Source organism: Pseudomonas sp. W5-01, from assembly GCF_046540435.1.
GTDB lineage: Bacteria > Pseudomonadota > Gammaproteobacteria > Pseudomonadales > Pseudomonadaceae > Aquipseudomonas > Aquipseudomonas graminis_B.
On record NZ_JAXCIP010000004.1, the window covers coordinates 56,759 to 518,131 of the forward strand.

General features: G+C 60.1%; 404 protein-coding genes, 1 tRNA gene, 1 other RNA gene, 5 pseudogenes and 1 riboswitch. Of the genes and pseudogenes, 212 read left to right on the forward strand and 199 right to left on the reverse strand.

What is annotated here, in order from left to right:
• The first annotated feature begins 277 nt into the window (after nt 1-277).
• Nucleotides 278-658 (forward strand): hypothetical protein, encoded by a 381-nt coding sequence (locus tag SLW75_RS13790; protein ID WP_410934723.1) that lies wholly within the window; start codon nt 278-280, stop codon nt 656-658.
• Between the two features lie 62 nt (nt 659-720).
• Here the strand turns inward: SLW75_RS13790 and SLW75_RS13795 are convergent, their stop codons facing one another.
• Nucleotides 721-1,557, reverse strand: coding sequence for a S1 RNA-binding domain-containing protein (locus SLW75_RS13795; RefSeq protein ID WP_192134002.1), 837 nt, complete (start codon nt 1,555-1,557; stop codon nt 721-723).
• A 370-nt stretch (nt 1,558-1,927) separates the two neighbouring features.
• Here SLW75_RS13795 and SLW75_RS13800 point away from each other — a divergent pair, with 370 nt between their 5' ends.
• The 4 genes from SLW75_RS13800 (at nt 1,928) to SLW75_RS13815 (ending at nt 4,629) form a co-directional block, all read left to right on the forward strand.
• Complete coding sequence (locus tag SLW75_RS13800) at nt 1,928-2,107, forward strand: hypothetical protein (protein WP_037012170.1); 180 nt, start codon at nt 1,928-1,930, stop codon at nt 2,105-2,107.
• A 195-nt stretch (nt 2,108-2,302) separates the two neighbouring features.
• On the forward strand, nt 2,303-2,788 hold the full coding sequence (locus tag SLW75_RS13805) for a hypothetical protein (protein ID WP_065992694.1): 486 nt from the start codon (nt 2,303-2,305) through the stop codon (nt 2,786-2,788).
• A gap of 161 nt (nt 2,789-2,949) precedes the next feature.
• Nucleotides 2,950-3,693: a TorF family putative porin gene (locus tag SLW75_RS13810; RefSeq protein ID WP_410934724.1), complete on the forward strand. Its 744-nt coding sequence runs from the start codon at nt 2,950-2,952 to the stop codon at nt 3,691-3,693.
• 63 nt (nt 3,694-3,756) lie between these two features.
• Nucleotides 3,757-4,629, forward strand: coding sequence for a DUF6279 family lipoprotein (locus SLW75_RS13815; protein ID WP_410934725.1), 873 nt, complete (start codon nt 3,757-3,759; stop codon nt 4,627-4,629).
• A 17-nt stretch (nt 4,630-4,646) separates the two neighbouring features.
• Here SLW75_RS13815 and SLW75_RS13820 read toward each other — a convergent pair whose 3' ends face one another.
• Nucleotides 4,647-4,970: a hypothetical protein gene (locus SLW75_RS13820; protein ID WP_410934726.1), complete on the reverse strand. Its 324-nt coding sequence runs from the start codon at nt 4,968-4,970 to the stop codon at nt 4,647-4,649.
• Between the two features lie 125 nt (nt 4,971-5,095).
• Entirely contained in the window at nt 5,096-6,448 is a 1,353-nt protein-coding gene (locus SLW75_RS13825; protein WP_192134008.1) for a DEAD/DEAH box helicase, read from the reverse strand.
• A gap of 180 nt (nt 6,449-6,628) precedes the next feature.
• On the opposite strand from SLW75_RS13825, the gene SLW75_RS13830 reads away from it, so the two are divergent.
• A complete protein-coding gene (locus SLW75_RS13830; RefSeq protein ID WP_410934727.1) occupies nt 6,629-7,918 on the forward strand; it encodes a mechanosensitive ion channel family protein in 1,290 nt (429 codons plus the stop codon).
• Between the two features lie 13 nt (nt 7,919-7,931).
• Here SLW75_RS13830 and SLW75_RS13835 read toward each other — a convergent pair whose 3' ends face one another.
• Complete coding sequence (locus SLW75_RS13835) at nt 7,932-8,645, reverse strand: ArsR/SmtB family transcription factor (protein ID WP_410934728.1); 714 nt, start codon at nt 8,643-8,645, stop codon at nt 7,932-7,934.
• A gap of 75 nt (nt 8,646-8,720) precedes the next feature.
• Here SLW75_RS13835 and SLW75_RS13840 point away from each other — a divergent pair, with 75 nt between their 5' ends.
• The gene (locus SLW75_RS13840; RefSeq protein ID WP_410934729.1) at nt 8,721-9,878 is read left to right on the forward strand and encodes a cytochrome P450; all 1,158 of its coding nucleotides are present in this window, start codon (nt 8,721-8,723) and stop codon (nt 9,876-9,878) included.
• A complete protein-coding gene (locus SLW75_RS13845; RefSeq protein WP_410934730.1) occupies nt 9,875-10,219 on the forward strand; it encodes an antibiotic biosynthesis monooxygenase family protein in 345 nt (114 codons plus the stop codon). Before SLW75_RS13840 ends, SLW75_RS13845 begins: the two co-directional genes overlap by 4 nt.
• 72 nt (nt 10,220-10,291) lie before the next feature.
• On the opposite strand, the gene SLW75_RS13850 is transcribed toward SLW75_RS13845, so the two are convergent.
• The 3 genes from SLW75_RS13850 to SLW75_RS13860 all read right to left on the reverse strand — a co-directional run bounded on the left by SLW75_RS13850 (nt 10,292) and on the right by SLW75_RS13860 (nt 12,251).
• Nucleotides 10,292-10,528 (reverse strand): hypothetical protein, encoded by a 237-nt coding sequence (locus tag SLW75_RS13850; RefSeq protein WP_410934731.1) that lies wholly within the window; start codon nt 10,526-10,528, stop codon nt 10,292-10,294.
• 152 nt (nt 10,529-10,680) lie between these two features.
• Entirely contained in the window at nt 10,681-11,547 is an 867-nt protein-coding gene (locus SLW75_RS13855; protein WP_410934732.1) for a carboxylate/amino acid/amine transporter, read from the reverse strand.
• 389 nt (nt 11,548-11,936) lie between these two features.
• Nucleotides 11,937-12,251, reverse strand: coding sequence for a 3-phosphoglycerate kinase (locus tag SLW75_RS13860; RefSeq protein WP_410934733.1), 315 nt, complete (start codon nt 12,249-12,251; stop codon nt 11,937-11,939).
• A gap of 50 nt (nt 12,252-12,301) precedes the next feature.
• Here SLW75_RS13860 and SLW75_RS13865 point away from each other — a divergent pair, with 50 nt between their 5' ends.
• The 3 genes from SLW75_RS13865 to SLW75_RS13875 all read left to right on the forward strand — a co-directional run bounded on the left by SLW75_RS13865 (nt 12,302) and on the right by SLW75_RS13875 (nt 16,188).
• Nucleotides 12,302-13,228: a LysR family transcriptional regulator gene (locus SLW75_RS13865; RefSeq protein ID WP_192134020.1), complete on the forward strand. Its 927-nt coding sequence runs from the start codon at nt 12,302-12,304 to the stop codon at nt 13,226-13,228.
• 380 nt (nt 13,229-13,608) lie between these two features.
• Nucleotides 13,609-14,166, forward strand: coding sequence for a peptidylprolyl isomerase (locus SLW75_RS13870; RefSeq protein ID WP_065992670.1), 558 nt, complete (start codon nt 13,609-13,611; stop codon nt 14,164-14,166).
• Nucleotides 14,167-14,355: 189 nt separating this feature from the next.
• Nucleotides 14,356-16,188, forward strand: a complete 1,833-nt coding sequence (locus SLW75_RS13875; protein WP_410934734.1) for an ABC transporter ATP-binding protein — start codon at nt 14,356-14,358, stop codon at nt 16,186-16,188.
• Between the two features lie 73 nt (nt 16,189-16,261).
• On the opposite strand, the gene SLW75_RS13880 is transcribed toward SLW75_RS13875, so the two are convergent.
• On the reverse strand, nt 16,262-17,386 hold the full coding sequence (locus SLW75_RS13880) for a GNAT family N-acetyltransferase (RefSeq protein WP_410934735.1): 1,125 nt from the start codon (nt 17,384-17,386) through the stop codon (nt 16,262-16,264).
• Nucleotides 17,387-17,665: 279 nt separating this feature from the next.
• On the opposite strand from SLW75_RS13880, the gene SLW75_RS13885 reads away from it, so the two are divergent.
• Nucleotides 17,666-18,985: a putative porin gene (locus SLW75_RS13885; protein WP_410934736.1), complete on the forward strand. Its 1,320-nt coding sequence runs from the start codon at nt 17,666-17,668 to the stop codon at nt 18,983-18,985.
• Between the two features lie 345 nt (nt 18,986-19,330).
• On the opposite strand, the gene SLW75_RS13890 is transcribed toward SLW75_RS13885, so the two are convergent.
• The 4 genes from SLW75_RS13890 to fadD2 form a co-directional block, all read right to left on the reverse strand.
• On the reverse strand, nt 19,331-20,461 hold the full coding sequence (locus tag SLW75_RS13890) for a beta-ketoacyl-ACP synthase III (protein WP_410934737.1): 1,131 nt from the start codon (nt 20,459-20,461) through the stop codon (nt 19,331-19,333).
• 228 nt (nt 20,462-20,689) lie between these two features.
• A complete protein-coding gene (hrpA, locus tag SLW75_RS13895) occupies nt 20,690-24,601 on the reverse strand; it encodes an ATP-dependent RNA helicase HrpA (RefSeq protein WP_410934738.1) in 3,912 nt (1,303 codons plus the stop codon).
• A 593-nt stretch (nt 24,602-25,194) separates the two neighbouring features.
• The gene (gene fadD1, locus SLW75_RS13900) at nt 25,195-26,892 is read right to left on the reverse strand and encodes a long-chain-fatty-acid--CoA ligase FadD1 (protein ID WP_410934739.1); all 1,698 of its coding nucleotides are present in this window, start codon (nt 26,890-26,892) and stop codon (nt 25,195-25,197) included.
• A 356-nt stretch (nt 26,893-27,248) separates the two neighbouring features.
• Entirely contained in the window at nt 27,249-28,937 is a 1,689-nt protein-coding gene (gene fadD2 / locus SLW75_RS13905) for a long-chain-fatty-acid--CoA ligase FadD2 (protein WP_192134033.1), read from the reverse strand.
• A 226-nt stretch (nt 28,938-29,163) separates the two neighbouring features.
• Between fadD2 and SLW75_RS13910 the strand changes: the two genes are divergently transcribed.
• On the forward strand, nt 29,164-30,108 hold the full coding sequence (locus SLW75_RS13910) for an alpha/beta hydrolase (protein ID WP_410934740.1): 945 nt from the start codon (nt 29,164-29,166) through the stop codon (nt 30,106-30,108).
• Between the two features lie 40 nt (nt 30,109-30,148).
• Entirely contained in the window at nt 30,149-30,619 is a 471-nt protein-coding gene (locus SLW75_RS13915) for a MaoC family dehydratase (RefSeq protein WP_065992646.1), read from the forward strand.
• A gap of 111 nt (nt 30,620-30,730) precedes the next feature.
• On the opposite strand, the gene ccoM is transcribed toward SLW75_RS13915, so the two are convergent.
• From ccoM to SLW75_RS13930, 3 genes are all read right to left on the reverse strand, one after another.
• Nucleotides 30,731-30,847: a cytochrome c oxidase subunit CcoM gene (gene ccoM / locus SLW75_RS13920; RefSeq protein ID WP_279615270.1), complete on the reverse strand. Its 117-nt coding sequence runs from the start codon at nt 30,845-30,847 to the stop codon at nt 30,731-30,733.
• A gap of 132 nt (nt 30,848-30,979) precedes the next feature.
• Complete coding sequence (locus SLW75_RS13925) at nt 30,980-31,141, reverse strand: hypothetical protein (protein ID WP_167355831.1); 162 nt, start codon at nt 31,139-31,141, stop codon at nt 30,980-30,982.
• 66 nt (nt 31,142-31,207) lie between these two features.
• Nucleotides 31,208-31,555, reverse strand: a complete 348-nt coding sequence (locus tag SLW75_RS13930; protein ID WP_065992645.1) for an aspartate-semialdehyde dehydrogenase — start codon at nt 31,553-31,555, stop codon at nt 31,208-31,210.
• A 205-nt stretch (nt 31,556-31,760) separates the two neighbouring features.
• Between SLW75_RS13930 and rapA the strand changes: the two genes are divergently transcribed.
• The gene (rapA, locus tag SLW75_RS13935; RefSeq protein ID WP_410934741.1) at nt 31,761-34,607 is read left to right on the forward strand and encodes an RNA polymerase-associated protein RapA; all 2,847 of its coding nucleotides are present in this window, start codon (nt 31,761-31,763) and stop codon (nt 34,605-34,607) included.
• 47 nt (nt 34,608-34,654) lie between these two features.
• Here the strand turns inward: rapA and SLW75_RS13940 are convergent, their stop codons facing one another.
• Together SLW75_RS13940 and SLW75_RS13945 are read right to left on the reverse strand one after the other, a co-directional pair.
• A complete protein-coding gene (locus SLW75_RS13940; protein WP_410934742.1) occupies nt 34,655-36,055 on the reverse strand; it encodes a spinster family MFS transporter in 1,401 nt (466 codons plus the stop codon).
• Between the two features lie 370 nt (nt 36,056-36,425).
• Nucleotides 36,426-36,725 carry a DUF2288 domain-containing protein gene (locus tag SLW75_RS13945; protein WP_065992641.1) on the reverse strand — a complete coding sequence of 100 codons (300 nt, stop codon included), beginning with the start codon at nt 36,723-36,725 and terminating at the stop codon, nt 36,426-36,428.
• A gap of 327 nt (nt 36,726-37,052) precedes the next feature.
• On the opposite strand from SLW75_RS13945, the gene SLW75_RS13950 reads away from it, so the two are divergent.
• The 5 genes from SLW75_RS13950 to SLW75_RS13970 all read left to right on the forward strand — a co-directional run bounded on the left by SLW75_RS13950 (nt 37,053) and on the right by SLW75_RS13970 (nt 42,050).
• Nucleotides 37,053-38,180, forward strand: a complete 1,128-nt coding sequence (locus SLW75_RS13950) for a branched-chain amino acid ABC transporter substrate-binding protein (protein WP_065992639.1) — start codon at nt 37,053-37,055, stop codon at nt 38,178-38,180.
• A 215-nt stretch (nt 38,181-38,395) separates the two neighbouring features.
• The gene (gene livH, locus SLW75_RS13955) at nt 38,396-39,322 is read left to right on the forward strand and encodes a high-affinity branched-chain amino acid ABC transporter permease LivH (protein ID WP_410934743.1); all 927 of its coding nucleotides are present in this window, start codon (nt 38,396-38,398) and stop codon (nt 39,320-39,322) included.
• Nucleotides 39,319-40,581, forward strand: coding sequence for a high-affinity branched-chain amino acid ABC transporter permease LivM (locus SLW75_RS13960; RefSeq protein ID WP_410934744.1), 1,263 nt, complete (start codon nt 39,319-39,321; stop codon nt 40,579-40,581). The genes livH and SLW75_RS13960 overlap by 4 nt, the downstream gene beginning before the upstream one ends.
• Complete coding sequence (gene livG / locus SLW75_RS13965; RefSeq protein ID WP_065992627.1) at nt 40,581-41,348, forward strand: high-affinity branched-chain amino acid ABC transporter ATP-binding protein LivG; 768 nt, start codon at nt 40,581-40,583, stop codon at nt 41,346-41,348. Before SLW75_RS13960 ends, livG begins: the two co-directional genes overlap by 1 nt.
• A complete protein-coding gene (locus SLW75_RS13970; RefSeq protein WP_065992624.1) occupies nt 41,349-42,050 on the forward strand; it encodes an ABC transporter ATP-binding protein in 702 nt (233 codons plus the stop codon).
• Between the two features lie 516 nt (nt 42,051-42,566).
• Here the strand turns inward: SLW75_RS13970 and SLW75_RS13975 are convergent.
• A complete protein-coding gene (locus SLW75_RS13975) occupies nt 42,567-43,475 on the reverse strand; it encodes a LysR family transcriptional regulator (protein ID WP_410930534.1) in 909 nt (302 codons plus the stop codon).
• Between the two features lie 104 nt (nt 43,476-43,579).
• On the opposite strand from SLW75_RS13975, the gene SLW75_RS13980 reads away from it, so the two are divergent.
• From SLW75_RS13980 to SLW75_RS13990, 3 genes are all read left to right on the forward strand, one after another.
• On the forward strand, nt 43,580-44,179 hold the full coding sequence (locus SLW75_RS13980) for a short chain dehydrogenase (protein WP_410934745.1): 600 nt from the start codon (nt 43,580-43,582) through the stop codon (nt 44,177-44,179).
• A 62-nt stretch (nt 44,180-44,241) separates the two neighbouring features.
• Nucleotides 44,242-44,922, forward strand: a complete 681-nt coding sequence (locus tag SLW75_RS13985) for a hypothetical protein (protein ID WP_065992615.1) — start codon at nt 44,242-44,244, stop codon at nt 44,920-44,922.
• A gap of 113 nt (nt 44,923-45,035) precedes the next feature.
• Nucleotides 45,036-46,649, forward strand: coding sequence for an NAD(P)/FAD-dependent oxidoreductase (locus SLW75_RS13990; RefSeq protein ID WP_410934746.1), 1,614 nt, complete (start codon nt 45,036-45,038; stop codon nt 46,647-46,649).
• A gap of 127 nt (nt 46,650-46,776) precedes the next feature.
• Here the strand turns inward: SLW75_RS13990 and SLW75_RS13995 are convergent, their stop codons facing one another.
• From SLW75_RS13995 to dinG, 6 genes are all read right to left on the reverse strand, one after another.
• The gene (locus SLW75_RS13995) at nt 46,777-47,241 is read right to left on the reverse strand and encodes a glycine zipper 2TM domain-containing protein (RefSeq protein WP_037012225.1); all 465 of its coding nucleotides are present in this window, start codon (nt 47,239-47,241) and stop codon (nt 46,777-46,779) included.
• 200 nt (nt 47,242-47,441) lie between these two features.
• Nucleotides 47,442-48,089 (reverse strand): pyridoxamine 5'-phosphate oxidase, encoded by a 648-nt coding sequence (pdxH, locus tag SLW75_RS14000; RefSeq protein WP_065992611.1) that lies wholly within the window; start codon nt 48,087-48,089, stop codon nt 47,442-47,444.
• A 48-nt stretch (nt 48,090-48,137) separates the two neighbouring features.
• On the reverse strand, nt 48,138-49,244 hold the full coding sequence (locus tag SLW75_RS14005) for an OmpA family protein (protein ID WP_410934747.1): 1,107 nt from the start codon (nt 49,242-49,244) through the stop codon (nt 48,138-48,140).
• A gap of 150 nt (nt 49,245-49,394) precedes the next feature.
• A complete protein-coding gene (locus SLW75_RS14010; RefSeq protein WP_410930538.1) occupies nt 49,395-50,543 on the reverse strand; it encodes a serine hydrolase domain-containing protein in 1,149 nt (382 codons plus the stop codon).
• 74 nt (nt 50,544-50,617) lie between these two features.
• Nucleotides 50,618-52,996 (reverse strand): beta-agarase, encoded by a 2,379-nt coding sequence (locus tag SLW75_RS14015; protein WP_410934748.1) that lies wholly within the window; start codon nt 52,994-52,996, stop codon nt 50,618-50,620.
• A 109-nt stretch (nt 52,997-53,105) separates the two neighbouring features.
• Entirely contained in the window at nt 53,106-55,250 is a 2,145-nt protein-coding gene (dinG, locus tag SLW75_RS14020) for an ATP-dependent DNA helicase DinG (RefSeq protein WP_065992603.1), read from the reverse strand.
• Between the two features lie 129 nt (nt 55,251-55,379).
• Here dinG and SLW75_RS14025 point away from each other — a divergent pair, with 129 nt between their 5' ends.
• Entirely contained in the window at nt 55,380-55,844 is a 465-nt protein-coding gene (locus tag SLW75_RS14025) for a CopD family protein (protein WP_065992601.1), read from the forward strand.
• Between the two features lie 121 nt (nt 55,845-55,965).
• Here the strand turns inward: SLW75_RS14025 and SLW75_RS14030 are convergent, their stop codons facing one another.
• The 3 genes from SLW75_RS14030 to SLW75_RS14040 all read right to left on the reverse strand — a co-directional run bounded on the left by SLW75_RS14030 (nt 55,966) and on the right by SLW75_RS14040 (nt 58,347).
• Nucleotides 55,966-56,739: a collagen-like protein gene (locus SLW75_RS14030; protein WP_369319784.1), complete on the reverse strand. Its 774-nt coding sequence runs from the start codon at nt 56,737-56,739 to the stop codon at nt 55,966-55,968.
• Nucleotides 56,732-57,007: a DUF1145 domain-containing protein gene (locus SLW75_RS14035; RefSeq protein ID WP_065992598.1), complete on the reverse strand. Its 276-nt coding sequence runs from the start codon at nt 57,005-57,007 to the stop codon at nt 56,732-56,734. Before SLW75_RS14035 ends, SLW75_RS14030 begins: the two co-directional genes overlap by 8 nt.
• 638 nt (nt 57,008-57,645) lie before the next feature.
• Nucleotides 57,646-58,347, reverse strand: a complete 702-nt coding sequence (locus SLW75_RS14040) for an OmpA family protein (protein ID WP_065992595.1) — start codon at nt 58,345-58,347, stop codon at nt 57,646-57,648.
• Between the two features lie 243 nt (nt 58,348-58,590).
• On the opposite strand from SLW75_RS14040, the gene SLW75_RS14045 reads away from it, so the two are divergent.
• On the forward strand, nt 58,591-59,088 hold the full coding sequence (locus SLW75_RS14045; protein ID WP_065992593.1) for a DUF6231 family protein: 498 nt from the start codon (nt 58,591-58,593) through the stop codon (nt 59,086-59,088).
• Between the two features lie 10 nt (nt 59,089-59,098).
• A complete protein-coding gene (locus tag SLW75_RS14050; RefSeq protein ID WP_410934749.1) occupies nt 59,099-59,572 on the forward strand; it encodes a YchJ family protein in 474 nt (157 codons plus the stop codon).
• A gap of 41 nt (nt 59,573-59,613) precedes the next feature.
• Here SLW75_RS14050 and SLW75_RS14055 read toward each other — a convergent pair whose 3' ends face one another.
• Complete coding sequence (locus SLW75_RS14055; RefSeq protein WP_410934750.1) at nt 59,614-60,204, reverse strand: hypothetical protein; 591 nt, start codon at nt 60,202-60,204, stop codon at nt 59,614-59,616.
• A gap of 102 nt (nt 60,205-60,306) precedes the next feature.
• On the opposite strand from SLW75_RS14055, the gene SLW75_RS14060 reads away from it, so the two are divergent.
• The 13 genes from SLW75_RS14060 to pdeM all read left to right on the forward strand — a co-directional run bounded on the left by SLW75_RS14060 (nt 60,307) and on the right by pdeM (nt 75,764).
• Nucleotides 60,307-60,792: an LEA type 2 family protein gene (locus tag SLW75_RS14060; RefSeq protein WP_065992587.1), complete on the forward strand. Its 486-nt coding sequence runs from the start codon at nt 60,307-60,309 to the stop codon at nt 60,790-60,792.
• Nucleotides 60,793-60,796: 4 nt separating this feature from the next.
• Nucleotides 60,797-61,003, forward strand: a complete 207-nt coding sequence (locus SLW75_RS14065; RefSeq protein WP_410934751.1) for an SEC-C metal-binding domain-containing protein — start codon at nt 60,797-60,799, stop codon at nt 61,001-61,003.
• 121 nt (nt 61,004-61,124) lie between these two features.
• Nucleotides 61,125-61,769: a glutathione binding-like protein gene (locus SLW75_RS14070; RefSeq protein WP_410934752.1), complete on the forward strand. Its 645-nt coding sequence runs from the start codon at nt 61,125-61,127 to the stop codon at nt 61,767-61,769.
• 128 nt (nt 61,770-61,897) lie between these two features.
• Entirely contained in the window at nt 61,898-64,381 is a 2,484-nt protein-coding gene (locus SLW75_RS14075) for a penicillin acylase family protein (RefSeq protein WP_410934753.1), read from the forward strand.
• Nucleotides 64,382-64,993: 612 nt separating this feature from the next.
• Nucleotides 64,994-66,046: a ligase-associated DNA damage response exonuclease gene (locus SLW75_RS14080; protein WP_192135116.1), complete on the forward strand. Its 1,053-nt coding sequence runs from the start codon at nt 64,994-64,996 to the stop codon at nt 66,044-66,046.
• Complete coding sequence (locus SLW75_RS14085; RefSeq protein ID WP_410934754.1) at nt 66,043-67,758, forward strand: ATP-dependent DNA ligase; 1,716 nt, start codon at nt 66,043-66,045, stop codon at nt 67,756-67,758. Before SLW75_RS14080 ends, SLW75_RS14085 begins: the two co-directional genes overlap by 4 nt.
• Nucleotides 67,759-68,137: 379 nt before the next feature.
• Complete coding sequence (locus SLW75_RS14090) at nt 68,138-68,920, forward strand: transporter substrate-binding domain-containing protein (RefSeq protein WP_065992580.1); 783 nt, start codon at nt 68,138-68,140, stop codon at nt 68,918-68,920.
• 79 nt (nt 68,921-68,999) lie between these two features.
• Complete coding sequence (locus SLW75_RS14095; RefSeq protein WP_065992578.1) at nt 69,000-69,728, forward strand: ABC transporter permease; 729 nt, start codon at nt 69,000-69,002, stop codon at nt 69,726-69,728.
• On the forward strand, nt 69,725-70,435 hold the full coding sequence (locus tag SLW75_RS14100) for an ABC transporter permease (RefSeq protein ID WP_065992577.1): 711 nt from the start codon (nt 69,725-69,727) through the stop codon (nt 70,433-70,435). The genes SLW75_RS14095 and SLW75_RS14100 overlap by 4 nt, the downstream gene beginning before the upstream one ends.
• 9 nt (nt 70,436-70,444) lie before the next feature.
• The gene (locus SLW75_RS14105) at nt 70,445-71,563 is read left to right on the forward strand and encodes a succinylglutamate desuccinylase/aspartoacylase family protein (RefSeq protein ID WP_410934755.1); all 1,119 of its coding nucleotides are present in this window, start codon (nt 70,445-70,447) and stop codon (nt 71,561-71,563) included.
• Nucleotides 71,564-71,575: 12 nt separating this feature from the next.
• The gene (locus SLW75_RS14110; RefSeq protein WP_065992575.1) at nt 71,576-72,340 is read left to right on the forward strand and encodes an ABC transporter ATP-binding protein; all 765 of its coding nucleotides are present in this window, start codon (nt 71,576-71,578) and stop codon (nt 72,338-72,340) included.
• A gap of 278 nt (nt 72,341-72,618) precedes the next feature.
• Nucleotides 72,619-75,111, forward strand: coding sequence for a ligase-associated DNA damage response DEXH box helicase (locus SLW75_RS14115; protein ID WP_410934756.1), 2,493 nt, complete (start codon nt 72,619-72,621; stop codon nt 75,109-75,111).
• Nucleotides 75,108-75,764 carry a ligase-associated DNA damage response endonuclease PdeM gene (pdeM, locus tag SLW75_RS14120; RefSeq protein WP_410934757.1) on the forward strand — a complete coding sequence of 219 codons (657 nt, stop codon included), beginning with the start codon at nt 75,108-75,110 and terminating at the stop codon, nt 75,762-75,764. The genes SLW75_RS14115 and pdeM overlap by 4 nt, the downstream gene beginning before the upstream one ends.
• Nucleotides 75,765-75,888: 124 nt before the next feature.
• Here pdeM and SLW75_RS14125 read toward each other — a convergent pair whose 3' ends face one another.
• Complete coding sequence (locus SLW75_RS14125; RefSeq protein WP_065992572.1) at nt 75,889-76,107, reverse strand: hypothetical protein; 219 nt, start codon at nt 76,105-76,107, stop codon at nt 75,889-75,891.
• Nucleotides 76,108-76,216: 109 nt separating this feature from the next.
• Nucleotides 76,217-76,783, reverse strand: a complete 567-nt coding sequence (gene dcd, locus SLW75_RS14130; RefSeq protein ID WP_002554836.1) for a dCTP deaminase — start codon at nt 76,781-76,783, stop codon at nt 76,217-76,219.
• Nucleotides 76,784-77,093: 310 nt separating this feature from the next.
• Between dcd and SLW75_RS14135 the strand changes: the two genes are divergently transcribed.
• Entirely contained in the window at nt 77,094-77,303 is a 210-nt protein-coding gene (locus SLW75_RS14135; RefSeq protein WP_002554837.1) for a cold-shock protein, read from the forward strand.
• 164 nt (nt 77,304-77,467) lie between these two features.
• Here the strand turns inward: SLW75_RS14135 and apbC are convergent, their stop codons facing one another.
• Nucleotides 77,468-78,562: an iron-sulfur cluster carrier protein ApbC gene (apbC, locus tag SLW75_RS14140; RefSeq protein WP_296310250.1), complete on the reverse strand. Its 1,095-nt coding sequence runs from the start codon at nt 78,560-78,562 to the stop codon at nt 77,468-77,470.
• A 183-nt stretch (nt 78,563-78,745) separates the two neighbouring features.
• Here apbC and metG point away from each other — a divergent pair, with 183 nt between their 5' ends.
• The 4 genes and pseudogenes from metG to SLW75_RS14160 all read left to right on the forward strand — a co-directional run bounded on the left by metG (nt 78,746) and on the right by SLW75_RS14160 (nt 82,639).
• The gene (gene metG / locus SLW75_RS14145) at nt 78,746-80,794 is read left to right on the forward strand and encodes a methionine--tRNA ligase (RefSeq protein ID WP_065992565.1); all 2,049 of its coding nucleotides are present in this window, start codon (nt 78,746-78,748) and stop codon (nt 80,792-80,794) included.
• A 67-nt stretch (nt 80,795-80,861) separates the two neighbouring features.
• Nucleotides 80,862-81,692 (forward strand): annotated as a pseudogene (gene rsxB, locus SLW75_RS14150) (electron transport complex subunit RsxB); the annotation flags it as partial.
• A 20-nt stretch (nt 81,693-81,712) separates the two neighbouring features.
• The gene (gene nth / locus SLW75_RS14155; protein ID WP_410934758.1) at nt 81,713-82,351 is read left to right on the forward strand and encodes an endonuclease III; all 639 of its coding nucleotides are present in this window, start codon (nt 81,713-81,715) and stop codon (nt 82,349-82,351) included.
• A 105-nt stretch (nt 82,352-82,456) separates the two neighbouring features.
• The gene (locus SLW75_RS14160; RefSeq protein ID WP_065992563.1) at nt 82,457-82,639 is read left to right on the forward strand and encodes a PA3496 family putative envelope integrity protein; all 183 of its coding nucleotides are present in this window, start codon (nt 82,457-82,459) and stop codon (nt 82,637-82,639) included.
• Between the two features lie 102 nt (nt 82,640-82,741).
• On the opposite strand, the gene SLW75_RS14165 is transcribed toward SLW75_RS14160, so the two are convergent.
• On the reverse strand, nt 82,742-83,368 hold the full coding sequence (locus tag SLW75_RS14165; protein ID WP_037012286.1) for a response regulator transcription factor: 627 nt from the start codon (nt 83,366-83,368) through the stop codon (nt 82,742-82,744).
• 1,149 nt (nt 83,369-84,517) lie between these two features.
• Here SLW75_RS14165 and SLW75_RS14170 point away from each other — a divergent pair.
• Nucleotides 84,518-85,072 carry a hypothetical protein gene (locus tag SLW75_RS14170; protein ID WP_065992562.1) on the forward strand — a complete coding sequence of 185 codons (555 nt, stop codon included), beginning with the start codon at nt 84,518-84,520 and terminating at the stop codon, nt 85,070-85,072.
• 169 nt (nt 85,073-85,241) lie between these two features.
• On the opposite strand, the gene SLW75_RS14175 is transcribed toward SLW75_RS14170, so the two are convergent.
• Both SLW75_RS14175 and SLW75_RS14180 read right to left on the reverse strand, forming a co-directional pair.
• Complete coding sequence (locus tag SLW75_RS14175; RefSeq protein ID WP_065992560.1) at nt 85,242-86,459, reverse strand: argininosuccinate synthase; 1,218 nt, start codon at nt 86,457-86,459, stop codon at nt 85,242-85,244.
• A 130-nt stretch (nt 86,460-86,589) separates the two neighbouring features.
• A complete protein-coding gene (locus tag SLW75_RS14180) occupies nt 86,590-87,576 on the reverse strand; it encodes a flagellar protein MotY (protein ID WP_410934759.1) in 987 nt (328 codons plus the stop codon).
• 144 nt (nt 87,577-87,720) lie between these two features.
• Here SLW75_RS14180 and pyrC point away from each other — a divergent pair, with 144 nt between their 5' ends.
• The 4 genes from pyrC (at nt 87,721) to bfr (ending at nt 91,026) form a co-directional block, all read left to right on the forward strand.
• Entirely contained in the window at nt 87,721-88,767 is a 1,047-nt protein-coding gene (gene pyrC / locus SLW75_RS14185) for a dihydroorotase (RefSeq protein WP_065992558.1), read from the forward strand.
• Nucleotides 88,764-89,441 (forward strand): ribonuclease T, encoded by a 678-nt coding sequence (gene rnt, locus SLW75_RS14190; RefSeq protein ID WP_410934760.1) that lies wholly within the window; start codon nt 88,764-88,766, stop codon nt 89,439-89,441. The genes pyrC and rnt overlap by 4 nt, the downstream gene beginning before the upstream one ends.
• A 689-nt stretch (nt 89,442-90,130) precedes the next feature.
• Entirely contained in the window at nt 90,131-90,349 is a 219-nt protein-coding gene (locus SLW75_RS14195; RefSeq protein WP_065992556.1) for a bacterioferritin-associated ferredoxin, read from the forward strand.
• A 200-nt stretch (nt 90,350-90,549) separates the two neighbouring features.
• Nucleotides 90,550-91,026 (forward strand): bacterioferritin, encoded by a 477-nt coding sequence (gene bfr, locus SLW75_RS14200; RefSeq protein WP_065992554.1) that lies wholly within the window; start codon nt 90,550-90,552, stop codon nt 91,024-91,026.
• 86 nt (nt 91,027-91,112) lie between these two features.
• Here bfr and grxD read toward each other — a convergent pair whose 3' ends face one another.
• The 3 genes from grxD to SLW75_RS14215 form a co-directional block, all read right to left on the reverse strand.
• Complete coding sequence (grxD, locus tag SLW75_RS14205; protein WP_065992552.1) at nt 91,113-91,442, reverse strand: Grx4 family monothiol glutaredoxin; 330 nt, start codon at nt 91,440-91,442, stop codon at nt 91,113-91,115.
• Nucleotides 91,443-91,549: 107 nt separating this feature from the next.
• Nucleotides 91,550-93,658, reverse strand: coding sequence for a molybdopterin oxidoreductase family protein (locus tag SLW75_RS14210; protein WP_410934761.1), 2,109 nt, complete (start codon nt 93,656-93,658; stop codon nt 91,550-91,552).
• Between the two features lie 146 nt (nt 93,659-93,804).
• Nucleotides 93,805-94,107: a hypothetical protein gene (locus SLW75_RS14215; protein WP_065992547.1), complete on the reverse strand. Its 303-nt coding sequence runs from the start codon at nt 94,105-94,107 to the stop codon at nt 93,805-93,807.
• 449 nt (nt 94,108-94,556) lie between these two features.
• Between SLW75_RS14215 and argF the strand changes: the two genes are divergently transcribed.
• A complete protein-coding gene (gene argF / locus SLW75_RS14220) occupies nt 94,557-95,477 on the forward strand; it encodes an ornithine carbamoyltransferase (protein ID WP_065992546.1) in 921 nt (306 codons plus the stop codon).
• Nucleotides 95,474-96,571, forward strand: coding sequence for an ABC transporter ATP-binding protein (locus SLW75_RS14225; RefSeq protein ID WP_192135144.1), 1,098 nt, complete (start codon nt 95,474-95,476; stop codon nt 96,569-96,571). Before argF ends, SLW75_RS14225 begins: the two co-directional genes overlap by 4 nt.
• Before the next feature lie 42 nt (nt 96,572-96,613).
• Here the strand turns inward: SLW75_RS14225 and SLW75_RS14230 are convergent, their stop codons facing one another.
• The gene (locus SLW75_RS14230) at nt 96,614-97,402 is read right to left on the reverse strand and encodes a PhzF family phenazine biosynthesis protein (protein WP_410934762.1); all 789 of its coding nucleotides are present in this window, start codon (nt 97,400-97,402) and stop codon (nt 96,614-96,616) included.
• A gap of 108 nt (nt 97,403-97,510) precedes the next feature.
• Nucleotides 97,511-97,981, reverse strand: coding sequence for a Cys-tRNA(Pro) deacylase (gene ybaK, locus SLW75_RS14235; protein WP_192135151.1), 471 nt, complete (start codon nt 97,979-97,981; stop codon nt 97,511-97,513).
• A gap of 298 nt (nt 97,982-98,279) precedes the next feature.
• Here ybaK and glpK point away from each other — a divergent pair, with 298 nt between their 5' ends.
• The 9 genes from glpK (at nt 98,280) to SLW75_RS14280 (ending at nt 109,591) form a co-directional block, all read left to right on the forward strand.
• Complete coding sequence (gene glpK / locus SLW75_RS14240; RefSeq protein WP_410934763.1) at nt 98,280-99,785, forward strand: glycerol kinase GlpK; 1,506 nt, start codon at nt 98,280-98,282, stop codon at nt 99,783-99,785.
• A gap of 95 nt (nt 99,786-99,880) precedes the next feature.
• Complete coding sequence (locus tag SLW75_RS14245; protein ID WP_065992540.1) at nt 99,881-100,636, forward strand: DeoR/GlpR family transcriptional regulator; 756 nt, start codon at nt 99,881-99,883, stop codon at nt 100,634-100,636.
• Between the two features lie 214 nt (nt 100,637-100,850).
• On the forward strand, nt 100,851-102,422 hold the full coding sequence (gene glpD / locus SLW75_RS14250) for a glycerol-3-phosphate dehydrogenase (protein WP_410934764.1): 1,572 nt from the start codon (nt 100,851-100,853) through the stop codon (nt 102,420-102,422).
• A gap of 482 nt (nt 102,423-102,904) precedes the next feature.
• Nucleotides 102,905-103,819, forward strand: coding sequence for a glutamate/aspartate ABC transporter substrate-binding protein (locus tag SLW75_RS14255; RefSeq protein ID WP_296308583.1), 915 nt, complete (start codon nt 102,905-102,907; stop codon nt 103,817-103,819).
• A gap of 118 nt (nt 103,820-103,937) precedes the next feature.
• Nucleotides 103,938-104,684: an amino acid ABC transporter permease gene (locus tag SLW75_RS14260; RefSeq protein ID WP_065992535.1), complete on the forward strand. Its 747-nt coding sequence runs from the start codon at nt 103,938-103,940 to the stop codon at nt 104,682-104,684.
• Nucleotides 104,681-105,349 (forward strand): amino acid ABC transporter permease, encoded by a 669-nt coding sequence (locus SLW75_RS14265; protein ID WP_192135289.1) that lies wholly within the window; start codon nt 104,681-104,683, stop codon nt 105,347-105,349. Before SLW75_RS14260 ends, SLW75_RS14265 begins: the two co-directional genes overlap by 4 nt.
• Nucleotides 105,346-106,080: an amino acid ABC transporter ATP-binding protein gene (locus SLW75_RS14270; protein WP_065992531.1), complete on the forward strand. Its 735-nt coding sequence runs from the start codon at nt 105,346-105,348 to the stop codon at nt 106,078-106,080. Before SLW75_RS14265 ends, SLW75_RS14270 begins: the two co-directional genes overlap by 4 nt.
• 89 nt (nt 106,081-106,169) lie before the next feature.
• Nucleotides 106,170-108,068 (forward strand): ATP-binding protein, encoded by a 1,899-nt coding sequence (locus SLW75_RS14275; protein WP_410934765.1) that lies wholly within the window; start codon nt 106,170-106,172, stop codon nt 108,066-108,068.
• A gap of 197 nt (nt 108,069-108,265) precedes the next feature.
• Nucleotides 108,266-109,591, forward strand: a complete 1,326-nt coding sequence (locus SLW75_RS14280; protein WP_410934766.1) for a sigma-54-dependent transcriptional regulator — start codon at nt 108,266-108,268, stop codon at nt 109,589-109,591.
• Between the two features lie 187 nt (nt 109,592-109,778).
• Here the strand turns inward: SLW75_RS14280 and SLW75_RS14285 are convergent, their stop codons facing one another.
• The 7 genes and pseudogenes from SLW75_RS14285 to SLW75_RS14315 form a co-directional block, all read right to left on the reverse strand.
• Nucleotides 109,779-110,720 carry a PfkB family carbohydrate kinase gene (locus SLW75_RS14285; protein WP_410934767.1) on the reverse strand — a complete coding sequence of 314 codons (942 nt, stop codon included), beginning with the start codon at nt 110,718-110,720 and terminating at the stop codon, nt 109,779-109,781.
• A complete protein-coding gene (locus tag SLW75_RS14290) occupies nt 110,710-112,179 on the reverse strand; it encodes a purine-cytosine permease family protein (protein ID WP_410934768.1) in 1,470 nt (489 codons plus the stop codon). Before SLW75_RS14290 ends, SLW75_RS14285 begins: the two co-directional genes overlap by 11 nt.
• Before the next feature lie 159 nt (nt 112,180-112,338).
• On the reverse strand, nt 112,339-113,355 hold the full coding sequence (locus SLW75_RS14295) for an ADP-ribosylglycohydrolase family protein (protein ID WP_410934769.1): 1,017 nt from the start codon (nt 113,353-113,355) through the stop codon (nt 112,339-112,341).
• Nucleotides 113,352-114,065, reverse strand: coding sequence for a GntR family transcriptional regulator (locus SLW75_RS14300; protein WP_192135167.1), 714 nt, complete (start codon nt 114,063-114,065; stop codon nt 113,352-113,354). The genes SLW75_RS14295 and SLW75_RS14300 overlap by 4 nt, the downstream gene beginning before the upstream one ends.
• Before the next feature lie 171 nt (nt 114,066-114,236).
• On the reverse strand, nt 114,237-114,905 hold the full coding sequence (locus tag SLW75_RS14305) for a DsbA family oxidoreductase (RefSeq protein ID WP_065992518.1): 669 nt from the start codon (nt 114,903-114,905) through the stop codon (nt 114,237-114,239).
• Nucleotides 114,906-115,015: 110 nt separating this feature from the next.
• On the reverse strand, nt 115,016-116,008 hold the full coding sequence (locus tag SLW75_RS14310) for an alpha/beta fold hydrolase (RefSeq protein ID WP_065992516.1): 993 nt from the start codon (nt 116,006-116,008) through the stop codon (nt 115,016-115,018).
• A 156-nt stretch (nt 116,009-116,164) separates the two neighbouring features.
• A pseudogene (locus SLW75_RS14315) lies at nt 116,165-116,773 on the reverse strand (5-methyltetrahydropteroyltriglutamate--homocysteine S-methyltransferase); the annotation flags it as partial.
• A gap of 207 nt (nt 116,774-116,980) precedes the next feature.
• Here SLW75_RS14315 and metR point away from each other — a divergent pair.
• Nucleotides 116,981-117,898: a transcriptional regulator MetR gene (gene metR / locus SLW75_RS14320; protein ID WP_065992512.1), complete on the forward strand. Its 918-nt coding sequence runs from the start codon at nt 116,981-116,983 to the stop codon at nt 117,896-117,898.
• 27 nt (nt 117,899-117,925) lie between these two features.
• Here the strand turns inward: metR and SLW75_RS14325 are convergent, their stop codons facing one another.
• The 3 genes from SLW75_RS14325 to SLW75_RS14335 all read right to left on the reverse strand — a co-directional run bounded on the left by SLW75_RS14325 (nt 117,926) and on the right by SLW75_RS14335 (nt 119,856).
• Nucleotides 117,926-118,330, reverse strand: a complete 405-nt coding sequence (locus SLW75_RS14325) for an NUDIX hydrolase (RefSeq protein ID WP_410934770.1) — start codon at nt 118,328-118,330, stop codon at nt 117,926-117,928.
• A gap of 2 nt (nt 118,331-118,332) precedes the next feature.
• Nucleotides 118,333-119,424 carry a D-alanine--D-alanine ligase gene (ddlA, locus tag SLW75_RS14330; RefSeq protein ID WP_410934771.1) on the reverse strand — a complete coding sequence of 364 codons (1,092 nt, stop codon included), beginning with the start codon at nt 119,422-119,424 and terminating at the stop codon, nt 118,333-118,335.
• 162 nt (nt 119,425-119,586) lie between these two features.
• On the reverse strand, nt 119,587-119,856 hold the full coding sequence (locus SLW75_RS14335) for a type B 50S ribosomal protein L31 (protein ID WP_065992508.1): 270 nt from the start codon (nt 119,854-119,856) through the stop codon (nt 119,587-119,589).
• Between the two features lie 201 nt (nt 119,857-120,057).
• On the opposite strand from SLW75_RS14335, the gene SLW75_RS14340 reads away from it, so the two are divergent.
• The 4 genes and pseudogenes from SLW75_RS14340 (at nt 120,058) to SLW75_RS14355 (ending at nt 122,938) form a co-directional block, all read left to right on the forward strand.
• Complete coding sequence (locus tag SLW75_RS14340; RefSeq protein WP_065992506.1) at nt 120,058-120,429, forward strand: hypothetical protein; 372 nt, start codon at nt 120,058-120,060, stop codon at nt 120,427-120,429.
• A gap of 246 nt (nt 120,430-120,675) precedes the next feature.
• Nucleotides 120,676-120,918 (forward strand): annotated as a pseudogene (locus SLW75_RS14345) (excisionase family DNA-binding protein); the annotation flags it as partial.
• Nucleotides 120,919-121,062: 144 nt separating this feature from the next.
• On the forward strand, nt 121,063-122,205 hold the full coding sequence (locus tag SLW75_RS14350; protein WP_410934772.1) for an OpgC domain-containing protein: 1,143 nt from the start codon (nt 121,063-121,065) through the stop codon (nt 122,203-122,205).
• 112 nt (nt 122,206-122,317) lie between these two features.
• On the forward strand, nt 122,318-122,938 hold the full coding sequence (locus SLW75_RS14355) for a hypothetical protein (protein ID WP_410934773.1): 621 nt from the start codon (nt 122,318-122,320) through the stop codon (nt 122,936-122,938).
• A gap of 46 nt (nt 122,939-122,984) precedes the next feature.
• Here the strand turns inward: SLW75_RS14355 and SLW75_RS14360 are convergent, their stop codons facing one another.
• Nucleotides 122,985-123,920 carry a hypothetical protein gene (locus SLW75_RS14360; RefSeq protein WP_192135182.1) on the reverse strand — a complete coding sequence of 312 codons (936 nt, stop codon included), beginning with the start codon at nt 123,918-123,920 and terminating at the stop codon, nt 122,985-122,987.
• A gap of 337 nt (nt 123,921-124,257) precedes the next feature.
• Here SLW75_RS14360 and SLW75_RS14365 point away from each other — a divergent pair, with 337 nt between their 5' ends.
• From SLW75_RS14365 to SLW75_RS14375, 3 genes are all read left to right on the forward strand, one after another.
• Nucleotides 124,258-127,380, forward strand: a complete 3,123-nt coding sequence (locus tag SLW75_RS14365) for a transglycosylase domain-containing protein (RefSeq protein ID WP_410934774.1) — start codon at nt 124,258-124,260, stop codon at nt 127,378-127,380.
• Nucleotides 127,381-127,500: 120 nt separating this feature from the next.
• Nucleotides 127,501-128,094, forward strand: coding sequence for a PadR family transcriptional regulator (locus tag SLW75_RS14370; protein WP_369318387.1), 594 nt, complete (start codon nt 127,501-127,503; stop codon nt 128,092-128,094).
• Complete coding sequence (locus SLW75_RS14375) at nt 128,091-128,861, forward strand: siderophore-interacting protein (protein WP_410934775.1); 771 nt, start codon at nt 128,091-128,093, stop codon at nt 128,859-128,861. The genes SLW75_RS14370 and SLW75_RS14375 overlap by 4 nt, the downstream gene beginning before the upstream one ends.
• A 73-nt stretch (nt 128,862-128,934) precedes the next feature.
• Here SLW75_RS14375 and SLW75_RS14380 read toward each other — a convergent pair whose 3' ends face one another.
• Together SLW75_RS14380 and SLW75_RS14385 are read right to left on the reverse strand one after the other, a co-directional pair.
• Complete coding sequence (locus tag SLW75_RS14380; protein ID WP_410934776.1) at nt 128,935-129,597, reverse strand: Pr6Pr family membrane protein; 663 nt, start codon at nt 129,595-129,597, stop codon at nt 128,935-128,937.
• A 33-nt stretch (nt 129,598-129,630) separates the two neighbouring features.
• Entirely contained in the window at nt 129,631-129,858 is a 228-nt protein-coding gene (locus SLW75_RS14385) for a VF530 family DNA-binding protein (protein WP_074888901.1), read from the reverse strand.
• Nucleotides 129,859-130,414: 556 nt separating this feature from the next.
• Between SLW75_RS14385 and SLW75_RS14390 the strand changes: the two genes are divergently transcribed.
• The 3 genes and pseudogenes from SLW75_RS14390 to SLW75_RS14400 form a co-directional block, all read left to right on the forward strand.
• Nucleotides 130,415-131,785 carry a carbohydrate porin gene (locus tag SLW75_RS14390; RefSeq protein ID WP_410934777.1) on the forward strand — a complete coding sequence of 457 codons (1,371 nt, stop codon included), beginning with the start codon at nt 130,415-130,417 and terminating at the stop codon, nt 131,783-131,785.
• Between the two features lie 113 nt (nt 131,786-131,898).
• Nucleotides 131,899-134,331, forward strand: a complete 2,433-nt coding sequence (locus SLW75_RS14395) for a glucose/quinate/shikimate family membrane-bound PQQ-dependent dehydrogenase (protein ID WP_065992486.1) — start codon at nt 131,899-131,901, stop codon at nt 134,329-134,331.
• A gap of 157 nt (nt 134,332-134,488) precedes the next feature.
• Nucleotides 134,489-134,602 (forward strand): annotated as a pseudogene (locus tag SLW75_RS14400) (hypothetical protein); the annotation flags it as partial.
• Nucleotides 134,603-134,805: 203 nt separating this feature from the next.
• Here the strand turns inward: SLW75_RS14400 and SLW75_RS14405 are convergent.
• Genes SLW75_RS14405 through SLW75_RS14420 form a run of 4 tightly spaced genes read right to left on the reverse strand, consistent with a single transcriptional unit; the run spans nt 134,806 to nt 139,155 of the window.
• On the reverse strand, nt 134,806-135,237 hold the full coding sequence (locus tag SLW75_RS14405; protein WP_410934778.1) for a group I truncated hemoglobin: 432 nt from the start codon (nt 135,235-135,237) through the stop codon (nt 134,806-134,808).
• Nucleotides 135,237-136,127, reverse strand: coding sequence for a DUF3034 family protein (locus SLW75_RS14410; protein ID WP_410928555.1), 891 nt, complete (start codon nt 136,125-136,127; stop codon nt 135,237-135,239). The genes SLW75_RS14405 and SLW75_RS14410 overlap by 1 nt, the downstream gene beginning before the upstream one ends.
• Nucleotides 136,128-136,141: 14 nt before the next feature.
• Nucleotides 136,142-138,487, reverse strand: a complete 2,346-nt coding sequence (locus SLW75_RS14415; RefSeq protein WP_065992482.1) for a bifunctional diguanylate cyclase/phosphodiesterase — start codon at nt 138,485-138,487, stop codon at nt 136,142-136,144.
• Nucleotides 138,484-139,155 carry a methylamine utilization protein gene (locus SLW75_RS14420; protein WP_410934779.1) on the reverse strand — a complete coding sequence of 224 codons (672 nt, stop codon included), beginning with the start codon at nt 139,153-139,155 and terminating at the stop codon, nt 138,484-138,486. Before SLW75_RS14420 ends, SLW75_RS14415 begins: the two co-directional genes overlap by 4 nt.
• A 264-nt stretch (nt 139,156-139,419) precedes the next feature.
• Between SLW75_RS14420 and lon the strand changes: the two genes are divergently transcribed.
• From lon to SLW75_RS14435, 3 genes are all read left to right on the forward strand, one after another.
• Complete coding sequence (lon, locus tag SLW75_RS14425; RefSeq protein ID WP_410934780.1) at nt 139,420-141,837, forward strand: endopeptidase La; 2,418 nt, start codon at nt 139,420-139,422, stop codon at nt 141,835-141,837.
• Between the two features lie 73 nt (nt 141,838-141,910).
• Nucleotides 141,911-142,279, forward strand: coding sequence for a PH domain-containing protein (locus SLW75_RS14430; RefSeq protein ID WP_065992476.1), 369 nt, complete (start codon nt 141,911-141,913; stop codon nt 142,277-142,279).
• Nucleotides 142,280-142,476: 197 nt separating this feature from the next.
• Entirely contained in the window at nt 142,477-142,869 is a 393-nt protein-coding gene (locus tag SLW75_RS14435; RefSeq protein WP_065992474.1) for a protease inhibitor I42 family protein, read from the forward strand.
• Nucleotides 142,870-143,039: 170 nt separating this feature from the next.
• Here SLW75_RS14435 and SLW75_RS14440 read toward each other — a convergent pair whose 3' ends face one another.
• Nucleotides 143,040-144,836 (reverse strand): methyl-accepting chemotaxis protein, encoded by a 1,797-nt coding sequence (locus tag SLW75_RS14440; protein ID WP_410934781.1) that lies wholly within the window; start codon nt 144,834-144,836, stop codon nt 143,040-143,042.
• A gap of 177 nt (nt 144,837-145,013) precedes the next feature.
• On the opposite strand from SLW75_RS14440, the gene SLW75_RS14445 reads away from it, so the two are divergent.
• From SLW75_RS14445 to cmoB, 3 genes are all read left to right on the forward strand, one after another.
• Nucleotides 145,014-147,134, forward strand: a complete 2,121-nt coding sequence (locus SLW75_RS14445; RefSeq protein ID WP_410934782.1) for a TonB-dependent siderophore receptor — start codon at nt 145,014-145,016, stop codon at nt 147,132-147,134.
• A 154-nt stretch (nt 147,135-147,288) separates the two neighbouring features.
• Nucleotides 147,289-148,032, forward strand: a complete 744-nt coding sequence (cmoA, locus tag SLW75_RS14450) for a carboxy-S-adenosyl-L-methionine synthase CmoA (RefSeq protein ID WP_410928549.1) — start codon at nt 147,289-147,291, stop codon at nt 148,030-148,032.
• Complete coding sequence (cmoB, locus tag SLW75_RS14455) at nt 148,029-148,988, forward strand: tRNA 5-methoxyuridine(34)/uridine 5-oxyacetic acid(34) synthase CmoB (protein ID WP_369318394.1); 960 nt, start codon at nt 148,029-148,031, stop codon at nt 148,986-148,988. The genes cmoA and cmoB overlap by 4 nt, the downstream gene beginning before the upstream one ends.
• A 120-nt stretch (nt 148,989-149,108) precedes the next feature.
• Here the strand turns inward: cmoB and pdxJ are convergent, their stop codons facing one another.
• From pdxJ to rpoE, 11 genes are all read right to left on the reverse strand, one after another.
• Nucleotides 149,109-149,864, reverse strand: a complete 756-nt coding sequence (pdxJ, locus tag SLW75_RS14460; protein WP_192135214.1) for a pyridoxine 5'-phosphate synthase — start codon at nt 149,862-149,864, stop codon at nt 149,109-149,111.
• 89 nt (nt 149,865-149,953) lie between these two features.
• On the reverse strand, nt 149,954-150,643 hold the full coding sequence (gene recO, locus SLW75_RS14465; RefSeq protein ID WP_065992457.1) for a DNA repair protein RecO: 690 nt from the start codon (nt 150,641-150,643) through the stop codon (nt 149,954-149,956).
• 166 nt (nt 150,644-150,809) lie between these two features.
• Nucleotides 150,810-151,712, reverse strand: a complete 903-nt coding sequence (gene era / locus SLW75_RS14470) for a GTPase Era (protein WP_065992456.1) — start codon at nt 151,710-151,712, stop codon at nt 150,810-150,812.
• A complete protein-coding gene (rnc, locus tag SLW75_RS14475) occupies nt 151,705-152,394 on the reverse strand; it encodes a ribonuclease III (protein ID WP_065992454.1) in 690 nt (229 codons plus the stop codon). The genes era and rnc overlap by 8 nt, the downstream gene beginning before the upstream one ends.
• A complete protein-coding gene (locus tag SLW75_RS14480; RefSeq protein WP_410934957.1) occupies nt 152,391-152,768 on the reverse strand; it encodes a DUF4845 domain-containing protein in 378 nt (125 codons plus the stop codon). The genes rnc and SLW75_RS14480 overlap by 4 nt, the downstream gene beginning before the upstream one ends.
• 100 nt (nt 152,769-152,868) lie before the next feature.
• Nucleotides 152,869-153,723: a signal peptidase I gene (gene lepB, locus SLW75_RS14485; RefSeq protein ID WP_065992450.1), complete on the reverse strand. Its 855-nt coding sequence runs from the start codon at nt 153,721-153,723 to the stop codon at nt 152,869-152,871.
• 9 nt (nt 153,724-153,732) lie between these two features.
• Entirely contained in the window at nt 153,733-155,529 is a 1,797-nt protein-coding gene (lepA, locus tag SLW75_RS14490) for a translation elongation factor 4 (protein WP_065992448.1), read from the reverse strand.
• Between the two features lie 171 nt (nt 155,530-155,700).
• A complete protein-coding gene (locus SLW75_RS14495) occupies nt 155,701-157,137 on the reverse strand; it encodes a DegQ family serine endoprotease (RefSeq protein ID WP_065992446.1) in 1,437 nt (478 codons plus the stop codon).
• 292 nt (nt 157,138-157,429) lie between these two features.
• Nucleotides 157,430-158,392: a MucB/RseB C-terminal domain-containing protein gene (locus SLW75_RS14500; RefSeq protein WP_410934783.1), complete on the reverse strand. Its 963-nt coding sequence runs from the start codon at nt 158,390-158,392 to the stop codon at nt 157,430-157,432.
• Between the two features lie 8 nt (nt 158,393-158,400).
• Entirely contained in the window at nt 158,401-158,988 is a 588-nt protein-coding gene (locus tag SLW75_RS14505) for a sigma-E factor negative regulatory protein (RefSeq protein WP_065992442.1), read from the reverse strand.
• Nucleotides 158,989-159,021: 33 nt separating this feature from the next.
• Nucleotides 159,022-159,603 (reverse strand): RNA polymerase sigma factor RpoE, encoded by a 582-nt coding sequence (gene rpoE, locus SLW75_RS14510; RefSeq protein ID WP_037014368.1) that lies wholly within the window; start codon nt 159,601-159,603, stop codon nt 159,022-159,024.
• A 495-nt stretch (nt 159,604-160,098) separates the two neighbouring features.
• On the opposite strand from rpoE, the gene nadB reads away from it, so the two are divergent.
• Nucleotides 160,099-161,715, forward strand: coding sequence for an L-aspartate oxidase (gene nadB / locus SLW75_RS14515; RefSeq protein WP_410934784.1), 1,617 nt, complete (start codon nt 160,099-160,101; stop codon nt 161,713-161,715).
• Here the strand turns inward: nadB and SLW75_RS14520 are convergent.
• Both SLW75_RS14520 and SLW75_RS14525 read right to left on the reverse strand, forming a co-directional pair.
• Nucleotides 161,684-162,151 (reverse strand): protein YgfX, encoded by a 468-nt coding sequence (locus SLW75_RS14520; protein ID WP_410928542.1) that lies wholly within the window; start codon nt 162,149-162,151, stop codon nt 161,684-161,686. The genes nadB and SLW75_RS14520 overlap by 32 nt on opposite strands.
• Complete coding sequence (locus SLW75_RS14525; protein WP_065992433.1) at nt 162,135-162,389, reverse strand: succinate dehydrogenase assembly factor 2; 255 nt, start codon at nt 162,387-162,389, stop codon at nt 162,135-162,137. Before SLW75_RS14525 ends, SLW75_RS14520 begins: the two co-directional genes overlap by 17 nt.
• Nucleotides 162,390-162,531: 142 nt before the next feature.
• Here SLW75_RS14525 and SLW75_RS14530 point away from each other — a divergent pair, with 142 nt between their 5' ends.
• Together SLW75_RS14530 and SLW75_RS14535 are read left to right on the forward strand one after the other, a co-directional pair.
• A complete protein-coding gene (locus SLW75_RS14530) occupies nt 162,532-163,473 on the forward strand; it encodes a YgfZ/GcvT domain-containing protein (protein ID WP_065992432.1) in 942 nt (313 codons plus the stop codon).
• Nucleotides 163,474-163,570: 97 nt separating this feature from the next.
• A complete protein-coding gene (locus SLW75_RS14535; protein ID WP_065992430.1) occupies nt 163,571-164,392 on the forward strand; it encodes an HDOD domain-containing protein in 822 nt (273 codons plus the stop codon).
• An 18-nt stretch (nt 164,393-164,410) separates the two neighbouring features.
• Here the strand turns inward: SLW75_RS14535 and SLW75_RS14540 are convergent, their stop codons facing one another.
• Both SLW75_RS14540 and SLW75_RS14545 read right to left on the reverse strand, forming a co-directional pair.
• Nucleotides 164,411-165,835, reverse strand: coding sequence for a sensor histidine kinase (locus SLW75_RS14540; RefSeq protein WP_410934785.1), 1,425 nt, complete (start codon nt 165,833-165,835; stop codon nt 164,411-164,413).
• Entirely contained in the window at nt 165,828-166,499 is a 672-nt protein-coding gene (locus SLW75_RS14545; RefSeq protein ID WP_065992426.1) for a response regulator, read from the reverse strand. The genes SLW75_RS14540 and SLW75_RS14545 overlap by 8 nt, the downstream gene beginning before the upstream one ends.
• Nucleotides 166,500-166,973: 474 nt before the next feature.
• Here SLW75_RS14545 and SLW75_RS14550 point away from each other — a divergent pair, with 474 nt between their 5' ends.
• From SLW75_RS14550 to SLW75_RS14565, 4 genes are all read left to right on the forward strand, one after another.
• Nucleotides 166,974-167,954, forward strand: a complete 981-nt coding sequence (locus tag SLW75_RS14550) for a Bug family tripartite tricarboxylate transporter substrate binding protein (RefSeq protein ID WP_065992422.1) — start codon at nt 166,974-166,976, stop codon at nt 167,952-167,954.
• 74 nt (nt 167,955-168,028) lie between these two features.
• Nucleotides 168,029-168,487: a tripartite tricarboxylate transporter TctB family protein gene (locus SLW75_RS14555; RefSeq protein ID WP_108122261.1), complete on the forward strand. Its 459-nt coding sequence runs from the start codon at nt 168,029-168,031 to the stop codon at nt 168,485-168,487.
• 1 nt (nt 168,488) lies between these two features.
• The gene (locus SLW75_RS14560; RefSeq protein WP_065992418.1) at nt 168,489-170,003 is read left to right on the forward strand and encodes a tripartite tricarboxylate transporter permease; all 1,515 of its coding nucleotides are present in this window, start codon (nt 168,489-168,491) and stop codon (nt 170,001-170,003) included.
• The gene (locus tag SLW75_RS14565) at nt 169,996-171,042 is read left to right on the forward strand and encodes an AbrB family transcriptional regulator (protein ID WP_410934786.1); all 1,047 of its coding nucleotides are present in this window, start codon (nt 169,996-169,998) and stop codon (nt 171,040-171,042) included. The genes SLW75_RS14560 and SLW75_RS14565 overlap by 8 nt, the downstream gene beginning before the upstream one ends.
• A gap of 199 nt (nt 171,043-171,241) precedes the next feature.
• Here SLW75_RS14565 and ung read toward each other — a convergent pair whose 3' ends face one another.
• Nucleotides 171,242-171,937 carry a uracil-DNA glycosylase gene (gene ung, locus SLW75_RS14570; RefSeq protein ID WP_410934787.1) on the reverse strand — a complete coding sequence of 232 codons (696 nt, stop codon included), beginning with the start codon at nt 171,935-171,937 and terminating at the stop codon, nt 171,242-171,244.
• A 172-nt stretch (nt 171,938-172,109) separates the two neighbouring features.
• Here ung and SLW75_RS14575 point away from each other — a divergent pair, with 172 nt between their 5' ends.
• Complete coding sequence (locus tag SLW75_RS14575) at nt 172,110-173,222, forward strand: enoyl-CoA hydratase/isomerase family protein (protein WP_410934788.1); 1,113 nt, start codon at nt 172,110-172,112, stop codon at nt 173,220-173,222.
• Between the two features lie 317 nt (nt 173,223-173,539).
• Here SLW75_RS14575 and SLW75_RS14580 read toward each other — a convergent pair whose 3' ends face one another.
• Nucleotides 173,540-174,115, reverse strand: a complete 576-nt coding sequence (locus tag SLW75_RS14580; protein WP_410934789.1) for a hypothetical protein — start codon at nt 174,113-174,115, stop codon at nt 173,540-173,542.
• 277 nt (nt 174,116-174,392) lie between these two features.
• Nucleotides 174,393-174,495, forward strand: a riboswitch (guanidine-I (ykkC/yxkD leader).
• Nucleotides 174,496-174,553: 58 nt separating this feature from the next.
• On the opposite strand from SLW75_RS14580, the gene SLW75_RS14585 reads away from it, so the two are divergent.
• The 11 genes from SLW75_RS14585 to SLW75_RS14635 all read left to right on the forward strand — a co-directional run bounded on the left by SLW75_RS14585 (nt 174,554) and on the right by SLW75_RS14635 (nt 188,173).
• Nucleotides 174,554-175,621: a putative urea ABC transporter substrate-binding protein gene (locus SLW75_RS14585; RefSeq protein ID WP_296313874.1), complete on the forward strand. Its 1,068-nt coding sequence runs from the start codon at nt 174,554-174,556 to the stop codon at nt 175,619-175,621.
• An 18-nt stretch (nt 175,622-175,639) separates the two neighbouring features.
• The gene (locus SLW75_RS14590) at nt 175,640-176,455 is read left to right on the forward strand and encodes an ABC transporter permease (RefSeq protein ID WP_065992408.1); all 816 of its coding nucleotides are present in this window, start codon (nt 175,640-175,642) and stop codon (nt 176,453-176,455) included.
• The gene (locus SLW75_RS14595; protein ID WP_410934790.1) at nt 176,452-177,216 is read left to right on the forward strand and encodes an ABC transporter ATP-binding protein; all 765 of its coding nucleotides are present in this window, start codon (nt 176,452-176,454) and stop codon (nt 177,214-177,216) included. The genes SLW75_RS14590 and SLW75_RS14595 overlap by 4 nt, the downstream gene beginning before the upstream one ends.
• A gap of 12 nt (nt 177,217-177,228) precedes the next feature.
• Nucleotides 177,229-177,954 carry an urea amidolyase associated protein UAAP1 gene (locus SLW75_RS14600; protein WP_410934791.1) on the forward strand — a complete coding sequence of 242 codons (726 nt, stop codon included), beginning with the start codon at nt 177,229-177,231 and terminating at the stop codon, nt 177,952-177,954.
• 11 nt (nt 177,955-177,965) lie between these two features.
• Nucleotides 177,966-178,601, forward strand: a complete 636-nt coding sequence (locus tag SLW75_RS14605) for an urea amidolyase associated protein UAAP2 (protein ID WP_192135243.1) — start codon at nt 177,966-177,968, stop codon at nt 178,599-178,601.
• 128 nt (nt 178,602-178,729) lie between these two features.
• Nucleotides 178,730-182,419 carry an urea carboxylase gene (gene uca / locus SLW75_RS14610; protein WP_410934792.1) on the forward strand — a complete coding sequence of 1,230 codons (3,690 nt, stop codon included), beginning with the start codon at nt 178,730-178,732 and terminating at the stop codon, nt 182,417-182,419.
• Between the two features lie 128 nt (nt 182,420-182,547).
• Nucleotides 182,548-185,964 carry a dermonecrotic toxin domain-containing protein gene (locus tag SLW75_RS14615; RefSeq protein ID WP_410934793.1) on the forward strand — a complete coding sequence of 1,139 codons (3,417 nt, stop codon included), beginning with the start codon at nt 182,548-182,550 and terminating at the stop codon, nt 185,962-185,964.
• Nucleotides 185,965-186,046: 82 nt separating this feature from the next.
• Nucleotides 186,047-186,265 (forward strand): cysteine-rich CWC family protein, encoded by a 219-nt coding sequence (locus tag SLW75_RS14620; RefSeq protein WP_108122281.1) that lies wholly within the window; start codon nt 186,047-186,049, stop codon nt 186,263-186,265.
• Nucleotides 186,255-186,947 carry a pseudouridine synthase gene (locus SLW75_RS14625; protein ID WP_410934794.1) on the forward strand — a complete coding sequence of 231 codons (693 nt, stop codon included), beginning with the start codon at nt 186,255-186,257 and terminating at the stop codon, nt 186,945-186,947. The genes SLW75_RS14620 and SLW75_RS14625 overlap by 11 nt, the downstream gene beginning before the upstream one ends.
• 83 nt (nt 186,948-187,030) lie before the next feature.
• Nucleotides 187,031-187,915: an alpha/beta fold hydrolase gene (locus SLW75_RS14630; protein ID WP_410934795.1), complete on the forward strand. Its 885-nt coding sequence runs from the start codon at nt 187,031-187,033 to the stop codon at nt 187,913-187,915.
• A 184-nt stretch (nt 187,916-188,099) separates the two neighbouring features.
• A tRNA-Gly gene (locus SLW75_RS14635) sits at nt 188,100-188,173 on the forward strand.
• Between the two features lie 99 nt (nt 188,174-188,272).
• Here the strand turns inward: SLW75_RS14635 and SLW75_RS14640 are convergent.
• Nucleotides 188,273-188,413 (reverse strand): hypothetical protein, encoded by a 141-nt coding sequence (locus SLW75_RS14640; RefSeq protein ID WP_167355829.1) that lies wholly within the window; start codon nt 188,411-188,413, stop codon nt 188,273-188,275.
• Here SLW75_RS14640 and SLW75_RS14645 point away from each other — a divergent pair.
• Nucleotides 188,408-189,217: an EAL domain-containing protein gene (locus SLW75_RS14645; RefSeq protein WP_192135253.1), complete on the forward strand. Its 810-nt coding sequence runs from the start codon at nt 188,408-188,410 to the stop codon at nt 189,215-189,217. The two genes, SLW75_RS14640 and SLW75_RS14645, sit on opposite strands and share 6 nt — an antisense overlap.
• Before the next feature lie 56 nt (nt 189,218-189,273).
• Here the strand turns inward: SLW75_RS14645 and SLW75_RS14650 are convergent, their stop codons facing one another.
• A complete protein-coding gene (locus SLW75_RS14650; RefSeq protein WP_410934796.1) occupies nt 189,274-190,041 on the reverse strand; it encodes an alpha/beta fold hydrolase in 768 nt (255 codons plus the stop codon).
• Nucleotides 190,042-190,572: 531 nt separating this feature from the next.
• Here SLW75_RS14650 and SLW75_RS14655 point away from each other — a divergent pair.
• Entirely contained in the window at nt 190,573-190,752 is a 180-nt protein-coding gene (locus SLW75_RS14655) for a type II toxin-antitoxin system HicA family toxin (protein WP_083233249.1), read from the forward strand.
• A gap of 37 nt (nt 190,753-190,789) precedes the next feature.
• On the forward strand, nt 190,790-191,197 hold the full coding sequence (locus tag SLW75_RS14660) for a type II toxin-antitoxin system HicB family antitoxin (protein ID WP_065992332.1): 408 nt from the start codon (nt 190,790-190,792) through the stop codon (nt 191,195-191,197).
• A 104-nt stretch (nt 191,198-191,301) separates the two neighbouring features.
• Here SLW75_RS14660 and SLW75_RS14665 read toward each other — a convergent pair whose 3' ends face one another.
• Entirely contained in the window at nt 191,302-191,778 is a 477-nt protein-coding gene (locus SLW75_RS14665) for a hemerythrin domain-containing protein (RefSeq protein ID WP_065992331.1), read from the reverse strand.
• Between the two features lie 39 nt (nt 191,779-191,817).
• Between SLW75_RS14665 and SLW75_RS14670 the strand changes: the two genes are divergently transcribed.
• Nucleotides 191,818-191,943, forward strand: a complete 126-nt coding sequence (locus SLW75_RS14670; protein ID WP_279615269.1) for a hypothetical protein — start codon at nt 191,818-191,820, stop codon at nt 191,941-191,943.
• A 92-nt stretch (nt 191,944-192,035) separates the two neighbouring features.
• On the opposite strand, the gene SLW75_RS14675 is transcribed toward SLW75_RS14670, so the two are convergent.
• Nucleotides 192,036-192,233: an SPOR domain-containing protein gene (locus SLW75_RS14675; RefSeq protein WP_065992330.1), complete on the reverse strand. Its 198-nt coding sequence runs from the start codon at nt 192,231-192,233 to the stop codon at nt 192,036-192,038.
• Nucleotides 192,234-192,443: 210 nt separating this feature from the next.
• Between SLW75_RS14675 and SLW75_RS14680 the strand changes: the two genes are divergently transcribed.
• On the forward strand, nt 192,444-193,478 hold the full coding sequence (locus SLW75_RS14680) for a DUF4917 family protein (RefSeq protein ID WP_065992328.1): 1,035 nt from the start codon (nt 192,444-192,446) through the stop codon (nt 193,476-193,478).
• 3 nt (nt 193,479-193,481) lie between these two features.
• Here the strand turns inward: SLW75_RS14680 and SLW75_RS14685 are convergent, their stop codons facing one another.
• A complete protein-coding gene (locus tag SLW75_RS14685) occupies nt 193,482-193,925 on the reverse strand; it encodes a DUF2442 domain-containing protein (RefSeq protein WP_410928524.1) in 444 nt (147 codons plus the stop codon).
• A gap of 356 nt (nt 193,926-194,281) precedes the next feature.
• A complete protein-coding gene (locus tag SLW75_RS14690) occupies nt 194,282-194,512 on the reverse strand; it encodes a hypothetical protein (protein WP_065992324.1) in 231 nt (76 codons plus the stop codon).
• A gap of 410 nt (nt 194,513-194,922) precedes the next feature.
• On the opposite strand from SLW75_RS14690, the gene SLW75_RS14695 reads away from it, so the two are divergent.
• Nucleotides 194,923-195,822: a DMT family transporter gene (locus tag SLW75_RS14695; RefSeq protein WP_410934797.1), complete on the forward strand. Its 900-nt coding sequence runs from the start codon at nt 194,923-194,925 to the stop codon at nt 195,820-195,822.
• Here the strand turns inward: SLW75_RS14695 and SLW75_RS14700 are convergent.
• From SLW75_RS14700 to SLW75_RS14715, 4 genes are all read right to left on the reverse strand, one after another.
• Entirely contained in the window at nt 195,819-197,036 is a 1,218-nt protein-coding gene (locus SLW75_RS14700) for a class I SAM-dependent methyltransferase (RefSeq protein WP_369318411.1), read from the reverse strand. The two genes, SLW75_RS14695 and SLW75_RS14700, sit on opposite strands and share 4 nt — an antisense overlap.
• Before the next feature lie 141 nt (nt 197,037-197,177).
• Nucleotides 197,178-197,795: a TPM domain-containing protein gene (locus SLW75_RS14705; RefSeq protein ID WP_410934798.1), complete on the reverse strand. Its 618-nt coding sequence runs from the start codon at nt 197,793-197,795 to the stop codon at nt 197,178-197,180.
• 27 nt (nt 197,796-197,822) lie between these two features.
• Nucleotides 197,823-198,599 (reverse strand): TPM domain-containing protein, encoded by a 777-nt coding sequence (locus SLW75_RS14710; protein WP_410934799.1) that lies wholly within the window; start codon nt 198,597-198,599, stop codon nt 197,823-197,825.
• Nucleotides 198,599-199,222, reverse strand: a complete 624-nt coding sequence (locus tag SLW75_RS14715; RefSeq protein ID WP_410934800.1) for a LemA family protein — start codon at nt 199,220-199,222, stop codon at nt 198,599-198,601. The genes SLW75_RS14710 and SLW75_RS14715 overlap by 1 nt, the downstream gene beginning before the upstream one ends.
• A 281-nt stretch (nt 199,223-199,503) precedes the next feature.
• Here SLW75_RS14715 and bglX point away from each other — a divergent pair, with 281 nt between their 5' ends.
• From bglX to SLW75_RS14750, 7 genes are all read left to right on the forward strand, one after another.
• Entirely contained in the window at nt 199,504-201,801 is a 2,298-nt protein-coding gene (gene bglX / locus SLW75_RS14720) for a beta-glucosidase BglX (RefSeq protein WP_410934801.1), read from the forward strand.
• Between the two features lie 43 nt (nt 201,802-201,844).
• A complete protein-coding gene (locus SLW75_RS14725; RefSeq protein WP_410934802.1) occupies nt 201,845-203,608 on the forward strand; it encodes an ATP-binding protein in 1,764 nt (587 codons plus the stop codon).
• On the forward strand, nt 203,602-204,948 hold the full coding sequence (locus SLW75_RS14730) for a sigma-54-dependent transcriptional regulator (protein ID WP_410934803.1): 1,347 nt from the start codon (nt 203,602-203,604) through the stop codon (nt 204,946-204,948). Before SLW75_RS14725 ends, SLW75_RS14730 begins: the two co-directional genes overlap by 7 nt.
• A 345-nt stretch (nt 204,949-205,293) precedes the next feature.
• Nucleotides 205,294-206,616: an MFS transporter gene (locus SLW75_RS14735; protein WP_410934804.1), complete on the forward strand. Its 1,323-nt coding sequence runs from the start codon at nt 205,294-205,296 to the stop codon at nt 206,614-206,616.
• Nucleotides 206,617-206,864: 248 nt separating this feature from the next.
• Nucleotides 206,865-207,290, forward strand: coding sequence for a hypothetical protein (locus tag SLW75_RS14740; protein WP_083233248.1), 426 nt, complete (start codon nt 206,865-206,867; stop codon nt 207,288-207,290).
• A gap of 407 nt (nt 207,291-207,697) precedes the next feature.
• Nucleotides 207,698-208,021: a hypothetical protein gene (locus tag SLW75_RS14745; RefSeq protein ID WP_065992303.1), complete on the forward strand. Its 324-nt coding sequence runs from the start codon at nt 207,698-207,700 to the stop codon at nt 208,019-208,021.
• A 216-nt stretch (nt 208,022-208,237) separates the two neighbouring features.
• Complete coding sequence (locus SLW75_RS14750) at nt 208,238-208,861, forward strand: flavin reductase family protein (protein ID WP_133772374.1); 624 nt, start codon at nt 208,238-208,240, stop codon at nt 208,859-208,861.
• Here SLW75_RS14750 and SLW75_RS14755 read toward each other — a convergent pair whose 3' ends face one another.
• Entirely contained in the window at nt 208,862-209,101 is a 240-nt protein-coding gene (locus tag SLW75_RS14755) for a hypothetical protein (RefSeq protein WP_065992300.1), read from the reverse strand. It lies immediately after the preceding gene.
• A 118-nt stretch (nt 209,102-209,219) separates the two neighbouring features.
• Nucleotides 209,220-209,573: an antibiotic biosynthesis monooxygenase family protein gene (locus tag SLW75_RS14760; protein ID WP_192135276.1), complete on the reverse strand. Its 354-nt coding sequence runs from the start codon at nt 209,571-209,573 to the stop codon at nt 209,220-209,222.
• 368 nt (nt 209,574-209,941) lie between these two features.
• On the opposite strand from SLW75_RS14760, the gene SLW75_RS14765 reads away from it, so the two are divergent.
• Nucleotides 209,942-210,895, forward strand: coding sequence for an AraC family transcriptional regulator N-terminal domain-containing protein (locus SLW75_RS14765; RefSeq protein WP_410928514.1), 954 nt, complete (start codon nt 209,942-209,944; stop codon nt 210,893-210,895).
• A 26-nt stretch (nt 210,896-210,921) separates the two neighbouring features.
• Here the strand turns inward: SLW75_RS14765 and SLW75_RS14770 are convergent, their stop codons facing one another.
• A complete protein-coding gene (locus SLW75_RS14770) occupies nt 210,922-212,553 on the reverse strand; it encodes a 5-guanidino-2-oxopentanoate decarboxylase (protein ID WP_410934805.1) in 1,632 nt (543 codons plus the stop codon).
• Between the two features lie 145 nt (nt 212,554-212,698).
• On the opposite strand from SLW75_RS14770, the gene SLW75_RS14775 reads away from it, so the two are divergent.
• The gene (locus tag SLW75_RS14775) at nt 212,699-213,586 is read left to right on the forward strand and encodes a LysR substrate-binding domain-containing protein (protein WP_410934806.1); all 888 of its coding nucleotides are present in this window, start codon (nt 212,699-212,701) and stop codon (nt 213,584-213,586) included.
• 460 nt (nt 213,587-214,046) lie between these two features.
• Nucleotides 214,047-215,552 carry an MDR family MFS transporter gene (locus tag SLW75_RS14780; RefSeq protein ID WP_410934807.1) on the forward strand — a complete coding sequence of 502 codons (1,506 nt, stop codon included), beginning with the start codon at nt 214,047-214,049 and terminating at the stop codon, nt 215,550-215,552.
• Nucleotides 215,553-215,570: 18 nt separating this feature from the next.
• Here SLW75_RS14780 and SLW75_RS14785 read toward each other — a convergent pair whose 3' ends face one another.
• On the reverse strand, nt 215,571-216,431 hold the full coding sequence (locus SLW75_RS14785; RefSeq protein ID WP_065992294.1) for a cache domain-containing protein: 861 nt from the start codon (nt 216,429-216,431) through the stop codon (nt 215,571-215,573).
• Nucleotides 216,432-216,659: 228 nt separating this feature from the next.
• Nucleotides 216,660-217,319 (reverse strand): TetR family transcriptional regulator, encoded by a 660-nt coding sequence (locus SLW75_RS14790; protein WP_192135285.1) that lies wholly within the window; start codon nt 217,317-217,319, stop codon nt 216,660-216,662.
• A 254-nt stretch (nt 217,320-217,573) separates the two neighbouring features.
• On the opposite strand from SLW75_RS14790, the gene SLW75_RS14795 reads away from it, so the two are divergent.
• The 3 genes from SLW75_RS14795 to SLW75_RS14805 are packed head-to-tail and all read left to right on the forward strand — an operon-like array spanning nt 217,574 to nt 223,335.
• On the forward strand, nt 217,574-218,734 hold the full coding sequence (locus SLW75_RS14795; RefSeq protein ID WP_065992288.1) for an efflux RND transporter periplasmic adaptor subunit: 1,161 nt from the start codon (nt 217,574-217,576) through the stop codon (nt 218,732-218,734).
• A gap of 3 nt (nt 218,735-218,737) precedes the next feature.
• The gene (locus tag SLW75_RS14800; RefSeq protein ID WP_296309884.1) at nt 218,738-221,872 is read left to right on the forward strand and encodes an efflux RND transporter permease subunit; all 3,135 of its coding nucleotides are present in this window, start codon (nt 218,738-218,740) and stop codon (nt 221,870-221,872) included.
• Nucleotides 221,869-223,335, forward strand: a complete 1,467-nt coding sequence (locus SLW75_RS14805) for an AdeC/AdeK/OprM family multidrug efflux complex outer membrane factor (protein WP_410934808.1) — start codon at nt 221,869-221,871, stop codon at nt 223,333-223,335. Before SLW75_RS14800 ends, SLW75_RS14805 begins: the two co-directional genes overlap by 4 nt.
• Before the next feature lie 91 nt (nt 223,336-223,426).
• Here SLW75_RS14805 and pcaD read toward each other — a convergent pair whose 3' ends face one another.
• From pcaD to pcaR, 6 genes are all read right to left on the reverse strand, one after another.
• Entirely contained in the window at nt 223,427-224,215 is a 789-nt protein-coding gene (gene pcaD / locus SLW75_RS14810) for a 3-oxoadipate enol-lactonase (RefSeq protein ID WP_410934809.1), read from the reverse strand.
• An 88-nt stretch (nt 224,216-224,303) separates the two neighbouring features.
• A complete protein-coding gene (locus SLW75_RS14815) occupies nt 224,304-225,593 on the reverse strand; it encodes an MFS family transporter (protein WP_065992283.1) in 1,290 nt (429 codons plus the stop codon).
• Nucleotides 225,594-225,762: 169 nt separating this feature from the next.
• Complete coding sequence (pcaF, locus tag SLW75_RS14820) at nt 225,763-226,965, reverse strand: 3-oxoadipyl-CoA thiolase (RefSeq protein WP_296309879.1); 1,203 nt, start codon at nt 226,963-226,965, stop codon at nt 225,763-225,765.
• Complete coding sequence (locus SLW75_RS14825; protein ID WP_208600776.1) at nt 226,962-227,720, reverse strand: CoA-transferase subunit beta; 759 nt, start codon at nt 227,718-227,720, stop codon at nt 226,962-226,964. The genes pcaF and SLW75_RS14825 overlap by 4 nt, the downstream gene beginning before the upstream one ends.
• A 17-nt stretch (nt 227,721-227,737) precedes the next feature.
• Nucleotides 227,738-228,598: a CoA transferase subunit A gene (locus SLW75_RS14830; protein ID WP_410934810.1), complete on the reverse strand. Its 861-nt coding sequence runs from the start codon at nt 228,596-228,598 to the stop codon at nt 227,738-227,740.
• Between the two features lie 168 nt (nt 228,599-228,766).
• Nucleotides 228,767-229,609, reverse strand: coding sequence for a pca regulon transcriptional regulator PcaR (pcaR, locus tag SLW75_RS14835; protein ID WP_065993181.1), 843 nt, complete (start codon nt 229,607-229,609; stop codon nt 228,767-228,769).
• A gap of 819 nt (nt 229,610-230,428) precedes the next feature.
• Between pcaR and SLW75_RS14840 the strand changes: the two genes are divergently transcribed.
• Both SLW75_RS14840 and SLW75_RS14845 read left to right on the forward strand, forming a co-directional pair.
• Entirely contained in the window at nt 230,429-230,626 is a 198-nt protein-coding gene (locus SLW75_RS14840; protein ID WP_037014498.1) for a hypothetical protein, read from the forward strand.
• Between the two features lie 244 nt (nt 230,627-230,870).
• Nucleotides 230,871-232,343, forward strand: a complete 1,473-nt coding sequence (locus tag SLW75_RS14845; RefSeq protein ID WP_065992277.1) for an inorganic phosphate transporter — start codon at nt 230,871-230,873, stop codon at nt 232,341-232,343.
• Nucleotides 232,344-232,447: 104 nt separating this feature from the next.
• Here SLW75_RS14845 and SLW75_RS14850 read toward each other — a convergent pair whose 3' ends face one another.
• On the reverse strand, nt 232,448-233,938 hold the full coding sequence (locus tag SLW75_RS14850) for a helicase HerA-like domain-containing protein (RefSeq protein WP_410934811.1): 1,491 nt from the start codon (nt 233,936-233,938) through the stop codon (nt 232,448-232,450).
• 225 nt (nt 233,939-234,163) lie between these two features.
• Here SLW75_RS14850 and SLW75_RS14855 point away from each other — a divergent pair, with 225 nt between their 5' ends.
• Genes SLW75_RS14855 through SLW75_RS14865 form a run of 3 tightly spaced genes read left to right on the forward strand, consistent with a single transcriptional unit; the run spans nt 234,164 to nt 237,040 of the window.
• Nucleotides 234,164-235,276: a glycosyltransferase family 4 protein gene (locus SLW75_RS14855; protein WP_410934812.1), complete on the forward strand. Its 1,113-nt coding sequence runs from the start codon at nt 234,164-234,166 to the stop codon at nt 235,274-235,276.
• Nucleotides 235,269-236,048, forward strand: coding sequence for a DUF2334 domain-containing protein (locus SLW75_RS14860; RefSeq protein WP_410934813.1), 780 nt, complete (start codon nt 235,269-235,271; stop codon nt 236,046-236,048). Before SLW75_RS14855 ends, SLW75_RS14860 begins: the two co-directional genes overlap by 8 nt.
• Nucleotides 236,045-237,040: a YbhN family protein gene (locus SLW75_RS14865; protein WP_083233245.1), complete on the forward strand. Its 996-nt coding sequence runs from the start codon at nt 236,045-236,047 to the stop codon at nt 237,038-237,040. The genes SLW75_RS14860 and SLW75_RS14865 overlap by 4 nt, the downstream gene beginning before the upstream one ends.
• On the opposite strand, the gene SLW75_RS14870 is transcribed toward SLW75_RS14865, so the two are convergent.
• Both SLW75_RS14870 and purU read right to left on the reverse strand, forming a co-directional pair.
• Entirely contained in the window at nt 237,017-237,205 is a 189-nt protein-coding gene (locus tag SLW75_RS14870) for a hypothetical protein (RefSeq protein ID WP_410934814.1), read from the reverse strand. The two genes, SLW75_RS14865 and SLW75_RS14870, sit on opposite strands and share 24 nt — an antisense overlap.
• Before the next feature lie 104 nt (nt 237,206-237,309).
• Nucleotides 237,310-238,161: a formyltetrahydrofolate deformylase gene (purU, locus tag SLW75_RS14875; RefSeq protein ID WP_410934815.1), complete on the reverse strand. Its 852-nt coding sequence runs from the start codon at nt 238,159-238,161 to the stop codon at nt 237,310-237,312.
• A 346-nt stretch (nt 238,162-238,507) separates the two neighbouring features.
• On the opposite strand from purU, the gene mvaT reads away from it, so the two are divergent.
• Nucleotides 238,508-238,885, forward strand: coding sequence for a histone-like nucleoid-structuring protein MvaT (mvaT, locus tag SLW75_RS14880; RefSeq protein ID WP_065992265.1), 378 nt, complete (start codon nt 238,508-238,510; stop codon nt 238,883-238,885).
• A gap of 101 nt (nt 238,886-238,986) precedes the next feature.
• Here the strand turns inward: mvaT and sbcB are convergent, their stop codons facing one another.
• Entirely contained in the window at nt 238,987-240,417 is a 1,431-nt protein-coding gene (gene sbcB / locus SLW75_RS14885; RefSeq protein ID WP_410934816.1) for an exodeoxyribonuclease I, read from the reverse strand.
• Between the two features lie 235 nt (nt 240,418-240,652).
• On the opposite strand from sbcB, the gene SLW75_RS14890 reads away from it, so the two are divergent.
• From SLW75_RS14890 to SLW75_RS14915, 6 genes are read left to right on the forward strand one after another with little or no spacing between them, the layout of a single operon-like run.
• The gene (locus SLW75_RS14890) at nt 240,653-241,390 is read left to right on the forward strand and encodes an RDD family protein (RefSeq protein WP_410934817.1); all 738 of its coding nucleotides are present in this window, start codon (nt 240,653-240,655) and stop codon (nt 241,388-241,390) included.
• A complete protein-coding gene (locus SLW75_RS14895; RefSeq protein WP_410934818.1) occupies nt 241,387-242,367 on the forward strand; it encodes a stage II sporulation protein M in 981 nt (326 codons plus the stop codon). Before SLW75_RS14890 ends, SLW75_RS14895 begins: the two co-directional genes overlap by 4 nt.
• On the forward strand, nt 242,354-244,000 hold the full coding sequence (locus SLW75_RS14900; protein ID WP_410934819.1) for a DUF4129 domain-containing protein: 1,647 nt from the start codon (nt 242,354-242,356) through the stop codon (nt 243,998-244,000). Before SLW75_RS14895 ends, SLW75_RS14900 begins: the two co-directional genes overlap by 14 nt.
• Complete coding sequence (locus tag SLW75_RS14905; RefSeq protein WP_065992255.1) at nt 243,997-245,217, forward strand: DUF4350 domain-containing protein; 1,221 nt, start codon at nt 243,997-243,999, stop codon at nt 245,215-245,217. The genes SLW75_RS14900 and SLW75_RS14905 overlap by 4 nt, the downstream gene beginning before the upstream one ends.
• Nucleotides 245,214-246,290, forward strand: coding sequence for an AAA family ATPase (locus SLW75_RS14910; protein ID WP_410934820.1), 1,077 nt, complete (start codon nt 245,214-245,216; stop codon nt 246,288-246,290). The genes SLW75_RS14905 and SLW75_RS14910 overlap by 4 nt, the downstream gene beginning before the upstream one ends.
• A complete protein-coding gene (locus tag SLW75_RS14915; RefSeq protein WP_410934821.1) occupies nt 246,287-247,642 on the forward strand; it encodes a DUF58 domain-containing protein in 1,356 nt (451 codons plus the stop codon). The genes SLW75_RS14910 and SLW75_RS14915 overlap by 4 nt, the downstream gene beginning before the upstream one ends.
• Before the next feature lie 11 nt (nt 247,643-247,653).
• Here SLW75_RS14915 and SLW75_RS14920 read toward each other — a convergent pair whose 3' ends face one another.
• Entirely contained in the window at nt 247,654-248,013 is a 360-nt protein-coding gene (locus SLW75_RS14920; protein ID WP_192132807.1) for a PilZ domain-containing protein, read from the reverse strand.
• A 314-nt stretch (nt 248,014-248,327) separates the two neighbouring features.
• Nucleotides 248,328-248,702: a tetratricopeptide repeat protein gene (locus tag SLW75_RS14925; protein ID WP_065992246.1), complete on the reverse strand. Its 375-nt coding sequence runs from the start codon at nt 248,700-248,702 to the stop codon at nt 248,328-248,330.
• 179 nt (nt 248,703-248,881) lie between these two features.
• Between SLW75_RS14925 and pyk the strand changes: the two genes are divergently transcribed.
• The gene (pyk, locus tag SLW75_RS14930; RefSeq protein ID WP_065992245.1) at nt 248,882-250,333 is read left to right on the forward strand and encodes a pyruvate kinase; all 1,452 of its coding nucleotides are present in this window, start codon (nt 248,882-248,884) and stop codon (nt 250,331-250,333) included.
• Between the two features lie 74 nt (nt 250,334-250,407).
• Here pyk and SLW75_RS14935 read toward each other — a convergent pair whose 3' ends face one another.
• Both SLW75_RS14935 and SLW75_RS14940 read right to left on the reverse strand, forming a co-directional pair.
• A complete protein-coding gene (locus SLW75_RS14935) occupies nt 250,408-251,346 on the reverse strand; it encodes an iron-sulfur-binding ferredoxin reductase (RefSeq protein ID WP_410934822.1) in 939 nt (312 codons plus the stop codon).
• Nucleotides 251,339-252,445: a GGDEF domain-containing protein gene (locus SLW75_RS14940; protein WP_410928500.1), complete on the reverse strand. Its 1,107-nt coding sequence runs from the start codon at nt 252,443-252,445 to the stop codon at nt 251,339-251,341. Before SLW75_RS14940 ends, SLW75_RS14935 begins: the two co-directional genes overlap by 8 nt.
• Nucleotides 252,446-252,858: 413 nt before the next feature.
• On the opposite strand from SLW75_RS14940, the gene SLW75_RS14945 reads away from it, so the two are divergent.
• The 5 genes from SLW75_RS14945 to SLW75_RS14965 all read left to right on the forward strand — a co-directional run bounded on the left by SLW75_RS14945 (nt 252,859) and on the right by SLW75_RS14965 (nt 270,113).
• Nucleotides 252,859-254,382, forward strand: coding sequence for a fumarate hydratase (locus SLW75_RS14945; protein WP_081567934.1), 1,524 nt, complete (start codon nt 252,859-252,861; stop codon nt 254,380-254,382).
• Between the two features lie 248 nt (nt 254,383-254,630).
• The gene (locus SLW75_RS14950) at nt 254,631-257,624 is read left to right on the forward strand and encodes a Tc toxin subunit A (RefSeq protein WP_410934823.1); all 2,994 of its coding nucleotides are present in this window, start codon (nt 254,631-254,633) and stop codon (nt 257,622-257,624) included.
• 53 nt (nt 257,625-257,677) lie between these two features.
• Nucleotides 257,678-262,576 (forward strand): neuraminidase-like domain-containing protein, encoded by a 4,899-nt coding sequence (locus SLW75_RS14955; RefSeq protein WP_410934824.1) that lies wholly within the window; start codon nt 257,678-257,680, stop codon nt 262,574-262,576.
• Between the two features lie 30 nt (nt 262,577-262,606).
• Entirely contained in the window at nt 262,607-267,016 is a 4,410-nt protein-coding gene (locus tag SLW75_RS14960; RefSeq protein WP_410934825.1) for a SpvB/TcaC N-terminal domain-containing protein, read from the forward strand.
• A gap of 157 nt (nt 267,017-267,173) precedes the next feature.
• Entirely contained in the window at nt 267,174-270,113 is a 2,940-nt protein-coding gene (locus SLW75_RS14965) for an RHS repeat domain-containing protein (RefSeq protein WP_410934826.1), read from the forward strand.
• Nucleotides 270,114-270,135: 22 nt separating this feature from the next.
• On the opposite strand, the gene SLW75_RS14970 is transcribed toward SLW75_RS14965, so the two are convergent.
• From SLW75_RS14970 to SLW75_RS14980, 3 genes are all read right to left on the reverse strand, one after another.
• Entirely contained in the window at nt 270,136-271,293 is a 1,158-nt protein-coding gene (locus tag SLW75_RS14970; protein WP_410934827.1) for a phospholipase D-like domain-containing protein, read from the reverse strand.
• A gap of 149 nt (nt 271,294-271,442) precedes the next feature.
• Nucleotides 271,443-271,781, reverse strand: a complete 339-nt coding sequence (locus tag SLW75_RS14975) for an amidase (RefSeq protein ID WP_410934828.1) — start codon at nt 271,779-271,781, stop codon at nt 271,443-271,445.
• Nucleotides 271,778-272,872: a serine hydrolase domain-containing protein gene (locus SLW75_RS14980; protein ID WP_410934829.1), complete on the reverse strand. Its 1,095-nt coding sequence runs from the start codon at nt 272,870-272,872 to the stop codon at nt 271,778-271,780. The genes SLW75_RS14975 and SLW75_RS14980 overlap by 4 nt, the downstream gene beginning before the upstream one ends.
• Nucleotides 272,873-273,066: 194 nt before the next feature.
• On the opposite strand from SLW75_RS14980, the gene olsB reads away from it, so the two are divergent.
• Nucleotides 273,067-273,822 (forward strand): L-ornithine N(alpha)-acyltransferase, encoded by a 756-nt coding sequence (gene olsB, locus SLW75_RS14985; protein ID WP_410928496.1) that lies wholly within the window; start codon nt 273,067-273,069, stop codon nt 273,820-273,822.
• Entirely contained in the window at nt 273,822-274,610 is a 789-nt protein-coding gene (locus SLW75_RS14990; protein WP_296316016.1) for a lysophospholipid acyltransferase family protein, read from the forward strand. The genes olsB and SLW75_RS14990 overlap by 1 nt, the downstream gene beginning before the upstream one ends.
• On the opposite strand, the gene SLW75_RS14995 is transcribed toward SLW75_RS14990, so the two are convergent.
• Nucleotides 274,571-275,167: an ACP phosphodiesterase gene (locus tag SLW75_RS14995; protein ID WP_410934830.1), complete on the reverse strand. Its 597-nt coding sequence runs from the start codon at nt 275,165-275,167 to the stop codon at nt 274,571-274,573. The genes SLW75_RS14990 and SLW75_RS14995 overlap by 40 nt on opposite strands.
• Before the next feature lie 278 nt (nt 275,168-275,445).
• Between SLW75_RS14995 and SLW75_RS15000 the strand changes: the two genes are divergently transcribed.
• The 3 genes from SLW75_RS15000 to SLW75_RS15010 are packed head-to-tail and all read left to right on the forward strand — an operon-like array spanning nt 275,446 to nt 278,059.
• A complete protein-coding gene (locus SLW75_RS15000) occupies nt 275,446-275,754 on the forward strand; it encodes an ArsR/SmtB family transcription factor (protein ID WP_065992224.1) in 309 nt (102 codons plus the stop codon).
• Between the two features lie 30 nt (nt 275,755-275,784).
• Nucleotides 275,785-276,951, forward strand: a complete 1,167-nt coding sequence (locus SLW75_RS15005; RefSeq protein ID WP_065992222.1) for an MFS transporter — start codon at nt 275,785-275,787, stop codon at nt 276,949-276,951.
• Between the two features lie 58 nt (nt 276,952-277,009).
• Nucleotides 277,010-278,059 (forward strand): alkene reductase, encoded by a 1,050-nt coding sequence (locus SLW75_RS15010; RefSeq protein ID WP_410934831.1) that lies wholly within the window; start codon nt 277,010-277,012, stop codon nt 278,057-278,059.
• A 561-nt stretch (nt 278,060-278,620) separates the two neighbouring features.
• Here SLW75_RS15010 and SLW75_RS15015 read toward each other — a convergent pair.
• The 3 genes from SLW75_RS15015 to SLW75_RS15025 form a co-directional block, all read right to left on the reverse strand.
• Nucleotides 278,621-279,475, reverse strand: a complete 855-nt coding sequence (locus SLW75_RS15015; protein WP_410934832.1) for an ATPase — start codon at nt 279,473-279,475, stop codon at nt 278,621-278,623.
• 67 nt (nt 279,476-279,542) lie between these two features.
• Nucleotides 279,543-280,541, reverse strand: a complete 999-nt coding sequence (locus SLW75_RS15020) for an NAD-dependent epimerase/dehydratase family protein (RefSeq protein WP_410934833.1) — start codon at nt 280,539-280,541, stop codon at nt 279,543-279,545.
• 88 nt (nt 280,542-280,629) lie between these two features.
• A complete protein-coding gene (locus SLW75_RS15025; RefSeq protein WP_410934834.1) occupies nt 280,630-281,529 on the reverse strand; it encodes a LysR family transcriptional regulator ArgP in 900 nt (299 codons plus the stop codon).
• Nucleotides 281,530-281,635: 106 nt separating this feature from the next.
• Between SLW75_RS15025 and SLW75_RS15030 the strand changes: the two genes are divergently transcribed.
• The 11 genes from SLW75_RS15030 to SLW75_RS15080 all read left to right on the forward strand — a co-directional run bounded on the left by SLW75_RS15030 (nt 281,636) and on the right by SLW75_RS15080 (nt 296,324).
• Nucleotides 281,636-282,034, forward strand: coding sequence for an ACT domain-containing protein (locus tag SLW75_RS15030; RefSeq protein ID WP_410934835.1), 399 nt, complete (start codon nt 281,636-281,638; stop codon nt 282,032-282,034).
• A gap of 36 nt (nt 282,035-282,070) precedes the next feature.
• On the forward strand, nt 282,071-282,673 hold the full coding sequence (locus SLW75_RS15035; RefSeq protein ID WP_410934836.1) for a LysE/ArgO family amino acid transporter: 603 nt from the start codon (nt 282,071-282,073) through the stop codon (nt 282,671-282,673).
• A 202-nt stretch (nt 282,674-282,875) separates the two neighbouring features.
• On the forward strand, nt 282,876-283,472 hold the full coding sequence (locus SLW75_RS15040; protein WP_065992213.1) for a superoxide dismutase: 597 nt from the start codon (nt 282,876-282,878) through the stop codon (nt 283,470-283,472).
• A gap of 312 nt (nt 283,473-283,784) precedes the next feature.
• On the forward strand, nt 283,785-285,836 hold the full coding sequence (locus tag SLW75_RS15045; protein WP_065992207.1) for a putative bifunctional diguanylate cyclase/phosphodiesterase: 2,052 nt from the start codon (nt 283,785-283,787) through the stop codon (nt 285,834-285,836).
• A gap of 215 nt (nt 285,837-286,051) precedes the next feature.
• Entirely contained in the window at nt 286,052-287,407 is a 1,356-nt protein-coding gene (locus SLW75_RS15050; protein ID WP_065992202.1) for an imelysin family protein, read from the forward strand.
• Nucleotides 287,408-287,675: 268 nt separating this feature from the next.
• Nucleotides 287,676-288,215: an AP2/ERF family transcription factor gene (locus SLW75_RS15055; protein ID WP_065992198.1), complete on the forward strand. Its 540-nt coding sequence runs from the start codon at nt 287,676-287,678 to the stop codon at nt 288,213-288,215.
• 139 nt (nt 288,216-288,354) lie between these two features.
• Nucleotides 288,355-289,782: a di-heme oxidoredictase family protein gene (locus SLW75_RS15060; protein WP_410934837.1), complete on the forward strand. Its 1,428-nt coding sequence runs from the start codon at nt 288,355-288,357 to the stop codon at nt 289,780-289,782.
• Nucleotides 289,783-289,809: 27 nt separating this feature from the next.
• Nucleotides 289,810-290,874: an imelysin family protein gene (locus tag SLW75_RS15065; protein ID WP_192132772.1), complete on the forward strand. Its 1,065-nt coding sequence runs from the start codon at nt 289,810-289,812 to the stop codon at nt 290,872-290,874.
• Nucleotide 290,875: 1 nt separating this feature from the next.
• Entirely contained in the window at nt 290,876-291,973 is a 1,098-nt protein-coding gene (locus tag SLW75_RS15070; RefSeq protein WP_410934838.1) for a DUF1513 domain-containing protein, read from the forward strand.
• A gap of 95 nt (nt 291,974-292,068) precedes the next feature.
• Nucleotides 292,069-293,235 (forward strand): efflux RND transporter periplasmic adaptor subunit, encoded by a 1,167-nt coding sequence (locus tag SLW75_RS15075; protein WP_410934839.1) that lies wholly within the window; start codon nt 292,069-292,071, stop codon nt 293,233-293,235.
• A 14-nt stretch (nt 293,236-293,249) separates the two neighbouring features.
• Nucleotides 293,250-296,324 (forward strand): multidrug efflux RND transporter permease subunit, encoded by a 3,075-nt coding sequence (locus tag SLW75_RS15080; RefSeq protein WP_410934840.1) that lies wholly within the window; start codon nt 293,250-293,252, stop codon nt 296,322-296,324.
• 75 nt (nt 296,325-296,399) lie between these two features.
• Here SLW75_RS15080 and SLW75_RS15085 read toward each other — a convergent pair whose 3' ends face one another.
• The 5 genes from SLW75_RS15085 to colR form a co-directional block, all read right to left on the reverse strand.
• Nucleotides 296,400-296,627: a hypothetical protein gene (locus tag SLW75_RS15085; protein WP_065992187.1), complete on the reverse strand. Its 228-nt coding sequence runs from the start codon at nt 296,625-296,627 to the stop codon at nt 296,400-296,402.
• Nucleotides 296,624-297,343: a lipopolysaccharide kinase InaA family protein gene (locus SLW75_RS15090; protein ID WP_065992185.1), complete on the reverse strand. Its 720-nt coding sequence runs from the start codon at nt 297,341-297,343 to the stop codon at nt 296,624-296,626. The genes SLW75_RS15085 and SLW75_RS15090 overlap by 4 nt, the downstream gene beginning before the upstream one ends.
• Nucleotides 297,344-297,350: 7 nt before the next feature.
• On the reverse strand, nt 297,351-298,019 hold the full coding sequence (locus SLW75_RS15095; protein ID WP_192132767.1) for a class I SAM-dependent methyltransferase: 669 nt from the start codon (nt 298,017-298,019) through the stop codon (nt 297,351-297,353).
• Nucleotides 298,020-298,181: 162 nt separating this feature from the next.
• Nucleotides 298,182-299,504, reverse strand: a complete 1,323-nt coding sequence (locus tag SLW75_RS15100; protein WP_410934841.1) for a sensor histidine kinase — start codon at nt 299,502-299,504, stop codon at nt 298,182-298,184.
• Nucleotides 299,494-300,177, reverse strand: a complete 684-nt coding sequence (gene colR, locus SLW75_RS15105) for a two-component system response regulator ColR (protein WP_037014624.1) — start codon at nt 300,175-300,177, stop codon at nt 299,494-299,496. The genes SLW75_RS15100 and colR overlap by 11 nt, the downstream gene beginning before the upstream one ends.
• A 224-nt stretch (nt 300,178-300,401) precedes the next feature.
• Between colR and SLW75_RS15110 the strand changes: the two genes are divergently transcribed.
• Nucleotides 300,402-301,142 carry a phosphatase PAP2 family protein gene (locus SLW75_RS15110; RefSeq protein WP_296310279.1) on the forward strand — a complete coding sequence of 247 codons (741 nt, stop codon included), beginning with the start codon at nt 300,402-300,404 and terminating at the stop codon, nt 301,140-301,142.
• A 672-nt stretch (nt 301,143-301,814) separates the two neighbouring features.
• Here SLW75_RS15110 and groL read toward each other — a convergent pair.
• The 5 genes from groL to SLW75_RS15135 all read right to left on the reverse strand — a co-directional run bounded on the left by groL (nt 301,815) and on the right by SLW75_RS15135 (nt 306,588).
• A complete protein-coding gene (gene groL / locus SLW75_RS15115) occupies nt 301,815-303,458 on the reverse strand; it encodes a chaperonin GroEL (protein WP_065992179.1) in 1,644 nt (547 codons plus the stop codon).
• Between the two features lie 49 nt (nt 303,459-303,507).
• Nucleotides 303,508-303,801, reverse strand: coding sequence for a co-chaperone GroES (locus SLW75_RS15120; protein WP_065992178.1), 294 nt, complete (start codon nt 303,799-303,801; stop codon nt 303,508-303,510).
• A 253-nt stretch (nt 303,802-304,054) separates the two neighbouring features.
• Nucleotides 304,055-304,561 carry an FxsA family protein gene (locus SLW75_RS15125; RefSeq protein WP_065992177.1) on the reverse strand — a complete coding sequence of 169 codons (507 nt, stop codon included), beginning with the start codon at nt 304,559-304,561 and terminating at the stop codon, nt 304,055-304,057.
• A 66-nt stretch (nt 304,562-304,627) separates the two neighbouring features.
• Nucleotides 304,628-305,359, reverse strand: a complete 732-nt coding sequence (locus SLW75_RS15130; protein WP_296308532.1) for a HugZ family protein — start codon at nt 305,357-305,359, stop codon at nt 304,628-304,630.
• 221 nt (nt 305,360-305,580) lie between these two features.
• Nucleotides 305,581-306,588 (reverse strand): DUF481 domain-containing protein, encoded by a 1,008-nt coding sequence (locus tag SLW75_RS15135; RefSeq protein ID WP_065992174.1) that lies wholly within the window; start codon nt 306,586-306,588, stop codon nt 305,581-305,583.
• A gap of 160 nt (nt 306,589-306,748) precedes the next feature.
• On the opposite strand from SLW75_RS15135, the gene SLW75_RS15140 reads away from it, so the two are divergent.
• Entirely contained in the window at nt 306,749-307,117 is a 369-nt protein-coding gene (locus SLW75_RS15140) for an MGMT family protein (protein WP_410934842.1), read from the forward strand.
• Between the two features lie 42 nt (nt 307,118-307,159).
• Nucleotides 307,160-308,725: an AmpG family muropeptide MFS transporter gene (locus tag SLW75_RS15145; protein ID WP_296308535.1), complete on the forward strand. Its 1,566-nt coding sequence runs from the start codon at nt 307,160-307,162 to the stop codon at nt 308,723-308,725.
• Between the two features lie 257 nt (nt 308,726-308,982).
• On the opposite strand, the gene SLW75_RS15150 is transcribed toward SLW75_RS15145, so the two are convergent.
• A complete protein-coding gene (locus tag SLW75_RS15150; protein WP_065993168.1) occupies nt 308,983-309,831 on the reverse strand; it encodes a mechanosensitive ion channel family protein in 849 nt (282 codons plus the stop codon).
• Between the two features lie 150 nt (nt 309,832-309,981).
• Nucleotides 309,982-310,467 (reverse strand): YajQ family cyclic di-GMP-binding protein, encoded by a 486-nt coding sequence (locus SLW75_RS15155; RefSeq protein ID WP_065992166.1) that lies wholly within the window; start codon nt 310,465-310,467, stop codon nt 309,982-309,984.
• A 172-nt stretch (nt 310,468-310,639) separates the two neighbouring features.
• Between SLW75_RS15155 and SLW75_RS15160 the strand changes: the two genes are divergently transcribed.
• The 3 genes from SLW75_RS15160 (at nt 310,640) to SLW75_RS15170 (ending at nt 314,254) form a co-directional block, all read left to right on the forward strand.
• The gene (locus SLW75_RS15160) at nt 310,640-311,560 is read left to right on the forward strand and encodes a putative 2-dehydropantoate 2-reductase (RefSeq protein WP_410934843.1); all 921 of its coding nucleotides are present in this window, start codon (nt 310,640-310,642) and stop codon (nt 311,558-311,560) included.
• A 62-nt stretch (nt 311,561-311,622) separates the two neighbouring features.
• Complete coding sequence (locus SLW75_RS15165; protein ID WP_410928478.1) at nt 311,623-313,671, forward strand: ATP-binding protein; 2,049 nt, start codon at nt 311,623-311,625, stop codon at nt 313,669-313,671.
• A 4-nt stretch (nt 313,672-313,675) separates the two neighbouring features.
• Complete coding sequence (locus tag SLW75_RS15170) at nt 313,676-314,254, forward strand: cob(I)yrinic acid a,c-diamide adenosyltransferase (RefSeq protein ID WP_065992164.1); 579 nt, start codon at nt 313,676-313,678, stop codon at nt 314,252-314,254.
• A 251-nt stretch (nt 314,255-314,505) separates the two neighbouring features.
• Here SLW75_RS15170 and SLW75_RS15175 read toward each other — a convergent pair whose 3' ends face one another.
• The 4 genes from SLW75_RS15175 to secA all read right to left on the reverse strand — a co-directional run bounded on the left by SLW75_RS15175 (nt 314,506) and on the right by secA (nt 320,221).
• A complete protein-coding gene (locus SLW75_RS15175) occupies nt 314,506-315,450 on the reverse strand; it encodes a Nudix family hydrolase (RefSeq protein WP_410934844.1) in 945 nt (314 codons plus the stop codon).
• A 2-nt stretch (nt 315,451-315,452) separates the two neighbouring features.
• Complete coding sequence (locus SLW75_RS15180; RefSeq protein ID WP_065992163.1) at nt 315,453-316,079, reverse strand: glutathione S-transferase family protein; 627 nt, start codon at nt 316,077-316,079, stop codon at nt 315,453-315,455.
• Between the two features lie 38 nt (nt 316,080-316,117).
• Nucleotides 316,118-317,335 carry a bifunctional glutamate N-acetyltransferase/amino-acid acetyltransferase ArgJ gene (gene argJ, locus SLW75_RS15185; protein ID WP_410934845.1) on the reverse strand — a complete coding sequence of 406 codons (1,218 nt, stop codon included), beginning with the start codon at nt 317,333-317,335 and terminating at the stop codon, nt 316,118-316,120.
• A 135-nt stretch (nt 317,336-317,470) separates the two neighbouring features.
• Entirely contained in the window at nt 317,471-320,221 is a 2,751-nt protein-coding gene (gene secA, locus SLW75_RS15190) for a preprotein translocase subunit SecA (protein WP_192132759.1), read from the reverse strand.
• A gap of 319 nt (nt 320,222-320,540) precedes the next feature.
• Here secA and SLW75_RS15195 point away from each other — a divergent pair, with 319 nt between their 5' ends.
• Nucleotides 320,541-321,008 carry a DUF721 domain-containing protein gene (locus tag SLW75_RS15195; protein WP_410934846.1) on the forward strand — a complete coding sequence of 156 codons (468 nt, stop codon included), beginning with the start codon at nt 320,541-320,543 and terminating at the stop codon, nt 321,006-321,008.
• A 498-nt stretch (nt 321,009-321,506) separates the two neighbouring features.
• Here SLW75_RS15195 and lpxC read toward each other — a convergent pair whose 3' ends face one another.
• The 18 genes from lpxC to rsmI form a co-directional block, all read right to left on the reverse strand.
• Nucleotides 321,507-322,418 (reverse strand): UDP-3-O-acyl-N-acetylglucosamine deacetylase, encoded by a 912-nt coding sequence (lpxC, locus tag SLW75_RS15200; RefSeq protein WP_065992158.1) that lies wholly within the window; start codon nt 322,416-322,418, stop codon nt 321,507-321,509.
• 112 nt (nt 322,419-322,530) lie between these two features.
• Nucleotides 322,531-323,721: a cell division protein FtsZ gene (gene ftsZ / locus SLW75_RS15205; protein ID WP_074884474.1), complete on the reverse strand. Its 1,191-nt coding sequence runs from the start codon at nt 323,719-323,721 to the stop codon at nt 322,531-322,533.
• 63 nt (nt 323,722-323,784) lie between these two features.
• Entirely contained in the window at nt 323,785-325,044 is a 1,260-nt protein-coding gene (gene ftsA / locus SLW75_RS15210) for a cell division protein FtsA (protein ID WP_037014678.1), read from the reverse strand.
• Between the two features lie 15 nt (nt 325,045-325,059).
• Nucleotides 325,060-325,932 carry a cell division protein FtsQ/DivIB gene (locus SLW75_RS15215; RefSeq protein WP_192132757.1) on the reverse strand — a complete coding sequence of 291 codons (873 nt, stop codon included), beginning with the start codon at nt 325,930-325,932 and terminating at the stop codon, nt 325,060-325,062.
• Nucleotides 325,933-325,935: 3 nt separating this feature from the next.
• A complete protein-coding gene (locus SLW75_RS15220; protein ID WP_296310990.1) occupies nt 325,936-326,895 on the reverse strand; it encodes a D-alanine--D-alanine ligase in 960 nt (319 codons plus the stop codon).
• The gene (gene murC / locus SLW75_RS15225; RefSeq protein WP_065992150.1) at nt 326,892-328,352 is read right to left on the reverse strand and encodes a UDP-N-acetylmuramate--L-alanine ligase; all 1,461 of its coding nucleotides are present in this window, start codon (nt 328,350-328,352) and stop codon (nt 326,892-326,894) included. The genes SLW75_RS15220 and murC overlap by 4 nt, the downstream gene beginning before the upstream one ends.
• Entirely contained in the window at nt 328,345-329,418 is a 1,074-nt protein-coding gene (murG, locus tag SLW75_RS15230; protein ID WP_065992149.1) for an undecaprenyldiphospho-muramoylpentapeptide beta-N-acetylglucosaminyltransferase, read from the reverse strand. Before murG ends, murC begins: the two co-directional genes overlap by 8 nt.
• The gene (ftsW, locus tag SLW75_RS15235; RefSeq protein WP_065992148.1) at nt 329,405-330,622 is read right to left on the reverse strand and encodes a putative lipid II flippase FtsW; all 1,218 of its coding nucleotides are present in this window, start codon (nt 330,620-330,622) and stop codon (nt 329,405-329,407) included. The genes murG and ftsW overlap by 14 nt, the downstream gene beginning before the upstream one ends.
• Entirely contained in the window at nt 330,619-331,965 is a 1,347-nt protein-coding gene (murD, locus tag SLW75_RS15240) for a UDP-N-acetylmuramoyl-L-alanine--D-glutamate ligase (protein ID WP_410934847.1), read from the reverse strand. Before murD ends, ftsW begins: the two co-directional genes overlap by 4 nt.
• Nucleotides 331,966-331,970: 5 nt before the next feature.
• On the reverse strand, nt 331,971-333,053 hold the full coding sequence (mraY, locus tag SLW75_RS15245) for a phospho-N-acetylmuramoyl-pentapeptide-transferase (RefSeq protein WP_037014691.1): 1,083 nt from the start codon (nt 333,051-333,053) through the stop codon (nt 331,971-331,973).
• Nucleotides 333,053-334,423, reverse strand: coding sequence for a UDP-N-acetylmuramoyl-tripeptide--D-alanyl-D-alanine ligase (locus SLW75_RS15250; protein ID WP_410928468.1), 1,371 nt, complete (start codon nt 334,421-334,423; stop codon nt 333,053-333,055). The genes mraY and SLW75_RS15250 overlap by 1 nt, the downstream gene beginning before the upstream one ends.
• A complete protein-coding gene (locus SLW75_RS15255) occupies nt 334,416-335,879 on the reverse strand; it encodes a UDP-N-acetylmuramoyl-L-alanyl-D-glutamate--2,6-diaminopimelate ligase (protein ID WP_410934848.1) in 1,464 nt (487 codons plus the stop codon). Before SLW75_RS15255 ends, SLW75_RS15250 begins: the two co-directional genes overlap by 8 nt.
• Nucleotides 335,879-337,624: a peptidoglycan D,D-transpeptidase FtsI family protein gene (locus tag SLW75_RS15260; RefSeq protein ID WP_197985980.1), complete on the reverse strand. Its 1,746-nt coding sequence runs from the start codon at nt 337,622-337,624 to the stop codon at nt 335,879-335,881. The genes SLW75_RS15255 and SLW75_RS15260 overlap by 1 nt, the downstream gene beginning before the upstream one ends.
• A complete protein-coding gene (gene ftsL, locus SLW75_RS15265) occupies nt 337,624-337,917 on the reverse strand; it encodes a cell division protein FtsL (protein ID WP_037014701.1) in 294 nt (97 codons plus the stop codon). The genes SLW75_RS15260 and ftsL overlap by 1 nt, the downstream gene beginning before the upstream one ends.
• Entirely contained in the window at nt 337,914-338,861 is a 948-nt protein-coding gene (rsmH, locus tag SLW75_RS15270; protein ID WP_296311778.1) for a 16S rRNA (cytosine(1402)-N(4))-methyltransferase RsmH, read from the reverse strand. Before rsmH ends, ftsL begins: the two co-directional genes overlap by 4 nt.
• On the reverse strand, nt 338,858-339,313 hold the full coding sequence (gene mraZ / locus SLW75_RS15275) for a division/cell wall cluster transcriptional repressor MraZ (RefSeq protein ID WP_037017349.1): 456 nt from the start codon (nt 339,311-339,313) through the stop codon (nt 338,858-338,860). Before mraZ ends, rsmH begins: the two co-directional genes overlap by 4 nt.
• A gap of 306 nt (nt 339,314-339,619) precedes the next feature.
• An RNA gene (gene rnpB / locus SLW75_RS15280) (RNase P RNA component class A) lies at nt 339,620-339,977 on the reverse strand.
• Nucleotides 339,978-340,063: 86 nt separating this feature from the next.
• Nucleotides 340,064-340,969, reverse strand: a complete 906-nt coding sequence (rsmI, locus tag SLW75_RS15285) for a 16S rRNA (cytidine(1402)-2'-O)-methyltransferase (protein ID WP_410934849.1) — start codon at nt 340,967-340,969, stop codon at nt 340,064-340,066.
• Nucleotides 340,970-341,191: 222 nt separating this feature from the next.
• Here rsmI and SLW75_RS15290 point away from each other — a divergent pair, with 222 nt between their 5' ends.
• The 5 genes from SLW75_RS15290 (at nt 341,192) to SLW75_RS15310 (ending at nt 345,356) form a co-directional block, all read left to right on the forward strand.
• Nucleotides 341,192-343,006, forward strand: coding sequence for a penicillin-binding protein activator (locus SLW75_RS15290; RefSeq protein WP_410934850.1), 1,815 nt, complete (start codon nt 341,192-341,194; stop codon nt 343,004-343,006).
• Nucleotides 343,003-343,377, forward strand: a complete 375-nt coding sequence (locus tag SLW75_RS15295; protein WP_265388465.1) for a YraN family protein — start codon at nt 343,003-343,005, stop codon at nt 343,375-343,377. Before SLW75_RS15290 ends, SLW75_RS15295 begins: the two co-directional genes overlap by 4 nt.
• Before the next feature lie 279 nt (nt 343,378-343,656).
• On the forward strand, nt 343,657-344,250 hold the full coding sequence (locus SLW75_RS15300) for a phosphoheptose isomerase (RefSeq protein ID WP_065992135.1): 594 nt from the start codon (nt 343,657-343,659) through the stop codon (nt 344,248-344,250).
• Complete coding sequence (locus SLW75_RS15305; RefSeq protein ID WP_065992133.1) at nt 344,247-344,825, forward strand: BON domain-containing protein; 579 nt, start codon at nt 344,247-344,249, stop codon at nt 344,823-344,825. Before SLW75_RS15300 ends, SLW75_RS15305 begins: the two co-directional genes overlap by 4 nt.
• Before the next feature lie 330 nt (nt 344,826-345,155).
• Nucleotides 345,156-345,356 carry a hypothetical protein gene (locus SLW75_RS15310; protein WP_410934851.1) on the forward strand — a complete coding sequence of 67 codons (201 nt, stop codon included), beginning with the start codon at nt 345,156-345,158 and terminating at the stop codon, nt 345,354-345,356.
• Between the two features lie 268 nt (nt 345,357-345,624).
• On the opposite strand, the gene SLW75_RS15315 is transcribed toward SLW75_RS15310, so the two are convergent.
• The 7 genes from SLW75_RS15315 to rplM form a co-directional block, all read right to left on the reverse strand.
• Nucleotides 345,625-346,038: a ClpXP protease specificity-enhancing factor gene (locus tag SLW75_RS15315; RefSeq protein WP_065992131.1), complete on the reverse strand. Its 414-nt coding sequence runs from the start codon at nt 346,036-346,038 to the stop codon at nt 345,625-345,627.
• Nucleotides 346,039-346,056: 18 nt separating this feature from the next.
• Nucleotides 346,057-346,674, reverse strand: a complete 618-nt coding sequence (locus tag SLW75_RS15320) for a glutathione S-transferase N-terminal domain-containing protein (RefSeq protein ID WP_065992129.1) — start codon at nt 346,672-346,674, stop codon at nt 346,057-346,059.
• Between the two features lie 226 nt (nt 346,675-346,900).
• The gene (locus SLW75_RS15325) at nt 346,901-347,677 is read right to left on the reverse strand and encodes a cytochrome c1 (RefSeq protein WP_410934852.1); all 777 of its coding nucleotides are present in this window, start codon (nt 347,675-347,677) and stop codon (nt 346,901-346,903) included.
• On the reverse strand, nt 347,677-348,888 hold the full coding sequence (locus SLW75_RS15330) for a cytochrome b (protein ID WP_410934853.1): 1,212 nt from the start codon (nt 348,886-348,888) through the stop codon (nt 347,677-347,679). Before SLW75_RS15330 ends, SLW75_RS15325 begins: the two co-directional genes overlap by 1 nt.
• Nucleotides 348,888-349,481, reverse strand: a complete 594-nt coding sequence (gene petA, locus SLW75_RS15335) for a ubiquinol-cytochrome c reductase iron-sulfur subunit (protein ID WP_410934958.1) — start codon at nt 349,479-349,481, stop codon at nt 348,888-348,890. The genes SLW75_RS15330 and petA overlap by 1 nt, the downstream gene beginning before the upstream one ends.
• A gap of 136 nt (nt 349,482-349,617) precedes the next feature.
• Complete coding sequence (gene rpsI / locus SLW75_RS15340; RefSeq protein ID WP_065992123.1) at nt 349,618-350,010, reverse strand: 30S ribosomal protein S9; 393 nt, start codon at nt 350,008-350,010, stop codon at nt 349,618-349,620.
• A 14-nt stretch (nt 350,011-350,024) separates the two neighbouring features.
• A complete protein-coding gene (rplM, locus tag SLW75_RS15345) occupies nt 350,025-350,453 on the reverse strand; it encodes a 50S ribosomal protein L13 (protein WP_019693576.1) in 429 nt (142 codons plus the stop codon).
• 240 nt (nt 350,454-350,693) lie between these two features.
• Between rplM and SLW75_RS15350 the strand changes: the two genes are divergently transcribed.
• The gene (locus SLW75_RS15350; protein ID WP_410934854.1) at nt 350,694-351,731 is read left to right on the forward strand and encodes an NADP(H)-dependent aldo-keto reductase; all 1,038 of its coding nucleotides are present in this window, start codon (nt 350,694-350,696) and stop codon (nt 351,729-351,731) included.
• A 205-nt stretch (nt 351,732-351,936) separates the two neighbouring features.
• Here SLW75_RS15350 and SLW75_RS15355 read toward each other — a convergent pair whose 3' ends face one another.
• Nucleotides 351,937-353,073 carry an acyl-CoA dehydrogenase family protein gene (locus SLW75_RS15355; protein ID WP_410934855.1) on the reverse strand — a complete coding sequence of 379 codons (1,137 nt, stop codon included), beginning with the start codon at nt 353,071-353,073 and terminating at the stop codon, nt 351,937-351,939.
• 220 nt (nt 353,074-353,293) lie between these two features.
• On the opposite strand from SLW75_RS15355, the gene SLW75_RS15360 reads away from it, so the two are divergent.
• On the forward strand, nt 353,294-354,214 hold the full coding sequence (locus SLW75_RS15360; protein ID WP_172612965.1) for a GlxA family transcriptional regulator: 921 nt from the start codon (nt 353,294-353,296) through the stop codon (nt 354,212-354,214).
• 84 nt (nt 354,215-354,298) lie between these two features.
• Here SLW75_RS15360 and zapE read toward each other — a convergent pair whose 3' ends face one another.
• The 3 genes from zapE to SLW75_RS15375 all read right to left on the reverse strand — a co-directional run bounded on the left by zapE (nt 354,299) and on the right by SLW75_RS15375 (nt 357,462).
• Nucleotides 354,299-355,393, reverse strand: coding sequence for a cell division protein ZapE (gene zapE, locus SLW75_RS15365; RefSeq protein ID WP_065992112.1), 1,095 nt, complete (start codon nt 355,391-355,393; stop codon nt 354,299-354,301).
• Nucleotides 355,394-355,454: 61 nt separating this feature from the next.
• The gene (locus SLW75_RS15370; RefSeq protein ID WP_410928461.1) at nt 355,455-356,804 is read right to left on the reverse strand and encodes a tryptophan--tRNA ligase; all 1,350 of its coding nucleotides are present in this window, start codon (nt 356,802-356,804) and stop codon (nt 355,455-355,457) included.
• Between the two features lie 28 nt (nt 356,805-356,832).
• Nucleotides 356,833-357,462, reverse strand: a complete 630-nt coding sequence (locus tag SLW75_RS15375; RefSeq protein WP_410934856.1) for an alpha/beta hydrolase — start codon at nt 357,460-357,462, stop codon at nt 356,833-356,835.
• 145 nt (nt 357,463-357,607) lie between these two features.
• Here SLW75_RS15375 and SLW75_RS15380 point away from each other — a divergent pair, with 145 nt between their 5' ends.
• The gene (locus SLW75_RS15380; RefSeq protein ID WP_065992106.1) at nt 357,608-358,045 is read left to right on the forward strand and encodes a YhcB family protein; all 438 of its coding nucleotides are present in this window, start codon (nt 357,608-357,610) and stop codon (nt 358,043-358,045) included.
• Nucleotides 358,046-358,183: 138 nt separating this feature from the next.
• Here the strand turns inward: SLW75_RS15380 and cysN are convergent, their stop codons facing one another.
• From cysN to SLW75_RS15395, 3 genes are all read right to left on the reverse strand, one after another.
• Nucleotides 358,184-360,082 carry a sulfate adenylyltransferase subunit CysN gene (gene cysN, locus SLW75_RS15385; RefSeq protein WP_410934857.1) on the reverse strand — a complete coding sequence of 633 codons (1,899 nt, stop codon included), beginning with the start codon at nt 360,080-360,082 and terminating at the stop codon, nt 358,184-358,186.
• Nucleotides 360,083-360,206: 124 nt separating this feature from the next.
• A complete protein-coding gene (gene cysD, locus SLW75_RS15390; RefSeq protein WP_065992104.1) occupies nt 360,207-361,124 on the reverse strand; it encodes a sulfate adenylyltransferase subunit CysD in 918 nt (305 codons plus the stop codon).
• Nucleotides 361,125-361,270: 146 nt separating this feature from the next.
• Complete coding sequence (locus tag SLW75_RS15395) at nt 361,271-362,029, reverse strand: Nif3-like dinuclear metal center hexameric protein (protein WP_410934858.1); 759 nt, start codon at nt 362,027-362,029, stop codon at nt 361,271-361,273.
• A gap of 98 nt (nt 362,030-362,127) precedes the next feature.
• Here SLW75_RS15395 and algW point away from each other — a divergent pair, with 98 nt between their 5' ends.
• Nucleotides 362,128-363,294, forward strand: a complete 1,167-nt coding sequence (algW, locus tag SLW75_RS15400; RefSeq protein ID WP_369318471.1) for a Do family serine endopeptidase AlgW — start codon at nt 362,128-362,130, stop codon at nt 363,292-363,294.
• 26 nt (nt 363,295-363,320) lie between these two features.
• Here the strand turns inward: algW and hisC are convergent, their stop codons facing one another.
• The 10 genes from hisC to SLW75_RS15450 form a co-directional block, all read right to left on the reverse strand.
• Nucleotides 363,321-364,379, reverse strand: coding sequence for a histidinol-phosphate transaminase (gene hisC / locus SLW75_RS15405; RefSeq protein ID WP_410934859.1), 1,059 nt, complete (start codon nt 364,377-364,379; stop codon nt 363,321-363,323).
• Nucleotides 364,380-364,381: 2 nt separating this feature from the next.
• Nucleotides 364,382-365,710: a histidinol dehydrogenase gene (gene hisD / locus SLW75_RS15410; protein WP_065992098.1), complete on the reverse strand. Its 1,329-nt coding sequence runs from the start codon at nt 365,708-365,710 to the stop codon at nt 364,382-364,384.
• A 156-nt stretch (nt 365,711-365,866) separates the two neighbouring features.
• Nucleotides 365,867-366,502 (reverse strand): ATP phosphoribosyltransferase, encoded by a 636-nt coding sequence (gene hisG, locus SLW75_RS15415; protein WP_065992096.1) that lies wholly within the window; start codon nt 366,500-366,502, stop codon nt 365,867-365,869.
• 164 nt (nt 366,503-366,666) lie between these two features.
• Entirely contained in the window at nt 366,667-367,932 is a 1,266-nt protein-coding gene (murA, locus tag SLW75_RS15420; RefSeq protein WP_065993161.1) for a UDP-N-acetylglucosamine 1-carboxyvinyltransferase, read from the reverse strand.
• Nucleotides 367,933-367,955: 23 nt separating this feature from the next.
• Nucleotides 367,956-368,195, reverse strand: a complete 240-nt coding sequence (locus tag SLW75_RS15425; RefSeq protein ID WP_065992095.1) for a BolA family protein — start codon at nt 368,193-368,195, stop codon at nt 367,956-367,958.
• 114 nt (nt 368,196-368,309) lie between these two features.
• Nucleotides 368,310-368,615, reverse strand: coding sequence for a lipid asymmetry maintenance protein MlaB (locus tag SLW75_RS15430; protein ID WP_065992094.1), 306 nt, complete (start codon nt 368,613-368,615; stop codon nt 368,310-368,312).
• Nucleotides 368,612-369,268 (reverse strand): phospholipid-binding protein MlaC, encoded by a 657-nt coding sequence (locus SLW75_RS15435; protein ID WP_065992093.1) that lies wholly within the window; start codon nt 369,266-369,268, stop codon nt 368,612-368,614. Before SLW75_RS15435 ends, SLW75_RS15430 begins: the two co-directional genes overlap by 4 nt.
• Before the next feature lie 11 nt (nt 369,269-369,279).
• Nucleotides 369,280-369,747, reverse strand: a complete 468-nt coding sequence (gene mlaD, locus SLW75_RS15440) for an outer membrane lipid asymmetry maintenance protein MlaD (RefSeq protein ID WP_065992091.1) — start codon at nt 369,745-369,747, stop codon at nt 369,280-369,282.
• Complete coding sequence (mlaE, locus tag SLW75_RS15445; protein WP_192132717.1) at nt 369,747-370,544, reverse strand: lipid asymmetry maintenance ABC transporter permease subunit MlaE; 798 nt, start codon at nt 370,542-370,544, stop codon at nt 369,747-369,749. Before mlaE ends, mlaD begins: the two co-directional genes overlap by 1 nt.
• Nucleotides 370,544-371,353, reverse strand: a complete 810-nt coding sequence (locus tag SLW75_RS15450; RefSeq protein ID WP_065992087.1) for an ATP-binding cassette domain-containing protein — start codon at nt 371,351-371,353, stop codon at nt 370,544-370,546. Before SLW75_RS15450 ends, mlaE begins: the two co-directional genes overlap by 1 nt.
• Before the next feature lie 308 nt (nt 371,354-371,661).
• Here SLW75_RS15450 and SLW75_RS15455 point away from each other — a divergent pair, with 308 nt between their 5' ends.
• The 11 genes from SLW75_RS15455 to SLW75_RS15505 all read left to right on the forward strand — a co-directional run bounded on the left by SLW75_RS15455 (nt 371,662) and on the right by SLW75_RS15505 (nt 380,277).
• Nucleotides 371,662-372,636, forward strand: a complete 975-nt coding sequence (locus SLW75_RS15455; RefSeq protein ID WP_410934860.1) for a KpsF/GutQ family sugar-phosphate isomerase — start codon at nt 371,662-371,664, stop codon at nt 372,634-372,636.
• Entirely contained in the window at nt 372,637-373,170 is a 534-nt protein-coding gene (kdsC, locus tag SLW75_RS15460; RefSeq protein ID WP_065992081.1) for a 3-deoxy-manno-octulosonate-8-phosphatase KdsC, read from the forward strand. It begins immediately after the preceding gene.
• Between the two features lie 10 nt (nt 373,171-373,180).
• Nucleotides 373,181-373,753 (forward strand): LPS export ABC transporter periplasmic protein LptC, encoded by a 573-nt coding sequence (lptC, locus tag SLW75_RS15465; protein WP_037014789.1) that lies wholly within the window; start codon nt 373,181-373,183, stop codon nt 373,751-373,753.
• Complete coding sequence (gene lptA / locus SLW75_RS15470; RefSeq protein ID WP_037014791.1) at nt 373,740-374,282, forward strand: lipopolysaccharide transport periplasmic protein LptA; 543 nt, start codon at nt 373,740-373,742, stop codon at nt 374,280-374,282. The genes lptC and lptA overlap by 14 nt, the downstream gene beginning before the upstream one ends.
• Nucleotides 374,282-375,007 (forward strand): LPS export ABC transporter ATP-binding protein, encoded by a 726-nt coding sequence (gene lptB / locus SLW75_RS15475; RefSeq protein WP_065992079.1) that lies wholly within the window; start codon nt 374,282-374,284, stop codon nt 375,005-375,007. The genes lptA and lptB overlap by 1 nt, the downstream gene beginning before the upstream one ends.
• 189 nt (nt 375,008-375,196) lie before the next feature.
• Entirely contained in the window at nt 375,197-376,690 is a 1,494-nt protein-coding gene (locus SLW75_RS15480; RefSeq protein ID WP_065992077.1) for an RNA polymerase factor sigma-54, read from the forward strand.
• Nucleotides 376,691-376,766: 76 nt separating this feature from the next.
• Nucleotides 376,767-377,075, forward strand: a complete 309-nt coding sequence (hpf, locus tag SLW75_RS15485) for a ribosome hibernation-promoting factor, HPF/YfiA family (protein ID WP_037014798.1) — start codon at nt 376,767-376,769, stop codon at nt 377,073-377,075.
• Nucleotides 377,076-377,087: 12 nt separating this feature from the next.
• Nucleotides 377,088-377,552 carry a PTS IIA-like nitrogen regulatory protein PtsN gene (gene ptsN / locus SLW75_RS15490; RefSeq protein ID WP_065992075.1) on the forward strand — a complete coding sequence of 155 codons (465 nt, stop codon included), beginning with the start codon at nt 377,088-377,090 and terminating at the stop codon, nt 377,550-377,552.
• Nucleotides 377,553-377,554: 2 nt separating this feature from the next.
• Nucleotides 377,555-378,412: an RNase adapter RapZ gene (gene rapZ, locus SLW75_RS15495; RefSeq protein WP_065992073.1), complete on the forward strand. Its 858-nt coding sequence runs from the start codon at nt 377,555-377,557 to the stop codon at nt 378,410-378,412.
• Nucleotides 378,413-378,428: 16 nt separating this feature from the next.
• Nucleotides 378,429-378,701, forward strand: a complete 273-nt coding sequence (locus SLW75_RS15500; protein ID WP_065992070.1) for an HPr family phosphocarrier protein — start codon at nt 378,429-378,431, stop codon at nt 378,699-378,701.
• A gap of 103 nt (nt 378,702-378,804) precedes the next feature.
• Entirely contained in the window at nt 378,805-380,277 is a 1,473-nt protein-coding gene (locus SLW75_RS15505; RefSeq protein ID WP_410934861.1) for a diguanylate cyclase, read from the forward strand.
• Between the two features lie 42 nt (nt 380,278-380,319).
• Here SLW75_RS15505 and SLW75_RS15510 read toward each other — a convergent pair whose 3' ends face one another.
• Nucleotides 380,320-380,793: a PA2169 family four-helix-bundle protein gene (locus tag SLW75_RS15510; protein WP_410934862.1), complete on the reverse strand. Its 474-nt coding sequence runs from the start codon at nt 380,791-380,793 to the stop codon at nt 380,320-380,322.
• A gap of 232 nt (nt 380,794-381,025) precedes the next feature.
• Here SLW75_RS15510 and SLW75_RS15515 point away from each other — a divergent pair, with 232 nt between their 5' ends.
• Nucleotides 381,026-381,289, forward strand: coding sequence for a DUF3820 family protein (locus tag SLW75_RS15515; RefSeq protein WP_065992064.1), 264 nt, complete (start codon nt 381,026-381,028; stop codon nt 381,287-381,289).
• A gap of 28 nt (nt 381,290-381,317) precedes the next feature.
• A complete protein-coding gene (locus SLW75_RS15520) occupies nt 381,318-382,523 on the forward strand; it encodes an aminotransferase class V-fold PLP-dependent enzyme (RefSeq protein WP_410934863.1) in 1,206 nt (401 codons plus the stop codon).
• Between the two features lie 344 nt (nt 382,524-382,867).
• Here SLW75_RS15520 and SLW75_RS15525 read toward each other — a convergent pair whose 3' ends face one another.
• From SLW75_RS15525 to zwf, 3 genes are read right to left on the reverse strand one after another with little or no spacing between them, the layout of a single operon-like run.
• On the reverse strand, nt 382,868-383,542 hold the full coding sequence (locus tag SLW75_RS15525; protein WP_065992060.1) for a bifunctional 4-hydroxy-2-oxoglutarate aldolase/2-dehydro-3-deoxy-phosphogluconate aldolase: 675 nt from the start codon (nt 383,540-383,542) through the stop codon (nt 382,868-382,870).
• Nucleotides 383,543-383,559: 17 nt separating this feature from the next.
• A complete protein-coding gene (pgl, locus tag SLW75_RS15530; protein ID WP_410934864.1) occupies nt 383,560-384,279 on the reverse strand; it encodes a 6-phosphogluconolactonase in 720 nt (239 codons plus the stop codon).
• Nucleotides 384,266-385,735 carry a glucose-6-phosphate dehydrogenase gene (gene zwf, locus SLW75_RS15535; protein ID WP_296306117.1) on the reverse strand — a complete coding sequence of 490 codons (1,470 nt, stop codon included), beginning with the start codon at nt 385,733-385,735 and terminating at the stop codon, nt 384,266-384,268. Before zwf ends, pgl begins: the two co-directional genes overlap by 14 nt.
• Before the next feature lie 230 nt (nt 385,736-385,965).
• Between zwf and SLW75_RS15540 the strand changes: the two genes are divergently transcribed.
• Entirely contained in the window at nt 385,966-386,835 is an 870-nt protein-coding gene (locus SLW75_RS15540; RefSeq protein ID WP_065992054.1) for a MurR/RpiR family transcriptional regulator, read from the forward strand.
• Nucleotides 386,836-386,875: 40 nt separating this feature from the next.
• Here SLW75_RS15540 and SLW75_RS15545 read toward each other — a convergent pair whose 3' ends face one another.
• From SLW75_RS15545 to edd, 10 genes are all read right to left on the reverse strand, one after another.
• Nucleotides 386,876-387,751: a D-hexose-6-phosphate mutarotase gene (locus tag SLW75_RS15545; RefSeq protein ID WP_410934865.1), complete on the reverse strand. Its 876-nt coding sequence runs from the start codon at nt 387,749-387,751 to the stop codon at nt 386,876-386,878.
• A gap of 168 nt (nt 387,752-387,919) precedes the next feature.
• Nucleotides 387,920-389,275 (reverse strand): carbohydrate porin, encoded by a 1,356-nt coding sequence (locus SLW75_RS15550; protein ID WP_065992048.1) that lies wholly within the window; start codon nt 389,273-389,275, stop codon nt 387,920-387,922.
• A gap of 137 nt (nt 389,276-389,412) precedes the next feature.
• On the reverse strand, nt 389,413-390,576 hold the full coding sequence (locus SLW75_RS15555) for an ABC transporter ATP-binding protein (RefSeq protein WP_192132702.1): 1,164 nt from the start codon (nt 390,574-390,576) through the stop codon (nt 389,413-389,415).
• A 2-nt stretch (nt 390,577-390,578) separates the two neighbouring features.
• A complete protein-coding gene (locus SLW75_RS15560; protein ID WP_065992044.1) occupies nt 390,579-391,424 on the reverse strand; it encodes a carbohydrate ABC transporter permease in 846 nt (281 codons plus the stop codon).
• Entirely contained in the window at nt 391,417-392,325 is a 909-nt protein-coding gene (locus SLW75_RS15565) for a carbohydrate ABC transporter permease (RefSeq protein WP_037014845.1), read from the reverse strand. Before SLW75_RS15565 ends, SLW75_RS15560 begins: the two co-directional genes overlap by 8 nt.
• A gap of 114 nt (nt 392,326-392,439) precedes the next feature.
• Nucleotides 392,440-393,726 (reverse strand): ABC transporter substrate-binding protein, encoded by a 1,287-nt coding sequence (locus tag SLW75_RS15570; RefSeq protein WP_410934866.1) that lies wholly within the window; start codon nt 393,724-393,726, stop codon nt 392,440-392,442.
• Nucleotides 393,727-393,863: 137 nt separating this feature from the next.
• A complete protein-coding gene (locus tag SLW75_RS15575) occupies nt 393,864-395,324 on the reverse strand; it encodes an ATP-binding protein (protein ID WP_065993160.1) in 1,461 nt (486 codons plus the stop codon).
• A 6-nt stretch (nt 395,325-395,330) separates the two neighbouring features.
• A complete protein-coding gene (locus SLW75_RS15580; RefSeq protein WP_065992040.1) occupies nt 395,331-396,068 on the reverse strand; it encodes a response regulator in 738 nt (245 codons plus the stop codon).
• Nucleotides 396,069-396,202: 134 nt separating this feature from the next.
• A complete protein-coding gene (locus tag SLW75_RS15585) occupies nt 396,203-397,177 on the reverse strand; it encodes a glucokinase (RefSeq protein ID WP_065992039.1) in 975 nt (324 codons plus the stop codon).
• Entirely contained in the window at nt 397,174-399,000 is a 1,827-nt protein-coding gene (gene edd / locus SLW75_RS15590) for a phosphogluconate dehydratase (protein WP_410934867.1), read from the reverse strand. Before edd ends, SLW75_RS15585 begins: the two co-directional genes overlap by 4 nt.
• Before the next feature lie 234 nt (nt 399,001-399,234).
• On the opposite strand from edd, the gene gap reads away from it, so the two are divergent.
• The 14 genes from gap (at nt 399,235) to SLW75_RS15660 (ending at nt 414,652) form a co-directional block, all read left to right on the forward strand.
• Nucleotides 399,235-400,236 carry a type I glyceraldehyde-3-phosphate dehydrogenase gene (gene gap / locus SLW75_RS15595; RefSeq protein WP_065992035.1) on the forward strand — a complete coding sequence of 334 codons (1,002 nt, stop codon included), beginning with the start codon at nt 399,235-399,237 and terminating at the stop codon, nt 400,234-400,236.
• Between the two features lie 220 nt (nt 400,237-400,456).
• Nucleotides 400,457-400,972, forward strand: a complete 516-nt coding sequence (locus tag SLW75_RS15600) for an RNA polymerase sigma factor (protein ID WP_410934868.1) — start codon at nt 400,457-400,459, stop codon at nt 400,970-400,972.
• Between the two features lie 80 nt (nt 400,973-401,052).
• Nucleotides 401,053-401,295 carry a FecR/PupR family sigma factor regulator gene (locus SLW75_RS15605; RefSeq protein ID WP_410928451.1) on the forward strand — a complete coding sequence of 81 codons (243 nt, stop codon included), beginning with the start codon at nt 401,053-401,055 and terminating at the stop codon, nt 401,293-401,295.
• A 182-nt stretch (nt 401,296-401,477) separates the two neighbouring features.
• Entirely contained in the window at nt 401,478-403,817 is a 2,340-nt protein-coding gene (locus SLW75_RS15610) for a TonB-dependent hemoglobin/transferrin/lactoferrin family receptor (protein WP_410934869.1), read from the forward strand.
• Nucleotides 403,818-403,907: 90 nt separating this feature from the next.
• A complete protein-coding gene (locus SLW75_RS15615; RefSeq protein ID WP_410934870.1) occupies nt 403,908-404,507 on the forward strand; it encodes a biliverdin-producing heme oxygenase in 600 nt (199 codons plus the stop codon).
• Nucleotides 404,508-404,600: 93 nt separating this feature from the next.
• On the forward strand, nt 404,601-405,005 hold the full coding sequence (locus tag SLW75_RS15620; protein ID WP_410934871.1) for a YbaN family protein: 405 nt from the start codon (nt 404,601-404,603) through the stop codon (nt 405,003-405,005).
• Nucleotides 405,006-405,189: 184 nt separating this feature from the next.
• Complete coding sequence (locus SLW75_RS15625) at nt 405,190-405,540, forward strand: DUF5064 family protein (protein WP_065992027.1); 351 nt, start codon at nt 405,190-405,192, stop codon at nt 405,538-405,540.
• A gap of 85 nt (nt 405,541-405,625) precedes the next feature.
• On the forward strand, nt 405,626-407,134 hold the full coding sequence (locus SLW75_RS15630; RefSeq protein ID WP_410928446.1) for a sigma-54-dependent transcriptional regulator: 1,509 nt from the start codon (nt 405,626-405,628) through the stop codon (nt 407,132-407,134).
• Between the two features lie 397 nt (nt 407,135-407,531).
• Complete coding sequence (gene gcvH / locus SLW75_RS15635; RefSeq protein WP_065992021.1) at nt 407,532-407,915, forward strand: glycine cleavage system protein GcvH; 384 nt, start codon at nt 407,532-407,534, stop codon at nt 407,913-407,915.
• Nucleotides 407,916-407,925: 10 nt separating this feature from the next.
• A complete protein-coding gene (gene gcvP / locus SLW75_RS15640) occupies nt 407,926-410,784 on the forward strand; it encodes an aminomethyl-transferring glycine dehydrogenase (RefSeq protein ID WP_410934872.1) in 2,859 nt (952 codons plus the stop codon).
• Nucleotides 410,785-410,890: 106 nt separating this feature from the next.
• Nucleotides 410,891-412,267 carry an L-serine ammonia-lyase gene (locus SLW75_RS15645; protein ID WP_065992017.1) on the forward strand — a complete coding sequence of 459 codons (1,377 nt, stop codon included), beginning with the start codon at nt 410,891-410,893 and terminating at the stop codon, nt 412,265-412,267.
• Nucleotides 412,268-412,337: 70 nt separating this feature from the next.
• Nucleotides 412,338-413,459, forward strand: a complete 1,122-nt coding sequence (gene gcvT, locus SLW75_RS15650) for a glycine cleavage system aminomethyltransferase GcvT (RefSeq protein WP_065992016.1) — start codon at nt 412,338-412,340, stop codon at nt 413,457-413,459.
• 395 nt (nt 413,460-413,854) lie between these two features.
• Nucleotides 413,855-414,067, forward strand: a complete 213-nt coding sequence (locus tag SLW75_RS15655; RefSeq protein WP_003227496.1) for a cold-shock protein — start codon at nt 413,855-413,857, stop codon at nt 414,065-414,067.
• 96 nt (nt 414,068-414,163) lie between these two features.
• Entirely contained in the window at nt 414,164-414,652 is a 489-nt protein-coding gene (locus tag SLW75_RS15660; RefSeq protein ID WP_410934873.1) for an RDD family protein, read from the forward strand.
• A 62-nt stretch (nt 414,653-414,714) separates the two neighbouring features.
• Here SLW75_RS15660 and lptG read toward each other — a convergent pair whose 3' ends face one another.
• Both lptG and lptF read right to left on the reverse strand, forming a co-directional pair.
• Nucleotides 414,715-415,776 carry an LPS export ABC transporter permease LptG gene (lptG, locus tag SLW75_RS15665; protein ID WP_065992013.1) on the reverse strand — a complete coding sequence of 354 codons (1,062 nt, stop codon included), beginning with the start codon at nt 415,774-415,776 and terminating at the stop codon, nt 414,715-414,717.
• Complete coding sequence (gene lptF, locus SLW75_RS15670) at nt 415,769-416,887, reverse strand: LPS export ABC transporter permease LptF (protein WP_410934874.1); 1,119 nt, start codon at nt 416,885-416,887, stop codon at nt 415,769-415,771. Before lptF ends, lptG begins: the two co-directional genes overlap by 8 nt.
• A gap of 305 nt (nt 416,888-417,192) precedes the next feature.
• Between lptF and SLW75_RS15675 the strand changes: the two genes are divergently transcribed.
• From SLW75_RS15675 to rlmF, 5 genes are all read left to right on the forward strand, one after another.
• Nucleotides 417,193-418,683, forward strand: coding sequence for a leucyl aminopeptidase (locus SLW75_RS15675; protein WP_065992008.1), 1,491 nt, complete (start codon nt 417,193-417,195; stop codon nt 418,681-418,683).
• 57 nt (nt 418,684-418,740) lie between these two features.
• The gene (locus tag SLW75_RS15680; RefSeq protein ID WP_133772097.1) at nt 418,741-419,169 is read left to right on the forward strand and encodes a DNA polymerase III subunit chi; all 429 of its coding nucleotides are present in this window, start codon (nt 418,741-418,743) and stop codon (nt 419,167-419,169) included.
• A 7-nt stretch (nt 419,170-419,176) separates the two neighbouring features.
• Nucleotides 419,177-419,617, forward strand: coding sequence for a DNA polymerase III subunit chi (locus SLW75_RS15685; RefSeq protein ID WP_410934875.1), 441 nt, complete (start codon nt 419,177-419,179; stop codon nt 419,615-419,617).
• 174 nt (nt 419,618-419,791) lie between these two features.
• The gene (locus tag SLW75_RS15690; RefSeq protein ID WP_410934876.1) at nt 419,792-422,638 is read left to right on the forward strand and encodes a valine--tRNA ligase; all 2,847 of its coding nucleotides are present in this window, start codon (nt 419,792-419,794) and stop codon (nt 422,636-422,638) included.
• A 172-nt stretch (nt 422,639-422,810) separates the two neighbouring features.
• The gene (gene rlmF, locus SLW75_RS15695) at nt 422,811-423,848 is read left to right on the forward strand and encodes a 23S rRNA (adenine(1618)-N(6))-methyltransferase RlmF (RefSeq protein WP_410934877.1); all 1,038 of its coding nucleotides are present in this window, start codon (nt 422,811-422,813) and stop codon (nt 423,846-423,848) included.
• 98 nt (nt 423,849-423,946) lie between these two features.
• Here rlmF and SLW75_RS15700 read toward each other — a convergent pair whose 3' ends face one another.
• Nucleotides 423,947-424,228, reverse strand: a complete 282-nt coding sequence (locus tag SLW75_RS15700; protein WP_037014905.1) for an HU family DNA-binding protein — start codon at nt 424,226-424,228, stop codon at nt 423,947-423,949.
• 354 nt (nt 424,229-424,582) lie between these two features.
• On the opposite strand from SLW75_RS15700, the pseudogene SLW75_RS15705 reads away from it, so the two are divergent.
• The 5 genes and pseudogenes from SLW75_RS15705 to SLW75_RS15725 all read left to right on the forward strand — a co-directional run.
• Nucleotides 424,583-424,867, forward strand: a pseudogene (locus SLW75_RS15705) (nucleoid-associated protein); the annotation flags it as partial.
• Nucleotides 424,868-425,001: 134 nt separating this feature from the next.
• On the forward strand, nt 425,002-426,150 hold the full coding sequence (locus SLW75_RS15710) for a tyrosine-type recombinase/integrase (protein ID WP_410934878.1): 1,149 nt from the start codon (nt 425,002-425,004) through the stop codon (nt 426,148-426,150).
• Nucleotides 426,150-427,829 carry a hypothetical protein gene (locus SLW75_RS15715; RefSeq protein WP_410934879.1) on the forward strand — a complete coding sequence of 560 codons (1,680 nt, stop codon included), beginning with the start codon at nt 426,150-426,152 and terminating at the stop codon, nt 427,827-427,829. Before SLW75_RS15710 ends, SLW75_RS15715 begins: the two co-directional genes overlap by 1 nt.
• Nucleotides 427,826-429,706, forward strand: a complete 1,881-nt coding sequence (locus tag SLW75_RS15720) for an integrase (RefSeq protein WP_410934880.1) — start codon at nt 427,826-427,828, stop codon at nt 429,704-429,706. The genes SLW75_RS15715 and SLW75_RS15720 overlap by 4 nt, the downstream gene beginning before the upstream one ends.
• A complete protein-coding gene (locus SLW75_RS15725) occupies nt 429,703-430,125 on the forward strand; it encodes a TetR family transcriptional regulator (protein ID WP_410934881.1) in 423 nt (140 codons plus the stop codon). The genes SLW75_RS15720 and SLW75_RS15725 overlap by 4 nt, the downstream gene beginning before the upstream one ends.
• On the opposite strand, the gene yejK (SLW75_RS15730) is transcribed toward SLW75_RS15725, so the two are convergent.
• Nucleotides 430,111-431,112, reverse strand: a complete 1,002-nt coding sequence (yejK, locus tag SLW75_RS15730; protein WP_410934882.1) for a nucleoid-associated protein YejK — start codon at nt 431,110-431,112, stop codon at nt 430,111-430,113. The genes SLW75_RS15725 and yejK (SLW75_RS15730) overlap by 15 nt on opposite strands.
• Before the next feature lie 382 nt (nt 431,113-431,494).
• Between yejK (SLW75_RS15730) and SLW75_RS15735 the strand changes: the two genes are divergently transcribed.
• Together SLW75_RS15735 and SLW75_RS15740 are read left to right on the forward strand one after the other, a co-directional pair.
• On the forward strand, nt 431,495-433,489 hold the full coding sequence (locus SLW75_RS15735) for an ATP-dependent nuclease (RefSeq protein ID WP_410934959.1): 1,995 nt from the start codon (nt 431,495-431,497) through the stop codon (nt 433,487-433,489).
• A 2-nt stretch (nt 433,490-433,491) separates the two neighbouring features.
• Nucleotides 433,492-435,396 carry a UvrD-helicase domain-containing protein gene (locus SLW75_RS15740; protein WP_122686222.1) on the forward strand — a complete coding sequence of 635 codons (1,905 nt, stop codon included), beginning with the start codon at nt 433,492-433,494 and terminating at the stop codon, nt 435,394-435,396.
• A gap of 120 nt (nt 435,397-435,516) precedes the next feature.
• On the opposite strand, the gene SLW75_RS15745 is transcribed toward SLW75_RS15740, so the two are convergent.
• Both SLW75_RS15745 and SLW75_RS15750 read right to left on the reverse strand, forming a co-directional pair.
• A complete protein-coding gene (locus tag SLW75_RS15745) occupies nt 435,517-436,434 on the reverse strand; it encodes a hypothetical protein (RefSeq protein WP_410934883.1) in 918 nt (305 codons plus the stop codon).
• Between the two features lie 464 nt (nt 436,435-436,898).
• The gene (locus SLW75_RS15750) at nt 436,899-437,408 is read right to left on the reverse strand and encodes a helix-turn-helix transcriptional regulator (RefSeq protein WP_342345720.1); all 510 of its coding nucleotides are present in this window, start codon (nt 437,406-437,408) and stop codon (nt 436,899-436,901) included.
• A 193-nt stretch (nt 437,409-437,601) separates the two neighbouring features.
• Between SLW75_RS15750 and SLW75_RS15755 the strand changes: the two genes are divergently transcribed.
• The 3 genes from SLW75_RS15755 (at nt 437,602) to SLW75_RS15765 (ending at nt 439,133) form a co-directional block, all read left to right on the forward strand.
• Complete coding sequence (locus tag SLW75_RS15755; RefSeq protein WP_342345722.1) at nt 437,602-438,057, forward strand: hypothetical protein; 456 nt, start codon at nt 437,602-437,604, stop codon at nt 438,055-438,057.
• Nucleotides 438,058-438,123: 66 nt separating this feature from the next.
• The gene (locus SLW75_RS15760) at nt 438,124-438,894 is read left to right on the forward strand and encodes an SIR2 family NAD-dependent protein deacylase (RefSeq protein WP_410934960.1); all 771 of its coding nucleotides are present in this window, start codon (nt 438,124-438,126) and stop codon (nt 438,892-438,894) included.
• A 122-nt stretch (nt 438,895-439,016) separates the two neighbouring features.
• Complete coding sequence (locus tag SLW75_RS15765) at nt 439,017-439,133, forward strand: BPSL0761 family protein (RefSeq protein WP_410934884.1); 117 nt, start codon at nt 439,017-439,019, stop codon at nt 439,131-439,133.
• A 76-nt stretch (nt 439,134-439,209) separates the two neighbouring features.
• Here SLW75_RS15765 and SLW75_RS15770 read toward each other — a convergent pair whose 3' ends face one another.
• Nucleotides 439,210-439,644 carry a MerR family transcriptional regulator gene (locus SLW75_RS15770; RefSeq protein WP_002556006.1) on the reverse strand — a complete coding sequence of 145 codons (435 nt, stop codon included), beginning with the start codon at nt 439,642-439,644 and terminating at the stop codon, nt 439,210-439,212.
• A gap of 91 nt (nt 439,645-439,735) precedes the next feature.
• On the opposite strand from SLW75_RS15770, the gene SLW75_RS15775 reads away from it, so the two are divergent.
• Complete coding sequence (locus SLW75_RS15775; protein WP_410934885.1) at nt 439,736-440,698, forward strand: arsenic resistance protein; 963 nt, start codon at nt 439,736-439,738, stop codon at nt 440,696-440,698.
• A gap of 38 nt (nt 440,699-440,736) precedes the next feature.
• Here SLW75_RS15775 and tnpC read toward each other — a convergent pair whose 3' ends face one another.
• From tnpC to SLW75_RS15825, 10 genes are all read right to left on the reverse strand, one after another.
• Entirely contained in the window at nt 440,737-442,263 is a 1,527-nt protein-coding gene (gene tnpC, locus SLW75_RS15780) for an IS66 family transposase (RefSeq protein ID WP_002556008.1), read from the reverse strand.
• Between the two features lie 61 nt (nt 442,264-442,324).
• Nucleotides 442,325-442,660 carry an IS66 family insertion sequence element accessory protein TnpB gene (gene tnpB, locus SLW75_RS15785; protein WP_002556009.1) on the reverse strand — a complete coding sequence of 112 codons (336 nt, stop codon included), beginning with the start codon at nt 442,658-442,660 and terminating at the stop codon, nt 442,325-442,327.
• Complete coding sequence (tnpA, locus tag SLW75_RS15790) at nt 442,657-442,989, reverse strand: IS66-like element accessory protein TnpA (RefSeq protein ID WP_080393751.1); 333 nt, start codon at nt 442,987-442,989, stop codon at nt 442,657-442,659. The genes tnpB and tnpA overlap by 4 nt, the downstream gene beginning before the upstream one ends.
• A gap of 305 nt (nt 442,990-443,294) precedes the next feature.
• Nucleotides 443,295-444,785 carry a multidrug DMT transporter permease gene (locus SLW75_RS15795; protein WP_410934886.1) on the reverse strand — a complete coding sequence of 497 codons (1,491 nt, stop codon included), beginning with the start codon at nt 444,783-444,785 and terminating at the stop codon, nt 443,295-443,297.
• Nucleotides 444,785-445,081 carry a hypothetical protein gene (locus SLW75_RS15800; protein ID WP_410934887.1) on the reverse strand — a complete coding sequence of 99 codons (297 nt, stop codon included), beginning with the start codon at nt 445,079-445,081 and terminating at the stop codon, nt 444,785-444,787. Before SLW75_RS15800 ends, SLW75_RS15795 begins: the two co-directional genes overlap by 1 nt.
• A 215-nt stretch (nt 445,082-445,296) precedes the next feature.
• Nucleotides 445,297-446,274 (reverse strand): IS5-like element ISPssy family transposase, encoded by a 978-nt coding sequence (locus tag SLW75_RS15805; protein WP_024421311.1) that lies wholly within the window; start codon nt 446,272-446,274, stop codon nt 445,297-445,299.
• Between the two features lie 54 nt (nt 446,275-446,328).
• Nucleotides 446,329-450,396, reverse strand: a complete 4,068-nt coding sequence (locus SLW75_RS15810; RefSeq protein WP_410934888.1) for an NACHT domain-containing protein — start codon at nt 450,394-450,396, stop codon at nt 446,329-446,331.
• Nucleotides 450,389-451,915, reverse strand: coding sequence for a hypothetical protein (locus SLW75_RS15815; protein ID WP_410934889.1), 1,527 nt, complete (start codon nt 451,913-451,915; stop codon nt 450,389-450,391). Before SLW75_RS15815 ends, SLW75_RS15810 begins: the two co-directional genes overlap by 8 nt.
• Nucleotides 451,916-452,085: 170 nt before the next feature.
• Nucleotides 452,086-453,639, reverse strand: coding sequence for a hypothetical protein (locus tag SLW75_RS15820; RefSeq protein WP_410934890.1), 1,554 nt, complete (start codon nt 453,637-453,639; stop codon nt 452,086-452,088).
• Nucleotides 453,632-458,500, reverse strand: a complete 4,869-nt coding sequence (locus SLW75_RS15825; RefSeq protein ID WP_410934891.1) for an AAA domain-containing protein — start codon at nt 458,498-458,500, stop codon at nt 453,632-453,634. The genes SLW75_RS15820 and SLW75_RS15825 overlap by 8 nt, the downstream gene beginning before the upstream one ends.
• Nucleotides 458,501-458,798: 298 nt before the next feature.
• On the opposite strand from SLW75_RS15825, the gene yejK (SLW75_RS15830) reads away from it, so the two are divergent.
• From yejK (SLW75_RS15830) to SLW75_RS15840, 3 genes are all read left to right on the forward strand, one after another.
• Nucleotides 458,799-459,545, forward strand: coding sequence for a nucleoid-associated protein YejK (gene yejK / locus SLW75_RS15830; RefSeq protein ID WP_410934961.1), 747 nt, complete (start codon nt 458,799-458,801; stop codon nt 459,543-459,545).
• Between the two features lie 25 nt (nt 459,546-459,570).
• Nucleotides 459,571-459,921, forward strand: coding sequence for a glutaredoxin family protein (locus tag SLW75_RS15835; protein ID WP_065991995.1), 351 nt, complete (start codon nt 459,571-459,573; stop codon nt 459,919-459,921).
• A gap of 404 nt (nt 459,922-460,325) precedes the next feature.
• Nucleotides 460,326-461,291, forward strand: coding sequence for a hypothetical protein (locus SLW75_RS15840; RefSeq protein WP_410934892.1), 966 nt, complete (start codon nt 460,326-460,328; stop codon nt 461,289-461,291).
• Nucleotides 461,292-461,373: the final 82 nt, after the last annotated feature.

The window sequence follows — 461,373 nt, forward strand, 5'->3', positions numbered from 1 at the left end:
CCTACAGCGGGCGGCGCCGGTGCCACTGGCTGCGAGCGTTGCTTTTAGTACGACCGGCTTTAGCCGGGAAGAGGCCCGTTCAGACGCTGACATTCGGTCGTTCCCACGCTCCGCGTGGGAATGCAGCCCGGGGCACTCCGCGTCCCTGTCGAAGACCGCGAATCGCGCCGGCCAATTTTGCCTTTATGTTTCCCCGAGAACCCCGGAGAATGCGCGACCGAACCGGCGGCGCTCAGGGCGTCGGGCCAGGTTGACGAGACCGTGATCCAGGAATGTTATGAAACTCGATAAGCAGCAGGCCATTGCGCGCCGTAATGAACAGCTCGGCGGCGCCGTCCTCGGCACCAATAACACGCACTTTGCCGTGATCGACACCAAGCGCAATATCTGGTGGTTTGATTTGCCCATGAGCCGTCTGGCAGTGGGTCAGTACGAGTGGCTGCATCTGCTTCTGCACACGCCTAGCACGGATGAGTTGATTCACCTGAAGGTGACGACCAAGTTCCTGCGCGATCAAAAAGACGCGGTGGTGGTTCGCAATGAAGGCAAGCGCAAGTCCACCGTGAGCCTGGAGCTCTCGGCTGACAAGGATTCGTACTTGAAGGACATGCGCCCGAACGGCGCGAACCTGAGCTTCGCCAGCTTCGTGCAGAAATGATCAACCCGCGTTAATCTGACGAGTGCAGCGCCAATCACCCGGCGCTGCACTCGAGTATCACGTCAGACCAATTCGATACGGTCGGCGTGAATGACGATCTGGCCCTGCTTGTACAGTGCGCCGATCGCTTTCTTGAAGTTGCCCTTGCTGACGCCGAACAGGTTGCTGATGACCTGCGGATCGCTCTTGTCGCTGACAGGCAATACGCCGTTGTTGTCACGCAACTTGCCGAGGATCTGCGCGTTGAGGCTGCTGGCAAGCTGTTCGCCCACTGGCTGCAGGCTCAGGCTGATGTTGCCGTCGCTGCGCACTTCCTTGATGAAGCCTTTTTCCTGTTTGCCCGAACGCAGGAACTTGAACACCTCGTTCTTGTGAATCAAGCCCCAGTGCTTATTGTTGATAATCGCCTTGAAACCCATCGCGGTTTCTTCCGCCACCAGCAAGTCCACTTCCTGCCCGACAGCATAGTTAACGGGCACCTTGTCCAGATACCGATCCAGACGCGTGGTCGCGGTGATGCGGCGCGTGTGCTTGTCGAGGTAGACATGCACCACGCAGTAATCGCCGGCCTTCAGCGGCTGCTTTTCTTCCGAGTACGGCAGCAGCAGATCTTTGGGCAGCCCCCAATCCAGAAAGATGCCGATGCTGTTGACTTCAACCACTTTGAGGCTGGCAAATTCACCCACCTGAACCTTGGGTTTTTCCGTGGTCGCGATTAACTTGTCATCGCTGTCCAGATAAATAAAGACGTTGAGCCAGTCTTCATCTTCGCTGGGAATATCTTTGGGGATATATCGATTGGGCAGCAGAATTTCGCCATCTTGTGCCCCGTCCAGATATAAACCGAAGTTGGTGTGTTTCACCACTTGCAAACTGTTGTAGCGCCCGACTAAAGCCATGTGCAGATACCCTCGTTACGTGGGCGGCATTCTACCCGAATTCCGGCGGGCGTTCCGGATCGGCCTCTGGCGTCGGCTGCCTGCTTTGAAAATCAAGGGGTTGATGAACGTCACCGCGCAGACGGTGCCGGGCTCAAGCCATTCGTCAGGTCGTTGAATCTGGCAGCAGCCATGAAGGCTGGTCGAACACCACGGAACGCCCGATTGAACATCGCAATTAAAACAGTCAGTTAGCGGCTAATGTCGAAGAATATGTCTGCACCACCGCGCGAGCAACAGCCCTCCCCTCATCGGATAATACCCAAGCAATTTCCGGCCAATTCCGATAGGATGGCCGGCCGTATTAAATTTATATAGGTCAATTGCAGCCATGCGTGTAAAAGCATCCAACTCGAAAGCCAAGCCAGCTCCTGCCGTTGAGACCAGCGATTCGATCAACGCGCAAATTGCAGCTTTCTTGAAATCCGGTGGCGAGATCCAGCAGATCGCCAAAGGTGTCAGCGGCCAGACCTTCGGCCCATCCAAGCAGATCTCCCTCGGCAAAAAGTAAATTTTCTCCCGCCTCCGCGGTCGACATCCAGGCGCTTTGATCACAAGGCGCCAGGTCCATCGCTCCTCGCTGCACAAAGCTCTGCTTTACTCTCTTGTCACATGACGCACCGAGCTGCCTGTCAATGGCGCCGCGCATGATATGGCAACAGAACGGACGATGCCCTGAACTGCTGAAGTCTCTGCGGAAACCGATATGAACAAACGGATGATCATCGGCGCCCTGCTAAGCCTCGGGCTGACCGGTTGTGCGACCCACGGATGTGACACCTCGGTGGCGGGCAGCCCATGCCGCGCCGACTATCTGCTGTACCAGAACGACATGCTCCAGGCCAAGCTGCTGATCAACGAGCGCCGCGCTGAAAACGACGAGCTCGCCAGCGCCCTGCTGGAACGGGCGGCGCGCGAAGACACGTCCGGCGAGGCGGAGTTTTATCAAGCGATCCTGCTCTTGCGTCAGAACGCCAGCCCGAAACAGGTTGATGCCAAGCTCGATGACTCCGCCGACCGCAACTACCCGCTGGCCATCGCCCTGCAGGCGCAACGGGCCGGAACGGAGGATCAGGACAAGGCCCGCGCCTATCGCGCCAGGTACGAAAAACTGGATGTCGCCACAAGCGGTTATCCTTCTTTCCCCCAGGCGTTGATCGTCGTCAACCAGCTGATTTCCACCGCGAACTGATCGCAACGTTCAGACCATCCGCATCGAATCGACCAATGGTCGCGAGATATCGCCAATCGGCGGTATCCTTGCGACGCTCTAGATCGCGGTTCTTGTCGGGCCATTCGCCGTCAGCATAGATACCTTCGACCCACTCCTCCGAAACCTGAAAGGAGTGAAGCATGCCTTATGCTCGCTGTTTCAACCGTTGGACCGGTGCGGTGTTTGCCTGCGCCGCCTTCATGCATCACGCCGCCAGCGCTCAGGTCATCGAGCGGGAGCTGGGCGACTTCAGCCTCAAGCTCGGCACCACCCCCAGCCGCACGATGGCCCAGGGCTTGGTGACGCCAAGCGGTGCCGATTCCAAATTCCATGGCGGACTCGACCTGACCCACGAAAGCGGCTTCTACTTCGGGCAATGGTCCCCCAGCACCGGGCTCGCGCCCGATACCTCGCTGGAAGTCGACTCCTACATGGGGTTCAAGAAGCCCTTCGACAAAACCCTCGGTTATGAGCTTGGCGTGATTCGCTACAGCTACCCGAACACCGATCAGCTCGACAGCCACGAGCTGTACGCCGGCTTCCGCATTTTCGACAGCCGTATCGGCACCGCCTTCAGCACTGACGCCGGTCGCCAGGACAGCACCCTGTTCCTCGACCTCGGCGACTTGATTCCGCTGGGCCTGGACCTGCGCATGCAGTACGGCAACCACCAGCTCGACTCACCCACGATCATCGACGGCGGCGGCGTGGTCAATGCCTACAGCGACTGGTCCTTCAACGTATCGCGCCCGGTGCTGGGCATGGACATGAACCTGATGTACAGCGGTTCGAGCCTGACCGGCGCCGATTGCAGCGCCTACAGCGGGCACAACACGCAGTGCGAAAGCACCGTCACGCTGAAGGTCGTCCGCTCGTTTTTCTGATGGGTTGAACCGCTGTGACCTGACTTGCTCTATAACGGGGAGACGAACCGGCAAGGAGCTGTCATGGGCATTGTGTTGAAGACCTTTATTTCGCTGTGGCTGAGCCTGACGCTGCTGGCGGGGTGCAGTCAGATTGGTCTGACGTATCGACATCTGGACTTCATCATCCCCTGGTCGCTCAACGACTACCTGGACATGAATGCGTCGCAGAAAGACTGGCTCGATGAGCGCTTGAAAGAGCACTTGAGCTGGCACTGCACCACCCAGATTCCCGGTTACCTCGACTGGCTGGACCGTCTGCAAGGGATGGTCGAAAACAACCAGGTCAATCAAGAGCAGCTCAAAGCACGCACCGCTGAAGCACGGCAAGCCATCGCTACCCTCTCCAAAGAAATCACGCCCTCGGCGGTCGAGCTGCTGCGTCAGCTGGACGATCAGCAAGTGGGCGAGATGCAGGCGGCGTTCGCCAAGGACCTGCGCAAGCATGAGGATGAGTTCGTCGACCAGCCGCTGGACAAGCAGATCAGTGAACGCGCTCAACGCATGGAGAAACGTCTGACGCCGTGGATGGGCAAACTGAACGCCGCGCAGCAGGCGCGGGTGATGCAATGGTCGACCTCGCTGGGCGAGCAGAACCGGCTGTGGATCGATAACCGCGCGCACTGGCAGTCACTGCTGCTGGCGGCCGTGAAACAGCGCAATGCCGCCGATTTCGATCAGAAGATTGCCAGCCTCCTGCAGGACCGCCAGACCTTCTGGACGCCCGAATACCGAGCAGCCTATGACCATACCGAGCAGGCAGCGATTTCTCTGATTGCGGACCTGATGGCGCAAAGTACGGCTGATCAACGGCAGAAGTTGCTGGCGAAGATCGCGGACGTGCGCAAGGACTTCACGGATTTGAGTTGCTACAAGAGCACGAAAAAAGCGTCCTGATCAGGACGCTTTCGGGGTCAGGCGATTTGCGCCTTGGAGGCCACTTCGTCAAAAGTGGCCGGATCCAGCGCATCAGCCTGTTCATCCAGCACCTGACGCGGATGGTCATTGCCCGGAATGCTGCTGTCGATCATCGCAAGCAGGCTCGCGCCGTTTGCGGTAAGGGTAGCGCCTTCGCCACCCCCACCTGCACCGCTGGTGTGGGCGGCAATGAATCCACGTTCGAGCAACAGCGCTCTCAATTCTGCGGCATGCGTTTCTGATGCATCCTCGATTGCGACGCTGTTTTGTACGTGGTGCAGCAGACGCTCGATCAGGTCCCAGTCGTATCGTTTAGACATGTTTCAACCTCCAGTGGGCCAACAGGGCAATACCCGTGACGTCCGGTCATCGGGCTTGATGCTCAGTGGTTGTGACCCAGCGGAGGGCCAGCCGTTCAGCGGGCTGGCCGGGAGGCAGAAGGGGGTTATTCAGCGACTGGCGGACGCGTGACGCGCTTTTTCAGCGGCGCCATCCCGTCCTGGCTGACCAAAGGCTCGGCCTTCGGACGATTTACCGACTTGCGTTTGGTCGGGCCCTTGGCGACGGCTTTCTTTTTGTCGCCCTTCTTGTCACCTTTGCCATCGGTTTTTTTCTTCTTGACGCCGACAGCCTTGCCCGATGCCTTGACCTTCTTCGGCCCGGTGTAAGTGCCTTTGACTTCCTTGATCGTGCGGCGCTCGAACTTCTGCTTCAGGTAGCGCTCGATGCTGGACATCAGGTTCCAGTCACCGTGGGTGATCAGCGAGATCGCCAGCCCTTCGCCGCCGGCACGGCCAGTGCGGCCAATGCGGTGAACGTAGTCGTCGCCGGTGCGCGGCATGTCGAAGTTGATGACCATGTCCAGGCCGTCGACGTCCAGCCCACGGGCCGCGACGTCGGTCGCCACCAGGATCTTCACGCCGCCCTGCTTCAGACGATCGATCGCCAGCTTGCGATCCTTCTGGTCTTTGTCGCCGTGCAGCACGAACGCCTTGTACTCGAGCGCCACGAGACGACCGTAAATGCGGTCGGCCATGGCGCGCGTGTTGGTGAAGATGATGGCTTTCTGGTAGGTCTCGTTGGCCAGCAGCCAGTTGAGGACCTGCTCTTTGTGTACGTTGTGGTCGGCGGTGATGATCTGCTGACGGGTGCCCGGAGCCAGTTCGCTGACACTGTTGACCTGCAGGTGCTGCGGGTCTTTCAGGACTTTGCCGATCATTTCGCGCAGGCCCGAACCACCGGTGGTGGCCGAGAACAGCATGGTCTGCTCACGATTGGCACACTCGCCGGCCAGACGCTCGACGTCTTCGGCAAAGCCCATGTCGAGCATGCGGTCGGCTTCGTCGAGAACCAGCAACTCAACCTGCTTGAGGTCGAGGTTGCCGGCGTTGAGTTGCTCCAGCAGGCGGCCCGGCGTGCCGATCAGGATGTCCGGGACCTTGCGCAGCATCGCGGCCTGGACCTTGAAGTCCTCGCCCCCGGTGATCAGGCCGGCCTTGATGAAGGTGAACTGGGAGAAACGCTCCACTTCCTTGAGCGTCTGCTGGGCCAGCTCGCGGGTCGGCAGCAGGATCACGGCGCGGATGTCGACGCGAACCTTGGCCGGGCCCATCAGGCGATTGAGCATCGGTAATACGAACGCGGCAGTCTTGCCGCTGCCGGTCTGCGCCGTCACCCGTAGATCGTGTCCTTCCAGCGCCAGCGGAATGGCCGCTGTTTGCACAGGCGTAGGCTCGACGAAATTGAGTTCGGCCACGGCTTTTAGCAGGCGTTCGTGCAGGGCGAATTGGGAGAACACGGGTGTTACCTCGGCGTAATACAAAAAAACAGTCGCATAGGGTACCGGTTTAAGCCGGATTCGCCGAGTCTCTTTAGCTCAAAGGGCCTATTTTGTTACCGGATTTGGCCTACCCTGCCCTCGCCTCCCTATCAATGCTCTAATCGCGCCCCCCATTTCTGATCAGGAGATCCAGCGCCCATGGACACCCACTCGCTTTGGCTACGCGCCCAGGAAATCTGGACGCTGCTGGAAAACCAGCCAATGCTGCGCACGATCACCGGATTGCTGTTACTGCTCGTCGCTGCTTTCGCCCTCGGGCGGCTGGCGCGGTGGGTGATCCTCTACGCCATGAAAGCCCTGAGCCGCCAGCCATCGCTGTTCTGGCTCAATGACTTTCTGCACAACAAAGTCTTCCATCGACTGGCCCAGGTCACGCCATCGGTGGTCATTCAATTCGGGCTCAACCTGGTCCCGAACCTCAGCAATCCCGCCAATCACGTGCTCGGCAATATCGCGCTGGCGTTCACCATCCTCTTCCTCATGCTCACCGTCGGCGCGCTGCTCAACGCGTTGCTGGACATCTACGCGCGCACCGAACACGCCCGCACCCGCTCGATCAAGGGCTACGTGCAGCTGACGAAAATGATCCTGTACGTGTTCGCCGGGATCATCATCGTCGCCACGTTGATCGACCGATCGCCGTTGTTGCTGCTTTCCGGACTTGGCGCGATGTCGGCGGTGATTCTGCTGGTCTATAAAGACACCCTGCTGTCCTTCGTTGCCAGCGTGCAGCTGACCAGCAACGACATGCTGCGCGTCGGCGACTGGATCGAAATGCCACAGGTCGGCGCTGATGGCGACGTGGTGGATATCACCCTGCACACCGTGAAAGTGCAGAATTTCGACAAGACCATTGTCTCGATCCCCACCTGGCGCCTGATGTCCGAGTCGTTCAAGAACTGGCGCGGGATGCAGCAGTCCGGCGGACGCAGGATCAAGCGCAGCCTGTTCATCGACGCCAGCGGCGTGCGGTTCGTCTCCGATGAAGAAGAACAGAAGCTGACACAGGTTCGCTTGCTGACGGATTACATGGGCCGCAAAAAAGCCGAGCTCAGGGCGTGGAACGAGGCGCAAGGCAACGTCGCCGAAATGTCAGCCAATCGCCGCCGCATCACCAACATCGGCACGTTTCGCGCCTATGCGCTGGCGTATTTGAAAAGCCACGCCGACATCCACCCGGACATGACCTGCATGGTCCGCCAGATGGAAACCACGGCGCAGGGTGTGCCGCTGGAAATCTACTGCTTCACCCGCACCACCAGTTGGGGTGACTACGAGCGTATTCAGGGGGATATTTTCGATTATCTGCTGGCGGTGCTGCCGGAGTTTGGGCTGGGGGTTTATCAGCAGCCGAGTGGCGCGGATTTGCGGATGGGGTTGGCGAAGATGTCGTCGAATGAGAGTGTGCAGCAACCGGGCAGCATTTGACGCACAAGTGCAGCTATGGCGCATTGTTTTCAGTGCTGACCCCGAATCGAACGGAAAACTCTTTCGCTCCCTTGGGTGTCAACGCGAGCGTCCTGCTGTCAAGGTCCTGGATAACCCATTTGCGGCTGGTCACAATGTGCAGAAAGGCAGCACCCAGTGCTCCAGCGAGATGCGGGCGGCGCATGCTCCAATCCAGGCATGAGCAGGCGAAGCGACGTCGTTGTGCCCTGATGCTCTCCACGTCAAGCCCTAAGTCGACCATCGCTTTTTCGCCGCTGACAGTAAGTTGATAATTACCGTCGTCAGCAGCTGACATGGTCAGCCAGCCTGACTCGAGGAAACGATCGTGCAGTTTTACGGCCAATGAGCCCGCCATGTGGTCATAACAGGTGCGTGCGATTTGCAGTCGACCCGGGGTATTCGGGACAAACCTGGTGTACGGCTTATGACTGATCACCATGAGGGCCTCTATCGCTCTGGCCACGTCTGCGTCCGCCAGACTGTAATATCGATGCCTGCCCTGCGTGTGCAGCTTCAGCAGCCCGTCCTCTTTGAGCCTTGCCAAATGCGCGCTTGCAGTAGAGGCACTTACGTCGCCGATGACAGCCATTTCTGTGCTGGTACGTGCATGCCCATCCATCAACGAACAGAGCATCTTCGTCCTTGCTGGTTCGGCGATTGCGCCGGCGACCCTTGAAATGGCGGTGTCATTGCCTGGGGAGTCCATATTTCGTTCCTGAACGAATCGTTAACGTGCGCAGTGCCAGATATTAGCCGTTCTTTGTGAACAGGACTTTCAGAAATGACGCCGTTTGAAGCAGCCAGCCATGCCGACCCTTATATTTATTACGCAGGTTTAAGGCAACGAAAGGGGCTGTTGTTCGATGCAGATCTACGCCTGTGGATCGCCAGTGATGCCAGTGCCGTAGAGGCCATTCTGGAACATTCGGACTGTCGAGTCCGTCCTCTTGATGAGCCGGTTCCTCTCGCAATTGCACAGGGCGCCGCGGGTCGTGTTTTCGGTCGTCTCATGCGCATGAACGAGGGAGCTGAACACCAGTGTCCAAGAATGGCCATCGCGCCCACTTTGGCTTCTGTGCATGACGAAAACATCGCAGAAATTGTGTCGCAGGTGTTCGAGTCCCTCAATGCCCCGGTCGACGCCCTCAATGAGTTGATGTGGACGTTGCCCGTATCCGTCATGGCAACCTTGATGGGCATACCTTTCATCCAGTTACGTGAAGTTGTGACCCTGACCCAGAATTTTGTGGGCTGCCTTTCCCCCTTAAGCGACAAGACCAAGCTGGATGAGGCCGATGCCGGAGCGACTCGGTTGAGTCAACTGTTCGCAGAGTTGCTGCTTTGCGAGGATGAAAGAAGTCGCTTCATGAGCCACGTGTTGAGGGAATGTGACGTGACGGGCTGGAGAGACAGAGACGCATTGATCGCTAATCTGATCGGCCTGTTGTCACAGACCTGCGAAGCCACCGCAGGCTTGATCGGCAACACCCTCATAGCGATTCATCGTAACCCCGACCTGTTTGCCCCCCCTCAACAACCGCCGCGTGTTGCAGAGTGGGTAGCCGAGGCGGCGCGCCACGACTCCCCCATACAAAACACCCGGCGGTTCGTCGCCGAGCAGTGTGTAATCGAAGGCAGCGTCCTGAAGGCCGGGGATACGGTTCTTTTGTTGCTGGCTTCGGCGAACAGGGATCCTTGCGCAAACCCGGATCCTGACAACTTTTTGCTCACACGGTCACACCGTCGAATATTCAGCTTTGGCTCAGGCAGACATGAATGCCCAGGTCAGCAACTCGCTTTGCGTATTGCCTCTGAAGCGGTTTCAGAGCTATTGCGTAGACAGCCCACCACCGCTGTCCGCGCTCATCAATGGCGCTACTTGCCCTCGCTTAATGCTCGAATTCCTCATTTCCATCGCAGCCGGGATACTCAACAATGATCGCCGTTATTTTTGAAGCGTGGCCACATGAGGAGCAATACCAGCGGTATCTTGATCTTGCGGCTGAACTGAAGCCATTGCTGGAAGGTTTGGATGGGTTCATTTCAGTGGAGCGTTATCAGAGCCTGAGTGAGCCAGGAAAAGTTCTGTCGCTGTCATTTTGGCGTGATGAGGAAGCCATTGAACGGTGGCGCGGCCTTGAGTTGCATCGTGCCGCGCAACTTACGGGGCGTAGGCAAGTATTCGATGATTACCACCTGCGCATTGCTGACGTGATGCGAGATTACAGTCTGGCGAATCGTGCTCAAGCGCCCACCGATAGCAGACGCGTTCATGAATAAAAGAAAATGAAAGAGCAAAAAGCCCGGCATATGCCGGGCTTTTATGTTTCGGGTATTCAAACACCCAAAGAATTAACGATCACGCTGGTAGCTGGAACCGAACTCTTTGCGGTTTTCAGCAACGGTCACGGTGCCGGAAGTCTGAGTGGCGAAAGGCTTGACCGCCTCTTTGCTGGCGACTTTGCTGTCCAGAACGGTAGCGCTGGAAGCGTTGACGATGGCGCGTTGGTTAATGTGCTGTGGGCTGGCGAATGCAGAACTGGCAGCGAGGATGGACAAGGCGAAACTGAAGGCGATGGACTTTTTCATGATGTATATCTCCGCGTAATTGCTGGTAAGTGGTTTAAGTCGTTTCGTTGGGGCCAATCTATTCGGTTGATCCCAACATGAAAAACCACCCATGAAGATATCTAACATCACCCTCGCTGATGTCGGTAACGCGGGCGTCTAACCCGGCTGTTTCAGAGAACAGCCCGGCGTTGAACAACACCGCGGCGACTGATCCACACCGATGAAACAATCACCAGCCCGCCAAAAAACAGCTTGCCCAAGTCCTCATTCTGCCCCCAGATCAACAGATTAATCAGCAGCCCCACCGGCACATGCAGGTTATTCATCACCGCCAGTGTGGCGCCGTTGACCAGGCACGCACCTTTGTTCCACCAGTACATGCCGAGCGCGGTGGAACACAGGCCGAGGAACAGCAGCACCACCCACTGTTGAGGCGCATCCGGCAGATGCTGCGGATTGCCGAACAGCAGAAACGCCGGCAACGCCACGGCCAGGGCGCCGAGGTAGAAATAACCGAAGCGGCGGTAGTGCGGCAGATCGCTGGGGTGGCGGGCGACCAGGTGTTTGTAGAGCACCTGGCCCGCCGCGTAAGTGAAGTTTGCTACCTGCAGCAACAGGAAGCCGCCGAGGAAATTCGGATCGACCCGGTCGTAACGGATGATCACCGCGCCGAGCACCGCGACCAACGCCGCCAGCAGGCCCCACGGATTGAAGCGCCGATTGAGGGCGTCCTCGATCAGCGTGACGTGGAGCGGCGTCAGGATGGTAAACAGCAGCACTTCGGGAACCGTCAGCACGCGAAAGCTCAGGTACAGGCAGACGTAGGTGACGCCGAACTGAAGCGCGCCGATCAACAGCATGCCGCGCATGAATGACGGCTCGACTCGACGCCAGCGCGTCAGCGGGATGAACACTAATCCGGCCAGGACAACCCGCAGCAGAACAGCGAAGTAGCTGTCGACGTGCCCGGCCAGATAAACGCCGATCAGGCTGAAGGAAAACGCCTGAATCAGCGTCACGAAAAGTAGATAGCCCATGGTTGCCCCTTTTTTGAAGGCGGCGACCTTAGCGGGTTGGCCACGGCGTGTCTATTGAACAGGTCGGCTGGGCCACCGTTTGCGGCGATGCCTAACCCTAAAAGAAAAAACCCGATCAACCCGGCGCAGTCCTGCGGGTCGATCGGGCAATGCACTCAGGAGCGAACGAGTGCCAATGGAGTGTCGATGAACGCGAGCATCATCGGGCGGCGGGATTAACGGGCGATTAAGAGGCGCGTTGGATGTCACTCCAGCACGTGAGCGCCCATCACCCTGCCCTGTCAGCGGCCGGCGTCTCGATCAAAGAAGCCGACTATCGAGCCGAACCCATCTAAGAATTTGTTTTATCGCCAAAGCCGAAGTACGCTCGGTCGACGCTGAGACGTGGGTTACAGAGGCTCGCAGCTCAGGGAGATGCGCAGCTTGACGATGTCGCGGGTGAACTTGGCGGTCACTTCGGTGCTGCTCTTCGGCGCGACCTGGACCCGGCGCGTCCGTGGGGCTTCCGGCCCGTTGCGGAAGACCACGCTGCACTTGGCGGGGACCTCGCCAAAGTTATTCAGGGTGATATTGCCGATGTCGTAAGCGACGTCATGACTGTTGTAGTCGACCTGCACGCCCCTGATGTCTTTCTCGACGTCGATCGGGTAGGCGAACGCGCTCAGCGGCAGCATCGCCAGCAGCACACAACAGATTCTTTTCATGGGGCAGTCTCCATTCAGGGACCGCCAGCTTAGGACAACAGGAGCGAGAGATGAAAGCGCCCCGCGTGACCCTTGATCAATGGCGCACGCTGCAAGCCGTTGTCGACCATGGCGGCTTTGCTCAGGCCGCCGAAGCGCTGCACCGCTCGCAGTCGTCGGTGAGCTACACCGTCGCCAGAATGCAGGACCAGCTCGGCGTTCCGCTGTTGCGCATCGACGGCCGCAAAGCCGTGCTGACCGAGGCCGGTGAGGTATTGCTGCGGCGCTCGCGGCAGTTGGTGAAGAACGCCAGCCAGCTGGAAGACCTCGCCCACCACATGGAACAGGGCTGGGAGGCCGAGGTGCGTGTGGTGGTAGACGCCGCCTACCCGAACGCGCGACTGGTGCGGGCGCTGACAGCCTTCATGCCGCAGAGCCGCGGATGTCGGGTACGGCTGCGTGAGGAAGTGCTGTCGGGAGTGGAGGAAGTGTTGCTGGAAGGCGTCGCCGATCTCGCCATCAGCGGATTCAGTATTCCGGGGTATCTGGGCAATGAGATGAGCAAGGTGGAGTTCGTCGCCGTCGCCCATCCCGGGCACCCGTTGCATCAGTTGCAACGTGAGCTGAATTTCCAGGACCTCGAAAGCCAGCTGCAGGTGGTGATTCGTGACTCCGGGCGCAATCAACCGCGGGACGTCGGCTGGCTCGGCGCCGAACAGCGCTGGACGGTCGGAAGCCTGGCCACTGCGGCTGCGTTCGTCAGCAGCGGTTTGGGCTTTGCCTGGCTGCCACGGCATATCATTGAGCGGGAGATTCAGGAGGGGGTGCTGAAGATTCTGCCGCTGGATAAAGGCGGCAGTCGGCATCCGACGTTTTATCTGTATTCCAGCAAGGACAAACCGCTCGGGCCTGCGACGCAAATTCTGATTGAGCTGATTCAGAGTTTTGATACCGCACCGCTGGATGTGCCCTTCCCGGCGCCGCAGCAGATGCTTTGAATAGGCTCTATCCGGGGACAGATTAATTTACGGTGAAGCGCTGTAAATAAATCAGTCCCCTCAGTCCCTGGTCAGTGGGACTGGCTTTAGCCGGGAAAGCGTCAGGCGTCACACTGCAAGACTGAGGGTGTTCACACTGGCCTCTTCCCGGCTGAAGCCGGTCCTACGAATGCACCGCATTACCCTGTGGGACCGGCTTTAGCCGGGAAAGCGTCAGAGATTACACCGCAGGATTGGGGGTGATTAAACCGGCCCCTTCCCGGCTAAAGCCGGTCCCACTAAAACAGGGCGCGCCACACGCCCACTGTCCAAATCCCGGCAAACGTGCTTCCCTTACGTCCTGTTTTTTCGCAGTCGACATCAATTTCAGGACTCTGCCCATGCTGAAGAAAATCGCCCTCTCCGCCGCTGCCGTGTTGTTCGCCGGCAATTTGATGGCCGCTCCGGCGCCTCACGTTGTGCTGACCACCAGCTTCGGCGATGTGGAAATCGAGCTGAACCAGGACAAGGCGCCCGTCAGCACCCAGAACTTCCTCAAGTACGTCGACAGCAGCTTCTACAACAACACCATTTTCCACCGTGTGATCCCGGGCTTCATGGCTCAGGGCGGCGGTTTTACGGCGCAGATGCAACAGAAGCCGACCAACGACCCGATCAAGAACGAAGCCGATAACGGCCTGCACAACGTGCGCGGCACCGTCGCCATGGCGCGGACCTCGGACGTGAATTCGGCCACCAGCCAGTTCTTCATCAACGTGAAGGACAACGCGATGCTCGACCACGGCGCCCGTGACTATGGCTACGCGGTATTCGGCAAAGTCGTCAAGGGCATGGACGTCGTTGACCAGATCGTCAATGCGCAAGCCGGCAACAAGGGCGGCATGCAGAACGTGCCCCTTGACCCGATCCTGATCAAGACGGCCAAGCGCGTGAACTAAACCTGTCGCAAGCGTAAAAGCCGGGCGCCTGCCCGGCTTTGGCATTTTAAGGACAAGGCCCCTTGATTCAGCGTGAGCAATCGCGTTTCCATGTGGTCTGATCGCAAGACTGTCTCCGGGCTGCTCTCAAGCCGCTGTATCCAATCGCCATCCAAAGGAGAGCCCGCTCAAGCGTGGGCGTCATTGCCAATGCTCTATCGCCGTTTTGAACAGCTGATCGATATCTTCCGCGAAGCCCCTTCCGCCGCCCCGCCCAACACCGTCGCCTCGTTCTACCTGTATTACCTGCGTCAGGTGTGGCCCAGCTTTGCCGCGCTGCTGGTGGTCGGACTGATCGGCGCGCTGATCGAAGTGTCGCTGTTCAGCTACCTGAGCCGCATCATTGATCTGGCCCAAGGCACGCCCAACCCGAATTTCTTCCGCGAACATGCGTTCGAGCTGACGTGGATGGTCATCGTCGCGCTGGTGCTGCGCCCGATCTTCGTTGCCCTGCATGACCTGCTGGTGCACCAGACCATCAGCCCCGGCATGACCAGCATGATCAACTGGCAGAACCACAGTTACGTGCTCAAGCAGAGCCTGAATTTCTTCCAGAACGACTTCGCCGGGCGCATCGCCCAACGCATCGTCCAGACCGGCAACGCGCTGCGTGATTCGGCGGTGCAGTCGGTGGACGCGTTGTGGCACGTGCTGATCTATTCGATCAGCGCGCTGGTGCTGTTCGCCGAAGCCGACTGGCGCCTGATGATTCCGCTGCTGAGCTGGATCTTCGCGTTCATTCTGGCGCTGTGGTACTTCGTGCCTCGGGTGAAGGCTCGCTCGGTCATTTCCTCCGATGCGCGCTCCAAGCTGATGGGCCGCATCGTCGATGGCTACACCAACATCGCCACACTCAAGCTGTTCGCGCACACCAACTCGGAGCAGCAGTACGCCCGCGAGGCCATCAGCGAACAAACAGAAAAGACCCAGCTGGCAGGTCGCGTGATCACTGAAATGGACACCGTGATCACCAGCCTCAACGGCATTCTGATTGTGACGACCACAGGCCTGGCATTGTGGCTGTGGACCCAGTCGTTGATATCCGTGGGTGCGATTGCGCTGGCGACCGGTCTGGCGATTCGGATCGTCAATATGTCCGGCTGGATCATGTGGGTGGTCAACGGCATTTTCGAAAACATCGGCATGGTGCAGGACGGTCTGCAGAGCATCGCGCAGCCGGTGGGCATCACCGACCGGGACGCTGCACCGAAGCTGGCGGTCAGCCGTGGCGAGGTGAAATTCGAATACCTCAACTTCCAGTACGGCAAGGGCAAGGGCGTGATTCACGGCCTGAACCTGGACATCAAGCCGGGCGAGAAAATTGGTTTGATCGGGCCGTCGGGCGCGGGTAAATCGACTTTGGTTAACCTCCTCCTACGCCTGTATGACGTACAAGGCGGGCGGATCCTGATCGACGATCAGGACATTTCCCACGTCGCTCAGGAAAGCCTGCGCTCACACATTGGCATGATCACCCAGGACACGTCGCTGTTGCACCGCTCCATCCGCGACAACCTGCTTTATGGCAAACCCGATGCGACCGACGCTGAATTGTGGGAAGCCATGCGCAAGGCCCGCGCCGACGAGTTCATTCCGCTGCTAACGGATTCCGAAGGCCGCACCGGGCTGGACGCCCATGTGGGCGAGCGCGGCGTGAAACTGTCCGGTGGTCAGCGTCAGCGCATCGCCATCACCCGCGTGCTGCTCAAGGACGCGCCGATCCTGATCATGGACGAAGCGACGTCAGCGCTGGATTCGGAAGTGGAAGCGGCGATTCAGGAGAGTCTGGAGACGCTGATGCAGGGCAAGACGGTGATTGCGATTGCCCACCGGCTGTCGACCATCGCGCGGATGGATCGCCTGATCGTCCTGGAAAACGGCGTGATTGCGGAAAGCGGGACCCATAGCGAGCTGCTGGCCCACAAAGGCTTGTATGCGCGGCTGTGGGCGCATCAGACGGGCGGGTTCGTCGGGGTGGATTGAACCTGTGGGAGCGAGGTTGCTCGTGAAAAATGGACCCGCCGCAGACGCCTTCGGCGGATCCAAACAGATCGAGCTACACCTGCCGATACGGCAACGCCCCGCGCGCTTCTTCGGCGTACGCCAGAATCCCCGCCCGTTCCTGGGTCAGAAAATCCGCCACCGCCTCGCGCAATCCCGGGTGCGCCAGGTAATGCCATGAGTGGGTGATGACCGGCTCGAAGCCGCGGATCAATTTGTGCTCCCCTTGGGCGCCCGCGTCGAAGCGCTTGAAGCCGTGGGCGATCGCGTAATCCATGCCCTGATAGAAACACGTCTCGAAGTGCAATCGATCGAACTCGGCCAAACAGCCCCAGTAGCGACCGTAAAAACTGTCGGCGCCGACCAGGCTGAATGCCATCGCCACCGGGCGCGAACCCTGCCGCGCCAGCACCACACGAATCGCGTCGGGCATGCGCTCGGCAACCAGACTGAAGAACTCCCGCGTTAGGTAAGGCGTTTGCCCACGCACTTCGTAGGTATTGGAATAGCAGGCGTAGACGAAATCCCAATGCGCCTCGCTCAGTTCATGCCCTTCGAGCCAGTCGAAGTCAAAACCCTGCCCCGCCACTTGCTCGCGCTCCTTGCGCATTTGCTTACGCTTGCGTGAGCTCAAGGCGTCGAGAAAATCCTGAAAATCCCGATAGCCGCGGTTCTGCCAGTGGTACTGACAGCCAATGCGCTGCAGCCAGCCGGGTTGTTCGGCGAGCAACGCATCGGCGACCGGGTCGGTGAAGTTGACGTGAACGCTGGACAGCTCCTCGCCCTGGGCATACCCCGGCAGGCAAGCGAGCAGTTCACGGCCATCTTCGGGGGTCTTCGCCAACAGCCGGGGCCCGCTTACCGGACTGAACGGCACCGCCACCAGCAGCTTGGGGTAATAGGCCAGCCCGGCGCGACGACAGGCGTCCGCCCAGGCGTGATCGAACACGTACTCGCCATAAGAGTGCCACTTGCGGTACGCCGGCAACGCAGCGATGAGTTGCTCGCCCTCGTAGTGCAGCAAGTGCTCGGCGCGCCAGCCGGAACGCGGCCCGAGGCTGCCGCTGTCTTCCAGCGAACTGAGAAAGGCATGGCGCAAAAACGGTGAATCGCCAGGTATCAGGGCGTCCCACTGTTCAGGCGCAAGGTCAGAAAGCTTATCCAATCGGTGTAACGACATCCCACCACTCCAGGTCGCGCCAACGTGGGCGCAGTATCACCTATTCATCTGTTCTGCACATGAAATTACTCGCGGCACCGCTCTAGCCCGCAGCTCCAACGAAATTTTCACATGTCACCCACACGACATCACTTCGCCACCGTATCGTCATAAACGCTGGCAATACTGGCGCCAGTTTTTAGAGCCAGAGGTTCTAAGAACGCCAATTTTCTTCCGCCCGCCTTTGGTCGGCTGATCCCTGGATGATCCGGTCATCCCTTCTCAGTTACGGAGATTGATATGCGTCTTGCTTCCACGAAAACTGCGGCAGCCCTGTGTGGTGGTGTGCTGCTGGCCATGAGCGTTCCGGCCAGCGCCGCAGTCGACGCGAAACTGCTCGACATGCTCAAGGCCAATGGCTCGATTTCACCTGCCCAGTATGCCGAACTGCAAACCGAGCTGACCAAAGACCAGTTGGCCCAGCAACAGGCTCAGAAAGCCACGTCCGACCAGATCGCCGCCGCCACCACGGCCAAGTCCTCCGAACTGTCTGCCTTCGAGCAGAAAGTGGCCTGGGCAGCGAAGACTCAATTCAAAGGTGACGTTCGCGTTCGGCAAGAGACGGTCAAGATCGACGACCAGAACAACAGCCAGGACAAAAATCGTCAGCGTATCCGTGTGCGTCTCGGCGCCTACAGCGAGATTAACCCGCAAGTCAGCACCGGAATCCGTATCGCCACCGGTGGTGACAACAAGGCCAACTCCACCAACGTTGACCAGAACGACTACTTCACCAAGAAAGACCTGTGGCTGGATCAGGGCTTCATCGACTACCACCCGACCGCAATCCAGAACCTGCACGTCATCGGCGGCAAGATGGCTCAGCCATGGGTCAGCGAAGGTGACGTGATCTGGGACAACGACATCAACCCTGAAGGTCTGGCCGCCACTTACAGCCTGCCGATCAACAAGGGCTTCGAGCTGTTCGGCAGCGCCGGTACCTACACCCTCAAGGACAACATCAGCGGCGAAGGTACGCAGTTCAAGAACGACCTGCGCCTGAACGCGGCTCAGTTGGGTACGCGGGTCGCCATCACCGACAACGTGAAGATGACGGTCGGCGGTTCGGTCTACAGCTACGAAAACTCCAACGACTGTAATCCGGCCGCTGCCAGCACCAGCACAACGTTCTGTGGCTTGAGCATCAACGGCAACAACACCACTGACTTCCGCCTGTACGAAGGCTTCGGTCAACTGGACCTGACCGGCTTTGTCGTACCGGTCGGCCTGTACGGTCAGTACGTGGTCAACAGCGCCACCAACAGCGACGAAGACACCGCCTGGCTGGCGGGTGTGAAAACCAAGGTGTTCGGTTTCGGTCTGGACTACAACTACCGCGACACGCAGCGTAACGCTGTGGTGGGTGCTTTCACCGACTCCGATTTCGCCAACGGCACTACCGGTTCACGCGGTCACAAGCTGGCCATTTCCTACGACATCGACAAGAACTTCGCCGTCGGCGCGACGTACTTCCTGACCAAAGCGGACTTCGCGACCTCTGCGCTGCCGCGTGATCAGGATGCCAACACGCTGCAGCTGGACGTACTGGCGAAGTTTTAAGAAAGCGAGCTGCAAGCTGCAAGCTGCAAGCGACACGTTAAAAGCAAAAAGCCTCAAGCGGCGTGCTGCTGCCGTTTGAAGCTGCTAAAAAACTCAAGCCCGCCGTTGCCCTGTCGGATCCCCATCATCCGTTCCGACAGAGCAACGCCGGGCTTTTTTGTTGCGATGCCATACGCCGAACTCTGTAGGAGCGTGGCTTGTCCCGCGATCGGCTGCGCAGCAGTCGTTAAACCTCGCCGAGCCATTCTTGCTGACACACCGCATTCATTGTGTTGCTGCCGCTGCGCGCCAGATCGCGGGACAAGCCACGCTCCTACGTCATCAACCCCTGTCATGCCGTGCGCATCACTTCTTGCGCAAGATCACGCTACCAATCGAATACCCCGCGCCGAACGAACTGAGTACGCCCAGCGCGCCGCTTGGCAGGTCGTCCTGGTGTTCGTGAAACGCGATCACCGAACCTGCGGAGCTGGTGTTGGCGTAGCGGTCGAGGATCACCGGCGCTTCTTCGACAGTGGCGTCGCGGCCCAGCAGTTTCTTCACGATCAGGTGGTTCATGCTCAGGTTGGCCTGATGCAGCCAGAACCGTTGCACGTCGCTGACGTTCAACTGGTTCTCGTCCAGGTGCGCCGCCACCAGTTCGGCGACCATCGGGCAGACATCGCGGAACACCTTGCGGCCTTCCTGCACGAACAGCTTGTCCTGCTTGTCCTGCTTGCCTTGGCCCTCTTCCGCCGTGCGATTGAGGAAACCGAAGTTGTTGCGGATGTTATTGGAGAACGTCGTCAGCAGCTTGGTGCCGACGATGTCGAACTGGTGCGGTGAGGTTGCCAGGTCTGCACGCTCGACCACCACCGCCGTGGCCGCGTCACCGAAGATGAAGTGGCTGTCACGGTCGCGGAAATTAAGGTGAGCGGTGCAGATCTCAGGGCTGATGACCAACAGCGCGCGGGCCTGGCCCAGCTTGACGCTGTTGCATGCGGTCTGGATGCCGAACGTGGCCGAGGAGCACGCCACGTTCATGTCAAAGCCGAAGCCCTCAACGCCCAGCGCCGCCTGGATTTCGATGGAGATCGCCGGGTACGCGCGCTGCAGGTTGGAGCAGGCGACGATCACGCCGTCGATGTCAGCGGGAGTCTTGCCGGCACGCTGCAGGGCCTGATTGGCCGCGGCAACGCCCATCTCGCAGAGGATCGACCACTCGTCATTGGAGCGCTCGGGCAGGCGCGGCTTCATGCGCTGGGGGTCGAGAATGCCGTCCTTGTCCATCACGTAACGGCTTTTGATGCCGCTGGCTTTTTCGATGAACGCCGCGTTGGATTCCGTCAGTGCCTGGACCTCTCCCGCTTCGATCGCGGCGGCATTTTCGGCGTTGAACTGGGCAACGTAGGTGTTGAAAGACTGCACCAGCTCATCGTTGGAAATACTGTTGGCGGGGGTGAAAAGCCCGGTGCCACTGATCACGACTTCGTACACGGTCGTTCCTCTCGAGATAAAAGCAGCTCATTGACGGCGGCAGCTGAACAGCCAGCACAAGCGGGGGCGTTGGCGATCTGGGACGAAGGTCCCAATGCAACGGGGCAGCAACCCGCTTGGCGGACGACGGATGTTTTATGACGCTATGAAGTTTAGCCGCGAAGTTTGCCATAACGGCCGCCATTTCGCGCTATCGGGTAATGTAATCGGCACTGCGGGCCGAGGGGATCACCCCTCGACCTGAGTCCACTGCTTGTTCAGGCGCTTGTCCGAGATCGGCACTTTGGTGCCCAGTTGCTGCGCGAACAGCGAAACGCGGTATTCCTCCAGCCACCAGCGATACACCACCAGCTCCGGATCGCGCTTGCCTTCCTGGGCGTGTTTGTCGGCGCGGGCCTGGTACTGCGCCCAGAGATTGCCCAGTTCGATGCTCCAGACCCTGTCCTTCTGCGCCTGGCTACCAAGTTTTTCGAGGCGCATTTCGATGGCCTTGAGGTAACGCGGCAGTTCCTTGAGCCACACCGCCGGGGTTTCGCGGATGAAACCGGGATAGACCAGCTTGCTTAGCTGACCTTTGATGTCGTTCAGCGCCACGGCCTGGGCCAGATCGATCTTGCCCTTGAAGCGCTTCTGCAGGCCATGCCACAGCTTGAGAATCTCCAGCGTCAGCCTCGCCAGCCGCTCGGCATGCTCGGTCAGACCACCACGCTTGCGCTCGGCCAGGGACAGGAGGCCGGCGCCGTCTCGGGGCAACGTCGTTTCGCCCTCGAGAATGCAGCTGTCGAGACTCGCCAGCAGGATGTCTTCGATCAATGCATCGACCCGACCCAAGTCGCGGTACAGCAAGGCCAGCTCGGTCTGTCCCGGCAACTTGCTGCGCAAAAACTTGGTCGGCTCGGCCAGTTGCTGCAACAACAACCGTTGCAGGGCTCGGCGGTGCTGGTATTCGGCCTCGGCCTGGGTGGAGAAACGCCCTTCTTTGACCGCGCCGCCCTCTTCCACCAGCGCCGGATACACCGTCATCGACAGCCCGGCGATCTTCTGCTGAGTCTTCTCGGCCACCTTTGCGAAGCCCTTGGCCTCGACCGGCTGCTGGCCTTTCGCCGAGTGCGGCACTGCCAATGCAGCCTGACCGGCCTCGGCGAACCGCGCGGTCAGCTCATCCAGCTCACGGCCTTCGCCGAGGAACTTGCCGTTGGCGTCGACCACTTCAAGGTTCATTTTCAGGTGGCTTTCCACCTGCTGCGCCGCTTCGGCCCAGGCTTCGTCGGTCACCCGCACGCCGGTCATGCGCAACAGCTCGCGGCCCAACGACTGGGGCAGCGAGCCTTCGGCGAAGACCATCCGCTGCAACGCGGCTTTGACGAAGTCCGGCACCGGCACGAAATTCTTGCGCAGCGCCTTGGGCAGGTTGCGCACCAGCGCCACGCATTTGGTTTCCAGCAGCCCTGGCACCAGCCACTCCAGGCGCTCGGCCGGTAACGACAGCAACAGCGGCGCCGGCACCCGCAGGGTCACGCCGTCACGGGGGTGGTTGGGCTCGAAGTGATAGGTCAGCGACAGGGTCAGTTCGCCCAGGCGCAAAGTGTCCGGGTACTGATTGGCCGTGACCTCGCTGGCTTCACGGGCGAGCACATCTTCCTCGCGCATGATCAGCAACTGCGGGTTCTTCTGGCTCTCCATCCGGTACCAGGCGTCGAACGTCGCGGTCTGGTGAATCTCCGCCGGCAAGCGTTCGTCGTAATACCGATACAGGGTTTCTTCGTCGGCCAGGATGTCTCGGCGACGCGCCTTGGCTTCCAGTTCGTCGAGCTGCTCCAGCAATTTGGCATTGGCTGAGAGGCATTTGGCCCGGGACTGGATTTCGCCGCGCACCAGCCCTTCGCGTATGAAGAACTCGCGGGACACGACCGGATCGATCGGCCCGAAATGCACGGGCCGACGCCCAACCACGATAAGGCCGAACAGGGTGATCTGCTCGAAAGCCACAACCTGGCCGCGCTTCTTTTCCCAATGGGGTTCGAAGTGGTTTTTCTTGATCAAGTGCCCGGCAAGGGGTTCGATCCAGTCCGGTTCGATCTTCGCCACCATGCGTGCATACAGCTTGGTGGTCTCGACCAGCTCGGCGGCCATGATCCATTGCGGGCGCTTGCGACCCAGCCCCGAAGACGGATGCACCCAGAAACGCCGCTGGCGGGCGCCCATGTAGTCGCCATCTTCAGTCTTCTGACCGATCTGGCTGAGCAGGCCCGAGAGCACCGCCTTGTGGAATTTCGGGAAATCGGCCGGCTCTTTATTGACCGTCAGTTGCAGGTCGCGACAGATCAGGCTCAATTGACGATGGGAGTCACGCCACTCGCGCAGGCGCAGGTAATTGAGGAAATTACGGCGGCACCAGTTACGCAGCGGACTGGCGGTCAGGGCCTGGCGCTGTTCTTCGAAACCGCGCCATAGATTGACCAGCCCGGCGAAGTCGGAGTCCTGATCTTTCCACTGCGCGTGGGCTTGGTCGGCGGCCTGCTGACGCTCCGGCGGACGCTCACGGGGGTCCTGAATCGACATGGCGCTGGCGACAATCAACACTTCCTGCAGGCTGCCCTGCTTCGCCGCTTCGAGCAACATGCGGCCCATGCGCGGGTCCACCGGCAGGCGCGCCAGTTGCCGGCCCATCGGCGTCAGGTTGTTCTCGCGATCGACCGCTGACAGCTCCTGCAACAGGTTGAAGCCGTCGCTGATGGCTTTGCCGTCCGGCGGCTCGATGAACGGGAAATCGGTGATCTGGCCCAGCCGCAGGTGGAGCATCTGCAGGATCACCGCCGCCAAGTTGGTGCGCAGAATCTCCGGGTCGGTGAATTCAGGCCGCGCCAGAAAATCTTCTTCGCTGTACAGCCGCACGCAAAGGCCCGGCTCGACCCGACCGCAACGGCCCTTGCGCTGGTTGGCGCTGGCCTGGGAAATCGCTTCGATGGGCAGGCGCTGCACTTTGGCGCGGTAGCTGTAGCGGCTGATGCGCGCGGTGCCGGTGTCGATGACGTAGCGGATACCCGGCACGGTCAGCGAGGTTTCGGCGACGTTGGTCGCCAGTACCACGCGACGGCCCGGGTGAGACTGGAAAATTCGTTGCTGCTCGGCCGGCGACAGGCGCGCGTACAGCGGCAGGATTTCGGTGTGCTTCAGTTGCGCCTTGCGCAGCATCTCGGCAGCGTCACGGATTTCCCGCTCGCCGGGCAGAAACACCAGCACATCGCCGGGGGACTTGCGCTCGCTGCGTTCGAAAGCGGCCAGTTCGTCCAGCGTAGCGAGAATCGCCTGATCGACGGTCAGGTCTTCCTCGATGCTGTTGCCCTCTTCGTCCTGCTGGGCGGTCATCGGCCGGTACCAGGTCTCTACCGGGAAGGTCCGGCCCGAGACTTCGATGACCGGCGCCTTGTCGAAATGCTCCGAGAAGCGTTCGAGGTCGATGGTCGCCGAGGTGATGATGACTTTCAGATCCGGACGACGGGGCAGCAGGGTTTTCAGATAACCGAGCAGGAAGTCGATGTTCAGGCTGCGTTCGTGGGCTTCGTCGACGATGATCGTGTCGTAGCGCTCAAGAAAGCGGTCGTGCTGGGTTTCGGCGAGCAGAATGCCGTCGGTCATCAGCTTGATCAGGGTGTTTTCGTCGCTCTGGTCTTCGAAGCGCACCTGATAACCCACCAACCCGCCCAGCGGCGTGCCGACTTCTTCGGCGACCCGGCTGCCGACGCTCCGTGCTGCGATTCGACGTGGCTGGGTGTGGCCGATCAGTCCGTGCTGCCCGCGACCGATTTCCAGACAGATTTTCGGCAGCTGAGTGGTTTTGCCCGAGCCGGTTTCGCCGGCGATGATCAACACCTGATGTTCAAGGATCGCTTTCTTGATCTCGTCGCGCTTGGCGGCGATCGGCAGGTTTTCGTCGTAGCGCAGGGTCGGCACGCTTTGCGCGCGACTCAGCACACGGGCGCACGATGCCTGCACGCGCTCGACCCACTGCGCCAGCTTCGTCTCGTCCGGTTTCTTGCGCAGCTCATGCAATTGCCGGCGCAAGCGATGACGATCGCTGATCATCGCGTGGTCGAGATTTTTGAAGAGTTGGTCGATGGAGGTCGAATCGTCGGTCATCAGGGCGCGGAATCTTTCTATCTGAATGCAGGGCGCGGATTGTCGCAGATTTGGTGGGGTGGAGGCAGGTCTGTGGCGCAAAGGCATTTGCGGGCAGGGTGTAAGTCCTCGCGCGCAAGGTGGAGCGCCACCCCGATCGCTCCCACGAGGTCGTGACGGCTCCCACATGGAGGGTGTATGCCAAAAAATTGATGGCGGTCATGCGGGCCTCTTCCCGGCTAAAGCCAGTCCTACAGTGGATGCGCAGTAGGTCTGTGGGACCGGCTTTAGCCGGGAAGCTTGTGATCTGCTTTTGATCTTCATGCGGAGAAAGTCCAGACGACACCTATCGCGACCTTGGTGCAGGCTGAACGTAGGTCTCGCGGAGTGGGCCGAGCCGCATGGATGCGGCGAGAGCGCCGTCAGGACATGGATGTCCGTTCGGCGCGGGCCCACGGAGCGGGACCGGAGTGAAGGAACCCCGACGAAGTCGGGGCCCAACCAAGAGCAAAAGCCCTTGGTTACTTGGGGCTTTATCAAGTAACTCGCCGAAGGCGAAACCCGAGGCCGTTAGGCCGACCACGCTGGCGGGGTCTGTTGGTGTGAGGGCTGACTCAGGCGGGCTTCTTCAGCGCCAGCTTTTTCAGTTCTTCGTCACGCAGTTCGCGGCGCAGGATCTTGCCGACGTTGGTGGTCGGCAGGGCGTCGCGGAATTCCACGCTACGCGGCACTTTATAAGCCGTGACGTTGGCACGCATGTGCTCCATGACTTGATCCTTACTCAGGGTCGTGCCCGGTTTGCACACCACGAACAGCTTGATCGCCTCGCCGGATTTCTCGTCCGGGATACCGATGGCCGCGCACTGCAGGACGCCGGGCAGGGTCGCCAGCACGTCTTCCAGTTCGTTCGGGTACACGTTGAAGCCGGAGACCAGAATCATGTCCTTCTTGCGATCAACGATGCGCATGTAGCCATCCGGCTGGATGATTGCGATGTCACCGGTCTTCAACCAACCGTCGGCATCGAGCATCTCGTCGGTGGCCGCCTGATTTTGCCAGTAGCCTTTCATCACCTGCGGACCCTTGATGCACAGCTCGCCCACTTCGCCGACCGGCAGCTCTTCGCCAGCGTCATTAATGGTCTTGCACAGGGTCGAAGGCACGGGAATGCCGATGGTGCCCATCTGGATCTTCTGGAACGGGTTGACCGACGCCACCGGGCTGGTCTCGGTCATGCCGTAACCTTCGCAGATCGAGCAGCCGGTCACCTCTTTCCAGCGCTCGGCCGCCGCGGTTTGCAGAGCCATGCCGCCCGACAGGGTGAGCTTGAGGGAGGAGAAATCCAGGTGGCGGAAGTCGGCGTTATTGCACAGCGCGACGAACAGCGTGTTGAGACCAACGAAGCCGGAAAACTTCCACTTCGACAGCTCTTTCACCATCGCCGACAAATCACGGGGGTTGCTGATCAGCACGTTGTGGTTGCCGCTCAGCATCATCGCCATGCAGTGAAAGGTGAACGCATAGATGTGGTACAGCGGCAACGGCGTGATCAGAATCTCCGTGGCTTCATTGAGGTTGGCCGCCATCAGCGCCCGGCATTGCAGCATGTTGGCGATCAGGTTGCGGTGGGTGAGCATCGCGCCCTTGGCCACGCCGGTGGTGCCGCCGGTGTATTGCAGCACCGCGACGTCGTCGCCGGTCGGCGAAACATCCCGCACCGGCTGACCGTGCCCCTTGGCCAGCACGTCGTTGAATTTGACCGCCTTGGGCAGGTGAAACGGCGGAACCATCTTCTTCACGTACTTGATGACGCTGTTGACCAGCAGGCGCTTGAGGGGCGGCAGCAGGTCGGCGACTTCGGTGACGATGATGTGCTTGACGCCGGTCTTGGGCACGACCTTCTCGGCCAGGTGCGCCATGTTCGCCAGGCAAACCAGCGCCTTGGCGCCGGAGTCGTTGAATTGGTGTTCCATTTCCCGCGCGGTGTACAGCGGGTTGGTGTTGACCACGATGAGCCCGGCACGAATGGCACCGAACACCGCGACCGGGTACTGCAGCACGTTGGGCAACTGCACGGCGATGCGATCGCCCGGTTGCAGGTCGGTGTGCTGTTGCAGATACGCCGCAAAGGCACCGGACAGCGCGTACATTTCGCCGTAGGTGAGGGTCTTGCCCAGGTTGCTGAACGCAGGTTTGTTGGCGAAACGCTCGCAGGACTGTTTCAATACGGCCTGTACGTTCGGATACTGATCCGGATCGATATCGGCAGCGATACCTGTCGGATATTTATCCTTCCAGAAGTTTTCGAGCATAAAAGCCGACTCCTCAGCAACAGCGTTTCTACACACCGCTTGATGCGATGATTTCTTGTGTTTGGAATATTGTAGTAACCGCTTTTTGTTGACCGTTGGCACAAAAAGCGGGGCGAGCGTATCAGCTTTGCCAAAGGCCGCCTAGAGCCAAAAGCGGGCTCTCCAGTCACATACCTGACTCTTGAATAGGCCACGGTCACGTTTAGAGCAATGAACCTAAATGTCGGAAATATCCTACGGTGATGTTCATTTATGCGGCCCCCTCAAACCCTGAAGCCAAACACCGGGCAAAAAAACGGCGTGATCATCACGCCGTTTTGTGCGGGTAAAGCTCAGGGGAAGGAAGCGATGCCCGATCAGGCGATATCCCGCAGCTCGCGCCGCAGGATTTTCCCCACAGGCGTCATCGGCAACGACTCACGCAGCACGATCTGCTTGGGAATCTTGTAGCCGGTGAAGTTCTCCTTGCAGTATGCCTTCAACTCCTCGCTGGTCAGCGTGGCATCCCTCGGCACCACGAACAGCTTCACAGCTTCGCCCGAACGGTCGTCCGGAACGCCGATCACCGCACAGTTCGCGACTTTCGGATGCCGCGAGACAACGTCTTCGATCTCGTTCGGGTAGACGTTGAAGCCCGAAACGATGATCAGGTCCTTCTTGCGGTCCACGATACGAATGAACCCGTCCGGGTCGATCACCGCGATGTCCCCGGTTTTCAGCCAGCCTTCGCTGTCCAGCACTTCGGCGGTGGCCTCTGGCTTGTTCCAGTAACCGAGCATGATCTGCGGGCCCTTTAGGCACAGCTCGCCGCGCTCACCCACAGGCAGCTCAGCACCGTCGTCGCTGATGACCTTCGCCGTGGTGCCCGGCACCGGCATGCCCACCGTCCCCAGCCTGGACTGAGTGCCATAGGGGTTGGCGGTGGCGACGGGAGAGGTTTCGGTCAGGCCATAGCCCTCGACGATCGGGCAGCCGGTCAATTGCAGCCAGCGCTCGGCGGTGGCTTTGACCAGCGCGGTGCCGCCGGAATTGGTCAGGCGCAACGTCGAGAAATCCAGATTCTTGAATTCGGGATGGTCCATCAGCGCCACGAACAGCGTATTGAGGCCGAGCATTGCCGAGAACTTCCACTTCTTCAGCTCTTTGATGAAGCCGCCGATGTCCCGCGGGTTGGTGATCAGCAGGTTGTGATTGCCGCTGACCATCATGCACATGCAATTACAGGTGAACGCATAGATGTGATAAAGCGGCAGCGGCGCCACCATGATCTCGCTGCCCTGCTTGAAAATCGGCCGCCCGTCGGGCCCGTGCTGCTGCATGCAGGCATAGACCTGCTGCATGTTGGCGACCAGATTGCCGTGGGTCAGCATCGCGCCTTTCGGCGAACCGGTGGTGCCGCCGGTGTACTGCAGCACAGCGACGTCATCCAGCGCCATTGGCACCCGTTGCAGACGATCGCCCTTGCCCAGCTTGAGCACACGTTTGAACGGGATGGCTTGGGGCAAGTGGTACGCGGGCACCAGCTTCTTGACCTTTTCGACCACGGTGTTGATCAGCCAGCCTTTGGCCGCCGACTGCATGTCGCCCATCTTCACTTCGATGAGGTACTGAATATCGGTGTCCGCGAGCACTTCCTGCACGTTCTTGCCGAAGACGTTGAGATAGACCAGTGCGCGGGCGCCGGAATCCTTGAACTGGTGGCGCATCTCCCGGGCGGTGTACAGCGGATTGGTGTTGACGACGATCAGGCCGGCCCGCATGGCGCCAAATACGGCGATGGGGTACTGGATCAGGTTGGGCATCTGCACGGCGATGCGGTCGCCGGGTTTGAGGTCAGTCTGCTGTTGCAGGTAACCGGCGAACGCCGCCGATTGGCGCTCAAGCTCTGCGTAACTCAGGGTGACACCCATGTTGCTGTAGGCCGGCCGATCGGCGTACTGGCGGCAACTGCGCTCGAACACTTCGATCACCGATGTGTACGCCTGCAGGTCCACCTCAGAAAGAACGCCAGCGGGCCGCTTGTCGTTCCAGAATTCAGGTTGCATGTTGTTTTTATCCTCTTACCTGAGTGTACTGGCCCCGTGGTATTTAAACGGGCGTTTGCCGGACGTTAGCAGCTATGGCATAGAAGGCAAATAGTCGTCGCCACGTCATCACCGGTGTGAATCTTGCGGGTAACCAGCCTGCCATCCGGCTACCGCTATACACTCAAGCAAAGCGCTCGCCACTGCGTTTTTTGAGACAACTTTTTACAGGGGCCAGGAAAACGCGATGGAACACGAAGCTTTTTGGCTGGACGCTCAAGATCACAGTCGTCTTTATGTGCGGACCTGGAGGCCGATGGGCAATGCCCGGGCGGTGGTCATGCTTTCCCACGGGATGGCTGAGCACGGCGGGCGCTATGACAGACTCGGCGTGGCACTGATGCGGGCAGGCTTCGCCTTGTATGCCGCCGATCAGCGTGGCCACGGCCATTCGGCCTCCCATGGCACTTTGGGTCATTTCGCCGATCAGGACGGCTGGAACAAAGTGGTCGGCGACCTCGCCACGCTGAAAGCGTCGATTGCGGTGCGCCATCCGGGCGTGCCGGTGTTCCTGCTCGGTCACAGCATGGGCAGTTACATCGCCCAGGGGTATTTGCTGCACCACAGCGCCAGTGTGCAAGGGGCGATTCTCAGCGGCTCGAATTACCATCCGGTCGCCTTCTACCGCTCGGCGGCGCTGGTTGCTCGTTTTGAACGCTGGCGCCAAGGGCCGGCGGGTCGCAGCGCGTTGATCGAGCACCTGTCGTTCGGCTCGTTCAATAAACGATTCAAGCCCGTACGCACCTGCTATGACTGGCTCAACCGCGACCCGGCCGAGGTCGACGCGTACAGCCATGACCCGATGTGTGGCTTTCGCTGCACCAATCAGTTGTGGATGGACCTGCTTGGCGGCCTGCAACAGATCAGCAAGCGTTCGAACCTGGCGCAGATCGATTCCGGACTGCCCATCCTGATTATCGGTGGCCAATGTGATCCGGTGAGCGATGGCAAGCGTCTCACGCATCTGGCCGACGCTCTGAGCGGCACCGACCACCCGTTTGTTACGCTGAAGGTCTACCCGCAGGCGCGTCACGAGATTTTCCTGGAGATCAATCGTGAAGAGGTCACCCATGACCTGCTTGCCTGGCTTGAACAGGCGCTGCAGCAGCCAAGGCCGCGCCGCAGCGAATGACCCCGGTGGTTCATCTTTCCCAACTGTCACAGGACACCCCATGACCCAAGTCACCAACACGCCGTACGAATCCCTTGAAGTCGGCCAGACCGCCAGCTACAGCAAAACCGTCGAGGAGCGTCACATCCAGCTGTTCGCCGAGATGTCCGGCGACCGCAACCCGGTGCACCTGGACGCTGAGTTCGCGGCCAAGAGCATGTTCAAGGATCGCATCGCCCACGGCATGTTCAGCGGCGCATTGATCAGCGCGGCAGTGGCCTGTGAACTGCCTGGCCCGGGCACTATTTACCTGGGTCAGCAGATGACCTTCCAGAAGCCGGTCAAGATCGGCGACACCCTGACCGTGCGCCTGGAGATCCTCGAGAAACTGCCGAAATTCCGCGTGCGCATCGCCACTCGCGTGTTCAATCAGAACGATGAACTGGTGGTGGATGGCGAGGCCGAGATCCTTGCGCCACGCAAGCTGCAGACCGTGACCCTGGCCGATCTGCCGCCCATCACCGTGGGTTGAGCCGCCGCCAGCATCCTCCCGGCGCAGCAATCAGCACGCACAGCCACCGCGCAAAAAAAATGGGCAACCGAAGTTGCCCAAAATGCCTTGCGTGCTCTTTGTACAGAAAACTCAGCGTCTGCCGCGCGGGGGTGAGTCTTTCCAGATGAACAGTCCGACGCTTGAATAAATCACCATCATCAGCCCCACCGCCATGACGCCGGCTATCACTGCGTGGTCGAGAAACATGCGCGTGCCCTCTGCTTCAGCCTTTGACAGGCGCAGAGTAACCAGAGGGGTAGCGGGAGAAATTGACTCAGGTCAATGCCGGCGTGAATCGCAAACAGCAGCCGGCAGGCGGGGGCCGAACGGGAGGCGTGGTCAGCGTTTTTTCGGTTTGCTCTTGGCTTTCTTCTTGCCCTTGCCCAACGGCATGGCCTGTTCAAACGCGCTTCGGACTTCGTTCAGCCGTTTGTCATTGAGGTCGTGAACACGCTTGGCGCGTTCGGCACTCAGGTCTACCAGTTTGTCGTCATCGCTCATGGCGTATCGCTCGTGAATACCTGTTGCCGCCAATAATGCGCAATCGCAGCGGCGCTGACCAGCGCCTCAGACCTTCAGGTCGACCCACAGGCCCTGGCGTGGCTCGTCGTCGATGATCGGGACCACCGGCACAGTGTCGTCGGCATTGAGGAAATCCCCGGGAATGGCCGGGCCTTCTTGCAGATCGGGGTGACGGTCTGCCACGCGCCGGTCGCTGCGGCGGCGTTGATGGCGGCGTTGTTCTTCGCGCAGCAGCAATTCGGCCTGCTCGCGGTCACGTTCGCCCATGTCGATGTTGGTTTCGCTCGAACTCTTTTGAATCGGCGTTACCGGCGGGATGTCCGGGGTGGGTTTGACCGGGTCCAGCTGCGAAGTCACGGGGGCCGCGCTCAGTGGGATCAGCGGTGGCAGCATGGTAATGGTCTCCTGTTATCAAGCTGTCGGCTGCCGTTTCGTCGACTTGAGCCGATTCAAGCGCGAGTTTCAACTATGTTTTTCGCAGCAAGTGCCCGTTCAGCCACGCCCCCCACTATATCCGGGGGTTTTTACAATGTGGCTTTGGCCTGGGCGCCTTGTTCCGTTAACATAGTCGGCTTTTTCAAGGCGGGAGTCAGGCAGCATGTCGCAGCAGTATCAACCGGGGCAACGCTGGATTAGCGACAGCGAAGCCGAGCTGGGTTTGGGCACCGTTCTGGCACAGGACGGCCGCTTGTTGACCGTGCTCTATCCGGCCACTGGCGACACGCGCCAGTATGCGTTGCGCAATGCGCCGCTGACGCGGGTGCGCTTCTCGCCGGGTGACACCATCACCCACTTCGAAAACTGGAAGATGACCGTCCGCGAAGTCGACGACGTCGACGGCCTGCTGGTCTACCACGGCCTCAACGCGCAGAACCAGCCGGTGACCCTGCCGGAAACCCAGCTGTCGAACTTCATCCAGTTCCGCCTGGCCACCGACCGCCTGTTTGCCGGGCAGATCGACCCACTCCCGTGGTTCTCCCTGCGTTATCACACCCTCGAACACACCAGCCGCCAGCTGCAATCCTCGCTGTGGGGCCTGGGCGGCGTGCGCGCACAACCAATCGCGCACCAGTTGCACATCGCTCGTGAAGTCGCCGACCGTATCGCGCCGCGGGTTTTGCTGGCGGACGAAGTGGGGCTGGGTAAAACCATCGAAGCCGGTCTGGTCATCCACCGCCAGTTGCTGTCGGGCCGCGCCAACCGCGTGCTGATCCTGGTGCCGGAAAACCTGCAGCACCAGTGGCTGGTCGAAATGCGCCGCCGCTTCAACCTGCAGGTCGCGCTGTTCGATGCCGAACGCTTCATCGAAAGCGATGCCAGCAATCCGTTCGAAGACACCCAGCTGGCGCTGGTGTCGCTGGAATGGCTGGTTGAAGACGATAAGGCCCAGGACGCTTTGTTTGCGGCGGGGTGGGACCTGCTGGTGGTCGATGAGGCTCATCACCTGGTCTGGCACGAAGAAAAGGCCAGCCGCGAATACTCGTTGGTCGAGCAACTGGCCGAAGTGATTCCCGGCGTCCTGCTGCTGACGGCAACCCCTGAGCAGCTCGGTCAGGACAGCCACTTTGCCCGTCTGCGCCTGCTGGACCCAAACCGTTTTCATGACCTGCACGCCTTCCGCGCCGAGAGCGAAAACTATCGTCCGGTAGCCGAGGCCGTTCAGGAGCTGCTGGACAAAGGCACGCTATCGCCCAAGGCCAACGAGACCATCCGTGGTTTCCTCGGCGCCGAAGCCGAGGCACTGCTGACCGCTGTTGCCGCCGGCGATGCCGAAGCCAGCGCCCGTCTAATCCGTGAACTGCTTGACCGTCACGGCACAGGCCGCGTGCTGTTCCGCAACACCCGCGCCGCCGTGCAAGGGTTCCCGGAGCGCAAACTGCACCCGTACCCCCTGCCCTGCCCGGCCGAATACCTCGAGCTACCGATTGGCGAACACGCCGACCTGTACCCGGAAGTCAGCTTCCAGGCCCAAGGCGAGATCAGCGAAGAAGAACGCTGGTGGCGCTTCGATCCCCGGGTTGAATGGCTGATCGACACGCTGAAAATGCTCAAGCGCGTGAAGGTGCTGGTTATCTGCGCCCACGCCGAAACCGCGATGGACCTGGAAGACGCGCTGCGCGTGCGCTCCGGCATCCCGGCGACGGTCTTCCACGAAGGCATGAATATCCTCGAGCGTGACCGCGCGGCGGCCTACTTCGCCGACGAAGAGTTCGGCGCCCAAGTGCTGATCTGTTCGGAAATCGGCAGTGAAGGCCGCAACTTCCAGTTCTCCCATCATCTGGTGCTGTTCGATCTGCCCGCGCACCCGGACCTGCTGGAGCAGCGTATCGGTCGTCTGGACCGGATCGGCCAGAAGCACATCATCGAGCTGCACGTGCCGTACTTGGAAACCAGCCCGCAAGAGCGGCTGTTCCAGTGGTATCACGAAGCCCTCAACGCGTTCCTCAACACCTGCCCGACCGGCAATGCGCTGCAGCATACGTTCGGCCCGCGCCTGTTGCCGCAGCTCGATGGCGGTGACGAGGATGACTGGCAGGCCCTGGTGAACGAGGCCCGTAATGAGCGCGAGCGTCTGGAGAGTGAACTTCACACCGGCCGCGACCGCCTGCTGGAGCTCAATTCGGGCGGCGCGGGCGAAGGCGAAGCGCTGGTGGAAGCCATCCTTGAGCAGGACGATCAGTTCACCCTGCCGATCTACATGGAAACCCTGTTCGACGCGTTCGGCATCGACAGCGAAGACCACTCGGAGAATGCGCTGATCCTGCGGCCGAGCGAGAAGATGCTCGACGCCAGCTTCCCGCTGGGGGACGACGAAGGTGTGACCATCACCTACGACCGTAATCAGGCGCTGGCTCGCGAAGACATGCAGTTCATTACCTGGGAACACCCGATGGTGCAGGGCGGCATGGATCTGGTGCTGTCAGGCTCGATGGGCAACACCGCGGTGGCATTGATCAAGAACAAGGCGCTGAAACCTGGCACCGTGCTGCTGGAGTTGCTCTACGTCAGTGAAGTGGTCGCGCCGCGTTCGCTGCAGTTGGGCCGCTACCTGCCGCCGGCTGCACTGCGTTGCCTGCTGGATGGCAACGGCAACGACCTGTCGGGCCGTGTGTCTTTCACCACCCTGAACGGTCAGCTGGAAAGCGTGCCCCGGGCCAGCGCCAACAAGTTCATCCAGGCCCAGCGTGACGTGCTGAACCCGCAGATCAACGCCGCCGAAAGCAAGATCGCGCCCAAGCACGCTGAACGTGTGGCGGAAGCACAGCGACGTCTGGCGGCAGACACCGAAGAAGAACTGGCGCGTCTGACGGCCCTGCAAGCGGTCAACCCGACGGTCCGCGACAGCGAACTGACGGCGCTGCGTGAGCAACGTGAGCAAGGCCTGGCCATGCTGGAAAAAGCCGCGCTGCGCCTCGAAGCGATTCGGGTGCTTGTCGCCGGCTGAACCAACAAGACTGGCCGTAAAAGGGCCGAGCGTAAAAGGGGACTGATTTATTTACAGCGCTTCACCGTAAATAAATCTGTCCCCTTTTCGCTTAAGCCACCGACGGCTTCACCCCCCCGCCCCAACGGCTCATCCGCCACCATCCCTTCGCGCATCCGCTGCGCATCGGCGCTGAAACACGTCGACGCCTTCACCAGAAACACCAACACGAAAAACAGCGCCACCGGTATCAGGTACATCGCATCGTGCAACCCCACCGCCTTGAACGGTTCGGTCATCTGTTCGACCTGCGCGGCGTACATGGCCGAGTGGGCGAAATGGTCCGACAGCAGGCCCACCACCACGGGGCCCAGCCCGCCGCCCAACAAATACAACCCGGCGAAGAACAGCGCCATGGCCGTGGCGCGGAGCCGGGGCTGCACCACGTCCTGAATGGCGGTGTAAACGCAGGTGTAGAAGTTATAAGAGAACAGCCAGCCGAGGCTGAACACCCCGACAAACACGCCGATCTCGATGCGCCCGGCGTGCAGCGCATAACCGGTACACAGCGTCGCGACCACCATGCTCAGGGCGGCAAACATCAGACGACCGTTACTCCAGCGCTGGTGCAGCTTGTCCGCCACCCAGCCGCCGACCGTCAGGCCGACGAGCCCGGTCACGCCGACGATCATGCCGGTCGCCATTGCCGCTTCCTGCAAAGGCAGCAAAAAGTAGCGCTGCAACATAGGCACCATGAACGAGTTGCACGCATAGGTGGCGAAGTTGAACGCCAGACCGGCGAGCACCAGCCAGCGAAACGTAGGAATCGAGAGCACCCTGCGGATGGGTCGGTCGATTTTATCCTGGGAAATGGCCACGCTTTCAGCGGCGCCCCGGGCCGGTTCGCGAATGAAGAACATGAACACCGCCAGCACCAGCCCCGGCACCGCGGCGATGAAAAACGGCGCGCGCCAACTGCCGAACGCCTGGACCATCGCGCCGATGGTGAAGAACGCCAGCAGCAGCCCGAGTGGCAGGCCGAGCATGAAAATGCCCATGGCACGGGCCCGGCGGTGGGCCGGGAACAGGTCGCCGATCAACGAGTTGGCCGCAGGTGCATAGCTGGCCTCGCCGATGCCCACGCCCATGCGCACCAGCAGAAACCCCCAGAAGCTGCCGACCAGACCGTTCACCGCCGTCAGCCCACTCCACACCGCAAGGCCCCAACCCATCAACTTGCGCCGCGAACCGTTGTCAGCCATGCGGCCCAACGGAAGCCCGGCCACGGCGTAAACCAGCGTGAAGGCGGTGCCGATGATGCCGAGTTGAAAGTCGCTCAGCGACCATTCCTTGCGGATGGGCTCGATGATGATCGCGGGAATCGTGCGGTCGAAGAAATTAAACAGGTTGGCCAGAAACAGCAGAAACAGAACGCGCCAAGCGTTCCTTGCCTGAGTTGAGTGGTCCATGGGGCGATCTCTTTCTTGTTTTAAGGCAAGGACGTCGGCGAGGGGACTGACCTTATTTACATCGCTTCACCGTAAATAAATCTGTCCCCGGTTTGTGCTTTCTTGTTAGAGGAGGCTGTCCCGGCTGACGTTTCCGGTGTGCCTGAAATCTAGTCACCCCTTGGCACTCTGTCTGTGAACATTCGCCCCGCTGATACCGGCCCATGTAAGACCCGCTCCGATCACGCAGCAATCCCGACTCTGCAGGACGCGAGGCGCCCGATTATGTGAGCAGTCAGGTGAGCGATTTCGCTACCGGGGACACACGGGGAGTTACCGCCCTACCCACTTCGCCATCATTGGACGCACCCTTTTTGAGCACAGAAGCGCGTCACGCCCTTTCGTGGATCAGCACCCAGGGTGCAACGACCACGGCCCACAGCGTCGGATCGCGCTCCAAAAGATCCAGAGCCTTTGATTCAGAGACCTTGCCGACTTCTCCACTCGCTACCCATGCCGCCACTTGCGCCTCGCTGTTCTCGGCAAATGCCTGTGCCACGGCGATCAAATCCAGCGTCGGCTCGACCCACAACAGGGCACCCTTTGCAAAGAACGGTTGCAATTCTTTCCAGGTAATCGAAGCGGTTTCGCCAAGCAGTTTGGCATAGAGGGTGCTAGGTTCTTGCGTCATGGGTTTTCACCGTATTGGAAATCGGCGCAATGATAGCGCCGCCTTTCATACCGACAAACCCGGATTCAAGTGATTGATTGCAGAGAAGTTCGCGCAGGCCAACCGGTTCGTCGTCCGACAAGGCGGAACCACGAGCCTGATTGTGTATCTTTCTGTCGATTAAGCGACATCCGCAGGTTTTGTCCCCCGCAGCCAGCTATTCAAGCGCTCGACCGGCGCTCTAAACTGTTCCGGTACAGTTGCTGGGGGTGCGGCCTGGAGATTCAATCCGGTCCTGCCGCTTCGGCCGTCAGGATTATAAAAACTACAACGCAAGAGTGGAGCATCATGACTAAGGGTATTAATCAGATTTCCAAGCTGTTTGCCGCACTGGTTCTGGCGGGGGTTGCCAGTCACTCGTTCGCAGCTGACACGATCAAGATCGGCATCGCCGGCCCGAAAACCGGTGCTGTGGCCCAATACGGCGACATGCAGTTCAGCGGCGCCAAGATGGCCATCGACCAGATCAACGCCAAAGGCGGCGTCGACGGCAAGAAGCTTGAAGCGGTTGATTACGATGATGCCTGTGACCCGAAACAAGCGGTCGCCATCGCCAACAAAGTGGTCAACGACGGCGTCAAGTTCGTGGTCGGTCACCTCTGCTCCAGCTCCACTCAGCCAGCTTCGGACATCTACGAAGACGAAGGCATCATCATGGTGACCCCGGCGGCCACCAGCCCGGAAATCACCGCCCGCGGTTACAAAATGATCTTCCGCACCATCGGCCTGGACAGCGCCCAGGGCCCGGCCGCTGGCGAGTACATTTCCAAGCAGGTCAAGCCGAAGATCGTTGCGGTCATCCACGACAAACAGCAGTACGGTGAAGGCATCGCCACCGCCGTCAAGCAGACCCTGGAAAAAGACGGCGTGAAAGTCGCGCTGTTCGAAGGCATCAATGCCGGCGACAAGGACTTCTCCTCGCTGATCGCCAAGATGAAGCAAGCCAACGTTGACTTCGTCTACTACGGCGGCTACCACCCTGAACTGGGTCTGATCCTGCGTCAGGCACAAGAAAAAGGCCTGAAAGCCGGCTTCATGGGTCCGGAAGGCGTGGGCAACGCGTCCATCTCGCAGATCGCTCAGGACGCGTCCGAAGGTCTGCTGGTCACCCTGCCGAAATCCTTCGATCAGGACCCGGCCAACAATGAGCTGGTCGCCGCGTTCAAGGCGAAGAAAGAAGACCCGAGCGGTCCGTTCGTGTTCCCGGCCTACGCCGCTGTTGAGGTGATTGCCGACGCGATCAAGACCGCCAAGTCCGAAGACACCGCCAAAGTGGCAGCGGCCATCCACGCCGGTACGTTCAAGACCCCTACCGGCGATCTGTCGTTCGACGCCAAGGGTGACCTGAAAGACTTCAAATTCGTCGTTTACACCTGGCACAAAGATGGCACCAAGACTGAAGCCCCTGTGAAATAACGCAGCCTTCATGCTTACCCGAAGCCCACTGCAACCGCAGTGGGCTTTGTTTTAGCTGGGCAGCGAATTTCATAAGAATTCCGATCCCTGAACATCTTGAAACCGCACCAGTGAACCACTGGGCTCGTGCCGGACGCGGACGTAGATCACGACGCGCGAGCGGGAAAAAGACACCACCAGTGAAACACCAGGCAGGTTTTTAGGAGCACTCAGCAATGCCGATAGATCTCTATCACTTTCTTCAACAGCTGGTTAATGGGTTGACCATTGGCAGCACTTACGCCTTGATTGCCATTGGCTACACCATGGTTTACGGCATCATCGGCATGATCAACTTCGCCCACGGCGAGGTGTACATGATCGGGTCGTATGTGGCGTTTATCGCCCTGGCCGGTCTGACCATGCTTGGCCTGGACAGCCTGCCCCTGCTGATTACCGCAGCCTTCGTCGCCAGTATTGTGGTGACCAGCGCCTACGGTTACGCCATCGAGCGAGTGGCCTATCGCCCGCTGCGCGGCAGCAACCGCCTCATCCCCTTGATTTCCGCCATCGGCATGTCGATTTTCCTGCAGAACACCGTGCTGTTGTCGCAGGACTCGAAAGACAAATCGATCCCCAACCTCATTCCCGGCAACTTCGTTTTCGGCCCCGGCAGCACCCATGAAGTGGTGATCTCGTACATGCAGATCCTCATCTTCCTCGTCACGCTGGTGGCCATGCTTGGTCTGACCTGGTTCATCTCCCGCTCTCGCCTGGGTCGCGCCTGCCGTGCCTGCGCCGAAGACATCAAGATGGCCAACCTGCTGGGGATCAACACCAACAACATCATCGCCCTGACCTTTGTCATCGGCGCGGCTTTGGCGGCGGTCGCTGCGGTCCTGCTGAGCATGCAGTACGGCGTGATCAACCCCAACGCCGGTTTCCTCGTCGGCATCAAAGCCTTCACCGCCGCGGTACTGGGCGGCATCGGCAGTATCCCGGGCGCGATGCTCGGCGGTCTGGTGCTGGGCATCGCCGAAGCCTTTGGCGCCGACATCTTCGGCGACCAGTACAAGGATGTGGTGGCGTTCGGTCTTCTCGTATTGGTGTTGTTGTTCCGGCCAACCGGCCTGCTCGGCCGTCCGGAGGTTGAAAAAGTATGACCAGGAATCTCAAATCGGCCCTCTTCAGCGCAGTGCTGGTGCTGGCCGTCGCTTACCCGATCCTCGGGCTCAAACTGGACATCGTCGGGATCAACCTCGCGGTGGTCGGCGCCAGCACCACCACCGTGCTGGTGATTTTCGCCGCCGCGTTTCTGATGTTCCTGCGCGTGCTGTTCAACGAACAGATCAGCGCCATGTGGCGTTCGCGTCCGCGGAAACAGCTGATGTCCGACAAGACCAGCAACTTTCTGACCCTGCCTTCGACCCAGCGCTGGTTCCTCGGCGCGCTGGTAATCGCGGCGCTGGTGTGGCCGTTCTTCGGTTCGCGCGGCGCGGTGGACATCGCGACCCTGATCCTGATCTACGTGATGCTCGGCCTGGGCCTGAACATCGTTGTCGGTCTGGCCGGTCTGCTTGACCTCGGCTACGTCGGCTTTTACGCCGTGGGCGCGTACACCTACGCCCTGCTGCAGCACTATTTCGGCTTCGGCTTCTGGATCTGTCTGCCACTGGCGGGGCTGGCGTCGGCGACTTTCGGCTTCCTGCTGGGCTTCCCGGTCCTGCGGCTGCGAGGTGACTATCTGGCCATCGTGACGCTGGGTTTTGGTGAAATCATTCGCCTGTTCCTGCGTAACCTGACCGACATCACCGGCGGCCCGAACGGCATCAGCAACATCGAAAAGCCAACGCTGTTCGGCCTGTCGTTCGAGCGCAAGGCAGCAGAAGGCATGCAGACGTTCCACGAATATTTCGGCCTGCAATACAACTCCATCAACAAGGTGATCTTCCTCTACCTGATCGCCCTGCTGCTGGCGCTGTTGGCGCTGTTCGTGATCAACCGGTTGTTGCGCATGCCCATCGGCCGCGCCTGGGAAGCCCTGCGTGAAGACGAAATCGCCTGCCGCGCGCTGGGTCTGAATCCGACCATCATCAAGCTGTCGGCCTTCACCCTCGGCGCTGCATTCGCCGGTTTCGCCGGCAGTTTCTTCGCCGCGCGTCAGGGTCTGATCACGCCGGAGTCGTTCACCTTTCTGGAGTCGGCGATCATCCTCGCCATCGTGGTCCTGGGCGGCATGGGCTCGCAGCTGGGGGTGATTCTCGCCGCCGTCGTGATGATTCTGTTGCCTGAACTGCTTCGCGAATTCAGCGAATACCGGATGCTCGGCTTCGGCGCCTTGATGGTGCTGATGATGATCTGGCGTCCCCAGGGCTTCCTGCCGATGCAGCGTCCCGTCATGAAACTCAAGGGGGAGCGCTGATGAGCCGTCCACTTCTGCAAGCGTCCGGCTTGTGCATGCGCTTCGGCGGTCTCCTGGCTGTCAACGGCGTCGGTCTGACCGTCCACGAGAAACAGGTGGTGTCGATGATCGGCCCGAACGGCGCCGGCAAGACCACTGTGTTCAACTGCCTGACAGGCTTCTACAAACCCTCCTCCGGGACGATTCTGCTGGACGGCGAGCCGATCCAGGGCCTGGCTGGCCATGAAATCGCCCGTAAAGGCGTGGTGCGAACGTTCCAGAATGTGCGCCTGTTCAAGGAAATGACGGCGGTGGAAAACCTGCTGGTGGCCCAGCACCGCCATCTCAACACGAATTTCCTCTCCGGCCTGTTCAAGACCCCGGCGTATCGCAAAAGCGAGCGCGAGGCGATGGAATATGCCGAGCATTGGCTGGAAGCGGTCGATCTGAAGGAGTTCGCCAACCGTCCTGCCGGTACGCTGGCCTACGGTCAGCAACGCCGCCTGGAAATCGCCCGCTGCATGATGACGCGCCCGCGCATTCTGATGCTCGACGAGCCGGCAGCCGGTCTGAACCCGAAAGAAACCGAAGACCTGAAAGCGCTGATCGGCGTGTTGCGCAACGAGCACAACGCCACGGTGTTGTTGATCGAGCACGACATGAAGCTGGTCATGAGTATTTCCGACCATATCGTGGTGATCAATCAGGGCACGCCGCTGGCCGATGGCACACCCGAGCAGATCCGTGACAATCCTGAAGTGATCAAAGCCTATCTGGGGGAAGCGTAAATGCTGCAGTTCGATAACGTTTCCACGTTCTACGGCAAGATCCAGGCTTTGCACGGTGTCAGCATCGATGTGCAGCAGGGCGAGATTGTCACGCTGATCGGCGCCAATGGCGCGGGCAAGTCGACGCTGTTGATGACGCTGTGCGGTTCGCCGCGCGCACACAGTGGCAGCATCCGTTATATGGGTGAGGAGCTGGTGGGTCTGGAGTCGTCGGTGATCATGCGCAAGAGTATTGCGGTGGTGCCGGAGGGCCGTCGGGTGTTTGCGCGTCTGACGGTGGAGGAGAATCTGTCGATGGGCGGGTTCTTTACGGACAAGGCCGATTATCAGGTGCAGATGGATAAGGTGCTTGAGTTGTTTCCGCGCTTGAAGGAGCGGTTCAATCAGCGCGGCGGGACGATGTCCGGCGGCGAGCAGCAGATGCTGGCGATCGGGCGTGCGTTGATGAGTAAGCCGAAGTTGTTGTTGCTGGATGAGCCTTCGCTGGGTCTGGCGCCGATTATTATTCAGCAGATTTTCGAGATTGTTGAGCAGTTGCGGCGGGATGGGGTGACGGTGTTTCTGGTGGAGCAGAATGCGAATCAGGCGTTGAAGATCGCTGATCGTGCGTATGTTCTGGAGAATGGCCGGGTGGTGATGCAGGGGTCGGGGGCGGAGTTGTTGGTCGATCCGAAAGTGCGGGATGCTTATCTCGGCGGGTGATGGGTCCGGATCTAAATCAAGATCAAGGGCGTCTGCCTAAGGGCAGACGTTTCGCCTTCGGCGAGTTACTTGGAAAAAGCCCCCCAAGTAACCAAGGGGGCTTGCTCTCGGTTGGGCCCGACTTCGTCGGGTTCCTTCACTCCGGTCCCGCTCCGTGGGCCCGCGCCGAACGGACATCCCTGTCCTGACGGCGCTCTCGCCGCATCCATGCGGCTCGGCCCACTGCGCGAAACCTGCGTTCAGCCTGCACCAAAGTCGCGTTTTGTGGTGTCTGGTCAATCGCGTCCGAAGATCAAGATCAAAAGCTTCCCGGCTAAAGCCGGTCCTACAGGGGTACGCGGTGCCTTTGTAGGACCGGCTTTAGCCGGGAAGAGGCCTGTGGTTGCGCCATCAATTTTGAATGTTAAAACCTGCCTGATCGCCCCCCGCTCGACCTGTTGATGATCGTTAATGCATCCCTTGACGCTCTGCGTTAGCTCTGTTGTCGCCCAAACAGCGATGCCAGTTTTCGCGCCGTCAGAGCGCTTCCAGCACCGCAGTGCTGCGCTCGAACCATTCGGTCAGGTAGTCAGCCATGACCTTCACCCTTCTCGGCAGTCGTCCCTCAAAGGGATGGACCAGGTACAGCGATGAAACCGGCGTCTGGTAATCGCGCAGCAGCCAGTGCAGCCGCCCGGCTTTCAGTTCCTCATGCACCATATAGGACGGCAGGCGGGCGATGCCGGCGCCGACGAGGGCGGCTTTTTTCAGGAGGCCGTAGTGGTTGCTGGCGAAGGTGCCGCGGACGTTGACGCGGGTCAGTTCGTGTTTCTGGTGGTAAGCCCACGACTCACGGCCGCTGTGGTGGCTGTTGAGCAGGCATCGGTGCACGCGCAGTTCTTCCGGCGTTTGCGGGGTGCCATGTTTGGCGAGGTAGTCCGGGCTGGCGCAGGTCAGTTCCTGTAGCGACAGCAACGGCTTGGCCACCAGGCGTTCGTCAATGCCCACGCTGGAGCGTATGCCCAGGTCAAAGCCATCACGGCGCATGTCGCGGAAGTGGTTGTTGAGGTCTAGCTCAACCTGCACATCGGGGTAGTTGTGGGCGAATTCGCTGAGCAGGCCTTCGAAAAAAGTTTCCCCCAATGACACCGGCACGGTCAGGCGCACGGTGCCGATCAGGCTTTCGCTCAGGTAGGCCATGGCGTCGCGGACGCGGTCGCGCTGGGCCAGCAGTGCGCGGGCCTCGGGCAGGAGAATGGCGCCCGCCGAGGTCAGGGTCAGGCTGCGGGTGGTGCGATGGAGCAGCGTCACGCCGAAGTTTTTTTCCAGTTTGCTGATGCGCTTGGACAGTTGGCTGGTACTGGTGTCCAGCCATTGCGCGGCCAGGGTGAAGCTGTTGGCCTCCACCAGCATCGCGAACGCGGCCAAGTCGTCCATTTCGCTCATGATTGTTTCCTTTCTGACAAACCGGGATTGCCGTTTAGCCCCTGTATCCGTGGGAAATGGCGACTCACACTGAGTGCCTGATCCATACCAGGGGAAACCGCATCATGAAAATTCTATTGATTGGCGCCAGCGGCACCATCGGCTCGGCGATCGAGAAAGAGTTGGCGCCACGCCACGAGGTCGTTCGCATCGGCAGAACCGGCGCAGACGAGCACGTCGATATTAGTGACAGCGACTCGATCCGCAAACTATTCGAACGGACGGGCCCTTTCGACGCATTGATTTGCGCGGCCGGCAATGTCACCTTCGCGCCGCTCGGCGAAATGACGGGCGATTTCTTCGCCCTGGGCCTGCGCGACAAGCTGATGGGTCAGGTCAATCTGTTGCTGATCGGCCGGGAATTCGCCAACGACGGCGCGTCCTTCACCTTCACCACCGGCATCACCAGCATCGATCCGATTCGCACCGGGGCGTCTGCCAGCCTGGTCAACGGTGCCATCGACGCCTTCGTGCGCGCCGCCGCCATCGAGATGCCGCGCGGCATGCGCGTCAACTCGGTCAGCCCCAACGTGCTGGTCGAAGCCATGGACAGCTACGGGCCGTACTTCCGCGGCTTCAAGCCTGTTCAGGCAGCGGATGTCGCATTGGCGTATGCAAAAAGTGTCGAAGGGCTACAAACCGGACAGACGTATCGCGTCGGTTAATCACCCCTTGTGATGAGCGAGCAGGCTGAGTAACGTGGCGGCAATTGTCTGGAGACCGTCCCATGTCCGCTGCTCGTTCCGCCCTGATGTTTGCCTTGTTGCCCCTGTTTGCCGGCTGCCAGTTGATGCCCCTGTCGTCGAATGACAGCAAGGTGTCGACGGCCGGCATGATCCGCATGCAGGGCACCCTCAGCGGTGACGGCGGCAAACTGTTCTTCGCTCCGTGCAATGAACAGCGCCGCTATGCAGTGACCGACAAGGGCAACACCGGCGTCCTGCAGGAAGCCGCTTCGGTGGTGGACAAGAACGGCAAAGCGTTCGCCGATGTTCGCGGCAACTTCGTCGCGAGCAAGGCCCAGGGCAGTGACGGTCAGGCTGACATTTATCAGCTCTACCGCGTCGAGCGCCCGAGCGGTGCCTGCGAGGACCCCAACTTCAAGCGCCTGACCATTCATGCCAGCGGCAACGGTCCGAAATGGAACCTGAACGCCAGCGGCAAGGGTCTGGTGCTTGAGCGCGAGGGCAAAGAGCCGTTCGCTGTGCCCTACATGGAAGAGCAGATGCCCGAGGGCCGCTTCAACCTGATCACCGACGCCAACAATCAACACGTCGAGCTCTACGTCGCGCCGCTGCGCTGTGTGGACCCGTCGAACGGCTCGGTCCAGCACCTGACCGCCGAACTGCGGGTCAATGGCCAGGTTCAGCGCGGCTGCGCGTATTTCGGGGCGATGCGTAACGATTGATGGAGTGGCGGATGTCGTCGCTCGGGCCACCGCTCCCTGCCCAATGTGGCTTATAATCGCGCGCTCTTGTAGTGCTGCCGGGCCGATCCTGCGGCCCGAAACCGGATCTTTCAATGTTACGAATCACCGAATTCAAACTGCCGCTGGACCATGCGGACGACGAACTGCGCCCCGCACTTCTGCAGCGCCTGGCCATCGGCAGCGACGAGCTTCTGGATTTCACCCTGTTCAAGCGCAGCTACGATGCGCGCAAGAAATCCACTGAGCTGCAGTTCATTTACACCGTCGACTTTCAGGTGCGCGACGAAGCCGCCCTGCTTCAGCGCCTGAGTCACGACAAACACATCGGCCCGGCCCCGGACGTGAGTTACAAGATGGTCGGCCACGCCCCTGCCGAGCTGAACCAGCGTCCGCTGGTTGTCGGCTTCGGCCCGTGCGGGATATTCGCCGGCCTGTTGCTGGCGCAGATGGGCTTCAAGCCGATCATTCTGGAGCGCGGCACGGAAGTTCGTCAGCGCACCAAGGACACGTGGGGCCTATGGCGCAAGAACGTGCTTAACCCGGAGTCCAACGTGCAGTTCGGCGAGGGCGGCGCGGGAACGTTTTCTGACGGCAAGCTCTATAGCCAGATCAAAGACCCTAAATTCATTGGCCGCAAGGTCTTGCATGAGTTCGTCAAAGCCGGCGCGCCGGAAGAAATTCTCTACGTCAGCAAGCCGCACATCGGTACCTTCCGGTTGACCGGCGTCGTCGAGAACATGCGTCATCAGATCGAAGCGCTGGGCGGCGAAGTGCGTTTCCAGCAGCGCGTCACCGATGTGCTGATCGAAGACGGCCAGATGCAGGGCGTTGTGCTCGACAGCGGCGAGCGCATCGACTCCCGGCACGTGATTCTGGCGCTGGGCCACAGCGCCCGGGACACCTTCCGCATGCTCCACGGCCGCGGCGTGTTCATGGAGGCCAAGCCGTTTTCGGTCGGCTTCCGCATCGAGCACCCTCAGGGTTTGATCGACCGCGCGCGACTGGGCAAGTACGCCGGTCACCCGAAGCTTGGCGCTGCCGATTACAAGCTGGTGCACCACGCCAAGAACGGCCGTTCGGTGTACAGCTTCTGCATGTGCCCCGGCGGCACCGTAGTGGCAGCAACCTCGGAGCCCAACCGTGTCGTCACCAACGGCATGAGCCAGTACTCGCGCAACGAGCGCAACGCCAACTCCGGCATTGTCGTGGGCATCACGCCCGAGCAGGATTATCCGGGCAGCCCGCTGGCCGGCATCGAACTGCAGGAGCGTCTGGAGTCCCACGCCTACCTCATGGGCGGCGCTACCTACGAAGCTCCGGCGCAGCTGGTGGGTGATTTCATCGCGGGGAAAGCGTCAACGGCGCTGGGCACCGTTGAACCTTCCTACAAGCCGGGCGTAAAGCTGACCGACCTTGCCGACGCGCTACCCGCCTTCGCCATCGAAGCCATTCGTGAGGCGCTGCCCGCGTTCGAGAAGCAGATCAGAGGATTCTCGCAGCACGACGCGATCCTCACCGGCATCGAAACGCGCACCTCCTCGCCCCTGCGCATCACCCGTGGCGAAGACCTGCAAAGCCTGAACGTCAAGGGTCTGTTCCCGGCGGGCGAAGGCGCAGGCTATGCCGGCGGCATCCTGTCGGCCGGTGTTGACGGGATCCGCATCGCCGAAGCACTGGCCCGCGACATATTGGGCATTGCTGGCTAAGCCCAGCACCACCCTCCCCGCCAGCGCGTACTGAAATGCAAAACGCCCCGAATGATCGGGGCGTTTTCATGAGCGGGCATTAGACTCGGCTTCGAGCCATGCAGCGCTTCAGGACGTGCATCGGCGTTTAGTGGCTGACGCGACTGGTACCGTTGACGGTCATGATGCGAACACGTTCACCCACACGGAAGATCTCGTTTTCCTGAACTTCCTGCACATAAGCGCGCATGGTGCCGTCGTCTTCACGCACGGTGATCTCGACGCCTTGAGCACGGGTCAGGCCGCCTTCCGCCGCGGAGCCCAGCAGACCACCGGCGACCGCACCGATCACGGCCGTCACGATGCTGCCGCGACCGCCACCGATGGCACTGCCACCCACACCACCGACGATGGCACCGGCACCCGCGCCGATCGGGGTTTTGGTGCCTTCAATCTTCACCGGACGCAGCGATTCGATGGTACCCAGGCGTACGGTCTGCACCTGACGAGCTTCGTCGCGCGAGTACGAGTCGCCGGTGAGGCTTGAAGTACAGCCGCCCAGCGTCAGCGCCATGGCGGTGAACGAAGCAACCAACAAAACAGACTTGCGCATAACAGTTATCTCCATAGGAACAGGTGGCCATTAGACTCTGCGACGCCAATCGATGTCACGGCCCTGTACCGATAATTTACGTTTATTCAGGCGTGATACAGCAACACCCCGACGTCTACCTCAGTGGACGACAGCGCCGGGAATTGATTCAAAGAAAAGTGTGACGGAGACGCTGAAGCCGGCTGTTCAAAGACCGGCAATCAGGGCGCGAGGCGCTCGCGCTGCCACTCATCTTCAACTAGACGATAGTTCAGGCGGTCATGCAGGCGGCTTGGACGCCCCTGCCAGAATTCGATGCGATCGGGCACCAGACGATAGCCGCCCCAGTGATCGGGACAGTCAGGCTGTGCGTCCATGAAACGCGCCTCGGTGGCTTTGAGCAAGCCCTCGAGCGCTTCACGGTCGGCAATCACCCGGCTTTGCGGCGATGCCCAGGCACCGAGGCGGCTGCCGAGGGGGCGTACCTGAAAATAGGCGTCGGATTCTTCGTGGCTGACCTTGGCCACGCGGCCTTCAATGCGCACCTGACGTTCCAGCGTGGGCCAGAAAAACGTCATGGCGGCAAAAGGACGTGCATTCAACTGCTGGCCTTTGGCGCTCTCGTAGTTCGAAAAGAACGTGAATCCCTGAGCGTCAAGACCTTTGAGCAGCAAGACCCGACAGTGCGGGCGGCCGTCGGCGTCGACGGTCGCCAGCGTCATGGCGTTGGCCTCGACCGGCGCCTGCTCGGTTTCGACCGCTTCGTTGAACCAGCGATGAAACAGTGCGAAGGGTTCTTCCGGAGACTGGGCTTCGGTCAACCCTTCGCGGGCGTAGTTACGACGCATATCGGCCAGACGCTGGCTCATCACTGCCTTCCTTAATCGAGATCCGTGAACAGAACCCCGATCTTAACCTCAGTTGCCGGCTTGAGCATCCGGCGCAGGTTTTTTGGCCGCAGCTTTCGCAGGCGCTGCCTTGGCTTTCGTCGGTGCAGCTTTCTTCACAGGTGCTTTTTTGGCCGCAGGCGCTTTGGCTGCGGAAGCCTTGGTCGCCACAGCTTTCTTCACCGGTGCGGCCGACTTGGCAGGCGCAGCGGCCTTGGTCGGTGCAGCAACGGGTGCAGGGGCCGGCGCGTTGGCAGTTTGCACGGCCAGCAGGGTCGGTGCTGGCGGCAAGTTGTACTTGGCCATCTGGGCAACCATGGTGTCTTGCGGGGTGAGGATGATTTCCACACGACGGTTGAGTGCGCGACCCGGCACGCTATCGCTGGCTGCCCGGGGCATATCGGCGCCCATGCCACGCAGGCTCAGACGGTTACGCTGCAGGCCGCTGAGGCGGAAAATCGCCGCGACCGACTGTGCGCGCTGCTGGCTGATCTTGAGATCGGAATCGCTGGCGACATCGCTGTGGCCCAGCACCAGAACGGCGGCGCGCGGGTCGACTTCAACGATCTTGGCCATGCGGCTGATCGGGCCGAGATTGGTCGGCAGGAGCATTTCCGGGCGCTTCGGATTGAAGGTGCTGTCGACCGGCGCGGTCACCACGAGGATGTCGTCACGGCGCTCCAGCTGGAACTGGCTGTCCTTGATCGCTTCGCGGACTTTCGGCTCGTTCAGATCCAGCCAGGCCTGGGTCACTTTCGGGTCGACTTTGGGAACAGCAGGTGCGGCGTCTTTTTTGGCGTCGGTTGCACCGAACGGCCACCACCACTTGTTGGCGTCGCCGGCCTGGGCAACGGCCGGGGCTGCAGCCGGTTGAGTGGCGGCGACTTCCGGTTTCTTCTCGGTTTCGCCATGGTCAGAGCCGAACGGCCAGTACCAGCGCGTACCGGTTTCGGTCTGAGCTTTGGCCACTTGTGCAGCCGCCGGGCTTGGCGCCGGGGTTGCAGGAGCGGCATCGGCGCCCTTGCCTGAACCGAACGACCACCAGTGGTCATTGCTGGCCGACTGATCCTGAGGGGTTTGCGCACAGCCGGTGACGGCGAGGCAGATGGCGAATGCGAGGCTTTTGTTAGCTGACATGGGTGACCCACATGAATAATTGATCAGAAAATGAACGAAGCAGCGCTCATATAACACGCATAAAGACTGTTTTGGAAAAAGAAACCGCCCTACGGCTCCGTTATCCAGATTTAACTGACAGTCGGTAGAACAAGCACTTAACGGCGATAGTTATTGCAAACACTCACCAAGCACGCGCACCAGTTGCTGCGCGCGCGGATCCATGAGCACGTAGGGACCGAGGGTGTTGGTCACAAACCCAAACGCCACATCGCGCTCGGGATCAGCGAAGCCGACCGAGCCGCCTGCGCCGGGATGGCCAAATGCCTTGGCGCCCAGCCCGAACGTGGCGTTAGGCACCGTCGGTTGATCGAGCATGCAGCCCAGACCGAAGCGGGTCTGGGTGAGCAGCGTCTTGTCCTGCCCAATGCTGTGCTCACGGGTCAGTTCATTGAGCAGGTCGCCGTCCAGCAGACTGCCATCCAGCAAGCCACTGTAAAAACCAGCCAGACTGCGGGCGTTGCCATGGCCATTGGCGGCAGGTTGCTGCATGCGCCGCCATTCCGGCTTGTTGGTGCTGGTCATGATCGACGGCGGGTTGGTGAACGCCCGCGCCGTCATGGAAGCAGGCTCGCGCATCGTGGTCTGCAACAGGCGCTGCGCGGCCTCATCACCTACATTGCCCTTGCCCCTGGCAATGTGGGCGACACGATGAAATTCTTCATCGGCCAAACCGACATGGAAATCCAGGCCCAAGGGCCGCGAAATACGCGCAGCGATAGACTCGCCCGGACCGCGCCCGTCGGCACGACGAATCATCTCGCCCACCAGCCAGCCATAAGTAATGGCGGCATAACCGTGGCCCTGCCCCGGCGTCCACCAAGGTTCCTCGGCAGCCAATACGCTCGTCATGGCCTGCCAGTCATAAAGCGCTTCGGCCGGCAATATTTCACGGATCGCCGGAAGCCCGGCCTGATGGCAGAGCAACTGGCGCAGCGTGATGGATTGTTTGCCGTTAGCGGCGAACTCGGGCCAGAGACGCGCCACGGGCTCATCGAGATTCAGCTTGCCCTCGCCCACCAGCTGCAACGCCGTGACGGCAGTAAACGTTTTGGTGCAGGAGAAGAGATTGGCGAGGGTGTCGCTGTGCCAGACTTCGCCGCCATCCTTGTCTGCCGTGCCCGCCCACAGATCCAGCACCGTCTCCCCGCCGATCTGCACGCACAGCGCAGCGCCACGCTCCTGCGGATCGTCGAACAGCGCGGCGAATGCCTCGCGAACGGCCTCAAACTGAAGCTCGAAATGGCCTTGAATCTGCACGGTCTGGCTCTCCGGTCGGGCTGCAAAAATGGCGCACATTGTTCCAGCGATTGGGCGCTTTGGGAACCGCCCGGTTAAGGGTGCTTGCCGATCACGTCCACGACCTGTGCATTGGCCTTGCGCACCGCCTCGACGAAGCCCGAGTACGGCACGTCGGTGATACCTACCAGTCCGAGATGGCCGTTTTCACCGTCCAGCAATCGGCCGGTGACAGGCTGATCCAGGTACTGGAACCAGTGCACACCGACAATGGAAGGCTCGGCCAGCGCGCTCTTCAGGAAATTGGCATACGCCGGGCCGCGATCTTCTTCACGCGGCACTTCGAGCACCCCGCCCCAGAACGGCCCGCGATCACGGGAGCCAAAGTGAAACTCACTGACCAGCACAGGCTTGTCGAGGACGTGCAGTTTTGCAAAGTCCACGCCGTCCTGAGGTTTGAGCGTATAGAAGTTGAAACTCAGCACGTCGCAAAACTTGGCGCAGGCTTCGACCGCCTCAGGGCTGGTGACGCCAAAGCGCCCGCCGAGCAGGAGATGGTTCGGCGCATGCCACTTGAGCGCGTCGGATATGGTTTTGAAATAGGTCTCGGCGAACACACGCTGGAAATACCTGAAGTCGTTTTCGATCTCCGGGTGCTCTGCGCTGGGCAGCGGCGGCTCGAAGCCCGGGTCTTCCATCAACTCCCACGCTGCCAGGTGAATACCCCACGCCTTGGACAACCCCTCCTCGTTGCGGTACTTGTCACGCAACTGCTTGAGGAAGGCACGCTTGGCCGGCACATCGGTGGTCAGCTTCAGCGTGCCGTAGGCCAATGCGTAGCGATCCTTCGGAGCGTTGCCCGGCGCAGCCCAGGCCAATTCGTTATCGGCGAAATAACCGATCAGGTACGGGTCATCACGATGGTCGCGAGCAGCGATGGCGACGGCCCGCTCGGTGGCCATGGCAAAACGCGGATCGAACGGATCAGGCATGCCGCCCCACCAATCCAAGCCGGTGCTGATACTGACGTAGTCGCCAACGATGGACAGCGGCAGTGTGTAGGGCACGCGTTCCTTCTTGCTGCTTTCGAGGTTTTGCAGCGCGGGCTCGCTCCAGTTGCCGACGGTGTTGAAACCCCACGCCTGCAAACGTTGCAGGGTGTGATCAACCCAGCGCTTGCGGTCGACGATCACCGGCTTGCATTCGACTGCAGGCGCAGATGTGGCGGGCTTTTCAGGCTGAGGCGCTGGCAAGGTCTGACCGTCAGCGCTGTCGCCAGTTGACGCGGTCGCCGCTGCTGGAGTGGCTGCAGTGTTGGCTGGCGTTTCGTCTTCGTCGTCCGCCGGATCAACAGGCTTGGAGACTTCAACGCACTTCGGCGCGCCGTAGGTGCGCTGCAGATTTGCACCATAGAAGTCGAACCAGCCGCCCTGATCGAACTGCCGGTTGCGGTTGGCACCCGTCTCGCGGTTGTCGTCGCCCTTGCCGTAGAACGCGGCGAGTGGATCGTCGCTGCCGGGCAGGCCGGTGAACATGGTTTCCCGACCCTCGACGTAGGTCTGGCTGTCGTCAGCGGAGATGGCATTCACGCCCAGGGAGTAGAAAGGATGGCCCTCTGGCGTCACCAGATACCAGCGCTCGTCGCGCTTCTCGGTGCGGAAAAAGCCCTTCGCTTCGAACGCCGGTCCGTTGAGCAAGCCGCCGTATTTGTCGTGAGCGGGCCGGTCTTTCAGCCAGCTTTGCAACTGTTGCTGTTCCTTGCCCGCCAGTGTCTTGAGCTGCTCGTCGCTGGTGACCTTCTCCGGCCACTTGCCTCGGGTGAACTGACCGTAACCGTCAACCAGGTTGCCGTAGGCAGCGGTTAGCAAGGCATCGCCCTCTTGCACGCCGAACTTCTCGATCAAGACGGACTGGGCAACGTTGGGCTGAGACAACGACACGGTGACCGATGAAACCTCAGCGCTGTTCAGGTCACCTTCGGTGCTGGCCAGCAACACGCGCTGTCCCTCGTAAACCCACGGCATCGGTGGACCGGCGCGCATGCCCTGGGTCAGCGGCGAACTGGCCTTGAGCGGCAGCACCAGGGTTTGCGCCGGGCCGGCAGGCAGGTCGATGCGGCTGGTGAGGACTTTGCCGTCGCGGCTTTCGATCTGCACGTACACCGTCAATGCCCAGTCCATCGCGCTCTGCAGGCGCAAGGTCATGGCGCTGTCGTGGCTCCAGTCCCAGACGCCGGTCTGCGGGGTCAGTCGCAGACTGGGTTTGGCGACCGGATTGAAAACGACTCGGCGCAGCACTTCGCCTTCGGCCGTCTGTTCGGCGTTGGCCTGGGGAAACCCGGCATCCTGGGTGGTGACCTTCACCACGTCGGCGGGCCGGACGAAATTGAACAGCGTCTGCTGAACGTCAGGCGCGGCGTGGGCCATGCCCGCGCACAGCGTGGCAAGGATGGCGGACAGTGAACGGCGAATCATGTGATCTGAAGCTCCTTGATCATCTGAGGCCCGGAGCACAAGGGGTTGCGCGCATCAGGGCAGACCGAATCTAAGACCCGGTCATCCGTGTTTCATTTGCAACACGGGTTCAGGAAATTTCGCGCCGGAATGGCGGCAGTGCGTTGAGGATGGCTTTGCCGTAGCGCTGGGTCACGACCCGGCGATCCAGCAGCGTGATGATGCCGCGATCCTGTTCGGTGCGCAGCAGACGACCGCAGGCCTGGATCAGGCGCAACGAGGCATCGGGAACGGCGATCTCCATGAACGGATTGCCACCCCGGGCTTCGATCCATTCGGCGAGCGCAGCTTCAACCGGATCATCCGGCACGGCGAAGGGAATCTTGGCGATCACTACGTGCTCGCAGTAGGCGCCCGGGAGGTCGACCCCTTCAGCGAAGCTGGCCAGACCGAACAGGACGCTTTCATCGCCACCGTCGACCCGCGCCTTGTGCTTGTTGAGGGTTTCCTGTTTGGACAGATTGCCCTGGATGAACACCCGCTTGCGCCAGTCCCGCTCCAGCCCGTCGAACACTTCCTGCATCTGTTTGCGCGATGAGAACAGCACCAGCGTGCCTTTGGAGCCTTCGACCAGATTCGGCAGTTCGCGGATGATGGCGGCCGTATGTTCGGCCGCGTTGCGAGGGTCGGCTTTGAGGTCTGGCACGCGCAACACGCCTGCGTCGGCATGGTGGAAGGGGCTCGGCACTACGGCGGTGACGGCGTCCTTCGGCAGCCCGGCACGCATGCGAAAACGGTCGAACTTGCCCAGCGCGGTCAGGGTGGCGGAGGTCACCAGCGCGCCGTAGGCAACGTTCCACAGGTTGCGGCGCAACATTTCGGCCGCCAGGATCGGGCTTGCGTTGACCTCGATGTCGAACAGCGAGCCGCTGTCGGCGAGGGTCAGCCAGCGCGCCATGGGCGGGCTGTTTTCCGGATCTTCAGCGGTGAAGGCGGTCCACAATTCCCAGTTGCCGTGGGCGCGGGCCAACAAGCTGCCGAACAGCGGGTACCACTCTTCCGCCTGATGGCTGGCGATGCCGATGTTGACCTCGCCGTCCATGCCTTCTTTAAGCAGCTCGGTCAGGCGCGTGAACAGGTCGTCGAGCCGGGCGAAGCCTTTTTTCAGCTCGATGCCCATCTCGCGCATGTGTTCGGGGACCACGCCGCCGACGAAGCGATGCCGCGGACGCTCGCGGCCTTCCATGTCTTCGCCTTGCTTGAAGTCGGCAAGCTGCTCGCAGGCCGTGAACATGAACTGCTGCTGGGTCTTGATCTCCCGCGCCAGCTCGGGCACCTGCTCGATCAGCTTGCCCAGGTCGCCCGGCAGCGGGTGCTGGGCCAGCAATTTGGTGAGGTTCTTGGCGGTTTGCTCCAGCCAGTCGGCGGTGGAGCGCAGGCGACTGAAATGAGCGAAGTGACCGATCGCCTTGTCTGGCAGGTGATGGCCTTCGTCGAAGACGTACAGGGTGTCGCGAGGATCGGGCAGGACTGCACCGCCGCCCAGCGCCAGGTCAGCGAGGACCATGTCGTGGTTGGTGACGATGACATCGACCTTGCCCATGCCCTCTCGGGCTTTGTAGAAAGCGCACTGCTGGAAGTTCGGGCAATGGCGGTTGGTGCACTGACTGTGATCGGTGGTCAGGCGCGCCCAGTCCTGGTCGGCCAGTTCCTGGGGCCAGCTGTCGCGATCGCCGTCCCATTTGTTGCCGGCGAGTTTTTCGATCATGGTGGTGAAGAGCTTCTGGCTGGCTTCATCCACTTCGATCTTGAAGCCTTCTTCTTCGAACAGCTGTGCGGTCGCGCTCTGGGCGTCGCCTTCCTGCAGCAGCATGTCGAGCTTGGACAGGCACATGTAGCGGCCACGGCCCTTGGCCAGCGCGAACGTGAAGTTCAAGCCGCTGTTGCGCATCAGGTCGGGCAGGTCTTTGTAGACGATCTGCTCCTGCAGGGCGACAGTCGCGGTGGCAATGACCAGGCGCTTGCCGGCAGCCTTGGCAGTTGGAATGGCTGCGATGGCGTAGGCAACGGTTTTGCCGGTGCCGGTCCCCGCCTCAACCGCCACCACGGCGGGATCACCCGAACGGCGGCCTTCTTCGTCGGTGTCGACGTCGCCCAGCACCTTCGCCACTTCAGCGATCATCAGGCGCTGGCCGTAACGAGGCTTGAGGCTCTTGGCTTCGAGGAAACGCGAGTAGGCGCCCTGAATCTGGGATTTGAGTTCGGTGCTGATCATGGGCTGGGTCGTTGGCTCGGCGTCACGGGTGCTGAATGAAAACACGAAAACCGCTGGATATATCTTCAGTAGTCGCAGCGGGCGGCTATCATACCGCGCTAATTCTTTCTGCGCAGATCGGAGTTCTCGATGTCACCTGTAGCCTTTGTCTACGCATTGCATGTGCTGGCGGCGATTGTGTGGGTAGGAGGAATGTTTTTCGCCTGGATGATTCTTCGACCGGCGGTCATCGCCGCCCTGGAGGGCCCGGCCCGGTTGAAGCTGTGGCTGCAGGTGTTGCCGCGTTTCTTCGTGTGGGTCTGGTGCGCGGTGATCATGCTGCCGGTGACCGGCATTGGCATGATCAACATGAATTTCAGCGGCTTTCAGACCGCGCCCCGCTATGTGCAGGTGATGATGGGCCTGTATGTGGTGATGGTGGCGTTGTTTCTGCGCGTTTCGACGCTGAACCTGCCGCAGTTGCGCAAGGCTGTGCTCGCCGAACAATGGGCGGATGGCGCCGCTGCGATGGGGGGAATTCGACGTCTGGTGGGGATCAATCTGATGATAGGGGCGGCCGTTGTGGCGATCGCTGCCATCAGGCCAACGTTCTGAGAGGTGGGGAAGAGCTGCTCGCGAAAAGGCGCTTCAACCGCTCGATATCGGGCGGTTTAGAGACCGTCTTCGTGAGCAGGCTCACTTCCACATGAACCGTATGGAGGGGGGAGAATCGCGCTTATAAGTTGCGAACCACGATAGCGCCCGCCGGCCCTGCTGCACCGGACTGACCCTTGTCGCCGTTCTTGCCGGACTTGGCGCCGTCAGCGCGATAGACCACGCAGCCTTTGGACGCGCCGCCTTTGCCGCCGCGACCGCCGTCGCCGCCGATGCCACCGGCACCGCCTTGTACGTTGACCTTGATGCGCTCATTGCCGAAGGTCGCTGGCAGCTCTAGACGAACGAGCGCACCCGGCGCGCCGTCACGGCCGTTGCCGCCATTGTCGCCGTCGATCCCGCGACTGGCGGAACCCCACGTGCAGCCCGGATCGATGCCGTTGCCGCCATCGAGGCCGATGTAACCGGGCGAGCCTGCGCCGCCGCGGGCGTCGATGTAGAGCTGGTCGGCGTTGAGTTGTTCGATCCGCAGGTTGAGGTTGCGGCCTGGGGTCGGCGGTTTTTCGAAGGTGCCCGGGGCGCCCCGCGCAGTGATTTCCGCGCCGCCGCCGAGGTCGCCCTGTTTGACTTGCAGGCTGAATGCCTCGGCGCTCGGGACGATGGCGATGCGTGATTCGTGGCCCATGACAAGTTGGCCGACTTTGACTTCGGTGAGGCCGGCCGGGATCAGGAGGGTGCCGTAGTCGGCCACTTCGAGTCGGTCCAGTTGCAATACGCTGGTTTTGGACGGAAGCCGCATGAGCGAGTGGGTTTCGACGGAGATGGTCTGGGCCATGATCCAGGGGCTGCTCAGGGCGGACAGCAGGCCTGCCGTCATCAGCATCGCGTTACGCATGGTGTACCTCCGCCAGTGGGCGTTTGAATGTGTTCAGGTGGAATAGGCCGAAGAGCAGAATCTTGAGGCGATCGCGCCAGGGATGGGGGCGGCCGCGCAGGCTGGCGTTGTAGCTGATCAGTTCGATGAGGTGGACGAGCAGCAAGAGGCCGCCGGCCAGTTTGAACAACAGGTCGAAGGGGTGTGGCATGGCGATGGTCAGGCTGGTGATTATCAGTAGCCAGAATGCTGTTGTCAGTACTTTCCCTGTTCCCCAAATCACACTCATGTGGTGCCTCTGCTGTTTTTGGTTTTGTGCGGTGAAAACGGTTTGCGCACAGTACGGGGAGGCGCGGGACTATGCCAGAGGCAGGTTTCAAAAGTTGCTCGCGTTCACAGGCATGGATTCGGTGAATATCCGTTATTTGTGTTTGCCGGGATTATGGTTCCGCCCTTACGGCGGGTCACTTTTTCCAAGAGCCGAAAAAGTAACCAAAAAGGCCCTGCTCCTGGTTTGGCCCCTCGTGCCTCGGGGTTCCTTCACTCCGACGACGCTCCGTGGGCCCGCGCCGAACGGACATCCATGTCCTGACGGCGCTCTCGCGGCATCCATGCCGCTCGGCCCACTCCGCGTCGTCTGCGTTCAGCCTGCACCCAAGTCGCGATTGGTGGTGACTGGGCTTTTTGTGTACGAAGATCAAAAGCAACGGCAACGGCAACGGCAAAGGCAAAGGCTTTCCGGCTGAAGCCGGTCCTACGAAAAGCAGCGCGTGCAGTCCGTGGGACCGATGTCGTCCCATGTAGGACCGGCTTTAGCCGGGAAGGGGCCGGTTTGAGCGCTGATTTTTTTGAACATGAATTCAAATCCCGCCAATAGAAAAGCCCCGGCTTGCAGACCGGGGCTTTCTTTATGGCGTCAACCTTGTCTCAACGGTTGATTTTGATCTCGACGCGGCGGTTGAGCGCTCGGCCGTCGGCGGTTTTGTTGTCGGCCACTGGGCGGGCTTCGCCGTCACCTTCGACGGACACGAACGAGGCACGCGGGATGCCGGCACTGACGAGGTAGTCGGTCACCGATTGCGCGCGTTTTTGCGACAGTTTCTGGTTGTAGGCATCGCTGCCCACGCTGTCGGTGTGGCCGCTGACGTGGAGTTGCACGTTCGGCGCTTCGGTTTTGAGTTTGGTCGCAACCATGTCCAGTTGCTGTTTGTCACCCGGTGTCAGGGTGGCTTTGTTGAACTCGAAGTGCACGTCACGGATGGTGATGATTTCTTCTTTCGGCAGCACCACCGGCGCGGCCATCGGTTCAGGGGCCGGTGTCACGATCGGGCAACCGGTGGCATCGACCGGGGTGCCTTTCGGTGTGTTCGGGCATTTGTCCATGCTGTTGAGGACGCCGTCTCCGTCATCATCGCCGTCCCCGTGGGTCCAGCAATATGCGCCTGCCATGACGCCCACTGCAGCACCGAAGCCTGCCGCCACCGACGCGCTCTGGAAGGCGCCGATCGCAGCGCCACTCAGCGCGCCCCCGGCCGCACACAGAGGCCAGTCGGTCTTTTGCAAACCCGCACATCCCGTCAATACACTGGTCACCAGAATCAGAGGTAACGCTGTCCGAATCATGCTCATACGTTTCTTCTCCTTTGGTATCGGCTAAAACCGACTGAAATGCAGTAAAGACGCGTGTGGGGCCGTTCGCCACCCGGGTGACGGGGGTTTTACCGGATTTCACCGCACAACTCGGGCTCTTCTGTGGAGAACAGCCTTCCGCCTTCACTCCGTACGCGTCGTTGTAATGCGAAATGAAAGCCTGCAAGCACTAGGCCATTGAAGTTCAGCACGCTAACCTTGCCGCCTGAACGAGGATCTCCAATGACCGACCGCTTCTCCAGCCGCACGCCGCAACAGGCCTTGGCCGCCCTGCTCGACCTCTATGCGCCGAATCGTTTGCTGCTGGTTGGCGCCGAGACTTTTCCGGCGTTGCAGGCCTTTCAAGAAGCGCATCCGCAGACCGAGCTGGCCCACGCGGGGCCAGGTCTCTTACCCGCCGACCTGGCCGGACAGCGCTTCGATCTGGCGCTGGTGGTGGACTGCCTTGAACACATGCCCAAACGTACGGGCCTGGAGTTGTTGGGCGGCATCCGCAACCTCAATGCCAGCCGCATTGCCGTGCTGGCGGATCTTGATGCCTGCGGTTGGCAGTCCACGGATTTCTACTCGCTGGCACTGCAGGCCAGTGAACGGTTTTCCCGGGATGAACAAGTGCTGACGCTGTTCACCTACGATCTGCGCGAATACAAACAGGTGCCGGACTGGCTGAACGCGAAGTTCTGGGCCAATCCGGAGAATTACGGCAAGTACTGGTGGTGAGAAACGCATCATGAGCAGCGCAATATGCCCTTGCGGCAGCGGCAATCTTCTCGACGGTTGCTGCGGTCGCTATCACGCCGGTCAGCCCGCGCCGTGCGCCGAAGCGCTGATGCGTTCGCGCTACAGCGCTTATGTGCTGGGGTTGGTGGATTATTTGCTGGACACCACATTGCCGGCGCAACAGGCCGGGCTGGACCGTGACGCGATCAGCCAGTGGAGCGCCCGGAGCACCTGGCTGGGTCTGGAAGTCGAGGGTGCGGAGTTGATCGGCGGTCAGCCTGAACATGCATTCGTGACCTTCACCGCCCGCTGGCACGATGCCGACGGCGAGCATTGTCACCGCGAGCGCTCGGCGTTCGTGCAGCATGACAGACGCTGGTATTTCATCGACCCGACAGTGTCGATCAAAGCCGGTCGTAACGACGCCTGCCCTTGCGGCAGTCAGCAGAAACTCAAGAAGTGCTGTTCGGCTTATCTCAACTGACCTTTCAGCGACGCCAGTCACCACTCAGAGACAGGCAGTCCTCAGGCCAGCCTGATGTGGGAAACGTCAGGTACCAGCGCGTGCTCAACCGGCTTGTCCTGACCCAGATCAGCGCCGGCAGGTGCCAGGCTCAAGCCGGACAGGTCAAGCTGCGGCGCACGCGCCGGCATCTTCGGATCCTGCACGTCCTGGCCCGGTTCGGAGAGCGTGAAGTCCGGCGCCTCGACGTCCACAAATGCAGCCATGTACACATCGCGCGGCTTGACCCTGGCTTTGCGCGGCGGCGTGGCGTCGTTGGGCGGCGGCGTCAGGCTTGACGCCTTGCGCGTCCAGGTCGGCTCGTCCGGCGGCGGCGCCAGTTCAACTTCTTCCACCTCGACCAGACCCGGCGCCTCAACGACCGGCACCATCGACACAACCTGGGCCATGGCCCCGGCGCGTTCGAGGGTCGAGCGGTACTTTTCGGCGGCGGCCTCATCGAGGTTGTTTTTCAGCACCAGCCGACGGCCGGAGAACAGCAACGCGATGCGCTGAGCGTCCGCCTGGAACAGCTTTGCCAGGTTGGCCCTGACCAGATCCGGCTGCGCGCCGGGCACCAGTTGGCCGGAAAATACGATTTCGTAGTGCTGCATGGTCAATACTCCTTCGACACATGGCGCGAGTATGGCGCAGGCTGTAGAGAACGGCGAGTCACGTGAAGTGGCGGTCAGACCGGGAATAAAAGGGAGCGACCCATGATGTTTGCAGCACACGTCCTCAGAATCGCAGGCCTCTTCGCGCTCCTGGCGCTGTCGGGCTGCTCGACCTGGATAACCGGCGGCTTCGAAGACCCCGACGTCAAGCTGCTGAAGGTCGAGGTGGTCAAGGCCAAGTTGCTGCGTCAGGACTTCAAGCTGCGCTTTCGGGTCGACAACCCCAATGACTCCAGCCTGTTGGTCCGCGGTCTGCGCTACAAAATCCTGCTCAACGACATGTTGCTCAGCGAAGGCGTCTACAGCGACTGGTTCATCGTCAAAGCCAACAGCCACAAAAACTTTTCCGTGCCGATCCGCACCAACCTGTGGGAACACCTCAAGGACATCTCCAAGGTGCTCGGCAAAGCCAATCAGCCGGTGCATTACCGGTTGGAAGGCAAGCTCAAGACCGGATTTTTATTCGGACACAGCGTGCGCATCGGGCGCAATGGCGACATAATCCCCGGCGATTTGATTCCGGAGTAACCCCATGAACCAGCAAGCCCACGTGCACGGTCCCGATTGTTACCACGATCACGACCATCATGATCACCACCATGACCACGGCCACGTGCACGGCCCGCATTGCGGCCACGCGCCTCAAGAGCCGGTCCGCAACACGCTCAAGGACGTCGGCCGCAACGACCCTTGCCCCTGCGGCAGCGAGAAAAAATTCAAGAAATGCCACGGCGCATAACCGCCCGACATGTTCTACGGCCTGAATCTTCAGGCCGTTTTCATTTGTGCGAGGGACGTTCGAAGGCGTAAAACAGGTGCAGTCTTAACGGCACTCGTGATGACTTCACCTGGAGCGCGCAATGATCGACCTGCATTACTGGACCACCCCCAACGGCCACAAAGTCTCAATTTTCCTCGAAGAAGCGGGCCTGCCGTACAAAATTTTCCCGGTCAACATCGGCGCGAACGAGCAGTTCGAAGCCGATTTTCTGAAGATTTCCCCCAACAACAAGATCCCGGCCATCGTCGACCACGAACCTGCTGACGGCGGCGAACCGCTGAGCCTGTTCGAGTCCGGCGCGATCCTGCTGTACCTGGCCGAGAAGACCGGCCGGTTCATTGCAACGGACCTGCGCGGCCGCGAGGAAACCCTGCAGTGGCTGTTCTGGCAAATGGGTGGCCTGGGCCCGATGGCCGGTCAGAATCACCATTTCAACCGGTTCGCCAAAGAGAAGATTCCCTACGCGATCAAGCGTTACGTCGACGAAACCGCGCGCTTGTATGGCGTGTTGAACGAGCGTCTGGCCGATCGCAGCTATGTGGCGGGCGAGGACTACGGCATCGCGGACATGGCGATCTATCCGTGGATCGTGCCCCACACGTTTCAGGAGCAGAACCTGGATGACTTCCCGCACCTGAAGCGTTGGTTCGAGACGGTCGCCCATCGCGATGCAGTGAAGCGGGCCTATGCGCTGGCCGACAAGATCAATCCGCCGAAGCCATGAACGGACAGACGCCGCCTTCACCGTGGAGCGAAAATCGCGAAAATAAACTCCCTCCCCCGGCTTGCGTGGCGCTCGCCTGCTCTCTAACGTAGCGCCTTTTCTACGCACACCCCCGCAGGAGCTTCATCATGGCCTCGCCAGCCCTTTCAACTCTGAAAACGCGCATGAGCGCGGCCGCTGCCATGATCGGACTCCTGAGCCTGGCCGGTTGCCAGCTGGGGGGTGAAGACCGCGACAGCCTGCCGCCTGCCAGCGGGGTGTTTGCCATTAAAGGGCTGGCACAGAACGTCTCGATTCGCCGCAACAACCTGGGCATGCCGCTGATTGAGAGCAGCACGTTCCATGACGCGCTGTTCACCCTCGGCTACGTTCACGCGACCGACCGCATCACCCAGATGATGCAAATGCGCTTGCTTGCCCAAGGCCGGCTGTCGGAAATCGCAGGGCCGGGCGCCCTCGACCTCGACCGCATGATGCGCGCCGCCAACCTCAAGCAGACTGCCGGCCAGCTGTATGCGGCCTCCTCGCCGCGCCTGAAACGCTTCTTCGAGGTGTACGCGCGCGGCGTCAACGCCTACTTGTTCCGCTATCGCGACAAGCTGCCGGCTGACCTCGCCGATTCGGGTTACAAGCCTGAATACTGGAAGCCGGAAGATTCGGCGCTGATCTTCAGCCTGCTCAACTTCAGCCTGTCGGTGAACCTGCAGGAGGAGATTTCCTCCCTGGTGCTGGCGCAGAAAGTCGGGGCAGACAAGCTGGCCTGGCTGCTGCCAACCTATCCCGACGAGGAGTTGCCCTTTGCTGAAGCCGACAAGCTCAAGGGCCTGAATCTGGGCAGCCAGCTGGCGGGCCTGAGCGATCTGGACAAAGCGGCGCTGCAGCTTTCCGACCTCAACCTGCTGGGGGTTTCGGCATCGAATAACTGGGTGATCTCACCGCAACGCGCGCGCGCTGGCAAAAGTCTGCTGGCCACTGACAGTCAACTGGCGCCGACTGTCCCGTCGATGTGGAATTTCGTACAGATCCGCTCGCCGAAATACCAGGCCGCAGGCGCGACCGTTGCGGGATTGCCGCTGGTCTTGTCCGGTTTCAACGGCAAACTGGCCTGGAGCATGGGCCCGGCAATGGGCGACAACCAAGACCTGTTCCTGGAGAAGCTCAAGCGTGAAAACAACCGCCTGATGGTGATGGCCGACGGCAAATGGGTCGCGGCAGGCGCCCATGAGGAAACCTACTTCGTCAAAGGCCAGAGCCCGGTGCGCGAGCCAGCCTACGAAACACGCCACGGCCCGCTGCTCAACGCAAGTTCTGCGCAGTTGGCCAGCGGCCTTGGCATCGCCCTGCAGACGCCTGATGCCAAGGACGACAAAACCCTCGATGCCCTCTTCGACCTGACCCGTGCGCCGAACGTGCAGCGGGCCTTCGACACCACCCGGGAAATCCGCGCCATCACCCTGAACATGGTGTTCGCCGATGCGTCGAACACCGGCTGGCAGGTCACCGGCAAATACCCGAATCGGCGCGACGGGCTCGGCCTGATTCCTTCGCCGGGCTGGGACGGCCGGTTCGACTGGGACGGCTATGCTGACGCGATGCTGCACCCGTACGATCAGGATTCGCAACAGGGCTGGATCGCCACCGCCAATCAACGCACGGTGCCGAAAGGCTATGGCATGCAGCTCTCCAATTCCTGGGATTATCCGGAGCGCGCCGAACGCATCGCCGAACTGGCCAGTGCCGGCAAGCAGGACACCCGCAGCACCGTCGCCATGCAATACGACCAGACCACGACCTTCGCCGCCAAACTGAAGAAAATGTTCTCCGCGCCGGGCATGTCAGTACCGCTGAAACAGGCCATTGACGCCCTGCCCGCGCCAGAGCGCGACAAAGCCCGTGATGCGTTGACCCGCCTGATGGCGTTCGACGGCCGACTGTCGCCGGGTTCGGCGGATGCGGCGATTTACGAATTGTTCCTGCAAGAGAGTGCCCGCCAGACTTTCCTCGACGAACTCGGCCCGGAAACCAGCCCTGCCTGGAAAGCGCTGGTGCAAAGCGCGGACCTGTCCTACTCGCCCCAGGCCGATCACCTATTGGGCCGCGAAGACAGTCCGTATTGGGACGACGTGAAAACGCCGCAAAAAGAAGACAAACCCACCATCCTCGCCCGCAGCCTGGCCGCTGCGATCACCGTGGGCGAAGCTCAACTCGGCGCCGATCACAAAGCCTGGCAGTGGGGCAAGTTGCACCAGATCACTTGGACCGCCCAAAGCGCCCAACTCAGCGCGGCGCTGGGGGGCAACAAGGCAAACATGATCAAAGGCCCAATCGCCACGGGCGGCGACCACACCACCCTCAACGCGTCGGGCTTCCACTGGGGCCAGGACTTCAACGCCGCCGTCGTACCGGCCATGCGCATCATCGTCGACTTCGCCCAGCAAGAACCGATGATGGCGCAAAACGCCGCGGGCCAATCCGGCAACCCCGCGAGCCCATACAACGCCAACGGCATCGACCCCTGGATGAAAGGCCTCTACATGTCAGTGCCGATGCAACCGGAAAACTTCGAAAAAGCCTACGGCAAACAACGCCTGACGCTGACGCCCGGGAAGTAAATGGCCGAGCCATCCGGGATGACGCGGAGCGTCCCGGGATGCATTCCCACGCAGAGCGTGGGAACGATCAGTGTCAAGGCGCAAAAATAGACGTCGCTCAACCCGGCCTCTTCCCGGCTGAAGCCGGTCCCACTAAAAAGCACACCGCGTACCGTCAGTGGGACCGGCGGCGCCCCGTAGGACCGGCTTCAGCCGGGAAGCCGTTGATCTGCATCTGCTTTTGATCCGCTTTTGATCTTCAAACTCAAATAGCCCAGACGCCGCCAAACGCGACTTGGGTGCAGGCTGAACGCAGGTCTCGCTCCGTGGGCCGAGCGGCATGGATGCCGCGAGAGCCGCCCCCCGCCATGGATGGCGGATGGCGGCGGGCCCACGGAGCGAGACCGGAGTGAAGGAACCCTGAGGAACGAAGGGCCAAACCGAGAGCAAGCACCCTTGGTTACTTGGGGTGCTTTTCCAAGTAACTCGGCGAAGCCGAAACAGTCGAGCCGTTAGGCCGACGCTCTTGATCTTGATCTTGATCTTGATCTTGATCTTGATCTAGCGTCAAAACCCCGAACTTCTGCGCCCCGCCACCGCTCTACCTGACAAGTCCCCAAACCCGGTTAACCCATGGATCTCGTCATTGCCCGCCCCGAAGGCCTCTACTGCCCGCCCGGTGATTTCTACATCGATCCATGGCGCCCGGTCGAACGCTCCGTCATCACCCACGCCCACGGCGATCACGCCCGCACCGGCAACGAACACTACCTCGCCGCCGCGCCCGGCGAAGGCATATTGCGCTCCCGACTGGGCCAGGACATCAACCTCCAGACCCTCGCCTATGGCGAAAGCATCACCCACCACGGCGTCAAACTCAGCCTCCACCCGGCCGGCCACGTCCTCGGCTCCGCCCAGGTCCGCCTCGAATACCAGGGCGAAATCTGGGTCGCCTCCGGTGACTACAAAGTCGAACCCGACGGCACCTGCGAACCCTTCGAACCCGTGCGCTGCCACACCTTCATCACCGAATCCACCTTCGGCCTGCCGATCTACCGCTGGCAACCCCAGGCGGAAATCTTCGCCGGGGTCAACGAATGGTGGCGCGCCAATGCCGCCGCCGGCAAAGCCAGCGTCCTGTTCGCGTACTCATTTGGCAAAGCCCAACGCATCCTCCACGGCATCGACCCCAGCATCGGCCCGATCCTCGTCCACGGCGCCGTCGAACCGCTGAACCGCGTCTACCGCGAAGCCGGCGTGCGCATCCCCGAAACCCACTACGCCGGCGACTTCAAAAAAACCGACCCCGCGTTGCGCAGCGCCCTGATCGTCGCACCGCCGTCAGCTGGCGGCAGCACCTGGATGCGCCGCTTTGGCGAATTCAGCGACGCCTTCGCCAGCGGCTGGATGATGCTGCGCGGCACCCGACGTCGGCGCGGCGTCGACCGAGGCTTTGCCCTCTCCGACCACGCCGACTGGCCGGGCTTGCTCTGGGCCATCGAAAACACCGGCGCTGAACGAGTGATGGTCACCCACGGTTCAGTGGCCGTGCTGGTGCGCTATCTGCGCGAACTGGGCCTCGACGCCCAAGGCTTCAGCACCGAATACGGCGACGAAGAAGACGACGCAGCGGCCAAGACCGAACCTGCACCCGGCCCCGAATCGACAGGCGAGGCCTCCTCATGAAGGCCTTCGCCGAACTCTATTCGGACCTCGACGCTACCACCTCCAGCAACGCCAAGCTGGCAGCCATGCAGGCTTACTTCAGCAACGCCGCCCCCGAAGACGCCGCGTGGGCGGTGTACTTCCTGGCCGGCGGACGCCCACGGCAACTGGTGCCCACGCGCATGTTGCGTGAGCAGGCACTGTTGTTGTCCGGCTTGCCGGAATGGTTGTTCGAGGAGAGCTACCAGGCGGTCGGCGATTTGGCGGAAACCCTGTCGCTGTTGCTACCCAAAGCCGAGCACAGCTCCGAAGAAGGCCTGGCCAGCTGGATGGAAAACCATCTGCTGCCCCTGCGTGGTCTGCCCCCGGAAGAGTTGCTCGAGCGTTTGCCGACGTTCTGGTCGCAACTGGACCCGCAAAGCCTAATGGTCTGCCTGAAGCTGATCACCGGCAGTTTCCGCGTCGGTGTTTCGAAGCTGCTGGTGACACGGGCCCTGGCGGCCTTGGCTGATATCGACAGCAAGCGCGTGGCCCAGCGACTGGTCGGCTACACCGATCTTTCCCATCGCCCCAGCGCCGAGGGCTACCTAAAGCTCATCGCCGAAGAATCGGCCGACGAACACGCGCAACGCGGCGGCCAACCTTACCCCTTCTTCCTTGCCCACGCGCTGCAGCAACCCGTCGATCAGTTCGAGAACCTGCTGGGCGCCGCCGAAAACTGGCAGGTGGAATGGAAGTGGGACGGCATCCGCGCCCAGGTGGTCAAGCGCGAAGGTCGCTTGTGGATCTGGTCGCGGGGCGAAGAACTGGTCACGGATCGCTTCCCGGAACTGCACACCCTGGCTCAGTGCCTGCCCGACGGCACCGTCATCGATGGCGAGATTGTCGTCTGGAAAGCCGCGACGCCGGAGAATCCGGAGAGCGGCGAGTTCGCGCTGGACACCCCTGCGCCCGGCACACCTGGCGAAGCGACGCCGTCGGTACAACCCTTCGCCCTGCTGCAGCAGCGGATCGGCCGCAAAACCCTGGGCAAGAAGATTCTGGAAGACGTGCCGGTCGTCGTGCTGGCTTACGACCTGCTGGAATGGGAAGGCCACGACTGGCGCAGTCGCCCGCAACATGAGCGCCGCACGCAGATGGAAAAAGTCATCGCCAGCGCCCAGAGCCCGGTATTGATGCCGTCCCCCGTGCTGACCGGCGCTGACTGGCTCGACCTCGGCCGGCAGCGCGAGGCGTCCCGCAGTCTCGGTGTGGAAGGCATGATGCTCAAGGCACGGGACTCGATGTACGGCGTCGGGCGCACCAAGGACATGGGCGTCTGGTGGAAATGGAAGATGGACCCGTTCAGCGTCGACGCGGTGCTGATCTACGCCCAACGCGGTCACGGCCGCCGCGCCAGCCTGTACAGCGACTACACCTTTGCGGTCTGGGACGGCCCGCCGGAGTCCAGCGAACGGACGCTGGTGCCCTTCGCCAAAGCGTATTCGGGGCTGACCGACGAAGAGATGCGCAAAGTCGACGCAATCATCCGCAAGACCACCGTCGACAAATTCGGCCCGGTGCGAAGTGTTACCCCGACCCTGGTGTTCGAGCTGGGCTTCGAAGGCATCGCCCTGTCGAAACGGCACAAAAGCGGCATCGCGGTGAGGTTTCCCAGGATGCTGCGCTGGCGCCTGGACAAGCCCGTTGCTGAAGCCGACAGCCTGGCGACGCTGCAGGACCTGCTGGCCTGAGCACCGTAGCGGTGCGCGGGCCTGGCTTCGGTCCGCGTCGAATGCGCTGAAATGGGGCGCGCTGAAAAACGCACCTCTCAGCGACAAGCCCCGCCAGGCGTTTCGAATCTCCCCTCCATCACAACAAGCGCCGCTGGACACCCCAAAGGCTGCAACTTTTTCGCCCACTCTCAACGGGATACGGCTACTCTGCCGATGCCTGCGGGGCCTCAAAAAAAGACAAAAGATGGCGCTAAGTCATCATTGCGACAACTCCGTACATTTAAAACGCGCGTTCGTTTCTTTGGTTCGGAAATTGCTGTCTATTTGCGGTCTGGCTTTTGCCGGTAGCAAGCCTTCGCGTGTTCCCAACGCTCAATTTGGTTTTAAGGACTGAACGATGAAAAAAGCATGGCTGACCCTTTCCGCTCTCGCCATCTGTCTGGCCGCCGGTAACGCAATGGCCAAGGAGTACAAGGAGCTGCGTTTCGGCGTCGATCCTTCCTATGCGCCCTTCGAATCCAAAGCCGCCGATGGCAGCCTGGTAGGCTTCGATATCGATCTGGGCAACGCGATTTGTGCTGAATTGAAGGTCAAGTGCAAGTGGGTCGAAAGCGACTTCGACGGCATGATCCCAGGCCTGAAAGCCAACAAGTTCGACGGCGTGATCTCCTCCATGACCGTGACCCCGGCCCGCGAGAAAGTCATCGACTTCTCCAGCGAACTGTTTTCCGGCCCTACCTCACTGGTCTACAAAAAAGGCTCCGGCCTGAGTGCTGACACGGCCTCGCTCAAAGGCAAAACCGTGGGTTACGAGCAAGGCACCATCCAGGAAGCCTACGCCAAGGCCGTTCTGGACAAGGCTGGCGTGAAAACCCAGGCCTACGCCAACCAGGATCAGGTCTATGCCGACCTCGTTTCGGGTCGTCTGGATGCCTCGGTTCAAGACATGCTGCAAGCCGAGCTGGGCTTCCTGAAATCGCCACAAGGCGGTGACTATGAAGTCAGCAAGCCTATCGACGATCCCCTGCTGCCAGCCAAAACCGCAGTCGGCATCTCGAAAGGTAACAAGGACCTGAAAGCGCTGTTGGACAAGGGTATCAAAGCGTTACACGACGACGGCAAGTACGCCGAGATCCAGAAGAAGCACTTCGGCGATCTGAATCTGTACAGCGGTAAATAAGCAAACAGACGCCCGTTGATTTCAGCCAGAATCCGTCGCTGAAGTTCACGGGCGTTTTTATTGACTGTATAGGTTGCACATGTTCGAAACTCTCCTGCAAAACCTGGGACTGTCAGCATTCAGCCTGAAAGGCTTCGGCCCGCTGTTGCTGCAAGGCACCTGGATGACCGTCAAATTATCGGTAATGTCGCTGCTGCTGGCCATTGTGCTCGGCCTGCTGGGCGCCAGTGCCAAACTGTCAAAAGCCGCCGTGCTGCGCGTTCCTGCCCAGATCTACACCACGTTGATCCGTGGCGTACCGGACCTGGTGCTGATGCTGCTGATCTTCTACAGCCTGCAAACCTGGCTGACCACGCTCACCAATGCGATGGAATGGGATTACATCGAGATCGACCCTTTCTCTGCCGGCGTCATCACGTTGGGCTTCATCTATGGCGCGTACTTCACCGAGACCTTCCGCGGCGCGATTCTCGCCGTACCGCGCGGTCAGGTCGAAGCCGCCACGGCCTATGGGCTCAGCCGTTCGCAACGGTTTCGCATGGTGGTATTCCCGCAGATGATGCGCTTCGCCCTGCCCGGCATCGGCAACAACTGGCAAGTGGTGCTCAAGGCCACCGCGCTGGTGTCGATCATCGGTCTGGCCGACTTGGTCAAAGCCGCGCAGGACGCGGGTAAAAGCACCTATCAGCTGTTCTACTTCCTGGTAATCGCCGCACTGATCTATCTGGTCATCACCAGCGTGTCCAACTTCGCCCTGCGCTGGGCCGAACGGCGTTATGCCGCCGGCAGCCGGGAGGCTCAACGATGATCGAGTTGCTGCAAGAATACTGGCGCGCCTTCCTTTATACGGACGGCCAGAACATCACCGGCCTGGCCATGACGATGTGGCTGCTCAGTGCCTCCATCGCCATTGGCTTCATCGTTTCGATTCCGCTGTCCATCGCCCGCGTATCGCGCAATCCCCTGGTGCGCTGGCCGGTGCAGTTCTACACCTACCTCTTCCGTGGAACGCCGCTGTATATCCAGTTGCTGATTTGCTACACCGGCATCTACAGCATCGCCGCCGTACGGGAGCAGCCGATGCTAGGCGCGTTCTTCCGTGACGCGATGAACTGCACGATCCTCGCCTTCGCTTTGAACACTTGCGCCTACACCACGGAGATCTTCGCTGGCGCGATTCGCAGCATGAACCACGGCGAAGTCGAGGCGGCCAAGGCTTACGGCCTGACCGGCTGGCGCTTGTACACCTACGTCATCATGCCGTCGGCACTGCGCCGTTCGCTGCCTTATTACAGCAACGAAGTGATCCTGATGCTGCACTCGACCACCGTGGCTTTCACCGCCACCGTGCCGGACATCCTCAAGGTCGCGCGGGACGCCAACTCGGCCACCTTCCTGACGTTCCAGTCGTTCGGTATTGCGGCGCTGATCTACCTCACGGTCACGTTCATTCTGGTAGGCCTGTTCCGATTGGCTGAACGCCGCTGGCTGGCCTTCCTCGGCCCGACTCACTAGGAACCCTGCATGCGACACCAGACCCATGATCTGCTGGCCCCGGTGCCTGGCACCGCGCGGCAGATCCATAGCTTTCACTACGGCCCGGAACACGGCGCCTGCAAGGTTTACATCCAGTCGTCCCTGCACGCCGACGAGCTGCCGGGCATGCTGGTGTCCTGGTACTTGAAGCAACGGCTGGCCGAGCTTGAAAACGCCGGCCAGTTGCTCGGCGAGGTGGTGGTCGTTCCGGTGGCCAACCCCGTCGGGCTGGAGCAGGTCCTGATGGACATGCCGCTGGGCCGTTACGAGCTTGAAAGCGGACAGAACTTCAACCGCCGCTTCGTCGACCTCGGTCAGCAGGTGGGCGATGAAGTCGAAGCGCTGCTGACGGATGATTCCCGGCACAATGTCGCACTGATTCGCAAAACCTTGCTGGGCGCACTGAATAACTGCGTCGGCAGCACCCAACTGGAGTCCCAGCGCCTGACGCTGCAGCGCCTGGCCTGTGACGCTGATGTGGTGCTGGACCTGCATTGCGATTTCGAATCCGTCGAGCACTTGTACACTACGCCTGAGGCCTGGCCCCAGGTCGAAGCGCTGTCGCGTTATCTCGGCGCACAGGCAAGCCTGCTGGCCACCGACTCCGGCGGACAGTCGTTCGATGAATGCTTCACGCTGGTCTGGTGGCAACTGCAGCAGCGCTTTGCCAAGCGCTTCCCGATTCCTATGGGCAGCTTTTCCGTCACCCTGGAATTGCGCGGCCAGGGCGATGTCAATCACGCCCTCGCCAGCCGCGACTGTCAGGCGATCATCAGCTACCTGATGCACCACGGCGCCATTGCCGGCGAGCCGGTTGCTCCACCCGAACTGCTTTACCCGGCGACCCCGCTGGCGGGCGTCGAACCGGTTGCTACGCCTGTCGGTGGTTTGCTGGTGTTCTGCACACTGCCCGGCGAATACGTCGAGGCGGGGCAATTGATCGCTGAGGTCATCGACCCGATCAGCGACGCAGTGACCCCGATCCGCACGGCCAACGCTGGCCTTATGTACGCCCGCTCATTGCGACGCATGGCGACCGCCGGCATGGTCATCGCCCATGTCGCCGGCACCGAAGCCTACCGCAGCGGCTACTTACTTTCTCCTTGAGGACTGCCCTTCATGTACAAACTGACCATCGATGGCCTGCATAAAAGCTACGGTGACCACGAGGTGCTCAAAGGGGTGTCGCTGAAGGCCAGCGTCGGCGACGTGATTTGTCTGATCGGCGCCAGCGGCTCGGGCAAGAGCACGTTCCTGCGCTGCATCAATTTTCTCGAGCAACCCAATGACGGCGCCATGAGCCTGGACGGCCAGCCCGTGCGCATGGTCAGCGACACCGGCGGCATGCGCGTCGCCGACCCGGCCGAGCTGCAGCGGATTCGCACGAGGCTGGCGATGGTGTTCCAGCACTTCAACCTGTGGAGCCACATGACGGTGCTGGAAAACATCACCATGGCCCCGCGGCGGGTACTGGGCGTGTCGAAGGTGGAGGCTGAGGCCCGCGCACGCAAATACCTGGACAAGGTCGGGCTGCCGGCGCGTGTCGCCGATCAATACCCCGCGTTCCTGTCCGGTGGCCAGCAGCAGCGCGTGGCCATCGCCCGCGCGCTGGCGATGGAACCGGAAATCATGCTGTTCGACGAGCCGACTTCAGCCCTCGACCCTGAGCTGGTCGGCGAAGTGTTGAAAGTGATTCAGGGCCTCGCTGAAGAGGGCCGGACCATGATTCTGGTGACCCACGAAATGGGCTTCGCCCGCAAGGTCGCCAATCAGGTGGTGTTCCTGCACCAGGGCCAGATTGAGGAAATGGGCCACCCGGACGACGTGTTGGGCAGCCCGAAGAGCGAGCGCTTGCAGCAGTTTTTGAGCGGGAATCTTAAGTAGCCGCCTGCTGCCGGCCTGACACCCCGCCTCAGTGCGGGACACGCATCACTTGTGGGAGCGACCGGGGTGGCGTTCCACCTTGCTCGCGAAGGCTATGGTTCAGCCACCAGAGATTCTTTGGCTGTACTGGCCTCTTCGCGAGCAAGCTCGCTGCCACAAGTATGCAGTCAAGCCTTGCCAACGCGTAGCCCGCTCCCAAACCGATCCAAACGGATATTCCATCAAACTATTCCACGCTCTGAGCGGTCTCTGACTTAACCCCTTCCCAGAGCCTGCGCATGCCAAAAGCCGTCAATTTCGCCAAGCGCTGGTTTGCCGAGCGTGGCTGGAAACCCTTCCCCTTCCAGAAAGAAGTCTGGGCCGCCGTCGCTCGCGGCGAGTCGGGTTTGCTGCACGCCAGCACGGGCGCGGGCAAGACCTACTCGGTGTGGTTCGCCGCCCTCAACCAGTTCGCCCGGCCTGCACCCGAACCTATCGAGCAGAAGCCGCGCAAGCGCAAGCCCGTCGCCGCTCCCCTGAGCGTGCTGTGGATCACGCCCATGCGCGCCCTCGCCGCCGACACCGCCCGCGCACTGGAAGGCCCGCTGCAGGATTTACAGATCCCGTGGAGTGTTGGCTTGCGCACTGGCGACACCAGCAGCAGCGAGCGAGCCAAACAGGGCCGGCGCCTGCCGTCCGCGCTGATCACCACGCCGGAGAGCCTGACGCTGCTGCTGACTCGCGCCGATGCCCAGGCGACGATGTCGACGCTGAAGATGGTCGTGGTCGATGAATGGCACGAGCTGATCGGCAACAAGCGTGGCATTCAGCTGCAACTGGCCCTGGCCCGGCTGCGTCAGTGGAATCCTGAACTGGTGATCTGGGGCCTTTCCGCGACCCTCGGCAATCAAGCCCACGCGCAACAGGTGCTGGTGGGCGACCACGGCACCACCGTCCATGGCAAAGTGGTCAAAAAGTTGATCGTCGACACGTTGCTGCCGCCCTCCATCGAACGCTTCCCCTGGGCCGGACATATGGGGCTGCGCATGCTGCCGCAGGTGCTGGCCGAGGTCGACAGCAGTTCCAGTTGCCTGCTGTTCACCAATACACGGGCACAGTCGGAAGTCTGGTATCAAGCGCTGCTGGAAGCCCGCCCGGACTGGGCCGGGTTGATCGCGCTGCACCACGGCTCGCTGTCCCGTGAGGTCCGCGACTGGGTTGAACGCGCGCTGAAAGAAGGCCACCTGAAAGCTGTGGTCTGCACCTCCAGTCTCGATTTAGGCGTGGATTTTCTGCCAGTCGAGCGCGTACTGCAAATCGGTTCGGCCAAGGGCGTCGCGCGGCTGATGCAGCGTGCGGGACGCTCGGGCCACGCGCCGGGCCGCCCGTCACGGGTCACGCTGGTGCCGACCCATAGCCTGGAGCTGGTAGAAGCCGCCGCTGCCCGCGACGCCGTCAACGCGCGTCTGATCGAACCCCGGGAATCACCCTACAAACCGCTGGATGTCCTCGTGCAACATCTGGTGAGCATGGCCCTCGGTGGCGGCTTTATGCCCGACGCGCTACTGGCCGAAGTTCGCACCGCCTGGGCCTATCGCGACCTCACCGACGAGGAGTGGGAGTGGGCACTGGCTTTCGTGCGCTACGGCGGCCTGTCACTGACGGCCTACCCTGATTATCGACGCGTCGAGCCTGACGAAGACGGCATCTGGCGCGTCCCCGATGCCCGCCTGGCCCGCCGCCACCGCATGAGCGTGGGCACCATCGTCAGCGAAGCCAGCATCAACGTGAAGTACTGGAGCAAGGGCGGCGGAGGTGGATCGCTCGGCAGCGTCGAAGAGGGCTTCATCGCTCGCTTGAAACCCGGAGACGGGTTTCTGTTCAGCGGTCGGCTGCTGGAACTGGTGCGCGTGGAGAACATGACCGCGTACGTGAAAAAGGCTACGGGCAAAAAAGCCGCCGTCCCACGCTGGAATGGCGGACGGATGCCGCTCTCCAACGAACTGGCAGACGCCGTTGTCGAAAAATTCGATGCCGCTGCCCGGGGCGATTTCAGCAGCCCCGAGATGCACATCGTCAGCCCGCTGCTGGAAGTGCAGCGGCAATGGTCAGCCTTGCCACGCAAGGACACGCTGCTGGCGGAAGTCTTGAAGTCCCGCGAAGGCTGGCATCTGTTTCTTTATCCCTTCGCCGGGCGCCATGTGCACTTGGGGCTGGCGAGCCTGCTGGCGTGGCGACTGAGCCGCGACACGCCACTGACCTTCTCCATCGCCGTGAACGACTACGGCTTCGAGCTGCTCAGCGCCACCCCGATCGACTGGAGCGAGCGCCTGACGACCCAGCTGTTCTCCGAAGACGAGCTATTGGCCGATATCATTGCCAGCCTGAACGCCGGCGAACTGGCGCTGCGCCGTTTCCGCGAAATTGCCCGTATCGCCGGGCTGGTGTTCTCCGGCTACCCCGGCGCGCCGAAGAGCAACCGACAGCTCCAGGCGTCGAGCGGATTGTTCTTCGAAGTATTCAAACAATACGACGCCGGCAACCTGCTGCTGACGCAAGCTCAAGAGGAAGTGTTGCGGCAGGAGCTGGACGTGGCCCGTCTCGAACAAACCCTGAGCCGTATCAACAATCGAACCCTGGATTTGCACGTGATCAAACGCCCCACCCCGCTGGCCTTCCCGCTGCTGGTAGAACGCATGCGCGAAAGCCTCAGCACCGAAAAACTCTCCGACCGTATCGCACGGATGGTCAGCGATCTCGAGAAAGCCGCCGGGCCTGAGGTCATGACGTGAGGCCGTATCTGTCGATTCAGCTGGCAGGTGCAGAGTTGTGGTTACTGGCGGACAAAGCGATCTACTACCCGGCCGAGCGGGCGCTGTTGATTGCCGACGCTCACTTTGGCAAGGCTGCTGCCTACCGACGGTTGGGTCAGCCAGTGCCCCACGGCACCACCGACGATAACCTTCAGCGCCTGGATGCACTGCTGGCGAGCTATGACTGCGACCGGTTGATCTTTCTGGGGGACTTTCTTCACGCTCCGGAATCCCACGCGACTGGCACGCTGTCGGCCATTCAGGCATGGCGCGACAAACATCATGGTCTGGCGATCACTCTGATTCGGGGTAACCATGACAAGCGTGCCGGCGACCCACCCCCGGAATTGCGCATGGACATCGTCGAGGAACCGATGTTCATGGGGCCGTATGCGCTTCAGCACGAACCCGACCCACACCCTGACTTTCATGTTTTAGCGGGCCATGTACATCCTGCCTACCGGCTGTACGGACGAGGACGACAGCGCTTGCGGTTGCCGTGTTTCTACGTATTGCCACGCGTGAGTCTGCTGCCGGCGTTTGGCGCGTTTACAGGCGGCATGAACATCGAGCGGGCGGAAAACAGCAGGGTTTACGTGGTGGGGGATGGGGCGGTATGGGAGGCGGTTTGAACACCAAGCCGAACAATCGACGAGGCACGCTCTGGTGACTTACCGGGTCGAACCAAGTGGGCGCGACTGAGTTGGCAGAAGACAGGAGGTTCCCGCCGATGCCCAGGCAACGGCGGGAGCTGAATCAAGCGACCGGTGCAGGCGGTGGCTCGTCCGGAATGGTCGGCACGCCCGGCTCTAAGGGTTGCTCAAAGTCCGGGGTGTCAGGATTCGGCTGCCCGGGAATACCCCCGGCGACCATGTTATTGAGGTGTGGATGCGCTAACAGCGACCAAGCCAGCAACCCAACCTGATTGGGACTCGGGTCGGTTTCATTGCTGCTGGTGTTGATGTGTCTCTTCATAGGGCACTCCTGAGCGTTGGCCCCACCCGCATGGTGCGGATGGGAACAGTTCAGTCAATAGAGTGCGAATTCCGAGACAAATTCAGTAACGGGCTGACAAATGGCGTGATTACGTGCGGGGCAGCGTTACACCGCGTTGGCCTTGGTACTTGCCACCACGGTCCTTGTAGGACACCTCACACTCTTCGTCGGACTCCAGGAACAGCATCTGGGCAACGCCTTCGTTGGCGTAGATCTTCGCCGGCAGCGTGGTGGTGTTGGAGAATTCCAGGGTCACGTGGCCTTCCCATTCCGGCTCGAGGGGCGTGACGTTGACGATGATGCCGCAGCGCGCGTAGGTGCTCTTGCCGAGGCAAATGGTCAGAACATTGCGAGGAATACGGAAATATTCGACGGTGCGTGCCAGCGCAAACGAGTTCGGCGGGATGATGCAAACGTCGCTTTTGATGTCTACAAAACTTTTTTCATCGAAATTCTTAGGGTCGACGGTGGCCGAATTGATGTTGGTGAACACCTTGAATTCGTCGGCGCAACGCACGTCGTAGCCATAGCTGGAGACACCGAAAGAGATCACCCGATCAGCGCCTTCGCCGCGCACCTGACGCTCCACGAACGGCTCGATCATGCCGTGTTCCTGCGCCATGCGGCGAATCCACTTGTCCGATTTGATGCTCATGGCGGTGTCCTGAATAGCGAGGTGAAAAAGATGTCCGGCATCTTACCGGTCGAACGCCCCGGGTTCAAAGATTGCGCGCCGTGCGCATTAAGGTCGTTGAGCCACCTCAAGAAAAAATCTCGGACAGACCCTTTGCACATTCCGGAAAAAGGGGTAAGGTGGCCCCACTGTGTTGCTTGTGTCACTGAGAATATCTACACGATGTTGAATTTCGATCCAACCATCTCCAAGAATTTTTCCTGCTCTTTGCACTCAGTCTCGGCCAGGGCATTTCCTGAGTCGCAGTTAACTTTGTCCAAGGAGATACACCATGTCTAATCGCCAAACTGGTACCGTTAAGTGGTTCAACGATGAAAAAGGCTTCGGCTTCATCACTCCACAATCAGGTGACGACCTGTTCGTTCACTTCAAAGCTATCCAATCTGACGGCTTCAAAAGCCTGAAAGAAGGCCAACAGGTCTCTTTCATCGCTACCCGCGGTCAGAAAGGCATGCAAGCTGAAGAAGTTCAAGTTATCTAACTTGCACTGATTCGCTTAAAAGACCCCGCCCTCAAAAGCGGGGTTTTTTTACGCCTGCATAAAGGCTACTGCTGCACATCCCCGCTGCCCCCTACCTCGCCTCTTGCTAACGCGACATGCCGATCGTCCGGCACATCGCGCCTCCAGCTTTCAGCTTCAGCGGATCAGTCGTCGCTCACAGAGATGTTCGGCATCTGCGCACTCGCAGCTTCCTGCAACACAATACGCGCGCCGACATGACGCGCCAGCTCCTGGTACACCATCGCAATCTGGCTCTCGGGCTCGGCAATCGCCGTCGGCTTGCCGCCATCGGCCTGCTCTCGAATCAACATGGACAGCGGCAGCGAGGCCAGCAGCTCGACGCCATATTGCGTCGCCAGCTTTTCCCCTCCGCCTTCGCCAAACAGATGCTCGGCATGGCCGCAGTTCGAGCAGATATGCACGGCCATGTTCTCGACGACACCCAGCACCGGGATATTGACCTTGCGGAACATCTCCACGCCTTTCTTCGCGTCCAGCAATGCAAGGTCCTGCGGGGTCGTGACGATCACTGCGCCCGCGACCGGCACTTTCTGCGCGAGGGTCAGCTGAATATCACCGGTGCCAGGCGGCATATCGATGACCAGGTAATCCAGATCATTCCAGGCGGTCTGAGTCACCAGCTGCAGCAGTGCCCCCGACACCATCGGCCCTCGCCAGACCATCGGCGTGTTGTCGTCGGTCAGAAACGCCATGGACATCACTTCGATGCCATGGGCCTCGATCGGCACGAACCACTTCTGATCCTTGATCCTGGGACGGGTGCCTTCGGCGATGCCGAACATGACCCCCTGGCTCGGGCCGTAGATATCGGCGTCAAGAATGCCGACGCGCGCGCCTTCTCGGGACAGCGCCAACGCCAGATTCGCCGCCGTCGTGGATTTACCGACGCCGCCTTTGCCGGACGCAACGGCCACAATGTTCTTCACATTGGCCAGGCCGGGGATCTGGCCGAGGGCTTTGTGGGGATGAATGACCGAGGCGATCCGGACACTGGCCGAGGCGACCCCATCCAGCCCTTCAATCGCCATCTGCAGCATCTGTGCCCAGCCGTTCTGGAACAGCGCGGCGGCGTAACCCAGTTCCAGCTGGACACTCACGCGGTCGCCTTCGATCTCGATGGCGCGGACACACCCGGCGCTGACCGGGTCCTGATTCAAGTAAGGATCGGTGTACTGGCGAAGGACGGCTTCCACCGTTGCGCGATTGACAGCGCTCATGGGTGACTCCCTATAAAGACTGACTAAAACAGGCGGCCATCCTACCTTGTATGCCCGATAAAGAACGCAACGACGTTTCCTTTCAAGCACATTGGCAGATTCCGACATGCAGCGCGGGATGAAAAAAAACGCTCAGGCCTTTATAGTGGCCGACCTCCGTTTCACTTCAAGTAGCCGAGCCCAATGTCCGAGCCACGCAAGATTCTCGTCACCAGCGCCCTGCCCTATGCCAATGGTTCCATTCACCTTGGCCACATGCTCGAGTACATCCAGACCGACATGTGGGTGCGCTTTCAAAAGCACCGTGGCAACCAGTGCATTTACGTGTGTGCGGACGACGCCCATGGTTCGGCCATCATGCTGCGCGCCGAGAAAGAAGGCATTACGCCCGAGCAGTTGATCGCCAACGTGCAGGCCGAGCACAGCGCCGACTTCGCTGACTTCCTGGTGGATTTCGACAACTTCCACTCCACCCACGCTGATGAAAACCGTGAGCTGTCGAGCGAGATCTACAAACGCCTTCGCGACGCCGGCCACATCGCCACGCGCTCCGTGACGCAATATTTCGACCCGGAAAAGAAAATGTTCCTGGCCGACCGCTTCATCAAAGGCACCTGCCCGAAATGCGGCACTGAAGACCAGTACGGCGACAACTGTGAAAAGTGCGGCGCCACCTACGCCCCGACTGACCTGAAAGATCCGAAGTCGGCGATTTCCGGTGCAACCCCGGTGCTCCGGGACTCCAAGCACTTTTTCTTCGACCTGCCGGCATTCGACGCCATGCTCAAGAGCTGGACGCGAAGCGGGACGTTGCAGGACGCCGTTGCCAACAAGATCGCCGAATGGCTCGATTCCGGCCTGCAGCAGTGGGACATCTCCCGCGATGCGCCGTATTTCGGCTTCGAGATCCCCGACGAGCCGGGCAAGTATTTCTACGTGTGGCTGGATGCTCCCATCGGCTACATGGCGAGCTTCAAGAACCTCTGCGCGCGTCGCCCGGAACTGGACTTCGATGCCTTCTGGCGCAAGGATTCGACGACCGAGCTTTACCACTTCATTGGCAAAGACATCGTCAACTTCCATGCGCTGTTCTGGCCAGCGATGCTCGAAGGTTCGGGATTCCGCAAGCCTACCGGCATCAACGTGCACGGCTACCTGACCGTCAACGGCCAGAAGATGTCGAAATCCCGCGGCACTTTCATCAAGGCGCGTACGTACCTTGAGCACCTGTCGCCGGAGTACCTGCGTTACTACTACGCCGCCAAGCTGGGCCGTGGCGTCGACGATCTTGACCTGAACCTTGAGGACTTCGTGCAGAAGGTCAACTCTGACCTGATCGGCAAGGTGGTTAACATCGCCAGTCGTTGCGCGGGCTTCATTCAGAAAGGCAACGCAGGTTTGCTGGTGGCGGGCAACGCAGAGCCCGAGCTGACCGACGCTTTTCATGCCGCAGCGCCAAGCATTGCCGATGCCTACGAGGCACGTGACTTTGCCCGTGCAATGCGCGAAATCATGGCCCTGGCCGACCGCGCCAACGCCTGGATTGCAGACAAGGCGCCCTGGTCGCTGGCCAAGCAGGAAGGCAAGCAGGACGAGGTCCAGGCGATCTGCGCACTGGGCATCAATCTGTTCCGTCAGTTGGTGATCTTCCTCAAGCCTGTATTGCCGAATCTGGCCGCAGACGCCGAGCAATTCCTCAACGTTGCGCCACTGACCTGGGATGACCACCAGACGCTGTTGAGCAATCATCAGCTCAACCCGTTCCAGCCCCTGATGACCCGCATCGACCCTGTAAAAGTGGAAGCCATGACCGACGCATCGAAAGAAGACCTGGCCGCCAGCGCCACTGACACTGGTGCGGCACCACAGGGCAATGGCGAACTGACGAAAGACCCGCTCTCCCCGGAGATCGACTTTGATGCGTTCGCGGCGATTGACCTGCGGGTCGCGCTGATCGAAAAAGCCGAGCACGTCGAAGGCGCCGACAAGCTGCTGCGCCTGACGCTGGATATCGGCGACGAGAAGCGCAACGTCTTCTCCGGCATCAAGAGCGCTTACCCGAACCCGGCAGAGCTGGAGGGTCGGTTGACCATGATGATCGCCAACCTGAAGCCGCGGAAAATGCGCTTCGGTATCTCCGAAGGGATGGTGATGGCTGCGGGTCCTGGCGGTGAAGAGATTTACCTGCTGAGCCCTGACAGCGGCGCCAAGCCCGGTCAGCGCATCAAGTAACCCGCCCCGAACCGCCACATTCTGCACATTATCGACGGCCCGCTCGGGTCGTCGATCGGGTCCAAGCATGAGCCTGATTCAGCGCATCGACGCCTTGCTGCCACAAACCCAGTGTGGGAAATGCGGCCATCCGGGTTGCCAGCCCTACGCTGAAGGCATTGCGGCCGGCGAAGCCATCAATAAATGTCCACCCGGTGGCGACGAGACCATCGGGGCACTGGCTCGACTGCTGAACGTGCCAGTCCTGCAACTGGACATCGAACGCGGCAGCGCGCCGGCGCAGGTTGCGTTTATTCGCGAGGCCGAGTGCATCGGCTGCACCAAATGCATTCAGGCCTGCCCGGTGGACGCGATCGTCGGCGCTGCCAAGCTGATGCACACCGTCATCGTTGAGGAATGCACCGGCTGTGACCTGTGCGTTGCCCCCTGCCCGGTCGACTGCATCGACATGCTGCCGCTGCCGATGACCGCGATTCCTTTCATTGGCGATTGTGCAATGGACGACGCCCAGCGGTCGGTCAGGGCCGTCAAACGCAGTCGCGCACGGCAACGCTTTGATGCGCGCTCCGCTCGCCTGCAGCGCGATGAGCAGCGACGGCAGGCCGAACGCCAGGCTCGCCAGCCGCGGACTGTCACACTTGCCGTTCCCCAGCCAGACCCGGCGCAAGCCGCGCTGGCCCGAATTCGCTCAAGACCTTCAGCGGGTGGCGATGCGGCGTTGAAACAGGCACGCGCCCAGGTCGCGATGAGCAGAGCACAATTGCTGAAGTCGCTGAAAGCCTTTGGTCACCCGCCCATTGCCGAACAAGCCGCACAACTCGTGCAGTTGCAGCGCGGCCTTGACGAGGCAGAGCACGCGCTCGCCCAATTGCAGGATCCGACGCCTTCGGCACCGTCTTCTCAGGAAACGCCTACCCCATGAACGCCGCCAAACGCCTTGAGATCTTTCGTCGTTTGCACGAAGACAACCCCGATCCTAAAACGGAACTGGCCTACTCCACACCGTTCGAGCTCCTGATCGCCGTGATTCTCTCGGCACAGGCGACCGATGTCAGCGTCAACAAGGCCACGGCGCGTCTATATCCCGCGGCCAATACGCCTGAGGCGATTTACGCGTTGGGCGTCGAGGGTTTGTCTGCCTATATCAGGACCATCGGCCTGTACAACAGCAAGGCGCGAAACGTGATCGAGACGTGTCGCCTGCTGGTTGAACTGCACGGAGGGGAGGTGCCGCAAACCCGGGAGGCCCTCGAAGCCCTCCCCGGCGTTGGCCGCAAGACCGCGAACGTGGTCCTGAATACTGCGTTCCGCCAGTTGGCAATGGCGGTCGATACGCACATCTTCCGCGTCAGCAACCGTACCGGCATCGCACCCGGGAAGAATGTCGTGGAAGTTGAAAACAAGCTGATGAAGTTCGTGCCCAGGGGTTACCTCATGGATGCGCACCACTGGCTGATCCTTCACGGCCGTTACGTGTGCATTGCGCGCAAGCCTCGGTGTGGCAGCTGCCGGATCGAGGACTTGTGCGAGTACAAGGCAAAGACCTCTGACGATTGAACGATAGCGTCCCAAGGCTTTGATCGATTAAAAAAATCTTTTTTACCCGCGCGGGGTTTGTCGCTATAAGGAGCGCCAACGACTGTTCACGCCTGAGGCTGAATCATGAGCGATGAAAAAGACACCATCGAAGTGGACGACGACTTCGTCATCGAAGAGCCGGAAGAAGTCCTGCCCGTACCGGTAGAGACCGCCAAGACCAACCTCAGCAAGCGCCGCACCATCGATAACCTGCTGGAAGAGCGTCGTCTGCAACGGCAGCTTGCAGACTACGATTTCGATTTCTGATCGCTCCTTGAAACGCTCTGCCTGAAGGCCTCTCCCTCGAGAGGCTTGGGCAGAATACAGGGTCTGAAAACGCCGCCTTGAAGCACCGTTGTTCCTCGGCCATCAAACGAGGCCGTTACGTTGGGCGAGCTCGATAAGGTCAACCAGCGAGTGCGCATTGAGTTTGAGCAACAGACGCGTCTTGTACGTGCTGACAGTCTTGTTGCTCAGGAACATGCCGTCAGCGATTTCCTTGTTGGTCTTGCCGCGGGCCAACTGCTGCAACACCATCATTTCCCTACCCGACAGTCGATCCACCATCTCCGCCTCACTGGCATTGCCGAGACTGGAGCGCACCGTGTGCAGCGCCTGATTGGGGAAGTAACTGTAACCGGACAACACCGCCTTGATGGCGCTGAGCAATTCGGTCAAATCCTGCTGTTTGCAGACATACCCCGCCGCCCCCGCCTGCATGCAGCGCATTGAAAAATGCCCGGGCGCCTGGGAGGTCAGGATCAGCACTTTGAAGGCCAGCGTCATCGCCGACAATCGGGCGATGACCTCCAGACCATCCAGCTTGGGGATACCGATGTCCAGAATGACAATGTCCGGCAAGTGCTCGCGCGCCAGTTGTAACGCATCCACGCCGTTATCCGTCTCGGCAATGACTTCGTAGCCATGACGTTCCATCAACATGCGTACGGCGAGCCTAATGACAGGGTGATCATCCACGATCAACACTTTATTCATGAGCAGTCCATTCTTCGCTGTTCGAATTTTCAGAGCCCGCACAATAGCTTAGTCGTTTAGTGCTTTGCATGGCGCTCCTCCCTGCAGACCAGCAGGCAAAGACCTTTCTCACTCAACCAACAGAAAAATCCTACAAAACCTGCCCTATCCGCTCTATTTTTTACGATGTTCAATCCCGTCTCAGTACGTGACCGCATAATTCCGAAGACCGCAAGTGGTAATTTTTGAATCCTGAACTCCCTAAGCATTTCTGCCTATATGACTGCAGGTTGATAGCTCGGTTTGTCCTAAGGTTGATCCACGATTTGGTTGCTCCACCGACCAGTTTGGATGTGCGGAAAGCCAGGGCCATCCGTGACGCCCGGAAAAATGAGATTCCTCTTTAAAACACGGCTTCTGGCCACCGGGTGACAGCCCGTTCACCACGAGTGTTATGACTTCAGCATATGCCCATCTTACCGGGCCGCCAGCAAACAAAAATCATAAAATATTGCAGGCCCGGCGAGGCGTCGGCGACCGCACACACTTGGTTAACTTACACACGCGGGTTCGACGAGTTTCATTACATATAAATACTCGAAAGAGCCTACAACGGGTTCAGAAATGTCTGAACAGCCCGAATCAACTTTCAACTATTCTTACCCGGGACGTGGACACGGAGCAGCCTGGAAAGTTACAGCGCTTAACCACCTCCAAACCCTGCGACTCAATTCAATAACGACTGGATCACATCACCCGCTTTTAAAAAAAGGGGCTCGCCCGCCTTCCACGTAATACTATTCGACACATAACATCCAGCACCCTCACGTCATTCCAGAAAAATACTACATAACTAACGGACTATTATTACCGCCAAGAACTTCACCCAATGGCGTTAAAAAACAAACCGCCCTTTTTTTGGCTTTTTACTTGCCAAACCTATTACCAGTCGTTACTTTTTGATGAGCGAATGGTTCAACCCACTGTTAGTTAGTGGCTCTTATCACAATACAAGATTATTGCGCATATAAAGGCGGGGGCTTCTTTTGCCAGCGGTCCGTGCGCAGGCCACTCTTCGGCATGAATAAAGCATTCAGTGTTTAAACGTTCTTAAGCGTGAACGTCCCGACAGTGCAGGCTGTTTAGTTGATATGTTCAAAGGAACCTACCATGACCAAGAAAATTAAATACCCCATTGGCGCAAGCAGCGACCCTCTCAAGCTGGCGGAAGCGGTAGAGCGCTACGTTTCCCAAGGCGGCGTTATTAACGTCATTGCAGAAGGAGAGTCGCGGGAGACCGAATCGTCCCGGCAAACCCGGGACGCCGATCCGGAAGCGGAGCTGTGCACCAAGGTCGATCTGCTCAAGGGGCTAGTGGCCAAAGGAGCAGGGGTCGCGGCGCTGCAGTACTCGCTGCGCATGAACCAGAAGGACATCAAGCGCCTGGCCAGCGAGAACGGTCTGAAGATCCGCTATTGCCAGCCTGTTCGCCGATCACGCACGTCCCGGCAAAGAGAGCCGGTAACCCTGGACGACGCCATTGCCGGACACGCCATGCATTACTCGGCGCTGGGCTACACCGTTCCTGAAATCGCTCAACTACTGGGCGTCGGGGTACGCGATATCCGGGACATTGGCAAAGCCTATCGTTTTGAGTTTCGGACAACTTCGCAGGGGGATACGGCTGAGAAAACCGCTGGCGAGGAGACAGATTTGCCAACATGACGAATGAGATAACGCACAGCGAGAGCAGGTCTTTTAGCGCCTGTAAAACGAGGCAATAACCGGCCAGCGTGGGGGCGGAAAGAGTGTCGAATGAATGGCCAGTAGCACAGGGAGGACAGATGTAATGAGTGCAGCCCTGAGCAGGGCTGCACATCAATCACGACAGCGATCAGAACAACTTGCGGCCCTTGTTCGCTGCAATGCGCATGCGCAATGCGTTGAGCTTGATGAAGCCCGCCGCATCTGCCTGGTTGTACGCGCCGCCGTCTTCCTCAAACGTCGCGATGTTCGCATCGAACAGCGACTCGTCGGACTTGCGACCGGTCACGATCACGTTGCCCTTATAAAGCTTCAGGCGCACGACACCATTCACGTGGGCCTGCGACGCATCGATCATCTGTTGCAGCATAAGACGCTCAGGGCTCCACCAGTAGCCGGTGTAAATCAGGCTGGCGTACTTGGGCATCAGCTCATCTTTGAGGTGAGCGACTTCGCGGTCCAGGGTGATCGACTCGATCGCACGGTGACCACGCAGCATGATGGTGCCGCCCGGGGTCTCGTAGCAGCCGCGGGACTTCATGCCGACGTAGCGGTTCTCGACGATGTCCAGACGACCAATGCCGTGCTCGCCGCCGATGCGGTTCAAGGTGGCAAGGACGGTGGCCGGGGTCATCTCAACACCGTCCAGCGCCACGATGTCGCCGTTGCGATAGGTCAGCTCCAGATACTGCGGCTTGTCCGGCGCGTTTTCCGGCGACACTGTCCACCGCCACATGTCTTCTTCGTGTTCGGTCCAGGTGTCTTCCAGCACGCCGCCTTCATAGGAGATGTGCAGCAGGTTGGCGTCCATCGAGTACGGGGATTTTTTCTTGCCGTGGCGCTCGATCGGGATCGCGTGCTTCTCGGCGTAGTCCATGAGCTTCTCGCGGGACAGCAGGTCCCACTCACGCCATGGCGCGATCACTTTCACGCCAGGCTTGAGCGCATAGGCGCCCAATTCGAAACGAACCTGGTCGTTGCCCTTGCCGGTAGCGCCGTGGGAAATGGCGTCAGCGCCGGTTTCGTTGGCGATTTCGATGAGTCGTTTGGCGATCAGGGGACGTGCGATGGAAGTACCCAACAGGTACTCGCCTTCGTAGACGGTGTTGGCGCGAAACATCGGGAACACGAAATCACGCACGAACTCTTCGCGCAGGTCATCGATGTAGATTTCTTTGACGCCCATGGCTTGCGCCTTGGCGCGTGCTGGCTCGACTTCTTCGCCCTGACCCAGGTCAGCGGTGAAGGTCACCACCTCGCAGTTGTACGTATCTTGCAGCCACTTGAGGATTACCGAAGTATCCAGGCCACCGGAATACGCGAGAACTACCTTGTTTACGTCCGCCATGCAATCACTCCAACGCGTTGTACGGAAAACCGACGAGTTTACCGTTCACGCGCGGGAATTTACAGTGTCGCGACAGCTTCTGACGACAAAGCGACAGATTCTGTCAGTCAGACGACTTCGCTGCCCATCGTCAAGAGGCCTTGGCGGGGGCCGCACTTGCCGCTGTGGCGGGCGCAGCGCCTGGGGTTGGCGTGGCGGCAGGTGCAGGCAGTGGGGCCGGCGTCGGCGCAGGTGCAGCGGATGGCGGCACGGCCGGGGTCTGCTGCGCCACTCGCTCCAGGTGAATGTTCACCCGACGGTTGCGCGCGCGGTTGGCGTTGTTGGTGTTGGGCGCCAGCGGGTACTGCTCGCCGTGGAAGCGCAGGGTGATCTGTTCTTCCGGAATGCCCTGGGCCTTGAGGTAGTCCATGACGGACAGCGCTCGACGCCGCGACAGATCGCGGTTGGTCAACCGGTTGCCGCTGTTATCGGAGTGGCCGTCCAGTTCGACGTGATTGACCGTCGGATCAGCCTTCATATAAGCCAGCACAGTGTCCAGCTTGCGCCTGGCCGTAGCGTCCAGCTCGATGCCGCCACCCGGGAAACCGATCTCGGACTGCCGCACTTGCTCGAAATTCATCGGCAACAGCTTCGCGGTACAGACCTGGAAGTCACCATAGGCTTTGCTGAATTTGACCGGCAACAGCCTGACTTCCATCGCGCCGCCGCCATCTCGCAGGGTGTGACGAATCATCGGGCTGCGACCTTCCATCAAACCCGCGATCAGCCGCGTGGCCTGGGCCTGGTTGGTATTGAAAGGAATCTCGCCGTTGCCGACTTTCACTGCGCCAAGATTGAGATCTCCGCGACCCGGCTGCCACGGCGCCGCCGCGGCAATCAACGTGGCCGAGCCGGACGAAAGGCTGTAGCCATTTGCCTTCAGCCGAAACGTCGGTTGCTCGCCCGCGCGTCGCACGAACTCGCCCGCACCGAAATCGGCGATCGGTTGAGTCAGTCTGCACTCGAACTGGTCGCCTTCCACCTTCCACTCAATATTCTCCAGACGCGTCTGGAAGGTGAGCGCCACGGCCGGCAGGCTGGCAAACGCGCTGAGCAGGGCTAGATATCGCTGGCGCACGGGAGGCTCCACTAAATTCACGTGTAACAAGATTTATGACTTACACGTGGCTATCGGTAACTTCCCGCAAAACTTGATAGCGAGTGCCTGGAGGAGTCTTTTCCGGTAGCATTCCCAGCGAGTTTGACCCGCCTGGAATCCCCAATGTCCGAACGCCTGACCCTCCTGCGCCCCGACGACTGGCATATCCATCTTCGAGATGGCGCTGTTTTGCCCCACACCGTCGCCGACGTAGCGCGCACCTTTGGCCGCGCGATCATCATGCCGAACCTCGTGCCCCCGGTACGCAACGCGGAGCAAGCGGACGCCTATCGTCAGCGCATCCTCGCTGCACGTCCACAAGGCAGCCGCTTCGAGCCGCTCATGGTGCTTTACCTCACTGACCTGACGCAGCCCGAAGAGATTCGCGCCGCGAAGGCCAGTGGCTTCGTGTATGCCGCCAAGTTGTACCCGGCAGGCGCCACGACCAATTCCGATTCCGGTGTCACCAGCGTCGACAAGATCTTCCCGGTGCTCGAGGCGATGGCTGAGGTGGGCTTGCCGCTGCTCATCCACGGCGAAGTGACCCGCGGCGACATCGACGTGTTCGACCGTGAAAAGATTTTCATCGACGAGCACATGCGACGTGTCGTCGAGCGTTTTCCGACGCTGAAAGTGGTGTTCGAACACATCACCACCGCCGACGCCGTGCAGTTCGTCAATGAAGCTTCGGCCAATGTGGGCGCGACCATCACTGCCCACCATTTGCTGTACAACCGCAACCATATGCTGGTCGGCGGCATTCGCCCTCACTTCTATTGCCTGCCGATTCTCAAGCGCAACACCCACCAGGTTGCCCTGCTCGATGCCGCCACCAGCGGCAGCAGCAAGTTCTTCCTCGGTACGGACTCCGCGCCCCACGCGCAGCACGCGAAAGAAGCGGCGTGCGGTTGTGCCGGCTGCTACACCGCATTCGCCGCCATCGAGCTTTACGCCGAGGCGTTCGAATCACGCAACGCGCTGGACAAGCTGGAAGGCTTCGCCAGTTTGCACGGCCCGGCGTTCTATGGCCTGCCGACCAACACCGACACCATTACCCTGGTTCGCGACGAGTGGACGGCCCCCGCCAGCCTGCCGTTTGGCGAGCTTTCTGTTATCCCGCTGCGCGCCGGTGAAAAACTGCGCTGGCGCCTGCTGGAGGAACACGCGTGAGTGAAGATCATTACGAAGACGAGCAAGAAGGCTCCGGCGGCGGCACTGGCTCCCGGCACCCGATGGCTGCCCGTTTTCGCGGTTACCTGCCCGTTGTCGTTGACGTAGAAACTGGCGGGTTCAATTGCGCCACTGATGCGTTGCTGGAGATCGCCGCCACCACCATCGGCATGGACGAGAAAGGCTTTGTCTTCCCGGACCACACCTATTTCTTCCGCGTCGAACCGTTCGAGGGCGCCAACGTGGAAGCGGCGGCGCTGGAGTTCACCGGCATCAAGCTGGATCACCCGCTGCGCATGGCCGTGAGTGAAGAAACCGCGCTGACGGACATCTTCCGCCGCATCCGCAAGGCGCTGAAAGCCAACGGCTGCAAGCGTGCGATCCTGGTCGGCCACAACGCCAGCTTCGACCTGGGCTTTCTCAACGCAGCGGTCGCGCGGCTGGACATGAAGCGCAATCCGTTTCACCCGTTCTCCAGCTTCGACACCGCGACGCTGGCGGGCCTGGCGTACGGCCAGACTGTCCTGGCCAAAGCCTGCCAGTCGGCGGACATCGATTTCGACGGTCGCGAGGCCCACTCGGCCCGTTACGACACCGAGAAGACTGCCGAGCTGTTCTGCGGCATCGTCAACCGCTGGAAAGAAATGGGCGGCTGGCACGACTTCAACGACTGAGTCGATGTTGCTGCGCAATGAATGAATGAACCGGCCCAAGTGGCCGGTTTTTTTTGGGGTGGGATTTCCGGCTGGTGATTGCGCTGTGGATAGCCGGGGACAGATTAATTTACGGTGAAGCGTTGTAAATAAATCAGTCCCCTCGATGTCAGGCCCCTTCCCGGCTAAAGCCGGTCCCACTAAAAAGCACATCGCGTACAACCCGTGGGATCGGCTTCAGTCGGGAAGCTCTTGATCTGCTCTTGATCCGCTTTTGATCTTCTTGCGCGAAAGGCTCAGTCACCGCAGAACGCGACTTGGGTGCAGGCTGAACGCAGGTCTCGCGGAGTGGGTCGAGCCGCATGGATGCGGCGAGAGCGCCGTCAGGACATGGATGTCCGTTCGGCGCGGGCCCACGGAGCGAGACCGGAGTGAAGGTATTCCGACGAAGGAGGAACCCAACCAGGAGCAGGGCCTTTTTGGTTACTTTTTCGGCTGTTGGAAAAAGTGACCCGCCGTAAGGGCGGAACCTTAATCAGCACCACCACCGATAATGGATATACACACAACCCTCGCAAGCGATCATGCCTATCGCAGCAGCTGACCACTCATCGGTAGCCACGCGAACAAGCCTGAGTAGTTTTGACAAGCATTCTCATTAACATTAGTATCCATCGCATTGAGCCAATCACTCAGCGACGGTTTCTTATATGTATGTCTGCCTCTGCCAAGGTGTTACCGACGGACAAATCCGTGAAGCAATCATGGAAGGATGCTGCAGCTATCGTGACGTCCGCGAGACCCTCGGTGTCGCCAGCAAGTGTGGGAAATGTGCCTGCCTGGCCAAGGAAGTGGTGCGTGAAACCCTGACCGAGCTGCAAACCAGCCACGCCGCCCTCGCCTATCCTGCAGAATTTTCAGCTGCCTGAATAATCGCATTCAAACAAAACCGGACACTGTCCGGTTTTTTTATGCCTTTAATTCAATCGCTTAGCGACAAGATGCGGAACACAAACATTCTTATTCCTATTTATTTTCACTTATTATTCAATAACTTAGGTTTGACAGAGTTATAGAGGGGGCTCAGACTTGCCGCCTGTATTACCTATACCTTCGACAGGACCCGATCATGAAAGGCGACATCACAGTCATCCAGCATCTCAACAAGATCCTCGGTAACGAGCTGGTCGCGATCAATCAGTATTTTCTGCATGCGCGCATGTACGAAGACTGGGGCCTGAACAAGTTGGGCAAACACGAGTACCACGAATCCATCGACGAGATGAAACACGCTGACAAACTGATCAAGCGCATCCTGTTTCTGGAAGGCCTCCCGAACCTGCAAGACCTGGGCAAGATCCTGATCGGCGAACACACCAAGGAAATGCTGGAGTGTGACCTGCGCATCGAGCGCAAGGGCCACGCCGATCTGAAAGCCGCCATCGCCCACTGCGAAACCGTCGGTGACTTCGGCAGCCGCGAGATGCTGGAAGACATTCTGGAATCGGAAGAAGAACACATCGACTGGCTGGAAACCCAGCTGGGCCTGATCGACAAGGTCGGCATCGAGAACTACCTGCAGTCTCAGATGGGCGAAGAGGACTGATTCTCGTCCCTGCCTCCCAACAAGACCGCCCAATAAAAAGCCCCGCGTCTCGGCAGAGAGCGGGGCTTTTTTACGACTGCCGAAAATCAGGCAGTGGCGTTTTTCGCAACAGCATCTTTCACCAGTTTCTGCAGCGAACCGTCAGCCTGCATCTCAGTGATGATGTCGCTACCGCCGACCAGCTCACCACCGACCCACAGCTGGGGGAAGGTTGGCCAGTTGGCGTACTTTGGCAGGTTGGCGCGGATTTCCGGGTTCTGCAGGATATCGACGTACGCGAACTTTTCGCCACACGCCATCAGTGCCTGAGAAGCCTTGGCCGAAAAGCCACACTGCGGGGCATTCGGAGCACCTTTCATGTAGAGCAGAACGGTGTTGCTGGCAATCTGGTCTTTGATCGTTTCGATAATATCCATGGAGCACCTCGGCTAAACTTTACGACTGTATGTGTCGACACGGTGGCGCATTCTAAACGATTCCCGAGCATAACGCTCGGTCTTGGCCTTGACCGCCCCCATGACCGTCATGCCGCCGCAACCGTAACCGGCACCCCGTTCAGCACTGCGTTCCCGGAAATGCCATCCAGCGCCCGCTCGTCAGTCAGGTCATTCGCGCTTTCACCTGGCTGAGCCGTCGCGATGTCCATTCTCACGCCCGGACGACCGTGGCCCCAGCCGTGGGGCAGGCTTACGACGCCGGGCATCATCTCGATGCTGCCCATCACTTCTACCTCAATGACGCCTACCCGCGAACTGACCCTGACCCGCTGTCCGTCCATCAACCCTCGGCTGAGCAAGTCGTCGGGGTGCATCAACAACTGATGCCGCGGTTTGCCTTTCACCAGACGATGGAAGTTGTGCATCCATGAATTATTGCTGCGAACGTGGCGCCGACCGATGAGCATCAGGCCACCGGCCTGGGGCGAAGGCTCCCCGGCAAAACGGGCCAGGTCAGCGAGAATCACGGGCGGGGCGGCCTGTACCCGCTGGTTGAAGGTTTTAAGACGCTTGGCAAGGTTGGGCTTGAGCGGCCCCAGGTCCAGGCCGTGGGGGTACTGCGCGAGTGTCTCCAGCGACAATTTGAGCGGCGAAGCATCACCATACAGCCCGGCCCGCAGACCGCGATCGACCATCTGCGCAGGCGGCATCGTCGGTTTCAATTCGCGCCCGGTTTTCAGTGCGAACGCCTGGGCGAGGCCGACGAAGATTTCCCAGTCGTGCAGCGCTCCCTCGGGCTTGGCAAGAATCGCACGGTTGAACCGGGTGACGTTGCGCACGGCGAACATGTTGAACGTGGTGTCGTAGTGGTCATTTTCCAGCGCAGACGTCGACGGCAGGATGAGGTCCGCGTGCCGTGTGGTTTCGTTGATGTACAAATCGACGCTGACCATGAACTCCAGCCCTTCAAGGGCGGTGTCAAGCTGACGGCCGTTCGGTGTCGACAACACCGGGTTGCCCGCCACGGTAATCAGCGCCTTGATCTGCCCCTCCCCCGGGGTCAGCATTTCCTCGGCCAGCGCAGAAACCGGCAGCTCGCCGCCGTATTCCGGCAGTTGCGAGACGCGGCTCTGCCAGCGATTGAAGCTGCCGCCGGAGGTCGATGCCACCAAGTCCAGCGCCGGCTCGGTGCACAGCGCACCGCCTGGCCGATCGAGATTGCCGGTGACCAGGTTGATCAGTTGCACCAGCCAGTGGCACAGCGTGCCAAAAGCCTGGGTGGAAATGCCCATGCGCCCGTAGCACACGCCGCGTTCGGCGGCGGCGAAGTCCCGTGCGAGCTGCCTGATCTGCTCGGCAGGCACGCCGCATCGAGGGCTCATGGCGTCGGCGGTCATCTCGCTGACGGCCGCGCGGACGTCCTCCAGGCCATCCACGGCAAGATGGCTGTCGCGGGTCAGGCCTTCTGCAAACAAGGTGTGCAACAAGCCGAACAGAAACGCCGCATCCCCTCCCGGGCGGATAAACAGGTGCTGGTCGGCTATTGCTGCGGTTTCGCTGCGGCGCGGATCGACCACAACGACTTTGCCGCCGCGGGCCTGGATCGCCTTCAGACGCTTCTCGACGTCGGGCACGGTCATGATGCTGCCGTTGGACGCCAGCGGATTACCGCCGAGGATGAGCATGAAATCGGTGTGGTCAATGTCGGCGATGGGCAGCAGCAGGCCGTGGCCGTACATCAAATGACTGGTCAGGTGGTGTGGCAACTGGTCCACGGAGGTTGCGGAGTAGCGGTTACGGGTTTTCAGCAGCCCGAGAAAATAATTGCTGTGGGTCATCAGCCCATAGTTATGCACGCTGGGGTTACCCTGATAGACCGCCACCGCGTTTTGCCCATGACGCGCCTGAATGCCGGCCAGGCGCTCGGCGATCAGATCAAACGCGGCCTGCCACTCGATCGGCTGCCAGTCGTTGCTAATACGCTGCATGGGCTGCCGGAGCCGATCGGGGTCATTCTGGATGTCTTGCAGCGCGACGGCTTTGGGGCAGATGTGCCCGCGACTGAAGGTGTCCTGCGCATCACCCTTTATGGAGGTAATCAGGGTGCTGGCATCGTCCAGCAGGGTGGTTTCGAGGGTGAGGCCGCAAATCGCCTCGCACAGGTGACAGGCACGGTGGTGGAGAGTCTTGGTCATCGCCAGTCTCGAGTTTTTGTAGGGCGATCAGCCGATCGCGGATACAAAACTATGGGACCTGTCCGGGCGATGCGCCAGAAATGTCAGCGCCGTGAATCGGGCAGCATCAGGCGAGCCGATAGCTCACCCGATGAAAGAAGTGTCACTCAGGAAGCAGAGCCACCGATAGGTGTAACCACCTTGCGCTGCATCTGGACCTCATGAACCGTTTCGATCTGTTCCTGAGACACCTGGATGCCGGTGAGTTCGCCGATCAGCCGCCAGTGTTCGTCGAGTCCGGCGCTGATGGTTGCCATGCGATCGATCATCCGGCGCCCCGCAGAACGGGTCACTTCGTCTTCGCTGCGCATCAGTTCGAACGACATCGACGTCATGGACGCCGTGAGGTGCGTAAGGGTTCGAGCCGTAAGCCCGAGTAGTTCCGTCAGTTGTTGCTCTTTTGAATCCATTCCCCACCTCTTTTGGAGGACATAAGCCGCCTTTATAACCCACGCCGATGGTTTAGGAAACGTCCGGGTCTCCGCGGCGTGAAGCATGTCGCATAAGGCTGCACAGTGGTTTGCGACTGTTACGAATCAGGCAGTAATCGCGGCGACGCCAAAGAGCGTTACAAGCGAGCTGTCTGATCAGGACTAATGCGATGGCGAATGGCCTGCGCAGAAACATGACTGTAGCACTTCGTTACATGAAATGCGTCCTGCGAACGCCGCTTTCAGGCTACCGAACGTCCGACGACGATTTTCCGTCACGGCGGGCCTTGGCATCAGGCGACATTTTCTTATACCCTCGCGCCTTCCCTATTCGTCGCCCCGTGCGGCTTTCGCCGCAGGTCTCGCCCGTTTTTCCGAAAAACCCGGCTTTGAGGATCTGCGGTCTGTTGCAGACAAGGTAGTTAATGATGAGCGCAAGGCACTTTCTCTCGATGATGGACTACACCCCCGCTGAGCTGGTCGGGGTGATTCGTCGCGGCGTTGAGCTGAAGGACCTGCGAAATCGAGGCGTGCTCTTCGAGCCATTGAAGGGCCGCATCCTGGCAATGATCTTCGAAAAATCCTCGACCCGGACCCGTGTCTCGTTCGAAGCCGGGATGATCCAGCTGGGCGGCCAGGCCATCTTCCTCTCCCCTCGGGACACCCAGCTGGGCCGTGGCGAGCCGATTGCCGATGGCGCACGGGTCATGTCGCGGATGGTCGATGCGGTGATGATCCGCACCTTCGCCCACAGCAACCTCACCGAATTCGCCGCCCATTCCCGCGTACCGGTGATCAACGGCCTGTCCGATGACCTTCACCCCTGCCAGTTGCTGGCCGACATGCAAACGTTCCTCGAACACCGCGGCTCCATTCAGGGCAAGACCGTGGCGTGGATCGGCGATGGCAACAACATGTGCAACAGCTATATAGAAGCCGCGATTCAGTTCGACTTTCAGTTGCGTGTTGCGTGTCCGGAAGGCTACGAACCCAGCGCGCATTACCTGGCTCTGGCGGGCGATCGCGTGACATTGATCCGCGATCCCCACGAAGCGGTGAAAGGCGCGCACCTGGTCTCAACCGATGTGTGGACGTCCATGGGTCAGGAAGAAGAAGCCGCCAAGCGTCTGGCCCTGTTCAAACCTTTCCAGGTCACTCGCGAGATGCTCGACCGCGCTGCTGACGATGTGATTTTCATGCACTGCCTGCCGGCGCACCGTGGTGAAGAGATCAGCGAGGACCTGCTGGATGACCCGCGCTCGGTGGCGTGGGATCAGGCGGAGAACCGGCTGCATGCGCAAAAAGCCCTGCTGGAATTCCTCGTCGCTCCTGCCTTCGCTGCCCCATGAGTCAGCCCCTGCTGCTGACGCTGCATGACCTCGCCTGCGGTTATCAGGACCAACGCGTGGTGCAGCACCTCAATCTGCACCTGAACGCCGGCGACATCGGTTGCCTGTTGGGTTCCTCCGGCTGCGGCAAGACCACTACCTTGCGCGCCATCGCCGGTTTCGAACCGGTGCACAAGGGCGAGATCACCCTGGCGGGTAACGTCATTTCCCGACCCGGGTTTACCCTGGCCCCGGAGAAGCGCCGGATCGGCATGGTGTTTCAGGACTATGCCCTGTTCCCCCACCTCACCGTGGCCGACAACATCGCCTTCGGCATCCGCAATCATCCGCGCCAGAAGCAGGTGGTTCAGGAAATGCTGGAGCTGGTCAATCTCGGCGCGCTGGGCACGCGTCATCCCCATGAGCTTTCCGGTGGACAGCAGCAGCGTGTGGCGCTGGCCCGCGCACTTGCCCCTGAGCCGCAGTTGCTGCTGCTCGATGAACCGTTTTCGAACCTGGATGGCGAGTTGCGACGGCGCCTGAGCCATGAGGTGCGCGACATTCTCAAGGCCCGGGGCACCAGCGCGATCCTGGTGACCCACGACCAGGAAGAGGCTTTTGCCGTAAGCGACCACGTCGGCGTGTTCAAAGACGGGCGGCTGGAGCAGTGGGATACGCCCTACAACCTCTATCACGAGCCGGCGACGCCTTATGTCGCCAGTTTCGTCGGTCAGGGTTATTTCATTCGCGGGCAACTGATCGATGCCGAATCGGTGCAGACCGAGTTGGGTGTGCTGCGCGGCAATCGCGCCTATGCCGGCGCGCCAGGCACTCCGATGGATGTCCTGCTGCGCCCTGATGACATTGTTTATGCGCCCGACGGCCCGATAAAGGCCCGCGTGGCGAGCCTGAATTTTCAGGGCGCGGCGACCCTGTACCGCCTGCAGTTGCCGACGGGCACGCAACTGGAGGCGTTGTTCCCCAGCCATGTGGATCTGCGCGCCGGTGATCAGGTCGGCTTCACGGTGTCAGCCGAGCATCTGGTGCTGTTTCCGGCCTCGGGCAGCGTGCCGGTGCATCGGAGCGTTCCGGTGCATCGGGACGTGGTGATCTGAGGGCCTGTCGTTCTCGACCAGGCACTTTCAGCCCGATATCGACTAACTCAGTATCAACGCGCCGCTGGCGACCAGCGTCGCGTGCCCGCCGATTTTCACGCGCTCCCCCTCAAGCCGGCAGAACAGCTCCCCTCCCCGCGTCGACGCCTGATAGCCCGTCAGGCTGAACTTGTTCAGCCGGGCCGACCAGTAGGGAATCAGGCTGCAGTGCGTCGAGCCCGTGACCGGGTCTTCATTGACGCCGATGCCCGGCGCAAAATAGCGCGACACAAAATCGTAGCGCTCGCCATCACCTTTTGCGGTCACGATCACGCCGGGCCACGGCAAACGCGCGAGGGCGGCGAAGTCGGGCTTGCAATCGCGAACCGCCTGCTCGGACTCCAGCACCACCAGCAATTCCGCAGCGCTCAGCACGTCGACGACGGCAACCCCAAGGGCGCGTTCGATTTCCACCGTCACACCCTGCTCGGCGGGCGGCATGGACGGAAAGTCCAGGACCAGCCGATTGCCCTCGCGGCTCACGCTCAACTCGCCGGATTTGCCAGTGAAGTGGATAACCTCGGCCTTCTCGCCGTATTTCTCGAACAGCACGAAGGCGCTGGCCAGGGTCGCATGTCCGCACAACGGCACTTCATGGGTCGGGGTGAACCAGCGTATGTGCCAGCCCGGTGCTTCACGGACCAAAAACGCGGTCTCTGACAGATTGTGCTCTGAGGCAATCTGTTGCATCAATTGATCGGAAAGCCAGGCGTCCAGGCGGTAGACCATTGCCGGGTTGCCTGAGAACGGGCGGTCGGTGAAGGCGTCGACCTGATGGAATTCAAGCTTCATGGAAGGCATCCCCGAGTAAAGAAACGCGGCAACCCGTTCCGGGCGCTGCGGGTCTGCGGTCAGTGTCACCGCATGAAAGAGTCTGGCATTTCCGGTAAACCCGGCGAATCATTCCCGGCCAATACGGGCAAAGGTCGCACCGGTGTGTTGTGCAAGTACGGCGGCGGGCAGTTCGACTTCGAGCCCTCGTCGACCGGCGCTGACAAAAATCGTCGCGAACGGTTGAGCGGACTCATCAATGAAGGTGCGCAGCCTTTTCTTCTGCCCCAGCGGGCTGATCCCACCCAGTAGATAGCCGGTGGCACGCTGGGCGGCGGCCGGGTCAGCCATTTCGGCCTTCTTGGCGCCGGCGGCATGGGCCAGGGCCTTCAGGTCCAGCGAGCCCACCACCGGAACGACCGCCACCAGCAGCTCTCCTTTTTCGGTGCTGGCCAGCAGCGTCTTGAACACCTGAGCGGGGGCCAGATCGAGCTTTTCTGCCGCTTCCAGGCCATACGATGCGGCCTTGGGATCATGCTCGTAACTGTGGACGCGATGTTCGGCGCGAACCTTTTTCAGTAAATCCAATGCAGGGGTCATGCAGTGCTCCAGACAACCAGACACTTTGTTGTTTGCTGCCGATACTTTAGGCCATTGGTTATCGAAATGCCTGCATTCGAGAAGGACTTATCCACTAATATCGGCGTCTTGGAACATTCATCGATAAGGTTCGCTTTCGACCTTTGACAAGGTTCGTTTACGTCTATATTTTTTCGAATACGAATATCTCGCTTGCTTCCTTGACGCCATCCCGGTATTCAGTGCGCAAAGGCACTGAGCACTGGCAACACAACGGACGGCCGTTTCCGGAAACTCGCTACATCACCAGGCATTCACCATGACCGACACCGAAAATAAGAATTACATCATCGCTCTGGATCAAGGCACCACCAGCTCCCGCGCCATCATTTTTGACCGCGACGCCAATGTGGTCAGCAGCGCCCAGAGTGAGTTCGTTCAGCATTACCCCCAGCCTGGCTGGGTCGAGCACGATCCGATGGAGATCTTCGCGACCCAGACCGCGTGCATGACCAAGATCCTGGCCCAGGCGAATCTGCATCACAACCAGATCGCCGCGATCGGTATCACCAACCAGCGCGAAACCACGGTGGTCTGGGAAAAGGACACCGGTCGGCCGATCTACAACGCCGTGGTCTGGCAATGCCGCCGCAGCACCGAGATCTGCCAGCAACTCAAGCGTGACGGTCTGGAAGACTACATCCGCGACACCACCGGTCTGGTCATCGATCCCTACTTTTCCGGCAGCAAACTTAAGTGGATTCTCGATCACGTTGAGGGCAGCCGTGAGCGCGCCCGCCGTGGCGAGTTGCTGTTCGGCACCGTCGACAGCTGGCTGATCTGGAAATTTACCGGCGGCAAGGTGCACGTCACTGACTACACCAACGCCTCGCGCACGATGATGTTCAACATCCATACGCTGGAATGGGATCAGCGCATGCTCGACGTGCTCGACGTGCCCCGGGAAATGTTGCCGGAGGTCAAGTCGTCATCCGAAGTCTATGGCCACAGCAAAAGCGGCATCCCCATCGCCGGGATCGCCGGGGATCAGCAATCGGCGCTGTTCGGCCAGATGTGCGTCGAGCCGGGTCAGGCGAAGAACACCTACGGCACCGGCTGCTTCCTGCTGATGAACACGGGCAAGAAAGCCGTCAAATCCAATCACGGTCTGTTGACCACCATCGGCTGCGGTCCGCGTGGTGAAGTGGCATACGCACTGGAGGGCGCGGTGTTCAACGGCGGCTCCACCGTGCAGTGGCTGCGCGACGAGCTGAAAATCGTCAACGACTCCATGGACACCGAATACTTCGCCACCAAAGTGAAGAACAGCAATGGCGTCTATCTGGTGCCTGCGTTCACCGGTCTGGGCGCGCCCTACTGGGACCCGTATGCAAGGGGCGCCTTGTTCGGCCTGACCCGTGGCGTGAAGGTCGACCACATCATCCGTGCGGCGCTGGAGTCCATCGCCTACCAGACCCGCGACGTGCTCGACGCCATGCAACAGGACGCCGGCGAGCCGCTCAAGGCCCTTCGCGTTGACGGCGGCGCAGTGGCGAACAACTTCCTCATGCAGTTCCAGGCCGACATTCTTGGCACGCCGGTGGAGCGCCCGAAAATGCGCGAAACCACCGCACTGGGCGCAGCGTATCTGGCCGGTCTGGCGATCGGTTTCTGGAGCGGGCTGGACGAGCTGAAGGGCAAAGCGGTCATCGAGCGCAAGTTCGAGCCGCAATGCGATGACGCCGAGAAGGAAAAACTCTACGCCGGCTGGCGCAAGGCAGTAGACCGCACGCGCGACTGGGAACCCCACGAAGAGGTGGAATAAGCGCGATCCTGAACGGAACGGCAGAGGCATTTTTTCCGGCTGACAGGTAATGGCTGCCTGCGGCATCATGGGCGCCCGTGCCCGAAGGATAAAAAATGAATCTGCCACCCCGTCAACAGCAGATCCTCGAGCTGGTCCGTGAGCGCGGCTACGTCAGCATCGAGGAAATGGCGCAGCTGTTCGTCGTGACCCCGCAAACCATCCGCCGCGACATCAATCAGCTCGCGGAAATGAATCTCCTGCGTCGCTACCACGGCGGCGCGGCCTACGATTCCAGCATCGAAAACACTGCTTACGCCATGCGTGCCGATCAGATGCGCGATGAGAAGCAGCGCATCGCCGAGGCCATCGCCGCACAGATCCCGGATCACGCGTCGCTGTTCATCAACATCGGCACCACCACCGAATCCATTGCCCGCGCGCTGCTCAACCATAACCACCTGAAGATCATCACCAATAACCTGCACGTGGCGTCGATTCTCAGCGGCAAGGACGACTTCGAAGTGCTGTTGGCAGGCGGCAATGTGCGCCGCGATGGCGGAGTGGTCGGTCAAGCGAGCGTGGATTTCATCACGCAGTTCAAGGTCGATTTCGCCCTGGTGGGCATCAGCGGGATCGACGAGGACGGCAGCCTGCTGGATTTCGATTATCAGGAAGTGCGCGTTTCCCAGGCGATCATCGCCAACGCGCGTCAGGTGATTCTGGCTGCGGACTCCAGCAAGTTCGGCCGCAACGCGATGGTTCGACTGGGACCGATCACGTTGATCGACTGCCTGGTGACGGACCAGACGCCCGTGCCAGCGCTGTCGCAACTGCTGACCCAGAACAAGATTCGGCTGGAAGTGGTCTAACCCCGATCCATGAGCGAGCGAGATTCCGGCGCTCGCCTCACCTCCGATGTTCGCTTTTGTTCCTTTCCCTTTTCTCTGATCAGTATTTTCAATGAATACTGAGTGGCTGTGTTCGCCTTATTGCGCTACTATTTTCGGAAATGAACATAAATGTTCGAATTCGCCCTCCCAGTAGCGCAACATTCGAACGCGATCGAACACTCAGGAGGCCCCGATGGCCCAGTCCAGTTTGCCGACCCCACCCCTTTCCGAGGTCTACGACGTTGCCGTGATCGGTGGTGGCATCAATGGTGTCGGCATCGCGGCAGACGCATCGGGCCGGGGCCTTTCAGTCTTTCTCTGCGAGAAGGACGACCTCGCCAGCCACACCTCTTCGGCCAGCAGCAAGCTGATCCACGGTGGCCTACGTTACCTTGAGCATTACGAATTCCGTCTGGTTCGCGAAGCGCTGGCCGAACGTGAAGTGCTCCTGGAAAAAGCACCGCACATCGTCAAGCCGATGCGCTTCGTATTGCCCCACCGTCCGCACCTGCGCCCCGCGTGGATGATCCGCGCCGGGCTGTTCCTGTATGACCACCTTGGCAAGCGCGAGAAGCTGGCAGGCTCGAAAAGCATTCGCTTTGGCGCCAACAGCCCGTTGAACAGCTCGATTACCAAAGGCTTCGAATACTCAGATTGCTGGGTTGACGATGCACGTCTGGTCGTCCTCAACGCCATGGCCGCCCGTGAAAAAGGCGCGCACATCCATACCCAGACCCGCTGCCTGGGCGCCCATCGCAGCGGCGGCGTGTGGCACATGAACATGGAGCGTGCGGATGGCAGTCAGTTTTCCATTCGCGCCAAAGCCTTGGTGAATGCGGCGGGTCCATGGGTTGCCAAGTTCATTCGTGAAGATCTCAAGCTCGAATCGCAGTACGGCATTCGCCTGATTCAGGGCAGCCACTTGATCGTGCCGAAACTGTACGAAGGTGAAAACGCCTTCATTCTGCAGAACGAAGATCAGCGCATCGTGTTCGCCATTCCGTACCTGGAACGCTTCACCATCATTGGTACGACGGACCGCGAATATTCTGACGACCCGGGCAAAGTAGCGATCACCGAAGGCGAGACCGATTACCTGCTGAAGATCGTGAATGATCACTTCAAGAAGCAACTCAGCCGCGCCGACATTCTGAGCACGTGGTCAGGCGTGCGGCCGCTGTGCAATGACGAGTCGGACAACCCGTCGGCGATCACCCGCGACTACACCCTTTCGCTGTCGGGCAGCGCCCAAGAGGCGCCGATCCTGTCCGTGTTCGGCGGCAAGCTGACGACCTACCGCAAACTGGCGGAGTCGGCGATGCAGCAACTGGCGCCGTTCTTCCCGCAGATGAAGCCAAGCTGGACCGCGAAAGCCAGCCTCCCGGGCGGTGAGAGCATGACCACGCCTCAGGCACTGGCCGCCGAGCTGCAGCAGCGTTGTGCATGGCTGCCGGCCGAAATCGCCAAGCGCTGGGCCATTACCTATGGCTCACGCAGCTGGCGCATCGTGGAGGGCGTTCAGACGCTGGGCGAAATGGGCGAACACTTGGGCGGCGGTCTGTACAGCCGCGAAGTGGACTACCTGTGCAGTGAGGAATGGGCGACCAAGGCCCAGGACATTCTGTGGCGCCGGACCAAGCTGGGTCTGTTCACCACCGACGAAGAGCATCAGAAGGTTCAGGCGTACCTGGACAACGAGGCACGCAGCAACGGGGCCGTTGAGCGTATTGAATGGCCCGTGTCGGCGCCAAAGATTCACGCATAATCTGCCAGATCCAATTCCCGGCTGAAGCCGGTCCCACGGAAGCACCGCGATCCCGGGGATCGGCTAGAGCCGGTCCAGCGGGAGCACCGCGATCCTGCGGGCCGGCTTGAACCGGTACAGCGGAATCACCGCGATTCTGTTGGACCGGCTTTAGCCGGGAAAGCGTCAGACAGCACACCGCAAAACCATCTGCCTCAACACGCCCCACCCCGCCGCTATCATTCGGATTCCCGAACATCTCGCCCCACCCGATTCGGATTCCCGGACGGCCGATCCGCCTCGCCCACTTCCCTCCTCCATAAATAGCCAACACTTTCATACCCTTAGCTTCGGTCACCTCTCTGGCATGACTCATGCTCTACACTCTTGCACGATTGCTTCGATGTAGCGTGTCGCCTGACTGGGCCGCCGTTGAAGCGCTCTGAAACGATAGGGCCGTCCAACACCGGCCCAATAAAAAAAACAATGTCGAGGAAAAACAGATGCGCATCGTTCCCCAACTCCTGGGCGCAGCCATTGCTGCCGCTCTGATCACCACCCCCGTTTTCGCCGCCGAACTCACCGGCACGCTTAAAAAAATCAAAGAGTCCGGCACCATTACCCTCGGTCACCGCGACTCCTCCATTCCTTTTTCCTATATCGCTGATGCTTCCGGCGTGCCAGTGGGTTACTCCGCTGACATCCAGCTGAAGATCGTCGAAGCGATCAAGAAAGATCTGGACATGCCTGATCTGAAGGTCAAGTACAACCTGGTCACTTCCCAGACCCGCATCCCGCTGGTCCAGAACGGCACCGTCGACGTTGAGTGTGGTTCGACCACCAACAACGCCGAGCGCGCCCAGCAAGTCGACTTCTCCGTCGGCATTTTCGAAATCGGCACGCGTCTGCTGAGCAAAGCTGACTCGTCCTACAAAGACTTCGATGACCTCAAGGGCAAGAACGTCGTGACCACGGCGGGTACTACGTCCGAGCGCCTCCTCAAGGCGATGAACGCCGACAAACAGATGGGCATGAACGTGATTTCGGCCAAGGACCACGGCGAGTCGTTCCAGATGCTGGAGTCGGGCCGCGCCGTTGCCTTCATGATGGACGACGCCCTGCTCGCAGGCGAAATGGCCAAGGCCAAGAAGCCGACCGACTGGGCCGTTACCGGCACCCCTCAGTCCTACGAAATCTACGGTTGCATGGTTCGCAAGGAAGACCCTGCGTTCAAGAAAGCCGTCGACGACGCCATCGTTGCGACCTACAAATCGGGCGAGATCAACAAGATCTACGACAAGTGGTTCACCCAGCCGATTCCACCAAAAGGCCTGAACCTGATGTTCCCGATGAGCGAACAGCTCAAAGCGCTGATCGCCAATCCGAACGACAAGCCGGCGCCGGACAAGAAGGCCTGAGTCCTTCGCTCCGCCATTCTGACAACGTGAAAAGCCTGACTTCCGGAGACGCCCTGCGTTTCCGGAAGCCGCTAACTGGCGCGTGCGTGCATAACGATCGATAAGAGGGGAGACCCTGATGAACTACAACTGGGACTGGGGCGTGTTCTTCAAGTCCACGGGCGTCGGCAGCGAGACCTATCTGGACTGGTACATCACCGGGCTGGGCTGGACCATCGCCATTGCCGTTGCTGCCTGGATCATTGCGTTACTCCTGGGCTCAGTGCTCGGGGTGATGCGCACGGTGCCCAACCGCATCGTTTCTTCAATTGCCGCGATTTACGTGGAAATTTTCCGTAACGTGCCACTGCTGGTGCAGCTGTTCATCTGGTACTTCCTCGTGCCGGATCTGCTGCCTGAGAACCTGCAGGAGTGGTACAAGCAAGACCTTAACCCGACGACTTCAGCGTTCCTGAGTGTTGTCGTGTGCCTCGGCCTGTTCACCGCCGCACGTGTCTGCGAACAAGTGCGCACCGGTATTCAGGCACTGCCGGTGGGGCAGGAATCCGCTGCGCGCGCCATGGGTTTCAAGCTGCCGCAGATCTACTGGAACGTGCTGCTGCCCCAGGCGTACCGGATCATCATTCCGCCGCTCACCTCCGAATTCCTCAACGTGTTCAAGAACTCGTCCGTGGCGTCGCTGATCGGCCTGATGGAGTTGCTCGCGCAGACCAAACAGACCGCCGAGTTTTCCGCGAACCTGTTCGAAGCCTTCACCCTGGCGACGCTGATCTACTTCACCCTGAACATGAGCCTGATGCTGCTCATGCGCCTGGTCGAGAAGAAAGTGGCGGTGCCAGGCCTGATCTCCGTGGGAGGTAAATAATGGACTTCTCTGGAGTGATTCCTGCGATTCCGGGCATGTGGAACGGCATGCTCATGACCTTGCAGTTGATGGTCATGGGCATCGTGGGCGGCATCATCATCGGCACGATTCTGGCGCTGATGCGGTTGTCGTCGAACAAGCTGGCGTCACGTCTTGCCGGCGCCTACGTCAACTACTTCCGCTCAATCCCACTGCTGCTGGTCATCACCTGGTTCTACCTGGCGGTGCCGTTCGTGCTGCGCTGGATCACCGGCGAAGACACGCCGATCGGCGCGTTCACCTCCTGCGTCGTGGCATTCATGATGTTCGAGGCGGCCTACTTCTGTGAAATCGTGCGGGCCGGCGTGCAGTCGATTTCCCGCGGCCAGATGGGCGCCGCTCAGGCGCTGGGCATGACCTACGGCCAGATGATGCGCCTGATCATCCTGCCCCAGGCGTTCCGCAAGATGACCCCGCTGCTGTTGCAGCAGAGCATCATCCTGTTTCAGGACACCTCGCTGGTCTACACGGTCGGCCTGGTCGACTTCCTCAACTCGGCACGCTCCAGCGGCGACATCATCGGGCGCTCCAACGAGTTCCTGATTGTCGCCGGTCTGGTGTACTTCACGATCAGCTTCGCCGCGTCGCGCCTGGTCAAGTTCATGCAAAAAAGGTTAGCCGTATGATTTCCATCAAAAATATCAACAAGTGGTATGGGGACTTCCAGGTGCTGACCGATTGCAGCACTGAGGTCAAAAAAGGTGAAGTGATTGTGGTCTGCGGCCCGTCGGGCTCGGGCAAGTCCACGCTGATCAAATGCGTCAATGCGCTGGAGCCGTTTCAGAAAGGCGACATCGTGGTTGATGGCACCTCAATCGCCGACCCGAAAACCAATCTGCCGAAACTGCGTTCGCGCGTCGGCATGGTGTTCCAGCATTTCGAGCTGTTTCCGCACCTGACCATCACCGAAAACCTGACCATCGCGCAGATCAAGGTGCTGGGTCGCAGCAAGGAAGAGGCCACCAAAAAAGGCCTGCAACTGCTCGAACGTGTCGGCCTGTCGGACCATGCCCACAAACATCCGGGGCAACTGTCGGGCGGCCAGCAACAACGTGTGGCGATTGCCCGCGCGCTGGCCATGGACCCGGTGGTGATGCTGTTCGACGAACCGACCTCCGCGCTCGACCCGGAAATGGTCAACGAAGTGCTCGACGTGATGGTGCAACTGGCCCATGAAGGCATGACCATGATGTGCGTGACCCACGAAATGGGCTTCGCCCGCAAAGTGGCGGATCGGGTGATCTTCATGGACAAGGGCCAGATCGTCGAAGACTGCGAGAAGGAAGAGTTCTTCGGCGACGTCAACGCGCGCTCCGAGCGGGCTCAGCAATTCCTCAACAAAATCCTGCAGCACTAAAAAGCATTAGCCCTTCGAGGGCGTAAAAACCGCCGGCCGCCCTTTCATCCCTGATGAAACGGGCGGCTGGCCGGTCCAGGACGACTGTGATGAAATGCGCCCCCCCTCTCTACCGCGCCGCGCCGCCATCACTCACCGTGAAACCCCGACTGATTCGCCATCTGTTCGTGCCACCGCTGATCATCCTGCTGATGATTGCGCTGGGCTACGTCACGTATTTGTACAGCGAGAAGAACGCCATCAAGGCGCTGGGTGAAAACGGTCAGCGTCAGCTGGAGCTGCACGCGCGCACCGTCGAGAGCGAGATCAACAAGTACAACTACCTGCCCAGCGTGCTGGAGCTGGAATCCAATGTTTCCGACCTGCTCAACCATCCATCTGCGGAGTTGCGTTCTAAGGTCAACGATTACCTCGAAGGCCTGAACCGGCGCAGCCGCAGTCGGGCCATCTATGTGCTGGACACCACCGGCCGGGTGCTGGCGACCAGCAACTGGCGCGACGCCGACAGTTACCTCGGCGAGGACTTGTCTTTCCGCGCCTATTATCAGGACGCGATTCGCGGTTTGCCGGGGCGCTTCTACGGCATCGGCAGCACCACCGGCGAACCGGGTTATTACCTGGCCCACGGGCTGGAAGAGAAAGGCAAAATCATCGGGGTCGCGGTGATCAAGGTCCGGCTTGAAGCGCTGGAAGAGCGCTGGCAGCGCGCGCGCCTGGAAGCGTTTGTCAGCGACGAGAACGGCATCATCATCCTCTCCAGCGATCCGGCGCGACGGCTGAAATCAGTCCGCCCGCTGACCGCCGAGATCAAGGAGCGGCTGGCGCGCAGCCTGCAATATTACTGGTGGCCGCTCAACGAGCTGGTGCCGCTGGAACGTGAATCGATTGCCGACGGCGTCGAGAAGCTGACCTTTCCCGCCAACACCAGCGTCGATCATGAGCACACGGTGGTGAGTTATCTGGCGCAGACCCGCGAACTGGCTGACACGCCTTGGCACCTGACCCTGCTGACACCACTGGAAGACTTGCGCCGGGAAGCCGCCAATCAGGGAATGCTGGTCGCCGTCGCCTGCGCGCTGGTGGCGTTTCTGCTGATTGCCTGGAACGAGCGGCGCAAGGTGATTTCCACCCGCCTCGCCGCCCGAGAAGCGCTGGAGCAGGCGAACAACGAGCTGGAACGGCGCATTACCGACCGCACCGCTGACCTGCGCGCCAGCAACGAACGCCTCAAGGGCCAGATCCGTGAACGTCGCCAGGCCGAAGAGACCCTGCGCCAGGCCCAGGATGAATTGATCCAGGCCGGCAAACTCGCGGCCATCGGCCAGATGTCCACCAGCATCGCCCATGAACTGAATCAGCCACTGGCGGCGCTGCGCACGTTGTCGGGCAACACCGTTCGGTTCCTCGAACGGGGTGCGCTGGACACGGCGAGTGCGAACCTGCGCACCATCAACGATCTGGTGGACCGCATGGGCCGTATCACCGCCAGCCTGCGCGCCTTTGCCCGGCGCGGGGAAGATAAAGGTCAGGCGTCCCTGGGCAAGGCAGTCGAGGCTGCATTGCAATTGCTCGCGGCGCGTCTGGACAATGCGTCACTGGCGCTGCATCAGCAGATCGACGATGTCGAACTGGCGATTGATCAGACCCGGCTTGAGCAGATTCTGGTCAACCTGATCGGCAACGCGCTGGACGCCATGCAGGCGCAGCCGCTGCCGGCTCTATGGCTGGACGGTGACGTGTTCGAGGGCCGCTATCGGTTGCGTGTGCGGGACAACGGCCACGGCATCGACGCCGAAGCGCGCAAGCATTTGTTCGAACCCTTCTTTACCACCAAGCCTGGTGAGCAGGGCCTCGGGTTGGGTTTGACGCTGTCCGCCAGCCTTGCCACGGCGGCAGGCGGCACGCTTAACGCTGAGCACCCGGCCGAGGGCGGCACGATGTTTGTGCTGGTGTTGCCGCTGGTTGACCCCGGGGCGGCGGGTGTATGAGAGATCAGTGCATCCCCAGTCTCGGTGTGACAGTTCATGTGGGAGTGAGCTTGCTCACGAAGACGGCATCCCAGCCGCTGAAGATTCAGCGGTGTGGTGATGTTTGATGAAAGCGAGTCGGCTCGCGAAAGCACCGGGGCAGTGACCCTGTTCGAAAACCTGACACACCGCTTCGCGGGCAAGCACTGGAATACACCATGAACACTGATCTGACGGTCCTCATTGTCGAAGACGACCCGCATGTCCTGCTCGGCTGCCAACAGGCGCTGGCGCTGGAAGACATTCACAGCCAGGGCGTGGGCAGCGCCGAAGAAGCGCTGGCGTTGATCAGTGAGAATTTCGCCGGCATCGTCATCAGTGACATTCGCCTGCCGGGCATCGACGGGCTTGAGCTGCTCAAGCGCCTGAAAGAGCGCGATCGAACCCTGCCCGTGGTGCTGATCACCGGTCACGGCGACGTGTCGATGGCCGTCGGTGCGATGCGCGATGGCGCCTACGACTTCATGGAAAAGCCCTTCTCCCCCGAGCGGCTGGTCGAGGTCGCCCGCCGCGCGCTGGAGCAACGCGGGCTGGCCCGGGAAGTCTGGTCATTGCGTCGGCAACTGGCCGAGCGCGATTCTCTGGAAGGCAAGATCATTGGCCGCTCTCAGGCGATGCAAACCCTGCGCGCACTGATCGCCAACGTCGCGGACACCTCGGCCAACGTGCTGATCGAAGGCGAGACCGGCACCGGGAAGGAACTGGTTGCCCGTTGCCTCCATGACTTCAGCCGCCGCCACGACCATCAGTTCGTTGCACTGAACTGCGGCGGCCTGCCGGAAAGCCTGTTCGAGAGCGAAATCTTCGGTCATGAGGCCAACGCGTTCACCGGCGCCGGCAAACGCCGCATCGGCAAGATCGAACACGCCCACGACGGCACGCTGTTTCTCGATGAAGTGGAAAGCATGCCGATCAACCTGCAGATCAAACTGTTGCGGGTATTGCAGGAGCGCACGCTTGAGCGGCTGGGTTCAAACCAGAGCGTGGCGGTGGATTGCCGGGTGATCGCGGCGACCAAGTCGGAGCTCAACGCGCTGAGCAAAGCGGGCCAGTTTCGCAGCGACCTGTATTACCGGCTCAACGTGGTGACCCTCGAACTGCCGCCCCTGCGCGAGCGCCGTGAAGACATCCTGCAGTTGTTCGAACATTTTCTGCAGCAGTCGTCACTGCGCTTCGACCGCGAGGCGCCGCAGTTGGACGCAAAGACCCGCTCGGCGCTGCTGACCCACGACTGGCCGGGCAATGTGCGCGAGCTGCGCAACGTCGCCGAGCGGTACGCATTGGGCCTGCCCGCGTTCAAGACCGCCGGTGCGGAAGTCGCCACCCAAAGCCTGGATTTCGCCGAGGCCGTGGAAGCATTCGAGAAGAACCTGTTGGGTGAGGCGTTGCAGCGCAGCGGCGGGAATCTCAGCCAGGCCAGCCAGGAACTGGGCATGGCCAAAACCACGCTGTTCGACAAAGTGAAGAAATACGGGTTGGGGTGAGCAAGTTCGCTGTTTGATTCTGGCCGCAGACCGTAGGAGCGTGGCTTATCCCGCGATCGGCTGCGCAGCAGTCGTAAACCGGACGACTCGGTCCTTCCTGAGGAACGCAGTCAGCGGATTGGCTGCCGCTTCGCGCCAGATCGCGGGACAAGCCACGCTCCTACAGGTCATGCGATGGCGGGGGTCATCAGGGTGCCAGGGGAAATTCGCTGCTGCCGACTAACTCATCCACCTCTGCCGCCGTCGGTGCAGTCGCCGGGCCCCAGCGAGTGACGGCAATGGCCGCCGCCGCATTGGCGCGCAATGCGGCTTCTGCAGCGGACAGCCCTGACGCCAGCCCGGCCAGCAACACCCCCGCATGGGCATCACCGGCGCCATTGGTGTCAATGGCCGTCACCGGGAAGCCGCGCACGTGTCGGGGCTCGGAACCCTGACGGATCCAGCAGCCATTCGGTCCGTCGCGCACCACCATCAAGGCATCCTTGCGCAGCCAGTGCGCCAGCCTGTCCAGGGCCCCCTCGATCGTCTCGCACCCGGTGAAGCGCAGCGCTTCTTCGGCATTGCTCGTCCACAGCGTGATCAATGGCAACACCACCTGCATCCCGGACGCCTCCGGCGAATCGATCAGCGGCCCCGGATCGAACACCACGCCCGCCCCCGCTGGCAACTGCACGAGCCAGTCCAGCAGCGTCGACACCTTGCCTTCGTGCAGCAAGCTGTAGCCACTGACGAACACGTAATCTTCAGGCTGCACCTCGACGCCGCGCAGATCGTCAGCCGACAAACCGCCCTCGGCGCCGACGTAGGAAATGAACGAGCGCTCGGCCGAAGGCTCGATGAGCGCCACCGACAGGCCAGTGTCCTGACCAGCCGACGCCGCCGCCGCGATGTCGATGCCTTCTGCCGCCATGGCCTGCCGCGCCAGATCGCCGAAACGCCCCGCGCCGTGGCGACCGAGGTACAGCGTTGGCATGCCACTGCGCCGTGCGGCGGCCATCACGTTGAATCCTCCGCCGGTTTCGAAGGCCGCCGAGCGGGCGAGCACATCGCCGCCGGAGCGAGGCAAGGCGTCCAGCGCCATGACCAGATCGACCACGACCTGGCCGGTGTAGAGCAATCTAGCGGGCATGAACAACCTCATCGGCAACAACGCGACGGTCACGGGCGCCGCCCAGCAACGCATACACACCGCCCGCGACCACAAAGGTCACGATCCAGCCCAGCCCGTTATGGCCGAACCACGAGTCGGACAGCAAACCTTTGAATATCACGTTCTCCGGCGTGGTCGCGACGGTGGTGAAACTGTACCCAAGCACGATGGCCAGGGCCCACGCACCCAGCGCACGCCACTCGATCCCGCCGCGATACCAATAGGCGCTGCGCGGCGAGACGTCCATCAAGTCAGCGGGGGAATAGTAATGGCGATGCATCAGGTCGACGACGAAGATCCCGACCCACGCGGTGATCGGCACGGCTAGCATCGAAATGAACGTGATGAACGGGCCGTAGAAACTGTCGGCGATCAGCATGAAGTAAATCGATCCGGCGAAGATCGCCACGATGTCGACAATCACCGCGTGCACGCGCTTGATCCTCAGGCCCAGCGTCAGCGTGGTCAGCCCTGCCGAGTACACCGACAGGTTATTCGAGAGCAGCAGCCCGCCGAACGCCGTGATCAGGTAAGGCACGGCCATCCAGGTCGGCAGCAGTTCGCGGATCGCGATGATCGGATCGGTGGCCGACGCCAGGTGGTCATTGCCCACCGACAGCAGCCCGCCCAGGGTGATCAGCAACACCAGTGGAATGCCTGCGCCGAAAGCGGCCGAGGCCACCAGCCGCGTGGCCTTGACGCTGCGATGCTGATAGCGCGACATGTCGGCGCCCGCGTTGGCCCAGCCGATGCCCGTGCCGGCCGCCATGGTGCCGATGCCGATGATCATCGCGCCCACCGGTGCAGGCGCGGCGTTGAACACGGCCGCCCAGTCGATGTGCGCGATCAGGAACCCGCCGACGATGACGTTCAAAGCGCCGAAGATGTACGTCGCCCATTTCTGAATGACCAGCAGCGTGGCGTGGCCGAGCCCGGAAACGGTCAGCGTCATCAGCACGAAAATGGCGATGAACACCAGGGTCAGGCCCGGCGCACTTTTAGCTTCCACCGGCGTGGCGAAGAGAATCGAGCACAGCGACAGCAGTACGAAAGCGGCGGTCGTGGTGTTCACCGTCTCCCAGCCCAGGCGCGACATCAGCGAGACGATGGTAGGGCCGATATTCCCTCGCACCCCGAAAATCGCCCGCGACAGCGTCAGACTCGGTGCCCTGCCCCGTCGGCCGGCAATGGAGATGACCCCCACGACAGCAAACGAACCGGCCGCGCCGAGGATCGCCACGATGATCGCCTGCCCGATCGACAGCCCGCGAAAGGCCACGAGCGTCGCCCCCAGCGGCAGCCCGAGGATGCTGATGTTGGCCGCAAACCACACCCAGAAAAGCTGCAACGGGTGGCCGTTGCATTCGTTCTCCGGGACTGGTTCGATGCCGCGTGTTTCAAGCTGACCTGCGCCTTGAGCGGCGTTGGATGTCGTCATGTGAATGCTCCTGTGCCATTTGTTCTGGTTGTGGGCAGTACGCAAAGCAAACGACGTCCGTGTCAGCGTGGGCTTTTGCAGGCTGCAAAAACCCTGACTCGCCGCTACATGGAGCCGCGAGGTAGGTCTTGTTCTTTATACGGGCTGGCTTCGGTCGGATCAGACCCCGCGCAGGGACAGCAACTGCTCGACCACGGGATGAAGGTCGAGTCCGTTGACGGTGTGGATCTGTTCGATCAGCGGTGCGGGCCAGGCGGCCATGCCCTCGCAGGCACCGAGCATCGCCCCGAGAATGGCGGCGATGGTGTCGGTGTCGCCGCCCAGGCTGGCGGCCATGCACAGCGCATCGAATGCCGATACCTGCCCGCGAGCCACTTGATGGGCGAGGGCGAAGGCCGCAACCACCGATTCCTGGGAGGCGACGGACGTGCCGATCACGTCATAAATCAATTCGGGCAGTTGTTCATTGCTGCATTCGACGCACAGTTGTTTGGCCCACCGGATTCGGGCGGCAATGCGGCCGCCGGCGATCCAGTACCCGTAGCCCTCGGCCTCATGGGCGATGCGCGCGCCGACGTCGAGGGCTTTGCCCAGAGTGGCACCGCTGATACCCGCCGAGACAACCGCCGCGACCGCTGCTGCGCTGGAGATCCCGAGATTGGTGTTGTGGGTGACCTGGCAGGCCTGTTTGACCGCCTCGACGAAACGCGCCTCTTCGCGCACATCGAAGGCAATACCCACCGGCGTGATGCGCATGGCGGCGCCGTTGGTGGTGCCGAAACGCCCCGATTCTTCGGGGCTGTGACCGGCCAGAATCATCTCGATGGCGCGCTTGGTCGAGGGGCCGAGCAGGTCTTGCGAACCCTTGGCCTGCATCACCGCTTCCCAGTCGATCAGGCTCTGCGCCAGATCCGACGGCTCGATGCGCCCTTCTCCAGCGACCAGCAGTTCAGCGACCAAAACGGCTTGTTCGGTGTCATCGGTGATCGACCCGGCAGGCATGTTCGGCGCAATAGGCTGATCGGCACCGGCAGCCTGCAACGTAGTGATGCGGTCGAATCGCTGCCTGATCTGCTCGCGACTCAAGGACTGCGTCGGCATGCCCAACGCATCGCCCAGCGCCAGTCCGTAGAAAGCGCCGAGGCCTCGGTCGCGCGTGTCGATCAGTGCAGTCATGTGGGTGATCCAAAAGCCAGATGCAGACGAAAATGCACGGGGTCCAGAAGGCTTTCCACGTGCTCCATGAAACGTTCGCGGCGATCAAAAGTAGTGCGAGTCGCCTTGAGGAACACCGAACCCGGCTGGCGCAACATCAGCGCCGCGTCGTCGTTGCTCAGGGGCTCGGCACCGATCCACTGATCGCCGCGATCACCGACATACCCGTGGGCAGCCAGGGTGACCGTCAGCGAATCATCAATCAGCCCGTCGCGGGGCAGATTTTCCAGACCGTCACAGGCCGGGATCAGCACACGCTCCAGGGAAACCACGCTGCCATCCCCCGCCGTGCGCCGACGATCCAGCGCGATGAACTCGGCCGTGCCGAACCGTCCTGCCAGATCAGGCCGCTGCACCGCCACCAGACGCAGAATCTCGGTGCTGACCCTGGCCCCCGTGTCGGCCAGGGCCTGGGCCCAACCGGCGCGCTGATCCAGCGAGATGCCGTCGTAGGTGACGATCGAACCGACGCCGGTTTGCGTGGCGATGTAGTTGCGCCGCTTGAGCTCGGACAGCGCCTCGCGCAGCGTACCGCGGCTGACGTTGAATTCCTGTGCGAGCAGATTCTCGCCCGGCAACAACTCGCCCGACCCCATCTGTCCGGTCTCGATGCGTCGGGCCAGCTCATCCACCACACGTTTTTTCTTGTCGAATCGAACCTGTCTAATCATGTACAAATTGATATCCGAAAGTGGCTGGGAGGAGCAAGTGTTTTTTGAAATGCAATGACGGAGGCGTAACAGCAGGTGACGGCTGCACGCGCAGAAGGATAATCGGCCGTCCGGGGTCGAAGAGCCCGGATCAGCCGCCTGTGCGCTGCGCGTCAGGCCTCATCTCACCTTTCAATCAGCCCGATTCACTACGCTCGATTCTTCGCCCACGATCTGACGAATGGCGCTGACGAACACGTCGACGGGTTGCCCACCGGAAACGGCGTACTGGTCGTTGAAGACGATCGTCGGCACCGAACTCACGCCCCGCGATACCCACAGTTGCTCGAGTTCTCGAACGTCGCTGGCGTACTGATCGCTGGCCAGCAAGGCCTCGGCGCGCACCCGGTCCAGCCCCACTTTCTGCGCAACATCCGCCAGCACCTGGTGGCTGGATACGTTGGCATGCTGGCTGAAATACGCCGTGAACAGCGCTTCTTTCAGCGCGTGCTGCTTGCCTTCCAGCTCAGCCCAGTGCAGCAGTCGATGGGCGTCGAAGGTGTTGAAAATGCGCCGCTCGCCCTGCTTGAAGACGAACCCGAGTTCTGCACCGCGCTCACGGATGTTCTCGGCGTTGGCCTGGAATTGTTCCCGCGTCGAGCCGTACTTTTCGGCGATGTGCTCGAAGATGTCCTGGCCTTCAGGCGGCATTTGCGGGTTGAGTTCGAAGGGCTGGAAGTGAATGTCGGCTTGAACTTCATCGCCCAGATGCTCAAGCGCCTGGTCCAGCGCGCGCAGGCCGACGATGCACCAGGGGCAGGACACATCGGAGATGAAATCGATTTTCAGCGGAGTGCTCATGGCAGCCTCGTGCAAGAGAGGAAAAGCACCACGATACGCCGATCACGGTGGCGCTCAAACCCTACACCGGCACGCCCGCCCTCAATGGGCGGGTCAACCCCGCCGTCTTATTAGAGCTGCGCGACGTGGGATGCGTCTTCACGATGCTCGCGCAAATACGGCAACACGGCCGCCAGCAGCGGGGCCTTGAAGGCTTCCTGAAAGCGGTGGGCCAGGCCGGGAATGAGCTTCAGTTGACTGCCCTGTATGTGTGCCGCCACGTGAATTCCGTGCATGACCGGCAGCAGCGGGTCGGCGGTGCCGTGAACGACCAGCGTCGGCACGCGCAGACGATTCAACAATTCCACTCGGCTGGGTTCGGACAGGATCGCCAGAATCTGGCGCTTCACGCCTTCAGGATTAAACGCCCGGTCGTAGGAAACCGCCGCCTGATGCAACAGCATCTGCCGATCATCCTTGACCTCCGGGCTGCCCAGCGCCGCCAGAAGATCGGCCTGTTGCTCAAGGGCAGTCTGCCGGTCAGGCGCGCCGCGACGGGCCAATAGTTGCAACAGCGCCGGGCTGGGCATCGGCAGCCCGGGCGCGCCGGAGCTGGTCATGATCAGCGTCAGGCTCTCCACGCGCTTGGGCGCCATGTCCGCCAGATGCTGCGCAATCATGCCGCCCATGCTCGCCCCCAGCACATGGAATTGCTGAACGTGCAGCGCGTCCATCAGGCCGAGCGCGTCCTGAGCCATGTCGGTCAGCGAATACGGCGCCGACACCGGCAGGCCGATTTTGTAGCGCAGCACTTCGTAGGTAAGGTTGGGACTCGGCGGCGCCTGGACCCAGGTCGACAATCCTACGTCCCGGTTGTCGTAGCGAATCACGCGAAAGCCCTGCTGGCATAAGGCAACGACCACTTCGTCCGGCCAGTGGATCAGTTGACCGCCAAGCCCCATGACCAACAGCAGCGCCGGATCGGAATCACGCCCGATGCTTTGATACGCCAGGTGCACGTCATCGAGCTCGACCACCTGCGTGGGAACGTCAACATCGCATCGAGAGGCCGCAAAAGACGACAGGCTGCACAAGAGCGCAGCCAGAAAAAGTAAAACCCGCATGGAAAAACACCGACACACAGAACCCCAGTAGGCCGCGAGTCTGATGCAGTTTGCTCAAGCGCGCTGCCACAGTTGCGTGACAGTTTGATGAAGAGGGCTGAGCGGTAGCAAAACGGTCATCTCACCCTGTATTCACGCGGCCGCTGTTGCCGGCGAGCTGATCGAATCCGCCACCCATAGGTTGTCGGCGAAGCGCAGTTGAGCCTCTTTTACCACCTCAAGGGCGGCTTCACCGTCGGCGCCAGCGGGGTCAAGTTCGCCTGCCACACCCAGCGACAGCACCTTGTAGATGGGCAGGCGGTCCAGCACCAGAGGCATTTGCTCCGGGGCACTGAGCACATCGACATGCAGGCCTTGCACTGGCAAAGACACCGCAAGGCCAAGGTTGCTGCCCAGCCCCAGACCGCCGCAGGAGACCGCGAGCAGCTTTTTAAGCGGCGAGTATTGCAAGGCGTGGTACGCGCGCTCGAAGGCGTTCTTCCAGTCCTGGGGCAGGTCGAGGGTCAGAATTGGCTCGTCGATCTGTACCCACTCGACGCCCTTGCCCGCCAGCCGGCCGAGGATCTCGCCGTAGACCGGCAGCAGACGGTCGAGCAGGTCGAGCTTGTCGAAGCCCTCCCCTTCCGCTTGCCCCAGCCAGAGGTACGTCAACGGACCGATGATCTCCGGCCGGAGGGTGTGGCCCTCGGCGCGGGCCTGGTCGACCTCATCGAACAGCGGCGCCCAGCTCAGGTTGAAGCGCTGATCATGGGTAAACGTTGGCACCGAATCCACATCAATGCCGTCACCCAGGGTTTCGAGGATGTGCTTGAAGCCCCTGGCCACGCCGATGTGAGGAAAATTAGAGTTGTTGACCTGGCCCATGCTGACTGCTTCCTTCAAAAGATGGCGCCATTGTCGACACTTACCCTGACATGAGACAAACTCATTAAATTCGTGTTGATCACAAAATTTACTCATGGAGCGCCGTCGGTGCTGGAAATTCGCCACCTGAAAACCCTGCATGCGTTACGCGAAGCAGACAGCCTCGTTGACGCCGCTGACCGCCTGCATCTGACGCAGTCGGCGCTGTCGCACCAGTTCAAGGAGCTGGAAGAACGCATGGGCATGCCGCTGTTCGTGCGCAAGACCAAACCGGTGCGCTTCACCAGCGCGGGCCTGCGACTGCTGCAACTGGCCGACTCGGTACTGCCGCAACTGCGCCATGCCGAACGGGATATTTCGCGACTGGCCGGCGGTGTCGCGGGGCGTCTGCACATGGCCATCGAATGCCACAGTTGCTTTCAGTGGCTGATGCCGACGATCGACCAGTTCCGCGATGCATGGCCGGAGGTGGAACTTGATCTGGCGTCAGGTTTCGCTTTCGCGCCCCTCCCCGCCCTGGCCCGTGGCGATCTGGATCTGGTGGTGACGTCGGACCCGCTGGAGCTGGCAGGCATTACCTATGTGCCGCTGTTCACCTACGAAGCGATGCTCGCGGTTGCCAATCAGCATCCGCTGGCGGCCAGGCCGTATGTCGTGCCGGAAGATTTGATCAATGAAACCCTGATCACCTACCCCGTCGAGCGCGACCGCCTGGACATCTTCACGCGTTTTCTCGAGCCGGCGGACATTGAACCGGCGCAGGTGCGCACATCCGAGCTGACGGTGATGATGATGCAACTGGTCGCCAGCGGCCGCGGCGTGTGCGGGATGCCCCACTGGGCGCTGCATGAATACAGCTCACGCGGGTACGTGAAGGGCAAGCGGCTGGGGGAAAAAGGATTGTTCGCCACGCTGTACGCGGCGATTCGCGCTGACATGCTGGACGCGCCCTACATGCGTGACTTCTTGCTGACGGCGAAGGACACGTCGTTTTCGACACTGGACGGGGTAAGCGCGGTTCGTTAACCCGCCGCACCGCACCCTCCATCAAAATCAGGCGATTGGCAGGCCTCGGTACAGGGGCAATATCGAATCCCGGGTCAGCGGCGCCAGGTGCAACTGCTCAATATTCTCGCCGTCGACCCAGATCGCTTCCTCGATCTCGGCCGCGGGATTGACCGGCTCGTCCACGTGAACGCCGTACAGCTGGCAATTCACTTCGAAGCCCGGTTCATTCGCCGCCACCGCCGAAAACTCGCCCAGGAATCGCGCGTGTTCAGGCGCGATGACCAGCCCCAGTTCTTCGTTCAGCTCACGGGCCAGCGTATCGAGCGCCGACTCGCCGGCGTCGATCTTGCCGCCCGGCTGCATGAACGCTTCGGTCCCGCGCTTGCGCACCAGCAGCGTCTTGCCATCGGCACGGGTCAGCAGCGCGGCGGCAATACGGAGCGTCTTCACCGTCACAGCACCACCTCGGTTTTCAGCGCGCGGGTTTCTTCGGCACGTTCCAGCGCCAGGGTGATCAACCGATCGATCAGCTCGGCGTAGCTCAATCCGCTGGCCTGCCAGAGTTTCGGGTACATGCTGATGGAGGTGAAGCCGGGGAGCGTGTTGACCTCGTTGATGATGATTTCCCGTGCCTCGGTGACAAAGAAATCCACCCGCGCCAAACCGGCGCAGCCCAGCACGCGATAGGCCTGCAGCGCCACCTCACGCACGGCCTCGCTCATCTCTTCGGCCATCTGCGCGGGGATGGCGATGCGCGCCTGACCGTCGTTCAGGTACTTGGTGTCGTAGGCGTAAAACTCGTCATTGGCCACGACCTCACCGCACACACTGACCTTCGGCTCGTGGTTGCCCAGCACGGCGCATTCCACTTCGCGACCGACGATACCCTGCTCGATCAGCACCTTGTTGTCGTACTCGAAGGCCAGCTTCAGGGCGGCTGCATAGCCGGCCTCGTCGGTGACTTTGCTCACGCCAACCGACGATCCCTGGCACGCCGGTTTGACGAAAAGCGGCAGGCCCAGCTGGGCGGAGACGCTGACGAAATCCACGGTCTCGCCACGCTGAAGGACCACGAACGGCGCCACCGATATACCCGCATCGCGCAGGAGCCGTTTGGTCACATCCTTGTCCATGCAAGCCGCGGAGCTCAGCACATCCGGGCCCACGAACGGAATGTCCAGCAGCCGCAGCATGCCTTGCAGGCAGCCGTCTTCGCCGAAACTGCCATGGATCAGCGGGAACACCACGTCGATGCGCGGCAGCTCTGCGCCGGTCTGCACTTCCACGAATTGCGGCCCGCTGGCGCCCGGCATCAGCGAAAGCAGACGCCCGGAGTCACTGAGCTTGATGTGCGCAGGATCAGTAGGGTTCTGCAAGTAATCCTGCTCGTCGAAGCGCAGCCAGTGGCCCTGCTTGTCGACACCAATGAGGGTGATGGAGAAGTTGTTGCGATCAATCGCGTTGATCACGTTGCGCGCCGATTGCAACGACACTTCATGCTCGGAGGATTGCCCACCGAAAACGATGGCGACTGACTTTTTCAAAGGGGGATGCTCCTGAATTTCAGGTCGCAGAGCTAAAAGCAATTTGGCCCGATAGTCCAGTGCCAAGGTGGCTTGCGAGACGGAATACAGGAAAAACGGGGCAAAAAAATCCCGCGCCCGGGTGATCGACTGGCGATGCCCGGAGCGCGGGAGGTGCTGCTGTCATTCCTCTTTCCTGGCGCCGGAACCGAAGGTCGCGAAGCGCTTGTTGAAGCCCGCGATACGGCCTTCGGTGGTGGTCTTGCGCTGTTGACCGGTGTACATGGGATGCGACGCGCTGGACACGTCGAGGGCAACATAAGGGTAGGTGGTGCCATCGGTGTGCGTGTGTGTGCGATCGGTATCAACCGTGGAGCCGATCAGGAAAAACACATCGGCAGCAGTGTCGTGGAAGAGCACTTTACGGTAGTCGGGATGGATGTCGGGCTTCATCGTTTTTCTCCAGAATGTAAACAATCATGTAATACGTTATACAGTATCAATTCGATAAAGTTCAACCGCTAACGATTTTGTAACGGTTACAACTTTCGCCTTTTCCGCCGCTTCCCCTGCCGCTAACGTTCGCGCCTCTGACGACCTCAGCCCGGTCCTCGACGGGAACGGAATGAACAAAAAACACCAGGAGGGAGTGCCATGCACTTGATCGATCGATACGAAATGAGTGTCCCGGGACACATGAAGCTGATTGACGCCCGCAGCGCGTTGAATCATCTGCAGCGTCTGGTCCAGGCAACTGGCGGCAAGCCTGAATCCGAGCAACTCGTCAGCCTGATCGAAACGATCGTGGAGGCTTTTCACGAAGCCGCTGACGACGTCATGCCGGTCAACGATCACGACGTGTTCATGCGCCAGGCGTGTGAATGGAACTACATCGCGCTGTCTCCCAAAGAGCGCGAAGTGCTCCACGAGATCCGCTGCTGCAACGACGAGGGCAAAGAAGACATTTATCGAATGGTCAGCGAGACGCTGGACCGCAAGCCGATGCTGATGCCGGAAGCTCAGTAATTCACGGTTGGGTTGGAAATCTGCGCGAAAAAAGGGGCGCCTGTGAGTTCCCCTGGTGCGTTGCTCGTCGTTAAAAATGCCGGTTCCAGGCCAACCTGACGGTGTCGCAGGGATGAGATCGAATGAAAGCGTTGAGCCGCCGTCCACCAGTCGATTTCGGACTGCTCTACGGCTTGCGAGCCGAGACGGCAGGCTCACCTGAGCGCGCCATCGCATTTTCGTTTATTTCGAATAACATCCTCAATTCTAGGCAACGTTGTCAGGGTGGTCCCGGTGCATGCGGAACTGACGACTCAGGAAGCCGCTGATCTCCTCAACGTCTCTAGACTTCATCTCGTCAAGCTGCTTGGGGAAGGCGCTCTTCCTCACTTTAAAACCGGTCGCCACCGCAGAGTGTTGTTCTCTGAACTGATGGCGTTCAAGAACAAACGCGACGAGGCCAGCCGAAAACCGATGGATGATTTGTCCCGGCTTTCAGAAGAGCTATAAAGCGAGACATCCTGCAACATCCACCCTTTGCTTTTACCCCGCAAACCCGCCACCCTGCGCGCCGCCGATCAGACCCTGCTGACGGCAAGGAACCATGGCCCCATTGGCCCCTCTTCTTTAAACACCTTTGCAAGGCCCACCGTCATGACGAACGGACGCGACCATCGCATCGACTTCTTTCGGGGTCTGGCGCTGATTTTCATTTTTTGGGATCACGTGCCAGCCAACCCTTTCGCGCAACTGACGCTGCGCAATTTTGGCTTCAGCGACGCCGCCGAGGTGTTCGTGTTTCTCGCCGGCTATGCCGCCGTACTCGCTTACGGGCGCGTGGCGCAGCGTGACGGTTATGTCGTGGCGTGCCTGCGTATCCTGCGGCGCACATGGGTGCTGTACGTCGCGCACATCTTCTTGCTGACGCTGCTGATGGGCATCGTTTTCGTCGCCAACAATCACGTCGAAACCCGGGACATGGTGCGGGAGATGGGCCTGGAGTATTTCGTCGGCAACCCGCAGCAGGCGCTGGCCGATGAGCTGTTGCTGCGCTTTAAACCCAACCTCACCGACCCGCTGCCGCTGTACATCCTGCTGATGGGCACGTTGCCGTTGATCCTGCCTGTCATGCTGCGCAACGCAGCAATGGCGATCGGCCTGTCGATTGCCCTGTACATGATGGTGCCGTTGCTCGGCTGGAACCTGCGCGCCTACGAAGGCGGCGGTTACTGGTATTTCAATCCCGTCGCCTGGCAGTTGATCTTCGTGCTCGGCGGGGCCTTTGCCTTGCACACCCAACGCGAGCTGAACGCAAAGCCCCCTGCTCGCCCGCTTTGGCAACAGCCGTCGTTTCTCGTAGCGGCGGCTTACCTGCTGATGGCCGGCGTCATCACCGTGCTGTGGAAATTTCCCGACGTGCATGACGCGCTCCTGCCTACCGCGCTCACCGAATTGATCTACCCAATCAGCAAAACCGACCTGTCGCCGCTGCGCCTGCTGCATTTCCTTGCGCTGGTGTCTGTCGTCGCGAAGACGCTGCCGACGTCGATGACCTGGCTCGACAACTGGCCTGTCCAGCAGACCTGCCGGATGGGCCGCTATTCGCTGGAGATCTTCTGCCTGGGCGTCCTCCTCGCCCCGCTGGCCGACATGGCGAACGCGCTGGCTGACGATGCCTGGCAAATGCGCGTGATCACCGCGTTGTTGGGGCTGGGATTGATGCTGCTGTTGTCGAACTGGCTGGAGTTGAACAAGCGATTGGGCAGTCCGAAAGCGGTGCAGGTGGTGAAGGTTTGAGAACCATGTCTCACTTAGATGGAGCTTCGGAAATTTCCCACTGGTTTATCAGGCAAAGCTTTTTCGCGAATTGCCGTTACGCGAAGGAGTGGACAAATCAGCGGAGGAAAAAATGGAACTACATCACCTGATGCAGCACATGGCTTTAGCACCAGCGAGGATCTCAGTACAGCTAAAGCAGGGCGACGAATCCCCCGGCAGCCTAGACGTGTCTCAAGGCCCAGTTGCCGTGGAAGATGAACAACCGTGGCTTACCGAGCCGAATATGAAGAACATAACGAGCATGGCCGACTATCTTTCCTTGAAAAGGATTGATTCGGCCATATCGCTTGAACTGGCAAATCTGGCTTATACGTCATTCAAAAACGAGCTCTATAACCTACGACCGGAACTGGCTTCCAAAAACTTCAGCTTTGGCTTTGATAGCAGTGGGAATATCCAGATACTCGACCCTCAGGAAAGTCTCTCCACAGAGGAGCGGATCTGGCTGACCGAGCAGCTAAAGCACCGAGGCATTGAGGATCATTTGGTCGACCATTCCAGCGCAATGTTAGCGTTAGCCAAATATGACAAAACCGGCTTCAATACCCGCTACAAGCTTGAGGCGGCTGATATCGCCCGGATTGTTGACTACGGAAAAATCCTCGAGAGCGACGACATGGAGCAAACGTGGAAAAAACAAATCTCTGAGAGGGCGGAAAAACGGACACCGTTTATCTCAGTGCATATCTGAAGCAGCGATAAGCTTGGCTGGAGAATGACCAGCCAAGCTCATTCATTCAGGCGGGCCCAGGAACACTTTTAATTAGCCGTTGATTGCAGATATGGCCGAATAGCCTAAGATCTTTATTGGCCTCTACCTCTCCCTTAGCACCCAGTAAAAAGTTGGAAAATACATAGCCGCCCACATAGTAATAACTTCTCCACGTGTTAGTACCGTGATTGTAGCTTACGTAATCCCTGGCCTCGTGGCCTCCGGCACAGCGCTCGAAGTTAACGACTTTGGTGACGACACCGTGCTCGTCACTGATCACCTTCTCTACGACCGGCCGAATGCGGGATTCCTTAAGACTGAGCACAAATCGCCCGACAGCCCCTTTCAGCGGCGCCCCGACAGAGTCAGTGAATCTTCCTTTCAAGATTCCTTGGGTGTAGCCCTGTGTCCATAACCAAGACGGTTCGGTATAACCTGAAGGAATCCTGTTAACACCGATTTCGTCGCTAAATTCGAAATTTTTTAAAACGGGGTAAGAGCCGATCGCCAAATGATAAGGCTGTCCAGATAAAGGGACATCCGCTCTGTGGATAACCCTGATAAGCACCTCAGTCCCAGGCATCAAACTAGAGAACTTATCTTCAGAATCAGGTTTTTTAAGCCAGTTAGCACCATCGAAGTATTCCAGCTCCCAAAACGGTGCACCTGACAATCCCGGTGTGTTAGACACCAGTACATCTTGGCCCCGGACGGAAGTAAAACTGTAGTAGTGAACGGCGGTCTTGCTTTTAAGCACAGCGTCTAACACGTGAGTTTGATCAGACAACACAGTAAGAATCATCTCACCATCATCATGTACCTCAGAAACACTTTCCTCTAAACCTTTGGCATAGGGTTGAGCGGGGGAGATTGATTGAGCGCTGGCAGGCGCGGCGAGAGTACAGACACACGCTACAAAAAATCCTCTTAACATGTCACTCAAAATTATTTTTCTGCTCATAGTTTCATCCTCTTTAAATTGATTTGCCACCGCATTCAGAGGTGACAAAAGGACGTAACTATCTCAATCAACTCCGGTCAACTGACGAGGCTGAAAACAAGAGATTTCCTACAAATCAGTCAGTCCCCATAACGGCCCCCAGGGAAGGAATAATCAGGCACGAGGCGCGAGGGGTCTAAGCGAGATCCCTCGCGCCTATCACGAAGTTCCAGCGGTTGGATGACGAACGTGCCTCCTAAAGAACCCGACCGAGCGCCGGTCACAAACTCTTCACCCGCGCCCACCAGCGTCTACGCTTGTAACAAGTGCGATGTGCAGGTTTGACCGGGCTTACGATATGGGCGCTTTTTGGCATTCCGATACGAAGAAGGCTGCGGTCAAGGCTGACAGTCAGGGAAACGGATCAGTGCCAGCCCATGCTCGCCCACGGCGTTACGTGTGGCGGTTTTTGCTGGTGGCGGTGCTGATGGCAGCAGTGATCCTGGGATTTGTGGTCTCGACCGAGGTGCGCAGCTCCCGTTTGCAGGCGCAGGAGTTCAGTCATCTGGCCCAAGGCCTGAGCTACACCGTCGCAGCCGGTCCCAGCGACGCGATTGTGTATCCCGGTGACGGGCCTTTCGACAAGCGTCTGGGCTATTCCGCCCTCGGCGAATTCCTGCCCCGCTTGCTCAAGCGTGACTACCTGATCAGCGCCCAGGCGCGTTTCTCCCCTGATCTTATGTCCTACGCCGAGCGCGGTTTCTTCGTCCCGTATCAGGAGAAGATTCAATCCGGCCTGACCATTTCTGACTGTCGCGCCGCGCCGCTGTATCAGTACACCTACCCGCAGCAGCTGTACCCGACCTTTGCCGCGATCCCACCGGTGCTGGTCAACAGTCTGTTGTTCATCGAGAACCGCGACTTGCTGGATGATCAGCGCCCGCTGGCCAACCCGGCGGTGGATTGGCCAAGGTTCTTCAAGGCGGCGCTCTCTCAGGTGGCGAAAATGGTGGGGTTGCCGGGGCAATCGGCAGGTGGCAGCACGTTGGCGACACAGTTGGAGAAGTACCGGCACTCGCCGGACGGCCTGACGCTGTCGGGCAGCGAGAAAATTCGTCAGATGGTGTCCGCCAGCGTTCGCGCTTATCAGCCGGGGCAGCAGACCCTGGAGGCGCGGCAGCGGGTGGTGCGGGACTATCTCAACAGCGTGCCGCTGTCGGCGGTCCCGGGTCATGGTGAAGTCCACGGCATGGCCGAAGGGTTGCGGGTCTGGTACGGCGCGGACTTCGACCGCACCAACCAGTTGCTGGCGTCGACGGCAAAAGACGATAAAACCCTGACGGCGCAGGGCTTGGCGCTGCGCGAAGTCCTGTCGTTGGTGATCGCGCAGCGCAGGCCCTCGCACTTTCTGGCGAAGGGGCGCAAGGAGCTCGCGGATCTGACGGACAGCCATCTGCGCGTGCTCGCGCAGAACCATGTCATCGATCAACCGCTGGCCGACGCCGCTCTGGCAGCCAGCGTGACCTATCGCGACTGGGTGCAGCAGCCGACCGTGCAACCGATTGAGAGCAACAAAGGCATCACCGTCGCCCGCACGCGGCTGTCGAACATGCTCAACCGTTCGCTCTACGACCTTGACCGCCTGGACCTTTCGGCCACCAGCACGCTGCAAAACGACCTGCAGGTCAGCGTCGGCCAGTACCTGCGCGACCTCGCCAAGCCCGAATTTGCCGGTCAGATGGGGCTGATCGGTGAGCATCTGCTGACGCCGGCCAGCACCCAGGCGGTGCGTTACAGCTTTACCCTGTTCGAGCGCGACCCTGATGGCTCGCGGGTGCGGGTGCAGACGGACAGCACGGATCAGCCGTTCGACATCAACGAGGGCAGCAAGCTGGAGCTGGGGTCGACGGCCAAGATGCGCGTGCTGACGACGTACTTGCAGATCATCGCCGAACTGCACGACAAGTACGTCGATCTGCCCGCCAGCGCCCTGAGAAAAATCCCGGTCGAGGAGTCCGACCGCCTCAGCCGCTGGGCGGTGGACTACCTGATTCAGAACACCGATCGGGACCTCGCGAAGATGCTCGCTGCAGCTCTCGATCGTCAGTATTCGGCCAGCCCCGGCGAAAGTTTTTTCACCGGCGGCGGCCTGCATCATTTCAATAATTTTCGCCGGGAGGACAACGCGCGCAACCCCACCCTTCGCGAGGCATTGCGCGAGTCGATCAACTTGCCGTTCATTCGCCTGATGCGCGATCTGGTGCGTTACACCACCTATCAGGGGCCCAACAACAGCGCGGTGTTGCTCAAGGACGACAGCGATCCGAGGCGCCAGGAATACCTGGCCGATTTCGCCGACCGCGAGGGCAAGTCATTCCTGCTGCGCTTCTGGAAACGCTATAAAAACAAATCCACCCAGGACCGGCTCGACACCTTTCTCGACGGGGTGCATCCCGCTGCGAGCCGACTTGCCGCCGTGCACCGTTACCTGCTGCCTGACGCTTCGCAAAGCGCGTTCAATGCATTCGTGCGGGCGCACATGGCCGGGGAAAAGGGTAAAACGGCGCTCACCGAGAAGCGCCTGGACGACCTCTATTTCGCCTACGGCCCCGGAAAGTTTGATCTGCCGGATCAAGGCTACGTTGCCCGCGTTCATCCGCTGGATCTGTGGCTGGTGGGGTATCTGCTGCAGAACCCGGACGCCACGTTCAAGGATGCCGTCGCGGCCAGCCGTTTCGAGCGGCAGGAGGTCTACAGCTGGCTGTTCAAGAGCCAGCACAAGAGCGCGCGCGACAGCCGCATTCGTACGATGCTGGAGATCGAAGCGTTTCTCGACATCCACCAGCGCTGGCAGCGGCTGGGCTATCCGTTCGATCATCTGGTGCCGTCGCTGGCCACCGCCATTGGCAGTTCCGGTGATCGACCCGCCGCGCTTGCCGAACTCATCGGCATCATCCAGAACGATGGCATCCGCCTGCCGGTGTTGCGCATCGACAGCCTGCACTTTGCCGCGCAGACGCCTTATGAAACCCAGCTGGTCAACAACCCCGAGCTGGGCAAACGGGTGCTGCCCTCGGAAGTCGCCGCAGCCATGCGCGAGGCGCTTTCCCAGGTGGTCGATGCCGGCACGGCAAGGCGCGTGTCCGGCAGTTTCAAAACCCGTGACGGCAGCGTGCTGGCCATGGGCGGCAAAACCGGCACGGGCGACAACCGTATCGAAAGCATTGGCGCAGGGGGTCGAATCCTGGCGTCCAAGGCCATCAACCGCACCGCGACGTTCGTGTTTTTCATCGGCGACAACCACTACGGCACGCTGACGGCCTACGTCCCGGGACGCGCCGCCGAGAGCTTCAAATTCACCTCCGCCCTTCCGGTGCAAGTCCTCAAAGGCATGGCGCCGATTCTCAATCCCTACCTGGAGCCGGGCACTTTCACCCAGTGCAAAGCGCCCGTCCCTACGCAGGTGGCCACGCTTCTGTAACCGGTATTCATCGATCCCATGCCTCTGAAACGGGACGACAACCGTTCGTCTTAACCCATCTTGTGGAAACAATAAGATATATCTTAAGGTATATCTAACTTATACCAAGAGATGAAAAAAATGAAAGACCACTCACACGATCACCCCCACCACCACCGCCCACACTTCGGCGAACACGGCGACGGCCGCGATGGTTTCGAGAAACGTCCCGGCCGTGAACGCGGTGGCCGTGGGCCTCGGGTATTTGCCCCAGGCGACCTGAAATTGATGCTGCTGGCGCTGATCGCCGATCAGCCGTGCCATGGCTATGACTTGATTCGCCAGATCGAAGCGCTGTTCGACGGCGCCTACAGCCCGAGCCCCGGCGTGATATATCCGACGTTGACCTTTCTGGAAGAAAGCGAGTTGATCCAGGGCGATGCCGAGGGCGGCAAAAAACGCTATCGCATCACCGAGGCCGGCCAGCAGTTCCTGACCGAACAGGCCGTCGCGCTGGATGGCGTGAAAATGCGCATCGAAGTCAGCAAGCGCTCGTTGCGTGGGCATGATCGTCCGCCGGAAATCCACGAGGCCGTGCATAACCTGCGTCATGCGCTGCAGATGCACCACGGCCGCTGGAACCCTGAGGAGATCCTGCGGGTTCGCGACCTGCTGAACGACACCGCGAAAGCCATCGTCGACGGCCAACAACCCGCTGCGGAGAAATCTGAATGAATGCACCCCAAGGAATTCACCGCGTCAGCCACGAGATCAAACGTCGTACGCTGCAGGTGCTGAGGGTGACCGACATCACCCCGCGCATGCGCCGCATCACCTTGCACGGGCCGCAGCTTGAAGGGTTCATCAGTCTGGGCACGGATGACCACGTCAAACTGTTGTTCGCCACCACGCCCGAAGAGCAGGCGGCGCTGGACAGTGACGCACCGCTGCAAAACGCTGAAGGCCCGCGCCCGGCGATGCGCGATTACACCCCGCGTCGCTACGACCCGCAGTCCGGCGAGCTGGACATTGATTTCGTGCTGCATGGCGACGGTCCGGCAGCGACTTGGGCGGCCCAGGCCGAAGCCGGGCAAACGCTGAATATCGCCGGGCCCCGGGGCTCGATGATCGTGCCGGACATGTTCGACAGCTACCTGCTGATCGGCGACGAGACCGCCCTCCCCGCCATCGGTCGTCGGCTGGAGGCATTGCCGGCCGGTCGGCGTGCGCTGGTGGTCGTTGAAATTGATAACGCAGCGGAGCGCCAGGCGCTGACCAGCGATGCGCAGATCGAGGTGATTTGGGTGGTGCGTGGTCAGCAAGATCTGCTTGAAGTCACGCGCAAACTGACCCTCCCGCAGGGCAGCTTGTATGCCTGGGTAGCGACCGAATCGTCCCTGTCGCGCAAGGTACGGCGGGTGCTGCTGGATGAGTTCACGCTGGACGAGGCGGCTGTCAAGGCCGCAGGTTACTGGCGCGCAGACGGTTCGGACGAGGAGTGAAGCGTTGGCGTCGCCAAAAGGGATTGAATGATGCCGGCGCGCCAGATTCGGGGCGCCCCGGCACTATTGAGGTTTAGGACTGCCCTCGGCGGCCCAAAACCTTGTCTGTCCCGAAAATGACTGCCCCGATTCCCGCAAAACCCGCCAGCACGCCCAACGCGTTGGTCAGGGCTTTAGCGACGCCCAGCGTGCCAATGTCGAGAAACGGATAGAGATAGTCACCGAAGGCATTTCCGCGCAACAGCAAATAACCGAAGTAGACGACGGGATACAGCATCCACATCAGCACATGCCTGGGTTTCAGCAGGCCTTTGGGCACCAGAAACAACCAATAGCCGAGGAACAGCACCGGCATGACGTCGTGCAGTAATTCATCGGCGATCCACTGCCAGCCCTGGGGCGTCCACAGATGGCGCAGCAGCAGGTTGTAAGCGAGGCTCACCAGAATAATGCTGGTGGTGATGCCGGCGCAGACAGCGGGAGAACGGAAGAATCGGTACCCCGCCGAATGCCGGTCAATGACCGCGCAGCTGAGCGCCACCGCCACCAGCGTGTTGGTCACCACGGTGAAGAAACTGCAGAAGCGCACCAGGCCGCCGAGCAGGCTGGCGTGGTCGATCCATCGCCCCCAGAGAATCAGATAGAGCTGCACCGCAAGCCCGAACCAGCCAAGCATGGCGGCCGTGCTGATGAAGCGGCGCCGGCCTGGCGACAGGTGCAACGGGGAGCTGTGCATTTCGATCTAATCCTGGGCAATCGGCGAGTCAGCTCAAGGGCGCTTGGTGCGCGCCAGCTTGATGTACAACCCTTCGACCTTCTCCCGCGCCCAGGGCGTCTTGCGCAGAAACGTCAGGCTGGACTTGATGCTCGGATCGCTCTTGAAGCAGCGAATGTCAATGCGCTCGGCCAGACCCGACCATTCGTAATGCTCGACCAGCGCAATGAGGATCTGCTCCAGCGTCACGCCGTGCAGCGGGTTGTTGTTGGGTGTGGTCATGACGGGCCTATGGACGCTGGTGGAACAAGACAGTTTCGCGAGCTGCGCACCTTAGCGGACCCACCGCTGGGTGTGAAGGGTTGGGTGATAGTGGGACCGGCTTTAGCCAGGAAAGCGCCAGCCGCCACGCCGTAAATCTGCGGCGTTCAATCCGGCCTCTTCCCGGCTAAAGCCGGTCCCACAATTTGATCGCATTCATTCAGCCGCAAAGGAACAGCCGCTGCACCGCTGAATCCTGCCACCTGATCACGCCTGCTCAACGCTCATCTATGCGCCACCTGCAACGGTCGCGGCATACCGTCCTTACCCACCGTCGAAGAGACGGCCTACCTAAACAAAGGACAGCGCTACCCGGGGCTCCCACCACTGTTACACCGACCGCAATGATCCATGTCGCAATTTTGACTTTTTAAAAAAACGTTAGCGTCCTATCATCGCCGCCCTAAACGCTGAAACGGCTAACTCGTCATTGATTAAGACCTTGCAACGCGCCTCCCAAGCATTGCGAGCGGCGTCGCCCTTTGCTCTCGAATAACTCAAAAAGACCTCACGCCCTATGCCCCGTCCTCTGAAACGCCCGACCTGCAAATCGTCCCGAGCCCTTCGTCATGCCAGCGCCCTGAGCCTTGCCGCATTGGAGTTTGCAAGCTGTGCCCATGCTGCACCGGCGTTCGACAGCGCGTCGCCGTGGATGCTGGGTGACTGGGGCGGCAAGCGCAGTGAGCTTTCCGAACAGGGCTACGACTTCAAGCTCGACTCAGTCATCGAAGTGGGCTCCAACCTGCACGGCGGTTACAACCACGACAAGGCGACCCGTTACAGCGACCAGTTCGCCCTCGGTGCGCACATGGATTTGCAGAAGATCCTCGGCTGGCACGACGCTGAATTTCAACTGACCCTCACCAACCGTAACGGCGACAACATCAGCAACGACCGCGTGGGCGATCCGCGCACCGGCACCATTTCGTCGTCCCAGGAAGTCTGGGGCCGCGGCAACGTCACACGCCTGACCGACCTCTGGTACCAGCAGAAATTTATCGACCAGACGCTCAGCGTCAAGGTCGGCCGGTTCAACGAAGGCGAAGATTTCAACACCTTCCCGTGCGACTTCCAGAACCTGGCGCTGTGCGGCTCCCAGGTCGGCAACTGGGACGGCGGGATCTGGTACAACTGGCCGGTCAGCCAGTGGGCAATGCGCGTCAAATATCAGCTGACCCCTGAACTGTTCGTGCAGGTTGGTGCGTTCGAACAGAACCCCTCCAACCTGGAAAACGATAACGCCTTCAAACTCAGCGGCAGCGGTACCCAGGGCGCCGTGTTGCCGGTCGAGGTGGTCTGGTCGCCGAAGGTCAACGGCCTGCCGGGCGAATACCGCGCCGGTTACTACTACAGCACCGCCGACAGCAGCGACGTCTCCAAGGACAGCAACGGTCGATACGCCGCCCGGAGCGGCGATGACTACGCCTCGTCATCCAGCAAACACGGCATGTGGCTGACCCTGCGCCAGCAAGTCACCAGCGAGGCCAGCGACAACAGCCGCGGCCTGAGCCTGTTCGCCAACGGCACGCTGCACGACAAGAAAACCAACATGATCGACAACTTCGTTGCCCTCGGTGCGACGTACAAAGGCCCGTTCGATGCGCGCCCCGAGGATGACATCGGCGTCGGCATCAGCCGCATCCACGTCAACCCGGCGTACCGGAAGAACAGCAACCTGCGCAATCAGGCCGAAGGCGTTGCGGACTACAACGACCCGGCGTTCATGCCCGTGCAGGACACCGAATACAACGCCGAAATCTACTACGGCGTGCACGTCGCCAACTGGCTGACCGTGCGCCCGAACCTGCAATTCATCCGCCATCCGGGCGGTGTGAATCAGGTTGATGACGCGCTGGTCGCGGGGTTGAAAATCCAGTCCTCGTTCTGATCAGCCCAGCTCGCCCGTCTGCACCCAGGCATCGGCATTGAAGGCATGGCTAAACGGCCGCGCCTTCACGCCAACACGCGTTAACCACCACATCGTTACGGAGTACAACACTTATGAGCACTGAGGGTGCTTTCGGTAAGGGTCGCCTGCTTCCGAGCTTGCTCGGGCTGGTCATTCTGATAATGGGCCTGGCCTTGCTGGTCGGCGGCATCAAACTGCTGACGCTGGGCGGGTCGCTTTACTACCTGCTAGCCGGCATCGGCTTCGCCATCACCGGCGTCCTGCTGATGATGGGTCGCGGCGCGGCATTCGGCCTGTACGCACTGGTGCTGTTCGCCAGTACCGTGTGGGCGCTGTGGGAAGTGGGTCTGGATTGGTGGCAGCTGGTGCCGCGTCTGGCACTCTGGTTTGCTTTGGGCATCGTCATGCTGCTGCCATGGTTCCGTCGTCCGGTCCTGCGTGGCCAGGTCGGCGATACGGGCACTCGCGCATTGGGCGCCGCCGTGATTGTCGCGGGCATCGCCGCGCTGGCCAGCCAGTTCACAAACCCGGGTGAAATCAAAGGCCAGCTGGACCGCGAAACCGCCGGCACCACCAGCGCCGCGCCGGCCATGCCTGACGGCGACTGGCAGTCCTACGGCCGCACGGCCTTCGGCGATCGCTACTCGCCGCTGTCGCAGATCACCCCGGACAACGTCAGCAAGCTGGTCCCGGCGTGGACCTATCGCACGGGCGACATTCCGGGTCCGAACGACCCGGGTGAGACCACGGCCGAAAACACCCCGCTGAAAGTCAACGGCATGCTCTACGTCTGCACGCCGCACAGCCAGGTCATCGCACTGGACCCGGACACCGGCAAGGAAATCTGGCGCTTCGATCCGAAGATCAGCAGCGGCAAGGCGGCCAACTTCAAGGGTTGGGCGCACATGACCTGCCGTGGCGTGTCGTATCACGATGACGCCGCCTACGCTGCCACCGCGCCGACCGACGCTGCCGCACCTGCGCAAAGCCCTGCTGCTCCAGCGGTTGCCGGCGCAGCCAATGCCTGCCCGCGTCGCATCTTCCTGCCAACCGCCGACACCCGTCTGATCGCCCTGAACGCCGACACCGGCAAGATGTGTGAAGACTTCGGCACCAACGGTTCGATCGACCTGAGCGCCAACATCGGCACTTACGCACCGGGCGGTTACTACTCGACGTCGCCACCGGCAGTGACCAAAGACCTCGTGGTCATTGGCGGTCACGTCACCGATAACGTTTCCACCGACGAGCCGTCGGGCGTGATCCGTGCGTTCGACGTGCACACCGGCCGTCTGGTCTGGAACTGGGACAGCGGCAATCCGGACGACACCACGCCGCTTGCCGAGGGCAAGACCTACACCCGCAACTCGCCCAACATGTGGTCGATGTTCAGCGTCGACGAAAAGCTGGGCATGCTCTACCTGCCGATGGGCAACCAGATGCCTGATCAGTGGGGCGGCGACCGCACCGAGGCCTCGGAGAAATTCAGCGCCGGTCTGGTCGCGCTGGACATCGCCACCGGTCACGTGAAATGGAGCTTCCAGTTCACCCACCACGACCTGTGGGACATGGACGTCGGCGGTCAGCCAACGCTCATGGACATGAAAACCGCTGACGGCGTGAAGCCTGCTGTTCTGGCCTCCACCAAGCAGGGCAGCATCTATGTGCTGGACCGCAGCAACGGTCAGCCCATCGTGCCGATCAATGAAATCCCTGTACCCCAAGGCGCTGTCGCCGGCGATCACACCTCGCCTACCCAGCCGAAGTCCGACCTGAACTTCATGCCGCCGCCGCTGAAAGAGCGCGACATGTGGGGCGTGACGCCGTTTGATCAGATGCTGTGCCGCATCGACTTCAAATCCCTGCGTTATGAAGGTCCGTTCACTCCGCCGTCGCTGCAAGGCACATTGGTGTACCCGGGTAACTTCGGTGTGTTCGACTGGGGCGGCATTTCGGTCGATCCGGTGCGTCAGATTGCTTTCGTGAACCCGAGCTACATGGCGTTCCGTTCCAAACTGGTGCCGGCGGCTGAAGTCGCAGGCGGCCCGGGTCGCAAGAGCGAAACCGAAGGCGTGCAGCCGAACAAGGGCGCGCCTTACGGTGTGATCCTCGAAGCAATGCTGTCGCCAATGGGCCTGCCGTGCCAGGCGCCAGCGTGGGGTTATGTGGCGGCGGTCGATCTGACCAACCACCAGACCATCTGGAAGCACAAGAACGGCACCGTGCGTGACAGCGCGCCGGTTCCGATCCCGCTGACCATGGGCGTTCCAAGCCTGGGCGGCACGTTCATCACTGCCAGTGGTGTGTCGTTCCTCAGTGCCACGCTGGACCAGTACCTGCGTGCCTACGACGTTCGTAACGGCAAGCAGTTGTGGGAAGGCCGCCTGCCAGCAGGCGCCCAGACCACGCCGATGACTTACACCGGCAAGGACGGCAAGCAATACGTGCTGGTCGTTGCAGGCGGTCACGGTTCGCTGGGCACCAAACAGGGCGATTACGTCATCGCCTACAAACTGCCGGATTGATCCGCTTCACTGATTAGCGTCGTGCAGTAACAGAAAAGGCGGTCCCGAAAGGTGACCGCCTTTTCTATGCGCGCCGAAACGCTCAAAAGGGGACCGCTCAAAAGGGGACAGATTTATTTACAACGCTTCACCGTAAATAAATCTGTCCCCTTTTGCGATGACTTACACCGGCAAGGACGGCAAGCAATACGTGCTGGTCGTTGCAGGCGGTCACGGTTCGCTGGGCACCAAACAGGGCGATTACGTCATCGCCTACAAACTGCCGGATTGATCCGCTTCGCTGATTAGCGTCGTGCAGTAACAGAAAAGGCGGTCCCGTGAGGTGACCGCCTTTTTTTCTGCGCGCCGAAACGCTCAAAAGGGGACAGATTTATTTACAACGCTTCACCGTAAATAAATCTGTCCCCTTTTGCGTGCGCCACAACGCTTCACCGTAAATAAATCTGTCCCCTTTTGCGGTCCCCTTTAGCGCCCCTACTTTTCGATCACCTCACCACGCTGGGGCGCCAGCCTGGCAATAAAGCAGTTCTGCGTCGTCACCGGAATGTGCTGCTCGTTCATCGCATCGATAAGGTTCTCGACCAACGCATTGAAATCGCTGCGGCTGAGTTTCATGCCCTTGTGCACTTCTTCCAGGGAGTCACCGGTGTACGTGCACGGCCCGCCGGCTTCGACGCAAAACCTTTCCACCAGCTTGTCGCGTACCCGAACGATGTCGACCTTGGCGAAGTATTTATAAATGCGGTCATCCTGAGCAATGTGCAGCAGCATGCCTTCGACGATTTTCTGGATGCCGGCGCGCTGGCCCAGGTCCTGATAGAGGCTGTCGTCCTTGGGCGGCTGTTGGGCGCACCCCGCCAGCAACGACAGACTGAACCCGAGAATCAGCCACAGAGACCGCCCCATCAGAAACTCCCCTGCACGGAAAGGTAGGTGCCGTTCTGGTTGTCCAGCGTGGCGATTTCACCGAGCCGGGCGTAGGCCAGCACCACGGAAACATGCTTGTTGGGAAACCAGCCGACAAAGAAGTCCGCCCAGTCGCTTTCGCCGGCGAACGACAGATTGTCGGGCTTCTCTCGGTAGTCCATCCCCACTGCCCAGTGCGGGTTGAACAGGATGGCTGCGCCGCCCTCTTTCAGTACGCTGCGGGTATCGCGCCGGTCGCCGCCAAAGCCCATCAGCCCGGTTTCGTTGGCACGGCTGTAACGCAGGCCGGCGTTGACCACCAGGTTGTAGCCAAAGGCCGCGCCCATGAACAGACGGCTCGCGGTGACATAACCCTCGACGTCCGAATCGCGCTTGGCGCCCACCAGGCTGGGGATGAGGAAATCATTCTGGTGTTTGTATTCCAGCCCCGCCGACACCTGCGGCAACTGATCGTAGATCAGGTCGCCAAACAGGCGAACCTTCACGCCGAAGATGTCCTGGGTGAGGTTGTCATCCGGGAGGTTGAGCTTGCTGACCAGTGAGCCCAGGTCGAAGCGTTGATGGGCGTAGGAAACCTCAATCCGATTGCCGTAGGACGCTGCAGCGCCGACCACATCGAGGGTGTAGTCCGGCAAGTCGACGTGGGTGGCGAACGCGTTGCCGCCCCACTCGCCCTGCTCGTCATACCCGGCCAGCATGGCCCAGGGGATGATCCCGCCGCCTGCGCCGCCTTCAATGCTGCTGGCGCCGCCGGTGGCGATCAGGCGCCCCTGCTCGGCTTCGGCCGCCGGCGCGAACCATGTCGCACAGCCTCCGACCACGCTGGCAAGCAGCACGGGATTCAAGTACGTCGAAAGGCGTCGTGCCATAAATCCGTGTTCCATCAATACACCGTCATGCGGGGTGGGAGCTGGGAGCGGGCAATCCAGGCTTCGAAAGCGATCGCATCGAGCGGACGGCTGATCAGGTAGCCTTGCGCGGTATCGCAGTGCCACCGCTCCAGCAGACGGAGGCTGTGTTCGTACTCGACGCCCTCGGCGACCACCTTCAGGCCCAGGTTGTGGCTCATCTCGATGGTCGACCGCACGATGACGGCGTCTTCGCTGGTTTCATCCAGATCGCGCACGAAGGACTGATCGATCTTCAATTCCTGCACCGGCAGCCGCTTGAGGTGCGCCAGCGAGGAGTAACCGGTGCCGAAATCATCCACCGACAGGCTGATGCCGAATTCGCGCAGGCGATTGAGCACCTTTAGCGACTGCTCGGGTTCGCGCATGATGGCGCTTTCGGTGATCTCGAAAATCAACTGTTCGGCCGGCACGCGGTACAGCTTGAGCAGCGCAGCAACGCGGTCAGCCAGATTGCCGTCCAACAGGTCGTCCGCCGAGATGTTCACCGACACTTGCAGAACCAGACCGCGATACGCCCATTCGGCCAACTGGCGCAGGGCTTCTTCGATCACCCAGTTGGTGAGGATCTGAATACTGCCGGTGCGCTCTGCCAGCACGATGAACTCGGCCGGGGACACCGAGCCGAATTGCGGGTGCTGCCAGCGCAGCAAGGCTTCGGCCTGAGTCACGCGGCCGTTGCGGATATCCAGTTTGGGCTGGTAATGCAGGGACAGTTCGCCATTGCGCGCGGCCTGACGCAGGTCGCGGATCAGGCTGATCTGGCGCAAGTGGGCGACATCGCGACCGTCCACATAGACCTGCAGACGGCCCGGCAGCTGCGCCGCGTCTTGCCGCGCAATGGAGGCACGTCTGAGCAACTCGGACGCCGAATCGCCATTGGCCGGATAGGCCGCGATGCCGATGCAGGCATCCATCGCGATGTCCTGCTCGCCAATGCGCTGAGGCTTGACCAATAGACGCTGCAGCCGGTCGGCCACCGCGACGGCACTGTCGGTTTCAGCGTTGTGCACCAGCAGCAGAAATTCGTTGTCGGAGAGCCGCGCCACCGTATCACCGGGACGCAGCGGCTCCTGCAGTTGCTCGCTGATGATGCGCAGCAGTTGCTCGACTCCCTCGAGACCGACGTTGGTACTGATCGCGCGGAAGTTATCGATGCCCAGATAAAGCAGGGCCACTGGCCGTTGAGCAATGACTGCGCTGCCGAGGCGTTCCATGACCAGCGCGCGATTGGGCAGCCCGGTGAGTGGATCATGCAGGGCGTTGTGGGCCAGTTGCAGCTCACGCTCGGCGATCCCGCTCTGCATCGAATTGATAGCGCTGGCGAGCAGCCCCAGTTCATCCCGGCGATCCAGCACCACGGGGGTGGCGTAATCACCTTCGCCAATGCGCCGGGCCGCCTGGGCCAGGGCACTCACCGGCCGCGACAGGTTGCGCGCCAGTAACAACGCGCCGACCAGCGAGCACGCCAGCGCCACGACAGTGATCCAGAACAGCGTCTTGTCCAGCGGCGCGAATGCCTGCATGGCCTGATCCAGCGGGCTCTGCAGCAGGGCCACGACCTCGCTGTCGCTGTTGCTCCCCAGGCGCAGGGTTTTGCTCAGAAAACTCTGGTTCTGATGCTCGGTCATCTGCATCTCGTCGCTGGGCGGGTTCATCATCACCCCGCGCAGGCTGTCGAACAGCGGCGCCGGCTGGGTGCTGATCATCTGACCCGGCTGCTTTTGCACGATCGACAGAAACGACACCTGCAAACCGCTCAACGAGCGCAGTTCCTGCGCCAGATCACCGTCCATGCTGAAGCCCATCACCACGCGCGCGATCGGCAGCGGTGCGAGGACCGTGCTCTCCACCAGCAAGTGCGGCTGGCCCTGCAACGGCACGATGAGCATCGACTGATTCTTACCCTTGAGCTCACGCAACGCCTGGGTGTAGGGAAACGGCGAGCCTTCGGGGATCTGCGCGACTGTGCTGGCCATGACCGTGCCGTCCATGCCCAGCAGGAACATGTCATTGGCGTTGATTCTGGCGCCGTGATTGAGCAGCACCGAGCGGATGGTCGCCGAGTCCGCCGATGCCACGGCGTCACGGAAGCCGAAATCGGTGGACAGCAATTGCACGGCGTCGCGCAGCCGCTTGCCGCGCATTTCCAGCAAACCTTCGAACACCCGGGTGCCGACTTCGAGCTGTGCCTGGGCCTGCTTGCGAACCGCGTCCTGGGTCGCCGCTCTCACCGCAATAAACACGGCGAAGACCACGATCAGCAGCAGCATGATCAACACGCCGGCAATCCGCGCCTGAAAGCTGATGCGCACCTTCATTCGTGGGCTGCTTTATGAAAGGCATCGCCGAACGCGCTGGGCGTCGGCGCGGCCGGGGTGTTATCCGCATTGGGCTGCACAGCGATGCTGAACCGTTGCTTGAGGCCGCCGGCCGGAATGTCGATGTCGCCACCGGACACGGGCAGCATGTCGGCCCCCTGGGGGTGCCAGAGAGTGACGGCGTAGTGACCGGCGGGCACTTGATCCAGGGTCAGAGCGCCCTTGTCGTTGCTGACGCCGAACCAGCCATCGTCGGTGACGTACACATACCCGATCATGTTGTCGTGGACGTTGCAGCCGAGCACGACCACGCCCGGCTTGTCGAACAGCACGGGGGCCGACGGGGTACCACCATACAACCGCAATTCAAAACGCTTGGGCGTCGAGAACGAATACACCTGATGGCGGATTTGATCGCTGTTGGGGAAACTGATTTCCGTCCCGCTGCGGACGGCCAGCACGTGGGGGGCAAATTGCACATCGCGCTGGTCCATGTCGGCTTTCATCGGCCCGGCAGGCGGCGCCGTTGCGCCGCGCAGGGTAAGCACAGCGTCGGGAAGCGGCTTGCCCTGGGCATCAACGAATTCGGCGGTCAGGCTGGCCGCACTGGCAAGGGTGCCCTGCAGCGCAATTACAACCAGCAACAATGAAATAAAAACGTGGCGCATGACAGATGTTCCAGACAGCGAGGCCGGCAGAGCCTCCGTGGCGATGATTTCCAGCGTAGCCCACATCGGCGGTCAGCGATATCAGACGGACTTCCAGCAAAGCACATGGCCTTCATTCATGGCCTTCATTAATGGAATGCCAAGGCCTGGCGCAACGCCTTACAGGCTTTAAAACGATCCCCCGTCATTGCTATCGACCGACGCTATTGAAACCTGAGCCAATCTGCCCCATCTAAGGCTCATCTCCATTTATGCAGGTGCCCCATGAGCGACCAGCAATCCGACGCCAACCAGCCGCACCCGGACGACGATCACGAGCACGAAATCCTCGGCTCCGACAGCAAGCGCCTCGCCCTGCCCGGCCAGAACCTGCCGGATCAGGTGTACATCATTCCGATCCACAACCGTCCTTTCTTCCCCGCCCAAGTGCTGCCGGTCATCGTCAACGAAGAGCCCTGGGCCGAAACGCTGGAGCTGGTCAGCAAGTCTGATCACCACTCCCTGGCGCTGTTCTTCATGGACACCCCGCCCGACGATCCCCGTCATTTCGACACCAAGGCGTTGCCGGAGTACGGCACGCTGGTCAAGGTGCACCACGCCAGCCGTGAAAACGGCAAGCTGCAGTTCGTCGCCCAGGGCCTGAGCCGCGTGCGCATCAAGACCTGGCTCAAGCACCACCGCCCGCCGTTTCTGGTGGAGGTCGAATACCCCCATCAGCCCAACGAGCCGACCGACGAGGTCAAGGCCTACGGCATGGCGCTGATCAACGCGATCAAGGAGCTGCTGCCGCTCAACCCGCTGTACAGCGAAGAATTGAAGAACTACCTCAATCGCTTCAGCCCCAATGACCCGTCGCCGCTCACCGACTTCGCCGCTGCCCTGACCTCCGCCACAGGCGTCGAACTGCAGCAGGTGCTCGATTGCGTGCCCGTGCTCAAGCGCATGGAAAAAGTACTGCCGATGCTGCGCAAGGAAGTCGAAGTCGCGCGCCTGCAGAAAGAAATCTCCGCCGAAGTGAACCGCAAGATCGGCGAGCACCAGCGTGAGTTCTTCCTCAAGGAACAGCTCAAGGTCATTCAGCAGGAACTGGGGCTGACCAAGGACGACCGCAGCGCTGACATCGAACAGTTCGAAGAGCGTCTGGTGGGCAAGACCCTGCCGCCGCAGGCGCGCAAGCGCATCGACGAAGAGATCAACAAGCTGTCGGTGCTGGAAACCGGTTCGCCGGAATACGCCGTCACCCGTAATTACCTGGACTGGGCAAGCTCGGTGCCGTGGGGCGTGTTCGGTGACGACAAGCTCGACCTGAAACATGCGCGCAAGGTGCTCGATCAACACCACGCCGGCCTCGATGACATCAAGAGCCGCATCCTCGAGTTCCTCGCCGTCGGCGCCTACAAGGGTGAAATCTCCGGCTCCATCGTGCTGCTGGTCGGCCCGCCGGGCGTGGGTAAAACCAGCGTCGGCAAATCCATCGCAGAATCCCTGGGCCGTCCGTTCTACCGTTTCAGCGTTGGCGGCATGCGCGACGAGGCCGAGATCAAAGGCCACCGTCGCACGTACATCGGCGCCCAACCGGGCAAGCTGGTGCAGGCGCTGAAAGACGTGGAGGTCATGAACCCGGTCATCATGCTCGACGAAATCGACAAGATGGGCCAGAGCTTCCAGGGCGACCCGGCCTCGGCGCTGCTCGAGACCCTGGACCCGGAGCAGAACGTCGAATTCCTCGACCACTATCTGGACCTGCGTCTGGACCTCTCGAAGGTCCTGTTCATCTGCACCGCGAACACCCTGGACTCGATCCCCGGCCCGCTGCTGGACCGGATGGAAGTGATTCGGCTGTCCGGCTATATCACCGAAGAAAAGCTCGCCATTGCCAAGCGCCACCTGTGGCCCAAGCAACTGGCCAAGGCCGGCGTTTCGAAAAACAGCCTGATGATCAGCGACAGTGCATTGCGCGCGGTGATTGACGGGTACGCGCGGGAAGCCGGTGTGCGGCAGCTGGAAAAACAGTTGGGCAAACTGGTGCGCAAAGCGGTGGTCAAGCTGCTGGACAACCCGGACACCGTGGTCAAGATCGGCCCGAAAGAGCTGGAAGCCTCTTTGGGCATGGCCGTGTTCCGCAACGAGCAAGTGCTGTCAGGCACCGGCGTGATCACCGGCCTGGCCTGGACCAGCATGGGCGGCGCGACGCTGCCGATCGAAGCGACACGGATCCATACGCTCAACCGCGGCTTCAAGCTCACCGGCCAGCTGGGCGACGTGATGAAGGAATCTGCCGAAATCGCTTACAGCTACGTCAGCTCCAATCTGGCGAAGTTTGGCGGCGATAAGAGCTTCTTCGACGAAGCCTTCGTCCACTTGCACGTGCCGGAAGGTGCGACGCCGAAAGACGGGCCAAGTGCGGGCGTGACCATGGCCAGCGCGCTGCTGTCGCTGGCGCGTAACCAGGCGCCCAAAAAATGCGTGGCGATGACCGGCGAACTGACGCTGACCGGCCACGTACTGCCGATTGGCGGCGTGCGGGAGAAGGTCATTGCGGCGCGGCGGCAGAAGATCTACGAGCTGATTCTCCCGGAAGCCAACCGTGGCAACTTCGAAGAACTGCCGGATTACCTGAAAGAAGGCATCACCGCACACTTCGCTAAACGCTTTGCGGATGTGGCGAAGATATTGTTCTAAGACGGACCAGCATCACTTCCACAGGGGCGAATCGTGACCTGTGGAAGTCGGCCTCGCAGACAAGGAGTTCAACATGCTCGACTTCAACAACAAAGGCTTTTTCAAACTCAAGCAGAACAACGAATACGCTGAGCGTGTGGCCGCGCTGCTGCTTGAGGATGAAACCGTCATCGACGCCTACAAGTCGATGCGCGACGGCGTTGTCTTCACGACCAAGCGGATCATTTCCGTCAACGTGCAAGGCATTACCGGCAGCAAGAAGGACTTCACTTCATTGCCGTATAAAAACATCGTGGCCTACTCGGTGGAAACGTCCGGCACCTTCGACCTCGACTCGGAACTCGAGATCTACTTCTCCGCCCTGGGCAAAGTGAAGTTCGAATTCACCGGGAAGACCTCCATCGTCGAAATTTCCAGGTACATTTCCCAATTCGTTCTCTGAACCAACGCATTTGGCCCAGTCACCTGCGAACGTGGTTGAGGTGCAGGCTGAACCGAGCATCACGCGGCAGCGCATCAAAGGGGACTGATTTATTTACACGCTTCTCCGTAAATTAATCTGTCCCCGTCCAGGCACGCTTAAAACTACCCGATCTTCGGTTATCCTCACCCCAAACGTTGCCCACGACCGGAGCCTTCATGACCCCTGCCCGCCTGCTCGTCCCGCTCAGCCTCTCCCTCCTTGCCGCTTGCGCGGCGACACCGAAGCAGATCGTTTCCCTGGACGATCAGCAAGACTGCCCGCTCACCCTCAAAACCGGCCAGACCCTCATGCTGATGCTGCCCAGCAACCCCACCACCGGGTACCGCTGGCTGATGCAAAACCCCGCGCCGTCGATACTCGCCAGCCTCGGGCCGGAGGTGTTCAATGCCTCTAAAGATGTAGGCCTGGTGGGTGAAGGCGGTCAGTCGGTCTGGCGCTACCGAGCCGCCAATGCAGGCACGGGCCATCTGATGATGGTCTACCAGCAGCCGTGGGCGCCGGAAGTGGCGCCAGAACGCACCTTCGATTGCGTGATCACCGTGAACTGATCGAAAGGATCGTGATCGAAAGGGGACTGATTTATTTACACGCTTCTCCGTAAATAAATCTGTCCCCGTCCATGGTAAATAAATCTGTCCCCGTCCATGTATTTACCCGCGTCTCCGTAAATCAATCTGTCCCCGTCCATGCAAGTCGCCAAGCACTGGCGTAAGCCCCGTCATTCGGTCAGTAACTGCGCCGCATCGAAGCCCATGCGCAAGTTGCCCCAATGACGGCCGTCGAAGAAAAACGGCACGTCGATCTCGGTCATGATTTCCCCCGTGTCGCGCAGGTAGGTTTGCAACAGGAAGCGCTGTTGGTTACCCGCTGCACGCAGGCCGATGGGGTCAGCGAACATGCGCTTGTTCCGGCAGACCGGCAGGTCGACAGCCCGGTCACCCATAGGTTTTTTCGACACCCAGCTGTTATTCACCGGGCAGTAGCCCTTGGCGTCGACGATGAAGGTGACCTTGCCCCCCAGCGTGCCTTTGGTCAGCGCGTCGCACTCCTCCTGACAGATCTGGGCGAAGCGCTCGCTGTAGCTGGTCGTGTATTGCTTGGGGTCAGTCCCGGGAATCAGTTTGTAGTTCTGATCGAACAGGTTGACGCCCTCACGTTGCAACGCGGCCAGGCGTACCTGGAGCCGGTCGCGGCAGTGGCTGGCGCGGGTAATGCCAGCGTCCAGCGCGCCGTGCCCGAGGACGAACCGGCCCAGCAGCGCCTGGACCTTTTCCGCCACGCCCGACAGATCGCGGGTGGCGGTAGCGGAATGCTGCATGCGCTGGTCGATGGACTGGCTGTCCGCATGAATCTGGGTGACGCGGTTATTGATGCCGGTGTTGCTGTCGGCGAACTGCAAGATGTGCGAGGCGATGTCTTCCAACTTGATGTGAGTGGATTCGAAATCGCCGATCATGCTCTCGAAATGCCCTGACGCGCGCTCGACCACTTTCTGGGTCTCCCGGGCGCTATGGCTGATCTGGGTGGTCTGCTCGTGGGTCGAGCTCACTTCCAGCAGCATGGCGTCGATGTTCTGGGAAATGTCCTCGGTGGCGCGACTGACGTTCTGGGCCAGGGTCCGGACTTCGTCGGCAACCACCGCGAAACCACGGCCGCTCTCCCCCGCACGCGCCGCCTCGATCGCCGCGTTGAGCGCCAGAAGGTTGGTCTGGGAGGAAATCTGTTGAATCAATCCGACGATGGATTTGATGCTCGACGAGCGTTGGTTCAGCGCCGACACCAGCGTGCCGAACTCATTCAGGCTGGTGGAAATCTCACTGATGTTGCCGGTCACTTCCAGCAGCTCGGTGTAGGAGTCGCGGGCCATGCTGAGGTTCTGCGCGGTGGTCCCGGAAATGCCCTGGGTCTGCCGGGACACTTCGGCAATCCGCCCGACTGCGTCGTTGCTCTGCTCCATGACTTCCCTGGCGAAGCGCGCCTGATGGGTCGCGCTGTCGCTGGAATCGCTGATGTTTTTCAGCGAGCGCGCGGACTCCACGGCAATGTGCACGGTCAGCGCCTGAACGCTGCTGATGATCTCCCGCTGCTTGGCGAGAAACCGGTTGCAGGTGCTCGCCAGCACGCGAATTTCATCATGGGTCAACAGCGGCAAGTCCTTGGACAGGTCGCCCTCGCCATTGGCAATGCCTTCCAGCGCCAGCGTCATCTGGGTCACCGGCCGCACGATCAGGTGGCGGAAATACCAGACCATGAAACTGACCAGGCACAGGGTGAACAGCGTACTGCCCAGAATGGCGTTGCTCAGCACATCGAGTTTGCCTTCGATCATGCCTAGCGTCCCCGCCGGCAACTGCGCGCTGCGCAACTGAAGCAGAATGTCCGCGCGGATGCTCACGGCCACCCAGTACACCAGGGCGCTCACCATCACCATCAGGAAAAGGCTCGACAGCTTCTTGGTCAAAGAATCGAAAAACTGCCGCTCGACGGACTCGTACAACGCCTTGAACGCATGCATGCCACGGTTCCCTGTGTCTGGTAATGAAATGGGTTGCAACTAAGGTTCTTCGACTGAGGATGGGAAAGCTTTAATGCGGTGGGGTGAACATCGATAAATGACATTGATTCTCAATTATAACTTGCCGATACTTGAGAACCATCATCATTCGTTACATTCGCCGGAGCTTCGCCCGCCATGCGCCACTCGATCCCCTTTTGCCCAAAGGCCCTTTCGTTAATCGCACTGAGCGTGCTTAACACAGCGAATGCCGAAGACACAGCGCTCAGCCTGCCCGCCACCGACGTGACGTCAACGGCCACCTACGGTGACACCGGCGACCCGCTCGGTTATCAAGGCAAACCCGGCAGTACCACTACCCGGCTGGACCTGACCAAACAGCAAACGCCTCAAGGTATTACCAACATCAAGCGCGAGCAAATGGATGACTTCAAGCTCAACAGCATTCGCGACGTATTAACCAGTACCCCCGGCGTCAACGTGCAAAAAGTCGAAACTGACCGCACCTATTTCACCGCGCGCGGTTTCGACATCAACAACTTCCAGTACGACGGCACGGCCATGCCGATGACCAATGGGTTGCTGGTGGGCGACATTGACCTGGCGCCCTACGAACAGGTCGATATCGTTCACGGCGCCAACGGTTTGATGTCCGGATCCGGCAACCCTTCGGCCACGGTCAACTTCATCCGCAAACGCCCGACCTACGATCCCCAGGCGAAGATCGACGTGACTGCCGGTTCCTGGGACAAACGCCGGGTGGACATCGACGTTTCCGGGCCACTGACCGACTCAGGCAACGTGCGCGGACGCGTCATCTACGCCAACGAGAACGGCAACTCATACCTTGATCGCTACTCTCGCGAGAAGAACATCTTCAGCGGTCTGCTGGCATTCGACTTGAGCGACAGTGACACGCTGACCCTTGGTTACGAAGACCAGAAAACCAACGCCAATGGCTCAAGCTGGGGCGCACTGCCGTTGGTCGATGGCAATGGCAACGCCATCCATTACAGCAGCACCCATTCCAATATTTCCCAGCCGTGGGTGCATTGGGATGTTCACACGCAACGCGCGTTTGCCGAGTGGGAGCACACCTTCGCCAATGACTGGAAGTCGAAGCTGACCGTCGCCGGCGCCGAGCACCGCGAAGACACCGAGATGTTCTACATGTTGAGCTCCACCGACTCGCCGACCGGCTACAGCGGTCTGGGCTCCAAGTACAAAGACAAAAACCTCGAACTCAGTGGCGATTACTCCCTGAGCGGCCCCTTCATGCTGGGCGGTCGCGAACATCAACTCACGCTGGGGGCGAACGCTGCACGCCAGCGCAACCGCGAATCCTCGCAGTATGGCGACATACTCAACTACTCGCCTGTCACCCTTGAAGATGCGCTGCATGGCTACCTGCCGCGGCCGAATTACGTCGCTGCGTTACCCGCTGCGACCTCGAACTACACCGATCGCCAGAAGAGCGTTTACGCCGGCGCGCGTTTCAGCCTGACCGACGACCTGCATGTGATCACCGGTGCCCGCATGCTCAGCGCCGACAGCAATGGCGACAACTACGGCTCCGCGCGCAAGGTGCGCATTCACGGCAAAGTCACGCCGTACGCCGGCATCGTCTACGACCTGACCTCCGAATATGCGCTGTACGCCAGTTACACCGAAGTCTTCAATCCGCAGTATTACCTCGACGGCCAAGGCCGCGTGCTCGATCCGCTTGAAGGCAAAAGCTACGAAGCGGGCATCAAAGGCCAGTTGCTGGACAAGAAGCTCAACGTCAGCGCAGCGGTGTTCCATGCCAAGCAGGACAACGTGCCGGGCAGCTCGGTGTATGACGCCAGCCTCGGCGGCTACGTGTACGAGGCGATGTCCTACGACAGCAGCGGCCTGGAGCTGGAAGCGTCCGGCGAAATGGTACCCGGCCTGCAAATCAACGGCGGGTACACCTACGTCTATATCACCGACGACAACGACAGCCGTGCGCGCAAATTCATCCCGCGCCACGCCCTGACGTCGTCCATGACCTACCAGTTGCCAATGGCACCGAAGGTCAAGGTCGGCGGCAGCCTGAGCTGGCAGAGCAAGACCCAGAACGACGACGCACCGGCCGCCCGGCAGGACGCCTACGCGCTCATCGGCCTGATGACCCGCTATGACATCGATCAGCACTGGAGCACCCAGTTCAACCTCAACAACCTCACCAACGAGAAATACCAACAGAGCCTGCGCTACAACCAAAGCAACTTCGGTGATCCACGCAACTTCACCGCATCGGTAAGCTGGACATACTGATAACACGGCTTGCGTCTCAGCCGCCCAGGTGCAACCGGGGCGGCTTTTGCCGTTGAGGGGCAAACGTCGGCACACGAACGATGAGATGAGGTTCCAGCCGAGGGACGGAATTGGCTAAAATGCCGCACTTTTCGCCTTGTCCCCCGGAATCGCCGTGAGCCCAGAACCCGACCGCCTATTCGCCCAGCCGCTGCCCCAGGTGCCCGACTTCGCTTTCAACGAAGACGTCGTGCGGGTGTTCCCGGACATGATCAAGCGCTCGGTACCGGGCTACCCGACCATCGTCGAAAACCTCGGCGTGCTCGCGGCGCAGTTCGCCCAGCCCCACAGCGTGCTCTACGACCTGGGCAGCTCACTGGGCGCCGTCACTCAGGCGTTGCGCCGGCATGTGCGGACCGAGGATTGCCGGGTGATTGCCATCGACAACTCGTCGGCCATGGTCGAGCGCTGCCGGGAGTACCTGAACGCTCAGGACTCGATGTACCAGGAGCTGCTGCCGGTGGAGGTCATCGAAGGCGATATCTTGAATCTAGCGTTTGAGCCGGCTTCGGTGGTCGCCCTGAACTTCACCCTGCAGTTCATCGCCCCCGAACAACGCCTCGCCCTGTTGACTCGCATTCGCCAGTCGCTGCTGCCCGGCGGCGCGCTGATCCTGTCGGAGAAGCTGCGCTTTGATGACACCGAAGAGCACGCGCTGCTCAGCGATCTGCACGTCGCCTTCAAGCGCGCCAACGGTTACAGCGAGCTGGAGATCGCGCAGAAACGCAGCGCGATCGAAAATGTGATGAAGCCCGACAGCCTTGAGCAGCACCGCGAACGCTTGCTGGCCGCCGGTTTCAGTAAAGTCGTGCCCTGGTTCCAGTGCCTTAATTTCGCCTCGTTGATTGCCCTGCCATGATTGATCTCGCTCCCCTGGTCCGCCGTCTGGCGGGCACGCCACTGTATGCCTGGGCCCAAGGCCTGCAGGCGCAACTCGACGCGAAGATGGAAAAGGGTCACGGCGACCTCGAACGCTGGCAAGGCGCCCTGAATGCCTTGCCTGATCTGACGCCAAGCCGCATCGAGCTCAAGGACGATTTTATCCTCGACGCCGACTGCGACGATGCCACCCGCGAGCAGACCCGTGCTGCGCTGATGGGCCTGTCGCCGTGGCGCAAAGGCCCTTTTGATGTGTTCGGCGTGCACGTCGACACCGAATGGCGCTCGGACTGGAAATGGTCGCGGGTGTCGCCGCACCTTGATCTGAGAGGCAAGCGCGTTCTGGATGTGGGCTGCGGCAACGGCTATTACCAGTGGCGCATGCTGGGGGCCGGGGCCGACAGCGTGATCGGCGTTGACCCGAACTGGCTGTTCTTCTGCCAGTTCCAGGCCATGCAGCGCTACCTGCCGAACCTGCCGGCATGGCACCTGCCGTTCACCCTGGAAGATCTACCCGCGCGGCTGGAAGGCTTCGACACGGTGTTCTCCATGGGCGTGCTCTATCACCGCAAATCCCCCATCGATCACCTGCTGGCACTCAAGGATTGCCTGGTCAAAGGCGGCGAGCTGGTGCTGGAAACCATGGTGGTGGAAGGCGACGCGAATCAGGTGCTGGTGCCGGAAGACCGCTACTCACAGATGCGCAACGTGTGGTTTCTGCCATCAGTCCCCGCGCTGGAACTGTGGCTGCGCCGCGCGGGCTTTGTGGATGTGCGCTGCGTCGACGTCAGCACCACCACGGTAGAGGAACAGCGCGGCACCGACTGGATGCGCTTTCAATCGTTGAGCGACTTTCTCGATCCCGCTGATCACAGCAAGACCGTGGAAGGACTGCCTGCACCGCGGCGTGCGGTGATCGTTGGGCGCAAGCCGTAAACCCACAACGGCGCCATCGCGCGCGCTCGTGGAGCATGACAACACCGCAGCTGTCATTGCGGACAAATCACCCGTGGGAGCGAGCTTGCTCGCGAAGGCGATGGTGGTCGTCCCTTCAGATCACTGGCGGTGAGAAGAACTCGCCGCTGCCAGAATCAACGCCTTCATCTCCGATACCGCGGACTTGAAGCCGACAAACAGGGCATGGGCCACCAGCGCATGGCCGATGTTCAGTTCGTTGATGCCCTTGATCGCCGCGATCGCTTCAACGTTGTGATAGTGCAAACCATGACCGGCATTGACGATCAGGCCCTGGGCCAGACCAAAAGCAACGCCATCGGCAACGCGCTTGAGCTCTTCGGCGACGGCCGCCGGGGTTTCGGCATCGGCATAACGGCCCGTGTGCAGCTCGATGGCCGGCGCGCCAACCCGGGCCGACGCGGCAATCTGGCGCTCATCGGCGTCGATGAACAGCGACACTTCGCTGCCGATGGCAGACAACCGCTCCACCGCCGCCTTGATGCGCGCTTCCTGACCGGCGACATCCAGCCCGCCCTCCGTGGTCAGTTCCTGACGGGTTTCCGGCACCAGGCAGATGTGCGCCGGCCGAATGCGCTCGGCGAACGCCATCATCGCTTCGGTGACGCCCATCTCGAAATTCATGCGCGTTTGCAGCACGTCTTTGAGCAGCAATACATCGCGTTCCTGAATGTGCCGACGGTCCTCACGCAAATGCACGGTGATGCCGTCGGCACCCGCTTCCTCGGCATCCAGCGCGGCCTTGACCGGATCGGGATAGCGCGTCCCGCGGGCCTGGCGCAGGGTAGCAACGTGGTCGATGTTCACGCCGAGCAGAATGCGAGTGCTGTGGGTCACGGGGTTCTCCTGATTACTGTGGCGGTGCCAGCCAGTAGTGGCTGATTGCGCAAGCGAGGAAGGATTTTCTAGGTTTGCGCCGCTGGACGCTAGAGTTTGCGAAACAATTCACGGCTGACCAGCGGCCGCCCACCCAGATGCACGGCGAGGGCCTGGCGCATCAGACGCTTGGCCGCCGACAGCGCGCCCGGCGAAGTCCAGTCCGCTTCAGACATCGCCTGCAATTCGGCGCCCTGAAACAATCCCGGCTGAAACAGATACACCCGCTCAAGGCCTGCGTCCACCTGAAGCCGGTACAGGCCGTCGCTGGCCAGGGGATCACCGTTGACGTCTGCATCCAGCGCAAAGCCGTAACCGAGATCGTCCAGCAGCCGCCATTCGAACGAGCGCAGCAACGGTTCCAGCGCGCGCCCTTCGGCCAGGGCCACAAGGGTCGCAGCGTAATGCTCGAACACGCCCGGGTGCGGGTCTTCGGCGGGCAACAGACGAATCAGCAATTCATTGAGATAGAGACCGCTGAACAGCGCCTCGCCTTCCAGCCACGTAGCGACGCCGACGCCTTCCATGCGCCCCACGTTCTTCAGCTCGCCCCGGCCGCGAAACTCCACTTCGAGCGGCACGAACGGACGCGCCATCGTCCCCGCCTTTCCCCGAGCGCTGCGCAACACCGCACGCAAGCGACCCTGCGGGGTGATGAAATCGACCAGTGCGCTGTTTTCGCGGTATGCACGGCTGTGCAACACATAAGCGAGCTGACCGACGGGAGGGGTCTGTGACATGGCTATCTCGATGAAAGAACGCGGCCGGACGGGCAATCTGAAACGACTGTGGGAGTGAGGTTGCCTGCGAACAGGCGATCCCAGTCAACATCAAATGCTGAATGTCACATCCTCTTCGCGAGCAAGCTCGCTCCCACACGTGTTCGGCACAACCAGACTGCTTAGATTACAAGTCGCCGTAACCCAGCGAACGCAACGCGCGCTCGTCATCGGACCAGCCGCCTTTGACCTTGACCCACAGATTGAGCATGACCTTGGAATCGAACAACACTTCCATGTCACGACGCGCATCCGAGCCAATGCGCTTGATGCGCTCGCCCTTGTCGCCAATGATGATTTTCTTCTGCCCGTCGCGCTCGACCAGAATGAGCGCGTGAATATGCAGCGTCTTGCCCTGCTGCTTGAATTGCTCGATCTCGACGGTGATCTGGTACGGCAGCTCGGCGCCAAGCTGACGCATGATCTTCTCGCGCACCAGTTCCGCTGCGAGAAAACGGCTGCTGCGGTCGGTGATCTGATCTTCCGGGAAGAAGTGCTCATTCTCCGGCAACTGATCGGCAATGACCTTCTCCAGCGCTTCCAGGTTATGCCCCTGCTGCGCCGAGATCGGGATGATCTGGGCGTTCGGCAGTTGCTCCTGCAGCCAGGACAAATGCGGCATCAGCGCGCTCTTGTCTTCGATGCGATCGGTCTTGTTCAGCGCCACGATCAACGGGCCGGTCACGTACTGCACGCGCTCGAGAACCATCTGGTCCTCTTCGGTCCACTTGGTGCGGTCGACCACGAAAATCACCACATCGACGTCTTTCAACGCTGCCGAGGCGGTCTTGTTCATGTAGCGGTTAAGCGCTTTGTCGCTGTTTTTGTGCATGCCGGGGGTATCGACATAGACCGCCTGCACGGCGCCTTCAGTCTTGATGCCAAGCATGTTGTGCCGGGTCGTCTGCGGTTTGCGCGACGTGATTGCCAGTTTCTGGCCGAGGATGTGGTTCAGCAGCGTCGACTTGCCCACGTTTGGCCGGCCAACAATGGCAACATAGCCACAGCGTGTTGCAGGTGAATCAGTCATTGCCATTCTCCACACCCAGGGCGATAAGGGCTGCGGCCGCTGCTACCTGTTCGGCAATGCGACGGCTTACGCCTTGTCCCCGGCTTTTTTCATTCAATAAAGAGATCTCGCATTCGACGAAGAAGATTCGGCAATGCGGCTCGCCCTGGATATCCACCACTTCATAGCGTGGCAGATCGCAGGCGCGTGACTGAAGGAATTCCTGCAGCCGTGTTTTCGGGTCTTTGTTGGTGTCGACCAGGGTCAGGGTTTCGAACTCGCTGGCCAGCCAGGCGAGCACGCGCTCCCTTGCCATGTCCATCCCGGCGTCGAGGTAGATCGCACCGATCAGGGCTTCCAGTGCGTCAGCCAGAATCGACTCACGGCGAAAGCCGCCGCTCTTCAACTCACCCGAGCCCAGGCGCAGGTATTCGCCCAGATCGAAACCGCGAGCCAGAAGCGCAAGGGTCTCGCCTTTCACCAGACGGGCGCGCAGACGGGACAACTGACCTTCACGCGCCTGGGGGAAACGCTCGAACAGCGCTTCGCCGGCGACGAAGTTGAGAATGGCATCACCGAGGAATTCCAGACGCTCGTTGTTGCGTCCGGCAAAGCTGCGGTGGGTCAGCGCCAGGATCATCAGCTCCTGATCCTTGAAGGTATAGCCGAGCTGACGCTCCAGGCGACTCAATGAAACGCTCACGGTTTACCCACGCTGAATTCGTGGTCGAACTTGACCACCAGATCGATGTTCTGGATCAGTGACTCACGTTTTTCGTAGTTCAAATGAGCGAGGAACCTGTTGTTCTCCGTCGTCACAGTTAACGCCTTGTTCAAATCCAAATCCCGAATGTTATTAACCTGCATACCTTTGGCCACATAGCCGTAAAGGTCACCGGCGTTGGTGATGTCTGCCGTGCGATCAGTGCCGGCACTTTCGATGATTTTCTTCATAGACAGGTAGTCCATGTAATGCGGCACGATCTTGGCGGCGGTGCTTCCGGCGAAGGCCAGAATCGCCAGCAACACCAGCCAGCCGATGAAAGAGAGGCCTTTTTGCGGACCGGCAGACGTCATGATTGTTTTCAAGAGTAGCCCTTCCCTGTCACCTGCGAGATCGGCCACGCAACATGGCCCTGAATGACATACGGCGCTGCCAATGGCAGCGCCGCATCGGTTACTTGATCAGACCGACTCGCGAGAAGTTCGGAAAGTGGCTGAGCTTGGGTTCAGGCCAGCTCATCCAGACCGCGAAGGCCTTGCCGACGATATTCTTGTCGGGGACCATGCCCAGCTCGTCCTTGGGAATGTTGGGATCATCCCAGTAACGGCTGTCATTCGAATTGTCGCGGTTGTCGCCCATCATGAAGTAGTGCGCGGCCGGAACGGTCCATTCATGATCAGGCGGCGCGCGGTAGCGGCTCATTTCCTGACGGATCTGGTGTTCCACTTCGCCCAGCTTCTCGTTGTAAAGCTCTGCGCTGCCCAGCGTGCCCGGCTCCGAACCGATCAACTGCTTGGCCACCAACTGACCGTTGATGAACAACTGCTTGTCGTTGGTGTAGCGAATCACATCACCTGGCAAGCCGATGACCCGCTTGATGTAATTGACGTTGGGATCGCTTGGGTAGCGGAACACCATCACGTCGCCACGCTGCGGGTCTCCAACCGGGATGACCTTGAGGTCGATCACCGGCAGGCGAATGCCGTACGAGAACTTGTTGACCAGGATGAAATCGCCCACGTCCAGCGTCGGCTTCATCGAGCCCGACGGGATCTGGAACGGCTCAACCAGAAACGAGCGCAGGACCAGAACGATGAACAACACCGGAAAGAACGATTTGCCGTATTCGACCAGAAACGGCTCCTTGTTCAACCGCTCCACGACCGCGACATCAGGCTGGCTCACGCTGCCCTGATAGTTCGCTATCGCGTTACGGCGACGCGGCGCCAATATGACCAGATCGAACAGGGCCAGCAAACCGCAGACAAACACGGCGACGACCAGCAACAGCGGGAAATTTAGTGACATAGGGCCTGACTATTCCAACCTGAGCACTGCAAGGAAGGCTTCTTGTGGAATTTCCACGTTGCCGACCTGCTTCATGCGTTTTTTACCGGCCTTCTGCTTCTCGAGCAGCTTGCGCTTACGGCTGACGTCACCACCGTAACATTTGGCCAGTACGTTCTTTCTGAGCGCCTTGACGGTTGTACGCGCGATAATCTGACCGCCAATGGCGGCCTGGATTGCCACGTCGAACATCTGACGAGGAATCAGTTCTTTCATCTTTTCAGTCAACGCGCGGCCTTTATAGGCGGCGTTGTCACGGTGCACGATCAGCGCCAGAGCGTCGACCTTGTCGCCGTTGATCATCACGTCCAGGCGAACCAGATTGGCCGACTGATAACGATCGAAATGGTAGTCCAGCGACGCATAACCGCGGCTGGTCGACTTCAGTCGGTCGAAGAAATCCAGCACCACCTCGTTCATTGGCAAATCGTAGGTCACTTGGACCTGCGTGCCGAGGAACAGCATGTCGTGCTGAATGCCACGCTTCTCGATACACAGCGTAATGACGTTGCCCAGGTGCTCTTGAGGCACAAGAATGTTCGCCCGCACGATCGGCTCGCGCATGTCCTCGATGGTGGACAGGTCTGGCAATTTCGACGGGTTGTCGACGTAAATGGTTTCACCGGTCTTCAGCAGAAGCTCGAAGATGACCGTCGGTGCGGTGGTGATCAGGTCCAGGTCGTACTCGCGCTCAAGGCGCTCCTGGATGATCTCCATGTGCAGCATGCCGAGGAAGCCGCAGCGGAAGCCGAAGCCCAGCGCGTCCGAGCTTTCCGGCAGATACTGCAGGGAAGAGTCATTCAGCGTCAGCTTTTGCAGCGCGTCGCGGAAGTCTTCGAAGTCATCGGAGCTGACCGGGAACAGACCGGCGTAGACCTGCGGCTGGATGCGCTTGAAACCGGGCAGCACCGGAACGTCCGGGGTGGTGCTCAGGGTCAGGGTGTCACCCACTGGCGCGCCGTGAATGTCCTTGATGCCGGCGATGATGAAGCCCACTTCGCCCGCTTTCAGATCAGCGGTGGCGCTGTGCTTGGGGTTGAACACGCCCACGCTATCGACGAGGTGCATCTTGCCGGTCGACTTGACCAGAATCTTGTCGCCCTTCTTGACGCGGCCGTGACGCACACGCACCAGGGAAACAACGCCCAGGTAGTTGTCGAACCACGAATCGATGATCAGCGCTTGCAGGGGATCTTCGATGTTGCCGGTCGGTGCCGGGATGGTGTGAACCAGACGCTCCAGCACTTCGTCGACGCCCAGGCCGGTCTTGGCGCTACAGACCACGGCGTCGGTGGCATCAATGCCGATGATCTTTTCGATTTCTTCCTTGACCCGGTCCGGATCGGCCTGAGGCAGGTCAATTTTGTTCAGGACCGGCATGACTTCCAGGCCCTGTTCGATAGCGGTGTAGCAGTTGGCGACGGATTGGGCTTCTACGCCCTGACCGGCATCGACCACCAGCAACGCGCCCTCACATGCCGCCAGCGAGCGGCTGACTTCGTAGGTGAAGTCAACGTGCCCCGGGGTATCAATGAAGTTGAGCTGGTAGGTGATCCCGTCCTTCGCTTTGTAATAAAGCGTGACGCTGTGGGCTTTGATCGTAATCCCGCGCTCACGCTCCAAGTCCATGGAATCGAGGACCTGAGCTTCCATCTCGCGCTCGGTCAGGCCGCCGCACATCTGGATAAATCGGTCAGCCAGCGTCGACTTGCCATGGTCAATGTGGGCGATGATGGAGAAATTGCGGATATGACTCAAATCACTCACGGATCAACACTCGAAAAAGGTCGCAGGCAGACTGCCCGCCAAAAATAGCCGGGAATTGTACCTGAAGGAACGATCAGGCGTCACGTTCACGCGCAGCGCCTGCTCGCCATGCACCCTGGGGACACAAAAAAAGGAGCGGTCTGACCGCTCCTTTTTGCTGTTCCCGACGGGCTATTCCGCCAGTTTGAACGTGATGAATGTCGCACGACCCTGACGCAGCACGCGCATGGAGACAGAGCGATTCTTCGGCAAGCCCTTGGCCACTTCAGTGAACTGCTTGGACGAAGTGATCGCCTGGTTGTTCAGGTGAGTGATGACATCACCCGACTGCAGACCGATCAGCGACGCAGGACCGTCCTGGACTTCCTTGATGACGACGCCGCCCTTCAGGTCCAGCGACTTCATCTGTTCAGCGGTCAGATCGACCACGGAAACGCCCAGGCGGTTGCTGCTGCGCTCAACACCGGTGTCAGCCGCGCCCATCTCTTCGCCTTCGGCCGGCAGTGCACCCACAGTCACCGTGAGCTTCTGACGCTTGCCGTCGCGAATCACTTCCAGCTCGGCCTTGCTGCCGTCTTTCAGGTTGCCAATCAGGTGCGGCAAGTCTGCGGACATGACGATAGGCGTGCCATTGGCGCTCAGGATCACGTCGCCGACCTGCAAACCACCTTTGGCGGCCGGTCCGTCTTCAAGCACTTGAGCCACCAGCGCACCGGCCGGCTTGTCCAGACCGAAGGACTCGGCCAGGTCTTTGTTCACTTCCTGAATCACGACACCCAGCCAACCACGATTGACCTTGCCGCTGGCCTTGAGCTGGTTGGCAACGTCCATCGCCACGTCGATCGGGATGGCGAACGACAGTCCCATGAAGCCACCGGAGCGGGTGAAGATCTGCGAGTTGATACCCACCACTTCGCCCGCCATGTTGAACAGCGGACCGCCCGAGTTACCCGGGTTGATCGCCACGTCGGTCTGGATGAACGGCACGTAGGTATCATTCGGCAGACTGCGGCCCTTGGCGCTGACGATGCCTTTGGTCACCGAGTGATCGAAGCCGAACGGCGAGCCGATCGCCAGCACCCATTCCCCGACTTTCAGCTTGTCGGAATTACCCAGCTTGACGGTGGGAAGGTCCTTGCCGTCGATCTTCAGCACCGCGACGTCGGTACGAGGATCGGTGCCGATCAGCTTGGCCTTCATTTCGCTGCGATCTGAAAGACGCACGAGAATCTCATCGGCACCATCGATCACGTGATTGTTGGTCAGGATGAACCCGTCGGCGGAGATGATGAAGCCCGAGCCGAGTGACTGAGCCTCACGCTGGCGATCGCCCTTGCCGCCCCCTGGCGCACGGGAGCCTGGCGGCGTGCTGCGCTCAAGGAATTCACGAAGCATCGGTGGCAGGCCTTCCAGATCAGGCATCTGACCTTGGGCAACCGCGCGGTCCGGCAGTTTTTGACGCGTACTGATGTTGACGACTGCAGGGGAAGCCTGCTCCACCAGAGAGGTGAAGTCCGGCAGGGCTTCGGCCTGAGCAGTGAAGACCTGTCCAAGCATCAGCACAGCGGCCATCCAGGCCAGGTAAGGTTTCAAGCGTGGTATCGACATATGGCTCCCGTTTACAACGAGCATGGTTAAGCGGTACGAGCCCGCAGGCTCGCGAAGCATCTGTGTGTCGCGGCTTCCCGTGACACCTGTGTCTGCTCCAGTTTCCTGGACCCTGAAACAACAAAGGCCACAGCTGCGAAGCTGTGACCTATAGAAAAAAATACACCCGATTGCAACCGACAAAGCGCACTAAACATTTCAGCAGTACCAGTGAAGCCCATATTTAAAGGCTTGTGAGCGTGAAACGACCGAATGAAACCTTTTTCATAGTGGCCATCACCGGCGTGCAGAATCAGTTCTTGCTCGTGGTCGCAGCATCGTCGCGCATCGACAACGCAATGCGCTCGGCGGTCCCAATGGGGATCTCGCCCACCACGGTCACCATCGCATCACCCTTGGGTGTGGTTACGCGACGGGAGACGGCAACAGTTGGCCCTAACTGAGTTCGGATGTCCGTGACCGCGGCGCCAGTGACGGGCTCGACGAACACCGAAAAACGGGCGAGGCCATCGTCATACATCAGGCTCGTCACCAGACTTTTCGAGTCCGGATCCTTGCGTGCGGCAGCGCTGCTCAGGTCAAAACCGGGAGGCAACCAGTCCGAGCGCCATGCAACATTCTGCTTTGGCGCATCTGCTTTGGACCTGGCCACTTCAACCGGCTTGCAGTCAGCACTTGGCGACAGCATCTGATCAGTCAGCGACTGCGAGGTGTAGAGGTCGGTGAACTGGAAGCGCTCGAGCAATTGGCCCTTGTCACTGAGCAACAACGACTTCAATGGCAGACCGGTTTCACTGTCGAGGTGCAGTTCGATGCCGTAGCGGTGCTGATCACGGGGGGTAAGCGTCACCACATTGGCCACACGTCCGGCAACACGTGAGGTGCCTGCTGACTTGATGTCATACCAGGATGACAACCTGGCAGCATCAAAAGCTCGGGCCGGAGAATCGGGAACGCTGGACACACCCTCTTCGAGGGTACCGCTCACGCACTGGGTAACCCCGTCGACGCGCAGTACTTCCTGAGGAGAGCCATCCAGTTGAAGTAGATGCTCGCGAACCTTGCCGTCGGCGACGCGCTGCCAGATTCGGTGAGTAGAGAAGCTTCCGTTACGCTCGTAAACGAATGTGCCGGTGTAGCTTTGCCGTTGCTCGGCCTGCGCAAGACGTTTCAGCTGGTCTTGCGCGTCATCGGCATGAGCTGGAAGGACCAGCCATCCACCCAGCAGAAGCGGCAGTAGAGGGATGGCGCGCATGATCCTCCTTAACGGTTTTCCAGGCTTGCGGCACGAGCGTATGGCAGAGCGCCTTCAGCGCCTTTCATGGCAGCTTGCTGAGCATGCTGACGCAGGTAACCTGGCAGACGTTGGTCATGCCAACCGGCCTGGTTCTGCAGCACACCGCTGGCCATCGGACCCGGGGACTGCTCGCCCTCGGTGTAGCCTGCGAGCACCGCCGGGCCTTTGGCCTGCGGCATTGCGACGTTGGCCGGCTGAGATTGCTGAGCCAGTTGCGCCCCGGCAATTTCGTCCTGGTTGTACAAGCGGACACCAGCCAGAACGGCAACAGTCACCGAGGCGGCTACCGCCAGGCGACCCAGCGTACGCCAAGGGCCGCGACCGGCCTTCAACGGGCTGACTTCATCAGCGATTCCGGCAGCAACGGCAGCCGAAATATCCAGATGAGGCAGCAACAGTTCTTTATGCATTGCTGCACGGGCAATCTGATAACGGGACCAGGTGGCTCGTGTGTCTGCATCTTCAATGGCGCTAAGCACCCGACGCAGTTCCAATTCGTCCGCTTCGTTATCCATCACCGCGGACAGCGATTCCTGCAGGGCTTCACGACTCATGGCGGTTCCTCTCTTGTGGCTATCGCCGCTGTCTCAGGTTTCCTGCAACAGAGGTTGCAAGGCTTTGTCGATGGCTTCCCGAGCGCGAAAAATGCGAGAGCGCACGGTACCAACCGGACATTGCATGACACTGGCAATGTCTTCGTAACTCAGACCGTCGAACTCACGCAACGTTAAAGCTGTACGCAAATCTTCTGGCAGTAGCTGGATAGTTCGATGGACGGTGCCTTCGATCTCATCCCGCAGCAATGCCCGTTCTGGCGACTCGATGTCCTTGAGGCCGTGATCGCCATCGTAGAACTCCGCGTCTTCCGATCTGACATCGCTATCCGGCGGACGCCGACCTCGCGACACCAGATAGTTCTTCGCCGTGTTAATGGCGATACGGTACAGCCACGTATAAAACGCACTGTCACCGCGGAAGTTACCAAGTGCGCGATAGGCTTTGATAAAAGCCTCTTGCGCAACATCCTGGGCTTCGTGGGTGTCGTGAACAAATCTCACGATCAACCCAAGAATCTTGTGCTGATATTTCACCACTAGCAGATCAAACGCTCGCTTGTCGCCGCGCTGTACGCGTTCAACCAGCTGCTGATCTTCTTCCTGGGTTAGCATGAACACTCCTCATAAAGCTTAAAGGAGCATCGCATCGGCTCTTTCGCAGGCTTGCAAACATAGACTCGGGCTTTAAGCAAAAGTTCTCCCCCCTTCAAGCAAGTTTCCGGCGGGCGTCTGCTGCCCGCACAGAAAACGCCGCTCGAACCAGGTCGGCTGCGTAAATAATCTTGTCGTCAAAAACGTTCGTACTGGCTGGAAACTGCCACTGCGTAACGTCGACGCTGTTCCTTTATGGGCAACCCACTATTGAACGTGCGGGTTCGTGAAAAGTTCCCATCGTTCATTATTGGCCGTAAGACACATCCCCCGTCAGTTGTAGGACTCAATCCATATGAAGCTGTGGGAAAGATCGCATCCATCAAACGGGGTGCGGGAGATTGCGAGGTGGCGCACACTCCGCTCCCACCGTGATTCACCGTTGCCATAAAGCGCGGACATTGTGCCGTTCCACACTTGCTTATACTAGTGGCCATTTAGACGCCGGTACCTGAGATGAGTCAGCATTTCCAGCACGACGTATTGGTAATAGGCTCCGGCGCAGCCGGTTTGAGTCTTGCACTGACATTGCCCGAGCATTTGCGCGTGGCGGTCCTCAGCAAAGGCGATCTGGCGAACGGCTCGACGTTCTGGGCTCAGGGCGGCGTTGCGGCAGTGCTGGATGACGCCGACACCATACAGTCACACGTGGAAGACACCCTCAACGCCGGCGGCGGCCTGTGCCATGAGGACGCAGTTCGGTTTACCGTCGAGCACAGCCGCGAGGCCATTCAATGGCTGATCGACCTTGGCGTGCCCTTTACCCGCGATGACCCCTCGACCGTCGTCGACGGCGGCTTCGAGTTTCACCTCACCCGCGAAGGGGGTCACAGCCATCGCCGGATTATTCATGCCGCCGACGCTACCGGCGCGGCGATCTTCCGCACATTGCTGGCGCAGGCCAGCGCACGCCCCAATATCGAATTGCTGGAACAGCGCGTGGCAGTCGATCTCATCACCGAGTCCCGGCTGGGCCTGCAAGGGCAGCGTTGCCTGGGCGCCTACGTGCTGGATCGTTCGACGGGAGAGGTCGACACCCACAGCGCGCGTTTCACCATTCTGGCGTCCGGCGGCGCGGCGAAAGTCTACCTCTACACCAGCAACCCAGACGGCGCTTGCGGCGACGGCATCGCGATGGCCTGGCGCGCAGGCTGCCGCGTGGGCAATCTGGAGTTCAACCAGTTCCACCCCACCTGCCTGTACCACCCCTTGGCCAAGAGCTTTCTGATTACCGAAGCCCTGCGCGGCGAAGGCGCTTACCTGAAGCTGCCCGATGGCGAACGCTTCATGCAGCGTTTTGACCCAAGGGCCGAATTGGCTCCCCGCGACATCGTTGCCCGGGCGATTGACCACGAGATGAAACGCCTGGGCGCCGACTGCGTGTTTCTGGACATCAGTCACCAGTCCGAAGACTTCATCAAGAGCCACTTCCCGACCGTGTACGAGCGTTGCCTCACGTTCGGTATCGACATCACCCGTCAACCGATTCCGGTGGTGCCGGCGGCGCACTACACCTGTGGCGGCGTTATGGTTGACCAACAGGGCCGCACCGATGTGCCTGGACTGTATGCGATCGGCGAGACCAGCTTCACCGGCCTGCACGGCGCCAACCGCATGGCCAGCAACTCGCTGCTGGAGTGCTTCGTGTACGCCCGCTCGGCTGCGGCAGACATCGTGACTCAGCTTGAGCACGTCCCCCAGCCGCAAAACCTGCCGGCATGGGATTCGAGCCAGGTGACCGATTCCGACGAAGACGTGATCATCGCCCACAACTGGGATGAGCTGCGTCGGTTCATGTGGGACTACGTGGGCATCGTGCGCACCAACAAGCGTCTGCAGCGCGCTCAGCATCGGGTGCGGCTGTTGCTGGACGAGATCGACGAGTTCTACAGCAACTACAAGGTCAGTCGCGATCTGATCGAGCTGCGCAACCTGGCCCAAGTGGCAGAGCTGATGATTGCTTCAGCGATGGCGCGCAAAGAAAGCCGCGGTCTGCACTACACGCTGGATTACCCCGACATGCTGCCCGAAGCGCTGGACACTATTCTGGTGCCGCCCACCTTCGCCGGCTGAACTTCAGGCGCAAACGCAGGCGTCGGTGACTGTCCGGGGCCATGGCGTCTGCCGGGATGCACAGGCTTCGCACCCACATGCGGCTCAGCCAATGGCCCGTCATCCGCCTGAAACGCAGCACAACCAGGTGCGGCAGCGCCAGGCTGTCGGGGCGCAGCTGCACCGGTTGCCAGCCGCCCTCCTCGCTCCACAACGCCCAGCCGCTGCCGTCACGGCGCACCCCCGTAGATGACTGAGGCCGGTCCAGCAGAATGAACGTCCGGAGACTGCGTGCTGCGTGCAAGGCGCACAGCAAGACGCCGATGGCTTTTGCCCACAAGGGAATTGAAAGGAAAACGGTCGACGCCAGCGCAAGGATTTGCGTGACGAGGTACGCCGTCAGCAGCGCCCGGGAAGGCTGCCAACGGCATTCGAAGCGATCACTTCGGCTGGACACGGTCCAGGATCATCCGAACCATGCGTTGCAGCTCCGGATCTTCGGATTCCGCGCGCTGCATGAACCAGCCGAACATGTCCTGATCTTCACAGGTCAGCAGGCGCACGTAGAGGTCGCGATCGACCTGATTGAGCGTCGGGTAGACTTCTTTGACGAACGGCACCAGCAATACGTCCAGCTCGAGCATGCCGCGACGGCTGTGCCAAAAGAGGCGATTGAGTTCAACATCTTCGACCATGGAGGGCTCCTCGAATTTGCCGGCGAGTATACAGGCGCATCGTCCCGGGGCGTACTTGCAGTTAGTCGCAGCTTTTTGCGTATACCCATTAACGACACGCGGCACTATGATGGTGCCCCAGACTTCTACCCTGCGATGACTCATGGCCGTTCCAGCATTTTTCTGCCCCCTGTCCCATGAAGGTGTGCTCGCCGTTCGCGGCGTGGATGCCGGCAAATTCCTGCAAGGCCAACTGACTTGCAACATCGACTACCTAAGCGAAGGCAAAGCCACCCTCGGTGCGCGCTGCACGCAAAAAGGCCGCATGCAGTCGAGCTTCCGCATCCTGCTCGAAGGTGATGGCGTGCTGCTGGCGATGTCCAGCGAGCTGATCGAAGCGCAATTGCTGGACCTGAAGAAATACGCGGTTTTCTCCAAATCCAAACTGACCGACGAAAGCGTGTCCTGGGTGCGATTCGGCTTGCAGGATGGCGACGGGGCACTGGTCAGCCTTGGCCTCGACCTTGCGCAGGAGACCGACTCGGTGGTCCGCGCCAATGACCTCATCGCCATTCGCGTCTCCCCTGCCCGTGCCGAATTGTGGGTACGTGCCGAGCAGGCCGAGGACGTGCGCAGCCGGCTGATCTCCCACGTGCCGCAAGCGCCGCTCAACGACTGGTTGCTGGGGCAGATTCGCGCCGGCATCGGCCAGGTGGTCGGGCAGACTCGCGAAGAATTCATTCCGCAGATGATCAACCTGCAAGCCGTGGGCGGTGTGAGTTTCAAGAAAGGTTGCTACACCGGCCAGGAAATCGTGGCGCGCATGCAGTACCTCGGCAAGCTGAAACGCCGGCTGTACCGCCTGACCATGGGCAGCACAGAACTGCCTGAACCGGGCGCTGCACTGTTTTCGCCGGTTCACTCAAGCGCAGTAGGCAACGTTGTGATCGCGGCCCGGTCTGATGTCGGGATCGAGGTGCTGGCGGTCTTGCAGGCGGATGCGGCGGAAGATGGCCGGATCCATCTGGGTGCGGCAGATGGCGAGGCCCTGCAAATGAGCGAATTGCCATACACCCTCGACGCGAAGCTCGAAACACAGCGTTGAACCCGGTTGAGGCATGTGCAAGACGTCGGCGTAGTTGCCAGCGCCGTCCCCTCGTGTGGACGGCCGTTGGCCGGAATGCAATGTCCAGAGATCCAATATGAGTAGCATGGCTGACGAAGTGCAGAGGGATCTGATCAAGGCGATCGACAAGGATGCTCTGTTTCTGCCAACTCTCCCCGAAGTTGCACTGAAAATCCGCCTCGCGGCGGAAGACTCGGAAATCTCCATTGCTGCACTGAGCAAGGTCATCGGCAGCGACACCGCGCTTTCCGCACGGCTGATCAAAGTCGTCAACAGCCCCCTGCTGCGGCCCAATTTCGAAGTCAGCGACGTGCTGACGGCGGTCCGACGGCTGGGCGTTAACTACAGCTGTAACCTGGCCATCGGGCTGGTGGTGGAGCAGATGTTTCACGCCAAATCCGACGTCATCGAAACCAAGATGCGCGACATCTGGAAACTCAGCATGCAGGTGGCCGGGGTGTGTAATGTCCTCAGTTACCGCAGTGCGCGCCTCAAGGCTGACAAGGCCACGCTGGCCGGGCTCATCCACCTTATTGGTGTGTTGCCGATCCTGACGTACGCCGAGGACAACTACGAGTTGCTCGCCGACCCGATCAGCCTCAATCACGTCATCGAACGCATCCATCCGATCATTGGCGAGCGGCTGCTGCGCTCATGGGATTTCCCGGACGGCCTGGCGATCGTGCCCCGGGAATTCCAGAATTTCAGCCGTGTCTCGGGTCAGGCTGACTACGTGGATCTGGTCCAGGTCGCGACGATTCACATTCACGAAATGAACGGCACGCCGTACTCGAATCTGCAGTTTCAGGCCGTTCCCGCCGTGGCGCGGTTGGGCCTGAACATGGCCGATGGCGGGCTGATCAACGAGATGAACCAGGCAATGACGCTGTTGTACTGATCCTGTTGACCTAACCGGTCAAACCAGCCCCACCAGCCCCGACTCCGGCACCATAAAGCTCACCCTCACTTTCAAGCCCCGCTGTGCGCCGTCATGCAAGGTGATACGCGCCAGGTGTGCCCTGCAGATCTCCCCCACGATCGCCAATCCCAGACCGGAGCCCTTGCTCTGCTGATTACGCCGGTAGAAGCGCTCGAACACTCGCTCGCGCTCGTGGGCGGGGATGCCGGGGCCGTCGTCCTCGACTTCAAGCACACACGGCGCATGAACACGCAAAATCACGTTGCCGCCCGCCGGGGTATGAGCCAGGGCGTTATCCACCAGGTTGCTCAGCAGTTCGTTGAGCAACGTGGGTTCGCCGCGCATCCACACCGGCTCGTCGGCTTCCAGCGCCAATGCCACACCCCGTGCATGGGCCAGCGGCGCCATGGCCATGCCCAGCTCCCGGGCCAGCTGACTGAGGTCGAGCAATTGTGCGCCGCCCTCCGCAATGGCCCGCGCGCCATTTTCGATGCGTGCCAGCGACAGCAACTGGTTGGCCAGGTGGGTCAGTTTGTCGGTGCCGGAGGCGGCGCTCTCCAGCGTGTTACGCCACGCCGCAGGCTCCTGATCACGCAGCCCCAGCTCCAGCCGCGCCTTTAATGCAGCCAGCGGCGTGCGTAATTCATGGGCGGCGTCGGCGATGAATTGCGCCTGACGCTCGAACTGCATGCGCAGCCGTTCGGTAAAATGATTGAGGGAGCTGACCAGCGGACGCAGCTCGTGCTGCACTTCGACCAGCGGCAACGAGCGCAAATCGTCAGGCTGGCGTTCTTCCACCGCCGTGCGCAAGCGGTCCAGGGGTCGCAACGCGGCGCTGACCGTGAACCAGACCAGCAGCAGAGCGCCGCTGCCGAGCATGCCCAGACGCAGCAGGGTATCGGCCATCAGGGCCTGGGCCATGTCGACCCGCGCCTCTTCGGTTTCCGCCACGCGAATCTCGGCCATGCCGTTCATGTTCGGCTCGCTCACGGCCTTGAGCAGGCTCACCACTCGCACATCCTGCCCCTGATAACGCGCGCTGTAGAACTTGGCGAGCGCCGGATAGGCGTCGGTGCGCGGCGTGCCTTGGGGCGGCGCGGGAATATTTTCGTAGCCCGAAATGAGCTTCTGATTGATGTCGTTGACCTGGTAGTAGATGCGCCCCGCGCTGTCGTAGGCGAAGGTGTCCAGGGCCACATACGGTACGTCGGCGCTGAGGGTGCCGTCGCGTTCCGACAACCCGGCAGCGATGGTCCGCGCCGAAGCCAGCAAGGTGCGATCGTAAGCAGTGTCTGCCGCTTCGCGTCCGTTCCAGTAGGCGCTCATGCCGCTGGCGATCATCAGCATCACCAGCAGCAGACCGAGGTTCCACAGCAAGCGCCAGCGCAGGCTGTTTTCCGCTGAAGGGAACGGATTAAGCATCCCGGCTTTCCAGCAGATAACCCAGACCCCGAAACGTGACGATCGCAATCGGGTGCCCGTCGAGCTTCTTGCGCAGACGGTGCACGTAGATTTCGATGGCGTCGGCGCTGGCCTCTTCGTCCAGGCCGAATACCTGGGCCGCCAGTTGCTCCTTGCTCATCACCCGACCGGGCCGGGCGATGAGCGATTCGAGCACCGATTGCTCGCGGGAGGTCAGCGTGAGGAGTTCTTCGCCCAAGGTGAAGCGGCGGGTGTCGAGGTCGTAGACCAGCTCCCCGCAGCGTTGCTGGCGTTCGCCACCCAGTACGCTACGGCGCAACAACGCCTTGACCCGCGCTTCCAGCTCGGACAGCTCGAAGGGTTTGGCCAGGTAGTCGTCGGCGCCGAGGTTGAGGCCGTGGACCCTGTCCTTGACGTCGCTGCGGGCCGTCAGCATCAGCACGGGCGTGTTCTTGCCCCGCGCCCGCAGACGCGCCAGCACTTCGAAGCCGTCCATGCGCGGCAGGCCGACGTCGAGCACCACCGCGGCATATTCTTCGCTGCTCAGGGCCAGATCAGCTGCGACGCCGTCGTGCAGAACGTCAACGGTCATGCCGCTGCTCTTGAGGGCCAGCGCGACACTTTCAGCCAGTTGCAGATGATCTTCGACGAGCAGGACACGCATCGACTTCTCCAGAGTGGGCATTTTATGGGCCGAGTTTACAGGGGCGCCGTCGTCTGTGAAGGTCCGACGCGCGGGAACAGCCACCTCCTGCGCTTGAAGCGGATCAGTTGAAAGCTTCCTGAAAGGTAGTTGAAAGGTTCACGAAAGCTTCGCTGATTAGGATCCCGTTACGACTTGTCACGATTGCGTCCCGCGCGACGCTGCTGATGCCAGGGCCGTGACGAAAAACGCCTTGATGCGTTTTCAACAATAAAAACAATATCGGAGTCATCAGTGATGCCCTCACTGCCATCATCGGCCCTCGTGCCGTCAGAATCCCATTGTGTTTACTGTTCACCTCGCAGCCCTGTTGCGCGGTGTTTCGTCACGTCCGCATTGCGTCGGCCCACTCCTTCTCAAGGCTGTGGGACGACTGCCTGACAAACGTACGACCGCCTGCCCCCATTAAAACAACGACTCCTCTGGAGACGAACCATGAACCTATCGTTGCGCCAAATCAGCGTTGCCGCCAGCTGCATGCTGATGGCCACCCAATTGTGGGCCGCCGAGCCCAATCGTCCTGAATGCATCGCGCCGGCTTCCCCCGGCGGTGGCTTCGACCTGACGTGCAAACTGGCGCAGAGCGCGCTGATCAACGAGAAAATCCTCTCCAAACCGATGCGCGTCACCTACATGCCGGGCGGCGTCGGCGCCGTGGCGTACAACGCGGTGGTCGCCCAGCGCCCTGCCGACGCCGGCACGCTGGTGGCCTGGTCCAGCGGCTCGCTGCTGAACCTGGCGCAGGGCAAATTCGGCCGTTACGATGAAAACGCCGTGCGCTGGCTGGCCGCCGTCGGCACCAGCTACGGCGCGATCGCAGTCAAGGCTGATTCGCCTTACAAGAACCTCGACGATCTGGTTAAAGCGCTGAAAGCCGACCCGGGCAAAGTCGTCATCGGCTCAGGCGGCACCGTGGGCAGCCAGGACTGGATGCAGACCGCACTCATCGCCAAGGCGGCCGGCATCAACCCGCGGGAGCTGCGTTATGTCGCCCTCGAAGGCGGCGGTGAAATCGCCACTGCCCTGCTCGGCGGCCACATCCAAGTGGGCTCCACCGACATTTCCGACTCCATGCCGCACATCCTCAGCGGCGACATGCGCCTGCTGGCAGTGTTCTCTGAAGAGCGTCTGGACGAGCCGGAAATGAAGAACATTCCGACCGCCAAGGAACAGGGCTACGACATCGTCTGGCCGGTGGTGCGCGGCTTCTATCTGGGGCCAAAGGTGTCGGACGAGGAATACAACTGGTGGAAAGCGGCGTTCGACAAGCTGCTGGCCTCGGAAGACTTCGCCAAGCTGCGCGATCAGCGTGAGCTGTTCCCGTTCGCCATGACCGGTGAAGAGCTGGACAAGTACGTGAAAACCCGCGTCGCCGAGTACAAAACGCTGGCCAAGGAATTCGGCCTGATTCAGTGACTGAACCCATCGAAGCGTACTCGATTGACTGAGGATTGCGCCGCCTGCGCGGTGGCGCGATCCGGGAGTTTTCCATGGTTATACAACGCATTTTCGCCGTCGTGCTGCTGCTGGTCTGTATCGGCCTCGCCATGATGGCATGGCCTTATCAGGCGCCGTTTTCCTACGAACCCGTTGGCCCCCGCGCCTTCCCGCTGCTGATGCTGGCGCTGATGGGCATATCGCTGCTGTACATGGCGATCCGTCCGACACCGATCGTGCACTCCGAGGAAGAACCGGCGCTGGACCGTCCGACGCTGATCAAAATCGGCATCTGCACCCTGCTGTTGCTGGTATTCGCCGGGTTGTTCGAGCCGCTGGGCTTCGTGCTGAGCAGCATTCTGATCGGCATCCCCATGGCGCGCCTGTACGGTGGCCGCTGGCTGCCAAGCGTCGTGATCATCACCTTCATGAGCATCGCGTTATACGTGCTGTTCGACAAAGTGATGGATGTGCCCCTGCCCCTCGGCCTGCTCGACGTTCTGGAGAACTGATATGGACACTCTCGGCTATCTCGGCCAGGGCTTCGGCGTCGCGCTGACCCCTTACAACCTGATCACCGCCCTTTCCGGCACGCTGATCGGCACCGTCGTCGGCCTGCTGCCCGGCCTGGGTCCGATCAATGGCGTGGCGCTGTTGATCCCGATCGCATTTGCGTTGGGCCTGCCGCCGGAATCAGCGTTAATCCTGCTGGCAGCGGTGTACCTGGGCTGCGAATACGGCGGCCGCATCAGCTCCATTCTGCTGAACATTCCGGGCGAAGCATCGACCGTGATGACCGCGCTGGACGGCTACCCGATGGCACGTCAGGGCATGGCCGGCGTGGCGTTGTCGCTGTCGGCGTGGAGTTCGTTCATCGGCGCGTTCATCGCCACCTGCGGCATGGTCATGTTCGCGCCGCTGCTGGCGAAATGGGCAATTGCCTTCGGGCCGGCGGAGTACTTCGTGCTGATGGTGTTCGCCATCGTCTGCCTGGGCGGCATGGCCGGCGATCGACCGCTGAAAACCTTTGTCGCGGCGTTGATCGGGCTGTTTCTGTCGAGCATCGGTATCGACGCCAACAGCGGCGTGTACCGCTTCACCGGTGACAACATCCATCTGGCGGACGGCATTCAATTCGTCGTGCTGGTGCTGGGCCTGTTCTCGATCAGCGAAATCCTGTTGTTGCTGGAGAAAACCCATCGCGGCCAGGAAGCGGTGAAAGCCACCGGGCGCATGATGTTCAACTTCAAGGAAGCCAGTTCGGTGTTCTGGGTGAACATCCGTTGCGGTCTGATGGGCTTCATCATGGGCGTGCTGCCGGGTGCCGGGGCAACGCTGGCCAGCGCCGTGACCTACATGTCCGAGAAACGTATCGCCGGCGCGAGCGGTAAATTCGGACAGGGCGACATGCGCGGTCTGGCGGCGCCGGAAACCGCCATTGGCGCAACGGCCTGCGGCGCGCTGGTGCCGATGCTGACGCTGGGCGTTCCGGGTTCGGGCACCACGGCAGTGATGATCGGCGCCCTGTCGCTGTACAACATCACACCGGGGCCACTGCTGTTTCAACAGCAACCGGACATCGTCTGGGGCCTGATCGCGTCGTTGTTCGTCGCCAACATCATGCTGGTGATCCTCAACATCCCGATGATCCGCATCTTCACCCGCATCCTGTCGGTGCCGAACTGGGCACTGGTGCCAGTGATCGCGATCATCACCGGGATCGGCGTCTACGCGGTGCATGCCACCACCTTCGACTTGTTCCTGATGGTCGGCATCGGCATCTTCGGCTACATCCTGCGCAAGCTGGATTTCCCGCTGTCGCCGATTCTGCTGGGGTTCATCCTCGGCGGGCTGATGGAGCAGAACCTGCGTCGCGCGCTGTCGATTTCCAACGGCGGCCTGGAGATTCTGTGGTCGAGCCCGATCACCCTGGGCATGTGGGTAGTGACGGCGTTCATGCTGGTGTTCCCGCTGATCCGCATCTGGCGCAAGCGCTCCAGGCAGCGTCGCGCGCTGGCCGATGTCTGACCGGCCATTCAGCACGTGGTGGGGCACACCGCTGGTCGGCCTGCTGGGGGGATTTCTCGCCAGTCAGGTCGGCTGGCCACTGCCCTGGATGGTCGGCTCGTTACTGGCGATCATTCTGGTCCGCTGCCTCACGCCCTGGCAGCTGGCTGAAATCCCCGGCGGCCGCAAATGCGGCCAATGGGTGGTCGGGATCGGCATCGGCCTGCACTTCACCCCCGTGGTCATCGAACAAGTCCTTTCCCATTTCGGCCTGATTTTTATCGGTGCGCTGGTCACCAGCGTCTCCAGCGTGGTGGGCGTGTGGCTGATGCTGCGCACCGGCGAGGACCGCGCGACGGCGTTCTTTTCCAGCATGCCCGGCGGCTCGGGCGAAATGGTCAACCTTGGCGCACGCAACGGCGCGATTCTCAGCAACGTCGCCGCCGGGCAGAGTCTGCGGGTGCTGGCGGTGGTGCTGTGCGTGCCGGCGATCTTCAAATATCTGATGGGCGACGGCGGCGCGCCGTCCCACGCGACGGTGGTGGACTGGCGGTGGCTGATGCTGCTGTTTCCGCTGGGCGCGCTGGTGGCCTGGGGCTGGCAGCGGTTGAAACAGCCCAATCCGTGGCTGTTCGGGCCTTTACTGATCAGTGCGGTGATCAGCGTCAGTTTCGATTTGCACATTGGCCTGCCTCAGGGCGGCAGTCAGCTGGGGCAATGGCTGATCGGCAGCGGCCTGGGCTGCCACTTCAACCGCGCGTTCTTTCGTCGCGCGCCGTCGTTCATTGGTCGCACGTTGCTGGGGACGGCGCTGACGATGAGCATCGCGGCGTTGTGCGCACTGGGGCTGAGCGCGTTGACCCATCTGGACTTGCGCTCGTTGACGCTGGGGATGATGCCCGGCGGGATTGCCGAAATGAGCCTGACGGCGGAGGTGCTGCAACTGTCGGTGCCGCTGGTGACGGCGATGCAGGTGATGCGGTTGTTGTTCGTGTTGTTTCTGGCCGAGCCGTTGTTTCGGTATTGGAATCGCAAGGCCTGCGCAGGCAAAAAATTGTAGGAGCGTGGCTTGTCCCGCGATCTGGCGCGCAGCGGCAGCACACCAGTCATCGATTTCTTCCCTGATCCACCCCATGCACCCATTCCACGACCGGTTCCCGGCCGATCGCGGGACAAGCCACGCTCCTACATCGGGATCTGCGGCCGGCGCAGATGTTGGGCGCGCTCCTAGAAAATTCGCGGCGGACGAAGCATTTGCGTCAGACGCTGGCTGGCAATCGCCACTCGATCGGCGCCAGGCCGTTCTGCTCCAGAAACTTGTTTGCCAGACCAAAATGCCCGCAGCCCAGAAACCCTTTGTACGCTGACAGTGGCGATGGGTGCACGGCGGTCAGGATCAGGTGTTTGGATGCATCGATCAGTTTTTTCTTGCTCTGCGCGTGTGCGCCCCACAGCAGGAACACCAGGTGCGGCTGATGGGCGCTGACGGTTTCGATGATCTTGTCGGTGAAGTGCTGCCAGCCCTTGCCGGCATGGGAGGCGGCGTTGGCGCGTTCGACGGTGAGCGTGGTGTTGAGCATCAAAACGCCCTGCTCGGCCCACGACTGCAAATAGCCGTGGTTGGGGATGTCGATGTTCAAGTCGCGCTTGAGCTCTTTGTAGATGTTGACCAGCGAAGGCGGCGCCGGCACGCCCGGCTGCACCGAGAAGCACAGGCCGTGGGCCTGATTGGGGCCGTGATACGGGTCCTGACCGAGGATGACCACCTTCACGTTATCCAGCGGCGTCGAGTTCAGCGCATTGAAGATCAACGGTCCCGGCGGATAGATTTCCTTGCCCGCCGCATGCTCCTGACGCAGAAATTCGCGCAGCTCGCCCATGTAAGGCTTCTCGAATTCGTCGCGCAGGGCCTGCTTCCAGCTGGCCTCCAGTTTGATGCGGTCGTCGTTTGTCATGGTGTAATCCGGCAGAAACAATGCGCAACTTTAGGGACTGTGGCTGATTATTTCCAGCGCAGCGCACCGTGGGCTTTCCTACACTCGTTCACAGCCACCGGTTTGCAACTTCCGGGCGTCGAGAGCACTCACAATCCTCGAGAGATCCCCGTACCACTGACAAGAGGTCACGATGAATCTGCAATTTGAAGAGCTCACCGCCACGGACGGTGCCCGTCTGGGCATCGCCACGCTGGATGCGGAAAAATCCCTGAATGCCCTGTCGCTGCCGATGATTCTTGCGCTGCAGGACCGACTGAACGACTGGGCGAGCGACCCGCAAATTGTCTGCGTGTTGCTGCGCGGCAATGGCGAGAAAGCCTTCTGCGCCGGCGGTGACGTGCGCGCGCTGGTCGAGGCCGGGAGCGGTCAGCCCGGTACGGTTCCGCCGCTGGCTGCGCAGTTTTTCGCGGCGGAGTATCGACTGGATTACACGCTGCACACCTACCCCAAACCGCTGATCTGCTGGGGCCACGGTTATGTATTGGGCGGCGGGATGGGCCTGCTGCAAGGGGCGAACATTCGTGTCGTCACACCAAGCAGCCGGCTGGCGATGCCGGAAGTCAGCATCGGCCTGTTTCCTGACGTCGGCGCCAGTTGGTTCCTGTCGCGACTGCCGGGGAAACTGGGGCTGTTCCTTGGATTGACCGGTGCGCACATCAACGGCCGTGACGCGCTGGATCTCGGGCTCGCTGATCGCTTTCTGCTGGACGACCAGCAGGAGGAAATGATTGACCGGCTGCTGCAGCTCAATTGGCAGGAGCAGACGAAGGTGCAACTGACCAGCCTGTTCAGGGCCCTGCAGCTGGAGGCCGTGGATCAGATGCCTGCCGCGCAATGGCTGCCTCGTCGCGAGCGCATTGATGAGCTGCTGGATGTGGCCGATGCCTCGAGCGCCTGGCATGCGTTGAAACACCATTTGAATGGCGATGACCTTTTACTGGCCAAGGCGGCGAAGACCCTGACGGATGGCTGCCCGATGACGGCGCACCTGGTGTGGGAGCAGATCGAACGGGCGCGGCATCTGTCGTTGGCCGAGGTGTTTCAGATGGAATACACCATGGCCCTGAATTGCTGCCGACATCCCGAGTTCGCCGAGGGGGTGCGCGCGCGGCTGATCGACAAGGATCAAACGCCCCACTGGCACTGGCAGGACATTTCTACCATTCCTCTGGCGGTGGTGGACGCGCACTTCGAAAAAGCCTGGGAAGGCCGACACCCGCTGGCGGATTTGTCAGAGTATTGAGGCGTTGGTTCATGCCTGCATGGAGGGTGTTCTAACGGGCCTCTTCCCGGCTGAAGCCGGTCCTACTACTGGAATGCGTACCCCCTGTATATTAAAAGGAGTATTAAAAGGGGTCTGATTTATTTGATTTTAAAAGGGGTCTGATTTATTTGATTTTCAGAAGACGGGGACAGATTAATTTACGGTGAAGCGTTGTAAATAAATCAGTCCCCTTTAACAGGACTGGCTTTAGCCGGGGAAGCGTCAGGTGGTACACCTCAACCGTGAGATTCATCCCATAAAAAACGGCGCTCCTCGGAGCGCCGTTTTGTTGTGACTCAGCGGTTGCCGCCGCCCGGTCCGCCGTGGCCGCCACGGCCGAAGCCGCCGTCTCCTCGGTGGCCGCCTCCCCCGGGGCCAAAGCCGGGACGCGGGCCGCCGCCACCACCGCCGCCGCCAGGATTGCCATGCCAACCGCCGCCTGGGCCGGGGCCATTGCCGCCGCCGGGTCTCGGACCTGGGGGCGGTGGACGATAGCCGTTGCCGCCACCGTTATAGCCACCCCCGCCATGGTACCCACCCCCTCCACCGTTCCAATTGCCACCGCCATAACCGGGACGCCCCCCGTATCCGGGACGACCACCTCCGTATCCAGGCCCGTAATAACGGGGTGGAGGCGCGTAATAGCGCGGTGGCGGTGCATAGTAGCGGGGCGCCGAGTAGTAACGGGGCGAGGAGTAATACACCGCCCCGCCGGAATACACCGGGGCGACCGGGCGATAACTGTCGTACACGTAGCCGCTGCTGTAGCTACTGCTATAGATCGGCTGCGTATAGCTTTCTGATTCGTAATAACCTCCGTAACAACCTGCAAGGGACAGCGTCATCAAAGCGGTAAGCAATCGTCGATACATGGCGGCCTCCCGGACCGCGGTAGAGCTCGAACCAGCGGCGCTGGTCGGCGTTCCCGAAACTGCCGAGAACGTTAACTGAGACTGCGAATTGCGGACCTAGTGCCCCAACGCGGCACCCAGGCGCCAGACGGCGCCCTGCATCAGTGCACGTCTCGCCCGCCCTGAAACGACCTGCGCCTGCCCGACTCAGGCGCCACAAGGGTTTGCGGGACTTGGCACAACTCTCGCTTTAATGATCGGGTGCAGGAGTCATCTCAGGTTCACGGCACCACAATTTGCAATAGCCGACTAGGGTTCCGGCTCGCCTTTCAGCGAGTGGCTGGTCCGAGAGTTGGCGACCTCCAGTAGAGGTTACACGGCGGGATAAAAGCCCGGGAGACAGGACACCAGTGGTGTCGCCGTGCTCCTGACCGTCCCTTTTCGCTACTGGAGACACCCATGCAAAAGTCCCGTCTGTTCAGTCTGCTCACCGCAGGCGTCTTCGCAGCATTGAGCCTCTCGGCCACCGCCGCCCCGAAAAAAGATTTCGACGTCTGCTGGACCATTTACGCCGGCTGGATGCCATGGGAATACGCAGGGACTCAAGGCATCGTCGACAAGTGGGCCAAGAAGTACGGCATCCACATCAAAGTCACCCAGCTCAACGACTACGTCGAATCCATCAACCAGTACACCGCCGGCCAGTTCGATGGCTGCACCATGACCAACATGGACGCCCTCACCATTCCCGCCGCCGGTGGCGTTGAAAGCACGGCGCTGGTGGTCAGCGACTTCTCCAACGGCAACGACGGCATCGTCATCAAGGGCGACGGCAAGAAAGTCACCGACCTCAAGGGCATGGACGTCAATCTGGTCGAGCTGTCGGTGTCCCACTATCTGCTTGCCCGCGCGCTGGATTCGGCGAACCTGACCGAGAAAGACCTGAAAGTCGTCAACACCTCTGACGCCGACATCGCCGCCGCTTTCAACACCAGCGAGGTCAAGGCCGTCACCACCTGGAACCCGATGCTTTCGGAGATCAAGGCCAAGCCCGGCGTCACCGAAGTGTTCGACTCCAGCAAGATCCCCGGCGAGATCATGGACATGATGGTGGTCAACACCCAGACCCTGAAAGACAACCCGGCACTGGGCAAAGCCCTGACCGGCGCGTGGTTTGAAGTGGTGGCGCTGATGAACGCCAAATCCGCTGAATCGAAAGCCGCGCTGGAGCACATGGCCCAGGCGTCGGGCACCGATCTGGCAGGGTTCCAGTCGCAACTGGACACCACCAAGCTGTTCGCCACGCCCAAGGAAGCGCTTGAATTCGCCACCAGCAAGCAACTGCCGGCGACCATGCGCAGGGTCGCTGACTTCTCCTTCGAACACGGTTTGCTTGGCGAAGGCGCCAGAGACGCCAGCGCGGTCGGCATGACCTTCGCAGGCGGCGTGACCGAAGGCGACAAGGCCAACCTCAAGCTGCACTTCGACCCGAGCTACGTGCAGATGGCTGCCGACGGCACGTTGTAAACACCAAAGGTCTTTGCCATGCGTTTGATAAACCGCCGCCCGGATCGCGCCAGTCGATTGATCCTGGTGCTCCTGCCGTTCGCCCTGTTGCTGTTCGCCTATTTCACGGGCTCGGCGACGCGGCTGACGGAAAACCCCAACGACAAGCTGCTGCCCAGCGCCGTGCAGATGACCGATGCGATCAAACGGGTGGCGTTCGTGCCCGATCAACGCACCGGCGAATACATCCTCTGGCAGGACACCGGGGCCAGTCTGCAGCGCCTCGCGATCGGCCTGGCGATCAGCGCCATTGTCGGGTTGTGCCTGGGCATCGCGTCGGGGGTGCTGCCGTTGTTCAGCGCGCCGCTGTCGCCGTTACTGACCGTGCTCTCGATGGTGCCGCCGCTGGCGATTCTGCCGATCCTGTTCATCGTCTTCGGTCTGGGCGAGCTGTCGAAGGTGATGCTCATCGTCATCGGCATCACGCCGGTGCTGGCCCGTGATCTGGAGCAGCGCGCCCGGGAGATTCCGGTCGAACTGCTGATCAAGGCGCAGACCCTGGGCGCCTCGACCTGGACGCTGATCCTGCGGGTGGTGCTGCCGCAGCTGCTGCCGCGCCTGTTGATCTCGCTGCGGCTGGTGCTGGGGTCGGCGTGGCTGTTTCTGATCGCGGCCGAAGCCATCGCCTCCACTGACGGTCTGGGTTACCGGATCTTTCTGGTGCGGCGCTATCTGGCGATGGACATGATTCTGCCCTACGTGGTGTGGATCACCCTCCTCGCCTGGCTGATGGACTGGGGCCTGAAAGCGCTCACGCGCAAGGCGTTCCCGTGGTACGAGGGGGCGCGCCCATGAGCTTCATTTCGGTCAAAAACGTCTGGCAGCAATACGGCGATCAGGTGGTGCTCGAAGGCCTGAACCTGAGCATTGCCGAAGGCGAGTTCTGCACACTGGTGGGCGCGTCGGGCTGCGGCAAATCGACGTTCCTGCGCCTGCTGCTGGGCCAGGAAGTCGCCAGCAAAGGCACGATCCTGCTGGATGGCCAACCGCTGGCGAAGGAGCCGGATTCGACCCGTGGCGTGGTGTTTCAGCGCTATTCGGTGTTCCCGCACCTGTCGGTGCTGGACAACGTCGCGCTGGGCCTGGAGTTGCCGCGCTCGGCGTTGCTCGGGCGGCTGTTCGGTGCCGCCAAGCGCGACGCCCGCGAGCAGGCGGCGGCGCTGTTACACAAGGTCGGCCTCGATCACGCGCTGGACAAGTACCCGACGCAATTGTCGGGCGGCATGCAGCAGCGTCTGGCCATCGCCCAGGCGCTGATCATGAAGCCTCGGGTGCTGCTGCTCGACGAGCCTTTCGGCGCCCTAGATCCCGGCATCCGCAAGGACATGCACGCGCTGCTGCTGGAGCTGTGGCGCGAAACCAAGCTGACGGTGTTCATGGTCACCCACGACCTGTCCGAAGGCTTCAACCTCGGCACCCGCCTGCTGGTGTTCGACAAGGTGCGCCTCGACCCCCACGCCCCCGGCGCCTATGGCGCGCGCATCACTTACGACATTCCCCTGAACAGCGATCGTCGCGCCGCCCGGGTGGCGCTCGATTCGCTGAAAACGGCTTGAAGGACATTGCCCATGACTGACTCAACCACACTGTTTCCCGTCTTTGCCGAAGAGCTGCTGCCCGGCGGCGGCCACCTGTCGTTCGTGCTCAAACGCGGCGAACTGCTGCGCCTGACTGACCTGAACGGCAACGCCAACGTCAGCCTGACGATGTTCAATGCCCATGAAAAAACCGAGCGCCTGAACCTGCCCGACAGCCTCAAGTGCCAACACACCGCCAAGCTCACCAGCGGCCACTGCCTGTATTCGGATATGGGCCGCGTGCTGGCGGCGATCACCGCCGACACCTGCGGCTGGAGCGACAGCATCGGCGGCGTGCTGTGCGCCGAAGAGGTCACCGAGAAATACGGCCAGGGCCGCTATCAGGAACTGCGCAACGGCTTCTTCCGCAACGGCGCCGACAACCTGCTGGTGGAAATGGGCAAGTGGGGCCTGGGGCTTTCCGACCTGTTGATGACGCTGAACCTGTTCAGCCGCGTCAACGTGGACGCTCACGGCGCCCTGACCTTCGTTCCTGGCAACTCCAGAGCGGGCGACAGCATCGAGTTGTACGCGCCGATGGACACGCTGGTGGTCATGACCGCCCTGCAACACCCGATGGACCCCAACCCCGAGTACGCACCGCACCCGGTCCAGCTGAGCTGGATGAAGGCCGACCCCAGCGTCGCCGAACACTGCCGCACGTCCCGCGAAGAAAACGTGCGTGGCTTCATCAATACCGATCGCCTGTTCGCCTGAGGAGACTTGCCATGAGCACTGCACACTCTCATCACCACACGAACGCCCCCGTTTCCATCACCCACATCCCGGCCGGCGAGCCATCACTGACCGAACTAAAGGCCGGGCAAACCCTGCGCCTGCTCGATCTCGAAGGCAATCAGGCGGTCGACACGCTGTTCTACAGCCTCGCCAACCCCCGCGAACGCTACGACGTGCAACGGACGCTGCGCCGGCAGAACAACGTTTACCTGAGCAAGGGCAGCGTCCTTTATTCGAACTTGGGCAAGCCGATGCTGACCATCGTCGAAGACACCTGCGGACGCCACGATACCCTCGGCGGCGCCTGCGCCCAGGAGAGCAATACCGTGCGTTACGCGCTGGAAAAAAAGCACATGCACAGCTGCCGCGACAGCTACCTGCGGGCCTGCATCCATGACGGTCGGCTGGGCAAGCGCGACATCGGCCCGAACATCAACTTCTTCATGAACGTGCCGGTCACGGCGGACGGCGGGCTGACCTTCGAAGACGGCATTTCCGGCGCTGGCAAGTACGTCGAACTGCGCGCCGAGATGGACGTGATCGTGCTGATTTCCAACTGCCCGCAGCTCAACAATCCGTGCAACGGCTACAACCCTACCCCGGCGGAACTGCTCGTCTGGGACTGATCGCTGACCACAGTTTCAAGGCTTCAAGGCTTCGGCGCGAGGGACGGCCTTCGTGCAACGCGTACCACAGCGGGACGGCCCGCTACCCAGTGAGGGACTGATCGCTATCAGTCCCCGGGGTCTATGCCATGTTCGACAAACTGCTGATTGCCAACCGCGGCGCCATTGCCTGCCGCATCCTGCGCACCCTTCGCGACCTGCAGGTCGAGGGCGTCGCGGTGTACGCCGAAGCGGACGCTGCCAGCCTGCACATCCTGCAAGCCGACGAAGCCCACAGCCTGGGCGACGGTGGTGCTGCTGGCACGTACCTGGCCGTGGACAAGATTCTGGCCATCGCTCAATCCACCGGCGCCAATGCGATTCACCCGGGTTACGGTTTCCTGTCAGAGAACGCGGCCTTCGCCCAGGCCTGTGAAGACGCCGGCATCGCCTTCGTCGGCCCGACGCCTGAGCAGCTGCGGGTTTTCGGCCTCAAGCATACCGCCCGCGCCCTCGCGAAACAGCACGGCGTGCCGATGCTCGAAGGCACCGAGCTGCTGGACAGCGTTGACGCTGCATTGAGCGCTGCTGAAACCATCGGCTACCCAGTGATGCTGAAAAGCACGGCGGGCGGCGGCGGCATCGGTATGCGGGTGTGCCGCAGCGCCAGTGAACTGAGCGAGTCGTTCGAGGCCGTCAAGCGCCTGGGCCAGAACAACTTCAGCGACGCCGGCGTGTTCATCGAGAAGTACATCCAGCGTGCCCGCCATCTGGAAGTGCAGGTGTTCGGCGACGGTTGTGGCGAGGTGATCGCCCTCGGCGTGCGCGATTGCTCGGTGCAGCGTCGCAATCAGAAAGTCCTCGAAGAAACCCCTGCGCCGAACCTCCCTGCCGGCATGGCCGATGAGCTGTGCGCCGCGGCGATCAAGCTGGCGAAAGCGGTGAACTATCGCAGCGCCGGCACCGTGGAGTTCGTCTTCGACAGCGACGATCAGCGCTTTTATTTTCTGGAAGTGAACACCCGATTGCAGGTCGAGCACGGCGTGACCGAGCAGGTCTGGGGCGTGGACCTGGTGAGCTGGATGATTCAGCTCGCGGCCGGTGATCTGCCGCCGCTCGTTGAATTGCGCGCGGGTCTACAGCCCGTCGGCCACGCGATTCAGGCGCGTTTGTACGCCGAAGACCCGGGCCGGGATTTCCAGCCCAGCCCGGGCTTGCTGACCTCGGTGCACTTCCCCGCCGCCGACGGCCAACACCTGCGCATCGACACGTGGGTCGAGGCCGGGTGCGAGATTCCGCCGTTTTTCGATCCGATGATCGCCAAGGTCATCAGCTGGGCGCCGGACAGAGCGTCCGCCAGCGACGGCCTGGCTCAGGCATTGAGCGAGACGCGGCTGTACGGGATCGAGACCAATCGCGACTACTTGCGTCAGATCATCGCGGACGTGCCGTTCGCCAGCGGCCAGCCGTGGACGCGGTGCCTTGAGGGGCTGACCTATCGCGCCGACACGTTCGAGGTCCTGAGCGGCGGCACCCAGACCAGCGTTCAGGATTACCCGGGGCGCCTGGGTTACTGGGCAGTGGGCGTGCCGCCGTCGGGTCCGATGGACAGCCGATCGTTGCGTCTGGGCAATGCTCTGGTGGGTAACGCTGAAGGGTGCGCCGCGCTGGAAATCACCATGAGCGGTCCGACGCTGCGCTTCAATACCGATGCGGTCATCGCCGTGACGGGCGCGGTCATTCCGCTGACGCTGGATGGCGACGCGCAGCCGATGAATCAATCGTTGCTCGTTTCGGCGGGCTCGACGCTGGCCCTCGGCACCATCGCTGGCGCCGGTGCGCGCAGTTATCTGTGCGTGCGGGGCGGGCTGGACGTGCCGTGTTATCTGGGCAGCAAGAGCACGTTCACCCTGGGCCAGTTTGGCGGGCATGGCGGGCGAGCGTTGCGTGCAGGGGACGTGCTACATGTTGCTCCGTTGTCTGACCGCAGCGCAGGCGAACGGCTTGAACCGACGCAAGTCGCCGAGCTGCCGGAGGTGCGAGATATCCGGGTGATCTATGGCCCCCACGCGGCTCCCGAATATTTCACCGAGCGCTACATCGAGACCTTCTTCGCCACCGATTGGGAAGTGCATTTCAACTCCAGCCGTACCGGCGTGCGCCTGATCGGGCCGAAACCGAAATGGGTGCGTGCCGACGGCGGCGAAGCGGGTCTGCACCCGTCGAACATTCATGACAATCCGTATGCCATCGGCGCAGTGGATTTCACCGGGGACATGCCGGTGATTCTTGGGCCAGATGGGCCGAGTCTGGGCGGGTTTGTCTGCCCGGTGACGATCATCGAGGCGGATTTGTGGCAGTTGGGGCAGCTCAAAGCCGGGGATAAGGTGCGGTTTTATCCGGTGAGTGTCGACGCGGCCCGCTGGCTGAAGCTGAACACTGATCTGTGTGGGAAGGAGTTTGCTCGCGAAGAGGTCGGTACATCCGATGAATATGTAGCGACTAGAAGAGAGTCTTCGCGAGCAAGCTCGCTCCCACAGGGTTTAGCGTTGACCTCGCCTGCTGTAATTCCACAGGGTGCAGCGTTGACCTCGCCGGTTGTGCTCGACATCGGGAAGGACGATACCCGCCTGGTCGCCCGACTTTCCGGCGACACCCATCTGTTGCTGGAGATCGGCGCGCCGGAGCTGGATCTGGTGCTGCGCTTCCGGGGCCATGCGCTGATGCAGGCGCTGGAAAGCAAACAGCTGACCGGGGTGATTGACCTGACGCCAGGCATTCGTTCGCTACAGGTGCATTACCAGCCCGAGCAACTGCCGCTGAAGACGCTGCTCGATGTGGTCGCCGGCGAGTGGGACGGGGTCTGCGCCAGCAAGAATCTGGAGGTGCCGTCACGCATCGTTCATCTGCCGTTGTCGTGGGACGACCCGGCCTGTCAGTTGGCCATCGAGAAGTACATGACCACCGTGCGCAAGGACGCGCCGTGGTGCCCGAGCAACCTGGAATTCATCCGCCGCATCAACGACCTGCCAAACCTCGACGAAGTGCACCGCACCGTTTTCGAGGCCAGCTACCTGGTGATGGGGCTGGGCGACGTCTACCTCGGTGCGCCGGTCGCCACGCCGCTGGATCCCCGACATCGGCTGGTCACCACCAAATACAACCCGGCGCGTACCTGGACCGCCGAGAACTCCGTCGGCATCGGCGGCGCGTACATGTGCGTCTACGGCATGGAAGGCCCCGGCGGTTATCAGTTCGTGGGCCGCACGTTGCAGATGTGGAACCGTTATCGCGCCGTGGCGGCGTTCGATGGCAAACCGTGGCTGCTGCGGTTTTTCGATCAGATCCGTTTTTATCCGGTCAGCGCCGACGAGCTGCTGACCATCCGCCGCGATTTCCCCCTCGGTCGATACCCGCTGCAGATCGAGCACAGCACGCTCAATCTGACCGAGTACCAAGCCTTTCTGGCCGATGAAGCGCAGAGCATTGCGGCATTCCGCACTCAGCAGCAAAGCGCGTTCAACGCTGAACGCGAGCGCTGGATCGCCAACGGCCAGGCCTCGTTCGAAAGCGACGAAGCGGTGGCCGAATCCACGGAAGAAGCCCCGTTGCAAAACGGGCAGACCAGTATCGACAGCCACATTGCCGGCAATCTCTGGCAAGTGCAGGTCAGCGTCGGTCAGCGCGTCGAAGCGGGCGAAACCCTGGTGATTCTGGAGTCGATGAAGATGGAGATCCCGTTGCTGGCACCCCATGCCGGTGTCGTCAGTGACGTCCGCGTGCAACCCGGCTCGGCGGTCCGCGCTGGGCAACGGGTGGTCGTGCTGGACGTTGACTGACTGGCACTGTTGCGGCTTGCGGCTTTCATACAGGCATAAAACGCGGTGGCATACGCAATACATAGTTACCGCCATTGCAACCCGGCATCGCGCCATAGTGGTCACCTTTCCACGTGGCGCGATTTTTCATGAACGACCGCAGCAGCTCTCATTCCGCGAGCGGCCTTGATCTCATTTCCAACGACACCCTGCCCCATGGCGGGGATTTCAGCGTTTCGCCGTTCGTCGAACCATTGAATCCGGTTGAATCCCTGGAGACCGCCGCCGTCGCGCCCGCTGAACCTCACACGCTCAACCACAAACGTTTGATGCGCCAGGCCGTCAGCCCGGTCGCCGAATTGTTGTACGGATCTTTCTGGGTGCTGAAGGCCTGGCAACTCGATCTGGGGTTTCCGCCCTCAATCGTCCGCCATCTGGACCAGAGGCTGGGGGAAACGCTGCAGGCCCGATTCGCCACGGCAATCGACATCGATGAGCTGCACGCCAGTTTTGACACTGCGCTGGAGCCAGCCGTGGAGGCCGACGGTCGGGAGCGTTTCGAGCTGTGCCTGACGTTACGCGAGCTGGGCCGGGAGACGCTGAACCCGCTCGCACTCCTCGCCCTTCAACGCTGCGCCGAGGCTGATCGCCCGCTGTCGGCCTCGACGCCCTCGCTGACCGTCTCCGTGTTTTTCGAGCTGCTCATTGAAGCCCGATGGACACTGGAATATGAGCAGATGCAGCGTCAGTTCTGGGGGCAGCACGGCGACACATGGGAGATGCTCGCCAGGCTGGCGTTTCTCGATGGCCTGACCCGCTTGCATTCGCGCAAGCGCATCGATAACGAAGGCCATCTGCTAGCGCTCGATGCACTGGGGCTCAGCCGTTTCCCGCAACAGCTACAGGACCTGCAGCCGATCAGGCCACCGGCACGCTCGACCGTGCGCGGGTTGGCGCTGAACGGCGAGATCATCCCCGGTATCTTCCATGTACGATCCAACACCACGGGGCATTGCTATGTGCATGTGCTGGGCAGCGCGCCCCACTGCCATGAGTACATCAGCGATGACGCGCCCTGGAAAGCGGACAAGGTGCTGGAGGCGATCAACGCCTCGGCCTGGCATCGGCTGAATCTTTCCCTGGACGGCACGCGCACGGCCTTCACGCTGGGGGATCCTTCGGACGACGTGTTCGCTCAACTGCGTGTCGCCCAGCAACGCTTTTGGGCTGCGCGACTGACCGGCAGCAACACGGCTGAATCGCCCGACGCTCTCATCGACGACGACCACGCGGCGCTCATGCCCATCGAGCCAGCGCTGGCCCTGGTCAGCGCCCTCGATCACTGGCACCACCATGAGCCATTGCTGGCGCGAATCCCGACGCCCCTCGGGGTTGCAAACCGGCTCATGAGCCAGTGGCTCAGGCAGATGTCTCCCCGGCTCAAACCGGTCCCGTTGAATCAAACCCACACTTTGATCACAGACCCGCAGCGGGTGTTCATCCGCTACCTGCCCGGCACGTCGAGGACGCCTTGGGGCCACCCGCGAATCGCGGCGGCGAACGTGATTGTCACGCCGGACGAAAAGCCCATCACGCTGAGTCAGGCACTGCTGAGCCGTTTCAGGGCGCTTCAACCCCAGGGGTACGATGACGAAGGCGGGCGCTGGGTCGTGTATGCCGACCCAAGCGGCAAAGGGACGTGGTTGCCGGAAGCGGAGCTTAATATCAGCGCGACCAGCGTCGAGGCCTACATTCAGGGCATCGATTTTCTCGGACTCATGCAGCGCCAACTCGACCGGTTCTGGCAGCAGCAACGCGCCGACGTCGAGCGTTCGCTCTGGTCGACGTTCATCGGCCAGGCGCTGCTGGCCCTGAAGAACGGCGATCTTCCAAGGGACAGCTTCCACAGGGTCACCGATGCTGTAGAGCAGGCTCAGCAGGTGCATCTGCCGGACACGCCACTTTTCGGGACAGCACTCATACGCTGGAGCGCTGCGGGCTTTTACGTGGGCAACGGCCTGCCACTCGGTGCCGACTGCCCTCCTTGCGTCGGCTTGCTGATGATCAGGGCTCCAGGCCAGGAAGGCGGCGTGCTTTATCAAGCCGGTCAGTCCAGGTCCTTCGTGCCTTTCAGCGGTCGTCAGGCGCTCATCGACCATCTGACTGCCGCCGCGGCCGACCCTGCCTGGCGCGAGACAGTGCTCAGTTACATGCCGCGCCGTTTTCACGTCAGGCTCGGTTATATCCTCGAGCTGTGGGGCGGGGTTCGTGCGCCGGCCGAACCGGTTTCGGTCCTGCGTCCCTGGAACGAGCCGCTGTACAGCCCGGACACCCATGCCGCCCGGCAACATCAATGGGACGAGCAGGAACTGTCCGGCTCGCCTATGGGCTTCATCTGTGAAGGCCTGCGTCTTAACAGCCAGTACGACGCCGAGGACAGCATCGTCACCGACCGAGAGCAGGCACTCGGCGGCTGGCTTCAACACCTCAATCGCCTGCAACTGCTGCTGGCACCGATGGCGCTCTTGCTACCGGCGGCCTCGGTTGCGGCGCTGACAGCCAGCGCGGCAAGTGTCGCGCTCGGCATTCAGGCCGCCAACCTCCCCGGCGACCGTCAGGAAGAACGGCGGCAGGTGATGTTCGCCATTCTGTCTCTGGGGCTGTTGCACATGGCGCCGGCCACACCACGGCTGCTCAAGGCGTTCCGCAAACTGGGAGCGCCGACTAAAGCCCTGAGCCGAGGGCTTGGGCGGGGGCTTCGACAGGGGCTTACGCGAGGCCAGTCCGCTCCACCTGCCCATCGTTTCGGGGGCTGGCTGCGGCGCTCGACCCACGCACGAAAAACGCTGATCAAGCCGTTTTTCAACGGCACTGCGCTGATGAAGACATGGCGCGTGGCGGGCAGCGCCGAATTCGGTACGTCAGCGGTTCAGGTGTGGAAAGTGGGGCGCAAGTTTCTGCTGTGGACCTCGCACCGGAGCCAGGCCCGCACGCTGGTCGTCAGCAGCCATGGCTACTACCTGCCCTGGACACGCACGACAGCAATCCCCAACGGCACGGAGCTCAGAACCTTCGCGCCCCACGGCCATGAACTGGTGGACCCGATGCTGCACCGGATTGCCAGCCAGTCGGTACGGCCCTACGCAATGCTGAACAGTACACAGACGCTGCCCGGCCCGGACGTCGGGCCGTTTCATGACATGCTGGCGCGGGACACGCTGATGGCTGGCACCTCGCTGCCAGGGCGCATCAAGAACTACACCCTGGCGAAATTTCAGAGCGAGCACTATGAGAGTTATCGGGACATCAGCCAGATCGTGCGCAACAGTCATCAGCCGCCGTTGCCCAGCCCGCTCCCTGCCACGCCCATGGATGTGCTGACCGTGCGCAACCGGTTCGGCATGACCAACCCGACCCTCCAGGACCTGTTCGGGGCGTTGCATCGGCAAGGAATTCATTACGACAACATCCTGCTGGTGCATTGCCGATGCCCTGCCGTGGGATCATTGCTGGGGCGCTCCCCCTCTTTTGTAGCCCCCCCGGGCCCATCGCCGATTACCCCGTAGGCGCATCGGCCGAGATCACATGCTCATGGCGCAAGACAGGGCGGCGCGCTAGCATTGGCGGCATTCAAAGGCGGCGCCCTACATGGACACTCACATCATCGACACGAGCATCTGTCCGGTTTGCGGCGCCGGTAACCGCTGCACCCTGGCTGATCCGCGCACAGTGGACCAGGCCTGCTGGTGTTTCACCGCCGAGATCGATCCGGCGGTATTGGCAGCTCTGCCCGAAGAGGTCCGTGGACTGGCATGCCTCTGCCCGCGATGTGCCGGCCTTGAAGCGGCGAGCCGCGATGCGTCTTGACCGTTTCCTCAGCAACCTGCCGCGCTTCAGCCGCAAGGACGTGCGCCTGGTGCTGATCGCAGGCCGTGTGCAGGTCGACGGGGTGCCGGTCAAAAACCCGCTGCATGAGGTGCGCGAATTCAGTCAGGTGCGGATCGATGACGAAGTCCTTCAGCTCGGCAAACCCGCCCGCTACTTCATGCTGAACAAGCCCCAGGGTTGCGTCAGCGCGACCGTCGATCCGCAGCACCCCACCGTGCTCGATCTGCTCGATGAACCGGACAAGGACGGTCTGCACATCGCCGGCCGCCTGGATTTCAACACGTCCGGGCTGATGCTGATCACCAACGATGGCCAGTGGTCGCGACGCCTGACGCAGCCAACCACCAAATTGGCGAAGGTCTATTACGTCGAGACCGAAGACGAAATCGGCGCGCATTACATCGAGAAATTCGCTGACGGGTTTTATTTCGCGTTCGAGGACCTGACGACACAGCCCGCCGCGCTGACGATTCTTGCCAGTCATCGCGCCCGGTTGAGCATCGTCGAAGGGCGTTACCATCAGGTCAAGCGCATGTTCGGCCACTTCGACAACAAGGTGACCCGGCTGCACCGCGAAAGCATGGGCCCCTTGATGCTCGACACCACGCTGAAGCCCGGACAGTACAGAACGCTGAGTGCCGATGAAATCGCGTTGATCTGAAACCTGAGTCCTATTGCCTACCTGTCACGAAACCCGTGCAACGTGTCTGCGCGCACCCCGTTTTTTCGTCAGGAGACATGGAGATGAAAGCAGAAATCGCTGTGCTGGATATACAGGCCCAGTTCCGGGTGTATACGGAGCTGTACCGCGCAGACGCCGCCGAGCAGACCATCATTCTGGTCAATGGCTCGCTTGCCACGACCACCTCCTTCGCTCAGACCGTGCGCAACCTTCACCCGCAATTCAACGTCGTGCTGTACGACCCGCCCTACGCCGGTAAATCAAAACCCCACAATGCCCATGAACGGCCGCCCACCAAAGAGATTGAAGGACAGCTGCTTCTGGAGCTGATCGACCATTTCAACGCCGAACTCCTGATGTCGTTCTCATGGGGCGGCGCGGCGGCACTGGTCGCTCTGGCGCACCGGCCCAAACGAATCGAAAAGGCAGTCATCAGCTCATTCTCTCCCGTCATCAGCGACCCGCTGCGCGACTATCTCGAGCGCGGCCGGCAATACTTCGGCACTTACAATCGTCACGGGGTCGGGGAGTTGCTCAACAGCACCCTGGGCAAACACCTGCCCTCGCTGTTCAAACGCTACAACCACAAGCACGTCAGCTCTCTGGATTTGCATGAGTACGCGCAGATGCACCACCACATCGATCATGTGTTGGACCCGAGCAATCATCCTCAGATGAAAGCGGCGAAGCGCATCAATGTGCCGGTGCTGTTCATGAACGGCGCGTGGGACGAATACACCTCGGCTGCCGACGCCCGGCACTTCGCTCACTACATCCGCGATTGCCACTTCAGCACCCTTCAGGATGCCGGGCACTTTCTGGACATGGAGAACAAGGCGGCATGCCTGGCATCGAAAAATGCACTGCATGGGTTTCTGACGCCCGCGCCTGAACCCCGCCGCGTTCATTACAGAACGGGGCAGTTGCAACAGGCGTTTGCGGTGTGATTGGACTGGGAGATGCAAGAGCAGAAGACGGGGAAGGAAGGGCCTTCTGCAACCCTTGAGGAGTACCATTGGAAGGCGAATCAGGGGTCGGCGAGGTGGCATTTGGTCAGTGCGGCATATAACGCTTCAATTAATACGCAGCATCTGGTACAAAGTCAGCCGCGCCAAAGGCGTCGATTTAAAAGCGGGTATAGTTTAGTGGTAAAACGAAAGCTTCCCAAGCTTTAGTTGAGGGTTCGATTCCCTCTACCCGCTCCATCTCCCCCAGTGTTTCCGGGCCTTTCAGCCCTCCTTCTCTCAGAATCAACCTCGCCTCTTGCCCTCGCCTTCTAAAAGTCCGAGACAGGCCGCCCCCTCTCACGCATCGACTTCGCTACCGCTGATCCCCTGCTGAAAATCCGCAGCAAAGTTTTCACCGACGCTGCCGATACAGAGAAACCAGTCGCTCGAAATCCACAGATCGACCGACCAAATCTCAAGGCAGTGACGATCATGCAACACATTCCCCTGGCAACCTTCGAATCCATTGGCTGCGCTGAATGCCGAAACCTTGAAGGGCTGGGATTCGACTTCACCATGGCTTTTCAGCCTATTTTCAATGTCACCACGGGCGCGCCCTTCGCTTACGAGGCGCTGGTACGAGGTGTCAACGGCGAGTCCGCTGCGTTCATTCTGGGTCAGGTCAACGACGGTAACCGGTACCGGTTCGATCAGGCATGTCGGGTGCGGGCCATCGAGCTCGCTACCCAGTTGGGCCTTCCCGCGATTCCAGACTGCAAGCTGAGTATCAACTTCCTGCCCAAAGCGGTGTATCGGGCGGAAACCTGCATTCGCGCAACCCTTGAAGCGTCTCGGACGTTCGACTTCCCGGTGGATCGGCTCATGTTCGAGGTCACCGAAGGCGAGCGCGTCGAAGACCCGAACCATCTCAAGTCGATTTTTGAAGAGTACGCGCGGCAAGGTTTCACCACCGCTATTGATGACTTCGGATCAGGATATTCCGGCCTCAACATGCTGGCGATGTTTCAGCCACAGGTGCTGAAAATCGACATGGCGCTCACCCGTGATATCGACCGGGACGGTGTACGTCAGGCGATTGTTGAAGGGATTGTGTTGGTTTCGAAGCGTCTGGGTATCACCGTGGTCGCCGAAGGCATCGAGACCTGCGAAGAGCGCGACGCCTTGCTGGGCCTGGGCGTCGAACTGATGCAGGGCTACCTGTTTGCCAAGCCCATGGTGGGGCAATTGCAGCCGATGCCGTCGCACCTGATAAGCGGCTCGGACGTTGTCGAAGTCGCCTGATTCCCGGAGCAATCGTTGACGACCCTGGGGTAGAGGTCAGTTATGAAGGCGATACATCACTCCGCCGCGTGAGCGGCTGCCTGTTCGATCAACGCGGCCACTTCCTGCGGACGGGACTGGTACACCGAGTGACTGGCGCCTTTGATCTCGATGGTGTGGCTGTTGGCCCGCTTGGCGTACATGCGTTCAAGGTCCGGGTTGATGATCCGGTCCGCCCCGGCCACTGCGTACCAGCTAGGTTTGGTTTTCCACGCAGGCACCCCAGCGGGCGTGGTGAATACCGACGCAGCGGTCGGCTCCTGGGAAATGGCTTCGAACTCAGCCTGAGCCTTGGGCAGGTCAGCCGCGAAATCCGCCGGGTAGAACGCCGGGTCAAGGGACAGGAAACCGTCAGCGGTTTGCTTCACCGCCTTGGTGGCGTTAGGAAATAATTTGCCGTTCTGCGCTTCGGTTTCACCCTGATCCAGCGCGTGAGCGGCGATGTACACCAAGCCCACGACGTGCGCGTCATTGCCGACGTCCGTGATGATCGCGCCGCCATAACTGTGACCGACCAGAATCGTCGGGCCATCCTGCTGGTCAACGATGCGCTTGACCGCCGTCACGTCATCGGCGAACGACGTCAGTGGGTGTTCAGCGATCGAGACGTTGTACCCGTCCTTGCGCAGGATCTCGTAGACCGGCTTCCATCCCGAGCCGTTCACAAAGGCGCCGTGGACCAACACGATGTTCTTCACCGGGGCAGCCTGCGCCGCACTGGCAACGCCCAGCGCCAGGGCGCCCGCCGTAACGCTTAGCAGCAATGACGCGTTGATTCTGTTCATGGGGTGTTTCCTCAGTGTGCATTCATGGTCGGCGATCTGCCCGGGATAGCCAAAGCCTGGCGCCGCCCTTCGTTGTGAATCATTGAATGCGCTGCACGTATCTGCAGTGTGTCGCTGAGGGGGGAGCTTTCAGTCAGCCCGTATCGGCAAGGGGTCTGGATACACAGGTATACAAAGCGGGCGCTTTTTTTGTGGGACTGGCTTTAGCCGGGAAGAGGCAGGTGTGTTCGTCGTCAGTTCTGCAGCGTGTCGGCTGACGCTTTCCCGGCTAAAGCCGGTCCCACAATGAGGTCCACCGCCACTCCGCTGAATGCATGCAATCCCAATGTAGGACAGGCTTCAGCCGGGAAAAGGCCGGACCTGATTGAAACATCCGCTTTCTCATGCTCCGCCAATCTCCCAGTGCAGTGCGTCAGACTCCCTCCGCGTCTGAAATGCCAATCCACCACCCGGCGGCTCGGTAGCTAACCGCTTTGACAACAATCAACTGGTGGTTATGATAACCACCGCAGATCCGAACATGGAGGTGATGTGAATAGCCGACAGCTGATTGCTTACATTGAAGCTGATGGTTGGTATCTGGTACGGATCAAGGGCAGTCATCACCATTTCAAACACCCCACAAAAACGGGGCTGGTGACGATCCCTCATCCGAAGAAAGATCTGCTGAGCAAGCTTGTAAGCAGCGTCATGAGACAAGCTCAACTCTAACGAACGGGCTATCACTCAAGTCCGAGGAGAACACCAAGTGCTCTATCCAATCGCGATTCTTCCTGGCGATGCTCAGCACGCATGGGGTGTCGAGGTTCCAGATATCCCTGGCTGCTTCTCAGCCGGTGACGATCTGGATGACGCCATGGCCATGGCTCGTGAAGCCATTGAAAGCCATCTTGAGATCCTGGCTGAAGACGGCGCAGCCATTCCCTCAGCTCAGAAGGTGACCGTGCATCAGACCAAGGCTGACTTTGAGGGCTGCATCTGGGCGCTGGTGGACATAGACATCACCAAATACCTGGGAAAAGCTGAAAAACTCAACATTACCTTACCGGCCCACCTGATCACCCGGATCGACGAGCACGTTAAACATCATCCGGAAGTGAAAAGCCGATCAGGATTTCTGGCATCAGCCGCACTGAAAGTGCTGCAGCAGGCTTGATCGAAGCCAGGCGGCTGGAAAAAGCTCCACCCAGCTGACCGACATTAAAACCATCACCCACAAAAAAGCCCGGAAAAATCCGGGCTTGTTCATTCCATTACCGCCTACGCCGCAATGCTCGGCGACGCCATGGACTTCTTGTACTCGGCCCGCATCGCTTCCATCTGCGCGCCCAGCTCTTCCAGCTGTTTCTCGCCCAGCAACTTTTCAGCTTGCGGGAACATCTCTTCCTCTTCTTCCTCGATGTGGTGCTCCAGCAGCTCTTTGACCACTTTCACACGACCGGAGAACTCCGGGGTGGCAGGGTCAGTTTGCTTGAGGTCCGGCAGCACAAGGGCATCGACAGTGCGGTGCTCTTCCTTGGCTTCGTAGTACATGATGTCCTGCTCTTTACCGCCCGCCTCTTTGAAAGCCGGATAAAGAATTTCTTCTTCGATCTTGGTGTGGATGGTGATTTCCATTTCCAGCTTGGCCAGCAAGTCCGTGCGCTTTTTAACACCGCGCTCAGTGGACTCACTCAGTTGGGTCAAGATGGCCTTTACGCGTTCATGGTCGGCTTTCAACAGTTCGATGGCGTTCATATAGATTTCCTCTAGATCACGGTAGGCGGGTCGATCTAAGTGCCGACCCTGCTGGTTCGTGATGAGTGTTGCATCGAGCGTGCCGAAAAAGCGGAGTATCAAAAAGCGCAACGAATCAAACAGTTAGCAAAAGACGTGAAATACGGAATCGTGCAGCCTGCATGAAACTTCGCGAACGGATAGTGCAGTTCACGAGTTGCCATCCGCCTGATTGAGCTCCGGCAAAGCCAGAGCTCAACTAGCGATAAACAGCGTTATTAGTGCGCTTTAGTCGCAGGCGCCAACGCCGTCCGCTCTTGATAAGCCGGCAGGGAAGCCGCGAACGCCATGGCTTCTTCGCGAGTGGAGAACGAGCCTAGTCGATCGTGATGGGTGCAGACCCGCCAAGGACCGTTGTTCACGTTGATCACATCGTAGCCGTTGAAATGCGTCTTGCTGAGCATTGCGGTATGCATGGCGATCTCCCCTCATTCAAGAGAGTGTTGTGGGTTGTCGGATAAAACCTTACACCCGCCATTCACTCTATAGACGTTACCGAGACCAGCGGTGCCCTGCCAAGAATGCTCGAAGCCGGGATGCTGCGTTGACAACGCCGACCTGGGTTTCTATAAGTCCCCTCCGTTCTGGCGTCCGGTCAGTACCTGCTCACCTGAAAGCGAAGCGAGATGATGGAATTCACGGATTTTGATGCCGAACTGGCCGACTGGAACACCCTGCAAGCCGCCACTCCCTGCTCGGGACTGCTGCTGGGCAACGGCGCCAGTCTTGCCGTATGGAAGAACTTCGCCTATGACTCGCTGTTCGAGCTGGCGCAGACCACGCGCAACAAACCCCTGAGCGCCACCGAGCTGGCGCTGTTCAAATCCATGGAAACGGAAAATTTCGAGCCGGTGCTCAGCGGCTTGAAAGTCGCCATGCGGGTCAATGCAGCGCTGACGATTGGTTCGTCATCGCCACGCAACCGCTATTTTGCGATCAAGGAAGCCCTGATTCACGGCATCCGCTCGGCGCATATCCCGTGGCGGCTGATGGAAGCGGCCACCATCGCCAGGATCAGCGACGCCCTGAGCCGCTACCAGACGGTGTATTCCACCAACTACGACCTGCTGGCGTACTGGGCGGCGATGCATGGCGCGCAGCCATTCGATGATCTGTTCGACGACGATGCGATGTTCAACCTGCACCGCACCGACAGCCACGCCACCCGCGTCTTGTATCTGCACGGCGGCATGCACCTGGTGAAGAATTTCGACGGTACGGCGCGCAAGCTGATGTCCTCGGAAAGCACGCTGCTGGGCAGTTTCGCGATCAACGCGCTGGAGGATGTGCCGCTGTTTGTCTGCGAGGGCCGCAGCGACGAAAAGATGAAGATCATTCGCGGCTCGGACTATCTGTCGTTTTGCCACGCCCAACTGGCGCAGCATCAGGGCGCGCTGTGCGTCTTCGGCCACTCGCTGGGCAAGCAGGATCGACACATCCTGAACGCCATTCTCCAGGCCCGCCCCAAATCCATCGCCATCTCGGTGCTGCCGCGCAGTGACGCCTTCATCCAGCACCAGAAACGCCGCTACAGCGAACTGTTTGAAGGGCAGAACATCGAGCTGACATTTTTCAACGCCACCACCCACCCGCTGGGCGATCCGACACTGGCCGTGCCGGTGGCGCGATTGAAGGAAGCGCTGGAGTTGAAGAAGAGCTGAGGGTTAGCGCGGTGAATGCTCATATTCCCAACCCCGACAGGCCAAAGCTACGTGCTTGGGGATAAGTGCAGCACCGCTGCTATAAGCAGTAATGGTTCGACGCGTAAAGCCCAGCTCGATGGCCGCTGCCGAGAGAGAAAGGTTGTTCTTCTCCATCCATTGTTTGAAGTCTCGCGTCGGCATGACTTCACCGGCCTGCTCCAACGCCAGCCGGTGAAGCGTCGACGCAGCCAGCTCGATGTCATTGCCCCACGAAACGTCAAACCCCCAGTCACCCAAAGTCACTTGGCCGAATAGCGTTTCATCCTTCAGCGGCGTCAGCGCTTCAAATTGGTCGATGTAGGCGGATAAATCTACGGTATGACGCTTGCCGTTGTTCCAGTCGAGTATCAATGAGCGGCTGTTCGCGACAGGTTGCGCAGCGGCGATGCGTAATTTGCTGGTCATGTCTCAAGTCCTCCGATTCTGCTCATACCAGATCCGCCATAAGTCTCGGGTATGACTCCTGGCCCACTGCAGCGCTTCTTTCAGCGCCTTCCCCTCAGCGCCCTTGCCTAAGACCCTTAAGCCATCAATTTGCACGAGCGACTCCCCGCCAGGGTCTGGACGTGGAAATGGGGTGGGGCGTGGTCGTCCGGATAGATTTTGATCTTCCAGTTGCGATTGTTATGTACGGTAGCCATGGCGGGATACTAGAGAAATTTTTTCCCCAGGACAAACTCTGCACGGAAAAACAAGAACCGGACCTTTCAGGTCCGGTCCTCCAGCCGCTTACCGCTTCCAATCTTCCCAGCCGCTGCCCTTTATTCGTTACCTTCCGACAACGACCCCACCACCACTGCCCCACCTTGGGTCTGTTTATTGATGCTGGTGGCGACCGATTCGGTGGTCAGGCGCATGCTGCTGAGGGCGGCGAGTCGGTCGCTGCTCGTCGTGTGCACGACGCTGCCCGACCATTGAGCGGCCACCGTCGCCAGCCATGCGAAAAGGAATACCACGACACCCTGCAACGCCCATTTTCCGATAACCGACACGATGGTTCTCCTGGCTGAATTCGACGGCATCAATTTGACCTTCTAACTGTTGCAGCAACATTGCATTCAACTTCTGCACCAACATTTGGAACGATTCATCGCGCAGCCGCAAAATCCTCGAAAACGGCATTTCCCCCCTCGCCCCCTTCCCGGCTAAAGCCCGTCCCACTGGGTGCAGTCTCTTCCCGGCTGAAGCCGGTCCTACAAATACGGCCGTCGCCAATCCCGCTGAATGCGCGCAATTCAAATGTAGGACCGGCTTCAGCCGGGAAGAGGCCGGTTTGAGCGCCGGAGGATTAACGGGTGAAGTGTACGGACGATTCCGCACGCAGCTGTAAAGGGCCGCCACTCCGCTTCTGTGGCTGAATGAGCTCGCGTTTCGCACCCACAAGAACAAGGCAAGACCTTCTATGTCCTCTCGTGAAAACACCGGCATGGTCCTCGGACTGATCGGCGTGGTGATCTTCAGTCTGACGCTGCCCATGACCCGCATCGTGGTGCAGGAAATCCATCCCTTGCTCAACGGGCTGGGCCGCGCCTTGTTTGCGGCGGTGCCGGCGGCGGCGTTGCTGCTCTGGCGCAGAGAAAAATTGCCGACCCGCGCGCAGTTCAAGGCGCTCATGGTCGTGGCGTTGGGAGTGATCGTCGGGTTCCCGGTGCTCTCGGCCTGGGCCATGAAAACCCTGCCGGCCTCCCACGGCGCACTGGTCAATGGCCTGCAACCGCTGCTGGTCGCCATCTACGCCGCATGGCTTTCCCATGAACGACCGTCGAAAGCCTTCTGGGCCTGCGCGGCCATGGGCAGCGTTCTGGTGCTGGGTTACGCGCTGATCAGCGGCGCCGGCAATCTTCAGGCCGGTGATGTGCTGATGGTCGCCGCAGTGGCGATCGGCGGGCTGGGTTATGCCGAAGGTGGCCGTCTGGCCAAGGAGATGGGGGGCTGGCAGGTCATCTGCTGGGCGCTGGTCATTTCGATCCCGGTATTGATCGTGCCCGTCAGCTATCTGGCGTGGCAGCACCAGGGCCCGATTTCTCCCGGCACCTGGTGGGCCTTCGGGTACGTGTCGCTGTTCTCGCAATTCATCGGATTCTTCGCCTGGTACGCCGGGCTGGCCGTGGGCGGCATCGCGCGGGTCAGCCAGATTCAGCTGGTGCAGCTGTTCTTCACCATGGCCTTTTCGGCGCTGTTTTTCGGTGAGCACATTGATCCGACGACCTGGATCTTCGCCGCCGGTGTCGTGGTCACGCTGGCCATTGGGCGCAAAACGGCGGTGATTGCACCCAAGCCGGTTGCTGCCGCTCGCGTTTAGCCGAGCAGACCGTCGGCCTGGAGCAAGCGCTCCAGGCACTGTTCCTGAATACCGTAGAACACTTTCAGCTCCTGGATCTTTGCCAGCAATTCAGCAGGGTCCGCCGGGGTGGCGCGCTTGACCGCCAGAATCATCTTGTTCTTGTTGGTGTGCTCCAGCGAGATGAACTCGAAGACCTTGGTTTCATAACCGCAGGCCTCCAGCAGCAACGCGCGCAAAGCATCGGTGACCATCTCGGCCTGCTGGCCCATGTGCAAACCGTATTGCAGCATTGGCTTGAGCAGCGTCGGGCTCTGGATCTGCAGGCGGATCTGTTTGTGGCAGCACGGCGAGCACATGATGATCGAGGCGCCCGAGCGGATGCCGGTGTGGATGGCGTAATCGGTGGCGATGTCGCAGGCGTGCAAGGCAATCATCACGTCCAGTTCGCTGGGCGCCACCGAACGCACGTCACCGCACTTGAACACCAGACCCGGATGCTCCAGCTGCGCGGCGGCGTTGTTGCACAGCGTGACCATGTCTTCGCGCAACTCGACGCCGGTGACGTTGCCTTCGGCCTGCAAGGTGTTGCGCAGGTAATCGTGGATGGCGAAGGTCAGATAACCCTTCCCCGAGCCGAAATCCGCGACCGTCACCGGCTTGTCCAGCTTGATCGGCGACGTCGCCAGGGCGTGGGAGAACACCTCGATGAACTTGTTGATCTGCTTCCACTTGCGCGACATGGCCGGGATCAGCTCGTGCTGCTTGTTGGTCACGCCCAGGTCGGTCAGGAACGGCCGGCTGAGTTCCAGGTAGCGTTTCTTTTCGCGGTCATGCTCGGCCGTCGGGGCTTCGCGTTCCTGCTGGGCCTTGTTGCGGAACAGCGTGCTCTTGCCCTTCTTGCTGAACTCCAGCTGCACTTCATCGGTGAGCGACAGCAGATGAGCGTTCTTGAAGGACTCGGGCAGCAGGCTGGCGATCAGCGTCTGCGCTTCGGCGAGGGGGTGATTTTTGGTGATGTCGCGGGTCTTGTAGCGATAGACGAAGGACAGGCAAGGCTGATCCTTGACCGTGACGGGCTTGATGATGACCCGCTGCAACTCCGCTTCACTTCCGACGTACTTGGCCAGCACCAGTTTGATCAGCGAATTTTGCGTCAGGCAGGTGTCCAGCAGACTCAGGAACTGAGCGCGGTGGTCCTGCGCAGGAACGGTGGCGGGTGCGGTAACGGACATCGGAAAGCGCCTCGGGAGCAGAAATGCGAGGCGCTATTTTAGGCGGGTCGTAAGCAGTAGGTGCAATTAAATGACGCGGAGCATCGGAAGACGCATTCCCACGCGGGGCGCGGGAACGATCATGTCGGCAGCCGTGAGGCCCTACTCCAACACCACCAACCGGTTTGGCAGCTCGTTGCGCGCCTGGGTCACGGGCACCTGCTCGCTCAGCACGTCGCCGCACGAACGAATGCACCCTACGAAACCTTCCAGAATCCGGCCGTCCTTCACCTGCCGGGTAAAGGTCTCGACCATCGCGCGCCAGACTTCGTTGTCCACACGTCGCGCGATACCGTCGTCGACGATGATCTCGACATAACGCTCGGCCTCGCTGACGAAAATCAGCACGCCGGTGCCATTGGCGGTGGCATGAAGATTCTGTTCAAGAAACTGCCGACGGGCGAGATTACCCGCCCGCCAATGCCGCACGCGAACAGGCACCAGCCGTGTGGTGATGCCCGGCAAGCGGCACACCAGCGCCACCACGATGAAGGTGAGAACCTGCACCAGCAGCAGATGATTGGCACTGAGCCAGCCGGTCAGCAGGTTGATCAACCCCGGCACCAGCAGCGCGACGACCCCGGCCCAGATGAGCGGCACGTAGGTGTAGTCATCAGCGCTGGTCGCCAGCACCGTCACCAGTTCTGCGTCGGTCTGACGCTCGACGGTTTCGATGGCGTGGGCAACCCGCTGCTGTTCGTCTTTATTGAGCAATGTCATGCAAGCAAACCCTTCCTGATCGAACGACTACCAGCCACCGGAGGCACCGCCCCCGCCAAATCCACCACCGCCACCGCGCATGCCGCCGGAACCCGACCCTCCTGAACCGAAGCCGCCTGAGCCGCCAGAACCGAAGCCGCCAAAGCCACCGCCCCCGGAGCCGATGGACCGGCCCCGCCCGGACCGTGCGCTGATGTAACTGATGACCACGAACAGCACCAGAAACAGCAAGGTCACTTTCCAGTCGACGCCTTCGTTCTCGCTCGCCGCTGCGCTGCCGGTGGCACCGACTGCGGGTTCGGCAAGGGGATCGCCGCCGAGTACCTGGACCATCGCCTCGGTGCCTTTGGTGATACCGCCGACAAAATCGCCCTGCCGGAACGCCGGCGTGATGATCTGATTGATGATCACCGATGACTGCGCATCCGTCAGACGATCTTCCAGGCCGTAACCCACTTCGATGCGCACCTTGCGCTCGTCGCGGGCGACCACCAACAAGGCGCCGTTGTCTTTGCCCTTCTGCCCGATGCCCCAGTGACGACCCAGCTGATAGCCGTAGTCCTCAATGCTTGAGCCCTGTAAGTCAGGCAACGTGACCACCACCACTTGCTCGGTGGTCAGTTCTTCGTGCGCGCGCAGCATCTGTTCGAGATGCTCTTTGCTCGGGCCGTCGATCATCCCGGCGGCGTCGACAACGCGCCCGGTCAGCGGCGGAAACGTGAGGTCGGCTTGAGCCCATTGGGCAAACATACCCACCGACATCGCCAGTAACGCGACCAGCACTCCCCGGCGCGCGCGTCCCATCAGAACTTCACTTGCGGCGCTTTGTCAGCGTCAGCGGCGGTGGCTTCGAAGTTCGGACGCACCGGCAGATCGCTGTACATCACCGTATGCCACAGACGGCCCGGGAAGGTGCGGATCTCGGTGTTGTAACGCTCGACCGCCGTGATGAAATCGCGACGGGCCACCGCAATGCGGTTTTCCGTGCCTTCAAGCTGAGATTGCAGCGCGAGGAAATTCTGGTTGGATTTGAGGTCCGGATAGCGCTCCGAAACCACCATCAAGCGGCTCAATGCGCCGGTCAGCTGACCTTGTGCGTCCTGGAACTGCTTGAGTTTGGCCGGATCGTTCAGGGTGCTGGCGTCTACCTGAATCGACGTCGCCTTGGCCCGCGCTTCGATGACGGCGGTCAGGGTGTCCTGCTCTTGTTTGGCGTAGCCCTTCACCGTTTCCACCAGGTTGGGGATCAGGTCGGCGCGGCGTTGATACTGGTTCTGCACCTGTGCCCAGGCGGCCTTGACCTGCTCGTCGTAGGTCGGAATGTTGTTGATCCCGCAGCCGGACAACAGGGTCGTCAGCAGCATCATCAAGGCCAGTGACAATTTGTAACGACTGCCCCGGCTCTGGTCATAACGCTCTGTTTGCATGGCGTGCGTGCTCCCTGTACTCATCAATAATTAGTCCTGTCAGTCATGACTTTAGCCAAACCGGACGATCCCCGGCATAATCCCGCCCCATCGCGTTGTCAGGGCTCTGGATTGCCGGGCCACAATCAGATAAAACTCGTTGCGCTACTGATGCTCATATGAGGCAGGAGTTCAGCGACGTTGCCGTCCTGACGACAATAAAAACCAAAGGTTCGACACCTATAACAATGGCTGACCGGTATTACGCGCGAGTTGCCGGCGACGCCTTGAGAAAACCATTCATGAATAAGCTGTGTTTCCTGAGTCTCGTCATCGGCCTGGTCAGTCAGTCCGCCTGGGCCGAAAACGCCACCACCGGCGTCGGCACCGCTTCCACGCTGCAAGCCAAAAATGCATTCATCGCCAACCTGATGAAGCAAATGACCCTAGACGAGAAGATCGGTCAACTGCGCCTGATCAGCATCGGTCCGGAAATGCCCAAGCCGGAAATTCTCAAGGAAATCACCGCAGGCCGCATCGGCGGCACGTTCAACTCCGTCGTGCTGCCGGACAACCGCGCCATGCAGGACGCCGCCGGGCACAGCCGCAACAAGATTCCGATGTTTTTCGCCTACGACGTCGTCCACGGCCAGCGCACGGTGTTCCCGATCAGCCTGGGCCTCGCGTCGACCTGGGACATGAACGCCATCACCCGCACCGGTCGCGTGTCGGCGATCGAAGCGGCGGCCGACGGCGTGGACATGACCTTCGCGCCCATGGTCGACATTACCCGCGACGCACGCTGGGGCCGCAGCTCCGAAGGGTTCGGCGAGGACACCTATCTGGTGTCGCGCATCTCCGCCACCATGACCCGCGCGTTTCAGGGCACCAGCATGCAGGCGCCCAACAGCATCATGGCGGTGGTCAAACACTTCGCCCTGTATGGCGCGGTCGAGGGCGGTCGCGACTACAACACCGTCGACATGAGCCCGGTGCGCATGCAGCAGGACTACCTGCCGCCCTATCGCGCGTCGATTGATGCTGGCGCAGGGGGCGTGATGATCGCGCTCAATTCCATCAACGGCGTGCCTTCCACCTCCAACGCCTGGCTGCTGCAGGACGTGCTGCGCAGGGACTGGGGCTTCAAAGGCGTGACCGTCAGCGACCACGGCGCGATCAAGGAATTGATCGACCACGGCGTAGCCAAGGACTTCCGCGAAGCTGCCAAGCTGGCGATCAAGGCCGGCGTCGACCTGAGCATGAACGACAAAGCCTATGGCGAAGAGCTGCCGGGGCTGGTGAAGAGCGGCGAAGTGTCGGAGAAAGAAGTCGACAATGCCGTGCGAGAAGTGCTCGGCGCCAAGTGGGAAATGGGCCTGTTCGCCAACCCGTACCTGCGCATCGGTGCGGCAGTGGATGACCCCGCAGACCGTAATGCCGAAAACCGTTTGCACCGTGCCGAAGCCCGCGACGTCGCGCGCAAGAGCATCGTGCTGCTGAAGAACCAGAACGACACCCTGCCGCTGAAGAAGCAAGGCACCATCGCCGTGATCGGCCCGCTGGCCAAGAGCTCGATGGACATGCTGGGCAGCTGGTCGGCGGCCGGTCTGGCGCGTCAGACCGTCAACGCCTACGACGGCATTGCGGCGGCGGTCGGCGACAAGGCCAAGCTGATTTATGCACTGGGCTCCAACGTCACCGACAATCAGCACGCCATTACCTACCTGAACAAAATGGACGACCAGATCGCCATCGATCCGCGTCCGGAACAGGAAATGATCGACGAAGCCGTCAAGGCCGCGCAGCAGGCTGACGTCGTGGTGGCAGTGGTCGGTGAGTCACGCAACATGTCCCACGAAGCCGCGAGCCGTGTCGACCTGGTGATCCCCGGCCGTCAACGGGAGCTGATCCGCGCGCTCAAAGCCACGGGCAAGCCGCTGGTGCTGGTGTTGATGAACGGCCGGCCGCTGGCGCTGGGCGAAGAAAACGAGCTGGCCGACGCCATGGTGGAGAGCTGGTTCCTCGGCACCGAGGGCGGCAATGCTCTGGCTGACGTGTTGTTCGGCGACTACAACCCGTCCGGCAAACTGCCGATGACCTTCCCCCGCTCCGTGGGTCAGGTGCCGGCCTACTACAATCACCTGAACACCGGTCGTCCCTACCGCCCGAATGATTCGAACTACACCTCGAACTATTTCGAAGAGCCGACCAGCCCGCTGTTCCCGTTCGGTTACGGCCTGAGCTACACCCAGTTCAGCTTCTCGGACATCACCCTGTCGATCAACAAGATGACCCGCAAGGACAAGTTGACCGCCAGCGTCATGGTCAAGAACACCGGCAAGGTCGCCGGTGAGACCGTGGTCCAGCTGTACCTGCGCGACGTCGCCGCGTCGATCAGCCGCCCGGTGAAAGAGCTGAAGAACTTTCAGAAGGTCATGCTGAACCCCGGCGAGGAGAAATCCGTGAGCTTCACCCTGACCGAAGAAGACTTGAAGTTCTTCAACCCGTCGCTGAAGTACGCGGCCGAGGCGGGCGAGTTCAAGCTGATGATCGGCCTGGATTCGGAGAACGTGAAAGAGACGACGTTTAACTTGCTGTAAGGCAGGAATCCGGGGCGAATGCGCCAGCCACTGAAAGGAGGTCATGCCCATGCCCCGTTCCGTCCGCCTTGTGCTCTACGTCTTGCTGATCCTCGCCGGTGCCGCCATCGCGGCGACGCTGGCGATGCATCAGGCTCAGCGGCATGCGCTGGAAGGTGACGCTGAACAATCCAGGGATCGTCTGGCGCTCTACGCCAATACGCTTCAAACCCTGATCGAACGCTACCGGGCACTGCCGGCCGTTCTGGCCCTTGATCCGCAACTGCGGGCAGCGCTGAGCGGACCGGTCAGCGCCGACACCACCCAAGCGCTCAATCTCAAACTGGAGCAGATCAACGGCGCTGCCCAGTCCTCCACCCTCGAAGTGCTCGACCGCAACGGCCTTGCCGTCGGCGCGAGCAACTGGCGTCTGCCGAGCAGCTATGTGGGTCACAACTACGGCTTCCGCCCCTACTTCACGCAAACCCGCGCCAACGGCGTCGGGCGCTTTTATGCCGTCGGCGTGACCAGCGGCATCCCGGGTTACTTCCTGTCGAACGCGGTGCGTGACGAGGCCGGGCAGTTCATCGGTGCCATGGTGGTCAAGCTGGAGTTTCCGGACCTAGAACACACCTGGGCGCAAAACGATGACCTGCTGCTGGTCAGTGACGCCAAGGGCATCGTCTTCATTGCCAATCAGCCGGGCTGGCGCTATCGGGCCCTGCGACCGCTGAACGAGCAAGAGCGCGCCGAACTGGCGAGCACGCGTCAGTACGACAAGCAACCGTTGACGCCCTTGCATCAGGAGCCGCTGCTTGCGTTCGGCGAGAACAGCCACCTCAGCCGCGTTGACGCCCCCAACGAGCAGGCAGATTTCTTGTGGCAGTCGATGCCGCTGCCGACCGAGGGCTGGACGCTGCACCTGCTGCGTAAACCGCAGCCCGCCAGCGAAGACGCGCGCAATGCAGGTCTGGCGGCGGCAGGTATCTGGCTGACCCTGGTGTTCCTCGGGCTGTTTTTGTATCAACGCTGGCGCCTTGCCCGGGTGCGCCAGCGCAGTCGCGAAGAGCTTGAGCGTCTGGTGGAAGAGCGCACGCGCGACCTGCACACCGCGCAGGACGGTCTGGTGCAGTCGACCAAGCTGGCGGCGCTCGGCCAGATGTCCGCCGCCCTCGCCCACGAAATCAACCAGCCGCTGACGGCGCAGCGCATGCAGCTCGCGACCCTGCGTTTGTTGCTGGAGCATGGCCGTGTCGACGATGCGTACAAGGCGTTGAGCCTGCTGGATCAGCAGCTGACGCGCATGGCCGCGCTCACCGGCCACCTGAAAACCTTCGCCCGTAAAAGCCCCAGCGGCCTGCGCGAGCGCCTTGATCTGGCCACCGTGGTCGATCAGGCGCTGCTGTTGCTGGATGCGCGGATTCGCGAAGAGCGCGTCAGCTGCGTGCTCGACCTCACGCGTCCGGCCTGGGTGCGCGGTGACGCGATTCGACTGGAACAGGTCCTGATCAATCTGATGCGCAACGCCTTGGACGCAATGGGCGATAAACCGCTCAGGCGTCTGGAAATCCGCATCGATGCACAAGGCGAGCACTGGTGCGTTTCCGTCATCGACAGTGGCGGCGGGATTGCCGAAGAACACGTGGCTAACGTATTCGATCCGTTTTTCACCACCAAACCGGTGGGCGATGGCCTGGGGCTGGGGCTCGCGGTTTCGTTCGCCATCGTGCATGAACTGGGCGGCCGGCTCAGCGCCGAAAACATTAACAACGGCGCGCGGTTTTTCTTCTGTCTGACTCAGGCCCCGGAGGCCGACGCCCCATGCTGAACTCGGTAATCGTGGTGGACGACGAAGCGCCCATCCGGGAAGCGGTGGAGCAATGGCTCTCGCTGTCCGGTTTCGAGGTCCGCCTGTTCAGCCGTGCCGAGGAATGCCTGGCGCAAGTGCCCGAGCACTTTCCCGGCGTGATCCTCAGCGATGTGCGCATGCCCGGCATGGATGGCTTGCAGTTGCTGGCCGAGTTGCAACGGCGGGACCGCGATTTGCCGGTGATCTTGCTGACTGGCCACGGTGACGTGCCCATGGCCGTAGACGCCATGCGCGACGGCGCCTATGACTTTCTCGAAAAGCCGTTCACCCCTGAAACCCTGCTCGGAAGCCTGCGGCGGGCACTGGAGAAACGCGCGCTGGTGCTGGAAAACCGCGCGCTGCATGAACGGGCGGATAACCGCTCGCGGCTCGATGCCACGCTGCTGGGGATGTCGCCGACGATGCAGACATTGCGGCGGCAGGTCCTGGACCTCTCGCAACTGCCGGTTAATGTGCTGATTCGCGGCGAGACCGGCAGTGGCAAGGAAATGGTCGCGCGTTGCCTCCATGACTTCGGTCCGCGGGCAGACAAGCCGTTCGTTGCGGTCAACTGCGCGGCGATCCCGGAGCAGTTGTTCGAAGCCGAGCTGTTCGGCCACGAAAGCGGCGCGTTCACCGGCGCCCAGGGCAAGCGGATCGGCAAGCTGGAGTACGCCCACGGCGGCACGGTCTTCCTCGACGAAATCGAAAGCATGCCGCTGGCGCAGCAGGTCAAACTGCTGCGGGTGATTCAGGAACGGCGGATCGAGCGACTGGGTTCGAACCAGAGCATCGACATTGATGTGCGCATCATTGCTGCGACCAAGCCCGATCTACTGGAGGAAGCCAGGGCCGGGCGTTTCCGTGAAGACCTGGCCTACCGGCTGAACATCGCGGAATTGCGCCTTCCGCCATTGCGCGAGCGGCGAGAAGACATCCCGATGCTGTTCAGCCATTTCTCGCGGAATGCGGCGGAGCGCCTCGGCCGCGACGCGCCGGTATTGAGCGGGGAACAACTGAGCCATCTGCTCAGCCACGACTGGCCAGGAAACGTGCGCGAGTTGGCGAACGCGGCCGAGCGCCAGGTGCTGGGGCTGGACGGTCCCGCTGCGCAAGAGAACCCGATGGGGCAATCGCTGGTGGCGCAGCAGGAAGCGTTCGAAGCGCACTGCATTCGCTCGGCGTTGCGACGGCATAGGGGCGACATCAAAGCGGTCATGCACGAACTGCAACTGCCCCGCCGTACGCTGAATGAAAAAATGCAGCGACACGGGTTGGTGCGCGAGGACTTTCTAGCGGGAGACAGTCCTACAGGATGATCGCAGTGTCAGTAGGACCGGCTTCAGCCAGGAAGAGGCCCTTGAGTACACCATCACTTCTGCGGTGTGACTTCCGACGCTTTCCCGGCTAAAGCCAGTCCCACCAAGCGCACGCGGCGATTCCGTGGGACCGGCTTCAGCCGGGAAGAGACTTCGATCCTGTCAGATCGGGGAATGAGCGGATTTTCGCTCATGGGTTTCAGACATCAAGCGGATTTCCGCTTACCCTGACCGCGACAACCCCTCTACTCCGGGCCTTTCAGCCGTTGGCACAGCTCCTGCTATCACTGTCGTCAGACCGCCTCGATGCGTTCCTTCTAACAACAATGACTTGCAGGAAATCCCATGGCCATCCCCAATTCTGCCTCCCACGGAACGGCTGCCACGGCAGCCGCCGAAAAAACCACCGGAAGTCGCCTGAAATCCATTTTCAGCGGTTCGGTCGGCAACATGGTCGAGTGGTACGACTGGTACGTCTACGCCGCCTTCTCCCTCTACTTCGCCAAAGTCTTCTTCCCCAAGGGCGACACCACCGCCCAATTGCTCAACACCGCCGCGATCTTTGCCGTGGGCTTCCTGATGCGCCCCATCGGCGGCTGGCTCATGGGCCTCTACGCAGACCGCAAAGGCCGCAAGGCCGCGCTGATGGCGTCGGTGCTGCTGATGTGTTTCGGTTCGCTGATCATCGCCCTCACCCCTGGCTATGAAACCATCGGCGTTGGCGCCCCGATCATGCTGGTGTTCGCCCGCCTGCTACAAGGCCTGTCGGTAGGTGGCGAGTACGGCACCTCGGCGACGTACCTCAGCGAGATGGCGACCAAAGAACGCCGGGGCTTTTTCTCCAGCTTCCAGTACGTGACGCTGATCTCCGGCCAGCTCATCGCGCTGGCGGTGCTGATTGTGCTGCAACAGACGCTGACCACTGAACAGCTGCACGCATGGGGCTGGCGCATCCCGTTCGCCATTGGTGCGTTGTGCGCGGTGGTGGCACTGTTCCTGCGTCGCGGGATGGAAGAAACCGAGTCGTTCAACCGCAAGAAGGACAAACCCAAAGAAAGCCTCATGCGCACCCTGATGCGCCATCCCAAGGAGCTGATGACCGTCGTCGGCCTGACCATGGGCGGCACGCTGGCGTTCTACACCTACACCACCTACATGCAGAAGTACCTGGTGAACACGGTGGGCATGAGCATCACCGATTCGACGACGATTTCCGCCGCTACGCTGTTCCTGTTCATGCTGTTGCAACCGGTGATCGGCGCGCTGTCTGACAAGATTGGCCGTCGCCCGATCCTGATCGCCTTCGGCGTGCTGGGCACCTTGTGTACCGTGCCGATCCTCACCACCCTGCACACCATCCAGAGCTGGTGGGGCGCGTTCTTCCTGATCATGGCCGCGCTGATCATCGTCAGCGGCTATACGTCGATCAACGCCGTGGTGAAAGCCGAACTGTTCCCGACCGAGATCCGCGCCCTGGGCGTCGGCCTGCCGTACGCACTGACGGTATCGATATTCGGCGGCACAGCCGAATACATCGCGCTGTGGTTCAAGAGCATTGGCATGGAAACCGGCTACTACTGGTACGTCACCGCCTGCATCGCAGTGTCGCTGCTGGTGTATGTGTTCATGAAAGACACCCGCAAGCATTCGCGGATCGAGACTGACTGACCTGAAACGGCGCTGGCTAGCCGCTTCGACCAGCGCTTAAAGGCAGCAAAACGAGGGCAGCTCACGCACATGAGCTGCCCTTTTGCATTCGCAGAAGCCGCTAAGTGCATGAATAACGATCGCTTTTCGCAGTATCAATTTCAGCGATGATCGCTACTAATGCGATTGACTTTTTAATAATGTTGAGGCGAGTAAAGTTCACTCCATACCGAGTTACCCACTCATTAAATCGATCTGGAGCAACTACCATGAAAACTAACAAACTGATCTTCGGCCTCGCTTTCTCCCTTCTTGCCAGCAGCGCATTTGCACTTCCCGTTGTTGATGCCCAGCACGCAGTTAATACTGCGGTCGTTGCAGAAAACGGCTCGTCCCACACTAATATTGGTCGTGTCGCTGCTGACGGTTCGGACCATGTAGGTGCCAACCGCCTCGCTTCTGATGGCGCTGACCGTGTAGGTAACAACCGCCAGGCCGCTGATGGTTCGGATCACGTTGGTGCCAACCGCCTCGCTGCTGACGGCGCTGACCGTGTGGGCAACAACCGCCAGGCCGCTGATGGTTCGGATCACGTTGGTGCCAACCGCCTCGCTGCTGACGGCGCTGATCGTGTCGGTGCCAATCGCCAGGCAGCTGACGGCTCGGACCATGTTGGTGCAAATCGCCTGAGCTGATTCGCCCTGTCGTTCTCCCAGCCCGGCTTTATGCCGGGCTTAATTTTTCCCGCACGTGGAAACCTGAATCCCTCGGTTTGACTGGTCTCCTGACAGATGTGGGTCAGCAGCGAATCGCGTATCCATCTCGTTTTCTTTAGCTGGCATGCCCGATCCCCTCCCCGCTGCGCACCGACCTACCAAATAACAACCACCCGAGTCAACAGGCAAATTCGCCTTCGCCAGTGAAAATTGCTCCATTCCAGCGCAAATGTCTCGCCGACGCTTTAAAACCGGGCGCTCCAGCCCACTATCATTTTTAGCGATGGTCGATAGCAACAGCGTTAACTTCAACTTAATCGGCACGCGCGTAACATTGGCTCCATTCCCAAGTTGAAAACATTATTGAACTTACTGGAGCAACACTCATGAAAACGTCGAATATTATTTTTGGTATTAGTCTGTCCATTCTGGCATCGAGCGCATTCGCTCTGCCTGTTTCCGAACAGCACTCTGCATTTAACGGCACTGTTGTCGCAGAAGGCGGTTCTTCCCACACCAATGCGTCGCACACCGGTTCGTATCGTCAGGCTTCCGATGGTTCCGATCACGTTGGTGCCAATCGCCTCGCCGCCGACGGCGCTGACCGCGTAGGTAACAACCGCCAGGCTGCCGATGGCGCTGACCATATCGGTGCAAACCGTCTGGCCGCTGACGGCGCCGATCGCGTCGGTGCCAATCGCGCCAGCTAAGCGTTATCCGCACCATGCCCACCGCTTCATGTTGACCGCTTCATGTTCCACCTCCTGAACTCCCTTTGTAGCCCGACACTTGTCGGGCTTTTTTTTGCGCGGGGTTCGGAGGTCGCTGGAATCCTCATCCAATGCCTTGCACTATGTCGGCCTGCATTCCGTGCACGCGCTCACCGTGCGCCGGCACGCCCGCACACCCACATTCAGGAAAACACCATGTCAGACGATATTCATTTCTACGAACCGTCCAAAGGTCATGGACTGCCCCACGACCCGTTCAACGCTATCGTGGGCCCACGTCCGATCGGCTGGATCTCGTCCCAGGACGCAGAGGGCAAGCTGAACCTGGCGCCCTACAGCTTCTTCAACGCCTTCAACTATGTGCCGCCCATCATCGGGTTCTGCAGCATCGGCCGCAAAGACAGCCTGAACAACATCGAACAGACCGGCGAGTTCGTCTGGAACCTCGCCACGCGCAGCTTGGCCGAGCAGATGAACATGAGTTGCGCGGCAGTGCCGGCCGACGTGAGTGAGTTCGAGCTGGCGGGCCTTACCGCAGAACCGTCGCGCATCGTTTCCGTGCCGAGGGTCAAAGAGACGCCGGTTTCGTTCGAATGCAAAGTCACGCAGATCATCCAGCTGCAACGCGCCGACAAGGAAGTGGTGCCGAGCTGGCTGATTCTGGGGGAAGTGGTGGCGGTGCATATCGCCAAGCGGCTGCTGAAGGAAGGTGTGTATGACACCGCAGCCGGCGAGCCCATCCTGCGCGGCGGCGGCCCGGCTGACTATTTCCAGCTAAGCGCAGAGTCGCTGTTCAAGATGTACCGGCCGAACGTCTGATCAATCCTGGGCGAACACCAGTTCGCCCTCTTGGGTGACGTCGGCGAGCCGCTCCAGCTCTTTTACGGCGGCGTCGTCAGCGGCGAGCGCGGTGGGGAATTTCTGTTCGGCGAGGACGCGGTGAAAGGTCGGCGCCCCGCCCATGACCCGAGCCTTGACGGCGATCGCGGCACTGTAGCCGTCGTCACCGGGGACCGCTGCCGAAACGGCCTCGTGATGCTGGAATTCTTTGCGTGCCATGGTCCGACGTCCTGCCTGGAAAAATGAAGGCAGGATTTTAAACGCAGGCGTTCGAACACCTGAAAGGTTTTCTTCGCAGGCCTTATCGGCTGCAACCAAGCAATAGCACCGAAACCTGTTAGCCCACCAGGCGAGCACCTATAGGGACATCAACCGTCTGTGCCTGAGCCGTCGATACCGTGGCGAAGGTTTGAAAGTCGAGGCTCGCCACCAGCAACTCGGTCACCAGTTCGGAAAACAGGTTGAGCTCAGGCGCGCCGAACCAGTCGTTCATTGCGGAGGGGTCGGCCCAGGAGCCGGTAATGACCCAGAGGTCGTCGTCGGTCATGGATTTCTGCAGCGCGAAGTGCAGGCAACCCGACGCGGCAGCGGACGGGTTGATCAGGCTGCTCAAGCGGGCGCCCAGCTGCGCACTGTGTCCGGGCCGGGCGCGGACGGAGACCCAATGGCTCACGACTGACGTATTTAGCATGCTCTGCGCTCCTTCTCTTTACGTGCTTGGCTTAAGCAGGCGTGCCGCGATTCGGGATCTGGCATCCGTGGAACAGGCGGCGGCGGGAAGTGAAGGTTAGGGGCAGACGCGCACCCTGCGGTAGCCAATTACTGCGCGGTTATTGCCTGGTTCTGCGCTGGCAGGTTCATAGTGACGGCCGCTCTCGTCGCTGGGTCGCGTGATGCCTGTGGACTTTCGAGCAACGATCCCGGGCGAACAGGGCCCGTTCACGGCAACGCAACACATCGGCAACAGAATCAGGCAAGCATTCGGCAGGATTCGCCTAACGCTTGCGCTTGCCCAAAAATAAGCTGTGCTGCATCAACGCCCTGTCAGAGGAACTCCCCATGTCGTTATCCGCTCTTGCGCCGTCCGCTCCGGATGCTCGACCTGTTGCCGAGCTGAGCGCGCAGATGACGCAACAGCGCGCCGAGCTGGCAGAACTGATCCGCCGGCATGCCCCCGTCGACGGCAGTTTCCAGACGGTGATCAAACCGTTGTTCATGGTGCGCCACGATCGCCCGTCGCAATCGGTGCCGGGGCTGGTGCAGCCGGCGCTGTGCATCATGGCTCAGGGCCGCAAGGACGTGACGCTGGGCGGCGAGCTGTACACCTACGACCCGCTCAACTACCTGGTGCTGTCGGTGGCGCTGCCCATCAGCGGCAAGGTGATTTACGCGACCCCGGAAGAGCCGCACCTGGCCTTGCGCCTGGAAATCGATCCGGTGGAAATCAACGCGCTGATCGCCGAAGCAGGGCCGATGAGCGTACCGACGCGTCACAGCGGGCGCGGCATGTACGTCGAGCGGATCGACGCTCAGCTGCTCGACGCTGTCATCCGCCTGATCCGTCTGCTGGACACGCCAAAAGACATTCCCATGCTCGCCCCGCTGATCAATCGGGAGATCCTTTATCGACTCCTGCGTGGGAGCGAAGGGCATCGGCTGTATGAAATCGCCATCTCCAACTGCCAGACCCATCGCGTCACCCAGGCGATCAAGTGGCTCAACGACCATTTCCAGGAGCCGCTGCGCATTGAAGATCTGGCGAGAGAGGTGAACCTGAGCGTCTCGACGCTGCACCACCGTTTCAAGTCCGTCACCGCCATGAGCCCGCTGCAATACCAGAAGCAACTGCGTCTGCAGGAGGCCCGACGGTTGATGCTGGCGGACGGCCTGGAAGCGTCCGCCGCCGGTTACCGGGTCGGCTATGAAAGCGCCTCGCAGTTCAGCCGCGAATACAGCCGCCTGTTCGGCGCGCCACCACTGCGGGACCTGGCGCGCCTGCGCAGCACGGTTTGAACGCGCCGCTCAGTCGAAGTAAGACGTCAGCCGATGCTGCTCATCCAGCGCTTCTGGTCGATCTCGATCAACGTCGGGCCGTCACGCTGGCTGGCTGAGTTGAGGGCCGTGGTCAGTTGCTCAACGCTGCCAACCGCCTCCGCGGCGCATCCCAGTGCTGTGGCGACGCCGATGAAATCGGGCGTGTAGATGTCGACACCGATGGGCTCGATGGCGCGGTTGACCATGTACTTCTTGATCTCTTCATAGCCCTGATTATTCCACAGCAGCACCACGATGGGCGTTCGCGCTTCCACCGCACTCGCCAGTTCGGACAAGGTGAACTGCAGGCCGCCGTCGCCAATCAGGCACACGACAGGATTGGACTCTCCGGCGTCGCGACTGCCCAGCCACGCCCCCACGGCGGCGGGCAAGGCGTAGCCCAGAGTTCCGTAACCGGTGGAGGAATTGAACCAGCGGCGAGGCTTGTCGAGGTCCAGGGTCAGGTTGCCGGTGTAGACGGGCTGGGTGGAGTCGCCCACGATCACGGCTTCCGGCAATACTTCAAGCACCGTTTGCAAGAACAGCGTCTGCCCACGGGTGGCATCGTCCCAGCCCGCCTCAAGGCTCGTCCTCAGCGCCGCAACCCGCGCAGCGCCCCAGTCTTGGCTGCGTGGCGCCAGCACTTCGCCGGCCAGCGCGTCCACCAAGGCTTCAGCGGCGTGTTGAGCGTCGGAGACCAGCGCAACCGTTGGCGGAAAGTTGCGCACAGTCTGATCGGGGTCGATGTCGATGCGCAGCAACGCGCCCGGAATCTTGAAGTGGCCCTGAAAGGTAATGTCGTAATCCGTCTCGGCCAGTTCAGTACCGATGGCCAGCACCACGTCGGCGTTTTCAATGACCTCACGGGTGGCATCGAGGGACTGCGTCGAACCTATCAGCAGCGGGTGAGCGCCCGGCAGCATGCCTTTGGCGTTGATGGTCAGCGCGACCGGCGCGCCGAGCCGTTCGGCCAGACGCGTCAATGCCGGGGCGGCGTCAATGGCGCCGCCTCCCGCAAGAATCAGAGGCCGTTGCGCCGTGGCGAGCAGATTCGCCATGTGCCGGATCGCAGCGGGTGCCGGTCCGGCGCGGCTTACCGAGACCGGCTGGCTGTGCAGCAGGGCGTCGGCATTTTCCACCAGCACATCCAGCGGAATCTCGATATGCACCGGACGCGGCCGCGCTGCTTGAAACACCGCAAACGCCCGGGCCAGCACCGACGGCAACTCGGCCGCTGACATCAGCGTATGAGAAAACGCCGCGACGCCCGCGACCAGCGCACTCTGGGACGGCAGTTCATGCAGCTTGCCGCGACCGCCGCCCAACTGACTGCGCGACTGCACGCTGGAAATCACCAGCATCGGGATCGAGTCCCCATAGGCCTGGCCCATCGCGGTGCTGATATTGGTCATGCCGGGGCCGGTAATGATGAAGCACACGCCCGGCTTGCCTCGCGTGCGCGCATATCCATCGGCCATGAAGCCTGCGCCCTGTTCATGGCGCGGGGTGATGTGGGTGATCGACGAACCGGCCAGCCCTCGGTACAGCTCAACCGTGTGCACGCCCGGAATCCCGAACACCCGCTCGACCCCGTAGCCTTCCAGCAACCTGACCAGCACTTCCCCGCACGTCGCCATGTGCCTGCCCCTTTTGTGAAGTCTTGCCCGACGCGCCTGCAATTTGCCAGGCTCAGTAGGCGACTATTGAAGCTGCGGGCCGTATCGACCACAACGCATAAAATGTCATGCTTAGCCATGTCCTCAGCTCATGGCTAACCCGCCGATGAAACGCCTTCCTCCCCTGCCCGCGCTGCATACGTTCCTGATCACGGCGAAGTGCTGCAATTTCACCCGGGCTGCGGAGGCGCTGCACCTCACCCAGGGCGCCGTCAGCCGGCAGATCGCCGGGCTGGAAGCTCACTTGGGCTATCGCCTGTTCAATCGTCAGGCCCGTGGCTTGAGCCTGACCGCCCAGGGCCGCGAGCTGCTGCCGCGCATCGAGCAAGTGTTCAGCCTGATCGAGGCGGCGGTGGATCAAGTCGATGCCAGACCGAGGGCGCTGCAAATCAAGGCACCGACCTGCATCAGCCGCTGGTTGTTGCCGCGCCTGATGCAGTGGCAGAAAGAACGGCCCGACGTGCCGGTGCAATTGACCACGACGAGCGCGCACACGGTGGATTTTAGGCGTGAGGATTTCGATGCCGCCGTGGTGTTCGGCGCGAAACCGATTGATTCCAGTCACGTGCAGCACCTGTTCGACGAACAACTGACGCCGGTGTGCTCGCCGTTGCTGGCGTCCAGCAATCCCCTCGCCCGCGCCGCCGATCTGGAACGGCACATGCTCCTGCACCCCACTCTCGACGAGCGTGACTGGACGCTGTGGCTGAAGGCCGCCGGAGCGGAGCTGAGCAATGTCGAGCACGGTCAGCACTTCGACACGATGGACCTGGCGATGACGGTCGCCTCACAAGGGACGGGGGTTGCCATTGGCGACTGGTCGCTGATCGGCGAAGACCTGAGCGCGGGGCGCCTGGTCATGCCTTTCGAGCTGAAGGTCCGGACCGGCGCGGCGTATTACTTCGTGCACGCCAAAGGCGCCAGCGTTCCTTCCCCACTGCAGGATCTGCTGGACTGGCTGTCGCTGCAGGCGGCTGAGCGGCGCATCGGCTGAGCGGCGCAATGCTGGCTCTTCACCAACGGCCCGCCTGATAAAAACATTCAATCCCCATCGCCCGGTCCACTCGCCGATAGCGACCTACACTGACAGTGTCCGCTCTGAAACAGTTGTCCTACCGGATCGAGGCAAATGTCATGAGAACCACAATAAAAAGACAGTGCGTTTATGTCGTCGCCGTTACTGCCGTGTTGAGCCTGTACGCCGCAGGCGCTTACCGAATCGAACAAATGCGGCAGACGCCCCGCGTGGCGGTGGTCTGCACGATGGGGCATTGCATGCCCACTGATGCGACGTTCAGCGCCCTTCGATGATGGCAACTGCCGGTCGACGTTACGCGGGTCAACGTACTGCGAAAATCCCCACAGCCTGCTATCGATTAGCAAGCTAACGGACTAGACTTGGCGCAAATTCCTGCGGATGCTCAGCGGGTCAATCTGCCAGTCGAGTCCCTTCTGTGACGAGCCTTAATCACCCCCGTCCGGACATCCGCAGCATTCTGTTTGCGCTGATGATGGCCGTGTTTCTCAGCGCGCTGGATCAGACCATCGTCGCGGTCTCGATGCCGGCCATCTCCGCCCAATTCCAGGATTTCGACCTGCTCGCCTGGGTGATCTCGGCCTACATGGTCGCGCTCACCGTGGCCGTGCCGATTTACGGCAAGCTGGGGGATTTATATGGCCGGCGCCGCTTGATGCTGTTCGGGCTGGCGACCTTTACCCTCGCCTCGCTGTTCTGCGCCATGGCCCAGAGCATGGAGCAACTGGTGCTGGCGCGGGTGCTGCAAGGCATCGGCGCCGGCGGCATGGTGTCCGTGAGCCAGGCGATCATCGGCGACATCGTTCCGCCCCGGGAGCGCGGCCGCTATCAGGGTTACTTCAGCGGCATGTACGCCGCGGCGAGCGTCGCCGGGCCGGTGCTCGGCGGCTTCATGACCGAGTACCTGTCGTGGCGTTGGGTGTTCATTATCAATCTCCCGCTGGGGCTGGCGGCCTGGTGGGTGGCGCGCAAAACGCTGGTGGGCCTGCCGATCCCCCAACGCAAACCGGTGATCGACTACCTGGGCACGGTGCTCATGATCATCGGCCTGACGTCGTTGCTGCTGGGCATTACCGAAATCGGCCAGGGTCGCAGCTGGCGCGACGAGTCGGTGGTCCTGCAACTGTCGGTGGCGCTGCTCGCACTGCTGATTTTTGTGCTGTATGAGCGGCGCACCCGCGAGCCTCTGCTGCCCATGCATCTGTTCGCCAATCGCAGCGCGGTGCTCTGCTGGTGCACGATTTTCTTCACCAGCTTTCAGGCCATTTCGCTCATCGTGCTGCTGCCGTTGCGCTTTCAGACCGTCACCGGTGCGGGGGCCGACAGCGCGGCGTTGCACCTGATGCCACTGGCGATCGGCATGCCTATCGGCGCGTACTTTGGTGGCCGCCGCACTTCGCTGACGGGCCGCTACAAACCGATCATCCTCACCGGCGCGGCGTTGATGCCGCTGGCAATCCTCGGTATCGCCTTCACGCCGCCGCAGTCGGCCCTTCTGACGAGCCTGTTCATGGTCCTCACCGGCATCGCCAGCGGCATGCAGTTTCCGACCTCGCTGGTGGGCACGCAGAACTCGGTGGAGGTTAAAGACATGGGCGTGGCGACCAGTACGACCAACCTGTTTCGGTCATTGGGCGGTGCAGTCGGTGTCGCAACGATGTCAGCACTGCTGCTGGCGATGCTCGCCGGTTCAGGGATTGCCCAGGTCGGCGGCAGTTCGATCCCGGGCGAAGGTTCGGGCAATGTGCTGATGGACAGTCTGCACGCCGCCAGCGGTCCCGCGCTTGAATTGCTGCGCGGGCAGCTGTCGATGACCTTTCAGCACCTGCTGATCACCAGCGCAGCCGTGTCGCTGCTGGGTTTGTCTGCTGCACTGGCGATGCCCAACAACCTGCTGCGCGGGCGGGACGACAAGGACCGCTAAACGAACCTGTCAGGGCGATCAGCCGCTGTAATAACCCACCGCCACCAGGAATGCACCGACCTTGCGCACGTAGGCGTGCTTGTGTTCGATTTTGCTGGTGACCGGGTTGCGCCAGCGGTATTCGTATTCGCCTTCAGACTGTTTCTTGACGAGCTCGAGCATCGGAATGCCGACCGGCTTGCCTTCAGGGTCCTTGACCTTGCTGAAGTCGGTATTCACCAGCCGCAGGTTGGTGCCATGGGCGACATAGCGTTTGGTGTCGACGTTCACCACGAAGACGTACAGATCATCTTGCAGAAATCCGCCCTTGAGGTCGTTGATGGCGCGAAGGGTGCCGTCCTTATCCTGTTCCAGCGCCTTGGACGCCTTGTCGAGCAACGCCCTCGCCTGCTCCGGCGAAGCGCGCGGCAGGTAGTAACCGACGGCCAGAACCCGATCGCCGATGCGCTGAAAATACACGCGCTTGCGCTCGACCTTACCGTCGCGCCAGTTCTGCCAGCGATACTCGGCCTGCTGAATGCCGGCGCTTTCCGGGGTTTGCAGCACCTGCTTGAAGTTTTTCTGCAGCTCAGGATCGAGCACCGACGATACGTCACGGCCGATCAGCGCCACCGATGGCCCACCACTTGCAAGCATGATCCCCTTGGTATCGGTGACGAAGACATAACGCTCGCCATCGACGAACTCGCCCTGACGGCTGAATTCGGCGAGCGCCTTGTCACCCTGGACGCGGTAACGGGCCACGGCTTTTTCCAGCAGCCCCTTGGCGGCTTCCGCTTCCTGGACTTCGTCGCCCGCTGCCCACCCGTGTCCGATGCTCAGGGCGGCAAGCGCACCAACCAGAAGTGTTCTGCATGCGTTTTTTGATACGACTGCCATCGCCTCGCCCCCACTCTTATTGGTTATGGGAGGAGCGTAGACGCCAGATTGCAATAGGGCAGCATTCGGCACTTCAATGGGCACCCTGCCTGAATGAGGGCTGAATCACCGTAATCGCTGGGTAAAGCGAGGGTAAACCGCCTGTTCAGCGAAGGTCAGGCGCGGTATAGATACAGGCCAACCGCCACACAGCGCCGTTTTCCCAGGGACCGGCCCGGTGCTGACAGGTCAGCTGACTGAGAAAGCGGGAGACACCGGGTCGCGCAACGCCGGGCTGAAGCGGAGCATGTCGAGAATGCCATCGACCAATCGCTCCGCATCATCCTGCAGCGAGAAGCTTTCCGGCACCAGCAGCCACTGGCCGAGAATGCCGTGTATATAGGCGTGCAGGCAGATCGCCGCGCGTTGCGGATTGATGTCAGCGGGGAGCTGGCCTTGCCGGGAGGCGTTACTGAGTGCCAGTGCGATCCGCTCGTTGGCGTCAAGCCAGACAAACTGCCGTTGTTGCCGCATGTCACACATTTCGTCGGTAAATTCGAATTTATGAAACAGGATTTCATTGATGCGGCGGGTTTTAGGATCGCTGGCAACTTGTTGAAACAAATGAATGAGAAGCTTGCGCGTCCATCCCAGTGGATCAACCTCATCTTCGCTCTCACTCGCTCTTGCCATTTCCTCGAGGGGCTCGTGCAGGCTGTCGAGCATCGCCTGGACCAGATCGGCCTTGTTGCTGAAATGCCAATAGATCGCGCCACGGGTCACGCCAGCCAGGGCCGCAATGTCGGCGAGCGTCGTGCGGGAAACCCCTCGATCATAGAAAGCCTGCTCGGCAGCTTCCAGAATCTGCCTGCGGGTTTCCTGAGCCTCTTCTTTCGTGCGTCGGACCATGGCAGTAAAAACCTCTATGAAAATGCGTCAGGCGCTCTGGTCGAGTGGCCCGAACAGCATGTCGGGCGGCCTTTGTAATGCCTTGTCCCGGATCTACAATCGATGCCCTCGGTGCGCTGGAGTGTCACACTCTTGGGTGTTTACAAACAACCGTGAATGTAAGTATATTCATTAGCATCCTACTTATCCAGCAGGAACCCTTTCCCGCCCCTTTCCACTTTTCATGAGTTCAGGCTCCTGACCCGAGGATCTTCATGCAATTCAAGCCAGCTGTTACCGTTCTGGTCACTGCCGTCGCCCTGGCATCGCTGCTCTCCGGATGCAGCAAGAAGGAAGAAGCGGCCGCAGCACCACCGCCCCCTCAGGTCGGCGTCGTTACTCTGAAAACCCAGGCCTACACCCTGACGTCTGAACTGCCGGGCCGGACCACCGCGTTCCGGATCGCCGAAGTGCGTCCGCAAGTGAACGGCATCATCCTCAAGCGTCTGTTCACCGAAGGTGGAGACGTCAAAGCCGGTCAGCAGCTCTACCAGATCGATCCGGCGATTTACCAGGCCACCCTGGACAGCGCCAAAGCCACCTACGAATCCTCCAACTCCCTCGCTGGCCGCTACAAGCAGCTGATCAACGAGCAAGCGGTCAGCCGTCAGGAATACGACACGGCGGTGGGTTCGGCCCGTGAAGCGAAAGCGGCGGTGCAGACAGCCGAGATCAACCTGCGTTACACCAAGGTCTACGCGCCGATTTCCGGCCGCATTGGTCGTTCGCTGGTGACGGAAGGTGCGCTGGTCAGCAATGGTCAGGCCGATGCGATGGCCACCATTCAGCAGCTCGACCCGATCTACGTCGACGTGATTCAGTCTTCGGCCGAAATGCTCAAGCTGCGTCGCGAGCTGGAAAGCGGCAAGCTGCAGAAAGCCGGCGACAACGCCGCCAAGGTCAAGCTGGTGCTGGAAGACGGCAGCCTCTATTCAACTGAAGGCAAGCTCGAGTTCTCCGAAGTGTCGGTCGACCAGACCACCGGTTCCGTGACGCTGCGCGCCGTGTTCCCGAACCCGGACCACACGCTGCTGCCAGGCATGTTCGTGCACGCACGACTGCAATCGGGCGTGGCTGAAAATGCGATTCTGGTTCCACAGCAAGGCGTCACCCGCGACCTGAAAGGCACCCCGACCGCACTGGTGGTGAATGCCGATAACAAGGTCGAGTCCCGGACCCTGGTCGCCAACCGCACTATCGGCAGCGACTGGCTGGTAGAAAAAGGCTTGAGCGCAGGTGATCGCGTGATTACCGAAGGGCTGCAATACGTCAAGCCAGGCGCTGAAGTGAAAGTGGCCGAAGCCACCAACGTCAATGCAGCTAACCCGGCAACTGCCCCGGCAACTGATAAAGCCGCAGGCAGCAAAGGGGAGTAATTCATGTCGAAATTTTTTATCGACCGGCCAATTTTCGCGTGGGTAATTGCCCTCGTGATCATGCTGGTGGGGACGCTTTCGATCCTCAAGCTACCGATCAACCAATACCCGGCCATTGCCCCACCGGCCATCGCAATCCAGGTGACCTACCCGGGCGCGAATGCGCAAACCGTGCAGGACACCGTGGTTCAGGTGATCGAGCAGCAGCTCAACGGTATCGACAACCTGCGTTATGTGTCCTCGGAAAGTAACTCCGACGGCAGCATGACCATCACCGCGACGTTCAACCAGGGGACCAACCCCGACATCGCTCAGGTTCAGGTGCAGAACAAGCTCAACCTGGCCACCCCGCTACTGCCCCAAGAGGTGCAGCAACAGGGTATCCGCGTGACCAAGGCGGTGAAGAACTTCCTGATGGTCGTCGGTCTGGTGTCCGAAGACGGCAGCATGGGCAAGGAAGACTTGTCCAACTACATCGTGTCGAACATGCAGGACCCGATTTCCCGTACCTCCGGTGTGGGTGACTTCCAGGTTTTCGGTGCCCAGTACGCCATGCGTATCTGGCTCGATCCGGCCAAGCTGAACAACTTTCAGCTGACGCCGGTCGACGTCAAGACGGCCATCACTGCCCAGAACGTTCAGGTGTCTTCCGGCCAGATCGGCGGTTTGCCTGCGCTCAAGGGCCAGCAGCTGAACGCCACGATCATCGGTAAAACCCGTCTGCAGACGGCCGAGCAGTTCGGCAACATTCTGTTGAAGGTCAATCAGGACGGTTCGCAGGTTCGTCTCAAAGACGTCGCCAAAGTCGGTCTGGGCGGCGAAAACTACAGCATCGACGCACAGTTCAACGGCAAGGCGGCCTCCGGTCTGGCGATCAAGCTGGCGACCGGTGCCAATGCGCTGGACACCGCCAAGGCGATCCGCGCCACGATTGCCCAGCTGGAGCCGTTCTTTCCGCCTGGCATGAAAGTGGTTTACCCGTACGACACCACGCCAGTGGTTCAGGAATCCATCACCGGTGTGGTTCACACCCTGGGTGAAGCGATCATCCTGGTGTTCCTGGTGATGTACCTGTTCCTGCAGAACTTCCGCGCCACCATCATCACCACGATGACCGTGCCGGTGGTATTGCTGGGTACGTTCGGGATCCTCGCGGCGGCTGGGTTCACCATCAACACGTTGACCATGTTCGGGGTGATTCTCGCCATCGGCTTGCTGGTGGACGATGCCATCGTTGTGGTGGAAAACGTCGAGCGGGTGATGGCGGAGGACAAACTTTCGCCGCGGGACGCCACGATCAAATCCATGGAGCAGATCCAGGGCGCACTGGTCGGTATCGCCCTGGTGCTGTGTGCGGTTCTGTTGCCCATGGCGTTCTTCGGCGGATCCACAGGGGTGATCTACCGGCAGTTCTCGATCACCATCGTTTCGGCGATGGCGCTTTCGGTACTGGTCGCGCTGATCTTCACCCCGGCGTTGTGCTCCACCCTGCTCAAGCCGATCGACCACGAGAAACACGGGCAGCCGAAACGTGGATTCTTTGGCTGGTTCAACCGTACCTTCGACCGCAGCGTAGTGAGCTACGAGCGTGGCGTCGGCAACATGCTCAAGCACAAGGTTCCGGCCTTTATCGTGTATGCGCTGATCGTCTGCGGCACCATCTGGATGTTCACCCGCATTCCGAGCGCGTTCCTGCCGGAAGAAGACCAGGGCGTCATTTTCGCCCAGGTGCAGACGCCACCGGGCTCCTCGGCTGAACGTACGCAGACCGTCATCGACAACATGCGTAAGTACCTGCTGGAAGAAGAATCGGGCGCGGTCAATTCGGTGTTCACCGTTAACGGCTTCAACTTTGCCGGTCGCGGTCAGAGCTCCGGTCTGGCGTTCATCATGCTGAAACCGTGGGGCGATCGTGATGCCTCCAACAGCGTGTTCGAGCTGGCCAAACGGGCGCAGCAGCACTTCTTCGGTTTCCGCGATGCAATGACCTTCGCGGTCGTACCGCCTGCGGTACTGGAACTGGGTAACGCCACCGGTTTCGACGTGTATTTGCAGGATCAGGGCGGCGTGGGTCACGCCAAGCTGATGGAAGCGCGTAACCAACTGCTGGGCATGGCGGCACAGAGCAAGATTCTGGCGGGCGTGCGTCCGAACGGTCTGAACGATGAGCCGCAGTATCAACTGGTCATCGATGACGAGCGCGCGCAGGCCCTGGGTCTGAGCCTGTCGGACATCAACACCACGCTGTCCATCGCGATGGGTGGCAGCTACATCAACGACTTCATCGACCGCGGTCGGGTCAAGAAGGTGTACGTGCAGGGCGATGCCAGTGCGCGGATGAAGCCGGAAGACTTGAAGAAGTGGTACGTGCGCAATACCGCCGGCGAGATGGTGCCTTTTGCCTCGTTCGCCAGCGGAGAGTGGGTATTCGGTTCGCCGAAGCTGTCCCGTTACAACGGTGTGCCGGCCGAGGAAGTGCTGGGTACTCCGGCGCCGGGTTACAGCACCGGTGAAGCGATGGCCGAGGTCGAGCAACTGGCGAAGAAATTGCCGGCCGGCGTGGGTCTCTCGTGGACGGGTCTGTCCTATGAAGAGCGTCTGTCCGGTTCCCAGGCTCCGGCGCTGTACGCACTGTCCATTCTGATCGTGTTCCTGTGTCTGGCGGCGCTGTATGAAAGCTGGTCGATTCCGATCGCCGTGCTGCTGGTGATCCCGCTGGGGGTGATCGGTGCGCTGGTTGCAACGAGCCTGCGCGGCCTGTCCAACGACGTGTTCTTCCAGGTAGGGCTCTTGGTGACGGTAGGTCTGGCGGCGAAAAACGCCATTCTGATCGTCGAGTTCGCCAAGGAACTGCATGAGCAGGGCAAGGGCATCGTGGACGCAACCATCGAAGCCTGCCGGATGCGTCTGCGGCCGATCGTGATGACGTCCATGGCGTTCATCCTCGGTGTAGTCCCGCTGGCGATTTCCTCGGGTGCCGGTGCCGGTAGCCAGCATTCGATCGGTACGGGCGTAATCGGCGGTATGATCACCGCGGTTATTCTGGCGATCTTCTGGGTACCGTTGTTCTTCGTTTCGATATCCTCGCTGTTCAAAGGCAAACAGAAACACACTCCACACGATGAGGCTGGCCAATGAGCAAGTCCCTGATCTCGCTGGCGGTCACCGCGTTCATTCTCGGCGGCTGCTCGTTGATACCCGATTACAAGCAGCCCGCCGCACCGGTGCCGGCTCAGTTCCCGCAAGGTCCGGCGTATTCGCCGGCCCAGGCGGCGAATCAAGCCGCAGCCGAACAGGGCTGGCGTCAGTTTTTCCATGACCCGGCGCTGCAGCAGCTGATTCAGACGTCGCTGCAAAACAACCGCGACCTGCGCGTCGCCGCGCTGAACATCGACGCCTACCGCGCGCAGTACCGCATTCAACGTGCGGACCTGTTCCCGGCCGTCGCAGCCTCGGGCAGCGGCACGCGTCAGCGCGTTCCGGGTGACCTGTCGCAAACGGGCGAATCCAATATCACCAGTCAGTATTCGGTGGGTCTGGGCATCAGTTCCTATGAGCTGGACCTGTTCGGCCGGGTGCGCAGCCTGAGTGAGCAGGCGCTGCAGACCTACTTCGCCGGTGAAGAAGGCCGTCGCAGCACGCAGATCAGTCTGGTGGCCAACGTTGCCAATGCCTACCTGACGTGGGAAGCGGACAAAGAGCTGTTGAAGCTGACCCAGGACACCTTGGGCGCCTTCGAAGAAAGCCTGCGTCTCACTTCCCGCAGCAGCGAAGTGGGTGTGGCCTCGGCGCTGGACCTGGCGCAGTCGCGCACCTCCGTCGAAAGCGCCCGCGTCAAGCTGGCCCAGTACCAGCGGCTGGTCGCCCAGGACGAAAACAACCTGGTGCTGTTGTTGGGCACCAGTCTGCCAGCCAACCTGCCCGCCTCGAAACCGTTGAGCGCTGACATGCTCAACGAGATGCCAGCGGGTCTGCCGTCGGAATTGCTGCAGCGTCGTCCGGACATTCTGCAGGCCGAATACAGCCTGAAAGCCGCCAACGCCAACATCGGCGCCGCACGTGCCGCGTTCTTCCCGAGCATCAGCCTCACGGCCAGTGCCGGTACGGCGAGCGGCGATCTGAGCGGCCTGTTCAAGGGCGGTTCGGGGACGTGGTTGTTCGAGCCGACGATCAATCTGCCGATCTTCAACGCAGGCAGTCTGCGCGCAAGCCTCGACTACTCGAAGATCCAGAAAGACATCGGCGTCGCCAATTACGAGAAGGTGATTCAGACGGCGTTCCAGGAAGTTTCCGACGGTCTGGCCGCGCGCAAGACCTATACCGATCAGCTCAAGGCGCAGACGGACTTCGTCAACGCCAACCAGGACTACTACCGCCTGGCCGAGCGTCGCTACCGCATCGGGATCGACAGCAACCTGACATTCCTCGACGCTCAGCGTCAGTTGTTCAACGCGCAACAGTCGTTGATCACCGATCGCCTGTCCCAGCTCAGCAGCGAGGTCAATTTGTACCGCGCCCTGGGCGGCGGCTGGTACGAACAGACCCCGACCGGCGAGCGTCAGCCGACCGCGGGCGATGTGCCGTCCACCCGCTTGTTCTGATCCAGCGCGTATGAAAAAACCCACCAATTGGTGGGTTTTTTTTGGCTGTCACCACGGCTTTTTCAAGCCGTAAGCGAGCAGCCCGCAGACGTCACGCCAGCAAAAATTCCGTCACGCGCAGGGCGAAGACTTCACCCAACTCGACGCTGGAAAGGTGCGCGGCGTAATAGTCGGAGAGCTCGCTGCCGTGGATGTGGTTCTGCAGAAAATGCCCGTCCGCCACCGTCGTGACGGCGTCATGGCTGCCGCAGATGATCAGCGTGGGCACGGTGATCGAACCTACTTCCTTGCGCAGATCGGTATCCCGGACGGCCGCGCAGCAGGCGGCGTAACCCAACGGGGAAGTTGCCGCCAGTACGTCGGTGATGGGCGTGACTTTGTCGGGGTGCTGACTGGCAAAGCCGGGGGTAAACCAACGCCCAATGGCGCCAGCGCCCATTTCCGTCATTGCCCGCTCACCGCCCTTCTCCACCTGCGCGATGCGCGGTGCCCAGGTTTCCGTATCGCCGATCTTCGCGGCGGTGTTGCACAGAATCAGCTTGTGCAGCCGGTCGTTGGCATGGATGCCCAGCCACTGACCGATCAGGCCGCCCATGGACAATCCGCAAAAATGCGCGCGGTCGATGTTCAATGCATCGAGCAGCGCCAGCACGTCGCGTCCCAGTTGCGAGAGGGTGTAAGGCCCCTGGGTGACCAGGGACTGGCCGTGGCCGCGTGTGTCGTAACGCACGACGCGGAATGACTTGCTCAGCGCCGGGATCTGCGCGTCCCACATATGCAGGTCGGTGCCCAGTGAGTTGGACAGCATCAGCACCGGCGCATCCACCGGGCCGTCAATTTCATAATGCAGCTCACCGTCTTCGAGTTGTACGAACGCCATGGCAGTCGCTCCGTGAAACACGTGGAATGAGTGTGATCAATAGGGACGGCACGCGCCCGGCAAGGACGCGCGCCTCAAGATCCGGGGATCAGTGATCTTCGTGCAGGTAAGCCGGCTTCTTCGGCAGTCGCAGGCTGAACAGAAAAGCAATCGCCATCATCGCGGTGACGTACCAGTAGAAGGTGTTTTCCATGCCCATGTTTTTCAGGCCCAGGGCCACGTATTCAGCCGAACCGCCGAAGATCGCATTCGCCACGGCATAGGCCAGGCCGACGCCCAGCGCCCGCACCTGAACCGGGAACATCTCGGCTTTCACCAGGCCGCTGATGGAGGTGTAGAAACTGACGATGGCCAGCGCCAGGGTGATCAGCACGAACGCGATGATCGGGCTGGTGGTGGTTTTCAGGGTCAGCAGCAGCGGCACCGTGCACAGCGTGCCCAGCCCGCCGAACCACAGCATCGAAGCGCGACGGCCGATCTTGTCAGCGAGCATGCCGAACACCGGCTGCATGCACATGTACAGGAACAGTGCGCCGGTCATGATGTAGCTCGCGACCTTGGCGTCCATGTGCACGGTGTTGACCAGGTATTTCTGCATATACGTGGTGAAGGTGTAGAAAATCAGCGAGCCGCCGGCGGTGTAGCCGAGCACGGTGATGAACGCCGCTTTGTGATCGCGAAACAACGCAGACACGCTGCCCGCGTCTTTGTTCTGGCGGACTTCGGCGGTGGTGGTCTCTTTCAGCGAACGGCGCAGCACCAGCGAAATCACCGCCGCCACCGCACCGACCACGAACGGAATCCGCCAGCCGTAGGCTTTCAGCTCATCGGCACTGAGAAACTGCTGCAGAATGACCACGGTCAGCACGGCCAACAGCTGGCCGCCAATCAGCGTCACGTACTGAAACGAAGCGAAAAACCCGCGCTGCCCCCGCAACGCGACTTCGCTCATGTACGTGGCGGTGGTGCCGTACTCACCACCCACCGACAGGCCTTGAAACAGGCGCGCCATCAACAGCAGAAACGGCGCCCAGGCGCCAATCGACGCGTACGTGGGCAGGCAGGCGATGACCAGCGAGCCCGCACACATCATCAGCACGGAAATCATCATCGAGTTCTTGCGGCCGTGCTTGTCGGCCACGCGACCGAACAGCCAGCCGCCAATAGGCCGCATCAGGAAGCCAGCAGCAAAAACACCCGCTGTATTGAGCAATTGAACGGTCGGGTCATCGGAAGGAAAGAACGCAGGCGCGAAATAGATGGCGCAGAAGGCGTAGACGTAGAAGTCGAACCATTCGACGAGGTTGCCCGATGAAGCCCCGACGATGGCGAAGATCCGCTTGCGCCGTTCTTCGCCGGTGTAGTGAGTCGTTGTCATTATTATCTCCCCAGGTGTTAGTAAGGTCAGCCAGTCTAAGACATAACCTGCAACATTTAGACTTAAGCAGTAACGTTTCGACATCACAATGACAACCACCCGAGTCAGCAAGTTGCTCCTTTCGTGGAAGCAACCGATGACTCGGGTGGCTGAGTTGCGGGACTGCCGTTTAGCGCGCTATCGCGAGGGCCAGCCCCTGCCCCACACCGACGCACATTGTTGCCAGCGCTTTGCTGCCGCCGGTTTTCTCCAATTGATGCAAGGCCGTCAGCACCAGACGCGCGCCGCTCATGCCCAGCGGATGCCCCAGCGAGATCGAGCCACCGTTGGGATTGACCTTCGGCGAGTCGTCGGCGATACCCAGCTCACGCATGACCGCCAAGCCTTGGCTGGCGAAGGCCTCGTTGAGTTCGATGACGTCGAAGTCACTGACCGCCATCCCCAGCCGTCCAAGCAGTTTGCGCACCGCCGGCACCGGGCCGATGCCCATGACGCGTGGCTCCACGCCGGCACTGGCCATGCCCAACACGCGGGCGCGGGGCGTCAGGCCGTGTTTCTTCACGGCTTCGGCGGACGCCAGAATCATCGCCGCCGCGCCGTCGTTCAGCCCCGCTGCGTTGCCGGCCGTGACCGTTTTGCCGGGGCCGTTGACCGGCTTGAGCTTGCCGAGTGCCTCAAGGCTGGTGTCGGCACGGGGGTGCTCGTCGGTGTCGACGACGGTCTCGCCTTTCTTGTGGGCGACCCACACGGGCACGATTTCTTCGGCGAAGAAGCCCGCAGCCTGAGCCGCCGCCGCGCGTTGCTGGCTGCGCAGGGCGAACGCATCCTGATCCTCCCGGGAGATGCCGAAATCCTCAGCGACGTTGTCGCCGGTCTGCGGCATGCTCTCAACGCCGTACCGGTCCTTCATCTGCGGATTGACGAAACGCCAGCCCAGGGTGGTGTCTTCCAGCTTTTGGGTGCGGCCGAATGCCGTGTCGGCCTTGCCCATCACGAACGGCGCGCGGGACATGGATTCGACGCCGCCGGCGATGGCCAGCTCCATTTCACCGCAGGCAATGGCGCGGAACGCAGAACCCACCGCGTCCAGGCCCGAAGCGCACAGGCGATTGAGGGTCACGCCCGGCACGCTGGCCGGCAACCCCGCCAACAGCGCCGCCATACGGGCGACGTTACGGTTGTCCTCACCGGCCTGATTGGCGCAGCCGAAGAACACTTCGTCCAGCTCATCCCAGTTGACCGACGGGTTGCGCGCCATCAGGGCCTTGATCGGCAACGCTGCCAGATCATCCGCCCGAACGCTCGCCAGGGCGCCACCGAAACGGCCAATGGGGGTACGAATCGCGTCACAGATAAAGACGTCACGCATCATGCTTCTCCCGGCGTTTGACCATGGGCGGCAGCGGTACGCGCTTCCAGATCACGCAGCGCGTTCAGTTCGTACTCGCTAGGCGCATCGGAATTCGCGACGGTGTCGGCAAAACGCACGTCCCAACCGGTGGCGGCGATCACCTGCTCGCGGGTCACGCCCGGGTGCAGCGTGGTCACGACGAATTCGTGGGTGCCCGCCTCCGGCTCCATGATGCACAGGTCAGTGATAATGCCAACCGGCCCGGCCCCCGGCAGGCCGAGGCGCTTGCGGGCGTCGCCGCCTTCGCCGTGGCCGACTGAGGTCAGGAAGTCCAGCTTGTTAACGAACGTCCGCGGCGACTGCTTGAGGATGATCAGCACTTCTTTGGCCGACCCGGCGATCTCCGGCGCGCCCCCCGCCCCCGGCAGGCGCACTTTCGGGTGGTGGTAGTCGCCGACCACCGTTGTGTTGATATTGCCGAACCGGTCGACCTGAGCCGCGCCGAGGAACCCGACATCGACACGGCCGCCCTGCAACCAGTAACGGAAGATTTCGCTGGTGGACACCACGGTGTCAGCGGTTTCCGCCAGTTCGCCGTCACCGATGGACAGCGGCAGCACATCAGGCTTGGCACCGATGGGCCCTGATTCATAAATCAGCACCACGTCAGGCGATGACGTCAGGCGCGCCAGATTGGCCGCTTTGGAGGGCAGACCAATGCCGACAAAGCACACGGCGCCATTTTTCAACCGACGTGCGGCGGCGACGGTCATCATTTCGCTTGTGGAATAGTTCACTGGTTAGTCTCCGCCACATGGGCCAGCTTGCTCTTGAACTCACTGAAATCCCGGGTGCCATGGATGTATTCGTCAATCCAGGCGGTAAACCCCTCACGGTCGCGGGCGATGGCGTCCCACGCCTGATAGAAACGGTTGTCGCGTTCGTAGTAGCCGTGGGCGTAGGAAGGATGAGCGCCCCCCGGCACAAGGCAGACAGCACTGAGCGCCCAGGTTGGCAGCACGCAAGCGTTCATCGGTGCCTTGAGGTCATCGACGATTTCCTCGACCGTAACGATGCAGCGCCTGGCCGCCAGCGCTGCCTCTTTCTGCACGCCAAGGATGCCCCACAGCAGCACGTTACCTTTGCGATCGGCTTTTTGAGCATGGATAACGGTGACGTCAGGACGTACCGCCGGCACCGCCGCCAGCACTTCGCCGGTGAATGGGCACGTCACGGATTTGATCAGCGGGTTGACCTTCGGCAGATCGGAGCCGGCGTAAGCACGCAGCACCGCGAAAGGCAGACCCGACGCCCCCGCCACGTAGGCGTTGGCAAGGTCGGCATGGCTGTGTTCTTCAATCTCCAGGGGTTGCGGCCATTGCCGTTCGACCGCGTCGCGAAGCCGATGCAACGAGCCGACGCCCGGATTGCCGCCCCACGAGAAAATCAGCCGTTTCGCACAGCCGGCGCCGATCAATTGGTCATAGATCAAGTCGGGAGTCATGCGCACCAGCGTCAGGTCTTTCTTCTTCTGACGGATGAGCTCGTGGCCCGCCGCGGTAGGAATCAGGTGGGTGAAGCCTTCCAGCGCAACGGTGTCGCCATCGTTGACGAATTGCGTCACCGCTTCGTGAAGGGAAAGAATTGCAGCCATGGGGTGCTCCAGGTTCACACTTGGTTACCGTGTCTCGACAGAGGCGGCGTTGCAAATGAGGTTATGCCTGGGGCCGAAGCGGAACAATCCGATAATCGACTAAGTGTTCGATCACCGAACGGAGAGTGGTGATTGCGAGCCGGCTGCGTGTGTCCGGCCCTTTAAGCATCAGGTAAAGAGCTGCGTGCTGAGGTCACGGCTGGCATCCAGCATGATGGGCAAGAACTTCTGCTCCAGCTCGTTACGCGTTACCCGACCGGCGCTGGTGCTGACATTGAGCGCCGCGAGCACCTGACCCGATGCGTCGTAGACCGGCACCGCGATGGAACGCAAACCCTGCTCGAGTTCCTGGTCGACAATACACCAGCCCTGTTGTCGCACTTGCTGCAGGCATTCGAGCAAGGCTTCGGGAGTGCGCAAGGTGCGGCTGGTTTTGGGTTGCAGGTCGACATGGTCGAGGTATTCCTGCAACGACACATCGTCCAGCGCCGCCAGCAGGATTCTGCCCATGGACGTGCAGTACGCCGGCAAACGCCCACCCACTGCCAGGTCCACGGAGATCAATCGCTGAGTCGTGGCGGAGCGGGCTATATAAAGAATGTCGTCGCCTTCCAGTGTGGCCATGTTGCAGGCCTCGTGCAGCTGATCACTCATGCGATCCAGATACGGCTGCGACGAGACCGCCAAGGGTGTCGAGGACAAATAGGCATGGCCGAGGGTCAGCACTTTCGGCAGCAGCGAGTACGTGCGGCCGTCAGTGGTGGCGTAACCCAGCTTGATCAGTGTGTGCAGGCAGCGACGAACTGCTGCTCTGGGGATTTCCGTGCGGTGGCTGATCTGCGCGATGGTCAGGTGCCGCTTGCGCTCTTGAAATGCATGGATGACGGCCAACCCTCGCGCCAGAGAGGTCATGAAGTCAGGATCACCGGTGAGCGCCTGAATCCTTTTAGCGGGGGACGCAACAATCGGCGGCGCAAGTGACGTGAAAGAATTACGCAATTGATCGTTCATGCTGGCACCGTTCGTCGTGGCCGCGAAAGCCTTGTAGAACGCCACTCTCGCCTGTTTTGGAACCCACGGCAAGCCAGCTTTGTGCGATTATCGAACGAGTGGGCGATAATCGCAATTGACCGGCCGTACGGTTGCTTATACCTTTCACCTGCCATATGAGGCTTCTTTGGATTACTGGTCAGGTACCCACTGAGAAGTCCCAGGCACGGCCTTGCTAACCCAAGGCCGTTTTTGTCTCTGCCTTTCGCATTTATGTGTAAGCGCATAAATACACATCTGCTATTCGCGGTTTCATAACCCGTGAATTTACGTCGCCAGAAAACTGCCTGTAGCGTTAAACATTTGACTCACCAAGTTACGTCATAAATCGGACTGGGCAACTTAGGAACCTTCGTACATCAAAAAGGTATAAATCCTCAGTTGTCCGACTGCGACAGTCTCGACAGTTGACTCGCCTGCGCATCTTCGCGATAGTGGCCGTCATTGAGGCCCAATACCGCTACCGCGCTGTTTAATCCACCGCCTTATCCGGCATGGATCCAAACTCACGCAGGCATTGCTCGACTCGATCGCAATGTTCAGCGACGGCAGGCCAATACCTTGGTCATTTGCCATCCTGCAGGCAATCAATAAAGAATGTTGCTACGACAGTTTTTTCATTCTGGTGCACGTAGCCGCCCTTGCTTGAAGTGTTAATCATCCTGCGCAGCGCCCCTGCCCGATGAGTATTCCTGATCCGATACATTGCGATCGTCAGGTGCGACACTTCCAGACTCGGCGTCATCACCGGGATTACATTCGACTCGATCAGGTATTAACGTGACCAAAGATGAACTGCGCGCAGAACTAGAGCGCCAGGAACAACGTTACAAAGAAGTGTACGGCGGCGAAGTGACAACATACGCCGCCCAGCCCGAGCCAGAGCGCAAGCCCTGGCGCAAACGGGCCAGCCTGCTTGACCAGGCGTTCAAGCAAGAGCTGCAGAAGATGGAAGAAGAACTCAAGGAAGAGCCTTGAGTCGCCCGCTTGCCGGTCGCTGACTCAAACAGCCGACGGCAAGCGTTTCAAGTGCCTTAACGCCAGGTTTTACAGACTCGTCTATGGTTCAGGGATGCTTCGCACGCTCCTTCACGACAGGAAGTCAACGGGCTGGCAGGACAGAAATTTCGTCGCAGGCTGCTACCAATGAGCAGCGCGCCTATCGCGCAGTTTTTTTTCTGTCATAATCCCGCCCCCTTAAGACCGGGTCAGAAAACCTTCCATGATCGATTTATTCAGCGGACTGGATGCTTGGGTGATTGTGAGCTTGTTGCTCGCCCTGGCGTTTGTCCTCACCTTCGAGTTCATCAACGGCTTTCATGACACCGCCAACGCGGTGGCGACAGTCATTTACACCAAGGCCATGCCGCCTCATCTGGCGGTATTTTTCTCGGGTGTGTTCAATTTTCTCGGGGTGCTCCTGGGTGGCGTCGGCGTGGCGTATGCCATCGTCCATCTGCTGCCGGTCGAGTTGTTGATCAACGTCAACACCGGTCACGGTCTGGCCATGGTGTTTTCGCTGCTGGCGGCGGCCATTACCTGGAACCTCGGCACCTGGTATTTTGGTATCCCGGCATCCAGCTCCCACACGCTGATCGGGTCGATTCTGGGTGTAGGCCTGGCCAATGCGCTGATCAATAACATTCCGCTGGGCGAAGGCGTTAACTGGCAAAAAGCGATCGATATCGGCGCTTCGCTGGTGTTCTCGCCATTGGCCGGCTTCATCGTGGCAGGTCTGGTACTGCTGGGGCTCAAGGCCTGGCGTCCCCTGTCCAAAATGCACAAGACCCCGGAACAGCGCCGCAAGCTCGACGACAAAAAGCATCCTCCTTTCTGGAATCGCCTGGTTCTGGTGATTTCGGCGATGGCGGTGAGCTTTGTTCACGGCTCCAACGATGGTCAGAAAGGCATCGGCCTGATCATGCTGGTGCTGATCGGTATCGTCCCGGCGCAGTTCGTGCTCGACCTGAGCACCACGACCTACCAGATCGAACGCACCCGAGACGCGACCCAGCACCTGAGCCAGTTTTACCAGCGCAATAACGCGACCCTGGGCGAGTACCTGGCATTGGGCAAATCGGCGGCCGGCGACCTGCCCGAGCGTTTCAGCTGCAACCCTGAGCAAACCGAGCCGACCATTGATGCGCTGTTGAGCAACCTCAAGGGCGTCAACGACTACCACAGCCTCGCACCAGAGCGTCGCATTGAAGTGCGTCGCTACTTGCTGTGCCTGGACGACACGGCACGCAAAGTCGGCAAGCTGCCGGCCCTGGATGCCCGTGAAAAATCGGATCTGGAGAAACTGCGCAAGGACCTGACCGCGACCACTGAATACGCGCCGTTCTGGGTCATCTTCGCCGTTGCATTGGCGCTGGGCATCGGCACCATGGTCGGCTGGAAACGCGTCGTGTTGACCATCGGAGAGAAGATCGGCAAGCAAGGCATGACCTACGCTCAGGGCATGTCTGCACAGATCACCACCGCGAGCGCCATCGCGCTGGCCAACGTATTCAGCCTGCCGGTTTCAACGACTCACATCCTGTCGTCCGGCGTCGCCGGGACCATGGTGGCGAACAAAAGCGGCCTGCAGGGCGGGACAGTTCGCAACATTCTGCTGGCATGGGTTTTGACCCTGCCCGCCACTGTCGCGCTGTCGGCAGGCTTGTTCTGGCTGGCGTCCAAAGCGCTGGCCTGACCTGACTGCACCGGCCGTTCTGAAAAAGCCCATTCATTGAATGGGCTTTTTTGTGGGCGCTGGATCAAAGGCGCATTCATCGGAATGAGCTGGCGCGCGAAGGCCTAGCGGCGTTTTTTACTACCCCCGAGCAAAGATCCCATCAATCCCCGCACCAGTTCGCGACCGATCTGGGTGGCGGCCTGGCGCATCGCACTTTTGACCGCCTGCCCCGCCAGCCCGCCCAGAAATCCACCGGCCATGTCGACAAAGCCGCCTTCTGACTTCTCCTCAGCGGCAGGTTTGTGTGCGGGATCTACCGATGCACCTTTGCGCGCCAGCAGCATTTCATACGCCGATTCGCGATCCACGGGTTTGTCGTAGCGACCGGCCAGTGGCGACCGGGCGATCAGCGCGGCGCGTTCGGCCTGGGTCAACGGCCCAATGCGAGATTGCGGCGGCGCGACCAGCACACGCTGGACGATCTCGGGCGTGCCCTTTTCCTGCAGCGTGCCCACCAGCGCCTCGCCGATGCCCAACTCCGTCAGCACCGAGAGCGCATCAAACTCGGGATTGGGGCGAAAACCGTCCGCAACGGCTTTCAGCGATCGTTGCTCCTTGCTGGTGAACGCGCGCAGACCGTGCTGAATGCGCAAACCGAGCTGCCCCAGAATGGAGTCCGGCAGATCCCCCGGCGACTGAGTGACGAAATACACGCCAACGCCTTTCGAGCGAATCAGCCGCACCACTTGTTCCAGCCGCTCCTGCAGCGCTTTCGGCGTATCCGCAAACAGCAAATGCGCCTCGTCGAAGAACAGCGCCAGCAAGGGCCTATCGACATCGCCGCGCTCGGGCAACTGCTCGAACAGCTCCGCCAGCAGCCACAGCAAGAAGGTGGCATAGACCTTCGGCGACTCGTGCACCAGCCGGCTGGCATCAAGCAGATGAATTTGCCCGCGACCGTCGCTTGCGGGCTGCAAAATGTCTTCCAGCTGCAGCGCCGGCTCGCCGAACAGCGCCTCCGCGCCCTGCTGCTCAAGGACCGCCAGCCGACGTAACAGCGCCTGACTCGAGCCTGTGGTCATCAAGGCGCTGTCATCGCCGAGCACGTCGGGGTTGTCACGCAGATGGTTGAGCAGCGCTTTCAGGTCCTTGATGTCCAGCAACAACAGACCTTCCCGATCCGCCACCTTGAATGCGGCGTAGAGCGCCGACTGCTGGCTGTCCGTCAATTCCAGCAAACTTCCCAGCAGCAGCGGCCCCATTTCCGACAGGGTCGTGCGCAACGGATGGCCCGTTTCACCGTGCACATCCCACAGCGTCACCGGATAACCCTGAGGTTTATGGTGCAACCAGGGCATGCCGGCGATGCGCTCGGCGATCTTGCCTTGGGGCTCACCCGCAGCACCGAGCCCGCAGAGATCACCCTTGATGTCCGCCGCGAACACCGCCACGCCAGCATCGCTGAACACCTCCGCCAGACGCTGCAAGGTGACGGTTTTCCCGGTACCGGTCGCGCCGGCCACCAATCCGTGACGATTGGCCAGACGCATCGCCTGCCCGACCGGCTGGCCCGTCAGGTCAGCGCCAATAAAAATCTGTTGTGAGTCAGGCATTCGTTCACCCAAGCGTCGCATTTGATATTCCCGAGGGGACTGCGGCGACAGCCCGACTGGACCGGCGCCCCTGATCAGCCCTCAGGCCACCTCCCTACTCTAGCGCAAGCGGCGTTACGCTCGTCCATTGGCCTAGGCTCAGGCATGGGTGCGACGTTCTGCAACCGAACATCTGTATGTGTGGACGGTCAACCAGAAGGACCGATCAATGGACGGAGGCATCCTGTGCATATCGCTGACATGACCATGTTCTACGCCCCTGCCAGCGGTGGCGTGCGCACGTATCTGGACGCTAAACACCGTCGCCTCGCGCTTTACCCGGGCGTGCGCCACAGCCTGCTGATTCCCGGGCCGCAAAGCAGTCATGAGGACGGCGTGTACCGGGTGCCGGCGCCGCCCGTGCCTTTTGGCAACGGCTATCGGTTCCCGCTGCGCGTCGGTCCCTGGCGAGCTGCCCTGCGAAGCCTGCGGCCGGACCTCATTGAAGTCGGCGATCCTTACCTGACGGCCTGGGCGGCACTGGATGCCCGGCGCCAACTGGACGTGCCGGTGATTGGCTTCTACCACTCCGATTTGCCGCTGCTGGTGAGCAACCGCATCGGCACCTGGCTGGGCGCCAACGTCGAGAATTACGTGAGCAAGCTCTACGGCAACTTTGACCGGGTGCTGGCGCCGAGCGCCGCGATGGCGGAGAAGCTGACCCGCCTGGGTGTGAAGAACGTTCATGTGCAGCCGTTGGGGGTGGATCTGCAGACGTTTCATCCCTCTCGCCGAGATTCGGGCCTCAAGGCCGAACTGGGCCTGACAGAAGAAACACACCTGCTTATCTTTGCCGGCCGTGGGTCGAAAGAGAAAAACCTGACCGTTCTCCTCGATTGCATGAAGGCGCTGGGCGCGGGTTATCACCTGTTGCTGGTGGGCTCCCATATGCCAACCAGCGTGCCGACAAACGTGACGGTTGTGGATAAATTCCGCCCTGCCGCCGAGGTCTCGCGTCTGCTGGCAAGCGCTGATGCGCTGGTGCATGCCGGGGATCAGGAGACCTTCGGCCTGGTGGTGATCGAAGCCATGGCCAGCGGGATCCCGGTGGTCGCGGTGGATGCCGGTGCGTTCGGCGAAATCATCCCAGAGCACTGCGGCCTGCGGTGCGAACCCAATCACCCGCTGGCCATGGCGGCCGCCGTGCGTCAGTTGTTTGCCGAGAATGCGGCACGCCGAGGCGCGAATGCGCGGCGTCATGTCGAGGGGCACTACGCGTGGGACACCGTCGTCGCCGGCTTGCTCGGCCATTACCACGCAGTGCTCGGCGCCCACCAGCCGGGGTATGCCCATGGCTGATCACATGGCGAACACGCCACGCAGCGTCATGCTGGTCCTTCACGACGTGGCACCCCAGACCTGGCCGGATTATCGCCCGTTTGTGGAAGCCGTCGATGCGCTGGGAAACGTGCCCATTACCTGGCTGGTGGTGCCGGACTTCCACAAGCACGACCCGATCGATGCCAACCCGGATTTCCAGCGGTTGATGCACGACCGTCTTGCACGGGGCGATGAACTGGCGCTGCACGGGTATCACCATTGCGACGACAGCCCTGCCCCGCGCACGCCGCAGGACTTTTTCATGCGCCGCATTTACACCTGGGAAGGCGAGTTCTACACCCTCAACGAGCAGCAGGCGATGGAGCGACTCGAAGCCGGCATGGAAGTGTTCCGGCGCAAAGACTGGCCGCTTCACGGGTTCGTTGCACCGGCCTGGCTGATGAGCGAAGGCACGCGCGATGCCCTGCGAAAATTGCCGTTGGACTACACAAGTGATGCCCAACACTTGTATCGTCTGCCGGACTTTTCCGAGATCGATGCACCCGGCATCGTCTGGAGCGCTCGCAGCGCCTGGCGCCGGGGCGTATCAAAAATCGTCAGCAACCACCGTGAGGCTCAATTGCACAACGCCGCAACTATTCGTCTGGGTCTGCACCCTGTGGACATGCGCCACGACTTCTCCCGTCTTTATTGGCTGCAAGCCCTTGAGCGCCTGCTGAACGACGGCCGCACGCCGACGAGCAAATTTGCCTGGTTACAGGGCCTTAATGCCGCCAGGTCTGCGGCGTGAGGCGACTTGGCTGGCTTGCAGCAGCACTGATACTCGCCCTGCTGATTCCGTTTTTCATGGGCGGGGCGGACATGTTTCATCGCCTGCGCAATTTCCCGGTAATGCTCCTGATCGGCATGTTCGGCATGGTATTGGTGGGCTGGTGCATGAACACCATGCGCCTGCGCCTGTTACTCGGCGACGCCGCCACTGGGCTCGGCATGCGCAAGAGCCTTGCCGTGGTCATGGCGACCGAGTTTGCCTACTGCGCGACACCCGGTGGCAGCGGAGCGCCTCTGACGCTGGTGGCACTGCTCTCGCGCAGCGGCATCGGCCCGGCGAAGAGCACAGCGGCTTTCGCCACTGACCAGTTGATGGATCTGGTGTTTTTCCTGCTCGCACTGATCGGCATCCTGATTTACGCGGTGTTCCACCAGCTCAGCGAAAATCTTGAATGGATGCTCATTGCCAGCGCCCTGCTGATCGGCGCCGGGCTTTGCGCCTGCGCCGGTTTCGCGCGGTATCACCGACGCATCATTCTGTTCAACGGTCGGGTGCTCAAACGTCTGAAACGCAAGAACACCACGCGTATTCGCTGGGCGCGCAAGCTGTTGCATTTTCGCGACGCGCTGGCGGAAACCTGGAAGATGCCCCATCGCATACTGCTACAAGTGTTTGCGCTGACCTGCGTGCACTGGAGTCTGCGTTACAGCGTGCTGTACCTGGCGTTGCAAGGGTTGGGCGTGAATATCGACTGGGCGTGGACGTTTCTGGTGCAGATGCTCTCGCTGAGCGCCGGGCAGTTCAGCCTCTCGCCGGGCGGTGCGGGAGCTGCGGAGTTGACGTCGGCGGCCTTGTTGGCGCCGATGATGGGCAAGTCGACGGCAGCTGCGGCGATCCTTATCTGGCGGATCGTCACCTATTACTTCTATCTGGTCGCAGGCGGTCCGGTGTTTCTGTTGATGGTCGGGCGCCCACTTTTAAACAAGCTACTGCGGATCAAGACTGTCTGATTCGTCTTCCTGTTTGGCAGACGTCAGTTCTTTCCATAACGCTTGCGCCCCCTCGAAGTCCGTGCCGTCTTCCGGCGACATTGCGTCGACGTCGTAACGGCTCAGGCACCCCTCGCCAAGGGTCGGCGGGGCTTTGGATGTGGCTTTGTCGAGGGGGTCGCTCATGTTGTTCCGCCTGTCTCGCCGCAGAAGCCTGAGTGTTCGCACACCATCATGGTGAAGTGAGCCGCTGAAACTTCAGCGGGCTCCCCAAACCGCTTAGACACTGCTTAATCAAAGACCACTGTCTTGTTGTCATGCACCAGCACGCGGTCTTCCAGGTGCGCGCGCAGCCCGCGAGCGAGCACCATTTTCTCCACGTCGCGACCGAAACGCACCATGTTATCGATGCTGTCGCGATGGCTTACGCGCACCACGTCCTGCTCGATGATCGGACCGGCGTCCAGTTCTTCAGTCACATAGTGGCAAGTAGCACCGATCAGTTTCACGCCGCGCAGCGACGCTTGGTGATACGGCTTGGCGCCGACAAACGAAGGCAGGAAGCTGTGGTGAATGTTGATGACCTGATGCGCGTATTCCCGGCACAGCTGCGGCGGCAGAATCTGCATGTAACGCGCCAGCACAACAACGTCGGCTTCGTGGTGTTTGACCAGACGCGAGACTTCGGCGAACGCCGGCTCTTTGTCTTTCGGATCAACCGGCACATGGTAATAAGGAATGTTGTGCCACTCGACCATGCTGCGCAGGTCCTGGTGGTTGGAAATCACGCAGGCGATTTCGCAGTGCAATTCATCGCTGTGCCAGCGGTGCAACAGGTCGGCCAGGCAGTGGGATTCCCGGCTTGCCATGAGCACGACGCGTTTTTTCTGCGCGGAGTCGGTAATCCGCCAGTCCATCGAAAACTCTTCGGCGATAGGCGCAAAGGCTTGGCGGAAACCTTCGAGGTCGAAAGGCAGGGAATCGGCACGGATTTCATGACGCATGAAAAACCAGCCGCTGAGACTGTCAGAGTGATGACTCGCTTCGGTAATCCAGCCGTTGTGCGAGGCCAGAAAGTTACTGACCTTGGCAACGATACCGACACGGTCCGGGCAAGCAATCACCAGACGAAAAGTGCGCATGTGAAAAACTCCAGAACTTCGCAAAGGCCGCCATTCTAGCGATTACCTGAGGACTGTGCAGTACCCGTATGCCGCTCATTTCAGGCGGCAAAAAAGCGCACCCTGCGGGGGTTAATGCATAAGTGCCAGACCGGTTCATCGGCGACGGAAATTCGACGCCAGATACTTCGCTGGAAGTGCACCATGAGGGGCGTTCTATAACCCAACATGTGTATCTAAATCGAGCGTATGTCTGCGGCTATTTCAAAATGCTACGGATAAAACTTTTCTTAAATGTTTACTTGCGCAAACACTCTGATTATTATGCGCCCATCGCATCTTGCCCATCACAACATAGGTAACCCCCATGTCATTGATCAACGAATACCGCGCAACAGAAGAAGCCATCAAAGAATTGCAAGCCCGCCTGCAAAACCTGCAACAAGACGACAAACTGCAGAAAGAACTTGAGTTCGAAGGCAAACTGCGCACGTTGATGGGCGAATATCAGAAATCCCTGCGCGACATCATCGCGCTGTTGGATCCAGAGTCCAAAATGAAGGCGCCACGTGGCGCTGCTGTAAAGCCGGTTGGCACCAAGCGCGCTCGCAAGGTCAAGCAATACAAGAACCCGCACAACGGTGAAATCATCGAAACCAAAGGCGGCAACCACAAGACGTTGAAAGAGTGGAAAGCCAAGTGGGGCGGCGACGAGGTTGAAGGCTGGGCAACTCTGCTGGGTTAATTCCCGGGTGTAGAGTCAGTCGTCGCACTGAAACGTCCGACCCCAAAAAAACGCCAGCTGATGCTGGCGTTTTTTATTGCCTGCCATTAATCCAGCCTGGCTTAAAGCGCCAGACGCTGTTTCAACACCAGAGAGTATTCCTGCCATTGAGCGAGCACCTTGAGTTGCTCGGGCGTGGCCTTCAGTGAGAGCTCGATCAGCGCACGGCTGAATGCCTTGAGCGTATTCGGCGCGCCGGCCTGAGGATCGCTCAGGCGCAACTGACAAAACGCCAGCCAGCGCTGTTGCTCTGCAACGCTCAGGGTTTCAGCAAAGTTGCGGGCGCGATAGCGGAATAACAACTCGGGCAGTCGGTGATCATCGAACGGCCAGACATCGGTAGCCAGTTGCTGCGGCTCGGCAGTTCGCACCTGCTCGCAGAGACGACGGTCCCGGTCATTGATGAAGCCATCGTATAACTGCTGTTCCGGATCTTCACTGGCAGCGAAGTTGTCGTTGGCGTACACGCTTTTCAACTTGTCCTGCCAGATCGTCTGCCCTTCATTCAATGCGGCGACGCGCATTTTATAAACACTCATGTCCAATTGCAGACGCTGACGGTCCTCCTCACGAAGCACGCTCAGCGGGGCAATGACCGGGCATTTATTTACATGCAGCAATTTGAGCGGGACCGGCAACTGGCCTTCGAGCAGATCTTCGCGACGGGTATATAGACGCTGACGCAAGGTCTCGCCGTCTTCGTCCAGCAGCGGGCTGTGGTCATGGAAAAGGTCGCAGACAATCAATGCATTTCGGTTGACCGGATGCCAGGCCAGCGGGAGTACAACGCTCACATAACTTCGCGCCGCGGAAAACCGACCCGATATATGCACAAGCGGCTGCATCAACCGAATCTGATCCTGCACCTTGTGCTTGAAGCGCAACTCAAAAAGATAATCGTAAAGTTTGGGTTGTTTATCGCGAACCAGGCGCGCCAGTGCGATGGTCGCGCGGACGTCGGAAAGCGCGTCGTGGGCCTGACCATGGTCGATCCCGTTGGCCGCCGTCAGCCGCTCGAGTTTCAGCGTGACCCGGCCCTCTTCTTCCGGCCAGACAATGCCTTCGGGGCGCAATGCGTAAGCCGTGCGGACCACGTCGATCAGGTCCCAGCGGCTGTTACCGCTCTGCCACTCGCGGGCGTAAGGATCGAAGAAGTTTCGGTAAAGGCTGTAGCGGGTCATCTCATCGTCAAATCGCAACGTGTTGTATCCCGCGCTGCAGGTGCCGGGGAGTGACATCTCTGCGTGCAATCGCGTCATGAAATCCGCTTCACACAGGCCCTTTTCCGCAAGCCGGTCAGGCGTAATGCCCGTCACCAGACACGCGGCCGGATGGGGCAGGATGTCATCGCCGGGCTGGCAATAGAGGTTGATCGGTTCGCCGATCTCGTTGAGCTGATCGTCCGTACGAATGCCCGCCACTTGCAGCGGCCGGTCGTTGCGTGGATTGATCCCGGTGGTTTCGTAGTCGTACCAGAAGATGCTGGAAGTCACGGGCTGATCCTGAGCAAAAGACCGGGCGAGTTTATCAGATGCCTTTGGGCGTCTGACGCCAGCGGATGCACACCACCGCTTGGGATACTGCGACACAGTTTGTGCGAAAGTGGCGGCTGTCTGTGGGCAGCAAGTTGTAACAGGACCCTTCCCACACTGTGTCCAGAATCATCCGGTTGCTTAGCCGCTCCGGCGTGGCTAGCATCAAACCTCTTTCACCGGCGTACCTTTCTTTATGTCCCTTTCCCATGCAGAGCCAGGAATTGCTGCGCCGCTTGTCCTGCTGGACACCCGTGTTCGCATGGAAACGCCCGAGGGCATAGACCTCATCCTGCGCCCCGCCGGTTTACTGCCCCGCTCCGTTGCGTTCGGCATCGACCTGATGATTCGCGGCGTATTGCTGGGTGTCCTGTTTTTTGTGCTGGGAACACTGGGCGACTTCGGCACCGGACTGTTCATGCTCGCGCTGTTTCTCGGAACCTGGGGCTATATGGTGCTCTTCGAGGTGCTGCACCAGGGGCGCACGCCGGGGAAACAGATCATGGGGCTGCGGGTCATTCACGATGACGGCACGCCGATTGGCTGGTCGGCCTCAGTGCTGCGCAACCTGCTGCGTTTCGTCGACATGCTGCCCTTCGGCTACTGCGTTGGCGGGTTCACCTGTTTGCAGCGCCCGTTGTTCAAACGCCTGGGGGATCTGGCGGCCGGCACGCTGGTCATCTATCGGGATTTACCCCCGCAGCGGTCGTCACTGGCAGAGGCCACTGCGGTGAGCCCACCGCTGCCCCTCTTGCTGGAGGAGCAGCGCGCCATACAAGCCTTTGCCGAGCGTCACGACACACTTTCTCCGGCGAGGGCTCAGGAGCTCGCCGCCATCGTCACGCAGCCGTTGCAGCTGGCTACCTCGCCAGATCCGCACTATCCGGTCCAGCAACTACACGGCATCGCCCGCAGCCTGGCCGGTTCGTCATGAAGCAGAGCCTGTTCGAACAACGCCATGCAGACGACTGGCAGCGTTTTGCAACGCGTCTTGAGGCGCTGGAAGGGAGTCGACGTAAAAGCGAATCCGGTGCTGGCTTCAGCCGCGAATACCGTCAGATCTGCCAACACCTTGCGCTGGCGATTGACCGTGGGTATGCCAGTTATCTGGTCGAGCAACTGCAACAGCTTGCAATGCGCGGCCACCAACAGTTGTATCGCCACCGAAGCCAGTTCACTGCGCAGTTGCTGAGCTTCGTGCTGGCGGACTTTCCGCGGCTGGTGCGTGCTGAATGGCGATGGGTTGCCCTCGCCGGCCTGCTGTTTTTTGGCAGTCTGACGCTCATGGCGCTGCTGGTCTACGGCTATCCGGATCTGGTCTACAGCGTCGTCAGCCCGGCCGATGTCGCCGAGATGCACGCGATGTACGAGCCCGCCGCGCGGCGCATCGGGCAGACGGCCGAGCGCGCATCGAGCACTGACTGGCTAATGTTCGGTTACTACGTCATGCACAACGTCGGCATTGCTTTCCAGACCTTCGCCAGCGGCCTGCTCTTCGGCGTCGGCAGTCTGTTTTTTCTGTTCTTCAACGGGCTGATGATTGGCGCGGTTGCAGGCCATCTTACCGACGCGGGCATGGGGGCAACTTTCTGGCCGTTCGTGGTCGGACACAGCGCCTTTGAGCTGACCGGCATCATGCTGGCGGGTGCGGCGGGGCTCAAACTCGGATGGGCGCTGGTGGCGCCTGGTCAACTGCGCCGGAGCGAGGCGCTCCAAAGCGCTGCCCGGACCAGCGTACGACTGATCGGCGGGGTCATGATGTTCCTGCTCATCGCCGCATTCATTGAAGCGTACTGGTCGTCGATGAGCTGGCCACCAGCGACGGCCAAATATGGGGTGGGCGCTTCTTTGTGGCTGCTCGTCGGCGCCTACCTGACGCTTGCCGGACGAACGCCCCATGCGCCTGACTGACGCCAGCGTTGTCATACGCCCACGTACGCCCTGGGAGGCCATCGACCTGGGCGTTCTTCTGGCCCAACGGCACCGCGGCTTGCTGATGACCAGCTGGGCCATCGTCACCTTGCCGGTCTTCGCAATGATTACCCTGCTGCTGTGGGATTACCCGTCGGTGGCAGTGCTCGTGTTCTGGTGGCTGAAGCCGGCCTACGAACGGCTCCCGCTGCTGATTCTGTCCCAGGCGCTCTTCAGCCCGGGACCTTCGCTCAGGCAGGCGCTGAAAAGCTTCCCGTCCGCACTCAAACCGCAGTTGATAGCGAGCCTGACGTGGCGCCGTCTGAGCCTCAGCCGCAGCTTTTATCAGCCGGTGCAGCAACTCGAAGGACTCGACGGATTGCCGCGTGCGCAGCGGATTGCCGTGCTTGGGCAGAAGGATTCCCGGGCGGCGCGTCTTCTGACCGCGCTGGGCAGCACCCTTGAACTGACTTTCTGGATCGGCCTGATGGTGCTGTTCTACGCCATGATTCCGCCGCAGATCGAAGCCGACTGGTCGTGGCGCAGCTTGCTGGACATCGAGGGTGAATGGAACTGGCTGGAGCATCTGACCAACGGGTTTTATGCCTTGGTCCTTATCGTCTGGGGGCCGGTGTATGTGTCGTGCGGGTTCGCGCTGTACCTCAATCGCCGAACCGCGTTGGAGGCGTGGGACATCGAACTGGGTTTCCGCAAGCTGCGTCAGCGTGTTATGGGCAGCGCACTGGCGTTGCTACTGGGCGGGTGCCTTGCACTGACGTTGCTGCCGTCTTCCGCCCTGGCAGAGTCGGCGCTAAACCCGTCGATGACAGACCCGTCAATGGCGGACGAAATCCCCGGCGAATCGGGCAATAGCTGCCCGTTGCCGCCGCTGGACAACCCGCAGACGGACGAGAACGTGGCCTCGCCGGATTCGCCTCGCCTGCGTAATCAGTTGCTGACCAGCCAGGCGTCACAGGACGCCATCCATTCAGTGCTTGAGCAACCGCCGTTTAAAAATCCCAAACCAGTGTCCGGCTGGCGAATCGCCCAGCCAAAACAGGATGCCAGCCATGATGCCAGGTCAGCCGAGACACTGACCTGGCTGGCGCGGCTGGTCGTCGGCCTGCTCAACGTGGGCAAAACCTTATCAACGCTATTCGGGGCACTGTTATGGACGCTCGTTGGCCTGACGGTCGTGTGGGTGATCTGGCGCTATCGGGCCTGGTTCGCCACCTTCGTTGGTAAAAGCACGCCCAAGGCAATTGCACCACAAGACCTCCCTCAGCAACTCTTTGGCCTGCAGGTTCGGGCTGAAAGCCTGCCGGCGGATGTCGCCGATGCAGCAGAAAGGCTCTGGCAGCAGTCACCGCGCGAGGCGTTGAGCCTGCTTTACCGCGCACTGCTGAGCCGCCTGTTGACGGATTACCAGCTGCCGCTGAGAAGCGCAGACACCGAGGTCCAGATACTGGCGCGGATCGCCGAGCTCAAGCAGCCCTCCCTCGATGACTTCAGCCATGAGCTGACGTGGCACTGGCAGAATCTCGCGTACGGGCACCAGATGCCGCCGGATCAGGCACGGCAGACGTTGTGTGCAGACTGGCGGAAGTTGTTCGCGCAGGGGGCAGGGGCATGAGCCGGCGCTGGATCATCGGGCTGGTCGCCACGCTGATGCTGGCAAGCATCGTCATCGCCAGTGTGCCCGTACTGAAGCGGCTCGAGCGTTACCAGGAAACCGTCGATCAGGGCCCTTCTCCCGAGGCGCTGGCCAACCCTTACCTCGCCGCTCAGACGTTCCTGCGTCAGCGGAACATTGTGGTGAAGACGGTCGAAACCCTCGCCACTCTCCCGGATATCCAGGACCAGCCGCAGACGCTCATGCTGCTGGATTTTCGCGACAAGATGACGCCGTCCGAGGTCCAGCGCTTGCTGGCCTGGACCCGTTCGGGAGGCCGGCTTCTGTTTGTTGCGGAACAACTGTGGGACCCGACCAAGGGGAGCAGCGGCGACCTGTTGCTGGATCAATTGCAGATTCATCAATTTCTCACCCTGGATCTGCAAGAGCAGGACCGCGAACGTCAGCGCGAACAGCTCAAGCCGGTCATCCCGCTGAGCACTCCGGACATTCAAGGCTCCGAAACGCCGTGGCCCGAGTTGACCCGGCTATTCCTGCAAAATGAAAACGATCCGGCCTACATGAGCTTCGACCCGGCCTTCCACCTGGATGACCCCGAGGATCATGCGCAGTCATGGGCCAACAGCGCTGACGCCACGCACCTGCTGCAAATGGTGTACGGCTCCGGATTGATCACCGTCGTCACCGACGCCGACCTCTGGAAAACCCACGCCATCGGCGAATACGATAATGCCTGGCTGCTCTGGTACCTGAGCCAGGACAGCACTGTCACGATGGTGCTGCGCACGGAACACGACAACCTGTTCGGCCTGCTCTGGAAATACTTCCCACAAGCCCTCCTCGCGTTGACGCTGTGCCTCATCGCAACGCTTTGGCATGCAGCCATGCGCCATGGCCCGATGCTGCCAGTCCTGTCCCGTGGTCGCCGTCAGCTCAGCGAGCACCTGCGGGCGAGCGCCGACTTCATGCTCCGCCGCGAAGGCCAGCACGCCGCGTTGCGCGCCTTGCAGCAAGACATCCTGCGCCGCGCCCGGCAACGGCATCCCGGTTTTGAAACCCTGGCCGTCACCGAACAATGGCAAACGCTGGCGCGCATGACACGTCAGTCCACCAGCAGCATCGGCCAGGCATTGCGTCCGCGGCCGGAGCAACGCCTGTCCAGCAGCGAATTCACCCGTCAGGTTGCGTACCTGCAAACCATCAGGAATGCCTTATGAACGATCAACCGACCGAGCCAGGCCACGCCGCCAATCACCTCCCCACTCCAGAACACGGGGCCGTGGACCACAAGCACATCGAGCCAGCCACCCCCTCGGGCAGCAATCCGGCGCAGCAGCGCCAGCGTGCGATTCATCTGGCGCAGGCGGTGCGGCACGAGTTGCAAAAAGCGGTGATCGGCCAGGACGCCGTGATCGATGATGTACTGACTGCACTGATCGGCGGCGGCCATGTGTTGCTTGAAGGCGTTCCCGGGCTGGGCAAGACGCTGCTGGTACGGGCGCTGGCCCGGTGTTTCGGCGGCGAGTTCGCGCGCATTCAGTTCACCCCTGACCTGATGCCCAGCGACGTCACCGGCCATGCCGTTTATGACATGCAGAGCGAGCAGTTCAAGCTGCGCAAAGGGCCGCTGTTCACCCATCTGCTGCTGGCAGACGAGATCAACCGCGCACCGGCGAAGACTCAGGCCGCGCTGCTTGAGGCGATGCAGGAACGTCAGGTTACGCTGGAAGGCCGCGCCCTGCCGGTGCCGCAACCATTCATGGTGCTCGCGACGCAGAACCCGATCGAACAGGAAGGTACTTATCCGCTGCCTGAAGCCGAACTCGACCGCTTCATGCTCAAAGTGCGTATGGATTACCCCCAGGCTGATCAGGAGCTGGAGATGGTCCGCCAGGTGACCCGTTCGACGCGCTCCGACATGCTCGACATCCAGCCCCTGCGCACCTTGATGCAGGCGAAAGATGTGCTGGCGCTGCAACGCATCGCCGGCGATCTGCCGGTGGATGAACAGGTCCTCGATTACGCCGTACGGCTGGCCCGCGCCACCCGTACGTGGCCGGGCCTGACACTCGGCGCGGGGCCGCGGGCGTCCATCGCGCTGATTCGGGGAGCCCGCGCGCGGGCGCTGTTGCGCGGCGGCGAGTTCGTCGTACCCGACGATGTCAAAGGTTGTGCGCTGGCAGTACTGAGGCACAGGGTCAGGCTGGCGCCGGAGCTGGACATCGAAGGGTTGTCGGTGGATCACGTGCTCAAGCAATTGCTGGATCAGGTGGCGGCGCCGCGCCGATGAAACAACTGCTCAAGCCTTCGACCCGCATGCTCTGGTGGCTGGCCGTTCTGCTCGGCGTGTCGGTGCTACTCGGCATTTTGCAGGCATTGGGTCGAGGCCCCGTTGCACGGCTGGACGGCTTTTTCTGGACCCTGCTGTGGGGAATGGCTGCCGTGGCAGGGCTGGATGCAGCATGGCTGTGGCGCTTGCCCTCCCCTCGGGTCAAGCGGCATTTGACCGGCAGCCTGGGGATGGGACGCTGGAGCGAGGTGCGGGTCGAGCTGGAACACGATTCGCCCCGCGCGCTGCACATGACCTTCTTTGATCACGGCCCCTCCGAGCCGGACGCCCGCTACGAAACCGACAATCTGCCCCAGGTCGTCGTGCTGCGCCCCCAGCGAACGGCCCAGCTGACCTATCGGCTGCGGCCGGCCAGCCGGGGGGATTTCACTTTCGAACGGACCGAAATCCTCATGCGCAGCCCGTTGCGCCTGTGGTCATCCCGGCGGTATGTATCCAGCCATGACGCCGTCCGGGTCTACCCGGATTACGCCCGGCTGCAGAACGGGCAGTTGCTGGGCGTCGAGAACTGGCTCAGGCAGATCGGCATCCGCCAGCAACCGCGTCGGGGACTGGGCCTGGAGTTTCATCAGCTGCGCGAATTTCGTGAAGGCGACAGCCTGCGCCAGATCGACTGGAAAGCCACGGCCCGGCATCGCGCGCCCATTGCCCGGGAATATCAGGATGAGCGCGATCAGCAAATCCTGTTCATGCTCGACTGTGGCCGACGCATGCGCAGCCAGGACGGCGAGTTGACGCATTTCGACCATGGGCTGAACGCCTGCCTGCTGTTGAGCTATGTGGCCTTGCGTCAGGGCGACGCGGTCGGTCTTTTAACCTTCGCGGGCGATCAGGACCGGCATTTGCCACCCGTCAAAGGCGCGGGGCAGCTGAACGTGCTGCTGAATCACCTCTACAACGTCAACGCGACCCAGCGCCCCGCCGATTATGCGGTGGCGATGCGAACCCTCCTCGCGCGGCAGAAGCGACGGGCGTTGGTGGTGTTGATCACCAACCTGCGGGACGAGGATGACGAGCAATTACTCGAAGCGGTCAAACAGTTGAGTCGCCATCACCGGGTGCTGATTGCCAGTCTGCGCGAGGCCGTGCTCGACGATCTTCGTCAAGCGCCGGTGCACACCTGGCAACAGGCCGTGGACTATTGCGGAACGGTCGACCTGCTCAGCGCACGCAGCGGGCTGCATGAGCGTTTGATCGCCCATGGCATCCCTGTGCTGGATGTGCGCCCCAGTGAGCTGGGGCCAGAGTTGGTAAGCCGATACATGAGCTGGAAAAAAGCCGGCGCGCTGTAGGGCGCCGGCCTTCAGGCAGACGCTTCGAGCGGATAGAAGCTGAAATAGCGCTGCAAGGCCTGAATGAGGACAAAGTATTCCGCCGGCGCCGCTTGCAGACGGAAGCCGGAATCGAATATGCGAGGGGTTTCGTCTTCCTGACACCACAGGCAGCTGGCGTCGATGTCGATGTGGTAGAGGCCGTTCTTGCCGTCAGGCACTTTCAGGCGCAGCTGAAAATCGGCGCCCACCAGAATGGGCAGATCGCTGATCAGCATCAGGCCCTGCTCTGACACGTTCCCCAGACAACCCAAAGGTTTATCGGTGTACCGGTTGAACACTTGCAGGTAGTAAGGCAGTTGATGACGCTCTATTCGTCGTTCATTAAGCATGCGGACACTCGCCCTGAGATGACCATTGAGCATGGCCGCGCTAGTGCTTTGGGATTCGGTTGCACGGAACTGCCAGACCCGTAAAGCCAGAACCCATCAATGGATAAGCCCATCACGGCATCTGACTCACTCGGTACTGGCAAAAGTCACTGACTCCTAGGGCCGATCGGCGTTAAACACCCCTATCGGGCTCGCTTTCGGATCAGTGGCACTGCCACCTTCGTCAAAACACTTAGGTCCCTACCCATCGCAGCCTAGCTCAGGTTTTCCCGATATCCACTCGAAAACGCTACCGTACATCCACTCGGGTGTAACTAACGTGAAGCAGGGCGCGGTGTGGCGGGCGGCGCCAGGTTGTCATGGCCGAGCTGATGCAGGGTGTCCAGACGGGCCTTGGCGCGGAACGCGTATTCGCTTTCCGGGAACTGGGTGATGATGTACTGGTAGGTCTGTACCGCATCCATGTAGAACTTCTGGCGCTCCAGGCACTGACCCCGCAACATCGACACTTCGGGCTGCACGTAGCGACGCGAACGGCTCTCCCGGTCGACTTTCGACAGGTTGTACATCACCGCGTCACAGTCGCCCTGGGCGTAGGCGCGGTTGGCATTGTTCAAATGGCTGTTCATTGCCCAGCGGGTGCAACCACCCAAGGCAAGCAGCGCCACTAATATCATCACGATTCGCATGAGAGTCTCCTGTGCTCAGCCCTTGTATCGGCGTATTCCGGGATTTCTTCAAGGCCGTTTTGAGCCCCGCCGGCCTGCCGATTGCCCAGCGATCAGGGGGTCAGGTAGTGCAAAGGAACAATGACTACAGAGCAATACAGTAGTAGCCTCTCGCTGCGCTTCATTTAAGGAGTTTGTGCATGACCGTTCGCCGCACCAAAATCGTAGCCACACTGGGCCCTGCCAGTAATTCGCCAGAAGTCATCGAGAAGCTGATTCTTGCTGGCCTGGACGTCGCCCGCCTTAACTTCTCCCACGGTACGCCCGACGAGCACAAGGCTCGCGCGAAGCTGATCCGCGACATCGCCGCCAAGAACGGTCGGTTCGTCGCGTTGCTGGGTGACCTTCAAGGCCCGAAAATCCGCATCGCCAAATTCGTCAACAAGAAGATCGAGCTGAAGGTAGGTGACAAGTTCATCTTCTCCACCAGCCATCCTCTGACCGACGGCAACCAGGACATCGTCGGTATCGATTACCCCGATCTGGTCAAGGACTGCGGCGTCGGCGACGAGCTGCTGCTGGACGATGGGCGCGTGGTCATGCGCGTCGACACGCAAACCGCCGATGCACTGCATTGCACCGTGACCATCGGCGGCCCGCTGTCGGATCACAAAGGCATCAACCGTCGCGGCGGCGGCCTCACGGCACCGGCGCTGACCGAGAAAGACAAGCAGGACATCAAACTCGCTGCCGAAATGGACCTGGATTACCTGGCCGTTTCGTTCCCGCGTGACGCGGCCGACATGGAATACGCGCGCAAGCTGCGTGACGAATCCGGCGGCACGGCCTGGCTGGTGGCGAAGATCGAACGCGCCGAAGCCGTTGCCGACGACGACACCCTCGATGCCCTGATCCGCGCCAGTGACGCGGTCATGGTTGCCCGTGGCGACCTGGGCGTGGAAATCGGCGACGCCGAGCTGGTGGGCGTCCAGAAGAAAATCATCCTGCACGCGCGTCGCCACAACAAGGCGGTGATCGTTGCCACGCAGATGATGGAATCGATGATTTCAAGCCCGATGCCAACCCGCGCTGAAGTGTCCGACGTGGCCAACGCCGTGCTCGACTACACCGACGCCGTGATGCTGTCCGCTGAAAGTGCCGCGGGCTCATACCCTGTGGAAGCCGTTGAAGCGATGGCGCGTATCTGCGTCGGCGCTGAACGTCATCCGACCGGCAAGACCTCCAGCCACCGCGTCGGTCACTCGTTCACCCGTTGTGACGAAAGCATCGCGCTGGCCGCCATGTACACCGCCAACCACTTCCCAGGCGTGAAAGCGATCATCGCGCTGACTGAAAGCGGCTATACCCCGCTGATCATGTCGCGCATTCGCTCCTCGGTGCCGATCTACGCGTTCTCCCCGCACCGCGGCACCCAGGCGCGCGCGGCGATGTTCCGTGGCGTCTACACCATTCCGTTCGACCCGGCCGCACTGCCGCCTGGTCAGGTCAGCCAGTCCGCTGTGGACGAACTGGTCAAGCGCGGTCTGGTGGAGCAAGGCGACTGGGTCATCCTGACCAAGGGCGACAGCTACCACACCATCGGCGGCACCAACGGCATGAAGATCCTGCACGTCGGCGACCCAATGGTTTAAGCGACACCGAAACACGAAAAAGCCCCGCCTCGTGAGAGTGCGGGGCTTTTTTACGTCTCTGAACCCATGGCCCGTCAGCCTTTCTCCGCAAATACGTCCGCCAGCAACTGACTGCGCGGCAGTCCTGCGATGAAGAGCCGCTTCGAAAACACCTCGACGCTGACGGGCGACCCGCAGACCAGCGCAATGGTCTGACGAGACGTCACGCGCAACCCACTCAGCTCGGCCGCAAAGTTTTCCTGATTGATCAGCTCCACGTGCAGGTTCGGATGCTGGATCGCCAGCTCGCCCAGCGCCCCTGCCAAGTAATGCTCTTGAGGCTCACGCGCCAGATGCAACAGGCGAATTTCACCCTGATGGTGCTGCCGCAACGCCTCGTGCAGCACACCCCACAACGGTGCCAATCCGGTCCCCGCCGCCAGCAGCCATAACGGCCGGTCCTGCCAGTCAGGGTCGTAATGCAACGCGCCGCCTTGAAGTTCGCCGAGACGGACAGAATTGCCCGGTTGCAGCCTACGGGCGACATCAACGAAAGCGCCCGGGCGCTGGCAGTCGATGTGAAACTCCAGAAAGGGATCGTTCCCCGGCACACTCGCCAACGAGTAGGGCCGTGCTACGCCGCTCTCGGTCCACAGCACCAGATGCTGTCCGGCACGATAGCGCAACGGACGTTCGGGGTTCAGTCGCAGGCGCAGCACCGATGCGCTGAGCCAGTCAGCCCCGACGACGGTTGCCGGCAAGCCATCGCGCAAGGGATCGAAGATCTCAACGGTCAGATCGCTCGTCACCCGGCACTGGCACGACAGCCGCCAGCCCTGGGCGCGCTTGTCGGCCTCCAGCGCATCGGGCGCGGCGTCCAGCGGATCGCCACTGACGCAACGCACCATGCACGTGTGGCAACTGCCGGCGCGGCAACTGTAGGGGACGGACAACCCGGCGTCGTTAAGCGCGTCGAGCAAATTCGCCGCAGGCGCCACCGACCATTGCCGGTCGCCCACACGCAACTCAGGCATCGGCGTAATCCCAGGCGCCGTGGCAACGGTTGCGGCCCTCGTGCTTGGCGCGATACAGCGACTGGTCGGCGCGTTGCAGTGCGCGGTCCATGTGGTCGCCACGCTCAATGACGGCCATGCCGATGGACAGGCTCAGGTCCAGTTCAGGAAACTCCGGCAGCGTGACCCGGGTAAACGCCAGCCGGATACGTTCGCAGCAATCGACCAACTGCGCACGGGTGCAGCGAGGGATAAGCAACACGAATTCTTCACCGCCATAACGCGCGAGGATGTCGTCGGAGCGAAGGCACTGGGCAGCGGTTTTGCCGAACACCTGCAGCACCCGATCACCCGCCGCGTGACCATGGATATCATTGACCCGCTTGAAGTGATCCAGGTCGATGAGCGCCAGCCCGGCGGTGTAATTGCCGTCCATGAGCTCAAGTTCCCGGGTCGCTATGCGCAGGAAGTGACGGCGGTTGTAGAGGTTGGTGAGTTCGTCGGTGGACGCCAGCTCTTCGAGCTGGAGCATCATGCCGCGCAGGGTTTCCTGGTGCGCCTGCAAGGTGATCCGCCGCTGGTGCATGCGATTGCGCGAGTTCTGCACGAAGCGCGCGAACAGGCACAGCCAGGAGAAAACGATGAACAGCGCGCAGGTCTGAATCACCGCCAGCCCCGGATCGGCGAGGCGTCCGCGGCTGGCGTCCCAGAGGTTGACGCCGGCGAACCCCAGCAGGGCAAACAGGGCGCAACGCGCGAAAATACTGGGGCGCAGATGAAACAATCCGAACATCAGCACCAGCACGTAAACGAGCAGAAAGGTGCCGCGGGAGGCTTCCGTATGGCTAATCAGAAACGTCTGCCAGCCCAGCCCCAGCAACACCTGAAACTCGGTCAGGCTGGGGTCTTTGAAGCGTCGGTTGTAGCCACCAAAAAACACCAGACTCAACGCGGCCTGACAGAAGAGCACCAGCACACTGGTGCACCAGATCCCGAAGAAAGTGGCGTGATAGTAGCCGGTAAAATACGCCATCCATACGAGCATCAGCCCCAGCACGTAGGTGCCGGTAGCGAGCGCGAAACGTTTCAGCAGCAAGCGCTGGATAGTTTGGGCATTCACTCGTTGACTCATCATGGGTATTAAGGGTCCGTCCCGTACCGGCAAGATGACCTGTGATACTTTTCAGGCACCAGATCGAAGCAATCCTGCGCCGTGCGCGGTAATGCAGGCAGCTTGCCACTGTAGTGCTTGCGCAAAAAAATGACTATTCAAATTCCTGTGTTCCAGACGGCCGTAGCAATCTGTTTCACCGGTGTTTCGGTATATACGTTGTACGATGTTCGACCATTGATTGGCGCTCGGCAGATGTACCTTGTTTGACCTCGGGTTATACTGCCGCGCCTTTTTTACCCCGGCCTGCCGAGGTGTTGCCCGGCTGTCTGACGCCTGATCAAGATGCTTTCATCCGGCCCATGCGGTCCCGTCGCCACCCGCAATTCGAATGTTCCCGCCAAATCAGAGGAGCGCGCCCAATGACCGTGATCAAGCAAGATGACCTGATCCAGAGTGTCGCTGACGCCTTGCAGTTCATTTCTTACTACCACCCCGTTGATTTCATCCAGGCCATGCACGAGGCCTACCTGCGAGAAGAGTCGCCCGCTGCACGCGACTCCATGGCCCAGATCCTGATCAATTCGCGCATGTGCGCCACCGGTCACCGGCCAATCTGCCAGGACACCGGCATTGTGACCGTGTTCGTCCGCGTCGGCATGGACGTGCGCTGGGATGGCGCGACCATGGGCCTGGACGACATGATCAACGAAGGCGTGCGTCGCGCCTACAACCTGCCGGAAAACGTCCTGCGCGCCTCGATCCTCGCCGATCCGGCCGGCGCCCGCAAGAACACCAAGGACAACACACCTGCAGTCATTCACTACTCCATCGTCCCGGGTAACACTGTGGAAGTGGACGTGGCGGCCAAGGGCGGCGGTTCGGAAAACAAATCGAAGATGGCGATGCTCAACCCGTCCGACTCCATCGTCGACTGGGTGCTGAAAACCGTGCCGACCATGGGCGCTGGCTGGTGCCCACCCGGCATGCTCGGCATCGGCATCGGCGGTACGGCCGAGAAAGCGGCGGTCATGGCCAAGGAAGTCTTGATGGAATCCATCGACATCCACGAGCTCAAGGCGCGCGGCCCGTCGAACCGTCTGGAAGAAATGCGTCTGGAGCTGTTCGAGAAGGTCAACCAGCTGGGCATCGGCGCCCAGGGCCTCGGCGGTCTGACCACCGTGCTCGACGTCAAGATCATGGATTACCCGACCCACGCCGCGTCCTTGCCGGTCTGCATGATCCCCAACTGCGCCGCCACCCGCCACGCCCACTTCGTCCTCGACGGCTCCGGCCCGGCTTCGCTGGAAGCGCCACCGCTGGACGCCTACCCGGAGATCGTCTGGGAAGCCGGCCCGTCGGCGCGCCGCGTCAACCTCGACACGCTGACGCCGGAAGACGTGCAGAGCTGGAAGCCGGGCGAAACCGTCCTGCTCAACGGCAAAATGCTCACCGGTCGCGACGCGGCGCACAAGCGCATGGTCGAGATGCTGAACAAGGGCGAAACCCTCCCGGTAGACCTGAAGGGCCGCTTCATCTATTACGTCGGCCCGGTTGATCCGGTCGGTGACGAAGTGGTGGGGCCTGCCGGGCCGACCACCGCGACGCGGATGGACAAGTTCACCCGCCAGATCCTTGAGCAGACCGGCCTGTTGGGCATGATCGGCAAATCCGAGCGCGGCCCGACCGCCATCGAGGCGATCAAGGACAACAAAGCGGTTTACCTGATGGCCGTTGGCGGCGCCGCTTATCTGGTCGCTCAGGCGATCAAGAAGTCGCAAGTGCTTGCGTTCCCGGAGCTGGGCATGGAAGCGATCTACGAGTTCGAGGTCAAGGACATGCCCGTCACGGTTGCCGTCGACAGCAAGGGCGAGTCGGTTCACATCACCGGCCCCGCCATCTGGCAGAAGAAGATCAGTGAAAGCCTGGCAGTGGAAGTGCAGTAACAGCTGCGCTGCATGAATAAACCCGGCATTGGCCGGGTTTATTTTTGCTTGCCCAGAGTGTCCGTACGAGCCCCTTATCAGCAATGGCGTTGATGACTATCGCAATTCGGTCTAACCCGATGAACGATGCCAAGTCATTCATTTAACTGACAAATCGAAAGAATCAGGCCCCTACTGGTATTCATGACAGGTGACAGGACGATGTCGCAGTGAAACTCTGAGTCACTGTTCTCAGGGAGTTGTTCATCATGGACGAATCATCTTTTTCGTTGATCGCCAACCTGGCGAAAACGCCAGCGCCTGATCAAAACAAAACCGGCGACAAAGTGGACTTTGCCACCGCCATGCAAACCCTTGGGTATCGTTCGGTCTTCGACATCCTGCGCTCATCCAAGAAAAGCTTTGTACGGCAAATCAGGGCGCTGAGCGACACCAACGCCGAACTTGCCTACGACAATGCCCAGTGTTACGCCACGCAAATCGTTCGCCTTTATCGCAACGAGTTGATCTCTTCGGGTCGCCAGCCCCGACTGACCGCTCGCACAGGGGTGCGATCGCTGGTGGAAATCGGTCCCAGCTATCCCAATCTCTTCAAAGAGAACTGGGACGAGTTTTGTAAGGTCGGCGCCATTGAAGCCATGGACTCTCCGGCGGCGTACCTGACATCGTTATACCGCTTTGCCCTGCGAGAGCTGGAAGGCGCCACACAAGATCCAAACAGGATTCAGCTCGCCGTACGGCGACCGGATCTGGCGAGCCTGATGATTGACCAGCAGTCCACCTTCAAACCAGTCCCCATGCTAGACATCGTTAAAAGCGTTCTGGAAAAAGGAATCAGGGATTACACCGATAGGGAAGGTAGCGCCGACAAAGACAAACCAGTCTTCGAGCTGATCGCGGGAAAAAAACATCCGTTTTTGTTTCCGTATAGCTATCAACACGAACAGATCCGACTGGGGCTTTCAGGCAAGAAGCCGATGCTGGGGGAAATCGATTACCGTATAAGCCTGAAATTACCCATCTATGCAGATGGCTCTAACGACTACGGACGAGTGAAAAACCCAAGCTCTGTCGCGCAGTGCCTGATGAGCAAGCTCAGCCCCGAACAGCAAGAGATCGTGACTGAGGCCAGTGTTTTTGCCGAGGAAGACCAGGAGAACGCCTATCAGCATTTTTACAGCACCTATTACGACTGCAATTACGTCCCGAACGCTGAAAATAATGCGTTGACATCACTGAATACGTTTCTTGAAAAAACCGGACTCACCGCCGAGCAAACGGAAGCATTGACCGCTATCGGACAATATCTGCCTTTTAAATCGCCCAATGCAGGCACGCCGCCCTTGAGTTTGCCCAGGTCCTTCGGCGCTCGATATATTAATAAGGAAAGTGACAGCGAAAGTTACTCAATCAGCATTAGCGCAGGAAAACTGACACACACTACTCACAAAAGCTTCGACAGGATCCAACGCATGGTTCGCCTGCAGCGCTGGACGGGAGTACCGTTTGCCGAGCTTGACACGCTGATCGTTGCGGCGGCGCTTGCAGAAATCGATGACCAGGGTGAGATGACGAATCCTGATGTGGTCTTGAATACCAACACACTGCGGGCGCTTGGAGTTTTCAATTACTTTAATAAACATTTTGCGCTGTCCCCCGAAGAGTTTTCAGCGACAGTTCATGAAATCGCGACCTTCAATGTGGGCGAGCGCCCCTCGCTTTTTGACCGTACGTTTAATAATCCACAACTCTTCAACACACCGCTTGCAATTGGAAATGTCAACATCTATTACAACCCCACTAATGAGAATTGGCAAAAAGCCAGTGCCCAAGTCTGCGCCGCACTCCACTTAGAACAGTCCGCCGATTCTCTCGGAATGTTAATCAACGACATTTACTATTTTTACAATCCTTTAAGAGACGATGGTATTCGCCCCTACGCAACGCCTAATACAACACTGTGGTCACTTTCAGCGTTCTATCGTCTGAATCGCATTGCCCACATGTTCGGCCTGTCCGTCAAAGACAGCCGTGACCTGATGCTTTTGCTGGGCGGAGAAGATTACCTGCATACAGTCGTCAGAGGCAGAATAGAACCGGTCCCCGGCGCCGATGCAAAGCCCGACTTCCTGGACGTCCTCATGCACATGGACTGGGCCGTGAGATGGCTCAAGGAGACCGGCCAGGACGTTACTACTCTGTGCGCCCGTTTGGCCATCGACGCCGTAGAACCTCCGGTCAGTCAACAGCTTCTGGACACGCTTGAGCAGTTGGCGACCGATGCACGCGACACCTTGCTGACCGCAGAAGGCCTGGCTGGACTAACGCTACCTGCCACCGATAGCGCCAACGCGGCGATCGAATGGTGGCCATTGCTCACCACTGTCATTGACGAAAATGGCCTGGTCATAGCACTGCCGCTGACCCTTGAAAACGATAGCCGCGGCGCCATTCGATCGAAGGTCGTCACTGCTCTGGAAGCAGTTGATCTCGGTGAGGCGCATGACCAGGCAGCCGATCAACTGACGAACTTCGTTTTCGGCGGGCTTTCACTTCAACAACGTCTGATCGAGGGGCTGTTGCAGAGCCTCAGTGGCTTGCCGATGGACCGCGCAGCGTTCGTCGTACGGTGGGCAGATAGCGATGTGCAAACCCTGTTGAGCACCGTGTTGAACGCAAGCGACCTGAGCGATTTAGTTCTGGTGACGGACGTAAAGACAACACCCGTCGTCAATGCAATTCGTTCAGTCCTTGTATACAGCGAAGTCTGCCAGCAGCTAAACCTCAGTGCGCCCGCCCTGCTCACCTTTCTGGTTAACCCGACCTGGCTTGACCCTGCGTTTACGGCCCCATCTCTGCCGTTGAGTCTCGCCAGCGTGTATCACCTGGACCGTTATTCCCGCTGGGTCAACGACTGCGGCGCTGCCGAGGAGCAACTGACCCAATACTTCGTTGCCGCCAATGCTGCCAGCGCCGATAAGGCCCAGTGCGCCGCGACCCTGGCGCAACTGATCGACTGGCCAGCCACCGACATCCTGTCCGCTGCTGCATTCCTGTCCGGGACCATCGCAAAGTCGATGAGCGAAGTGGACTGGTTGCGCCGGGTCAAAGCCACCTCTGAACAAACCGGTCTGGGCGCTACCAATCTGCTCAAGGCAGCCTGCCTGGACCCTGCCAACGCGACCAGGCTGGACTGGCAAACAGTGGGTGAGGCAGCAGTCGCGTCGGCACGTGGTCAATAACCCAAGGTTCAATGCGCGCGTATCAAGGCAATCTCAATCAAGGAAGAACCATCATGCAACGCTCAATTGAAAACCAACTCAATGAAAGTTATCGCGACGCGTTGGTGGCGTACTACTTGAGCGAGGTCGTGCCGAACCACATACCGCTTGTTACCTTGGGGCTACACACTCGCTTGAAGACAGCGAACGACCTGTATGAGTTTTTCCTCATCGACAACCAGGTCTCCAACGACGTACAGACCAGCCCGGTGGCATCGGCCATCGCCAGTCTGCAGCAGTACATCAATGGCACGTTGATGGGAATGGAGCCCGGTTACACAGCCCTGCGCACCGATGAGCCACAGTTTGTGGAGTGGAAGGATCGCAGCAGCCAATACCCGATCTGGGCAGCGAATCAGCAACTGGCGCTGTACCCGGAGATCTACATCTCACCTGAGCTGCGGCTGAAAAAGTCCATGTACTTTGCTCAGCTTGAGAACGATATCAACCAGAACAAGATCTCCATCGACACCACCCAGGACGCAGTCAAAAGTTATCTGGCCAGCTTTGAAGAGGTGGCCAACCTGACCATCGTCAACGGGTATATTGATGGCAGTGATTTCGCTACCGGCAAGTATTACTTCATCGGAAAATCCCGCGCCGAGGACAAATATTACTGGCGCATGGTGGACATGAACGAGCGCGCTTACCTGTCGGGCACCGAAGGACCGAAAGACGATAATCCTACCCCCGGCGCCTGGTCCGACTGGAAACACGCTGAGCTTGGTATCTCCGCCAATACCATTGAGCGCACCATCCGCCCAGTATTCTTCAACAATCGGCTGTTCGTGGTCTGGGTGGACTTGATTCAAGTAGCGGATGAAGTAGCCCTGCAACTTAAAACACCGGCAGGAGACCCCCCCTATCCAGCGCCAGCGCCAGCGCCAGCAGAAGGAGAAGAACAGCAACAGGTAGTGATCACACCCAAGGTGCAGTTGCTGTTGAACATATCCTATAAAAAATACGACGATTCCTGGAGTGCGCCGCAGATTTATATGGATGTCACGAGATCCAATATTTTGGGAGCCAACAAAACAATGCTGAATGAAGCGCTTAATACAATTGCCGTATTTGACGCTTCTCATTCGCCAGAGTCACTATTCATCGGCATGTACGCAGGAGAGTCTCTGACCTTCGGCGACAAGGATGGCAGCTACTCGTTATATGAGTTTTTGAAGACTGCTTTCATCGATAAAAACTTCAACTTCACACCGGCGTTCCCCGTCAAAGAGACAGTGACTGAATCAGTTAATGCATCCGCGCTTGAGCTGGAGGAGGTTCGTATTCGAAAAGCGTGCTGGGTATTTGCACTTTATAATAAAGCGCGCTTTCAGTTTTATTGGCATACGCAGGTGTCATTAACAATAGCAAAGACAACCGCTCTAAATCCTGACAACCAAAACTGGAACTACTCCGGACTTCAGCCAAAAATTACAGACATCACCACCGAAGCAAATCGACCTGTGATAGATCAGGAAAAAGCAACCGTCAGACTTTGCACTGATGTAAATGAGCGCATAAGCACCCCCTCGGTAGCTATCACGCTGACATTCACCGCATTCTTTATGAACTGGACTTTTAATCTGGTCGTAGATCCTACTTCACCTGATATGTGGCTTCCGCTGCTTTTAGGGTCGTCGGTAACAAACCCCTATCTACCAGGCACGATTGAGCTTAACCTCTGGCCGTCAGCCGCATCTGATCCAACTATCATTCGGTTACCTAACTTTTTAAGGGACTCAGGCGTGAACCCCTTAACCCTTGCTTTAGGTGAGAACAGTCTTGAAGGCAAAGTTATCTGGAGATCGGCTATTCAGCTTTTTCTCGTTCATGATGATCCTGACTGGACTATTTCCGGCGACATGCACTCCGTAGACTGGCCAGCACTTTCCTCAGGTATGAGCGAGTTGGTGATCAACGTAGCCCCGCCAGTTACATTTCAACAGTACTTTTCTTACCCGATTGACATGTCTGCACCAGGAACAGGTCAGATGCATTACAGAGGCAGCGGCCAGAACGTCGTTTTCATGGATCCATCCAACCCGTTCTACGTCGATATACCTTTCGACAGATCGACCCTACTGCCTATCGGCTTCAACACGCACTTTCTACCTGACTCAAAAGCGTTTTATGTCACTCATGGCGTGGGCGTCAATACGACCTCTCCACCGGTTTGGATTGCCAATGCGATAAAATCTACCATGATCGAGCTGCTTTTCGTTGGTGATCTAGGAAATTGCCCTGTAGCGCCTATGACAACCAAGCGCGCCGATCCGAACCTGGGTGTTGCCGAGTACATCGACTTCACAGGATCATCGATTAGGTACTCAGACGGTTCCAATTCCGAACCACGCAAGCCCATCCGCATGAACACCCTGTTCGCACGTGAGCTTATCCAAAAAGCCAATATCGCCCTTGAAGCCCTGCTCTCCTGGGGAACCCAACAATTGCTGGAACCGCCCATTGGAGATCAGTCCGAATCACCTCCCATGGATTTCAAAGGCGCCAACGGGTTGTATTTCTGGGAATTGTTCCTGCACTTGCCGTTCATGATTGCCCATCGTCTGACGCTGGAAAAACAGTTCAAGGAGTCGGACTTCTGGCTGGGGTTTATCTTCGACCCCGCTCGTAAGGCTGCCGCGGGAGCATCCGATTCAGGCGCACCCGATTACTGGAACGTCCGCCCGCTGGTGGAGATCTCCGACCCGGATTATTTCATGCGCGCCCCCATCGACCCCGACGGCATTGCTGCCAGCGATCCGGTGCGCTATCAGAAAGCCATTTACTCGCACTACATCAAGAACATGATCGAGCGCGGCGACATGGCTTATCGGCAGCTGACCCCCGACAGTCTGAACGAGGCGAAGCTGTGGTACGTGCGGGTGCTGGATCTTCTGGGGCCAAGGCCCGACACCCGTCTGGTCAGTCGCTGGGCGCCGCAAACCCTGGGCGCACTGGCGGAATCCACCCGTGCCGGGCTCCGGGAGTTCGAGGCAAAGTTGATCGATCAACAACAGCAAGTGCGAGCCAGCGCCAACGCAAACGGCGGGCAATCGCGGGTCAGCTTCAAACAGGCGCCGCTGCGCCTGAGCACCTTTGGTCGGGACCCGACCTTGATGGACGCAGACACCGATTATTTCATCCCGCCCATGAATTCCGAGCTGGTCAAGCACTGGGACACCGTGGAGTCGCGGCTCTACAACCTGCGCAATAACTTCACCCTGGACGGCAAGCCATTGCAGCTGCCGCTGTTCGCCGCGCCGCTCGACCCTCGCGCGCTGTTGGCGGCCTATGCCAACGGCGCGGCCGGTGGCGGTGCTGGCAGCCTGCTGGCGCAGGAGGTGCCGCACTTCCGTTACGCAGTGATGGCGGCCCGTGCCAGTGCAGCGGTCGAAACCCTGATCCAGTTCGGCAACACCTTGCTGTCGATCATTGAGCGCAAGGATCAGGCCGAGTACATGGAAATGCAGCAGGAACTGGCCTGGGAGTTTGCACAGTTCGCCATCGACCTGCAGCTCGAGACGCAGAAAGTCGAGATAATGGCCCGAAAATCCCTTGAAGCCAGCAAGGCTATTGCAGATGCCAGAGCTGTGTTCTACGACAATCTCGCCATTGAAAACGTCAGCGCTGGCGAAATTGCGGCGATGACGCTGCAGGCGCTGTCGCGTGTGTACGAGGGGGTCGGGGCTGTTGCCGACGGCATAGCGTCAATGCTCAAGCCTGTCCCGAGTGGCGGTGGGGCGAATGTTGGTGCTGAAGGAGGAATGACCTTCGGCGCCCATGGTGGGGCATCAGTCAGCGGCATTCAGATTGAAGGAGTCGCTCAGGCTGTTGGTATCGGTGCCAGAGCGCAGGCGATGCTGCTCCACACCACAGGGGAGGCATTGGAGAAAACAGAGCAATACCGTCGTCGCCTTCAGGAATGGGAAAACCTGCGTGACCAGGCCGTCCTGGAGTCGGAGGCACTTACCGCCCAACTGGCCGTACACGATGCGCAGATCAGGGTGACGGTGATCCAGCTGCGCCAGGCTCAGGAGGCCAAGAACCAGGCCGAGAAAATGTACGCTTTCCTCAAGAAGCAGCGCTTCAGCAACACCCAGCTGTACCAGTGGCTCACCGGCCAGTTTTCGATGCTGTATTACCAGGCCTACGACGCCACAGTGTCGCTGTGTCTGGCCGCCGAAGCCTGCTGGCAATACGAGCGCGCCGATTTCACCACCCGATTCATCAAACCCTCTGCGTGGAACGACACGTATCGCGGCTTGCTGTCGGGAGAATCGTTAAAGCTGGATCTGCTGAGAATGGAGACCGCGTTCCTGTCTCGCCACGAGCGGTTGCTGGAGATCGTCAAGACCGTTTCGGTCAGACAGCTGCCACCGTCCACTGACGACGTGCTGACGCTCAACCGGGAATGGGCGGACGTCGTGATGCGACTCAGTGAAGAAGGCGCCGTTGAGTTCGAGATTACCCAAGCCATGCTTGACGAGGACTACCCCGGCCAGACCCTGCGTCGAATCAAGCGCATCAGCGTGTCGCTGCCGGTGACCGTGGGCCCGTATCAGGACATCCGCGCGATCCTGACGCAAAGCTACAACGCGGTTCAGATCGGCAATACCCTCAAGGAGAACATGCGCGCCAGCCAACAGATCGCGGTGTCTACCGGCATCGATGACGATGGTCTGTTCGTTTTCAACTTCGACGATGAGCGCTATCTGCCGTTCGAGGGGACCGGTGCGATCTCGCGGTGGAGGCTGGACTTCCCGCATTTCGACGGATCGCAGAAGGACATGATTGCCTCGATCACCGACATCATCGTGCATATCCGTTACACCGCCAAAGCCGGGGGCATCAACCCGGGCAAATCCATCGAGGCACCAGGCAAAAAGCGAGCGAGCAAAAGACCATCGATCTGACCGAGCACAGTCATCAGGGAGATCACTGTCATGGAAAACCAGGCACAACAACCCGGCATTTCAGCGCCATCCTTGCCCAAGGGCGGCGGCGCGATTCAAAGCATCGGCAAGGGCTGGGGTGCAGTGGGCGTCAGTGGTTCGGCGTCATTCGGTCTCGCATTGCCCATTACAGCGGGCCGGGGTTATGCGCCTGCGTTAGCCTTGGGTTACCAGAGCACCGCGGGCAATGGTCTGTTTGGCATGGGCTGGGGACTTAATTTTGGCTGCGTGGCCCGGCGCGCCAGCAAAGGCGTGCCGACTTACACCGATGACGACGTAATCCTTGGCCCGAGCGGCGAAGTCTGGCTGCCTGAGCGTGGCGACGATGGCTCGCTGGTGTTCGAGACAGTCAGCAAGTATCTCGAACTGGAGCTGGACGAGACGTATCAGGTCATCCGTTATTTCGCCCGGGTCGAAGGCGCGTTTGATCGCATTGAACACTGGCGCATTGACCCCGTCGATCCTGGCTTCTGGCTGATTCATGGTGCCGATGGCAGCCTGGCTTTTTACGGCAAGAACCCCGGATCGCGCAGTACCGATCCGGCGGACGGCAATCACGTTGCCGAGTGGTTGCTGGAGGAAACCATGAATGCGCTGGGCGAGCACATTCTTTACGAGTACAAAGCCGAAGACGAAGTGGGTCTGGCTGATGATTCGCCGCGGGACTACATTGCCCAGTGCTACCTATGGCGTGTGCGCTATGGCAATAAAGCGCAATCGCCGGATCTGTATCTGTGGAAGCCGGAGCAGCTGGAGAGCCTGAACTGGCATTTCGACCTGCTGTTTGATTACGGCGAGCGCAACACCGATGAGATGGGCATTCCAGCCTATACCGACGAGCACGCCTGGCCGGTGCGTTCCGATCCGCACTCAAGCTTTGCGTACGGTTTCGAGCTGGGCAACCTGCGTCTGTGCCAGCAGGTATTGATGTTTCACCACTTCCCCGACGAGGGGCTGGGCGAGGAACCACGGCTGATCACCCGCCTGCTGCTGAAATATCAGACGCTGGGCTTGGGCTACAACATGCTGCGGGAAGCTCATTTGCAAGGGGTGGCAGCTGACCCTCTTTATGCGGACAAGGATTACCTGCAGCCGCGCCCTCCGGTCGTATTCGAGTGGGGCGAGTTCGACGTCAGCATCGGCGGCTTCCATGCGCTCGATGACCTACCGGGCTTGAATGACGGTCAGCACTACCAGCTTGTCGACTTGTATGGGGACGGACTTCCCGGCGTGCTGTATCAACAGGACAAGGCCTGGTATTACCGTGAGCCTTTGCGGGACGAAGCATCCGAAGACCCGGACGCCATCCAATACGGCCCCTGGCAGTTGCTGCCGAACATCCCCGCAGCCGACGCTACAAAACCTGTCCGCCAATCCCTTGTCGATCTCACCGGCGACGGTCGGCTGGATTGGTTGGTGGCACAGCCGGGCATGGCGGGGTTTTTCACCCTGAACCCTGATCGCAGTTGGTCCAGGTTCGCAACGTTCGGCGCCTTTCCTCCCGAATTTTTTCACCCGCAAGGGCAATTGGCTGACCTGATCGGCGGCGGCCTGAGCGATCTGGCATTGATCGGGCCACGCAGCGTGCGCCTCTACGCCAACAAACGGGCTGGCGGTTTCGGCCCCGGAATCGATGTCCCGCACGATGACGACTGTCTCCCGCTGCTGAGCAACAGCCCTAATGAGCTGGTGGCTTTCTCCGACATTCTGGGCACCGGCCAACAGCATCTGATTCGTATCCGCCACGACGGCGTCTGGTTCTGGCCCAATCTGGGCGCGGGGCGTTTCGGCAGCGGAAAACTGTTCGCCGCCCTGCCCTTCAGCTATGAAACGTTTGATGCGGGAAGAATCAGACTGGCCGACATGGACGGCTCCGGGGCCGCCGACCTCTTGTATCTGGAGCTCGATCATTTCAGCATTTTCATGAACCGCGGAGGCAATGGGCTGAATGAAGCCCACGTGCAAAACTGGCCGGACGGCATGCGCTACGACCGGTTTTGTCAGGTCAGCATGACGGATCTCCGGGGCTTGGGCTGCTCTAGCCTGGTACTGACGACGCCGCACATGAAGCCGCGCCACTGGCGCTTCGACTATTCGGAACGCAAGGCGCCGTTGAGGCCTTGTCTCAAACCGTATTTGCTGCAGCGCAGCCTCAATAACATGGGCGCGGTCAGCGAAGTGTTTTACCGCAGTTCCGCGCAGGAATGGCTGGACGAAAAAGACGCGCTGCGCGCATGCGACGAAGCACCGGTACCCGAGCTGCCGTTCTCAGTGCATGTGGTGGTCAGGCAGACCCAGTTGGACGAGATCACTCAAAACCTTTTGACCCAGCGCTTCCAGTACCGCCAAGGCTTCTACGATGGCAGCGAGCGAGAATTCCGCGGTTTCGGCTTGTTGATTCAAACCGACACCGACGCGCCCGTCGATCCGGACAAAGATGATGGTTTTACCGCGCCTGTCATGACCAAGACCTGGTTTCATACCGGCCGCTACCCGCAACGTGAACCTGGCGACTACAACGCAAGCGATCCCGACGCTCAGGTGCTCGGTGCTCACTTGCTGACACGGCACGAAGGATCAGTCGAAAAAATCATCGACAAGATCGATGACGCCACCGGCCGGGAGATGGCCCGCGCGCTGGCGGGCAGCGTGTTGCGCGTTGAGGTATTCGGCCTGGACGGCGGCGTCGCGCAATCGGTGCCGTATTCGGTGCAAAGCTCGCGCTATCTGGTCAGGCAACTGGCACCGCTCAGCCCGTTCCAGCCGTATGCGCGCATGCTGCCGCTGGCGCTTGAGTCGATCAGTTATCGTTACGAGCGCCAGGCGGACGATCCGCAGTGCGATCGAACAGTGAGCCTGGCTTGGGACAAGTTCGGCACACTGATACACGCCGCGTCAGTGAACTGCGCCCGGCGCAAGACATTCGGCGACGACGCTCCCTTCGACGACGAATACCAACAGACGTGGTGGCAGGCCTCCCATGATGATGCACAACAGACCTTCTATTTTCAGGAGCAGCGTGTTGAGCCCATTCATCTTGAGGCAGCACAAAGCTGGCGACTGGGCCTGCCTTACCGGCAGCGCAGCAACGCCATGCTCGCCCCCGCCACGGCGTTCTCGGTGGAGGACATCAGTTACGAAACCTTCATCGATCCCTCAGGCAAATTCAACGGGTTGCCGCGCACGCTGACTGCACTCTCCTTGCAGCGCTACGCAGGCTGCACAGGAAAAGAGGCGACGTTCGTGGCGCTTCCCGATGCCGTCGAGCTGGCCGAACTGGATGATCACGCACTGAGCGCCTACGACCGCGTGATGGCGCCCGATAAACTGATCGAGCGCCTGGTTGCGCTCAAATATGAACAGATGCCGAGTTTTCTACCCGATGACGGGCTGAACCTGTGGTCGGTCAGACGCGGCTTCAATACTTACGCCCCAGCGTCGGTTTTTTACCACGTCACAGAGTTCAAGCCGACGAGCAGTCATGGCTGGAGCACTGTGGAGTACGACGCCTACTGGATGCTCGTTAAGAGCATGACGGACCCGACAGGTTGTAAAACCACAGCCACCTATGAGTATCGGACATTGCAGCCCGTCCGCCTCGTGGACCCGAACCAAAACACTCAGGAGGCGGCCTACGACGCCTTTGGTCAGGTGCGTGCCACCAGTTTTTACGGCACTGAGCTGGGCGTCGAGGTGGGGTTTGACCCCATCGGAACCCTGCCTTATCTCGTAACACCTGGCGAAGCTATCGCTTCGGCGCCTCTAACCCTGGGCCGGCGCGCCACTTATAACTGCTACGACGCTTTCAGCTGGATGGACCGGTCTTTAGGGCATCAACCTGTGCACACCGCCACGCTGGTAGCTGACCGATACCCGGATGACCCGGAACGGCAGATTCGTATATCACTGGTGTCCTACGACGGCTTCGGTCGCGTTCTGCAGACCCGCCAACTGGTAGAGGACGGTGGCGCTTATAAAGTCGATCCCAACACTGGAAATCTGGAAGTCGCGAAAAGCAAACCCACAGTTGACCTCGTTACCGGAAAGGAAGAGGGGAAAGTTGGGCCGGTTGTTGTAGCCGCCTCACCTCGCTGGCGGGTCAGCGAACGGGTGGAATACAACAACAAGGGCCTGCCGATCCGGATTTACAGACCCTACTTCGCCAACACACACCGCTACGTAAACGACCAGTCCATCCGAGACTACGGCTACTGTGACAAGCAACATTACGACCCGCTTGGGCGCCCGACCGTGACCTACACAGCGGCTGATTTCATGCGACGCCAGACTTATCTGACCTGGTACAGCATCAGCGAGGACGAGAACGATACAGAAGAGGAGATGCTCGCCATCCGTGCAGCCCGAAACATCAGCAAAATCGGATTTTCAGATCTGTATTAGCGGGCCTGAGTCGAATGCTCAGGCCTGATTGACCGCCAGCCGGCACGGCGGCCGCGGACATGGATGATGCGCCCCGAACCAGGCTCAAGGGGGCACAGCGACTCGATGCGGACTCAAGTGGCGCATGCAACTCACCCCTAGAAAGGAGGTCGCCTCCATGAACCTGCACAGTAAAACCCCACAGTTACACGTCGTCGACCCGCGTGCCTTGTTGGTGCGACATATCGCCTATTGCCGAGCAGTCGAAGGGGAGGTCGCCGAGCCACGCATCACGCGACATATCTGGGATGAAGCGGGTCGGCACGTTGCCGATCAGGATCCGCGCTTCGCGGGCACGGGATTGCCGTTCAATACCACTACCACTCACTCGCTATCCGGCGTAGCACTTCTTCAGCAGAGCGTCGACGCGGGCTGGAAGCTGACACTGAGCGGAGCTGCCGGCCAGTTACTGGACAGCTGGGACGCCAGGGGCAGCAGTGGTCACGTCGATTACGATCCGATGTTTCGTCCCGCATCATTCACTGAAAAACCGGCGGATGGCGAGCCTGCAATTGTCGAACGCTTCACCTATGGCGACAGTTCGACGGAATCGGCGCACCACAATCAATGCGGTCAACTGATACGCCATGACGATCCGGCAGGCACACTGCTGGGGTGTGAATTCGGGTTGGCGGGCGGCTTACTGCTGACAAATCGGCGACTGCTGCTCAGCCTGCAATTACCGGACTGGCCAGAAAGCGTCATTGAACGCGATCTGCTGCTCGAAGCAGGCGAAGGGTATTTCAGCTCGGCCGTTGTCGATGCGCTGGCGGAGGCCATCCAACAGATCGACCCGGCCGGGAATCGGCGCACATTATCCTATGGCGTCAGCGGCCAGCTTCAGGAATCCGGGATAGAACTGGCGGGCACATCGGCTCCTCAGCGCCTGGTCAGCGCAATCGCGTACAGCGCCAGCGGCCAGGTCTTGGCGCAAACTTTCGGTAACGGGGTCATCCGCGAAATCACCTACGAGCCAGCAAGTGGACGTACAGCTCGAGTGACCGCTAAAAAAGCCAATGGCACGCTGCTGTCGGACTTGAACTATCAATACGATCCCGCGGGCAACGTCGTTGACGCTGACGACGCCAGCCAGCCGACCCGTTTTGCTGACAACCAGAAGATTGAGCCCGTCAGTCAATACCGTTACAACACTCTTTATCAACTGATTGAAGCCAGTGGGCGTGAGGTCTCGACCGGTGCCAGTCACGGCCCCGCCTTGCCCGACGCGATCATGCCGATTCCGGATCCTAATAACCTGGCCAAGTACTCCCAGACTTACCGCTACGACGCAGGGGGCAACCTGCTGGAAATGCATCATGCTGGTGGGCAAGCCTTCACGCGCAAAATGGACGTTGCACCCGACAGCAACCGCAGCCTGCCCCACGATGAAACCGACGCGGACTTTGCATCCGGATTCGACACGAATGGCAATCTGCAGGAACTGGTTCGCGGCCAGACCCTGGAATGGGACGTGCGCAACCAGCTACGGTTGGTCACGACCGTGCGCCGGCAGGACGGAGCAAACGATGACGAACACTATATTTATGACGGCGGGGGCCAGCGCTTGCGCAAGATCACAAAAGCGCAAGCGAGTGGCCGAACGCTGGTATCCGAGGTCCGCTACCTCGATGGGCTGGAAATCCGCAACCAGCCGGATGGAGAGATTCTGGAAGTGGCAACTGTTCAGGCAGGAGGCAGCAGCGTACGAATTTTGCACTGGAAGGCCAATAAGCCCGATGGGATCGATGACAATCAGGTGCGTTATGAGTTGAGTGATCATCTGGGCTCCAGCACGCTGGAGCTGGACGGCCAGGGTGGCGTCATTACCCGGGAAGGTTATTACCCGTTCGGCGGCACCGCCTGGTGGACCGCGCGTAGCGCCATTGAAGCCAAATACCGAACCGTTCGCTACAGCGGCAAAGAGCGCGATGCCACAGGGCTCTATTACTACGGCATGCGTTATTACGCACCGTGGTTACAGCGATGGATAAACCCCGATCCGCAAGGCAGTGCCGATGGGTTGAATGTTTACTGCTTCGTCGGCAACTCGCCTGTGAGCAAGTTCGATACCGATGGGCTGGAGGGTATGGACGCGAATCGGGCCGCAACCGTGTTGCAGAGTCGAATCAAGAGATTTATATCGCCCATTAGCGTTAAAACACTTACTGAAGGCGTTATCGGCGTATCGATAAAAGGGGATAACGCTGTATTCGCAAAAGTCGGCATTGAGCTTGATCGCGAAGCGGCAGCGCCACGCGAATTCGCCTACCTGTCTCTGAGTAGCAGTCTTAGGGGAAAAGTATCAGGAGGCGATGCGGCAATACCGCTCAGTAGAGCCGCAGGTGCTCAAATCGCCGACGCCAGCGGTTCGATGCCAGCGGCCTACGTAAACGGTGGATATTTCAATATGGGAGCCAGGCAAGCCATGTCCGGACCTTTACCATTGCCATCCCCCCAACTTTCAAACCTGGAATACGCGTCAGTTGGAGAGAACATTATCGACAGCCTTCAAAAGCCTTTTATCGACCCGCCTGAAGACTACAGTTCAGCTTATTCAAAACTGCAGCTAGGAGACGGTTCATTCATTCATGTGGCCCCCAAACTGACAACAGGAGGCGTCATGGAGTTTTCACGCAGAGACAGCCTTAAAGCAAAACACATCTATGGCGAAGAAACGGGCCACGTGGGCGCTTTAGGTCATGCCAGCGACCCCAATGCGCGCTCAGCGATCAGCCTCGCAGAAAACAACACAGCCAGAACTCGTCTGGCTATCGCGCTTAACCAGGGCCGAGGCACCTTTAGTAGAAAAACCGATGAGCCTGGTTTCACGATGCTTGAATGGGCGACCGTCATGGCTCGACTGGACAACCTGAACCCTAAAAATGAAGGAGACCCACCCGCCGCCTCATCCTGGAATCTCGACGGTGGCGATTCGTCAACGCTTGGCGTGCTGGACCCTTCCGGCAAGCACCTGCTGCAGGTCCACACGCTGAAATACGGCAGAAGCGGCGTCAAATCAGCCAGACCGATAGGAAACTTCCTGACATTCCATCGGTAAAAGAAAGCGCGGCTGGATTTTTCTAGCCCCGCCGATCAAGCACGTTCACCACCAGCCGATCCAGCCATCCCCATACGCGCTCCTGAACCCGTCGCCACAGCGGTCTGGATTTCCAGCCGTCCAGAGTAATTTCGCTGCTCACGGCGAAATCCTTGGTGAAGCTGGTGGTCACGGCACGGGTCAGCGCGGGGTCGATCGCTTCGAGGTTGGCTTCCAGATTGAAGCGCAGATTCCAGTGATCGAAGTTGCATGAGCCAACGCTGACCCAGTCGTCGATCAGCACCATTTTCAGGTGCAGGAAGCACGGCTGGTATTCGAAGATTTGCACCCCGGCCTTGAGCAAGCGCGGGTAATAACGGTGGCCAGCGTAGCGAACCGAAGGGTGATCAGTGCGCGGACCGGTGAGCAGCAGGCGCACATCGACGCCCCGGGACGCCGCTCGGCGCAAGGCACGGCGGACTTTCCAGGTCGGCAGGAAATACGGCGTCGCCAGCCAGATGCGCGTCTTGCTGGTGTTCAGTGCACGCACCAGTGACTGCACGATATCCCGGTGCTGACGGGAATCGGCATAGGCCACACGACCCAGCTCATTCCCGCTGACGGGTGCCTTGGGCAGACGCGGCAGACCGAAGTTTTCCGCAGGCCGCCATGCTCGCCGCCGAGGGTTGGCGTGGAACTGGCGGTCGAACAACGCTTGCCAGTCGATCACCAGCGGCCCGCGAATCTCGACCATCACCTCATGCCACTCGCTGCTGTTCAGGTCCGGGCGCCAGAACTCGTCGGTGACACCCGTCCCGCCCACCACCGCCAGCTCTTTGTCGACCAGCAGCAGTTTGCGGTGGTCGCGGTAGAGGTTTCGAAAGCCACGCCGCCAATGGACGGGATTATAGAAACGCAGAATCACGCCGGCGTCTGTCAGGCGCTTGCGCAGGCTGATCGTAAACGCCGCGGCACCAAAGCCATCGAACAGACAACGCACGATGACCCCGCGATTCGCCGCACCGACCAGCGCCTGCACGATCGCTTCGGCGCAGGCCCCGGCTTCCACCAGATACAGTTCAAGCTCTATTTGCTGCTGCGCGCCTTCAATCGCAGCGATCATGCGCGGGAAGAACGCCGGGCCGTCGATCAGCAGGTTGAACTGGTTTTCCTCGCGCCACGGAAAAATCGCGCCCCTCATGAGCGGGCCGGCCGGGCGTTCAAAGCAGAGGCGTCAGCGACGAGGACCGCGAGGGCAAGCGAGGTGGGAAGGCAAATGGACATGCGGACTCCAGAGGGTGCGATGCGCAACCCTATCCGGCTGTCTGACCGCACGCAAACTTCAACGTTCTACGGCACCGGCGGCGACAAACGACAGCCCTGGCGCGGGCCCTCCCACTGCGCTGCGCTCTCGCGGCCCAGCCCTGTCGCAGTGATGCGCTTGTTCAGCGCGTCTTCGTCGAGGGTGCTCGGCAGCCACTGCTTCACGTAGCGGCGGCAATAGTCTGCAGGGTTATCCATGACGAAGTGGCACGAGCAGTATTCCTTGGCGGTGTAGGCGCTGATGATGCTGGGGAATACCTGCAGCTGAACGCGCCAGTTCCAGATCAGGCCGGTAATGATCAGCAGCACCAGTATGAAGAAGCTGCGGAACGGGCGGCGTCGGATGAATGCCTTGCGAGCGTTCATTGATTACCCTCCCCGGCCACGGCCTTCAGCGCCAGCTTGAGCAACTGGTTGTGGTCATAAGTGCCGTCGCGATCGTCGGCGTAGCGAACGATCACCAGCTTCGCGCTGGGGATCACGTACAGCGCCTGCCCCCAATGGCCGAGTGCGGCGAAGGTGTCGGGAGGTGCGTCGGGCCACGGACCGACGTTGCCGTCGGCGGTCTTGTTCAGCCACCAGTGACCGCCGGGGGCTTCATCGGCCGGGGTCTGGGTAAGGGATTTGAACGGCGTCAGGTTGAAATCAACCCAGGCCTTGGGCAGCAACTGGCGGTCTTGCCAGCGCCCGCCGCGTTCCATCAGCAGGCCGATGCGCGCAAGGTTACGGGCCGTCATGTACGCGTAGGACGACCCGACAAAAGTGCCGGTGGCGTCGCGCTCCCATGTGGCGCTGGTGATGCCCAGCGGGTCGAACAAGGCGGTCCAGGGGTAATCAGCGTAGGCGCGTTCACCCACCATGCCTTTCAGCGCAGCGGCGAGGACGGTGCTGTCGCCGCTGGAATAGCGGTATGAAGTGCCCGGCGCACTGGCGGTGCCGTGCTCAGCGGTGTATCGCGCCATGTCGCCCCGCCCTCGGGTATAGAGCATCGCGACGACCGACGAGTTGAGCGGCGCGTATTCATAATCTTCCTGCCAGTCGAGCCCCGAAGCCCAGTGCAGCAGGTCCTGAAGTTTGATATCGGGATGCGCGCTGAAAGGCGGGTAGAACCTGGCGACGGCGTCTTCAAGCTTGAAACGGCCTTCACCAAAGGCGACGCCCAGCACGCTCGCCAGAATGCTTTTGCTGATCGACCAAGTCAGGTGCGGGGTGTCTGCACGGGTCACGCCGCCGTAGCGTTCATACACCACTTCACCGTCGTGAATGATCAGCAGAGCGTCTGTGCGCACGCCTTCGCGGGAGGCTTCGTCGCGGGCCGGGAAGGCATAGCTGTCCAGAGCGGTGACTGCATTATTTCGATTGAGCAGTCGCTCGGACCAATCCGGCGCAGGCCAGGTTTCGGCAGCGGCCGTACAGCTGATGAGGAACAGCGCAAGGGTGAACAGCAGACGGGTCATGGAGGGGACTCGGGCTCGGATGCAGGCAACCTAGCAGGCAATGATGACAGCCCATTGAACGCAACCCCCTGTCACGCAACCATCACCAAAGCTTAATGGTCGTGACACGGCCCCTCCCTAGCCTGAATTCGTACAGCAATGCTCGAACAATCAGTCGACCCGCCTGGACGAAGGCGGGATTACGGAGACGCCGCATGACTCAGATCGCCAGCATTCGAGACACCCGAACCGAACGTCGCCTGCAGGCTGAACGCCTGGTCGGTGAGAAGGCCCTGCAGGAAGCACAGGCGTTGCGCTTCAGTGTGTTCAGTGGCGAATTCAACGCCAGGCTCAAGGGCGCCGAGCTGGGCCTGGATATCGATGATTACGACGTTCACTGCATGCACATTGGCGTGCGCGATCTGAGCAGCGGTCGCCTGGTCGCCACCACCCGTTTGCTTGACCACAAGGCCGCCAGCACCCTGGGCAAATTCTACAGCGAAGAAGAATTCAGCCTGCACGGCCTGCGCCATTTACAGGGCCCGATCCTGGAGTTGGGCCGGACCTGTGTCGATCCCTCCTACCGCAATGGCGGCACCATCGCCGTGTTGTGGAGCGAACTGGCCGAGATCCTCAACGAAGGCGGCTACAGCTACCTGATGGGCTGCGCCAGCATTCCGATGCAGGACGGCGGCATTCAGGCCCACGCGATCATGCAACGCCTGCGCGAACGTTATCTGTGCAACGAACACCTGCGCGCCGAACCGAAGAATCCCCTGCCGATGCTGGACCTGCCCAACAACGTGATCTGCGAGATGCCGCCCCTGCTCAAGGCTTACATGCGCCTGGGCGCGAAGATCTGTGGCGAGCCGTGCTGGGACGAAGATTTCCAGGTCGCCGACGTCTTCATCCTCCTCAAGCGCGACGAGCTGTGCCCACGGTACGCTCGCCACTTCAAGGCAGCGGTGTGATGAGCACCTGGCGCAGTCATGCGCGCGTGGTGCGGGTGCTCTGGGTGATTGCGCTGGGCTTGAGCATCGCCGGCACCTTTGCCCTGATGGAACGCCTGCGCATCGGCAATTCCATGGCCCGTCGCCAGCGCTGGACCGCCTGGTTCATGGCGCGCCTGAGTGCCGCGCTGCCGTTTCGCGTGACAGTCAGCGGCAAGCTGCCGAGCGAGCCGATGTTGTGGGTGAGCAATCATGTGTCGTGGACCGACATCCCGCTGCTGGGCATGCTGGCGCCGCTGTCGTTCCTGTCCAAGGCCGAAGTGCGCACCTGGCCGGTGGCGGGCTGGCTGGCCTTGAAAGCCGGCACACTGTTCATTCGCCGGGGCTCGGGCGACAGCAAGCTGATTCAGAAGCAGATGGGCCAGCACTTGCTCGGCAGGCATTCGCTGGTGATCTTCCCCGAGGGCACCACCACCGACGGTCGTAGCTTGCGTACCTTCCACGGCCGCCTGTTGTCGAGCGCCATTGAAACCGGCGTGCCGGTACAGCCTGTTGCCATTCAATACGTGCGGGACGGCCAGCCGGATCAGATTGCGCCGTTCATAGGCGACGACGACCTGCTCTCGCACCTGCGTCGGCTGTTCGCAAATGAAGTGAGTGAAGTGCATATCCAGCTGCTCTCGCCAATCGCTTCTCAGGGGAAAGAACGCGCAGCGCTGGCGTTCGAAGCGCAGCAGGCGGTACAGGTCGCGCTGTTCGGTGAGGCGGTTCAACCGGCGATGGTGCGTTCCGCCGCCAAGGCCGCCTGAGCAAACGCCTGAAGTTCAGGATAAAACGCGCTGAAATCGTCACTCAGTGGTCGATACAGCGCGTGCAACTCTTGGTTGACCCCGGCCAGCCCTTCCGGCCGTGTCAGGCGACGCGAGATGCCAGCCAGTGCATCGCCCACCACCGAAAACTCACGGTACGAACCCAGCCAGTCTTGCGCCGCCATGCGTGGCGCAATCAGCGCCAGACGCTCCGGTAACGCAGGCTCTTCGGCCAGCACGTGGTAGACCTTTCCGGTGAAGGTATCCAGCGGCTCAAGGGAATACAGGTGCCAGTCCCGCGCCAGGCAATGGTCGAAAAACACATCCAGCGCAATGCCGGCATAGCGGCGACGGCCATCGGGAAAGCGTCCCAGTGCCTGCTTGATCAGCGGATGCGAATCAGTGAATGCATCGATTCGCCGGTGCAGACGAATCGCGCTTTCGATGTCTGCCGGGAAGCGCCCCGGCAGCAGCCCTTTGACGAAGTCGCCGTACAGGCTGCCCAGCAATTGCGCCGGGGCCTGCCCGCCGAGGTGCAGGTGTGCGAGGTAATTCATGGTTGTTGCCTATTGCTGCGAGCCTTTTTTCTGCGCCTGACTCCGCCGAAGGTGCGGGGACTCATGCGCAATGACGCTCGTACAGTCGCCACATTCCCTGCGCCTGTAAAGCGGGAATGCCCGTCAACGCTCTACCAACAGATCAGCCCAGCGCCATATCGTTATAACCCGATATAACGAACCAGCCCGTCCTAAGCACTTATTCATATTTGTATATCGCGATTTATAGATATAAGGTTCGCCCCATCGCGATACAGCGCACCTGCACTGAGAACGACATGCCTACCGACATCGATATCGACGAAATCATCAAAGCCCTCGCCCACCCGGTTCGCCGGCAGATTCTGGACTGGCTCAAAGACCCGGTTACGACTTTCCCCGATCAGCGTCACACCATTGATGGCGGTGTGTGTGCGGGGCAGATCGACCAGCGCGCCGGTCTGTCGCAGTCGACCGTTTCGGCCCATCTGGCAACGTTGCAACGGGCCGGCTTGATTACCAACCAGAAACACGGCCAATGGCATTTTTTCAAGCGCAACGAAGACGTCATTCAGGCGTTCTTGCAGCAACTGACGCAGCGGCTCTGAGCCCCTCGCCCCACATCCAGGAGACGCAACGTGCCCCTTTCACTACTCATTCTGGCCCTGAGCGCCTTTGCCATCGGGACGACCGAATTCGTCATCATGGGCTTGCTTCCCGACGTCGCCAGCGATTTGGGCGTCAGCATTCCCGGTGCCGGCTGGCTGGTGACCGGCTACGCCCTGGGCGTTGCAATCGGCGCGCCGTTCATGGCGATGGCCACCGCCAAGTTGCCGCGCAAAGGCGCGTTGGTCACGTTGATGGGCGTCTTCATCATCGGCAATCTGCTCTGCGCGCTGGCGGCGGACTACAACATTCTGATGTTCGCCCGCGTGGTCACCGCGCTGTGCCATGGCGCGTTCTTCGGCATCGGGTCGGTGGTAGCGGCAAATCTGGTCCCGGCCAATCGTCGCGCTTCGGCCGTCGCGCTGATGTTCACCGGCCTGACCCTGGCCAACGTCCTCGGCGTCCCGTTGGGCACTGCACTGGGGCAACAGGCCGGCTGGCGCTCGACCTTCTTCGCGGTGACGGTGATTGGCGTCATCGCCTTCATCGGCCTGATTCGCTTCCTGCCGAGCAAGCGCGATGAGGAGAAACTCGACATGCGCGCCGAGCTGGCCGCGCTCAAAGGCGTGGGCATCTGGCTGTCGCTGAGCATGACCGCGCTGTTCGCCGCCTCTGTGTTCGCCCTCTTCACCTACGTTGCGCCACTGTTGGGCGAAGTCACCGGCGTCTCGCCGCTGGGCGTGACCTGGACGCTGATGCTCATCGGCCTCGGCCTGACGCTGGGCAATATCATCGGTGGCAAACTCGCCGACCGCCGACTGGCCGCCACGCTGATCGGCGTGTTCATCGCCATGGCAGTGATCTCCACGGTGCTGAGCTGGACCAGCACGGCGCTGATCCCGGCTGAAATCACCCTGTTCCTCTGGGCCACCGCTGCGTTCGCCGCCGTGCCTGCCTTGCAGATCAACGTGGTGACCTTCGGCAAGGCCGCGCCCAATCTGGTGTCCACCCTGAACATCGGCGCCTTCAACGTCGGCAACGCGCTGGGCGCCTGGGTCGGCGGCAGCGTCATCGCCCATGGCTTCGGCCTGACCACCGTGCCGCTGGCTGCTGGCGTTCTGGCGGTGCTGGCGCTACTGGTTACGTTGATCAATTTCCGTCAGCGCAACGATGTCGAAATGGCCCCTGTGACCAACTGATTCCCCGAATTTGAAACCTGCGGATCCACCTTTTACCGACTGCACTAAGGATTTCACGATGACCACGATTTTTGACCCGATCAAGATGGGTGACCCGGAACTGGCCAACCGCATCATCATGGCGCCGCTGACCCGCTGCCGCGCCGACGAAGGCCGCGTACCCAACGCGATGATGGCCGAGTATTACGTACAGCGCGCCTCGGCCGGTCTGATCATCAGCGAAGCGACTTCGGTCATGCCCATGGGCGTTGGCTACCCCGACACCCCCGGCATCTGGTCCAACGATCAAGTGCGCGGCTGGGCCAACATCACCAAAGCCGTGCATGCCGCCGGTGGCAAGATCGTGCTGCAACTGTGGCACGTGGGTCGCGTTTCGCACCCGACTTATTTGAACGGCGAAACCCCGGTTGCGCCGAGCGCCATCCAGCCAAAAGGCCACGTGAGCCTGGTGCGTCCGCTGTCTGATTACGTCACCCCTCGCGCACTGGAACTGGCTGAAATCGAAGAGATCGTCGACGCCTACCGCGTCGGTGCCGAGAACGCCAAGGCCGCCGGCTTTGACGGCGTAGAGATCCACGGCGCCAATGGTTACCTGCTCGACCAGTTCCTGCAAACCAGCACCAACACCCGCACCGATGCCTACGGCGGCTCGCTGGAAAACCGCGCACGCCTGCTGCTGGAAGTGACCGACGCCGCCGTTGACGTCTGGGGCGCTGGCCGTGTCGGCGTGCACCTGGCACCCCGCGCTGACGCGCACGACATGGGCGACGCCAACCTGGCAGAGACCTTCACCTACGTCGCCCGCGAATTGGGCAAACGCGGCATCGCGTTCATCTGCGCCCGCGAACGTGAACTCGACGACAGCCTGGGCCCACGCCTGAAAGAAGCGTTCGGCGGCGTGTTCATCGCCAACGAGAAATTCACCAAAGAAAGCGCCAACGCCTGGCTGGCGAGCGGCAAGGCCGACGCCGTCGCCTTCGGCGTGCCCTTCATCGCCAATCCCGACCTGCCGGCACGTCTGGCCAAGGATGCCCCGCTCAACGAACCTCATCCCGAAACCTTCTACGCCAAAGGCGCCGAAGGCTATGTGGATTACCCGACGCTGTAAGTACAGAAGACGCGGAGCGTCGAGGGCTGCGTTTCCACGCAGAGCGTGGGAACGATCGGCAACGGTAGACCGGGGACAGATTAATTTACGGAGAAGCGCTGTAAATAAATCAGTCCCCTCTAGCCGCTGTCCCCTCTAGCCGCTCACTGGCCCCTTCCCGGCTAAAGCCGGTCCCACTAAAAGCATAGCCTCCAGCCAGTAAGACCGGCGGCGGCTGTAAGACCAGCTTTGACTGTAGGACCGGCTTCAGCCGGGAAGCTTTTGATCTGCTTTTGATTTGCTTTTGATCTTCCTGCGCAGCAAGCCCAGTCACCACAAATCGCGACTTGGGTGCAGGCTGAACGCAGGTCTCGCGCAGTGGGCCGAGCCGCAGGGATGCGGCGAGAGCGCCGTCAGGACATGGATGTCCGTTCGGCGCGGGCCCACGGAGCGGGACCGGAGTGAGGGAACCCTGACGAAGGAAGGGCCCAACCAGGAGCAGGCACCCTTGGTTACTTGGGGTGCTTTTCCAAGTAACTCGCCGAAGGCGAAACCCGAGGCCGTTAGGCCGACGCCTTTGATCTACTGCCCCCGCGCATTAATCTGCTGCGACAACGTCTGAATCTGACTCTGCAACGTATTGATCGTCCGCGTCATCTGACCACGAAACGCATCAAACTCCGCCGTGCTGGCACCCGACGAAGCAGCCGCCGGACGATTCTCCAACTCACTCTTCACCACCACCATATCCTGCTCAAGCTGCTCGATCGCCTGACTGCCATTCGCCTTCTTCAGACTCGCCACGTCCGCGCTCAAGCCCTTCAACTGCGACTCCAGACGCTCCTGCTCAGACTGCGCCGACTTGCCATCCGGCATCGCTGCCTTCAACGCTGCCAGCTCCGTGGTCACGGCCTTCACCTGATCCTGCAACTGCTGATTGACCGCCTGCTGCTGCGCACTCTGCGTACTGATCTGCTCCAGCCGCTTGTCCAGCCCGCCCTGCAAACCTGCCACACCCTGCTGCTGCTTGCTCTGATCAGCCAACTGATCCTGCAACTGCTTGATCTGCGCCTTCAGCGCCTCGCTGCTGCTCGCCATCGACTCGGTGGCCACCACCTTGCCGGAAATATCCTGCAAGCGCCCCGCCGCCTCCTCACTGATCCGCGCGAAGCTTTCCTGCGTCGCCACCAGTTGCTGCTCCATCAACGAGACCTGCTGAAAACTCCACCAGCCCAGGCCGCAAAACGCGATAAACAGCACACAGATTAACGCCCACAACGCACCGGTACCGGGCGCCTTCACCTTCACCACCGGCGTATCACGGGAATACACCGTCGTGCGCTCGCGGGCGCCCGGTGGCGGCAGAAAGTCATCGTCATCGTCTTTGGCGCTGAGGCTCGGGACGTCATCGACGTCGTCATAGGGATCTTTGCGCATGGATTTACCTTTGAAAAAACCGCTGAATCTGAATGGCTCGCAGTATAACCACGGATGTTGAAGCCTTTTACAACGCTCCGCCGTGCTGGGCTTTCCACCAGCCGCAGAACTCGTCGAGGGCGGTCCACACGCTGACGTCGGGCTGGTAATCCAGATAATGCCTGGCGCGATTGATATCAAGCGTGAAATCCCGGCTCATCACCTGTATCCCGATGCGCGACAGCGTCGGTTCAGGTTGCCCGGGCCAGATCAGGCACGCCGCCTCGTTCATGGCCGCCGCGGTGTACGCCAGGCCGTAAGACCGATAACGCCTGACCGGTGGCAAATCCATCTGGCGCATGACGTAATTGACCACGTCCCAGAGCGGCACCGGCGCGCCATTACTGATGTTGTAGGCCTTGCCCAGCGCCGAACCCGCCGCCAGCAAACTGCTGAGCAGCGCTTCATTGAGGTTTTGAATGCTGGTGAAGTCGACCTTGTTCAGGCCGTTGCCGATGATCGACAAACGATTCTTGCGCTGCATCTCCAGCAGTCGCGGGAAAATGCTCGTGTCACCTGCGCCCGTCACAAAACGAGGACGCAGGGCGATCACTTCCAGACCGAACTCTTCAGCACCAAATACTTTTTGCTCGGCCAGGTATTTGGTCGCGGCGTAGTGATTGCCGAAGCGCTTGGGCACTTGCTCCTCACGGATATCGAGGTGCGATCGGCCATCGAAATAGATCGAGGGCGAGGACAGATGCACCAACCGCCGGACTCTCTGTTTCAGGCAGGCTTCAACGACGTTTTCGGTGACTTGAACGTTGCCCTGATGGAAGTCCTGGCGTCGTCCCCATGTGCCCACCGCACCCGCGCAATGGACCACGGCTTCGACGTCGTCACACAGCGCATGAACGAGTTCCGGATCGGAAAGATCGCCCTGGATGAACTCGGCCCCGCGCCGCACCAGATGCTCGACACCCTCCGCACGACGGCCGTTGACCCGGACGTTCAAGCCTTGCTCCAGCGCGAAACGCGCGAAGCGTCCGCCAATGAAGCCGCCTGCGCCGGTGACCAGAATTTTCATTGCCTGCTCCGTTTAATCATCTTTTGCCAGTGATCGCCGCGGCTGCTCTGCGACCGATCCTACAATCTGCTGCGTCGACTACTGACGTTCATTCAGGCTGCAACGGCACCAGCCATTGCCCCGCTTTTTTCGCCAGATGGTCCGTCAGCTCCGTCAGCAAGCGACCGCCATTGCGCCAATGATGCCAGTACAACGGCACATCAATGCAGTGATCGGCCAGCAACTCGACCAGTTGACCGCTCGCCAATTGCCCGCGGACCTGCAATTCCGGCACCAGTCCCCAGCCCATTCCAGCTTCGACCATGCGCATGAAGCCCTCGGACGAGGGACACAAATGATGCTCGAAACCGCCATCGACGCCCAGCGAAGCGAGGTAGCGGTGCTGCAGGAAATCATCCGGGCCGAACACCAGCGCGGGCGATCGGGCGACCGCTTGCGGCGTCACGCCCTGCGGGAAATGCCGATCGATGAAGTCAGGGCTGGCCAGCGCCCGGTAGCGCATGGCGCCGAGCAACACACTTCGCGCCCCCGCCACCGGCCGTTCACTGCCGCACAGACACGCGGCCACGTCACCGGCGCGCATGCGTTTGAGCCCGACATCCTGATCCTCAACCACGAGATCAGTGAGCAATCGATGCTCGGCGCAGAAGTCCCCGACCGCGAGGGCCCACCAGGTCGCCAGGCTGTCGGCGTTCAGTGCGATGCGCAGGCGCTCGGGCATGCCGCCTTCGTCCAGCGCGGGCACCACGCTTTGCAGATCCCGCTCCAGCAAGCGCACCTGCTGGACATGGTTGAGCAAGCGCCGGCCGATGTCTGTCGGCGTGGGCGGCGTCGCCCGGACCAGTACTGGCTGGCCGACCCGCGCTTCCAGCAGCTTGATGCGCTGGGACACCGCCGACTGCGAAAGGCCAAGCACGTGCGCAGCACGCTCGAAGCCGGCTTGCTCGATCACCGCTGCCAGCGCGGAAAGCAACTTGTAGTCGAACATCAGTTTCTCTAATGGGTGATGAGCTTTATTGGTTTTTCTTATACTCGCTCTCGCCTGACAATCGCCACCACTGACTGATGCCCACCTCAACAAACGGCGAATATCAATGACTGGCGAAACCTCCCTCAGCGCGTTGCTGCGCAGCATGGACCCCGAACTGAACGAAGGTGATTACGTGTTCTGCACCGTGGCTGACAGCAGCCACGTGCAAGGTGTCGAGGTGATCGGCAGCTTCCGGGAACGTGAAGGCCTGACCGTCATACTTGAACGCAGCCAGGCGCAGCAACTGGGCCTGGCCAGCGATTACGTCATGGCCTGGATTACCCTGACCGTCCATTCCTCACTCGCGGCCGTCGGGCTGACCGCCGCGTTCGCCAGCGCCCTGGGGCAGGCGGGCATCAGTTGCAACGTGGTCGCGGGCTTTTACCACGACCATCTTTTCGTGGGTAAGGACGACGCGCTGGAGGCCATGAGCACCTTGCGCGCACTGGCGACGAGCGCCTGATCCCGTCCATCCCTGAACTGATCGAGGCCCGACATCATGTGGCAAAGCTACCTCAATGGCCTGTTGGTTTCCCTCGGGCTGATCATGGCCATCGGCACCCAGAACGCTTACGTGCTGGCGCAAAGTCTGCGTCGCGAACACCACCTGTCCGTGGCCTTGCTGTGCATCGTGTGCGACGCCCTGTTGGTGGCCGCCGGCGTGTTCGGGCTGGCCAATGTGCTGGCCCACAACCCGACGCTTCTGGCGGTGGCGCGCTGGGGCGGAGTGGTGTTTCTGCTGTGGTACGGCGCCATGGCTTTGCGCCGCGCGTTGTCACCGCAGAGCCTCGCCAACGGCGACACCGACGGCCAGCGGTCACGCCGCGCGGTATTGCTGACCGCCCTGGCGGTGACCTTGTTGAACCCGCACGTTTATCTCGACACGGTACTGCTGATCGGCTCGCTCGGCGCGCAGCAAACGGTGCCCGGCGCCTATGTGGCCGGTGCAGCCAGCGCTTCGGTATTGTGGTTTTCGACGCTGGCGATCGGCGCCGCCTGGCTGGCGCCGTGGCTCGCGCGCCCGGCCACCTGGCGCCTGCTGGACCTGATGGTCGCGGTGATGATGTTCAGCGTGGCGGTGCAATTGATCAGAACGGCGTGAAAACCCAAGCCTGCCACTGCGCTTTCAGCGCAATGCTCTGGAACCTCTATCCCACACTGTTGTTGCGTGGTTAAGGTCCGGGGCCGGTGCTATGATCCAGCCCCTGCGCTGCAAAGAGTACAAACTCGCCAGCGTAAGTTCTGTCTGGCCGCCCGTGATCGGCCTTGCGCAAACCGCAACTGACCTGATTAGGAGAATTACCATGGCTTTTGAATTGCCTCCGCTGCCGTACGCACATGATGCTCTGGCACCGCACATCTCCAAGGAAACTCTGGAATACCACCACGACAAGCACCACAACACCTACGTCGTGAACCTGAACAACCTGGTGCCAGGCACCGAGTTCGAAGGCAAGACTCTGGAAGAAATCGTCAAGACGTCCTCGGGCGGTATCTTCAACAACGCCGCTCAAGTCTGGAACCACACGTTCTACTGGAACTGCCTGGCGCCAAACGCCGGCGGCCAACCGACCGGCGCTCTGGCTGATGCAATCAACGCTGCGTTCGGTTCCTTCGACAAGTTCAAGGAAGAATTCAGCAAGACCTCCATCGGCACGTTCGGCTCCGGCTGGGGCTGGCTGGTGAAGAAAGCTGACGGTTCCCTGGCACTGGCCAGCACCATCGGCGCCGGCAACCCGATCACCAGCGGCGACACCCCGCTGCTGACCTGCGACGTCTGGGAACACGCTTACTACATCGACTACCGTAACCTGCGTCCAAAGTACGTCGAGGCGTTCTGGAACCTGGTCAACTGGAAGTTCGTTGCCGAGCAGTTCGAAGGCAAAAGCTTCACCGCCTGATGAATGCTTGAATGCTCGAATAAAAAAAAGCCCGGCACGTCCGGGTTTTTTTTTCGCCTTCTGTTTGTCGTTTATGTATTGTCTGGAAGCGATAGCCGACTAATATCAAATTTCGTGCTGATTCAAACGGCTGGGCTCAAGTTCTTCCCGCGGACGACCGACACAGTACGGTTAGCCTGAGTGGTCTGCCTGTTAAGTGTTTTCCCGATTGATGGGGTCAGGCGCAAGCCAGACGCGTCTGATCCGAATGCCTGCATTGCCCGTGCGTGCACACAGTCAGACCGCTATCAGCATGGATGAAGGAATGGCCATTTGAAGCTGGAACTCAAACACAGCTTGTCGGTGAAGCTGCTTCGCGTTGTGCTGCTTTCAGCGCTGATCGTTGGGGTCGTGCTCAGTTGCGCACAGATCGTCTACGACGCATACAAAACCCGCCAGGCCGTTGCTTCGGACGCAGCGCGTATCCTCGACATGTTTCGCGACCCGTCGACACAGGCCGTCTACAGCCTGGACCGGGAAATGGGCATGCAGGTCATCGAAGGGTTGTTTCAGGACGAAGCGGTGCGACTGGCGTCCATTGGTCATCCCAACGAGACGGTGCTCGCCGAGAAATCCCGCGCCCTCGAAGTCACCCCTACCCGCTGGCTCACCGATCTGATCCTTGGCCAGGAACGCAGCTTCACCACCCAACTGGTCGGCCGCAGCCCGTACAGCGAATACTACGGCGACCTGCGCATCACCCTGGACACCGCCACCTACGGCGAAACCTTCCTCACCAACTCAATGATCATCTTCATCTCCGGCGTGTTGCGCGCGCTGGCGTTGGGTCTGGTGCTATACCTGGTTTACCACTGGCTGCTGACCAAACCGCTGTCGAGAATCATAGAGCACCTGACTACCATCAACCCCGACCGCCCCAGTGAACACCAACTGCCCCTGCTCAAAGGCCACGAAAAAAACGAGCTGGGGATCTGGGTCAACACCGCCAACCAACTGCTGGCGTCCATCGAGCGCAACACCACCCTGCGCCACGAGGCTGAATCCAGCCTGTTGCGGATGTCCCAATACGACTTCCTCACCGGGCTGCCCAACCGGCTGCAACTGCAGAAGCAACTGGACAAAATCCTCGTCGACGCCGGTAAGGTGCAGCATCGGGTCGCGGTGTTATGCGTCGGGCTGGATGACTTCAAAGGCATCAACGAACAATTCAGCTATCAGGCCGGCGATCAGTTGCTGCTGGCCCTTGCCGATCGATTGCGCGGCCACAGCGGACGCCTCGGCGCCCTCGCCCGCCTGGGCGGCGACCAATTCGCGCTGGTCCAGGCCGATATCGAACAGCCTTATGAAGCCGCCGAGTTGGCGCAGAACATCCTCGACGATCTGGAGGCGCCCTTCGCTGTTGATCAGCAAGAGATTCGCTTGCGCGCCACCATCGGCATCACGCTGTTCCCCGAAGATGGCGACAGCACCGAGAAGCTGCTGCAGAAAGCCGAGCAGACCATGACACTGGCCAAGACCCGCTCGCGCAATCGCTACCAGTTTTATATCGCCAGCGTCGACAGCGAGATGCGCCGTCGACGTGAGCTGGAGAAGGACCTGCGCGAGGCCATGGCCCGCGAGCAGTTTCACCTGGTCTATCAGCCGCAGATCAGCTACCGCGACCACAGTGTGGTCGGCGTCGAAGCACTGATCCGCTGGATTCACCCGGAACACGGCTTCGTACCCCCTGACCTGTTCATCCCGTTGGCCGAGCAGAACGGCACCATTATCGCCATCGGCGAGTGGGTGCTGGATCAGGCCTGTAAACAGCTGCGCGAATGGCACGATCAAGGCTTCAGCGACCTGCGCATGGCGGTGAACCTGTCCACCGTGCAGCTGCACCACGCCGAATTGCCGCGGGTGGTGAACAACCTGCTGCAGATCTACCGCTTGCCGCCCCGCAGTCTGGAGCTTGAAGTCACCGAAACCGGCCTGATGGAAGACATCACCACCGCCGCCCAGCACCTGTTGAGCCTGCGCCGCTCCGGGGCGTTGATCGCCATTGATGACTTCGGCACCGGTTATTCATCGCTGAGTTATCTGAAAAGCCTGCCGCTGGACAAGATCAAGATCGACAAGAGCTTCGTGCAGGATTTGCTCGACGACGATGACGACGCGACGATCGTGCGCGCCATCATCCAGCTTGGCAAAAGCCTGGGCATGCAGGTGATTGCCGAGGGTGTGGAGACCGCCGAGCAAGAGGCGTACATCATTTCCGAGGGTTGCCACGAGGGTCAGGGCTATTTTTACAGCAAGCCACTGCCTGCGCGGGAACTGCTGGTTTACCTCAAGCAAGCCCAGCGCACTCACAGCGAGGCGCTGTAGCACGCCTGCCTTGCGACGAAGAGGCAGCCGTTGCGCGGATTCCCCCTCGCCATTGCGACGCGGCACCTTACCTCTCCCTTGAAACAGCTTGAAATATCTCCCTCAGACTGCCTGGGCAAATGGCCTTTACACCGAATGCAAATCTTTCGCATTATGGCGCAGCATTTTTTGGCGTTCGCCACCGTTTACACCTCTTCTCGATGCAGGATTCCGTCATGATTCGTATGCCCCTGGCAACCGCAAGTCTGCTGGCTGTCGCTATTGCTCTGGCCGGTTGTGATCAAGGCAAGGACAAACCCGCCGCTGCAGCGCCTGCCCCGGCACCTGCCGCAGCCGCCGCCCCAGCCACAGCGCCGACCCCCGCCGCTGCACCGACCCAGTCCAGCGAAGCCGCCACCAAAGCAGTGGTCGCCAACTACGCCAACATGGTATTTGCCGTCTTCAGCGACGCCGAATCCACTGCCAAAACCCTCAGCACGGCAGTCGACGCTTTCCTCGCCACCCCCAATGACCAGACCCTGAAAGCAGCGCGTGCAGCGTGGGTCGCGGCGCGGGTGCCTTACATGCAAAGCGAAGTGTTCCGCTTCGGCAACACCATCATCGACGACTGGGAAGGTCAGGTGAACGCATGGCCGCTGGACGAAGGCTTGATCGACTACGTCGCCAAGGATTACCAGCACGCACTGGGCAACCCGGGCGCCACCGCCAACATCATCGCCAACACGTCGGTGCAAGTGGGCGAGGACAAAGTCGACGTCAGCGAAATCACCCCTGAAAAACTCGCCAGCCTGAACGAGCTCGGCGGTTCGGAAGCCAACGTGGCGACCGGTTACCACGCCATCGAATTCCTGCTCTGGGGCCAGGACCTGCACGGCACCGGCCCGGGCGCCGGCGAGCGTCCGGCCAGCGACTACATCGAAGGTCAGGGCGGCACCGGCGGCCACAACGACCGCCGTCGCGCCTACCTGAAGGCCGTCACCGACCTGCTGGTGAGCGACCTCGAAGAAATGGTCAACAACTGGAAACCGGGCGTCGCCGACAACTACCGCGCCACTCTGGAAGCAGAATCCGCCGAAAGCGGGCTGCGCAAAATGCTCTTCGGCATGGGCAGCCTGTCGCTGGGTGAACTGGCAGGCGAACGCATGAAAGTCGCGCTGGAGGCCAATTCCAGCGAGGACGAGCACGATTGCTTCAGTGACAACACCCACAACTCGCACTTCTACAACGGTCTGGGCATCCGCAACGTTTACCTGGGCGAATACACCCGCGTGGACGGCAGCAAAGTGACTGGCCCAAGCCTCTCTTCGCTGGTGGCCAAGGCCGACGCTGCGACCGACCAGACCGTTCGTGCCGACCTCGACGCGACCCAGGCAAAGCTGCAGGTCATCGTCGACCACGCCAACAAGGGCGAGCATTTCGACCAGCTCATCGCGGCTGGCAATACAGCAGGCAACGAGGTGGTGCGCAATGCCATTGCTGCGTTGGTCAAACAGACCGGGGCCATCGAGCAAGCGGCCGGCAAGCTGGGCATCACCGACCTGAACCCGGACAACGCCGACCACGAGTTCTGATCCCCATCACGTCCGCTTCAAACCCTGTGGGGGCGCGCCTTCTGGAGTGAAGCCGGTCCAGCTGCAAACAAATGCCGACCCGACCACGGGCCGGCATTTTTTTCGTCAATCGAAGCTCCAAACCTCACCAAAACCGGCCTTATCCGGGGACCGGTCTGTAAGCTTTGTAGGGCATTTCCTGTTCGCTCCTTGTCGGATTGAACACGCCTCCCCCGCCGCCGATCATGCGCACTTCCTTGACCCCACCCTATCCAGGAGGAGACAGAAAGTGCCCAAGAGAAACAATAAAAGGCGCCGCGTCAGTAAGCTCAAAGCCAACGATTACGGTATCCACCTGCTGGTCGGCGTCAAGGGCCCGCGTGCATGGAAGGTGACGATCTACCGCGATGGCAGGACCTTCAACCGGCTCTTCTCATTCTCCCGCTACGGGGGCCGTGACCCGGCACGCCAAGCCGCCGACGCGTGCCGTGACCAGTTGCTGCTGGCGCACCTGCCCAAGCTCAGCCGCGACATCCGTCAACGCATCATCGCCACCAACACCAGCGGCTATCCGGGGGTGCATTACCGCTGCTACACCGGCATTGCCTATTGGGTGGCGCGGACCACGCTGCGCAACGGCAGCAGTGTCACCAAGTCGTTCAGGGTCGAGCATTACGGCTACGAGCGGGCCAAGGAGCTGGCGATCCGCGAACGCGAACGGCAGCTCGACGGCATTGGCGATTATCGGTCGTTCAAGGTGGTCGAGGGCGAACGGCGCCTGATGCAGCTGCTCGTGGAAAACCCGGCCCTGGAGATCGCCGGAGCGTGAGATTTACCGACCCGTTGCCTGCGGATGATTTGGTAACAACACGTTACGAGAGGTCCTTCAAACGCTAATCCCTCTTATTCATAAAACACGGGGCTGGTAAGCTTGCTCGCCCCGATTTCCACCCCTTTGCAGGACCTGTATGACTGCGCGGTTACGTCCTTCGTTTCTTCTGCTGATGGCGCTGGCCGTCAGTGGGTGCGATGACGCCCCGCGTTTCACCGCAGCCGAGCCAGGGGAGTCGCGATCCGGCGGCGCCACCACCGTCAACAAGCGCGACCGCAACGCGTTTTCCCTGCCCTCGGCGAACCTGTCGCCTGCCCGGCGACTGGACTTCAGCGTCGGCAACAGTTTCTTTCGCAACCCCTGGGTGATCGCCCCCTCGACGACCACCGCCCGTGACGGTCTGGGTCCGCTGTTCAACACCAACGCCTGCCAGAACTGCCACATCAAGGACGGTCGCGGCCACCCGCCCGAGCCCGGCGCCGACAACGCTGTCTCCATGCTGGTGCGCCTGTCGATTCCCGATGAGCCGGCATTCGCCGAACGCATCAAGCAACTGGGCCTGACGCCTGAGCCGGTGTACGGCAAACAACTCCAGGACATGGCCATCCCAGGCGTGACGCCTGAAGGCAAGGTTCGGGTCGACTACGATTCGATGACCCTGCATTTTCGCGATGGCACCCCGGTGCATCTGCGCCGCCCTACCCTGCAGATCACCCAACCCGGTTACGGCCCGATGCACCCGCAGACGCGAGCGTCCGCGCGTATTGCGCCGCCGATGATCGGGCTGGGACTTCTGGAAGCCATTCCTCAGGCCGCGATTCTGGCCAACGCCAACCCGGATGATGAACAGGGCACCGGCATCACCGGTAAACCCAACTGGGTCTGGGACGATGCGCAGCAGAAATCCGTCCTCGGACGTTTCGGCTGGAAAGCCTCGCAGCCGAGCATCAAACAGCAGAATGCCCACGCACTGGCGGGTGACATGGGCCTGACGTCCACCTTGATGCCGGTCGACGACTGCACGCCGTCACAGACCGCGTGCATTGCCGCGCCCAACGGCAATGGCCCGAACGGCGAGCCGGAGGTCAGCGACAACATCCTGCGGCTGATCACTTTCTACACCCGTAATCTGGGCGTTCCGGCCCGGCGAGAAGTGGCCAACCCGCAGGTACTGGCGGGCAAGAATCTGTTTTTCAAAGCAGGTTGCCAGCAGTGCCATACGCCCCAATTCACTACCTCCGCCGATGCCGCCGAACCCGAACTGGCGAATCAGGTCATCCGCCCTTACACCGATCTGCTGCTGCATGACATGGGCGAAGGCCTGGCCGACAATCTCAGCGAATTTCAGGCCAGCGGCCAACAGTGGCGCACCCCGCCGTTGTGGGGCATCGGCCTGACGCAAGCCGTCAGCGGCCACACGCAGTTTCTGCACGACGGGCGCGCCCGCAACCTGATGGAGGCCGTGCTCTGGCACGGCGGCGAGGCGCTGCCGGCGCAACGTCAGGTGCTGGCCTTCGACGCGGAACAGCGCGCGGCGCTGCTGGCGTTCTTGAATTCTCTCTAACGTATTTCTGAAGATAAGGAGTCGGGCATGTTCCGCCCCAAGTTGTTGCTCACCAGCCTTGCCGCACTGGCACTGGGCGCGTGCGCGCCGTCGGACCCGCAAGCCGTGACGTCTGCCGCCATTGCCAGTCAGGTCATCCTGCCGACCTACAGCCGTTGGGTCGATGCCGACCGGCAACTGGCGATCAGTGCCCTGTCCTACTGTCAGGGCAAATCCGACCTGGACACCGCCCGCGCCGATTTCCTCTACGCACAAAAAGCCTGGGCCGAGCTGCAACCGCTGCTGATCGGACCGCTGGCCGAAGGCAATCGCGCCTGGCAGATTCAGTTCTGGCCGGACAAAAAGAACCTCGTTGGTCGTCAGGTGGAGCAACTGGTCACCGCACAGCCGCAGATCAGCGCCGATGCCCTGGGCAAATCCAGTGTGGTGGTTCAGGGCCTGTCGGCCTATGAATACATCCTCTTCGACGCCGACATCGACATGGCCAATGCCGAGCAGAAAGCCCGCTACTGCCCACTGCTGGTGGCCATCGGCGAGCGTCAGAAAGCGTTGGCCGAAGATATCCTCAGCAGTTGGAACAGCAACGACGGCATGCTCGCTCAGTTGAGCAAGTTTCCCAATCAGCGTTACGCCGATTCCCACGAAGCCATTGCCGAGTTGCTGCGCGTGCAAGTGACCGCGCTGGACTCGCTGAAGAAAAAGCTCGGCACCCCGCTGGGCCGTGGCACCAAAGGCGTACCGCAACCGTTTCAGGCCGAAGCCTGGCGCAGCAAAGCCTCGCTCAGCAGCTTGCAGGCGAGTCTGGCCAGTGCGCAGACCGTCTGGGCCGGCGTCGACAACAAGGGGTTGCGCGGACTATTGCCGAAGGAGCAAAAGCCGTTGGCCGACAAGATTGACGCCGCCTACGCTGAGAGCAATCGACAGCTGGCCGCGCTGAAACCGCCACTCGGGGATCTGTTGGCCAGCGAAGAAGGCCGCCAGCAGCTCAACGCCTTCTACGATAGCCTCAACGTGGTTCATCGCCTGCACGAGGGCGAGCTGGCCAAAGCGCTGGGCATCCAACTGGGCTTCAACGCCAATGATGGTGACTGATATGTTGCGACGTCAGGCTCTGGGTCTGGGCAGCCTGCTGCTCAGCGCCGTCACGTTTGGCGGCTGGACGCTGTTCGCGAAAAAAGGCGAAAGCCCGCTGCTGTTGTCCGCGCGGGACGACGGCAACGGCCAGCACTTTGCGGTGGGTTATCGCGTCGACGGCACGCAAGTCTTCGCCACCGCCGTCGCCCAGCGCTGTCACGACATCATCAATCATCCGAGCTTGCCGATCGCGCTGTTCGTCGCACGCCGGCCAGGGACCGAAAGTTACCTGATCGACCTGCGCGACGGTCGCCTGCTGCAAACCATCACCTCGCAACCCCACCGACACTTCTACGGCCACGCGGTCATTCACAAGGACGGCGAATGGCTGTACGCCACCGAAAACGACACCACGGAACCGGGCCGCGGCCTGTTGGGCGTGTATCGATTCGTGGATGAGCGGCTGCAACGCACCGGGGAAATTTCTACCCACGGCGTAGGCCCTCACCAAGTGTCATGGATGCCGGATGGCGAGACCCTCGCAGTTGCCAACGGCGGCATTCGCACCGAGGCCGAGAGCCGCGTCGAAATGAACCTCGACGCCATGGAGCCGAGCCTGGTATTGATGCAACGCGACGGCACGCTGCTGAGCAAAGAGACCTTGGCGCAGCAGATGAACAGCGTGCGCCATATGGCGATTGCCAGCGACGGCACCGTCGTCGCGGGCCAGCAGTTCATGGGCCCCTCCCACGAGTCCGCCGAGCTACTGGCCATTAAGCGGCCGGGCCAACCGTTTCAGGCCTTTCCGGTGGCTGATCAACAGCTACAGGCGATGGCCCATTACACCGCCAGCGTCGCCATTCACAACGACCTGCGGCTGGTGGCACTGACCGCGCCAAGGGGCAACCGCTTCTTCATCTGGGACCTGGACAGCGGCGCGCTGAAGCTCGACGCACCACTGCCCGACTGCGCCGGGGTGGGTGCGGTGGCGGACGGCTTCGTCGTAACCTCGGGCCAGGGCCGCTGCCGTTTCTATGACTGCCGCGAGACGGTGCTGGTCGCCAAGCCGCTGGAGCTGCCGGCGGGGTTGTGGGACAACCATCTGCATTTGGTTTGATCGGGAACGGAAGTCCTGCTCAATGCCACTGGCAACTAAACCCCGACACGACTAACGTGCTCGCCTGATTCGTCGGTTTTCCAAGGAAGTGGAATATGTTGCGTCGCCGCATGTTGATCATGTTGGGCATTGTCCTGATCGTGGTGCTGGCCTTGGGCGGGTACAAGGCGTTTTCGGTCTATCAGCAGATCCAGCAATTCACGGCGCCGAAGCCGCCGATCAACGTCGCGGTGGCGGTTGTCGAGGCGCGCCCGTGGCAGAATCGGCTGCCAGCCATCGGCACGCTCAAGGCGTCCCAAGGCGTGGATCTGTCGCTGGAAATCGCGGGCACGGTCAAGGCCGTGCAGTTCGAATCCGGCCAGAAGGTCAAGGTCGGTCAGCCGCTCCTGCAACTCGACAGCGATGTGGAAAAGGCCCTGCTTGGGACCGCCGAAGCGGACCTCGGTCTGGCACAGGTGGAGTACGGCCGCGGCAGTAAACTGGTGGGCGAATCCGCCATTTCCCGTGGCGACTTCGACAAGCTTGCGGCCACCCAGAAAAAGGCCGCCGCCACCGTCGCACAACTGAACGCCTCCCTGGCGAAGAAGCGCATCCTCGCACCCTTCAGCGGCACCATAGGCATTCGACAGGTTGACGTGGGCGACTACCTGGCCAGCGGCACGGTGATCGCCACCCTTCAAGACCTGACCAGCCTGTACGCGGACTTTTTCGTGCCGGAGCAAATGCTCCCGAAACTGGCCCTTGGCCAAGAAGTACAGGTGAGCGTCGCGGCCTACCCCGAACGCGTCTTCACTGCGCGCATCAGCGCCATTAACCCCAAGGTCGAAGACACCACCCGCAATGTGCTGATTCGCGCCACGCTGCCCAACCCCGACAGCCAACTATTGCCTGGCATGTTCACCAGCCTGCAAGTGCTGCTCGGGCAGGACACGCCGCAACTAATGCTGCCGGAAAGCACGATCACCTACACGCTGTACGGCAACTCGGTCTACGTCGTCGTGCCGAAAAAGACCGCCGACGGCCAGCCGGAAAACAACAGCAAGGGCGAGCCTCAGCTCATGGTCGAGCGGCGCTTTGTCGAAACCGGCGAGCGTCGGGGCGGGCTGGTGATTATCAGCAAAGGATTGAAAGCCGGAGAGCACGTGGTCACCGGCGGTCAGCTCAAACTGGATAACGGCGCTGCCGTCGCCATCGTGGCCGACCCGGCAACACCGTCTGACGCCACCCCGGCGGCGCAGAACAGCCAGCCCAAAGCTGACTGATCAAGGAATCGATCATGGCCTTTACAGACCCGTTCATCCGTCGCCCGGTGCTCGCCAGCGTGATCAGCCTGTTGATCGTGCTGCTGGGTTTTCAGGCGTTCAGCAAGCTGACCATCCGGCAGTACCCGCAGATGGAGAACGCGCTGATCACCGTGACCACGGCCTACCCCGGCGCCAACGCCGAAACCATTCAGGGCTATATCACTCAGCCGCTGCAGCAGAGTCTGGCGAGCGCCGAAGGCATCGACTACATGACCTCGGTCAGCCGGCAGAACTTCTCGGTCATTTCCATCTATGCACGCATCGGCTCCAATAGCGACCGCCTCTACACCGAGCTGCTGGCCAAGGCCAACGAGGTCAAGAACAAGCTGCCCCAGGACGCGGAAGATCCGGTGCTGAGCAAGGAAGCCGCCGACGCCTCGGCGCTGATGTACATCAGCTTTTACAGCGCCGAACTGAGCAATCCGCAGATCACCGATTACCTGTCCCGGGTCATCCAGCCGAAGCTGGCGACGCTGCCGGGCATGGCCGAAGCCGAGATTCTGGGCAATCAGGTCTTCGCCATGCGCCTGTGGCTCGACCCGGTGAAGCTCGCCGGTTTCGGCCTCACCGCCAGCGACGTCACCGAGGCGGTGCGCAAGTACAACTTCCTGTCCGCTGCGGGCGAGGTAAAGGGCGAGTACGTGGTCACCAGCGTCAACGCCAGCACCGACCTGAAATCCCCCGAGACCTTTGCGGCCACCCCGCTCAAGACCGTGGGCGACAGCCGCGTGCTGCTGGGCGATGTGGCGCGGGTGGAGATGGGCGCGGAAAACTACGACACAGTCAGCTCGTTCGACGGCACACCGTCGGTGTACATCGGCATCAAGGGCACGCCCAGCTCGAACCCGCTGGATGTGATCAAAGAAGTGCGGCGCATCCTCCCGGAGCTGGAAGCCCAGTTACCGCCGAGCCTCAAAGCGTCCATCGCCTACGACGCTACGCTGTTCATTCAAGCCTCGATCCATGAAGTCGTGAAGACCCTGATCGAAGCGGTACTCATCGTCATCGTCGTGGTGTTCCTGTTCCTGGGTGCCCTGCGTTCAGTGCTGATCCCGGTGATCACCATCCCGCTGTCGATGATCGGTGTGCTGTTCTTCATGCAGTTGATGGGCTATTCGATCAATTTGCTGACGCTGTTGGCGATGGTGCTGGCCATCGGGCTGGTGGTGGACGACGCCATCGTGGTGGTGGAGAACATTCACCGGCACATCGAGGAAGGCAAGACGCCGTTCGATGCAGCCATCGAGGGCGCTCGCGAGATCGCCATGCCGGTGGTGTCGATGACGATCACCCTGGCCGCAGTGTATGCGCCCATCGGTTTTCTGGAGGGACTGACCGGTGCGCTGTTCAAGGAATTCGCCCTGACGCTGGCCGGCGCGGTGGTGATTTCCGGGATCGTCGCGCTGACACTGTCACCGATGATGTGCGCCGTGCTCCTGCGCCGGGAAGAGAACCCCAGCGGTCTGGCGCACAAGCTCGATCACGCCTTCGAGAGCCTGAAAGGCCGTTACCAGCGCGTCCTCCATGGCACGCTGAATACGCGTCCGGTGGTGATCGTGTTTGCGGTGCTGGTGCTGTGCCTGATTCCGGTGTTTCTCAAGCTCAGCCAATCGCAACTGGCGCCGGACGAGGACCAGGGCATCATCTTCATGATGGCGACGGCACCGCAGCCGACCAACCTCGATTACATGAACACCTACACCGATCAGTTCATCAGCATTTTCAAAGCGTTCCCGGAGTACTACTCCTCGTTCCAGATCAACGGTTTCAATGGCGTGCAGACCGGCGTCGGCGGGTTCCTGCTCAAGCCGTGGGATGAGCGCAGCCGCACGCAAATGGAGCTGCTGCCAGAAGTGCAGGCCAAGCTCAACGGCATCACCGGGCTGCAGGTTTTCGGCTTCAACCTGCCGTCGTTGCCCGGCACCGGTGAAGGGTTGCCGTTTCAATTCGTGATCAATACACCGGGCGACTATGCCGCGCTGTTGGAGGTGACGGATCGCATCAAGAAACGCGCCGCCGATTCGGGCAAATTCGCGTTTCTGGACGTTGACCTGGCGTTCGACAAGCCGGAAGTGGTGGTCGACATCGACCGCGCCAAGGCCGCCCAGATGGGCGTGTCGATGCAGGACCTTGGCGGCAGTCTGGCGACGCTGCTCGGCGAGGCGGAAATCAACCGTTTCACCATCGATGGGCGCAGCTACAAGGTCATCGCCCAGGTCGAGCGCGCCTACCGCGACAACCCGGCGTGGCTCTCGAATTACTACGTCAAGAACGCCGACGGCAAGATGCTGCCGTTGTCGACGCTGATTACCGTCAGCGACCGGGCAAGGCCCCGACAGCTCAATCAGTTCCAGCAGCTTAACTCGGCGATCATTTCCGGCTTCCCGCTGGTGAGTCAGGGCGAGGCGATCGAGCTGGTCAGGCAGATCGCGATCGAAGAATCGCCACCGGGTTTTGCCTACGACTACGCTGGCGCGTCCCGTCAGTACGTGCAGGAAGGCAATGCGCTGTGGGTGACGTTCGGCCTGGCCCTGGCGATCATCTTTCTGGTGCTGGCCGCGCAGTTCGAGAGCTTCCGCGATCCGCTGGTGATTCTGGTGACGGTGCCGCTGTCGATCTGCGGCGCATTGATCCCGCTGTTCCTCGGCATCTCGTCGTTGAACATCTACACCCAGGTGGGTCTGGTCACGTTGATCGGGCTGATCAGCAAGCACGGCATTCTGATCGTCGAATTCGCCAACCAGCTACGCCGGGACAAAGGCCTGACCGCCCGCGAAGCGGTGGAGGAAGCGGCGGCGATACGCTTGCGTCCCGTCTTGATGACCACCGCAGCGATGGTGTTCGGCATGGTGCCGCTGATTCTCGCGACGGGTGCGGGCGCGGTCAGCCGGTTCGATATCGGGCTGGTGATTGCCACGGGCATGTCGGTGGGGACGTTGTTCACGCTCTTTGTGCTGCCGTGCGTGTATACGCTGCTGGCGCGGCGGGATGATGCGCAGCCCGACGGCAATAGCCATGGGGTTGCCGACACGACTGCTGGCCGCTGACGCAAAAACCTCGCCACACGCCCACAAAAAAGGCCCCGAACTTCGGGGCCTTTTGGTCAGCGCAACGGAAAGGAATCAGCCTTGCGGTCCGCTCCCTTGGGCCAGGCCGAACATCAACAGCAGCAGATCGTGATCAGGCCGGGCCGTGTCAGACACCTTGGCCACCCGAGGCAGCGGGCAATGGCCTTCGCCATGCACTGCACTCAGAATCTTCGGCCCGGGCTGATCCCAGGCAGCCAGCGCGATGGAAGTCACCCCCAACGCCCCGACCAAAAACAAACCTCGCGCCATTTCTAACTTCATCGCTGTAAACCTTTGATGGGCCTGCCAAACGCGGTCTCGTAAAAGTAGACCAGCTTTGTCCAGTCCGCCGCCTGAAACGACGAATGGCGGCGCAGTTGTTTCATGTCGTGCTGTGCGGCAGCGTAGGACGTCAGGCGCTGGCGGCATTTCTCCAGATCGAGCAACGCCACTTCAGCCCTGGCATTGGCGCCCTCGCCCACGACACGAACGAAAACGTGCTTGATGTAAATGCAGCTGTGCTGCCAGCGCCCCTTGTGCATACGGGCCAGGTTGCTGGCGATTTCCTGGAGCATCTGTTCGTAGACGGCTTCGCCATACTGCTCACGACCGCCGGCGCGCAGCCAGTTTTCGAATTCGTCAAAACCGTCCAGCGAGGCGGTGACGAGCAGCGCGCGCCACTCGTTGTTCTCATCGCGCTCTGCGCCGCAGAACACCATGCGCGGCACGTTGACGTCGAGCTGACGAAGGCCCTCGAGGGCATCGCGTTCGCGCAACACCGTCGGACGGCCAAAAGGGTGCAACCAACTGCGGTAGATATGGCCTGTCTGGCGCTTCACATACAGCAGCCGACCGTTTTCCGAGACGACGCGCTGCACGCCACTTTCACCGCCACGGCGCACATTGGGTTCTTCGACCCACTCGCCCCGCGTGTTCCAGAAATAGGCGAAGCGGTCCTTGGCAGGAACGGCTAACTCTGTTGCGAAATCCACGGCCATCCTGTTGTTACCTCTTACGTAATAGATACACACGCCACATGGCGTACATCGGCAGGAAATCCAGGCGCTCCTGAATCCGAAACCCTGCCTGTTCAAATTCGGCCTCTACGGTGGCCACCGGCAGCACGAAGCGATTCTGATAATCATGTTGCGGTCGCGACGCTTCGGCGCGTCGTCGCTTCCAGGCCTTGAAATTGCCATCCACCCACAACGACACAATCACGCTGTCGCGGGTCACCCGGTGAAACTCCTTCAACAGCACGGCGCGGTCTTCGGCCTTGCCGATGTGATGCATCAGGCGCATGCAGAAGATGCTGTCGACGGCGTTGTCGGGCATCTCGATAGCAAAGGCCGAGGTCTGCAGCGGTTGCACGCGCTTGACGACCTCCGCGGGTTGCGACTCGCAGGCGATCTTGACCATCGCCGCCGAGTTGTCCGCACCGATGATCACCCGGTTGGGCTTCTCTGCCAGCACTGGCCAGAAACGACCGGCGCCACAGGGCAGGTCCAGCACCAGACCCGGCTCGCCTGCCAGCGCCAATGCGCGGCGGGCGAGCTGTTTGTCCCGTCGATCCGACAAGCGTCTCGCCAGTCCATCGTTGTGTTTACGTAAATACTTTTTCGCGTGTTCGTCGTCGTACTTGCGCGAAAAATCAAGCTCGATCCGCTTGCTCATGGCCGCTTCTCCTTTGAATGAGAGGGCCAAACTAAGCAGCGGGGCGTTATGTTCAGGTCACATGAATGTGAAAAAAACGTCTGAAAAAGTGAAGATATGTTACGAGATTATTCAAGGACTTAGGGCCAGCATACGGCCATATTCCGAGGAGTTTTAGCACCTTTACACAGGCTGTACATTAGTCGACGGCAACCGAACGGGGTCTTTGCCAGGCCGCGAACCCATGTCCACGCTGAATCGACAGCCGTTGGGCTCCATGGTGTCCAGGCTCACCGACCACCCCTGGTTTTCGCAGATACGCTGCACCAACGACAGTCCCAGGCCCAGACCTTCGCCCCTTTGCTCGGTGCCGCGCACGAATGGCTGAAACATCGCCTCACGTTTTTCCTCCGGGATACCTACACCGGAATCCTCCACCATGAAGCCGCCTTCACGCAGCGTCAGGCGGATAAAGCCGGTTTCGGTGTAGTGCAACGCATTGCGCAGCAAGTTGCCCATCACGGCATACAGAAAGGTGGCATTGTAGGCGGCTTCGGAAGGTTGGCCAGGCAGGTATTCCAGGGTCAACCCTTTGCGCTCGATCGGCTCGCGCCACAGGCTGATCAACTGCTGGGCGGCGCCTTGCAGGGTCAGTTGCGGATTCAGGGCGAGGTCGTCGCGCTGGGTGCGTGCCAGCATCAGGAAGGTCTGCACCAGATCGCGCATTTCCTCGCACGCCCGCGCCACGCGTTCGACCTGGGCCCGCGCGCGCTGGTCCAGCGTCGGGTTTTCCAGCAACAGCTCACAGGAACTGGCCAGCACCATCAACGGCGTGCGCAGTTCATGGCTGACGTCGCTGGTGAACATCCGCTCGCGGGTCAAGGCATCACGCAGGCGGCCCAGTGTGGCGTCGAAGGCGACCGCCAACTCGCCCACTTCGTCAGCGGCGTAATCAGGGGCCAGGGGCGGCGCGAGGCCGAGCAACTGATCGCGATGGCGCACCTGCCGGGCCAGCCGCACCACCGGCGCCATCACCCGCCGCGCCAGTATCCAGCCGAGGAAAATCGCCAGCGCCAACGCCAGCACAAAGCCCACCAGCACCACGGCGAACAGCACGCGCTCACGTTCTTCGAAATCGCTTTGATCCTGGAGCAGCACGTAGTGGCGACCGTCGACGATCTCGACCATCGCGTGGTAGGACAACGGCCCGCGAAAGACTTCGTGAAAGCCCGACTCCAAATGACGAAGATCCTTCGGCAGCTCGAAATCCCCCGGACCGCCGCTGAAGTAAAACAGCTGATCCGGCTCGGGGCGATGGTTCCAGTCATTGACGCTGTCCATCAGCAACAGCCGCGTCAGGTCGCCGCCCAGTCCCGCCGAAATCAGCTTTTCTTCGACCAGGTGCACCGTCGCGACAATGCCCATCGCGAAGCAACCGGCAACCAACGCACTCATCAAGGCGAAGGCGATGATGATCCGCTGGGCGAGGCTCTGCTTAAACTCCATCACGCCCCTCGGCGAGGCGGTATCCGACACCGTGGACGGTCTGCAACAGCGGCTTGGCGAACGGCTTGTCGATGACCTGACGCAATTGGTGAACATGGCTGCGCAGGCTATCGCTGTCCGGGCAATCGTCGCCCCACAAGGCTTCTTCCAAGACTTCACGGCGCAGCACGTGAGGGCTCTTCTGCATCAACACCGCGAGCAACTTCAGGCCAACCGGGTTGAGTTTAAGCAGACGCCCTTCACGGGTCACTTCAAGGGTGTCGAGGTCGTAGATCAGATCGGCGACCTGCAGGGTACGCCGACCGCCGCCCTGGGCACGCCGTAGCACGGCCTCGATGCGCGCCGCCAGTTCCGACAGCGCGAACGGCTTGAGCAGGTAGTCGTCGGCGCCGGAGCGGAACCCCTGCAGCCTGTCGTCGAGCTGGTCGCGGGCGGTGAGCATGATCACCGGGGTGTCGCGGCGCGCGTCTTCACGCAGGCGCTTGCACAGGGTGTAACCGTCGATGCCGGGCAGCATGATGTCGAGCACGATCAGGTCATAGTGCTCGGTCGCTGCCAGGTGCAGACCAGACAGACCGTCTTGCGCGCAATCGACGGTATAGCCCTTCAATCCGAGGTAATCGGCGAGGTTTGCCAGAATGTCCCGGTTGTCTTCAACCAGCAGAATTCTCATGGCGCGTGTCTCCCTATGCGGTGTGGCGAGACCCGGGACACGGCTCGAGATGCCGCTCAACAAGGTCAGAGTTGGCGGCAGCTTACGGCGATGCGCGCTCAAGGGCCAGCACTGCGGTGCATAACGTTTTTTTCACCCGCGATTCACGGCGCCGCGACAGCGTTCTGCTCAGACTTCGCACCGCTCGGGCTCCCTCTCCCCTCGCCCATCACACGGAATTTGCCATGTCACACGCACTCGAACGGCCCGCCTCACGCCCGATCAACGCTTGGGTTTATCTGGGCATACCGGCCGTGACCGCCATCGTTTTGATCCTGCTGGAATTGACCTCGCTGGACATGGACATTGCCAAACTGGCCTACGACCCGGTGGCGGGCGAGTTCATCGGTCGGCACAGCTTCTTTCTCGAAGACGTCCTGCATGACCGCGCCAAACAGGCCGTCATCGCCATCGGCGTGTTGTCCTTCGTGAGCTTCATCGCCTCGTTCTTCGTCAACGTGCTGAAGCCCTGGAAACGTGAACTGGGCTGCATGGTCTTGTCGATGGCGTTATCCACCAGCTTCGTCACGCCGGTGAAAGTCGTGACATCGGTGCAGTGCCCGTGGAGCCTGAAAGAATTCGGCGGCCAGGAAACCTACAGCGAACTCCTCAGCCCCCGCCCCCAAACCGACAAACCCGGCCGCTGCTGGCCCGGCGGCCATGCGGCCACCGGCTTCACACTGTTCGCCCTGTTCTTCGTCTTCCGCGACCGCAAACCCCGCCTGGCCAAAGCCGGCCTGATCTTCGCGGCGGGACTGGGCACCGTCTTCTCCATCGGCCGAATGCTACAAGGCGCGCACTTCTTCTCCCACAACATCTGGACGGCGGTGTTCTGCTGGCTGCTTTGTTTGGGGGCGTATTACGTCGTGCTGTACCGGCCGGCGAAAAAGGATGTAGTGGTGGGTGGAGAAGCAGTTTCGGGATGATGACTAGACGGGGACAGATTAATTTACGGTGAAGCGCTGTAAATAAATCAGTCCCCTTCAATCCGGTAAATAAATCAGTCCCCTACAACCGAGTTCCCTACAACCGGTATGCATGCCCACGCAGAGCGTGGGCATGATCAAGCGTTAGAGCCAAAATTGAGGGTGCCCAAACGGGCCTCTTCCCGGCTAAAGCCGGTCCTACAAGGAGACCGCGTGCATCCCGTGGGATTGGCTCTCCCTGTAGGACCGGCTTTAGCCGGGAAGCCCTTGATGTGCATCTGCTCTTGATCCGCTTTTGATCTTCGTACACAAAAAGTCCAGTCACCGCCAAACGCGACTTGGGTGCAGGCTGAACGCAGGTCTCGCGGAGTGGGCCGAGCGGCATGGATGCCGCGAGAGCGCCGTCAGGGCATGGATGCCCGTTCGGCGCGGGCCCACGGAGCGAGACCGGAGTGAAGGAACCCGACGAAGTCGGGCCCAACCAGGAGCAAGCACCCTTGGTTACTTGGGGTGCTTTTCCAAGTAACTCGCCGGAGGCGAAATGTCTGCCCCTAGGCAGACGCTCTTGATCCTGAGGCTTTTCGAAGGTCACTCGCGGAGGGAGTCATTTAGCGCCGCCCATAAAAAAACCCCGCCTAAGCGGGGTTTTTTCTACATCGGGGTACGGCTGGCTTACATCATGCCGCCCATACCACCCATGCCGCCCATATCAGGCATACCGCCACCGGCTGCCTTCTCATCAGCCACATCAGCAATCATCGCCTCAGTAGTGATCATCAGACTGGCGATCGACGAAGCAGCCTGCAGAGCAGAACGCGTCACCTTGGCCGGATCGAGAATACCCATCTCGATCATGTCGCCGTACTCGCCGCTCGCAGCGTTGTAACCGTAGTTACCCGTACCCTGCTTGACCTTGTCGACCACAACGCTAGGCTCGTCGCCCGAGTTCGCCACGATCTGACGCAGAGGCGCTTCAACCGCACGACGCAACAGAGCGATACCCACGTTCTGATCAGCGTTGTCGCCACGCAGTTCGGAAATCGCCTGCAGCGAACGAACCAACGCAACACCACCGCCAGGCACCACGCCTTCTTCAACGGCCGCACGGGTTGCGTGCAGGGCGTCTTCAACGCGGGCTTTCTTCTCTTTCATTTCAACTTCGGAACCCGCACCGACCTTGATCACTGCAACGCCGCCCGACAGCTTGGCCAGACGCTCTTGCAGCTTCTCTTTGTCGTAGTCCGACGACGTGTCGCCGATCTGCTGACGGATCTGCGCGATACGACCGTCGATGTCGGCACGAACGCCAGCACCGTCGATAATCGTGGTGTTTTCTTTGTTCAAGATAACGCGCTTGGCATTACCCAGGTGTTCCAGGGTAGCGGTTTCCAAGCTCAGGCCGATCTCTTCCGAGATAACGGTACCGCCAGTCAGAACAGCGATGTCCTGCAGCATGGCCTTGCGACGGTCGCCGAAGCCAGGGGCCTTGACCGCTGCAACCTTCACGATGCCGCGCATGTTGTTCACGACCAGAGTCGCCAGCGCTTCGCCCTCAACGTCTTCAGCCACGATCAGCAGAGGACGGCCAGCTTTCGCAACGGCTTCCAGAACTGGCAGCATTTCGCGGATGTTGGAGATCTTCTTGTCAACCAGCAGCAGCAGCGGGCTTTCCAGCTCGGCAACCATGGTGTCCGGCTTGTTGATGAAGTACGGGGACAGGTAGCCGCGGTCAAACTGCATGCCTTCAACGACAGACAGCTCGTTTTCCAGACCCGAACCTTCTTCAACGGTGATAACGCCGTCTTTGGTCACTTTTTCCATGGCTTCGGCAATGATGTCGCCGATGGAATTGTCCGAGTTGGCCGAGATGGTGCCGACCTGGGCAATTGCCTTGGTGTCGGTGCAAGGCTTGGACAGCTTCTTCAGCTCGGCAACAATGGCGATGGTCGCCTTGTCGATGCCGCGCTTCAGGTCCATCGGGTTCATGCCGGCAGCGACGGCTTTCAGGCCTTCGTTAACGATGGCTTGAGCCAGAACAGTGGCGGTGGTGGTGCCGTCGCCAGCGTCATCGTTCGCACGGGAAGCAACGTCTTTGACCAGCTGCGCGCCCATGTTTTCGAAACGGTCTTTCAGCTCGATTTCTTTGGCTACGGACACACCGTCTTTGGTGATCAGCGGAGCGCCGAAGCTTTTTTCGATGATGACGTTACGGCCTTTAGGGCCCAGAGTTGCTTTTACTGCGTCGGCCAGGACGTTGACACCAGCCAGCATTTTTTTACGGCCAGCATCGCCGAATTTAACTTCTTTAGCAGCCATGATCGTTATTCCTTAAATACTTTGTAGTAACGGGAAATGGGGTATCAACTCAGCCTTCGACGACCGCGAGAATTTCGTTCTCGCTCATCACCAGCAGGTCTTCGCCGTCTACTTTCACAGTGTTGCTGCCGGAGTAAGGGCCGAACACCACTTTGTCACCCACTTTCACGGCCAGCGCGCGTACTTCACCGTTGTCCAGGATGCGACCGTTGCCGACGGCGATGATCTCGCCACGGTTAGGTTTTTCAGCAGCCGAACCAGGCAGCACGATACCGCCAGCAGTTTTTGTTTCTTCTTCGCTGCGACGGATTACGACGCGGTCATGCAGAGGACGAAGCTTCATTGTCGATCTCCTAATTATGGTTTTTAAACGCCCGGTGCGAACACCGGCGGGTTAAAACATCCGGGCTTGCCGGTTACGGTTCGCGAGCGAACCGCAGAATACGGTCTGACGAAACGCGCCAGAAACCTTGCGGTGACCCATACATAAGGGCGAGCAAGCCGAATTCAAGGCTGACCCCAGAAATTTTTTGAAGGAAGTGTGGTCGCAAAAACGAACACGGCACCCGCGGGTGCCGTGTTGTGGTGGACGTGAATCACTTTTTGTCCAATGGCTCGAATTCGCCTTCGATCACTTCGCCCTCAATGACCTCAGGGCGGCGTGCTTCAGGACGGGCAGCGCCGGGGTGCATGGGACCCGGTGAATTCGCCGCATGCATGTTCTCGGCAAACGCACGCTGGCGCGCGGCCTGGGCCTCGGCGCGGTTGCGCACCTTGCCGACGATCAGGCGACGGGTAAACGGCATCAGAAACAGCAGGCCCAGCACGTCACTGATGAAGCCAGGCAGGACGAGCAAACCACCGCCGATGGTCATCATCAAACCGTCGAGCATCTGCTGGGCGGGCAGTTCGCCACGGGCGAGACTCTGGCGGGCACTCAGCGCGGTGGCCACACCGGCGATCCGCACCACGAACACACCGAGCATTGACCCGGCAACGACCAGCAGGAAGGTCGGCAGGAAGCCGATCGACATCCCGACTTTCACCAGCACGAACAGCTCGAGCACCGGAAAAAGCAATAAAAGCAGAAGAAAAACGCGCATCAAAGTGAGTTCCTAAACGGAAGAAGGCTTCCAGTAGACCTTACGTGAAGTCGCAAAGTCATTAATTCAAGCCTCGGCCTGTTCAAGTGTGGGCCATTTTTCAGCGTGAGCCAGTTGAATCAAGGCCTGGCGGACGTGTGTCGGCGTATTACAGGGTTCAGCGAAGGCCAGCCAGTGCAGACTTTGTCCCACGCGCAAATGCATGCCCTCGCTGTCGATGCCGACCAGCATGGCGGGCTCGGTCTTGGGCAAACCGGCCAGTTCGACGTAGTGTGCGATGGCCTTGGCGTGGTCGGCGTTCATGTGCTCGACCATGCTCACCTCCGCAGCCCCGGCAAATGGATTGGCCAGCGCTGCGTCGTCCAGCCAGTGAATCGCGCCAAAGCCGCCGATAAAGCGATAACGCACCGGCTTCAGCACCCAGAAATCGAAATCGTGGGCGCTGTGGTAACTCTGGGATTCCGGAAAATAGCGGTAGTAGCGCTGAGCGGCCGCTTCCGTCTGTGCCTGGTCGCTGATCTTCTCGGCCTCGGCCATCAGCGTGACGCGCCCCACCGCTTGCACATCTTCGGCGCCCCGTTCGCCCACCAGTAAAGAGCACTTGGCGTCGAGCTGCAGGTTGTGGGTGTGTTGCGCGATGCGGCTGATGAGGATCAGCGGACGGCCTTGATCATCCAGGCAATAAGGCACCACCGAGCCAAACGGGTAACCGGGCATCGACTTGGAATGGGTCGACAACACGCCACGGTATTCCTTGAGCAGCAAGGCTCGTGCTTGCCGGTTGGCGCTGGCGCTCATGTGGGGCTCCTGGGCAGTAAAACGAAGGCATCGGGGATGCGAAGCGGGAGACGGCGACGCATGCCACACGATAATCGTAATCGTGGGAAGGTGCCAGATTGGGAGGGAGTGACGGTTTGGCGGAAGGTTCGCGTAAAGAAAACGCGGTGAAAACTCAAGCCAGCCGGCGCGCGCAGATCAGAGGTTGACCTGCGCACGCTCAGGCATCGATAGCGCTGCTATTACCAGGAAACACCGAAACCGGCGGTGTAGCGGGTCTTGTCCAGGTCGCCGTTGTCGGAGCCGCTGATGATGTCCTTCTCAGCCTTGAGGTTGAGCGAGGCCCATTCGGTGACTTTGTAACGCAGGCCCACTTCCGTCTCGAGGCTGTAGTCAGCTACGCCGCTGATAGGCTTGCCGACTTCACCGTTGGTGAAGAATTCGACCTTCTTGCCGATCAGGTAACGGTTGTAGTCCCAAGTGCCGGACACGGAATAGAAGTTGTCCTTCTCACCGTTGGAATATTCGAAGTCAGTGCGGTTAAGCAGCGCACCGATTTTGAATGCGCCCAGCTCGTCGTCCCAGAACTGGTAACCCGGACCGGTACCGACGGTGCGCTGACGGGCCAGGTCTTCAATGGTGTCACGCTTGTAGGTGATGCGGCCGTCCCAGAACCACTTGTCCGTGAAGAACCGGTCCACCGAGTACTCGGCGTCCCAGTTATTGGTGGTGGTCAGGCTGTCCTGGGACTCGCGGTTGTACTCGCCCTTGGCGTTGTGGCGCCATTGGCCGTGGGTCGCTGAGGTCTTGAAGGCGATGTTGTAATCGTCGGTGTCGTTCTCGGCGCGCTGGAAGTCGAGCGCAGCGTCGACATTGCCCTTCCACACCAGATCAGTGACCACCGGCTTGGGTTTGATGATCTGCTGAATGCTCGCCAGCTCAACTGTCTTCGGTGCATCGCCATTGGCCAGCGTGACCTTGCCATCTTCGGCCGGCTGCAACGATTTGGAGACTTCGCCAGTGGTAGCGTCCTGCTTCACCAGAAGGTGCTGGTCACTTTCCAGCGTCTTGATTTCCTTCCAGTCCAGCGGGACGTCGCCTGCGTATTTGGTATTGATCAGCAGCTTGCCGCCGTCGAAGAACTTGATGGTCCCGGTCATTTTGTCGCCGTTTTTCAACCAGACGGTGTCAGCGAGCAATGGGGTAGAAGCAGTGGCAACAGCAACGCACAACAGGGTTCTGGACAACATAAGCAACGACAAGGCTCTGGTTCGCGGAAAATCGGGCATTATCCGAATGGACAACGTCTTGGCAATCGGCGGACCGCCGACACAGGTATGACTGACCGTCTAAGGCTTCTATAGTTCCTTGTCGAAAATTCCCGTTCATCCCTTTTACAGGAACGAATGCGTGATCGAACAAACACCGGCGCACGACGACCCTACCGGTCTCTCGCCCGCAGAGGCACGGCGCACGGCGCTCTACCTCACCTTGTATCAAGTGCCGGAAGGCAAAGTGGTCAGTTACGGTCAGTTGGCAGAGCTGGCCGGTTTGGGACGAGCGGCACGCTTCGTCGGCAGGGCGTTGAGTCAGTTGCCGGACGGCAGCAGCCTGCCCTGGCACCGCGTGATCGCCGCCGGCGGGCGCATCAGCCTGGCGCCCGGAACGGTGTCGGGAGAGGAGCAACGCGCACGGCTGCGGGCCGAAGGCGTGACCATCCGTAACAATCGTGTGGATATGCAGCGTCATGGCTGGCGCCCGACAGAGCACAACGGTTAGAGTGCGCGCTTTGTTTACGTAACCTGAGGCAGATTCCAGCCCATGCCCCGCAAAACCTGGCGCGCCGCGCTCGCCGCATATGCCAGCCCCTCTACGTTTGTGCTCCTGTTGCTCGGCTTTGCCGCGGGCATGCCCTACATGTTGGTGTTCTCGACGCTGTCGGTCTGGCTCCGTGAAGCCGGCGTCGCGCGTGAAACCATTGGCTATGCCAGCCTGATCGGCCTGGCCTATGCCTTTAAGTGGGTCTGGTCGCCGTTGCTCGATCAATGGAGCCTGCCTTTGTTGGGCCGGCTCGGCCGACGTCGTTCGTGGCTGGTGCTTTCGCAGTCGCTGGTCACCCTGGGCCTGATCGGGATGGGGTTCTGTGATCCGCAGCAGCACCTCTCGTGGCTGATCGCGATTGCGGTGCTGGTCGCGTTTTCTTCCGCGACCCAAGACATCGCCATCGACGCCTACCGCCTCGAAATCGCCAGCGACAGCCAGCAAGCGACTCTTGCCGCCAGCTACATGGCCGGCTACCGCGTCGCCGCCCTCCTCGCCACCGCCGGTGCGCTGTACTTCGCCGAAGGCTTCGGTTCGACCGGCTTCGCCTACAAACACTCGGCCTGGGCCGGCACCTACGTACTGTTTGGCCTGCTTATGGTGCCGGCACTGATCACCAGCCTGATCATGCGTGAGCCATCGGTGCCGATCCGCACCCAGCTGTCGGCGGTGCGTTACGGCTTTGCTCATCAACTGGCCTCGGTGTTCGTGCTGATCATTCTGCTGGTTTCGGTGCCGGCGATGTTCACCCAGCTGTACAACACCGATTTCGCCAGCGTGCTGTTCCAGGGCACCACCTGGAAAGACCTGCTGATGGAAGACCGCGCCTTTCTGCGCGCGATTCTCTACACGCTGCTGACCGTGGCCTGCCTGTCGTCCATGGGCCGACGCGGCCTGGCGCCGGTGCTGACGCCGATCAACGACTTCATCCTGCGTTATCGCTGGCAGGCGTTTCTGCTGCTGGGGCTGATCGCCACGTATCGCATGTCCGACACGGTCATGGGCGTGATGGCGAACGTGTTCTACATCGACCAGGGCTTCACCAAGGATCAGATTGCCAGCGTCAGCAAGATTTTCGGGCTGGTGATGACGCTGGCCGGTGCGGCATTTGGCGGCCTGGCGATCGTGCGCTTCGGCATTCTGCCGATCCTGTTCATCGGCGGCGTGACCTCGGCAGCGACCAACCTGCTGTTCCTGATGCTGGCCGACATGGGCCCGAACCTGAAGATGCTGATCGTCACGATCTCGCTGGATAACTTCAGCTCGGGCCTCGCGACATCAGCGTTCGTGGCCTATCTGTCGAGCCTGACCAACCTCAAGTTTTCGGCCACTCAGTACGCGCTGCTCAGCTCGATCATGCTGCTGTTGCCGCGTCTGATCGGCGGCTATTCCGGGGTCATGGTGGAGAAGCTGGGGTATCACAACTTCTTCCTGGCGACCGCGCTGATGGGCGTGCCGACGCTGTTCATGATCGCCCTGCACTGGGCGCAGGAAGCACGCCGGGAAGCGCGGGAAGAAGCGGAAGAAGGCGAAGAGCCGGCCAAGCCTGCGGATTCAATTCTGTAGGGCGCACCCGATTCTGTAGGAGCGTGGCTTGTCCCGCGATCTAGCGCGCAGCGGCAGTCAATACGGTGAGTGCGGTGCGTCAGCAACAAAGGCCGTCGCAAGGTTTACGACTGCTGCGCAGCCGATCGCGGGACAAGCCACGCTCCTACGCCCTTCGGGCAGAAGCAAGCCTCAATCATGCAAAGGCACCAACACCTACTCAACAAAAAGCCCCGCACTCTCACGAGTCGGGGCTTTTTGGTTTCTGCGATCGAGCGTTAGGCCTTCGTAGGCTGCTCGTCCTGCACCACACGAATCACCCGTTGCGGAAACGGGATGTCGATGTTGGCCGCGCGCAGGCGGTCGCGGATTTCAGCGTTGAAGCGGTTCGACACGTCACCGAAGTCACCGGTCTTGGTCCACACACGCAGGGATACGGTAATCGAGCTGTCGCCCAGTGCCGCGACCACCGCCTGTGGCGCCGGGTCCTGCAGGATGCGCGGGTCATCCGCCATGTCCATCAACACTTGCAACGCCTGCTTGAGGTCGGCGTCGTAGTCGATGCCCACGTCGAAGGTGATCTTGCGCGTTGGCTGACGGTTGGTGTTGGTGATGATGCCGTTGGACAGATTGCCGTTGGGCAGGATCACCGTCTTGTTGTCGCCGGTACGCAGCACAGTGTGGAAGATCTGAATCCCGTCCACGGTGCCGGATACACCCTGCGCTTCGATCCAGTCGCCAATGCGGAACGGACGGAAAAGCAGAATCAACACGCCGCCGGCAAAGTTTGCCAGGCTGCCCTGCAACGCCAGGCCGATGGCCAGACCGGCCGCACCGATCGCGGCGACGAATGAGGTGGTTTCAACCCCGATCATCGAAGCCACGCTGACGATCAGCAGGATCTTCAGAATGATGTTGGTGATGCTGCTGATGAAACCCTGCAACGCCAGATCGACGTGGCGCAGCGCCAACAGTGCACCCACCCGGGAAGTCAGTCTATTGATCAGCCACCAGCCGACCAGCAGGACGACCACTGCCAGCAGCACCTTGCTGCCGTATTGCATGACCATCGGGATCCAGGCCTGAGACGCTTTCACCAGATGGTCTACCTGGCCGTTTAAATCCAAGTCCATCTATTTCTCCTCTGAGTCGCGCATGGAAGGCTGAAGCAACGGCGCCGAGTGGGCCCATTGTTTCAGCGAGACCTGCATTCGGACGCACAGGAACCCCTCGGGTTCCTGAGTCAACATGAAATCGCAGGGCAAATCGCGGGGTAATCAGTCGCGGAAGTTGTTGAATTGCAGCGGCATGCCGAACTCGTGGCCACGCAGCGCAGCGATCGCCTCTTGCAGGTCATCACGCTTCTTGCCGGTGACGCGCACTTGCTCGCCCTGAATCGCGGCCTGAACCTTGAGCTTGGCCTCCTTGATGTGAGCGACGATCTTCTTCGCCAGCTCCTTGTCGATGCCTTCCTTGAGCGTGGCTTCCTGCTTCATGACCTTGCCGGACGCGAAGGGATCTTTCAGTTCCAGGCATTGCACATCGATCTTGCGCTTGACCAGGGCCAGCTTGAGGATCTCGATCATGGCTTCAAGCTGAAAACCTTCTTCGGCCGTCATCTTGATCAGCAGGTCTTTTTCCGTGAACTCGAAGCTGCCTTTGCCTTTGAGGTCGTAGCGGCGGTCCAGCTCCTTGATAGCGTTGTCGACGGCATTCGTGACTTCGTGTTTATCCAGTTCGGACACTACGTCGAACGAGGGCATGTAGATTCTCCAATTGATACGGCGCAGCTCAACATGTGGATGGAGCACGCCTGACTTGACGGTATGAAAGCCCGGTCATTATAACGAGACTTTTCCCACGTTCATGTGAGCCTGCGATGTTGATTTCGTTTTCCCCGCGCACCGAGATCTTCGTCGTCGGGGGTCATTTCTTTTGAATTCCGTGTGCTGGCACGTTCTGGGCGCAGGCAGTCTGGGGAGTCTCTGGGCCACGCGACTGGCCCGGGCGGGTCTGCCGGTGCGGTTAATCTTGCGCGACGAGGCCCGACTGGCGGCCTACGACGCGCACGCCGGTCTGGCGCTTGACGAGAATGGCCAGCGTCAGACGTTTGCCATTGCGGCGCAGACGGTCAGCGCGGATGAACCGATCCGGCGTCTGTTGGTGGCGTGCAAGGCCTACGACGCTGAACGCGCCGTTGCAGCCGTCGCCCATCGCCTGACCGACAAGGCTGACGTACTGCTCCTGCAAAACGGTCTGGGCAGCCAGGAAGCGGTAGCCGCCATGATCCCGCACGCGCGCTGCATTTTTGTCTCCAGCACCGAAGGCGCCTACCGCGATGAAGACTGGAGCGTGGTATTTGCCGGACAGGGCTCCAACTGGCTGGGCGACACACCGCACGGCGCGGCGCCGGCCTGGCTGGAAGACCTCAGGCAGGCAGGCATCCCCCATCAATGGACCGCTGACATCGCCGAACGCCTCTGGCGAAAGCTCGCGCTCAATTGCGCGATCAACCCGCTCACCGTGTTGCATCAATGCCGCAACGGCGAGCTGCTGGCCCATGCAGGAGAAGTGACGGCGCTGTGTGCCGAGCTCGCCCGCGTGCTGCAACGCTGCGGTCAGCCCGGCGCGGCTGACGGTTTGCTGCAGCAAGTGCAACAGGTGATTGCCGCCACCGCCGGGAATTATTCCTCGATGTATCAGGATGTCGCCAATGCCCGTCGCACCGAAATCCGCTACCTGCTCGGGCATGTCTGCGCGACGGCGGACGCCCTCGATTGCCCGGTGCCGATGCTGAACCAGTTACGCCTGCGCCTGATCGAACACCTCAACGCCCGGGGCCTGCCCAGCGACTGACGGGTTTGCTCACGGGCGGAACAGCGCTAACCTGCCCGCTCCTCATTCCGGTGACCTGCCCCATGCCATTGCGCCAGCGCCTCGAAAACCTGCCGGTCGGTCAAAAGCTTCTGGCCGCCTTGCTGGTGTTGCTCACCACCGTGCTGGTGGTCGCCAACCTGACCTTCATCAGCGCCGCCTATTACATCTCCCAGGAAGCGATGGCGCCCCAGGCCTTGCAAACAATCGGTCGGCTGATCAGCAATCCCGGGCTTTCCGAGCAAGCCTTGTCCTCGACCTCTAACGCCCAGGCGCTGCTCAAGGAACTGAAAAACTACGGCCCATTACGGGCGGCAGCGGTGTACGACGGCAGCGGTACCCGTCTGGCGCAGATGCAGCAAGGCGACAAGCTGCGCATGCCCGACCACTACCGGGATCTGGAGAGCTGGCGCGTCACCGAGTTTCGCAACACTCAGGTCATCCCCATTCCCAAAGCGGGGCAAGCGCAGGGGCATCTGTTGCTGGTCGCCAGCAGTGAATTGCCGACGGCGTTCTACACCGGCACGCTGACCGCCAGCCTCGGCATCCTGATCTTCAGCATCCTGCTCTGGGCCGGCGTTGCCCGGCAGATTCGGCGCTTTATCACCGAACCGATCTACCAGCTGGAAGACCTGTCGCGGCGGGTCACCCGCGAGGAGAACTACGCGCTGCGGGCGACGCCCGGCAACAAAGACGAAATCGGTTCGCTGGCCGAGGCATTCAACACCATGCTCTCGCGCATGGAAGCCCGTGAGCAGCAGCTCAGACGCGCCCGCGATGAATCCCAGGACGCCTACGATCAGGCGCAGGGGCTGGCGGAAGAAACCCGTCACACCAACCGCAAGCTTGAGCTGGAAGTTCAGGTGCGCAGCAAGATCGAGAAGAAGCTCACCGGCTTTCAGAACTACCTCAACAGCATCATCGACTCCATGCCGTCGGCGCTGATCGCCCTGGACGAGCAGCTGTATGTCACCCAGTGGAATCAGGAGGCCGGCGCCCTGTCCGGTACGCCGCTGGATGAGGCGCTCAACCAGCCGATTTACTCGGCCTTCCCGCCAATGCGGGCGTTTTTGCCGCAGATCAAACAGACCGTCGAACGACACACCGTCACCAAGATCGAGCGCGTCACCTGGGTCAAGGGCGAAGAGTCCCGCCATTACGCCCTCACCTTCTACCCCCTGACCGGCGATGCCGGGCGTGGCGCGGTGATCCGCATCGATGACATCACCCAGCGCCTGTCGCTGGAGGAAATGATGGTGCAGTCAGAGAAAATGCTTTCGGTGGGTGGTCTGGCCGCTGGCATGGCCCACGAGATCAACAACCCCCTCGGGGCGATCATGCACAACGTGCAGAACATCCGCCGTCGGTTGTCACCCGATCTGCCGAAGAATCTGGAACAGGCCGAGCAGGAAGGTATCCAGCTGGCTGCGGTGAATCAGTACCTGATCGCGCGCGAAGTGCCGCAGTTGCTCGACGGCATTCAGTCAGCCGGAGCGCGTGCGGCGAAGATCGTCAGCCATATGCTCAGCTTCAGCCGACGCAGCAACCGTCAGTTGGCGCCTTGTGATCTGCCGGCATTGATCGATCAGGCCGTAGAGATCGCCAGCAACGACTTCGACCTGACCATCGGTTTTGACTTCAAGGGCCAGAACATCATTCGCCAGTTCGACCCTGCTCTGGGCCCGGTGCCTGCGACGGCGAACGAACTGGAGCAAGTGCTGCTCAACCTGTTGAAGAACGCCGCTCAGGCCATTCACCAGCGCGAGAACGCCAGCGAGCCGGGGCGCATCATCCTGCGTACGCGCCTGAACCCGCCGTGGGCGGAGATTCAGGTCGAGGACAACGGCATCGGCATGCCGGAAAGCGTGCGCAAGCGCACCTTTGAGCCGTTTTTCACCACCAAAGAAATCGGCCAGGGCACGGGCCTCGGGCTGTCGGTGTCGTATTTCATCATCACCAACAACCACAAGGGCCAGATGGAAGTGCATTCCACCCTCGGCCAGGGCACCTGTTTCACCTTGCGCCTGCCGCTGGTGGACAATTCGATAGATATGCCTGCACCACAGGTCATTGGTCAGAACGACCGGGAGTAGAGCCATGGGATTTCGCTTGTCGAAAATTTACACGCGCACGGGTGACACCGGCGAAACGGGCCTGGGCGATGGTCGCCGAGTGCCGAAGGATCATCCGCGGGTCGAGGCGATCGGGGAAGTTGATTCGCTGAACAGTCAGGTCGGCGTGTTGCTGGCCGGCCTTTCGGCAGCAGTCGCGACTCATCCGGCGCTGCAGGAGGTCATCGACGTATTGGCGCCCTGTCAGCATCGGTTGTTCGACCTGGGTGGCGAGCTGGCGATGCCGGAATACAAGGCGCTGAATGCGGCGGAGATCGAGCGCCTGGAAACGGCCATCGATCACTGGAATGAAGAGCTGGGGCCGCTGGAAAATTTCATCTTGCCGGGCGGCTCGACGTTGATCGCCCAGGCCCACGTTTGCCGGAGCCTGGCGCGCACGGCGGAGCGGCGTTGTCAGCACCTCAACGCGGTCGAGCCACTGGCCGGCGTCGGGCTGGCGTACATCAATCGGCTGTCGGATCTGCTGTTTGTTGCGGCGCGGATCATTGCCCGACGTGAGGGCGTGGCAGAGATTTTGTGGGAGCCTGCGAAGAAACCGCAGTGATTTGGGAGACAGTGCTGCGGTGCTGAGGGGCTACTGTCCTGACGTGCTGCTGTCCTGACACACCGCAACTCAGCTGGCAAGCGCAAATCCTGTAGGAGTGAGCTTGCTCGCGAAGACTGCATTTCAACCATTAGAGATCTAATGGATTTACAAACCTCTTCGCGAGCAAGCTCACTCCCACAATGATCCCATTCGCCGCTGAATCTGCGGTGTAGCAACCTTAGATCTCGCGGCTCGGACTTCGACAGCTGTCAGCCCTGCGGCCAGAACGCGCGAATTCCGGCCACACCCTGCGCACCACATTCCCATGCTTGCTGGCGATCCGTCGGCCCTGCCCCGCCCAGCAGATAAACCGGCTTGCTGAAGCCCTCGATCAACTCGCGGGCCTTTTCCCATCCCAGCGGCTGGGCATCTGGATGGCTGTGGGTTGGCAGCACGGGCGAGAGCGTGACGAAATCCACGCCCATCTGCTCGGCCAGACTCAACTCTTCGGCGTCGTGACACGAGGCCGCCAGCCAACGGTCTTCGGGAAACGGACGGCCCTTGCTGGCGTATTTGCGCAGCTGTTCGCTGGTCAGGTGCCAGCCCGCTGCCGGAAAGTCACCAAGCCATTCGCGCGGTCCTTTGAGCATCAACTGCGCCTTGCCCGCGCATAGCCCGACCGCGTCCACCGCCACGTCACGGTATTTCGGGTCGTACATGTTCGGCGCACGCAGCTGAACCAGCTTGATGCCGCCGGCCACTGCCGTGCGTATACCGCGCAACAGCTCCGGCGTGTCCAGATCGTCCGGGGTGATGAGGTACTCACCCGGCAAACGCGCAGCGGCCACGATCGGCCGATTCGCTGCCGGGAATTCATACTCGGCCAGCTCCCGCTGCGATACCCAGGCCAGCGGTTGCCCTTCAACACCGTCGGGCTCGCCGGTGAACGACGAGACTTCCCAGACATCCAGCAACACCTGCTTGTCCGGGTAGTCGTGCTTGATCTTGATCAGCGGACGCGCCGCAGTCACGACGATGCCCAGCTCTTCGTGCAGCTCGCGGGACAGCGCTGCTTCGACCGACTCATCAGGTTCGACCTTGCCGCCGGGAAACTCCCACAAGCCGCCTTGATGCTGTTTGTCGGCGCGTCGTGCGATGAGGATCTTGCCGTCGGTGCCACGGATCACCGCCGCGGCCACATGGATGCGTTTCACGTTCAACCTTCCTCCAGACCCGCCTGCTGCCAGCGCTTGAACTCAGGCCACTGATAAATCGTTTCGACGTAGGCTGCCGCGTCTGCGGGCAACTCGACGTGATAGGTACGAAAGCGCACGGCGACCGGTGCGAAGAACGCATCGACGATGCCCGGCGTGCCGAACAGGAAACCTTCACTCACACCCGACACCGCGCGGCATTCACGCCACAGCGCAACCATGCGGTCGATGTCTGCCTGAGCTTCGACCGAAATGACTTCCAGCGCCTCGTCCTGGCGCAAATCCATCGGCAAACGCGAGCGCAGTCCGACAAAGCCGCTGTGCATTTGCGCGCATGCCGACCGGGCCTGAGCGCGGGCAGCAACGTCCGCCGGCCACAACCCTGCATTCGGAAAACGCTCTGCCAGGTACTCACAGATCGCCAGTGAGTCGACGATAGTGCCGTGCTCGCACTTCAGCGCAGGGACTTTACCGGTCGGCGAATGCTCAAGAATCAGCCGCGTGGTGTCGGCCTGATTCAGGCGAATCACCTGATCGGTGAACGCCTCGCCGGTCAGCGCAAGCGCCAGCCAGGGGCGCAACGACCAGGAGGAATAACGTTTGTCGCCGATGATCAGATGCAGGCTCATGTCTTGGCTCCGTTGAAACCGGTGGACTCGCTCGTGACTCAGGTGCGGTATTCCGCGTTGATTTTCACGTATTCGTGCGACAGGTCGGTGGTCCAGATGGTCTCACTGCAATCGCCACGGCCCAGCTCGATGCGGATGGTGATTTCTTCCTGTGCCATCACCAGCGAGCCTTGCTCTTCAGTGTAGGTGCTGGCGCGGGCGCCCTTGCTGGCGATGCAGACGTCACCCAGAAACACGTCGATCTTGCTCACGTCGAGGTTCGGCACGCCTGCGCGACCCACGGCCGCCAGGATGCGTCCCCAGTTCGGGTCCGACGCGAACAGCGCGGTTTTGATCAATGGCGAGTGGGCCACGGTGTAACCGACGTCCAGGCATTCCTGATGATTGCCGCCGCCGTTGACTTCAACGGTGACGAACTTGGTCGCGCCCTCGCCGTCACGGACGATGGCCTGAGCGACATCCATGCAGACCTCGAAGACGGCTTTTTTCAGCGCTTCGAACAGTGGACCCTTGGCCTCGGTCACCGCGGGCAAATCGGCCTGGCCGGTGGCGATCAGCATGCAGCAGTCGTTGGTCGACGTGTCGCCGTCGATGGTGATGCGGTTGAACGACTTGTTGGCGCCGTCACGAATCAGGTCCTGCAGCACGTCCGGCGCCACCTTGGCGTCGGTGGCGATATAACCAAGCATGGTCGCCATGTTCGGACGAATCATGCCCGCGCCTTTGCTGATGCCGGTCACAGTGACGGTCACGCCATCCAGCACGAACTGACGGCTCGCACCCTTCGGCAGCGTGTCGGTGGTCATGATGCCGGTGGCCGCCGCAGCCCAGTTGTCGACGGACAAATCATCCAGCGCCGCCTGCAGCGCGCCTTCGATCTTCTCGACGGGCAATGGCTCGCCGATCACGCCGGTGGAAAACGGCAGCACGGCGCTGGCATCGACCCCGGTGATCTCGGCCAGCTTGGCGCAGGTGCGCTCGGCAGCGGCCAGGCCCGGTTCGCCAGTGCCGGCGTTGGCGTTGCCGGTGTTGGTCAGCAAATAGCGCACCGCGCCTTGCACGCGCTGCCTGGCGAGGATCACGGGTGCCGCGCAAAAGGCGTTGAGCGTGAACACGCCTGCAACGCTGGAGCCTTCGGCGCAGCGCATGACGACGACATCTTTGCGCCCCGGGCGCTTGATGCCGGCGGAAGCGATGCCGAGTTCAAAACCGGGAACCGGGTGCAGCGTCGGCAAAGGACCAAGACCAACAGCCATGAAGTGCGCTCCTTGAAAGACAGTCACGCCATGCGGCCTCGCCGACACGGCTCGATTGATTGAAAAACGCCGCGACGGCTAAGCCGGTCGCGGCGTGATGTTACAGGTCAGCTACAGCTCGTCGCGATGGCCGAATCAGCTGATCTGGCCGTGGCAGTGCTTGAATTTCTTACCCGAACCACACCAGCACAATTCGTTGCGACCCAGCTTCTGGTCGTTGCGAACCGGTGACAGTGCAGCCGCAGCCGCTACCGCGACGTCCTCACCCTCTTCGGCGAGCAGGTCCGGCTGATCCAGACCCGGTGCTTCGGCGTGCTGGAACTGCATGCGCTGGGCCAGCTCCTCGGCTTCGCGGCGCAGGCGTGCCTCTTCCTCGGCCGGATCTTCGCGGCGAACCTGAACGTGGGACAGCACACGAATGGCGTCGCGCTTGATCGAATCGAGCAGCTCCTGGAACAGGGCAAACGACTCGCGCTTGTATTCCTGCTTCGGGTTCTTCTGAGCGTAACCGCGCAGGTGGATACCGTGACGCAGGTGATCCATGGTCGACAGGTGGTCTTTCCACAGGTCGTCCAGCACGCGCAGGAGAATCTGCTTCTCGAACGTGCGCAGCGCCTCGGCACTGGCCTGGTCTTCTTTCTCGTTGTAGGCGGCCAGAATGGCTTCCATCAACTTCGGACGCAGGGTGTCTTCGTTGAGGTGATCGTCTTCGTCGAGCCACTGCTGAACCGGCAGCTTCACGCCGAAATCGCTGCTCAGCGCGGCTTCCAGACCCGCGACATTCCACTGCTCGGGCAACGACTGCGGCGGGATGTGCGCGGTGATGGTGGCGTCGAGGACTTCTTCACGGAACTCGGCAATGGTGTCACCAATGTTGGTCGCAGCCAGCAGGCTGTTACGCATGTGGTAGATCACTTTGCGCTGTTCGTTGGAGACGTCGTCGAACTCGAGCAACTGCTTACGGATGTCGAAGTTGCGGCCTTCGACCTTGCGCTGCGCTTTCTCGATCGCGTTGGTCACCATGCGGTGCTCGATCGCTTCGCCGGACTGCATGCCCAGCGCTTTCATGAAGTTCTTCACCCGGTCAGAGGCGAAGATCCGCATCAGGCTGTCTTCCAGCGACAGGTAGAAGCGGCTCGAACCGGTGTCACCCTGACGACCCGCACGGCCACGCAGCTGGTTGTCGATACGACGGGATTCGTGACGCTCCGAAGCGATCACGTGCAGACCACCCGCTTCAATCACCTGCTGATGACGCTTCTGCCAGTCGGCCTTGATCTGCGCGATTTGCTCAGGGGTCGGGTCTTCCAGGCTGGCCACTTCAACTTCCCAGTTACCGCCCAGCAGAATGTCGGTACCGCGACCGGCCATGTTGGTGGCGATGGTCAGCGCGCCCGGACGACCGGCCTGGGCAATGATTTCAGCTTCTTTTTCGTGGAACTTGGCGTTCAGAACCTTGTGCTCGATGCCTTCCTGCACCAGCAGGCGGGACATGTGCTCGGAGGTTTCGATCGTCGCCGTACCCACCAGCACCGGGCGTTGCTCGGCCAGACAGGCCTTGATGTCGGTGATGATCGCCGCGTACTTCTCTTCGGCGGTCAGGTACACGAGGTCGTTGAAGTCTTTACGCGCCAACGGCTTGTTCGGCGGAATGACCATCACGGCCAGGGCGTAGATCTGGTGGAATTCGAACGCTTCGGTGTCCGCGGTACCGGTCATGCCGGACAGCTTGTTGTAGAGACGGAAGTAGTTCTGGAAGGTGGTCGAGGCCAGGGTCTGGCTCTCGGCCTGAATGTTTAGGCCTTCCTTCGCTTCGATGGCCTGGTGCAGGCCTTCGGACAGACGACGACCCGGCATGGTACGGCCGGTGTGTTCGTCGACCAGCAGGATCTGGCCGTCCTGAACGATGTACTCGACGTTGCGATGGAACAGCTTGTGGGCACGCAGACCGGCATAAACGTGGGTCAAGAGACCGAGGTTGTGCGCGGAATAGAGGCTCTCGCCTTCAGCCAGCAAGCCGACTTCGGTGAGCATCTCTTCGATGAACTGGTGACCGGACTCGTTCAGCTCGACCTGACGGGACTTCTCGTCGATGGAGAAGTGGCCCTGCTGGGTGACCTGGCCTTCCACTTCCTCGATGTGCTGCTCGAGCTTGGGGATCAGCTTGTTGATTTCGGTGTAGAGCTTGGAGCTGTCTTCGGCCTGGCCGGAGATGATCAGCGGTGTACGGGCTTCATCGATAAGGATCGAGTCGACTTCGTCGATCACGGCGAAATTCAGCTCACGCTGGAATTTGTCTTCCAGGCTGAACGCCATGTTGTCGCGCAGGTAATCGAAACCGAATTCGTTGTTGGTGCCGTAGGTGATGTCGGAGGCGTAGGCGGCGCGCTTCTCTTCCGGCGGCTGGAAAGGTGTTACCACGCCTACGGTCAGACCGAGGAATTCATACAGTGGGCGCATCCAGTTGGCGTCACGACGGGCCAGGTAGTCGTTCACCGTGACCACGTGCACGCCTTTGCCGGACAGTGCGTTGAGGTAGACCGCGAGGGTCGCGACGAGGGTCTTGCCCTCACCGGTACGCATCTCGGCGATCATGCCTTCGTGCAGTGTCATGCCGCCGATCAGCTGTACGTCGAAGTGACGCATGCCCATGATGCGTTTACCCGCCTCGCGGCAGACCGCGAAGGCTTCGGGCAAGAGCTGGTCGAGGGTCTCACCTTTGGCTATGCGGGCCTTCAACTCGTCGGTCTTGGCGCGCAGCTGTTCGTCCGAGAGGGCGAGCATTTGCTCTTCGAAGCTGTTGACGACCTGTACCGTCTTGAGCATGCGCTTCACTTCGCGCTCGTTCTTGCTTCCGAAAAGTTTTTTTAACAAAGGTGCAAACATATCGAAAGGATCTTCCACACATAGGGATGGAGGGCGGCCCCGTGAGTCGCCCGAGCAGCCCTCATGGCCGCATGCGAACGAGCATTCTACCCGGAAATGGTGGTGAGGAAAGTGGCGTTATTCCACGATGCTGGCACAGCAATGTTACGGGGCAGAAGTACAATAGGGTCATTTCCCGTGACTTCAACCCATGCGGGTGAGAAGTTTTATTAATGTTTTTTCATGATCGCGCCGTGCATTTGCACCCGGAACGCCTGACCTAAAGGTGCTTCAATCGATTCTGCTAAGATCACGCCCTGGCAACACAAGGCACCCCACCATGGCATTTCGTCCCCTACCGGCGCGCGCACCGGCTGTTCTCCTGCGCGAAGCCCGGCCGCTCAAAGCCATCTTCAACCACGCCCAACGCCTCGCGCACTTGCAGCGGCTGCTGGAAAGCCAGCTGCAACCCGCCGCGCGCGAGCACTGCCACGTGGCCTCCTGGCGCGAAGGCACCCTGCTGCTCATCGTCACCGACGGCCACTGGGCCACCCGACTGCGCTATCAACAGAAGCGCTTGCAACGGCAACTGGTAGCGTTCAAGGAATTCGCCAACCTCACCCGGCTGCAACTGAAGGTACAGCCCGCGAGAACCCACCGGACCGAGATGGGGCATACACGCGATCTGTCGGTTGCAGCGGCCGAAACCATCTCCGCAACGGCCGAAGGCATCACCGACCCGAAACTGCGTGCTGCCCTGGAACGGCTGGCAGCGCATGCGACCCCGAAAGAGGCTGGGGGATCATAAGCCTAGAACATCCCAGTGTTCGCACTGGCCCCTTCCCGGCTAAAGCCGGTCCTACATGAACACCGCGTGCGGTCAGTAGGGCCGACTCCACTGTAGGACCGGCTTCAGCCGGGAAGCCTTTGATCTGCTTTTGATCTTCGTGCACAAGAAGTCCAAACGCCGCCAAACGCGACTTGGGTGCAGGCTGAGCGGAGGTCTCGCGCAGTGGGCAGAGCCGCATGGATGCGGCGAGAGCGCCGTCAGGGCATGGATGCCCGTTCGGCGCGGGCCCACGGAGCGAGACCGGAGTGAAGGAACCCGACGAAGTCGGGCCAAACCAGGAGCAAAGCGTTTTTGGTTACTTTTGGGGCGCTCTTGCCAAAAGTGACCCGCCGTAAGGGCGGAACCATAATTTCAGCAAACACAAAAAACGGATATGTACGCTCTCTAATAGACCAGCCACAAAAAAGGCCACCCGAAGGTGGCCTGAAAACAACAAAACTAGGAAGAAGAGACTGTTTACACCGCCGCAACGGGGCGCATGTAAGAGATCGGTGCGGTGCTGGCATCTTCGAAGGTCACAACTTCCCAAGCGTCTTCCTGAGCGATCAACGCACGAAGCAAACGATTGTTCAGACCGTGTCCCGACTTGAAGCCCTGATACTCGCCGATCAGACTGTTGCCCAACAGATACAGGTCACCGATGGCATCCAGAATCTTGTGCTTCACGAACTCGTCTTCATAACGAAGACCGTCCTCGTTCAACACGCCGTCCTTGTCCACGACGATCGCGTTTTCAACGCTGCCGCCCAGAGCAAGGTTATGTTTACGCAGATACTCGATGTCTTTCATGAAACCGAATGTCCGCGCACGGCTCACTTCTTTAACGAACGAAGTGCTGGAAAAATCCACACAAGCCGTTTGCGTACGGTTCTTCAGATAAGGGTGATCGAAATCGATCTCGAACCCTACCTTGAACCCTTCAAACGGTAAGAACTTGGCGGACTTGCCGTCTTCTTCTACGCACACTTCTTTAAGTATGCGGATGAATTTCTTCGGTGCGTCCTGTTCTTCCAGGCCAGCCGATTGAATCAGGAATACGAAGGGACCTGCGCTGCCATCCATGATTGGAACTTCGGAGGCAGAAAGTTCAACGTAGGCGTTATCGATGCCAAGACCGGCCATGGCCGACAGCAAGTGCTCGACCGTATCGACCTTCACGTCGCCATTGAACAGCGTCGTGGAAAGCGTGGTGTCACCCACATTCAACGCGTGAGCGTTGATCTGGACCACCGGCTCAAGGTCGGTACGGAAAAACACAATGCCAGCGTTCACAGGTGCTGGTTTGAGGGTCAGGTAAACCTTCTCCCCCGAGTGCAGGCCGATACCTGTGGCACGGATAATATTTTTCAGGGTGCGTTGTTTAATCATGGCATTGGCCGCTTCAGCGCGTATCGCGAATTAGTATCAACAAAGGCTGGCGATGATAGCAGACCCCGCCTTTGCTGAACACCAATCACCCTTATACCCCTGATAGAACCCATTAATCAGCCTGACGACGCAGGAACGCTGGAATATCCAGATAATCCAGATCGTCTTGCGGGTTCATCTTCGCGGCGGCTGTTGCGCCCGCGTGTGCCTGATTGCGCATCACGGTTGGACGGTCCAGATCGCGGTAGTTGACCGAAGGCAGCTCCTGGCGTGCGGCGTGTTGCTGCGCAGGTGCGGCTTGAGCGGTCTGCATGGTGTTGTCGATGACCTTCACAGGCTTCTCGATTTTTGCACCCAGGCCAGTGGCAACCACAGTCACGTGCAGCTCGTCGCGCATGTCCGGATCGATAACGGTACCGACCTTGACCATGGCGTGCTCGGAGGCGAACGCTTCGATGATGCTACCCACGTCGGAGTACTCACCCAGAGACAGGTCAGGACCGGCGGTGATGTTGACCAGAATGCCGCGAGCGCCTTGCAGGTTCACGTCTTCCAGCAACGGGTTGCGGATCGCCGCTTCGGTGGCTTCACGCGCACGGTTCGGACCGCTGGCGCAGCCAGTGCCCATCATCGCCATGCCCATTTCGGACATCACGGTGCGGACGTCGGCGAAGTCGACGTTGATCATGCCCGGACGCTTGATGATGTCGGAGATACCGCGAACGGCACCGGCCAGTACATCGTCAGCCTTGGCGAAAGCCGACAGCAGGCTGGCGTCTTTACCGAGGATGGTCAGCAGCTTCTCGTTGGGAATAGTGATCAACGAGTCGACGCTTTCGGACAGCGCGCGGATGCCTTCATCGGCGATCTGCATGCGCTTGCGGCCTTCGAACGGGAACGGACGAGTGACGACCGCAACAGTAAGAATGCCCATTTCCTTGGCCACTTCAGCAATGATCGGCGCAGCACCGGTACCGGTACCGCCGCCCATGCCAGTGGTGATGAAGACCATGTTGGTGCCTTGCAGCACTTCAGCGATGCGCTCGCGGTCTTCCAGTGCAGCCTGACGGCCGACTTCAGGATTTGCACCTGCGCCCAGGCCTTTGGTCACGCCGGTACCCAGTTGCAGGATGGTACGTGCGCCAATGTTTTTAAGGGCCTGAGCATCGGTGTTGGCGCAGATGAACTCGACGCCTTCGATGTTGCTTTTGACCATGTGATTGACTGCGTTGCCGCCGCCACCACCAACGCCGATAACTTTAATTACCGGGCTTTGTGGGATGTTGTCTACGAGCTCGAACATGTTCCCTCTCCTTCAGTTCTCTAGTTTTATGTCGCCTGTTGCCTGCCTACCACTTTTTGAATCTTAGAAATTCCCCTGAACCCAGCGTTTCAGACGCTCTAACACTGGGGCCTTCGGTTCATCGCTATAACTGCTACCGGAGCCGGAAAGGCCGGACAGCGAGATGCCGTCAGACTGCTTTTGCAGTCCGTACAGCAACAGGCCGACGCCGGTTGAGTAGATCGGGTTGCGGACAACGTCCGCGAGCCCTTTGACACTGTGCGGCACGCCAAGGCGGACCGGCATGTGGAAGATCTCTTCGGCCAGTTCGACCGCGCCTTCCATTTTCGAGGTGCCACCGGTCAGCACGATGCCGGCCGGGATCAAGTCTTCGTAGCCGCTGCGACGCAGTTCGGCCTGAATCAGGGTGAACAGCTCGTCATAGCGTGGCTCGACCACTTCGGCGAGGGCCTGGCGGGACAGTTCACGGGGCGGACGGTCGCCGACGCTTGGCACTTTGATGGTTTCACCGGCGCCGGCCAGTTTGGCCAGGGCGCAGGCGTAACGGATCTTGATCTCTTCGGCGTACTGGGTCGGTGTACGCAGCGCCATGGCGATGTCGTTGGTGACCTGGTCGCCGGCAATCGGGATCACCGCGGTGTGACGGATCGCGCCTTCGGTGAAGATCGCGATGTCGGTGGTGCCGCCGCCGATGTCTACCAGGCACACGCCCAGCTCTTTCTCGTCGTCGGTCAGCACCGAGTAGGCCGAGGCCAGTTGCTCGAGGATGATGTCGTCGACTTCAAGGCCACAGCGGCGCACGCATTTTTCGATGTTCTGCGCAGCATTCACCGCGCAGGTCACCACGTGAACCTTGGCTTCAAGACGCACGCCCGACATGCCCAGTGGCTCGCGAACGCCTTCCTGGTTATCGATGACGTAGTCCTGCGGCAGCGTGTGCAGCACGCGCTGGTCAGCCGGGATCGCCACAGCCTGGGCAGCGTCGAGCACGCGTTCAAGGTCGGCCGAGCTGACTTCGCGGTCGCGAATTGCCACGATGCCATGGGAGTTCAGGCTGCGGATGTGATTGCCCGCAACGCCGACGAACGCCGAGTGAATCCGGCAACCGGCCATCAGCTGCGCTTCTTCTACGGCGCGCTGGATCGATTGCACGGTGGACTCGATATTCACCACTACGCCCTTCTTCAGGCCGCGGGACGGGTGAGTACCGATACCGACGATTTCCAGCGTGCCATCAGCCGCGACTTCGCCTACCAGCGCCACCACTTTGGAGGTGCCGATATCCAATCCGACGATCATTTTGCCGCTTTGCACGTTTGCCATGGGTCCTGCCTCTTATCAATTCTTCGCGACGGCGGGTTTGTCCGTCGTTGGCGCTGCTGCCTGTTCGCGCCAACCAACGGCCAGGCCGTTGTTGTAACGAAGGTCGACTCGCGCAATGTTCGTGATCTGGTCTTTCAGTGTCTTGTCGTAGATGGCGATAAAGCGGCGCATCTTCTCAAGCAGATTGCCTCGTCCCAGCAGCAGCTCCAGGCCTGGGCCTGCACTGCCTGCGCCGGTGGTCAGAAACCAGCTGCCTCGCTCACGCAGTTCCAGGCGAGCGATGGAGAACCCCAGCGGGCGCAACATCTGACTCAGTACTTGGTACTGCTGCATCACCTGCTGTTGAGCCCGCTGTGGCCCGAACAACTGCGGAAGGTGTTCGTAATTGGCCAGTTCACGCGGGGTGAATGCCTGGCCCTGGTTGTTCAGCAGGGATTGATCGCCCCAGCGCGCAACCGGTAATTGTTCTTCCAGACGGATCACCACCTGATCCGGCCAGACGCGGCGGACCTCGGCGTGGGCGATCCACGGCATTTGCTCAAGCTCGGTGCGCATGCCGGCCAAATCGATGTTGAAGAAGCTGGTCGCCACGAACGGCGCGATCCGCTGCTGCACGGCTTGCTGACTGATGTAGCTCAAGTCGCCCTGCACGTTGATTCGCGAGATCGGCCGGTCGGCGTAAGGCAGCAGACGCTGGGCGGCTTCGTACGTACCAAAACCGAACACAACCAACAGCACCGGCCACATCAGGCTGCGCAGGAAACCGAAGTTCGGTCGCGACATGCGCGACGACATGGGCTCCTTGGCCACCATGCGGCTGGCACCCCGCGGCACCGGCTTGTTGCGGCCGGTAGCGGATTGCTGATGACGAACCGTTGCGCCGTGCATGATTTACCCTCGCACCTGGACGCTGTCGGCCAGAATCGCTAACACCAACTGTTGGAAATCGAGCCCGGCCGCGCGCGCAGCCATGGGCACAAGGCTGTGGTCGGTCATGCCGGGAACGGTGTTCACTTCCAGCAGCCAGAATTTGCCATCGGCGTCCTGCATGACGTCGGTGCGCGCCCAGCCGGCAATGCCGACCGCTTCACACGCCCGCGCCGTGAGTGCCTTGAGTTCATCTTCTTTGGCTGCATCGAGGCCGCAAGGCATCCGGTACTGGGTATCGGAAGCCAGGTATTTGGCGTCGTAATCGTAAAAACTGTGGGGAGTACCCAGACCGATGGGAGGCAATACCTGCCCACGCAGAGAAGCGATGGTGAACTCCGGACCTTCAATCCATTGCTCGACCAACACTTGCGAATCGTAGGTACGGGCGGCGTTCCAGGCGGCGATCAATTCGTCGACGCCGGTCACCTTGGCCATACCGATACTGGAACCTTCATGGGCGGGTTTGACGATCAAAGGAAAGCCCAGTTCCGTTGCTGCAGAAATACAATCTGCCTCGCTGCTCAGCACGGCATGGCGGGGCGTCGGCAACCCCAGACTCTGCCAGACCTGCTTGGTGCGCAGCTTGTCCATCGCCAGCGCGGACGCGAGTACGCCGCTGCCGGTGTAGGGGATTTCCAAGCACTCCAGCAGACCCTGCATGGTGCCGTCTTCGCCACCGCGACCGTGCAACACGATGAACGCGCGGTCGATCTTTTCGCTGACCAGCCGTTGCAGGAAATCCTCACCCACGTCGATACCGAACGCGTCGACGCCTGCGCTTTGTAGCGCTTCAAGCACCGCACTGCCGGATTTCAGGGAAACCTCCCGCTCCGCGCTCTTGCCGCCGAACAGCACGGCGACGCGGCCGAAGCGTTTCGGCTCCAGCGTCGAGAACAGGGCGGACTGCAGGGCGGCTGTCATTTCAGCTTACCTTCGGTTGAGGCCACGATGGCGCCGGTAAACAGCGGGCTTTTCAGCAATTGCGGTGCGAGCCCGGCGATGTCGCCAGCGCCCTGGCACAGCAGAATGTCGCCGGCGCGCAGCAGCGGTTTGACCAGCGGAGCCAGTTCGACACCACGCTCGATGTAGATCGGATCAAGCTGACCGCGCTGGCGAATACTGTGGGCCATCTGACGGCTGTCGGCGCCCGGGATCGGTTCTTCGCCGGCGGGATAGACTTCCATCAGCAGCAGCACGTTGGCGTCGTTGAGGACCTGCACGAAATCGTCGTACAGATCGCGGGTGCGGCTGTAACGGTGCGGTTGGTAAACCATGACCAGACGGCGATCGGGCCAGCCGCCGCGCACAGCTTTGATGACGGCAGCCACTTCGGTCGGGTGGTGGCCGTAATCGTCGACCAGCATCACACTGCCGCCTTCGACCGGCAGCTCACCGTATACCTGGAAACGTCGACCCACACCCTGGAAGCCCGAAAGCCCCTGCACGATGGCCTCATCGGTAATGCCTTCGTCGGTGGCGATAGCAATGGTCGCCAGCGAATTGAGCACGTTGTGATTGCCCGGCATGTTCACCGACACATCAAGGGGCTCACGGTCGCGACGCAGCACGGTGAAGTACGTTTGCATGCCTTCCTGACGCACGTTAATCGCGCGTACGTCGGCCGCTTCGTTGAAACCATAAGTCATGGTCGGACGCTTGACCGACGGCAGAATGTCGCGCACCACCGGATCATCGATGCACACCACTGCCAGCCCGTAGAACGGCAGGTTGTGCAGGAACTCAACGAAGGTTTTCTTTAACTTGTTGAAGTCACCTTCGTAGGTCGCCATGTGATCGGCGTCGATATTCGTGACCACAGCCACCATGGGCTGAAGGTGCAGGAAACTCGCGTCGCTCTCGTCGGCTTCGGCGATCAGGTAACGGCTCGTACCCAACTGTGCGTTGGTGCCGGCGGCATTCAGGCGACCGCCAATGACGAACGTCGGATCAAGGCCCCCGGCTGCGAATACCGAAGCGATCAGGCTGGTGGTCGTGGTTTTGCCGTGTGTACCGGCGACAGCGATGCCGTGGCGATAGCGCATCAACTCGGCCAGCATTTCAGCGCGTGGCACGACTGGAATACGACGCTCAAGGGCGGTCGCCACTTCCGGGTTGGACGTGTTCACAGCGCTGGAGACGACCAGCACATCAGCGGGAGCAGCGTTTTCTGCCCGGTGGCCGATGAAAATCTGCGCACCGAAGGATTCCAGACGCTCGGTCACTGCCGAGGTCTTGAGGTCCGAACCCGACACGTCGTAGCCCAGGTTCAGCAACACTTCAGCGATACCGCACATCCCCACGCCGCCGATGCCCACGAAGTGGATACGACGGATGCGGCGCATTTCCGGCTGGGGCATGGCGCGTTGATTCTCAACCATGGGCCACCTCCAGGCAGATATCGACGACGGTGTTGGTGGCGTCAGGCTTGGCCAGTTGGCGAGCCGTGACGGCCATGCGGTTCAATTGTTCGGGTTGCATCAAAACCTCTTTCAGGCGAGCGGCCATCTCGGCGGCGCCAGTTGTCGCTTGCGGCATGACGAAGGCAGCGCCCTCGCGAGCCAGATATTCGGCGTTGCGCGACTGGTGATCGTCGATCGCGTGGGGCAAAGGCACCAGCAATGACGGCAGTCCGGCAGCAGCCAGTTCACTGACGGTCAACGCACCTGCGCGGCAGACCACCAGATCCGCCCAGCCATAGGCTTGGGCCATGTCTTTGATGAACGGGGCGACCTGCGCCTCGACGCCGGCGGCGCGGTAACGCTCGGCGGTCACTTCATCGTGGTGCTTGCCGGCCTGATGAAACACTTCAGGGCGGATGTCGGCAGGCACTTGCGCCAGGGCTTCCGGCAGCAATTTGTTCAACGGCTCGGCGCCCAGGCTTCCGCCCAGCACCAGCAAACGAGGCCGGCGACCGATCAGCGTCTGGCGCGGCGTCTCGAAAAACAGCTCGGCACGCACCGGGTTACCGGTGGTGCGACGCTTGGCCGATGCGGCGAATGTCTGCGGGAACGCTTCACAGACCCGCGCGGCGAAGGACGCCAGGCTGCGATTGGCCGTGCCCGCCACCGCGTTCTGCTCATGGATGATCAGCGGCACGCCAGCCAGCTTCGCCGCCAGACCACCTGGGCCTGTCACGTAGCCACCGAAGCCGACGACGCAGACCGGCTTCAACTCACCCACCACCTTGCGCGCCTGCAACAACGCTTTGATCAACATGAACGGCGCCTTGAGCAACGACAGCCGACCCTTGCCACGCAGACCGGTGACGTTGATCAGGTGCAGCTTCAGGCCTGCTGCGGGCACCAGCTCGTTCTCGATGCCGCGCGGCGTTCCCAGCCAATGCACGGTGTAACCGCGGGCCTGGAACTCACGGGCGCACGCCAGCGCCGGGAACACGTGTCCGCCGGTGCCGCCTGCCATGATCAACACGTTACCGGCGGCCATGGGTCGGCTCCTCGGCAAAGTCGCTCTCCTGGAACTCGGCTTCTTCGCTGCCCATGTTGTTGCGCGATTCCCATTCGATGCGCAGCAACAGCCCCAGACTCGCGCAGCAGATGATCAACGAACTGCCACCGTAGCTGAGGAATGGCAGGGTCAGACCCTTGGTCGGCAGCAAACCGACGTTCACGCCGATGTTGATCAGGAACTGACCAATCCACAGAAAGGCCAGGCCGTAGGCGGTGTACGCGGCGAAGAACTGCTTGGCGCGCTCGGCCCACATGCCGATGTACATGGCGCGGATACTGACGAACACGAACAGCCCGACCGTAGCCAGTGAACCCACGACGCCCAGCTCTTCGGCCAGTACCGAGAACACGAAGTCGGTGTGGGCTTCCGGCAGGTAGAACTGCTTCTGGACACTGTTGCCAAGGCCGACGCCGAACCATTCGCCGCGACCGAAGGCGATCAGCGCCTGGGTCAGCTGGTAGCCGGAACCGAATTGATCGGACCACGGGTCGGTGAAGGTAATCAGACGCGCCATCCGGTACGGCTGGGCCTGAACCAGAACGAACACTGCGGCAACCGCCAGGGCCACCATCAAACTGAAACGGAACAGGCCAACGCCGCCGAGGAACAGCATCGCCGCCGCCGCGCCCATCATCACGACCGTGGCGCCGAAGTCCGGCTCCATCAGCAGCAGGCCAGCCATCGGCAGCAAGACGATGAACGGCTTGAAGAAGCCCATCCAGCTCTCGCGCACTTCCTGCTGGCGTCGAATCAAGTAACCGGCGAGGAAAATCACCACGAAAACTTTGGCGATTTCCGACGGCTGCACGTTGAACATGCCGAAGCCGATCCAGCGCATCGAACCGTTCACCTCACGCCCGATGCCGGGCACGATCACCGCGATCAACAGGCCGAATGCACCGATCAGCATCAGCCAGCCGAGACGCTGCCAAGTGGCGACGGGCACCATCATGGTCGCGACGCAAGCGACGAGGCCGAGCACCAGATAGATCAAGTGACGGGTCATCATGTACAGCGCGTTGCCCGACTGAACGGCGGCCACTTCCGACGACGCGGAAGTGATCATCACCAGGCCCAGGCCCAGCAACGCGAGGCAACCGGCGAGCATCGGGAAATCGACGTCAACGCCACGGCCGCTGATGATCGGCGACGGGTACGGCTTGATCACGCCAAAAATCATGACAAGTCCCCCACGGCCCGGGCGAACAGTTGTCCGCGCTCTTCGAAATTCTTGAACATGTCCAGGCTTGCGCAAGCAGGCGACAGCAATACGGCGTCCCCTTCCTGCGCGATATCAGCAGCACGTTGCACGGCTTCTTCCAATGTAGTGACGCGTACCAGAGGCACCGATTCGCCGAAGGTTGCGGCGAGCAAATCCGCATCGCGGCCCAGCAGGACAACGGCGCGGCAATGGGCGGCAACCGGGGCTTTCAACGGAGTGAAATCCGCGCCCTTGCCGTCGCCGCCGGCAATCAGCACCAGCTTGCCGTCGATGTCGGCGCCCAAGCCTTCGATCGCTGCCAGTGCAGCACCGACGTTGGTCGCTTTGGAGTCGTCGTAGTAATTCACGCCGTTGAGCTCACGCAGCCACTGGCAGCGATGAACCAGACCGGCAAATGTCTTGAGGCTGGCAAGCATGGCGTCAAACGGCAGACCCACCGCATGACCCAGCGCCAGTGCGGCCAGGGCGTTGGCCTGATTGTGGCCGCCACGGATTTTCAGCTCGCGGACCGGCATCAGGTTGTCGAACTGGAAGGCCAGATACTTCTCGCCGTTCTCTTCGCGCAAGCCGAAACCGTTCCTGTCGGGCTTGTTCAAGCCGAAGGTCCAGCACGGCACGCCTTCGCCGATCAACGGGCGGGTCAGCGCGTCCTGACGATTGACCACCACCTGCCGCGCGCCGCGGAAAATCCGGTGCTTGGCCAAGTGATAAGCCGGCAGCCCGGCGTAGCGATCCATGTGGTCTTCGCTGATGTTCAGCACGGTCGCCACTTCGGCGCCGAGTTGATCGGTGGTTTCCAGCTGGAAGCTCGACAGCTCCATGACATACAGCTCGACGTCGTCGCTGAGCAGATCCAGCGCCGGCGTGCCGAGATTGCCGCCGACCGCGACACGCTTGCCCGCTGCCGCAGCCATCTCGCCCACCAGCGTGGTGACCGTGCTCTTCGCGTTCGACCCGCTGATGGCCACGATGGGCGCCTTGGCGTTGCGGGCAAAGAGCTCGATATCGCCGGACAACTTCACGCCGCGCATGGCCGCTTGCTGCAGCGCCGGGGTCGCCAACGCCAGGCCAGGGCTGACATACAGCTCGTCGGCGCGGCACAGGAATTCAACGTCCAGCTCACCACAGCGCACTTCGACCTGCGGGTAGTCACGGCGCAAGGTCGCGAGTTCTGGCGGATGCTCCCGCGTATCGGCGACAGCAAACGACACACCCCGGTTCGCCAGGAAGCGAACCAGGGACATGCCGCTCTTGCCGAGGCCGACAACGATGCGGAAGTGGTCAGAAGCGATCAGTGACACTCGTTCTACCTCAGTTTCAACGTGGCAAGGCCGACCAACACCAGAATCACGGTGATGATCCAGAAACGGACAATCACGCGCGGCTCGGGCCAGCCCTTGAGTTCAAAGTGGTGATGGATGGGCGCCATGCGGAAAACGCGGCGGCCGGTCAATTTAAAGGATGCGACCTGAATGACGACTGACAGGGTTTCCATGACGAAGACGCCGCCCATGATGAACAGGACAATTTCCTGACGGACGATCACCGCGATGGTGCCCAATGCCGCGCCCAGTGCCAGTGCACCGACGTCGCCCATAAAGACCTGAGCCGGATAGGTGTTGAACCAGAGGAAGCCCAGACCCGCACCGATCAGCGCGCCACAGAACACAATCAATTCGCCCGCGCCCGGCACGTAAGGAATCAGCAGGTATTCCGCGAACTTCACGTTACCCGACAGGTAGCAGAAGATCCCCAGCGCGCCGCCAACCATCACCGTTGGCATGATCGCCAGGCCGTCAAGGCCATCGGTGAGGTTAACCGCGTTGCTGGAGCCGACGATCACGAAGTAGGTCAGCACGACGAAGCCGATGCCCAGCGGGATGCTGAAGTCTTTGAGCATCGGAATCAGCAGTGTGGTTTCAACCGGAGATTGCGCCGTCATATAAAGGAAGATCGCCGCGCCCAGACCGAACACCGACTGCCAGAAGTATTTCCAGCGGCTCGGAAGACCGCGCGAGTTCTTTTCGATCACCTTGCGGTAGTCGTCGACCCAACCGATGGCGCCAAACAGCAGCGTGACGATCAGCACGACCCAGACGTAACGGTTGCTCAGATCAGCCCACAACAACGTGGCGATGCCGATTGCAGACAGAATCAGCGCGCCACCCATGGTCGGCGTGCCGGACTTGGAGAGGTGCGATTGGGGTCCGTCGTTACGCACGGATTGACCGATCTGCTTGCTCTGCAGGGCGCGGATCATCCACGGGCCCAGGCACAGGGAAAGTGACAGTGCAGTGAGCACGCCAAGGATCCCGCGCAGGGTCAGGTACTGAAAGACCGCGAAGCCTTTGTAGAACTGTTGCAGATACTCGGCCAGCAGCAGCAGCATTAATGTTTCTCCAGGCGTGTTCCGCATAAGGCCGCTACGACGTTTTCCATCGCAGCGCTGCGTGAACCTTTAATCAAAATGGTGGTGTTTTTATCGTGCTCGGCGCCGAGCGCTTCGATCAGCTCGGCCTGAGTTTCAAAATGGCGGGCATCCTGCCCGAAAGCCCTGACCGCATGGGCCATCAACGGACCGACGGCATACAGCGCGTCGACCTTGCCGACTGCGTATGCGCCGACGTCGCGATGGCCCTGCTCCGCCCAGGCGCCCAACTCGCCGATATCGCCCAGCACCAGCACCTTGCGGCCCGGGAACCCGGTGAGAATGTCGGTCGCGGCCGCCACGGACGTGGGGTTGGCGTTGTAGGTGTCATCAATGACGCGCATGCCGTTCGGCGCCAGTTGCGCCACAGTGCGACCCTTGACCGGCTGAACGTCGTTGAGCCCGGCAACGATGCCCGCGAGCGACACGCCCAGCGCATGGGCAGCAGCAGCGGCGGCCAATGCGTTGGCAACGTTATGCGTGCCCAACAGATTCAATTGCACCGGCGCGGAGCCGGCCGGGGTGTTCAGCGTGAACGCCGGGCAACCGCGCGCGTCGATGCCCAGGTCGGTGGCGTGGAAGTCGGCGCGGCTGTTGCTGAGCGCGAAGCTCAAGACTTTGCGTGCGCCGGCGCGGGCCACCCAGATATCGAATGCCTTGTCGTCGAGGTTCAATACCGCGATACCGCGAGCGTCCAGGCCTTCGATGATCTCGCCCTTGGCTTCGACGATCTTTTCCGGACCGCCGAACTCGCCCACGTGGGCAGTCCCGGCGTTGGTCAGGACACAGACGTGGGGCTTGGTCAGGCTGACGGTGAAAGCGATCTCGCCCACACGGGACGCGCCCAGTTCAATCACAGCGGCATCGAATTCCGGCGCCAGCTCAAGCAGCGTCAACGGGACGCCCAATTCGTTGTTCAGATTGCCGCGCGTCGCAAGCACAGGACCGCGCGTGCGCAGAATGCTCGCGAGCATTTCTTTCACAGTGGTCTTGCCGCTGGAACCGGTGATCGCAGCGACCGGCTTGTCCATAAACGCATTGCGGTTCAGCGCGCCCAGTTGCGCCAGGGCTTTGCGGGTGTCGGTGACGATCAACTGCGGCAACGAACTGCCCGGGATCTCGCGCTCAACCAATGCGCCGACTGCGCCTTTGGCGGCGACTTGATCAAGGTAGTCGTGACCGTCAAACCGCGGGCCGGTCAGCGCCACGAACAACTGGCCGGGCGTGATCCCGCGGCTGTCGATGCTGACACCGGAGAAACTGCAGTCATGGCCCACACGACGCGCGTCGAGCGGCACAAGCAATTCGCTGAACGAGAGCGGCTTAAGCATGTGCGGCCTCCCAGGCGTCGAGCGCTTTAGTGGCTTCTTCGAGATCGGAAAATGCCTGACGCTGTCCGTTGATTTCCTGGTAATCCTCGTGGCCCTTGCCGGCCAGCACGATCACATCGGCAGCGGACGCCTGGGCGATGATCTGCGCGATGGCCTGACCGCGCCCGGCAACGAAATCGACTGCTTTCGCCAAGACGAACCCAGCACGGATGTCATCGAAAATATGGGCCGGGTCTTCGCTGCGCGGGTTGTCGTCGGTGACCACCACTTTGTCGGCCAGACGCTCGACCACTTCGGCCATCAGCGGACGCTTGCCACGATCGCGATCGCCGCCGCAGCCGAACAGGCAGGTCAGTTGACCTTTTGCGTGGGGGCGCAAAGCGGCAAGCACTTTTTCCAGCGCATCAGGGGTGTGGGCGTAATCGACCACCACCAGTGGACGCGAGCCACCGCCCAGACGCTGCATCCGGCCGGCAGGGCCTTCCAGCGTTGGCAGCACCTTCAAGATGTCGTCCAGCGGATAATCGAGACCCATCAACGCGCCGACTGCGGCCAGCACATTGCTCAGGTTGAAACGGCCCAGCAAGCTGCTGCGCAAGACATGACTGCCCTGGGGCGTCAGCAAGGTCGCGCGTACGCCGTCGTCATCGAAATGCGCATCGCGGCAGAACAGATAAGCGCTGCTGTCTTCCTGGCTGTAAGTGATCAGACGCGACGCATGGGGCGCAGCCGCAAGCTCGCGCCCAAAGGCGTCGTCGAGATTGACCACACGGCAACGCAGGTCATTCCAGGCGAACAGCTTGGCCTTGGCGGCCGCGTAGGCTTCCATGGTGCCGTGGTAATCGAGATGGTCACGGGACAGATTGGTCATCACCGCCACGTCGAACGCCAGCGCGGTCACCCGGCCCTGATCCAGCCCATGGGACGAGACTTCCATGGCAACCGCTTTGGCCCCGGCCCTTTTCAGGTCATAGAGGGTCGATTGCACGGAGATCGGATCCGGCGTGGTGTGAATGCCGCTTTTCAGCTCGCTATAGAAGCCGGTGCCCAGCGTGCCGATGATGCCGCAGTGCTGCCCGAGGGTGTCCAGCGCCTGCGCCACCAACTGAGTCACGCTGGTTTTGCCGTTGGTGCCGGTCACGCCGATCAGGTTCAGGTTGCGGCTCGGGTCGCCATAAAAGCGCCCGGCGAGGTCGGACAACTGTGCCGCCAGGCCCTTGACCGGCATCATCGGGATGTCGGTGATCGGCAGCACCTTGGCGCCTTCAGCTTCATAAGCGATGGCCGCTGCGCCGTGTGCAATGGCGTCGGTAATGTGCTCACGGCCATCGACCTTGAGGCCCGGAATCGCCAGAAACAGATCGCCCGGACGCACCTTGCGGCTGTCCAGGGTCAGTTCGCGAATCAGCAGATCGCGGTTGCACTGGGCAAACAGCTTGCTCAAATTCAAAGACATCAGCCACGCCCTCCCTTGACTGGAGCGACGGCGGGCACAGCGTTAGCTTGTTGCTCAGGCGGAACCGGCGCGAGGTTGTCCGGACGCACGTTCATCAAGCGCAACGTGCCCGACATCACCTTGCTGAATACAGGCGCGGAAACCAGACCGCCGAAGTAACCGCCCTTGCTCGGCTCATCGATGACCACAACGACCGCGTAACGCGGGTTGCTCATCGGGCCGAAGCCGGCGAACAGCGAACGGTAGGAGTTTTCGGCGTAACCCTTGGTGCCCACGGACGTCTTCCGCGCGGTACCGGACTTGCCTGCCACGTGATACGACGGAACGCGCGCACGGTAAACGCCGCGCGGGTCTTCGATCACTTGCTGCAACATGCCCTGCACGGTCTTGGCCGTCGCTTCCGGAATGGCCTGAACCGACTCGGCTGGATTATCAGTTTTGAGAATGGTCAGCGGCACAATCTTGCCGTTGTTGGCCAGTGCCGCGTAGGCGTGCACCAACTGCAGCGCCGTGACCGACAGGCCGTAGCCGTATGAAAGCGTAGCGGTTTCAGCCTTGCGCCACTCGCGGTAGTTCGGCAGGTTGCCAACGCGCTCGCCCGGGAAGCCGAGGCCGGTGTATTGGCCCAGTCCCACACGCTGCATGGCATGGAAAATCGCTTCGCCACCCACGTCAAACGCCACTTTACTCATGCCGACGTTACTGGAGTTGATCAGGATGCCGGTCAGGTCGAGGATCGGTCCTTCGGTTTTGGTCACGTCACGGATGGTGTATTTACCGATCTGCAACGTACCCGGATACACCTCGACCTTGTCGCTCGGTTTCCAGCGGCCGCTTTCCAGCGCCGCGGTCATGGAGATCGGCTTCATGGTCGAACCGGGCTCGAACACGTCGATGATTGCGCGGTTACGCATCGCGGCCGGCACCATGGTGCGACGGTTGTTCGGGTTGTAGGTCGGCTGATTGACCATCGCCAGTACTTCGCCGGTTTTCACGTCCATGATCACCAGGCTGCCGGCCTTGGCGTCGTTCTCCTGAATGGCGTTACGCAGCTCGCGGGTTGCCAGGTATTGCAGGCGCAGATCAATAGACAAAGCCAAGGTCTTGCCGGCCTTGGCGTTTTTCTTCACTTGCAGGTCTTTGATCATCCTGCCGCGCCGGTCCTTGATGACCTGCCGCTTGCCGGGGACACCCGCCAGCCAGTCTTCATAGGCCAGCTCTACGCCTTCACGGCCGTGATCATCGAGGTCGGTAAAGCCGACCATGTGCGCGGTGACATCGCCCGCCGGGTAGAAACGGCGGAATTCTTCCTTGCCGTAAACGCCCGGGACTTTCAGATCGAGTACCGACTGACCCTGCTCCGGGGTCAGGCCACGGACCAGATAGATGAATTCTTTGCTCGCCTGCTCATTGAGGCGATCCGTCAGCGCCTTGGGGTCCTGCCCCAACGCTTGTGCAAGCTGGACCCACTTGGTCTTGTCGGCCTGCATTTCGGACGGGTTGGCCCAGATGGTGGTGACCGGCGTACTGACAGCAAGGGGCTCACCGTTGCGGTCAGTGATCAAACCACGGTGGGCAGGAATTGAAACGGTACGCAGGCTGCGCGCATCACCCTGTTCGATAAGGAAGCGGTGGTCGATGACTTGCAGGTCGACGATGCGGTAGCAGATCGCGATGACCATGACCGACAGCAGGCCGACCACGACACGGAACCGCCACGGGTAGAGCGCCCCTTCGAGTTTCATCATGGCGACACCATCCGGATATCGGCGGCGTTCGGAATGCGCATTTTCAGCTGATCGGTGGCCAGGGCCTCGATACGGCTGTGGGCAGTCCAGGTGCTTTGCTCAAGAATCAGACGACCCCACTCGGCCTGCGCCTTGTCGCGCACGCTGAGTTCACCGTACAGGGAGTTGAGCAGCTGACGGTTCCAGTGCGCGCTGTACGCCACACCGATGGCCGACACCAGCACAGCGATAAACAGCATCAGCATGAAGAAGCTGCCGCCCGGCAGGGGCTTGAAGAAACCGCGGCTCATCGGAGTTTCTCCGCGACGCGCATGACGGCGCTGCGCGAACGCGGGTTGGCGCGGGTTTCATCGTCGGACGCGAATTGCGCCTTGCCGACCAGCTTGATACGTGGCTCGAACGCCTGATGACGGATCGGCAGGTTGCGCGGCAGGTTGTCAGCTTCGCCCTTGACCAGCTTGCGCATGAACAATTTGACGATGCGGTCTTCCAGGGAGTGGAAGCTGATGACCACCAGACGGCCGCCCACTTCAAGGGCTTCCAGCGCAGCATCGAGCCCTGCTTCCAGATCGCCCAGTTCGTTGTTGACGTGGATGCGCAGGCCCTGGAACGCGCGGGTCGCAGGGTTCTTGCCCTTTTCCCACGCCGGGTTGGCGACTTTCAGCACTTCGGCCAGATCGCCAGTGCGCTCGAACGGCTGAGTCTCGCGACGGGCCACGACGGCACCTGCCATGCGGCGGGAGAAACGTTCTTCGCCGTATTCTTTGAAAACGCGGGCGATTTCTTCGGCGGGCGCCGTATTGACGAACTCGGCTGCGCTGACGCCGCGGGACGGGTCCATGCGCATGTCGAGGGGGCCATCGTTCATGAAGCTGAAGCCGCGCTCAGGGTCGTCCAGTTGTGGCGACGACACACCGAGATCCAGAAGGATGCCGCTGACCTTGCCCGCCAACCCGCGTGCTTGAGCTTCGGCGCCCAGCTCGGCAAAGCTGCGCTGCACAATGACAAAGCGGCCGTCTTCGGCCGCCAGCGTTTGCCCGGTGGCAATCGCCTGGGGATCTTTATCGAATCCGAGAAGCCGCCCCTCCGGCCCCAGGTTCTGCAATATGAGGCGGCTATGTCCGCCGCGCCCAAAGGTGCCATCCAGATAGCAGCCATCGGCGCGCACCGCGAGAGCCTCGACGGCTTCTTCGAGCAGTACGGTGATGTGGGTAAAGCCGCTATTCGTAGTCACAGAATCAAATCACGCAGTTCATCAGGCATAGCGCCCGGTTTTTGAATGGCCGCAAGGTCCGCATCAGCAAGTGCGTTCCAGGCGTCCTCATCCCACAGTTGAAACTTGTTGAGCTGGCCTACCAGCATCACTCGCTTATCGAGCTTGGCGTATTCACGCAAACGTGGCGGCACCAGGAAACGCCCGCTGCCGTCCAGCTCCAGATCCACCGCGTTCCCGATCAACAGCCGCTGCAGACGACGGTTTTCTTCACGGAAGGTGGCGAGCTCACGCAGCTTGGCCTCGATCAGCTCCCACTCGGGAAGCGGATAGATGCACAAGCACGGGTCGACGGTATCAATGGTGACGATCAGTTGCCCTGCGCTACGCGAATCCAACTCGTCACGGTACCGGCTCGGCATAGCGAGACGGCCCTTTGCGTCGAGATTGATTGCGTTTGCACCACGGAACACGGCGCGATCTCCAAATATTATCTTTTCGAGCCTAAAAAACCCACTTCACGCCACTTTCCGCCACTCGCGCACACTATAGGAATGCGCCCACCACACCGTCAAGGCGACTTCACGAGGAAAACCCTTATAGGACGGATATTTAGGAGCACTTACGAAGGAGATGTGGCGGATTTCGGATCGGTCCTACGGATATTTCCTAGGACGAACAAACGGATGGCGTTCGAAGTTAAAGTGATTTGTGAGGTTTAAGATTTTTTTGGTATTACCGGAGGGGATAAATCGTACAAACGAGGGGGAGAAAAGGAGGTGGAGAGTCGATCTGTAAGCCGGGTTCTGTCGAGGACAGTCATTCCTCTACGATGGCCATCACTGGACATCTTTAGCAACCTACCCGGTTCCAGCGCGGGCCACGCCTTGGAACCCTATTTGGTCTTGCTCCGAGTGGGGTTTACCTAGCCACGAACTGTTGCCAGCCGTGCGGTGCGCTCTTACCGCACCTTTTCACCCTTACCGGCACCGAAGTGCTTAGGCGGTTATTTTCTGTGGCACTTTCCGTAGGCTCGCGCCCCCCAGGCGTTACCTGGCACTCCGCCCTATGGAGCCCGGACTTTCCTCCCCCCTTCATTGCAGAACAATGAAAGGCAGCGACTGTCCAATCGACTCTCCGCCGCCAAGGTTAATGGGAGGACGGCTCAAGAACAAGCTTTAATCGGCTCTCGCGCCATTTGCAGCGCTGCCCGCGACATCCCGTCACACGCTTTTCTGTTTATCCAGCGCCACCTGATAAAGCAGGTTTTTGCGTACGCCGGTGATCTCTGCTGCCAGCGCAGCTGCACGCTTGAGCGGCATTTCCGCCAGTAGCAGATCCAGCACCCGCCGCGCTTCGGCGCCAATCACATCCTCGCCTTCGGGTTCGCTCCAACCTGCCACCAGCACAACGCACTCGCCCCGTTGCTGATTACTGTCGCCCTCAACGAAGGCACGCAGTTCGGACAGCGGCAGTCCTTTGAGGGTTTCGAACGTTTTCGTCAACTCTCGCCCGAGCAAGGCGGGACGGTCCGGACCGAAGATTTCCTCCATGTCCTGAAGGCATTCGAGAATGCGATGGGGCGCTTCATAGAAGATCAGCGTGCGCGGTTCTTCTTTGACGAGTTCCAGCCGCGCTTTGCGACCCACTGACTTGGCGGGCAAGAAGCCTTCGAAGATAAAGCGGTCTGACGGCAACCCTGCCGCAGACAACGCCGCGATCAAGGCACAGGCGCCCGGGACCGGGATCACTTGAATACCGGCTGCCCGGGCCTGACGCACCAGATGGTAGCCAGGATCGGAAATCAGTGGCGTGCCGGCATCGGAAATCAACGCAACGTTGTCGCCCGCCAGCAGACGCGTAATAAAGCGGCTGCCCTCCTCGCGCTCGTTGTGCTCATGACAGGCCGCCAACGGCGTCGGAATGCCAAAGTGCTGCATCAGCCGTAACGAGTGCCGGGTATCTTCTGCGGCAATCAGCGAAACATCGCGCAGCACCTTTAAGGCACGGGCGCTCATGTCATCCAGGTTGCCGATCGGCGTGGCCACCACATAAAGCGCGCCTGTAGTGGAATTCGAAACACCCGGAGCAGTCAAAGCGCACACCTCATGTTGTGTAAAAGCCTGCATTGTACAGGCTGCGGCGCACAAAACAGGACGCCGCACCCCGTGAGACCTGAAAACGCAGTTCGAGTGCCAGCATCAGGGCAGCGACCCCGCGAAAGACGTTTCAGCCTGGCTGACACGCCCGGAGACGACCCATATCGCCGCTTTAACGCCTTCAACGTCGCGCCCCGGCCAGTGCTTGGGTACACTTCCACGCTAATTTGCTCGAGTATCAGGAACATACACATGATCGCTTGCCTGCGGCTGTTCTCTGCCCTCTGCCTGGCTGCCCTTCTGGCTGCCTGTGCCGGTTCGCCCTCCTCCAGCCTTGGCGAATTGCCTCGCTCCCCCGATGCCAGCATCGAACAACTGCTCGAACAAGCCGCTGCGGCGAAGTCGCCGGATCAGGCAGCGTTGCTGAAACTGACGGCGGCCGATCTGGCAGCGCGCCAGAACAACCCGAGCCGCGCCGCGAGCATCCTTGAGCAGGTGCAGATGGACCAGCTCAAAACCGACAAACAAATCTACGCCAACACCCTGTCTGCCGAACTGGCACTGGGTCGCAGCCAGCCGAAAGCCGCGCTGACCGCCCTCAACCACCCGAGCATGCAGCATCTGGGCGAAATGCCGGTCGACCTGCAAACCCGTGCTCACACCGTTCGCGCCCGGGCTTTTGAGGCAGATGGTCAGACCCTCGCCGCCGCGAGTGAGCGCGTGTTCATGGGCCCGCTGCTGCAAGGCGACGCACTGAACGCGAACAACGACGCCATCTGGACGCTGGTTGCCGCGCTGCCACCCGAGCAGCTGGAAAGCTCTGCCAACGATGACATGGGCGGCTGGCTGAGCCTGGCCCGCGCAGTCAAAGGTGCCGGCACGCTGGAGCAGCAACAGGCGGCCATCGACAACTGGAAAGCGCAGAACCCTCAGCACCCGGCGGCACGTCAGTTGCCGACTGCCCTCGCGCAATTGCGTGACCTGAAGAGCCAGCCGTTGACCAAAATTGCGTTACTGCTGCCGCAAGACGGTCCGCTCGCTTCGGTATCCCGCGCGCTGCGTGACGGCTTCATGGCCGCGAACTATCAAGCTCAACAGGCCGGCGAGAAGCCACCTGCGATCGAAGTGTTCGACAGTTCCCGCGTGACGTCGATGGACGCCTTCTACGCACAAGCCAAAGCGGCCGGCGTGCAACTGGTGGTCGGTCCGCTGGAGAAGCCACTGGTTAAACAGCTGAGCGCTCGCCCTCAATTGCCGATCACCACGCTGGCGCTGAACTACAGCGATTCCGGTACCCAGGGCCCTGCCGAGCTGTACCAGTTCGGTCTGGCGGCTGAAGACGAAGCTCGTGAAGTGGCGCGCCGCGCCTGGGCCGATGGCAAGCGCAGTGCGGTGGCCATGGTGCCCAAGGGCGAATGGGGTGATCGCGTGCTGGAGGCCTTCCGTCAAAGCTGGCAAGCCAAGGGCGGCACCCTGCTGGGTGCTGAACGCATTGATCAGCCGGTCGCACTCGCTCAACAGGTTGCCGATCTGTTCCAGCTGCGCAGCAGCGAAGGCCGTGCCCAGCGCGTCCAAAGCGCCACTGGCACGCAGATGGCTGCCCAGCCTTCCCGTCGCCAGGACGTAGACTTCATGTTCCTCGCCGCGACGCCTCAACAGGCGCAGCAGATCAAGCCGACCATGGTCTTCCAGTACGCTGGTGATGTTCCGGTCTACGCCACTTCGCACCTGTTCACCAACAGCGGCGACCCGGCGATGTACAACGACCTGAACGGCGTGCGCTTCTGCGAAACCCCGTGGTTGCTGAACGCTAACGACCCGCTGCGCCAGCAAGTGACCGCTCAATGGCCACAAGCCTCCGGCAGCCTTGGCCGTCTCTACGCCATGGGCATCGACGCGTATCGTTTGGCGCCACGACTGACTCAGCTGAAAACCCTTCCTGACAGCCGCATCGATGGCCTGTCCGGCAGCCTGGCGATCGGTCAGGGCCAACGCATCGAGCGCCAGCTGCCGTGGGCAGAATTCGTAGACGGCAAGGTCCAGCGCCTGCCGGACACCGCGCCTTGACCTCAGGCACCACCCGTCAAACAGCAGGGCGCGAGGCCGAAGCCTACGCCTTGCGTCACCTGCAACAGCATGGATTGCAGCTGATTACCCGCAACTGGTCATGCAAACGCGGCGAGCTTGATCTGGTCATGCTCGACGGCGATACAGTAGTATTCGTCGAAGTTCGGTATCGTCGCCACGCCGGTTGGGGTGGCGCACTGGAAAGCGTCGATTTTCGCAAGCAGGAAAAGCTCACGCTGGCGGCTCAATCCTTTCTGCAAAGCGAGGTGCGCTGGGCCGATTCGCCGTGTCGCTTTGACGTTGTCGCGATCAATGGCGACCCCGGTACATCACCCGCGCTGAATTGGCTGACAAATGCGTTCGATTGCTGAAAACGCGATGATTCCGTGGGGTTTGCAGCGTAAGATCGGCCGCCTTCCCGGCTAAAGCCGGTCCCACTGGAGGCGCATCAGGCCCTGTAGGACCTGCGACAGCTTTGTAGGACCGGCTTTAGCCGGGAAGCTCTGTTGCTGAGCTTTATCCCTTACCACCCAACGAAACACACTGGCTCTTTTTGCTCTTTGCTTTGCGGGCTGCACAGTTTTGTGCCGGGACGCCGATGACTTATCGGATGCCGCCCCGACCAGCCGCCCCTATTAAGGTTTTCATAGATGGACATGCAATCCCGAATCCGCCAGCTTTTTCAGGCCAGCATCGACACCAAGCAACAGGCGATGGATGTGGTTGCACCCCACATCGAGCAAGCCAGCCAAGTGATGGTCAACGCCCTGCTCAACGAGGGCAAGATGCTCGCCTGCGGCAACGGCGGTTCGGCGGGTGATGCTCAGCACTTTTCCTCGGAACTGCTCAACCGTTTCGAGCGCGAGCGACCGAGCCTGCCCGCTATCGCGCTGACCACCGACACCTCCACCATCACCTCGATTGCCAACGACTACAGCTACAACGAAATCTTCTCCAAACAGATTCGTGCGCTGGGTCAGCCGGGCGATGTGCTGCTGGCGATTTCCACCAGCGGCAATTCGGCGAACATTATTCAGGCCATCCAGGCCGCACATGATCGTGAAATGATTGTCGTAGCCTTGACCGGTCGCGATGGCGGCGACGTCGCGTCGCTGCTGTTGCCGGAGGACGTTGAAATCCGCGTCCCGGCAAAAGTCACCGCACGTATTCAGGAAGTCCACCTGCTGGCGATCCACTGCCTTTGCGACTTGATCGACAGCCAACTGTTCGGGAGTGAAGAATGATATCCAAACGTCTTAGCCTGCTGGCCCTGACGCTCTGCCTGGGCATCAGCGGATGCAGCTCGGTGATCAACGCCAGCCGTGAAGCGCCGATCGATGACGATCGCGGTACACGCACCTTCGGCAGCAAGATCGACGACTCGCTGATCGAGACCAAGGTCTCGGTGAACATCGCCAAGGCCAACCCTGATCTGGACAACGCCTCGCACATCGTCGTGACCAGCTTCAACGGCATCGTCCTGCTGGCCGGCCAGACACCGCGCGCCGACCTCAAGCAACTGGCCGAGCAAACCGCCAGCCAGGTGCAGAAGGTCAAGAAGGTCAACAACGAGCTCCAGGTGACCGGCCCGTCCTCGATGCTGGCGCGCAGCAATGACGCCTGGCTGACCAGCAAGATCAAAACCGAAATGCTCACCGACAGCGCCATCCCTGGCTCGCGCATCAAGGTCGTGACTGAAAACGGCATCGTCTACCTGCTGGGCCTGCTGACCCAGGCAGAAGCCACCCGCGCCACCAACCTGGTGCAAGGCGTCGGCGGCGTACAGAAGATCGTCAAGCTGTTTGAGTACATTGATTGATGGTGTGACAGCCGCCTATTGGCTTGCTTAAAAAGTTAGCTACGGGCTCTTTGGAGTCCGGATGTACCAGAAACATACCAAGCCCTCCGAGTGAGGGCTTTTTTATGCGTGGCTTAGGGCGCGACTATCCCTAAAGGTGGTTGACGTGCATATCACCCCACATTCATACAGCCCCCTCGCGGAAAGCAAGCCGAGCATGCCGCACACCGTGCAGCACAGACCCGTGCCGCTATATCCGGGCAATCCAGATACTATGTTGACAGCACCTCATCGGCGCCGGCCACATTGCATGGCTAGCGCCGTAACCACTTAAAGGACTAAGAACTGACCATGAATGAACAGCAGAAGAAATTTTTCCGCGAGGCCTGGCTGAGTAGCACAGTGGTTTTTGCACTCATTGCCGCCATATTTATTTTCGATGACGGCGTTCTGGACGCGCCCAAGGGTGTCGTCTATTGCGTTGTGGTGGTGATAGTCAGCATCTGCCTTCGAGCCTTTAGCAAGCAGGAGGCGCTTAAACGAGATTTGTAAGTGCAAGCCGAAATTCCCGGTGCTATTTACACGTACAGGGAATATGCCTTGCTCAGATCCGCCAGCCATCCATCAATCCATCAATCCATCAATCCATCAATCCATCAATCCACTGATACGGCAGGCAGACACCATCGCTTTTAATTCCGGATTTCTGAAGGTGTGTTCGCTGGCCGCTTACGACCTAGTATGAATGGGCAGCCGCGACTCGGCGCACACAAAAAAGGCGATCCCTCGGGATCGCCTTTTTCGTTACTGCAGGCGCAACTTACTTGACCACTTTCAGACTCGGCCGGCCCGTAGGGCGTGGCGGTTCGTCGTTCGGTGGCGGCATGTCGTCTTCGACGTCCAGATCTTCGTCTTCATCCACAGCAGGCTCCAGGTCGAAGACCATGCCCTGGCCGTTTTCGCGGGCGTAAATGCCCATGATTGCGGCAATCGGCACGTACAGGCTGTGGGGAACGCCACCGAAGCGGCCTTCAAAACTCACCGCGTCGTTGTCCATGTGCAGATGGCGCACGGCGCTCGGTGAAATGTTCAGGACGATCTGCCCGTCATTGGCGAAGCCTTGCGGGACTTGCACCGCTGGATACTCGGCATTGACGAGTACGTGCGGTGTGCAATCGTTATCTACGATCCACTCATACAGCGCGCGGATCAGATACGGGCGACTGGAGTTCATCAAACGGCTCCTAAGGCCTTAGCGCATGTCGCGTTCGGCACCAGACAGACTTGCCTGAAATGCCTCACGCGCAAATTGGCGCTCCATATAGTCAAGCAGCGGCTTGGCGGGCCGCGGCAATTCGATACCCAGAATCGGCAGGCGCCAGAGTATGGGCAATAGACAGCAGTCGACCAGACTTTGCTCGTCGCTCAGGAAAAAAGGCTTGTCCGCGAACAACGGCGACACACCGGTCAGACTTTCGCGCAGTTCCTTGCGCGCCTGAACACGTGCAGCTTCTTTGCTGCGCGGGTCCAGAATCAGATCCACCAGACCGCACCAGTCGCGCTGAATCCGGTGGATCAGCAAGCGGCTGTTGGCACGCGCTACCGGATAGACCGGGAGCAGCGGCGGATGGGGATAACGTTCGTCCAGGTATTCCATCACCACCGTCGACTCGTACAACGCCAGGTCGCGATCGACCAGGGTTGGCACGCTGCCGTACGGATTCACCTCGATCAATTTGGGCGGATGACGGCCCTCGACAACTTCAATGATCTCGGCGCTGACACCTTTCTCGGCGAGCACAATGCGCACGCGATGGGAATAGTGGTCGGCGGGGTCGGAGTAACAGGCCAACCGATTGGTCACGCCCATGGCGGTCCTCCTCGCTTGTAGATATTCAAAAAGCAGAAATACGGATGCGCCGCGAGGGCGCTTTCGGCGACGTCCACGATGATCGGGTGTTCAACGCGGGCGACAAGATAGCTCATTTACTCAAGGTTGATTCTGCAATCTTAAGCCCGCCACTATACCTGCTCTTCCCTCATTACCTGAAACAGCTCAGCCGCAAGCGGCGCAGACCCGCGAATCAGACGTCCGCTCAGTGGATGTCTTTCCAGAATTCGCGCTTAAGCAGGTAGGCCAGGATGAACAACACGGCGAGGTAAAGCAGCACGAAGGTGCCGATGCGCTGGTGCTGGAGCTTGTCTGGGTTGGCTGAGTAAGCGAGGAAGGTGACGAGGTTCTTGACCTTCACGTTGAACTGTTCTTCGGTCAGCGTCCCGGTGTTGGGCATGATCATCAGTTGATCGCAGGCTTGATCGGTCAACGGCGAGCCAGCAGGCCCATCGCTTTTTTTGTCGCCTTCGCCACGCGGTACCTGCTGGCAGCCGAGCCTCTGACGCCCCTGAAGCCCTTCCAGCACGTTGGGCATGGCGACGTCGGGGAGAAGGCTGTTGTTCACGCCCCAGGGCCGCGTCGGGTCCTCGTAGAATGATCGCAGGTAGCCGTAGAGCCAGTCAGTTCCGCGTACCCGCGCCACAAGGGTCAGATCGGGCGGTGCTGCACCGAACCAGGTTTTCGCATCCGCCGGCTGCATGCCGATGGTCATGTGATCGCCGATCTTCGCTCCGGCAGGCGCCAGCTTTTCCAGCATCAGCTCGTGGGAAATGCCCAAATCGTCCGCGACGCGTTCATAGCGCTGGAAACTGGCGCTGTGGCAACCCATGCAGTAATTGACGAACGTCTGCGCGCCATCCTGCAGGGCCCCCTTGTCGGACACGTCGATGTCGACGCTTTCCAGTTCCGCGCCATGCTCACCGGCAAACGACAACGCCGGCAACAGGGCAATGAGCAAGACCAGGCACAGCGTTTTCATCAACCGGTCACCCTGTCCGGCACCGGCTTCGTCCGCTCCATCCGCGTGTAGAACGGCATCAGGATGAAGTAGGCGAAATACAGGAAGGTGCAGACCTGTGACAGCAACGCACGGCCGGGGCTCGGCGGCAGAACGCCCAGCACCCCGAGCGTCCCGAAGGACGCGCAAAACAGCAGCAGCCAGAGGCGGCTCAGCCAGCCCTTGTAGCGCATCGATTTGACCGGACTGCGGTCAAGCCACGGCAGCACGAACAGCAAGGCGATGGCTGCGCCCATGGCCATGACGCCGAGGAGCTTGTCCGGGATGGCGCGCAAGATGGCGTAGAACGGCGTGAAGTACCAGACCGGCGCAATGTGCTCCGGGGTCTTGAGTGGGTTCGCCAGCTCGAAGTTGGCCTTCTCGAGAAAGTAGCCGCCCATCTCCGGGAAGAAAAATACCACCGAGCAGAAGATCAACAAAAACACCACGACGCCGAGCAGATCCTTGACCGTGTAGTACGGGTGGAAAGGAATGCCGTCCAGGGGGTTGCCGTTCTCGTCCTTGTACTTTTTGATGTCGATGCCATCGGGGTTGTTCGAGCCCACTTCACGCAGCGCCAGAATATGCAGCACCACAAGCCCGACGATCACGATCGGCAAGGCCACGACGTGCAGCGCGAAGAAGCGATTGAGTGTGATGCCTGAAACGAGGTAATCGCCACGAATCCACTGAGCGAGGTCGCCCCCGATGAGGGGAATCGCGCCGAACAGCGAAATGATCACCTGAGCGCCCCAGTACGACATCTGCCCCCACGGCAGCAGGTAGCCGGTAAACGCTTCCGCCATCAGCGCCAGATAAATCAGCATGCCGAAAACCCAGACCAACTCCCGCGGCTTCTGATATGAGCCGTACAGCAGCCCGCGAAACATGTGCAAGTAGATGACGATGAAGAACGCCGATGCGCCAGTCGAGTGCAGCAGTCGCAGGATTGAGCCGTATGCGACGTCACGCATGATGTACTCGATCGAGGCGAAGGCCCCCTCAGCCGTGGGCGTGTAACTCATCGTCAGCCAGATGCCCGTAAGGATCTGGTTGACCAGCACCAGCAACGCCAGCGAGCCGAAAAAATAGAAAAAGTTGAGGTTTTTGGGTACGTAATACTTGCTGAGGTGGTTCTCCCAAATCGAAGTCGCGGGAAAGCGCGCATTGATCCAGTCCATGAGCCTGCTCATCACGCTTTCTCCTGATCCACACCAATGACGATGATTGAGTCCGACTCGTAGGAATGCGGGGGCACTGGCAGATTCAGCGGTGCAGGCTGCGCCCTGTAGACGCGTCCGGCAAGGTCGTACCTGGAGCCGTGACAAGGGCAGAAATATCCGCCGACCCAATCTTTGCCCAGGTCGACCGGGGCGACTTCGGGCCGAAACGTAGGCGAGCAGCCGAGATGGGTACAGATGCCGATCAACAGCAGGATGTCAGGCCGGATTGAACGGACAACCGGATCGACATAGGCAGGCTGGATGGAATCCTTTGAATCAGGGTCGGACAGCTCGCCGATAAGCTTGCTCAGACTGGACAGGATCTCGGGCGTGCGACGGACAATGAACACCGGCTGACCGCGCCATTGAGCGATCATCTGCTGGCCCGGCTCGATCTTGCTGATGTTGACTTTGACAGGCGCTCCCGCCGCCCTGGCTTTGGCACTGGGGAACCATGACCCCACAAATGGCACGGCGGCGCCGACCGCTCCTGCTGCGCCTACCACAGACGTTGCCGTCACGAGGAAGCGACGCCGGGCCTTGTTAACACCGTCATTGCCCATTGCGCCCTCTTCCGTCAGCATCCGAGATCTCCTTGATCAGGCCCTCGAAATCAATAAACGACAGCCATAAACGACAGCCATAAAAAAACGCCCAGCTTCGTATAGAAACTGAGCGTTCTTTTTGAACGGAAGCGAATTAACGCTTCGAGTACTGCGGACGCTTACGCGCTTTACGCAGACCGACTTTCTTACGTTCAACTTCGCGAGCATCGCGAGTGACAAAGCCTGCTTTGCGCAGAGCGCCGCGCAGGGTTTCGTCGTATTGCATCAGAGCGCGGGTGATACCGTGGCGGATTGCGCCAGCTTGACCACTAACACCACCGCCGATGACAGTGACGTAGATGTCGAATTTCTCGACAGTCTGAGTCAGTTCCAGCGGCTGACGAACTACCATGCGGGCAGTTTCGCGACCGAAGAACGAGTCCAGGGAACGGTTGTTGATGGAGATGTTACCGGTACCCGGACGCAGGAAAACGCGAGCGGTTGCGGTCTTGCGACGGCCAGTGCCGTAATTTTGAGTCGCCGACATAATGAACTATTCCGTTAAAACTTCAGTTCTTGGGGCTGCTGAGCAGTATGAGGGTGTGCAGCGCCCGCATAGACTTTCAGCTTACGATACATGTCGCGACCCAGCGGGTTCTTAGGCAGCATGCCTTTGACCGCGGTCTCGATCACGCGCTCAGGAGCTTTGGCGATCAGCTTTTCAAAGTTGATCGACTTGATCCCGCCCGGGAAACCGGAGTGAGAGTAGTAGATCTTGTCGGTGGTCTTGGCACCGGTCACACGGATCTGCTCGGCATTGATCACGACGATGTAGTCGCCAGTGTCAACGTGCGGAGTGTATTCCGGCTTGTGCTTGCCACGCAGACGGCTCGCGATTTCAGTGGCCAGACGACCCAGGGTCTGACCAGCAGCGTCGACGACGAACCAGTCGCGCTTTACTGTTTCCGGTTTAGCGGTAAAAGTTTTCATTCTTTATAGCCTCAAAGGCCGCCCTGAAAAATAGACGGCGGAGCATACTCATTAGTACGGTCTTTGACAAGTCAAAGGCCGCCGGGCACGAACGCTATAGGGGGCTCGGGTCAGCGCGTTCGATCGCAGCGGTTTCTTTTGTCGCCGGGCATCACTCCAGCGACAAACAGGAGCGGAATTATGCAGATTGCGAAAAAAATTTCAACCTGCTTTTATGGCTCTTTTAAACAGGAGAGCCAAATGGACTACCGCCAACTGGGCAGAACCGACCTCAATGTCAGCGCAATCTGCCTCGGCACCATGACCTGGGGCGAGCAGAACAGCCAGTCCGAGGCCTTCGCGCAGATCGAACGGGCCAAGGCCGCCGGCATCAATTTCATCGACACCGCCGAGATGTATCCGGTCCCGCCGAAGAAAGAAACCTACGCCAGCACCGAGACCATCATCGGCAACTGGTTCAAGCAGAGCGGCGACCGCGCTGACTGGATCCTCGCCAACAAGATCGCCGGTCCCGGCAACGGCATCGACTACATCCGTGACGGTCAGCTGAAATTCAACCGCGATCACATCGTCGCGGCGCTGGATGCCAGCCTCAAACGCCTGCAGACCGATTACCTCGATCTGTATCAACTGCACTGGCCTGAGCGCAGCACCAACTTCTTCGGCAAGCTGGGTTATAACCACAGTGAGGAGCAGTTCACCCCGCTGCTGGAAGTGCTCGAAGCGCTGGACGAGCAGGTCAAGGCCGGCAAGATCCGCCATGTCGGGCTGTCGAACGAAACGCCGTGGGGCACCATGAAGTTTCTCGCTGAGTCGGATGCTCATGGTCTGACGCGTCCGGTGTCGATTCAGAACCCCTACAACCTGCTCAACCGCAGCTTCGAGGTGGGTCTGGCGGAAGTGGCGATTCGCGAGCAATGCGGCCTGCTGGCCTACTCGCCCATGGCGTTTGGCATGTTGTCCGGCAAATACGCCGACGGCGCCCGCCCTGCCAAAGGCCGCCTGAGCCTGTACAGCCGCTTCACGCGCTACTTCAATCCGCAATCGGAAGCGGCCTGCGCGCGCTACGTTGCGCTGGCGCGTGAGCACGGTCTTGATCCCGCGCAAATGGCACTGGCGTTCGTGACCAGCCGCAGCTTCGTCACCAGCAACATCATCGGTGCAACGACGCTGGAGCAGCTGGAAAGCAACCTGGCCAGCGCGGAACTGGTGCTGTCGGATGAAGTGCTGGCGGGCATTGAAGCGATTCACAAGGATCAGCCGAATCCTGCGCCTTGATCGATGATTGCCTGATAGCTGATTGACTTGTGGGAGCGACCGGAGTGGCGCTCCCCCCTTGCTCGCGAAAGGGCCGATACATCCGCTGCTTTCCAACAGCTGGTATACCGTCTTCGTGAGCAAGCTCACTCCCACAGGGGCCGTATGCGCTGTGAGACCGAGTAGGGTCTGAAAGCCGAAGGTTCTCTCAGGATCAGTCCCGACTTCACAGCGACCGGGCAATGATCTCTTTCATGATTTCGTTGGTCCCGGCATAAATCCGCTGCACCCGCGCATCGGCCCACGCCCGGGCGATCGGGTATTCCCACATGAAGCCGTAGCCGCCATGCAGCTGCACGCATTCGTCCAGCACCTTGCATTGCAGGTCAGTTGACCAGTATTTCGCCATGGCCGCCGTGGGCACATCCAGCTTCCCTTCCAGGTGCAACTCCAGGCACCGATCAATGAACGTACGACCAATCTGAACTTCAGTGGCGATTTCGGCCAGTTTGAAGCGGGTGTTCTGAAAATCGATGATGGCCTTGCCAAACGCCTTGCGCTCCCGCGTGTAGTCGAGCGTCCATTGCAAGGCCGCTTCGGCGGAGGCAATGGCGCCGATGGCGACCGTCAGGCGCTCCTGCGGGAGCTCCTGCATCAAATACGCGAAACCCATCCCGGCCTGACCCAGCAGGTTCTCCTTAGGCACTCTCACGTCCTGGAAGAACAATTCCGACGTGTCCTGCGCCTTCATGCCGACCTTTTCCAATCGCTTGCCCTTCGCAAAACCGGGCGTGCCCGCCTCCACGACAAACAGGCTGGTGCCCTTCGCGCCTGCACCGGGATCAGTCTTCGCGACGACAATCACCAGATCAGCGAGAAACCCGTTGGTGATGAAGGTTTTCGAACCATTGATGATGTACTCGTCGCCATCCAGCACTGCGGTGGTCTTGACCCCTTGCAGGTCGGACCCCGCGCCCGGTTCGGTCATCGCGATGGCGGTCACCAGCTCCCCCGACACCAGCTTGGGCAAATATTGGAGCTTCAGCGCCTCACTTCCGTAGTGGAGGATGTACGGCGCGACGATATCCGAATGCAGAGAGAACCCGATACCGGTCAGGCCGAGGCGAGAGACTTCCTCGATCACCACCGTGGTGTAGAGGAAGTCCGCGCCCATCCCGCCGTACTCTTCCGGCAGGTGCGAACACAACATGCCCTGCTCCCCCGCCCGGTTCCACAGCGTACGGTCGATGTGGCCCTGCTTCTCCCACTGGGCATGAAACGGCACCGCGTGCTGTTCGAAGAACTTGCGGACGCTGTTACGGAACAGTTCGTGTTCTGAGCTGAAGAGTGTTCTGGCGAGCATGGCTGCACCTGGCGCGAAGGATTGTCGGACAAAACGTCAGCAGAGCGTAGGCGCAGCCGGTTGACGGCGACACTGGACACATCCGACAAAAAATAAGACGATCACGCCGTTGCTTGACCACTTTCCCATATAAGAACAAAAGACTATGTCTATCCAACCCAACACGCCATTGCGGCGTGTCAGCATTCTTGCGATTGATGGCATTTTTGCGTCCACGCTCATGCAAGCCAAAGACTTCTTTCACCTCGCCAGCCTGCGCTACGGCAAGCAGTTGGGACAGGGCTTCAAGCCGGCCTTCGAAACCCGACTGGTCAGCCCGGACGGAAAGGAAGTTCGCAGTTTCAGCGACGTCGTGATCCCTGTAGACGGTGTGCTTGAACACAGCGACATCATCATCCTTCCCGCTTTCGTCGAAGACTTCGACACCCTGCGCGAGCGCTATCCGCAAATCCTGCCGTGGCTGCGCGAGCAACATGCGCGCGGCGCTGTGCTCTGCGGTGAGGCCAGCGGTGTGTTCTGGCTTGGGGATGCGGGGCTGCTCGACGGCAAGGAGGCGACCACCTACTGGCGGTTTTTCAACGAGTTCGCCGAGCGTTTTCCGAACGTGCTTCTGAATCAGGAAAAGCACCTCACCGACGCCGATAACCTGTATTGCGCAGGCGGCACGATCTCAGCGTGTGATCTTTATATCTACCTGATCGAGCGCTTCTGCGGCGCCCATGTTGCGCAGACCGTCGCCCGCGACATTCTCTACGAAGTGCAACGCAGCTACGCACCGGGACGGATTGGGTTTGGCGGGCAAAAGCTGCACCAGGACGTGATCATCCTGCAGATCCAGCACTGGCTCGAAGAACACTTCGCCGACAAATTCCGTTTCGAGGATGTAGCCCGCGAGCACGGCATGAGCATCCGCAACTTCATGCGCCGCTTCCAGACCGCAACGGGCGACAAGCCGCTGCATTACCTGCAACGCCTGCGCATCGAAACCGCAAAGGGCTTGCTGTCAGGCTCACGCAAGAGCATCAAGACCATCAGCTACGAAGTGGGCTACGACGACGCCAGCTTCTTCGCACGGCTGTTCCGTCAACACACCGACCTGTCGCCGAATCAGTACCGCCAGCAGTTCCAGCAGGCGGCGTGACAGCAGCTTCAAGCGGCAAGCTTCAAGCTGCAAGTGAGCGATATCTCCTCTTGCAGCTTTCCGCTTGAAGCTTGCAGCTCCCGCCTAGGGCTTATGCGCCCGCGACAGAAATTCGTGGGACTGCATTTCCAGCAATCGGCTGAGGGTGCGCTGGAACTCAAAGTTCAGGCGACCGCCGGTGTACAGGTCTTTCAATTCGACTTCCGCCGAGATGATCAACTTGACGTTGCGGTCGTAGAACTCGTCGACCATGTTGATGAACCGACGCGCGATGTCGTCCGTGGTCACGCTCATCTGCTCCACGCCGCTGAGCAGCACCGCATGGAAGATCTTGCCGAGTTCGATGTAGTCGTTCTGGCTACGCGGGCCATCGCACAGCTCACGGAAGTCGAACCACGCCACGTCGTCGCAGGTACGGATCGCCTTGATCTGCCGATTCTCGATGATCAGCACATCGTTCTCGATGGCCTTGGTGCATTCCGGGGTCAACGCACGGAAGCTCTTGCGCAGGCTCTCCTCTGCCGCTTCGTTCAGCGGGAAGTGGAACAGCTCCGCTTGCTCAAGATGGCGCAGGCGATAGTCGACGCCGCTGTCCACGTTGACGATCTCGGTGTTCTGCTTGATCAGCGCAATCGCGGGCAGGAAGCGCGCACGCTGCAAACCGTCCTTGTACAGGCCGTCGGGAACGATGTTCGACGTCGCGACCAGGGTCACGCCGTTCTTGAACAGCTCTTCCATCAGCGTCCCGAGGATCATCGCGTCGGTGATGTCCGATACGAAGAATTCGTCGAAACAGATCACCCGCGCTTCCTCGGAAAACTGCTTGGCGATCAGGGTCAGCGGATTCTTCTCGCCCTTGAGGTTTTTCATTTCCTCGTGCACACGCTTCATGAAGCGGTGGAAGTGCGTGCGCGTCTTGTCTTCAAACGGAAGCGCTTCGAAGAAGGTGTCGACCAGGTAGGTCTTGCCCCGGCCCACACCGCCCCAGAAATACAGCCCCTTCACAATCGGGGCTTCTTTCTTGCCGAACAGCTTGCCCAGCAATCCCGGCTTGCGGTCATGGGCGGCGACCAGATCGTCGTACAGACGCTGCAGATGGCGCACAGCATTCTCTTGCGCGGCGTCGTGGAAAAAGTCCGGACGCTTCAGGTCAGCTTGGTATCGTTCTAGAGGGGTCATAGTCGCTTGCAAGGGAGCAAAAACGGGCCGTCACTGTAGCGACGGCCCATTGGAATGGCAATTAATCCTGTTGTGGCGCGAGCGCCAGTTTCAGGCTCTCGATCGCGGCGTCACGGGCGGCGGCATCGGCGAACGCCGGGCTGTCGGCGACACAGGTGTCACTCAGCCACAAGGTGAAGGCATCGCCTTCGGGCCGAATGTCCAGCGCACCGCCCTGCTGCAGCTGTTTGGTCACGGCGCCGGCCGCCTTGCCGTCTGCGAAGTGGCGCGACAGCAGCAGTTGCTCGCCATCGGCCGCCAGCAACCGGAAACGGAAACTGCCGTCGTCTTCACGGAAACTGACGAAGCGCGGGCCTTTGCCGGCCTTCTTCTTGGTCGCCGTGACGGTTTGCGCGGCGGTGCGGAATGAACGCAGGCCGACCGCTTCACGCAGTTCGCCCAGAAACGGCGTGGCCACACGACGGGCCTTCTCGGCACCCGCTTGCAGGATGTCTTCCAGGTCGGCGGGGCGCTCGATCAGGCGATGGTAATGCTCGCGGGCTTCGCCCAACTCCGCGTCCAGCAACTGGAACAGGCGTTGCTTGGCGTCGCCCCAACCCAACCCCTGCAACAGGTCGGTGCGGAACTCGTCGCCTTGCTCTTTACTGGCGAATGCCTGGTACAGCGTGAACAGGTGCGACGTGTCCGGATCCTTGGCTTCGCCTGGCAGACGCGAGTCAGTGACGATGCGCGAGATCGCGTCCTTCATGTCTTTGGCGCTGGTGAACAGCGGGACGGTGTTGTCGTAGCTCTTCGACATCTTGCGACCGTCCAGGCCAGGCAGCGTCGCGACGCTTTCTTCGATAAGCGCTTCCGGCATTACAAAGAACTCTTTGCCGTTACCGAACAGGTGATTGAAGCGCTGACCGATGTCGCGCGCCATCTCGACGTGCTGGATCTGATCGCGGCCGACAGGCACTTGATGGGCGTTGAACATCAGGATGTCAGCGGCCATCAGCACGGGATAGCTGAACAGGCCCATGGTAATACCGGCGTCCGGGTCTTCGCCGGCTTCGACGTTCTTGTCCACCGACGCCTTGTAGGCATGGGCGCGGTTGAGCAGGCCCTTGCCGGCCACGCAGGTCAGCAGCCAGGTCAGTTCGGGGATTTCCGGAATGTCGGACTGGCGATAGAACGTCACGCGCTCGACGTCCAGCCCTGCCGCGAGCCAGGTCGCGGCGATTTCCAGACGCGAGCGCTGAATGCGCAGCGGGTCATCGCATTTGATCAGCGCGTGGTAGTCAGCCAGAAAGTAGAAAGAGTCGGCATCGCTTTGGCGGCTGGCAACGATGGCCGGGCGGATGGCGCCGGCGTAGTTGCCCAGGTGCGGTGTGCCGGTGGTGGTGATACCGGTCAGGATACGAGTGGTCATGGCTAGTCGCTTATTTTGGGTGCTGCGATCAATTCGAAAGGCGCGGCAGAATCAGATCCTTGAGATCGGTCAGCTTGCCGTGAAAAAAGTGCCCGCATTCTGCCACTTTCAGCAGCTCATGGGGGCGCTGAAGCGTGTCAGACCACGCGTACACACGTTGTGGGTCAACGACTTCATCGGTGTCCGGCTGAATAAGCGTCAGCAGACCCTTCTGCGGCAATGCTTCCACACTGGCGATGCGCATCACGGCTGGTGCGACCATGAAGAGATGCTTCAGGGTTTCGCCCTTGGCCTCAAGACGCCCGCCCAGGGTAGCCGCCACGAAACCGCCGAAGGAAAATCCGAACAACGTCATGGGCAGGTCGGGATGTTTGTCGCGCAGCCAGTTCGCCGCCGCCTGTGCGTCGTCGACTTCGCCCTCCCCCATGTCCGAGCTGCCGGCGCTGGCACCAACGCCGCGATAGTTGAAGCGCAGGGTGATAAGACCGGCATCGCGCGCGGTGCGCTGCAGGGTCGAAATCACTTTATTGAGCATGGTGCCGCCCTGAACCGGGTTAGGATGGCATATCAGCGCGATGCCTCTGGCCGCGTCCAGATCGAGGTACAACGCTTCAAGTTGGCCCGCCGGGCCGTCGATGAATACAGGGGTCTCACGCATGAGCAAGAATGAACTCCGTGACCTTCAATTGGGTCGACTCGTCTAGCTGATTGTCTGTGGCTGGCAGGCTGGCGACACGTCGCCGCTATACAGCGCAGGTTCGAGCCGTTAACGTAAAGCAAAGCCGTTTATAGAGGAAGGACTCGTGGATTACTCGCTCTTAGTTTGGTTGCTGCCGACCATCGCCCTGGTGGTTGGTGTGATCATCGGTTTCTTCGTGGCGCGCGCGCTGCCCAATGCCGTGCCTAACGGGACTCAGCGCCAGCTGGATGACGTTCAGGAGCGTTTCGATACGTATCAGAACGAGGTGATCACCCACTTCAACAGCACCGCCAATCTGGTGCAGAAGCTGTCACAAAGCTACCACGATGTTCAGGAGCATCTGGCCGAAGGCGCCAACCGCCTGGCCACCGACGACATCACCCGTCAACGCCTGCTGGCTGCGCTGCACCCGGACGCGCTCCATCCACACCGCGATCGCCTGACGCCACCGCGCACGGCCGCTGAACCGCCGAAGGACTACGCGCCCAAGTCGCCCGACTCCCCCGGCATGCTGGATGAGCATTACGGCTTGAAAAAATAACGCGACTCGAAACACCAAAAGCCCGCCGTTGCTAACCAACGGCGGGCTTTTTTGTGGGCAGTCGGTTGGCGGCGACGGTAATGGAGGAAAACAAAAAAACCCGCCATCATCGGCGGGTTTTTGTACAGCGAACAGCGTTTAGATCGCGCCGCGAGCTCGCAGCAGATCCAGCACTTGTTTGACGCTTTCCTCGACATTCAGAGACTGCGTGTCGATGACCAGGTCGGCGTCCAGCGGGACGTCATACGGGAAGGATTCACCCGGGATGTTGTCCTTGTCGGCAGCGTAGAGCCCTTGCGGGTCACGCTCGCGGCACACTTGAGGCGACGCCTGTACGTACACGGTGATCAGTCGATCATCGCCGATGAGGGCCTTGGCATTCTGCCGACCGCCGGCGTCCGGCGCGACGAACGCCGCGAGGGTCAGCAGGCCGGCTTCGTTGAACTGACGCGCAACGTGGGCGGCACGACGCCAGTTCTCGGTGCGACCGGCGCGATCCTGTGGCAAGCCCTTGTTAAGGTCGTGACGCAGGTTCTGGCCATCAAGGACGAACACCGCACGGCCCATGTCGAAAAGCTTGCGCTCCACCGCATACGCCAGCGTGCTCTTGCCTGCACCCGACAAACCGCTGAACAGCACGGTGGCCGGCTTCTGGCCGAAGCGCTGAGCGCGCTCTTCTGTCGAAACATGGGCCAGCGCGCCATGATGACTCCCGCCGCCCGCAACCACCGGTTTGGCGATGATCATGCCGGCCGCCACGGTGCCGTTGGTCAAACGGTCGATGACGATGAACGCGCCCGTGGTGCGGTTGCTGTCGTAGCCGTCGAGGGCAATCGGCGCGTCCAGTGCGATCTTCACGCGGCCGATTTCATTCAGCTGCAGCGAACTGGCCGGGCCTTCTTCCATCGTGTTCACGTCAACACGATGGGTGATGCTGGCAACCGAACCCGGCACGTAGGACGTGGCGCGTTTGATGTCGTATTTCTTGCCCGGCAGCATTGGCTCTTCGGCCATCCACACCAGCATGGCGTCGAAGGCGTCGGCCACCTGCGGGACGTTGTCGGCATGCACCAACAGGTCGCCACGGGAGATGTCGATCTCGTCTTCCATGGTCAGCGTCACCGCCTGACCCGGGCCCGCATGCTCCAGCTCACCTTCGAAGGTGACGATGGATTTCACGCGGCTGCTCTTGCCGGACGGCAGCACAACCACTTCGTCGCCCTTGTGCACGATGCCGCTCGCCAGGGTGCCGGCGAAACCGCGGAAGTTCAGGTTCGGACGGTTGACGTACTGCACCGGAAAACGCAGGTCAGTGAAATTGCGGTCGTTGGCGATCTCGACGGTTTCAAGAATCTCCATCAGCGACTTGCCGGTGTACCACGGCGAACGCTCGCTCCGGTTGACCACGTTGTCGCCCTTGAGGGCCGACATCGGCACGAATTCCATGGTGGTCGGCTTCAGCGCAATGCGGTCGGCGAACGCCAGGTAATCGGCCTTGATCTGCTCGAAGATGGTCTCGTCGAAGCCATTGAGGTCCATCTTGTTGATGGCGACCACAATGTGCTTGATGCCCAGCAACGAGGCGATGTAGCTGTGGCGCTTGGTCTGGGTCTGCACGCCGTAGCGGGCGTCCACCAGAATGATCGCCAGGTCACAGGTGGACGCACCGGTGGCCATGTTGCGGGTGTACTGCTCATGGCCGGGGGTGTCGGCGATGATGAACTTGCGCTTGGCGGTGGAGAAGTAACGGTAGGCGACATCGATGGTGATGCCCTGCTCGCGCTCGGCCTGCAGCCCGTCGACCAGCAGCGCCAGATCGACCTCATCGCCGGTGGTGCCGGATTTCTTCGAATCGCGGGTGATGGCTTCCAGGTGATCTTCGTAGATCATCTTGGAATCGTGCAGCAGACGCCCGATCAACGTGCTCTTGCCGTCGTCGACGTTGCCACAGGTCAGGAAACGCAGCATTTCCTTGCGTTCATGCTGGCCCAGATAGGCGAGGATGTCCTCGCTGATCAATTCAGATTGATGGCTCATTGGGTTCAAGCTCCAAGCTGTAAGCTTCAAGCGGCAAGCTCGTCGGCATACAGCTAGTCAAAATTCTTCCGGTTCAAGTGAGCTTCAGCGTTTCGGCTTGAAGCTTCCAACTTGCTGCTTGCAGCTAGAAGTAGCCTTGGCGTTTCTTTTCTTCCATCGAGCCTGCGCCATCGTGGTCGATGACCCGGCCCTGGCGCTCGGAAGTTCGCGTCAGGAGCATTTCCTGAATGATGTCGGTGAGGCTGGTGGCCTCGGACTCGACAGCGCCCGTCAACGGGTAGTCGCCCAGTGTGCGGAAGCGGACCTTCTTCTTGACGATGCGCTTCTTGTCCTCGTCGGACAGGTGATTACGCAGGCGGTCGTCGTCGATCATGATCCAGGTGCCGTTCATCTCGATGACTTCGCGCTCGGCGGCGAAATACAGCGGGACGATCGGAATGCCTTCGAGGTAGATGTACTGCCAGATGTCCAGCTCGGTCCAGTTGGAAAGCGGGAACACGCGGATCGACTCGCCTTTGTTGACGTTGCCGTTGTACACGTTCCACAGCTCGGGACGCTGGTTTTTCGGGTCCCAGCGGTGCTTGGTGTCGCGGAAGGAATACACGCGCTCTTTGGCGCGGGATTTCTCTTCGTCACGGCGGGCACCGCCGAACGCGGCATCAAAGCCGTGCTTGTCCAGAGCCTGCTTGAGGCCTTGGGTTTTCATGATATCGGTGTGCTTCGAGCTGCCGTGGGTCAGCGGGTTGATACCCTGCGCGACGCCGTCCGGGTTCACGTGCACGATCAGATCCAGGCCCATCTCCTCGACCATCTTGTCGCGGAAGCGGTACATCTCCTGGAATTTCCAGCGGGTGTCGACGTGCATCACCGGGAACGGCAGCTTGCCCGGAAAGAAGGCCTTGCGCGCCAGATGCAGCATCACGGCAGAGTCTTTACCGACGGAGTACAGCATCACCGGGTTATCGAACTCGGCAGCGACCTCGCGGATAATGTGGATGCTTTCCGCCTCCAGCTGTTTCAGATGCGTCAGTTTGTCGACCATGGTTACTCACGGATAACGTACGTGTGTGGAGAGCCTGCGGGCTCTATCGAGCGAGGCACTTTATCATGGCGCCTGCTTCTATTCAGCGGCGGGGATAGATCGAAACGATCTATCCATATAGCTCAGGCTTTGGACCTCAGGACGCTTTAGATCGGGTTCGGACAATCGATAAACAGATGTTCAAGGGCAAAGCGCCGCGCCAGATAATCGCCCAGGGCCTGCACACCATACCGCTCGGTGGCGTGATGGCCGGCTGCGATGAAGCTGATACCGTTTTCCCGGGCGCTATGAAAAGTCTGCTCGGACGCCTCCCCGCTCAAATACAGGTCCACGCCGGCCATAACGGCCTGATCGATGTAGCCCTGCCCGCCTCCGGTGCACCAGCCGACCCGGCGGATCATCCCGTCACCCTCGATCAGCAGCGGCTCGCGCCCCAATGCAGTCTGCACGCGGTGGGCGAAATCCCGTGGCGTGATCGCCTCGCTGAGTGAGCCGACCAGCCCGACGATGCGCGGATTGTCCGGGTCCAGCGGGCCTTCGACGGTGATCTCCAGTTGCTGGGCCAACTGAACGTTGTTGCCCACGTCGGCGTGAAGGTCGAGGGGCAAGTGATAGGACAGCAGGCTGATGTCGTGCTTGAGCAGCGTTTTCAGCCGACGCTGTTTCATGCCGGTGATGCAGGGATTCTCGCCTTTCCAGAAATAGCCGTGATGCACCAGCACCAGATCGGCATTGGCCTCCACCGCCGCGTCCAGCAGCGCCTGACTCGCGGTGACGCCGGAGACGATTCGCCTGACCTGCGGCCGACCCTCGACCTGCAGGCCGTTCGGGCAATAATCCTGAATCCGCGCGCTACCGAGATAGCGGTCCGCTTCTTCCACCAGGGTGCTCAGGGCAACGGCCATAAAACTCTCCTAAATATGCAGTCCAGACCGTGTCGGTCCTCGTATAATGCCGGCCATTATGGCGCAGCTAGGCGCTTCTACCTTCAGGACTCCGCTCAATGTTCAAAGCGCTGCGTTTTCTCGGCTGGCCCTTGCTCGCTGGTGTGCTTATCGCTTTACTGATAATCCAGCGCTATCCCCAGTGGGTCGGGCTTCCAAGCCAGGACGTGAACCTGCAACAAGCGCCCCGGCAGACCTTTGTGCAACAGGGCCCGGTATCGTACGCGGACGCCGTCAGCAACGCCGCCCCCGCCGTGGCGAATCTGTACACGACCAAGATGGTCAACAACAGCAATAAACCCAACCACCCGCTGTTCGACGACCCGCAGTTTCGTCGTTTCTTCGGCGACAACCTGCCTAAACAAAAGCGCATGCAGTCGAGTCTGGGATCGGCCGTAATCATGAGTCCGGAAGGCTATCTGCTGACCAACAACCACGTCACCTCCGGTGCAGACCAGATTGTCGTGGCGCTCAAGGACGGCCGCGAGACGATCGCCAAAGTCGTCGGCAGCGATCCGGAAACCGACCTTGCGGTCCTGAAGATCGACCTCAAGAACCTGCCGTCCATTACCCTCGGCCGTTCCGATGCCATCCGCATCGGCGACGTTGCATTGGCCATCGGTAACCCGTTCGGCGTGGGCCAGACCGTGACCATGGGCATCATCAGTGCCACCGGGCGCAATCAGCTGGGCCTCAACACCTACGAAGATTTCATTCAGACCGACGCCGCGATCAACCCCGGCAACTCGGGCGGCGCACTGGTGGACGCCAATGGCAACCTGACCGGGATCAACACGGCGATCTTCTCCAAGTCCGGTGGCTCCCAAGGCATCGGCTTTGCGATTCCGACCAAGCTGGCTCTGGAGGTGATGAAGTCGATCATTGAGCACGGTCAGGTGATTCGCGGCTGGTTGGGGATTGAGGTACAGCCGCTGACGGAGGAACTGTCGGAATCCTTTGGCCTTAAGGACCGCCCAGGGATCGTGGTCGCCGGGATTTTCCGCGATGGGCCGGCGCAGAAGGCCGGATTGCAGCTGGGTGATGTGATTTTGAGCATCAACGGCGAGCCGGCGGGCGACGGGCGCCGCTCCATGAATCAGGTGGCGCGCACCAAGCCGAGCGACAAGATCGCCATTGAGGTCATGCGCAACGGCAAGGAACTGAAGCTGAGCGCCGAGGTGGGCGTGCGCCCACCGCAGACAACGGCGCCTGCGGCGGAGGATTGATCGGTTGCGATGAAGCAGCCGTCAACTCAGCTCGACAGGTCCCCCAAGGCATCCACCAGCGCCTGATTCTGTTCAGGCGTGCCGATAGTGATGCGCAGGAATTGCGCGATGCGCGCCTGTTTGAAGTGGCGCACGATCACGCCCTGCTCCCGCACCTTTGCCGCCAGACCCGCTGCGTCATGCTGAGGGTGACGGGCAAAGATGAAATTCGCGGCCGATGGCAGCACCTCAAAACCCTTGCCTTCCAGCTGCTCGACGAGCGCTTCACGGCTGGCGATCACGCGCTGGCAGGTGCTCTCGAAATACGCGCGATCATCGAAGGCCGCTGCTGCGCCGACAATCGCCATGCGGTCCAGCGGGTACGAGTTGAAGCTGTTCTTCACCCGTTCCAGCGCCTCGATCAGGTCCGGATGCCCCACCGCGAGGCCCACCCGCAGCCCGGCGAGGGAGCGCGATTTGGACAGTGTCTGAGTGACCAGCAGGTTCGGATAGCGATCCACCAGGCTGATCGCGGTGTCGCCGCCGAAGTCGACGTACGCCTCGTCGACGATCACCACTGAATCCGGGCTGTTCTTGAGGATCTGCTCGACGGCATCGAGGGCCAACAGGCAGCCGGTGGGTGCGTTCGGGTTCGGGAAAATGATGCCGCCATTGGGACGCGCGTAATCTTCGGCGCGAATCTGAAACTGTTCGTCAAGCGGCACGGCTTCGTAGTCGACGCCATACAGACCGCAGTACACCGGATAGAAGCTGTAGCTGATGTCCGGGAACAGCAACGGTTTGGCCTGTCGGAAGAACGCGTTATAGGCGTGGGCGAGCACCTCGTCCGAACCGTTGCCGAGGAACACCCGACTGGCGTCGACGCCGTAATAACGCGCCACCGCGTGCTTCAGCAGATCGCTGTTGGGATCGGGATACAGACGCAGTTCATCACTGACCGCCGCACGCATGGCATCGATCGCCTTGGGCGACGGGCCATAGGGGTTTTCGTTGGTGTTGAGCTTCACCAGTTTGGTCAGCTTGGGCTGCTCGCCCGGCACATAAGGCACCAGGTCGTTGACGAAGGAACTCCAGAATTTGCTCATGCTCAGTTGCCCTCTTGTTCGGTGTCGACGATGCGGTATTCGGCGCTGCGGGCGTGGGCGGTCAACGACTCGCCGCGTGCCAGCACCGAAGCCGTTTTGCCAAGTTCGGACGCGCCCTGCTCCGAGCAGAAAATGATCGATGAGCGTTTCTGAAAATCGTACACGCCCAGCGGCGACGAGAACCGTGCGGTGCCCGAAGTGGGCAACACGTGGTTGGGACCGGCGCAGTAGTCGCCCAGCGCTTCAGAGGTGTGGCGGCCCATGAAGATCGCGCCGGCGTGGCGGATCTGCGGCAGCCAGGCCTGTGGATCAGCCACCGACAACTCCAGGTGCTCCGGCGCAATCCGGTTGGCGACTTCAATGGCCTGAGTCATGTCGGCCACTTTGATCAAGGCGCCGCGGCCATTGATCGAGGTCTGAATGATTTCCGCGCGCTCCATCGTCGGCATCAGTTTGGCGATGCTGGCCGCGACCCGGTCAAGGAATTCGGCATCCGGGCTGACCAGAATCGCCTGGGCGTCTTCGTCGTGCTCGGCCTGGGAGAACAGGTCCATCGCGATCCAGTCAGGATCGGTCTGGCCGTCGCACACCACCAGAATCTCCGACGGGCCGGCGATCATGTCGATGCCCACCTGACCGAAGACGTGGCGCTTGGCGGTGGCCACATAGATGTTGCCCGGCCCGACGACCTTGTCCACCTGCGGCACGCTTTCAGTGCCATAGGCCAGCGCCGCAACCGCCTGCGCGCCACCGATGGTGAACACGCGATCGACGCCGGCGATGCAGGCCGCCGCCAGTACCAGCTCGTTGAGCTCACCGCGCGGGGTCGGCACGACCATGACCACTTCGCCCACGCCAGCAACTTTGGCCGGAATGGCGTTCATCAACACTGACGATGGGTAAGAGGCTTTACCGCCCGGCACGTACAGGCCGGCGCGGTCCAGCGGGGTGACCTTCTGGCCCAGCACGGTGCCGTCGGCCTCGGTGTAGCTCCAGGAATCCTGCTTCTGCCGCTCGTGGTAACTGCGCACGCGGTCGGCCGCTTTTTCAAGGGCCTGGCGCTGGGCGGGCGTGATGCGGGTCAGTGCCAGCTCAAGACGCTCGCGCGGCAGAATCAGGTCCGCCATCGACGCCACGTCCAGCCCGTCGAAACGACGGGTGTATTCCACCAGCGCCGCATCGCCGCGCTCGCGCACGTTCTTGATGATGTCCAGCACACGCTCATTGACCGAGTCGTCAGACACACTTTCCCAGCTCAGCAGATGATCCAGATGACGGGCGAAGTCCGGATCGGCGGCGTTGAGTCGGCGAATAGCGTTGGGAGTGGTCATAGCGTGGGCCTCAATGATGGCGATTTCTCAGGTGGCGATTTCAGTTGCAAGGATAGGCAGATGCCTAAGCTAGCAAGCCATCCGCGCGGGCACCTGAGAAATTTGGCTATGACACGGATAGCTGGGCGTGATCCTGTTGAGGGTCACGCGATTCAGTCAACCGCGGTGTCGCGACTCCACGGCTGTGCGCAGGGTGTCGATCAACGACTGGATACGGGCGTGCTGCATTTTCATGGATGCCTTGTTCACCACCAGACGGGAGCTGATGTGGGCAATCATGTCCTGGGGTTCGAGGCCGTTGGCACGCAGCGTGTTGCCAGTGTCGACGACGTCGATGATCTTGTCGGCCAGGCCCACGAGCGGCGCAAGTTCCATGGAGCCGTACAGCTTGATGATATCGACCTGACGGCCCTGTTCGGCGTAATAGCGCTTGGCAACATTGACGAACTTGGTCGCCACACGCAGCCGACCCTTGGGTTCGACGGCGCCGACTGCACCTGCAGTCATCAGCTTGCACTGCGCGATTTGCAGGTCGAGGGGCTCATAAAGCCCCTGACCGCCGTATTCCATCAACACGTCCTTGCCCGCGACGCCGAGATCCGCAGCGCCATGCTCGACATAGGTCGGCACGTCGGTGGCGCGCACGATCAGCAAGCGCACGTCGGCCTGGGTCGTGGGGATGATCAGCTTGCGGCTCTTGTCCGGATTCTCGGTCGGCACGATGCCCGCCGCAGCGAGCAGCGGCAAGGTGTCGTCGAGGATACGGCCCTTGGACAGTGCGATGGTTAACATGGGAAACGTCAGTCCTTATCAGTAGCGCGTGCCGGGTCGCAACTGGCGCCCGACAACCTCCGGCTCAAAAAGCCGAAGTGAAACGAATCAGAAAGTCTTGGCCCTTGGGCCAGACACGTCGCCCGAGTCGATCAAATCGACCCGGGCAAACGCGCAGCAGCTGACTAGCCCGGAACGCGACGGATCTTCGCGCCCAGCATCTGCAGTTTTTCTTCGATGCACTCGTAACCACGGTCGATGTGGTAGATGCGGTCGATCAGCGTGTCGCCTTCGGCAACCAGCGCCGAAATGACCAGGCTCGCCGAAGCACGCAGGTCGGTCGCCATCACAGGCGCGCCCTTGAGCTTGGTGCAACCGGTGACAATCGCGGTGTTGCCTTCGACCTGAATCTGCGCGCCCATGCGGTGCATTTCATACACGTGCATGAAACGATTTTCGAAGATGGTCTCGATGACCGTCCCGGTACCCTCGGCAATGGCATTCAGCGAGATGAACTGCGCCTGCATGTCGGTCGGAAACGCCGGGTACGGCGCAGTACGCACGTTGACCGCTTTCGGACGTTTGCCGTGCATGTTCAGCTCGATCCAGTTGCTGCCCGTGGTGATCTCGGCACCGGCTTCACGCAGCTTCTCGAGAACCGCTTCGAGAATCGTCGGATCGGTGTCCTTGAGCTTCACACGGCCGCCGGTTGCCGCCGCCGCCACCAGATAGGTGCCGGTTTCGATACGGTCGGGCATCACGCGATAGGTCGCCGAACCGAGACGTTTAACGCCATCGATGGTGATGGTGTCGGTGCCGGCGCCAGAGACTTTACCGCCCATGGCGTTGATGAAGTTCGCCAGGTCGACGACTTCAGGTTCACGCGCGGCGTTTTGCAGGACGCTGCGGCCGTTGGCCAGGGCAGCGGCCATCATGATGTTCTCGGTACCGGTGACGCTGACGGTGTCGAAGAAGAAGTGCGCGCCACGCAGGCCGCCTTCCGGCGCCTTGGCCTTGATGTAACCGCCTTCGACGTCGATGATCGCGCCCATGGCTTCAAGACCACGGATGTGCAGATCGACAGGACGCGAACCGATGGCGCAACCGCCAGGCAGTGCCACTTCGGCTTCACCGAATCGGGCAACCATCGGACCCAGCACGAGGATCGACGCACGCATGGTTTTCACCAGTTCGTACGGAGCGACCAGGGTCTTGATAGTGCGCGGATCGATTTCGACGCTGAGCTTCTCGTCGATGATCGGCTCGATCCCCATGCGACCGAACAGCTCGATCATGGTGGTGATGTCGTGCAGGTGCGGCAGGTTGGCGACGGTCACAGGACCATCAGCCAGCAGCGTGGCTGCGAGAATCGGCAGGGCGGAGTTTTTCGCCCCGGAGATGCGGATTTCGCCATCAAGACGAATGCCGCCAGTAATAATCAGTTTATCCATTGGAATCTCGACGCCGTTTTGGCTCAGGTGCGCTCGGCCCATGCAGCGCGGCTGAAAAATTTCATGGTGACCGCGTGGATGCTGCCATCGGCGATCCATGGGTTCAAATGCGTGTAGATCTGCTGCTGGCGCTTGACCGGGCTCAGTGCGGCCAGTTCGTCGCTGATCACGTTCAGCTGGAAATTACAGCCTTCGCCTTCAACTTCGACCTGGATATCTGGCAACTTAGCTTCCAGGAAGCTTTTAACTTCTACGGCCTGCATGCTTAACCTCTATCGGCGCCCTACGCGCGCGGGTCGGCCATCATACAAAAAAGCCCTCTCGTTGCGAACCCTACTTTGCAAGGGGCGGACGAGGGGCTTGATCGATGAAAGCAATTAATGGTGCTGCAACAGCTCGGTGAGCTCAGAGACTTTGGCGATTTCCTGCATGTCTTCTGGCAACGCCCGGACGGTGAGTAACTTGCCCGCCGCCTGAGCATCGCGCATGAATGCGAGGAGCAATGAAAGGCCGACACTGCTGGATTTTTCCACGCCGGAGCAGTCCAGCGTCAAAGCCGCTTCGGTGCTGGCCTTAATGAGCGCCGCGCCCTGCTCGCGCAAGGCGGGCCCGGTCCGATAGTCGACCACGCCGGAGAGCATCAGCTCTCCGCCGCCAGCGGCAGTAACGGACGCTTGACTCATTTGACGACCTTGTCGCTGGAGGCTTCCGAGGTCTCTTTGGCCTTGGCGACTTCGCCAGCCCAACCGTCGATGGTTTTGTCCAGGTTGTTACCGTTGCGCTGCATGGCGTCAGCGAACTGATCGCGGAACAGCTTGCCGATGTTGATGCCGTTGATGATCACGTTACGCACTTTCCACTCACCGCCGATTTTAACGAGGGTGTAGGAAACAGGGTAAACCGCGCCGTTGTTGCCCTTGACCGACATGTCAACGGAAGTGCGATCAGCACCTTCCTGCTTGGCAGGAGAAACAGTGATGCCCTGGTTGTTGTACTCAAGCAGTGCGTTGCCATAGAACTGGATCAGACTGCGCTTGAAGTTTTCCTGGAACCGCTGCATCTGCGCCGGGGTGGCGTTGCGCGAATACTTCACGGTCATGATGCTTTTGGAAATGCCATCGGCGTCAATGACCGGGCCGACGATGCCATTGAGTGCATCGTAGAACGCTTGCGGATTGGACTTGTAGGTTTCCTTGTTGGCGGACAGGTCAGCCAGCAATTGCTTGGTGGTGCGATCAACCAGGTCGTGGGCGGAAGCATCGGACGCCGCTGCATTAGCAAACAATGGCAGGGCGGCCAGCAGCACCAGAAGGCCACGGCGCAGAATCGAGATCATGAAAAAACTCCTCATTTGGCGTCTTTGCCCACTGAATTGAGCAGGAATTTACCGATCAGGTCTTCGAGTACCAACGAGGACTGGGTGTCATGGATGGTGCCGCCGTCTTTCAACAGCTGGTCATCACCACCGACACTGATGCCGATGTATTTTTCACCCAGCAGGCCCGCGGTCAGAATGGAAGCGGTGGAATCCGAAGGCAGGTTATTGACCCGTTTGTTCACTTCCATCGTCACACGACCGGTGAAGGTATCGTGATCCAGATCGATTGCAGTGACCTTGCCAATGTTCACACCGGCCATGGTCACTTTCGCTCTGACAGTCAAACCGGCGATATTGTCGAAATTTGCGTAAAGTTTATAAGTGTCGGTGTTGGCGCTGGCACTCAGACCGCTGACGCGCAGGGCGAGCAGGAGCAAAGCCAGGATACCGGCCAGCAGAAACAGGCCTACACCGGTTTCGAGGGTGCGGTTTTGCATCAGAAGTCTCCAAACATCAAGGCGGTCATAATAAAGTCCAGGCCCAGTACGGCCAATGACGCGTAGACCACGGTCTTGGTCGTGGCGCGACTGATCCCTTCGGACGTCGGCTCGCAGTCATAGCCCTGAAACACGGCAATCCAGGTGACGACAAAAGCGAACACGACGCTCTTGATGACACCGTTGAGTACATCATCGGTAAACGAAACGCTGTTCTGCATGTTGGCCCAGAAGGAGCCTTCGTAAACGCCCAGCCAGTCGACCGCCACCCACGAACCACCCCAGATGCCAACCACGCTGAAGATCAGCGCCAGCACCGGCAGCGAGATGAAGCCTGCCCAGAGACGCGGCGCGACGATGTATTTGAGCGGGTCAACGCCAATCATCTCGAGGCTGGAAAGCTGCTCGGTGGATTTCATGTTGCCGATTTCAGCGGTAAGCGCAGAGCCTGCACGACCGGCGAACAATAGAGCGGTAACGACCGGGCCTAGTTCACGCAGCAGCGTCAGGGCAACCATCTGCCCCACCGCCTGCTCGGAGCCGTACTTGGCGAGAATGCTGAAGCCTTGCAGCGCCAGCACCATGCCGATAAACACGCCGGACACGACAATAATGGCCAGAGACATGACGCCTACCGAGTGCAGCTGACGCAGCAGCAGCTGAAAGCCGCCGCCGATTCCGCCACGCCCGAGCAACGCATGAACCAGAAAAATCCCTGAACGACCCAGCACTGCAACTATATCGATCGCCGAACGCCCCATCAGGCGTACGCGATCCATTAAAGACTTTCTGCGCATCAGCGCTTCCCCAAAAGATCGTCGCGATAATCCGGTGCCGGATAATGGAAAGGTACCGGCCCGTCGGGATCGCCCGTCATGAACTGACGTATACGAGGGTTATCCGACTCCATCAGTTCCTGCGGTGTGCCCTGCCCCAGCACCTGACCGTCACCGACGACATAGAGATAGTCGGCGATGCTCGCGGTCTCGGCGAGGTCGTGAGACACCACGATACTGGTGATACCCAGCGCGTCATTCAGCAGCCTGATCAGCCGTACCAGCACGCCCATGGCGATAGGGTCCTGGCCCACGAAAGGTTCGTCGTACATGAGGATCTGGGGATCCAGCGCGATGGCACGCGCCAGCGCAACACGACGCTTCATGCCACCCGACAGCTCGTCGGGCATCAGATCAACGGCCCCACGAAGCCCGACCGCCTGCAGCTTCAGCAGGACGATGTCGCGGATCATGTCTTCAGGCAGTTTGGTGTGAACCCGCAGCGGAAACGCCACGTTTTCGAAAACGTCGAGGTCGGTGAACAGTGCGCCGCTCTGAAAGAGCACGCCCATCTGCTTGCGCGCGTCGAAAAGATCGCTGCGCGATAGCTTGGGCAAATTCTGGCCATTGACCCAGACTTCGCCAGCGCTGGGACGCAGTTGTGCTCCCATCAATCGCAGCAGGGTGGTTTTACCACTGCCCGACGGCCCCATGATGCCGGTGACTTTGCCCCGGGGGATGCTGATGTCCACATTATTGAAGATGCTGCGCGCACCGCGCTTGAAGGAAACGCCCTTCAGCTCGACCGCGTAGGCGTTATCGGCACTCATCTAAACTCCTTGCGATGCAACCTGTCTCTCAGATGCCGCGTTCTTGACGAACGACACACTTTTGGAGGGGCCGAACAAGCGGCGGACTATACCACCGCTCTCGCACGCCGCCCAAGCTTCAACGTGTCAAGTCGCAAACAAAGAAGGGTATTAAGGACGGTGTGGAATTTTCGTACCCATCGCCAGCCTTTATCACGCAGTTGCTGAAGGACGTGTCCTTTCATTAAACAAACAGCAACGATGAAGCGTGAGGCTTTTGAACATTGCCGCTATAATCCCCGGCTTTTGACCAAGCGACCCCTTCCGATATGTCCAATGCGCGCAATCTGATTGAATCGGCAAAGAGCACCATCCGCCTTGAAATAGAAGCCGTGGAAGGTCTGCTTGCGCATATCAATGCCGATTTCGTCAGCGCATGCGACATGATTCTGGGCAGTCAGGGCCGCGTGGTCGTGGTCGGCATGGGCAAGTCGGGGCATATCGGCAAGAAGATCGCCGCGACCCTCGCCAGCACCGGCACTCCCTCGTTTTTCGTGCACCCGGCCGAGGCCAGCCACGGCGACATGGGCATGATCACCAGCGCCGACATCATTCTGGCCCTGTCCAACTCGGGCACGACGGCCGAGATCGTCACGTTGCTGCCGCTGATCAAGCGTCTGGGCATCAAGATGATCAGCCTTACCGGCAACCCGGACTCAACGCTGGCCAAAGCCGCCGACGTCAACCTTAATGCGCGGGTCGAAAAAGAAGCCTGCCCGCTGAATCTGGCGCCCACCTCCTCCACCACGGCGGCGCTGGTCATGGGCGACGCCCTGGCCGTTGCACTGCTGGACGCCAGAGGCTTCACCGCCGAAGACTTCGCCTTTTCCCACCCGGGCGGTGCGCTGGGTCGTCGGCTGCTGTTGAAGGTCGAGCATGTGATGCACACTGGGGCCAACCTGCCGCAGGTTGCGCGGGGCACGCCGCTTCGCGATTCGCTGATGGAAATGACCCGCAAGGGGCTGGGTATGACCGCCATCCTCGAGAGCGACGGACGCCTTGCCGGTATCTTCACGGACGGTGACTTGCGTCGCACGCTGGATCGCCCGATCGACATACGCCTGGCCACCATTGATGAAGTGATGACCGTCCATGGCAAGACTGTACGGCCGGAAATGCTCGCGGCCGAAGCTTTGAAAATCATGGAAGACAACAAGATCGGCGCACTTATTGTGGTCGACGAGAACGACCGCCCGGTTGGCGCGTTCAACCTTCAAGACCTGCTTCGCGCAGGCGTCATGTAAATGAGCGCCGATATGAATGACCTGATGCAACGCGGCAAGAACATCAAACTGGCGATCTTCGACGTCGATGGCGTACTCACCGATGGGCGCCTGTATTTCCTCGAAGACGGCAGCGAGTTCAAGACGTTCAACACCCTCGACGGCCAGGGCATCAAGATGCTCATCAACTCGGGCGTGACCACTGCCATCATCAGCGGGCGCAAGACCCCCGTGGTTGAGCGGCGAGCGAAGAACCTCGGCATCGCGCACCTTTATCAGGGCCGCGAAGACAAACTCGTGGTCCTCGACGAGCTTTTGCAGCAACTGAATCTAAGCTACGAGCAGGTCGCGTATCTGGGTGACGATCTGCCTGATCTGCCGGTCATTCGCCGGGTCGGCCTGGGCATGGCCGTTGCCAATGCTGCCAGCTTTGTCCGCGAGCATGCCGATGGCATTACCCAGGCACGTGGCGGCGAAGGCGCTGCCCGCGAATTCTGCGAGTTGATTCTGAAGGCTCAGGGCAACCTCGAAGCGGCTCATGCCGCCTACCTATAGAAGTGCATTTATGCTGAGCAAAAAGTTTCGTACGTTTCTGCTGTTCGGTGTGCTGGCATTGCTGCTGGCAGCGGTCGGCTACTGGAACATCAGTCCGGAAAGCTTCCTCGATCAACCCAAGGCTGCCGTGGATGAAAGCGCTGTCGATTACTACGCGACCAACGCCCACAGCATTCAGTACCTGCCCGACGGAACCATGCAGTACGACATGACCGCCGACAAGGTCGAGCACTTGAAAGCCACCGACGTCACCCTGATGACCACGCCGGTGCTGCAGATGTATCGAGGTTCGACCTTCCCGTGGCACGTACAGAGCGTTCGCGCCGAAGTGTCGCCGGGGGGTGATCACGTCGAGCTGATCGACTCGGTGCGCATCAACCGCACCGACGAAAAGAACCGCACCACCATCATCACCAGCAGCCGCATGACTGTATTCCCGCAGAAGCAATATGCGGAGACTGCCCAACCCGTTAGAATCGACGGCCTTGGCGGTGTAACGACCGGCACGGGTATGAAAGCGTATCTGAAAGAAAGCAGGATGAACCTGCTATCCAACGTAAGAGGACAGTATGAGGCTCGTTAAAACCCTTCCTTTTTTGCTCGGCCTGGGCGCAGCACTGGGAAGCGCGAGCGCCTGGTCTCTGCCGACGGATCGCGATCAACCCATCCACATCCAGTCGGATGACGCGCAACTGGACGACAAGCAAGGCATCGCCACTTACAAAGGCAATGTCATCATCACCCAGGGCACGATGAAGATCACCGGCAACACCGTGACAATCACCCGGACACCGCAAGGCGACGTGGACGTGTTCACGTCCGTGGGCAACCTGGCCTATTACGAGCAGAAGCCATCGGTGGACAAACCGATCGTTCAGGCCTGGGGCGTCACCATCCAGTACTTCGCGGCCCAGAACCGCATCGTGCTGATCGACAAGGCCAAAGTGGTCAACGACGGCAACACGTCCGAAGGCGAGAAAATCGTCTATGACACCGTCAAGCAGGTCGTGAACGCCGGTCGTGCCAACGGCACCAAGGTCACCGCACCACGCCCTCGCATCGACATGGTCATCCAGCCGAAAAAGAAAACCGACCAGCAGAAGGCCCAGTAATGGCAACGCTGAAAGCCCAACATCTGGCCAAGGCCTATAAAAGCCGCCAGGTCGTACGTGACGTCAGCCTGTCCATCGAGAGCGGTCAGATTGTCGGCCTGCTCGGCCCCAACGGCGCCGGCAAGACCACCTGCTTCTACATGATCGTCGGCCTGGTTCAGGCCGATCAGGGTCGCGTTCTGATCGACGACCAGGACGTCAGCCACCAGCCGATGCACGGCCGCGCACGCGCCGGTATTGGCTACCTGCCACAGGAAGCGTCGATCTTCCGCAAGCTCTCCGTCTCGGACAACATCATGGCGATTCTGGAGACCCGCAAGGAGCTCGATCGCACTGCCCGTCGCAAGGAGCTGGAAAGCCTGCTGCAGGAATTCCACATCACCCACATTCGCGACAACCTGGGCATGAGCCTGTCGGGCGGTGAACGTCGCCGCGTGGAAATCGCACGCGCCCTCGCCACTTCGCCGAAATTCATTCTGCTCGACGAACCTTTTGCCGGTGTTGACCCTATTTCCGTAGGCGACATCAAGCAGATCATTCACCACCTCAAGGCCAAAGGGATCGGCGTGCTGATCACCGACCACAATGTGCGTGAAACGCTGGATATCTGCGAAACCGCCTACATCGTCAACGATGGGCAGCTAATTGCCGAAGGCGACGCCGAATCCATCCTGGCCAACCAATTGGTCAAGGAAGTGTATCTGGGTCACGAATTCCGCCTGTAACCGCAGTGATGACACGAGGTTGTGCGGTACGCCGCAACGCGCCCTATCGCCGACCTCGTTTTTTAATTGTCATCACACTCTAGGCAAACCCTCCAGCTTCAGGCATATAATTTGCTTAAGTTGGCGCCCTCGGCGCCCTGGTAGTAAATGGCGCGCAGTGCGCCGGCGAATAAGGTGTTAAGCCCTGCCATGAAACCTTCGCTAGTCTTGAGAATGGGCCAGCAGCTGACGATGACGCCTCAGCTGCAACAGGCAATCCGCTTGCTTCAGTTGTCGACGCTGGATCTCCAACAGGAGATTCAGGAGGCGCTGGAGTCGAACCCGATGCTGGAACGGCAGGAGGAAGGCGACGATTTCGACAACGCCGACCCCTTGGCGGATAACGTAGAGCAAAAGCCCAACGCTGATGTTCAGGAGCCCACCTACCAGGAATCGGCGCCTACCGTCGACAATCTGGATGAGGGCGACTGGAACGAGCGCATCCCCAACGAGTTGCCTGTCGACACCGCGTGGGAAGACGTCTATCAGACCAGCGCCAGCAGCCTGCCCAGCAATGACGATGACGAGTGGGATTTCACCACCCGCACCTCCGTTGGCGAAAGCCTGCAAAGCCACCTGCTCTGGCAGCTCAACCTCGCGCCGATGTCGGACACCGATCGCCTGATCGCCGTGACGCTGATCGATTGCATCAACAACCAGGGTTACCTCGACGAAACACTGGAAGAATTGCTCGACGCTTTCGATCCTGAGCTCGATATCGAGCTGGACGAAATCGAAGCCGTTCTGCACCGCATCCAGCAGTTCGAGCCTGCGGGCATCGGCGCTCGCAACCTGAGCGAATGCCTGCTGCTGCAGCTCCGTCAGTTGCCGGCCAAAACCAGGTGGCTGGCGGAAGCGCAGAAGCTGGTCAGCGACTACATCGATCTGTTGGGCAGCCGCGACTACGCGCAACTGATGCGCCGCATGAAGCTCAAGGAAGACGACCTGCGGCAGGTCATTGAACTGGTCCAGAGCCTCAACCCGCGCCCCGGCTCGCAGATCGAGTCCAGTGAAGCCGAATACGTTGTGCCTGACGTCATCGTGCGCAAGGACAACGAGCGCTGGCTGGTGGAGCTGAACCAGGAATCCGTGCCGCGCCTGCGGGTCAATCCGCAGTACGCGGGGTTCGTGCGTCGTGCCGATACCAGCGCCGACAATACGTTCATGCGCAATCAGCTGCAGGAAGCGCGCTGGTTCATCAAGAGCCTGCAAAGCCGTAACGAGACGCTGATGAAGGTGGCGACGCAAATCGTTGAACACCAGCGCGGCTTCCTTGAGTACGGCGACGAGGCCATGAAGCCGCTGGTTCTGCATGACATCGCTGAGGCGGTCGGCATGCACGAATCGACGATTTCCCGGGTCACCACGCAGAAATTCATGCACACCCCACGCGGGATCTACGAACTCAAATATTTCTTTTCCAGCCACGTCAGCACCTCGGAAGGCGGCGAATGCTCGTCCACGGCGATTCGCGCGATCATCAAAAAACTGGTCGCTGCGGAAAATCAGAAAAAGCCGTTGAGTGACAGCAAGATCGCTGGTTTACTGGAAGCACAAGGCATTCAAGTGGCCCGTCGCACAGTCGCCAAGTACCGAGAATCCCTTGGGATCTCGCCGTCCAGCGAACGCAAGCGACTGATGTAAAGGTCACACGTCAAAGTGTTCCAGTGGCAGGCATTACGCCTGCCTCTTAATGCACTGGCAACGAAGGAGAAGCTGTATGCAAGTCAATATCAGTGGACACCAGCTGGAAGTGACCGAACCTCTGCGTACCTACATCGGCGAGAAGCTCGCCCGACTGGAACGCCACTTTGACAAGATCACGAATGTGCAGGTCACGATGGAGGTCGAGAAGCTCAAGCAGAAGATCGAAGCCACCTTGCACGTTCCTGGCGCTGAAGTGGTTGCCAACGCCGAACACGACGACATGTACGCAGCCATTGACCTGCTTGCCGACAAGCTTGACCGCCAACTCAAAAAACATAAGGAAAAACAGCAAAGTCTGCTGCAAGGCGCGACTGCTCGCTGACACTCCCCACTCATGATCCGACTTGAAAATATTCTGACCCCTGGCCGTTCACTCGTGAACGTGCCAGGCGGCAGCAAAAAAGCCGTACTCCAAAACATCGCCAGCATGATCGGCAAGCAAGTGCCCGATCTTGATGAACAGGTGGTGTTTGAAAGCCTTATTGCCCGTGAAAAACTCGGCTCCACCGGTTTCGGTAATGGCATCGCCATTCCCCACTGCCGCCTGAAGGGCTGTACAACGCCTGTCAGCGCTGTGCTGCATCTCGAGAAACCCATCGATTTCGACGCCATCGACGGCGCGCCGGTTGACCTGCTGTTTGTGCTGCTGGTCCCGGAAGCGGCCACCGATGCTCACCTGGAACTGCTGCGCCAGATCGCCAGCATGCTCGACCGTGACGATGTGCGTAAGCGCCTGCGCGCCGCCAAAACCGACGAAGAGCTTTACAGCGTCGTGCTCGACGTCCAGAACGGTCACTGATCATGCGCATGATCATCGTCAGCGGCCGCTCCGGCTCCGGCAAGAGCACGGCCCTCGACGTCCTTGAAGACAGCGGTTTCTACTGCGTCGACAATTTGCCCGCCGGCCTGCTCCCGGAGCTGGCCGAGCGCGCACTGATCAACACCGAATTGGCCGAGCCTTTACTGGCGGTCTCGATTGACGCGCGCAACCTGCCCAGTCACCTGACCCGATTCCCACGCATGCTCGCCGAGGTACGCGCCCGCCACATCCAGTGCGACGTGCTGTTCCTCGATGCAGATGAACCTACCCTGCTCAAGCGTTTTTCCGAGACCCGTCGCCGTCATCCGTTGAGCACGGCAACGCGCTCGCTGGCCGAAGCCATTCGTGACGAGAAGACCCTGCTCGGCCCGATCATCGATCTGGCTGATCTGACGGTCGACACTACGCACCTGAATCTCTATCAGCTGCGCGACATTCTCAAATTGCGCCTGCTGAACAAACCCGAACCGGGCACTGCCTTCCTCATCGAATCCTTCGGCTTCAAGCGCGGCATGCCCGTGGACGCCGACCTGGTGTTCGACGTGCGCTGCCTGCCCAACCCGTACTGGAAACCCGAACTGCGCGAGCAGTCGGGCCTCGACAAGCCGGTTGCCGAGTACCTCGCAGCACAACCCGACGTCGAAGAAATGTTCCAGGACATCTTCTCGTATCTCAACAAGTGGTTGCCGCGCTTTGCCGCCAGCAATCGCGCCTACGTCACTATTGCCATTGGCTGCACCGGCGGACACCACCGCTCCGTCTACCTGACCGAACGTCTGGGTCAGGTCCTGCAGCAATCGCTCAAGAATGTTCAGGTCCGCCACCGCGACCTAAGCTGAAAGGACCTCCATCGCGATGCCCGCTCTAGAAATCACCATCATCAACAAGCTGGGTCTGCACGCCCGGGCCGCCGCCAAGTTCGTGGGTGTTGCCGGCAAGTACCCGTGTCAGATCAGGGTCGGCCGCACCCCGGAAACCATGGTCGATGGCAAAAGCATCATGGCCGTCATGATGCTGGCTGCCGGTAAGGGCACCCTGATCCATCTGGCCACCGAAGGTGAAGAAGCCGATGCGGCGCTGGCGGGGCTGGTGGAACTGATCAACAACAAGTTTGACGAAGGCGAATAAGCCCTACCGCCGCACGACGCCTCCATTTCCCCGTCAGAGATGATCGATGCCACTGACAGCCAAGCCTCCATTCTCACGAGGGATCAGATCCGGTTCCGAGAAGATGCTGATGCTGGGCAGCGCCGTGGCGGTGGCCGCCATACTCGCCATCGTGACCTGGTTGCTGTTTCGGGAGCTGGGGACGGCCAACGAAGCCGCTGTGCGCTCGGCAAACAATGTGGTGCAGTTGATCGACGCTGACGTGCAGCGCAATGCCGAGCTGTATGACACCTCCCTATTGGGCCTGATCGCGGCCTGGCGACGGCCCGATGTCATGACGATCTCTCCGGAATTGCGCCAGCTGGTGCTCTTCGACCGGGCCACGGCGGCGCCCTTCAAGGGCGATGTGGTGCTGCTGGATGACACCGGGCGCATCGTCGCCGACTCCACCTCGCTGACGCCTCGGCTGGACAACTTCTCAGACCGGCCAGGCTTTCAGAAACACCGGGACAGCGGCTCACTGGCGCTGGTGGTCGACGGGCCCTTCCTGTCGCGCTGGGGCTTCAAGGACCTGTGCATCAGTTTCAGTCGCCGTCTCCCCTCCGACAACGGCCAGTTCGTCGGCATTGCCAGTGCATCAATGCGCCTGTCGTACTTCGATCAACTGTTTCGCACGCTGGACATCGGTCCCACCAGCACCGTCAACCTGCTCAGCGCGGATGGCGTGATGCTCGCCCGGCAACCCGACGACAACAACCGGACCTTCATCGGCCAGAACTTCAGCATGCGGCCCAACTTCAAACGCATTCTGAGGGAGGTCAACGGCAGCTTTGCGGCGATATCCGAACTCGACGGTGCTGAGCGGCTTTACACCTTCTCACGGGTGGGTGACTTGCCATTGATCGTCGTGGTCGCTCAATCCCGGGACGACGTCTACGCGCTGTGGAAACGCAACGCGCTGCTGGTGGCAAGCGCGACCGGTTTGCTGTGCCTCGGGATCCTCTCGCTGTCCTGGCTGTTGGGCCGCCAACTGCGCCTGCGCCAGAACGCCGAGCGTGAACTGGCCGGGCTGGCGTCCACAGATGGGCTGACCGGCCTGGCCAACCGGCGCAGGCTGGATCAGGTGCTCAAGCAGGAATGGGCGCGGGGCATGCGTTCGGAAAGGCCTTTGGCACTCCTGATGATTGATGTGGATCACTTCAAGGCCTTCAACGATCGACACGGGCATCATGGCGGCGACGTCGCATTACGTAGCGTTGCCCAGACCCTGACCGCCAGCATCCGCAGGCCGGGTGACCTCGCCGCGCGCTATGGCGGTGAGGAGTTCATGGTGGTGCTCCCGGAAACCGACAAGGCAGGTGCCTGTGTGATCGCGGAAAAGCTGCGTCTGGCGATAGAAGCACTTCCGCCTTTTGCCGAGGACACAGTCCCCATCACCGTCAGCATCGGCGTGGCCACGCACCTGCCGGCGACCCACGATCTGCCCGAGCCGCTGTTTCACGCCGCGGACCGGGCCCTGTACCGGGCCAAGAAACAAGGCAGGAACCGCGTGGAATTCGAACCCTATGTAGCGCCCTCTGCCGAATCGCAGGCATAAAAAAACGCCAGACTGGCTGGCGTTTTTCGACGTTACCGCGAATTACTTGTTGGCAGCACGAACGGTGTCACGCAGGGCTTTAACCTTGTCGTGGTTCGCTTGCACGCCCTGCAGCTGACGCTGGATCAGGGTAGTGACGTTGACTGGCAAGTTCTTCTCGGTAGCTTCCTGGGCAGCCTTTTTGTAAGCCTTCAGCGCGTGGTCTTCACCGCTTTCGACTTCGTTCAGGACCGCTTCGTCGTTCTTGCCGCTCAACGCGCTTTTCAGGTTCACCCACAGGCGGTGTGCGCCGCCAGCGATGCTGGAGGAATCTTCTGGATCGCCGCCCAGTGCACGTACTTCAGCTTGAAGCTCGGCAACCGACGTCTTGCAGCCAGAAGAACGGGAGAGCAGGTAGGCCTTGATTTCCGGGTTCTTGGCGTCTTCAGCAGCAGTGTGAAAACCTTTCTCACCGTCAATGCTGGTCTCGATCAAGTCATTCAGGAGAGAGATGGCTTCTTTGTTGATATCCGACATTTTGCGGTTCCTTTTTGGCAGGTTTATCAAAGGTCTGGTTAACGAAACACTCGATAGAAGGAATATTGCACTGTGCGTGCCAGCTTTTGCCGATAATAAATAGTGTTATTTTTCAATAGCTTAGGAATATCAAGGGACAGTTCATCCGCGCTTTCTGCATGATCTGTGTGTTTGCGTAGTTGCAGAATGCACGTATCGTCTGAGTTCACTTGAACGGATAAGCGGCTTTTGGATGAACCCGGAAAAACTCAAACTGTTGGTGACTCGCGAAATGCCGTTCGGCAAGTATCAGGGGAGACTGCTGGCGGACCTGCCGGGCGATTACCTGAACTGGTTTGCTCGAAAGGGTTTCCCGGCAGGCGAGTTGGGCAGCCTGCTGGCACTGATGCACGAGATTGATCACAACGGCCTGTCGGCGCTGCTGGATCCTCTGCGCACCCGCCCTCGCGAACCGCTGCGGCCGGGCCCGTCGAAAACACCCATACGCTTCAACTAAACATCCATTGATAAAAGCGAGCCGCCGGATGAACAGCACTGCATACGCAATAACGGAATGGGCGGATGAACAGGCTCGGGACGAAGCGTTCTGGCAGCAGGTCGCGGCGCAGTACGACGTCGAACCGGGGCCGGTGAATTTCGAATACGGCTATTTCGGCCGCATGACCCGCGCAGCACTCAAGGATTACGAGCAGAACCTGGCATACGTCAATCGCAGCAACTCGGTCTACGTGCGGCAGAAGTTCGATACCGAAGACAGCGAGATCATCCGCGCCGACCTCGCCGATCTGCTGAACGTGCCGGCCCGCGAAGTGGCCCTCACCCGCTCCGCGTCGGAGTCGGTGCAAGCGCTGATTCGCAACTACAACGGCCTTGTGGCGGGCGACCAGGTCCTAGTCAGCGACCTGGATTACAACAGCGTACAGACCGGCATGCGCTGGCTGGCGAAGAACCGTGGCGTTGAGGTGATCGAAGTCACTCACCAGCATCCCGCGAGCCACGAAGGGCTGCTGCAGACCTACCGCGAGGCGTTTGCTGCACACCCACGGCTCAAACTGGTGGCGCTGACGTACGTCACCCACCGAACCGGGCTGGTGATGCCGGTGAAGGCCATCGCCGAGCTGGCCAAGGCCCACGGCATCGAAGTCATTCTGGATGGCGCTCATGCCTTGGGCCTGCTGGATTTCGAGCTTGCTGACCTTGGCGTGTCGTTCGCCGGCTTCAACCTGCAGAAATGGATAGGCGCGCCGCTGAGCCTGGGCTTTATTTACGTGAAGCAGGAACGCCTGAGCGCCATCGACCCCGACATGGCAGACGAGCGCTACGGTGCGGACGACATCCTCGGGCGCGTGCCTTACGGGACGCCGAACATCCCCGCCCTGATGACCCTGCCCAAAGTGTTCGCAGAGCATCGCGCCATGGGGGGCGCACCGGCCAAGGGTGCACGTTTGGCGTATCTGCGAGACCTGTGGGTCACTCAGGCGCTCAGTATCGAAGGCATCGAGGTGCTGACGCCGGACGACCCGCGACTGTATTGCGGGATCACGTCATTTCGGTTCAGCCGTCACGCAGATCAGGAACTCATGGTCAAGCGCCTGCTCGATGAGCACGGCATTTTTGCAGTAACGCGGGAAGGCTCGGCCTGCGGGACGTGCATTCGCATCACGCCGGGGTTTACCACATCGGCAAAGGACGTTGAACAGCTGGTCGCGGCACTTCGCGCATTGGCGTGAGCCCTGCGCTATAGGCTGCACCGGGATCAACGCCCTTGACAGGATCGTGGAAAAAAGACGGCGCCGTCATAACGAAGGCGCCGTAAATCCATCGAGAAACGAACTACAAAGGAGCGGTAAAGATAAGCGCTCCCGCCGCTGCCTGTGCGGTACATATGTATTGCGTGTAAACAACGCAAAAAAAACGGCGTTCCCGACCAAGGAACACCGTAAAAAAGCCATGCAACAACGACTTCTGCAGCAACGCCCCGCGGGACGCTATAAACGGATCATGCTCAGCAGTAGACCAGCCCCCAGTTGAACGGGGGCTGTCCAAACGTGCGCCTGAACCGGCGAATCCAGACTCAGTCGAACAACGCGATGGCTTCGGCAGTGGCGTCGGTAATCCGCTGCCAGTCGCCGTTCTTCACCCACGCGTTATCGATCATCCAGGTGCCGCCGACGCACATCACGTTGGGCAGCGCCATGTAGTTTTTCAGGTTGGCCGCACTGACACCGCCGGTGGGGCAAAAACGCACTTCCGGGAATGGACCGCCCAGTGCCTTGATTGCACCGACACCGCCACTGATTTCCGCCGGAAACAGCTTGAAGCGACGATAACCCAGTGCGTAACCGATCATGATTTCCGACGCGCTGCTGATGCCTGGCAGCAGCGGCAATTCACTCAGTGCGGCAGCTTCCAGCAGATCCTGAGTGCTGCCCGGGGTGACGATGAACTGTGAACCCGCCTCCTCCGCCGCCTTGAGCATGTGGCGGTCGAGAATGGTGCCGGCGCCAACGCTCAGCTCAGGCCGCGCATCACGCAGCATGCGGATGGCTTTGAGGCCGAACTCCGAGCGCAGGGTGATTTCCAGCGCGTTCAGGCCTCCTGCGGCCAGGGCATCGGCCAGCGGCAGGACATCCTGTTCGCGGGCGATGGTAATGACCGGCAGAATCTTTGCTTTCGCGCAGAGTGCGTCGATCTGGGCAATCTTGCTCGCCATGCTATTCAACGGCTGTTTCACTTGGGTATTTTCCATGGCGGCTGATCCTTTGCTTATGGGCACCAGTAGATCTCTAGAGACGGGTTAAGGAACGCGCGTACCGGCATTTCGGCAAGGTCATCGCCTGCCAGTGCCGCGCGCAATGTGTCGAGTTTGGCCTGACCGGAGACGGACAGGATGGTGGTCGCTGCGCACGCCAGCACCGGACGCGTCAGGGTCAGGCGCTGATGAGGAACGGTCGGTGCGAGCATGGGCAGGCAACGACGGTCGCTGTTGAGGTCCAGCGCTTCCTTCAGATGCGGGCTGTCGGGGAACAGCGACGCGGTATGCCCGTCGTCACCCATGCCCAGAATCAGCACGTCGATCTTCGGCAGCGCCTTGAGCGCCTCGTCCGTTGCGGCTGCGGCCTCATCCACTGTGGTGGTCGCACGGTACAAGCTGAAGAACCCCGCCTCGGCCGCCGGGCCCTGAAGCAGAAAACGCTTGAGCAGGCCTTCGTTACTGTCGGCGTGCTCGGTCGGCACCCAGCGCTCGTCAGCCAGACTCACGCAGACTTTCGACCACTGGAGCGGCTTCTGCGCCAGCGCCTTGAAGAACGCCACCGGGCTTTTGCCGCCCGACACCACCAACGTGGCCGTGCCGTGAAGATTGCTGGAAATTGCCGCCGTCAGACGCTCGGCCACCTGATCGGCCAGCGCGTTCGCCAGCACTTCAGGGTTATCGAATTCGTGGGCCTTCAGACCGGCCGGAAATTCAAGTTCACATATCGCCATACCAGGACCTCCCGTCACGCGTAATAAGAGCAATGGAGCTCATCGGCCCCCAGGAACCGGCCGGGTAAGGCTTGGGCGCATCGCCCGCCTTTTTCCAGCCAGCGATCAACTGGTCGCACCATTGCCAGGCGTATTCGATTTCGTCTTTGCGCACAAACAGGTTCTGATTGCCACGCATGACCTCCAGCAACAACCGCTCGTAGGCGTCCGGCACACGGGCGCTGCGGTAGGCGTCGGAGAAGCTCAGTTGCAAAGGGTTGCTGCGCAGCTGCATGCCTTTGTCCAGGCCCTGATCCTTGGTCATCACTTGCAGCGAGATGCCTTCATCGGGCTGCAGGCGGATGATCAGGCGGTTGCTGATCTGCAAGCGCTGCTCGGGCGCAAAGATGTAATGCGGCGGCTCTTTGAAGTGGATCACGATCTGCGACAGCTTTTGCGGCATGCGCTTGCCGGTCCGCAAATAGAACGGCACGCCCGACCAACGCCAGTTACGGATGTCGGCACGAATGGCGACGAACGTCTCAGTGTCGCTCTGGGTGTTGGAGTTTTCTTCCTCCAGATAACCTGGCACCGGCTTGCCGTCGCTGTAACCGGCGATGTATTGACCGCGCACCACCTGGGTGGCCAGACGCTCCGGCGTGAACGGCGCCAGTGCCTTGAGCACTTTCACCTTCTCGTCACGGATGCTGTCGGCCGACAGGTCGCTGGGCGGGTCCATCGCGATCAGGCACAGCAGCTGCAGCAGGTGATTCTGGATCATGTCGCGCAGTTGACCGGCCTGGTCGAAATAGCCCCAACGCCCTTCGATGCCGACCTTCTCTGCCACGGTGATTTCCACATGGGAGATGTGGTTCTGGTTCCACTGCGTCTCGAACAGGCTGTTGGCAAAACGCAGGGCAATGAGGTTCTGCACCGTGTCCTTGCCCAGGTAATGGTCGATCCGGTAGATGCGGGTTTCAGGCAGGAACCTGGCAACGGCGTCATTGACGCGACGGGACGACGCGAGGTCATGGCCGATGGGTTTTTCCAGCACCGCCCGGGTGCGATCGGTAAGGCCGACCAGCGCCAGGTTTTCGCAGATGGCGCCGTAGACCGACGCCGGCGTCGCGAAGTAGGCAATCATGGTCGGCGCGTCGCCCACCGCTTCGGCGAGCGCGACGTAGTCTTCGCCCTTGAGGAAGTCCACGTGCAGGTAACTCAGGCGGGCCTGAAAACGCTCCACGTGCTCAGTCTCAAGCTGCGCCTCGGGGACGAAGCGACGCAGGCTTTTATCAATGTAGGCCAGGTGCTCCTCAGGAGTTCCCGGCTCACGGGCCAACGCAATAATTCGGGTCTCGGCATGCAGCAGTCCAGCTCGATCAAGCTGGTACAACGCAGGAAACAGTTTGCGTACCGCCAGGTCACCCAAGGCGCCAAACAACGCAAAAGTGCACGGTTCAACCGTAATCGAGAGCATAATGTTGGTTCTTTTATCAAGTTAAGCTACAAATACCTTTTTTAAAGGCGTTACTCAAGGCCGAATGTAGTAATAACCACAACATTCCCACTAGAACCACATTAGAGTGGTGATCACCACAGGCCCTCAGTACGATAGGCCACCTTTGCGACAGGCTAAAGGCCCAATTCCCACTCTTCAAATAAAGGCCTGTTCACCCGCCTGTCGACGTTTCATCAGAAGGACAAACAATGGACCGCGTACGCAATCTTCTGGAGCAGATCCAGAGTCGTCTGGAAGAGCTGAACAAGGCCGAGCGCAAGGTCGCCGAGGCGATTCTGAGCAATCCGCAGCAGGCCACCCGGTTCAGCATCGCTGCGCTGGCCCAGGCCGCCAAGGTCAGTGAGCCGACGGTCAACCGCTTCTGCCGCTCATTCGATGTCAGCGGCTATCCAGAGCTGAAACTGCAACTGGCCCAGAGCCTGGCCAGCGGCGCCGCCTACGTCAGCCGCGCGGTGGAAGCCGATGACAACCCGGAGGCCTACACCCGCAAGATTTTCGGCAGTGCCATCGCGTCCCTCGACAGCGTGTGCCAGGTGCTTGACCCCAACCTGATCAGCAAAGCGGTCGACTTGTTGATTCAGGCGCGGCAGATTCACTTCTTCGGCCTCGGGGCTTCGGCGCCGGTGGCACTGGACGCGCAGCATAAATTCTTCCGTTTCAATCTCGCCGTCACGGCCCACGCCGACGTGCTGGTGCAGCGCATGCTGGCCTCGGTGGCCCACACCGGCGAGCTGTTCGTGATCATTTCCTACACCGGCCGCACCCGCGAGCTGGTGGAAGTGGCGCGCATCGCCCGTGAAAATGGCGCGTCGGTGCTGGGACTGACCGCTGCCGACTCGCCGCTGGCAAAAGCCAGCACACTGAGCCTGAACATTCCGCTGCCGGAAGACACCGACATCTATATGCCGATGACCTCGCGGATCGTCCAGCTGACGGTGCTGGATGTGCTGGCGACCGGCATGACCCTGCGTCGGGGCGTCGATTTCCAGCCGCACCTGCGCAAGATCAAGGAAAGCCTGAACGCGAGCCGTTATCCGGCGGACGATGAATTGAACTGATCGACGGACGGGACCCTGTCAAGACAGGCGTCGGAACAGGTCAGTGAACCAGACTGGCCTGCAGGCTCAAACTGGCGTGCTGCCCGGGGGCCAGGCTTAGGCAATCATCCACACCTGACGCCGCCTCGACCCGCAAAAAACCCATGGCTTCATCGCCACCCACGCCCAGCAACGGTCGGTTGCCCGGGTGCCAGACCACCGTGCTGTCGCTGTCGCCGGTGTCGATGTTCAAACGCCGCTGCCAGGCGTCGTCCTGCAACTCAAGCATGCCGGCGTGCTCGAACACCCGCTGACAACTGCCCTGTACCCGCAGCTCGCCCCGCTGCTCGCAGGCGCTGCGGCTGAGTTCGTCATAGCCGTGCGCACCATCGAGCCCACGCAACGCGACGTCCGCCACATCGCTGATGCGCCAGTAGGCGTGCAAGCCATGGCCGAAGTGACAAGGCTCGCTGTCGTCGTGCCGCGTTTCAAGGCGCAGGTCCATCGCCTGGCCGAGCTCGGCGTAGAGATCCGCCTGCCAGTCCCACAGCTTGAGTTGCCAGCGCAATGTCACGCCCGCCTCGTGCTCGTAGCTTTCGACCAGCTTCCAGTCAAGCAGCCGACCCCAGCCATTGGCCGGCCAGCCGCTCTCGCCGGGATGACGCCCGACCCAGGGCCAACTGACCGGCACGCCGCCGCGGATCGCGCCGACCAGAGGCCAGTGCGCGGCGCACCACAGCCAGGGTCTCTGCCCGGCAGGTTCGAAATGCAACAGCTGAGCGCCCTGCCGGCTGAACACGGCCTGGCACTGCGCATGATTGATCACCAGCACATCACGCTGTTGGTAGCGTTCCCACTGAAAGGTCGGTTGCGGTCGCACCGAGGTGAAGAAACGCTGGAGAGGATGCTCGGTTGAGCCGGGATCCCTGAAGGGCATCGTTGTAGCGCTCCAGATAGCGGTCACTCGTCACGCGAGAAAAAATGCTCCGAATGCGGAGCCATTGCTGCGGAATAAATAGCGGAAAAAAAACGGGCAGCCAGGCTGCCCGTAAAGCACACACGACCCTTGATCGTTTGTGGAGCGCGGAGGAGCGTCCGCTTTAAGTTAGAACTTCGATTGAATCTTGATGCCGGCAACCAGTGCGTTCTGGACGTCGTCCACACCGCCCGGGCTCTTCACGTACTGCAGGTTGGGACGCACGGTCAGCCAGTCGGTGACGTGCACGCCGTAGTAGATTTCCGAGTTGTATTCGGTCTTCTGGATCGGCAGGTAGCCTGGGTTGTCGTAGTCTTCGATACCGTTGACGGCGTTGACCAGACGACGGTTGTCCTGGGCATCATCGTTCACGTGGATACGCGCGACGCCGATACCGATGTCATCCTTCGGACGTGCATCGAACGGGCCTTTGTAGACGAAGCCGACCTGCTGGTAGTTGTCGACGAAGTTGGTGGCTTTGTCATGCACAGTCGCGTTGGCGAAAATGCTCAGACCACGGGATGCGTCGCCGTTGTGAGCGGTCAGCTGTTGCTGAGCCACGACCCACCAGCCGTGCTTGTCTTTGTGGGACTTGAAGTCACCGCCAGCGATTGCCTGAGGCTGACCGTTTTCGTTCTCGTAGAGATCGTCGGCGCTCGGGTTGCTCACGTAGTAGCCCAGACGGTATTCGCCGGGCAGCGAGTTGACGTTTGGCGACCACACCACTTCAACCGGTACGACGGTGCCTTTCGAGCCGCTGCCGCTGAGTTTGAAGCTGTTGCCGGTTTCGAGGTACGAAGGGTTCTGCTCGTAGACGCCGATCTGGGCGAACAACTCAGGCGTGATGTTGTACTTCACGCGTGCAGCCCACTGGCTGACAGGCCAGTTGTACCAGGTGTTGACGTAGTTACCGACCTGCGAGCCGCAGAACGAAAGGTTCTGGAAGTCGCAAGGGAAGCTGTTGAAGTCTTCGCCTTCGCCGAAACGGCCGACCTTGATGTCGAGCTTGCCGTCGAAGTACTTCTGCTTGACCCACATCTGGGTCAGACGCCAGGTCTGGCCACGGCCCCAGACTTCCTGGGAGGAGCTGAGCGTGCCGGCACGCGGATCGCCGATACGGTCGTTGGAGATGTTGTTGCCACTACGCTCGGTGATCGCGAGCTTGAACTCTGCGTCGTGCCAGCCGAGGATTTTTTGCAGGTCCATCTGAACGCCAAACGCAAACTGGTCGCTGTAGCGGCCGGTCCGGTCGTCGTTATAACCACCGTTGAGGTTGGAGGCGGCTTCGCCCACGTACTCGATCGGGAAGTCGTAACCCTTGTCGTACAGCTCTTGACGCAGACCACCCCAGTCACCGGTCATGTGCTCGCTGGCTTTGAAGGGCTCCATTGCAAACGCCGTTCCGGAAACCGTCAACGCGCTCAGGACAGACAACCCACCGATCAGCTGAAACTGGTTAAGCGACTTGTTACGTACCTTTTTCATCCCTTGGATCCTCGTTTTATTGTTATTAGCTTTTGAACAGCGTTGTAACCACGTACATCGTGTGCATGACGGGTTTTGTACGGCAGACATCCACCCGTCACAGGTGCTCGTTTGTGCAGTGCTCCTGCACGTCGGGATCAGCTGCGGTTGAGCCGCGTGACATTTCCCATGCTCTCCACCGACTGACTCGGTGCCAGCACGCCCAGGCGCTCGCCGGTTTTCGCGTCGAACAGCAGAACCTTCGCCGGATCGAACTGCAGCGTCAAGGTCTCGCCCACAGCAGGTGCAATATCCGGCGCCAGACGGCAGCAGACCTTGCTCTCGTTGAGGGTAACGAATACCAGCGTATCCGGGCCAGTGGGCTCGGTCACCTGGACTTCAGCGCGAATCGTCGGCAGAAGACCTGCAGCATCACCGGACGCTAGCACGATCTGCTCGGGACGCAGGCCCAGAATCACCTCACGGTCCTCGAGACCGGCGTCGTTCATGCTCATCGGCAGCTCGCAGCGGGCCTGACCGCTGTCCAGCAGTGCGACGAGGCGACCGTCCTTGCGCTGCAGGCGCAGCGGGATGAAGTTCATTGGCGGCGAGCCGATGAAGCTCGCCACGAACAGGTTGGCCGGATCGTTGTAGATCTGCTTCGGCGTGCCGAACTGCTGAATGATGCCGTCCTTCATGACCGCCACTTTGTCGCCCAGGGTCATTGCTTCGATCTGGTCGTGGGTCACGTAAACCGTAGTGGTCTTAAGGCGCTGGTGCATCAGCTTCATTTCGGTCCGCATCTCGACGCGCAGTTTGGCGTCGAGGTTGGAGAGCGGCTCGTCGAACAGGTAGATCTTGGGACGACGGGCCAGTGCCCGGCCCATGGCCACGCGCTGTTGCTGACCACCGGACAGTTGCCCCGGCTTGCGGTTGAGCAGGTGTTCGATCTGCAGCAGCTTGGCAACCCGCGCCACTTCCGCATCGATGTCAGCCTGAGGCATCTTGCGAATCTTCAGCCCGAATTCGATGTTCTCGCGCACGCTCATGGTCGGGTACAGGGCGTAGGACTGGAACACCATCGCGATGTCGCGATCCTTCGGGCTCATGCCGCTGACGTCCTGATCACCGATCATGATCGCGCCGCCGGTAATGTTTTCCAGCCCGGCGATGCAGTTCATCAGGGTCGACTTACCGCAGCCCGAAGGGCCGACCAGAATCAGGAATTCGCCTTCTTTGATGGAGAGTTCGATGTTCTTCAGGGTGTCCGGAAGACCGGCCCCGTAAGTCTTGTTTACATTGCGTAGTTCAAGCGTTGCCATGATTACCCCTTGACTGCGCCGGCCGTCAGCCCGCGCACGAAATACTTGCCTGCGACCACGTAGACCAGCAGGGTCGGCAGCCCGGCGATCATCGCCGCCGCCATATCAACGTTGTATTCCTTGGCGCCCGTACTGGTATTGACCAGGTTGTTCAGCGCGACCGTGATCGGCTGCGAATCACCACTGGAGAACACCACACCGAACAGGAAGTCGTTCCAGATCTGAGTGAATTGCCAGATCAGGCAGACCATGATGATCGGCGTCGACATCGGCAGAATGATCCGACGGAAGATGGTGAAGAAGCCGGCACCGTCAAGACGTGCAGCCTTCACCAGTGCTTCTGGGATGCTGACGTAGTAATTGCGGAAGAACAGTGTGGTGAACGCCAGACCGTAGACAACGTGAATGAACACCAGCCCCGTCGTGGTATTGGCCAGGCCCATCTTGCCAAGGGTGAAAGACGCAGGCAGCAGGACGGTCTGAAACGGCAGGAAGCAGCCGAACAGCAGCAGGCCGAAGAACAACTGCGAACCGCGGAAGCGCCACATCGACAGCACGTAGCCGTTCAGCGCACCAATGGTGGTGGAAATCAGCACCGCGGGAACGGTGATCAGGAACGAGTTCCAGAAATAACCTTTTACCGTCGCCCAGGCTTTGATCCAGCCGATTGCGGTGACTTCGGTCGGCCAGCTGAGCAGGTTGCCGCTACCGATATCCTCCGGCGATTTGAAGCTGGTCAAGAGCATGACCACCAGCGGCACCAGATAAAGCAATACGGCAATAATCAGCACCGCATAAATCGCGACGCGGCTCAGGCTGAGGGCGGGCTTATTGGCGAGACTAGTCATTGCGCTTGGCCCTCAGCTCGGAATACAGATAAGGCACAAGGATGGCGAGAATCGCGCCCAGCATCAGAATCGCGCTGGCCGAACCCATGCCCATCTGGCCACGGCTGAAGGTGAACGAGTACATGAACATTGCCGGCAGGTCGGATGAATAGCCCGGGCCACCGGCCGTCATGGCAGCGACCAGGTCGAAGCTCTTGATGGCGATGTGCGCCAGAATCATGACCGCACTGAAGAACACCGGACGCAGGCTTGGCAGCACAACCTTCCAGTAGATTTTCGGCATGCTCGCACCGTCGATCTGCGCGGCGCGGATGATCGACTGGTCGACGCCGCGAAGGCCCGCCAGGAACATCGCCATGATGAAGCCCGACGCCTGCCATACGGCAGCGATGACCAGGCAGTACACAACACGGTCCGGATCGATCAGCCAGTCCAGGCGAAAGCCTTCCCAGCCCCAGTCACGCAACAGTTTGTCCAGGCCCATGCCTGGGTTGAGCAGCCATTTCCAGGCCGTACCGGTGACGATCATCGAGAGCGCCATCGGGTACAGATAAATGGTGCGGATAAAACCTTCGCGGCGGATGCGCTGGTCCAGAAAGACCGCCAGCAGCACGCCCACCACCATGCTGATGCCGATGAACATGCCACCGAACACCGCGAGGTTTTTGCTCGCTACCCACCAGCGGTCGTTGTCGAACAACCGCGCGTATTGCGCCAGACCCACGAATTTGTAGGTCGGCAGGAAAGTGGAGTTGGTGAACGACAGAACGAACGTCCACAGGATATAGCCGTAGAAGCCCACCAATACGATGAACATGCTGGGCGCCAGCACCAGTTTGGGTAGCCAGCGCTGCAGTGCATCAAACGGCGAGGCTTTGCTGAACACAGCAACAGAACTCATGGTGAAAATCCAATAAAAAGTGAAAGCGGCCGCAAGTCGCAAGCCTCAAGCTGCAAGTCAGAAGCCAATCATCGATCAGCTTGAGACTTGCAGCCTGCCGCTAGTCGCTGGCCTTTATTTGGCAGACTTGATCGCAGCGCCCAGCTTCTTCGCCGCGTCGGCCGGATCGGCTTTCGGGTCGTTGATGAAGTTGGTCACGACGTCAAAGAAGGCACCCTGAACGGCCAGCGTAGTGGCCATGTTGTGCGCCATGCTTGGCTGCAGGCCGCCGGTTTTGGCGTCAGCCAGGAAGTCCTTGGCAGCGGTCTGGGCGCACGAGTCGAAACCGTACTTGCCCATGTCAGCCAGCATGTCGTTGCGAACAGGGATCGAGCCTTTGTTGATGCTGAAGACTTTCTGGAAGTTTTCACCCAACACGACCTTGGCGATGTCCTGCTGACCGGCAGCAGTGCCTGCGTCTTTCTGCTTGAACACAGCCAGGGAGTCGATGTTGTAGGTGAACGCCTTGTCGGTGCCCGGGAACGCTACGCACTCGTAGTCCTTGCCGGCGACTTTCTTGGCGGCGGTCCATTCACTCTTGGCCCAGTCACCCATGATCTGCATGCCGGCCTTGCCGTTGATGACTTTGGCGGCTTCCAGGTTCCAGTCCTGGCCTTTGCCGTCGCCATCCATGTAGGTCGCGACTTTCTTCAGCTCAGTCAGCGACTTGACCATTTCAGGGCCCGTCAGCGCAGCGTTGTCGAGATCGACCAGTGCCTTCTTGTAACCATCGGCGCCCATGACGGACAGAACGACGGCTTCAAAAACAGTGCTGTCCTGCCAAGGCTGGCCACCGTGGGCCAGAGGGATGAAGCCTGCCGCTTTGAGCTTGTCGCCCGCTGCGTAGAATTCTTCGAGGGTGGTAGGGGCTTTTTCGATACCGGCTTTCTTGAAGACTTCCGGGTTGATCCACAGCCAGTTGACGCGGTGGATGTTCACCGGCACGGCCACGTAATCACCGTCGTACTTCACGGTATCGGAGACTTTCTTGTCCAGCAGGCTGTCCCATTTCTCCTCTTTGGAGACGGTTTTCAGCACGTCAGTATCAAGCAGGCCAGTGGAGGCCCATTCCTGAATGTCCGGGCCTTTGATCTGGGCAACGCCAGGCGGGTTGCCAGCAACGGCGCGGCTCTTGAGCACGGTCATAGCGGTTGCACCACCGCCGCCTGCGACAGCGCCGTCTTTCCAGGTGAAACCGTCTTTTTCAACCTGCGCGCGGAGCACATCAACAGCGGCTTTTTCGCCACCGGACGTCCACCAGTGCACCACTTCAACCGTGCCTTTGGCATCAGCCGCCATGGCGCTCAGAGGGAACAAGGAGGCGAGGGAAATAAGTGCAGCGAGACGGGAAATCGAATTCATATCTGACCTTTCTTGTTGTTATGCATGTGCAAGTCGTGGCGCTTGCGCTGCGTGGATTCTAACCAAGGGCCCGGAGCGGACGGTAACGAAGGGATGCGCGAATGTCACAAGGCTGTGACATTCAATAAAGGACTGGATTACTCAACGCCACGCGGCAGATAGAGCGTCACCCGCAGGCCGCCCTCGCGCATGTTCTGCAACGTCACTTCGCCGCCGTGACTATGGGCGATATTGCGGGCGATGCCGAGCCCCAAGCCGTAGCCCTGTTGGTGTTTGCCGGCCAGCCGGAAGTGCGGTTCAAAGACCTGTTCCATTCGCTGCTCCGGCACACCCGGCCCCTCGTCTTCGACATGCAGGATGAACGCGTCAGCGTCGTCTTCAACGGACAGGTGCGCACGGTCGCCGTATTTGATGGCGTTATCGATGAGGTTGCCCATGCAGCGGCGCAGTGCCAGGGGTTTGCCGTAGTACATGGACATCGCCTTGCCCTGCAACGTGACCCGGCCCGCGCCATCAGGGGCAAGATAGGGCTCAATCAGGCAATCCAGCGCGTGGTTGAGGTCGACCGGCTCGATGTTCTCGTGAATGTCGGTGTCCTTCACGCACTGCAATGCGCCTTTGACCAGCAGCTCCAGTTCATCCAGATCCCGGGTGAATTTGGCCTGCATCTGCTCGTCTTCGAGCAGCTCGACGCGCAGTCTCAAGCGAGTGATCGGAGTGCGCAGGTCGTGGGAAATTGCACTGAATAATTGGCCGCGCTCGGTCAGGTAACGGCTGATGCGATCGCGCATGGTATTGAACGCGCGGGTCACTTCCACCACTTCACTGCCGCCGCCCTCCACCACCGGTTCGACGTCGGCCCCCAACGACAGATCCCGCGCAGCATGGGCCAGACGCTTGAGCGGGCCGCTCTGCCAGTGCACCAGCAGGCCGATGAAGACCAGCAGAAAGAGACTGGTCAGCGCGATGAACCAGACTTGCTGCGAGGGCAGACCTTCCGACTCGAGCATGGTGTAGGGCTCGGGCAGCAGCGAGGCGATGTACAGCCATTCGCCGGGCGACAGTTCGATCTGCGTGACCAGCACGGGCGGGTTCACCGGTTCGAGGGTCAGCGCGTAATGGGCCCACGAGCGTGGCAGCTCATCGAGCCTCAAGCCGCTGTTGAAAATACGCAGGTCTTCGGGACGCACAAAGCGCACGAGGATGTCCGGGTCGGCGCCGAGGTTCTGCCGCAGCACCTGACCGACCACATCGATCACTGCCGTCTTGCGCGCGGTGGGCTCAAGCACCTGCATTTCCAGAGGGCGATCGTTGAGGGAAACGAAGAAACGCGTGCCGCCCATGCTGCGCAACTGATCGAGCACCAGCGGCCGAAACGCGACAGGCAACGAGCGAAAGTAGCTGACGCTTGCCGCCATGGAGAAACCCAGACTGCGGGCACTGGTGACCAGCCCTTCCATCTGCGTGGCGCGCAGCTGCGAGAGCCAGATCAGGCTGGACAGGGTTTGCGCCAGCAACACGGCGAGCAAGGTCAGCAACAACATGCGCCCAAGCAGCGAGCGCGGCACCGGCAGGCGGCGCTTCTTGTCGGTCACCATCAAGGACTAGTAACCGTTGCCGGCTTGCGGCAGCACATTGGCTGCCAGCAGGTAACCGCTGCCTCGTACGGTGCGGATCAATCGCGGTGCCTTGCCGGTGTCGCGCAGACGCTGACGCAGACGACTCACCGCCATGTCGACGATGCGCTCCAGCGGCATCAGCTCACGGCCACGGGTGGCGTTGCCGATGGTGTCGCGATCAAGGATCTGTTGGGGGTTGTCGAGAAACAGCTTGAGCAGCGCGAAATCGGCGCCCGACAAAATCACCTCTTCGCCGTCGTTGTGGAACAGCCGGTGACTGACCATGTCCAGCCGCCATTCATCGAACACCAGCACTTCACCGCCGCTGCGCTCCTGGCCGAACTGGGCACGACGCAACAGGGCCTTGATCCGGGCCTGAAGTTCACGGGGGCTGAAGGGTTTGGCCATGTAGTCATCGGCGCCGAGTTCCAGACCGATGACGCGGTCGGCTTCGTCGGAGCTGGCGGTGAGCATGATGATGGGAATATGCGGCTGACGCGGATGCTGCCTGACCCAGCGACACAGGCTGAAGCCGTCTTCGTCGGGAAGCATGACGTCAAGGATCAGCAGGTCGCTGGCCTCTGCGTTAAATGCCTGTCGAAACTCGGCCCCATCGCCAACCGTGCGCACCTGAAAACCGGAACGGCTCAGGTAGGCTTGCAGCAACTCGCAAATCTCCTGGTCATCGTCGACCACCAGAATCGATTTACTGACAGCGTTCACATGGTCGTCCTTGTGAGCAATGGTTGGGTATGGCTGCTTCAAGCTTCAAGCTTCAAGCTTCAAGCTTCAAGCTTCAAGCTTCAAGCTCAAAGCGGCCAGCGTGACGTGCGCGGTCTTTGCTTGCAGCTTGCAGCTTATAGCTTGCCGCTAGCGCTCGCCGCATATTGATCCAGCGCCACGCCTGCGCCCATCAGGCCGGGATATTCGGCCGTGACCAGCCAGACCGGCACGTCCTTGAAATAATCCTTCATCAAGCCCTTCTCGGCGAACGCCTTGTTGAAGCCGCTCTGCATGAAGAAGTCGACGAATCGCGGGATTACGCCCCCGGCAATATACACGCCGCCGCGTCCGCCGACAGTCAGTACGTTGTTGCCGGCCACGCGACCGAGGAATACACAGAACTGCTCAAGCACTGCGCTGGCGACCGGATCGCCCTTGAGCGCCGCCGCGGTAATGGCCGCAGGCGACTTGAGTTCAGGCTCGATTTCGTCCAGTCCGCAGCTGACTTGATACAGCAGCAACAGCCCGGCGCCACTCAGAATCGTCTCGGCACTGACGTGCTCATGGGTCGCCATCAACCGCATCCACAGCAGGGCTTCGCGGGGCGTGCCGATCGGCAGATCGACGTGACCGCCCTCGCCCGGCACCGCAGTCCAACGCGCTTCGCCACTGCGGATCAAGGTGCCGACGCCGAGTCCGGTGCCAGGCCCGATAACCACCCGCGCGCCGCGAGGATCGCCCTTGCCATGACGCACGGTCAGGTACTCGTCGTCCTTCAGGCGGGTCATGCCCAGGGCCATGGCAGTGAAGTCGTTGACCAGGATCAGGTGGTCGATCTTCAGCTCGGCGCAGAACGCCTGCCGATTGATCTTCCAATGACTATTGGTGAAGTGGAAATCGTCGCCGGTCACCGGCCCGGCCACGGCCAGGCAAAGGGAGGTGACATCACCGCGCTGCAATTCCAGGTCCTGCAGATAGACCAGCAAGGCCTTTTCAGGACTGGCGTAATCGACCGTCGCGAACACCCGGATCGAATGCAACTGCTCGTCTTCCCAAATGGCAAATCGCGCATTTGTGCCGCCGATATCACCCACCATCGCCAATGTCACTTGAGCGTCTCCAGATTCGAAGTAAAGGCGCTGGCGCCCTTCTCTGCCGAGCTGAAGGCCATGCGCATGAAACCAAACAGTTCGCGCCCGCTGCCCACGTTATGGGACAAGCGACCGACTGCCGGCTCTCTGGCGGCCAATTCTGCCGGTTCGACCAGAACTTGCAACGTTCCTTTCACGCCATCGACACGAATGAGATCCCCATCACGCACCAACGCCAGCGGCCCGCCGTCAGAAGCTTCCGGGCAAACGTGAATCGCCGCCGGGATTTTCCCGGACGCGCCGGACATGCGCCCGTCCGTAATCAGCGCCACTTTGAAGCCACGGTCCTGCAGCACGCCCAGAAACGGCGTCATCTTGTGCAGTTCAGGCATGCCATTGGAACGCGGCCCCTGGAAGCGCATGACCGCGACAAAATCGCACTCCAGTTCGCCGGCCTTGAAGGCGTCGGCGAGGTCCTGCTGGTCTTCGAATACTTTGGCGGGGGCCTCGACGATCTGGTGCTCCAGGGCAACGGCGGAGACTTTCATCACGCCACGGCCCAGGTTGCCTTCCATGACCCGCAGGCCGCCCTCGGCCGAAAACGGACGCGCGATCGGGCGCAGGACGTTTTCGTCCAGGCTTCCGACCGGGCCATCGCGCCACACCAGCTTGCCTTCTTCCAGGAAGGGCTCCTGGATGTAGCGACGCAGGCCACGGCCCATGACCGTGTTGACGTCTTCGTGCATCAGGCCCGCGTCGAGCAGCTCGCGGATCAGGAACGACATGCCGCCGGCGGCCTGGAAGTGGTTGATGTCGGCTTTGCCGTTCGGGTAGACGTGGGACAGGGTCGGCACGACTTCCGACAGATCGGCCATGTCCTGCCAGGTCAGCTGAATGCCCGCGCACTGGGCAATGGCCGGCATGTGCAGCGTGTGGTTGGTAGAACCGCCCGTCGCGTGCAGGGCAACAATTGAGTTGACCAGCGAACGTTCGTCCACAATCTCTCCGAGTGGGATGAAGTCGCCGCTTTGTTTGGTCAGACGCGTGACCTGGAACGCCGCCTCGCGTGTCAGGGCATCGCGTAGCGGTGTGTAAGGATTGACGAAAGAGGCGCCCGGAAGATGCAGACCCATGACTTCCATAATCAACTGGTTGGTGTTCGCCGTGCCGTAGAACGTGCAGGTGCCCGGGCCGTGGTAGGACTTCATCTCCGAGTCCAGCAGCTCTTCGCGGGTCGCCTTGCCTTCCGCGTAGCGCTGACGCACGTCGGCTTTTTCCTTGTTGGAGATGCCCGAGACCATCGGCCCGCCCGGCACAAAAATCGTCGGCAGATGACCGAAACGCAGCGAGCCCATCAGCAAGCCCGGAACGATCTTGTCGCAGATGCCCAGCATCAGCGCGCCGTCGAACATGTTGTGGGACAACGCCACCGCCGTTGCCATCGCAATGACTTCTCGGCTGGCGATACTCAGTTCCATGCCCGGCTCGCCCTGGGTGACGCCATCACACATGGCCGGAACGCCACCGGCAAACTGCCCCACCGAGCCGATTTCACGCAGCGCTTTTTTAATCTGTTCGGGGAAGTGTTCGTACGGCTGATGCGCCGAGAGCATGTCGTTGTAGGAGGAGACAATGGCGATGTTGGCCGCATTCATCATGCGCAGGCTGTTCTTGTCTTCGGGACCACATGCCGCAACGCCGTGGGCGAAGTTGGCACATTGCAGCTTGCCGCGCATCGGCCCGTCGCTCGCCGCACCCCGGATCAATTGCAGGTAGCGTTGACGGGTTTCACGGCTGCGAGCAATCAGCCGTTCGGTTACCTCAAGGACGCGGGGATGCATGTCATGGACTCCAGGCTAGCGGATGGGGTCACCCGTTCAGGCGCTTTCACCAGGCTGCGATCAAATCCGGGCTCGGTCGAGAGCGGCGGCAAACACTTGATTTTCAGCCAGTTGTGACGGCCAGACGGGTTTCTATTTGTAGATAAAACAAAATACTGCCACTAAAAGGGGTTGTTTTCTATTTTTATGAGAATAATCTTGTAATTCCAACAACAAATTCTTGAGGACGGGTGTATGACTCTCCGCATCGCAATTAATGGCTTTGGCCGAATCGGCCGCAACGTCCTACGCGCACTCTATACCCAAGGCTACCGTCAGGACCTGCAAGTCGTCGCCATCAATGACCTGGGCGACAGCGAGATCAACGCCCATCTGCTGAAATTCGACACCGTGCACGGGCCGTTCGACGGCACCGTTGAGCACGATCAGGAAAGCCTGACCGTCAATGGTGACCGAATTGCGGTCAGCGCCATCCGCAACCCGGCCGAGCTGCCGTGGAAATCCCTGAACATCGACGTGGTGTTCGAATGCACCGGTCTGTTCACCGACCGCACCAAGGCCGCCGCGCATATCACCGCCGGCGCCAAAAAAGTCATTATCTCGGCTCCGGCCAAAGGCGCCGATGCGACGATCGTCTACGGCGTCAACCATGACGTGCTGCGCCAGTCCCATCAGGTCATTTCCAACGCCTCCTGCACCACCAACTGCCTGGCGCCGGTCGCCCAGGTCCTGAACCGTGAGCTGGGCATCGAAAGCGGTCTGATGACCACCATCCATGCCTACACCAACGACCAGAACCTGATCGACGTCTACCACACCGACCCGTACCGCGCGCGTTCGGCGACGCAGTCGATGATCCCGAGCAAGACGGGCGCTGCCGAAGCGGTCGGCCTGGTGCTGCCGGAGCTGGCGGGCAAGCTGACCGGCATGGCCGTGCGTGTGCCGGTGATCAACGTATCGCTGGTCGACCTGACCATTCAGCTCAAGCGCGATGCGACGGCCGAAGAGGTCAACGCGATCATGAAAGAAGCGGCGCAGCATTCGAAAATCCTCGGTTACAACACCCTGCCGCTGGTTTCCCACGACTTCAATCACAACCCGCTGTCGTCCATCTTCGACGCGAACCACACCAAAGTCAGCGGTCGCCTGCTGAAGGTGCTGGCGTGGTACGACAACGAATGGGGCTTCTCCAACCGCATGCTGGATAACTGCCTGGCGTTGATGAACGCCGAGTAAGTAACGGGATCTCCCTATGTAGGAGCGAGCTTGCTCGCGAAGACGAAATTCAATCCGCTGGAGAGTCAGCGGATTTACCCAGCTCTTCGCGATCAACTCCCTCCCTCAGTCATGACTACCGTCCCCGGACAACGCCCTTACAAACTGTGCAAATCCCTGCCTTGACCTGACCTCTAGATGATAAGCATTATCATCTGCTGAATTCTGGTCGGGTGCCCCCGTGACTCAGTCGCATTTCAACACTGTCTTTCTCGCCCGGCGAACCATGCTGCTGCGAACGCTTCAGCGTATGGTCCGCAGCCACAGCACCGCCGAAGACCTGCTTCAGGAAACCTACCTGCGTGTCACCCGCGCGCTCTCCGAGCGAGCCATCGAGCACCTCGAACCCTTCCTCTTCCAGACCGCGCGCAATCTGGCACTGGATCATCTGCGCGCCAGACGCATTCACGCGCGGACCATCGTCGATGATGCGCCGATCAGCGATATCCATGATGTCGTCGCCCCCGACGCCGCGCTGGAGGATGCCGCCCACGCCAACCGGTTGCTGGAAAGCCTCAGCGCGAGCCTGGAAACCCTGACGCCGCGGCAGCAGAAAATCTTCACCCTGAGCCGGCTCCACGGCGCGAGTTATCTGGAGATCGCCAAACGGCTGGGGGTGTCCACCAGCACCGTGCAAAAAGAACTGAAGCTGATCATGACGGTCTGCCTGAGTGTGGCCGCGCGTCTGGATCACTGAGCTTCGCCCGTCAGAATCGTCAGCTGGTGCCACAGAGTGACGCTACACTGCCGCCCAAACCGTGGACCCGAGGACGCTGCTTGACGGACGCCCAATCACCCCGCCGCGCTCAAGCCGATGCGGCACGCGCCGAGACGATGGACCAAGCCCTGACCTGGCTGATCGAACTGGACATTGCCGATGCCGAAACGCATAGGCGCTTTCTGGAATGGCTCGACGCCGATCCTTCCCACCGCGAAGTATTCGCCAGCGCCGAGGCCGTGTGGCATTCGCAACCGGTGTTCGATGCCGCAGCGCTGCTGGCCGCGCGGAAAAAAACATAGCGCCGGGTGATGTGCTGGCAAAGCAGCCCGCAGTTGCTCAATACCTGATGCTCTGGCACTCACCCAAATTATTTTTACGCGATAGCCGCTGCCCGTACGTCTAGTCATAGCCAATGCAACTGATTCCTATTTGAATCATCTCGCAACAACTATGACGACCCGCACGACAGGGAGCGCTATCCATGCTGTCCAGTTTCAACCCCGCACCGCCCGCCTCGCCCAGAGCCACACACGACGTCGGGCTTTCGCTGCTGACCATCGCCATTTTCGCCGCAAGCCTGCACAGCCCCACCATCGCTGCCGCCGAGCAGGGTCATGCCCTGGAACTGGAGCAGATTACGGTCAGTGCCACGCGTCAGGCGCAGTCGGTGGATTCGGTGCCCGGAACGGTGACGGTGCAGGACCGCACGGCACTGGATCGGCGCAACGTCAACAGCATTCGCGATCTGATACGCGACGAGCCCGGTGTCTCCGTGGGCGGAGCCGGCCAGCGGGCGGGCACCAGCGGCTATAACATTCGCGGCATCGACGGCGACCGCATCCTGACCCAGGTGGATGGCGTGGAAGTGCCGGACAATTTCTTCCAGGGCCCTTTCGCCAACACCCATCGCAATTACGTTGATCCGGAGATCATCAAGCGCGTCGAAATCCTGCGCGGGCCTGCGTCGGCGTTGTATGGGAGCAGCGCCATTGGCGGCGCCGTGAGCTATTACACCCTCAATCCCGAGGACATCATCAAGCCGGGCAAGGATGTCGGGGCTCGCCTGAAGACCGGCTACAGCTCGGCGGACAACAGTTGGCTGAATTCGTCTACGGTTGCCGGCCGCGCGGGGGATGTCGACGGTTTGCTGCACGTCAGTCAACGCAACGGCCACGAGACCGAGTCCTACGGTGAGGATGGCGGCACGGGGCTTTCACGCACGAAGGCGAACCCGGAAGACGCCCGCGCCACCAATGTGCTCGCCAAACTGGGCTGGAACTACGGCGACAATGATCGTCTGGCGTTCACTTACGAGAAGTACAAGGACGACAGCCATACCAATCAGAAAAGTGTGGTGGGCGGGCCTTTCATACCGGGCGTCGGTGCGTCAGGAATGTACCGAAGCCGCGAGGGCAACGACGTCATCACCCGAGAGCGCTTCGGACTGGAAAACACGTTCGCGCTGGACAGCGTGCTGGCCGACAACGCCAAGTGGAGCTTGAACTACCAGATTGCCAAGACCGATCAGAATACCTTCGAGCGTTACGTGCCCGGCAGTCGTGACGTCTGGCGCAGCCGCGACACCCATTACAAGGAACGCCAATGGATCCTCGACACACAGCTGGATAAGGCGTTCGACATCGGCGACACCCAGCACCTGCTGACCTACGGCACGACCCTCAAGCAACAGAAGATAACAGGGCTTCGGACAGGATCAGCCACCTGTGCGTCGGTCGTCGGAACCTGCCGCACCCTCGGTGCAGTCAGTGCCAGCGCGAACGACATCGTGGCACCCACCAACGACTTCCCGAACCCGACGATCACCACCTACGCGCTGTTCGCCCAGGATCAGATCAAATGGGGCGACTGGACCTTCATGCCCGGCGTCCGCTACGACTACACCACGCTCGAACCAGACGCCACAGATTCATTCCTCAAAAGCGTCAACCTGAAAAGCAAGAGCGGGTTCGACGACAGCACGAAAAAATGGCATCGCCTGTTACCCAAGCTGGGGCTGACGTATGCGTTCAACGACACCTACACATGGTACGGCCAGTACGCCGAGGGTTTCCGCACACCAAGCGCCAAGGCCTTGTATGGCCGGTTCGAGAACACCCGGGGCAATTACGTCGTGGAGCCCAATCCCGACTTGAAACCGGAGACGAGCAAGAGCTACGAAACCGGCCTGCGAGGTCACTTCGACGAAGGCACGTTTGATGTTGCTGCGTTCTACAACACATACCGCGACTTCATTAATGAGGACGCGGTGATTCCAGCCAACTCCACCACCACGACCTTCCAGTCCAACAACATCAAGCACGCCACGATCAAGGGCGTCGAGCTCAAGGGTCGTCTGAACCTGGACAGCTTCGGCGCCCCCGAAGGCCTCTACACCCGAGGCTCGCTGGCCTATCTATACGGCCGCAACAATGACAACGGCCAGCCCATCAACAGCATCAACCCGCTGACCGGCGTATTCGGGCTGGGTTATGACCACAACACCTACGGCGGCTTGCTGAACTGGACCCTGGTCAAGCGCAAAACGCGGGTCGACACCCGCAGCTACTACGCGCCGGATGGCGCCACCCGGTTCAAGACGCCGGGCTTCGGTCTCGTTGATCTGACGGGTTATTACAAAGTCACCAATGACGTCACGGTCAGCGGCGGCCTGTACAACGTCGCGGACAAAAAATACTGGCTGTGGGACGACGTACGCGGCTACGACAACGTCGGCGACGCAGGCGCCACCTCCCCCGCCAACCTCGACCGCCTGACTCAGCCAGGACGCAATTTCGCCGTCAACGTGGTGTGGGACATCTGACCGATCCCCGTTGCAGGAGCGTGATTTTTTACGCGCCTGCGACGTTCGTTCGTTTTGTTATCAAGCGCCTCATTTAACAAGGAAGACCCCATGACCGATAACTCGATTCGTCGTTCGCAACGACTGAACCAGATCACCCATGCCCCCCATGAACAACTGGACAAGGCGGTGAAAGCCAACGCGCCGTTCGAAACACTGGCCAGTTACAGCCGATTCCTCAGCGCGCAGTACCTTTTTCAGGAAGAGCTGAAAACGCTGTACACGCACCCACAGTTGATCGCGCTGATTGCCGACCTGCCCGACCGATGCCGCGCCGAACAGGCCAAGGCTGATTTGCTTGATCTTCAGGCTGGCATCCCCGGCCCTGTCGCCGGCGCCGTCGAGGAGCCCAGCCTTGCCGAGGCACTGGGCTGGCTGTTCGTCTCGGAGGGTTCGAAGCTGGGTGCTGCGTTTTTGATCAAACGCGCCGTGGCCCTGGACCTCAGCGAGACCTTCGGCGCCCGCCATCTGGGAGAACCGTCGGGCGGTCGCGCCGAAGGCTGGAAGCGCTTTATCCGGGTCATTGACGATCTGCCGTTCAACGCTGAGCAGGAGCGCGCGATAGACCGCGGAGCAGTGGCGGCCTTCGAGCGTTTCAATGTGCTGCTGCAACACGCGTACGCTTCAGCGTCTGAAGCGGAACCCGCCTGACGCCGGGCCTTTTGCGCCCGGCACTGATAAGCTGAGCGCCTTTGCGGGATCTGAAAATCCCGCAACACCTGCTCACTCTGCATTACCGAGACCATGACCAGTACACCACCCGGCAGCAAACTGTCCCGCATCCTGTTTGGCATTCTCGCCTACGTGAGCCTGACGATCGGCATCATCGCGATTTTCATTCCGGGCCTGCCCACCACCGAATTCATTTTGCTGGCGGCATGGGCGGCGACGCGTAGCTCGCCGCGCCTGAGCGCGTGGCTAGAGAATCATCGGGTGTTCGGACCGATGCTGAGCAACTGGCGAAACGGCAAGATGATTGCGCGCAGGGCCAAGATCAGCGCCACGGTCACCATGCTGATTTGCGCGGTGATGATGCTGGTAGTACTGAAACATAATTGGTGGATCTATTTCGCGGTGGCCGGCATGGTGCTGGTCAATCTGTGGATCTGGTCACGGCCTGAGCCTTCGCGCCTTCAGCCGGAAAAGTGAGATGTAGCACCGGCTTCAGCCGGGAAGAGGCCGGTTTGAACGCCCTCAATCCTGGGGCGTGACACCTGACGCCTCCCCGGCTAAAGCCGGTCCCACCAACAGCACTCGGTATATGAACCTGAACCCGAGGCGGTCCCATGGGTCTGTCCCTCTAGGTCCAATCACTTTCCCAGGAGCCACCGCCATGTTCGAGCCAGGTCATCTGCACATCGTCCACCCCGCTCTGCAACCACACGACGTCGGCTACGACCTTCATATCCGCTACGAGGTCAGCCAGACTGATTCGGGGCCGGGCATGCAGTTCAGGCTGGAAGGTGACATCAGTGGCCAGAGTGTCAACGAAACCTTTGAGCTGCCGAAGGACAAGGCGTACAACTTCGCCAGCGAAGCTTCCCGCAGACTTGAGAAGCATGGGCTGCCGAGAACCACCGACCTGCACGCGATGCACGGCGAGTACGACCAGATGTTCGAAGACATCCGTCACAAGCTCGACATGAAATCCGGCGACTCGGTTAAGCCAGAGCATCTGGAATAGCCCGCCCGCTTTCACGGTCTCGGGATGGGCAATGAGATTACTGGCATAATCGCCCCCCTCACTCCCGCGAACCCTTTCCCTCCCCATGCGCATTCACGTCACGTTCATTGACCGCGTCGGCATCACCCAGGAAGTGCTGGCCATCCTCGGCGCGCGCAACCTGAACCTCGATGCCGTGGAAATGGTACCGCCCAACGTCTATATCGATGCACCGACGCTGAGCCATGACGTGCTTGAAGAACTCAAGGACCGGCTGTTTCGCGTGCGCGGTGTCGAAGCGATCACGGTGGTCGACATCCTCCCCGGCCAGCGCCGTCATCTGCAACTTGACGCCTTGCTGGCAGCGATGACCGACCCGGTGCTTGCCCTCGACAGCGCCGGCCATGTGCTGCTGGCAAACCCCGCACTGGTTGCGTTGTATGGCCGGGAGCCGGCGGGCGAATCGATTGGCGAGCTGTTTTCCGATGCGGGTCTGCAATCGGCGCTGCTGGAAAACGGCTTTCGTCTGCCGCTGCGGGAAGTCACGCTCAACGGCGAAGCGCTGCTGCTGGACGCTACCCCCATCACCGACGCGGGCGCGCTGCTGACCCTGTATCTGCCCAGCCGGATTGGCGAACGCCTGTCGGCACTGCACCACGATCACGCTGAAGGTTTCGACGCGCTGTTGGGGGATTCCGCGCCGATCCGCACCCTCAAGGCGAGGGCACAACGGGTCGCTGCACTGGATGCGCCGCTGCTGATTCAGGGTGAAACCGGCACGGGCAAGGAACTGGTGGCGCGGGCCTGTCATGCAGTGAGCGCGCGCAACGGGGCGCCTTTTCTTGCGCTGAACTGCGCGGCGTTGCCGGAGAACCTCGCTGAGAGTGAACTGTTCGGCTATGCCCCCGGCGCCTTTACCGGTGCCCAGCGCGGCGGCAAACCCGGCCTGATGGAGCTCGCCAACAAAGGCACGGTGTTCCTCGACGAGATTGGCGAAATGTCGCCGTACCTGCAGGCCAAATTGCTGCGCTTCCTCAATGACGGCAGCTTTCGGCGGGTCGGCGGCGACAAGGAAGTGCAGGTCAACGTGCGTATCCTCAGCGCAACCCACCGTGACCTGGAGAAAATGGTCGCCGAGGGCACCTTCCGCGAAGACCTGTTCTATCGCCTGAATGTGCTCAATCTGGACGTACCGCCGTTGCGTGAACGGGGTCAGGACATCCTGATGCTGGCACGCTATTTCATGGAGCAGGCCTGCACGCAGATTCAGCGACCGGTCTGCCGACTTGCGCCAACCACCTACCCAGCCCTGCTTGGCAATCGCTGGCCGGGCAACGTTCGTCAGTTGCAGAACGTGATCTTCCGCGCTGCCGCCATCTGCGACAGCTCGCTGGTCGACATCGGCGACCTGGACATCGCCGGTACGTCGGTGGCGAGGGACCGTGATGGCGAAGTCGAAAGCCTCGAAGGGGCGGTCGAGGATTTCGAAAAGTCGCTGCTGGAAAAGCTCTACAGCCAGTATCCCTCGACGCGCCAATTGGCCGCGCGGCTGCAGACGTCACACACCGCAATCGCCCATCGGCTGCGCAAGTACGGGATCCCGGGCAAAAGCTAAAGAGCCCATAGAAGTTGGGAGTGAGCTTGCTAAGGAAAGCAGTATCCTGACCGTTTAAAACTCAGCGAATGTACTGCCTCTTCGCGAGCAAGCTCGCTCCCACAAATCCGCGTACGTCCATAACATTCAAGGCATCACTGTCGTAACGATACCGCGACACTGTATTGAAAACATTCCACAGCGCAAACTCAGCGTCCTATAACGCCGCTGCGGCGGAATCCCGCTCTTGCCTCAAAGCTCCGTATCGATTTCGTTCCAGCATGTGCCGAATTCCAAGCCACTTAAATCGCCACCGCCCAACGTTTACGCGCCCTTCTCGACCTTGGCCGCAAACTTGCTATGCACTCCTCCCATCACGCCCGGGCATAACGGGCGATTTACCATCTGGGGAGATTCCATGAGCGAGTTGCGTTTTACCGAAGACCACGAGTGGCTGCGCGCCGAAACTGACGGCAGCGTCACGGTCGGTATCACCGCCTTTGCGCAGGACGCACTGGGTGACGTGGTTTTCGTGCAACTGCCGGAGCTGCAGTCCTACGACAAAGGCGCCGAAGCGGCTACCGTCGAATCGGTCAAGGCCGCCAGCGGCGTGTACATGCCCCTCGATGGCGAAGTCGTCGAAACCAATCCCGCGCTGGACGCCAACCCTGAACTGGTCAACGAAGACCCGCTCGGCCAAGGCTGGTTCTTTCGCTTTATTCCTTCCAATCCCGATGCTGTCGGCCAACTGCTGACCCAAGACGCCTATGATCGTCTGATCAAAGCCAACGCCGAAGCCTGAGGAGCGCGCAATGACTGACCGTATTGAATTGAGCACCGCCAACGAGTTCATCGCCCGCCACATCGGCCCGCGTGCCGCTGATGAAAAAGCCATGCTCACCACCCTGGGCTATGACTCCCTCGACGCGCTGACCGCCAGCGTCATCCCTGAATCCATCAAGGGCACCAGCGTTCTCGGCTTGTCCGCCGGGCAAAGCGAAGCCGACGCGCTCGCCGACATCAAAGCCATCGCCGGCAAGAACCAGCTGTTCAAAACCTACATCGGCCAGGGTTACTACAACACTCACACCCCGGCGCCTATTCTGCGCAACCTGCTGGAAAACCCGGCCTGGTACACCGCTTACACACCGTATCAGCCGGAAATTTCCCAAGGCCGTCTGGAGTCGCTGCTGAACTTCCAGACCCTGATCAGCGACCTGACCGGCCTGCCGATCGCCAACGCCTCGCTGCTCGACGAAGCCACTGCCGCTGCCGAAGCCATGACCTTCTGCAAACGCCTGAGCAAGAACAAAAGCAGCAACAAGTTCTTCGCCTCCGCCCATTGCCACCCGCAAACCCTCGACGTGCTGCAAACCCGCGCCGAGCCGCTGGGCATTGAAGTGGTCGTTGCGGACGAAGCTCAACTGACCGACGTCAGCGAGTTCTTCGGCGCGCTGCTGCAATACCCCGCCAGCAACGGCGACGTGTTCGACTACCGCGAACTGGTCGAGCGCTTCCACACCGCCAACGCCCTGGTCGCCGTGGCCGCCGACCTGCTGGCCCTGACCTTGCTCACCCCACCGGGCGAGTTTGGCGCTGACGTGGCCATTGGCAGTGCGCAACGCTTCGGCGTACCGCTGGGTTTCGGTGGCCCGCACGCGGCCTACTTCTCCACCCGCGACGCCTACAAGCGCGACATGCCCGGCCGACTGGTGGGTGTGTCCATCGACCGCTTCGGCAAGACCGCCCTGCGTCTGGCCATGCAAACCCGCGAGCAACACATCCGTCGCGAGAAGGCCACCAGCAACATCTGCACCGCGCAGGTGCTGCTCGCCAACATCGCCAGCATGTACGCCGTGTACCACGGCCCGCGCGGCCTGACCCGCATCGCCAACCGTGTGCATCACCTGACCGCGATTTTTGCCGAGGGCTTGAATCAGTTGGGCTTGGAGGCCGAGCAGTCGTTCTTCTTCGACAGCATCACCCTGAACACCGGCGCCAAAACGGCAGACCTGCACGCCAAGGCCCGCGCACACGAAATCAACCTGCGTGAAGTAGACGCCGAGCGCCTGGGCGTTTCGCTCGACGAAACCACGAAGCAAGCCGACGTCGAGGTACTGTGGTCTCTCTTCGCTGCCGAAGGCCAGGCCCTGCCTGACTTCGCCGCGCTGGCGGACAGCGTCCAAGCGCGCCTGCCCGCCGAACTGAAGCGCCAGTCGGCGATCCTTAGCCATCCGGTGTTCAACCGCTACCACTCCGAAACCGAGCTGATGCGCTACCTGCGTCGCCTGGCGGACAAGGACCTGGCACTGGACCGCACGATGATCCCGCTGGGCTCGTGCACCATGAAACTCAACGCCGCCAGCGAAATGATCCCGGTGACATGGGCCGAGTTCGGCAACCTGCACCCGTTCGCCCCGGCCGAGCAGAGCGCCGGTTATCAGCAACTGACCGACGAACTGGAAGCGATGCTCTGCGCCGCCACCGGTTATGACGCGATCTCCCTGCAGCCAAACGCTGGCTCACAGGGCGAGTACGCCGGTCTGCTGGCGATCCGTGCTTACCACCAGAGCCGTGGCGACGAGCGTCGCGACATCTGCCTGATCCCATCATCGGCCCACGGCACCAACCCGGCGACCGCCAACATGGCCGGGATGCGCGTGGTCGTCACCGCCTGCGACGCCCGCGGCAACGTCGACATCGAAGACCTGCGCGCCAAGGCCATCGAGCACCGCGAGCACCTCGCTGCACTGATGATCACCTACCCGTCGACCCACGGCGTGTTCGAAGAAGGCATCCGCGAAATCTGCGGCATCGTGCATGACAACGGCGGCCAGGTGTACATCGACGGCGCGAACATGAACGCCATGGTCGGGCTGTGCGCACCGGGCAAGTTTGGCGGTGACGTGTCCCACCTCAATCTGCACAAAACCTTCTGCATCCCCCACGGCGGCGGCGGCCCGGGCGTTGGCCCGATCGGCGTGAAATCCCACCTGGCGGCGTTCATGCCGGGTCACGCCCGAATGGACCGCAAGCAAGGCGCGGTCTGCGCGGCGCCGTTCGGCAGCGCGAGCATCTTGCCGATCACCTGGATGTACATCCGCATGATGGGCGGTGAAGGCCTCAAGCGCGCCTCGCAACTGGCGATCCTGAATGCCAACTACATTTCCCGTCGCCTGGAAGAGCACTACCCCGTGCTGTACACCGGCAGCAACGGCCTGGTCGCCCATGAATGCATTCTCGACCTGCGCCCGCTGAAGGAAACCAGCGGCATCAGCGTGGATGACGTCGCCAAACGCCTGATCGACTTCGGTTTCCACGCCCCGACCATGTCTTTCCCGGTCGCGGGCACGTTGATGATCGAGCCGACCGAGAGCGAGTCGAAGGAAGAGCTGGATCGATTCTGCGACGCGATGATCAAGATCCGCGAAGAAATCCGCGCGGTCGAAAGCGGCGTGCTGGACAAGGACGACAACCCGCTGAAAAACGCGCCCCACACCGCCGCTGAACTGGTGGGCGAATGGAGCCATCCGTACAGCCGCGAGCAGGCCGTGTACCCGGTGGCGTCGTTGATCGAAGGCAAATACTGGCCACCGGTGGGCCGTGTCGACAACGTGTTCGGCGACCGCAACCTGGTCTGCGCCTGCCCGTCGATCGAAGACTACGCTTAACCAAGCCACGAGCTTCAAGCCGCAAGCTACAAGTGAAAGCCGATCAGCTTTTACCTGCGGCTGGTAGCTTGCTGCTTGTTACTGCTTCACTTCCCGGAACCCCATCATGTCGCTGAGCGTATTTGACCTGTTCAAGATCGGCATTGGTCCCTCCAGCTCCCACACGGTGGGCCCGATGCGGGCGGCGGCGCGGTTTGCCGAAGGCTTGCAGCGCGATGGCCTGCTGGAAACCATCATCTGCGTCAAAGTCGAGCTTTACGGCTCACTGGGTGCCACCGGCAAAGGCCACGGCAGCGACAAGGCTGTGTTGCTGGGCCTTGAAGGTGAGCATCCCGACACCGTCGATACCGAAACCGTCGCGGCTCGCCTGCAGCAGATCCGCAGCACTGAACGCCTGAAACTGCTCGGCCGGCACAGCATCGAATTCATCGAAAAGCATCACCTGGCGATGATTCGCAAACCCTTGGCCTTCCACCCCAACGGCATGATTTTCCGTGCCTTCGATGCCTCCGGCCTACAGGTGCGCAGCCGCGAGTACTACTCCGTCGGCGGAGGGTTCGTGGTCGATGAGCAAGCCGCTGGCGCAGACCGCATCGTGGAAGACCAGACGCAGCTGCTATATCCCTTCAAAACCGCACGGGATCTGATGGCGCACTGCACCGCGAGCGGCCTTTCGATCAGCCAGGTCATGCTGGCCAACGAAGCCGCGTGGCGCCCCGAGGCCGAAACCCGTCAGGGCCTGCTGCACATCTGGCAGGTCATGCAGGACTGCGTCGAAGCGGGTTGCCGCAACGAAGGCATCTTGCCGGGCGGCCTGAAGGTCAAGCGGCGTGCGGCAGCACTGCATCGTCAACTGTGCAAAAACCCGGAAGCCGCGCTGCGTGATGCCTTGTCGGTGCTCGACTGGGTCAATCTGTACGCGCTGGCGGTCAACGAAGAAAACGCTAACGGCGGCCGTGTGGTGACCGCGCCCACCAACGGTGCAGCCGGGATTATCCCGGCGGTGCTGCATTACTACATGCGCTTCATCACCGGGGCCAACGAAGACGGCGTCGTGCGTTTCCTGCTCACGGCGGCGGCGATCGGCATTCTCTACAAAGAGAACGCGTCGATCTCCGGCGCCGAAGTCGGTTGTCAGGGCGAAGTCGGCGTGGCCTGCTCCATGGCCGCCGGCGCACTGTGCGAAGTCTTGGGCGGCAACGTTCAACAAGTGGAAAACGCCGCTGAAATCGGCATGGAGCACAATCTCGGCCTGACCTGCGACCCCATCGGCGGCCTGGTTCAAGTGCCGTGCATCGAGCGCAATGCAATGGGTTCGGTGAAGGCCATCAACGCAGTGCGCATGGCCTTGCGCGGCGACGGCCAGCATTTTGTCTCGCTGGATAAAGTGATCCGCACCATGCGCCAGACCGGCGCCGACATGAAAAGCAAATACAAGGAAACAGCCCGTGGCGGGCTGGCCGTGAACATCATCGAATGCTGACATCAGCCCCCATTCATAGGGTTCCCTGCCCTTCGCGGGTACCCCGGAACCGCTTTCAAGGAGTGACCCCATGACCACCGAATTGCTGAAGACCCCGCTCAACGCCCTGCACCGTGAACTCGGCGCGAAAATGGTCGAGTTCGCCGGCTACGACATGCCCGTTCAGTACCCCGCCGGCGTCATGAAAGAACACCTGCATACCCGAGATCAGGCCGGCCTGTTCGACGTTTCGCACATGGGTCAGATCCTCTTGAGCGGCGCGAACGCAGCGAAGGCGCTGGAAACCCTGGTGCCGGTGGACATCATCGACCTGCCGGTCGGCATGCAGCGCTACGCCATGTTCACCAACGAAAACGGCGGCATTCTCGACGACTTGATGGTCGCCAATCTGGGTAACGATCAGCTCATGCTGGTGGTTAACGCCGCCTGCAAGAACCAAGACCTGGCGCACCTGCAGCAGCACATTGGCAGCCAGTGCGATATCACGCCGCTGTTCGACGAACGTGCATTGCTCGCGCTGCAAGGTCCGCAGGCCGTTACCGCACTGGCGCGGCTGGCCCCGGAAGTCGCGAAAATGACCTTCATGCAGTACACCTCGACCAAGATCGACGGCATTGACTGCTACGTCAGCCGCTCGGGCTACACCGGTGAAGACGGTTACGAGATTTCGGTACCGGCGGACCACGCAGAATCCCTCGCGCGTCGTCTGCTCGCGGAGCCGGAAGTGGCGCCGATAGGCCTGGGCGCGCGGGACTCGCTGCGACTGGAGGCCGGCCTTTGCCTCTACGGCCACGACATGAATACCGAAACCACGCCGATCGAAGCCAGCCTGCTGTGGGCGATGTCCAAGGTGCGTCGCGCCGACGGTGCGCGTGCCGGCGGTTTCCCCGGTGCCGACTCGATCTTCGCCCAGCACCAAAGCGGTGCGGCGCGCAAACGTGTAGGCCTGTTGCCACAAGAGCGTACGCCGGTGCGTGAAGGCGCTGAAATCGTCGACGCCGAGGGGACGACCATCGGGACGGTCTGCAGCGGCGGCTTTGGCCCGACCCTGAGCGCGCCGTTGGCAATGGGTTATGTCGACGCCCGTTTCACCGCGCTGGAAACACCTGTCTGGGCAATCGTCCGCGGCAAGAAAGTCCCCATGCAGGTGACGAAAATGCCTTTCGTTCCGGCACGTTACTTCCGCGGCTAAGTAACATCGTCAAAAAATGCGGCACCGCAACAGTGCATTAAACTGTGCGGATGCCGCAGTCCGGCGCCAGCGTTAAGTGCATTAAAACTGTCAAAATATTGAACTTCGACAACCCTCTAAACATTAAAAACTATCGATCTTGCGAACGTGGTTAATGTTTTTAAAAAACCCGAAAACCCCTATGAATACTGGCCCAAACGGGGCTTGTTTTTTCGCCGAGAGTTAGCGTAGAGTTTCTCGACTGTGTTTGCATGGGTCGCTGGGATCGTGACCCGGGCAGTAGCGCCAAAAGCAATGCTACATCCCGTTCTACGTTTCTTCTTCCTGCAACCAGCCCCAGTACTCTTTCGTGTGAAAGAGACTGTCATTAATTTAATGCTTCAAGGAATAAGAAAATGTCTACACGTCAGAGCGGCACCGTTAAGTGGTTTAACGATGAAAAGGGTTTCGGTTTTATCACCCCTGAAAGCGGTCCGGATCTGTTCGTCCACTTCCGCGCTATTCAAGGCAACGGCTTCAAAAGCCTGAAAGAAGGCCAGAAAGTGACGTTCGTCGCGGTGCAGGGCCAAAAAGGCATGCAGGCTGACGAAGTACAAGCCGAGGCCTGATCAGCCGACGCAAAGAGCCCCTGATGGCCAACATCAGGGGCTTTTTTGTGCCTGCGATTCCGTAAACTGCCCGCCTCCGATTAAACGAGCGCCGCCATGATCCAACACGTTTTAAGCCCCCAGGGCGAATTTCCTCCCGTGGGATTGGGCCGGCGCATGGCTGCGATCAGCTACGACGCGCTGCTGTGTGTGGCACTGATGATAGTCACCGCCTTTCTCTACAAACTGGTCTGGATGGGGTTTGTCGGCGAAACCAGACTGCGCCAGCTCTCCGAGTCGGGCGCGCTCGACGCCGACCCGTTGCTGTCCTCGATTCTGCTGATCACGCTGTTCGGCTTCTTTGCCCATTTCTGGACACGCGCGGGTCAAACCCTCGGCATGCAGGTCTGGGGAATACGCGTGCAGAACGCCGACGGAACGGCCATCGGCCTGTGGCAGGCGCTGCTGCGCTTCATCGTCGCCATCGCATCGTGGCTGTGCGTCGGGCTGGGCTTCTTCTGGAGCCTGTTCGACAAACAGAAACGCTGCTGGCATGACCTGTATTCCGAGACGCAATTGGTGCGAGTGCCCAGAATCAGAAAATGAACCTCGGTAGGCCGCCCACAAAAAAGCCGACCCTGGGGTCGGCTTTTCATACTCAGCAGGTATCAGCCCGCGCGACGCAGCAACCAGATGCCCGCCAGGGCGCACACACCCGCCGGCACCAGCACGGCGAAGAGTGGCGAGAAACCGAACACAAGGCTCGACGGGCCCAGAAGATCCTGAGCGATGCGGAAGGTGAAGCCCACCAGCACGCCCGTGAACACACGCTGCCCCAACGTCACCGAGCGCAACGGCCCGAAGATGAAGGAAATCGCCATCAGCACCAGCGCCACCGTCACGAGCGGCTGGAGAATCTTGGTGTAGAACGCCAGCCAGTAACGACCGTTGTTCAGCCCCTGATCGGCCAGATACCGCGCATAGCCATAAAGCCCGGTCATCGACAGTGACTCAGGCGGCAGCACGACAGTGCTCAGCAACTGCGGGCTCAACGCAACGTTCCAGCGCTCTTCAGGGGCGGTGACCACTTCGGTGCGACCGTCGTGGAAGACCGTCGTGGTGACGTCTTTCAGCAGCCAGTAATCGGTCTTGAAGTTGGCCTGCTTGGCGAAGCTCGACGTCAGCATGTGGCGCTGGTCGTCGAAATGGTAACGGGTGACGCCATACAAAAGGCCGTTCGGCTGCACCGTGTTGATGTGGATGAACTCCTCACCCTGACGGTGCCACAGGCCGTGCCTGGCGCTCTGCGCGTCGCCGGTGCCTTGAGCCAGCGAACGTGCGGCCTGGGCCGAGGCTTCAGTCACCGGCGCGACGTATTCGCCGATCAACAACCCGGCCACCATCAACACGAGCATGGGCTTCATGACCGCCCAGACGATACGGCCGATGGACACACCGGCGGCCCGCATGATGGTCAGTTCGCTGCTGCTGGCCAGTGCGCCGAGACCGATCAGACAACCGATCAGCGCGGCCATCGGCAGCATGTCGTAGAGCCGGCGCGGCGCGGTCATCAACACGAAACTGCCAGCGTCCCAGAAGGTGTAGGTGTCGCTGATGTCAGCCATCTCGTCGATGAAGGCAAACAGCGAGGCCAGCCCGAGGATGATCCCCAGTACCGCAAGGATCGCCATGAACACGCTTTTGCCGATGTAGCGATCGAGCTTAACCATGAGCCACCCCCGACACGCTGCGGCGACTCGCAAGCTTCAGGCGCAGAGGCTCCCAGTAGAGCAACGCCAGTCCGATGGAGAGGAACAGTGCATGCACCCACCACAGGCCGAGGCCCATCGGGATCTTGCCCTTCTCCAGCGCACCGCGCGCAGCAATCAGGATGGTGAGATAAGCCATATAAAGAAGAATCGCCGGAAGAAGCTTGAGGAAGCGGCCCTGACGCGGGTTGACCCGGGCCAGCGGCACCGCCATCAGCGTCACGATGAACACCAGAATCGGCAGCGAAACCCGCCATTGCAACTCGGCACGGTTACGCAGGCTGTCTTCGCCGGTCAGCAGTTCGCTGGTGGAGATGGCGTCGCGGTCGGTGACCTCATCGCTGATGTCCGGCTTGGGCAGCAAGGCGCCGTAGGTGTCGTATTTGATGGCGCGGTAATCGGCCTGACCGGGGTTGCCGTCGTAGCGATAGCCATTGTCCAGAATCAGGTAGCGCGTGCCATCGGGCTTGATTTCCTGCCGGCCTTTTTCCGCCACCAGCACGGTGATGCCGTGGTCTTTCTTCTCTTCGAGTTTCTTTTCGGAGATGAACACGCCACCCAAATTGATGCGGTCGTCGCTCATGGTTTCGGTGTAGGTCACGCGGCTGCCGTCACGCAGCAGCTGGAAGCGACCCGGCACGAGTGTGTCGAATTCGGTCATCGCGTCCTGCTTGTTGATCAGCAGCTGGAACTGGGTCGCGCCCTGGGGGGCGAGGCTGAAGCTGAGCCAGGCCACCAGCAGTGACACCAGCGCAGCCGGCGCGAGGGTGATCAGCAACAGACGTTGCTGGCTCATGCCGGTGGCGGCCAGTACGGTCATTTCGCTTTCGAGGTACAACCGGCCGTACGCCAGAAGAATCCCCAGGAATAACCCCAGCGGGAGGATCAGTTGCAGGAAGCCCGGCAGACGGAAACCCATGATCAGAAACAGCACACCCGGATCGAGTGCACCCGATGCAGCCTGGGCCAGGTATTTGATGAAGCGGCCACTCATGATGATTACCAGCAGCACAGCACTGACAGCGCTCAGGGTAACCAGCACTTCTCGGGACAGGTAACGGAAGACAATCAAACCAGACACTCCAGGGTTGTCACGCTAAGGCGGCATGACAATGAAATGGATCAGCCATGATGCGCGCGACGGCGAACCACCAAAAAAATATGCGGCATTATCCTGTGATTGGGTGTGTCTGTCACTGCGCGCGCGGGATACTTCTGTAACCGGCACACCGGCGCACCCGGACGGGGTTGTCATCCATTGGCTCGCAGGGTCAAACTGCGGGCCTTGCCGCAGGCATGCCGGTGTAAGTACCTCTGCGCCGCTGCCGAGCCGTGTGCTCAAGTGCGATAACTCACAGTTTATTCGGGGACCCCGACATGGAATTGGTTGTTAAAAGCGTCAGTGCAGAAACCTTGAAGACCGCCACACTGGTGGTCGCCGTCGGTGAAGGCCGCACGCTGAGCGACACCGCGAGCACCCTCGACACCCTGAGCGGTGGCGCCATCAGCGCTGTCCTCAAACGCGGCGACCTGTCGGGCAAGATCGGCCAGAGCCTGTTGCTGCACAGCCTGCCCAACCTGAAAGCCGAACGCGTACTGCTGGTCGGTTCGGGTAAAGAGCCGGAATTGAACGATCGCCAGTTCCGCAAAATCATCAGCGGCGCGCTCGGCACCCTGAAAAGCCTGGGTGGCGTTGATGCCGGCTTCGACCTTGACCAGCTGAACGTCAAGAATCGCGATGTTTATGGCAAGAACCGCCTGCTGGTCGAAACCCTGGCCGATGGCGAATACGTCTTCGATCGCTTCAAGAGCCAGAAAGTCGATCCTCGCGCCCTGAAAAAAATCACCCTGCTGACCGCCAAAGCCAACGTCGCCGACGTTGAACGTGCGGCCAAACACGCACAGGCCATCGCTGCCGGCATGGCGGTGACCCGCGACCTGGGCAACATGCCGCCGAACATCTGCCACCCGACCTATCTGGGCGAGCAGGCCAAGGCGATGGGCAAAGCCAACAAGGGCCTCAAGGTCGAGATCTTCGATGAAAAAGACATCGAAAAGCTGGGCATGGGCTCGTTCCTGGCGGTCGGTCAAGGCAGCGCTCAGCCGCCACGCCTGATCGTCATGCAGTACTCCAACGGCAAGAAAAGCGAAAAGCCTTTCGTACTGGTCGGCAAGGGCATCACCTTTGACACCGGCGGGATCAGCCTCAAGCCGGGCCTGGGGATGGACGAAATGAAGTTCGACATGTGCGGCGCGGCGAGCGTGTTCGGCACGTTGAACGCTGTGCTCGAACTGCAACTGCCGATCAACCTGGTGTGCATCGTCGCGGCAGCTGAAAACATGCCGAGCGGCAACGCAACCCGCCCGGGTGACATCGTCAAGACCATGAGCGGCCAGACCGTCGAGATCCTCAACACCGACGCCGAAGGCCGTCTGGTGCTGTGCGATGCGCTGACCTACGCCGAACGCTTCAAGCCACAGGCCGTTATCGACATCGCCACGCTGACCGGTGCTTGCGTCGTCGCGCTGGGCGGTCACACCTCGGGCTTGCTGGGCAACAGCGACGCTTTGATCAGCCAAGTGCTGGAAGCCGGCAAACGCGCCGACGACCGTGCCTGGCAGCTGCCGTTGTTCGATGAGTACCAGGAGCAGCTGGACAGCCCGTTTGCCGACATCGCCAACATAGGCGGCCCGAAGGCCGGCACCATCACCGCGGCCTGCTTCCTCTCGCGCTTCGCCAAAGCCTACGAGTGGGCGCACCTGGACATCGCCGGCACGGCATGGCTGAGCGGCGGCAAGGACAAGGGCGCAACGGGCCGTCCGGTTCCGCTGCTGACCCAATACCTGATCGACCGCGCCGGCGTTTAAGCCGCTGCCAACGCGCTGCCCCCCCCGGTCGGCGCGTTCAGCGTTCTGGAATCACCCATGACCCAAGTCGATTTCTACATTCTGCCGAGTGCCGACCCTGTCGCGCGCCTGGACTTCGCCTGCAAACTCACCGACAAGGCCTGGCGCCTCGGCCATCGGGTGTATCTGCATTGCAGCGATGCCGGGCAACGCGAGGAGCTGGACGCCCGACTGTGGCGCTTCCGGGGCGAAGCGTTCGTGCCCCATGGCTCGGTCGAGGACGATCAGGACGCTCCGGTGGCGCTGGGTATCGGAAGCGACCCCGGCCAACATCAGGATCTGCTGGTCAATCTTGACCTGCGCATCCCGGAATTCTTCAAACGATTCGCGCGTGTCGCCGAGATCGTTGTCGAGGATCCAGCCATCCGCCTCGCGGCACGCGAGAGTTTTCGCTTCTACCGCGAACAGGGCTATCCTCTGCAAGATCACCGGCTGCAGCGTCTTTGAGCACACGATGGATAATTCAAAACACCTGAAAGATTCAGCTCACCTGCTGGATGACCTCGAATCGATTCGCCAGCTGTTGGGCGATGATCCGTCCCAGCCTCCCCTGCTGACCGAGTCCGTGCACAGCGACGAGCAGATCCCGCTGCTGTTTGACGTGGTCACCGGCCAGGTCGTGACGCTCGATGAGCACGATGCCAACCTCAATGACATTCCCCTGCTCACGCCCGAGCCGGTCGCGGCGGTTACACCTGCCGCACCTGCGGCCAACGCTTCGAGCGCCAAGGCGCCGAACGCTGACGCGCTGCTGCACCTGGATGGGGAACTGCGTGCCGCTGCGCAGTTGATCATGCAAGACGTGATCGACGACTTCGCCCCACACATCGAGAACGAAATCAAACGCCGTCTGGATGCGCGGATGGAACGGCTGTTGAGTCAATACAACAGCTGAACCTGTCCTCTTTCCGACCCGGGATCGCGGGTAAGCGCAGTCCTACAGGTGCCCGCGACGATTCCGGGCATCACCGCTCGTAGCACCCGACCTAGCGCTTGTAGCTTGACGCCGCCTTGAAAAGCTATACTCGTCGGCTTTTCCGACTCAAAGCAGATCAGGTTCCCGCCTCGCATGGACAAGACCTACCAGCCGCACGCCATCGAAACTTCCTGGTACCAGACCTGGGAGTCCGAAAACTATTTCGCTCCGCAAGGCGCGGGCGACTCGTACACCATCATGATTCCGCCGCCGAACGTCACCGGCAGCCTGCACATGGGCCACGGTTTCAATAACGCGATCATGGACGCCCTGATCCGCTTCCGCCGCATGCAGGGTCGCAACACCCTGTGGCAGCCGGGCACCGACCACGCCGGTATCGCCACGCAGATGCTGGTGGAGCGCCAACTCGAAGCCTTGGGTCAAAGCCGTCACGATCTGGGTCGCGACAAATTTCTCGAAAAAGTCTGGGAGTGGAAGGATCAGTCCGGTGGCAACATCAGCCGCCAGATCCGTCGCCTGGGCTCGTCGGTCGACTGGAGCCGCGAGCGCTTCACGATGGACGACGGCTTGTCCGAAGCCGTTAAGGAAGCCTTCGTGCGCCTGCACGAAGACGGCCTGATCTACCGTGGCAAGCGGCTGGTCAACTGGGACACCAAGCTGCACACCGCAATCTCCGACCTCGAAGTGGAAAACCACGACGAGAAGGGCCACCTGTGGAACCTGCGCTACCCGTTGGCCGATGGCGCAAAGACCGCTGAAGGTCTGGACTATCTGATCGTCGCGACGACCCGCCCGGAAACCATGCTCGGTGATGCGGCTGTCGCCGTGAACCCGAACGATGAGCGCTACAAGGCGCTGATCGGCCAGTTCGTTGAGCTGCCGCTGGTAGGCCGTCGCATTCCGATCATCACGGACGACTATTGCGACCCTGAGTTCGGCACCGGCTGCGTGAAGATCACCCCGGCCCACGACTTCAACGACTACGAAGTCGGCAAGCGACACAACCTGCCGCTGCTGAACATCTTCGACAAGAACGCTGCCGTTCTGCCCGCTGCCCAGGTATTCAACCTCGACGGCACGCTGAACGACACCGTCGATGGCACCCTCCCCGCTGAATACGCCGGCCTCGACCGCTTCGAAGCGCGCAAGCAGATCGTGGCTGCGTTCGACGCCGCCGGCCTTTTGGTCAGCGTCGACGACCACGCCTTGAAAGTACCGAAGGGCGACCGCTCCGGGACCATCATCGAGCCGTGGCTGACGGATCAGTGGTACGTGTCGACCAAGCCGCTGGCCGAACCTGCCATCGCCGCCGTTGAAGATGGCCGCATCGCCTTCGTGCCCAAGCAATACGAAAACATGTATTTCTCCTGGATGCGCGACATCCAGGACTGGTGCATCAGCCGTCAGCTCTGGTGGGGCCACCGCATTCCGGCCTGGTACGACGAGTCCGGCAAGGTCTATGTCGGCCGCGACGAAGCCGAAGTCCGCGCCAAGCACAACCTCGGTCCTGATGTTGCCCTGCAGCAGGACAACGACGTGCTCGACACTTGGTTCAGTTCCGGCCTGTGGACGTTCTCCACCCTGGGCTGGCCGGAGCAGACCGATTTCCTGAAAACCTTCCACCCGACCGACGTGCTGGTTACCGGTTTCGACATCATTTTCTTCTGGGTCGCCCGGATGATCATGCTCACCATGCACTTGGTGAAGAACGAAGACGGCACGGCGCAGGTGCCGTTCAAGACCGTGTACGTTCACGGTCTGGTGCGAGATGGCCAAGGCCAGAAGATGTCCAAGTCCAAGGGCAACGTCCTTGATCCCCTGGACATCATCGACGGCATCGAGCTTGAAGCCCTGGTGCAGAAACGCACCTCCGGCATGATGCAGCCCAAGCTGGCCAAGAAGATCGAGAAGCAGACCCGCGACGAATTCGCCGACGGCATCGCCAGCTACGGCACCGATGCCCTGCGCTTCACCTTCTGCTCGCTGGCTTCCACGGGCCGTGACATCAAGTTCGACATGGGCCGCGTCGAAGGCTATCGCAACTTCTGCAACAAAATCTGGAACGCCGCGCGCTACGTCCTCGACAAGGGCGAGGACTGCGGTCAGAACGGCGAGGCGTTCGAGCTCTCGCTGCCGGATCGCTGGATCATCTCGCAGCTGCAACGCACTGAAGCCGAAGTAACCCGCCAGCTGGATCAGTTCCGTTTCGACCTCGCGGCGCAGGCGCTGTACGAGTTCATCTGGAACCAGTATTGCGACTGGTACCTGGAGCTGTCCAAGCCGGTTCTGTGGGACGAGACGGCGCCGATCGAGCGTCAGCGCGGCACCCGTCGCACGTTGGTGCGCGTGCTGGAAGTCGCACTGCGTCTGGCGCATCCGTTCATGCCCTTCATCACCGAAGAAATCTGGCAGCGCCTCGCGCCGCTGGCGGGCGTTGAAGGCAAGACCATCATGCTGCAACCGTGGCCGGTGGCGAATGAAGCGCGCATCGACGTCGCAGCAGAAGGCGACATCGAGTGGCTCAAGAGCCTGATGCTCGGCGTGCGCAATATCCGTGGCGAAATGAACATCGGCCCGGGCAAGCCGCTGCAGCTGTTCCTCAAGAACGTCAGCGCCGAAGACCAACGCCGCCTGAACGAGAACGAGCACCTGCTGAAGAAGCTGGCCAAGCTTGAATCGTTCACCGTGCTGGAAGCCGGCGCTGAGGCACCCCTGTCGGCGACCGCACTGGTCGGTGAGATGGAAGTGCTGGTGCCGATGGCCGGCCTGATCGACAAGGACGCCGAACTGGCGCGTCTGGACAAGGAAATCCAGCGTCTGCAGGGTGAAGTGCAGCGGGTGGGCGGCAAGCTGTCCAATGCCGCGTTCGTCGACAAGGCGCCGCCTGAGGTGATCGCCAAGGAACGCGCGAAGATGGCCGAAGCGGAACAGGCGCTGGGCAAACTGGCAGAGCAGCACGCGCGGATCGCGAGCCTGTAATCCGATCAAATCAGCCGGCCTGAATTGCAGGCCGGTTGACGACCATGACCCCTGTAGGAGTGAGCTTGCTCGCGATATCGGTCTATCAGCAACCCAACCGTTGACTGACACACGATGATCGCGAGCAAGCTCACGCCTACAGGGGTTGTGCCTTCATGAGAATGCATCACCGATGACCAGCCCCGACGCCCCCAAACCGCCACGCAATCCCCCGCGCAAGAAAGCCAAACCTGCTCAACAGGCGAAGCCTTCCACGCCACGCGAGAAAGCCACTCTGCACCCGCGCAACCGCCATCAAGGCCATTACGACTTTCCGCGCCTGATCAAAGGCAGCCCCGAACTGGGCACATTTGTGATCCTCAACCCCTATGGCAAAGAAAGCATCGATTTTGCCAACCCGGCAGCCGTGAGGGTGTTCAACCGCGCCTTGCTTAAAGCGTTCTACGGCATTGCCCATTGGGATATTCCGGCGGACTACCTTTGCCCGCCAATCCCGGGACGGGCGGACTACCTGCACTTTCTCGCGGATCTGCTGGCGGAACGCAACGACGGGGTCATCCCGCGCGGGGCGTCCGTCACTGCGCTGGACATTGGCACCGGCGCCAACTGCATCTACCCGCTGATCGGTCAAGGCGAGTATGGCTGGTCGTTCCTGGGCTCGGACATCGACAAGGTCGCCCTTGCCTCGGCAACGACCATCGTCAAAGCCAACGGCTTGAGCAAGAGCATCAGCTTTCGGCATCAGACTGACCAAAAGCACATCCTGACCCACTTGCTGCAGCCCGATGAGCGCTTCGACATCAGCGTGTGTAACCCGCCCTTCCACGCTTCCGCTGAGGAGGCGTTGAGCGGCAGCCAGCGCAAATGGCGAGCCCTTGGCAAGGCAGACCCCAAACGCAAATTGCCGGTGCTGAATTTCGGCGGTCAGGCGGCGGAGTTGTGGTGCGAAGGGGGCGAGGCGCGCTTTGTGACGCAGTTGATCAGCGAAAGTGCGCACGTCGCGAAACAGGTGCTGTGGTTCAGCACGCTGGTGTCCAAAGCGTCGAATCTGCCGCTGATTCAGAGCGCGCTGAAAAAAGCCGGTGCGGTCGAAAGCCAGACGGTCGAAATGGGGCAAGGGCAGAAGCAGAGTCGCTTCGTTGCCTGGACCTTCCAGGACAAGCCGCAGCAAGCCGCCTGGCGGGCAACGCGTTGGGTTTCACCGCGCTAGGTCGCCGACGACCGAAGCGATAACCGAATCGCAGGCACAAAAAAACCGTGTCCGGATCGCTCCGTCACACGGTTTCCTCAACCAAGCAGCGTTTTCGCTTACTTGTTGACCGAGTCAGTCAGTACTTTGGCTGGTACGAACTTGACGACTTTCTTGGCAGCGATTTCGATGGCTGCGCCAGTCGAAGGGTTGCGGCCAGTGCGTGCTGGACGCTCGGTGACTTTCAGTTTGCCGATGCCTGGCAGAGTGATTTCACTACCGTTTTCCAGTTGGTCAGCGACGATTTGACCCAATTGGTCGAGAGCGTTGCGCGCGGTGGTTTTCGGCGCGTCGATTGCTTCTGCGATATCGGCGATCAATTGGTCTTTAGTCAGAGCCATGGTGGTGTTCCTTCCCTATCAAATTCGAATGGTTTGCAGAGTGTGGTACAGACGCGAAATGTAGATACTGTAAACGGCCTTTGGTTCGGCCGAACGCCCACAAACTGCACGCCTGGCGCGCTTGGGCGCTCAGGACCGGGCAAAACTAGCACAGCGCAACGCAAATATCCGCCCCTACCTACCCATTTGGTCAGCTTTATCGCCCGAGAGGCGTAAAAAAGTCATATTAATGGGCTCAGGTCAGCGTTTTCGGCCCTTCCAGAGCGTTCCGCACCCCGTCTGCGGTACACTTGCCGACTTTCGCACGGGCCTGGTCTGGTCCCGTTCAGTTCCACTTCAGCCGCCGAGAATTCCATGCCGATCCGTCACGCCATCGTCCACCTGATCGACAAAAAACCTGACGGCACGCCCGCCGTGCTCCATGCCCGGGACTCGGAACTCGCCGAATCCCAGGCCATCGAGAACATGCTGGCAGACCTTAACGAGAGCTATAACGCCAAACAGGGCAAGGCCTGGGGTTTATTCCATGCCGAATCCGGCGCGCACCCGTTCAGTGGCTGGCTGAAGGAATACCTGGATCAAGGCAAGGATTTCACCCAGTTCAGCCGCATCGCGGTCGAGCATCTGCAGAAGCTGATGATCTGGCACCTGGAGAACGTTAAATATTTGTGCTATGCCTTACAGACATTTAGACGCTCAGGCGCTTCAAAGGCTGCTTAAGGTCCCTTAGCTCTGCCTGAGAGCACGATAGGCGCCGATACTGGGGGCCGCAGATGGAACTTGTGTGGGCTACTGAAGATTTGGTGATCGACGGGCAACCCTATCCAGGATTCCCTATTCTGCTCTGGGGCTCGATGGAGAGTTGCGCACCCGCCAATCAGTTCTTCCGACACTACTTACTTCGTGGAGCTATTGGCTCCAAGCGGTCCTGGCCCAGTACCGGACGCGCCCTATACGACTTCTTCAGCTTTCTTGAAGCTCACAACATTAGCTGGCTCGACGTAGAGCGTGGCGAAGCCAAAAGCCTTGCCGCGGCCTATCGGGACTATTGCTTGACGACATGCAAGCTGGCACCGAACACCACTCGCCAACGCCTGACTTACATCTGCAAGTTTTACGAATATGCGCTGGAGAAGGGTTGGGTGAAACGTCTCCCCTTTGCCCACGAGGAACGCGCCGTACGGAGCAGAAAAACCTTCCTTCAACATGTCGACGGCAGCGGCGGCATGACTATGGCAAACGACGTGATGCCACGCAGGCAGAATGCTTTGCCCAAGTTTTTGAGCATGCCTGAGATCAAGTTGCTCTTGGCAGCAGCGGAAAATCCCCATCACCGAATGATGATGCGCCTCGCTTTGCATACGGGCCTGCGCCGGGAGGAAATCGCAACCTTCCCACTGGCCTATGTTTTCGATCCAGACAAGGCACAAGGAAGAGAGCGTAACCTGCGCATCTGTCTCGACCCATTTGACGGAAGCGGCATGGCGACGAAGGGCAGCAAGCCGCGAACCATTTACCTCAGCCGCGCGTTCATCGCCGAACTCTATCGCTACGTGGCCAAGGTACGTGGGGAGCGCGTTTCACTGAGCAAGCCCCCGCAAAAAGCGCTATTTCTCAACCAATTCGGGGCCCCCTATGCAGAGGATGGCAAGAGCCTCAACCGGATCATCAGCGAAGCCGGTATGCGGGCTGGTATTAAAGTCCATACGCATATGCTCCGGCATACCTACGCTACGCACACGCTGGTCAGCCTTCAGCGGAACCCCGCGAACGGACTGGATCCCCTTGTGTTCCTTCAGGGACAACTCGGTCACAGCTCGATTCAGACGACTATGGTGTACCTGCATCTGATCAACGAAATGGCCGACGAAGCCGTGCTGGCCTATGACGATGAGTTGAACACACTGGCGGGGACAGCCTGATGAGCAAGCGCAAGGTGTTTATCATGACCGACCTCAGCGCTCCCCAGGTCGAACACCACCACGACGCGGCCGGCAATGTGACCATCCTGCCCCAGTCTATCTCTGAGATAAACAGTATCGTCGAGCTTGGACTGAATACGTCTAGGAGTCGTCGCTTCGACTTTGCTCGCTGGTACGGCGTCGGCATTGATACCGTCACTTACGCATGTCAGCGCCAAATCGAACGCTTCATGGCCGGGCAGGATGGCGCCATCACCTCCACCACCGTGGCAGGCTACTGCGTAAATGGACTGCGCAACTTCCTCGACTGCTGCATGCTGCGGGCAATCGGTTTTGGCCGTGACTTACTTTTGACCGACATAAACCGGGACTTGATCGACGGTTACCTCGGGCATCTGGCGGGGCTAGGCGTAGCAACAACGTCTCAAAAGGCGCTTTACACGCAAACTAAGCCGGTACTACTTGCCTTGGGGCGACGTGGGCTGATTCCTCTGATCGCCTCCGGCGATATGGCCACCTTCCCAAGCACGCCCTTCCCGAATAGTAACCACAAGTTCAAAAGCGAGACCGCATTAACCAACACAGAACGACAAGCCTTCACTGCGGCATTGCGGCAAGCCATCAAACCGATATGGACCGAAGGCGTGTCTGTTACCGGCGAGCTGCTAGCCATCGCACTGTTGGTTGTGGCGCTGCACACCGGACGTAATAACACGCCACTCTTGGAAATGGGCCGTAACTGCCTACGCCCGCACCCGAAAGATGACACGGTATTCCTGGTTCTATGGAAGCGGCGAGGGTACAACACCAGCAAGGTGGCGCTCCGCGCCGAGACGGACGTCGAACAGCTTCTTGAATCCACGCCGAGCGTAAGAACCAGCGTGGAATGTCTGATTCGTCGAGTGATGGTCTTGACCGAACCTCTGGATGCGGAGGCTCCGGCTGACCTCAAGGGCCGGGTATGGCTGTATCGCACTCGCGCCGCGAAAAATGTCGGCGACGTCACAGCATTGAATTCAGCAGCGGTGGCAGTCGCTGTAACCCGACTTGTAGCTAAATATAGTCTGACCGACAGCGATGGGGAGCCGCTGCGCATTAACATCTCACGCCTGCGCAAGACGTTCGCCAGCAGTATATTCGAGCTGACCGGCGGAGACGTCGCAACCACCGCCGCCGCACTAGGAAACACCCTTCAGATCACCGACCAACACTATCTAGCGCCCACTGAAGAGGCCCGTCGCAACTGGCAGTTCATGGGAGAGGTATTGGTACAGGAGTTACGGACTCGGACCATCGGTACAACTTATCGAGACACTCCCATGGGACGCTGCGCCGACCCGGAGAACGGCCACTACGCTCCTAAGCGAGAGGGTGCGACTTGTATGAACTTCATCAACTGCCTGCGCTGTAAGCACTACGCGGTGACCGCCGAAGATTTGTACAAACTGTTCAGTTTCTACTTTCGCGTGCTGTCCGAACGCTCGCGCATGGATAAAAGGCTCTGGGCACGGCAATACGCCCACATTCCCCGCTTAATCGATCACTACATCATTGACGAAGGGCTGAGGCGCGGCACTTTCAAAGCCGCAGCGGTGGAAGCCGCACGTGAGCATGCTCGCACCCAGCCACATCCGTTCTGGTCGATTGATCTGATCGATAGCCTGGAGGTATTTGCATGAACGACAACCTTCTAGCAGTACCGCTTTGGGACGCCGTCACAGCGCAACCTAGCGATGTGCGAGGACTCCACGAACGCGACACCTTAATCATTAGCGCGACCCAAATTGATGGGCTTTGGGTCATCCTCAGCCGGTATGGCGACGACATCTGGCAGCTCGACGGCTTCAGTAGCAACGTGCCGGCCTGCGAGAAACGAATGGATTTCAACCTCGTACCACTGGTGTTTCGAGCGGTTATGAAAGCGATGATGTACCGCTACCTACGACGTGGGCGCCGAGGGGGCTCGCGGCCTAAAGGTAGCTCAATGAAAAGTTTTTTCTACGCAACGCTGCCATTCTTACGCCATCTGGCGGCACTTAAGCTCAATCATTTTGGCGCGGTGACACCTATGGTCTGCGCAGTCTATGTGAATACCTGCAAGGCGTACCGGCAAATCAGCCGACATCATGGCAAGCCACTATCGCAACGTGGACTGGAAGACCGCTTAAAGGCAGTCGAAGCGCTCTATGAACTTAGTCAATACACCGACGACCGAATGCCGATGCACCCCTGGCCCGATACTTCCGCGAAGGCGTTGGCGGGGCTTACCCGTCTTGGCGCTCAAGAAAGCAAAACGCCACTGATGCCCGACGATCTGTTCTGCTCTCTATTCGAGCGAGCCTACCAGCAGGTTGAGCGCGGTCAACAACTGCTTGACCTTCGCGATGCACTACATGCGCTCACGGTGCAGCGAAAGGGGCAACCATACACAACAGTCAATGTTGCAAAGAACCGCCACCTGGATGCTCTTGGTTGGGAGGGTGGCCTGAAAACACTCAACAAAGCACTGATTGATTTGCGTACGGCCTGTTACATCATTCTGGCCAGCACCTCCGGCTGCCGCAACCACGAGCTGGCGAATGTACAATCGGGTTCGCACTTGCGCACCCAAGACAATCAGGGCACGGTCTTCCACTGGATGCGTTCAAGCTCGAACAAGACCGATGAGGGCATCCATCACTGGATGGTCCCCGAGGCGGCTGTACGCGCGCTGCGTGTGATGGAGCGCTGGGCCCTGCCATATCAGGCCATGATCACCGCCGAACTCCTGCGGCGACGCCGGTCTAACCCGTCTGATTCGCAGATCGTCGAGGCAAACAAACATCGCCATGCGCTCTTCCTCGGCGTGGCTCAGGGAGGCGACCAAGTACGCACACTTTGCAACGCTACTTGGAACTGCTACCTGAAGGCGTTCGTTAAAGATTGCGGGCTGAGCTGGAACCTTAGCAGCCATCAATTCCGCCGCAAGTTCGCCAACTACGCCGCGCATAGCCGCTTCGGTGACTTGCGCTACCTCAAGGAACATTACGCGCACTGGACGCTGGACATGACTTTACGCTACAGCATGGACGACAGCTGGGGGCAGCATCTGGATCTTGAGCTGTATACCGACATTCAGACCGAGTTGGATGGCATCAAACTCGGCGTGGTAGACGACTGGTTCGGTGACTCGCCTCTGGCCGGGGGCTATGGCCGCACCCTCAAGCAGTGGCAACGAGAGCCGCAGAACTTGCTGATATTCAAGGATCATGCCTCGATGTTGAAGTCCATTGCCGAGAGCACTGCAATTCGTAGCAATGGACATGCTTGGTGCACGGCGGACAATGACGGATGTATCGGCAATACCCTAGAGCGCACAAGATGCGGCAACTGCAATAACGCCGTGATCGGGAGTAGGCACACGGCGATCTACCAGCGGCTCTACGAGGAGTTGAAAGGTCTGCTGCATTGCCCAGACATTGGCGACGGCGGCCGCCAACGCGTTGAGCGCGACCTGACTCGATGCCATGACGTACTAACACAGTTGGGCATGCATCTGGAGACTCCGCTCGCATGAAGTCCACGAAAAAGCAAGCCCACTACAAGCCGGCTGAGGATCGCGAAAAGGATCTGCGGCTCGCCCTTTATCGTATCCAGAAAGGTCGCCCCCATTTCGGGGAAACCAAGATTACTATCGCCGCAGTCGCCCGCGAGGCAGGCGTATCAACAGCGTTGATCCACAACTACTACCCAAAGGTTGCTGAAGCTATCCGCGAAGCTCAGGGGCGGTCCAGTCGTACTGTACGTGATATGAAACATCACGACTTGATTGCTGAGCGCAAGAGATCCGCAGCCTTCCGTCATGAGATAGAGGAACTGCGGGCCAAAATCGCCAGTCTCGCGTCCTTCAACGAAATGCTATTGGACGAGAACCGTGTGCTCAAAGCCAAGGTGAGCGACAGTAAGGTGACGGATCTGAGTTCAGCGGCGTTTTAACTGATCAATGAGTTGAGTTGGCAAGCCTTTAATGATCAAGGTACCGGCGGCTTCGTCGTATTCGATCTTTTCGCCCAGTAAGTGCGCCTCGAAGCTGATCGACAGCCCTTCGGCGCGCCCGGTGAAGCGGCGAAACTGGTTCAGGGTGCGTTTGTCGGCCGGAATCTCTGGCGACAAACCATAGTCACTGTTTCGGATGTGATCGTAGAACGCCTTTGGGCGGTCCTCGTCGATCAGGCTAGAGAGCTCTTCGAGAGTCACCGGCTCGCCAAGCTTGGTCTGCGTGGTGGCGTAATTGACCAGGGTCTGGGTCTTCTCCCGCGCGGACTCCTCTGGAAGGTCCTCTTTTTCGACGTAGTCACTGAAGGCCTTCAGCAGAGTACGGGTCTCGCCCGGGCCGTCGACTCCCTCCTGACAACCGATGAAGTCGCGGAAGTACTCTGAGACCTTCTTGCCGTTCTTGCCCTTGATGAACGAGATGTACTGCTTGGAGTTCTGGTTGTTCTTCCACTCCGACAGGTTGATCCGCGCCGCGAGGTGCAACTGGCCGAGGTCCAGGTGGCGCGACGGGGTCACGTTCAGTTCGGCGTTCACCGCCACGCCTTCGCTGTGGTGCAGCAGGGCGATGGCGAGATATTCGGTCATGCCTTGCTGGTAGTGGGCGAACAGCACATGGCCGCCGGTGGAGAGGTTGGATGCCTCCATGAGCGTCTGCAAATGCTTTATGGCCACGCGGCTGAAGCTAGTGAAATCCTGACTACCGTCGAAATACTCTTTCAACCAGCCGCTGAACGGGTAAGCGCCGGACTCTGCATGGAAGAACCCCCAGGCCTTGCCTTGTTTGGCGTTATAGCTGTCGTTGAGGTCAGCCAGCAGGTTCTCGATGGCGACCGACTCGGCAAGCTCGGAGTCGCGGGCGTGGAGAACTGCAGGTGTGCCGTCAGGTTTTTTGTCGATCAGATGAACAATGCAATGACGGATAGGCATCAGAGCGTTTCCTGTATGGGGAGTTATCAAGAAAATCTGCACGGAGTAGACAGACGGAAGCGTTGCTTTAAGCGCGGTATCCACCGGCAGTGCAAGACGCGTTACGCCAACTATCATGGGGCAAGATCGGTAACTTTACTGTAACAGCGGACATCCTGCTGCCGAGGATGCCCCTCATGATGTGAGGGCCGCTCAGGACCTGCGGGAAATTAAGCCCCACATCAAAGCTCAGCGCCGGCTTAGTACCATTGGCCTGCCGCGTCATGGCGCTGCATATCGTCAGGCGCCAAGACTGGCATCTGCAACTGATAGCGACGCGATCCATTCCTGCGCTATTCTGAACATTCTACCAATGGCCAAGTGCCCATCGCCGCTTCAAGGAATGAACCTCGTGCGTATTGAGTCTGTAAGCTTGTCTGGATTCCGCTGCTTTGGCCCGAACCCCATCACCGTAGATGTTTCGGTAGAAATCACGACCATTGTAGGTCCGAACGCAGCGGGAAAAACCGCACTCTTGCACGCCATGCTGAAGTTGTTTGGGGTGACTCGAGCACAGCGCACAATTCTAAGGTCAGATTTCCACTTAGGGCCTGATGATGACCCTGAGAGTCGTGATTCCAAGCACCTCTTCATTGAGGTTTCGATCGCTTTTCCAGAACTAAAAAATGGCACCGCAACCGCAGAAACGATCGCACCGTCGTTTAAGCATATGCTGATTGATCGCGCAGAAAAGCCGCCTATATGTCGTATGCGCCTAGAAGCGCAGTGGGATGACGACGGGACGGTTGAGGGCGAGGTCTCACAAGAGCTCTTCTGGGTCGATACGCTCGATGAACAACCGGAAAATGACAAACGCCACCCCGTCGCGGTGGCAGACCGTGGTCTGATCCAGCTTTACTACACGCCGGCCAGTCGTGATGCGGCCGCGCAGACCCGAGCGACTACCGGTGCATTAGCTGCTCGTTTGTTACGTGCGATTGAATGGTCATCCGATACGGAGGATGCAGTTCAAGAAGCCACAGAAAGCCTAACGGCTGCTTTCGAAGATGAATCTGCAATCGCCGCTATAACTAAAGCGCTTCAAACTCGATGGTCTGATCTTCACGATGAAGTTGTTGATACGAATCCTAGGCTTAGCCTAGTGAGCCGTCGCTTTGAGGACGTCGTCAACAAGATCGCTGTAGTGTTTGAACAGGGAGCCGATGGGCGTGAGCGCGGGATTGAGGCCCTCAGTGACGGTCAGCAATCACTCTTCTATTTTGCGCTGGCAGCAGCTGTATTTGACTTGGAGCGAGAGGTCGTCGCTGGTTCAGTTGAGGGCTTCCGTGACAATGCATTGCGTATTCCCGCACTCTCCATTTTCGCCTTGGAGGAACCTGAAAACCACCTTTCTCCCTATTTCTTAGCGCGCATCATTCGTCAGGTCCGATCTTTAACCGACCAGAGCCGCGCGCAGGCCATCATCACCAGCCACTCACCAGCAGTGCTCAGTCGCGTGAACCCGCGTGAGGTGCGTTACTGCCGATGTGAGCCTAAGACACGGGTCTCGACTGTCAAAAAGATTAGGTTTCCAGTCAACGAGGTAGATGCGAGCAAATTTGTTCGGGGAGCCATGCTGGCGTATCCGGAGCTCTATTTCGCTCGATTTGTACTGCTTGTTGAGGGAGATTCTGAAAGGATCGTTCTGCCAATTCTGGCCGAAGCGCTCGATTTGCTGATTGATCCGGCCTTCGTTGCCATCGTCCCCTTGGGAGGGCGCCATGTGCAGTATTTCTGGCGTTTGCTAAAACACCTGGGTATCCCTCATGCCACCTTGCTCGATCTAGACCTTGGCCGTGATGGCGGAGGGTTTGGTCGGATTAAAACCGCCATTCAAAAGCTAATTGAGTTTGACGTGCCAAAAACCGCAGTACTTAAGATTGATAAAGGCATTTTGAGTGATACAGATCTTGAAGAAATGCACGAGTGGTCAACTACTGGTGATCACGCAAACCTCCAGGCATGGATTAGCAACAACTTGAGGCCGCATGGTGTGTTTTTCTCTGCGCCTTTGGACCTCGACCTAGCCATGCTTCAGGCATTCCCTGACGCGTATGCGGGAATCATCCCAAAAGGAGGCGGACCGCGCATGGCTGAGGAAAAGGCCGCCGATGCTGTACTAGGCACCGCAGGTCCGGGACTCGGCGCTTACACAGGTCCGTTCGAAGTGTATAAAGCGCTGTTACCGGCTTACCGATACCACTTTCTCACCAATAGTAAGCCGGCCACCCATTTGGCAGCGCTATCGCGGGTAAAGCAGAAGGACCTACGTGAAAAAATGCCGGCAGTTCTAGCTGAGGTGCTCAAGCACATAGAAGCTTCATTGAGGCGCGACTAGTTATGGCCGTTTCGTCACTTCGAGTTCGACCAGAAGATTGGACGCCGATTGGGGTAAAATCTCTTGAAGCCAATGCTCTTAAAGTCGTCAGAGCGGGCATAAATCAATCCGTCATAGCTGGCCCAGGGGCAGGTAAAACCGAGCTACTGGCACAGCGTGCTGCCTTTTTACTCCAGACGGAGGCCGCACCAACGCCCCGGCGGATCCTCGCGATTAGTTTTAAACGCGACGCAGCCTCCAATCTAGCTGCTCGCGTCCGTAAACGTTGCCATAGCAGTCACGCCAGCCGATTCGACTCTATGACTTTTGACGCATTTGCAAAAGGGCTTCTGGACCGCTTCGGCCAAGCGTTACCCGAATTCTGGCGGCCACGCCCAGGTTACGAGATAACTACATACTACGAGAGAGATTATAGAAATTTTCTAGATCTAATTGCGGGATCTCCTCCAGGGGATATAGGTACGAAAGCCTCTCTGCGCGCGATTGGGGCGAAGTCGTTCGAGCGAAAGCACCTGCTGGGAGCCCCCCTACCCGTTGCGGCTTGGCCTAAGCCCGACGTCGCTCAATGGGCGATGGCGCGTTTTTGGCACTATTCACTACACGAAGGCAAGAAGAGTGTATTGACGTTCCCTATGATCGGCCGACTAGTAGAGCTCCTACTTCGAATCAACCCTATGGTGCGGGAGGCACTGCGACTCACGTATTCGCACTTATTCATGGATGAATTTCAAGACACAACTCAGGTTCAATACGATCTTGTGCATACAATTTTCTGTGGCACTGACACAGTCGTTACTGCTGTAGGTGACAACAAGCAGCAGATCATGCGCTGGGCATTGGCCATGGATGATCCCTTCTCCGAGTTTGACGCAGATTTTGGGGGACTTCGAACGACACTCTTCAACAACTATCGATCATCCCCTGACTTGGTTCGTATCCAGCACGTGCTAGCTCAGGCATTAGATTCAGGCGCGATGGAGCCGATATCCCAAACCGAAGGTACGATTGATGGGGAGAGCTGCGTAATCCTCGACTTTCGAAGCCCAAAAAATGAAGCGCGACATCTGGCTAAAACTATTTCAGCGGCCATTGCTGACAAGAAACTGCTCCCTCGCGATTTTGTCGTACTCGTTCGGCAGAAGGCCGGGGACTACGCAGATGTATTGAGACCAGCTTTTGAAGCTGAAGGCCTTTCACTAAGAAATGAGGCTGGAACTGCTGGACAAATCATGTTGCAGGAGTTGATGACCGAGGATCTGTCTAAGCACTTAGTTTCGCTTCTCCGTCTCGCAATGAACCCGCGCGCTGGACGCCACTGGTCTAACTGCCAGACATGGCTCGCTTTATTGCGCGGCGTGGCAGCCGATGAACCTGGCGCTCAGCAAAAACTAGCGACTGACTTGGACGCGTTCGCAAGAGCCCTCAGCGCGAACTACCCCACCCCTCCAGGCGATGAAGCTACATCAAGGTCATTGGTGACCGAGGTGCTGAACTTCTTAGGCCGTGAGCGTCTTAGCAGCTCCTATCCTAGCTATGCACACGGGGACTGGCTAGACACGGTTATAGATTCTGCAGTGAAACATTTATTAGATTGCTCTTTAAACAGTATCGACTGGTGCGCCACCCTAGATGCCTATGAAGGTCTCCACGCCGTACCACTTATGACCATTCACAAAAGTAAGGGGCTTGAATACCACACGGTCATATTCGTGGGCTTGGACGATGGTGCGTGGTGGAGCTTCTCTAATGATCAGATCGAAGCTACAGCAGGCTTTTTTGTCGCATTTACCAGAGCCAAGCAACGAGTCATCTTCACATACTGCAAGGATCGCGGTACTAGAACTAAAATCGCAACGCTTTACAATCTCCTAGAGCTAGCTGGAGTACGGATAACCTCTGTTTACTAGGCGTTAGTAGCAACGAAGTGGCGAAAGTGCGTTAGTCATAGCTAACGCACTGAATTATTATGGCAGGCCAAGAAATCACACCACAGATCAGGAGGCCTGTGCCGACTTGGCCGAAAACCCTTAGCGCATGCGATGGGTTTTAATTTTTTTTCGTGCCTCTCTCTCGCTCAGCACCAAGGACTCCATCACAAACAAGGTTAGGTTCCTCATGCAGTTTTCAAGCGCATCACAAAAAGTCAAGCGATGAGTTTCCTGAGCTTCAACTACAAGTGGTTCGAAGCTATCAAGGAATAGACTCCTCTCAAGAATATACTCGTCATCTTGAAAGGTCCCAAAAATAGCCTCTAGAGATTCATCTAGTTTTTTAGCATAAGCTACAGTGTAATAACTCCCATGATGCACTAGGCGATTCCTGATGAGATTAAGCAAACTCCAGGTTTTTGAAAGAGTCTCAAAATCTGCAAAAAACTTACTACGCTCCGCTAGCTTAATCGTGAAAATATCAAAAATCTTCTTGGCTTCTAGGACCTCTCTCAACTGCCGGGAGATTGCTTCTGCCGCAGAAGACTTTTCTCCGCCTACTTTACGACCAATTTCATTCCAATGAAGCCTGCTCAAGGTTTCCTCAAATAGGCCAAAGTAGCTCAAGTAAGCCGAGGAATTCAGAGCCGCCAATATAAGCTCTCTATTAGATAGCCCTACCTCATTGGAGCGCTCCTCAAAAATGTTACTGAAAAATGTTCGACCCTCATTATCTTGAACCATTATGCCTGGGTCGATCATAGCTGCGCGGGAATAATCGCGGAATATTTTTCGCCTGTGCTCGGAGCGTTCTGGCAGTTTCTGGATAAATTCATTAACGTCAGTATCTATATCTTCCCGGCTGCAACCCTCATAAGGGCCTGGCGTTAAAACCCCCTGAGAAAATACAGCGGGAACGGTGATCAGCGTATAACTTATCAAGAAGTTTTTGTAGTAGTAAGGGTCATTTGACTTGGCAGGTAGAACATCACAAAGAAAACTTGCAATTGGAAGCATAAACCTTATCCCTAGTTTATTGGTTTCGAAATTCCCTGTCGCGCCATACCTTCACAAAGACAAACTAAGGCGCAACGCAGCTCACCAATCCATATTAAAGCATTTCCCGTGCAATAGGTTACTGATTGGTATCCGTCCGGCCAAGTCATCTAGTGGAAGAAAGCAACTGCCTCTTCCGATCAACGCACATTATGGCGATGGCTGAGGTCGTCTTTGATGATGCAACAAGGTCAAGCGGTGGCTGTGGAAGCCCAAGAGGCGTTTGTTTGGTTCGACACCAATGCAGTCGCCCACAACTGAGCAAGGGACAAGCCAGTTTGAAAAAATATTGTTTCACGTCTCTGAAGGCTTCGCGTTATGACTCCGTGACGGATAGCCTGGAAGTTCCCTCAGCCGGGATGCACCTCCAACCATAAGTTGACAATCCCAAACGACGGAGCCACGAGCATTTTGCGCCTTGAAAACTAGGTCGATTCAGAATCGACTTTTCGCCAGTGCCTGTCGACGGTCGTAGTTCCAATGCCGAGTTCGCGTGCGATTTCCGTCTTGGTACGGCCTAAGGACTGCAGAGATTGAACGGCCTTACGATTGTTCTCGGCACGCTTGCCTCTCACGCCCTGGGCACCTCCGTTACTAGCCTCGCTACGCAACCTTCCGGCCCCGACATACTCCCTAACCTGACGCTCTTGGCTTGCTTGATACTGTTCTAGCTTCAGCATGGCCAGACGAGCTTCTACGGTGGTAAGAACCAGGCTCGGGGGTATACCTAAACACTCGCACAAGGATACGAGTTTGGCTATAGAGATGCTTTGGCGGCCTAGCTCTACGTTCGCGAGGTATTCGCGGCTGAGCGCCCCCGAGCAATCCTCTCTTCGAAGCCCGGCATCAACTCGAATTTCCCTTAGGGTCTGCCCAAGCGTCTGCAGATAATCCATCTCTCTTCCGTGCAACCACAAAAGAGAGCATGAGGCCATGCTTTGACACCCCGCATCGCTGGGCTATAACATGTATATGTGGGGCCACAAATGTCCTACAAGACTGGCCGGACAGCTTGGAGATGTAAGCTCGTCGTACTGATGGGCCCGTACAAGCCGTTCCGGCATTCCTCTCAACTGGGCCGCCATACGACGGACCGGCGAATTTGCGGCGGTGTGCTCATTGATCTACGTGCTTGACCCAGTTAGCAAGGCAGTTCATGCACGGTCGCACTGTGAAGTGGAAGACCTTAGCTTCCTATTGACCATTACCTCAATTCAGACCGGCCAGCGAGATCGAGCTGCGATAGTCCGTTGCGCTTACGAACTGCAGTCCTATTTAACTTGCGCCATGGATGTGAAGGTTGAGGAGGTGCAACTGCTGTGTCCGCCGAGCGTGAACGGCAGTGATGCTTGGAGCCTAGAACATCTGGAAAAAATCGCTTTTTACGAAGGGATCGGAACGGGCGAGTCCGCAGTTATTTATCAAACGTCTGGCAAAACCTACAAATTTGGCAATCTAGATCTACGCAAGAAGAAAACCCGGCGAATTTGGTATTCCGAACAGCACCTTTTTTCTCGTATTACTCAACAATCTCATCGGACTTTGGACATGCGAGAGCCGCATTTCTACGCATCCAAGGTGTGATAGAGCAATCATTTCGTCCTGATCTCACACAGTCGACTAACGACAGGCGTTAGCCAAGGTGCCTCCCTGACTGAATTAGAGCTAGCTTCAAACTCGCTACTGAATGCCAAGAAAATCGTCTGCTTCTCCGGAGCAGGTATTTCAGTGGAAAGCGGAATCCCTACCTACCGGGAAAAACAGACTGGATTTTGGGCCTGCCACAACCCCGAGCGTTTGGAAACAGCGAAAGCATTTCGAGAAAATCCAAGCCTGGTTTGGGGATGGTACTTGTGGCGACGACAACAGTTTTCGAAGGCTCAACCCAATGCAGCGCACTTGGCATTGCGCGAAATGGCCGGATCAATGCGAACCGTCTCTATCATCACTCAAAATATCGATGATCTTCACGAGAGAGCGGGCTCCGTAGATGTACTCCACCTGCACGGCAGCCTGTCCACACCAATGTGCTTCGCGTGTCATCGGCCTGGAATGGTGAGGAATGAGTCGGCCATTATGGAAGAAGGTGCACTAATAGAGCCTCCGCGATGCACAAGGTGCAATGGAAAACTACGCCCCGGTGTGGTTTGGTACGGTGAGAATTTGCTTCCAAGCGTCTGGAAGGCTGCATTGTCGTTGGTGAAAAGCTGCGACGTGCTTATTTCAGTCGGTACGTCTGGAGTTGTCACCCCTGCCGCAGATTTACCTAACATTGCTCTGGCTTGTGGCGCGACCGTCATCCACGTAAATACGGTTGATGTAGGGATGGGGGCGCCCAATGAAATCATGTTGATCGGTAGAGCTACACAAATCCTCTCTCACCTATCTGCTTTTTTGTCTCGCGAGCTCAATTCACCGTAACAAGTACTCACTCTGACTGTGTTTACTGCACCCGAACGCGACGTATTGATGAAACAGCCTGGCTAGAACGGACGGTGCGGAGCTCATTTTTCTATCCCATTAGCGGTTCTCGGAGGTTTGTGATGACGACTCCTAAAGAGCGCAGCCGCGCCGTGATTCATACGGAAGGCTTCCTCAAACAGCTCGCGCGGGATACTTCCCTCCCTGAAAAAGTACGCCGGGACGCCCACTTTTTGTAAGCGGATGGCGAACACACGTAAGCGTCCGCTCAACACACCTTGCGCAACTCAATGGGCGCCCAGCATTTTGATTTGCTTAGGAGCAGCAACCAGAGCGAGCCCCAGCAGCAGGTTCGAACAGTGACTCAACAATCGTACAGTCTGGAGTTTTCGAACCTAGGCATGTTGACTCACACGTGCTTGCCATTGATAGCAGCTCTATACGGATCTGCTGGAGCTTGGCGACCTTCGACTCTACTTCTGCCAAGTGCTTCTTGACCACCGACAGCGCATCAGCACACGGACGATCAGCATTTGCTGCGAGCGCAATGAGTTCTCGGATATCGTCGAGTGGAAAGCCCAATTCACGATTCTGCCGGATGAAGACGAGTCTTGAACGATGCTTTTCGGTATAGATTCGATGCCGCCCTGTCGACCGCAGAGCTGGAGGTAGAAGGCCTATTTTCTCGTAGTAGCGAATCGTTTCAATGTGGCAACCCGTTGATTTCGACAGCGCCCCGATTCCTGACATGCAAACTCCCCAAGCATTTTCTTGAATCTGTAGTAGCTACAGATATTAACCTGTCTTCAGAAAATAATTTCACGCGTTTGAAGGGCATTTCGTGGACAGAGAACAGCTAGAGAAGAACCAGATTCCCGTTTATTTCGTCGCGGTCATTGTCGCGGCCATCGGAGGCCTGCTCGCACCCAATGCGTCTCAAGCTCTAGGGGCGATGGTGACACCCGCCATCGCAGTGCTGATGTACGCCATGTTTCTACAGATTCCGTTCCTGGATCTCCGTAATGGGCTTGCGAATAAGCGTTTCATGGCGGCGTTGCTGACTGCCAACTTCGTGGCCATCCCCTTGCTGGTCTGGGCATTGACGATGGGGCTAACCGATCACCCTGCGATTTTGGTGGGTGCCCTGTTGGTTTTGCTGACGCCTTGTATCGACTATGTGGTGGTGTTTACCCATATCGGTAAGGGTGACTCCAAACTCACTCTGGCGGCGACGCCATTGCTACTTTTGCTACAGCTTGTGTTGTTGCCGCTTTACTTGGCCTTCATGCTGGGTAACAACTCAGCGGTAGCCATATCTATCGGCCCATTTATTGAGGCTTTTGTAGTGCTGATCGCTTTGCCTCTGGTCTTGGCGGTAGCAACGGCTACCGGGGCAAAGAGATCCAGCATTGTTGAGGGCTGGAATGATGCATGGACTTGGATGCCTGTACCGGCTATGGCGGCTGTGTTGGTCGTTGTGATCGGTTCTCAGATTTCAGCGGTGGTCAGAGACATGGACAAGCTGCTGCCCGTTATTCCCGTCTACATTGGTTTCATGCTCTTGGCACCGTTGGTGGGCGCGCTGGTGGCCGGCGGCTTTAAATTGCCGGCCAGCACGGCAAGATCAGTCGCTTTCAGCAGCTCGACACGAAATTCACTGGTAGTTCTGCCTCTGGCACTGGCCTTGCCTGATGAAATCAGAGGGCTCGCGGCGGCAGCAGTTATTACTCAAACGCTGATTGAATTGGTCAGCGAGCTAATCTACATCCGGGCAATTCCTGCTTTGTTGTGGCGCAAAATGTAGATGCCAAGGAAGGCATCAGCCCAAAACACCTTGCGCGATTAAACGGGGGCCCACCTGTGCGGCAGCAGCTCGCTAATCTCACTTGCGCGCTGCGTCGGCAGGCGCGTGAGTACATCTTTCAGATAGGCATACGGATCATGACCATTCAGTCTCGCCGACTGGATCAGACTCATGATCGCAGCTGCCCGTTTTCCGCTGCGTAGCGACCCTGCGAAGAGCCAGTTTTTACGTCCAAGAGCCCACGGGCGGATCTGGTTCTCACACCAGTTGTTATCTATGGGTACGGCCCCGTCATCAAGGTAGTGCGTCAGCGCTACCCAGCGTTTCAAGCTGTAATCCAGTGCCTTGGCCGTGGCCGAGCCTTCGGGCACAAGCGCGCGTTGAGCCAGCATCCACTCATGCAACTTTTCCGCGATGGGCACCGCCATTTCCTGGCGTAATCGCCAGCGATCTTCATCGCTCATGTCCTTGGCCTGCCGTTCGACTTCGTACAAGCCGCCAATGGAGTGCAGCGCTTGCTCTGCCAACTGGCTTTTGTTCGCCACATGAAGGTCGAAGAACTTGCGCCGTGCATGGGCCATGCACCCAATCTCGGTCACACCGAGTTCAAAGCTGGCCTTGTAGCCGCCAAAATCGTCGCAGACCAGCTTGCCCCTCCAGTCTTGCAGGAAGTTGCGAGCATGCTCACCAGCACGGCTGGGACTGAAGTCATAAACCACCGCTGCCAAGTCCGAGAACTGGCTGGTGGCGTAGGCCCACACATAGGAACGGTGAGTTTTCTTTGTTCCCGGCATGAGCATATGCACCGGTGTTTCATCTGCGTGGATGACTTGTTGCCCAAGCACTACTTCGCGCAGCGCGTCGACCAGAGGCTGCAACTGCACGCCCGTCACGCCAATCCACTGAGCCAATGTCGAACGTGGAATCGCCAAGCCTGCTCGACCGAAGATCGATTCCTGACGGTAAAGCGGCAGATGGTCAGCAAACTTGGCAATCATGACGTGTGCAAGTAGGCCCGTAGTCGGGATGCCTTTATCAATAACCTGCGCCGGAACCGGTGCCTGGATCAGCGTTTCGCAGTCATAGCAGACCCACTTGCCACGGACATGGCGTTCGACGGTGAACACGCCGGGCGTGTAGTCCAGCTTCTCGCTAACGTCCTCACCGATGCGCTTGAGGGCGCAGCCGCATGGGCAGTGAGTGTTGTCCGGTTCGTGATGGATCAGTGTGCGTGGAAACTCAGCCGGTAATGCAGTGCGCTTGGGTTTCTGCTTTTTCTCGGTCGCCGCTGGCACTGTATGCAAGGCCTGAAGCTCTACTTCAATCGCTGCGATATCGGTATCGATCAGGTCATCGAGCAAACTGGCCTGCTCAGGATTCATCTGCTCGCTGCGCTTGGCAAACTTCAAACGCTTGAGCTGCGCTATCTCGTGGGTGAGTTTCTCGATTAGCGTTTGGTCGCGGCTGATTTTCTTGCCCATCTTGTCGACTTGCGACAGCAACTGCGCTGCCAAAGTACGTAGTTGGTCGGGGGACATTTGGTCGAGATTGGAAGAAGAAGTCATGCGCCGGATTTTGCCATAGCAGGCGCTTCGCGGCGATAGAGCGATAGACTAATGGCAGCCGTTAAAGCAGCGTGATCGAGCCTCCAGAGCCTGCGCGTTGCCATGGCAGACCCAGCACCAATGCCTGAAGTTGCTCGGTATCCAGTTCCATCTCAGAACCATGGCGAATGCCAGGCCAATGGAACTTGCCTTGGTTCAACCGGCGCGCCGCCAGCCATATTCCAAAGCCGTCATGCACCAGCACTTTCATGCGATTGGCGCGGCGGTTGGCGAACAGATAAGCACAGTGCGGCTGCGCCGCACCGAACACGGCGATCACCTTGGCTAACGTCGTTTCGGTGCCTGCGCGCATGTCCATCGGTTCGGTGGCGAGCCAGATGGAGTCAATGCGGATCATCGCAAAAGGTCTCGAAGAAAAGTCGCACAGGCGGCAGCACTTTCAGCCGGCCAGTTCACTTTGATGGTGCCGCGCAGGTGCTGTATTTCAACGCAGATATTCGATGATGCTGGATGGGAGTTTGCCCCGGCCAGCGGCATGGGTAACGGAATAAATGTAGGTGGGAGCGCAGGGCTTTTCTGCTCTTGCAGCCGAATCCATTTGTGGACGAGGTTTGCGTTGAGGCTATGGCCAAGCGCGACGCTGGCAATCGAAGCGCCGGGCTGTGCACACTCTTGAATGACTTGGGCCTTGAAGGACTTGGAATAGGAACGGCGTGTTGGCTGCATGAAATACCCGCTTAAAAGGCTAGAACTGGTGCCCACTTAAATTTAAGTGCACACCATGTCTTAGCTTTGCGGGACTGGGTAGATGACTTGGCTGGACGCATACCACTTTTTTGCTTCGGCACTATCCTGAGAGGAGCGATGTTTTGCTGGCTGGGCGACTTGAGGAAGAGGCGACAATACTGCCATCGTTCCCGTTCTTGTATCCGATATTCGGATCTACGATCGATGAGTAGCGTCGCAGCACTGATCACCTCTCGATTGGACAGACGCAGTTCGTTAACGTCGGGCGGACGTCATTTTCTGTGCTACGAATCCCCCTCGCCGGCAGATGTCGTGTCCGGGATCAGTTGACCACTACAAAACATCGCTCCCGTCGTCAGAGTTTGATTGAAGGGCTCGAAAGTGTTGGACCGGTGCAGTGTTTTCACCTGCCAAAGATAGAATGATCGCATCGCACCTTCCAGTGCGTCCTCCCCCTCCCGATAGCACCGCCCTCGTGAAGTAAGTGCTGTACCGCAGTTACCACTGAACTGCATGGGGCGCGCAGTTCCCCAACCCGCATTCCAATAACAGAGGTCCGCGATGACCTGCTCGTCAACCTTAATCTCCAACTGTCCCCCGCGAGGAGTAAGTTCGGCTTGGTCGGTGCTAGGAAGCGTCGGAAGAAAAAGCCTTCCAGGATATAGGTCGTGTTGGAGATACCCCAAACGGTCGATACCAAGCGGCGCGGCAAGCGGCCAAGCCTTGCATTGGTCCTCCATCAGCCTATCTAGCGGGGGGGAAGCGAACACGGTTGTCGTGCTCAAAGGTTCAGGTGATGCACTACGAAGCATCCAACCGTCGGCCCAGAACTCCTCTAGATGTGCGGCCAAGTCAGCGTCGGCAATACTACTCTCCTCAGCTTGTGACCACCGGACGAGTGAAACCTCCACACACCGCTCCATTGAAACAAATATTGGAGAAGCGAAAGCGATCAGTTCGTCATCCGGCCGCGCTGTTTTTACGCGGGCTACCAAGCCTCGCATAGATGATTCGATAGCCTCTCTATCGCCATCGAAGTCAGTTGTAGCGGGGAACCAAATCGGGCGCTCAGGCCTGAGCAGGGCCAACGTCGGATGAACTGGTAAGGCCAATAGAGCACTAGCTTCAGCCCGATCCGTTGGCATGCCCCAGAACTCTTCAGCCACCGCCAACGTGCGAAGGTAGGCAGAGATAGCACGAAGGGCTGTCCGCGAGGAGAGCTGTCCGATGAAACCATCGCCTAGGGTGCGCGAGAAGTGCCAAGGATCTCCTTGGAACGGGGCGTCCGGGTAGGCGGATCGATTCGCCGTCCATTCAAAAGCCATCTGCCGGACGAATGGAAGCCTAGTACGGTTCTCGAGCTCGCCCATGGAAGTCCGAAAGATCCGGGGCAGATCTGAACCTTGCACTCCGTCAAAGTCTTGGGGGATCTCGAACTCCTCGGGCACCTCCTCCAGTCCTTCGTCGTCGCCTTCGGCAAACATGCTAAAGCTTTCCAGTAGCAGGTCCGAAAGGATGGATGACCTCGGGACGCTCTCAGCCAGCTTGGGAGTGGGTGAATAGCCGTACGCTTGTGCCGCCATCCAGTAGATGCACAAAACCTCGATCACTTCGGCCTCAAGCTTGCGCGTACTCAGCAGTTGGAGCAGTGCGGACTCTGTTTCGGCCCTCGAATTTGGCGCATTTAGCCGAGCGGCCAGTTCCTGCATGGTCCACCACCTTGCAGATGTCGACGGCCAACCAAGCCTGGCAATGAGGATGCGAAGCTCGTCCATCAGTTCTCCGCCTCTTCATGTTGAAATAGCTCGCCAGCCCAGCGTGGTTTTTCCAATGGCAAAGTACGAGTGTCTTCAATGACGCAGCCAACCATCGTCTCGGCAAATTTCACGGCTTCTGCGATGCGTCCTTGTTGTGCATAGAAGTAGACCATCACTTCGTTAGGTGCCACTCGTGGAGGTTCGGGGTCACCGAACATGCTGTAGGTCGTCGCAGTGACGAACTCGTCGCAGCGCTGCGGATAGTGCTTGACTACTAAATCGAGCCTGCTGCGGGTCTTTTCTTCCTTCTCCATAAATCCGATCCAAGCACCGTTATGGATGTGCGCCTGAACGAGATACTTCCATGCCGCCTTTACGCCACTTAGGGAGGGTCTGAAGTAAGCATCGATTTTTGATGCCTTCATGGCCTGAGGTTAAAAAACCTCGCCCGATCAGATAATCAGACGTTTTGCACTGTTAACTCATCGAGTTTCCTTCAAACAGCACCTTTCCAAGGTGTTTTTCCGCATTATAGGCGCACCTCTCCCATCGCCAGCAGCCGTTTTCGCACCATCCAAAGGTTCGACAAGGCAAACAGAGTAGCCTGTTGCGCGGTGTTTTTAGCCAGCCCGCGAAACCGGACTTTCGTATAACCAAACTGGCGCTTGATCACGCGAAACGGATGTTCAACCTTCGCCCGTAACTGGGCTTTCGTGAACTCGATTTTGCGATAGACCCGTGCGATCAAACTTTTCTCGCCATGCTTTTTATAACGGCTTGGACGGGCCGCAATTGACCAGATCATCTGGCGATCCTGATGCTCCGCACGCTTGTCCACGCCGGTGTAGCCCGCATCACCGCTGACATAGGTTTCCTCACCGTGCAGCAATTGATCAACCTGAGTCACATCCGCCACATTCGCCGCAGTACCCACCAGGCTATGGACTAAACCCGACTCGGCATCGACGCCGATATGCGCTTTCATGCCGAAAAAATACTGGTTTCCTTTCTTCGTCTGATGCATTTCGGGATCGCGTTTGCCGTCCTTGTTCTTGGTCGAGCTCGGCGCATGAATGATCGTCGCATCGACCACCGTACCTTGGCGCAGCATCAAACCTCGATCACCCAGATAGCCATTGATGACCTGCAAAATCCCGCCTGCCAACTCATGCTTTTCCAGCAGGCGCCGGAAATTGAGAATCGTGGTTTCATCGGCGATTCGATCCAGACTCAACCCTGCGAACTGGCGCAGGATCGTTGTCTCGTAAAGTGCTTCCTCCATCGCCGGATCGCTGTAACCAAACCAGTTCTGCATCAAGTGAATCCGCAGCATCGCCATCAGCGGATAGGCCGGACGGCCACCTTCGCCCTTCGGATAATGAGGCTCAATCAGAGCGATCAAGCCTTTCCAGGGCACAACCTGATCCATCTCGATGAGAAAGCGCTCGCGGCGAGTCTGCTTGCGTTTACCCGCGTACTCGGCATCGGCGAAGGTCATCTGTTTCATCAGGGAGGCTCGGTGAAAGGTGTTGGGGTATTTTGCCAAATCGGGAAACCTTTTTCAGAGTTTCCCTAGCTTGCGTCTAGTCTGAAATGCCAAATCAGACAGCTCCAAAACGCCCCGGAGCCTACCCTCTCCCGACAGAAGCAAACCGTCGAGTGCCGTAAGAAGTCGCTTTCCTTGCCCAGCCTTTTCCCAATGCTGATACCAGCTACGAAGAAGCGTCAGTTGTTCCTTGTAGCTGGCTGATGAGCTGTCGAGCAACTCACCGAGTTGTTCCGGCGCAAAAGTCGTGATATCTCCGGTGTATGGTTTGTTTTCGCTATCGCTGCCAATACTCTCCCTTCGCTGCAGCAGTCCGATGTCCCAACCGACATGTTCCCGAAGTACTCGAAATCGCTCCCCGGCGCTTTCGCTGCCTTCTCGTGCAATTCTATTCAGAACGTCGTGGATCTCCGGATGCAGCCCGGTTCGCACCAACGCGTCAAGCGGCCAACCATCCCTGACACCTCGCTCCACGTATTCCCGCAAACTGTCTTCTGCCTGCGACCAGTCACCTGCGTGAGTATGCTCCTCGTACTTAGTCACCAAAGCTGACGGCTTCAGCTTCGCAAGTAGTCGGTCGGCGGCCGCCAGAACATGTCTGGTGCCCTTCCCATCGGTGTAGTCCAAAACGTGATGGACCTGAGGCGCGATAACGCTGAGCAAGCGACGAGCATCGTTCGGGGCGACATCAACCAAGGAGCCGATGGCGTCGACCGTATTGTTCAGCGTAGGATCTTTGCGATGTGCATAGCCGGTTGTCAGCTCCCACGTCTGCTGGCACAACTCGCGAGCGCTGGAGTTCAGGCCATGAGCTAAGGCAATGGCACATAGCTGGAGCGGCATCTGAAGATGAACGCTGGTTTCCTGGCGAATCTCTGCATCAAGCAAGACACGTTGAGACTGAACGAACGCAGCCGCCGCATCGTCGGTCATCCTCGTCAACAATCCGGAAGCGTATTGAATGCGAAAGGACGCGCAGTCAAACCAAGCCTGCTGCCCTGCCGCTTTAAGGGTTTCGTCGGTTAGGGCCACGTCATCGAAGTCATCCAGCAGTATGCTGCCGAGGCGGATATCACAGGCAATGCGATGCAGCGCGCTCCGGAAGTCCTCGGCTGCAGAGCTCGCATCATGGCTTTGCCTGAACCGTCTGAATTCTACCGTCTTGAGCAACTCGAACAGTTCATGGAAGTCCACGAACTCTTCTCGCCACCAATGATGCGCAACCTTTGTCGCGACCACAGAAAGCGCATTGAGGAAGTCAGTGATGTTCCTCCGATCTTCGTAGACGGGAGCCCGCACGAACTCAAAGGCGGTTTGACCTTCCGCAGCCATGCAGAGGCTCAGTTGAACGGTGCTGAAAAACCAGTGGTGCGTAAGTGTCGCCAGATCTTCCTTGCGCTCGTAATAGTTACCCTTTAGCCATTTAATGGGAATAGGCGCATTTAACGGTTTGGAGGCCCGCGTTCTAGCCACTTCTACGGCAGCGACGAAAGGGGTTCTGCCAAGCTCGTTGAAGTCATCGCGTTCTGCGATGCTGACTCCAATACTCGCCGCCGCGCGGACGCACGCATCGCTGATGATGTTCTTGCTTTCACCTGGGGCAAGCGCCGCAGCGGCCGCCATCAACTCATCCAAATTACCTTCCTCAACAAGCATTTGGACTCGCGGCAGCCAGACGACCGGACCGTTTTCGGAAACTAGCCGGGCCAGCGCTGTCGGCGTCGCACCGATCGCACCAAGCCGCGCAAACGCATCGACCAGAAACTGGAACTCATCAGAGCCGGCGCTCGACGAGTACCTGGTGGAGAAACGGCTAAGACCTCTAAATCGACGAAGTGCCTCTTCACCGCATGCTTCGGCCACAGTCTCATCACCCCGAGCACGCAGGGCCAATCCGAGCGCGGCAAGCCGCAAGATATCCGCCTCATGCCTGGAGGCCAGGGCCTCTCGTACAACGCCCTCCTCTTCAGTCAGGATCAACGTAAACGAGATCAACCTGGCCATGTCGTCGTTCTGCATCTGGTACTGACTACCACCGACCATTCGCGACTTGAGGTGCTCTAATCGATAGGCTTCAGCGAACTCGTTGGTCTCCAGCGCTGCGACCAGAGCATCGGACAGCAGCGTATCAAAGAGCGACTCTGGATATCCCTCCTCCAGTCGGAGCATGATCCAATCGCGGGTGAGGCCAGTGATGAGATTCTTTGGGTCGCCTAACCTTGCCTGAACCGTCCAGAGCCAGTTCACGCGTAGCGAGATGGGCGCAGTGCTCTCCAACCAGCTTGCCACAGCAGGCATCAGTTCGTTGACGCGGTCAACGTAGTCTGCGGTTCCACGCACGAAAACCGCCAAACTCTCGTGAAAAACCTTTAGGCCAGCCGCTGAAGAGTGAAGCAGGTGCTCCACTTTCGCGACGTCCGGCTGCGCCATACCGACTTTCGAGGCGATCTCTCCGAACGCAGACTTAGGCCAGAAGAATGAGAAGGCACATACGAGCCGCAGCGTGTCCTTGAGACTGGAAGAGAGAGCCCCCCAAAGCGATGCGTAGTAGAATTTTGCATCCCTGCTCAAGTCTCCCTTCAGTCGCTCGACATCCCACTTCGACAAGTTGCAACCCGCATGCTCAAGCTCTGCAGTAGCATAGATGACGTGCAAAGGATGGCCATTGGTCTTCGTGCGAAGCGCGGTCGCAGCCTCCTGCAGTCGCGATTCCGCACCATCCTCGCCCTCGAAGCCAGTCGTAAGCCTGCCTTCCTGAAACGCCTTGCGCAAATAGGACAGAGCTGCGTTCTCAGACATCGCTGGCAGCGTGCGCCACTCGGCCTTGGGCGCAAAGGCAAGCAGGTCCGTCGGCAACTGGGCGTCGTCCACAGGCTGGGTGCCAATGAGTAGCACCATGTTGTTCGGGCATGGGATTATTTGGGAAAACACATCGTCTAGTGGCCGCTTGTCCTCAGCGTTAATGCGCCAAACGTGGTCTAGTCCGTCCAGGACAAGAACGAATGGCTTGCCCAGTTTCTTGTAGTGGGAAGCACACGCTTCAAGGAGCGCGCGCAGATCGCCCGCAGGGGCCTGAACATCGGGATGGAACCGTTTGACCTGTGCTTCGATGGACTGCTCGACCACGTAGCTGTTCACCCGGTCGCGCCCCCGCTCGGTCGTAGAAAGGAAATAGTGGTGTCGGACCGTGGGAATGTCCCGCTCGGCGAGCGTGTCGCACAGCGCGCTCAGGTAGGTGCTCTTTCCACGGCCTGGCGGCCCCGTGAGCACGATCGCGCTCCCGGTAGCGCCGACGGCGTCACGGACGAACTCCCGATGAAATGTCTCATCGGGCACCTCGTAACCCAGCGGGACAACGAAGTCCTCAGGCAAAGGCGCCGGCGGCGTCGACCGCAGGATGGTGCGGACCTGCTCCAGCGTGATCCAACCGTCCGGGGGCGGAAAATTCTTCCGCGTCGCCCAGTTGAATGCGACGTTCTTAAGGGTAGCAATGCCCTCAAGAGTGCCGTGCTTGCGAAGTCGTGCATCGACCTCTTGCTCCAGCGTGTCAAACCCCTTGTCACTGTGAAGAATTTGCAGTCGACTGAAGAACGCCTCGCAGTTTTGCTCACCACCGAGTTCGGCCATGACCTCAGAACGCCTAGGCTCGGGGATCTTGGCGAAGGAGATCTTGCCGCCGACCAGGCAAGCTTCGATATCGGCGTCCGGTCGGCGATTAGTCGTCAACGAAAGTACGCCAATGCGCACCGGGTCTAGCGCCTTGAAGGCATCGAACCACTTGCGCAGCATCGACCTCGATCGCGCCGTCTTGCCGGTTCTCTCGAGCATCCATTTCCAGCAGAGCAGATGCAAATTTGGGTCTGGGGTGAACTTGACCTGCTGGAGGTCAAACAGGCCATCTGAGCGCTCAACAACGATGTCATCCAGCCCCGTCGGCGCGAAAGACTCATCATCGCACTCAAACTTCACCCTAGTGTAGCGAGCTGGTGCATCAAGCCAATCGCAGAGGATCCTAAGGCCTTGCCGGTTCTGATACATGTAACCTGCAGCAGTAATCGCGGTTTTCTTTATGTCGTTAGACATGGGAGGACTCAACCTCGGAAGCCATTAGGACACCATCCGCCCGCGCAGCGAATTCGGTGATACGACTGAAGACAACGATATGCGGGTTATCAGTTACTACCGGGAAACGCGAGACCAACATGTGCTGAACGAACTCAGTGCCCAATTTAATCTTCAGAAGATGCTCACGATTGCGCTCCTTTATCAAAGCCTTCTCATATGCTCGCACAAGGCGGCGATTGTATCGGGCAAATGCGACTGCATCTGAGTCGACACGTGCAAGGTCGACGAAGTTGTTCTTGCATTGGACATTCCAAACAATACCGTCACGCATCGACACGACGTCGAATTCCTGCCGGTTGATGCGCACAATGTCTTGGACGATGAAGCCCTGCTTCTCCAGCGCGTCCTTGACCACATCCTCAAACATGAAGCCCGCCCGAATCTGAAACCGCTTATTGCGATCGAGTATCCGTGCCCGCCAGGAATAGGCGAATCGGCTCAGTTGCGTGACGGTAGACAAATAGTGATCTCCGATCAAAGCCAGCGGCGCGTAACTCGAAAGACACTCCATGTACGTGTCGGCGCCACAAGTTAATGCCGCCACGAGAGACAGTGCTGCACCTTCCTCCGCAGCAACCCTGGCCAGATCTTTGGTGGAGATACGAATCCAATAGTCGTCCTCAATGAATTCCTTGGAAAGGCGGCGTATCAAGGATGCAGCAACGGCGAATTCGGTCCCTCTAAGGTCGAACTCGGCGTACACGGCTTCACACATGAGGATGTCATTTCTAAGTTCTGCGGCCGAAAATAAGCGATCAGGCGGGACCTGCTCCCAGGCCTTTAGGATCTGGCACGCTTCTGGTGAATTGGGCATCTCGGTGATAGAGGAGCGCTCCGGCTCTAGAAACAACCCGTTTAGCATGGCCGTCTCGGCGCTGGCATCGTCGGCGATACCCAGCAGCTTCTGGGCGTCTTTGACCATCAAGGCATACTGAGCCCCCATCATCGGAGCGGCGCTGAACTCCACAATGGGCAGGAAAACGTTGAGGGCATCCTCCTTTGTTATGAGATTGGTCCCTCGACACGCTGTCGGAATGAAGTGCAGTAATCCCACAAGATGCCGTCGCCTCGACTGCATGTAGCCCATCATCGTCGCGAGAGTCTGAAAACCACTCGCCGCCTCAGCGGGACCATGGAGAATAAACGCCATACCGATGGCAGCCCCCTGAAGGATCAACATCGTGAATCTATCGACAAGGGGTTGCTCTAGCCGTGTAGCCAGAGTCTTGCGAATGCTCTTGAGCAGAAGCGCGCTCTCGGCGGTACGTATGACAGGGAACTCATAAAGCTGCATTTCGAAGTCATCGTCATCCCAGTCAATGGTGTGTAAATTGATCAGCTCCTCGACAGCACGCAACATGTCCAGCAGACAGCGCATTGCCGAGCTCGCTTCAAAGGGAGCTAATGCGATGCCGACGCGCGCCTGTAGTTCAGCGAGACTGCATTCGATTTCGTCGCGGGAAAATGACTCAGTCATGTGCTGGGGTAGCTCTTGTGGATATTCCGATTTATCTTGGACTCATGCGCAACCGTATGACGGCAGAGGGTTAGGTTTCTGCGTGGATAATAGTGACTGAGCCACCCTCTTCCTGCCTCAATGTGGAGGCCAAGCCATAAATACTATTGCTATATAAGTTCATTAGGGTTTCATGGTGCAGTGACAGAGCGATCAAGAAGAAAGAAATCGCTCACATCTGCGTCGTTGAACCAGAACCCGCGCCCTTCAGGCGTGCTGCCGTTTCTCCGACCTGCCCCATAGAGCGACGAAGTCAAGACAACCTGAATAAACTCCACCATCTTCTGCAGCTTTGCATCGGACTGGCTCACAAACCCTAAGGGCACGTTGTACCGGTCTGCGCTTGGCACTACCCATTGGTACGTCGCCGCGCCGAAGATGCCTGGGATCAGTAGAACTTCGAAACACTCCTGCTTGGGTTGGTATGGGCCAAGAAATACGCGACTGAAACCTGCATCGAGTAGATGACGTGCGCGCTTGACGAGGCGATCCCTATGTTCCTCTTGGCGGCAGGGCGCAATGGCAACGACTTCCAGCGTTGTGCCCAAGCTCTCTTTGAGCGCAGCCTGGATGCTGTCAATTAGATCGCGAACCAGGCTAGTGCGCCCCCATAGATCAGAGTCCGGGATAGTCCAGAAGATAGCCGCTGGCCGCTCAAATTTTGTAGCCCGCTTGGATGCAGCGAGGGCTTCACTCAGTCCATCCAAAAAACGGGACTGGCATTTGGGCATATACGGAGCACCAAGAAGCGCTTGGCTATTGCCAGCATCATACATTTCGCCGTTCGCCTGGCCATGCACATCGCGTACATACCGCCCAAAGTCAATCACCTGGTCTTTCCGCAGGCCGATCCGCCCGTCAGGTTTGATTAATGTGGTTCTCTCCCCACTAGCCTGCGCGGGCAGCAAATATCGCGAGAGCAGTTCATCGTCGAAGAGCTCAATGAAAGTGCGCAGGTGATTGGTCCGGGTTGAGAGGGCGGCGATCCGGTCGGATGTTAGGGTCCGCACCTGCGAGCGTAGTGACTCAGGCAGAAGTTCGAACTGCGTGTCGATTTCAAACGCGACGTTGCCCTCGACGTCTACTTCGAAGTGGACGGGAAGGGGGACGCTGAACGGGCGCCCAGCGCGAATCTCGTCCACTTTGTAGCAAGCGTAAGCGCGCTTGTTTTCATCTTCCTGTTCGAAGCGTTCGATATCGATGAAATGCTTGTGAAACGCGGCCTCTGCCCTATCAATTGTCTTGCCTTCTGTAGGGTCGTCAGTGTTCCAATTAAGCTCCAAGGCATTGTCCCAGTAGCTGCTCGATAGCGCCTTGGGCAGTGGCGTGTAACTCAACAGTTCGAAGACGGGTCGGCTTTGCCGCTCAGCGATTCTTGTGAAGCGCGGCATTCCTTCTGATGAGCCCGCGAAGCGCGATTCAGCATAGGAGGTTAATGAAATGCGTCCATGGGTCTCCCCAACGAGACCTTCCTCTCGCAAGAGTTCAAGCAGATTCCGGACCTCGCTCGCGGAGAGGCCAAAATACTCTCGCAGCGCCCCAACCTCCAGAGGACCGCTCAGGTGCAGTAAACGCACTGCGAAGTCCGTCATGACGGGAACCTGGCGGTCGATTGAGACATGACAACGCACGCTGAAAAGCTGCGCCGGAATCGCTACTGCGACGGTATTGAAACGCTCACGCATTGGACAGGCTCCGCTTCAATTCTTTGGATGGTACAAACGTGGCCAGTTTTTTCTCCGCGAGGCATTCGACTTCGTCGAGCACGCTTTTCATCGGTGTTTTCGTCCGGGAGCGCCACATCGCCGAGGAGGTCACGATCACAAGCCGGTCCTTTGCTCGAGACATGGCAACGTTGATGCGCTCTGGATCGCTTAAAAAACCAACGTTCTCGTTGGTGTCATTGCGCACAACCGAAAGCACGATGATACGATTTTCCTTGCCCTGGTAGCTGTCAACAGTACCCACTGAGAAGCAGTGACGAAGCCCGGATGCCCATTCAGCTTGCTCGAGCTTATTCAGGATCAAGTCGCGCTGATCTGAGTACATAGCGATGACTCCGATTATGGGCTCGTGGACACCTTCCTGCGCTTGGACCGCCTCCAAGAAATCAACTGAGGTTAGAATTGCTCGAACCACTTCCACCACAGCCAAGGCTTCCTGCTCGTTCACGAGCGCACCTTCGTGAGTACCAGCGGAACGGTGGAAAGCCTCTCGGCCCTGATCTTGGGTATCTACCCACACAACCTGCGAGGCGAGAAATTCGGGCAGCTTCTCGTACTCTGCCCCTGGAGGCGCACGTCCCACCTCAAGTGCATCCGCGTAGAAGCAGTGCGATACAAGTCGGTTGATGTGCTCCGCCATACGGTATTGCACGCGTAGTGTTCTTCCCACCGACTGGCCGTAATTCGATGAAAACGCACGTTGGAAATTGTTCATCCGCCGGAAGTCCTTTCGCTGCATCCCTAATAGGGCTGACGCTTGGTCCTCAACGGCGCGGGGGTACGACGGCGGCAGTTGTAAGTGATCGCCCACCAGTAGCACGCGCTTACCCGCTTGCATCGCGACAACGAGTTCCATCGGCGATGCCCGTGCGGCCTCGTCGACGATGACCCAATCGTAGGGAACTTCTGTGATGCCCAATGCCTGCTTGCCAACTCCTACGCAGGTGCCTGCCACAATGCTGGAGCTGCGCGCAAGGAAAGCTGTGTAGTTGGATCGTGGGCTACGTAGCACCTGGGAAAACTCCATCGACAGATGAGCGATCTGCTCTAACCGAGCGCATTTAGCCGGACTCGGTGAACCGTGCTGTTGAGCCAACGATTCGAGTTTTTTGCCTATTAAGCCACGTAGGCTGGCCGCGTCATTTCCGGTCGATGCCTGAATGCCGAACTGACGCTCCGCGACTTCGACGAACACCCGCCTGAGCCGTCGTAAATGCTCCTTAGCAGAGGAGTCCTTACTATCGGTCTCGCCTATCGCGTGTATAAGACGGTCAATACTTTGGAGCATCGGACCCAGTGCGATGTGAATCTTCGTTGCGGAGCGCACGTAGCCTTCTGGAAGTCCCATAGCCACGCCCGCTGCTCGCACACGATCCGTGATTTCTGCTTCGAAGCTCTCGCGGTAGCGCTGACGTAGCGAATCCTCTTGGACGTTACGGAGCCCGGGCGATACCATTGATTGAAGGCCGATGCGTACCATAGGCACATCCATGCTCGACGCGCGCAGCGAACCAGCCACCTTGTCCATGGCATTGTTCACGGCCTCATGAGATTGGCTAACTAGCAAGATGTTATGCGCGAGCCCTTGCGACAGCAACAGGTGAACAAACGACGCAATGAATTTGGTCTTCCCTGTTCCTGGCGGTCCCTGCAGCAGTGAAATTGGGCCATGGGACAGAGCGGTCCGCAATGCCTCTTCTTGGGAGGAGTTCAGTTCGTATTTGCTGAGGTCACCTAAGTCGATCGCGACGTGGCACTTCGGCATTCGTTCGGTGTCCGGATCGAAGTAGTCAACAAGTGAAGGAATAAGGCTTCCTCCCGCGAGCACGCGCTTCATTGCCGCGACCCGCCGCTCAGACGCTGCCTTTTCGAAGGTACCACGGACGTGCAAGGTGTCTCCTGCCTTCGGCGAGAAGCGTATATTCTTGGAGCGCACCCGCATGACGTCGCGCCCGAGGTCGGGTGAGACCCAGCCAACAGTAAACCATCGCTCGCTGCCGTCGATCGCGCCTACGCCGCGTTCCATCAGTTCGATGCCTTCACCCTCCGAGAAATCGAGTACGCCCGCCTCGCAGTTGAAGGGGATGAGCCACTCCTCGCTATCCGGCGAAAATTGCTTCGCCCCCTGCCGTACCGTAATCTTTATGACGTTCATCTCATCGGTATCGGATAGCGCGGTCCAGAGTGCTGTAGCCGATACTTTTTGCGAGGTCGAGCCCCCAGACTGGCGTGCGTAGGGGTCAACACCGAATACCGGCGCCGCGTCATTGCCTTCCAGATCGTCCAGAACATTCACGCGGTAGAGTTCGTACAGCAAACCGGCGAGTGCGGTGACGTCGGTCTCCTCCGCAAAGGTGACTTGAATCTCTCCGCTCAGAGAGAAGGCCTTGCTGCGGTGGGCACTGACGAAATCGATATGGTCGACATCCTTAACCGCGCAGCCAAGCACAGCGTCCTCTTTTGGGTCGTATTTGATGTAGAGTTCTTGCCGCACTCCGACGATGTTAAATCGAACGTGCCCAGTCTCGGGATGCCGGGTCGCGCGTACCGAGTATTCGCCATTGTTGGAGACCAAATCCAAAGACGAAGAATCATTACGACCGCGGCGCTTTAGGATTGCCTTGAACGTTGAGATTGAACGCTGCTTTGGGTATAGCTCGCCCTGCAGCGTTTCGGCGAGCAGGTCCAGCGGCGGCAATGTGTCTACCAGCTCAATGGCCCGGTTGACGTCGCTTCGCGTGGCCGCGAAATCCTCAGGCAACAGTGTCAATACAAGCGTGCACACTGCAAACGCGTCACGGTGAAGAGAGGATGCGCACTCCAGAGCCGGAGGCACCGTACCAACCGTTACTCCTTCGTCTCCATCGGCGCTTAGGTCTGGGATGTCTACCAGCACGACCTGCGGCAGCTGTGCCTCCGCCGTCTGCGACACGATGATGTTGTCCGCTTTCACATCGCCGTGGGACAGCCCCAAGATATGAAGACGCTGCACGGCATTAAGCACTGCGTGCGCGACGAGCGCACGATGCCGCCCCTCTGGGTTGTTTGACAGCCACTCGGTTAGCGTCTCACCTTCTGCCCATCGCGTTACCAACATTAAGCCAAACATGCTCAAGCCGAAATCCAAGACTTCCGGGGCTGCATCGAACCCTGACTGCCGCATAGACCTAGCCTGCTGAAGGAAAGCGAGCAGACGAAGACTGCGGGCTAGGTACTTCGGGTCGTACTTGAGTTGTGGCCAGCACTTCACCAGTACCCGCTCACCGTTCTGCTCCGACTCGTAAACCATCTTGGTGGGATGAGTCGAAATAGTATGCTTAATGGGGAAGGTTATCAGGCTGGCGTCAGTCTCGTAGCCCTCAAAATCTCCAGCACAGACGTCTGTTCCAGCATCAACCGACAAACAATCGTTCAACGCGTCGAGCGCCTCGGAAGCATTGCGATAGCGCGTTTTAGGATCCAGGTCCATGGCTTTTGCGTACCACGGCGCCAGAGCTGGGACGACGAGTGTAACTGCATCGTCGTAGACCGGTACGTTGTTGAGTCGCTCTAACTCTTGGCTCTCCAGCATCTCGTAGACCAGCACCCCAAGCAGGAATACGTCGCGAGCGAAGGGGTCAATTGAGCGAGCTTGTGCAGCGACGCCTTCATCTTCCGGCAGTTCGATAGACCCGGTTTCTAGCTCGATACGATGAACGCCTACGGTCTGTGCCTGGGGCACCCGCGCGGCAGCAAATGTAGACAGGATCACACGGGACGGTTCGACCACCCACAGCGTACGTTTAGTGATGTCGCGATGAGCAATCCCCAGTGCGTGTAGTTTCGAGAAGCGTGCCAGGATGCTTTTAGCCAGTAAGCGTCGATCTTGCTCGCTCTTGTTGCTGTTGCGCTCTAAGTGCTCGGAGAGACGTTCAATACCCGTAGGAAGTCGGTACGCTTCGATGAAGTTAGTAGTGATGTCGTCAGCCGTCGCCGAACCGACCGGTTCTAGCAAATCTTCGTGAAGCTCAGGGGCTTGGACACGTAGCGCCTCGTTCAAGCGTAGCTCGCGAAGGCCGATTGTCTGTCGCTCGACGGTGGACGTGCCGCCGGCGGCAAGCTCTTCAAAATTCCACTTACGCAGTAGCGCTTTTGAACTTCGGTTCTCCTGATGCTCGGCGAGGAACTCCGACCAAATATTGCGTGGGTGTACGTAGTCCGCCTGATCCTCAATCTGCTCAAAGCCATGCAGTACGGTGCGACGTTTGAGCACTGACGGGTTGAAATTAGAAAAAATGGTGTTGTACTTCTGAAGGTGTGGCAAGGGGTTTGCGGAGCGATAGGTCCATTTAGAAGGAATATCGGGGAAGCGCGTCTCGTAGCGTGTCCTTTCGGAAGCCGTACGAACGAACTCGGGGAGCGTTGTGACGAAGCGCAGCTGCTCATCTGGAAAGCTAATCAACCGGCACTTTGGATGACACAACACTACCAGCGACTCAATGAAGGGCACCTTCAGGGAAGGAATCTTCTCCTGAATGAGCTGCTTCAAAGCACGGGCCTTGTTGTCTGTTGTATCGACAGGCGACGGCATGGGAGCCCCGCGATGAAACCACTGACCGGACGAATACGTAATGTCGCCGGACCAGTTTTTTAACTCTACTACCAGGATCCTATTGCTTGTCAGCAACAGCAAATCGATATCGAGTGGTTGCTTGGAACCTCGCGTCACCAACCGAAATGCTGCATAGGCTCCCCATTCGCGGGGTAGCTTCGCTTCGAGCTCGCGCAAGGCGGCATGCTCGACCTCCAAAACTCCTCGAGGGCTGAGATAGTTGATACGCAAGAGACCTCCCTATCCTAATTTATTCGCCAGCCATCAACCCTTGAAGACTCGCTCAACACTTGCATTGTGCCATTACGCTCACGAGCTGTGCCATAACGCATTGGAAGACCTTTAGATCCGAATCAAGCACCAGGCATGCCATCTGAATGGAGCAGACTCTACCTGACGGCGGCTCAAGCAGAATGGATTTCCGTGTAGCAGCCATCTTTTTAAGTTAAAGCCACTGACCTTCTCTCAAAAGAATTCCGAAAAATAGTTACATGAGGTAAATAACTGATTTACATTAGATAAACCACATATAACAGTTAGGGAGGTTCCGGAACTCATGGAAGAGTCGAACCTGTCGGTCGGCGGTCACGTACTGTTTGCGCACTATCAACAAGGCATGACGGAGTACCTGGCAATCGCGTTGCTGCACCACAGCGAAGGCGTGGCGGTAAACGAGGCGCTGGACGTGACGCCGTCCCGGCATCTGGACCTGGGTCAACTGCACCTTGCGGCCCGCATCAATATTTCCGAGTGGCAGAACAACAAAGCGTCCAAGCAGTACATCTCGTTTATCAAAGGCAAGAACGGCAAGAAGGTTTCCGAGTACTTCCGCGACTTCATCGGCTGCCAGGAAGGCGTCGACGGACCGGGCGAGACCCGCACCCTGCTCAAGGCTTTCAGTGATTTTGTCGAGAGCGAAGACCTCCCGGAAGAATCGACCCGCGAGAAAACCAAGGCGCTGGTCGACTACGCGAGCAGCCAGAGCAAAATGGGCGAGCCCATCGCCCTGGAAGAGTTGTCGGGCCTGATCGACGAGGATCGCCCGCGGGCTTTCTACGATCACATCCGCAACAAGGATTACGGCCTGTCGCCCGAGATCCCGGCCGATAAGCGCACGCTCAATCAGTTCCGTCGCTTCACTGGCCGCGCCGAAGGTCTGTCGATCAGCTTTGAAGCGCACCTGCTGGGCGACAAGATTGAGTACGACGAAGAGAAAGGCACGCTGATCATCAAAGGGCTGCCCACTCAGTTGACCGATCAGCTCAAACGCCGCTGACCCCTGCCGAGGAGCCGAGACCCACATGTTCGTTCGTACCCTGAAGAAGTGCTTGCTCGTCATGCTGGTGGTGGTCGTCTACCAGAACTGGGGCAAAATCGAAAACCTGGTTCACCCCTCCTCCGCGTTGTCGGAGCAGGCGCAGGCCAATGCGAAGGTGACGTTGTACGCCACGGACTGGTGTGGCTACTGCAAACAGACCCGGCGCTTTCTCGACAGCCAGGGCATTCGCTATACCGAGTACGATATCGAGAAAGACGCCGCAGGGCGCAAAGCCTATGAAGCACTGGGTGGCCGCGGCATTCCCCTGATCGACGTGAATGGCACGTTGATCAGGGGGTTTAGCGAAGAGCAGATTCTGGCTGCGTTGAAGTAGGCGCGCCAGGCTGAATCGGGCGTCTGCGCCAGTCTACTGATATCTCAGTCCTGAAAGACGTTGGGAAGCCGATACAGCGCCTCATTTTAATACGCTTCCCACATAGGCCCTCCAGCGACAGCGGCAATCGCCGTTCGCTATAACATTCAAGCTGAATACTCTCGCCAGCGCCGCAATCGTTAGTTTATTTCGCGATGTAAAGCCCACGCCTATAACCCTGCCGCTGCCACAAACACGCAACGTCGAAATCAACAACCTTACTTGTAATCGCCAATAGCGATTAAAAGGCAGCTCACGGAAACTCACCCTCCTGTCAGCGGGCATTCGGTCTTAAATGACAGATTTGACAAACATCCGGAAGATTACTTAATTCAAATAAATCTTACTCTGATGGATCAGACGTCATGAAGACTCTTCCCGGCGCACTCGCCTTGCTTTTATCTTTTTTAGTGGGTTGCAGTACCGCCGTGCGTCAAGCCGACCCCCCTGAAGCCAACGTCCCTCAAACCAACAGAAGTGTGGCGCCTCGTGTGGCTAGCACCTATATCTACAACCCCCCCCTTGCGCCATCGGTGGGCTTGCCTCTACTGAATAAAAACTACAATGACAACTCAACAGCGTGCAGCGGAAACCAGCCGTTATTTCGATGCTCAGGCGTGTTTTTAAGAACTGTCGATAACGGCAACTTCGACCCCTGGACTGCCAGCTCGAGTGCCAATGCGCTCGGTTCCTCATCCTTCACCTGGCTGAGGCACGACCTGAGTACCAAAACCCTTTATCACCGCGCCGGATACATCCGGATGAACCCCGACGACATCAATAAGTATTACTCCGACGGACAGGCCAACTGGTCCGGGGTCAATTGCCTTTATCCTTTTGACGCCTACACGGTCAGAAAACCCCGAAACTATAACGGGTGTGACTTTGAGCGCGCACCGGGTGCACCCGGCACCCCCAACCCAGCCCATTACATTGTCTGGGGCTCATGCGACAACAAACTCGGCTATACCACCGCTGCCCAATGGAATGCTCACTATCAAAGCAACGGCCAAACTGAGTATTCGCAGTGTTCCTGGTCGTCCGGCAAAACCAGCAACTGGATGGCGATGATTGCTTCCCATGAAAGCTTTCCGGCCAAAACATCGTGGAACGAGATTCTGGTGCCGGCGGTTGGAGTCATCGAAGATGTTTTAGTGATGGCGTTTTTCTACGACGCCAATAAACCCGGAGCGCGCGATGACGCTCGGGCTTTCCAGTCCAAATTGGCAAGCAAAAAAGCCAGACGAGTGCCCATCTACTCCATCAACTTTAATGCCGCACCCTCGAGTCGTTTCGGGTACTCGGCGAGTGACCAGATTGCTTATCCGTGAAGGCAATGACGTTATCGAACGCTGAGCAACTTCATGCACGGCGCTCATTCCACATACCAGGACTATCAACGCGCTAGAAGGA

Excerpts from the sequence above, each read along its gene's own strand:
- SLW75_RS13790 (WP_410934723.1), top strand. The coding sequence starts at position 278 with ATGAAACTCGATAAGCAGCAGGCCATTGCGCGCCGTAATGAACAGCTC.
- SLW75_RS13795 (WP_192134002.1), bottom strand. The coding sequence starts at position 1,557 with ATGGCTTTAGTCGGGCGCTACAACAGTTTGCAAGTGGTGAAACACACC.
- SLW75_RS13800 (WP_037012170.1), top strand. The coding sequence starts at position 1,928 with ATGCGTGTAAAAGCATCCAACTCGAAAGCCAAGCCAGCTCCTGCCGTT.
- SLW75_RS13805 (WP_065992694.1), top strand. The coding sequence starts at position 2,303 with ATGAACAAACGGATGATCATCGGCGCCCTGCTAAGCCTCGGGCTGACC.
- SLW75_RS13810 (WP_410934724.1), top strand. The coding sequence starts at position 2,950 with ATGCCTTATGCTCGCTGTTTCAACCGTTGGACCGGTGCGGTGTTTGCC.
- SLW75_RS13815 (WP_410934725.1), top strand. The coding sequence starts at position 3,757 with ATGGGCATTGTGTTGAAGACCTTTATTTCGCTGTGGCTGAGCCTGACG.
- SLW75_RS13820 (WP_410934726.1), bottom strand. The coding sequence starts at position 4,970 with ATGTCTAAACGATACGACTGGGACCTGATCGAGCGTCTGCTGCACCAC.
- SLW75_RS13830 (WP_410934727.1), top strand. The coding sequence starts at position 6,629 with ATGGACACCCACTCGCTTTGGCTACGCGCCCAGGAAATCTGGACGCTG.
- SLW75_RS13835 (WP_410934728.1), bottom strand. The coding sequence starts at position 8,645 with ATGGACTCCCCAGGCAATGACACCGCCATTTCAAGGGTCGCCGGCGCA.
- SLW75_RS13840 (WP_410934729.1), top strand. The coding sequence starts at position 8,721 with ATGACGCCGTTTGAAGCAGCCAGCCATGCCGACCCTTATATTTATTAC.
- SLW75_RS13845 (WP_410934730.1), top strand. The coding sequence starts at position 9,875 with ATGATCGCCGTTATTTTTGAAGCGTGGCCACATGAGGAGCAATACCAG.
- SLW75_RS13850 (WP_410934731.1), bottom strand. The coding sequence starts at position 10,528 with ATGAAAAAGTCCATCGCCTTCAGTTTCGCCTTGTCCATCCTCGCTGCC.
- SLW75_RS13855 (WP_410934732.1), bottom strand. The coding sequence starts at position 11,547 with ATGGGCTATCTACTTTTCGTGACGCTGATTCAGGCGTTTTCCTTCAGC.
- SLW75_RS13860 (WP_410934733.1), bottom strand. The coding sequence starts at position 12,251 with ATGAAAAGAATCTGTTGTGTGCTGCTGGCGATGCTGCCGCTGAGCGCG.
- SLW75_RS13865 (WP_192134020.1), top strand. The coding sequence starts at position 12,302 with ATGAAAGCGCCCCGCGTGACCCTTGATCAATGGCGCACGCTGCAAGCC.
- SLW75_RS13870 (WP_065992670.1), top strand. The coding sequence starts at position 13,609 with ATGCTGAAGAAAATCGCCCTCTCCGCCGCTGCCGTGTTGTTCGCCGGC.
- SLW75_RS13875 (WP_410934734.1), top strand. The coding sequence starts at position 14,356 with ATGCTCTATCGCCGTTTTGAACAGCTGATCGATATCTTCCGCGAAGCC.
- SLW75_RS13880 (WP_410934735.1), bottom strand. The coding sequence starts at position 17,386 with ATGTCGTTACACCGATTGGATAAGCTTTCTGACCTTGCGCCTGAACAG.
- SLW75_RS13885 (WP_410934736.1), top strand. The coding sequence starts at position 17,666 with ATGCGTCTTGCTTCCACGAAAACTGCGGCAGCCCTGTGTGGTGGTGTG.
- hrpA (WP_410934738.1), bottom strand. The coding sequence starts at position 24,601 with ATGACCGACGATTCGACCTCCATCGACCAACTCTTCAAAAATCTCGAC.
- fadD1 (WP_410934739.1), bottom strand. The coding sequence starts at position 26,892 with ATGCTCGAAAACTTCTGGAAGGATAAATATCCGACAGGTATCGCTGCC.
- fadD2 (WP_192134033.1), bottom strand. The coding sequence starts at position 28,937 with ATGCAACCTGAATTCTGGAACGACAAGCGGCCCGCTGGCGTTCTTTCT.
- SLW75_RS13910 (WP_410934740.1), top strand. The coding sequence starts at position 29,164 with ATGGAACACGAAGCTTTTTGGCTGGACGCTCAAGATCACAGTCGTCTT.
- SLW75_RS13915 (WP_065992646.1), top strand. The coding sequence starts at position 30,149 with ATGACCCAAGTCACCAACACGCCGTACGAATCCCTTGAAGTCGGCCAG.
- ccoM (WP_279615270.1), bottom strand. The coding sequence starts at position 30,847 with ATGTTTCTCGACCACGCAGTGATAGCCGGCGTCATGGCGGTGGGGCTG.
- SLW75_RS13925 (WP_167355831.1), bottom strand. The coding sequence starts at position 31,141 with ATGAGCGATGACGACAAACTGGTAGACCTGAGTGCCGAACGCGCCAAG.
- SLW75_RS13930 (WP_065992645.1), bottom strand. The coding sequence starts at position 31,555 with ATGCTGCCACCGCTGATCCCACTGAGCGCGGCCCCCGTGACTTCGCAG.
- rapA (WP_410934741.1), top strand. The coding sequence starts at position 31,761 with ATGTCGCAGCAGTATCAACCGGGGCAACGCTGGATTAGCGACAGCGAA.
- SLW75_RS13940 (WP_410934742.1), bottom strand. The coding sequence starts at position 36,055 with ATGGACCACTCAACTCAGGCAAGGAACGCTTGGCGCGTTCTGTTTCTG.
- SLW75_RS13945 (WP_065992641.1), bottom strand. The coding sequence starts at position 36,725 with ATGACGCAAGAACCTAGCACCCTCTATGCCAAACTGCTTGGCGAAACC.
- SLW75_RS13950 (WP_065992639.1), top strand. The coding sequence starts at position 37,053 with ATGACTAAGGGTATTAATCAGATTTCCAAGCTGTTTGCCGCACTGGTT.
- livH (WP_410934743.1), top strand. The coding sequence starts at position 38,396 with ATGCCGATAGATCTCTATCACTTTCTTCAACAGCTGGTTAATGGGTTG.
- SLW75_RS13960 (WP_410934744.1), top strand. The coding sequence starts at position 39,319 with ATGACCAGGAATCTCAAATCGGCCCTCTTCAGCGCAGTGCTGGTGCTG.
- livG (WP_065992627.1), top strand. The coding sequence starts at position 40,581 with ATGAGCCGTCCACTTCTGCAAGCGTCCGGCTTGTGCATGCGCTTCGGC.
- SLW75_RS13970 (WP_065992624.1), top strand. The coding sequence starts at position 41,349 with ATGCTGCAGTTCGATAACGTTTCCACGTTCTACGGCAAGATCCAGGCT.
- SLW75_RS13975 (WP_410930534.1), bottom strand. The coding sequence starts at position 43,475 with ATGAGCGAAATGGACGACTTGGCCGCGTTCGCGATGCTGGTGGAGGCC.
- SLW75_RS13980 (WP_410934745.1), top strand. The coding sequence starts at position 43,580 with ATGAAAATTCTATTGATTGGCGCCAGCGGCACCATCGGCTCGGCGATC.
- SLW75_RS13985 (WP_065992615.1), top strand. The coding sequence starts at position 44,242 with ATGTCCGCTGCTCGTTCCGCCCTGATGTTTGCCTTGTTGCCCCTGTTT.
- SLW75_RS13990 (WP_410934746.1), top strand. The coding sequence starts at position 45,036 with ATGTTACGAATCACCGAATTCAAACTGCCGCTGGACCATGCGGACGAC.
- SLW75_RS13995 (WP_037012225.1), bottom strand. The coding sequence starts at position 47,241 with ATGCGCAAGTCTGTTTTGTTGGTTGCTTCGTTCACCGCCATGGCGCTG.
- pdxH (WP_065992611.1), bottom strand. The coding sequence starts at position 48,089 with ATGAGCCAGCGTCTGGCCGATATGCGTCGTAACTACGCCCGCGAAGGG.
- SLW75_RS14005 (WP_410934747.1), bottom strand. The coding sequence starts at position 49,244 with ATGTCAGCTAACAAAAGCCTCGCATTCGCCATCTGCCTCGCCGTCACC.
- SLW75_RS14015 (WP_410934748.1), bottom strand. The coding sequence starts at position 52,996 with ATGATTCGCCGTTCACTGTCCGCCATCCTTGCCACGCTGTGCGCGGGC.
- dinG (WP_065992603.1), bottom strand. The coding sequence starts at position 55,250 with ATGATCAGCACCGAACTCAAATCCCAGATTCAGGGCGCCTACTCGCGT.
- SLW75_RS14025 (WP_065992601.1), top strand. The coding sequence starts at position 55,380 with ATGTCACCTGTAGCCTTTGTCTACGCATTGCATGTGCTGGCGGCGATT.
- SLW75_RS14030 (WP_369319784.1), bottom strand. The coding sequence starts at position 56,739 with ATGCGTAACGCGATGCTGATGACGGCAGGCCTGCTGTCCGCCCTGAGC.
- SLW75_RS14035 (WP_065992598.1), bottom strand. The coding sequence starts at position 57,007 with ATGAGTGTGATTTGGGGAACAGGGAAAGTACTGACAACAGCATTCTGG.
- SLW75_RS14040 (WP_065992595.1), bottom strand. The coding sequence starts at position 58,347 with ATGAGCATGATTCGGACAGCGTTACCTCTGATTCTGGTGACCAGTGTA.
- SLW75_RS14045 (WP_065992593.1), top strand. The coding sequence starts at position 58,591 with ATGACCGACCGCTTCTCCAGCCGCACGCCGCAACAGGCCTTGGCCGCC.
- SLW75_RS14050 (WP_410934749.1), top strand. The coding sequence starts at position 59,099 with ATGAGCAGCGCAATATGCCCTTGCGGCAGCGGCAATCTTCTCGACGGT.
- SLW75_RS14055 (WP_410934750.1), bottom strand. The coding sequence starts at position 60,204 with ATGCAGCACTACGAAATCGTATTTTCCGGCCAACTGGTGCCCGGCGCG.
- SLW75_RS14060 (WP_065992587.1), top strand. The coding sequence starts at position 60,307 with ATGATGTTTGCAGCACACGTCCTCAGAATCGCAGGCCTCTTCGCGCTC.
- SLW75_RS14065 (WP_410934751.1), top strand. The coding sequence starts at position 60,797 with ATGAACCAGCAAGCCCACGTGCACGGTCCCGATTGTTACCACGATCAC.
- SLW75_RS14070 (WP_410934752.1), top strand. The coding sequence starts at position 61,125 with ATGATCGACCTGCATTACTGGACCACCCCCAACGGCCACAAAGTCTCA.
- SLW75_RS14075 (WP_410934753.1), top strand. The coding sequence starts at position 61,898 with ATGGCCTCGCCAGCCCTTTCAACTCTGAAAACGCGCATGAGCGCGGCC.
- SLW75_RS14080 (WP_192135116.1), top strand. The coding sequence starts at position 64,994 with ATGGATCTCGTCATTGCCCGCCCCGAAGGCCTCTACTGCCCGCCCGGT.
- SLW75_RS14085 (WP_410934754.1), top strand. The coding sequence starts at position 66,043 with ATGAAGGCCTTCGCCGAACTCTATTCGGACCTCGACGCTACCACCTCC.
- SLW75_RS14090 (WP_065992580.1), top strand. The coding sequence starts at position 68,138 with ATGAAAAAAGCATGGCTGACCCTTTCCGCTCTCGCCATCTGTCTGGCC.
- SLW75_RS14095 (WP_065992578.1), top strand. The coding sequence starts at position 69,000 with ATGTTCGAAACTCTCCTGCAAAACCTGGGACTGTCAGCATTCAGCCTG.
- SLW75_RS14100 (WP_065992577.1), top strand. The coding sequence starts at position 69,725 with ATGATCGAGTTGCTGCAAGAATACTGGCGCGCCTTCCTTTATACGGAC.
- SLW75_RS14105 (WP_410934755.1), top strand. The coding sequence starts at position 70,445 with ATGCGACACCAGACCCATGATCTGCTGGCCCCGGTGCCTGGCACCGCG.
- SLW75_RS14110 (WP_065992575.1), top strand. The coding sequence starts at position 71,576 with ATGTACAAACTGACCATCGATGGCCTGCATAAAAGCTACGGTGACCAC.
- SLW75_RS14115 (WP_410934756.1), top strand. The coding sequence starts at position 72,619 with ATGCCAAAAGCCGTCAATTTCGCCAAGCGCTGGTTTGCCGAGCGTGGC.
- SLW75_RS14125 (WP_065992572.1), bottom strand. The coding sequence starts at position 76,107 with ATGAAGAGACACATCAACACCAGCAGCAATGAAACCGACCCGAGTCCC.
- dcd (WP_002554836.1), bottom strand. The coding sequence starts at position 76,783 with ATGAGCATCAAATCGGACAAGTGGATTCGCCGCATGGCGCAGGAACAC.
- SLW75_RS14135 (WP_002554837.1), top strand. The coding sequence starts at position 77,094 with ATGTCTAATCGCCAAACTGGTACCGTTAAGTGGTTCAACGATGAAAAA.
- apbC (WP_296310250.1), bottom strand. The coding sequence starts at position 78,562 with ATGAGCGCTGTCAATCGCGCAACGGTGGAAGCCGTCCTTCGCCAGTAC.
- metG (WP_065992565.1), top strand. The coding sequence starts at position 78,746 with ATGTCCGAGCCACGCAAGATTCTCGTCACCAGCGCCCTGCCCTATGCC.
- nth (WP_410934758.1), top strand. The coding sequence starts at position 81,713 with ATGAACGCCGCCAAACGCCTTGAGATCTTTCGTCGTTTGCACGAAGAC.
- SLW75_RS14160 (WP_065992563.1), top strand. The coding sequence starts at position 82,457 with ATGAGCGATGAAAAAGACACCATCGAAGTGGACGACGACTTCGTCATC.
- SLW75_RS14165 (WP_037012286.1), bottom strand. The coding sequence starts at position 83,368 with ATGAATAAAGTGTTGATCGTGGATGATCACCCTGTCATTAGGCTCGCC.
- SLW75_RS14170 (WP_065992562.1), top strand. The coding sequence starts at position 84,518 with ATGACCAAGAAAATTAAATACCCCATTGGCGCAAGCAGCGACCCTCTC.
- SLW75_RS14175 (WP_065992560.1), bottom strand. The coding sequence starts at position 86,459 with ATGGCGGACGTAAACAAGGTAGTTCTCGCGTATTCCGGTGGCCTGGAT.
- pyrC (WP_065992558.1), top strand. The coding sequence starts at position 87,721 with ATGTCCGAACGCCTGACCCTCCTGCGCCCCGACGACTGGCATATCCAT.
- SLW75_RS14195 (WP_065992556.1), top strand. The coding sequence starts at position 90,131 with ATGTATGTCTGCCTCTGCCAAGGTGTTACCGACGGACAAATCCGTGAA.
- bfr (WP_065992554.1), top strand. The coding sequence starts at position 90,550 with ATGAAAGGCGACATCACAGTCATCCAGCATCTCAACAAGATCCTCGGT.
- grxD (WP_065992552.1), bottom strand. The coding sequence starts at position 91,442 with ATGGATATTATCGAAACGATCAAAGACCAGATTGCCAGCAACACCGTT.
- SLW75_RS14210 (WP_410934761.1), bottom strand. The coding sequence starts at position 93,658 with ATGACCAAGACTCTCCACCACCGTGCCTGTCACCTGTGCGAGGCGATT.
- SLW75_RS14215 (WP_065992547.1), bottom strand. The coding sequence starts at position 94,107 with ATGGATTCAAAAGAGCAACAACTGACGGAACTACTCGGGCTTACGGCT.
- argF (WP_065992546.1), top strand. The coding sequence starts at position 94,557 with ATGAGCGCAAGGCACTTTCTCTCGATGATGGACTACACCCCCGCTGAG.
- SLW75_RS14225 (WP_192135144.1), top strand. The coding sequence starts at position 95,474 with ATGAGTCAGCCCCTGCTGCTGACGCTGCATGACCTCGCCTGCGGTTAT.
- SLW75_RS14230 (WP_410934762.1), bottom strand. The coding sequence starts at position 97,402 with ATGAAGCTTGAATTCCATCAGGTCGACGCCTTCACCGACCGCCCGTTC.
- ybaK (WP_192135151.1), bottom strand. The coding sequence starts at position 97,981 with ATGACCCCTGCATTGGATTTACTGAAAAAGGTTCGCGCCGAACATCGC.
- glpK (WP_410934763.1), top strand. The coding sequence starts at position 98,280 with ATGACCGACACCGAAAATAAGAATTACATCATCGCTCTGGATCAAGGC.
- SLW75_RS14245 (WP_065992540.1), top strand. The coding sequence starts at position 99,881 with ATGAATCTGCCACCCCGTCAACAGCAGATCCTCGAGCTGGTCCGTGAG.
- glpD (WP_410934764.1), top strand. The coding sequence starts at position 100,851 with ATGGCCCAGTCCAGTTTGCCGACCCCACCCCTTTCCGAGGTCTACGAC.
- SLW75_RS14255 (WP_296308583.1), top strand. The coding sequence starts at position 102,905 with ATGCGCATCGTTCCCCAACTCCTGGGCGCAGCCATTGCTGCCGCTCTG.
- SLW75_RS14260 (WP_065992535.1), top strand. The coding sequence starts at position 103,938 with ATGAACTACAACTGGGACTGGGGCGTGTTCTTCAAGTCCACGGGCGTC.
- SLW75_RS14270 (WP_065992531.1), top strand. The coding sequence starts at position 105,346 with ATGATTTCCATCAAAAATATCAACAAGTGGTATGGGGACTTCCAGGTG.
- SLW75_RS14275 (WP_410934765.1), top strand. The coding sequence starts at position 106,170 with ATGAAATGCGCCCCCCCTCTCTACCGCGCCGCGCCGCCATCACTCACC.
- SLW75_RS14280 (WP_410934766.1), top strand. The coding sequence starts at position 108,266 with ATGAACACTGATCTGACGGTCCTCATTGTCGAAGACGACCCGCATGTC.
- SLW75_RS14285 (WP_410934767.1), bottom strand. The coding sequence starts at position 110,720 with ATGCCCGCTAGATTGCTCTACACCGGCCAGGTCGTGGTCGATCTGGTC.
- SLW75_RS14290 (WP_410934768.1), bottom strand. The coding sequence starts at position 112,179 with ATGACGACATCCAACGCCGCTCAAGGCGCAGGTCAGCTTGAAACACGC.
- SLW75_RS14295 (WP_410934769.1), bottom strand. The coding sequence starts at position 113,355 with ATGACTGCACTGATCGACACGCGCGACCGAGGCCTCGGCGCTTTCTAC.
- SLW75_RS14300 (WP_192135167.1), bottom strand. The coding sequence starts at position 114,065 with ATGATTAGACAGGTTCGATTCGACAAGAAAAAACGTGTGGTGGATGAG.
- SLW75_RS14305 (WP_065992518.1), bottom strand. The coding sequence starts at position 114,905 with ATGAGCACTCCGCTGAAAATCGATTTCATCTCCGATGTGTCCTGCCCC.
- SLW75_RS14310 (WP_065992516.1), bottom strand. The coding sequence starts at position 116,008 with ATGCGGGTTTTACTTTTTCTGGCTGCGCTCTTGTGCAGCCTGTCGTCT.
- SLW75_RS14335 (WP_065992508.1), bottom strand. The coding sequence starts at position 119,856 with ATGAAGCCCGACATCCATCCCGACTACCGTAAAGTGCTCTTCCACGAC.
- SLW75_RS14340 (WP_065992506.1), top strand. The coding sequence starts at position 120,058 with ATGCACTTGATCGATCGATACGAAATGAGTGTCCCGGGACACATGAAG.
- SLW75_RS14350 (WP_410934772.1), top strand. The coding sequence starts at position 121,063 with ATGACGAACGGACGCGACCATCGCATCGACTTCTTTCGGGGTCTGGCG.
- SLW75_RS14355 (WP_410934773.1), top strand. The coding sequence starts at position 122,318 with ATGGAACTACATCACCTGATGCAGCACATGGCTTTAGCACCAGCGAGG.
- SLW75_RS14360 (WP_192135182.1), bottom strand. The coding sequence starts at position 123,920 with ATGAGCAGAAAAATAATTTTGAGTGACATGTTAAGAGGATTTTTTGTA.
- SLW75_RS14365 (WP_410934774.1), top strand. The coding sequence starts at position 124,258 with ATGGGCGCTTTTTGGCATTCCGATACGAAGAAGGCTGCGGTCAAGGCT.
- SLW75_RS14370 (WP_369318387.1), top strand. The coding sequence starts at position 127,501 with ATGAAAGACCACTCACACGATCACCCCCACCACCACCGCCCACACTTC.
- SLW75_RS14375 (WP_410934775.1), top strand. The coding sequence starts at position 128,091 with ATGAATGCACCCCAAGGAATTCACCGCGTCAGCCACGAGATCAAACGT.
- SLW75_RS14380 (WP_410934776.1), bottom strand. The coding sequence starts at position 129,597 with ATGCACAGCTCCCCGTTGCACCTGTCGCCAGGCCGGCGCCGCTTCATC.
- SLW75_RS14385 (WP_074888901.1), bottom strand. The coding sequence starts at position 129,858 with ATGACCACACCCAACAACAACCCGCTGCACGGCGTGACGCTGGAGCAG.
- SLW75_RS14390 (WP_410934777.1), top strand. The coding sequence starts at position 130,415 with ATGCCCCGTCCTCTGAAACGCCCGACCTGCAAATCGTCCCGAGCCCTT.
- SLW75_RS14395 (WP_065992486.1), top strand. The coding sequence starts at position 131,899 with ATGAGCACTGAGGGTGCTTTCGGTAAGGGTCGCCTGCTTCCGAGCTTG.
- SLW75_RS14405 (WP_410934778.1), bottom strand. The coding sequence starts at position 135,237 with ATGGGGCGGTCTCTGTGGCTGATTCTCGGGTTCAGTCTGTCGTTGCTG.
- SLW75_RS14410 (WP_410928555.1), bottom strand. The coding sequence starts at position 136,127 with ATGGCACGACGCCTTTCGACGTACTTGAATCCCGTGCTGCTTGCCAGC.
- SLW75_RS14415 (WP_065992482.1), bottom strand. The coding sequence starts at position 138,487 with ATGAAGGTGCGCATCAGCTTTCAGGCGCGGATTGCCGGCGTGTTGATC.
- SLW75_RS14420 (WP_410934779.1), bottom strand. The coding sequence starts at position 139,155 with ATGCGCCACGTTTTTATTTCATTGTTGCTGGTTGTAATTGCGCTGCAG.
- lon (WP_410934780.1), top strand. The coding sequence starts at position 139,420 with ATGAGCGACCAGCAATCCGACGCCAACCAGCCGCACCCGGACGACGAT.
- SLW75_RS14430 (WP_065992476.1), top strand. The coding sequence starts at position 141,911 with ATGCTCGACTTCAACAACAAAGGCTTTTTCAAACTCAAGCAGAACAAC.
- SLW75_RS14435 (WP_065992474.1), top strand. The coding sequence starts at position 142,477 with ATGACCCCTGCCCGCCTGCTCGTCCCGCTCAGCCTCTCCCTCCTTGCC.
- SLW75_RS14440 (WP_410934781.1), bottom strand. The coding sequence starts at position 144,836 with ATGCATGCGTTCAAGGCGTTGTACGAGTCCGTCGAGCGGCAGTTTTTC.
- SLW75_RS14445 (WP_410934782.1), top strand. The coding sequence starts at position 145,014 with ATGCGCCACTCGATCCCCTTTTGCCCAAAGGCCCTTTCGTTAATCGCA.
- cmoB (WP_369318394.1), top strand. The coding sequence starts at position 148,029 with ATGATTGATCTCGCTCCCCTGGTCCGCCGTCTGGCGGGCACGCCACTG.
- recO (WP_065992457.1), bottom strand. The coding sequence starts at position 150,643 with ATGTCACAGACCCCTCCCGTCGGTCAGCTCGCTTATGTGTTGCACAGC.
- era (WP_065992456.1), bottom strand. The coding sequence starts at position 151,712 with ATGACTGATTCACCTGCAACACGCTGTGGCTATGTTGCCATTGTTGGC.
- SLW75_RS14480 (WP_410934957.1), bottom strand. The coding sequence starts at position 152,768 with ATGACGTCTGCCGGTCCGCAAAAAGGCCTCTCTTTCATCGGCTGGCTG.
- lepB (WP_065992450.1), bottom strand. The coding sequence starts at position 153,723 with ATGTCACTAAATTTCCCGCTGTTGCTGGTCGTCGCCGTGTTTGTCTGC.
- SLW75_RS14495 (WP_065992446.1), bottom strand. The coding sequence starts at position 157,137 with ATGTCGATACCACGCTTGAAACCTTACCTGGCCTGGATGGCCGCTGTG.
- SLW75_RS14500 (WP_410934783.1), bottom strand. The coding sequence starts at position 158,392 with ATGCGCGCCATCCCTCTACTGCCGCTTCTGCTGGGTGGATGGCTGGTC.
- SLW75_RS14505 (WP_065992442.1), bottom strand. The coding sequence starts at position 158,988 with ATGAGTCGTGAAGCCCTGCAGGAATCGCTGTCCGCGGTGATGGATAAC.
- rpoE (WP_037014368.1), bottom strand. The coding sequence starts at position 159,603 with ATGCTAACCCAGGAAGAAGATCAGCAGCTGGTTGAACGCGTACAGCGC.
- nadB (WP_410934784.1), top strand. The coding sequence starts at position 160,099 with ATGAGTCAGCATTTCCAGCACGACGTATTGGTAATAGGCTCCGGCGCA.
- SLW75_RS14525 (WP_065992433.1), bottom strand. The coding sequence starts at position 162,389 with ATGGTCGAAGATGTTGAACTCAATCGCCTCTTTTGGCACAGCCGTCGC.
- SLW75_RS14530 (WP_065992432.1), top strand. The coding sequence starts at position 162,532 with ATGGCCGTTCCAGCATTTTTCTGCCCCCTGTCCCATGAAGGTGTGCTC.
- SLW75_RS14535 (WP_065992430.1), top strand. The coding sequence starts at position 163,571 with ATGAGTAGCATGGCTGACGAAGTGCAGAGGGATCTGATCAAGGCGATC.
- SLW75_RS14540 (WP_410934785.1), bottom strand. The coding sequence starts at position 165,835 with ATGCTTAATCCGTTCCCTTCAGCGGAAAACAGCCTGCGCTGGCGCTTG.
- SLW75_RS14545 (WP_065992426.1), bottom strand. The coding sequence starts at position 166,499 with ATGCGTGTCCTGCTCGTCGAAGATCATCTGCAACTGGCTGAAAGTGTC.
- SLW75_RS14550 (WP_065992422.1), top strand. The coding sequence starts at position 166,974 with ATGAACCTATCGTTGCGCCAAATCAGCGTTGCCGCCAGCTGCATGCTG.
- SLW75_RS14555 (WP_108122261.1), top strand. The coding sequence starts at position 168,029 with ATGGTTATACAACGCATTTTCGCCGTCGTGCTGCTGCTGGTCTGTATC.
- SLW75_RS14560 (WP_065992418.1), top strand. The coding sequence starts at position 168,489 with ATGGACACTCTCGGCTATCTCGGCCAGGGCTTCGGCGTCGCGCTGACC.
- SLW75_RS14565 (WP_410934786.1), top strand. The coding sequence starts at position 169,996 with ATGTCTGACCGGCCATTCAGCACGTGGTGGGGCACACCGCTGGTCGGC.
- ung (WP_410934787.1), bottom strand. The coding sequence starts at position 171,937 with ATGACAAACGACGACCGCATCAAACTGGAGGCCAGCTGGAAGCAGGCC.
- SLW75_RS14575 (WP_410934788.1), top strand. The coding sequence starts at position 172,110 with ATGAATCTGCAATTTGAAGAGCTCACCGCCACGGACGGTGCCCGTCTG.
- SLW75_RS14580 (WP_410934789.1), bottom strand. The coding sequence starts at position 174,115 with ATGTATCGACGATTGCTTACCGCTTTGATGACGCTGTCCCTTGCAGGT.
- SLW75_RS14585 (WP_296313874.1), top strand. The coding sequence starts at position 174,554 with ATGCAAAAGTCCCGTCTGTTCAGTCTGCTCACCGCAGGCGTCTTCGCA.
- SLW75_RS14590 (WP_065992408.1), top strand. The coding sequence starts at position 175,640 with ATGCGTTTGATAAACCGCCGCCCGGATCGCGCCAGTCGATTGATCCTG.
- SLW75_RS14595 (WP_410934790.1), top strand. The coding sequence starts at position 176,452 with ATGAGCTTCATTTCGGTCAAAAACGTCTGGCAGCAATACGGCGATCAG.
- SLW75_RS14600 (WP_410934791.1), top strand. The coding sequence starts at position 177,229 with ATGACTGACTCAACCACACTGTTTCCCGTCTTTGCCGAAGAGCTGCTG.
- SLW75_RS14605 (WP_192135243.1), top strand. The coding sequence starts at position 177,966 with ATGAGCACTGCACACTCTCATCACCACACGAACGCCCCCGTTTCCATC.
- uca (WP_410934792.1), top strand. The coding sequence starts at position 178,730 with ATGTTCGACAAACTGCTGATTGCCAACCGCGGCGCCATTGCCTGCCGC.
- SLW75_RS14615 (WP_410934793.1), top strand. The coding sequence starts at position 182,548 with ATGAACGACCGCAGCAGCTCTCATTCCGCGAGCGGCCTTGATCTCATT.
- SLW75_RS14620 (WP_108122281.1), top strand. The coding sequence starts at position 186,047 with ATGGACACTCACATCATCGACACGAGCATCTGTCCGGTTTGCGGCGCC.
- SLW75_RS14625 (WP_410934794.1), top strand. The coding sequence starts at position 186,255 with ATGCGTCTTGACCGTTTCCTCAGCAACCTGCCGCGCTTCAGCCGCAAG.
- SLW75_RS14630 (WP_410934795.1), top strand. The coding sequence starts at position 187,031 with ATGAAAGCAGAAATCGCTGTGCTGGATATACAGGCCCAGTTCCGGGTG.
- SLW75_RS14645 (WP_192135253.1), top strand. The coding sequence starts at position 188,408 with ATGCAACACATTCCCCTGGCAACCTTCGAATCCATTGGCTGCGCTGAA.
- SLW75_RS14650 (WP_410934796.1), bottom strand. The coding sequence starts at position 190,041 with ATGAACAGAATCAACGCGTCATTGCTGCTAAGCGTTACGGCGGGCGCC.
- SLW75_RS14665 (WP_065992331.1), bottom strand. The coding sequence starts at position 191,778 with ATGAACGCCATCGAACTGTTGAAAGCCGACCATGAACGCGTAAAGGCC.
- SLW75_RS14675 (WP_065992330.1), bottom strand. The coding sequence starts at position 192,233 with ATGCATACCGCAATGCTCAGCAAGACGCATTTCAACGGCTACGATGTG.
- SLW75_RS14680 (WP_065992328.1), top strand. The coding sequence starts at position 192,444 with ATGATGGAATTCACGGATTTTGATGCCGAACTGGCCGACTGGAACACC.
- SLW75_RS14685 (WP_410928524.1), bottom strand. The coding sequence starts at position 193,925 with ATGACCAGCAAATTACGCATCGCCGCTGCGCAACCTGTCGCGAACAGC.
- SLW75_RS14695 (WP_410934797.1), top strand. The coding sequence starts at position 194,923 with ATGTCCTCTCGTGAAAACACCGGCATGGTCCTCGGACTGATCGGCGTG.
- SLW75_RS14700 (WP_369318411.1), bottom strand. The coding sequence starts at position 197,036 with ATGTCCGTTACCGCACCCGCCACCGTTCCTGCGCAGGACCACCGCGCT.
- SLW75_RS14705 (WP_410934798.1), bottom strand. The coding sequence starts at position 197,795 with ATGACATTGCTCAATAAAGACGAACAGCAGCGGGTTGCCCACGCCATC.
- SLW75_RS14710 (WP_410934799.1), bottom strand. The coding sequence starts at position 198,599 with ATGGGACGCGCGCGCCGGGGAGTGCTGGTCGCGTTACTGGCGATGTCG.
- SLW75_RS14715 (WP_410934800.1), bottom strand. The coding sequence starts at position 199,222 with ATGCAAACAGAGCGTTATGACCAGAGCCGGGGCAGTCGTTACAAATTG.
- bglX (WP_410934801.1), top strand. The coding sequence starts at position 199,504 with ATGAATAAGCTGTGTTTCCTGAGTCTCGTCATCGGCCTGGTCAGTCAG.
- SLW75_RS14725 (WP_410934802.1), top strand. The coding sequence starts at position 201,845 with ATGCCCATGCCCCGTTCCGTCCGCCTTGTGCTCTACGTCTTGCTGATC.
- SLW75_RS14730 (WP_410934803.1), top strand. The coding sequence starts at position 203,602 with ATGCTGAACTCGGTAATCGTGGTGGACGACGAAGCGCCCATCCGGGAA.
- SLW75_RS14735 (WP_410934804.1), top strand. The coding sequence starts at position 205,294 with ATGGCCATCCCCAATTCTGCCTCCCACGGAACGGCTGCCACGGCAGCC.
- SLW75_RS14740 (WP_083233248.1), top strand. The coding sequence starts at position 206,865 with ATGAAAACTAACAAACTGATCTTCGGCCTCGCTTTCTCCCTTCTTGCC.
- SLW75_RS14745 (WP_065992303.1), top strand. The coding sequence starts at position 207,698 with ATGAAAACGTCGAATATTATTTTTGGTATTAGTCTGTCCATTCTGGCA.
- SLW75_RS14750 (WP_133772374.1), top strand. The coding sequence starts at position 208,238 with ATGTCAGACGATATTCATTTCTACGAACCGTCCAAAGGTCATGGACTG.
- SLW75_RS14755 (WP_065992300.1), bottom strand. The coding sequence starts at position 209,101 with ATGGCACGCAAAGAATTCCAGCATCACGAGGCCGTTTCGGCAGCGGTC.
- SLW75_RS14760 (WP_192135276.1), bottom strand. The coding sequence starts at position 209,573 with ATGCTAAATACGTCAGTCGTGAGCCATTGGGTCTCCGTCCGCGCCCGG.
- SLW75_RS14765 (WP_410928514.1), top strand. The coding sequence starts at position 209,942 with ATGTCGTTATCCGCTCTTGCGCCGTCCGCTCCGGATGCTCGACCTGTT.
- SLW75_RS14770 (WP_410934805.1), bottom strand. The coding sequence starts at position 212,553 with ATGGCGACGTGCGGGGAAGTGCTGGTCAGGTTGCTGGAAGGCTACGGG.
- SLW75_RS14775 (WP_410934806.1), top strand. The coding sequence starts at position 212,699 with ATGAAACGCCTTCCTCCCCTGCCCGCGCTGCATACGTTCCTGATCACG.
- SLW75_RS14785 (WP_065992294.1), bottom strand. The coding sequence starts at position 216,431 with ATGGCAGTCGTATCAAAAAACGCATGCAGAACACTTCTGGTTGGTGCG.
- SLW75_RS14790 (WP_192135285.1), bottom strand. The coding sequence starts at position 217,319 with ATGGTCCGACGCACGAAAGAAGAGGCTCAGGAAACCCGCAGGCAGATT.
- SLW75_RS14795 (WP_065992288.1), top strand. The coding sequence starts at position 217,574 with ATGCAATTCAAGCCAGCTGTTACCGTTCTGGTCACTGCCGTCGCCCTG.
- SLW75_RS14800 (WP_296309884.1), top strand. The coding sequence starts at position 218,738 with ATGTCGAAATTTTTTATCGACCGGCCAATTTTCGCGTGGGTAATTGCC.
- SLW75_RS14805 (WP_410934808.1), top strand. The coding sequence starts at position 221,869 with ATGAGCAAGTCCCTGATCTCGCTGGCGGTCACCGCGTTCATTCTCGGC.
- pcaD (WP_410934809.1), bottom strand. The coding sequence starts at position 224,215 with ATGGCGTTCGTACAACTCGAAGACGGTGAGCTGCATTATGAAATTGAC.
- SLW75_RS14815 (WP_065992283.1), bottom strand. The coding sequence starts at position 225,593 with ATGACAACGACTCACTACACCGGCGAAGAACGGCGCAAGCGGATCTTC.
- pcaF (WP_296309879.1), bottom strand. The coding sequence starts at position 226,965 with ATGATGCGTGACGTCTTTATCTGTGACGCGATTCGTACCCCCATTGGC.
- SLW75_RS14825 (WP_208600776.1), bottom strand. The coding sequence starts at position 227,720 with ATGATGACCGTCGCCGCCGCACGTCGGTTGAAAAATGGCGCCGTGTGC.
- SLW75_RS14830 (WP_410934810.1), bottom strand. The coding sequence starts at position 228,598 with ATGGCTGCAATTCTTTCCCTTCACGAAGCGGTGACGCAATTCGTCAAC.
- pcaR (WP_065993181.1), bottom strand. The coding sequence starts at position 229,609 with ATGAACGATCAATTGCGTAATTCTTTCACGTCACTTGCGCCGCCGATT.
- SLW75_RS14845 (WP_065992277.1), top strand. The coding sequence starts at position 230,871 with ATGATCGATTTATTCAGCGGACTGGATGCTTGGGTGATTGTGAGCTTG.
- SLW75_RS14850 (WP_410934811.1), bottom strand. The coding sequence starts at position 233,938 with ATGCCTGACTCACAACAGATTTTTATTGGCGCTGACCTGACGGGCCAG.
- SLW75_RS14860 (WP_410934813.1), top strand. The coding sequence starts at position 235,269 with ATGGCTGATCACATGGCGAACACGCCACGCAGCGTCATGCTGGTCCTT.
- SLW75_RS14870 (WP_410934814.1), bottom strand. The coding sequence starts at position 237,205 with ATGAGCGACCCCCTCGACAAAGCCACATCCAAAGCCCCGCCGACCCTT.
- purU (WP_410934815.1), bottom strand. The coding sequence starts at position 238,161 with ATGCGCACTTTTCGTCTGGTGATTGCTTGCCCGGACCGTGTCGGTATC.
- mvaT (WP_065992265.1), top strand. The coding sequence starts at position 238,508 with ATGTCATTGATCAACGAATACCGCGCAACAGAAGAAGCCATCAAAGAA.
- SLW75_RS14890 (WP_410934817.1), top strand. The coding sequence starts at position 240,653 with ATGTCCCTTTCCCATGCAGAGCCAGGAATTGCTGCGCCGCTTGTCCTG.
- SLW75_RS14895 (WP_410934818.1), top strand. The coding sequence starts at position 241,387 with ATGAAGCAGAGCCTGTTCGAACAACGCCATGCAGACGACTGGCAGCGT.
- SLW75_RS14900 (WP_410934819.1), top strand. The coding sequence starts at position 242,354 with ATGCGCCTGACTGACGCCAGCGTTGTCATACGCCCACGTACGCCCTGG.
- SLW75_RS14905 (WP_065992255.1), top strand. The coding sequence starts at position 243,997 with ATGAGCCGGCGCTGGATCATCGGGCTGGTCGCCACGCTGATGCTGGCA.
- SLW75_RS14910 (WP_410934820.1), top strand. The coding sequence starts at position 245,214 with ATGAACGATCAACCGACCGAGCCAGGCCACGCCGCCAATCACCTCCCC.
- SLW75_RS14915 (WP_410934821.1), top strand. The coding sequence starts at position 246,287 with ATGAAACAACTGCTCAAGCCTTCGACCCGCATGCTCTGGTGGCTGGCC.
- SLW75_RS14920 (WP_192132807.1), bottom strand. The coding sequence starts at position 248,013 with ATGCTTAATGAACGACGAATAGAGCGTCATCAACTGCCTTACTACCTG.
- SLW75_RS14925 (WP_065992246.1), bottom strand. The coding sequence starts at position 248,702 with ATGCGAATCGTGATGATATTAGTGGCGCTGCTTGCCTTGGGTGGTTGC.
- pyk (WP_065992245.1), top strand. The coding sequence starts at position 248,882 with ATGACCGTTCGCCGCACCAAAATCGTAGCCACACTGGGCCCTGCCAGT.
- SLW75_RS14935 (WP_410934822.1), bottom strand. The coding sequence starts at position 251,346 with ATGCCTGAGTTGCGTGTGGGCGACCGGCAATGGTCGGTGGCGCCTGCG.
- SLW75_RS14945 (WP_081567934.1), top strand. The coding sequence starts at position 252,859 with ATGACCGTGATCAAGCAAGATGACCTGATCCAGAGTGTCGCTGACGCC.
- SLW75_RS14950 (WP_410934823.1), top strand. The coding sequence starts at position 254,631 with ATGGACGAATCATCTTTTTCGTTGATCGCCAACCTGGCGAAAACGCCA.
- SLW75_RS14955 (WP_410934824.1), top strand. The coding sequence starts at position 257,678 with ATGCAACGCTCAATTGAAAACCAACTCAATGAAAGTTATCGCGACGCG.
- SLW75_RS14960 (WP_410934825.1), top strand. The coding sequence starts at position 262,607 with ATGGAAAACCAGGCACAACAACCCGGCATTTCAGCGCCATCCTTGCCC.
- SLW75_RS14965 (WP_410934826.1), top strand. The coding sequence starts at position 267,174 with ATGAACCTGCACAGTAAAACCCCACAGTTACACGTCGTCGACCCGCGT.
- SLW75_RS14970 (WP_410934827.1), bottom strand. The coding sequence starts at position 271,293 with ATGAGGGGCGCGATTTTTCCGTGGCGCGAGGAAAACCAGTTCAACCTG.
- SLW75_RS14975 (WP_410934828.1), bottom strand. The coding sequence starts at position 271,781 with ATGAACGCTCGCAAGGCATTCATCCGACGCCGCCCGTTCCGCAGCTTC.
- SLW75_RS14980 (WP_410934829.1), bottom strand. The coding sequence starts at position 272,872 with ATGACCCGTCTGCTGTTCACCCTTGCGCTGTTCCTCATCAGCTGTACG.
- olsB (WP_410928496.1), top strand. The coding sequence starts at position 273,067 with ATGACTCAGATCGCCAGCATTCGAGACACCCGAACCGAACGTCGCCTG.
- SLW75_RS14990 (WP_296316016.1), top strand. The coding sequence starts at position 273,822 with ATGAGCACCTGGCGCAGTCATGCGCGCGTGGTGCGGGTGCTCTGGGTG.
- SLW75_RS14995 (WP_410934830.1), bottom strand. The coding sequence starts at position 275,167 with ATGAATTACCTCGCACACCTGCACCTCGGCGGGCAGGCCCCGGCGCAA.
- SLW75_RS15000 (WP_065992224.1), top strand. The coding sequence starts at position 275,446 with ATGCCTACCGACATCGATATCGACGAAATCATCAAAGCCCTCGCCCAC.
- SLW75_RS15010 (WP_410934831.1), top strand. The coding sequence starts at position 277,010 with ATGACCACGATTTTTGACCCGATCAAGATGGGTGACCCGGAACTGGCC.
- SLW75_RS15015 (WP_410934832.1), bottom strand. The coding sequence starts at position 279,475 with ATGCGCAAAGATCCCTATGACGACGTCGATGACGTCCCGAGCCTCAGC.
- SLW75_RS15020 (WP_410934833.1), bottom strand. The coding sequence starts at position 280,541 with ATGAAAATTCTGGTCACCGGCGCAGGCGGCTTCATTGGCGGACGCTTC.
- SLW75_RS15025 (WP_410934834.1), bottom strand. The coding sequence starts at position 281,529 with ATGTTCGACTACAAGTTGCTTTCCGCGCTGGCAGCGGTGATCGAGCAA.
- SLW75_RS15030 (WP_410934835.1), top strand. The coding sequence starts at position 281,636 with ATGACTGGCGAAACCTCCCTCAGCGCGTTGCTGCGCAGCATGGACCCC.
- SLW75_RS15035 (WP_410934836.1), top strand. The coding sequence starts at position 282,071 with ATGTGGCAAAGCTACCTCAATGGCCTGTTGGTTTCCCTCGGGCTGATC.
- SLW75_RS15040 (WP_065992213.1), top strand. The coding sequence starts at position 282,876 with ATGGCTTTTGAATTGCCTCCGCTGCCGTACGCACATGATGCTCTGGCA.
- SLW75_RS15050 (WP_065992202.1), top strand. The coding sequence starts at position 286,052 with ATGATTCGTATGCCCCTGGCAACCGCAAGTCTGCTGGCTGTCGCTATT.
- SLW75_RS15060 (WP_410934837.1), top strand. The coding sequence starts at position 288,355 with ATGACTGCGCGGTTACGTCCTTCGTTTCTTCTGCTGATGGCGCTGGCC.
- SLW75_RS15065 (WP_192132772.1), top strand. The coding sequence starts at position 289,810 with ATGTTCCGCCCCAAGTTGTTGCTCACCAGCCTTGCCGCACTGGCACTG.
- SLW75_RS15070 (WP_410934838.1), top strand. The coding sequence starts at position 290,876 with ATGTTGCGACGTCAGGCTCTGGGTCTGGGCAGCCTGCTGCTCAGCGCC.
- SLW75_RS15075 (WP_410934839.1), top strand. The coding sequence starts at position 292,069 with ATGTTGCGTCGCCGCATGTTGATCATGTTGGGCATTGTCCTGATCGTG.
- SLW75_RS15080 (WP_410934840.1), top strand. The coding sequence starts at position 293,250 with ATGGCCTTTACAGACCCGTTCATCCGTCGCCCGGTGCTCGCCAGCGTG.
- SLW75_RS15085 (WP_065992187.1), bottom strand. The coding sequence starts at position 296,627 with ATGAAGTTAGAAATGGCGCGAGGTTTGTTTTTGGTCGGGGCGTTGGGG.
- SLW75_RS15090 (WP_065992185.1), bottom strand. The coding sequence starts at position 297,343 with ATGGCCGTGGATTTCGCAACAGAGTTAGCCGTTCCTGCCAAGGACCGC.
- SLW75_RS15095 (WP_192132767.1), bottom strand. The coding sequence starts at position 298,019 with ATGAGCAAGCGGATCGAGCTTGATTTTTCGCGCAAGTACGACGACGAA.
- SLW75_RS15100 (WP_410934841.1), bottom strand. The coding sequence starts at position 299,504 with ATGGAGTTTAAGCAGAGCCTCGCCCAGCGGATCATCATCGCCTTCGCC.
- colR (WP_037014624.1), bottom strand. The coding sequence starts at position 300,177 with ATGAGAATTCTGCTGGTTGAAGACAACCGGGACATTCTGGCAAACCTC.
- SLW75_RS15110 (WP_296310279.1), top strand. The coding sequence starts at position 300,402 with ATGTCACACGCACTCGAACGGCCCGCCTCACGCCCGATCAACGCTTGG.
- groL (WP_065992179.1), bottom strand. The coding sequence starts at position 303,458 with ATGGCTGCTAAAGAAGTTAAATTCGGCGATGCTGGCCGTAAAAAAATG.
- SLW75_RS15120 (WP_065992178.1), bottom strand. The coding sequence starts at position 303,801 with ATGAAGCTTCGTCCTCTGCATGACCGCGTCGTAATCCGTCGCAGCGAA.
- SLW75_RS15125 (WP_065992177.1), bottom strand. The coding sequence starts at position 304,561 with ATGCGCGTTTTTCTTCTGCTTTTATTGCTTTTTCCGGTGCTCGAGCTG.
- SLW75_RS15130 (WP_296308532.1), bottom strand. The coding sequence starts at position 305,359 with ATGAGCGCCAGCGCCAACCGGCAAGCACGAGCCTTGCTGCTCAAGGAA.
- SLW75_RS15135 (WP_065992174.1), bottom strand. The coding sequence starts at position 306,588 with ATGTTGTCCAGAACCCTGTTGTGCGTTGCTGTTGCCACTGCTTCTACC.
- SLW75_RS15145 (WP_296308535.1), top strand. The coding sequence starts at position 307,160 with ATGCCCCGCAAAACCTGGCGCGCCGCGCTCGCCGCATATGCCAGCCCC.
- SLW75_RS15155 (WP_065992166.1), bottom strand. The coding sequence starts at position 310,467 with ATGCCCTCGTTCGACGTAGTGTCCGAACTGGATAAACACGAAGTCACG.
- SLW75_RS15165 (WP_410928478.1), top strand. The coding sequence starts at position 311,623 with ATGCCATTGCGCCAGCGCCTCGAAAACCTGCCGGTCGGTCAAAAGCTT.
- SLW75_RS15170 (WP_065992164.1), top strand. The coding sequence starts at position 313,676 with ATGGGATTTCGCTTGTCGAAAATTTACACGCGCACGGGTGACACCGGC.
- SLW75_RS15180 (WP_065992163.1), bottom strand. The coding sequence starts at position 316,079 with ATGAGCCTGCATCTGATCATCGGCGACAAACGTTATTCCTCCTGGTCG.
- argJ (WP_410934845.1), bottom strand. The coding sequence starts at position 317,335 with ATGGCTGTTGGTCTTGGTCCTTTGCCGACGCTGCACCCGGTTCCCGGT.
- secA (WP_192132759.1), bottom strand. The coding sequence starts at position 320,221 with ATGTTTGCACCTTTGTTAAAAAAACTTTTCGGAAGCAAGAACGAGCGC.
- SLW75_RS15195 (WP_410934846.1), top strand. The coding sequence starts at position 320,541 with ATGGCATTTCGTCCCCTACCGGCGCGCGCACCGGCTGTTCTCCTGCGC.
- lpxC (WP_065992158.1), bottom strand. The coding sequence starts at position 322,418 with ATGATTAAACAACGCACCCTGAAAAATATTATCCGTGCCACAGGTATC.
- ftsZ (WP_074884474.1), bottom strand. The coding sequence starts at position 323,721 with ATGTTCGAGCTCGTAGACAACATCCCACAAAGCCCGGTAATTAAAGTT.
- ftsA (WP_037014678.1), bottom strand. The coding sequence starts at position 325,044 with ATGGCAAACGTGCAAAGCGGCAAAATGATCGTCGGATTGGATATCGGC.
- SLW75_RS15215 (WP_192132757.1), bottom strand. The coding sequence starts at position 325,932 with ATGCACGGCGCAACGGTTCGTCATCAGCAATCCGCTACCGGCCGCAAC.
- SLW75_RS15220 (WP_296310990.1), bottom strand. The coding sequence starts at position 326,895 with ATGACAGCCGCCCTGCAGTCCGCCCTGTTCTCGACGCTGGAGCCGAAA.
- murC (WP_065992150.1), bottom strand. The coding sequence starts at position 328,352 with ATGGTTGAGAATCAACGCGCCATGCCCCAGCCGGAAATGCGCCGCATC.
- murG (WP_065992149.1), bottom strand. The coding sequence starts at position 329,418 with ATGGCCGCCGGTAACGTGTTGATCATGGCAGGCGGCACCGGCGGACAC.
- ftsW (WP_065992148.1), bottom strand. The coding sequence starts at position 330,622 with ATGATTTTTGGCGTGATCAAGCCGTACCCGTCGCCGATCATCAGCGGC.
- mraY (WP_037014691.1), bottom strand. The coding sequence starts at position 333,053 with ATGCTGCTGCTGCTGGCCGAGTATCTGCAACAGTTCTACAAAGGCTTC.
- SLW75_RS15250 (WP_410928468.1), bottom strand. The coding sequence starts at position 334,423 with ATGCTTAAGCCGCTCTCGTTCAGCGAATTGCTTGTGCCGCTCGACGCG.
- SLW75_RS15255 (WP_410934848.1), bottom strand. The coding sequence starts at position 335,879 with ATGTCTTTGAATTTGAGCAAGCTGTTTGCCCAGTGCAACCGCGATCTG.
- SLW75_RS15260 (WP_197985980.1), bottom strand. The coding sequence starts at position 337,624 with ATGAAACTCGAAGGGGCGCTCTACCCGTGGCGGTTCCGTGTCGTGGTC.
- ftsL (WP_037014701.1), bottom strand. The coding sequence starts at position 337,917 with ATGAGCCGCGGTTTCTTCAAGCCCCTGCCGGGCGGCAGCTTCTTCATG.
- rsmI (WP_410934849.1), bottom strand. The coding sequence starts at position 340,969 with ATGCAGGCTTTTACACAACATGAGGTGTGCGCTTTGACTGCTCCGGGT.
- SLW75_RS15290 (WP_410934850.1), top strand. The coding sequence starts at position 341,192 with ATGATCGCTTGCCTGCGGCTGTTCTCTGCCCTCTGCCTGGCTGCCCTT.
- SLW75_RS15300 (WP_065992135.1), top strand. The coding sequence starts at position 343,657 with ATGGACATGCAATCCCGAATCCGCCAGCTTTTTCAGGCCAGCATCGAC.
- SLW75_RS15305 (WP_065992133.1), top strand. The coding sequence starts at position 344,247 with ATGATATCCAAACGTCTTAGCCTGCTGGCCCTGACGCTCTGCCTGGGC.
- SLW75_RS15310 (WP_410934851.1), top strand. The coding sequence starts at position 345,156 with ATGAATGAACAGCAGAAGAAATTTTTCCGCGAGGCCTGGCTGAGTAGC.
- SLW75_RS15315 (WP_065992131.1), bottom strand. The coding sequence starts at position 346,038 with ATGAACTCCAGTCGCCCGTATCTGATCCGCGCGCTGTATGAGTGGATC.
- SLW75_RS15320 (WP_065992129.1), bottom strand. The coding sequence starts at position 346,674 with ATGGGCGTGACCAATCGGTTGGCCTGTTACTCCGACCCCGCCGACCAC.
- SLW75_RS15325 (WP_410934852.1), bottom strand. The coding sequence starts at position 347,677 with ATGAAAACGCTGTGCCTGGTCTTGCTCATTGCCCTGTTGCCGGCGTTG.
- SLW75_RS15330 (WP_410934853.1), bottom strand. The coding sequence starts at position 348,888 with ATGAGCAGGCTCATGGACTGGATCAATGCGCGCTTTCCCGCGACTTCG.
- petA (WP_410934958.1), bottom strand. The coding sequence starts at position 349,481 with ATGGGCAATGACGGTGTTAACAAGGCCCGGCGTCGCTTCCTCGTGACG.
- rpsI (WP_065992123.1), bottom strand. The coding sequence starts at position 350,010 with ATGTCGGCGACTCAAAATTACGGCACTGGCCGTCGCAAGACCGCAACC.
- rplM (WP_019693576.1), bottom strand. The coding sequence starts at position 350,453 with ATGAAAACTTTTACCGCTAAACCGGAAACAGTAAAGCGCGACTGGTTC.
- SLW75_RS15350 (WP_410934854.1), top strand. The coding sequence starts at position 350,694 with ATGGACTACCGCCAACTGGGCAGAACCGACCTCAATGTCAGCGCAATC.
- SLW75_RS15355 (WP_410934855.1), bottom strand. The coding sequence starts at position 353,073 with ATGCTCGCCAGAACACTCTTCAGCTCAGAACACGAACTGTTCCGTAAC.
- SLW75_RS15360 (WP_172612965.1), top strand. The coding sequence starts at position 353,294 with ATGCAAGCCAAAGACTTCTTTCACCTCGCCAGCCTGCGCTACGGCAAG.
- zapE (WP_065992112.1), bottom strand. The coding sequence starts at position 355,393 with ATGACCCCTCTAGAACGATACCAAGCTGACCTGAAGCGTCCGGACTTT.
- SLW75_RS15370 (WP_410928461.1), bottom strand. The coding sequence starts at position 356,804 with ATGACCACTCGTATCCTGACCGGTATCACCACCACCGGCACACCGCAC.
- SLW75_RS15375 (WP_410934856.1), bottom strand. The coding sequence starts at position 357,462 with ATGCGTGAGACCCCTGTATTCATCGACGGCCCGGCGGGCCAACTTGAA.
- cysN (WP_410934857.1), bottom strand. The coding sequence starts at position 360,082 with ATGAGCCATCAATCTGAATTGATCAGCGAGGACATCCTCGCCTATCTG.
- cysD (WP_065992104.1), bottom strand. The coding sequence starts at position 361,124 with ATGGTCGACAAACTGACGCATCTGAAACAGCTGGAGGCGGAAAGCATC.
- SLW75_RS15395 (WP_410934858.1), bottom strand. The coding sequence starts at position 362,029 with ATGGCCGTTGCCCTGAGCACCCTGGTGGAAGAAGCGGACCGCTATCTC.
- algW (WP_369318471.1), top strand. The coding sequence starts at position 362,128 with ATGTTCAAAGCGCTGCGTTTTCTCGGCTGGCCCTTGCTCGCTGGTGTG.
- hisC (WP_410934859.1), bottom strand. The coding sequence starts at position 364,379 with ATGAGCAAATTCTGGAGTTCCTTCGTCAACGACCTGGTGCCTTATGTG.
- hisD (WP_065992098.1), bottom strand. The coding sequence starts at position 365,710 with ATGACCACTCCCAACGCTATTCGCCGACTCAACGCCGCCGATCCGGAC.
- hisG (WP_065992096.1), bottom strand. The coding sequence starts at position 366,502 with ATGTTAACCATCGCACTGTCCAAGGGCCGTATCCTCGACGACACCTTG.
- murA (WP_065993161.1), bottom strand. The coding sequence starts at position 367,932 with ATGGATAAACTGATTATTACTGGCGGCATTCGTCTTGATGGCGAAATC.
- SLW75_RS15425 (WP_065992095.1), bottom strand. The coding sequence starts at position 368,195 with ATGCAGGCCGTAGAAGTTAAAAGCTTCCTGGAAGCTAAGTTGCCAGAT.
- SLW75_RS15430 (WP_065992094.1), bottom strand. The coding sequence starts at position 368,615 with ATGAGTCAAGCGTCCGTTACTGCCGCTGGCGGCGGAGAGCTGATGCTC.
- SLW75_RS15435 (WP_065992093.1), bottom strand. The coding sequence starts at position 369,268 with ATGATCTCGATTCTGCGCCGTGGCCTTCTGGTGCTGCTGGCCGCCCTG.
- mlaD (WP_065992091.1), bottom strand. The coding sequence starts at position 369,747 with ATGCAAAACCGCACCCTCGAAACCGGTGTAGGCCTGTTTCTGCTGGCC.
- mlaE (WP_192132717.1), bottom strand. The coding sequence starts at position 370,544 with ATGCGCAGAAAGTCTTTAATGGATCGCGTACGCCTGATGGGGCGTTCG.
- SLW75_RS15450 (WP_065992087.1), bottom strand. The coding sequence starts at position 371,353 with ATGAGTGCCGATAACGCCTACGCGGTCGAGCTGAAGGGCGTTTCCTTC.
- SLW75_RS15455 (WP_410934860.1), top strand. The coding sequence starts at position 371,662 with ATGTCCAATGCGCGCAATCTGATTGAATCGGCAAAGAGCACCATCCGC.
- kdsC (WP_065992081.1), top strand. The coding sequence starts at position 372,637 with ATGAGCGCCGATATGAATGACCTGATGCAACGCGGCAAGAACATCAAA.
- lptC (WP_037014789.1), top strand. The coding sequence starts at position 373,181 with ATGCTGAGCAAAAAGTTTCGTACGTTTCTGCTGTTCGGTGTGCTGGCA.
- lptA (WP_037014791.1), top strand. The coding sequence starts at position 373,740 with ATGAGGCTCGTTAAAACCCTTCCTTTTTTGCTCGGCCTGGGCGCAGCA.
- lptB (WP_065992079.1), top strand. The coding sequence starts at position 374,282 with ATGGCAACGCTGAAAGCCCAACATCTGGCCAAGGCCTATAAAAGCCGC.
- SLW75_RS15480 (WP_065992077.1), top strand. The coding sequence starts at position 375,197 with ATGAAACCTTCGCTAGTCTTGAGAATGGGCCAGCAGCTGACGATGACG.
- hpf (WP_037014798.1), top strand. The coding sequence starts at position 376,767 with ATGCAAGTCAATATCAGTGGACACCAGCTGGAAGTGACCGAACCTCTG.
- ptsN (WP_065992075.1), top strand. The coding sequence starts at position 377,088 with ATGATCCGACTTGAAAATATTCTGACCCCTGGCCGTTCACTCGTGAAC.
- rapZ (WP_065992073.1), top strand. The coding sequence starts at position 377,555 with ATGCGCATGATCATCGTCAGCGGCCGCTCCGGCTCCGGCAAGAGCACG.
- SLW75_RS15500 (WP_065992070.1), top strand. The coding sequence starts at position 378,429 with ATGCCCGCTCTAGAAATCACCATCATCAACAAGCTGGGTCTGCACGCC.
- SLW75_RS15505 (WP_410934861.1), top strand. The coding sequence starts at position 378,805 with ATGCTGATGCTGGGCAGCGCCGTGGCGGTGGCCGCCATACTCGCCATC.
- SLW75_RS15510 (WP_410934862.1), bottom strand. The coding sequence starts at position 380,793 with ATGTCGGATATCAACAAAGAAGCCATCTCTCTCCTGAATGACTTGATC.
- SLW75_RS15515 (WP_065992064.1), top strand. The coding sequence starts at position 381,026 with ATGAACCCGGAAAAACTCAAACTGTTGGTGACTCGCGAAATGCCGTTC.
- SLW75_RS15520 (WP_410934863.1), top strand. The coding sequence starts at position 381,318 with ATGAACAGCACTGCATACGCAATAACGGAATGGGCGGATGAACAGGCT.
- SLW75_RS15525 (WP_065992060.1), bottom strand. The coding sequence starts at position 383,542 with ATGGAAAATACCCAAGTGAAACAGCCGTTGAATAGCATGGCGAGCAAG.
- pgl (WP_410934864.1), bottom strand. The coding sequence starts at position 384,279 with ATGGCGATATGTGAACTTGAATTTCCGGCCGGTCTGAAGGCCCACGAA.
- zwf (WP_296306117.1), bottom strand. The coding sequence starts at position 385,735 with ATGCTCTCGATTACGGTTGAACCGTGCACTTTTGCGTTGTTTGGCGCC.
- SLW75_RS15540 (WP_065992054.1), top strand. The coding sequence starts at position 385,966 with ATGGACCGCGTACGCAATCTTCTGGAGCAGATCCAGAGTCGTCTGGAA.
- SLW75_RS15545 (WP_410934865.1), bottom strand. The coding sequence starts at position 387,751 with ATGCCCTTCAGGGATCCCGGCTCAACCGAGCATCCTCTCCAGCGTTTC.
- SLW75_RS15550 (WP_065992048.1), bottom strand. The coding sequence starts at position 389,275 with ATGAAAAAGGTACGTAACAAGTCGCTTAACCAGTTTCAGCTGATCGGT.
- SLW75_RS15555 (WP_192132702.1), bottom strand. The coding sequence starts at position 390,576 with ATGGCAACGCTTGAACTACGCAATGTAAACAAGACTTACGGGGCCGGT.
- SLW75_RS15560 (WP_065992044.1), bottom strand. The coding sequence starts at position 391,424 with ATGACTAGTCTCGCCAATAAGCCCGCCCTCAGCCTGAGCCGCGTCGCG.
- SLW75_RS15565 (WP_037014845.1), bottom strand. The coding sequence starts at position 392,325 with ATGAGTTCTGTTGCTGTGTTCAGCAAAGCCTCGCCGTTTGATGCACTG.
- SLW75_RS15570 (WP_410934866.1), bottom strand. The coding sequence starts at position 393,726 with ATGAATTCGATTTCCCGTCTCGCTGCACTTATTTCCCTCGCCTCCTTG.
- SLW75_RS15575 (WP_065993160.1), bottom strand. The coding sequence starts at position 395,324 with ATGGTGACCGACAAGAAGCGCCGCCTGCCGGTGCCGCGCTCGCTGCTT.
- edd (WP_410934867.1), bottom strand. The coding sequence starts at position 399,000 with ATGCATCCCCGCGTCCTTGAGGTAACCGAACGGCTGATTGCTCGCAGC.
- gap (WP_065992035.1), top strand. The coding sequence starts at position 399,235 with ATGACTCTCCGCATCGCAATTAATGGCTTTGGCCGAATCGGCCGCAAC.
- SLW75_RS15610 (WP_410934869.1), top strand. The coding sequence starts at position 401,478 with ATGCTGTCCAGTTTCAACCCCGCACCGCCCGCCTCGCCCAGAGCCACA.
- SLW75_RS15615 (WP_410934870.1), top strand. The coding sequence starts at position 403,908 with ATGACCGATAACTCGATTCGTCGTTCGCAACGACTGAACCAGATCACC.
- SLW75_RS15620 (WP_410934871.1), top strand. The coding sequence starts at position 404,601 with ATGACCAGTACACCACCCGGCAGCAAACTGTCCCGCATCCTGTTTGGC.
- SLW75_RS15625 (WP_065992027.1), top strand. The coding sequence starts at position 405,190 with ATGTTCGAGCCAGGTCATCTGCACATCGTCCACCCCGCTCTGCAACCA.
- SLW75_RS15630 (WP_410928446.1), top strand. The coding sequence starts at position 405,626 with ATGCGCATTCACGTCACGTTCATTGACCGCGTCGGCATCACCCAGGAA.
- gcvH (WP_065992021.1), top strand. The coding sequence starts at position 407,532 with ATGAGCGAGTTGCGTTTTACCGAAGACCACGAGTGGCTGCGCGCCGAA.
- gcvP (WP_410934872.1), top strand. The coding sequence starts at position 407,926 with ATGACTGACCGTATTGAATTGAGCACCGCCAACGAGTTCATCGCCCGC.
- SLW75_RS15645 (WP_065992017.1), top strand. The coding sequence starts at position 410,891 with ATGTCGCTGAGCGTATTTGACCTGTTCAAGATCGGCATTGGTCCCTCC.
- gcvT (WP_065992016.1), top strand. The coding sequence starts at position 412,338 with ATGACCACCGAATTGCTGAAGACCCCGCTCAACGCCCTGCACCGTGAA.
- SLW75_RS15655 (WP_003227496.1), top strand. The coding sequence starts at position 413,855 with ATGTCTACACGTCAGAGCGGCACCGTTAAGTGGTTTAACGATGAAAAG.
- SLW75_RS15660 (WP_410934873.1), top strand. The coding sequence starts at position 414,164 with ATGATCCAACACGTTTTAAGCCCCCAGGGCGAATTTCCTCCCGTGGGA.
- lptG (WP_065992013.1), bottom strand. The coding sequence starts at position 415,776 with ATGGTTAAGCTCGATCGCTACATCGGCAAAAGCGTGTTCATGGCGATC.
- SLW75_RS15675 (WP_065992008.1), top strand. The coding sequence starts at position 417,193 with ATGGAATTGGTTGTTAAAAGCGTCAGTGCAGAAACCTTGAAGACCGCC.
- SLW75_RS15680 (WP_133772097.1), top strand. The coding sequence starts at position 418,741 with ATGACCCAAGTCGATTTCTACATTCTGCCGAGTGCCGACCCTGTCGCG.
- SLW75_RS15685 (WP_410934875.1), top strand. The coding sequence starts at position 419,177 with ATGGATAATTCAAAACACCTGAAAGATTCAGCTCACCTGCTGGATGAC.
- SLW75_RS15690 (WP_410934876.1), top strand. The coding sequence starts at position 419,792 with ATGGACAAGACCTACCAGCCGCACGCCATCGAAACTTCCTGGTACCAG.
- rlmF (WP_410934877.1), top strand. The coding sequence starts at position 422,811 with ATGACCAGCCCCGACGCCCCCAAACCGCCACGCAATCCCCCGCGCAAG.
- SLW75_RS15700 (WP_037014905.1), bottom strand. The coding sequence starts at position 424,228 with ATGGCTCTGACTAAAGACCAATTGATCGCCGATATCGCAGAAGCAATC.
- SLW75_RS15710 (WP_410934878.1), top strand. The coding sequence starts at position 425,002 with ATGGAACTTGTGTGGGCTACTGAAGATTTGGTGATCGACGGGCAACCC.
- SLW75_RS15715 (WP_410934879.1), top strand. The coding sequence starts at position 426,150 with ATGAGCAAGCGCAAGGTGTTTATCATGACCGACCTCAGCGCTCCCCAG.
- SLW75_RS15720 (WP_410934880.1), top strand. The coding sequence starts at position 427,826 with ATGAACGACAACCTTCTAGCAGTACCGCTTTGGGACGCCGTCACAGCG.
- SLW75_RS15725 (WP_410934881.1), top strand. The coding sequence starts at position 429,703 with ATGAAGTCCACGAAAAAGCAAGCCCACTACAAGCCGGCTGAGGATCGC.
- yejK (WP_410934882.1), bottom strand. The coding sequence starts at position 431,112 with ATGCCTATCCGTCATTGCATTGTTCATCTGATCGACAAAAAACCTGAC.
- SLW75_RS15735 (WP_410934959.1), top strand. The coding sequence starts at position 431,495 with ATGAACCTCGTGCGTATTGAGTCTGTAAGCTTGTCTGGATTCCGCTGC.
- SLW75_RS15740 (WP_122686222.1), top strand. The coding sequence starts at position 433,492 with ATGGCCGTTTCGTCACTTCGAGTTCGACCAGAAGATTGGACGCCGATT.
- SLW75_RS15745 (WP_410934883.1), bottom strand. The coding sequence starts at position 436,434 with ATGCTTCCAATTGCAAGTTTTCTTTGTGATGTTCTACCTGCCAAGTCA.
- SLW75_RS15750 (WP_342345720.1), bottom strand. The coding sequence starts at position 437,408 with ATGGCCTCATGCTCTCTTTTGTGGTTGCACGGAAGAGAGATGGATTAT.
- SLW75_RS15765 (WP_410934884.1), top strand. The coding sequence starts at position 439,017 with ATGACGACTCCTAAAGAGCGCAGCCGCGCCGTGATTCATACGGAAGGC.
- SLW75_RS15770 (WP_002556006.1), bottom strand. The coding sequence starts at position 439,644 with ATGTCAGGAATCGGGGCGCTGTCGAAATCAACGGGTTGCCACATTGAA.
- tnpC (WP_002556008.1), bottom strand. The coding sequence starts at position 442,263 with ATGACTTCTTCTTCCAATCTCGACCAAATGTCCCCCGACCAACTACGT.
- tnpB (WP_002556009.1), bottom strand. The coding sequence starts at position 442,660 with ATGATCCGCATTGACTCCATCTGGCTCGCCACCGAACCGATGGACATG.
- tnpA (WP_080393751.1), bottom strand. The coding sequence starts at position 442,989 with ATGCAGCCAACACGCCGTTCCTATTCCAAGTCCTTCAAGGCCCAAGTC.
- SLW75_RS15795 (WP_410934886.1), bottom strand. The coding sequence starts at position 444,785 with ATGGACGAGCTTCGCATCCTCATTGCCAGGCTTGGTTGGCCGTCGACA.
- SLW75_RS15800 (WP_410934887.1), bottom strand. The coding sequence starts at position 445,081 with ATGGAGAAGGAAGAAAAGACCCGCAGCAGGCTCGATTTAGTAGTCAAG.
- SLW75_RS15805 (WP_024421311.1), bottom strand. The coding sequence starts at position 446,274 with ATGAAACAGATGACCTTCGCCGATGCCGAGTACGCGGGTAAACGCAAG.
- SLW75_RS15810 (WP_410934888.1), bottom strand. The coding sequence starts at position 450,396 with ATGTCTAACGACATAAAGAAAACCGCGATTACTGCTGCAGGTTACATG.
- SLW75_RS15815 (WP_410934889.1), bottom strand. The coding sequence starts at position 451,915 with ATGACTGAGTCATTTTCCCGCGACGAAATCGAATGCAGTCTCGCTGAA.
- SLW75_RS15820 (WP_410934890.1), bottom strand. The coding sequence starts at position 453,639 with ATGCGTGAGCGTTTCAATACCGTCGCAGTAGCGATTCCGGCGCAGCTT.
- SLW75_RS15835 (WP_065991995.1), top strand. The coding sequence starts at position 459,571 with ATGTTCGTTCGTACCCTGAAGAAGTGCTTGCTCGTCATGCTGGTGGTG.
- SLW75_RS15840 (WP_410934892.1), top strand. The coding sequence starts at position 460,326 with ATGAAGACTCTTCCCGGCGCACTCGCCTTGCTTTTATCTTTTTTAGTG.